This is a genomic window from Paenibacillus sophorae, assembly GCF_018966525.1.
Lineage (GTDB): Bacteria > Bacillota > Bacilli > Paenibacillales > Paenibacillaceae > Paenibacillus_AQ > Paenibacillus_AQ sophorae.
This window is the reverse complement of sequence record NZ_CP076607.1, coordinates 4,027,064-4,486,901: the sequence shown is the minus strand read 5'-3', so window position 1 is coordinate 4,486,901 and position 459,838 is coordinate 4,027,064. Positions and strand designations below refer to the sequence as shown.

General features: G+C 43.7%; 552 protein-coding genes, 1 tRNA gene and 2 pseudogenes (2 of these 555 cut by a window edge). 457 read left to right on the top strand and 98 right to left on the bottom strand.

What is annotated here, in order from left to right; all coding sequences use genetic code 11:
* The 4 genes from KP014_RS21730 to KP014_RS21715 all read left to right on the top strand — a co-directional run.
* On the top strand, positions 1–4,109 hold the 3' portion of the coding sequence (locus KP014_RS21730) for a diguanylate cyclase (RefSeq protein WP_036602216.1). The gene continues 1,309 nt to the left of window position 1, outside the view; the window shows 4,109 of its 5,418 coding nt (coding positions 1,310–5,418); the start codon falls outside the window, past its left edge; its stop codon occupies positions 4,107–4,109.
* 211 nt (positions 4,110–4,320) lie between these two features.
* Positions 4,321–4,950: a TetR/AcrR family transcriptional regulator gene (locus KP014_RS21725; RefSeq protein ID WP_036602218.1), complete on the top strand. Its 630-nt coding sequence runs from the start codon at positions 4,321–4,323 to the stop codon at positions 4,948–4,950.
* Between the two features lie 32 nt (positions 4,951–4,982).
* Positions 4,983–6,476: a DHA2 family efflux MFS transporter permease subunit gene (locus KP014_RS21720; protein WP_036602220.1), complete on the top strand. Its 1,494-nt coding sequence runs from the start codon at positions 4,983–4,985 to the stop codon at positions 6,474–6,476.
* A gap of 215 nt (positions 6,477–6,691) precedes the next feature.
* Positions 6,692–8,158: an amino acid permease gene (locus KP014_RS21715; protein ID WP_090834201.1), complete on the top strand. Its 1,467-nt coding sequence runs from the start codon at positions 6,692–6,694 to the stop codon at positions 8,156–8,158.
* Positions 8,159–8,242: 84 nt separating this feature from the next.
* Here the strand turns inward: KP014_RS21715 and KP014_RS21710 are convergent, their stop codons facing one another.
* Complete coding sequence (locus tag KP014_RS21710) at positions 8,243–9,106, bottom strand: nitroreductase family protein (protein WP_051500646.1); 864 nt, start codon at positions 9,104–9,106, stop codon at positions 8,243–8,245.
* Positions 9,107–9,333: 227 nt separating this feature from the next.
* Between KP014_RS21710 and KP014_RS21705 the strand changes: the two genes are divergently transcribed.
* From KP014_RS21705 to KP014_RS21680, 6 genes are all read left to right on the top strand, one after another.
* Entirely contained in the window at positions 9,334–10,422 is a 1,089-nt protein-coding gene (locus KP014_RS21705; protein ID WP_036604231.1) for a GIY-YIG nuclease family protein, read from the top strand.
* Positions 10,423–10,501: 79 nt separating this feature from the next.
* Positions 10,502–11,455, top strand: a complete 954-nt coding sequence (locus KP014_RS21700) for a sugar-binding transcriptional regulator (protein WP_036604232.1) — start codon at positions 10,502–10,504, stop codon at positions 11,453–11,455.
* 11 nt (positions 11,456–11,466) lie between these two features.
* A complete protein-coding gene (rpiA, locus tag KP014_RS21695; protein WP_036604233.1) occupies positions 11,467–12,150 on the top strand; it encodes a ribose 5-phosphate isomerase A in 684 nt (227 codons plus the stop codon).
* A 351-nt stretch (positions 12,151–12,501) separates the two neighbouring features.
* Positions 12,502–13,932 (top strand): PTS fructose transporter subunit IIC, encoded by a 1,431-nt coding sequence (locus tag KP014_RS21690; RefSeq protein ID WP_090834191.1) that lies wholly within the window; start codon positions 12,502–12,504, stop codon positions 13,930–13,932.
* Complete coding sequence (locus KP014_RS21685; RefSeq protein WP_036597060.1) at positions 13,929–14,897, top strand: Gfo/Idh/MocA family protein; 969 nt, start codon at positions 13,929–13,931, stop codon at positions 14,895–14,897. Before KP014_RS21690 ends, KP014_RS21685 begins: the two co-directional genes overlap by 4 nt.
* A gap of 141 nt (positions 14,898–15,038) precedes the next feature.
* Positions 15,039–15,674 (top strand): hypothetical protein, encoded by a 636-nt coding sequence (locus KP014_RS21680; protein WP_036597062.1) that lies wholly within the window; start codon positions 15,039–15,041, stop codon positions 15,672–15,674.
* A 76-nt stretch (positions 15,675–15,750) separates the two neighbouring features.
* Here KP014_RS21680 and KP014_RS21675 read toward each other — a convergent pair whose 3' ends face one another.
* Positions 15,751–15,972 carry a cysteine-rich CWC family protein gene (locus KP014_RS21675; RefSeq protein WP_036597064.1) on the bottom strand — a complete coding sequence of 74 codons (222 nt, stop codon included), beginning with the start codon at positions 15,970–15,972 and terminating at the stop codon, positions 15,751–15,753.
* Positions 15,973–16,099: 127 nt separating this feature from the next.
* On the opposite strand from KP014_RS21675, the gene KP014_RS21670 reads away from it, so the two are divergent.
* Positions 16,100–16,276 carry a hypothetical protein gene (locus KP014_RS21670; protein WP_175491858.1) on the top strand — a complete coding sequence of 59 codons (177 nt, stop codon included), beginning with the start codon at positions 16,100–16,102 and terminating at the stop codon, positions 16,274–16,276.
* Here KP014_RS21670 and KP014_RS21665 read toward each other — a convergent pair.
* A complete protein-coding gene (locus tag KP014_RS21665) occupies positions 16,273–17,166 on the bottom strand; it encodes a DMT family transporter (protein WP_036597065.1) in 894 nt (297 codons plus the stop codon). The two genes, KP014_RS21670 and KP014_RS21665, sit on opposite strands and share 4 nt — an antisense overlap.
* A gap of 242 nt (positions 17,167–17,408) precedes the next feature.
* Here KP014_RS21665 and KP014_RS21660 point away from each other — a divergent pair, with 242 nt between their 5' ends.
* From KP014_RS21660 to KP014_RS21630, 7 genes are all read left to right on the top strand, one after another.
* Positions 17,409–17,765, top strand: a complete 357-nt coding sequence (locus KP014_RS21660; protein ID WP_216700406.1) for a cupin domain-containing protein — start codon at positions 17,409–17,411, stop codon at positions 17,763–17,765.
* A gap of 69 nt (positions 17,766–17,834) precedes the next feature.
* Positions 17,835–18,173, top strand: coding sequence for a DUF1801 domain-containing protein (locus KP014_RS21655; RefSeq protein ID WP_036597082.1), 339 nt, complete (start codon positions 17,835–17,837; stop codon positions 18,171–18,173).
* 564 nt (positions 18,174–18,737) lie between these two features.
* The gene (locus KP014_RS21650) at positions 18,738–19,112 is read left to right on the top strand and encodes a hypothetical protein (protein WP_139210597.1); all 375 of its coding nucleotides are present in this window, start codon (positions 18,738–18,740) and stop codon (positions 19,110–19,112) included.
* Positions 19,113–19,282: 170 nt separating this feature from the next.
* Positions 19,283–19,696, top strand: a complete 414-nt coding sequence (locus KP014_RS21645; RefSeq protein WP_036597069.1) for a hypothetical protein — start codon at positions 19,283–19,285, stop codon at positions 19,694–19,696.
* Positions 19,697–19,906: 210 nt separating this feature from the next.
* Entirely contained in the window at positions 19,907–20,059 is a 153-nt protein-coding gene (locus KP014_RS21640; protein ID WP_175491846.1) for a hypothetical protein, read from the top strand.
* Between the two features lie 197 nt (positions 20,060–20,256).
* Positions 20,257–21,294, top strand: coding sequence for an ATP-binding cassette domain-containing protein (locus KP014_RS21635; protein WP_036597070.1), 1,038 nt, complete (start codon positions 20,257–20,259; stop codon positions 21,292–21,294).
* Entirely contained in the window at positions 21,278–22,090 is an 813-nt protein-coding gene (locus KP014_RS21630) for an ABC transporter permease (RefSeq protein ID WP_036597072.1), read from the top strand. The genes KP014_RS21635 and KP014_RS21630 overlap by 17 nt, the downstream gene beginning before the upstream one ends.
* Before the next feature lie 23 nt (positions 22,091–22,113).
* On the opposite strand, the gene KP014_RS21625 is transcribed toward KP014_RS21630, so the two are convergent.
* The gene (locus KP014_RS21625; RefSeq protein ID WP_425517228.1) at positions 22,114–22,971 is read right to left on the bottom strand and encodes a lipase family protein; all 858 of its coding nucleotides are present in this window, start codon (positions 22,969–22,971) and stop codon (positions 22,114–22,116) included.
* A gap of 279 nt (positions 22,972–23,250) precedes the next feature.
* A complete protein-coding gene (locus KP014_RS21620; protein ID WP_036597073.1) occupies positions 23,251–24,123 on the bottom strand; it encodes an AraC family transcriptional regulator in 873 nt (290 codons plus the stop codon).
* A gap of 189 nt (positions 24,124–24,312) precedes the next feature.
* On the opposite strand from KP014_RS21620, the gene KP014_RS21615 reads away from it, so the two are divergent.
* The 5 genes from KP014_RS21615 (at position 24,313) to KP014_RS21595 (ending at position 32,134) form a co-directional block, all read left to right on the top strand.
* Positions 24,313–25,176: a carbohydrate ABC transporter permease gene (locus KP014_RS21615; protein WP_036597086.1), complete on the top strand. Its 864-nt coding sequence runs from the start codon at positions 24,313–24,315 to the stop codon at positions 25,174–25,176.
* Entirely contained in the window at positions 25,173–26,000 is an 828-nt protein-coding gene (locus KP014_RS21610) for a carbohydrate ABC transporter permease (RefSeq protein ID WP_036597075.1), read from the top strand. The genes KP014_RS21615 and KP014_RS21610 overlap by 4 nt, the downstream gene beginning before the upstream one ends.
* Positions 26,001–26,027: 27 nt before the next feature.
* Positions 26,028–27,320 (top strand): ABC transporter substrate-binding protein, encoded by a 1,293-nt coding sequence (locus tag KP014_RS21605; protein ID WP_036597077.1) that lies wholly within the window; start codon positions 26,028–26,030, stop codon positions 27,318–27,320.
* A gap of 153 nt (positions 27,321–27,473) precedes the next feature.
* Positions 27,474–29,678, top strand: coding sequence for a glycoside hydrolase family 3 C-terminal domain-containing protein (locus KP014_RS21600; RefSeq protein WP_246590562.1), 2,205 nt, complete (start codon positions 27,474–27,476; stop codon positions 29,676–29,678).
* A gap of 347 nt (positions 29,679–30,025) precedes the next feature.
* The gene (locus KP014_RS21595) at positions 30,026–32,134 is read left to right on the top strand and encodes a thioredoxin domain-containing protein (protein ID WP_090834192.1); all 2,109 of its coding nucleotides are present in this window, start codon (positions 30,026–30,028) and stop codon (positions 32,132–32,134) included.
* A 77-nt stretch (positions 32,135–32,211) separates the two neighbouring features.
* Here KP014_RS21595 and KP014_RS21590 read toward each other — a convergent pair whose 3' ends face one another.
* Positions 32,212–32,943: a ferric reductase-like transmembrane domain-containing protein gene (locus KP014_RS21590; RefSeq protein WP_036592264.1), complete on the bottom strand. Its 732-nt coding sequence runs from the start codon at positions 32,941–32,943 to the stop codon at positions 32,212–32,214.
* Positions 32,944–33,127: 184 nt separating this feature from the next.
* On the opposite strand from KP014_RS21590, the gene KP014_RS21585 reads away from it, so the two are divergent.
* On the top strand, positions 33,128–33,466 hold the full coding sequence (locus KP014_RS21585) for a hypothetical protein (protein WP_036593038.1): 339 nt from the start codon (positions 33,128–33,130) through the stop codon (positions 33,464–33,466).
* A 127-nt stretch (positions 33,467–33,593) separates the two neighbouring features.
* On the opposite strand, the gene KP014_RS21580 is transcribed toward KP014_RS21585, so the two are convergent.
* Positions 33,594–33,881, bottom strand: coding sequence for a YxcD family protein (locus KP014_RS21580; RefSeq protein ID WP_036593040.1), 288 nt, complete (start codon positions 33,879–33,881; stop codon positions 33,594–33,596).
* The gene (locus KP014_RS21575) at positions 33,881–34,321 is read right to left on the bottom strand and encodes a membrane protein (protein ID WP_036593041.1); all 441 of its coding nucleotides are present in this window, start codon (positions 34,319–34,321) and stop codon (positions 33,881–33,883) included. The genes KP014_RS21580 and KP014_RS21575 overlap by 1 nt, the downstream gene beginning before the upstream one ends.
* A 281-nt stretch (positions 34,322–34,602) precedes the next feature.
* Here KP014_RS21575 and KP014_RS21570 point away from each other — a divergent pair, with 281 nt between their 5' ends.
* Positions 34,603–35,235: an NUDIX hydrolase gene (locus KP014_RS21570; protein WP_036593042.1), complete on the top strand. Its 633-nt coding sequence runs from the start codon at positions 34,603–34,605 to the stop codon at positions 35,233–35,235.
* A gap of 58 nt (positions 35,236–35,293) precedes the next feature.
* Here the strand turns inward: KP014_RS21570 and KP014_RS21565 are convergent, their stop codons facing one another.
* Together KP014_RS21565 and KP014_RS21560 are read right to left on the bottom strand one after the other, a co-directional pair.
* Positions 35,294–35,860 carry a beta-class carbonic anhydrase gene (locus KP014_RS21565; protein ID WP_036593044.1) on the bottom strand — a complete coding sequence of 189 codons (567 nt, stop codon included), beginning with the start codon at positions 35,858–35,860 and terminating at the stop codon, positions 35,294–35,296.
* A gap of 24 nt (positions 35,861–35,884) precedes the next feature.
* A complete protein-coding gene (locus KP014_RS21560) occupies positions 35,885–36,259 on the bottom strand; it encodes an iron-sulfur cluster biosynthesis family protein (RefSeq protein ID WP_036593045.1) in 375 nt (124 codons plus the stop codon).
* Positions 36,260–36,407: 148 nt separating this feature from the next.
* Here KP014_RS21560 and KP014_RS21555 point away from each other — a divergent pair, with 148 nt between their 5' ends.
* The 11 genes from KP014_RS21555 to KP014_RS21505 all read left to right on the top strand — a co-directional run bounded on the left by KP014_RS21555 (position 36,408) and on the right by KP014_RS21505 (position 47,030).
* Positions 36,408–37,937: a carboxypeptidase M32 gene (locus KP014_RS21555; protein ID WP_036593046.1), complete on the top strand. Its 1,530-nt coding sequence runs from the start codon at positions 36,408–36,410 to the stop codon at positions 37,935–37,937.
* Between the two features lie 72 nt (positions 37,938–38,009).
* Positions 38,010–38,657: a PAQR family membrane homeostasis protein TrhA gene (trhA, locus tag KP014_RS21550; protein ID WP_036593047.1), complete on the top strand. Its 648-nt coding sequence runs from the start codon at positions 38,010–38,012 to the stop codon at positions 38,655–38,657.
* Positions 38,658–38,802: 145 nt separating this feature from the next.
* Positions 38,803–39,159: a putative DNA-binding protein gene (locus KP014_RS21545; protein ID WP_036593048.1), complete on the top strand. Its 357-nt coding sequence runs from the start codon at positions 38,803–38,805 to the stop codon at positions 39,157–39,159.
* 19 nt (positions 39,160–39,178) lie between these two features.
* Entirely contained in the window at positions 39,179–40,570 is a 1,392-nt protein-coding gene (gene ffh, locus KP014_RS21540) for a signal recognition particle protein (RefSeq protein WP_036593049.1), read from the top strand.
* Between the two features lie 384 nt (positions 40,571–40,954).
* On the top strand, positions 40,955–41,227 hold the full coding sequence (rpsP, locus tag KP014_RS21535) for a 30S ribosomal protein S16 (protein WP_025335406.1): 273 nt from the start codon (positions 40,955–40,957) through the stop codon (positions 41,225–41,227).
* Between the two features lie 22 nt (positions 41,228–41,249).
* On the top strand, positions 41,250–41,480 hold the full coding sequence (locus tag KP014_RS21530) for a KH domain-containing protein (protein WP_025335405.1): 231 nt from the start codon (positions 41,250–41,252) through the stop codon (positions 41,478–41,480).
* A gap of 151 nt (positions 41,481–41,631) precedes the next feature.
* The gene (rimM, locus tag KP014_RS21525) at positions 41,632–42,159 is read left to right on the top strand and encodes a ribosome maturation factor RimM (protein WP_036593050.1); all 528 of its coding nucleotides are present in this window, start codon (positions 41,632–41,634) and stop codon (positions 42,157–42,159) included.
* Positions 42,159–42,992, top strand: coding sequence for a tRNA (guanosine(37)-N1)-methyltransferase TrmD (gene trmD / locus KP014_RS21520; protein ID WP_090834202.1), 834 nt, complete (start codon positions 42,159–42,161; stop codon positions 42,990–42,992). The genes rimM and trmD overlap by 1 nt, the downstream gene beginning before the upstream one ends.
* Positions 42,993–43,451: 459 nt before the next feature.
* On the top strand, positions 43,452–44,852 hold the full coding sequence (ltrA, locus tag KP014_RS21515; protein WP_036589107.1) for a group II intron reverse transcriptase/maturase: 1,401 nt from the start codon (positions 43,452–43,454) through the stop codon (positions 44,850–44,852).
* Positions 44,853–45,732: 880 nt separating this feature from the next.
* Entirely contained in the window at positions 45,733–46,767 is a 1,035-nt protein-coding gene (locus tag KP014_RS21510; RefSeq protein ID WP_036603577.1) for an acyltransferase family protein, read from the top strand.
* Positions 46,768–46,956: 189 nt separating this feature from the next.
* Positions 46,957–47,030, top strand: a tRNA-Pro gene (locus KP014_RS21505).
* 61 nt (positions 47,031–47,091) lie between these two features.
* On the opposite strand, the gene KP014_RS21500 is transcribed toward KP014_RS21505, so the two are convergent.
* A complete protein-coding gene (locus tag KP014_RS21500) occupies positions 47,092–48,051 on the bottom strand; it encodes a hypothetical protein (protein WP_036603574.1) in 960 nt (319 codons plus the stop codon).
* A gap of 300 nt (positions 48,052–48,351) precedes the next feature.
* Between KP014_RS21500 and KP014_RS21495 the strand changes: the two genes are divergently transcribed.
* The 10 genes from KP014_RS21495 (at position 48,352) to KP014_RS21450 (ending at position 56,446) form a co-directional block, all read left to right on the top strand.
* A complete protein-coding gene (locus tag KP014_RS21495; RefSeq protein WP_036603571.1) occupies positions 48,352–48,639 on the top strand; it encodes a hypothetical protein in 288 nt (95 codons plus the stop codon).
* A gap of 146 nt (positions 48,640–48,785) precedes the next feature.
* Entirely contained in the window at positions 48,786–49,130 is a 345-nt protein-coding gene (gene rplS / locus KP014_RS21490; RefSeq protein WP_025691343.1) for a 50S ribosomal protein L19, read from the top strand.
* Positions 49,131–49,351: 221 nt separating this feature from the next.
* Positions 49,352–49,972, top strand: coding sequence for a signal peptidase I (lepB, locus tag KP014_RS21485; RefSeq protein WP_036603568.1), 621 nt, complete (start codon positions 49,352–49,354; stop codon positions 49,970–49,972).
* 29 nt (positions 49,973–50,001) lie between these two features.
* A complete protein-coding gene (gene ylqF, locus KP014_RS21480; RefSeq protein WP_036603565.1) occupies positions 50,002–50,874 on the top strand; it encodes a ribosome biogenesis GTPase YlqF in 873 nt (290 codons plus the stop codon).
* A 355-nt stretch (positions 50,875–51,229) separates the two neighbouring features.
* A complete protein-coding gene (locus KP014_RS21475) occupies positions 51,230–51,853 on the top strand; it encodes a ribonuclease HII (protein WP_051500612.1) in 624 nt (207 codons plus the stop codon).
* Between the two features lie 164 nt (positions 51,854–52,017).
* The gene (locus KP014_RS21470; protein ID WP_090833769.1) at positions 52,018–54,336 is read left to right on the top strand and encodes a hypothetical protein; all 2,319 of its coding nucleotides are present in this window, start codon (positions 52,018–52,020) and stop codon (positions 54,334–54,336) included.
* On the top strand, positions 54,333–54,647 hold the full coding sequence (locus KP014_RS21465) for an EscU/YscU/HrcU family type III secretion system export apparatus switch protein (RefSeq protein ID WP_036589877.1): 315 nt from the start codon (positions 54,333–54,335) through the stop codon (positions 54,645–54,647). The genes KP014_RS21470 and KP014_RS21465 overlap by 4 nt, the downstream gene beginning before the upstream one ends.
* Complete coding sequence (locus KP014_RS21460) at positions 54,631–55,053, top strand: YraN family protein (protein WP_090833768.1); 423 nt, start codon at positions 54,631–54,633, stop codon at positions 55,051–55,053. Before KP014_RS21465 ends, KP014_RS21460 begins: the two co-directional genes overlap by 17 nt.
* A gap of 185 nt (positions 55,054–55,238) precedes the next feature.
* Positions 55,239–55,646: a hypothetical protein gene (locus tag KP014_RS21455; RefSeq protein ID WP_090833767.1), complete on the top strand. Its 408-nt coding sequence runs from the start codon at positions 55,239–55,241 to the stop codon at positions 55,644–55,646.
* 266 nt (positions 55,647–55,912) lie between these two features.
* The gene (locus KP014_RS21450) at positions 55,913–56,446 is read left to right on the top strand and encodes a metallophosphoesterase (RefSeq protein WP_036589876.1); all 534 of its coding nucleotides are present in this window, start codon (positions 55,913–55,915) and stop codon (positions 56,444–56,446) included.
* Between the two features lie 188 nt (positions 56,447–56,634).
* On the opposite strand, the gene KP014_RS21445 is transcribed toward KP014_RS21450, so the two are convergent.
* The 27 genes from KP014_RS21445 to KP014_RS21320 form a co-directional block, all read right to left on the bottom strand.
* The gene (locus tag KP014_RS21445) at positions 56,635–58,290 is read right to left on the bottom strand and encodes a YifB family Mg chelatase-like AAA ATPase (protein WP_090833790.1); all 1,656 of its coding nucleotides are present in this window, start codon (positions 58,288–58,290) and stop codon (positions 56,635–56,637) included.
* A 409-nt stretch (positions 58,291–58,699) separates the two neighbouring features.
* A complete protein-coding gene (locus KP014_RS21440) occupies positions 58,700–59,293 on the bottom strand; it encodes a hypothetical protein (RefSeq protein WP_036588557.1) in 594 nt (197 codons plus the stop codon).
* 31 nt (positions 59,294–59,324) lie between these two features.
* A complete protein-coding gene (locus KP014_RS21435; protein WP_036588554.1) occupies positions 59,325–59,543 on the bottom strand; it encodes a DUF5659 domain-containing protein in 219 nt (72 codons plus the stop codon).
* 293 nt (positions 59,544–59,836) lie between these two features.
* The gene (locus tag KP014_RS29155) at positions 59,837–59,968 is read right to left on the bottom strand and encodes a hypothetical protein (RefSeq protein ID WP_281426423.1); all 132 of its coding nucleotides are present in this window, start codon (positions 59,966–59,968) and stop codon (positions 59,837–59,839) included.
* Between the two features lie 12 nt (positions 59,969–59,980).
* Positions 59,981–60,415, bottom strand: coding sequence for a hypothetical protein (locus KP014_RS21430; protein WP_036588552.1), 435 nt, complete (start codon positions 60,413–60,415; stop codon positions 59,981–59,983).
* Between the two features lie 49 nt (positions 60,416–60,464).
* Positions 60,465–61,172, bottom strand: a complete 708-nt coding sequence (locus KP014_RS21425) for a M15 family metallopeptidase (protein ID WP_036588551.1) — start codon at positions 61,170–61,172, stop codon at positions 60,465–60,467.
* A 96-nt stretch (positions 61,173–61,268) separates the two neighbouring features.
* Entirely contained in the window at positions 61,269–61,826 is a 558-nt protein-coding gene (locus KP014_RS21420; protein WP_036588549.1) for a phage holin family protein, read from the bottom strand.
* 68 nt (positions 61,827–61,894) lie between these two features.
* The gene (locus tag KP014_RS21415) at positions 61,895–63,715 is read right to left on the bottom strand and encodes a DNRLRE domain-containing protein (protein ID WP_036588546.1); all 1,821 of its coding nucleotides are present in this window, start codon (positions 63,713–63,715) and stop codon (positions 61,895–61,897) included.
* 34 nt (positions 63,716–63,749) lie between these two features.
* Positions 63,750–65,777, bottom strand: coding sequence for a discoidin domain-containing protein (locus KP014_RS21410; RefSeq protein ID WP_051499350.1), 2,028 nt, complete (start codon positions 65,775–65,777; stop codon positions 63,750–63,752).
* A 42-nt stretch (positions 65,778–65,819) separates the two neighbouring features.
* Positions 65,820–67,031 (bottom strand): discoidin domain-containing protein, encoded by a 1,212-nt coding sequence (locus KP014_RS21405; protein WP_051499348.1) that lies wholly within the window; start codon positions 67,029–67,031, stop codon positions 65,820–65,822.
* Between the two features lie 86 nt (positions 67,032–67,117).
* On the bottom strand, positions 67,118–68,458 hold the full coding sequence (locus KP014_RS21400; protein WP_051499346.1) for a discoidin domain-containing protein: 1,341 nt from the start codon (positions 68,456–68,458) through the stop codon (positions 67,118–67,120).
* 109 nt (positions 68,459–68,567) lie between these two features.
* Positions 68,568–70,295: a hypothetical protein gene (locus KP014_RS21395; RefSeq protein ID WP_036588544.1), complete on the bottom strand. Its 1,728-nt coding sequence runs from the start codon at positions 70,293–70,295 to the stop codon at positions 68,568–68,570.
* Positions 70,296–71,405, bottom strand: a complete 1,110-nt coding sequence (locus tag KP014_RS21390) for a discoidin/SUN/FTP domain-containing protein (protein WP_051499344.1) — start codon at positions 71,403–71,405, stop codon at positions 70,296–70,298.
* Positions 71,406–71,426: 21 nt separating this feature from the next.
* Positions 71,427–72,002: a hypothetical protein gene (locus tag KP014_RS21385; RefSeq protein ID WP_036588543.1), complete on the bottom strand. Its 576-nt coding sequence runs from the start codon at positions 72,000–72,002 to the stop codon at positions 71,427–71,429.
* 14 nt (positions 72,003–72,016) lie between these two features.
* Positions 72,017–72,367 (bottom strand): hypothetical protein, encoded by a 351-nt coding sequence (locus KP014_RS21380; RefSeq protein ID WP_036588541.1) that lies wholly within the window; start codon positions 72,365–72,367, stop codon positions 72,017–72,019.
* A gap of 19 nt (positions 72,368–72,386) precedes the next feature.
* Positions 72,387–73,010 carry a hypothetical protein gene (locus KP014_RS21375; protein WP_036588539.1) on the bottom strand — a complete coding sequence of 208 codons (624 nt, stop codon included), beginning with the start codon at positions 73,008–73,010 and terminating at the stop codon, positions 72,387–72,389.
* 89 nt (positions 73,011–73,099) lie between these two features.
* The gene (locus tag KP014_RS21370; protein ID WP_036588537.1) at positions 73,100–73,639 is read right to left on the bottom strand and encodes a hypothetical protein; all 540 of its coding nucleotides are present in this window, start codon (positions 73,637–73,639) and stop codon (positions 73,100–73,102) included.
* A 20-nt stretch (positions 73,640–73,659) separates the two neighbouring features.
* Positions 73,660–74,811: a hypothetical protein gene (locus KP014_RS21365; RefSeq protein WP_036588535.1), complete on the bottom strand. Its 1,152-nt coding sequence runs from the start codon at positions 74,809–74,811 to the stop codon at positions 73,660–73,662.
* Between the two features lie 15 nt (positions 74,812–74,826).
* Positions 74,827–75,462: a phage tail family protein gene (locus KP014_RS21360; RefSeq protein WP_036588533.1), complete on the bottom strand. Its 636-nt coding sequence runs from the start codon at positions 75,460–75,462 to the stop codon at positions 74,827–74,829.
* A gap of 4 nt (positions 75,463–75,466) precedes the next feature.
* Positions 75,467–76,105: a hypothetical protein gene (locus KP014_RS21355; protein WP_036588531.1), complete on the bottom strand. Its 639-nt coding sequence runs from the start codon at positions 76,103–76,105 to the stop codon at positions 75,467–75,469.
* A gap of 32 nt (positions 76,106–76,137) precedes the next feature.
* A complete protein-coding gene (locus tag KP014_RS21350) occupies positions 76,138–76,758 on the bottom strand; it encodes a phage tail domain-containing protein (RefSeq protein WP_036588530.1) in 621 nt (206 codons plus the stop codon).
* Positions 76,759–76,772: 14 nt separating this feature from the next.
* Positions 76,773–77,228 (bottom strand): hypothetical protein, encoded by a 456-nt coding sequence (locus KP014_RS21345; protein ID WP_139210547.1) that lies wholly within the window; start codon positions 77,226–77,228, stop codon positions 76,773–76,775.
* Positions 77,229–77,371: 143 nt separating this feature from the next.
* Positions 77,372–77,788: a hypothetical protein gene (locus KP014_RS21340; RefSeq protein WP_139210546.1), complete on the bottom strand. Its 417-nt coding sequence runs from the start codon at positions 77,786–77,788 to the stop codon at positions 77,372–77,374.
* 6 nt (positions 77,789–77,794) lie between these two features.
* Positions 77,795–78,448: a Panacea domain-containing protein gene (locus KP014_RS21335; protein WP_036588526.1), complete on the bottom strand. Its 654-nt coding sequence runs from the start codon at positions 78,446–78,448 to the stop codon at positions 77,795–77,797.
* A 290-nt stretch (positions 78,449–78,738) separates the two neighbouring features.
* Entirely contained in the window at positions 78,739–79,317 is a 579-nt protein-coding gene (locus tag KP014_RS21330) for a hypothetical protein (protein WP_051499342.1), read from the bottom strand.
* 240 nt (positions 79,318–79,557) lie between these two features.
* On the bottom strand, positions 79,558–80,292 hold the full coding sequence (locus KP014_RS21325; RefSeq protein ID WP_051499336.1) for a BRO-N domain-containing protein: 735 nt from the start codon (positions 80,290–80,292) through the stop codon (positions 79,558–79,560).
* 147 nt (positions 80,293–80,439) lie between these two features.
* Positions 80,440–80,826 (bottom strand): hypothetical protein, encoded by a 387-nt coding sequence (locus KP014_RS21320; RefSeq protein ID WP_036588523.1) that lies wholly within the window; start codon positions 80,824–80,826, stop codon positions 80,440–80,442.
* Positions 80,827–80,958: 132 nt separating this feature from the next.
* Between KP014_RS21320 and KP014_RS21315 the strand changes: the two genes are divergently transcribed.
* Positions 80,959–81,228: a DUF6471 domain-containing protein gene (locus KP014_RS21315; RefSeq protein ID WP_063619426.1), complete on the top strand. Its 270-nt coding sequence runs from the start codon at positions 80,959–80,961 to the stop codon at positions 81,226–81,228.
* A 58-nt stretch (positions 81,229–81,286) separates the two neighbouring features.
* On the opposite strand, the gene KP014_RS21310 is transcribed toward KP014_RS21315, so the two are convergent.
* The 33 genes from KP014_RS21310 to KP014_RS21150 all read right to left on the bottom strand — a co-directional run bounded on the left by KP014_RS21310 (position 81,287) and on the right by KP014_RS21150 (position 118,426).
* Positions 81,287–82,000: an ankyrin repeat domain-containing protein gene (locus tag KP014_RS21310; protein WP_036588521.1), complete on the bottom strand. Its 714-nt coding sequence runs from the start codon at positions 81,998–82,000 to the stop codon at positions 81,287–81,289.
* Between the two features lie 77 nt (positions 82,001–82,077).
* Positions 82,078–86,058: a phage tail spike protein gene (locus KP014_RS21305; RefSeq protein ID WP_051499332.1), complete on the bottom strand. Its 3,981-nt coding sequence runs from the start codon at positions 86,056–86,058 to the stop codon at positions 82,078–82,080.
* Positions 86,059–86,145: 87 nt separating this feature from the next.
* A complete protein-coding gene (locus KP014_RS21300; RefSeq protein ID WP_051499330.1) occupies positions 86,146–93,135 on the bottom strand; it encodes a phage tail tape measure protein in 6,990 nt (2,329 codons plus the stop codon).
* A gap of 133 nt (positions 93,136–93,268) precedes the next feature.
* Complete coding sequence (locus tag KP014_RS21295) at positions 93,269–93,685, bottom strand: hypothetical protein (RefSeq protein WP_036588518.1); 417 nt, start codon at positions 93,683–93,685, stop codon at positions 93,269–93,271.
* A gap of 84 nt (positions 93,686–93,769) precedes the next feature.
* Positions 93,770–94,018 (bottom strand): hypothetical protein, encoded by a 249-nt coding sequence (locus KP014_RS21290; protein WP_036588515.1) that lies wholly within the window; start codon positions 94,016–94,018, stop codon positions 93,770–93,772.
* Positions 94,008–95,060, bottom strand: a complete 1,053-nt coding sequence (locus KP014_RS21285) for a tyrosine-type recombinase/integrase (RefSeq protein WP_036588512.1) — start codon at positions 95,058–95,060, stop codon at positions 94,008–94,010. Before KP014_RS21285 ends, KP014_RS21290 begins: the two co-directional genes overlap by 11 nt.
* A 54-nt stretch (positions 95,061–95,114) precedes the next feature.
* Positions 95,115–95,600: a hypothetical protein gene (locus tag KP014_RS21280; RefSeq protein WP_036588510.1), complete on the bottom strand. Its 486-nt coding sequence runs from the start codon at positions 95,598–95,600 to the stop codon at positions 95,115–95,117.
* The gene (locus KP014_RS21275) at positions 95,587–96,099 is read right to left on the bottom strand and encodes a hypothetical protein (RefSeq protein WP_036588508.1); all 513 of its coding nucleotides are present in this window, start codon (positions 96,097–96,099) and stop codon (positions 95,587–95,589) included. Before KP014_RS21275 ends, KP014_RS21280 begins: the two co-directional genes overlap by 14 nt.
* Before the next feature lie 30 nt (positions 96,100–96,129).
* Complete coding sequence (locus KP014_RS21270) at positions 96,130–97,101, bottom strand: CgeB family protein (RefSeq protein WP_036588505.1); 972 nt, start codon at positions 97,099–97,101, stop codon at positions 96,130–96,132.
* On the bottom strand, positions 97,098–98,099 hold the full coding sequence (locus KP014_RS21265; RefSeq protein ID WP_036588503.1) for a glycosyltransferase: 1,002 nt from the start codon (positions 98,097–98,099) through the stop codon (positions 97,098–97,100). The genes KP014_RS21270 and KP014_RS21265 overlap by 4 nt, the downstream gene beginning before the upstream one ends.
* A gap of 17 nt (positions 98,100–98,116) precedes the next feature.
* The gene (locus KP014_RS21260; protein ID WP_036588501.1) at positions 98,117–98,848 is read right to left on the bottom strand and encodes a glycosyltransferase family 2 protein; all 732 of its coding nucleotides are present in this window, start codon (positions 98,846–98,848) and stop codon (positions 98,117–98,119) included.
* A 73-nt stretch (positions 98,849–98,921) separates the two neighbouring features.
* Positions 98,922–99,716, bottom strand: a complete 795-nt coding sequence (locus KP014_RS21255; protein ID WP_036588498.1) for a hypothetical protein — start codon at positions 99,714–99,716, stop codon at positions 98,922–98,924.
* A 16-nt stretch (positions 99,717–99,732) separates the two neighbouring features.
* Positions 99,733–100,458: a hypothetical protein gene (locus KP014_RS21250; protein ID WP_036588496.1), complete on the bottom strand. Its 726-nt coding sequence runs from the start codon at positions 100,456–100,458 to the stop codon at positions 99,733–99,735.
* The gene (locus KP014_RS21245) at positions 100,458–100,931 is read right to left on the bottom strand and encodes a hypothetical protein (protein ID WP_036588494.1); all 474 of its coding nucleotides are present in this window, start codon (positions 100,929–100,931) and stop codon (positions 100,458–100,460) included. The genes KP014_RS21250 and KP014_RS21245 overlap by 1 nt, the downstream gene beginning before the upstream one ends.
* Positions 100,932–100,942: 11 nt before the next feature.
* Positions 100,943–101,455 carry a hypothetical protein gene (locus KP014_RS21240; protein ID WP_036588492.1) on the bottom strand — a complete coding sequence of 171 codons (513 nt, stop codon included), beginning with the start codon at positions 101,453–101,455 and terminating at the stop codon, positions 100,943–100,945.
* A 12-nt stretch (positions 101,456–101,467) separates the two neighbouring features.
* Entirely contained in the window at positions 101,468–102,661 is a 1,194-nt protein-coding gene (locus KP014_RS21235; RefSeq protein WP_051499328.1) for an Ig-like domain-containing protein, read from the bottom strand.
* Between the two features lie 12 nt (positions 102,662–102,673).
* Positions 102,674–103,069, bottom strand: a complete 396-nt coding sequence (locus tag KP014_RS21230) for a hypothetical protein (RefSeq protein WP_036588490.1) — start codon at positions 103,067–103,069, stop codon at positions 102,674–102,676.
* Between the two features lie 14 nt (positions 103,070–103,083).
* On the bottom strand, positions 103,084–103,551 hold the full coding sequence (locus KP014_RS21225; RefSeq protein WP_036588487.1) for a hypothetical protein: 468 nt from the start codon (positions 103,549–103,551) through the stop codon (positions 103,084–103,086).
* Between the two features lie 69 nt (positions 103,552–103,620).
* Entirely contained in the window at positions 103,621–104,637 is a 1,017-nt protein-coding gene (locus KP014_RS21220) for a hypothetical protein (RefSeq protein WP_036588485.1), read from the bottom strand.
* A gap of 32 nt (positions 104,638–104,669) precedes the next feature.
* Entirely contained in the window at positions 104,670–105,197 is a 528-nt protein-coding gene (locus KP014_RS21215; protein WP_036588482.1) for a hypothetical protein, read from the bottom strand.
* An 18-nt stretch (positions 105,198–105,215) separates the two neighbouring features.
* Complete coding sequence (locus KP014_RS21210) at positions 105,216–106,685, bottom strand: coiled-coil domain-containing protein (protein ID WP_036588480.1); 1,470 nt, start codon at positions 106,683–106,685, stop codon at positions 105,216–105,218.
* 14 nt (positions 106,686–106,699) lie between these two features.
* On the bottom strand, positions 106,700–108,238 hold the full coding sequence (locus KP014_RS21205) for a hypothetical protein (protein ID WP_036588478.1): 1,539 nt from the start codon (positions 108,236–108,238) through the stop codon (positions 106,700–106,702).
* Between the two features lie 53 nt (positions 108,239–108,291).
* The gene (locus tag KP014_RS21200) at positions 108,292–110,064 is read right to left on the bottom strand and encodes a terminase large subunit domain-containing protein (protein WP_036588475.1); all 1,773 of its coding nucleotides are present in this window, start codon (positions 110,062–110,064) and stop codon (positions 108,292–108,294) included.
* Positions 110,061–110,978, bottom strand: coding sequence for a hypothetical protein (locus KP014_RS21195; RefSeq protein WP_051499327.1), 918 nt, complete (start codon positions 110,976–110,978; stop codon positions 110,061–110,063). Before KP014_RS21195 ends, KP014_RS21200 begins: the two co-directional genes overlap by 4 nt.
* 189 nt (positions 110,979–111,167) lie before the next feature.
* Entirely contained in the window at positions 111,168–111,311 is a 144-nt protein-coding gene (locus KP014_RS21190; RefSeq protein WP_175491772.1) for a hypothetical protein, read from the bottom strand.
* Positions 111,312–111,570: 259 nt separating this feature from the next.
* Positions 111,571–112,791: a metallophosphoesterase gene (locus KP014_RS21185; protein ID WP_036588469.1), complete on the bottom strand. Its 1,221-nt coding sequence runs from the start codon at positions 112,789–112,791 to the stop codon at positions 111,571–111,573.
* A 4-nt stretch (positions 112,792–112,795) separates the two neighbouring features.
* Positions 112,796–112,978, bottom strand: coding sequence for a YonK family protein (locus KP014_RS21180; protein WP_036588467.1), 183 nt, complete (start codon positions 112,976–112,978; stop codon positions 112,796–112,798).
* A gap of 28 nt (positions 112,979–113,006) precedes the next feature.
* The gene (locus KP014_RS21175) at positions 113,007–113,654 is read right to left on the bottom strand and encodes a PhoH family protein (RefSeq protein ID WP_036588624.1); all 648 of its coding nucleotides are present in this window, start codon (positions 113,652–113,654) and stop codon (positions 113,007–113,009) included.
* A 132-nt stretch (positions 113,655–113,786) separates the two neighbouring features.
* Complete coding sequence (locus tag KP014_RS21170) at positions 113,787–114,107, bottom strand: HU family DNA-binding protein (RefSeq protein WP_036588465.1); 321 nt, start codon at positions 114,105–114,107, stop codon at positions 113,787–113,789.
* 148 nt (positions 114,108–114,255) lie between these two features.
* Positions 114,256–115,035 carry a hypothetical protein gene (locus KP014_RS21165; protein WP_216700405.1) on the bottom strand — a complete coding sequence of 260 codons (780 nt, stop codon included), beginning with the start codon at positions 115,033–115,035 and terminating at the stop codon, positions 114,256–114,258.
* Positions 115,028–117,805, bottom strand: a complete 2,778-nt coding sequence (locus KP014_RS21160) for a hypothetical protein (protein WP_051499326.1) — start codon at positions 117,803–117,805, stop codon at positions 115,028–115,030. Before KP014_RS21160 ends, KP014_RS21165 begins: the two co-directional genes overlap by 8 nt.
* A 15-nt stretch (positions 117,806–117,820) precedes the next feature.
* The gene (locus KP014_RS21155) at positions 117,821–118,129 is read right to left on the bottom strand and encodes a hypothetical protein (RefSeq protein WP_036588462.1); all 309 of its coding nucleotides are present in this window, start codon (positions 118,127–118,129) and stop codon (positions 117,821–117,823) included.
* Between the two features lie 27 nt (positions 118,130–118,156).
* On the bottom strand, positions 118,157–118,426 hold the full coding sequence (locus tag KP014_RS21150; RefSeq protein ID WP_036588460.1) for a hypothetical protein: 270 nt from the start codon (positions 118,424–118,426) through the stop codon (positions 118,157–118,159).
* Between the two features lie 195 nt (positions 118,427–118,621).
* On the opposite strand from KP014_RS21150, the gene KP014_RS21145 reads away from it, so the two are divergent.
* From KP014_RS21145 to KP014_RS20995, 31 genes are all read left to right on the top strand, one after another.
* The gene (locus KP014_RS21145) at positions 118,622–119,689 is read left to right on the top strand and encodes a tyrosine-type recombinase/integrase (protein WP_036588457.1); all 1,068 of its coding nucleotides are present in this window, start codon (positions 118,622–118,624) and stop codon (positions 119,687–119,689) included.
* Position 119,690: 1 nt separating this feature from the next.
* Positions 119,691–121,937, top strand: a complete 2,247-nt coding sequence (locus KP014_RS21140; RefSeq protein WP_175491771.1) for an AAA family ATPase — start codon at positions 119,691–119,693, stop codon at positions 121,935–121,937.
* 1 nt (position 121,938) lies between these two features.
* Positions 121,939–122,562 (top strand): hypothetical protein, encoded by a 624-nt coding sequence (locus tag KP014_RS21135; protein ID WP_036588453.1) that lies wholly within the window; start codon positions 121,939–121,941, stop codon positions 122,560–122,562.
* 563 nt (positions 122,563–123,125) lie between these two features.
* Entirely contained in the window at positions 123,126–123,389 is a 264-nt protein-coding gene (locus KP014_RS21130) for a hypothetical protein (protein ID WP_036588452.1), read from the top strand.
* A gap of 1,231 nt (positions 123,390–124,620) precedes the next feature.
* Positions 124,621–124,770: a hypothetical protein gene (locus KP014_RS21125; RefSeq protein ID WP_175491770.1), complete on the top strand. Its 150-nt coding sequence runs from the start codon at positions 124,621–124,623 to the stop codon at positions 124,768–124,770.
* Between the two features lie 309 nt (positions 124,771–125,079).
* Entirely contained in the window at positions 125,080–125,295 is a 216-nt protein-coding gene (locus tag KP014_RS21120) for a helix-turn-helix domain-containing protein (RefSeq protein WP_051499324.1), read from the top strand.
* 124 nt (positions 125,296–125,419) lie between these two features.
* Positions 125,420–125,764 carry a hypothetical protein gene (locus tag KP014_RS21115; protein WP_036588451.1) on the top strand — a complete coding sequence of 115 codons (345 nt, stop codon included), beginning with the start codon at positions 125,420–125,422 and terminating at the stop codon, positions 125,762–125,764.
* An 80-nt stretch (positions 125,765–125,844) separates the two neighbouring features.
* The gene (locus tag KP014_RS21110; RefSeq protein ID WP_036588448.1) at positions 125,845–126,027 is read left to right on the top strand and encodes a hypothetical protein; all 183 of its coding nucleotides are present in this window, start codon (positions 125,845–125,847) and stop codon (positions 126,025–126,027) included.
* 84 nt (positions 126,028–126,111) lie between these two features.
* Positions 126,112–126,438 carry a hypothetical protein gene (locus KP014_RS21105; protein ID WP_036588446.1) on the top strand — a complete coding sequence of 109 codons (327 nt, stop codon included), beginning with the start codon at positions 126,112–126,114 and terminating at the stop codon, positions 126,436–126,438.
* A 74-nt stretch (positions 126,439–126,512) separates the two neighbouring features.
* Positions 126,513–126,857 carry a hypothetical protein gene (locus KP014_RS21100; RefSeq protein WP_036588444.1) on the top strand — a complete coding sequence of 115 codons (345 nt, stop codon included), beginning with the start codon at positions 126,513–126,515 and terminating at the stop codon, positions 126,855–126,857.
* A gap of 253 nt (positions 126,858–127,110) precedes the next feature.
* Positions 127,111–128,166, top strand: a complete 1,056-nt coding sequence (locus KP014_RS21095; RefSeq protein ID WP_036588442.1) for a hypothetical protein — start codon at positions 127,111–127,113, stop codon at positions 128,164–128,166.
* 564 nt (positions 128,167–128,730) lie between these two features.
* Complete coding sequence (locus KP014_RS21090) at positions 128,731–129,465, top strand: hypothetical protein (protein ID WP_036588439.1); 735 nt, start codon at positions 128,731–128,733, stop codon at positions 129,463–129,465.
* A 70-nt stretch (positions 129,466–129,535) separates the two neighbouring features.
* Complete coding sequence (locus KP014_RS21085; protein WP_036588436.1) at positions 129,536–129,721, top strand: hypothetical protein; 186 nt, start codon at positions 129,536–129,538, stop codon at positions 129,719–129,721.
* Positions 129,722–129,734: 13 nt separating this feature from the next.
* Complete coding sequence (locus tag KP014_RS21080) at positions 129,735–129,890, top strand: hypothetical protein (protein WP_175491769.1); 156 nt, start codon at positions 129,735–129,737, stop codon at positions 129,888–129,890.
* A 276-nt stretch (positions 129,891–130,166) separates the two neighbouring features.
* Positions 130,167–130,454: a hypothetical protein gene (locus KP014_RS21075; protein ID WP_036588433.1), complete on the top strand. Its 288-nt coding sequence runs from the start codon at positions 130,167–130,169 to the stop codon at positions 130,452–130,454.
* A gap of 83 nt (positions 130,455–130,537) precedes the next feature.
* Positions 130,538–130,867 (top strand): hypothetical protein, encoded by a 330-nt coding sequence (locus KP014_RS21070; protein WP_036588430.1) that lies wholly within the window; start codon positions 130,538–130,540, stop codon positions 130,865–130,867.
* 38 nt (positions 130,868–130,905) lie between these two features.
* Entirely contained in the window at positions 130,906–131,187 is a 282-nt protein-coding gene (locus KP014_RS21065; protein WP_036588427.1) for a hypothetical protein, read from the top strand.
* 42 nt (positions 131,188–131,229) lie between these two features.
* Positions 131,230–131,496: a hypothetical protein gene (locus KP014_RS21060; protein WP_139210543.1), complete on the top strand. Its 267-nt coding sequence runs from the start codon at positions 131,230–131,232 to the stop codon at positions 131,494–131,496.
* Between the two features lie 46 nt (positions 131,497–131,542).
* Positions 131,543–131,899: a hypothetical protein gene (locus KP014_RS21055; RefSeq protein WP_036588422.1), complete on the top strand. Its 357-nt coding sequence runs from the start codon at positions 131,543–131,545 to the stop codon at positions 131,897–131,899.
* Between the two features lie 162 nt (positions 131,900–132,061).
* The gene (locus tag KP014_RS21050; RefSeq protein ID WP_036588419.1) at positions 132,062–134,263 is read left to right on the top strand and encodes a hypothetical protein; all 2,202 of its coding nucleotides are present in this window, start codon (positions 132,062–132,064) and stop codon (positions 134,261–134,263) included.
* 83 nt (positions 134,264–134,346) lie between these two features.
* Complete coding sequence (locus KP014_RS21045; protein WP_051499320.1) at positions 134,347–135,231, top strand: HNH endonuclease family protein; 885 nt, start codon at positions 134,347–134,349, stop codon at positions 135,229–135,231.
* Between the two features lie 5 nt (positions 135,232–135,236).
* On the top strand, positions 135,237–138,269 hold the full coding sequence (locus KP014_RS21040; RefSeq protein WP_051499318.1) for a helicase-related protein: 3,033 nt from the start codon (positions 135,237–135,239) through the stop codon (positions 138,267–138,269).
* Positions 138,270–138,279: 10 nt separating this feature from the next.
* Positions 138,280–139,602, top strand: coding sequence for a DUF2726 domain-containing protein (locus KP014_RS21035; protein ID WP_051499316.1), 1,323 nt, complete (start codon positions 138,280–138,282; stop codon positions 139,600–139,602).
* Positions 139,603–139,725: 123 nt separating this feature from the next.
* Positions 139,726–140,025, top strand: a complete 300-nt coding sequence (locus KP014_RS21030; RefSeq protein WP_036588416.1) for a hypothetical protein — start codon at positions 139,726–139,728, stop codon at positions 140,023–140,025.
* A gap of 11 nt (positions 140,026–140,036) precedes the next feature.
* Positions 140,037–140,375, top strand: a complete 339-nt coding sequence (locus tag KP014_RS21025; RefSeq protein WP_036588413.1) for a hypothetical protein — start codon at positions 140,037–140,039, stop codon at positions 140,373–140,375.
* Positions 140,376–140,452: 77 nt separating this feature from the next.
* Complete coding sequence (locus tag KP014_RS21020; protein WP_036588410.1) at positions 140,453–140,659, top strand: hypothetical protein; 207 nt, start codon at positions 140,453–140,455, stop codon at positions 140,657–140,659.
* An 80-nt stretch (positions 140,660–140,739) separates the two neighbouring features.
* Entirely contained in the window at positions 140,740–141,102 is a 363-nt protein-coding gene (locus KP014_RS21015) for a hypothetical protein (protein WP_036588407.1), read from the top strand.
* A 43-nt stretch (positions 141,103–141,145) separates the two neighbouring features.
* Complete coding sequence (locus KP014_RS21010) at positions 141,146–141,388, top strand: hypothetical protein (RefSeq protein WP_036588405.1); 243 nt, start codon at positions 141,146–141,148, stop codon at positions 141,386–141,388.
* Between the two features lie 86 nt (positions 141,389–141,474).
* Positions 141,475–141,843, top strand: a complete 369-nt coding sequence (locus tag KP014_RS21005) for a hypothetical protein (protein WP_036588401.1) — start codon at positions 141,475–141,477, stop codon at positions 141,841–141,843.
* A 480-nt stretch (positions 141,844–142,323) separates the two neighbouring features.
* On the top strand, positions 142,324–142,509 hold the full coding sequence (locus KP014_RS21000) for a hypothetical protein (protein WP_036588398.1): 186 nt from the start codon (positions 142,324–142,326) through the stop codon (positions 142,507–142,509).
* A gap of 94 nt (positions 142,510–142,603) precedes the next feature.
* Positions 142,604–142,888: a hypothetical protein gene (locus KP014_RS20995; RefSeq protein WP_036588394.1), complete on the top strand. Its 285-nt coding sequence runs from the start codon at positions 142,604–142,606 to the stop codon at positions 142,886–142,888.
* An 83-nt stretch (positions 142,889–142,971) separates the two neighbouring features.
* Here KP014_RS20995 and KP014_RS20990 read toward each other — a convergent pair whose 3' ends face one another.
* Complete coding sequence (locus KP014_RS20990; RefSeq protein ID WP_175491768.1) at positions 142,972–143,499, bottom strand: helix-turn-helix domain-containing protein; 528 nt, start codon at positions 143,497–143,499, stop codon at positions 142,972–142,974.
* Between the two features lie 237 nt (positions 143,500–143,736).
* Between KP014_RS20990 and KP014_RS20985 the strand changes: the two genes are divergently transcribed.
* The 33 genes from KP014_RS20985 to KP014_RS20825 all read left to right on the top strand — a co-directional run bounded on the left by KP014_RS20985 (position 143,737) and on the right by KP014_RS20825 (position 157,961).
* On the top strand, positions 143,737–144,183 hold the full coding sequence (locus tag KP014_RS20985) for a hypothetical protein (protein WP_036588393.1): 447 nt from the start codon (positions 143,737–143,739) through the stop codon (positions 144,181–144,183).
* A 406-nt stretch (positions 144,184–144,589) separates the two neighbouring features.
* A complete protein-coding gene (locus tag KP014_RS20980; protein ID WP_175491767.1) occupies positions 144,590–144,955 on the top strand; it encodes a hypothetical protein in 366 nt (121 codons plus the stop codon).
* A 417-nt stretch (positions 144,956–145,372) separates the two neighbouring features.
* Positions 145,373–146,386, top strand: coding sequence for a hypothetical protein (locus KP014_RS20975; RefSeq protein WP_051499311.1), 1,014 nt, complete (start codon positions 145,373–145,375; stop codon positions 146,384–146,386).
* A gap of 396 nt (positions 146,387–146,782) precedes the next feature.
* Complete coding sequence (locus KP014_RS20970) at positions 146,783–146,968, top strand: hypothetical protein (protein ID WP_036588383.1); 186 nt, start codon at positions 146,783–146,785, stop codon at positions 146,966–146,968.
* Positions 146,969–147,000: 32 nt separating this feature from the next.
* Positions 147,001–147,159, top strand: coding sequence for a hypothetical protein (locus KP014_RS20965; protein ID WP_175491766.1), 159 nt, complete (start codon positions 147,001–147,003; stop codon positions 147,157–147,159).
* 249 nt (positions 147,160–147,408) lie between these two features.
* Positions 147,409–147,579 carry a hypothetical protein gene (locus KP014_RS20960; RefSeq protein WP_175491765.1) on the top strand — a complete coding sequence of 57 codons (171 nt, stop codon included), beginning with the start codon at positions 147,409–147,411 and terminating at the stop codon, positions 147,577–147,579.
* Positions 147,580–147,622: 43 nt separating this feature from the next.
* On the top strand, positions 147,623–147,787 hold the full coding sequence (locus tag KP014_RS20955) for a hypothetical protein (RefSeq protein WP_175491764.1): 165 nt from the start codon (positions 147,623–147,625) through the stop codon (positions 147,785–147,787).
* Positions 147,788–147,841: 54 nt separating this feature from the next.
* Positions 147,842–148,021 carry a hypothetical protein gene (locus tag KP014_RS20950; RefSeq protein ID WP_036588381.1) on the top strand — a complete coding sequence of 60 codons (180 nt, stop codon included), beginning with the start codon at positions 147,842–147,844 and terminating at the stop codon, positions 148,019–148,021.
* A 28-nt stretch (positions 148,022–148,049) separates the two neighbouring features.
* Positions 148,050–148,259 carry a hypothetical protein gene (locus tag KP014_RS20945; RefSeq protein WP_036588378.1) on the top strand — a complete coding sequence of 70 codons (210 nt, stop codon included), beginning with the start codon at positions 148,050–148,052 and terminating at the stop codon, positions 148,257–148,259.
* 80 nt (positions 148,260–148,339) lie between these two features.
* Entirely contained in the window at positions 148,340–148,558 is a 219-nt protein-coding gene (locus KP014_RS20940) for a hypothetical protein (protein WP_036588375.1), read from the top strand.
* 127 nt (positions 148,559–148,685) lie between these two features.
* A complete protein-coding gene (locus KP014_RS20935; protein ID WP_036588373.1) occupies positions 148,686–148,934 on the top strand; it encodes a hypothetical protein in 249 nt (82 codons plus the stop codon).
* A 147-nt stretch (positions 148,935–149,081) separates the two neighbouring features.
* Positions 149,082–149,231, top strand: a complete 150-nt coding sequence (locus tag KP014_RS20930; RefSeq protein WP_175491763.1) for a hypothetical protein — start codon at positions 149,082–149,084, stop codon at positions 149,229–149,231.
* A gap of 53 nt (positions 149,232–149,284) precedes the next feature.
* The gene (locus tag KP014_RS20925) at positions 149,285–149,839 is read left to right on the top strand and encodes an HNH endonuclease (protein WP_036588370.1); all 555 of its coding nucleotides are present in this window, start codon (positions 149,285–149,287) and stop codon (positions 149,837–149,839) included.
* Between the two features lie 28 nt (positions 149,840–149,867).
* On the top strand, positions 149,868–150,278 hold the full coding sequence (locus KP014_RS20920) for a hypothetical protein (protein ID WP_036588367.1): 411 nt from the start codon (positions 149,868–149,870) through the stop codon (positions 150,276–150,278).
* A 14-nt stretch (positions 150,279–150,292) separates the two neighbouring features.
* A complete protein-coding gene (locus KP014_RS20915; RefSeq protein ID WP_036588364.1) occupies positions 150,293–150,550 on the top strand; it encodes a hypothetical protein in 258 nt (85 codons plus the stop codon).
* 26 nt (positions 150,551–150,576) lie between these two features.
* On the top strand, positions 150,577–150,759 hold the full coding sequence (locus tag KP014_RS20910; RefSeq protein ID WP_036588362.1) for a hypothetical protein: 183 nt from the start codon (positions 150,577–150,579) through the stop codon (positions 150,757–150,759).
* A gap of 39 nt (positions 150,760–150,798) precedes the next feature.
* Positions 150,799–151,200 (top strand): hypothetical protein, encoded by a 402-nt coding sequence (locus tag KP014_RS20905; RefSeq protein ID WP_036588359.1) that lies wholly within the window; start codon positions 150,799–150,801, stop codon positions 151,198–151,200.
* 29 nt (positions 151,201–151,229) lie between these two features.
* Positions 151,230–151,460, top strand: a complete 231-nt coding sequence (locus KP014_RS20900) for a hypothetical protein (protein ID WP_036588357.1) — start codon at positions 151,230–151,232, stop codon at positions 151,458–151,460.
* Between the two features lie 33 nt (positions 151,461–151,493).
* A complete protein-coding gene (locus tag KP014_RS20895; RefSeq protein WP_036588355.1) occupies positions 151,494–151,745 on the top strand; it encodes a hypothetical protein in 252 nt (83 codons plus the stop codon).
* A gap of 55 nt (positions 151,746–151,800) precedes the next feature.
* On the top strand, positions 151,801–152,058 hold the full coding sequence (locus KP014_RS20890) for a hypothetical protein (protein ID WP_216700404.1): 258 nt from the start codon (positions 151,801–151,803) through the stop codon (positions 152,056–152,058).
* Positions 152,059–152,438: 380 nt separating this feature from the next.
* Positions 152,439–152,642, top strand: a complete 204-nt coding sequence (locus KP014_RS20885; protein ID WP_036588348.1) for a hypothetical protein — start codon at positions 152,439–152,441, stop codon at positions 152,640–152,642.
* 34 nt (positions 152,643–152,676) lie between these two features.
* Positions 152,677–152,958, top strand: a complete 282-nt coding sequence (locus tag KP014_RS20880) for a hypothetical protein (RefSeq protein WP_036588346.1) — start codon at positions 152,677–152,679, stop codon at positions 152,956–152,958.
* Positions 152,959–152,995: 37 nt separating this feature from the next.
* Positions 152,996–153,541 carry a hypothetical protein gene (locus tag KP014_RS20875; protein ID WP_051499310.1) on the top strand — a complete coding sequence of 182 codons (546 nt, stop codon included), beginning with the start codon at positions 152,996–152,998 and terminating at the stop codon, positions 153,539–153,541.
* A gap of 30 nt (positions 153,542–153,571) precedes the next feature.
* Positions 153,572–153,724 (top strand): hypothetical protein, encoded by a 153-nt coding sequence (locus tag KP014_RS20870; RefSeq protein WP_175491762.1) that lies wholly within the window; start codon positions 153,572–153,574, stop codon positions 153,722–153,724.
* A 504-nt stretch (positions 153,725–154,228) separates the two neighbouring features.
* Complete coding sequence (locus KP014_RS20865) at positions 154,229–154,555, top strand: LytTR family transcriptional regulator DNA-binding domain-containing protein (RefSeq protein ID WP_175491761.1); 327 nt, start codon at positions 154,229–154,231, stop codon at positions 154,553–154,555.
* 26 nt (positions 154,556–154,581) lie between these two features.
* Positions 154,582–154,890, top strand: coding sequence for a hypothetical protein (locus KP014_RS20860; protein WP_036588341.1), 309 nt, complete (start codon positions 154,582–154,584; stop codon positions 154,888–154,890).
* Between the two features lie 37 nt (positions 154,891–154,927).
* Complete coding sequence (locus KP014_RS20855; protein WP_036588338.1) at positions 154,928–155,161, top strand: hypothetical protein; 234 nt, start codon at positions 154,928–154,930, stop codon at positions 155,159–155,161.
* Positions 155,162–155,211: 50 nt separating this feature from the next.
* Positions 155,212–156,030, top strand: a complete 819-nt coding sequence (locus KP014_RS20850; protein ID WP_036588336.1) for a DUF262 domain-containing protein — start codon at positions 155,212–155,214, stop codon at positions 156,028–156,030.
* A 369-nt stretch (positions 156,031–156,399) separates the two neighbouring features.
* Positions 156,400–156,627: a PHP domain-containing protein gene (locus tag KP014_RS20845; RefSeq protein ID WP_036588334.1), complete on the top strand. Its 228-nt coding sequence runs from the start codon at positions 156,400–156,402 to the stop codon at positions 156,625–156,627.
* A gap of 48 nt (positions 156,628–156,675) precedes the next feature.
* Positions 156,676–156,939, top strand: coding sequence for a hypothetical protein (locus KP014_RS20840; protein ID WP_036588332.1), 264 nt, complete (start codon positions 156,676–156,678; stop codon positions 156,937–156,939).
* Between the two features lie 33 nt (positions 156,940–156,972).
* Entirely contained in the window at positions 156,973–157,335 is a 363-nt protein-coding gene (locus KP014_RS20835) for a cyclic-phosphate processing receiver domain-containing protein (RefSeq protein ID WP_036588330.1), read from the top strand.
* Positions 157,336–157,375: 40 nt separating this feature from the next.
* A complete protein-coding gene (locus tag KP014_RS20830) occupies positions 157,376–157,585 on the top strand; it encodes a hypothetical protein (protein ID WP_036588328.1) in 210 nt (69 codons plus the stop codon).
* A 76-nt stretch (positions 157,586–157,661) separates the two neighbouring features.
* Positions 157,662–157,961, top strand: a complete 300-nt coding sequence (locus tag KP014_RS20825; protein WP_036588327.1) for a hypothetical protein — start codon at positions 157,662–157,664, stop codon at positions 157,959–157,961.
* Positions 157,962–158,008: 47 nt separating this feature from the next.
* Here the strand turns inward: KP014_RS20825 and KP014_RS20820 are convergent, their stop codons facing one another.
* Positions 158,009–158,497, bottom strand: a complete 489-nt coding sequence (locus tag KP014_RS20820) for a hypothetical protein (RefSeq protein WP_051499308.1) — start codon at positions 158,495–158,497, stop codon at positions 158,009–158,011.
* Between the two features lie 247 nt (positions 158,498–158,744).
* On the opposite strand from KP014_RS20820, the gene KP014_RS20815 reads away from it, so the two are divergent.
* Entirely contained in the window at positions 158,745–159,167 is a 423-nt protein-coding gene (locus KP014_RS20815; RefSeq protein WP_051499306.1) for a type II toxin-antitoxin system PemK/MazF family toxin, read from the top strand.
* Positions 159,168–159,211: 44 nt separating this feature from the next.
* On the opposite strand, the gene KP014_RS20810 is transcribed toward KP014_RS20815, so the two are convergent.
* Positions 159,212–159,445, bottom strand: coding sequence for a helix-turn-helix domain-containing protein (locus KP014_RS20810; RefSeq protein WP_036588325.1), 234 nt, complete (start codon positions 159,443–159,445; stop codon positions 159,212–159,214).
* A 549-nt stretch (positions 159,446–159,994) separates the two neighbouring features.
* Between KP014_RS20810 and KP014_RS20805 the strand changes: the two genes are divergently transcribed.
* From KP014_RS20805 to KP014_RS20685, 25 genes are all read left to right on the top strand, one after another.
* Entirely contained in the window at positions 159,995–161,023 is a 1,029-nt protein-coding gene (locus tag KP014_RS20805; protein ID WP_036588322.1) for a hypothetical protein, read from the top strand.
* 31 nt (positions 161,024–161,054) lie between these two features.
* The gene (locus tag KP014_RS20800) at positions 161,055–161,300 is read left to right on the top strand and encodes a hypothetical protein (RefSeq protein WP_036588319.1); all 246 of its coding nucleotides are present in this window, start codon (positions 161,055–161,057) and stop codon (positions 161,298–161,300) included.
* 29 nt (positions 161,301–161,329) lie between these two features.
* The gene (locus KP014_RS20795) at positions 161,330–161,575 is read left to right on the top strand and encodes a hypothetical protein (protein ID WP_036588318.1); all 246 of its coding nucleotides are present in this window, start codon (positions 161,330–161,332) and stop codon (positions 161,573–161,575) included.
* A gap of 343 nt (positions 161,576–161,918) precedes the next feature.
* Positions 161,919–162,446, top strand: a complete 528-nt coding sequence (locus KP014_RS20790) for a DUF3841 domain-containing protein (RefSeq protein ID WP_036588307.1) — start codon at positions 161,919–161,921, stop codon at positions 162,444–162,446.
* A 126-nt stretch (positions 162,447–162,572) separates the two neighbouring features.
* Positions 162,573–163,928: a hypothetical protein gene (locus KP014_RS20785; protein WP_036588304.1), complete on the top strand. Its 1,356-nt coding sequence runs from the start codon at positions 162,573–162,575 to the stop codon at positions 163,926–163,928.
* Between the two features lie 189 nt (positions 163,929–164,117).
* Entirely contained in the window at positions 164,118–164,582 is a 465-nt protein-coding gene (locus tag KP014_RS20780; RefSeq protein WP_246590785.1) for a hypothetical protein, read from the top strand.
* Positions 164,579–165,370, top strand: coding sequence for a hypothetical protein (locus tag KP014_RS20775; RefSeq protein ID WP_036588301.1), 792 nt, complete (start codon positions 164,579–164,581; stop codon positions 165,368–165,370). The genes KP014_RS20780 and KP014_RS20775 overlap by 4 nt, the downstream gene beginning before the upstream one ends.
* 54 nt (positions 165,371–165,424) lie before the next feature.
* Positions 165,425–166,750, top strand: a complete 1,326-nt coding sequence (locus KP014_RS20770; protein WP_036588299.1) for a ParB N-terminal domain-containing protein — start codon at positions 165,425–165,427, stop codon at positions 166,748–166,750.
* Positions 166,747–167,751, top strand: coding sequence for a tyrosine-type recombinase/integrase (locus KP014_RS20765; protein ID WP_036588296.1), 1,005 nt, complete (start codon positions 166,747–166,749; stop codon positions 167,749–167,751). Before KP014_RS20770 ends, KP014_RS20765 begins: the two co-directional genes overlap by 4 nt.
* A gap of 107 nt (positions 167,752–167,858) precedes the next feature.
* Positions 167,859–168,512, top strand: coding sequence for a hypothetical protein (locus KP014_RS20760; protein WP_036588285.1), 654 nt, complete (start codon positions 167,859–167,861; stop codon positions 168,510–168,512).
* Positions 168,499–169,050, top strand: a complete 552-nt coding sequence (locus KP014_RS20755; protein ID WP_090833766.1) for an accessory gene regulator B family protein — start codon at positions 168,499–168,501, stop codon at positions 169,048–169,050. Before KP014_RS20760 ends, KP014_RS20755 begins: the two co-directional genes overlap by 14 nt.
* The gene (locus tag KP014_RS20750; RefSeq protein ID WP_090833765.1) at positions 169,040–169,165 is read left to right on the top strand and encodes a cyclic lactone autoinducer peptide; all 126 of its coding nucleotides are present in this window, start codon (positions 169,040–169,042) and stop codon (positions 169,163–169,165) included. Before KP014_RS20755 ends, KP014_RS20750 begins: the two co-directional genes overlap by 11 nt.
* A 108-nt stretch (positions 169,166–169,273) precedes the next feature.
* A complete protein-coding gene (locus tag KP014_RS20745) occupies positions 169,274–169,618 on the top strand; it encodes a hypothetical protein (protein WP_139210542.1) in 345 nt (114 codons plus the stop codon).
* Between the two features lie 264 nt (positions 169,619–169,882).
* Entirely contained in the window at positions 169,883–170,263 is a 381-nt protein-coding gene (locus tag KP014_RS20740; RefSeq protein WP_036588280.1) for a hypothetical protein, read from the top strand.
* Between the two features lie 260 nt (positions 170,264–170,523).
* On the top strand, positions 170,524–170,727 hold the full coding sequence (locus tag KP014_RS20735; protein ID WP_036588279.1) for a hypothetical protein: 204 nt from the start codon (positions 170,524–170,526) through the stop codon (positions 170,725–170,727).
* 21 nt (positions 170,728–170,748) lie between these two features.
* On the top strand, positions 170,749–171,681 hold the full coding sequence (locus KP014_RS20730; protein WP_036588275.1) for a hypothetical protein: 933 nt from the start codon (positions 170,749–170,751) through the stop codon (positions 171,679–171,681).
* A 126-nt stretch (positions 171,682–171,807) separates the two neighbouring features.
* Positions 171,808–172,776, top strand: coding sequence for a single stranded DNA-binding domain-containing protein (locus KP014_RS20725; protein ID WP_036588273.1), 969 nt, complete (start codon positions 171,808–171,810; stop codon positions 172,774–172,776).
* Between the two features lie 102 nt (positions 172,777–172,878).
* Positions 172,879–173,871: an ATP-binding protein gene (locus KP014_RS20720; protein WP_036588269.1), complete on the top strand. Its 993-nt coding sequence runs from the start codon at positions 172,879–172,881 to the stop codon at positions 173,869–173,871.
* Positions 173,872–173,988: 117 nt separating this feature from the next.
* Entirely contained in the window at positions 173,989–174,378 is a 390-nt protein-coding gene (locus KP014_RS20715; protein WP_036588267.1) for a hypothetical protein, read from the top strand.
* A 16-nt stretch (positions 174,379–174,394) separates the two neighbouring features.
* Positions 174,395–174,559 carry a hypothetical protein gene (locus KP014_RS20710; protein ID WP_216700403.1) on the top strand — a complete coding sequence of 55 codons (165 nt, stop codon included), beginning with the start codon at positions 174,395–174,397 and terminating at the stop codon, positions 174,557–174,559.
* 64 nt (positions 174,560–174,623) lie between these two features.
* A complete protein-coding gene (locus KP014_RS20705; protein ID WP_090833764.1) occupies positions 174,624–175,202 on the top strand; it encodes a 3D domain-containing protein in 579 nt (192 codons plus the stop codon).
* Positions 175,202–175,732 carry an AAA family ATPase gene (locus KP014_RS20700; RefSeq protein ID WP_051499302.1) on the top strand — a complete coding sequence of 177 codons (531 nt, stop codon included), beginning with the start codon at positions 175,202–175,204 and terminating at the stop codon, positions 175,730–175,732. The genes KP014_RS20705 and KP014_RS20700 overlap by 1 nt, the downstream gene beginning before the upstream one ends.
* Positions 175,733–175,754: 22 nt before the next feature.
* Positions 175,755–175,904: a hypothetical protein gene (locus tag KP014_RS20695; protein WP_175491760.1), complete on the top strand. Its 150-nt coding sequence runs from the start codon at positions 175,755–175,757 to the stop codon at positions 175,902–175,904.
* Positions 175,905–176,163: 259 nt separating this feature from the next.
* Entirely contained in the window at positions 176,164–176,367 is a 204-nt protein-coding gene (locus tag KP014_RS20690) for a hypothetical protein (RefSeq protein WP_036588259.1), read from the top strand.
* Positions 176,354–176,530 (top strand): hypothetical protein, encoded by a 177-nt coding sequence (locus KP014_RS20685; protein WP_175491759.1) that lies wholly within the window; start codon positions 176,354–176,356, stop codon positions 176,528–176,530. The genes KP014_RS20690 and KP014_RS20685 overlap by 14 nt, the downstream gene beginning before the upstream one ends.
* A gap of 29 nt (positions 176,531–176,559) precedes the next feature.
* Here KP014_RS20685 and KP014_RS20680 read toward each other — a convergent pair whose 3' ends face one another.
* Positions 176,560–176,757, bottom strand: a complete 198-nt coding sequence (locus tag KP014_RS20680; RefSeq protein ID WP_036588256.1) for a hypothetical protein — start codon at positions 176,755–176,757, stop codon at positions 176,560–176,562.
* 119 nt (positions 176,758–176,876) lie between these two features.
* Here KP014_RS20680 and KP014_RS20675 point away from each other — a divergent pair, with 119 nt between their 5' ends.
* The 4 genes from KP014_RS20675 to KP014_RS20660 are packed head-to-tail and all read left to right on the top strand — an operon-like array spanning position 176,877 to position 177,891.
* Complete coding sequence (locus KP014_RS20675; RefSeq protein WP_036588254.1) at positions 176,877–177,119, top strand: hypothetical protein; 243 nt, start codon at positions 176,877–176,879, stop codon at positions 177,117–177,119.
* Positions 177,120–177,129: 10 nt separating this feature from the next.
* Positions 177,130–177,354, top strand: coding sequence for a hypothetical protein (locus tag KP014_RS20670; RefSeq protein ID WP_036588253.1), 225 nt, complete (start codon positions 177,130–177,132; stop codon positions 177,352–177,354).
* A gap of 22 nt (positions 177,355–177,376) precedes the next feature.
* Positions 177,377–177,643, top strand: coding sequence for a hypothetical protein (locus KP014_RS20665; RefSeq protein ID WP_036588252.1), 267 nt, complete (start codon positions 177,377–177,379; stop codon positions 177,641–177,643).
* Positions 177,644–177,654: 11 nt separating this feature from the next.
* Positions 177,655–177,891: a hypothetical protein gene (locus KP014_RS20660; RefSeq protein ID WP_036588245.1), complete on the top strand. Its 237-nt coding sequence runs from the start codon at positions 177,655–177,657 to the stop codon at positions 177,889–177,891.
* Between the two features lie 27 nt (positions 177,892–177,918).
* On the opposite strand, the gene KP014_RS20655 is transcribed toward KP014_RS20660, so the two are convergent.
* Positions 177,919–178,062, bottom strand: a complete 144-nt coding sequence (locus KP014_RS20655; protein WP_175491758.1) for a hypothetical protein — start codon at positions 178,060–178,062, stop codon at positions 177,919–177,921.
* A 174-nt stretch (positions 178,063–178,236) separates the two neighbouring features.
* Between KP014_RS20655 and KP014_RS20650 the strand changes: the two genes are divergently transcribed.
* From KP014_RS20650 to KP014_RS20165, 98 genes are all read left to right on the top strand, one after another.
* The gene (locus KP014_RS20650; protein WP_036588243.1) at positions 178,237–178,485 is read left to right on the top strand and encodes a hypothetical protein; all 249 of its coding nucleotides are present in this window, start codon (positions 178,237–178,239) and stop codon (positions 178,483–178,485) included.
* Positions 178,454–178,843 carry a hypothetical protein gene (locus KP014_RS20645; protein ID WP_175491757.1) on the top strand — a complete coding sequence of 130 codons (390 nt, stop codon included), beginning with the start codon at positions 178,454–178,456 and terminating at the stop codon, positions 178,841–178,843. The genes KP014_RS20650 and KP014_RS20645 overlap by 32 nt, the downstream gene beginning before the upstream one ends.
* Before the next feature lie 32 nt (positions 178,844–178,875).
* On the top strand, positions 178,876–179,100 hold the full coding sequence (locus KP014_RS20640) for a hypothetical protein (protein WP_036588239.1): 225 nt from the start codon (positions 178,876–178,878) through the stop codon (positions 179,098–179,100).
* A 36-nt stretch (positions 179,101–179,136) separates the two neighbouring features.
* Positions 179,137–179,397: a hypothetical protein gene (locus KP014_RS20635; protein WP_139210541.1), complete on the top strand. Its 261-nt coding sequence runs from the start codon at positions 179,137–179,139 to the stop codon at positions 179,395–179,397.
* A complete protein-coding gene (locus KP014_RS20630) occupies positions 179,384–179,545 on the top strand; it encodes a hypothetical protein (RefSeq protein WP_175491756.1) in 162 nt (53 codons plus the stop codon). Before KP014_RS20635 ends, KP014_RS20630 begins: the two co-directional genes overlap by 14 nt.
* A gap of 41 nt (positions 179,546–179,586) precedes the next feature.
* Positions 179,587–180,243 (top strand): hypothetical protein, encoded by a 657-nt coding sequence (locus KP014_RS20625; protein WP_036588234.1) that lies wholly within the window; start codon positions 179,587–179,589, stop codon positions 180,241–180,243.
* A gap of 42 nt (positions 180,244–180,285) precedes the next feature.
* The gene (locus KP014_RS20620; RefSeq protein ID WP_036588231.1) at positions 180,286–180,570 is read left to right on the top strand and encodes a hypothetical protein; all 285 of its coding nucleotides are present in this window, start codon (positions 180,286–180,288) and stop codon (positions 180,568–180,570) included.
* Entirely contained in the window at positions 180,571–180,978 is a 408-nt protein-coding gene (locus KP014_RS20615; protein WP_036588228.1) for a hypothetical protein, read from the top strand.
* 41 nt (positions 180,979–181,019) lie between these two features.
* The gene (locus KP014_RS20610; protein ID WP_051499300.1) at positions 181,020–181,625 is read left to right on the top strand and encodes a Gabija anti-defense Gad2 family protein; all 606 of its coding nucleotides are present in this window, start codon (positions 181,020–181,022) and stop codon (positions 181,623–181,625) included.
* A 139-nt stretch (positions 181,626–181,764) separates the two neighbouring features.
* Positions 181,765–182,694: an ORF6N domain-containing protein gene (locus tag KP014_RS20605; RefSeq protein ID WP_051499299.1), complete on the top strand. Its 930-nt coding sequence runs from the start codon at positions 181,765–181,767 to the stop codon at positions 182,692–182,694.
* 33 nt (positions 182,695–182,727) lie between these two features.
* Positions 182,728–183,216 carry a hypothetical protein gene (locus KP014_RS20600; RefSeq protein ID WP_036588225.1) on the top strand — a complete coding sequence of 163 codons (489 nt, stop codon included), beginning with the start codon at positions 182,728–182,730 and terminating at the stop codon, positions 183,214–183,216.
* Positions 183,194–184,168 carry a hypothetical protein gene (locus tag KP014_RS20595; RefSeq protein ID WP_036588222.1) on the top strand — a complete coding sequence of 325 codons (975 nt, stop codon included), beginning with the start codon at positions 183,194–183,196 and terminating at the stop codon, positions 184,166–184,168. Before KP014_RS20600 ends, KP014_RS20595 begins: the two co-directional genes overlap by 23 nt.
* Before the next feature lie 65 nt (positions 184,169–184,233).
* Positions 184,234–184,740 (top strand): siphovirus Gp157 family protein, encoded by a 507-nt coding sequence (locus tag KP014_RS20590; RefSeq protein ID WP_036588219.1) that lies wholly within the window; start codon positions 184,234–184,236, stop codon positions 184,738–184,740.
* A 95-nt stretch (positions 184,741–184,835) separates the two neighbouring features.
* Positions 184,836–185,042 carry a hypothetical protein gene (locus KP014_RS20585; RefSeq protein ID WP_036588215.1) on the top strand — a complete coding sequence of 69 codons (207 nt, stop codon included), beginning with the start codon at positions 184,836–184,838 and terminating at the stop codon, positions 185,040–185,042.
* A 45-nt stretch (positions 185,043–185,087) separates the two neighbouring features.
* Positions 185,088–185,408 (top strand): hypothetical protein, encoded by a 321-nt coding sequence (locus tag KP014_RS20580; protein ID WP_036588214.1) that lies wholly within the window; start codon positions 185,088–185,090, stop codon positions 185,406–185,408.
* Between the two features lie 29 nt (positions 185,409–185,437).
* Complete coding sequence (locus KP014_RS20575) at positions 185,438–185,632, top strand: hypothetical protein (protein WP_036588212.1); 195 nt, start codon at positions 185,438–185,440, stop codon at positions 185,630–185,632.
* Positions 185,633–185,700: 68 nt separating this feature from the next.
* Positions 185,701–185,850 (top strand): hypothetical protein, encoded by a 150-nt coding sequence (locus KP014_RS20570; RefSeq protein WP_175491755.1) that lies wholly within the window; start codon positions 185,701–185,703, stop codon positions 185,848–185,850.
* Positions 185,851–185,952: 102 nt separating this feature from the next.
* A complete protein-coding gene (locus tag KP014_RS20565; protein ID WP_036588210.1) occupies positions 185,953–187,497 on the top strand; it encodes a serine/threonine-protein kinase in 1,545 nt (514 codons plus the stop codon).
* 333 nt (positions 187,498–187,830) lie between these two features.
* Positions 187,831–188,061: a hypothetical protein gene (locus tag KP014_RS20560; protein WP_036588206.1), complete on the top strand. Its 231-nt coding sequence runs from the start codon at positions 187,831–187,833 to the stop codon at positions 188,059–188,061.
* 14 nt (positions 188,062–188,075) lie between these two features.
* Positions 188,076–188,249: a hypothetical protein gene (locus KP014_RS20555; RefSeq protein ID WP_216700402.1), complete on the top strand. Its 174-nt coding sequence runs from the start codon at positions 188,076–188,078 to the stop codon at positions 188,247–188,249.
* Positions 188,246–188,623: a hypothetical protein gene (locus tag KP014_RS20550; protein WP_036588200.1), complete on the top strand. Its 378-nt coding sequence runs from the start codon at positions 188,246–188,248 to the stop codon at positions 188,621–188,623. The genes KP014_RS20555 and KP014_RS20550 overlap by 4 nt, the downstream gene beginning before the upstream one ends.
* Before the next feature lie 227 nt (positions 188,624–188,850).
* Positions 188,851–189,297 carry a hypothetical protein gene (locus KP014_RS20545; RefSeq protein WP_036588196.1) on the top strand — a complete coding sequence of 149 codons (447 nt, stop codon included), beginning with the start codon at positions 188,851–188,853 and terminating at the stop codon, positions 189,295–189,297.
* Positions 189,297–189,710: a hypothetical protein gene (locus KP014_RS20540; protein WP_036588194.1), complete on the top strand. Its 414-nt coding sequence runs from the start codon at positions 189,297–189,299 to the stop codon at positions 189,708–189,710. Before KP014_RS20545 ends, KP014_RS20540 begins: the two co-directional genes overlap by 1 nt.
* Positions 189,710–190,060: a hypothetical protein gene (locus tag KP014_RS20535; protein ID WP_036588191.1), complete on the top strand. Its 351-nt coding sequence runs from the start codon at positions 189,710–189,712 to the stop codon at positions 190,058–190,060. Before KP014_RS20540 ends, KP014_RS20535 begins: the two co-directional genes overlap by 1 nt.
* A gap of 313 nt (positions 190,061–190,373) precedes the next feature.
* On the top strand, positions 190,374–190,856 hold the full coding sequence (locus KP014_RS20530; protein ID WP_036588188.1) for a hypothetical protein: 483 nt from the start codon (positions 190,374–190,376) through the stop codon (positions 190,854–190,856).
* A gap of 19 nt (positions 190,857–190,875) precedes the next feature.
* Positions 190,876–191,322, top strand: coding sequence for a hypothetical protein (locus tag KP014_RS20525; RefSeq protein WP_036588185.1), 447 nt, complete (start codon positions 190,876–190,878; stop codon positions 191,320–191,322).
* A 158-nt stretch (positions 191,323–191,480) separates the two neighbouring features.
* On the top strand, positions 191,481–192,110 hold the full coding sequence (locus KP014_RS20520; RefSeq protein WP_051499296.1) for a DNA-processing protein DprA: 630 nt from the start codon (positions 191,481–191,483) through the stop codon (positions 192,108–192,110).
* Positions 192,110–192,265 carry a hypothetical protein gene (locus tag KP014_RS20515; RefSeq protein ID WP_175491754.1) on the top strand — a complete coding sequence of 52 codons (156 nt, stop codon included), beginning with the start codon at positions 192,110–192,112 and terminating at the stop codon, positions 192,263–192,265. Before KP014_RS20520 ends, KP014_RS20515 begins: the two co-directional genes overlap by 1 nt.
* A 35-nt stretch (positions 192,266–192,300) precedes the next feature.
* Positions 192,301–192,600: a hypothetical protein gene (locus KP014_RS20510; protein ID WP_036588184.1), complete on the top strand. Its 300-nt coding sequence runs from the start codon at positions 192,301–192,303 to the stop codon at positions 192,598–192,600.
* Between the two features lie 198 nt (positions 192,601–192,798).
* Entirely contained in the window at positions 192,799–194,040 is a 1,242-nt protein-coding gene (locus KP014_RS20505) for a DNA polymerase IV (RefSeq protein WP_036588182.1), read from the top strand.
* Positions 194,037–194,393 carry a YolD-like family protein gene (locus tag KP014_RS20500; protein ID WP_036588179.1) on the top strand — a complete coding sequence of 119 codons (357 nt, stop codon included), beginning with the start codon at positions 194,037–194,039 and terminating at the stop codon, positions 194,391–194,393. Before KP014_RS20505 ends, KP014_RS20500 begins: the two co-directional genes overlap by 4 nt.
* Positions 194,390–194,776: a YhjD family protein gene (locus KP014_RS20495; RefSeq protein WP_036588176.1), complete on the top strand. Its 387-nt coding sequence runs from the start codon at positions 194,390–194,392 to the stop codon at positions 194,774–194,776. The genes KP014_RS20500 and KP014_RS20495 overlap by 4 nt, the downstream gene beginning before the upstream one ends.
* A gap of 123 nt (positions 194,777–194,899) precedes the next feature.
* The gene (locus tag KP014_RS20490; RefSeq protein WP_036588174.1) at positions 194,900–195,118 is read left to right on the top strand and encodes a hypothetical protein; all 219 of its coding nucleotides are present in this window, start codon (positions 194,900–194,902) and stop codon (positions 195,116–195,118) included.
* A 357-nt stretch (positions 195,119–195,475) separates the two neighbouring features.
* Positions 195,476–195,949: a hypothetical protein gene (locus tag KP014_RS20485; RefSeq protein ID WP_036588171.1), complete on the top strand. Its 474-nt coding sequence runs from the start codon at positions 195,476–195,478 to the stop codon at positions 195,947–195,949.
* A gap of 37 nt (positions 195,950–195,986) precedes the next feature.
* Complete coding sequence (locus KP014_RS20480; protein WP_036588169.1) at positions 195,987–196,202, top strand: hypothetical protein; 216 nt, start codon at positions 195,987–195,989, stop codon at positions 196,200–196,202.
* A gap of 25 nt (positions 196,203–196,227) precedes the next feature.
* Positions 196,228–196,497 carry a hypothetical protein gene (locus KP014_RS20475; RefSeq protein ID WP_036588166.1) on the top strand — a complete coding sequence of 90 codons (270 nt, stop codon included), beginning with the start codon at positions 196,228–196,230 and terminating at the stop codon, positions 196,495–196,497.
* Positions 196,494–196,661: a hypothetical protein gene (locus KP014_RS20470; RefSeq protein ID WP_175491753.1), complete on the top strand. Its 168-nt coding sequence runs from the start codon at positions 196,494–196,496 to the stop codon at positions 196,659–196,661. The genes KP014_RS20475 and KP014_RS20470 overlap by 4 nt, the downstream gene beginning before the upstream one ends.
* A gap of 41 nt (positions 196,662–196,702) precedes the next feature.
* Positions 196,703–197,215, top strand: a complete 513-nt coding sequence (locus KP014_RS20465) for a hypothetical protein (protein WP_036588582.1) — start codon at positions 196,703–196,705, stop codon at positions 197,213–197,215.
* Between the two features lie 45 nt (positions 197,216–197,260).
* Positions 197,261–197,476, top strand: coding sequence for a hypothetical protein (locus KP014_RS20460; RefSeq protein ID WP_036588163.1), 216 nt, complete (start codon positions 197,261–197,263; stop codon positions 197,474–197,476).
* Positions 197,477–197,686: 210 nt separating this feature from the next.
* Positions 197,687–197,977: a hypothetical protein gene (locus KP014_RS20455; protein WP_036588158.1), complete on the top strand. Its 291-nt coding sequence runs from the start codon at positions 197,687–197,689 to the stop codon at positions 197,975–197,977.
* 22 nt (positions 197,978–197,999) lie between these two features.
* Positions 198,000–198,284 (top strand): hypothetical protein, encoded by a 285-nt coding sequence (locus KP014_RS20450; protein ID WP_036588157.1) that lies wholly within the window; start codon positions 198,000–198,002, stop codon positions 198,282–198,284.
* Entirely contained in the window at positions 198,274–198,555 is a 282-nt protein-coding gene (locus KP014_RS20445; protein WP_051499294.1) for a hypothetical protein, read from the top strand. The genes KP014_RS20450 and KP014_RS20445 overlap by 11 nt, the downstream gene beginning before the upstream one ends.
* A gap of 2 nt (positions 198,556–198,557) precedes the next feature.
* A complete protein-coding gene (locus KP014_RS20440; RefSeq protein WP_036588153.1) occupies positions 198,558–198,863 on the top strand; it encodes a hypothetical protein in 306 nt (101 codons plus the stop codon).
* 93 nt (positions 198,864–198,956) lie between these two features.
* Positions 198,957–199,205 (top strand): hypothetical protein, encoded by a 249-nt coding sequence (locus tag KP014_RS20435; RefSeq protein ID WP_036588151.1) that lies wholly within the window; start codon positions 198,957–198,959, stop codon positions 199,203–199,205.
* A 16-nt stretch (positions 199,206–199,221) separates the two neighbouring features.
* On the top strand, positions 199,222–199,386 hold the full coding sequence (locus KP014_RS20430) for a hypothetical protein (protein ID WP_175491752.1): 165 nt from the start codon (positions 199,222–199,224) through the stop codon (positions 199,384–199,386).
* Positions 199,387–199,874: 488 nt separating this feature from the next.
* Positions 199,875–200,156 carry a hypothetical protein gene (locus tag KP014_RS20425; RefSeq protein WP_036588147.1) on the top strand — a complete coding sequence of 94 codons (282 nt, stop codon included), beginning with the start codon at positions 199,875–199,877 and terminating at the stop codon, positions 200,154–200,156.
* A gap of 24 nt (positions 200,157–200,180) precedes the next feature.
* Positions 200,181–200,351: a hypothetical protein gene (locus tag KP014_RS20420; RefSeq protein WP_175491751.1), complete on the top strand. Its 171-nt coding sequence runs from the start codon at positions 200,181–200,183 to the stop codon at positions 200,349–200,351.
* 61 nt (positions 200,352–200,412) lie between these two features.
* Positions 200,413–200,676 (top strand): hypothetical protein, encoded by a 264-nt coding sequence (locus KP014_RS20415; protein WP_246590561.1) that lies wholly within the window; start codon positions 200,413–200,415, stop codon positions 200,674–200,676.
* 15 nt (positions 200,677–200,691) lie between these two features.
* Entirely contained in the window at positions 200,692–201,057 is a 366-nt protein-coding gene (locus KP014_RS20410) for a hypothetical protein (RefSeq protein WP_036588141.1), read from the top strand.
* A 33-nt stretch (positions 201,058–201,090) separates the two neighbouring features.
* A complete protein-coding gene (locus KP014_RS20405; RefSeq protein WP_036588138.1) occupies positions 201,091–201,360 on the top strand; it encodes a hypothetical protein in 270 nt (89 codons plus the stop codon).
* Positions 201,361–201,656: 296 nt separating this feature from the next.
* Positions 201,657–201,887, top strand: a complete 231-nt coding sequence (locus KP014_RS20400) for a hypothetical protein (RefSeq protein WP_036588133.1) — start codon at positions 201,657–201,659, stop codon at positions 201,885–201,887.
* Positions 201,888–202,232: 345 nt separating this feature from the next.
* A complete protein-coding gene (locus KP014_RS20395) occupies positions 202,233–202,403 on the top strand; it encodes a hypothetical protein (RefSeq protein WP_175491750.1) in 171 nt (56 codons plus the stop codon).
* A 40-nt stretch (positions 202,404–202,443) separates the two neighbouring features.
* On the top strand, positions 202,444–203,100 hold the full coding sequence (locus KP014_RS20390) for a COG1361 family protein (protein WP_036588131.1): 657 nt from the start codon (positions 202,444–202,446) through the stop codon (positions 203,098–203,100).
* 269 nt (positions 203,101–203,369) lie between these two features.
* Positions 203,370–203,678, top strand: coding sequence for a hypothetical protein (locus tag KP014_RS20385; protein ID WP_036588130.1), 309 nt, complete (start codon positions 203,370–203,372; stop codon positions 203,676–203,678).
* Between the two features lie 127 nt (positions 203,679–203,805).
* Positions 203,806–204,096, top strand: coding sequence for a hypothetical protein (locus tag KP014_RS20380; RefSeq protein ID WP_139210539.1), 291 nt, complete (start codon positions 203,806–203,808; stop codon positions 204,094–204,096).
* 52 nt (positions 204,097–204,148) lie between these two features.
* Positions 204,149–205,357, top strand: a complete 1,209-nt coding sequence (locus KP014_RS20375) for a Gabija anti-defense Gad2 family protein (protein WP_036588127.1) — start codon at positions 204,149–204,151, stop codon at positions 205,355–205,357.
* 33 nt (positions 205,358–205,390) lie between these two features.
* The gene (locus tag KP014_RS20370; RefSeq protein ID WP_175491749.1) at positions 205,391–205,561 is read left to right on the top strand and encodes a hypothetical protein; all 171 of its coding nucleotides are present in this window, start codon (positions 205,391–205,393) and stop codon (positions 205,559–205,561) included.
* A gap of 11 nt (positions 205,562–205,572) precedes the next feature.
* Positions 205,573–206,466, top strand: coding sequence for a radical SAM protein (locus KP014_RS20365; protein ID WP_036588579.1), 894 nt, complete (start codon positions 205,573–205,575; stop codon positions 206,464–206,466).
* Between the two features lie 49 nt (positions 206,467–206,515).
* Entirely contained in the window at positions 206,516–206,887 is a 372-nt protein-coding gene (locus KP014_RS20360; RefSeq protein WP_036588126.1) for a hypothetical protein, read from the top strand.
* A gap of 253 nt (positions 206,888–207,140) precedes the next feature.
* Positions 207,141–208,331 (top strand): phosphoadenosine phosphosulfate reductase family protein, encoded by a 1,191-nt coding sequence (locus tag KP014_RS20355; protein ID WP_036588123.1) that lies wholly within the window; start codon positions 207,141–207,143, stop codon positions 208,329–208,331.
* Between the two features lie 129 nt (positions 208,332–208,460).
* Positions 208,461–208,640, top strand: coding sequence for a hypothetical protein (locus KP014_RS20350; RefSeq protein ID WP_036588121.1), 180 nt, complete (start codon positions 208,461–208,463; stop codon positions 208,638–208,640).
* 64 nt (positions 208,641–208,704) lie between these two features.
* Positions 208,705–209,532 (top strand): ATP-dependent DNA ligase, encoded by an 828-nt coding sequence (locus tag KP014_RS20345; protein ID WP_036588119.1) that lies wholly within the window; start codon positions 208,705–208,707, stop codon positions 209,530–209,532.
* A 13-nt stretch (positions 209,533–209,545) separates the two neighbouring features.
* Positions 209,546–210,121 carry a hypothetical protein gene (locus KP014_RS20340; protein WP_036588118.1) on the top strand — a complete coding sequence of 192 codons (576 nt, stop codon included), beginning with the start codon at positions 209,546–209,548 and terminating at the stop codon, positions 210,119–210,121.
* 60 nt (positions 210,122–210,181) lie between these two features.
* The gene (locus KP014_RS20335) at positions 210,182–211,633 is read left to right on the top strand and encodes a replication protein (RefSeq protein ID WP_246590560.1); all 1,452 of its coding nucleotides are present in this window, start codon (positions 210,182–210,184) and stop codon (positions 211,631–211,633) included.
* An 11-nt stretch (positions 211,634–211,644) separates the two neighbouring features.
* Entirely contained in the window at positions 211,645–212,475 is an 831-nt protein-coding gene (locus KP014_RS20330; RefSeq protein ID WP_036588115.1) for a hypothetical protein, read from the top strand.
* A gap of 2 nt (positions 212,476–212,477) precedes the next feature.
* On the top strand, positions 212,478–213,557 hold the full coding sequence (locus KP014_RS20325) for a DNA primase (protein WP_036588114.1): 1,080 nt from the start codon (positions 212,478–212,480) through the stop codon (positions 213,555–213,557).
* A gap of 15 nt (positions 213,558–213,572) precedes the next feature.
* The gene (locus KP014_RS20320; RefSeq protein ID WP_175491748.1) at positions 213,573–213,737 is read left to right on the top strand and encodes a hypothetical protein; all 165 of its coding nucleotides are present in this window, start codon (positions 213,573–213,575) and stop codon (positions 213,735–213,737) included.
* Between the two features lie 13 nt (positions 213,738–213,750).
* The gene (locus KP014_RS20315) at positions 213,751–214,542 is read left to right on the top strand and encodes a hypothetical protein (protein ID WP_090833761.1); all 792 of its coding nucleotides are present in this window, start codon (positions 213,751–213,753) and stop codon (positions 214,540–214,542) included.
* A gap of 156 nt (positions 214,543–214,698) precedes the next feature.
* A complete protein-coding gene (locus KP014_RS20310; protein WP_036588110.1) occupies positions 214,699–214,959 on the top strand; it encodes a hypothetical protein in 261 nt (86 codons plus the stop codon).
* 126 nt (positions 214,960–215,085) lie between these two features.
* Complete coding sequence (locus tag KP014_RS20305; protein WP_051499292.1) at positions 215,086–215,766, top strand: HNH endonuclease; 681 nt, start codon at positions 215,086–215,088, stop codon at positions 215,764–215,766.
* Positions 215,767–215,800: 34 nt separating this feature from the next.
* A complete protein-coding gene (locus KP014_RS20300; RefSeq protein WP_036588109.1) occupies positions 215,801–216,091 on the top strand; it encodes a hypothetical protein in 291 nt (96 codons plus the stop codon).
* 49 nt (positions 216,092–216,140) lie between these two features.
* Positions 216,141–216,686: a hypothetical protein gene (locus KP014_RS20295; protein WP_036588107.1), complete on the top strand. Its 546-nt coding sequence runs from the start codon at positions 216,141–216,143 to the stop codon at positions 216,684–216,686.
* A gap of 65 nt (positions 216,687–216,751) precedes the next feature.
* Complete coding sequence (locus KP014_RS20290; protein WP_036588104.1) at positions 216,752–217,138, top strand: beta-sandwich lipoprotein; 387 nt, start codon at positions 216,752–216,754, stop codon at positions 217,136–217,138.
* Positions 217,139–217,193: 55 nt separating this feature from the next.
* Positions 217,194–217,355: a hypothetical protein gene (locus tag KP014_RS20285; protein WP_175491747.1), complete on the top strand. Its 162-nt coding sequence runs from the start codon at positions 217,194–217,196 to the stop codon at positions 217,353–217,355.
* A 32-nt stretch (positions 217,356–217,387) separates the two neighbouring features.
* Positions 217,388–217,672 carry a hypothetical protein gene (locus KP014_RS20280; RefSeq protein ID WP_139210537.1) on the top strand — a complete coding sequence of 95 codons (285 nt, stop codon included), beginning with the start codon at positions 217,388–217,390 and terminating at the stop codon, positions 217,670–217,672.
* A gap of 35 nt (positions 217,673–217,707) precedes the next feature.
* The gene (locus KP014_RS20275) at positions 217,708–217,914 is read left to right on the top strand and encodes a hypothetical protein (protein ID WP_036588103.1); all 207 of its coding nucleotides are present in this window, start codon (positions 217,708–217,710) and stop codon (positions 217,912–217,914) included.
* A gap of 17 nt (positions 217,915–217,931) precedes the next feature.
* The gene (locus tag KP014_RS20270; RefSeq protein WP_175491746.1) at positions 217,932–218,072 is read left to right on the top strand and encodes a hypothetical protein; all 141 of its coding nucleotides are present in this window, start codon (positions 217,932–217,934) and stop codon (positions 218,070–218,072) included.
* A 45-nt stretch (positions 218,073–218,117) separates the two neighbouring features.
* A complete protein-coding gene (locus KP014_RS20265; protein WP_036588100.1) occupies positions 218,118–218,342 on the top strand; it encodes a hypothetical protein in 225 nt (74 codons plus the stop codon).
* Between the two features lie 2 nt (positions 218,343–218,344).
* Entirely contained in the window at positions 218,345–218,665 is a 321-nt protein-coding gene (locus KP014_RS20260; RefSeq protein ID WP_036588097.1) for a hypothetical protein, read from the top strand.
* A gap of 35 nt (positions 218,666–218,700) precedes the next feature.
* Positions 218,701–218,847: a hypothetical protein gene (locus KP014_RS20255; protein WP_175491745.1), complete on the top strand. Its 147-nt coding sequence runs from the start codon at positions 218,701–218,703 to the stop codon at positions 218,845–218,847.
* Positions 218,848–219,102: 255 nt separating this feature from the next.
* Positions 219,103–220,680, top strand: coding sequence for a DHH family phosphoesterase (locus tag KP014_RS20250; protein WP_036588096.1), 1,578 nt, complete (start codon positions 219,103–219,105; stop codon positions 220,678–220,680).
* Positions 220,681–220,717: 37 nt separating this feature from the next.
* Positions 220,718–220,933: a hypothetical protein gene (locus tag KP014_RS20245; protein WP_036588094.1), complete on the top strand. Its 216-nt coding sequence runs from the start codon at positions 220,718–220,720 to the stop codon at positions 220,931–220,933.
* A 5-nt stretch (positions 220,934–220,938) separates the two neighbouring features.
* Entirely contained in the window at positions 220,939–221,184 is a 246-nt protein-coding gene (locus KP014_RS20240; protein WP_036588092.1) for a hypothetical protein, read from the top strand.
* A 115-nt stretch (positions 221,185–221,299) separates the two neighbouring features.
* Complete coding sequence (locus KP014_RS20235; protein WP_216700520.1) at positions 221,300–221,620, top strand: hypothetical protein; 321 nt, start codon at positions 221,300–221,302, stop codon at positions 221,618–221,620.
* A 39-nt stretch (positions 221,621–221,659) separates the two neighbouring features.
* Positions 221,660–221,893 carry a hypothetical protein gene (locus KP014_RS20230; protein WP_036588085.1) on the top strand — a complete coding sequence of 78 codons (234 nt, stop codon included), beginning with the start codon at positions 221,660–221,662 and terminating at the stop codon, positions 221,891–221,893.
* 423 nt (positions 221,894–222,316) lie between these two features.
* The gene (locus KP014_RS20225; protein ID WP_036588080.1) at positions 222,317–222,691 is read left to right on the top strand and encodes a hypothetical protein; all 375 of its coding nucleotides are present in this window, start codon (positions 222,317–222,319) and stop codon (positions 222,689–222,691) included.
* Positions 222,692–222,717: 26 nt separating this feature from the next.
* A complete protein-coding gene (locus KP014_RS20220) occupies positions 222,718–223,017 on the top strand; it encodes a hypothetical protein (protein ID WP_051499288.1) in 300 nt (99 codons plus the stop codon).
* A 36-nt stretch (positions 223,018–223,053) separates the two neighbouring features.
* Entirely contained in the window at positions 223,054–223,260 is a 207-nt protein-coding gene (locus tag KP014_RS20215) for a hypothetical protein (RefSeq protein WP_036588077.1), read from the top strand.
* 18 nt (positions 223,261–223,278) lie between these two features.
* Complete coding sequence (locus KP014_RS20210) at positions 223,279–223,461, top strand: hypothetical protein (RefSeq protein ID WP_036588075.1); 183 nt, start codon at positions 223,279–223,281, stop codon at positions 223,459–223,461.
* An 18-nt stretch (positions 223,462–223,479) separates the two neighbouring features.
* On the top strand, positions 223,480–223,773 hold the full coding sequence (locus KP014_RS20205) for a hypothetical protein (protein WP_036588074.1): 294 nt from the start codon (positions 223,480–223,482) through the stop codon (positions 223,771–223,773).
* Positions 223,774–223,775: 2 nt separating this feature from the next.
* A complete protein-coding gene (locus tag KP014_RS20200; protein ID WP_036588071.1) occupies positions 223,776–224,039 on the top strand; it encodes a hypothetical protein in 264 nt (87 codons plus the stop codon).
* Positions 224,040–224,082: 43 nt separating this feature from the next.
* The gene (locus KP014_RS20195) at positions 224,083–224,253 is read left to right on the top strand and encodes a hypothetical protein (RefSeq protein ID WP_175491744.1); all 171 of its coding nucleotides are present in this window, start codon (positions 224,083–224,085) and stop codon (positions 224,251–224,253) included.
* A gap of 43 nt (positions 224,254–224,296) precedes the next feature.
* Positions 224,297–224,932 carry a hypothetical protein gene (locus KP014_RS20190; protein ID WP_051499286.1) on the top strand — a complete coding sequence of 212 codons (636 nt, stop codon included), beginning with the start codon at positions 224,297–224,299 and terminating at the stop codon, positions 224,930–224,932.
* Positions 224,933–224,966: 34 nt separating this feature from the next.
* A complete protein-coding gene (locus KP014_RS20185) occupies positions 224,967–225,347 on the top strand; it encodes a hypothetical protein (RefSeq protein ID WP_036588068.1) in 381 nt (126 codons plus the stop codon).
* The gene (locus tag KP014_RS20180; RefSeq protein WP_036588065.1) at positions 225,348–225,770 is read left to right on the top strand and encodes a hypothetical protein; all 423 of its coding nucleotides are present in this window, start codon (positions 225,348–225,350) and stop codon (positions 225,768–225,770) included. It begins immediately after the preceding gene.
* Entirely contained in the window at positions 225,770–226,132 is a 363-nt protein-coding gene (locus KP014_RS20175) for a hypothetical protein (RefSeq protein WP_036588063.1), read from the top strand. Before KP014_RS20180 ends, KP014_RS20175 begins: the two co-directional genes overlap by 1 nt.
* 38 nt (positions 226,133–226,170) lie before the next feature.
* Positions 226,171–226,383 carry a hypothetical protein gene (locus KP014_RS20170; RefSeq protein WP_036588061.1) on the top strand — a complete coding sequence of 71 codons (213 nt, stop codon included), beginning with the start codon at positions 226,171–226,173 and terminating at the stop codon, positions 226,381–226,383.
* A gap of 410 nt (positions 226,384–226,793) precedes the next feature.
* Positions 226,794–227,108 (top strand): hypothetical protein, encoded by a 315-nt coding sequence (locus KP014_RS20165; protein ID WP_216700401.1) that lies wholly within the window; start codon positions 226,794–226,796, stop codon positions 227,106–227,108.
* Positions 227,109–227,130: 22 nt separating this feature from the next.
* Here the strand turns inward: KP014_RS20165 and KP014_RS20160 are convergent, their stop codons facing one another.
* Positions 227,131–227,307 carry a helix-turn-helix domain-containing protein gene (locus tag KP014_RS20160; RefSeq protein WP_246590559.1) on the bottom strand — a complete coding sequence of 59 codons (177 nt, stop codon included), beginning with the start codon at positions 227,305–227,307 and terminating at the stop codon, positions 227,131–227,133.
* A 90-nt stretch (positions 227,308–227,397) separates the two neighbouring features.
* Here KP014_RS20160 and KP014_RS20155 point away from each other — a divergent pair, with 90 nt between their 5' ends.
* The 31 genes from KP014_RS20155 (at position 227,398) to KP014_RS20005 (ending at position 244,579) form a co-directional block, all read left to right on the top strand.
* Entirely contained in the window at positions 227,398–227,616 is a 219-nt protein-coding gene (locus KP014_RS20155) for a hypothetical protein (RefSeq protein WP_036588056.1), read from the top strand.
* Positions 227,617–227,702: 86 nt separating this feature from the next.
* Positions 227,703–227,918 (top strand): hypothetical protein, encoded by a 216-nt coding sequence (locus KP014_RS20150; RefSeq protein WP_036588054.1) that lies wholly within the window; start codon positions 227,703–227,705, stop codon positions 227,916–227,918.
* Positions 227,915–228,142 carry a hypothetical protein gene (locus KP014_RS20145; protein ID WP_036588052.1) on the top strand — a complete coding sequence of 76 codons (228 nt, stop codon included), beginning with the start codon at positions 227,915–227,917 and terminating at the stop codon, positions 228,140–228,142. Before KP014_RS20150 ends, KP014_RS20145 begins: the two co-directional genes overlap by 4 nt.
* Before the next feature lie 24 nt (positions 228,143–228,166).
* The gene (locus tag KP014_RS20140; RefSeq protein WP_036588049.1) at positions 228,167–228,622 is read left to right on the top strand and encodes a hypothetical protein; all 456 of its coding nucleotides are present in this window, start codon (positions 228,167–228,169) and stop codon (positions 228,620–228,622) included.
* Between the two features lie 62 nt (positions 228,623–228,684).
* On the top strand, positions 228,685–229,152 hold the full coding sequence (locus KP014_RS29415) for an Acb2/Tad1 domain-containing protein (RefSeq protein ID WP_246590558.1): 468 nt from the start codon (positions 228,685–228,687) through the stop codon (positions 229,150–229,152).
* A gap of 16 nt (positions 229,153–229,168) precedes the next feature.
* Positions 229,169–229,420 carry a hypothetical protein gene (locus tag KP014_RS20130; RefSeq protein ID WP_036588047.1) on the top strand — a complete coding sequence of 84 codons (252 nt, stop codon included), beginning with the start codon at positions 229,169–229,171 and terminating at the stop codon, positions 229,418–229,420.
* The gene (nrdD, locus tag KP014_RS20125) at positions 229,413–231,518 is read left to right on the top strand and encodes an anaerobic ribonucleoside-triphosphate reductase (protein ID WP_216700400.1); all 2,106 of its coding nucleotides are present in this window, start codon (positions 229,413–229,415) and stop codon (positions 231,516–231,518) included. The genes KP014_RS20130 and nrdD overlap by 8 nt, the downstream gene beginning before the upstream one ends.
* Before the next feature lie 309 nt (positions 231,519–231,827).
* Positions 231,828–232,454, top strand: coding sequence for a hypothetical protein (locus KP014_RS20120; protein ID WP_051499283.1), 627 nt, complete (start codon positions 231,828–231,830; stop codon positions 232,452–232,454).
* Positions 232,451–232,960 carry an anaerobic ribonucleoside-triphosphate reductase activating protein gene (nrdG, locus tag KP014_RS20115; protein ID WP_343223132.1) on the top strand — a complete coding sequence of 170 codons (510 nt, stop codon included), beginning with the start codon at positions 232,451–232,453 and terminating at the stop codon, positions 232,958–232,960. Before KP014_RS20120 ends, nrdG begins: the two co-directional genes overlap by 4 nt.
* 35 nt (positions 232,961–232,995) lie before the next feature.
* The gene (locus KP014_RS20110) at positions 232,996–233,460 is read left to right on the top strand and encodes a dUTP diphosphatase (RefSeq protein WP_246590556.1); all 465 of its coding nucleotides are present in this window, start codon (positions 232,996–232,998) and stop codon (positions 233,458–233,460) included.
* A gap of 60 nt (positions 233,461–233,520) precedes the next feature.
* A complete protein-coding gene (locus KP014_RS20105; RefSeq protein WP_036588042.1) occupies positions 233,521–234,366 on the top strand; it encodes a thymidylate synthase in 846 nt (281 codons plus the stop codon).
* Positions 234,363–234,866, top strand: a complete 504-nt coding sequence (locus KP014_RS20100; RefSeq protein WP_036588040.1) for a dihydrofolate reductase — start codon at positions 234,363–234,365, stop codon at positions 234,864–234,866. Before KP014_RS20105 ends, KP014_RS20100 begins: the two co-directional genes overlap by 4 nt.
* A gap of 262 nt (positions 234,867–235,128) precedes the next feature.
* Positions 235,129–235,500, top strand: coding sequence for a CPBP family intramembrane glutamic endopeptidase (locus tag KP014_RS29410; RefSeq protein ID WP_367888849.1), 372 nt, complete (start codon positions 235,129–235,131; stop codon positions 235,498–235,500).
* Positions 235,501–235,510: 10 nt separating this feature from the next.
* Complete coding sequence (locus KP014_RS20090; RefSeq protein ID WP_036588035.1) at positions 235,511–235,741, top strand: hypothetical protein; 231 nt, start codon at positions 235,511–235,513, stop codon at positions 235,739–235,741.
* On the top strand, positions 235,741–235,914 hold the full coding sequence (locus tag KP014_RS20085; RefSeq protein ID WP_175491743.1) for a hypothetical protein: 174 nt from the start codon (positions 235,741–235,743) through the stop codon (positions 235,912–235,914). The genes KP014_RS20090 and KP014_RS20085 overlap by 1 nt, the downstream gene beginning before the upstream one ends.
* Entirely contained in the window at positions 235,904–236,194 is a 291-nt protein-coding gene (locus tag KP014_RS20080) for a hypothetical protein (protein WP_036588032.1), read from the top strand. The genes KP014_RS20085 and KP014_RS20080 overlap by 11 nt, the downstream gene beginning before the upstream one ends.
* Before the next feature lie 218 nt (positions 236,195–236,412).
* Complete coding sequence (locus KP014_RS20075) at positions 236,413–236,715, top strand: hypothetical protein (protein ID WP_036588030.1); 303 nt, start codon at positions 236,413–236,415, stop codon at positions 236,713–236,715.
* A 2-nt stretch (positions 236,716–236,717) separates the two neighbouring features.
* Positions 236,718–236,939 (top strand): hypothetical protein, encoded by a 222-nt coding sequence (locus tag KP014_RS20070; protein WP_036588028.1) that lies wholly within the window; start codon positions 236,718–236,720, stop codon positions 236,937–236,939.
* A gap of 48 nt (positions 236,940–236,987) precedes the next feature.
* Positions 236,988–237,200 (top strand): DUF3939 domain-containing protein, encoded by a 213-nt coding sequence (locus KP014_RS20065; protein WP_036588026.1) that lies wholly within the window; start codon positions 236,988–236,990, stop codon positions 237,198–237,200.
* Between the two features lie 59 nt (positions 237,201–237,259).
* A complete protein-coding gene (locus KP014_RS20060) occupies positions 237,260–237,601 on the top strand; it encodes a hypothetical protein (protein ID WP_036588024.1) in 342 nt (113 codons plus the stop codon).
* A 43-nt stretch (positions 237,602–237,644) separates the two neighbouring features.
* The gene (locus KP014_RS20055; RefSeq protein ID WP_036588022.1) at positions 237,645–237,905 is read left to right on the top strand and encodes a hypothetical protein; all 261 of its coding nucleotides are present in this window, start codon (positions 237,645–237,647) and stop codon (positions 237,903–237,905) included.
* Positions 237,902–238,444, top strand: a complete 543-nt coding sequence (locus tag KP014_RS20050) for a hypothetical protein (RefSeq protein ID WP_036588020.1) — start codon at positions 237,902–237,904, stop codon at positions 238,442–238,444. Before KP014_RS20055 ends, KP014_RS20050 begins: the two co-directional genes overlap by 4 nt.
* A complete protein-coding gene (locus KP014_RS20045) occupies positions 238,445–240,280 on the top strand; it encodes a hypothetical protein (RefSeq protein ID WP_036588017.1) in 1,836 nt (611 codons plus the stop codon). It abuts the gene before it with no gap.
* Between the two features lie 36 nt (positions 240,281–240,316).
* On the top strand, positions 240,317–240,955 hold the full coding sequence (locus tag KP014_RS20040; RefSeq protein WP_036588016.1) for a sigma-70 family RNA polymerase sigma factor: 639 nt from the start codon (positions 240,317–240,319) through the stop codon (positions 240,953–240,955).
* Positions 240,956–241,195: 240 nt separating this feature from the next.
* The gene (locus KP014_RS20035) at positions 241,196–241,510 is read left to right on the top strand and encodes a hypothetical protein (protein ID WP_036588013.1); all 315 of its coding nucleotides are present in this window, start codon (positions 241,196–241,198) and stop codon (positions 241,508–241,510) included.
* Between the two features lie 48 nt (positions 241,511–241,558).
* On the top strand, positions 241,559–242,074 hold the full coding sequence (locus KP014_RS20030) for a hypothetical protein (protein WP_036588010.1): 516 nt from the start codon (positions 241,559–241,561) through the stop codon (positions 242,072–242,074).
* Positions 242,075–242,104: 30 nt separating this feature from the next.
* Complete coding sequence (locus KP014_RS20025; protein WP_036588007.1) at positions 242,105–242,344, top strand: hypothetical protein; 240 nt, start codon at positions 242,105–242,107, stop codon at positions 242,342–242,344.
* A gap of 340 nt (positions 242,345–242,684) precedes the next feature.
* Positions 242,685–243,074, top strand: coding sequence for a type II toxin-antitoxin system HicB family antitoxin (locus KP014_RS20020; RefSeq protein ID WP_036588004.1), 390 nt, complete (start codon positions 242,685–242,687; stop codon positions 243,072–243,074).
* Complete coding sequence (locus KP014_RS20015) at positions 243,075–243,644, top strand: metallophosphoesterase (RefSeq protein ID WP_051499282.1); 570 nt, start codon at positions 243,075–243,077, stop codon at positions 243,642–243,644.
* 141 nt (positions 243,645–243,785) lie between these two features.
* Positions 243,786–244,037 carry a hypothetical protein gene (locus KP014_RS20010; RefSeq protein ID WP_036588001.1) on the top strand — a complete coding sequence of 84 codons (252 nt, stop codon included), beginning with the start codon at positions 243,786–243,788 and terminating at the stop codon, positions 244,035–244,037.
* Positions 244,038–244,087: 50 nt separating this feature from the next.
* Entirely contained in the window at positions 244,088–244,579 is a 492-nt protein-coding gene (locus KP014_RS20005; protein WP_036587999.1) for an IDEAL domain-containing protein, read from the top strand.
* Positions 244,580–244,619: 40 nt separating this feature from the next.
* Here the strand turns inward: KP014_RS20005 and KP014_RS20000 are convergent, their stop codons facing one another.
* The gene (locus tag KP014_RS20000; RefSeq protein WP_036587996.1) at positions 244,620–244,871 is read right to left on the bottom strand and encodes a hypothetical protein; all 252 of its coding nucleotides are present in this window, start codon (positions 244,869–244,871) and stop codon (positions 244,620–244,622) included.
* A gap of 208 nt (positions 244,872–245,079) precedes the next feature.
* On the opposite strand from KP014_RS20000, the gene KP014_RS19995 reads away from it, so the two are divergent.
* The 11 genes and pseudogenes from KP014_RS19995 to KP014_RS19945 all read left to right on the top strand — a co-directional run bounded on the left by KP014_RS19995 (position 245,080) and on the right by KP014_RS19945 (position 253,986).
* Complete coding sequence (locus KP014_RS19995) at positions 245,080–245,274, top strand: hypothetical protein (RefSeq protein ID WP_139210535.1); 195 nt, start codon at positions 245,080–245,082, stop codon at positions 245,272–245,274.
* Entirely contained in the window at positions 245,271–245,633 is a 363-nt protein-coding gene (locus KP014_RS19990; RefSeq protein ID WP_036587994.1) for a YopX family protein, read from the top strand. The genes KP014_RS19995 and KP014_RS19990 overlap by 4 nt, the downstream gene beginning before the upstream one ends.
* A gap of 148 nt (positions 245,634–245,781) precedes the next feature.
* Positions 245,782–246,729: a ParM/StbA family protein gene (locus KP014_RS19985; protein WP_036587992.1), complete on the top strand. Its 948-nt coding sequence runs from the start codon at positions 245,782–245,784 to the stop codon at positions 246,727–246,729.
* A complete protein-coding gene (locus KP014_RS19980; RefSeq protein ID WP_036587990.1) occupies positions 246,720–246,980 on the top strand; it encodes a hypothetical protein in 261 nt (86 codons plus the stop codon). Before KP014_RS19985 ends, KP014_RS19980 begins: the two co-directional genes overlap by 10 nt.
* Positions 246,981–247,047: 67 nt before the next feature.
* Positions 247,048–247,407: pseudogene (locus tag KP014_RS19975) on the top strand (cytidine/deoxycytidylate deaminase family protein); the annotation flags it as partial.
* Positions 247,408–247,451: 44 nt separating this feature from the next.
* On the top strand, positions 247,452–247,889 hold the full coding sequence (locus tag KP014_RS19970; protein ID WP_036587987.1) for a hypothetical protein: 438 nt from the start codon (positions 247,452–247,454) through the stop codon (positions 247,887–247,889).
* Positions 247,890–247,910: 21 nt separating this feature from the next.
* Positions 247,911–251,102, top strand: a complete 3,192-nt coding sequence (gene dnaE, locus KP014_RS19965) for a DNA polymerase III subunit alpha (protein WP_175491742.1) — start codon at positions 247,911–247,913, stop codon at positions 251,100–251,102.
* Between the two features lie 45 nt (positions 251,103–251,147).
* Positions 251,148–251,390, top strand: a complete 243-nt coding sequence (locus KP014_RS19960; RefSeq protein ID WP_036587986.1) for a hypothetical protein — start codon at positions 251,148–251,150, stop codon at positions 251,388–251,390.
* 25 nt (positions 251,391–251,415) lie between these two features.
* Positions 251,416–251,571: a hypothetical protein gene (locus KP014_RS19955; RefSeq protein ID WP_216700399.1), complete on the top strand. Its 156-nt coding sequence runs from the start codon at positions 251,416–251,418 to the stop codon at positions 251,569–251,571.
* Entirely contained in the window at positions 251,562–252,122 is a 561-nt protein-coding gene (locus tag KP014_RS19950; protein WP_036587984.1) for a RuvC family protein, read from the top strand. The genes KP014_RS19955 and KP014_RS19950 overlap by 10 nt, the downstream gene beginning before the upstream one ends.
* Positions 252,123–252,357: 235 nt before the next feature.
* The gene (locus KP014_RS19945; RefSeq protein ID WP_036587982.1) at positions 252,358–253,986 is read left to right on the top strand and encodes a recombinase family protein; all 1,629 of its coding nucleotides are present in this window, start codon (positions 252,358–252,360) and stop codon (positions 253,984–253,986) included.
* On the opposite strand, the gene KP014_RS19940 is transcribed toward KP014_RS19945, so the two are convergent.
* Complete coding sequence (locus tag KP014_RS19940) at positions 253,967–254,188, bottom strand: hypothetical protein (protein WP_036587981.1); 222 nt, start codon at positions 254,186–254,188, stop codon at positions 253,967–253,969. The genes KP014_RS19945 and KP014_RS19940 overlap by 20 nt on opposite strands.
* Positions 254,189–254,491: 303 nt before the next feature.
* On the opposite strand from KP014_RS19940, the gene KP014_RS19935 reads away from it, so the two are divergent.
* From KP014_RS19935 to KP014_RS19425, 103 genes and pseudogenes are all read left to right on the top strand, one after another.
* A complete protein-coding gene (locus tag KP014_RS19935; RefSeq protein WP_036587980.1) occupies positions 254,492–254,953 on the top strand; it encodes a MarR family winged helix-turn-helix transcriptional regulator in 462 nt (153 codons plus the stop codon).
* A 329-nt stretch (positions 254,954–255,282) separates the two neighbouring features.
* Complete coding sequence (gene sucC / locus KP014_RS19930) at positions 255,283–256,443, top strand: ADP-forming succinate--CoA ligase subunit beta (protein ID WP_036587978.1); 1,161 nt, start codon at positions 255,283–255,285, stop codon at positions 256,441–256,443.
* Positions 256,444–256,500: 57 nt separating this feature from the next.
* Entirely contained in the window at positions 256,501–257,430 is a 930-nt protein-coding gene (sucD, locus tag KP014_RS19925; protein ID WP_036587976.1) for a succinate--CoA ligase subunit alpha, read from the top strand.
* Positions 257,431–257,639: 209 nt separating this feature from the next.
* On the top strand, positions 257,640–258,758 hold the full coding sequence (dprA, locus tag KP014_RS19920) for a DNA-processing protein DprA (protein ID WP_036587974.1): 1,119 nt from the start codon (positions 257,640–257,642) through the stop codon (positions 258,756–258,758).
* Positions 258,759–258,855: 97 nt separating this feature from the next.
* Positions 258,856–260,955 (top strand): type I DNA topoisomerase, encoded by a 2,100-nt coding sequence (topA, locus tag KP014_RS19915; RefSeq protein WP_036587972.1) that lies wholly within the window; start codon positions 258,856–258,858, stop codon positions 260,953–260,955.
* A gap of 54 nt (positions 260,956–261,009) precedes the next feature.
* Complete coding sequence (gene trmFO, locus KP014_RS19910; RefSeq protein ID WP_090833754.1) at positions 261,010–262,389, top strand: FADH(2)-oxidizing methylenetetrahydrofolate--tRNA-(uracil(54)-C(5))-methyltransferase TrmFO; 1,380 nt, start codon at positions 261,010–261,012, stop codon at positions 262,387–262,389.
* Positions 262,390–262,424: 35 nt separating this feature from the next.
* Complete coding sequence (gene hslV, locus KP014_RS19905; protein WP_036603092.1) at positions 262,425–262,973, top strand: ATP-dependent protease subunit HslV; 549 nt, start codon at positions 262,425–262,427, stop codon at positions 262,971–262,973.
* Positions 262,974–263,001: 28 nt separating this feature from the next.
* Positions 263,002–264,405, top strand: coding sequence for an ATP-dependent protease ATPase subunit HslU (hslU, locus tag KP014_RS19900; RefSeq protein WP_036603091.1), 1,404 nt, complete (start codon positions 263,002–263,004; stop codon positions 264,403–264,405).
* Positions 264,406–264,784: 379 nt separating this feature from the next.
* Positions 264,785–265,192: a flagellar basal body rod protein FlgB gene (gene flgB, locus KP014_RS19895; protein WP_036603089.1), complete on the top strand. Its 408-nt coding sequence runs from the start codon at positions 264,785–264,787 to the stop codon at positions 265,190–265,192.
* A gap of 6 nt (positions 265,193–265,198) precedes the next feature.
* The gene (flgC, locus tag KP014_RS19890; RefSeq protein WP_036603086.1) at positions 265,199–265,645 is read left to right on the top strand and encodes a flagellar basal body rod protein FlgC; all 447 of its coding nucleotides are present in this window, start codon (positions 265,199–265,201) and stop codon (positions 265,643–265,645) included.
* Between the two features lie 74 nt (positions 265,646–265,719).
* Positions 265,720–266,031 carry a flagellar hook-basal body complex protein FliE gene (gene fliE / locus KP014_RS19885; RefSeq protein ID WP_036603083.1) on the top strand — a complete coding sequence of 104 codons (312 nt, stop codon included), beginning with the start codon at positions 265,720–265,722 and terminating at the stop codon, positions 266,029–266,031.
* Positions 266,032–266,065: 34 nt separating this feature from the next.
* Positions 266,066–267,652, top strand: a complete 1,587-nt coding sequence (gene fliF, locus KP014_RS19880; RefSeq protein WP_036603081.1) for a flagellar basal-body MS-ring/collar protein FliF — start codon at positions 266,066–266,068, stop codon at positions 267,650–267,652.
* A gap of 4 nt (positions 267,653–267,656) precedes the next feature.
* Positions 267,657–268,673: a flagellar motor switch protein FliG gene (gene fliG, locus KP014_RS19875; protein ID WP_036603079.1), complete on the top strand. Its 1,017-nt coding sequence runs from the start codon at positions 267,657–267,659 to the stop codon at positions 268,671–268,673.
* On the top strand, positions 268,666–269,520 hold the full coding sequence (locus tag KP014_RS19870) for a FliH/SctL family protein (protein ID WP_036603076.1): 855 nt from the start codon (positions 268,666–268,668) through the stop codon (positions 269,518–269,520). Before fliG ends, KP014_RS19870 begins: the two co-directional genes overlap by 8 nt.
* A complete protein-coding gene (gene fliI / locus KP014_RS19865; protein ID WP_090833785.1) occupies positions 269,513–270,826 on the top strand; it encodes a flagellar protein export ATPase FliI in 1,314 nt (437 codons plus the stop codon). Before KP014_RS19870 ends, fliI begins: the two co-directional genes overlap by 8 nt.
* A gap of 8 nt (positions 270,827–270,834) precedes the next feature.
* On the top strand, positions 270,835–271,278 hold the full coding sequence (gene fliJ / locus KP014_RS19860) for a flagellar export protein FliJ (protein ID WP_036603072.1): 444 nt from the start codon (positions 270,835–270,837) through the stop codon (positions 271,276–271,278).
* A gap of 20 nt (positions 271,279–271,298) precedes the next feature.
* Positions 271,299–272,228 (top strand): MotE family protein, encoded by a 930-nt coding sequence (locus tag KP014_RS19855; RefSeq protein WP_051500577.1) that lies wholly within the window; start codon positions 271,299–271,301, stop codon positions 272,226–272,228.
* A gap of 26 nt (positions 272,229–272,254) precedes the next feature.
* Positions 272,255–273,736 (top strand): flagellar hook-length control protein FliK, encoded by a 1,482-nt coding sequence (locus tag KP014_RS19850; protein WP_090833753.1) that lies wholly within the window; start codon positions 272,255–272,257, stop codon positions 273,734–273,736.
* Positions 273,737–273,763: 27 nt separating this feature from the next.
* Positions 273,764–274,243, top strand: coding sequence for a flagellar hook capping FlgD N-terminal domain-containing protein (locus KP014_RS19845; protein ID WP_051500070.1), 480 nt, complete (start codon positions 273,764–273,766; stop codon positions 274,241–274,243).
* Positions 274,240–274,629, top strand: coding sequence for a TIGR02530 family flagellar biosynthesis protein (locus KP014_RS19840; RefSeq protein WP_036595442.1), 390 nt, complete (start codon positions 274,240–274,242; stop codon positions 274,627–274,629). The genes KP014_RS19845 and KP014_RS19840 overlap by 4 nt, the downstream gene beginning before the upstream one ends.
* A 117-nt stretch (positions 274,630–274,746) precedes the next feature.
* The gene (flgG, locus tag KP014_RS19835) at positions 274,747–275,565 is read left to right on the top strand and encodes a flagellar basal body rod protein FlgG (protein WP_036595440.1); all 819 of its coding nucleotides are present in this window, start codon (positions 274,747–274,749) and stop codon (positions 275,563–275,565) included.
* 149 nt (positions 275,566–275,714) lie between these two features.
* Complete coding sequence (locus tag KP014_RS19830) at positions 275,715–275,939, top strand: flagellar FlbD family protein (protein ID WP_036595438.1); 225 nt, start codon at positions 275,715–275,717, stop codon at positions 275,937–275,939.
* Positions 275,936–276,406, top strand: coding sequence for a flagellar basal body-associated FliL family protein (locus KP014_RS19825; protein ID WP_036595436.1), 471 nt, complete (start codon positions 275,936–275,938; stop codon positions 276,404–276,406). Before KP014_RS19830 ends, KP014_RS19825 begins: the two co-directional genes overlap by 4 nt.
* A 39-nt stretch (positions 276,407–276,445) precedes the next feature.
* Positions 276,446–277,444, top strand: a complete 999-nt coding sequence (gene fliM, locus KP014_RS19820; protein WP_036595433.1) for a flagellar motor switch protein FliM — start codon at positions 276,446–276,448, stop codon at positions 277,442–277,444.
* The gene (gene fliY, locus KP014_RS19815; protein ID WP_090833752.1) at positions 277,434–278,732 is read left to right on the top strand and encodes a flagellar motor switch phosphatase FliY; all 1,299 of its coding nucleotides are present in this window, start codon (positions 277,434–277,436) and stop codon (positions 278,730–278,732) included. Before fliM ends, fliY begins: the two co-directional genes overlap by 11 nt.
* A gap of 27 nt (positions 278,733–278,759) precedes the next feature.
* Positions 278,760–279,125 carry a response regulator gene (locus tag KP014_RS19810; RefSeq protein WP_025697973.1) on the top strand — a complete coding sequence of 122 codons (366 nt, stop codon included), beginning with the start codon at positions 278,760–278,762 and terminating at the stop codon, positions 279,123–279,125.
* Positions 279,126–279,134: 9 nt separating this feature from the next.
* On the top strand, positions 279,135–279,662 hold the full coding sequence (locus KP014_RS19805) for a flagellar biosynthetic protein FliO (RefSeq protein WP_036591777.1): 528 nt from the start codon (positions 279,135–279,137) through the stop codon (positions 279,660–279,662).
* Positions 279,659–280,423, top strand: coding sequence for a flagellar type III secretion system pore protein FliP (gene fliP, locus KP014_RS19800; RefSeq protein WP_036591774.1), 765 nt, complete (start codon positions 279,659–279,661; stop codon positions 280,421–280,423). Before KP014_RS19805 ends, fliP begins: the two co-directional genes overlap by 4 nt.
* 22 nt (positions 280,424–280,445) lie before the next feature.
* Positions 280,446–280,715, top strand: a complete 270-nt coding sequence (fliQ, locus tag KP014_RS19795) for a flagellar biosynthesis protein FliQ (RefSeq protein ID WP_036591771.1) — start codon at positions 280,446–280,448, stop codon at positions 280,713–280,715.
* Positions 280,716–280,720: 5 nt separating this feature from the next.
* The gene (fliR, locus tag KP014_RS19790) at positions 280,721–281,509 is read left to right on the top strand and encodes a flagellar biosynthetic protein FliR (protein WP_036591769.1); all 789 of its coding nucleotides are present in this window, start codon (positions 280,721–280,723) and stop codon (positions 281,507–281,509) included.
* Between the two features lie 23 nt (positions 281,510–281,532).
* A complete protein-coding gene (gene flhB, locus KP014_RS19785) occupies positions 281,533–282,621 on the top strand; it encodes a flagellar biosynthesis protein FlhB (RefSeq protein ID WP_036591768.1) in 1,089 nt (362 codons plus the stop codon).
* Between the two features lie 20 nt (positions 282,622–282,641).
* Positions 282,642–284,675: a flagellar biosynthesis protein FlhA gene (flhA, locus tag KP014_RS19780; protein WP_036591765.1), complete on the top strand. Its 2,034-nt coding sequence runs from the start codon at positions 282,642–282,644 to the stop codon at positions 284,673–284,675.
* Positions 284,672–286,045 (top strand): flagellar biosynthesis GTPase FlhF, encoded by a 1,374-nt coding sequence (gene flhF, locus KP014_RS19775; protein ID WP_036591763.1) that lies wholly within the window; start codon positions 284,672–284,674, stop codon positions 286,043–286,045. Before flhA ends, flhF begins: the two co-directional genes overlap by 4 nt.
* The gene (locus tag KP014_RS19770; RefSeq protein ID WP_036591761.1) at positions 286,042–286,923 is read left to right on the top strand and encodes a MinD/ParA family protein; all 882 of its coding nucleotides are present in this window, start codon (positions 286,042–286,044) and stop codon (positions 286,921–286,923) included. The genes flhF and KP014_RS19770 overlap by 4 nt, the downstream gene beginning before the upstream one ends.
* 37 nt (positions 286,924–286,960) lie before the next feature.
* Positions 286,961–288,364 carry a protein-glutamate methylesterase/protein-glutamine glutaminase gene (locus tag KP014_RS19765; RefSeq protein WP_036591759.1) on the top strand — a complete coding sequence of 468 codons (1,404 nt, stop codon included), beginning with the start codon at positions 286,961–286,963 and terminating at the stop codon, positions 288,362–288,364.
* A 33-nt stretch (positions 288,365–288,397) separates the two neighbouring features.
* A complete protein-coding gene (locus tag KP014_RS19760) occupies positions 288,398–290,467 on the top strand; it encodes a chemotaxis protein CheA (protein WP_090833751.1) in 2,070 nt (689 codons plus the stop codon).
* A 27-nt stretch (positions 290,468–290,494) separates the two neighbouring features.
* Complete coding sequence (locus tag KP014_RS19755; RefSeq protein ID WP_036592440.1) at positions 290,495–290,956, top strand: chemotaxis protein CheW; 462 nt, start codon at positions 290,495–290,497, stop codon at positions 290,954–290,956.
* 37 nt (positions 290,957–290,993) lie between these two features.
* Positions 290,994–291,581 (top strand): chemotaxis protein CheC, encoded by a 588-nt coding sequence (locus tag KP014_RS19750; RefSeq protein ID WP_175491778.1) that lies wholly within the window; start codon positions 290,994–290,996, stop codon positions 291,579–291,581.
* A complete protein-coding gene (locus tag KP014_RS19745; protein WP_036592434.1) occupies positions 291,578–292,075 on the top strand; it encodes a chemotaxis protein CheD in 498 nt (165 codons plus the stop codon). Before KP014_RS19750 ends, KP014_RS19745 begins: the two co-directional genes overlap by 4 nt.
* Before the next feature lies 1 nt (position 292,076).
* The gene (locus tag KP014_RS19740; protein WP_036592433.1) at positions 292,077–292,496 is read left to right on the top strand and encodes a hypothetical protein; all 420 of its coding nucleotides are present in this window, start codon (positions 292,077–292,079) and stop codon (positions 292,494–292,496) included.
* A gap of 86 nt (positions 292,497–292,582) precedes the next feature.
* On the top strand, positions 292,583–293,371 hold the full coding sequence (locus KP014_RS19735) for a FliA/WhiG family RNA polymerase sigma factor (protein WP_036592431.1): 789 nt from the start codon (positions 292,583–292,585) through the stop codon (positions 293,369–293,371).
* A gap of 27 nt (positions 293,372–293,398) precedes the next feature.
* Positions 293,399–294,805, top strand: a complete 1,407-nt coding sequence (locus KP014_RS19730; RefSeq protein ID WP_036592429.1) for a flagellar assembly protein A — start codon at positions 293,399–293,401, stop codon at positions 294,803–294,805.
* A gap of 72 nt (positions 294,806–294,877) precedes the next feature.
* Complete coding sequence (locus tag KP014_RS19725; protein ID WP_246590555.1) at positions 294,878–295,162, top strand: hypothetical protein; 285 nt, start codon at positions 294,878–294,880, stop codon at positions 295,160–295,162.
* A 77-nt stretch (positions 295,163–295,239) separates the two neighbouring features.
* The gene (locus KP014_RS19720) at positions 295,240–295,812 is read left to right on the top strand and encodes a hypothetical protein (RefSeq protein ID WP_051499713.1); all 573 of its coding nucleotides are present in this window, start codon (positions 295,240–295,242) and stop codon (positions 295,810–295,812) included.
* The gene (locus tag KP014_RS19715) at positions 295,809–296,432 is read left to right on the top strand and encodes an endolytic transglycosylase MltG (protein ID WP_090833750.1); all 624 of its coding nucleotides are present in this window, start codon (positions 295,809–295,811) and stop codon (positions 296,430–296,432) included. Before KP014_RS19720 ends, KP014_RS19715 begins: the two co-directional genes overlap by 4 nt.
* Positions 296,433–296,679: 247 nt before the next feature.
* Positions 296,680–297,381, top strand: coding sequence for a 30S ribosomal protein S2 (gene rpsB, locus KP014_RS19710; protein WP_036589128.1), 702 nt, complete (start codon positions 296,680–296,682; stop codon positions 297,379–297,381).
* Positions 297,382–297,592: 211 nt separating this feature from the next.
* Positions 297,593–298,243, top strand: a complete 651-nt coding sequence (tsf, locus tag KP014_RS19705) for a translation elongation factor Ts (protein WP_036589126.1) — start codon at positions 297,593–297,595, stop codon at positions 298,241–298,243.
* A 240-nt stretch (positions 298,244–298,483) separates the two neighbouring features.
* Positions 298,484–299,212 (top strand): UMP kinase, encoded by a 729-nt coding sequence (gene pyrH, locus KP014_RS19700; RefSeq protein WP_036589124.1) that lies wholly within the window; start codon positions 298,484–298,486, stop codon positions 299,210–299,212.
* Positions 299,212–299,766, top strand: coding sequence for a ribosome recycling factor (gene frr, locus KP014_RS19695; protein ID WP_036589120.1), 555 nt, complete (start codon positions 299,212–299,214; stop codon positions 299,764–299,766). The genes pyrH and frr overlap by 1 nt, the downstream gene beginning before the upstream one ends.
* Before the next feature lie 78 nt (positions 299,767–299,844).
* Positions 299,845–300,612: an undecaprenyl pyrophosphate synthase gene (gene uppS / locus KP014_RS19690; RefSeq protein ID WP_090833749.1), complete on the top strand. Its 768-nt coding sequence runs from the start codon at positions 299,845–299,847 to the stop codon at positions 300,610–300,612.
* A 20-nt stretch (positions 300,613–300,632) separates the two neighbouring features.
* Positions 300,633–301,436, top strand: a complete 804-nt coding sequence (locus KP014_RS19685) for a phosphatidate cytidylyltransferase (RefSeq protein ID WP_036604166.1) — start codon at positions 300,633–300,635, stop codon at positions 301,434–301,436.
* 22 nt (positions 301,437–301,458) lie between these two features.
* On the top strand, positions 301,459–302,598 hold the full coding sequence (locus tag KP014_RS19680) for a 1-deoxy-D-xylulose-5-phosphate reductoisomerase (protein ID WP_036604165.1): 1,140 nt from the start codon (positions 301,459–301,461) through the stop codon (positions 302,596–302,598).
* Between the two features lie 139 nt (positions 302,599–302,737).
* Positions 302,738–304,012 carry an RIP metalloprotease RseP gene (rseP, locus tag KP014_RS19675; protein WP_036604164.1) on the top strand — a complete coding sequence of 425 codons (1,275 nt, stop codon included), beginning with the start codon at positions 302,738–302,740 and terminating at the stop codon, positions 304,010–304,012.
* A gap of 66 nt (positions 304,013–304,078) precedes the next feature.
* Entirely contained in the window at positions 304,079–305,527 is a 1,449-nt protein-coding gene (proS, locus tag KP014_RS19670; RefSeq protein ID WP_036604163.1) for a proline--tRNA ligase, read from the top strand.
* 259 nt (positions 305,528–305,786) lie between these two features.
* Positions 305,787–310,112 (top strand): PolC-type DNA polymerase III, encoded by a 4,326-nt coding sequence (locus KP014_RS19665; protein WP_036604162.1) that lies wholly within the window; start codon positions 305,787–305,789, stop codon positions 310,110–310,112.
* Positions 310,113–310,166: 54 nt separating this feature from the next.
* Positions 310,167–312,008: a sensor histidine kinase gene (locus tag KP014_RS19660; RefSeq protein ID WP_036604161.1), complete on the top strand. Its 1,842-nt coding sequence runs from the start codon at positions 310,167–310,169 to the stop codon at positions 312,006–312,008.
* A gap of 154 nt (positions 312,009–312,162) precedes the next feature.
* Positions 312,163–313,455 (top strand): ABC transporter substrate-binding protein, encoded by a 1,293-nt coding sequence (locus KP014_RS19655; protein WP_036604160.1) that lies wholly within the window; start codon positions 312,163–312,165, stop codon positions 313,453–313,455.
* A gap of 84 nt (positions 313,456–313,539) precedes the next feature.
* Positions 313,540–314,460, top strand: coding sequence for a carbohydrate ABC transporter permease (locus KP014_RS19650; RefSeq protein ID WP_216700398.1), 921 nt, complete (start codon positions 313,540–313,542; stop codon positions 314,458–314,460).
* 18 nt (positions 314,461–314,478) lie between these two features.
* Positions 314,479–315,309: a carbohydrate ABC transporter permease gene (locus KP014_RS19645; RefSeq protein WP_036604159.1), complete on the top strand. Its 831-nt coding sequence runs from the start codon at positions 314,479–314,481 to the stop codon at positions 315,307–315,309.
* A gap of 26 nt (positions 315,310–315,335) precedes the next feature.
* Positions 315,336–316,799, top strand: a complete 1,464-nt coding sequence (locus tag KP014_RS19640; RefSeq protein WP_036604158.1) for a glycoside hydrolase family 32 protein — start codon at positions 315,336–315,338, stop codon at positions 316,797–316,799.
* Between the two features lie 15 nt (positions 316,800–316,814).
* Positions 316,815–318,422, top strand: coding sequence for a response regulator transcription factor (locus KP014_RS19635; protein WP_036604157.1), 1,608 nt, complete (start codon positions 316,815–316,817; stop codon positions 318,420–318,422).
* A 173-nt stretch (positions 318,423–318,595) separates the two neighbouring features.
* A complete protein-coding gene (rimP, locus tag KP014_RS19630) occupies positions 318,596–319,057 on the top strand; it encodes a ribosome maturation factor RimP (RefSeq protein WP_036604156.1) in 462 nt (153 codons plus the stop codon).
* Positions 319,058–319,083: 26 nt separating this feature from the next.
* Positions 319,084–320,181: a transcription termination factor NusA gene (gene nusA, locus KP014_RS19625; protein WP_036604155.1), complete on the top strand. Its 1,098-nt coding sequence runs from the start codon at positions 319,084–319,086 to the stop codon at positions 320,179–320,181.
* 23 nt (positions 320,182–320,204) lie between these two features.
* Positions 320,205–320,513, top strand: a complete 309-nt coding sequence (rnpM, locus tag KP014_RS19620; protein ID WP_025691720.1) for an RNase P modulator RnpM — start codon at positions 320,205–320,207, stop codon at positions 320,511–320,513.
* Positions 320,506–320,818, top strand: a pseudogene (locus tag KP014_RS19615) (YlxQ family RNA-binding protein); the annotation flags it as partial. The gene rnpM and the pseudogene KP014_RS19615, both read left to right, overlap by 8 nt.
* Before the next feature lie 3 nt (positions 320,819–320,821).
* Positions 320,822–323,449, top strand: a complete 2,628-nt coding sequence (infB, locus tag KP014_RS19610) for a translation initiation factor IF-2 (protein ID WP_090833748.1) — start codon at positions 320,822–320,824, stop codon at positions 323,447–323,449.
* A gap of 20 nt (positions 323,450–323,469) precedes the next feature.
* On the top strand, positions 323,470–323,829 hold the full coding sequence (rbfA, locus tag KP014_RS19605; protein ID WP_025335322.1) for a 30S ribosome-binding factor RbfA: 360 nt from the start codon (positions 323,470–323,472) through the stop codon (positions 323,827–323,829).
* 16 nt (positions 323,830–323,845) lie between these two features.
* Entirely contained in the window at positions 323,846–324,823 is a 978-nt protein-coding gene (locus KP014_RS19600; RefSeq protein ID WP_036590071.1) for a DHH family phosphoesterase, read from the top strand.
* Complete coding sequence (gene truB, locus KP014_RS19595) at positions 324,820–325,734, top strand: tRNA pseudouridine(55) synthase TruB (RefSeq protein WP_090833747.1); 915 nt, start codon at positions 324,820–324,822, stop codon at positions 325,732–325,734. Before KP014_RS19600 ends, truB begins: the two co-directional genes overlap by 4 nt.
* 76 nt (positions 325,735–325,810) lie before the next feature.
* Positions 325,811–326,755, top strand: coding sequence for a bifunctional riboflavin kinase/FAD synthetase (locus KP014_RS19590; RefSeq protein WP_090833783.1), 945 nt, complete (start codon positions 325,811–325,813; stop codon positions 326,753–326,755).
* A 179-nt stretch (positions 326,756–326,934) separates the two neighbouring features.
* The gene (gene rpsO / locus KP014_RS19585; RefSeq protein WP_025690244.1) at positions 326,935–327,204 is read left to right on the top strand and encodes a 30S ribosomal protein S15; all 270 of its coding nucleotides are present in this window, start codon (positions 326,935–326,937) and stop codon (positions 327,202–327,204) included.
* Between the two features lie 296 nt (positions 327,205–327,500).
* Positions 327,501–329,597, top strand: coding sequence for a polyribonucleotide nucleotidyltransferase (pnp, locus tag KP014_RS19580; RefSeq protein WP_036592110.1), 2,097 nt, complete (start codon positions 327,501–327,503; stop codon positions 329,595–329,597).
* Positions 329,598–329,921: 324 nt separating this feature from the next.
* Positions 329,922–330,905, top strand: coding sequence for a polysaccharide deacetylase family protein (locus KP014_RS19575; RefSeq protein ID WP_036592109.1), 984 nt, complete (start codon positions 329,922–329,924; stop codon positions 330,903–330,905).
* Positions 330,906–330,985: 80 nt separating this feature from the next.
* A complete protein-coding gene (locus tag KP014_RS19570; RefSeq protein WP_090833746.1) occupies positions 330,986–332,269 on the top strand; it encodes a M16 family metallopeptidase in 1,284 nt (427 codons plus the stop codon).
* Entirely contained in the window at positions 332,229–332,675 is a 447-nt protein-coding gene (gene dut / locus KP014_RS19565; RefSeq protein WP_175491740.1) for a dUTP diphosphatase, read from the top strand. Before KP014_RS19570 ends, dut begins: the two co-directional genes overlap by 41 nt.
* Before the next feature lie 300 nt (positions 332,676–332,975).
* Positions 332,976–333,869, top strand: a complete 894-nt coding sequence (gene dpsA, locus KP014_RS19560) for a dipicolinate synthase subunit DpsA (protein ID WP_036593738.1) — start codon at positions 332,976–332,978, stop codon at positions 333,867–333,869.
* Between the two features lie 2 nt (positions 333,870–333,871).
* Complete coding sequence (locus KP014_RS19555; protein WP_036593737.1) at positions 333,872–334,468, top strand: dipicolinate synthase subunit B; 597 nt, start codon at positions 333,872–333,874, stop codon at positions 334,466–334,468.
* Positions 334,469–334,669: 201 nt separating this feature from the next.
* A complete protein-coding gene (gene dapG / locus KP014_RS19550) occupies positions 334,670–335,890 on the top strand; it encodes an aspartate kinase (protein WP_036593736.1) in 1,221 nt (406 codons plus the stop codon).
* A gap of 17 nt (positions 335,891–335,907) precedes the next feature.
* Complete coding sequence (gene dapA, locus KP014_RS19545; protein WP_036593733.1) at positions 335,908–336,783, top strand: 4-hydroxy-tetrahydrodipicolinate synthase; 876 nt, start codon at positions 335,908–335,910, stop codon at positions 336,781–336,783.
* A gap of 526 nt (positions 336,784–337,309) precedes the next feature.
* Entirely contained in the window at positions 337,310–338,989 is a 1,680-nt protein-coding gene (locus tag KP014_RS19540) for a ribonuclease J (RefSeq protein ID WP_036593731.1), read from the top strand.
* A 210-nt stretch (positions 338,990–339,199) separates the two neighbouring features.
* Positions 339,200–339,979 carry a ClpP family protease gene (locus tag KP014_RS19535; protein ID WP_036593729.1) on the top strand — a complete coding sequence of 260 codons (780 nt, stop codon included), beginning with the start codon at positions 339,200–339,202 and terminating at the stop codon, positions 339,977–339,979.
* Positions 339,976–340,209, top strand: a complete 234-nt coding sequence (locus tag KP014_RS19530; protein ID WP_036593725.1) for a YlzJ-like family protein — start codon at positions 339,976–339,978, stop codon at positions 340,207–340,209. The genes KP014_RS19535 and KP014_RS19530 overlap by 4 nt, the downstream gene beginning before the upstream one ends.
* 85 nt (positions 340,210–340,294) lie before the next feature.
* The gene (locus KP014_RS19525; protein WP_036593723.1) at positions 340,295–342,913 is read left to right on the top strand and encodes an FtsK/SpoIIIE family DNA translocase; all 2,619 of its coding nucleotides are present in this window, start codon (positions 340,295–340,297) and stop codon (positions 342,911–342,913) included.
* 177 nt (positions 342,914–343,090) lie between these two features.
* A complete protein-coding gene (gene sleB / locus KP014_RS19520) occupies positions 343,091–343,933 on the top strand; it encodes a spore cortex-lytic enzyme (protein WP_036593721.1) in 843 nt (280 codons plus the stop codon).
* A 128-nt stretch (positions 343,934–344,061) separates the two neighbouring features.
* Complete coding sequence (gene yfmF / locus KP014_RS19515) at positions 344,062–345,345, top strand: EF-P 5-aminopentanol modification-associated protein YfmF (protein ID WP_036593719.1); 1,284 nt, start codon at positions 344,062–344,064, stop codon at positions 345,343–345,345.
* Between the two features lie 2 nt (positions 345,346–345,347).
* Positions 345,348–346,628 (top strand): EF-P 5-aminopentanol modification-associated protein YfmH, encoded by a 1,281-nt coding sequence (yfmH, locus tag KP014_RS19510; protein WP_036593716.1) that lies wholly within the window; start codon positions 345,348–345,350, stop codon positions 346,626–346,628.
* Between the two features lie 8 nt (positions 346,629–346,636).
* The gene (gene ymfI, locus KP014_RS19505; protein WP_090833782.1) at positions 346,637–347,395 is read left to right on the top strand and encodes an elongation factor P 5-aminopentanone reductase; all 759 of its coding nucleotides are present in this window, start codon (positions 346,637–346,639) and stop codon (positions 347,393–347,395) included.
* Positions 347,396–347,523: 128 nt separating this feature from the next.
* Positions 347,524–347,787, top strand: coding sequence for a DUF3243 domain-containing protein (locus tag KP014_RS19500; RefSeq protein ID WP_036593713.1), 264 nt, complete (start codon positions 347,524–347,526; stop codon positions 347,785–347,787).
* Positions 347,788–347,969: 182 nt separating this feature from the next.
* Positions 347,970–348,737 carry a DUF3388 domain-containing protein gene (locus KP014_RS19495; protein WP_036593742.1) on the top strand — a complete coding sequence of 256 codons (768 nt, stop codon included), beginning with the start codon at positions 347,970–347,972 and terminating at the stop codon, positions 348,735–348,737.
* Positions 348,738–348,767: 30 nt separating this feature from the next.
* Complete coding sequence (locus KP014_RS19490; protein WP_036593711.1) at positions 348,768–349,769, top strand: helix-turn-helix domain-containing protein; 1,002 nt, start codon at positions 348,768–348,770, stop codon at positions 349,767–349,769.
* Between the two features lie 85 nt (positions 349,770–349,854).
* The gene (locus KP014_RS19485) at positions 349,855–350,016 is read left to right on the top strand and encodes a hypothetical protein (protein WP_175491739.1); all 162 of its coding nucleotides are present in this window, start codon (positions 349,855–349,857) and stop codon (positions 350,014–350,016) included.
* Positions 350,017–350,174: 158 nt separating this feature from the next.
* Positions 350,175–350,666 (top strand): YajQ family cyclic di-GMP-binding protein, encoded by a 492-nt coding sequence (locus KP014_RS19480; protein WP_025690270.1) that lies wholly within the window; start codon positions 350,175–350,177, stop codon positions 350,664–350,666.
* A 136-nt stretch (positions 350,667–350,802) separates the two neighbouring features.
* Positions 350,803–352,134: a 30S ribosomal protein S12 methylthiotransferase RimO gene (gene rimO, locus KP014_RS19475; protein WP_036593708.1), complete on the top strand. Its 1,332-nt coding sequence runs from the start codon at positions 350,803–350,805 to the stop codon at positions 352,132–352,134.
* Positions 352,131–352,718 carry a CDP-diacylglycerol--glycerol-3-phosphate 3-phosphatidyltransferase gene (gene pgsA, locus KP014_RS19470; RefSeq protein WP_036593706.1) on the top strand — a complete coding sequence of 196 codons (588 nt, stop codon included), beginning with the start codon at positions 352,131–352,133 and terminating at the stop codon, positions 352,716–352,718. Before rimO ends, pgsA begins: the two co-directional genes overlap by 4 nt.
* Positions 352,719–352,825: 107 nt before the next feature.
* The gene (locus KP014_RS19465; RefSeq protein ID WP_036593704.1) at positions 352,826–354,097 is read left to right on the top strand and encodes a competence/damage-inducible protein A; all 1,272 of its coding nucleotides are present in this window, start codon (positions 352,826–352,828) and stop codon (positions 354,095–354,097) included.
* A 248-nt stretch (positions 354,098–354,345) separates the two neighbouring features.
* A complete protein-coding gene (gene recA / locus KP014_RS19460; protein WP_036593703.1) occupies positions 354,346–355,407 on the top strand; it encodes a recombinase RecA in 1,062 nt (353 codons plus the stop codon).
* A 129-nt stretch (positions 355,408–355,536) separates the two neighbouring features.
* The gene (locus KP014_RS19455) at positions 355,537–356,271 is read left to right on the top strand and encodes a regulatory protein RecX (RefSeq protein ID WP_036593701.1); all 735 of its coding nucleotides are present in this window, start codon (positions 355,537–355,539) and stop codon (positions 356,269–356,271) included.
* Between the two features lie 307 nt (positions 356,272–356,578).
* Positions 356,579–358,120, top strand: coding sequence for a ribonuclease Y (gene rny, locus KP014_RS19450; protein WP_036593700.1), 1,542 nt, complete (start codon positions 356,579–356,581; stop codon positions 358,118–358,120).
* A 177-nt stretch (positions 358,121–358,297) separates the two neighbouring features.
* Positions 358,298–359,092 carry a TIGR00282 family metallophosphoesterase gene (locus tag KP014_RS19445; RefSeq protein ID WP_090833745.1) on the top strand — a complete coding sequence of 265 codons (795 nt, stop codon included), beginning with the start codon at positions 358,298–358,300 and terminating at the stop codon, positions 359,090–359,092.
* A gap of 200 nt (positions 359,093–359,292) precedes the next feature.
* A complete protein-coding gene (locus KP014_RS19440; RefSeq protein ID WP_025335291.1) occupies positions 359,293–359,553 on the top strand; it encodes a stage V sporulation protein S in 261 nt (86 codons plus the stop codon).
* Between the two features lie 79 nt (positions 359,554–359,632).
* Positions 359,633–360,634 carry a dipeptidase gene (locus KP014_RS19435; protein ID WP_036593695.1) on the top strand — a complete coding sequence of 334 codons (1,002 nt, stop codon included), beginning with the start codon at positions 359,633–359,635 and terminating at the stop codon, positions 360,632–360,634.
* A gap of 153 nt (positions 360,635–360,787) precedes the next feature.
* Complete coding sequence (gene pduL, locus KP014_RS19430) at positions 360,788–361,360, top strand: phosphate propanoyltransferase (RefSeq protein WP_036593693.1); 573 nt, start codon at positions 360,788–360,790, stop codon at positions 361,358–361,360.
* A gap of 195 nt (positions 361,361–361,555) precedes the next feature.
* Positions 361,556–362,875: an MFS transporter gene (locus KP014_RS19425; RefSeq protein ID WP_051499831.1), complete on the top strand. Its 1,320-nt coding sequence runs from the start codon at positions 361,556–361,558 to the stop codon at positions 362,873–362,875.
* Positions 362,876–363,000: 125 nt separating this feature from the next.
* On the opposite strand, the gene KP014_RS19420 is transcribed toward KP014_RS19425, so the two are convergent.
* Positions 363,001–363,981, bottom strand: a complete 981-nt coding sequence (locus KP014_RS19420) for a zinc dependent phospholipase C family protein (RefSeq protein ID WP_036593690.1) — start codon at positions 363,979–363,981, stop codon at positions 363,001–363,003.
* Positions 363,982–364,178: 197 nt separating this feature from the next.
* Here KP014_RS19420 and ybaK point away from each other — a divergent pair, with 197 nt between their 5' ends.
* The 12 genes from ybaK (at position 364,179) to KP014_RS19360 (ending at position 378,854) form a co-directional block, all read left to right on the top strand.
* The gene (gene ybaK / locus KP014_RS19415) at positions 364,179–364,652 is read left to right on the top strand and encodes a Cys-tRNA(Pro) deacylase (RefSeq protein ID WP_036593688.1); all 474 of its coding nucleotides are present in this window, start codon (positions 364,179–364,181) and stop codon (positions 364,650–364,652) included.
* 127 nt (positions 364,653–364,779) lie between these two features.
* Complete coding sequence (gene miaB / locus KP014_RS19410; protein ID WP_036593685.1) at positions 364,780–366,363, top strand: tRNA (N6-isopentenyl adenosine(37)-C2)-methylthiotransferase MiaB; 1,584 nt, start codon at positions 364,780–364,782, stop codon at positions 366,361–366,363.
* 27 nt (positions 366,364–366,390) lie between these two features.
* On the top strand, positions 366,391–366,843 hold the full coding sequence (locus KP014_RS19405; protein ID WP_036593681.1) for a YlbF/YmcA family competence regulator: 453 nt from the start codon (positions 366,391–366,393) through the stop codon (positions 366,841–366,843).
* Positions 366,844–367,035: 192 nt separating this feature from the next.
* The gene (locus tag KP014_RS19400; RefSeq protein WP_036593679.1) at positions 367,036–367,809 is read left to right on the top strand and encodes an NUDIX domain-containing protein; all 774 of its coding nucleotides are present in this window, start codon (positions 367,036–367,038) and stop codon (positions 367,807–367,809) included.
* Between the two features lie 59 nt (positions 367,810–367,868).
* Positions 367,869–368,420 carry a cysteine hydrolase family protein gene (locus tag KP014_RS19395; protein WP_036593676.1) on the top strand — a complete coding sequence of 184 codons (552 nt, stop codon included), beginning with the start codon at positions 367,869–367,871 and terminating at the stop codon, positions 368,418–368,420.
* Positions 368,421–368,474: 54 nt separating this feature from the next.
* Positions 368,475–369,959, top strand: a complete 1,485-nt coding sequence (locus KP014_RS19390) for a nicotinate phosphoribosyltransferase (RefSeq protein WP_051499829.1) — start codon at positions 368,475–368,477, stop codon at positions 369,957–369,959.
* A 509-nt stretch (positions 369,960–370,468) separates the two neighbouring features.
* The gene (locus KP014_RS19385) at positions 370,469–371,479 is read left to right on the top strand and encodes a 2-oxoacid:acceptor oxidoreductase family protein (protein ID WP_090833781.1); all 1,011 of its coding nucleotides are present in this window, start codon (positions 370,469–370,471) and stop codon (positions 371,477–371,479) included.
* 25 nt (positions 371,480–371,504) lie between these two features.
* On the top strand, positions 371,505–373,808 hold the full coding sequence (locus KP014_RS19380; RefSeq protein WP_036593670.1) for a thiamine pyrophosphate-dependent enzyme: 2,304 nt from the start codon (positions 371,505–371,507) through the stop codon (positions 373,806–373,808).
* Between the two features lie 392 nt (positions 373,809–374,200).
* Positions 374,201–374,551, top strand: a complete 351-nt coding sequence (locus KP014_RS19375; RefSeq protein WP_036593668.1) for a NifB/NifX family molybdenum-iron cluster-binding protein — start codon at positions 374,201–374,203, stop codon at positions 374,549–374,551.
* Between the two features lie 37 nt (positions 374,552–374,588).
* Positions 374,589–375,908 carry an O-acetylhomoserine aminocarboxypropyltransferase/cysteine synthase family protein gene (locus tag KP014_RS19370; protein ID WP_036593666.1) on the top strand — a complete coding sequence of 440 codons (1,320 nt, stop codon included), beginning with the start codon at positions 374,589–374,591 and terminating at the stop codon, positions 375,906–375,908.
* Positions 375,909–376,063: 155 nt separating this feature from the next.
* The gene (locus KP014_RS19365) at positions 376,064–377,545 is read left to right on the top strand and encodes a nitrogenase component 1 (RefSeq protein ID WP_036593664.1); all 1,482 of its coding nucleotides are present in this window, start codon (positions 376,064–376,066) and stop codon (positions 377,543–377,545) included.
* Positions 377,529–378,854, top strand: coding sequence for a nitrogenase component 1 (locus tag KP014_RS19360; RefSeq protein ID WP_090833744.1), 1,326 nt, complete (start codon positions 377,529–377,531; stop codon positions 378,852–378,854). Before KP014_RS19365 ends, KP014_RS19360 begins: the two co-directional genes overlap by 17 nt.
* An 86-nt stretch (positions 378,855–378,940) precedes the next feature.
* Here the strand turns inward: KP014_RS19360 and KP014_RS19355 are convergent, their stop codons facing one another.
* From KP014_RS19355 to KP014_RS19335, 5 genes are all read right to left on the bottom strand, one after another.
* Positions 378,941–379,759: an ABC transporter permease gene (locus tag KP014_RS19355; protein ID WP_036602701.1), complete on the bottom strand. Its 819-nt coding sequence runs from the start codon at positions 379,757–379,759 to the stop codon at positions 378,941–378,943.
* The gene (locus KP014_RS19350) at positions 379,756–380,826 is read right to left on the bottom strand and encodes an ABC transporter ATP-binding protein (protein WP_246590554.1); all 1,071 of its coding nucleotides are present in this window, start codon (positions 380,824–380,826) and stop codon (positions 379,756–379,758) included. The genes KP014_RS19355 and KP014_RS19350 overlap by 4 nt, the downstream gene beginning before the upstream one ends.
* Positions 380,827–380,841: 15 nt before the next feature.
* Entirely contained in the window at positions 380,842–381,639 is a 798-nt protein-coding gene (locus tag KP014_RS19345; protein ID WP_036602698.1) for an ABC transporter permease, read from the bottom strand.
* Between the two features lie 34 nt (positions 381,640–381,673).
* A complete protein-coding gene (locus KP014_RS19340; protein ID WP_216700397.1) occupies positions 381,674–382,690 on the bottom strand; it encodes an ArsR/SmtB family transcription factor in 1,017 nt (338 codons plus the stop codon).
* Between the two features lie 161 nt (positions 382,691–382,851).
* Positions 382,852–383,367: a MogA/MoaB family molybdenum cofactor biosynthesis protein gene (locus tag KP014_RS19335; RefSeq protein ID WP_036602692.1), complete on the bottom strand. Its 516-nt coding sequence runs from the start codon at positions 383,365–383,367 to the stop codon at positions 382,852–382,854.
* A gap of 210 nt (positions 383,368–383,577) precedes the next feature.
* Between KP014_RS19335 and KP014_RS19330 the strand changes: the two genes are divergently transcribed.
* The 3 genes from KP014_RS19330 to KP014_RS19320 all read left to right on the top strand — a co-directional run bounded on the left by KP014_RS19330 (position 383,578) and on the right by KP014_RS19320 (position 385,856).
* The gene (locus KP014_RS19330) at positions 383,578–384,624 is read left to right on the top strand and encodes a CobW family GTP-binding protein (protein ID WP_036602689.1); all 1,047 of its coding nucleotides are present in this window, start codon (positions 383,578–383,580) and stop codon (positions 384,622–384,624) included.
* A gap of 136 nt (positions 384,625–384,760) precedes the next feature.
* Positions 384,761–385,108 carry a four-helix bundle copper-binding protein gene (locus tag KP014_RS19325; RefSeq protein ID WP_036602686.1) on the top strand — a complete coding sequence of 116 codons (348 nt, stop codon included), beginning with the start codon at positions 384,761–384,763 and terminating at the stop codon, positions 385,106–385,108.
* A gap of 229 nt (positions 385,109–385,337) precedes the next feature.
* A complete protein-coding gene (locus KP014_RS19320) occupies positions 385,338–385,856 on the top strand; it encodes a hypothetical protein (RefSeq protein WP_063619548.1) in 519 nt (172 codons plus the stop codon).
* Positions 385,857–385,912: 56 nt separating this feature from the next.
* On the opposite strand, the gene KP014_RS19315 is transcribed toward KP014_RS19320, so the two are convergent.
* The 3 genes from KP014_RS19315 to KP014_RS19305 all read right to left on the bottom strand — a co-directional run bounded on the left by KP014_RS19315 (position 385,913) and on the right by KP014_RS19305 (position 391,189).
* On the bottom strand, positions 385,913–387,151 hold the full coding sequence (locus KP014_RS19315) for a winged helix-turn-helix domain-containing protein (RefSeq protein WP_090833742.1): 1,239 nt from the start codon (positions 387,149–387,151) through the stop codon (positions 385,913–385,915).
* Between the two features lie 131 nt (positions 387,152–387,282).
* On the bottom strand, positions 387,283–389,385 hold the full coding sequence (locus KP014_RS19310) for an ABC transporter ATP-binding protein (RefSeq protein WP_090833741.1): 2,103 nt from the start codon (positions 389,383–389,385) through the stop codon (positions 387,283–387,285).
* 61 nt (positions 389,386–389,446) lie between these two features.
* Positions 389,447–391,189 carry an ABC transporter ATP-binding protein gene (locus tag KP014_RS19305; protein ID WP_036599266.1) on the bottom strand — a complete coding sequence of 581 codons (1,743 nt, stop codon included), beginning with the start codon at positions 391,187–391,189 and terminating at the stop codon, positions 389,447–389,449.
* Positions 391,190–391,258: 69 nt separating this feature from the next.
* On the opposite strand from KP014_RS19305, the gene KP014_RS29150 reads away from it, so the two are divergent.
* Positions 391,259–391,387, top strand: a complete 129-nt coding sequence (locus KP014_RS29150) for a hypothetical protein (protein WP_281426418.1) — start codon at positions 391,259–391,261, stop codon at positions 391,385–391,387.
* 303 nt (positions 391,388–391,690) lie between these two features.
* Positions 391,691–392,035, top strand: a complete 345-nt coding sequence (locus KP014_RS19300) for a HesB/YadR/YfhF family protein (protein WP_090833740.1) — start codon at positions 391,691–391,693, stop codon at positions 392,033–392,035.
* 74 nt (positions 392,036–392,109) lie between these two features.
* On the opposite strand, the gene KP014_RS19295 is transcribed toward KP014_RS19300, so the two are convergent.
* The 3 genes from KP014_RS19295 to KP014_RS19285 form a co-directional block, all read right to left on the bottom strand.
* The gene (locus KP014_RS19295; protein ID WP_036592012.1) at positions 392,110–392,625 is read right to left on the bottom strand and encodes a hypothetical protein; all 516 of its coding nucleotides are present in this window, start codon (positions 392,623–392,625) and stop codon (positions 392,110–392,112) included.
* 189 nt (positions 392,626–392,814) lie between these two features.
* Entirely contained in the window at positions 392,815–393,258 is a 444-nt protein-coding gene (locus KP014_RS19290) for a DUF441 domain-containing protein (protein ID WP_036592006.1), read from the bottom strand.
* Between the two features lie 2 nt (positions 393,259–393,260).
* A complete protein-coding gene (locus KP014_RS19285; RefSeq protein ID WP_036592004.1) occupies positions 393,261–394,265 on the bottom strand; it encodes a YpdA family putative bacillithiol disulfide reductase in 1,005 nt (334 codons plus the stop codon).
* Positions 394,266–394,458: 193 nt separating this feature from the next.
* Between KP014_RS19285 and KP014_RS19280 the strand changes: the two genes are divergently transcribed.
* Positions 394,459–395,055, top strand: a complete 597-nt coding sequence (locus tag KP014_RS19280; protein ID WP_036592001.1) for a DUF2087 domain-containing protein — start codon at positions 394,459–394,461, stop codon at positions 395,053–395,055.
* A 120-nt stretch (positions 395,056–395,175) separates the two neighbouring features.
* On the top strand, positions 395,176–395,631 hold the full coding sequence (locus tag KP014_RS19275; protein ID WP_036591998.1) for a DUF3939 domain-containing protein: 456 nt from the start codon (positions 395,176–395,178) through the stop codon (positions 395,629–395,631).
* 35 nt (positions 395,632–395,666) lie between these two features.
* On the opposite strand, the gene KP014_RS19270 is transcribed toward KP014_RS19275, so the two are convergent.
* The gene (locus KP014_RS19270) at positions 395,667–396,497 is read right to left on the bottom strand and encodes a helix-turn-helix transcriptional regulator (protein ID WP_036592016.1); all 831 of its coding nucleotides are present in this window, start codon (positions 396,495–396,497) and stop codon (positions 395,667–395,669) included.
* 122 nt (positions 396,498–396,619) lie between these two features.
* Here KP014_RS19270 and KP014_RS19265 point away from each other — a divergent pair, with 122 nt between their 5' ends.
* The 5 genes from KP014_RS19265 (at position 396,620) to KP014_RS29145 (ending at position 400,708) form a co-directional block, all read left to right on the top strand.
* A complete protein-coding gene (locus tag KP014_RS19265; protein WP_090833738.1) occupies positions 396,620–397,840 on the top strand; it encodes an MFS transporter in 1,221 nt (406 codons plus the stop codon).
* 125 nt (positions 397,841–397,965) lie between these two features.
* Positions 397,966–398,637 carry an HAD family hydrolase gene (locus KP014_RS19260; protein WP_036589788.1) on the top strand — a complete coding sequence of 224 codons (672 nt, stop codon included), beginning with the start codon at positions 397,966–397,968 and terminating at the stop codon, positions 398,635–398,637.
* Positions 398,638–398,711: 74 nt separating this feature from the next.
* Positions 398,712–398,996 carry a hypothetical protein gene (locus KP014_RS19255; protein WP_139210534.1) on the top strand — a complete coding sequence of 95 codons (285 nt, stop codon included), beginning with the start codon at positions 398,712–398,714 and terminating at the stop codon, positions 398,994–398,996.
* A gap of 151 nt (positions 398,997–399,147) precedes the next feature.
* The gene (rsgA, locus tag KP014_RS19250; RefSeq protein ID WP_090833737.1) at positions 399,148–400,242 is read left to right on the top strand and encodes a ribosome small subunit-dependent GTPase A; all 1,095 of its coding nucleotides are present in this window, start codon (positions 399,148–399,150) and stop codon (positions 400,240–400,242) included.
* Between the two features lie 331 nt (positions 400,243–400,573).
* Positions 400,574–400,708, top strand: a complete 135-nt coding sequence (locus KP014_RS29145) for a hypothetical protein (protein WP_281426417.1) — start codon at positions 400,574–400,576, stop codon at positions 400,706–400,708.
* 86 nt (positions 400,709–400,794) lie between these two features.
* Here the strand turns inward: KP014_RS29145 and KP014_RS19245 are convergent, their stop codons facing one another.
* Positions 400,795–401,034 (bottom strand): hypothetical protein, encoded by a 240-nt coding sequence (locus KP014_RS19245; RefSeq protein ID WP_036600280.1) that lies wholly within the window; start codon positions 401,032–401,034, stop codon positions 400,795–400,797.
* A gap of 113 nt (positions 401,035–401,147) precedes the next feature.
* Here KP014_RS19245 and KP014_RS19240 point away from each other — a divergent pair, with 113 nt between their 5' ends.
* The 22 genes from KP014_RS19240 to KP014_RS19135 all read left to right on the top strand — a co-directional run bounded on the left by KP014_RS19240 (position 401,148) and on the right by KP014_RS19135 (position 427,578).
* Positions 401,148–401,858, top strand: a complete 711-nt coding sequence (locus tag KP014_RS19240) for a hypothetical protein (protein ID WP_139210533.1) — start codon at positions 401,148–401,150, stop codon at positions 401,856–401,858.
* A gap of 345 nt (positions 401,859–402,203) precedes the next feature.
* A complete protein-coding gene (locus tag KP014_RS19235; RefSeq protein WP_090833735.1) occupies positions 402,204–403,220 on the top strand; it encodes an ABC transporter substrate-binding protein in 1,017 nt (338 codons plus the stop codon).
* Between the two features lie 48 nt (positions 403,221–403,268).
* Complete coding sequence (locus tag KP014_RS19230) at positions 403,269–404,069, top strand: ABC transporter ATP-binding protein (RefSeq protein ID WP_051499529.1); 801 nt, start codon at positions 403,269–403,271, stop codon at positions 404,067–404,069.
* A gap of 75 nt (positions 404,070–404,144) precedes the next feature.
* Positions 404,145–404,933: an ABC transporter permease gene (locus KP014_RS19225; protein ID WP_425517285.1), complete on the top strand. Its 789-nt coding sequence runs from the start codon at positions 404,145–404,147 to the stop codon at positions 404,931–404,933.
* Positions 404,934–405,194: 261 nt separating this feature from the next.
* The gene (locus KP014_RS19220) at positions 405,195–406,187 is read left to right on the top strand and encodes an aromatic acid exporter family protein (RefSeq protein ID WP_036599808.1); all 993 of its coding nucleotides are present in this window, start codon (positions 405,195–405,197) and stop codon (positions 406,185–406,187) included.
* A 235-nt stretch (positions 406,188–406,422) separates the two neighbouring features.
* Positions 406,423–406,980, top strand: a complete 558-nt coding sequence (locus KP014_RS19215; RefSeq protein ID WP_036599806.1) for an outer spore coat protein CotE — start codon at positions 406,423–406,425, stop codon at positions 406,978–406,980.
* A gap of 28 nt (positions 406,981–407,008) precedes the next feature.
* The gene (locus KP014_RS19210; RefSeq protein ID WP_139210532.1) at positions 407,009–408,595 is read left to right on the top strand and encodes a putative amidoligase domain-containing protein; all 1,587 of its coding nucleotides are present in this window, start codon (positions 407,009–407,011) and stop codon (positions 408,593–408,595) included.
* A gap of 322 nt (positions 408,596–408,917) precedes the next feature.
* The gene (gene mutS, locus KP014_RS19205) at positions 408,918–411,779 is read left to right on the top strand and encodes a DNA mismatch repair protein MutS (protein WP_090833733.1); all 2,862 of its coding nucleotides are present in this window, start codon (positions 408,918–408,920) and stop codon (positions 411,777–411,779) included.
* A gap of 28 nt (positions 411,780–411,807) precedes the next feature.
* Positions 411,808–413,898 carry a DNA mismatch repair endonuclease MutL gene (gene mutL / locus KP014_RS19200; RefSeq protein WP_036587550.1) on the top strand — a complete coding sequence of 697 codons (2,091 nt, stop codon included), beginning with the start codon at positions 411,808–411,810 and terminating at the stop codon, positions 413,896–413,898.
* A 53-nt stretch (positions 413,899–413,951) separates the two neighbouring features.
* Positions 413,952–414,737, top strand: coding sequence for a class I SAM-dependent methyltransferase (locus tag KP014_RS19195; RefSeq protein ID WP_090833732.1), 786 nt, complete (start codon positions 413,952–413,954; stop codon positions 414,735–414,737).
* Positions 414,721–415,701: a tRNA (adenosine(37)-N6)-dimethylallyltransferase MiaA gene (miaA, locus tag KP014_RS19190; protein ID WP_036604833.1), complete on the top strand. Its 981-nt coding sequence runs from the start codon at positions 414,721–414,723 to the stop codon at positions 415,699–415,701. The genes KP014_RS19195 and miaA overlap by 17 nt, the downstream gene beginning before the upstream one ends.
* A gap of 19 nt (positions 415,702–415,720) precedes the next feature.
* Positions 415,721–415,960: an RNA chaperone Hfq gene (hfq, locus tag KP014_RS19185; RefSeq protein ID WP_025335243.1), complete on the top strand. Its 240-nt coding sequence runs from the start codon at positions 415,721–415,723 to the stop codon at positions 415,958–415,960.
* A 168-nt stretch (positions 415,961–416,128) separates the two neighbouring features.
* On the top strand, positions 416,129–418,732 hold the full coding sequence (locus KP014_RS19180; RefSeq protein ID WP_090833731.1) for a transglycosylase domain-containing protein: 2,604 nt from the start codon (positions 416,129–416,131) through the stop codon (positions 418,730–418,732).
* 162 nt (positions 418,733–418,894) lie between these two features.
* Complete coding sequence (locus KP014_RS19175; RefSeq protein ID WP_036591788.1) at positions 418,895–419,452, top strand: ribonuclease FAU-1 family protein; 558 nt, start codon at positions 418,895–418,897, stop codon at positions 419,450–419,452.
* On the top strand, positions 419,453–420,112 hold the full coding sequence (locus KP014_RS19170; RefSeq protein ID WP_036591790.1) for a YdcF family protein: 660 nt from the start codon (positions 419,453–419,455) through the stop codon (positions 420,110–420,112).
* Between the two features lie 86 nt (positions 420,113–420,198).
* Positions 420,199–421,164 (top strand): AAA family ATPase, encoded by a 966-nt coding sequence (locus tag KP014_RS19165; protein WP_036591793.1) that lies wholly within the window; start codon positions 420,199–420,201, stop codon positions 421,162–421,164.
* A gap of 187 nt (positions 421,165–421,351) precedes the next feature.
* The gene (hflX, locus tag KP014_RS19160) at positions 421,352–422,650 is read left to right on the top strand and encodes a GTPase HflX (RefSeq protein WP_036591796.1); all 1,299 of its coding nucleotides are present in this window, start codon (positions 421,352–421,354) and stop codon (positions 422,648–422,650) included.
* A 157-nt stretch (positions 422,651–422,807) separates the two neighbouring features.
* Complete coding sequence (locus KP014_RS19155) at positions 422,808–424,061, top strand: methionine gamma-lyase family protein (RefSeq protein ID WP_036591799.1); 1,254 nt, start codon at positions 422,808–422,810, stop codon at positions 424,059–424,061.
* 105 nt (positions 424,062–424,166) lie between these two features.
* Positions 424,167–424,577, top strand: coding sequence for a MerR family transcriptional regulator (locus KP014_RS19150; protein ID WP_019910684.1), 411 nt, complete (start codon positions 424,167–424,169; stop codon positions 424,575–424,577).
* Between the two features lie 30 nt (positions 424,578–424,607).
* Positions 424,608–425,936, top strand: a complete 1,329-nt coding sequence (gene glnA / locus KP014_RS19145) for a type I glutamate--ammonia ligase (RefSeq protein WP_036591803.1) — start codon at positions 424,608–424,610, stop codon at positions 425,934–425,936.
* Positions 425,937–426,331: 395 nt separating this feature from the next.
* A complete protein-coding gene (locus KP014_RS19140) occupies positions 426,332–426,850 on the top strand; it encodes a DUF3231 family protein (RefSeq protein ID WP_036591805.1) in 519 nt (172 codons plus the stop codon).
* A 161-nt stretch (positions 426,851–427,011) separates the two neighbouring features.
* Complete coding sequence (locus tag KP014_RS19135; protein WP_036591807.1) at positions 427,012–427,578, top strand: spore coat protein; 567 nt, start codon at positions 427,012–427,014, stop codon at positions 427,576–427,578.
* Between the two features lie 63 nt (positions 427,579–427,641).
* On the opposite strand, the gene KP014_RS19130 is transcribed toward KP014_RS19135, so the two are convergent.
* Complete coding sequence (locus KP014_RS19130) at positions 427,642–427,980, bottom strand: L,D-transpeptidase (protein ID WP_036591810.1); 339 nt, start codon at positions 427,978–427,980, stop codon at positions 427,642–427,644.
* A gap of 156 nt (positions 427,981–428,136) precedes the next feature.
* Positions 428,137–428,763 (bottom strand): transcriptional repressor LexA, encoded by a 627-nt coding sequence (lexA, locus tag KP014_RS19125; protein ID WP_036591813.1) that lies wholly within the window; start codon positions 428,761–428,763, stop codon positions 428,137–428,139.
* 176 nt (positions 428,764–428,939) lie between these two features.
* Here lexA and yneA point away from each other — a divergent pair, with 176 nt between their 5' ends.
* From yneA to KP014_RS28925, 18 genes are all read left to right on the top strand, one after another.
* Positions 428,940–429,356: a cell division suppressor protein YneA gene (yneA, locus tag KP014_RS19120; RefSeq protein ID WP_051499649.1), complete on the top strand. Its 417-nt coding sequence runs from the start codon at positions 428,940–428,942 to the stop codon at positions 429,354–429,356.
* A gap of 234 nt (positions 429,357–429,590) precedes the next feature.
* Complete coding sequence (locus KP014_RS19115; RefSeq protein WP_036591814.1) at positions 429,591–429,800, top strand: DUF896 domain-containing protein; 210 nt, start codon at positions 429,591–429,593, stop codon at positions 429,798–429,800.
* Between the two features lie 54 nt (positions 429,801–429,854).
* Positions 429,855–430,379, top strand: a complete 525-nt coding sequence (locus KP014_RS19110) for a hypothetical protein (RefSeq protein ID WP_036591817.1) — start codon at positions 429,855–429,857, stop codon at positions 430,377–430,379.
* A gap of 44 nt (positions 430,380–430,423) precedes the next feature.
* Positions 430,424–431,209 (top strand): HAD family hydrolase, encoded by a 786-nt coding sequence (locus tag KP014_RS19105; protein WP_036591818.1) that lies wholly within the window; start codon positions 430,424–430,426, stop codon positions 431,207–431,209.
* Between the two features lie 232 nt (positions 431,210–431,441).
* The gene (locus tag KP014_RS19100) at positions 431,442–431,861 is read left to right on the top strand and encodes a FixH family protein (protein ID WP_036591820.1); all 420 of its coding nucleotides are present in this window, start codon (positions 431,442–431,444) and stop codon (positions 431,859–431,861) included.
* Positions 431,862–431,978: 117 nt separating this feature from the next.
* A complete protein-coding gene (gene metH, locus KP014_RS19095) occupies positions 431,979–435,416 on the top strand; it encodes a methionine synthase (protein WP_090833730.1) in 3,438 nt (1,145 codons plus the stop codon).
* A 130-nt stretch (positions 435,417–435,546) separates the two neighbouring features.
* The gene (gene rnz, locus KP014_RS19090) at positions 435,547–436,482 is read left to right on the top strand and encodes a ribonuclease Z (protein ID WP_036595833.1); all 936 of its coding nucleotides are present in this window, start codon (positions 435,547–435,549) and stop codon (positions 436,480–436,482) included.
* Positions 436,483–436,653: 171 nt separating this feature from the next.
* The gene (locus KP014_RS19085) at positions 436,654–437,445 is read left to right on the top strand and encodes a TIGR01457 family HAD-type hydrolase (RefSeq protein ID WP_175491738.1); all 792 of its coding nucleotides are present in this window, start codon (positions 436,654–436,656) and stop codon (positions 437,443–437,445) included.
* A 40-nt stretch (positions 437,446–437,485) separates the two neighbouring features.
* Positions 437,486–438,301 (top strand): Fpg/Nei family DNA glycosylase, encoded by an 816-nt coding sequence (locus KP014_RS19080; RefSeq protein ID WP_090833729.1) that lies wholly within the window; start codon positions 437,486–437,488, stop codon positions 438,299–438,301.
* On the top strand, positions 438,291–439,142 hold the full coding sequence (locus tag KP014_RS19075; RefSeq protein ID WP_051500384.1) for a deoxyribonuclease IV: 852 nt from the start codon (positions 438,291–438,293) through the stop codon (positions 439,140–439,142). The genes KP014_RS19080 and KP014_RS19075 overlap by 11 nt, the downstream gene beginning before the upstream one ends.
* A gap of 15 nt (positions 439,143–439,157) precedes the next feature.
* The gene (locus KP014_RS19070) at positions 439,158–439,511 is read left to right on the top strand and encodes a cyclic-phosphate processing receiver domain-containing protein (RefSeq protein WP_343223007.1); all 354 of its coding nucleotides are present in this window, start codon (positions 439,158–439,160) and stop codon (positions 439,509–439,511) included.
* Positions 439,512–439,516: 5 nt separating this feature from the next.
* A complete protein-coding gene (locus tag KP014_RS19065; protein ID WP_246590552.1) occupies positions 439,517–439,828 on the top strand; it encodes a thioredoxin domain-containing protein in 312 nt (103 codons plus the stop codon).
* Positions 439,829–439,830: 2 nt separating this feature from the next.
* The gene (locus KP014_RS19060) at positions 439,831–440,613 is read left to right on the top strand and encodes an ABC transporter ATP-binding protein (RefSeq protein ID WP_036599630.1); all 783 of its coding nucleotides are present in this window, start codon (positions 439,831–439,833) and stop codon (positions 440,611–440,613) included.
* On the top strand, positions 440,610–441,677 hold the full coding sequence (locus KP014_RS19055; protein ID WP_036599633.1) for a 23S rRNA (cytidine(2498)-2'-O)-methyltransferase RlmM: 1,068 nt from the start codon (positions 440,610–440,612) through the stop codon (positions 441,675–441,677). Before KP014_RS19060 ends, KP014_RS19055 begins: the two co-directional genes overlap by 4 nt.
* A 119-nt stretch (positions 441,678–441,796) precedes the next feature.
* Positions 441,797–443,293 (top strand): serine/threonine protein kinase, encoded by a 1,497-nt coding sequence (locus KP014_RS19050; protein ID WP_090833727.1) that lies wholly within the window; start codon positions 441,797–441,799, stop codon positions 443,291–443,293.
* Positions 443,294–443,410: 117 nt separating this feature from the next.
* Complete coding sequence (locus KP014_RS19045) at positions 443,411–444,964, top strand: ABC-F family ATP-binding cassette domain-containing protein (protein WP_090833726.1); 1,554 nt, start codon at positions 443,411–443,413, stop codon at positions 444,962–444,964.
* A gap of 102 nt (positions 444,965–445,066) precedes the next feature.
* Positions 445,067–446,137, top strand: coding sequence for a ThiF family adenylyltransferase (locus KP014_RS19040; RefSeq protein ID WP_090833725.1), 1,071 nt, complete (start codon positions 445,067–445,069; stop codon positions 446,135–446,137).
* A gap of 121 nt (positions 446,138–446,258) precedes the next feature.
* Positions 446,259–446,993 carry a winged helix-turn-helix domain-containing protein gene (locus KP014_RS28925; RefSeq protein ID WP_246590781.1) on the top strand — a complete coding sequence of 245 codons (735 nt, stop codon included), beginning with the start codon at positions 446,259–446,261 and terminating at the stop codon, positions 446,991–446,993.
* A gap of 32 nt (positions 446,994–447,025) precedes the next feature.
* Here KP014_RS28925 and KP014_RS19030 read toward each other — a convergent pair whose 3' ends face one another.
* Positions 447,026–447,529 carry a C40 family peptidase gene (locus KP014_RS19030; RefSeq protein WP_036602042.1) on the bottom strand — a complete coding sequence of 168 codons (504 nt, stop codon included), beginning with the start codon at positions 447,527–447,529 and terminating at the stop codon, positions 447,026–447,028.
* A 281-nt stretch (positions 447,530–447,810) separates the two neighbouring features.
* Complete coding sequence (locus KP014_RS19025) at positions 447,811–448,452, bottom strand: thiamine diphosphokinase (protein WP_036602045.1); 642 nt, start codon at positions 448,450–448,452, stop codon at positions 447,811–447,813.
* A 175-nt stretch (positions 448,453–448,627) separates the two neighbouring features.
* On the opposite strand from KP014_RS19025, the gene KP014_RS19020 reads away from it, so the two are divergent.
* Positions 448,628–449,098 (top strand): low molecular weight protein-tyrosine-phosphatase, encoded by a 471-nt coding sequence (locus KP014_RS19020; RefSeq protein WP_036602048.1) that lies wholly within the window; start codon positions 448,628–448,630, stop codon positions 449,096–449,098.
* A 110-nt stretch (positions 449,099–449,208) separates the two neighbouring features.
* Here KP014_RS19020 and KP014_RS19015 read toward each other — a convergent pair whose 3' ends face one another.
* The gene (locus KP014_RS19015) at positions 449,209–449,940 is read right to left on the bottom strand and encodes an alpha/beta hydrolase (protein ID WP_036602051.1); all 732 of its coding nucleotides are present in this window, start codon (positions 449,938–449,940) and stop codon (positions 449,209–449,211) included.
* Between the two features lie 268 nt (positions 449,941–450,208).
* On the opposite strand from KP014_RS19015, the gene pdhA reads away from it, so the two are divergent.
* The 8 genes from pdhA to KP014_RS18975 form a co-directional block, all read left to right on the top strand.
* Positions 450,209–451,276: a pyruvate dehydrogenase (acetyl-transferring) E1 component subunit alpha gene (gene pdhA / locus KP014_RS19010; RefSeq protein WP_036602056.1), complete on the top strand. Its 1,068-nt coding sequence runs from the start codon at positions 450,209–450,211 to the stop codon at positions 451,274–451,276.
* Between the two features lie 15 nt (positions 451,277–451,291).
* On the top strand, positions 451,292–452,269 hold the full coding sequence (locus KP014_RS19005) for an alpha-ketoacid dehydrogenase subunit beta (RefSeq protein WP_036602058.1): 978 nt from the start codon (positions 451,292–451,294) through the stop codon (positions 452,267–452,269).
* 31 nt (positions 452,270–452,300) lie between these two features.
* Positions 452,301–453,629: a dihydrolipoamide acetyltransferase family protein gene (locus KP014_RS19000; protein WP_090833724.1), complete on the top strand. Its 1,329-nt coding sequence runs from the start codon at positions 452,301–452,303 to the stop codon at positions 453,627–453,629.
* 3 nt (positions 453,630–453,632) lie between these two features.
* Positions 453,633–455,048 carry a dihydrolipoyl dehydrogenase gene (gene lpdA, locus KP014_RS18995; protein WP_036599816.1) on the top strand — a complete coding sequence of 472 codons (1,416 nt, stop codon included), beginning with the start codon at positions 453,633–453,635 and terminating at the stop codon, positions 455,046–455,048.
* Between the two features lie 277 nt (positions 455,049–455,325).
* Entirely contained in the window at positions 455,326–456,120 is a 795-nt protein-coding gene (thyA, locus tag KP014_RS18990) for a thymidylate synthase (RefSeq protein WP_036599818.1), read from the top strand.
* Positions 456,121–456,173: 53 nt separating this feature from the next.
* Positions 456,174–456,665 carry a dihydrofolate reductase gene (locus tag KP014_RS18985; RefSeq protein WP_036599821.1) on the top strand — a complete coding sequence of 164 codons (492 nt, stop codon included), beginning with the start codon at positions 456,174–456,176 and terminating at the stop codon, positions 456,663–456,665.
* 261 nt (positions 456,666–456,926) lie between these two features.
* Positions 456,927–458,414: a glutamate synthase subunit beta gene (locus KP014_RS18980; RefSeq protein ID WP_090833723.1), complete on the top strand. Its 1,488-nt coding sequence runs from the start codon at positions 456,927–456,929 to the stop codon at positions 458,412–458,414.
* A 426-nt stretch (positions 458,415–458,840) separates the two neighbouring features.
* On the top strand, positions 458,841–459,838 hold the 5' portion of the coding sequence (locus tag KP014_RS18975; RefSeq protein ID WP_036590363.1) for a proline--tRNA ligase. It continues 781 nt past the right edge of the window; the window shows 998 of its 1,779 coding nt (coding positions 1–998); the start codon lies at positions 458,841–458,843; its stop codon lies beyond the right edge, outside the window.

Here is a 459,838-nt window from a genome sequence, read left to right as displayed (position 1 = left end):
TCGTTAACTTTATCGAGGGAATTACCAATAATGAAAGACCTTTGGTCTTGTTTCTGGATGATGTTCAGTGGGCCGATTTGTCGAACTTGCAGCTTATGGAGAAGCTGGTGCTCAGTAATCATTTGCGGAAACTGTTCATCGTGTGCTCGTGCCGGCCGCATGCGGCGATGGAGAATCAACCCCTGTTAGACTCTATCGCCGAAATTGATAAGAGCAGGGAAGTGGGGAACATCGTCTTGAGCTCCTTGTCTATCAAGGATGTGGAGAACTTCATTGCCGATACGCTTAATACCGAACCTGGCAGGGTAAAAGAACTCGCGGAAATTATTTATGCGAGAACCAAAGGGAATTCCTTTTTTTTAAACGAAGTGTTAAATGAATTGTATAAGAACGGCTTTATTTTCTTCGATGATCTGGAAGGCAAATGGAAGTGGGTACTAGCGCAAATCTCCGATTTGAATATTAACGACAATGTCGTCGAGTTCTTGATGATGAAGCTGCAGGCCCTGCCGGAGGAAGATCAGAGAGTTCTGAAATTATGCGCATCCATAGGCAATCTGTTCGATTATAAAATGCTGTCCCTGATCGCCGAAGAGGAGCCGCGGGTTATTGCCAAGTCTCTGATAAAAGCCATGGGTGAGGATATTATCATTCCTGCCGATACAAATCATTCCATGCTGCCCAGTCTCCTTGAAGAGACGGAGGATATTCCCAGGGATATTAACGCCTATTTTAAATTCCAGCATGACCGGCTACAGCAGGTTTGTTACCAAATGATCGATCCTGTAACAAGCAAGAAGCTGCATTTGAAAATAGGTAGACTGCTGCTTATGCAGCTCACTTCCGGAGAAGTTGAAGAGAAACTCGTAGATATTGTTACGCATATCAATAAAGGGATTGAATTTATCGGCGAAGAGGATGAAGCCAATCAAGTTATTCAGCTTAATCTGAAAGCCGCCCAAAAAACGAAAGCGGCCTTTGGCTATGAAGCTGCATTTGCATTCCTAGAAGCTGCCGTTGACCTTCTGAAGAAGAGCCCGTGGAGGAGCGATGAGCGGCGTATCTCGGAAATCTATAGACTATATGCAGAATACGGGTATCTGACTCATCATACCGATGAGGCGGACAAGGCATGCGCAATTCTTCTAAATCAGACGGTCGACAGCTTTTCCATTGCCGAGATCTATGAAATGCAGGCGAATCATTATACTTATCTGGGGATGATGAAGGAGTCCATAGCGTCCGGGAAGCGCGGTCTCAGAGCACTGGGGGTCAAAATACCGGACAAGCCCGGATTGGCGTCGGTGGTGAAGGAATTTCTAAAGGTCAAAGCCAGACTTAGAGGGATGACGATCGAAGAGATTTTCGGCAAGCCCGAAATGAAGGACGAAAAGATAAAGCTCATCATGAGACTATTGATCAATATTTTCCCCCCGGCGTTTATCTCGGGAGAGGCCAATCTGTTCGCTCTAATCGTGCTGAAAAAAGCAGAGCTGACCTTGAAATATGGAAATTGTCCCGAATCGGCCATTGCGTTTATCGGTTATTCCATATTGCTGTCCGGATTTGGTGACCTCAAAGGGGCTTTCGATTTCGGGAGACTGGGCATAAGAATCAATGACAAGTTCAATGATCTGAAGTGGAGAGGGGCGTCGCATGTATTATACACGCTTTTTTGCCATGCATGGAATGAGCCCTGGGATACGCTGCATGACTGGTTCAGCAAATCGATTGAGTCCAGTCTGAGAACAGGGGACTTGCTCTATCTTGCTCACGCATGCTTCTATGTCAATCTATGGAACCCGACGATGGACATCGTGACCAATCTTCATGAGAGCAACAGATACATTGCAATGATCGAGAACACAAAATATAAAGAAGCGCTGGCGACAGCGAAGCTGGCACGGCAGCAACTTCTTAATCTTGCGGGGGAACTGAGTAATCCTCTTACGTTAGACAGCGAGACCTTCAGCGAAAAGGCTTATGTGCGGCAGCTTGAAGAAGCCAAGTATTATTCGGGAATCGCCATCTACTATATCTACAAGATAAAGCTGCTGTTCACCTACGAGAGCTACAGCGACTCACTCGCATACATCGACAAGGCGTACGGTATCATTGGGACCCTTGCCGGCTCGGCTTTTATGGAGGAGTTCGCTTTGTATACATTCCTGAATCTGGCCTATTGCTATAAAGACTTAAGCGCTTATGACAGGATGAAAGCAAGAGCAAGAATGCGCAAAGAATACGGCAGGGTAAAAAAGTGGGCTGCCCATACTCCGGAGAATTTTCTGCTGCACGAGAGGCTGATGAAGGCCGAATGGGCAAGAATTTCGGGCAATAACGAACTGGCCGGCAAATATTACGATCTCGCCATTGCAGCCTGCGAAAAAGGGAATGTTGTCCGATATAAAGCGCTTGTCTATGAGCTGGCCGCCAAATTCTATAACAGCAGACTTTTCACAGAGTTTGCCTCGTACCTGTTCAGACAATCCTTATATTACTATTCCGTGTGGGGAGCTAAAGGCAAGATCAAACATATTAATGAGCAGTATCAGGATATCGTGAAATATAAAAAGGAATACTTGGTGGGAAGAGCCGTCACGGATTCCACGGAGAGCATTGATTTGAATTCCATTCTTTTGGCATCCCAGGCCATTTCAAAGGAAATCGAGCTGAATAATCTGTTGGAAGCGCTGATGGAAATCGTTATCAAAAATGCGGGAGCCCAAAGAGGCTGTATCCTGATGAGATCCAGTTCGGATTTGCTCGTAGAAGGAGAGTACAGGCCCGAAGACGACAAAATTACCGTTGTGGTGCATCGCCATTCAGATGATTACAATCTGCCGTATTCCATTATCCATGCTGTGGAGGAAAGCAAGGAGACTCTGATTTATAAGGATGCTTTTTCCGAAGCCGGGCTGATTAACGATCCCTATATTATAAGGCACCAGCCCAAATCTCTCGTATGCATGCCGCTTATCAATCATAACAAGACGATTGCCGTTATCTATCTGGAGAACAATCTGGTAACGGACGTATTCACGAATGAAAGAATGAGAATTATCAATCTGCTGTCTAGAGAAATGGTATTCTCGCTTGAGAACGCAAGCCTGTATTCGGATCTGGAGCGATCGGAGGAGAAATACCGGGAACTTGTCAACAACATGCTGGACGGAATATTCATTATTCAGGACATGCAATGCAAATTTGTCAACACGGCTTTGGCGCGAATGATTGGCTATGAAATGGAAGAGATGATTGATCAGCCTTTTGATAAATTTATTGCTCTGGCGCAGAGGGAAGATGTATTGGCTTTGCACCGGAAAAGGATTAACGGGATAGACGCTCCGGGCGAGTATGAAAGCAGACTGGTGCATAAGGACGGTAAACAAGAGATTGATGTGATTCTTAAAGCCATTTTCATTAACTATCTGAATAAGCCGGCGGTTCAAGGAACGGTAAAGGACATTACGGAGAGAAAAAGAGCGGAAGAAGAGCTGAGAAAGCATAAGGAACATCTGGAAGAACTGGTAATCGAGAGAACCAAAGAGCTGAAGCAGAACAACGAGGAATTGAACAAGAATATCTTGTTGATCGAAAAGATATCCATTACCGATGAATTGACCGGCTTGTATAATCGACGGCACTTCAATACGATCTTTTTCAGAGAAGTGGGCAGAGCCGGGATTGAAAAAGGGTATCTGGCTTATATCATGCTTGATATTGACTATTACAAAAAGTATAACGACACGTACGGCCATTATGAAGGCGACAACGTATTGCGCAGGCTTGGGGCAACCATCAAAGAACAGGCCGCCAAGGCCAGCGATTACGTATTCCGGCTGGGAGGAGAGGAGTTCGGGATTATCGTCACCGGACTGACTCCTGAGCAGTCCTTCGAGTATGCTGATGGAATCAGGAGAAGCGTTGAAGAATTAAACATACCGCATGAAATGAGTCCGGTCTTCGGATACTTAACCGTGTCGGTGGGAGTTGCGGCGGTAAGGGTCGACGGTCTGACGGAGAAAGATATTTATAAGCTGGCGGATGACGCGCTTTACCAGTCCAAGGCTGACGGCCGAAACCGGGTTACAATGCTTGAGCAATAAGAGCGCGCGTTTCGGGCAGATTCTGATTAGCTATAAGTGCGTGAAGCCGGAGGGGATATTTATACCGCCATTTTCGGCTTCTTTGCTGTTCCCGAGCGGAACGGAAAGGTGCTATTGACAGCCGATTTCGGTGTGGAGTATATTAAACAATGTATTAAACGATGTTTAAATCACTGTGTAAAATAGGCGCAGGAAGGAGAAATGGCTCTACATGACCCTGGAACAAGATCCTGAGGTTTTCGGAGATAAAGATACGAAGCAGCAAATTCTTGACGCCACAGTAGATTTGATATGCGAGGGAGGAGTAGAATGTGTAACCTTGCGCCGAATAGCCGCGAAGGCCGAGGTGAATCTGGCGCTTGTAAATTACTATTACCGGTCCAAGGATAATCTGCTGATTGAGGCGATCCGTACGCTGATTTCCCGTTTTGATGCCGCGTTCAATGCGCTTGAGGATGACGCTCTGCCGCCCAAAGAACGGCTGAAGCTGTTCTTTGGGCAGTATGCCAGCCATCTTCTGCAATATCCGGGACTGGCCAAGCACATGATGAATAAAACCCCAAGCATCATGGGCTCACTTCATAAATATTCCCAATACAGCAAAACAATGAAGCAGCAAAAAATGCTGTCCGTTTTGCGGGAGACAACAGGTGAGCAGGATGAAGACCGGCTCAGGATGATGATGGTTCAGCTTTTCGGAGCAGTATTAATGCCGATTGTCGCGTACACATGCGCGGAACCGGAAGACCATGACGAGAACTTGCCCGGCGTGCATCTGCCCTCGGTTGAAATTCAGGTTGATCATCTGATCGACCATTATTTTCACAAGTATGAGATTTAACCGAAAAACTTATATAGAAAGAGTGGAGATTCATGGAACATACTAAACAGGCGGCTTCGACTGCCGAAACGGAGTCTTTTTCGCTAAAAGCGATAATTCCGCCTTTGCTGGCCATTATCGTCGGGATGATTATGGTCATCCTGGACAGCACGGTGGTTAATGTGGCCATTCCGAACCTTACCGAATATTTCAATGCGGATCTCAAGACCATTCAATGGACGATTACGGGATATACGCTTGCTTTATCTGCTGTGATCCCGCTGGCGGGATGGATGACCGACCGGTTCGGCTCCAAGCGGGTATTCGTTGGGACGGTCGTTATGTTCGTCATTGGATCGGTGCTGTGCTCCATTGCCCAGACACCCGTGCAGCTCATTATTTATCGCGTCATTCAGGGCTTAGGAGGCGGGATGGTCGCTCCAATCGGGATGGCTATGGTGTTCCGGCTGGCCCCGCCGGAGCGCAGAGGCTCCATTATGGGCATGCTCGGCATTCCGATGCTGCTTGCTCCGGCGCTGGGCCCGATTCTTTCCGGCTGGCTGATTGAGTATGTGAGCTGGCACTGGATATTCCTCATCAATCTGCCAATTGGCATCCTGGCCGTTATTCTCGGCGTGAAGTATTTGCCGAATACCGAGCGGCATGATACGCCGCATCTCGATCTGCTCGGCATCATTCTGGCGCCGATTGCTTTCTCCATGCTGGCTTACGGTGTTAATGAAGGTGGAGGCACTGGCTGGTCGACTACACCGGCGATTACGGGCCTCACCATTGGCGGTGTCGCTTTGCTCTTGTTCATTATTGTGGAGCTGCGGCAAAAGAATCCGCTGCTTGAGCTGCGCGTCTTTGGCTCATCCGACTTTACCCGCGGCATCTTCGTGTCATGGGTAACCCAAGCGGCCTTGTTCGGCTCCATGCTGTTTGTGCCGCTGTATTTGCAGAATGTGCGCCAGTTCACTCCGCTTGAGACCGGTCTGATTCTTCTGCCGCAAGCGCTGGCCTCCGGTATCGGCATGCCGCTTGGCGGACGGCTGTTCGACAAGATCGGCGCAAGACCGCTGGCGTTTGTCGGGCTGTCCATCATCTCAACTGCGCTGTTCCTGCTTTCGAATATTACAGCTGATACAAGTCTGCCGATCATCATGGTCTGTCTTGTACTGATGGGCCTTGGTATGGGCCTCACGATGATGCCAGTGAATACACATGTGCTTAACGCCGCGCCGCGCCATCTCGTTGGGCGCGTTACGCCGCTGACTACAGCTGCGCAGCAGGTTATCGTTTCTTTCTCCGTCGCCGGAATGACCGGATATCTGACTACACAGATCAACGAACATCTGGCAGCGGCCGGTAAAGGCGGCAATCCGCTGGCTGCGGCGGTCATGGGCTTTGACGATGTATTTCTCCTGTCAGCCTGTATTGCCGCTGCCGGCGTTGTGATCAGCCTGATTTTGCGCAAGCCCAAGGTCAATTCTTCCGGGGACGGCAAATTTCCCCAGGAGGATGGCGCGTTATTACCTGGCCATTGATAACAGACTATACCGCATAATCGGCAGAAGCCGGATGCAGTGAATAGGGGATGCCCTTCGAGCGAGATTATCGCTTGCGGGGCATCCCTTTTGTTTTGTTTATGGAAGCGGACGATCCGCCTGTACAGGATGGGATGACGGTTGCCGCATACTCATGGGTAATTCCTCCGATATTTGCAGATACTGATGTCAAACAGATCGTTGGAGGGCGTCTTATGAAGCGTGAAGAGAAGGGGTTATCGGTATGGCAGCTAACCATGCTTGCGCTTGGAACCATTGTGGGCGGCTCATTTTTCCTGGGTTCATCGGTGGCGGTTCGCGCGGCGGGGCCTTCTGTACTTGTGGCTTATGTGATTGGCGGGATTCTGGTCTATTTCATATTAACGGCGTTATCGGAAATGACGGTTGCGAATCCGGCGTCCGGCTCATTCCGCACCTATGCTGAACAAGCCTTTGGCCGGGGAGCCGGCTTTACGGTAGGCTGGGTATACTGGACCGGGCTTGTGCTGGCTATGTCAAGCGAAGCGACGGCGGCATCCATTTTACTTCGGAATTGGTTTCCTATGTTTTCACTCCCTATTCTCGGGGTGGTTATTATTATCACGGTAACGCTGCTTAACTTGCTGGGGGCAGACCGGTTAAGCAAGCTCGAAAGCGGGCTTTCGGCGATTAAGCTGCTCGCCATTGCGGCTTTTGTGGTGATAGCCGTATGCTTGGCCGCCGGAATCGGGACCGCTCTGTTCGGTACGGCAGCCGGGCAGGGCGGCGCAGCGGCGGCCGGCTACAGCGTCCTGACCGGCGAGCCCTGGATGCCGGGAGGGATCAGCGGCATTGCAGGGAGCATGCTGATGGTTATGTTTACCTATGCGGGATTTGAAGTGCTCGGACTTGCTGTACCCGAAACGCGCAATCCGGCAGTAACAATACCGAAGGCCATCCGGCTCACGATCGTACTGCTGGTGGGTCTATATTTAGCTGCCATAACGGCTCTGTTTTTGCTAATTCCCCGTTCCCTCGTGTCCGAACAGGTAAGCCCATTCGTATCGGCGCTTACCCTGCATGGTTTGGGCTGGACGGGAACTGTAATGAACATTGTGCTGGTTACGGCAATATTATCCACGATGCTTGCATCTGTCTTCGGCTTGGGCCGCATGCTCCGTTCTTTGGCCGAGGAAGGACACACACCCGTCTGGATGCGGGATCGCTCGGATATTCCGTATCGCGGTATTCTCGTATCGGGAGGCGCCATGCTGGGCGCTCTCGGTCTCGGATTGATGCTGCCGCAGGGCATTTATTTATTTCTGGTCAGCTCTGGCGGCTTCTCTCTGCTATTCGTCTATGCCGTCATAATGGCTAGCCATTACCGGCTCCGTAAGCGGCAAGGCGGTTCGTTTGTACGGCGGCGTGGAATGAGAGGCTTTCCTTATACGTCATGGCTCTCCATCGGGAGCCTGATCGCAATTATCGTAAGCATGCCCCTGATCCCGGGACAGGGGGGAGGCCTTGCGGCTGGAATAATGTTTGTTCTGTTGTTCGCTGGTTTGTATGCGGTCGGCCGCTTTCGCGGAAAATCTCCAGATTTATCGCGGAAACCGCTCCGTCCGCTGCCACCCGCTGTGTCTCCAGGTTACGCCAACGCGGAGATGTCTGAAGAGCTGACCGACCCTAAGACGAAGAAATGAGTGATTGAGACAGAAAAAATAAAGCAGCTCCGGGGAGGCTTTCCCGCGAAGCTGCTTACCCGATGCTTTTAGGTTTTGCTGAGTTTAGCGAACCTCTAGATTCTTACTAATCGATGGGGAGGGGACATTATTTTTCTGCTTTCCATTGCTAAAAAAAGCAACATCCAGCGGATTCCGGTCCACTAATCTTTTATATTGATACATTGGATAACCAACCATTACGGCTCCGGTGATGACCTTATCTTCGGGGATATGGAATAACTCCAGCATGGGTGAATCTTCCGCACACGCGCAAAATTCGAGCCCCCCTGCCCAACAGGAACCTAAGCCGAGAGATGGCGCAAATAATTCGAGATAAGTCAGCGAGAAGATCGAATTTTCCCGGCCGTTCTTGAAATCTTTAGCAGCGGTTGTAAGGATGAGACTTGGAGCATCGCGTAGAATCACATCCGTTCCTTGTTCACGGTATGCGTCAACGATAGCAGAATATCGCATTCCTAACACAGGGTCATTTTCCAGTGACTGGATCGTCATTTCCGAAGCCTTGCGCAAAGTCTCTTTATCATCAACAATGACATAGGAGATCCCTTGCGTGTTGCCTCCCGTCGGCGCGAAGCGGGCGATCTCCACAAGCTGCAGCAGTTTTTCCCGTGGAACCGCCGTCTTCTTGTAACTGCGAATGGAACGGCGGGATCGTAAGAAGCGCTCTGCTTCTTCTGCGCTAAACTTGCTGAATTCCGTGATTGGAAGCTGTCCGGCCAGCGGCGTTAATGAATGATCAATCGCTTCGTTTGGGCATACAGCGACACAATGTCCGCATTCAAAACAGGCTGTCGGCGACGTCGCTTCGGGACCTTGTTCTCCCATAGTTAATGCATAAGTTGGACATTCATTGACGCACATCTTGCATTGTATGCACTCATCTTGATCGATTGTAATAAGTCCCACAAGGTTCACTCCTTCGGATTTGTTTGATCGGCATGTAATAAACTGATCGGTCTAATATATCGTATCACACCCTCTTGATCTGTCAATATCTGGATTACAGCCGTATGAACTAATGCCTTCTCGATTTTCCTTAGGATGAATTTAGGAATGTTCTGTCATGCTATAATGGGTCTAAGTCTAGTAGAATGGCCGAAGAACCTAGCGGCAGAAGGAGGCTTTTTCCATAAATGAAAGACAAAATTAGCAGCCTTCCCTCATCGCCGGGAGTCTATCTGATGAAAGATTCGCTTGGCGGGATCATTTATGTCGGCAAGTCCAAGAACCTCAAAAAAAGAGTGCAATCCTACTTCTATAACTTGAGGTCCCATCCCAAAAAGGTAAAGCAGCTGGTGGGCCATATAAAGGACCTTGAGCACAGGGTGACAGACACCGAGTTTGAGGCTTTTATGCTGGAATGCAAGTTAATTCAGGAATTGAAGCCCATGTACAATAAAAAGATGAAAAATCCGCTCGCCTACACCTACATTGTTATAAAGATCAGCGAAGGGATGCGGCGTATAGAAATCACCAACAATCCTGGTGCAAACGATGGCCATGTGGTATTCGGACCCTACACAGCCAACAAGAATTCGGTGGAACGGGCGGTTCAAGGGATTCAGGAATGTTATAAAATCGCCTGCACTCATTCTCATTTCAGCAGCTCCGCATGTTTGAACCATTCCCTCGGGCTATGTCTTGGTATGTGTCTGGGCGGCGAGGCTGTTACCGAATACAACCGGATCTTAGGCCGCTTTATCGCTCTTCTTGACGGCAGCGACCGGGGGTTGTATGAAGAAATACAGCAAAGAATGCAGGAGGCGGCAGAGCAATACGACTTTGAGACGGCGGCGAAATACAGGGACTATATGGAGTCGGTAAACATCATTCTAAATAAGGAAAAAGTGATCGGCTTCACCGAAGAGAACCGGAATATCGTCATCATTGAATATTTAAGCGAGGATACGATCAAGCTCTTTCTCGTCAAGCGGAATGTAATTCTTCACAGGGAAAAACTAACTATCACGCCTTCCGGAATGGAATCGCTGCACGCCAAGATAAAGACTTTAATAATGAATAGCTTCGGGGCCGATTCCACTCTTCTTTCCAGTAAAGTCAGCCGTGAAGAAATCGATGAAGCCCAGATTATCTACAGCTATCTCCAGGGCAGCGCCTGCCGTTATCTCTTTATTCCGGATGAATGGCTCGCATCCGGGGACCCTACCGATACCGATGAGGCGCTTCATGCTTATCTGAATAACGCATTGACTCCCACTTGAAAAAAGCATATACTCAAATTGCACATTAGCACATTTTATATCTACATGAACAAATGTGCAAAAGCTACGAGGTGTCTACATGGATAATAATGAAGAGATCAGGTTAATGCTGAAGGTTGCTCAAATGTATTACGACAACGACATGACGCAGAGCGAAATTTCAAAGGAGCTTGGGATTTACCGGACGACCATAAGCCGTATGTTGAAGAAAATCCGCGAGAAAGGCATCGTGAAGATCACGATTAACTATAGCCTCAGCGAAACCTTCAGCATCGAACGGCAACTGGTGGAGCGCTTCGGTCTGAAGGAAGCAATCGTAGTCCCGGTTACAGGCGATGACAAGAAGGCCAAGCTGAAAGTCATGGGCCAGGCTTGCGCACAGCTAGTGAGCCGGATTGTCGGGGATGAAGATGTGGTCGGGTTAGCCTGGGGAAGCTCACTTGCCGAGGTCATTAATGAACTGGAAGAGCCCCGCGAATCCAGCGCAGTGTTTGTGCCCATGGTTGGCGGGCCGTCCGGCAAACTGGAGAGTCAATTCCATGTGAATACCCTTGTGTACGCAGCCGCGCAGAAGTTTAAAGGTACGTCCTACCTGATTGATGTTCCTGCCATATTGGAGCTTAAGGAAACGCGGGATCAAATCGTGGAGTCGCAATATTTTCAGAATATATCGGATCTTTGGGAAAAGGTTACGATTGCGATTTTTGGCATCGGTTCCATACAGATGAAGGGCAGCGCGACCTGGAATTCTTTTTACGGGAACGAGCTGTTTGAAGAACTGGAAAGAGGCCAAATTGTCGGGGATATTTGTTCCCAATTTTTTGATATCGACGGAAATCTTGTAACTACAAGCATCTCCGAGCGTAGGATTGCGATTGGGCTGGACCATTTGCACAAGACGAAGTATTCCATTGGAGTCGCGGAGTCGCCGGAGAAGGCAGACGCCATTATTGGCGCTTTGCGCGGAAAATATGTTAACGTTCTGGTGACTACTGAAGAAACGGCCAGGATCATATTGGAACGTACAGTCTAAGGAGGAGAACAATGTCTGACGATATCAAGAAAGTATGCGCTCGGGAAGCCCTCAAATTGATTAAGACCGGTACGATTATCGGCTTGGGTGGAGGAAGCACCATATCCTATCTGATCCAATATATCAAAGAGGATGCCAATCTAGAGGTCAAAGTAGTTACGCCATCCGTCAAAACGAGACTGCTATGCATCCAGAACGGGCTGGAGGTGCTGTACACGTCCGCGGTGGAGCAAATATCGGTAGCTTTTGACGGCTGCGATGAGGTGGATGAGAGCTTGAACGCGCTGAAGAGCGGCGGCGGCATCCATACGAAGGAAAAGCTAATCGCTTCCATGGCGGAGGACTACATACTGCTTGTCGACGATACGAAGTTTGTGAGTCGCCTGACCTTTAAGCATCCCGTCGTTCTGGAGATCCTCGAAGATTCCCTGGCCTATGTGCAACATAAGGTTGCCGAACTTGGGGGCAAGCCGTCCATTCGAACGAGTGCCGCCAAAGACGGGTTTACCGTGACGGAGAACGGAAATCTGCTGCTGGACGTGCATTTTGAACAGGTGGACGATATTGCCAAGCTTGAAAGCGAGCTGCAGCAGATTCGCGGGGTGGTCGATACATCCTTATTTGTCAATGTGGCTACGAAAGCGCTGATTGCTGGTGAATCCGGCGTCCGTCTGGTATCCGGAACAAAGAATTGAGCCATACTTTATAATCTAATCCGTTAAAAAAGTCCAATAAATCGGGTTGGCGTGACGCTGGAGGCTTCAGCATACGCCGGTGCGGTTTATTGGTTATTTGCATTTTTATGTAGTCGACTTCGCTATCCTGGCAGGCAAAATCCAGTAGAAATTATTACTAAATTTCTTGTTGACAATCCCAAAGCGGGTGTTATACTGAAACTGTGAAAGTGAGCACATATTATTATACAACGCACAAATGTGCAGAATAACTAGGTGGTGGTAGGTTAGCCGGGGATGGGGAGTAAGATGAAATTAATTTTAATTATCAAGTTGTAAGCGCTTAATTAAAGTACAAGGGGACGATTAATAATGAAGCTTGTAGCCATTACGTCATGTCCGACCGGTATAGCTCACACCTATATGGCGGCGGAAGCACTTCAAGTGGCGGCCAAAGCAATGGGGCATAACATCAAAGTAGAGACCCAAGGCTCCGTTGGCGCCGAGAACGTGATTACGGAACAGGATCTGCGGGAAGCGGACGGAATCATTATTGCCGCGGATACGAAGGTGGATAAGAGCCGTTTTGCCGGAAGATCAATCATTGAAGTTCCGGTTAAGGAAGCCATTAGAGACCCTAAAGAACTGATTAACCGGGCTTTAAGCGCCCAGCCGGCGGCTCCCGCAAACGTGGATCTGACCGAGCAGGTGAATCAAATCAAGGCGGAAGAAAAAGAATCAAGAAGCGGGATCTACAAGCATCTGATGACCGGCGTTTCGTTCATGATTCCCTTTGTGGTGGCAGGCGGCCTGCTGATAGCACTAGGCTTCGCCATCGGCGGTATTTATGTCTTCGACCATCCGGGTTCGATTGGCGAAACGTTGTTCACAACAGGTAAATCGGCATTTGCCTTGATGATTCCGATCTTGGGCGCATATATTGCTTATTCGATTGCCGACAGACCCGCTCTAGTACCCGGTATGATCGGCGGATATTTTGCCAGCACGAACGGGTCGGGCTTCCTTGGCGCTCTGCTTGCCGGCTTTGCCGCAGGCTATCTGGTGCTCGCGATCAAGAAGTATCTGAAGCTGCCCAAAACGATGCAGGGCCTGATGCCGATCCTTATCATTCCTCTGCTGTCTGCGGCTGTTATGGGACTGCTCATGGTCTATGTTGTCGGAGAGCCGGTAGCCTTCGTTAACAAGGCATTGGCTGATTGGTTGAATTCGCTTAATGGTACAAATGCGGCAATACTTGGAATTATTCTTGGACTGATGCAGGCCTTCGACATGGGAGGTCCGGTAAACAAAGCGGCCTATGCGTTCGCCACTTCCACTCTCGTACCGGGTCACGCTTCTCCGATTATGGCGGCTGTTATGGCAGCCGGTATGGTTCCGCCGCTTGGTATTGCGCTGTCGACTGTGCTTGCCAAGAGAAAGTACACGGCTGCGGAAAAAGAAGCGGGGAAAGCCTGCTGGGCTTTGGGCGCATCCTTCATTACCGAAGGCGCGATCCCGTTCGCAGCGACCGATCCTCTTCGGGTCATCCCGTCCATCATGGCCGGTTCCGCAGTGGCAGGCGGCCTTTCGATGGCGTTTGGAGCCGGACTTGCCGTACCGCACGGCGGCGTATGGGTGCTGTTGATTCCGAATGTCGTTACCCAACTGGTGCCGTATATCATTGCCATTTTGGCAGGCACAGCGGTTACGGCGGGCATCCTTTCTTTTGTTAAGAAAAACGTAAGTGTGTCTAGCGATGCAAAAATACAATATGAGAATGTTCAGGGGGAACTGAAACTATGAGTAAGTTGAATTGGGCCATCATCGGCCCGGGTTGGGCAGCATCGGATTTTGTCAAAGCGATCAAAACGGTAAATGGAAGTGTCTACGCCGTAGCAGGAATATCACAGGAAGAGGCGCAGGCCTTTGCCGATAAGAATCAAGTCGAAAATGCCTTCGGCGATTATACAGAGATGTTAAAGGACGAAGCGATCGACGTTGTCTACATCTCCACCCCTCATAATCTGCACCACAAGTTTATTATAGAGAGCCTGAAGCATGGCAAGCATGTGATCAGCGAAAAGGCAATTACGGTAAACAGCGAGCAATTAACCGAAATTATCGCATTGGCCGAAGAGAAGAACCTGGTTGTTGCCGAAGCGATGACGCTGTATTATATGCCTGTATACAAGAAACTCAAGGAGATTCTGGATTCGGGACAGCTCGGCAAGCTGAAAATGATTCAGGTATCGTTCGGAAGCTGCAAAGAGTACGATGTGAAGAACCGCTTTTTCAGCAAAGATCTGGCCGGGGGCGCGCTCCTCGATATCGGGACTTATGCGCTATCCTTCACCCGCTTCTTCCTGTCCCAGCAGCCGAATGAAGTTCTGACGACAGTGAAAACATTTGAAACCGGTGTGGACGAGCAATCCGGAATCGTTCTGAAGAACGAGGCGGACGAGATGGCGGTCATCTCGCTGACCATGCGGGCCAAAATGCCGAAGCGCGGTATAGTCGCGGGAGAGCTTGGATTCATCACCGTAGACAACTTCCCAAGAGCGGATAAAGCCACCATTACTTATACCGACGGCAGAGTAGAACAAATTGAGGCCGGAGAAACGGCCAAAGCATTGGAATACGAAGTGGAAGATATGCAGAATTTCATTATAAATAAGAAGAATACAGCTACGCTGCATCTGTCCAATGATGTTATGGCTCTTATGACCAATGTCCGTAACCAATGGGGTATAAAATATCCTTTTGAATAACCGTTTCAAAAAAACCGAGTCCCGGCACACCGCCGAGGCCCGGTTTTTTGGCGTATGACCAAAAGGATTGATTGACACCTAAACGGCATGGTACGGTTTAACCTGCAAGAATTTTATCCCCTATTATAAGGAGGAACGAATATGAAGCTCTATCAAATGTCATCACGGCCAAACGGCACTGATCGGCTGGCGAGCTTTCTGGAAGACAACTTCGTCTGTATCGGCTGGCCGGGAATCGGCGATCTGGAGCATATGGGCAGTGAGGAACTGCGGAAGAGGTTCGCTGCCGTGTACGGCAAAGTGTCAGCCGATCCGGACGAGGCGGCGGCTGGGGTCGAGCTTTTTGTGCATGGGATGCGGGACGGAGATTACGTGCTGGTAGCCGTCGAAGACGGAGGATATGTGTATCTGGGTGACCTTGGCGACTATTTCTATGACGAACGATATGATAACGAGCAGGATGGCATGTGTCACCGCAGGGGAGTTACCTGGCTGAGCCGCATTCCCCGGGACGAACTGAACCCCGCCTTACGGGAATGGCTGAATGCAGGCGCGGCTGTTTCAGTTTACCCCCTGCCGGCCGAAGAGGCCGGGCTGGGTCGTTGGCTTATCCCGACAACCGAACCGCAGATATCCCGGACGGAACGGGTTAGGGTAGATATCAAGACGATTGAAGAAGCGCTGGAGGTTCTGAAATTGGCGCTTCGCAGTGAGGACCCGGAGCGGCGGGAAAGAGCGGCAGCGGCGATTCTCGGGTATGCCAAGGGGCAGTATTGAGAGAAAGCGGACAAGCGGCGCAGGGACTTATCACAGGTGGAAGTGTAGCTACATGCATTAATCCGTGAGATGTACGCTATCCGCCGTTCCGCTTATACGCCTCCAGGCACTCCTTGCAAATGCAGGCTTTGCCGAGATGCTCTTTCGGAACCTGCTTCAATATCTCCTGGGGAAAAATCTCGTTCATGCACCAGCACTCTGCGTGAGAGCGGCCCGCCGCGCCCGCGCAGCCATTGGCTTTTCCGCACAGAGGACAGGTTCCCGCAGACTGCGCCGTAAGTTTGGATTGATCCGTCATCCGGAAATCCCTCCATTTTTCTAATGATATAAAACTTGCCCCAAAAGATATCCGGCGTCAGTATAATCGTATACAGTAGATATAGCAACTGTCGGACGAAGAATGCGGAAACGCAGGAGGTGTTACTATGACAGCTGAAAATTTTTTCATCCTATCCACAATACTCGGACTAATCATCCTGATTGCAGGATTTGGAGGAATCTATCATAAACTGAAAAAAAGACTGGAAAATGACGAGTGGATCATCGACCGTCTTGACATTCTAATTAACTCCAATGAGCAGCAGAACTCTAAGAAATATTAAACACTCTCTTTTATTAGATCAAGTTCTTTTTTTGTCCCAGCCATTTCATTTACGAACGCAGCTCCCAAAATCAATATGCCTCCAAATATTTGTAAAAGAGTCATATTTTCATGCAGGAAAATACTTGACATTAGGATGGCTGAAATAGGGTCGATATAGCTGAAAGCGGCAATGGTTTGACTGCTTAATTTCCTTAGGGCAGAAAAATAAATGAGGTATGCAATGCCCGTATGTACAACTCCCACGATAACAAGCAGTCCTATGGATGTGCCGGAAGCTGAGGATATTTGAAATTCATCATTGAGCAGAACATATGGAAACAAAGAAAAGGCTGAAATTAACAGCTGCATAAAGGAGCTCTCGATACCTGAGATGTTTTTTAAGAATTTATTGATCATTATAACAATGGCATATAAAGCCGCTGCCGTTAAACCGTATCCGATTCCTAAAATATTATTTGTTGCGGCCGCGCCGCCGCCTATTCCGACGATACATAACATCCCTGCCATTGCAGACAGGATACACAGGACATTGATCATCTTTAAGCGTTCTTTGAGGATCAGCGGGGATAAGAACATCACAAAGATTGGCGCAAAATAGTAGCATATCGTCGCATTTGCAATCGTCGTGTAATGGTAGGCTTGAAACAAGAAAATCCAGTTCATTCCGAGTGCGATTCCGGATGCAGCAAGCAGCCATAGATTGGGCCGTATTCTTTTCCATGAAAGCCTTTGAGTAAATACGAAGCTGGCAGCGAATAACAAGAGACTTCCGACTAAACCCCTTACCAGCGCAATCTGACTGGAGGTAAATGGGATATTCCGCACAAACAAACCTATACTCCCGAATATCAGCATGGAAATGATGAAACTGATTTTAGCTTTGCTCATAATAGTGATCCTCTCTTAAAAAATCAATATTTTCTGCGTAGAGCGAATCGTCCCTGTATTAGATTAGATGCAGAGGGCAATCCTTGCTTTATTAAGCATCCATGAAATTTAAGCCTGGGTCAATTGTCTGAGTTATCCGGTGTAAGTAAAATGATGCTTTCTCAAATGAAAAAGGCGAGTCAAGTCCCACCATCAATACCATTTGGAAAATTGCCAGCGGATTGAAAGTGCCATACACCAAATTGATCGATGAAGCCATCGACCAGGCCGTTGTGATCCGTAAATCCGACACGAAGATGCAATCCGAGAATAATGACTCTTTTCGTTCATATTGCTACTATACGAATAATCCGATTAGGGATTTTGAATTGTTTAAAGTAGAGATGGAACCGCATGCTTCAAAAGAGTCTGATGGTCATTCACCAAAAACACAAGAGTATATTCTAGTGGTAAGGGGAGAATTAACGCTGAGAGTAAATGCTCAAGAATATGTATTAAAAGAAGGCGATTCCATTTACTTTGACTGTACTTCCCCACACTCATTTACAAATAATCAAGAAACTCTCCTTGAGTTTACGGACATCATCTACTATTCTTGATGCAGACGGACAGTGATGCGGGAGGCTTCCGATATCACAGAACCGATTATGGAAGGAGCGAACAGTATGATGAATCCTGAGGTTACCGAGTTTATCGAGAACATTAAATCACCCTGGCAGATCGAGGTTTGCAATCAGCTCCGCCAAATGGTTCATCAGACCATTCCCGAGGTTCAAGAACGGATTCAATACAAGAAACCGCATTTTCTAAAAAACGGGAAATACGCTGCGGTCATTACGCCCTCTAAAGATGCGGTAGCCTTTATGCTGTTCAATGTCAGCGGGATTGATGTCCCCAAAGAGTTCGAAGGCCCTGCCGAACGCAAGTCGATCAAAATACGCGAAGAGGATTCGCCGGATTATGAGTTGCTGGCCGGGCTTCTCGCTCAGTCCTCTAAAGAGCTGTAATTAATAGAAGCTCCCGCAGGTTGCTGTGGGAGCTTTTTGTATATCTCGAATACTTTTAAACCTTCTTTATTTAATATTCTTTTCACCACTATTTCTGAAAATGAAGTGAATTTAATTCTAAATAGTGTTTCAGAAAGAATATTATGCAGCTCGTTAATGAGATAACTCCAAACAAAGAGAAAATAAAAATTATAGTCAACAATGTTATTGAAGTAATTCCTCTTTTTTGCGACATTATAGTTGATAGCAGAAGTGAGAGGCTAAAACAAAATAATTTAATTACTATGGAAATGATCAAATCTACAAATAGGAAATTTGAAAAGATAAAGGATAATAATCGGTTAGAGGGTAACCCGTGAAAGCTTAAGTTACGGGTCTGTCAAGATTTTTGTGTAAACTCTTTTAGAGTGAATTCCCCTTGAGGGGGATTGGTGTTCTTAACGTAAGTGATCACCGATGCGATCAGGAAAGAAAACGAAAAGCTTGAGCAGCATTTTGACTCAATTCTGGAAGCCGAAATGCCTATAATCCAAATTATAAATAAACTGATTGGGGGAAAGGCGATTGAAACCAATAATAAGAAAAGAAATAAGAGATTATATTAAATTTATAATTAAAAATCAAAATAATCAAATTCGAGAATTTGATAGGCATAAAGAACTTGTGATTTCAAATAATGAAATAATGAATACGATTTATTATATTTCTAAAATTAATAATGAAACGCACAAAGTTATCTATAAGCATTTCAGCGATGAATTAGCTTTATCATATACAGGAATTGCTTGCTTAAGCTATCTCAGTATTGCAGTTTATCAAGAAGATTGTAATAATCCAATAAATAAGCACTGGTTTGCAGAAAAAGGTGTTGATCCAAGTTTCGTTTTACAAACGCAACTTATCAATATAACTAACCATGCTTTATCTATTGTTAACTGATTGAAGCTGGTTTAGATAATTCTGCTAAAGCTTTAATTAGAATTCTTGCTGAGACAATTTTTATTACAACTGTCACTTTTTCTAAGAAAGAACTAAGTCAAATTTATACGAGTGCTAAAGATGTTGATGAAGCTGAAAGTATTTGGTTCAAGAGCTTTAGACCTAAAAAAATGAATTCATATTTAAGTATTATTGAAAAAGAGGTAGGATTACCTCTTGAGGCGATAGAGGAAATATCTAGTATAAGAGTAAAAATTATTAAGGAGTTTTCATCTGTAGTGCACTCTTCATTTATGGCAACTAGCTTAGGTGCATTTGCATTTGGGCCTAATGAGTCAGTAAATCCAGGAGTTTGCGGCAGGGCATCAATTGCTTCTCAAAATTCTCTTACTAGCTTGAATTGGCTATTATTCTATTTATTAATGATGAATAAATTGATCTTGAAACATTATCATAATTATAAAGCACCGAGTAATAATAAGGTTTGGAGAACAGCAATTCCGATAAGAGAATGTTATATTAAACTTTATTATAAGATTGTTTATAATGAAGATTTTGAGAACATTACAATGAACTTCACCTAAACTGAATAAATTTGAAACTAAAAATTATGAGTTAATGAGGGACAAAAAATCTAAAGTATTCTTCTGCTCCAGCACGCGCACAATCCGGTTGATGGGATGCCTTAGGGACGAGGAAGCGATTTTTTATTGTAATGGAGCTCTATTAATTCTGGAAGTAAGTGATTGAAGCAGCAGTCCCAAATCACAGTCCTGTAAAGGAGTTGATTTACTTTGGCTTCTGATGGAAACGATCAAGCTATCAAATGGTACACCGAAACGATGCAATTCGATACGATGAGAGAAGCACATGAATGGGCCTATCATGAAGCTTACAAAGAAATTGGAAACGTTTATGACGGGTATTTAACCAAAGATGAAAAATAGCCTACGCATTAGTGTTCGAACTTATAAGAAGCAATACGATTCATGGGCATCGTTTCAACGTTCATTGAGATTACGAGTTTGCAGAGAATATAATCATCTAAACAGGCGGTCCATGAGGATCGTCTTTTTGTTAATATTCGGTTTAAATAAGTCAGTTACCATCCTAATATATTAAGTTGTCTAGGAGGATAAGCAAAATGAATCAAAAATCGATAACAGCGCCACACAATGGGAGTTGGGCAATCGAAGCGCACGACCTTGTTAAGGCTTTTGGAGACAACCGTGCGGTGGATGGTGTAAATCTGAAAGTGGGAACCGGTACGATCTACGGCGTGCTTGGTCCGAATGGAGCGGGGAAGACGACAACAATCCGCATGCTGGCGACCTTACTGCGGCCGGATTCAGGTTCGGCGAGTATCTTCGGGCATGATGTGGTGAAGGAACCGCAGATCGTACGTCAATTGATCGGGGTGACCGGCCAGTACGCGTCAGTCGATGAGTCGCTTAGTGCGACCGAGAATCTGGTTGTTTTCTCCCGATTGCTCGGACTGGGGCGTGCCGAGGCACGTCAAAAGGCAGCGGAGCTGTTGGAGGAATTTGGGCTGACCGAAGCGGCAAAACGTCCGCTCAAAAATTTCTCCGGCGGTATGCGCCGGCGGCTGGATTTGGCTGCAAGTCTTATTGCACAGCCGCCGCTTATTTTTTTGGATGAGCCTACTACCGGGCTGGACCCGCGCACGCGCAACCAAATGTGGGATACGATCCGGCGGCTGGTCAAATCGGGCTCAACTGTCTTGTTAACCACGCAGTATCTTGAAGAGGCGGATCAACTGGCTGACCGGATAGCGGTTATCGATCATGGACGGGTTGTCGCCGAGGGTACAGTTGATGAACTGAAAGCATCCGTCGGCAATTCGTCGCTGCAATTAAGGGTGCAAAACCCGCAGGACATCGTGATTGCCCGCCGGACTGTCGAACAGGTCCTCAAGGTGCAGTCCAATATATCCGCGGAAGCCGCGAAAATTACTGCGCCCATGGGGAACGCCGATCGGGTCACGGACCTGCTCATCGCTCTTCGCGAGGCGGGCATCCCTTTGGCCGAAATGAGTGTGCAGAAGCCAACCCTTGACGAGGTATTTCTAACCATTACGGGCCATGGTGTACAAGAGGACGCAGCAATGGCGTTTAGTGAATCGAACGAAATGGAGGGACAAAAGCATGAGTACATTAATTAAGCCTGGTGCCGAGCGCGGTCTGGAGAACCATACTAGCTTCGGCCAATCGATACGCAATTCGTTGACGATGGCTTATCGGGGTCTGCTAAAAATCAAGCGCACACCCGAGCAGTTGGTTGACGTTACGCTTCAGCCAATCATTTTCACCCTGATGTTTACCTATATTTTTGGCGGGGCCATCTCTGGAGACGTGCAGAATTATTTGCCGGTCATCATCCCCGGTATCCTCGTGCAGACCGTCATCTCGACTTCAACCGTTACTGGCGTCCAACTGCGTGAGGATATGGAAAAAGGCGTGTTTGACCGGTTCAAATCACTGCCGATCTCGCGAATTGCTCCACTTGCGGGAGCTCTGCTTGCAGACACCGTCCGGTACACGATTGCAACTGTGCTTACCTTCGTCATGGGGTATCTCATGGGCTATCGGCCCGAGGGCGGGATCGGGCATGTCGCCATCGCCGCGGTTCTCGTAATCGCATGTTCCTGGGCTATTAGCTGGATCTTCGCCTTCTTTGGCGTAATTGCTCGTACGGCTTCCAGTGTGCAAGGGATATCTATGATTGCGCTGTTCCCGCTTACCTTTCTCTCAAATGCTTTCGTGCCGGTCAATACCATGCCGGACTGGCTTCAGTGGTTCGTTAACATCAACCCGATTTCGCATCTGGTCACAGCCGTCCGGGATCTCGTCAACGCGGGAACGATGGGCGGAGATCTTGCCTTCTCCCTCATCGGCGCCGCTGTCATTGTGGCGATCTTCGCACCAATCACGGTACGCGCTTATATGCGCCGCACATAACCATAAAAGTTATTTAGATACGATTAGGTAACCCTTAATGATGGCGGGTTACCTTTTTTGATCCCCTGCGACTTTGCCGGTTCATTTGGGGAAACTTCAGTAACTGGACAGAAACCAGGGTTCGTCATACATATCGATTGGGTGAATTGCGGCTGAAGCCGGGAGAGCTCTCTGAAATAGCTGCCGATTATGTGATTGAGGCCTATGCCTCCATTCTGGAAAGAAAGCGATGAGAGAGTCTGAACATGACTGTAATAGTACTTTTTTTCCCGCTTGGGCAGCTTGTAAATGGTTGGTGGAGTATAGGTTACCACGTCAAAAAGATTGGCAATACGGTAGCTGTTCCTGACATACTTTGAAAAAATTTTTGAAAATGCCGGATCGCCTACACGGGGAGACCCAAAGGTATACAGGTTAGGTGAGCGATGAGCAGTGTTGGCTGCAATATCCATCGAACATAATGTCGCGAGCGCCGCACCGAGACTGTGCCCGGTAATGTATAACGTCTTGCCCTGCGATAACCGGGTAAGAGCAGCGATAATCCCGTTGCGGGCTGAGGAATAGATGTCTGTGAAGCCGCGATGAGTAAGACATTCTTGCTTAATATATTTAAACCTCTTTTGTGAAGCGATGATGTCAGAGATCCAATTGGTCGCTGAGCTGGTTCCCCGAAAGGCAATAATAATCTCTTGTGGAGATTCTATAATAAACCCAAAGCGTTCCCATGCATTGCTAATGGATTTCACTTCAATCGTATGACTGACCGAATAATTCAAAGGAACGACGAATGAACCGTCCGTATTTGTAAATTGGGCATAAGTCTGTCCGCAGATGGCAGCCAGAAAGATCGCTCGCTCTTCAAAATCATTATTGTTACCCACCTGCATCCCGCCCTTCTTTTCTTCCTTGTTTATGATCAGGACAGAAGATGGGTGTATGAAAAATGGAGGAAATTATTACTGCAACGGCAGGAAACTGAAGGAACCCGGAGAGTATCTTCATCTTCCCCGGATTGGACGAATTCGGACAAGTGAAGAGGTGGTCCTGGCATTGAGATAAAAAATTGTCATGTGATTCAATAACTTGAAGCTCCTGCTTGTGGCGGGGGCTTCTATTTGTTTTTTAGAACGTGAGAGAACGGATTTGCAGTCACGGATAACTTAAGTCAAATCGTATTTTTTATGCCGGATGATGTGATGATTTGCCAGTGTTTTTCTGTATTTTTGCGGCGTGATCCCATATATTTCTTTGAAACTATTGATAAAGGAGCGGCTGTCGGTAAAACCTTCTTTCATGGCGATTTCCAGGAGGGAGTAATCGGTATAGATAAGTAACTGATAAGCGTAAAACAGACGGATACGGGTGAGATGTTTTTTAAAAGTTGTTCCCATATATTCTTTAAATGTCCTTGCCAGATGCTCTTTGGATATCCCAAAATCTCTGGACAATGAGGTTAAGGTAAGCTGCTCTTTATAATGTTCGTCTATATGTTCGATAATCATTTGGCATCTATTCCAGTACTTTTGGGATTTTACAGACAAGGACAGTTTTTTTTCAGTAATGAAGCTGGTCATGAGAAGATACAAAATATCATAAAACACACTGTTTAATTTTAGTTGGTAATGCGGATTGGAGGCTCGTTTTTTGAAAAGGTGGTAGGTTTCTCTAAACATAGAGACCAATTGTGTATAGCTGGGCGAATCATTGTCCAAGGTGAAGAAAAATTTTTCAACGCTTGGATTGGATTGTTTCAGCAGATCAAAAGGAAAAATAATCGTCAAAGCCTCATAGGGTTTGGACCAATCAATTTGACAACTGTGAATTTCTCCGCTGTTAATCAAAACCAATTCATTCTCGCGAACAAGGATTTCATTTCCGTTTATGTTATATAAGCTCTCACCTTCAAGCATCAAAGTTAACTCTAGGCTGCGATGCCAATGATCTTCCACCAAGGTGACTTGGTTTTCCGAATGCAAGTATATCCATGCCAAAAATCCTTCGGGAACCATAATACTTTCGTGGCTATAATTCATAAATTGATCATCCCCTTGATACAAATATCAACTTTTCGCTATAAATCAGTCAAAAAAAGCGAAGAAATTTATTTTTAATTTTATATAATTTAAAGTAACAAGTAAAGAGCATGTTATAAATGCCGACATTACAAATAAGGAATTTGAAAATTGGGGGACAAGAATTTGAAGAGAAAAAAGAAATATAACATGTTATGGGGTAATCTTCTGTTTCTGGGACCTTCCACGTTAGTTTTTCTTGCCGTCGTTGTTATTCCATTTGCTATAAGTATTATTTACTCGTTCTCCAATTGGAATGGAATTTCCAATGAAATTAAGTTTGTGGGACTCAACAATTTCAACAATATATTCTCGGGGAAAGCGAAGTTTTTGGATGCTTTCTGGTTCACTCTCCGTATTACTGCGGTCACTGTACTGCTCATCAATCTGCTCGGCATACTTTTGGCTGTAGCATTGACAGCCAGGCTGCCTCTTCGGAACCCATTCCGGGCCGCCTTTTATTTGCCGCAAACGATGGGAGGATTAATCCTTGGTTTTATTTGGCAGTTTATTTTTATTGCCGGTTTTCCGGCGATCGGTGACAAGCTGAATTTGGGCTTCTTTACCCAGCAATGGCTCGGAACAGAGAAGACGGCATTCGCCGCGTTAGTCATCGTCAATGTTTGGCAAAATGCGGGTTATGTGATGGTCATCATGATCGCCGCTTTGAGCGGAATTTCTTCGGAGCTGATTGAATCCGCGAAGGTTGACGGTTCCAGACCCCTAAATACGTTTCTCCGGATCAAACTGCCCTTGTGTGTTCCGTACATTACAGTCTCCCTGTTCTGGACGATTTCAAGCGCGCTCAAGATGTTTGAGACTAATGTTTCTCTGACAAAAGGAGGGCCCTACGGCTCAACTACATCTATGGCCTTAAATATCTATAACGATGCCTTTGCCAACAATAAGTACGGATTAGCCACTGCGGAGGCGCTTGTGTTCTTTGTCATTATTTTAGCGATCACCTCGGTTCAATTGTACATGAGCAAAAGGAAGGAGAGTCAAATCTTATGAAAAAGAATCCCGTTTCCATGTTGATCACGTTTATGGTTGTGCTCGCGGGGGTGCTAATCTTTGTGGCCCCTTTATGGATCATGGTCATGAACTCCTTTAAACCGCTTAACGAAATTATAGCCTTTCCGCTCCGGTTTCCAGACGAGTGGAGCTTCGATAATTATGTAAAGGCTTGGGAAGAAGTGAATATCCCTAACATTATGAAGAACACAGCCATAGTGTCCTTTTCCGCTGTATGTGGTGTCATTATTCTGGCAACGATGACGGCTTACTGGGCGGAGCGGCATCCGACGGTCTATTCCCGAATCTTTAGCAGTGCCATCCTGCTATCCATGTTGATTCCCTTCGCGACAATTATGATTCCTCTTGTCCAGGTCATGAAGTTCTTGCATTTAAACAATACAATTCCGGGAGCAGTGCTGGCCTATTGGGGGATTGGACTCGCTTTCGCTTTTTTTATGATCCGCAGTGGAGTCAAGACTCTTCCTTATGAATTGGAGGAGGCCGCCCGGATTGATGGTTGCGGTGTGATTCAGGTATTTGTAAGAATTGTGTTTCCTCTACTTTCACCGGTCGTATTCAGTGTATTTGTGATGGATATGTTCTGGGTTTGGAATGATTTTATGATTCCACTGGTTCTGCTGAACAATCAGAAACTCAGTACCGTTCAACTGGCGATTAACCGCTTGTTCGGCATGTATAACAGCCGTTGGGACATAGCTTTGCCTGCTCTAACCATGAGCATGCTTCCTATAATTGTTATCTTTATCCTTCTGCAAAAGAAAATTGTCGGAGGCGTAATGGCGGGCGCTGTAAAAGGTTGAGCTAATTAAATTTTAGGAGGAAAAAGAATGAAGAGAACAAAAGGGAGACTTACTATGCTGTGCGTGTCGTTGGCAGGGGTGCTGGCATTGACGGCATGCGGTGGACAAGCGAACGAAGGACAAAATTCGCAAACGGGTTCTTCGGAAAGCGCTAAAACCAAGACAATATATATTTATCAGAACAAAATTGAGATTGACAAGGCATTGAAAAAGACAGCAGAAGCGTACACTGCCCTTCACCCGGACATTCAATTTTCGATTGAGTCTGTCAGCGACAATTTCAGCACGGGTCTCAAGACCAAGTTGGCTTCCGGAGAACTGCCCGATGTCTTTACAGTACTTGGGAATCAGGATTTGAAACTCTGGCAGTCTCAACTGGAGGACTTGACGGATCAGCCCTGGACTAAAGATATGATTCCCCTGGCGAAGGAAGGCATTACCGGAGATGATGGAAAAGTATACGGACTGCCGGTATCTGTGGAAGGATATGGATATGTCTATAACAAAAAGCTCTTTCAGCAAGCGGGGATATCCAAGGTTCCCGTAACATTAACCGAATTGAAACAGGATGTCGAATCGCTGAAATCAGCCGGAATGCAACCCTTAGTAGGGGCATATATGGATTGGTATCAAGCTGGTAATTTCCTGGTTAATATGGGGATTGCCCGTCAGAAGGATCCGCTGGCTTTTATTAAAGGGTTATATGACGGAACCGCTACATTTGTTGGAAATGAAATTTTTAAGGAAGTGGCGGATTTTATTCAATATGATTTTGCCAACGGAAAGAATGGGCTGAGCACCAACTTTAATAATCAGACTACCCAATTGGTGAATGGCGAGATAGCTATGACGCTCGGAGGAAACTGGCTCCAGCCGACTATTGATAATGGAAATGCGAGCCTCGAAACAGGATTAATGCCTCTCCCGGTAAACGACAATCCGGAAGAGAATGACAAACTGTATGCGGGCGTTAGTGGTTATTGGGCCATCAATAAGAATTCTGATGTAAAAAAAGAAGTAAAGGACTTCTTCAACTGGCTTGTCACTACGCCGGAAGGACAAACCCATATGACCAAGGACATGCAGATTATACCGGGATTCTCTTCCTTTTCGGCAGATAATGAAACGATTGGTGATTTGGGAGCAGACCTTTCCCGCTACTTAAAGGAAGGAAAGGTATATGGATCGTACAATTCCTACTACCCGGATGGTGTTGCGCAGGCTTTTGGGGAAGCTGTACAGAGATTTGTAGCCGGTCAAGTGGATAAGGACGGTTTCCTGCAAGAATTACAAAACGAATGGGATCGTCTGGCTGAATAAAGACCGAAAATACTGGAAATGGGGTTAACTATGCATAAAGATTTGGACAGGCTTATAAGTGATATGACCTTACATGAAAAAGTGGCGTTATGTACCGGTGAAAATTCATGGAAAACCAAAGCCTTTAAACACCTGGGCATTCCTTCCATTCTTATGAGTGACGGTTCAAGCGGCGTCCGATTTCAGAAGGATTCCGAAATCACCCGATCGCAATCCTTTTATGAGTCCATTAGCAGCCGATTTGACAGTGAAGAGGCGATCAGTAATACCCATAAGGCTACCTGCTTTCCCTCGGCATCAACGGTTGCCTGCTCATGGAATAAAGAGCTGATCTATGAGATCGGCCAAGCGATTGCCAAGGAGTGCCGTCGCCTGGGAATCCATCTACTGTTGGGCCCCGGAATGAACATTCGCCGGCATCCTTTAACGGCACGCAACTTTGAATACTATTCGGAAGACCCCTATTTAACAGGGGACATGGCCGCAGCCATGGTTATGGGTGTGCAGAGTCAAGGGGTCGGCACTTCTCTCAAGCATTTTGCCTGCCATAATTCGGATACCAAACGAACACGGGTGGATGCCATTGTGGAGGAAAGAGCTCTGCGGGAGATCTATTTAGCAGCCTTTGAACGGGTCGTTAATCAGGCCAAGCCCACTACCGTCATGAGTGCGTACAACAAAATTAACGGGGTTCAAGCCAGCGAAGATCCCTTGCTGCTCAATCAGATTTTGCGTGAGGAATGGGGATTCGCCGGAGCGGTGATCAGTGACTGGGGGGCGGTCAAAAATGTGGTGGAAGCCACCTTGGCGGGGCTTGATTTGCAAATGCCGCTTTCTTTAAGCTCGTCAAGATTTTTGGAAGAGGCCGTTCAAAAAGGCGACATCGCCGAAGAGTGGCTTAACCGCCGGGTGAAGCATATTCTAGAGCTTGTATTCAGTCTGACGGAAAAAGCGGAACCAAAGGCCGAGTTCGATTTTGTTCAGCATCACCGGATCGCACAGCGGGCCGCAGAGGAATCCATTGTTTTATTGAAAAACGGGCGGAAATTACTGCCACTATCCTCTGAGAAAATCAAGAAAATTGCGGTTGTCGGCAAATTGGCGGTTGAACCGTTATATCAAGGAACAGGTTGCGCCGTCGTGAATGCGCAGCTGGTAGATATACCGCTGGATAGCATACGCAGCCTGTGCCAAGGTACTATCGAGGTTGCTTATGCTCCCGGATATAACAGCGACGGCTCTACAAATCAGGCTTTGTTGCAGGAGGCCGGGCTTCTGGCCCGCGATGCGGATGTTGTTTTGATTTTCGCCGGAGCCTTTATGCCCGAAGAAAGTGATGATTACAACCGGAAGGATATGAATATCGAATCGGGTCATGAACAACTGATTGAAACGGTCTGTGCCGTAAATCGAAACTCGATTCTGATTCTGGCTAACGGAGAGTCGGTTTCGATGCCCTGGACCGATATGGCTAGCGTTGTGCTGGAGACCTGGTTTGGCGGGGAAGGCATGGGAGCGGCTCTTGCCAATATCCTCTTCGGCTTGGTGAATCCTTCCGGCAAACTGTCTGCCACCATTCCGGAGAAATTAAACAATACCCCTGCGTATCTTAGCTTCCCCGGCAATGAAAAGGATCTGTACTACAGTGAAGGAATCTATGTAGGTTACCGCTATTACGACAAAAAAGAAATCGCTCCGCGGTTTCCGTTTGGGCACGGCCTTTCATATACGCAATTCACGTATAGCAATCTTACCGTATCGTCATCATCGGTTAAGCTGCCCGAAACTTTAAAAGTAACTGTAGATATTACAAATACTGGTGATGTCTACGGGAAAGAAATTATACAATTGTATCTTTCGCAGCCGAAATCAAAGCTCCCTCGTCCGATTCAAGAGTTAAAGGGCTTCGCGAAAGTGGCGCTCCATTCCGGAGAAACGAAAACAGTTGAATTTGTGTTAGAAGAACGTGACTTCTCTTACTATAACCCGGAGTTCGGCAAATGGGTTGCAGACACTGCGGAATTCATCGTCCGGATCGGCGCCTCAAGCCGAGACATCCGCCTTACGAAGGCGGTTCAGGTGGAAAATTCCCGGAAATATGTCTCAAAGATCAGGACGGACAGCGGATTTGCAGAACTGCTAGAGAATGCGACGGCCAAACAAATCTTTTATCAGTTTTTGATAGAAAACGGCTTGATTAATCAAGAGCAGGCAAATGAAAATCTGGATGAATTGCTAAAATGGTCGTTCTGGGGCATTCAGACTTTTATGGATATGAATTCGGGGGGAACGATTACTTATGAGAAAATGGAGGAAGTAGTTACCAGAATAAATGATGCTTTAGAGAAGGCACAGTAGAAATCCTAATTCGCTTGATGCATACCAGGACAGCAGGGCTCTTTCGTGAGTCCTGCTATTCGCGTTGTCCGCAGCAGCGGAGAATCACAGTGAAATCTCTATTGCTCATGTGGTAGACCAAGGCAGCTTGCTTTCAAAACCTCTCAAAAAGATAGTTTCCTGGAAAACGAACGGCGCCCCGGCGTCGAAAGTTCACTGCTGTACAAAAAAAGCGCTGCTGAATGAGCTTCGTCAATCCACGGCTATCTTTAAGGATCTATATTGAGCGGAAATCTCCACATTTCCTTCGGCGGTACGTTCGGCGGGTATATTATAATGATTACAAAAAACCAAAGGGGGCTGTTCCCATGAACGAAGAAACCGCATCGCCAAAATACACCAATCGGCTCATCAATGAGAAGAGTCCTTATCTGCTTCAGCACGCGCACAATCCGGTGGATTGGATGCCTTGGGGTGAGGAAGCTTTCGAGAAGGCCAAAGCGGAGAACAAGCCCGTGTTCGTATCCATCGGATATTCTACATGTCATTGGTGCCATGTGATGGAAGAAGAATCTTTTGACGATGAAGAGGTTGCAGAGCTTCTTAACGGTAATTATGTGGCGATCAAGGTGGACCGCGAGGAACGGCCGGACATTGATGCGCTGTATATGTCGGTCTGTCAGGCGATGACAGGCGGGGGAGGCTGGCCTCTGACGGTGCTGCTGACGCCCGAGAAAAAGCCGTTCTATGCCGGAACGTATTTTCCGAAGCGGCGGATGATGGGGCAGGTCGGACTAATGGAAGTTCTGGAGCAGGTCCGGGCCAAATGGGAAACGGACAGCACGAAGCTCCACCAGCTAGGCGACGAACTGCTCACAGAGCTTCAGGCCGCGGCTGCCAAGAACAGCGTTGAACAAGATGTTGAATTGTCGGAAGATATTCTGCACCATGCCTTCCGGTTGTACAGTACGATATTTGATGAAACGAACGGGGGCTTCGGACATGCTCCCAAGTTCCCGACGCCGCATAATCTGTCCTTTCTGCTCGCATACAGCCAGAAGTATGACAATGCGGAGGCGCTGCGAATGGTCGAGAAGACGCTGGAGTCCATGTACAAGGGCGGTATTTATGACCATATCGGCTTCGGATTTGCGCGTTATTCAACCGATGAGCAATGGTTGGTGCCGCATTTTGAGAAAATGCTCTTCGACAACGCGCTGCTTGCCTCCGCTTATGTGGAAGCTTACCAGATCACGGAGAAGCCGCTGTATGCAGAAGTTGCGGAGAGCATATTCGCCTACGTATTGCGCGAGTTGACTTCGCCCGAAGGCGCGTTCTATTCTGCGGAGGATGCCGATTCGGACGGCGAGGAGGGCGCATTCTATATCTTCAGCACGGAAGAGGTCGAGGAAGCACTGGGACCTGAAGATATGCAGTCCTACTGTAGCCTCTACGGGATAACGGAGGAAGGCATTTCGCGGGGATACAGCATTCCGAATCTGCTTGAAGGACTGCCGGATGAGATCGCAGAAAAGATGGGCATGACTCCTCTTGATCTGCGAACCCGGATAGAGGAATGGCGGGTGAAGATGTTCGCTTACAGAAGCAAGCGCGTGCGTCCTTCCAAGGACGACAAAGTGCTGACCTCGTGGAACAGCCTGATGATCACGGCGCTGGCGAAGGGAGCCAAAGCGCTCCAAAAGCCCAAATACGCCGAGGCTGCCGGAGCGGCGGCGGATTTCCTCTGGAACCATCTGCGCCGTGAGGATGGCCGGTTGCTGGCAAGGTACCGCGACGGAGAGGCCGCTTATCCGGGATATGTGGACGATTATGCTTTTCTGATGTGGGGACTGACTGAGCTGTATGAGGCGACGGGACAAGCCGACTATCTGAAGCGGGCCCTTGAGCTTAAAGATGGACTGCTGGATCTGTTCCAGGATGAAGAGGAAGGCGGATTCTACTTCACGGGGAAGGATGCGGAGCAGCTTCCGATTCGCTCGAAGGAACTGTATGACGGCGCCATGCCGTCCGGCAATTCCGTAGCGGTGAAGGTGCTGTGGAAGCTGTCCGTGATCACCCAGGACCTTAAGCTAAAGGGAGTTGCGGAGCGGACGGCGGCAGTGCTGGGCAAGGCCGCGATGAAATATCCCGCCAGCTATGCCATGTTCCTGCAGGGGCTGTTTGCCATGACAGGCGGCGGCAAGGAATGGGTATTGTCCGGTAAAAAAGAAGACCCTGCCCTACAAGAGATGATTTCTCTTGCGCAGCGTGCCTTTATGCCGGATGCTTCGCTGCTCATTCACTGGGAAGATCCGAAGGATGAGTTGGCGGCCCTGCTGCCGCATCTGAAGGACAAGCCGGCAATCGGCGGGGACGCCACGGCGTATGTCTGCCGTGATTTTGCCTGCCAAGAGCCGATTACGAGTCTGGAGGCAGTGCGTGAGCTTTTGGTCAAGAAAGAGCACGAGAAGAAGTAACCGAAATGTAAAAGTGCAAAGGGAGCTGCGGCTCCCTTTTTTCGTGGCATGATTTGATTTCTCGATATTGTATAAGATCATTCAGCAGTTCTTACTCCCTTGGATACTCTGGCCTGTGACATGACGCTCGCTGCTTTATATTTCATCAAACGCAAGATGGTGTAGGAGCCGAAGATTCCCGTGTATAGCACCAGTCTGAGCCAGTCCGTATCTTTATCCATGATAAGGATCAGCAGGACATGCAAGTAGGCCAGTAGATAGAACAGATACGCCCAGCGCTGGATTTTACGCCACTTTGCACCCCCGATCCGGCTTCGCACTTTTCTAAAGGACGTAATGAACAGAGGAATCATCACAACAAGAGCGATAATGCCGATTAAGGAATAGCTTAGGTAGAGAGTCTTTCTGAGCATGGAGGTTTCATCGGAACTGATGACGGAGGAAAATCTAACGAGGAACCTGACGAGGTACACCATCCCATGGGCCAGCATCAGAATGGAAGCAATGATCGCGAGCGGGGCGCGGATGGACATCAGTTTTCGGGTATAACTCCAGCGATTGTTGAGGGCACCGGCGAACATTACGGGAATGAAAAAAGCAATAGATATTACGCCATGCGAGACCGCTCTTTCCAATCCTCTGACGAATCCTTGCAGTTGAAAGCCGTTAATAAGCCTAATCATTTCGTAGGTGGTGACGACCGTCGTGATTATTGTGGCCAAGGTGTAGAGCGCGACACGATTTTTTTGAATGAACTTTGGAAACTGGCACAACAGGACCGCAATCAGCAAACAATACAGCAGAGACATGAAAAAACCCCCTCATTTATTGATAATGATTATCATTATTGATAGAATGATCAATTCTATCTAAACTGTCAGTGACATTTTTAACATATCGGTTAGCCAGTATGGCTAGCCACTATGGGAAGCACCGGAAAATAGGCGATCGCATACACTAAAGCAAAATCCAGCTAACGAAAGGTATGAGCTTATGTCAACCTATTCCGGACCGCAAACCCTGATTTATCAAGCTGATCCCACTGCGCTTCACCATGTGAAAAAAGTGCGCGAATCGATGCATGGCTCCTTAAAGCCCTACATTAACCGGAAAGTAAGGATTCAAACTATCGACGGGGTGACCCATGAGGGCATGATCTCGGGTATCGACGAGGGGCATCTGTATTTGACTATGCAGGCGTCAGGCCCCTCGATGAGAGGATATTATAATCCGTATTATCCGCCTTATCCTTATTACTACCCGGTCAATCCGATCGGCAACGTTATTTTGCCGCTGGTGCTGTACAATTTGCTGGCTATTTCGCTGCTCTAAAGTGAATAACGCCAAAAGAGCGCTCGTCAGCCGGAAGGGCTGTCGGACGCTCTTTTTCTACAAGGGTAACCAAAAAAAGACAGACACAGGAAACTCCCGGTCTGCCTTTCGAACTAACAGTTCTTACTTAACCATTGACGACGGCCGTTATCTCTTCGTCCAGTTCCAGTCTTACCTCCTCACGATAAGCGCGGATATTGTACTCAGAAAGAAGATAGCGCAGAATCGCTTCAATCATATTGCTTTCGACGAGATACTGGCTTCGGCCCTGCGTCCACACTTCGGCGGTATAGCCGGTCTCTTCCTCCCAACTGAGTTCCACCTGCACATCCGTTACCTTGACGCCCTTGCGCTCAGCCATGTGGAGGCAGATGGCGTTGATAATTTCATCCATGCTGAGGACGGTTATGGGCATTAGTAGCGTCCACCCCGATCGTCAAACTTGCGGCGCTGCTGTCTGCGGCGGAAGAAGGAAAGGACGAGCATAACAACCAGATAGATTGCCAGCATATTAACTGCAAAGCCGAGTATGTTGCCGAAAGCGCCCATGCTGCCGAACAGACCTCCGAACATCAGACCCGCCAGACCGCCGAGCATCATCCCTTTCATGAAGCTTCCGCCGGTGAAAAATCCGCGGTTAGCCGTGCCTGCCGTCGTTCCGGCTGTCGTTCCCTTGGTGCTATCGGTCCTATTTACATTGCCTTGTGTTGATTTATTCGGCGTCGTCGTATAACCCCGCTGTCCCGATTTGAAACCGCCGCCTCCGCGCCGCGCATCCGCATAATCCGGGGCCGCCGCCGCGAAGAAGAGGGTAAAGGCCATAACAATCATCATTGCGCTTTTTAAGAATTTCATTGGTAAATTATCCTCCTAAAAGTTTTGATAGCATAAGCTTCTCAGACAAACTTCGCAAAACTTGCTTCGAAAGCAAACGCTTAGTTTTGATAGCATATCTGTGTGCCTACCCGGTAATACGGGGACTTCTCTGAATGGTTCCATTTTTCTATTCTAATTTTTTAAATAAAATCTAAAGACACTTTCCGCTAAACAGTGGACAAAGGATAGCCTGTGCTGCGATACTTAAAAATATTCAAAAAAGGAAGTCCATGCTCTATCCTTCCAGGGAGGTAAAAGGAATGCCGTTACCTGAAATGTTTGATATTTTCGACGAAAAGATGATCCGGATCGGAAGCGACAGCCGGGAAAATGCGCATGCCAAAGGGCTGTGGCATCAAACGTTCCATTGCTGGATTGTTCATCCCGCGAAGGGTGAAGGCGGGAGCCTGCTTTTTCAGCTGCGCCACATGAACAAGGATACTTTTCCGGGACATCTGGATACTTCTTGCGCTGGACATCTTCAGGCCGGAGAAACGGTGGAGGATGGAGTTCGGGAACTCAGGGAGGAACTTGGGCTGAGCGTTCCGTTCGAAGAACTGGTCTATTGCGGGATGGTTGCTGAGGAGAACATTCCTTCGGACGGACTGATTGATAGGGAGTTTAGTCATGTGTTTCTTCATACTTGTGAACAGGAATTGGAGCGATATTCCTTTCAGCTGGACGAAATTTCCGGGCTGTTCTTCGTAGACATTCTGAAATTCCGCCAGTTGGTTGAAGGAGAAACGGATGCTCTCCGGATCGAAGGGATTGTCTGGGATGAGAAGACGCAGCTTGTGAGACCGGAGCAAAGGGTGGTGAGTTTCGGGGATTTTACGCCGAACTCCAATGAATATAACCGTATGCTGTTCGAGCATTTAGGATCGGATGAGTAGAATTCAGCATAAAAAAGGCGCGGGTACAGTACCCGCGCAAAAGCAGTTTTGAGAGATGTCAATTACTGGTGTACCCATCCGAGACAAGCTCCAGTGCACCGGTAGCCGGATCCATAATCATGCCGTGAACGGGAACACCCGGGGGGAGCAGTGGATGACGCTTAATCAGCTCCACAGTTTGAATTACCCCTTCCTCAATGCTGTCAAACCCTCGAAGCCACTTGGTAAGCTTAATTCCCGAATTTTCCAAAGTGGATAGGACCTCATCCGAAATACCGCGTTCCTTGATCGATTGAATCATATGATCGGCGTTCAGCGACGCCATACCGCAGCCGTAATGGCCGACAACGATGACCTCATCTGCGCTGAGCTCGTAAAGGGCAACCATCACGCTGCGCATGACGCTTCCGAAGGGCTGGGAAATGACGGCGCCGGCATTTTTAATGATTTTGATGTCACCATTCTTGAAATTCATCGCTTTCGGCAGCAGCTCCACAAGCCGCGTGTCCATGCAGGTGATGATGAGCAGCTTTTTATTCGGAAACCGGCTTGTCAGATAAGCTTCGTATTCTTTATTTTCCACAAATTTCTCGTTGAATTTCAAAATATCGGAGACTTGACTCATTATGGCGGAACCTCCTAAGGTTATTTATGAACGGGAACGGACTTCGCAGATGGAAGCCGGTTCAGGCCGGGTCCCCTCTAGGCCCCGCATATCGCGTACCAAAATATTTTGTCCATAAAGCTGTGAATCGCTGCTCAGTTTAAAGGAAGAGGTGTTCTCATCGGCGTCAAGCTTTAATTGTTCCTCATAAAAAATCTCGTGCTGGTTTCCAACGACTACAGGCAGACCGCCGGCTTCGACATGCAGGTCCCCGGTGTCCGGCTTGTCCAAGATCAGCAGCACATTGATGCCGTCGCATCCGCAGTCAACCGTATCGTAAAAGAGCTTGAATGTTCCCGGCTGGCTGCCCAGCCGTTCCTTCAGTCTTTTTTCCGCAAGCGGGGTCACCTGAATTTTCATAGCGATTCACGCTCCTTTTTCCTGTGTCAGAACGTAAGCGGAGGCAAGATTCTTCAAATCTCAGATAATCCGCTCCGAAGTTGATTATACGCACTTAAAAAAGTATCATCAAGAGTAGCTTAGAAATTACGGAAAGCCGGTGACATTAATGGAACAACAACTAAAGGCGGAATGGAATGCTTTCAGTATTCTTTTAGCCAAAATCAGCGGATACCGCGAGGCAATCGGTCTGCTGCATTGGGACCTGCGGACGGGCGCGCCTCGCAAGGGAGTGGAAGTCCGGTCGAAGACAATCGGTATGCTGAGCGGAGAGCTGTTCAAGCTGGAAACTTCTCCGGAGATGGGGCGGTTCACGGAATACTTCAGCAGACCGGAGGTTGTGAGCCAGTTAACTGACGTGCAGAAGAAGATCGTCAAGGATTGCCGGAAGGAGTACGAGCGCAGCAAGAGCATTCCGCCGGAAAAATACGAGGAATACGCCATTCTGGCCGCCCAGTCGGAGACGATGTGGGAGACGGCCAAGGAAAATAATGATTTTGCTTCCTTTGAGCCTTTGCTCAGCCGGATCGTCGCCTTCAAACAGGAATTCATCGATTATTGGGGCGTGAAAGGTACGCGTTACGATACGCTGCTGGACATGTACGAACCTGACCTGACGGTAGAGAAGCTCGACGGAATCTTTAATCGCTTGCGCAGCCGCCTTGTGCCATTGGCCGAGCAAATCGCCGCTTCGCCAAACAAGCCGGATGCGGACCTTCTAAACGGAACTTTCGGTAAAGAAGAGCAGGAGAAGTTCGGACTCTTTATTTTGGAGCAGATGGGTTATGATTTTGCAGCTGGCCGATTGGACGAGAGCGTGCATCCTTTCGCCACAGGACTGAACCCGGGGGATGTCCGCATTACGACGAATTACCCGCAGGATAACGTGACCAGCTCTATTTTCAGCTCTCTGCACGAAGGCGGACATGCGCTGTATGAGCAGAACATCGACAAGGCCCTTGTCGGCACACCGCTTGCGCAGGGCGCATCAATGGGCATTCATGAATCCCAATCCAGACTATGGGAAAATATGATCGGCCGCAGCCGTGCGTTCTGGGAACGGTATTTCGGAGATTTGCAGCAGCATTTTCCGGAGACCTTCAAGGATGTGAAGGCGGAGGATTTCTACCGGGCGATTAACCGGGTGGATAATTCCCTGATCCGCATTGAGGCGGACGAGCTGACCTATAATCTGCACATTATCATCCGCTATGAGATCGAGAAGCTTATTTTTAATGAAGGCCTAACCGTTAAGGAACTGCCGAAGGTCTGGAATACGAAGTATCAGGAATATCTTGGCATCACGCCGCCGAGTGACAGCCTGGGTGTACTGCAGGACGTGCACTGGTCGGGCGGGGATTTCGGCTATTTCGCCTCTTATTCGCTGGGCAATATGTATGCGGCGCAAATACTGCATACGCTGCGTAAGGAGCTGCCAGAGTTAGACTCTCTGGTGTCTTCGGGAAATCTGCTGCCGATCAAAGAATGGCTTACGGACAAAATATACCGCTACGGCATGAGCCAGACTCCGTCGCAAATTATCGAACGGGTAACCGGTGAACCGCTGAATCCCGACTATCTGGCGGATTATCTGGAAGCAAAATACCGTGAAATCTATCGTTTGGAGCAGATTAAATAGCGCGGGCGGCAGTGGATTACCTTAAGCTGAGAGCATATAATAGAAGAAAACGCAAACGGAAGGAGACGGGATATGGCGAACACTTACACTTACAGTCGAAGGGAAGAAGTCGCGAACGCGATAACCCATGGTATTGGAGCCGTACTCAGCGTGGCCGCGCTTGTCCTGCTCATTGTTTTTTCGAGTATGTGGGGAACGGCCTGGCATGTCGTCAGCTTCTCCATCTATGGAACCACAATGCTGCTGCTGTATTTGAACTCGACGATCGTACATAGCCTGAAGGAAGGCAAGCTAAAGGATCTGTTCGAGTTCTTCGACCACTCCTCCATTTATTTGTTCATCGCAGGGACGTATACGCCTTTCTTGCTTGTAGCTATTCGCGGTACGCTGGGCTGGAGCTTGTTCGGTGTTATTTGGGGCATCGCCTTCTTCGGAGTTCTGTTCAAAGCCTTCTTTACGAAAAAGTTTTTGTTCATGTCGACGGTTTTTTATATCGCCATGGGCTGGCTGATCGTGATTGCCTGGGCACCGCTTACGGCTGCTGTGGCGGAGGGCGGAATGGCTCTGCTGATGGCGGGAGGCATTCTCTACACGCTCGGCACCATTTTCTATGTCTGGCGGGCCTTTCCTTACCACCATGCCGTCTGGCATGTGTTCGTGCTGCTGGGCAGCGTGACGCATTTCTTCGCGGTGCTGCTGTATCTGCTGCCGATTCGCTGACGCCCGGTTTTAGGTACATTTGTTCGGGTAAAAGCAAAGAAAAAGATGACAAGCAAAAATGCTTGACATCTTTCTTTGTTTTCGGTATTATAAGGAGCGTTGAAATGGTGTAAAGTGTTTTTCCTTGACGAAGGGAGTGCCCTTGATGAGTCAGGGTAACCGGCTAGAGAAAACCAACCGAATTAACTTATTGTTCGCATTTTACGAGTCTCTGCTTACCGACAAGCAGCAGACGTTTCTGAAATATTATTTCCATGACGATTTCTCCCTAGGAGAAATCGCTGCGGAATTCGAGATCAGCCGGCAGGCCGTTTATGAGCATATCAAACGCGCCGAGCAGGTGCTGGAGAACTACGAGAATAAGCTGGGGTTATTGGCGAAGCATGAGAGCCGTACCCGGTATTTTGAAGAATTGCGCAGACTGCCGCAGGATGGAGCGCTTCTTGAGCCGTACAAACGGCGGTTTGCGGATATTGTGGATTCTTTGGAGAAGCTGGAGTAGCTGAAGGGAGAAGCAGCCTATGGCATTTGAAGGATTAACCGGAAGACTGCAGAGCGTGTTCAGCAAGCTGCGCGGCAAAGGCAAGGTGTCCGAGGATGATGTGAACGAGGCTATGCGCGAAGTGCGTCTTGCGCTGTTGGAAGCGGACGTTAACTTTAAGGTCGTTAAGGACTTTGTAGCGAAGGTGAAGGAGAAGGCCATCGGCAAGGAAGTGATGGAGAGCTTCACACCGGGCATGGTGATCATCGACATCGTGAACAAGGAATTGACGGAGCTGATGGGCGGAAGCCAAGCGAAGCTGGCCAAGGCGAATAAGCCTCCGACTGTCATTATGATGGCGGGTCTTCAGGGCGCCGGTAAGACGACGACCTCCGGCAAGCTGGCCAAGCTGCTGCAAAAGGGAAATCACCGCCCGCTGCTCGTGGCCGGGGACATTTACCGTCCCGCTGCGATCAAGCAGCTTCAGGTGCTCGGAGAGCAGATCAAGGCGCCGGTGTTCTCGCTGGGCGACAAGACGAGCCCGGTGGAGATCGCCAAGCAAGGTCTGCAGCATGCCAAGGATAACAATCTCGATTATGTCATTATCGATACCGCCGGACGCTTGCATATTGATGAAGACCTCATGGAAGAGCTGAAGCAGATTCACGCGGCCGTGAATCCGGATGAAGTGCTGCTTGTTGTCGACGCCATGACCGGTCAGGACGCCGTGAACGTGGCCGACAGCTTCAACAAGCAGCTTGAGCTGACCGGCGTCGTGTTAACGAAGCTTGACGGTGATACCCGCGGCGGCGCCGCCCTCTCCGTCAAGGCCGTAACCGGCTGCCCGATCAAGTTCGCCGCTCTTGGCGAGAAGATCGATGCGCTGGAGCCTTTCCATCCGGAGCGGATGGCTTCGCGGATTCTCGGCATGGGCGACATGCTGTCGCTAATCGAGAAGGCGCAGGCCAACATCGACGCCGACAAGGCGAAGGAAATGGAACGTAAGATGCGCAATGCGGAGTTTACGTTCGACGATTTCCTGGAGCAAATGGATCAGGTCAAGAAGCTTGGCCCGATCGATCAAATCCTCGACATGCTCCCGGGCATGAACAAAGCCAAGGGCATGAAGGATTTGAAGGTCGACGACAAGCAGATGGGCCGCGTCGAGGCAATTGTGCACTCGATGACGAAGCAGGAGAAGAGCCAGCCCGAGATCATCAACCACAACCGCCGCAAGCGCATCGCTACTGGCAGCGGCACCTCGCTCGCCGAGGTGAACCGGCTCATCAAGCAGTTCGATGAGATGCGGCGGATGATGAAGCAGTTCTCCGGCATGATGGGCGGAATGGGCGGAGGCAAGGCATCCAAGAAGAACGCCATGAAGCAGCTTAAAGCGCTCGGCGGCAAAGGTATGAAATTCCCTTTTCGTTAATGTTTTATCGAGATTAACCATTGTACAACATAGGCTAATCCGGTTTTGACCTTTGCAGTGCGATTAACCATTGTACAACATAGGTTATTCCGCTCTTAATCTTTTACTGCGATTAACCATTGTACAACATAGGTTAATCCGCCCTTAATCTTTTATCTTTTGAGGTTGTAGTTTTTAGGGTCTAACCCGTAACTAGATAGATTCGCGGTTAAGCGTGTCCCGTCAGGGACGAAAAGCGATCATTAACCCAACCATCCAAGGTCCCGCAAGTCCACACGCCAACGCCAATTGCCATTAGCGGGTGTCCAGAGGGCGGCAGCCCTTGGGGCCCTCCCCATTGGGGAGGGTTTGGGAGGGGATATTCTTATAAGGAGGTGAATTTCATTGGCAGTACGTATTCGTCTGAAACGTATGGGTGCTCATAAAGCGCCTTTCTATCGTGTAGTGGTTTCCGATTCCCGGTCTCCTCGTGACGGTCGTTTTATCGAGGAAATCGGTTACTATAACCCGGTTGCACAACCGGCAGTAGTGAACATCGATGAGGAAAAAGCGCTCAAGTGGCTTCAAACCGGTGCGCAAGCATCCGACACGGTTCGCAACTTGCTGAGCAAAGCGGGTGTGTTGAAGAAGTTCCATGAGTCTAAGCTACAGAAATAATGACTGATTGCGAGGGTCCTCTATGGAAGAATTAGTTGCAGTTATTGCTAAGGCTTTAGTGGATCATCCGGAAGATGTAACGGTGCGGACCGTGGAGAAGGATCATCTGATTGTCTATGAATTGTCCGTTCATCCCAATGATGTGGGCAAGGTCATCGGCAAGCAGGGGCGGATCGCCAAAGCGCTCCGGACAGTCGTTACATCGGCAGCAGTCAAGAGCGATAAGCGCGTCACCGTGGATATTTTGTCCTGATCGGTGATCATTTAAAGAGGGGCTGGGGATCACTAGATTCCAGCTCCTTTTGTCTAATTAAAGAAGATAAGACACACCCCTGCGGAGCATAGGCTTTTTACACCGGGGAACGTTATGAATATAAAGATGAAGTGTTAAGGGAGTGGATGGCATGACGGAATCATTGTTAACGGTAGGCAAGCTGGTCAATACCCACGGCATTCGCGGTGAAATCAAAATATTGTCCCGAACCGATTTTCCCGAGGTAAGATTTGCGCCGGGCAGCAAGCTGCTCGTTATTCCAGAAGACGGAAAAGGGATGATCGAGGTCACGGTGGAGGCGGCCCGAGAGCATAAGGGAATGTATATCATTAAGCTAAAGGGATACAACGACATCAACCAGGTCGAAAAATATAAAGGCAGCCTGATCAAGGTCACTGCGGACAACCGGGTAGAACTGCCGGAGAACGAATACTATTTTCATGATATCATCGGCTGCGAGGTCTTTACGGATCAAGAAGAGGGCGCGCCGCTCGGTGTCATTTCCGAGATTTTGACGCCTGGAGCGAATGATGTCTGGGTGGTCAAACCGCCTAAAGGCCAGGATATTCTGATTCCCGTGATTGAAGATGTGGTCCTTGATGTCGATGTCCAAAACAAGCGGGTGAAGATTCAACTGATGGAAGGACTGCTGTCATGATCAGAATCGATGTGCTGACGCTTTTTCCGGAAATGTGTGAAGGCGTATTTGGGACAAGCATTCTGGGCAAGGCGCGGGAAAAAGGCATCGCCCGGCTGAATGCGGTGAACTTCCGCGATTATGCGAACAACAAGCATAGCAGTGTCGACGACACTCCTTATGGCGGCGGCGGCGGCATGGTGCTCAAGCCCGAGCCGATTTTTGCCGCGGTGGAGCACCTTTTGGACAATCTGGAGGGTCAGTCAGAGTCAGTGGACGAGTTGCCCGGCATGACTCAAGGGGAGAGCACCAATCCTCGCATTATTCTCATGTGCCCGCAAGGCCGGACTTTCGATCAGCGAATCGCAGAGGAGTTGGCCAAGGAGAAGCATCTTATTTTTATTTGCGGACATTACGAGGGCTATGACGAGCGTATCCGCGAGCATCTGGTTACGGATGAGCTGTCCATCGGCGACTATGTGCTGACAGGCGGAGAACTGCCCGCGCTTACAGTCATCGATGCAGTAGTCCGACTGCAGCCGGGAGCGCTTGGGAATGAGTCCTCCGCGGTGACCGATTCGTTCAGTACGGGGCTGCTGGAGTATCCGCATTACACGCGTCCGGCTGAGTTTCGGGGCTGGAAGGTGCCGGATATGCTGCTGAGTGGCCATCATGCCAATATCGAAGCGTGGCGGAGGGAGCAGTCGCTGAAGCGGACGCTGGAACGCAGACCCGAGCTGCTGGAGCAGGCGGGGCTTACACCGAAAGACCATAAGCTGCTGGAGCGGTTGAAAGCGGAATTAAATGAGGCTCGTGCCGGCAGCCGCAGCGAAGAAGAGAAGGCGTCTTTTTAACGGATAAGTTAAAAAGACGTCTTTTTTGTGTGCGCCCGGCATGGGCGATAACTCGGCGGTGAAAGTCCGCTACAGGCTTGGCAGTAGGAACTGTTAGCCAAAGGCAAGGGTGTCCGCCGCGAGGCGGAATCTGAAGGAAGCCGGAGGCAAACCCTCGGTCTGACGAACAGAAATCACATAGAAGGCATCATGGGACGGACGAGCTTGCACTACAAAGCAAAGTCCAATACTGCCCGAATCCCAGGGTGTAAATGTGGCAGATGGATGAGGGGAAGGTTATCGCTCTTACCCGGGGAGATCTCACAGACGCCCGGTAGGAAAAAAAAAAAAAATCCGAAAGACGGAGTAAAGCTTGCTGTGAGAAGTCAGCAGAGGCCATAGTACCGGGAAGTTTTTTTTTCTCGGGAAGGGCCGAACAATCGTAAGTCTCGAGTACATACAGGAAGGAGAGTCGGCGCGATGAAAGCAGAATACCGAAAGGGCTGCCCGCAAAGGGAACGTGTGGAACATGAAGAGTATGCGGGAGCGCGGAGTGCCGGCATTCGGGAAAGTAGAGAAAGAGACGGTGCAACAGACTTGCTGGAACAGATTCTGGACAGAGACAATCTGAACAGAGCCTACAAGCAGGTCAAACGCAACCATGGAGCGCCTGGAATCGACGGAATGACCGTAGAAGATGCGCTGCCATGGCTGCAGGAACATAGAGACGAGCTGTTGCAAAATATCCGGGAAGGCCGATACAAGCCAAGCCCGGTACGGCGCAAGGAAATTCCCAAACCCGATGGAAGTGGAGTACGGAAGCTTGGCATACCCACAGTCGTGGACCGAGTGATCCAGCAGGCGATCGCCCAGCAGTTGCAGCCGCTGTTTGAGCCGCTCTTCTCAGACGGAAGTTACGGCTACCGCCCTGGGCGGAGCGCGCAGCAGGCCATCCGTAAGGTGAAAGATTACGCGCAGCAAGGCTATGGTCACGCGGTAGAAATCGACCTTTCGAAATACTTCGACACACTGAACCATGAACTGCTGATGAATCTTTTGCGCAAACAAATTCAGAACAAGCGTGTAACCGAACTGATTAAGAAATATTTGAAAAGTGGGGTTATGGAGAATGGGGTGCACTGCAAAACGGAGGAAGGCTCTCCGCAGGGAGGCCCTTTATCTCCGCTGCTCGCGAACATCTATCTGAACGAATTCGACCAGGAGATGAACAGACGGGGAGTGAACGTTATCCGGTATGCGGATGACATCGTGGTGCTAGCCAAAAGCAAACGGGCAGCGACGCGGCTTCTGGAGTCTTGCCGGAAGTACCTGGAGAACAAATTGAGACTCCAGATGAATATGCGGAAAAGCAAGGTAGTCAGCGTAGTGGCCCGGAAGTATTTCAAATTCCTTGGTTTTGCCCTGGGAAAGAACAGAAATGGGGTGTATATTCGCGCCCATGGGCAATCCCTCGCAAAAGCAAAGAAGAAGCTGAAAGAACTAACGAGCCGCAGTCAGGGCAGGAATGTTCGCCAAGTCATGGAGAAAGTGAAAGTCTACATTCGCGGATGGATCGGCTACTACTATGTAGCCGACATGAAACGGATATTGAAAAGCTGGAGCGAATGGCTGCGAAGACGCCTGCGGATGTACATCTGGAAACAGTGGAAGAAGCCGAGAACCAAGGTACAGAACCTGCGCAAGCTGGGGATACCGGAATGGCAGGCTTACCAGTGGGGGAACTCCCGTCTGGGGTACTGGCGCATCGCCGGAAGCCCGGTGCTGTCTCGTTCCATAACAAACGAAAAGCTCGCACAGGCAGGATATTATGACTTTCCTGCGCAGTACGAGCGTTTACGTCAATTGCACTTAAACGGTTGAACCGCCGTATACCGAACGGTACGTACGGTGGTGTGAGAGGTCGGCTACTCAGTTAATGGGTAGCCTCCTACTCGATTATTATAGAATGTATAATAGCCGTCATAAAAAGTTCAAAAGGGCCATATATTATAAAGGTGTCATTACCTGCATTTTTGGGTAATAAAGTAAGACGCCGTAAATTATAGAAAAGGCTTAACCAGCGAAAGGATGAACTTTGAAATGACAACGAAGTCACATGAAGATTTCAAGCCGGATACGAACCCTATCCGCAAAGAGGCGGAGCCGCTCCGCACGGTCAGCGATATTATCGACTTCTACACGAACCGAAAATCTTGAAGGTTCTCGTCCCCTAAAAAGCGAGAGCGAAACCTATCCATCAACCCTGCTAGGAGTCTATCGCCATCCATGCAGAGAGATAATTTCCAAGAGCCCCCCCAATCCGTGAGTTCCGGCTCGCGGATTGGGGGGGGCTTTGCAGTTATTGGACGAGTAAGATAAATGAGCAGAAATACAGGGCATTTTGCAAAATGCGAAGCAAATGAAAAAAGACCGTCCGAAGACGGTCTCTCTACCCGAGGCGCTTAACTTTCATGATCCGTATCCCGCGCCACCAAAAGCCGATTCATTAGCCAATGGTCCGGGTAAGGGATACGTTCAACATGTCATTATTAATGTGAACGCACCTCCTTTCCTTGTATGGACAGTATAGCATAGTAATACTGAATTATCTATAAAATTCTAAATATTTTTTGGAGTTTTTTTACGGAAAGGCAATAGCTATATACATAATTTTGGCGAAATCGAAAATTAGTGAAATTTTTGTACAAACAAAGGAGAATTTATAATATTATTGGTACATCAGTTATGAAGGAGGTATTCTATGAAATATTTTAATTATAAGCTTATTAGCATATACCGTACTCAGCTGATGGGGATAGCCATATTATGGATTGTATTTTTTCACTCTACTATTAACACCTCCTCTGTTCCGATCATTAATACCTTTAAAACAATTGGATATGGAGGAGTAGATATTTTTTTGATGTTATCTGGTTTGGGGTTATACTTCTCCTGTCAGAAAGACAATAACGTTATGAGATTTTATAAGAGAAGATTGCTGCGTATTATTCCAACTTATATGATAGTCGTATTCATTATTTGTCTCCTTAATTGGTATGTTGGTGAAATGTCGCTCACAGATGTAATTTTGAATTTGACCACCTTAAGCTTTTGGGTAAACTCTAATAAAATATTTGATTGGTATGTGCCTGCAATTTTCGTTCTATATTTACTTACACCCGTATTTATGTACTATTTCAAGTCAAAAAACAAGTATATTTCAGTCGCTGCGGCTATTCTTATTGGATTACTAATAACTGTCGCTATTACACCAACCCCATTATCTTATCTAAATATTTTTACGATAAGAATCCCAATATTTTTCACTGGATTTCTTGTGGGTTATTGGATTGAGACCGGCAAGAAAGCAAACTTCTTACATTTAATAGTATATATAGTGATGGCAATTTTGGGTTTGACCTTTTTAATTGTAAGTATGAAGTATTTATCATATGAGTTTTTGTGGAACAATGGATTTTTTTGGTATCCATTTATCTTGATTACATTACCTTTATGTGTTTTTGTTGCGACTTCTTTACAAGCTTTTTCGGCGTTTGGTATGAAAAAATTTATTTTCTTAACTTTCTGCGGTACACATAGTCTTGAAATATATTTGATCCATGAAAGGGTTTTAAATATTACTGCTAAAATAAGTAGAAATCTAAGTATAGACAATTTTATATATAATGTAATTTGTATTTTAATTACTTTTTTAATGGCATTTTTACTAAAAAAATCAGTAGCTAGCTTTACCTCAAAATTTACGAGAAATATTCGGTCAAGAAAAGCAGCTTAAAATTCATTATTTCGTTATACTCTTGATGGCTTAAGCTGAAATTTATTGTAAATTCTGCGTTAGATTTTTGCTTGCAAGGGTGGGTAAATAAGTCGTATAATAATATTCGTCGCTGATATTTCGCATGTATATGCGTAAGGAACGCCCGTAATATTAGCTGTGTAAATATGCTGGCGACGTACATAATATCGGGGTATAGCGCAGCCTGGTAGCGCGCACCCTTGGGGTGGGTGAGGCCGTGGGTTCGAATCCCGCTACTCCGATTTTCTTGAACTTAAAAACCGCAACCTGACCAATTTGAGATTGGGAGGTTGCGGTTTTTTGTTATTTCGTTATGCTGATCGCACCTACGGAAGAGGAGAGGGAGAGGAGCGGTCCGCCTCCATTAATATCGCTTTTGCCGGAAGGTACTCCTGAAACGCGGCCGAGATCGGTGTCTGCATCAAGCGAGCAGCTCACCGATTGCTCCAAGGCTGCGTTTATGCTGCCTACATCAGTGCTGGCAGTGAGGGAGGAACTGCTATCCATTGCGGCAATACCAAGTGAAATGCTGCCGGTGTCGGTGTTTATGCTGGATTTCCCCGTAATATGTGCGTCTTCAATACTCACACTTCCGACATCGCTGGAGATATGGTAGATGCCCGTTAATCCGTGAAGTTTGATTTTTCCAACATCGCCCTTAATGTCATACTGGCTAATGCTTGCAGGAATTTCAATAACGTATGAGATGCTGAAGTCGGAGGTGCCGTACGTTCTGCTTGCCCATGACCATAAATCGGTGTCTGGCTTATCTTTCGGATGAGTGTTCACTTTCAGATCGCCGCCGCTCTCCCGAATGGATACTTCGGCCCTGTCTAAAATGCGCTGGCTGTCATCCTTTCTGCCAAGCGCGTTGTAAGAAATGATTGTTGCGGTTACTTTTAAATCGGCTCCACTGCCCGGCTTCAATTCAATATCGCCTACCGAATTATCAAGGACAAGCGTCGAAGCCGAACCGACCGGACTCTGGGTGGAGAGTTCTTTGGTGAATCTTCCAGACTTGAGCTGGTCTGATACGTGATCCGCTGTGTCTTCAATCGTTTGCGCGGCGCTACCCACTGCCTCCCCGACGTTTTGCTGGACAGTCTCACCGAATGACTCTGCTGCTTCCCCGATGTCCTGCATGGAGGTCTCCATATCGTTATTCGCGCTGTCCGCCGACTTCCCGGGAAGCGGTGTACAGCCTGCCAGAAGCAGCGCCGCCAGCGAGGCAGCCACAGCCATTTTCTTCATACTTTTTCTCATGTCCGATTTCCCCCTTTAATAAATAAACAAAACATATTGGCCGCAGTAATCCAATCTTGCTAATCCCATGATTTGTTGCCTGATAGTATGTATTGAACATATTATATCTTGTGGAAATTTATTGAAACAGAGGCTGGAGACTGGCGCTAAACTAGACCAAAGTTGGGGAAGATAGAGATAAGTGGTTGTTTCGCCAGCAAACATCCGCAAGAAATCCGGCATCGGCTTAAATAGTTGTTTCAGAAAAAAGACTTCCCGTATAATAATAAATAAAGCCCCCAAAAGAAAGGATACTTGCTGATGCGATATATTGTATTCCTCATGATTTTGTTGGCGGTAGTTGTCATTTATGCTGTAACCCGGGTTCTGAACACAAGGAAGCTGAAAAAAGGAAATACACCAAAGAATAATGTGATTCCACTGGATGCGCACCGCAAATCGCGGAAAAGTACGGATGAACAGCCCTGCTCCAGCTGCAAAAAGAAAAACGGCAAGCTTATTTTTTATGCACAGGATGACGGCTCGGTTGTCGGCTTATGCAAGGAATGCCAAGCAAAGGCGAAAAAGCGGGATATGCTTCCTCTATAATCTCATAATTAGGTTGTATTCATTCGCCTAGTATGGTATTATGATATCTGTTGTGTGGAATACGGTGGTCCGCTGCGGATGATGAAGGAGAATGAAGATTTCTCCGGAGGAGGCATGAACACCTGTACGGAAGGAGGAAGTCCTTAATGAATATTTTGCAAGAAATTACACAAGAACAGCTCCGCAAGGATATCCCGAGCTTTCGCCCTGGCGACACTTTGAAAGTGCACGTTAAGGTTATCGAGGGAAGCCGCGAACGTATTCAGCTGTTCGAAGGCGTTGTAATCAAGCGCCGCGGTGGCGGAATTAGCGAGACTTTTACGGTTCGTAAAATTTCTTACGGCGTTGGTGTGGAAAGAACATTCCCAATCAACTCGCCTAAGATTGACAAAATCGAAGTAACTCGCCATGGTAAAGTTCGTCGCGCTAAGCTGTACTACCTGCGTGAACTGCGTGGTAAAGCCGCAAGAATTAAAGAGATTCGTCGCTAATCCAAGCGGCAAAGGAAGGGGGCTTGATTTCAAGCCCTTTTCGTTTATTAAGATTTTTCGCATATTTTATAGATAGATATAGCTGGGGACGGGCTTCTTTCGAAAAAGCCTTCTGAGGAAATTTTGGCAGAGGTTTTTTGGGTTGAAGTTTTTTTGATTTGTATGGAAAAGGTTCATAAAAAATCCTTGGACTGTCAAGGTTAAGGAGAGGACGGTGAACTATGCAGCAGGATTTGCAGCAGGGACAAGGCGAGAGCGACAATCAGGCTTCGCAGGTTCCGCCCAAGCAAAAGAATGAAGCGTTGGAATGGGTAAAAGCGATCGCGATCGCTTTAATACTGGTTTTTCTGATTCGTTGGCTGTTGTTCAAACCGTTTATTGTGGACGGACCATCCATGCAGCCGAACTTCCATACCGGCGAGCGGGTAATCGTCAATGAAATTTTATATGATCTCCGTTCCCCACAGCGGGGCGAAGTTATTGTATTTCATGTCCCTTCCGAGGGCAGGGATTTCATCAAGCGGGTCATTGCCGTAGCCGGGGATACAGTGAAGGTTGAAGGCGACGTAGTGACTGTAAACGGTAAAAAGGTAGACGAAACCTATATTCAGGGAGCGATCGACCAGGCGCATAAGAACAACCAGCTATACAACAACAAGAACTTCCCAAACGAGGACTTTAAGGACGGAGTCGTTCCTAAAGGCCATGTATTCGCAATGGGGGACAACCGTTCCGACAGCACGGACAGCCGAATGATCGGCTATATTCCTCTCGGCGATATCGTCGGCCGGGCCGATGTGATTTTCTGGCCGGTGTCGGATATGGAATGGATCAAGCATTAGATTAACTTACTCAATGGAGGCGATGGGCAGTGACCATACAATGGTTTCCGGGTCATATGACGAAGGCCAGACGGCAAATCGAGGATAAGCTGAAGCTCATTGACGTTGCTATAGAACTGCTCGATGCCCGTCTTCCGCTGTCCAGCCGCAATCCGATGATTGACGACATTTTGCGGGATAAGCCTCGGCTTATTATTTTGAACAAAAGCGATCTGGCCGATCCCGAAATGAACCGGCAGTGGCTTGCTTTTTTCAAGGGAGAGGGGCATGCCGCGCATCTCGTAGACGCTTCGACCGGTAACGGAGTTAAGGAAATTCCGGATCAGGTCAAGCTTCTGCTCAAAGAAAAAATCGACAAGCAGATCGCCAAAGGGATGAATCCGCGCGCGATGCGGGCGCTCATCGTCGGCATTCCCAATGTGGGCAAATCGACGCTGATCAACCGGATGGCCGGCCGCAACATCGCGGCAACGGGCGACCGCCCTGGCGTAACGAAAGGACAGCAGTGGATCAAGACGGGAGGCAACCTTGAGCTTCTTGATACCCCGGGGATATTGTGGCCGAAGTTCGAGGATCAGCAGGTAGGTTACCGGCTGGCAATTACCGGAGCGATTCGTGAAGAGATTCTCAATGTGGAAGACATCGCGTTCTATGCGGTCAAATATTTGCTGCGGGACTACGGTGACAGATTTCGGGAGCGGTACGGGATTGACAAACTTCCGGAGGATTTGGAGAACCCGGACGAAATTGTGACGGTTATGGAAGAGGTGGGCCGCAAGCGCGGCTGCCTGGTCAGCGGAGGAAGAGTGGATCTCGAGAAGGCTTCCCGTACTCTGCTGCATGAGCTGCGTGCCGGCAAGCTGGGCCGTTTCACGCTGGAAGCTCCGAATACCAGAGGCTAACAGCGCGGTTTGCACTTGATGATGGCAAGCCCAAACGCAGGAAATCTTCCACGTGCAATACAGTTTTATGCGTAACCAGCAATTGAATATCAGTGCGCTGCAGACAAAGAGTTCGCCATTTTCGGCGGCTCTTTTTTTGCATTGAATAGGAAGAGGTTAACGAAAGCGGAGAAACTTTTTGCATAAAATTGCGTTTCAATAACTAGAAGTATAAGCATTGCAGTGTTTACTGATCCGCTAGGGGAAAAGAACCCCCGTAAACTAGTGGAATGACCTTGCCCGCCGGCCTGTGGTAAGCTTAAATATAAAGCAGACGATAAGCAGCGGAAATTACAGTTTGGCAGGTGGGTAACGAATGGATATCGATATGCTGTTCTATGAAAAAGAGGGTTGGGGGCAGTCCTACTTTCGCATTGCCGGAGTGGACGAAGTGGGCAGAGGCTGTCTGTTCGGCGACGTGGTTGCAGCGGCGGTCATTTTGCCGGAGGGTCTGATTATCGAGGGTGTGGATGACTCCAAAAAGCTGACTGCCAAAAAACGGGAAGCCCTGTACGAGTTAATTATGGAGCAGGCGTTGGCTGTTGGTGTGGGTCATGTGGACTCATCCATGATCGATGAAATCAACATCAAGCAGGCTTCAAGGCTGGCCATGAAAAAAGCCGTGAAAGGGCTCGGTATCCTGCCGGATTATATGCTGATTGACGCGGAAAAAATCGATCTCCCTCTGCCCCAGCAGGCGATCATTAAGGGGGATGCCAACAGTCAATCGATCGCAGCGGCGTCCATCATAGCCAAAGTGACTCGCGACAGGCTGTGCGAAGGATTATGGGAGGACTTGTATCCGGATTACGGGATTGCCATACATAAGGGGTATGCGACAAAGCTTCACCGCGAGCGGATTGTAACGCTGGGGCCGACGCCGATGCATCGGCGCAGCTTTTTGGGGAGGATCCTGGTGGAGCAGCCTACATTATTTTAGTAGATTCTTGAAATTAAAAATATAGATGTAGGGCAGTCCGGCCAGGTTGTTAAGCCGGGCTGTTTTTTTCACAAGATAAAATGGAGAACAAACCGCTTCACTTGCAAAAATGTCGGCGGATGCCGATATAAAAGCAAGAAGAAAAGAAGACAGGGGGAAGCGGCGTGAACATTGGGTCTTTGATTCGCGGACTGCTGGGAGACAGCAAGCCTGGAGAAGCGAAAACACTTGAATTGAAAGAAGGACAGTTGGTCCGCGGCGTTGTTCTCAATGTATCGGAATCGGGAAAAGAAGCGTTGGTGCAAATTCACGGCACGCCTGTGCGCGCAGAGCTGGAGACGCCGCTGCAGCCGGGGCAATCACTAACTCTGCAGGTGGGACCTCCGGGTGAGCGGGGGCTGCCGGTATTGAAGCCGGCTCCGGCGGGCAGCAGCGCTTCCCCGCAGACGATGGGGGAGGCGCTGAATGCGCTAGGGCTGACCGATTCAAAGGCAGGGCGCGAGATCATACAGGCCATGCAGGCCGGAGGACTGCCTTTGACCAAGGAAACGGCCGCCAAGCTGAATCTGGTTATGGACGCCAAGCCAGCGAATGTGCCTGTACAGGAGTGGCTGGAAGCGGCTGTCATTGCGGAAAAAAGAGGCCTCCCGGTAACTCCTGAAAGTGTCAGAGGACTTCAGCAGGCGGTGTTCGGGCCGCAGCTTCACCAGCTGTTGTCCGCACTGGAGGATCAGTTGAACCTGTGGATGGAGCAGCAGAAGGGCGGCGGCGAAAGATTGGCGGCGCAGCATGGCGTTAGTACTGGCGCTTCTCCTGAAGCGGCTGGGGGTCTCACCGGAAATGCTGCCAATCCGCCAGCGGGAACTGCCGGAGCGGAGAAAACCTTAAACAATGGAGCACAGGCGGGAAATTCGGGGCCTTCGGGCGTAAACTTGTCGTCCGCCGGAACGGATTCGATTACAACCAACAGTGGCAGTGCTGCGGCGGGGAGCGTAGCGGTGAAGACGGAAGCCGCTGGGGAACCGGCGGACAGAAGCGGGGCAGCTCTGTCGGAGGCTGGTACACCAGGAGATCCGGATGCGGTTGAAGGAATAAACGGAAAGTCGCAGCCCGGACGGGGGATGGAAGCTGCTGGAAGCGCAGCGGAAGCCCCTGGTGAAGGTGGAACCGTCGGCAAAGGCCTGACAGGTGGCAGCGAAGCATCAGTTAATGGCGCGAGCATGCCGGAAGGAGGACAGGCTGCAGGTGAAGCCGGGGCTGAAAGTGAACAGGCAGGCCGGGTTTTGGCGGCAGATGAAGCGCAGGCGCAGACTGGAGAAGCGGAAACGGGCGGAATAGCGGCTAATGAGACCCGGACCAGCAAAGCGCAGAACGGTGGTATGGCCGCAGGCGAAGCGAAGGCTGGAAGCGTGCAGACCGATGGATCGGCACCTGGCGATGCGGGAGCCGGAGGAGTGCGGGCCGATGGGTCTGCGGCTGAAGAGGTGGGAGCCGGAGGAGTGCGGGCCAATGGGTCGGCGGCTGAAGAGGCCGGAGCCGGAGGAGTATGGGCCAATGGGTCGGCGGCTGATGAAGCGCGGGCCGTAAAAGGGCTGGCAGCAGCAGAGGCGCAGCCGCGGGCTGGCGCCCTGCTCGCGAAGCTGCAGGGCGTGCTCGGCGAGCTGCGGGACGCGCTGCCGCAGCTCGCCGCTCTCCCGCCGTCGGACGCGGCGGGAGAGCCTTCCCGCGCGGATGCCGCGCGCGGGAAGGGTCCGGCTGCGGCTCTGCCGCAGCCGGACGCCACCCAGAGCGGAGCATGGGTGGCGCGGGTGCTCAAGCTGCTCGGTGCGGAGCACGAGCAGCAGGCGCTCCGCAGCGGCGGGGGGCTATCCGCCGCCAACGCGGAGCCGGGCCCGGCGCATCCGCAGGGCGCGCCGGGAGCGGTCGCCGGGGAGCGGGCCGGCGACACGGTCAAGGGCGTGCTGCTGCAGGCAATGAGCAGCAGCGACGTTCCCGCGGCGCTGAAAGAAGCCGCGGGGCAGCTGGTACAGCATCTGACCGGCCAGCAGCTGCTGCTGAACACGGACCGGACGGCGCCATTTGCGCAGGTTACGCTGTTCCTGCCGCTTAAGGGACCGGACGGGGAGGAGACCGCTTCCGTCCATATACAGTCCCGGCGGGGGCCCAAGGGGGAGCTTGATGCGTCAAACTGCCGGCTGTGGTTTGATCTGGATATGAAGGCTCTGGGTCAGACGCTCGTCGACGTGCAGGTCGTTGACCGGATTGTCAGCCTGAAGCTGCACAATAATGAGCCATGGGCGCAGGCACTGCTTGAATCGTCGAAGGATGAGATTAAGTCCGCAATAGTGACGATTGGCTATCAGCTTTCCTCCTTTAAGGCTGAGCCGTTCCCTGTTCAAAATACCGAAAAGCCGGGCAAGGGACCGGGCATCCCGGACGATTATGTTCCCGATTCTTACAAAGGAGTGGATTACCGCATATGAAAGATTCTTCCGGGGAACTCTTAAACAAGATGAAAAAAGCGGTAGCGCTCAAATACGTGCCGGGGAAGACCGAAGCTCCGGTCGTTGTCGCCAAGGGACAGGGAAACATTGCTGAAGCGATTTTACAGAAGGCAAAGGAAAACGGCGTTGCCGTCCAGGAGGATGCCGCATTAGTCGAGGTGCTTTCCAAACTTGATCTCGACCAGCAAATTCCACCCGAATTATATCACTTGGTAGCTGAAATATTAAGCTATGTCTACCGCAGTGATGCCGCCGCCGGAACCAGGGAATGGCATGAACGAATTGAATGAGCTGAACGGAAAGGCGGAGAATTACGCCAAGAGCGAAGAAGCCTATTATAACCGTAAGCAAAAAGGCAGAGCAGCCGAAGAAGCAGCCGTGCTTTACCTTTCCGCCAAAGGCTATGGCATTATGGAGCGCAACTGGCGCTGCCGGACGGGAGAGATCGACATTATAGCCGAGCAGGGCGGCCGCCTGGTTTTTGTCGAAGTGCGCAGCCGAAGCGGAACTCTGGTGCAGGGAACGCCGGAGGAATCGGTAGATGCCCGCAAGATAGACCAGGTGCGGCGGACAGCGGGAGTTTATATGCATGCCAATCGTCAAGGCGAACGTCTCGTGTCTTTTGATGTCATTACCGTAATGTTAAACAGGGATTTAAGTATCGCTTCGCTCAATCATATTTGCGAGGCATTCTAAAGTTAGGGTGGTTTATACGAAAAGTACAAATGCCTGTCGGAGGCAACAATATTGACTTTTGAGCAATCCAGGCTCGTTAACTATGGGATTAGAGTTTCAAAAAGGCGGTGCTATGGGTCAGTCCCGAATGAAAATGGGTATACATTAGTGTAACCGTTTATTACATGCAAGAGGAGGCTGTCCGAGTGAAACAACAACCGTATGATATACAAGTGAAATTTGTATGCCAACATTGCGGGCAGGAAATTGGAGTTGTATTTAATTCAGAGCCGGTTACGACCATCAACTGCGGCTCGTGCCGTCAGACTTTTACTGTCATGAGGCCGGCGATCGCGGAAGAAATATTAATTGATTGGGAAAATGAAGCGCTGTTCCAAAAAATACGCGCGGATAAGTCGCAGAGCAATAATTCTAGCTTGATGATGCTGATTATTAATGTAATTGAACTACTGACCTGGCGGGATAACGGAGGCGGGCAGGTTGAGGCGATTAAAGCGATGCGGCAATGGCTGATTGAGAATGAGGGTACGCCGATTCTTGCCGAACTGATGCAATCATCAGACAATCCGCGGTTTCATAAGCGTAATTTGTGAATCGGTGGAAAGCGGAAGCTTCGATCTGATACAGCAGATATTAAGGGTGAGCAGGAATCGCAATAAGGCTTCGGGCGTAACTGGCAAGAGTCACGTGCGGAGCCTGTTTGCTATGCATGAAGAAAGCATCAAGTAAGCGTTTTTTTATATAAGTAAATAAAACTGGGCGCTTATCTTTTGCCTTATACTTCTACGAGAAACGCATCCTGTTTTTATAAGGCTGTCTATATACATATGAAATCGTAAACAGAGGAGGAGAGGGATGGATGACAAAAGTCTTTTTCACGTCGGATCATCATTTTGGGCATAAAGCCATTATTGATTATGAATCCAGGCCGTTTGAGAATGCGGAGCAGATGAATGAATCGATGATTGCGAGCTGGAACGAAACGGTAGGCAAAGCGGATCAGGTATTTCATCTGGGGGATTTTTCATTTTTGGGCAAAGAGGGGACAAGCCAAATACTGTGCAGACTGAACGGTTACAAGACGATGGTTCTGGGCAACCATGACCGTGACCGTTCCCGCAGCTGGTGGCTGGATGCCGGATTTCAGGAAGTGAGCGGGAACGGCATTATTTATAAGGATTTTTTTCTGCTTACCCATGAGCCTTTGTACATGAATCGGCACATGCCTTACGTAAATATACACGGTCATATCCATGGGCAAAAGTACGAAGGGATCAATCATTTCAATGTTTGTGTGGAGCACTGGAATTATAAGCCGGTGTCATTTGAAGCCATTATGGATGCCTTGGCCTCGCAACAGGAAGCGATCGGGAACCCGCCGGCCGAAAGCTGATTCATTTAGTCTTTCTTGCGTTTGCAGTCCGGTAGAATATCGAGTCTGCAACAGATGCTAATAGAACGAACCAGATTATTAGGCGTATTTAGGATGGCTCTCCGCTTAAACACACTTTTTCGCGGCTGACTCGCACATTTCGTCTAATTTTTTCTTCTATAATATGAAGTGAAAAGAACGCTTGGATTCTATTCCTCCTCCAGGGGCTGCTTGTCCAGGTTGCGGTACTGCAGCGCCTCCGCAATGTGTGCGGATGAAATCCGGTCCGCTCCGTCCATGTCGGCGATGGTGCGGGACAGCTTTAGAATGCGGTCGTAAGAACGCATACTTAGTCCCAGGTTCTCCAGCAGTGAGTGCAGCATTCGGGCGCCCTCGGGACCGGGATCGGCGTAACGGCGAAGAGATGTGCCGTAAAGCTCGCTGTTCCAGGAGATGGGCAGGCGTCGGTAGCGCTCAGCCTGAATGGCTTGAGCCGCTTCCACACTGGAGCGCATTTCCGCCGTCGACAGGCTGGCGCTTCGTCCGTTAATATCCCATTCTCTGGGCCTTGGCACATCCACCTGGAGGTCGATGCGGTCCAGCAGCGGCCCCGAGATCCGCCCACGGTACTGAGCGATGCGCGCAGCGCTGCATGTGCATCGCTGCTGGGGATGCCCGCTACCCAGAAAGCCGCAGTGGCACGGATTCATTGAAGCGGCAAGCATAAATCTAGCTGGAAAGGTAAACGCGGCCCTTGCCCGGCTGATCGTTACGACATGGTCCTCCAGCGGCTGGCGCAGCACTTCCAGCACGCTGCGTGTGAATTCAGGCATCTCGTCAAGGAACAGAATGCCCCGATGCGCCAGACTGACCTCGCCCGGCTTTGGAACGCTGCCGCCGCCAATCAACCCCGCTGCGGAGATGGTGTGATGGGGCGAGCGGAAGGGTCTCTCTCGAATCAGTCCCCGGTGAGCGTCCTTCAGCTTGCCTGCGGCGCTGAATATTTGGGTGACCTCCAGCGCTTCGCTGTCGGTCAGGGCCGGCAGAATACCGGGCAGCCGCTTGATCATCATCGTCTTGCCCGTGCCGGGCGGGCCAATAAGAAGGATGTTATGCATTCCGGCGGCGGCAATGGTGAGCGCCCGTTTGACATGATGCTGGCCCAGCACATCGCTGTAGTCCTCTTGCATTGCTTCTGCAGATTCGGTGTTGGAGGGAAAGCTGACGGGAGCAATATAACGAAGATGCTCCAGTGAAAGCGCCATTACAGGCTGAGACAGGCTTGGCCCGCTGCTTGTCGTTACCGGAAACGGCAGGCTGTTCGTTCCGTCGTCCAGTTCAACCGCCGTATCGGAATTGGCTGAACCTGCAGTTTCGGTGGCTTCAGAAGTGCCTTTCCGTTCTTCCATCTCAATGATACTTTCAGTATGCGAAGGTTGCGGCTCCGGTCCTCGCAGATCCCGCAAATGATCAACAGCGTAGACCAGCATTCCGCCGATTAGGGCTGCTTCCGCCGCGTTGCCGCGCGGCAGCAGCACAGCCCCGAAACCGGCCTTTCGGGCGGCCTCGATCATCGGCAGCACGCCGGTTACCGGACGGAGGCTGCCGTCAAGCGCAAGCTCACCGATCATTAGCGTTGTTCTCGCGGCTGGCATCACAAGCTGACCGCTTGTCGTCAGAATGCCGACAGCGATCGCGAGATCAAAAGCAGAGCCTTCCTTGCGCAGATCGGCCGGGGCCAGATTAATGGTAACCCGCTGCTGCGGATAGCGGAACCCGCAATTCCTCACGGCTGAGCGGACGCGAAGAGCCGCCTCGCGTATGGCAGAGTCGGGAAGCCCGATAATGTTTATAATAGGATACATTGTCACGATAAAAATACCCCACAGAGGATTAATATCCAAAGTGGGGTTAAGTGTTTAATACGTGCTTGGTGGTGTGCGTGGAGTTTAAGCAGACAAGTCACACAGAGTCTATTTTCTTTGTTTTGGTTAGATAGTTAAGTTCAGTTCTGCTTATCTTTATGTATGTTCATTGTTATCTTCAAACTGATAATTTTTAACTTTTTTTAAGATACGGTCTTCAATCTCTTCTATGCACTCAGTTGTAAAAATGCTATTCATTTATATATTTCTCCTCAACAAATAAAATAACGCTGTTCGCCACACGAACAACGCACCATCAACTTACGAACAATCAAAAACTCTTAAACCCTTTATATTTACTGCTTTTTATCCACTTTTTGCCGTTTGCTCTTCTTAGTTATTACTACGATTAATCAGATATAATTTTATTGGGATTATATATAGATTTTTCAAATAATTTATATGTATCGACTGCCAATAAGCCAGTACAAACTAAAAATGGGTTTATATATATGTATGTTTTACCATTTATTTTTACTCTTTTGATTACATCGTAATATTCTAACTCTTTTAAAATACTGTTTAATTTTGTTCTTCCTATTCTTAAAAATTCACACATTTCATCTTGGTTTGGATGCTTCCCATTCAACATAATAGTGTTAGAGGGGAAATGTAGTTTGCCAATAAATCGTCCCAAGAACCCTGCCGCCTCAATGCTCAAATCAGAGTTTTCAAACATATAATTCACATCCACCCTAAATATCTTGTTGAATTCATGATTTTCTTTGACTGAAAAAACCTCATATGGTTCACCTAACTTGTCTTTGATTATTCTTACTTCAGCGTTAATCCCCAGTTCAGAGAGTGTACGAACGCTTTGATTAGCGTGTGTCAATAAGTCTTCTTCGACGGTTCTTTTAATGTCGTCAGTATCTATTATTTCACCTGTATGTGTATCGACAATTTGATTACCAATTTTGTCGTAACGACCTAAAACTTTCATGTTGCAACTCCTAAACGTATAATATAATTTATTAAAATCTGATTGTTTCTTTGACTTTTTTAAAAGCAGAAATAAATTGTTTCAGTTCGATTTCTGTGTTGTACTTTCTTACACAGTCATGCAGGGCATCGGTTTTATCGAAATACATAGTCACTTTTCCGTTTTCCTTGTAAACAGTTACGATTTGAAAACCATTCATCACTAAGTAAGCAGCCAAATTAGTACTTTGCGTGTAATACAATTTGTTCATTTAAACTCTCCTAATCAATTTAATTTCTGTATTCGAGCGTGAGGGGTGAATTGCCGTAGGCAAGAGGGGTGGTGCGCAGGTCGGACATTTTGACAGCAGCGCGCTAGCGATGATGGAAACTTGACCGAGTTGGTTTAGCACCCCTAATTCCCACAAAAACAAAAAGAGACGCATATTTCAGCGCCTCTTACTTAAAATCTCATTTTTGCAATTTTCCAAGTCTAAAAACCCTTGTAAGCACTAGCTTTTTTCACTCAAAAAACCTCATAAAAGTACAATTTCATTGGGTTCTACTAATCTTTATTTTTAAATTTCTTATGTACTTCTAATGCTCTTAAATACTGTTCGTGTTCTTCAGCAAGCATTTTCTTATAGTATTCCTCTTTATTGTCCTCAATAAATTTCATTACGTTTACAATACTCATACTGATCACCCTTTACATTGTTGGAGTAGCGGCAACCGTCTTTTTCTTTTCTTCTAAGAAATCTACGCCTTGACGGATAACAATATCGATCAGGTTTTTCTGTGATTCAGTAGGGGAGAGGCCAATTTCTTTAAATACCTTATCAACCACATCGAGAGACAAATTAACTTTATCTTCTTTATTATCCGTATCAATCAAATCCACAACATAGTCTGTTGCAATATCAGCAATGTCTAGCACAGAGTTTACAGCTTTGACATTTACACTTTCGACTTCAATTGCTTTGACAACTGCATTAACAATATCGATACCAGTATCAACCTTTTCAGCAATATCAATTGCAATATTTTTGTTAATCCATCCTTTAGACTTAGCGAAGGGAAGAGCAATAAAACCAACTACAAACACGAGAAGGGCAAGCCCGATAGCGATATAGAAATTTTCCATTTTTATAAATCCTCCTATGTATTATTAAATATATTTACTTTTGAGTGGGTTAGCTAATATAATATTTCTTGTTTGCATTATCCCAAGATACTTTAATTCCATTTTCGATTAAAAGGTCAACAGGAAAATAACCCTTGCCATCTTTTAAGAATCCTTCAAGTACAGTGTTATCTTTGGTACGAATAATTTTTACAGTTTGCACTTCATCATTATCCTTTTTCTCATCTTTCTTTACCTCGCCAATATCCAAACTCTTTATGTATTCAATTTGTGCTTGAATTTGCTTATCGGATGGTCTCTTACCATTAAAATAATCTTTCTCATCTAATCCAAATGGCATTTCAAAATGAGGACGATCTTTAAAGTTTCTCCAATCACCACCCCAAAGAAATCCTAACTTCTTAGCCTCTTCTACGACTTCCATCCAGTCAGCCATCTTATCATTATCAAAATCGGCTTCACAATTCCACGAAACATCTTTACCATCATTAATCAGAATTGCAAAATCAATAGCAATTCCGTAGTTGTGGTAACTCATACCACCCTTAACTTTGGTTACAATTGTTCCCTGTTTAGTTCTTCCTTGTGCGTACAAATCATCTTGTTCTTGTTTTGTTCTATAACCTTGGACAATTTTAATAAGCACTCCTCGGTTAAAGGACTTTTCGATAAGTTTACGGGCAGCAAATTCAATTGCTGGATTCAGATTTTTGAACATGGATTCATTTTTTGAAATAACTTGTTCAAGTGTTAACATGTGGTTGCTCCTTTCAAATCTTGTGATATAATTTTAGTAGAGACGATATTATTTATTAATGCTCTAGGTGGTAGGGCTGATAAATTTTATCGTCTTTTAAATTGTTTTAGTTTGGTCATTATTTCTATCCATTGATGCAATTTCTTCATCTGTAACATCGGAAACTTTATTTATTTCTTTCCTGAATTTCAACAAGAGTATATTGAGTAACATCCTAGTGTTTTTATCTGGTTTCGCATCAAGCAAATTTTCAAATAGTGATTGTATCTCAACCACTAAAAGCACAGATAGGATCATTGACGACAATCCTTCGCTTAATAGTGAAATTGGAATAACATATGTAATCATTCTTGCGATACTTAACACCACAAAATAAGTAAAAAGTTTTGAGACCATGCCTTGCACAGCCAGTCTAGAACGAATTTTCCCCGTTTTTGTGGCATTAATATATCCTCCATATTTACGCGCATTAGCAAACACCCTAGTAACAATATCTAAAATAAATAGGGTAAATATTGCATAAAACGCTAAGTTCGGTTCTCCAATCATAAATAAAAAGAGACCAACAATTGATCCCCAAATAGTTGATCCCACATCCGTAAAGTAATATCTTAAATGTTGATATGTATCTACTGCTACTTGTCTCCAATACAATTTATTTCCCCCAAGTCAAAATAAAAAAGAGGAGTCAATAAAACCCCTCTTTCATGATAAGTTTGATATTAAAATATAATTACAAAATTTCTGTTTCCTTGTCCTCTAACGCTAATGTAACTGTTTAAGTCACCAACATTACGTTTCTTAATTAGAATCTCTGCTGTTAATTCATTATCTCCTGAAACTCTTGGAGATAAATGCCCAAATAATTCAGGGTTATTAACGGTCAATTCGCCATCAATCTGATTAACGGCTTTAACCATCAAGATACCAGACATCTCACTAATGTTCTTAACATCGATTATAGAATCTAAATATTCTTTGTCTTTTACATAAATATAACCTTCGGCTTCCGTAGTATATTTAACAGTTAAGGTTGCATCAATTTGAGGTCTTGAATAGCCAATCTTAGAATCAATATTATCATAGTAAGGAACTTCGATTTGACTATCTACACCGCTATCACCAATTGCCCTGATTACCAAGTATGCATTCATGTCTGGTTGAGACGTGGTGATAAACGAATCAATAGTTTCCTCTACTTCAGAAGTTCTTACGGTTAGTTTTCCATCAATGTTGCTTTGAACTTTAGTATAGTCTGAAACAGAGAGAATGACGCCAAAATCTGGGCAATTAACCGTTATATTACCTTCCAAAAATTCACTGGTTGGCTTGGCAACTGTAATAATACTTGGCATAGACATATTTGGATCAACGGTTAACCATGAGTCCATATATGGATTACTGATACCAATTGCTGAATTAACTTCTGTTATACTTCGAACGCCCACTGTGATACTTGAATCTAAATCACTAAATTCTCTTCTTTGGATGGTCATTGTCGAAAACAAGTCTGGTTTAGAAATTTGAATATTGGCAATCATATCGCCATACATAAAGTCTTGTTGTTTATGCACATATAAATAAGACTCTAAGTTATTTATTCCCACATCACTATCTACGGTTAATTTTGCAGATATATCACTGCTACCTTTACCATATACAAATATGCTGGATTCTAACTCGCTTCGACCAATGCTATATATTTGAGAGGTTATGTATTCTACAATTAGCTGAGGATGGTAATCTGATTCGCGTGTAAAGAATGTATATCGAGTATCATCAGGTGTTAAAATAATAAAACCATAGTTATTTAGAGTACCATCTTGCCATCTCTTGGCTATGTCTTTAACATCAAACTCAACATATCTTTGGATAGTGTTAATTGTAAAAGTGTCGCTAAGAAGCTCTGTTGAAAATGGCTTGTTTGCATCAGTTACACCCATTTCACGCCAAATCGTATTTGGTTGGTGTAGCTCAATGTTAGCCCCACTTGTAACATTAGTATAGTACAACCTTAGCTTTGCACTCTCAATAAACTTTAGATCAGGAATCGATTCTGTGAAGTCTGCAAATTGTACAAACGCTCCAAATTCCTCATCAATGCTTTGACCAGTCAACATACTACGTGTATCGCCATAGTTTATTGTATGTAAATCTTCTCTGCTTCTAGTTGTTGCATCTGCAATGGGAGAGAGGACTTTTGTAACCTTTGGTGCGCTCATCAACTCAAACTTGCCAAACATTTGATTATGCGGTCTAACTTCTATGTATGATTCCAAGTACTGTACGGCAACAGCTTCAATTTCACCGTCAATATCACTGTTTTTGGTGTACACAACATCGATAACTGAGTTTATATCATTATCTTTACTTACTTTAACAGTAATGGTGGATCGTAAATCATCACCATTACTTTGCTTTATTACAATACTACTATCTAAATCGTTATCCTCTTGACGATAAAGAGTAAAGCTACCTTGCATTTGATTAGATAGCCTGTTTTTTACCGTAATAATACTACTTATTTCATCTAACTCATCCACTTACACACTTCCTATCTCATTGTATTGAGATCGATTATACTGGATCTGCTTTTGCTCTAATCTCAAACTGCCCATTTGGTGTTGCTGTTGCTGTTAATTGTGTGACTATCCTTACAAAAAACTCAAACTCATCGTTTTCGTTAAAAAACATATTAAATAGTAGGGGGTCTTCAGGAGAAAAAGGAAAGTTTGACCGGGACAGTTCAATCGTTACGCCTTCTGGTAAATTTTCTTTTTGAACTTCAAGAATTAGATTTTGTAATTGTACGCCTAATTGATTCTTTGCGATAACTTTTTGTTCAAGCGTTGTCTGACCAGCAATTAAATCTCCAAAATCCAAGTGTTTTAAGATTTCACCTAAAGAGTTAGAATAATAATTTCCACTTTCATCTTTAAACATGATGCCCGAATAAGTTCCAATGAAAGTTGTTTCCCAGAAATCGGTTTGACCCCAATAATCTTGAAACTCTACTCTTAATGTATTTTCCTGTCCAAATACAATGTTGCTTTCGGAAAGATTGAGTTGTATGTTGAGAGGGGAGGGGAGGAGAGGAGAAAAATCTCCAGAAGACGGATAATAGGGAGTATTATTTAAAATAACTCTATATTGAACCTTGCCAGCATCAACATCGTCCAATGTTCCAACAATTTTATTGCCCCGTAGCGACACCTGTATAGTAGCCGTTGTATTTAGCAGATAAAATGCCAAATTATCAAATTTAACATCATTAGTGGGAGCACTAGATACTACTTTTAAATAATCTAATTGTACATTTTCGGCACTATTATGAATGCTATTATCTAAATAATATCCAACTTTATTAACTCCTACTAAGTAACTTTCTGGTATGGTATTAAGCACTTCAATACTAATTCCTTGTTTTTTAATAATGCTTTTATCTGCAATCGAGATTGTGCGCCACTTATCAAATTTATATGTCTTCCACGTTAGTCCAGAATCAAATGATACGATAAATCTCAATGTTCCTTCAACAGTCTGAGGTATCTTACTTGCAATCAATGATTTAATTGTCCCATATGAGTTAATATCAGTTGGATGGACTATCAACTGCTCGAATGGTAATGCCTCATACGTGAGACTTGGTTCGTTACCAACAACAATACTTTCATTATCTGTCCATGCAACAACTTCAAAATCTCCATCTATTTCATCTAACGGTGTATAGTTTGCAGTAATATCAACGCTTGCCGATGATTTAGTCGCATCATCTGTATAATATAAAACATCAACGCTAGAACCAAATTCATCGTAAAGAGTGAATACTTCCGTCTCTGTCGTAACTGCTGATTCAGTTTGAGAAGCATTGTCCGTATATTCAATTATTTGAATTATTTGATCTTCCCATTCTTCGGCAAGAGTGAAGGGAGTAGTTTCAATGCTGAATTGTGCTTCTGTTTTTGTTGAGTCGTCTGTGTAGTAGCATAATTCGACTGCTCCAGTTAATTGTTGCCATGCTGATTGAGGTATAGTTGATATATCGTCCATTCCACCAAGATAGTCTGCTTCTGTCGGAGAAGAAGAAACATTTTCCCATACGTTTGAAGCGTATTTTTTGTACATACCACTATGGAAGACCAACGTTTTATTGTTTATTAACTCCATCATTTCCATTTCAGCAACAGAAACCCATGCTCCTGCACCATCGTTTGCAGTTATATCAAGCCTATAGTGTGTATAGGCGGTTGAATTGCTGAATGTATATTCTCTTTTTGTACTTGTAGCCCAACCTGTCTCATTTGTTCTTGTGTCAAGAGTGACCCAAGAAGAACCGTCATTACTTCCTTTAAAACTGAAAGTCTTTGGTGATCTGGTTAATGCGCCTGTTTGTGGCATCAATGTATATTTGCTAATCTTTTTCGCTGTTGGAAATTGATATTGAAGCCAAGCTGTTCCTGTAAAGGTATCAAGAACCCAACCATCAGTGAGTACATCATCAAAAGCTTTCCACGCAGGATAAGAAGCATGGGAAGCACTCACGCTTGCAACACCGCTAGGTGCTGTATTGCTTGTCATGGTAGGAATAACATTTGTGTAAGGCATACTATCTCACTCTCCTTCCTTATAAAACAATCATTTTATGTTCTATGTAATTGTCACATTCTTAATTGGTATTTTAGTTGAGTCGATAGACTGTTTAAATACTTTACCAGAACCAATGGCCGTATCCCCTCTATTTACAAATGACTTTCTACTAAAAGCAGTATCCAAATTTACAATAGTATTTTTATCCATTCCGTTCTTAATGAAACTGCCTTCTACTGCCACGGGTTCGATGATTAACCCTGTTCCATCATATCCTTCTTTACATGCAATTAGATTAAACTCATTTGCCGACTTCCTGTTTGCCCCATCAGACACAGAGGAGATTATTTCCAGCCTATACTTGTTATATGAGTTTGTCGTTTTAAGAGTGAATTCCTTGGTTTCTCCCAATATCCAATTTTTAATTCCTGTTTGTGAATCTAATTCTTCCCAACCATCACCGTTGCTCCCATAAACTTTCCACGTTTGAGGTGATAGAGGAATTGTATCAGCACTTCCTGTTAGAGTGTAAGAGAAAGGAATCTGTTTGTTGCTACCCAAATCAATCTCAACCTTCGCTGAAGAAGAAATGTTGTTCGACAACCATAAGCTCGAAGTTACCCCATCGAATAACTTCCAAGCCTGAAAGGATGAACCATCAGTATCGCCAGTAACAGTTACTCCATTTGAAGTGTATGTGGTCATAACTGGTATTATTTTTTCTGCTCCCTTTGTCTTTGGACGAGCAGCATAATACTCGTTACCTGATGAAATCAAGAATTTATTTAAAATTGAAACTTCCATCAATTCCATTTCGGATATTGCAAGATAATTGATACTTCCTTGATTTGCGGTTACATTGATTCTATAATATCGGTAAGCAGTATTATTGCTAAATGTGTATTCTCTCCTTGCGTTGGCAGTCCATGAAGGTTCATTACTTCTTGTATCTAAAACAGTCCAGTTTGAAGTGTCATTACTTCCTTCAAAAGTCCAGTTTTTAGGCATACATATATCCAATCCACTTTCGTTGCTCAATTGAAGGGAGTATTTCCCAACAATTCTAGCAACGCCTAAATCAATTCTCAACCATCCTGTCAACGTACCAGCAGGAGTTAACCATGATTGAAAATTACCTGTAACACTCCTATTAAATGCTTTCCATGCTGGATAGCTGGTTGCATCTATTTGTGATGATGCAGATATCACGTATGGTGTTGGTGCGTTACTAGCTGTCATTTGCGGAACTATATTTGCACTATATGTTGGCATTTTCTCGCCTTCCCATCTAATTCATTACTAAATAAAACATTTCATTTAAACAAAACAAAAAGAAGTAGAGCATTTAACCCCACTTCTTACTGAAATAATATCTTATTTATTTTCCTCTTCGATAAATCAATTGTGTGCGAAAATGTTTTTCCTGTACCTAAATTAACTGATGCATCATTGATATCGGTAATTCCTTCGATTTCATCTGGAACCAAAAGAGAGTTGTCTAAACCATAACTTAGAAAGTTGTGTTCGCTAGATGATTTTAAGTCTATTATCTTTGGGAAAACAAAATCAACATTATTGGCAACGCCACTTATCGTTGTTCCAGTAACCAAATTGTCTACTGTACCATTTTTGCTATCTTGAAATTTAAAATAAGCATTCATGTTCGCTGTAGATAGCGATAAGCTTCCTGCCTTAAAATCCGATAATTCTTGTGTAGTAGCAACTCTGGTGATCGAAGCAAAATCTTTTATATTAAAACTGCCAAAAGTCCCATTACCAACGGTTAAATATCCCGTAGTTTCAGTAGTTTGAATATTCGAAACAGTTTGAGTCGTATAGGGCGTAGTCATATTATCGACATACAATTTAGCTGCACCGCTATTCGTTGTACCGTCCCAAGTATACGCTATGTCGTGCCATTTACCATCACAAATATTTAGTAAAGGAGAGTTGGTTTGTAGATTAATTGAAGCTAATGAAGATGTGTATGCGGAATATATAACTACTGTTCCAATGGTACTTATAGATGCTTTAAATTTACTAACATTGCCTGAGTTTATATGGCTGATTATATCCATTGTTCCTGATGGTAAATTATCTACTTTCACCTTAAACATAACTGTCTGTGCAAGATTTCTTGCAGTTACTACTTTATTGTTAAATGCCACGCTAGACCCAGTATTCACGACCATATTTTTTTCAGTATTTATTGACTTTACATTATTTTCGGACGAAAGTAAGATTTTATTTAGATACTGTTTGTGCATTGTTAACTCTTTAATTCCTAAAAAAGTTGTGCTACCATTGTTCGCGGTTACGTTGATTCTATATCTTTTATAAGCAACTGTATTTGTAAAAGTAAACTCCTGTGGTGTAGCATAAGAAGTAACGTTCGTCCTTGTATCTAACACAACCCAAGTAGTACCATCTTGACTACCTTCAAAAGTCCAGTTTTTAGGCGATCTATTATCAGTATATCCGTAGTTAACATAAGCATCTATCACTGTTGCTGTTGAAAATTCATATGCTAACCATCCTATGAGTGTTCCGCTTGCGGTGTTCCATCCTATATCTGCTGTATCTCTATTAAAGGCATTCCAAGCTGTATTAGTATTTGATTGCGTACTTGCAGTAACCACACCGCCTGGGGCAGTCATTGAAGTCATTTGTGGTATTAAATTTACACCAAAACTACCCATTCTCTCACTCTCCTATCTCTTTAAAACCTTGTTACAACTAGGTTTTAAACTGTCTATTTCAAAGTAAAATCGTTATTTTAGCAAAATAAAAGAAGTAGAGCGTTTCGCCCTACTTCATATTTAATTTCTGAATTTCAAAATATTTATTTAAATCAATTGTTGTCTTAAAAGTCTTGCCGTTACCTAACGTTCCATTATTAGACATTACTTGATGGATTATTGTCGCTTTTCGATTTAAAATTGCTAAGTCTGTTATGCCATCACTAATAAAAGTATCTTTTGAAGGTAAAGTTGTTGATATCGTGTTCCATGATGTTTCAAAAGTTTTATATTCGTTTTGATCTTTAATTAAAAATCTGGTTTGTGGGTTAGATTCAATGATAAGAACTGGACGGAATCCAGCAGTAGAACTTGTTGCTAGATTCGAATAGCTATTAGCCAAACCGCTACCTCTTATTACTCTATAACCACCAGCAGCGGTTGTTGTAGATGCCCAACTGTATATTCCACTCCAGCTCCATACGTTGTTATCTCCTGCCGTGATTGTACCGCCCAACGTTGAGTTGACAATATATTTATCCCATTCATTATCTTTATCAGTAGATGTTATGCCACCTGTAAGAAGACGAGTTGTATTGGAGTAGTTTGTATTCTCAAACATTCCCATTTGTCCAATAACAGGCTCATAAGTTCCGCTAATAGTTGCTGATATGTTGATTCTATATTTTGAATACGGGGTTGTATTATTAAAATTATAAACCCTCGTCGTTGTTACAGCCGCAGTTCCCCATGATGGTTCATTTGTTACCTGATGGAGAACAATCCATTGACTTCCATTCCAACCTTCGAATGTCCAGTTTTTAGGCATACATCCGTTGTTTACTGAAGGTGACGCTTGACTTGGCAATAAACTATACGAATTAATTATTTTAGGAACTATGAAATCATAAGCGAGCCACCCACTATTTATTACTGCCCCGCACCATCCATAATGATTAGCAACAGCCCCATTACCGTCAAAAGCTTTCCACCGTGCCCATGATGTATTAGCATATAAACTATCAGAAGTAACTATACCGAGAGAACTAGTATCAGATGTTATATTTGGTATGGCATTTAAAATATTTTGTATTCCACTACCCGAAGCAATTCCCGCTGAGTTCAATACATCCCATGATATATTGCTTTGGACATTTCTATCTGCAACTAAAATCTTATTTTTATTAAAATCTTCACACATAATATAGTAGAAATCGCCATTAGGTGTCGCAGAACTTGCAACAGGAATAAAATCCGATGTTTCTTGTCCTAACCCGCTAAATGCACCCACTACATTAGAAGAAGCCGAATAATGGCAGCGGATTCGTTTGCCAACCACCAAATCTTTTGGATCAGTTACTTCGTCTGGATGATAAAGGCGACCTGTTGAGTCTATATCAATAGCATCCCACTCAAATATCTTAGTAGCAGATGCATCATTAGCGGAAACAACAACTGTATGTGTCCCATTTGTCAAGTCAGTCTTATCAAATAATAGTATCATACTACCTGCGACTCCTTGAGCAGAGTATGTGTACGATACACCATCAATAACGAGGTTAATAGCGGGGTTGCGGTCTGTGCCTCTATAGGATACGATTCTCAACTTAGGCCCTGTAAATTTAAATGATACAGAATGCAAGCTTGCCGTTGTTGTATACTTACTCGCTCCTCCTGAGTAATTTGCAGACGTACTAGTCACCCAAGACGACCCAAAATACTTGAATGAAGCACTTGTTTCCTCATATCGTTTCCAACCAGCTTCGGGTGTAGTTAAAGCTTGTCCAATTGTAGCCATCTAGTACACCTCCTTATATTCCAAAAATGGTCGAAAGCCATAGCTAGTACTTGCCACTGAAGATGCAGTGCTGGCTATAGCTTTTTCTGTTGCTGTTCCACCACCGCGAAGAATGCGTAAAGTATTTGCGCCCCACGCCAGAATTGGAGTTTCTTGTGACCATGTATATATATTCTTCCAATGAAAAACGTCATCTAATGTTTTTCCTGACTGAATTTTTGCAGAAGGGAAGTTCGCGACAAAGCGATCCCATTCGTTATTGATGGGCCACCCACCCAATCCTTTGTCACCAGAAGTCGATGCTCCCTGGTTTGTATCTAGTGGTGCTACCCCACCCGAAAAAGAACGGATGTTTCCTCCTGTTTCTGACATTTCAAGATAACTTATACCTGTGTAAGAAGTATTTCCGTCATTTGCAGTTATATTAATGCGATATTTGTTAAAGAATTCCGAGTTGTTTGCATAGAACGTTTTCTTTTCCCCAGCCGACCACGAAGTCCCTAACGAATAACTCTGGATCACTATCCATTGCGATCCATCCCATCCTTCAAACGTAAATGTTTTGGGGCTTGCGTTTGTATTGGTGGGCGCAGTAATCCTGAACATTCCAATTTTTTTAGGCGAACCAAAATCATATGCTATATCTTGCGGAGAACCAACTGTAGGCATCGCACCTGAATACCATGCATAATCAGCGCTAGTAAGTGGCTCAAAAGCTTTCCATGCATCATACCTCGGATCATTGGTCCAAAAACTACTTGCGCTCACTATACCGCTGGGGGTAGTATTGCTTGTCATGGTTGGGATTAAATTGTCAGCAGCCCAGGGCAAACCTTGAATGACTTTGGCTGCATTAAGCGTATCCCATGAAATTGTATGTTGAATTACACGATCACTACAAAGCAAACCTTTATCAATTTTCACAAAATAAAAAGCCCCGTTCGGCGCGGCTGCGGCAGAAGTCGAAATCTCAGCAGCTACACTAGTTCCTAATTCGCTGAAGGTTCCTACTACACCGCTTGAAGCGACATATTTGCAAATAATATAATCGCCAATCTCCATATTACTTATTTTTGTTCGAAGTTGACCTGTGCTTGCCGGAATCGCCATCTATATCACCTCTATTTTCTCCTACTGGGTAGAAATTTCTATTTTATCTATCTTTTTATAATTCGTTTTTTGTATTACAGAGCTTTTCATTAAAACTCCATCATCTGCCCATGACCCATCAATGACTAGGGGAGAGGTGTATGATTTTTTCAGTTCCAAAACTCCGTAAGATGAGTTGATATATGGATTTATATATTTATCCACTACGGCAAAATCATCAATAGTAAAAGTCACGTTAGTGTTTCCCGCATATATAAATATTTTTATTTTTGCATAATATCCAACAGGCGTAAGTATGCTTCCGTTAGTATAATTAATCTCTTGCCACTCAGACCAAGTAAATCCGTTGGGTGATGATTGGGTATAAATTTTATAACTTCCTGATCCAGTGATGCTTTTTGCAATATACTTAAAAGATGTAACCTTGTCGGCAACTCTAATAGATTCTGATATCCAATAACCTTCAGGTGGATAAATTGGAACATCATTATCATCTTTAGCGAGTTCAATTAACTGCAATTTTCCATTAAGAAATACCGTATTATTGAATATCCCTTTGCTTAAATCAATCGGTATCCCTATTTCTTGTGTAGCCATTTATTCACCAACCTTTATATGGAGTTGAAGAAGTTATCAAAGAATGTTCCGCTAATACTGGTAATTTCCGTACCGTCAGAGAGTCTAAAAACAATAGAATTGTATTTTACATCATTGTGGAGTCCACCCAAAAAGACATCAATAGGGTAGGAGTTTGACTGTATAGTTGTGTGTATCGCGTCTACAAGTTCTGAACTACTTGTAACATACATGGATTTATATATTCCCGTTGGAACGCTAAAAGTATATGTATCTTCAGCAGATGAAATAGTAATTTCATTGTTAGATGAAGTGATTACAACCGTTTCATCAACTGTCTTGTTTCCCCAAACTCGCCCATATGCATCCGTATAAAATCCTTCCATTATATATCATTCCTTTGAGTTAAATTAGTTCCCAATTATAAACTCCTGCACGATTTTTTAGTAAAGGTGCATGTAGTTTGTTTGCAATTAAGCCATTGACTCTAAAAATCAATTCACCATCTAATTCCTTATCTACGGATATTTTTATTTCTAAAAAAGGAGGCGTATTTTTATTTTGAGGGATATGCAGTAAGTTTTTAAAATTAATATTAACATTAGCTAAGTCCATTGCTTTTTTGTAGCCAATAACATGTTCAATGATATTGTTTCTGATTCTACCACTAGCGGTTTTTGATAAGAGTTTGCCATCACCCCAAGCTCTCTTATATTGGGTAATGTCATTATATAAAAATGCCCTACCTGTTAATGGATATTCAACACCATTAGCAACGTAGGATACCTGTATTCGGTTTTTATTTACATTGAATATTCCATTTGCAACATCGAAATAGATTTGTGATCCCATACCTATTAATCCAAACCTAATTAGCTTATGTTTATCTATTTGATAGTAGTCGTTCTTTATTCTGTCGTCCAAGTTATATTCAGACAAATATGTGCCATCCATATAGTCCGCAACCCAAACAAAATTTTGTGCTTCTTTCACAGGAGAATACCTGTACTGTGAATTTCCTAAAATCATAAACTTCCTCCCATTGTATTGTGAGATTTTAAAAACTAAAGAGACACAAATAAATGTGTCTCTAATGTAAATTATGTATTTTTTATTTCTTAAACGTAACGGTAAGAAACCCGAATTTTAAACGCTTGCTGTCCACTCTTAGCTTCAAGAGGCACATCGGCTTGCAGACTTACTGTTACAAAGTTACCAGCGGCGTCAATTGGAACTCCATTATTTTTCACTCCTAAAATCTCTCTTGCGGCAGGAGTAATTGGAGTTGGGTAACTTGCTCCTGAGTTATCCTTGGTTGTAGAACCTGTAGTACCAATCGGTTTTGAATAATCTTTACCAATACGGCTAGATTCTTGTGTAAGATCGGTTTCACCAAGGGAGTCAACTTGGCAGTGAAACCAGTTATTCTTAACTACTTCGATTTCACTTCCAACTGTATTTCCCAAACCACCACTCATGTCACGAGTGGTAATTGTGCAGTCTTCCATCTTAGAGACATCGGTTGCTCCACCTTTATTATTCCAAATATTAAAAGTAAAAACGGTGGATAGGTCATCTGCATCGATAACCCCAAAATTAAAAGGTGTTGTTACAGGTGCAGCGTTTGTCGCGTTATACCAGCTCACAATTGGATTCATATATGTATTTTCTCCTTTATTTATATTCGTATTTTCAAATTAATAGTTATGTTATAAATTCCTAATCCTTGAGTGTTCATATTAATCCGAAAAATATCTCCAGATTCAATGGTGTTGTTATTAAAAGTGACTAACTTATCATCAAAATGTTGATTCGGTTGGAATCTCAATCTTCGGCTAGTAATTTCTGTCCAATTCAACAAGTTTCTCGATCTCTCTAAAGATATTTCTGTTACCATCTCTCCAGCAATTTCACAATATCCAGTCATTTCAATCAGTTGTCCATTAAATGGAAAGGGTATAAAGTTCTCAATTACACCCTGAACTGCATCGGGGAGAGAAAATGATATGATTCTATCTTTCATAGAATCTGGGTATGACTTTAGTTTTAAATAATCTGCAATAGTCATCAATCCATCTTTAAACTCATTAACCGCCTGTAGATTAGAGCCAAATACATCAATTTCAATCCAGTCATTACCGTCAAACCGATACCTTTTACCATTCGTATATGTTTGTACCGTCCAACCAACAGACGGAAAGGGGTATGTAGTATGTAAGTCTTGCTCTCTTGCGACAGGATTTTTAAACACTAGACGAGTAGTATTATAGGCATCTAATGCTAAATCAGCAGCGTTATTTGCAGCTTGCGCAGCAGTATTAGCATTATCGGTTGACAATCTTGATTCATCAATCACCAATCTGGTTTCTAATAATAAGCTTTCAACTCTGTTAATTAAGTCAGTATTTTCAGCAAGCTTTATTTCAATTTCAGTAATATAATCCTGTAGGGTAGTAACAACATCTGGATTACGGCTAATCATCGCGTAGATTCTGGAAGCAGGATACATAATTAAGCCGCGACCCTTATACCGACATAACTTAGTTGTTCCTTCAAGCGATGAATGAAATTGTACTACGCCAGTTGAGTAATGGACGAGAAATTCATTCTCAGCGATTACTTTTCTTTGTTCAAAAATTTCCTGATCAATTTCAATCATCCCAGCAATGGTTACACGTTCAGTTATTGATGGAATTTCCCACAAAGTAATAATCCCATTAATAATAGGCAAAGAATCCGTTCTTTCTTTAAACGGATCTCCAGTTGTTCCTTTTCGAGCAACAATAACTAGCGGATCGTTATATTGTAGTTGAGTAATTAAATCTGGCAAATAATCACCTCCTTACTATGCAAATTTAAATTGATAACGAAACTTAATATCTGCTTTTCCATTAATTTTCAAAACATTCTTACCTATTGGAAAGGATAGATAATTATCATTAAAATCTTTATATCGATATGTAACTGCTAGACTTGTCTGAATATCTTGTGTTTCGTTGTTAACATAAACCGTTTCATTATTGACTAGCGATGCAAATTTAAACTCATCATTGTTATGCGATAAATTAACGATACTAAAATCGCCATTTTCAACTTTTGTAATCCATATTTCAGGGTTACAAATTTTATCACCATCATTGTTAAACACTATGACAGGCTCAAAATCAAAAGCAATATTCTTGAACTTTGGGGATGTGTCATATGAACTTGAATTAAATAAAACTCTGAAGACAAGTTGTAAGTTATACAAACTCATATCTTCATTAACTTCGGGGATTTGTCCATTGTTTGTGCAGTTTCGCCATTCAGACCAATTGTAACCGTCTGTTGTATATCGTGTTTGAACAACAATAGAACTTCCTTCTGGTGTATCAGCATCCCATGAAACTTTACTTATAACTCCATCTGCTTCAATAGGAATTGAAAATGGGGGAGAGGTATATATTCCGCTTAAATTTATTAATTGTATCCATCTGCTCATATAATCACTCTATCTTTCCAAATGGTCTAAAAAGTGCAGCAGTTCCAGACTCTTTCCATCTGGCAATTTTATAACTATGCCAAACAGCATTATTGTCATAAGTTGTTGATCCGTCTATTGTTGACCAGCTTGGTTCAACATCACCAGACTCACCAGGTTGGATACAAACATAGAATCTTCCATTATTGATAGTGGGAAGTGCAATATCGTTAACGCTATACAGATGATTTGTTAGCCAGGTATTGCCTCCTCGTGTATCTTGAACCTCTCCGCCATTTGAAACAGGGAAGATTGGTTCTGTAATTCCAGAATAGCCAGTTTGAATGCATGTGTAATAATGACCATTATCGTTCGTTGGAACTGCATGATCTCCGTTAGAATGCGATTGTATACCGCCCCATTTTGGGGCAGCTACTCCAGTGCGAAGATTAATCCATCCAACATATCCGCCAATAGATAATAGATTTGCATGAATTACATGTTTTGAATTCCATGTGCCAGAAGTGGGCGGCGAATCGGCATAATCAGTTGATACATCATCAATTTTCTGAAAATTAGAGGCAAGAGCATTCAGTGTTGATTCTAATTCGTCTGTTGCATAATCTGGCTTAATAAGTCCTAATTTTGTAGTGGTTGTTGACATTTTTTACTCCTTTCTTAAAATATGGTCACCTCTTATGTATAAAGTTGATCTAATTCATACCACTTCATTGTAGGCGAAAAGTCACTCCATTTAGTGCGATGAGGATTCAAAACTAAATTTCCTTCAACATCTTCAATAACTGACTTTTTTTCACCAGAAGAAAAATCAGTAATATTATTTGAATATGTACTTTCTCTCCATTTATACAGTGGTGAAGTTGTGATAGGCGAATAAGCATATGCTCCGTCACAGCGAAAGGTGAGATTTACGTATCCTTGTCGAAGACAATTATGGACTATAGTTGAATCATCAACCGCCAACGCATAGTAAACCTTTTCTGGGTTCACTCCAAGTTCATTAGTGAAATATAGTTCTTGATAATAATCGTGCTCTGTCAGCCATCTTGTTACTTCTCTAAGTTTTTGTGTGTCCCAAGCATCTTCAAAAGCAAATGAAACTGAAAATTGAAGTGGCTGCTTTTCAACACTTTGGAAATAGGGGCGATCACGACCTTTTATTTTTTCTTCTTGGATTTCTCGTGAAGCCGCAAATGGTTCCTCTTGCATTCCGCCATTTATATTTACATTATAAATTCCATAATCGACAGATTTTTTTCCAGCATAAGAAAAGTAGAGGGAGTCGCGTATTGTCATTTATTCACCTCGCTTTACATATTAAATAATGAACTTCCGTCCTCAATAGTCGTGGTATTACCCAAACACGTTGTTACTTCTGAACCAACTATAGCGATAAGACTTCCATTTAGTTTTACATTCTTACTGTTTCCACCAGTAATCGAACCTTGACCACTACCAGATGTCGGAGATGTTGCAACGTATTTATTATATCCATCATCAGATGGGATAGGAGGATCTGCTATCCATGTTTCATTTGTAACATCGCCAACAACTGCCACACTTACTCCATTAACTTTCATTGTAGATGTAGCAGTAACTGTTCCTGTAATTTTTGCCCCAGTTGATCCCGGCCCCGAATAACTCCAATGTCCACTTGTAAATTCATCGCCGTCTTGCCAATAGTAAATATTGTAGGTAACATGCCCAGATTTAATAGACTCCGTTATTTTTGATCCATTTATTGCAACATTTGCGATAGTTATCACTTCCTTAAAAAAGACATAATAAAAAACCCTTGATTTATAAGGGCTTTGAGAGAACTATTTTCTTATAAAACATGACTTTCATGAGATTGTTTTTACATAACAAAAAACCACTCCTTTTGAGGGGAGTGGGAGTGACTACTCTCTTATCTTAATTTATTATTTCTAGAAATAAGGTCTTGATAAGAAAAAGATACCTTTAGTACAGTATTGGTTGCTTTATATGATCTAAATTCCTCCGTTATTTTATTTAACTCATCCTCAAGAAGTAAATTTTGGTTCTTTATTGAATTAATTAATTTCGGAAAATAGTCTAACCCATAAACTTCATCAAGCTTAACAAAAGACGCATCTGGAAATGGTGGATTATGTCTCATAATTTGCAAGTTTGAGTCCATTAATAATTTTCTTTCTTTACCCAAAACTGATGAAACATTCAATAATTGAATGGTTCCAGTGGTCTCATTACAGGAAATAACTAAAAATGGCCTTGGATAACCACATTCATTGCCATTAGCGAAGAAACATTTTAGCCACAGTCCATTGCCACATTGAATATCCATAATTAATTAATAAAATACCAGACCGTCCTCGTCCATATGAACAATATAGGCGGATTCCTCTCCTTGGAATGATGCGAGTTGTTCTAGGAGGTCATCATCAAAACTAATCTCTTCTGGATCATAATAAAACTTAACGCCGTTTATTAATTCAAAAGTTTTTCCTGAATCTATAGTTGATTCATGAGCATCCAAAACCTTTTTAATGCTTTCGATATCATGTTCCATGATTGTATCATATGAGATAATACTTAGAGGCTTATAATATTTCCCCTTACTTATCTCGGATTTTTCTAAGGCTTCTTTCCATCCAACATGAAGATGATTTAAATTAGAAAGTTCCCTTGCATCAACATCACCAAACACATCTTTTACGACAGATAACGTATATTGTATGGTTTCATCTAAATCATCTTCAAATGACTTTGATTCTTGCACAAATTGTCTATGATCATCACGATATTTTAATCTAACTTTTTCAACAACTGAACCATTTACAAATGCATTAATTGGTTCATCAAATAATTTGTCTCCATACTTAGCTAGATGCACTAACTGAGAAAAGTATAGCAATTTTTGTAATTTCATATTGCCATCAATTGTGTTTCTTGGCTCATCGTAATCGTTCTTTATAAACCATTTCGCAACATCAATTACGTCCATCAATATCCCTCCTTTAACACAAGATATGCAAATTGTCAAATCAAACACATATCTTTTACGAACGGGTGTTCTGTCACCCTGTATTTATTATTATGCCACAAAACATGGTGAAAAGATACGTCTTGACAGCAAATTTTTGTTGATTGAACTAAATAAATATGATACCATGTAAGGCTTGGTGCATAAAATGTTCACACTCGATATATATTATTACCCGAATTGGGGATAGTACTAATCGTTATGATATCAAAAAAGCGCCTTATGGGAGGCGCTTAGAGAAGTTATATAAATTAGTATACTGTGTTTCCAAAATCAAAACTAAAATCTATTGTTTGATTTTTTTCGACTGTCATTGTATCAATTACACTCTTGGATGCTTGAATACTGCCTTTTAAAAAGTCATTCCAATTTTTAATGTATGGTTTCAGTAGCTTGTTAGCAGTTTCGTCGTTATAAGGCGTTAACACATCTCTTAAAGTCTTCATTGAAACGACATAAATAACATAATCGCCGACTGGAATATTGTTGATTTCAAAATTTCCATATCCATTTGCAACAGTATAATAAATACCTACTGATTTCGCAGTTATTTTTTTATCGGCAACCTTTACAAAATCAGAAATAGCAAGCGAGTTCTTCTTTAATTTAACTGGAATCAAATATATTTCTGCACCTACGTCTGGCTTTGTACCAACATAATCATTGTACTGCCAAGTTATCGTTCCTTTGAGTTTTCCAGATGCAACGATAGTAGGTTTTGGTTTAGTTGTTGATTTTGGAGAAGAAGACTTTGTTGCAGCAGAAGACAATGATGGAACAGATAATATTAAGATCAAAACCGACAAAACAATGAATGATAATTTTTTCAAAATTATTTCCTCCTATAGACATTTTGTAGTAATATTTTACCACTCACATGTCTATAGGTCTATAATCTATTGAATGCTTACAGTAGTCTTGTGTGATATTAGTCCTAATTTAGACAACTCTTTGTCCAATATTTCCTCGATACGATCATAATCCCAATATGGGATACGGATGAGAGGGATGTTGTTGGCGAGACAAACTAAAAGTGTCTCAAGTAAGCAGAGACACTTTCTTTATTAGAATTATTTGCAAGCAGCAGTCCGATATCTCATGTTTTCAACTTTCCAGTGAACCATGCCCTTAATCCGTACATATTCTTGTGCCAATCCAGCTTGATTGGAATCATTAAATTGATGTATTTTTGCCTCAAGAAAACTCATCAATTGATCTCGAATTTCTTCCATACTGTCGATATGATCTTTGAATTTCTTATTTCCGTGATGCTTGGCACTTTTGCGTTTAAAAGGAAGTCTCGTTTTCTTCTCTCTGTGGAAAGAAAGAAATGCCTCAATCAAATCATAAAGCTTTGTAATATTATAATCATCAAGATTAGACATGAATACATCTGGATTGAATTTTACTTGTTCGTGTGTAGCGTCTTCGGAAACATACATTCCGTCTCTACGAATAGCAGGGAGGACATCACTTGTAACCCATTTACGGAATGATCGAGCATTTTTTGCCTGAGACTCAAAAATCAAATCGTAAATGTTCTCTTCGATAATATACAAATTCTCAAAATCACTTTCTTTGGTAATCATGGCTTTTTCATCTGTGTACGTGCCGTACACACCAGTAATATCAAAGGATTCGCAAATTTTTGCCAATCTATCTTTAAATAGATATACAGTGCCAATACCATTCTTTTTTGTATAACCCAATGCCAAGCCAGTATCATACAAATTGAAATACACTTCATCGTCTTTCACAGTCGTTCTAATCTGTCCAAATAGTTCGTGCTCAAAAGTCTTAATCATTAAAAATCATCCCTTATCATAGTTTTATGTATGAGTCAACTAATCGTCTTCAACCTGTTTGGGCGATTCATAGTTCTCATATCAACTCAACTAAGCTCGTCTATGTAAATGAGTAACTTTTTTCCACCGGGGAAACAATTCAGATGATTATCCCGCACAATGATCAAAGTTCATGTTTGATTTTTGAATTTCTAAAAGTAATTCACAAGGATGAAGGGATGATCGTTTCATGAATTTAAAGCACTCCCAATTGTCCCAACCCACAACCTCCTCATACTCATATGTATCTTGCAATCCCATTTGCTCCAGTATATCTAGAATCAGATTTTTGAAATCATATTGGGGAAGACTTTCACCAAATTTCTCGGTAGTGTATAATTTATACGTCAGAGCATCCTCACCAAACTTGATGTTATTTTTTGCTTCTGATGGGGATGAGGCCACAGTGTGCCATGTGCGACCAAATTGATCTAAGACGTAGTAGATGTTGATGCCTTCATGTAAATTGGTAATGAATTGGACTTTGGTTTGCATTTGAACCATCTCCTTATACTTTATAGTGTAATATTACATTATGAAGTATAATAATGCAACAAATATTTTGGAAATTTTTACTATTGAAATTATTTATTTTTACTTTATAATTAGGGTGGAGGTGATCAAATAATGTCTTCTTACATAAAAAAAGAAATTCAAATGTTATTAATACAAAATGACATAACTATGTCTCAGCTAGTATCAAGTCTTAATAAAAAATATGGTAGAGAAGATACTATACAAAATCTAAACAACAAATTGACACGTGGAACCATAAAATTTTCTGAAATTAAAGAGATAGCAGAAGTATTAAACTATAAACTTGCATGGATTCCGAACGATGTGTATATAGAAGCAGGGAAGAATGGGGTGTATTATTCTCCAAACGTAAATAAATAGACATAATAAAAAAGACCGACTTATCACAGTTGGTCTTTTTTATTATGATGATATTTTATTACAACATATATACTTCAAGACTGATATAGGTAGACGAGTTTTTGACGGCATAATCTATCGGACGTTTTTCTGCATTGTCTTTAATTTTTGCATCTGCTTTATAATCCTTAAGTTCCGCCAAGTAAAAAATTCTTTCATTTATTACAGCCAAATGTAATGGTGTTTGACCATCTTTATTCTGAATATTAACATTCAAAGCATTTACTTTAATCACTGAATACACAGCGAAATTATCTTCTAAAACAACGTAGTGCAAAATGCTATTTCCGGTTTCTTTATCCTGCGCATTAACCGTAATTTCCCCCGCTGCAATTGCAGCCTTAATTTTATCAGCATCTAATTTTCCATCAGTGGAATACTTGTCGTGTAGCCCCTCCACATATTCCCCTCCCTCTTTAGTTGATGTTGCGCTTCCTGTGCTTGTTCCAGAAGTTTGGGTACTTCCCGAACTGGTAGTCACTCCTTCTTTGAATGCAACTGTAGAAGTTGTTACCCCGCTAACTGAGTATCCGAATGAATTTCCTGCGTCACGAACTGAAACATACAGTTTATTGTTTACGTTCATAGCTTCTACTGCCTTTTGATTGCTACCCACTACAATTTTGACTGTTTTTGGTGTTGCCTTGAGAAATGTCGCTGCTGTTGCGGCTGTTCCAGCAGTAAGAGTCACTCCAACAACAGCACCCAGGATGAATGTAGATATTTTTTTCATAAGTACCTCCGATAATTATATGGTATATGCCGAATTACAGTATATACCATATATATCGGCACTTAGTATTAGATTGTTTAGTTATCAAAATTATAAGATGGAGCTTTAAAATTCATAGGGCCAGAAGAAGTTAAATTAATTGGACCAACGATGTTCCCACTTAGTCCATTAGTTGGTGATATTTCAAAAGTTGAGCCATTAGATAAAGAAATTTTATATATGCCAGAATCAACAATGAAGTTAAAATCCTTGCTTTTAGCATTAAAATTACTTCCGTCACTTAAGATAGTTATACCGTCATCTCGTAAATCAATACTTCTATCTTTGCCATAGTTACTACTACCATAACTAACTTTCCAGCCACCATTGTACTTATAAATTCTTGCTTTGGCTCCGTTTGGTGATCCGTCACCAATACCCATATCGATAAAAGGATTTGCATCGTTGCCATCGCCGTCAAATCCAGCTCTCATTTTGACCAATTTATTATTGTCATCAGAACTGTACTTATAAACGGGCCACGGTGTGACATCAGTAGTCATTAATCCTGTTTGAGAAGAACTGACCCAGTACATAGGTTTTCCGTTTACGGTAATTTGTTCTCCCTGAACAACATGTCCTGTAACCCAATCGATAGTTTTTCCTTGAATCTCAATAAAGTTAGACCAACCTGCAATTGCTGCCCTAGTCATTGTAGATAGTGACTTAGCAACAATATCCGAAATATATCCCAGTTCCGCACTAACCATGTTTGCACTAATCAATTGAGCATCAAGAGCCGCGATTCCTGTCGCACTCCAGTTATTGAAATTAATTAGATTGTTTTCACTATCTATCATTAATTCATTATTACCATTGGTAACAATTAACTTCTTGAAAATTGCTGTACCATCCATTTTAATCCATGTAGGAGCATCTTCTGGATTTTCGGCATTTATGCCAGCCCAAAACCCCTTGTTTAATCCTGGGAATAGTTTCATCACTCCACCATCTGGAGAGCGTAATGTAATAGAAGATCCATTAATATTAGCCGCTGTAATATCGCCTTCGGTAAAGAATGAATTATTAATTCTTAATCCTTCTGCTGTAATCCATCCGTTCGTATCGGCCCAGAACAAATCTTGCCATATTGGATCTTCGGCGGTATTTGTATTTCTTTGTATGGCGAATCCTTTAATTGCATTCATCACTGTACGGTACATAGTATCACTACGAGTAACTAAAATACCGTCTTCGCTTGTCATGACCACATTGTTATAATATGTTCCAAGTTGCACAGATGAGTACCGAATCGAATCATTGATAGCATTGATGATATTTGTAACTTCATCGTAGTAATCTTTAAACCTCTGGATAAACTCGCTTCGATCAACAGATGTTGTAGCATTCATATCGTCGAGTAGGGGGGAGAGGTAATCAATTAATGTATTATAAGTATTTGTTAAATTAGAAGGGTCAATTCTAATAGTTGAATCTCTTGTGGTAGTCTTATAATCATTGGCTTGAGCAAGCAACTTAACATACTCACTCATTATTCTTGTACGTTCACCAAGAACCTGTAATTTTTCTAGTGAAGTTAATTTCCCATCCGTTAGAATATTATCAAATTTCCCGATGTCCATAAATTTTGTATAGCTGTCCAACATCAATTCATCTGTATCGGATACAATTTTGAGACGTTTTGTTGTCATATCTTCAGAGAAGAGATAGCCCTGATAATCAGCGTATAGCTTGTCTTCAAACGCTGCTCCTGTCCATCGCTGGATTTTGAATCCGTCCTCGGAATTAATGATTATTCTGTTTATAAGTGCGGAATCTGGAAGATATCCATCGTATCGATTGACTACTATTCCATACAAGTCTGGGTTTTCTTCATACAGGCCAAATTTCATTGCGATACGACCATACCTGTCAGTAATTGTTGTCTGTGGCCCTTCAGTCATCCAAATACCGTCATTTGTGCCTATGACGACGCGCTGACCCAAAATTATTTTGCCCAGTACTTGCTCTGCTATGATGCCACTTGCGGAAATTGCAGTTCGATACAGTAGTCCGCCGTTATCGGTCAATGCCAAAACTCCATGTGTTGCCCTCAGGAATCTCAATGGGTCATTTGGATCAACGATTGTCAATCCTGTACGATCAAGAGTTACATATTCATTTGAAGCCATATTAATTTCATTGGTAATTTTGTTCCAGAAATTTTCGAATAATTGGCTCATTTCCGATGTATCTATAACTGCTTTTCCCCAAGGGTTCTTATTTATATCGACTGTGATATTGGTATTTTGTGTATTCTTAAGAAATTTCTCTAAACGTTTTTCTTCATCATTTGCATTTTTTGCATTAGACAGAACCAATTTAATTTTAAACTCTTCGTAGTCATAATCAATCTGTGTGATTCTAGCTGTTATATTGGTATTGGTCGGTTCGTATTTTACATTTACAAAATCACCAAGATTAAGTTTATTCCAATTTGCTTGTTCTTCAATAACTTCTAGAAAGTTAACAATGTCTATAGATATATCTAATTGAGGCTGTTGTAACTCATTGAACTTTTCTTTAGTGGCATCATATAAATCTTGTGCATCAATAATATTTTCATCATTATATTTACGTTCATACATGAATAAGTTCAATTCGCGCAATTGTTCAGTAGTGAAGTTATTTTCAGCAGACAGAAGCGATTGAAGAGAGGTAATTTGAGTTTTAACAGTATTGATATCATTTGTCTTAATGTTAATTTCATTTTGCTTTGTTGTAATTTGATCTTGTTTGTGATCTAAACAATATCTATTAATGATTGCTTCTTCGTTTCCTGAAGTTTCATTTTCAGAAATACTAATATTTGCAACTTCAATAAATACTTCTGAGTTTCCTCCAGAAATTGAAACGCTGGTAAGAGAGATATTGTTCACCTTACCTAGTACAACCCACTGACCTATAACGGTTGGTTTAATTTGCCCATCAAGATAAACACTTAACCCATTGTTATTTGCAATCTTGATCATAACGGCATACGCATAAGAAGCATTTAAAGAAAAAGTTCTTTGAGTATTGTCAATATGTTCATATTTCTCTTTAAACATTTTACCATCAAATTGTTGAGCTAGTTCCACTTGTTGAACCGCTGCTTCTTCATTCTGTAACACGTTCATTTCAACATTTAATGTACTTAAGTCTGTTTCATATGTTTCAAGATAATCTAGATATCCCGAGAACAATCCCGCATTATTTTCGACCAATATTTCATAGTCGAGTAGGGCAGAACATAAACTGTCACTCATAAAATAACTTGATTGAACAATGTTTCCCTGCGCATCTCTTTCAAACGGGTATATCCAATATCCATAATTCTCAATATAGTTTTGTCCAGTGGGATTAACTCTTTGAATTCCTAATCCATCTTGACCAGATGCGGACATTCTTGTGACGATTTCATCTGTTTTTATGGTATGATCCATAGACTTCATATACTTACCATATGAGAAAGTAAGTCCTCTATTAACACCTGTTAATTCTGGTTTAGTCATACTGATTGTTCTTGAATCAGTATTAAAACTAACAATTGCATTATACGTTTCAGCAACAGAGAACACACAATCTAGAATATTGTTTTCTGGAAAATCAAAAGCACGGTAGGTTAATTTAAAGTCAGCATCCAAATAATCTATAGTCCATAAACTAGGAGCTAAGACATCTGTTAAAACTTGTTCGGCATTATAAGATTCCACTGAATATTCTTCAATATTTCTATTGGTTAATTCATGATATCCAGCAAAACACTTTACGGTTTTTGACTCTGAGTCATTACCAACAGTATTATTAATTTCATTAATAATAAACCACTCTATTTTACTTCCCAAAACGACTTTAACCCAATATTTTTCACGAAGTAAGTCAACATTTTTATTACGCTCCAAACGATGGTTGATGTCGATATAGAACGGGAGAGAAAAAGTTAATGTATATACATCATTTATCTTAGTTTCGATAGAAACATTGTAGGCTTCGCTTAGTTTACTAATTATCTCGCGATTCGGTCTTGTCAAAAACATTTGGGGCTTAATAGGTTTTAGATTGTAGTCGATATCTCCTAGTATGTGGATCACCTCTTAACATAAAAAAGAGGGGAGTGGCCCCTCTCAGAATTTTTTAAACTTTTGCAATTTTTTAACAACCTTATCAGAGATGGATTCCGCATCGTCTTTGTTATTTGCATAGATGTAAATATCTCCAATTGTGCTAGTATTGTTCGTTGCTCCTGCCACAGAAGGTGTAAAAGATATATTATTTAATCCATTTCTTGTTTGTGTAATTATGTTTCTTGCTACATCAACAATTTTCAAAAGGTTTGAGGTATCAAATTTATTAAGAATTAACTCTTTTTCATGAGCTAAAAGCAATTTGCCTCCAGAACCCCAACCTGGAGTCATGCCGCCAGTTTCAGCAGAAAATATATCCTTATTTTTTAACTCATCATAACTACCTTCAGGAAACCAAGTATATTGACTACGGATTACATCATTTTTACCCTTAAGAGCATTAAAATCATTCTCTAACTTAGTATATTTAGCCTTATCTTTCTTACTCTTTTCCATATCTTTGCGAATAAGTTCTGCTTGTTGCTTATTGGATAGATATGCTTGCCACGCTGAACGTGCTGCTGAAGTATCTTTTGAATTAGGCGTTGGTGAATTAGATGAATTACCACCAGGAGTCGTCGGAGGGGGACTGACAGAAGAAATACCCGAATAATCACTTGTTGGGAACCCAGATAAATTATTTTGCATTTTTATTAATGCATCATTGAGGTTATTGAATGCTTGAGTCGTCTCAAATGCATGATTTTGCAAAGTAGTAAAGTAAATTCCATATGCAGTTTGTATTTCAGCAATCGCCGCTTTTGATATTGCAGAATCATCACTTAGCAATCTCTGTTTTAGATCATAGAAATACTTCTCATTATTCAATCTGTCGTCATATTCCTGCTCAATTGCTTCTTTTTGTTTATCAAGATTCTTTTTAACGGTATCAGTTAAATCATCTTCAATCTCTTTGATTTTATCTGTGTATTCTGAACGATCATCCAATTGGTCTTGAAGACTTTCGTCGCGAACAGTTCGTTCACGATCTAATTTAAACTTCCCTATTTCTTCATCAATTGATGCAAGCTGTTCGTTTAGATCTGTGCGTTTTGCTTTTGCACTCATAGAATTATCAGTCGATAAAACACCTAGCCGCGAAATAATCTTCTGTCTTTCTTCTAACTTTTTCTGTAAGTCACCTTCATAATCATCGGAAGCATCTTGTCTGCTTAAAGATTTTTGTTGAGCATTGATATAATCTTCGAACTGCTTTTGTTCATCTTCAATATTTTTAACACGAGCATTGTGACGTTCATCTTCTGCCTTAATTTGATCATCAATTGCTTCAAGTTTCAAATCTCTTTCTTGTTCGATTACTTTTTTTAATTCATCAATAATCTTATCAGCATAATCTTCACGTAAAGATTTAATTGCGTCAGAGTAATCGTAGAGACTTAAAGTTAATTCTTGAACTCTTTTCTTATGCTCTTCTCGTGCTTCAGCAGTTAATTCTTCATTTTTAGATTGCGTTTCCTCATATGCAATCAATTCTTTAGTAACCGCAATTTTTTCATTTTGAATCGAAATCTGATTTTTGATCTCCTGATTGTACTCTTTAGAACCTTCAATATAGCCCTTCATTTTTGCTTGTGACAATTCTAACTGATAATTCAAATCGGAAAGTTTGTTCTCAAGAGGAATCGATTTAGAGGCAATCAATTGAGCGTTCAGGTCTTTAATGTCTGCCGTATAATCTTTAAGATTCAATTCATCTAGAATTGCCTTTAGATTCTTTTTTGTAGCAGCATCAAGATTTTCACTCTTAATCAAACTATCAAGAGAAGAGATGAGATCGTCATTTTCTTTTTTTTGTTTCTTCTTCAGTTCAATTTGATAATTTAACTCTTTATTATATTCAGGAGTACCTTGAGCATATTGAGCCATTTTATTTTGAGATTGAGTGATTAAGTTATCTAAATTAGATATGCCTTCTTTGGTTGCATCAATACCAATATTAATATTCTCAACAAGCTTTTTATACTTATCTGACTGAATGTCAACACGTTCTGTTTGTAACTGTTTAATTAACTTGTCATATTCATCAGATTCAATGCCGTACTCTTTTAGCTTTTTTTGTAAATTTAAGGATTCTTGATTTCTTATATTTTGAATTTTAGACTGAATATTAACTTGTACATCATTTTCTTTTTTAAACTCAGCACCTGTAGGATCTAGTTTCTCCTGTCTCTTTTGAGAGGCAGCAATTAGACGTTCTTGTTCTTCAACGTCATTATCGGCTATATATTTAATTTCTTCTAAAATATCAATTTGCGCACTATTTACATCGTTTTGAGCCTTAAGAATATCCTGTGCATTTTTTTCAGCAGCGTCTTTAATTTCTTTTGCGGTTGGGCCATCGGTTTTAACAGTGGTGGATGTATCACCAGTCTTAACAGTAGTTTTAGCGACTCCATTATTATCAGAGGTCGAAGATGACGTTCCAGAATAAGAGTTATAATAACTGAGAACCTTGGAAGCATACTCTTTTGTTTCTTTAGGTAGGGAGATGGACTTTCCAGACTTTAACCATTTATCAATTCTTCCGGGACCACCGTTGTAAGCCATTAATGCAAGTTCTGCATCACCATTATATTTTTTCAGTAGGCCAGCAAAATATTTGGTTCCTCCAGCAACATTCTGTTCTGGGTCATAACTATTGGTTACACCCAAACCTCTAGCCGTACCATCCATAAGCTGCATAAGCCCTTTGGCACCAGAATGTGAAGTGGAATTAGGATTAAAACTACTTTCTTGAGCTATGATAGCTTTAATCAGATTGGCATCGACTTTGTTCGCGGAAGCATTCTTATTAATGATGTCAGAATAATCGCCAGTGCTTGAATTGTTTCCAGAATAAGAAGAGGAAGAGTTATCGCTGCCAGTTGTTTTTGTAGTAGTTGTTATTTTAGTTGAAACAAGTTGAGAAGGGTCTTTTGCGCCTTTTTCAAGTAGAGCAAGTTCTTGCTTTCTAAGATCGAGAGTCTTTTTTAGTGACTCTTGATATTCCTTAGAACTTCTTCTCATTCTGTTGCGCTTATTTTCTTCTTCGTCTTGCAATTTCTGAATGGATATTAAAGCTTTTTGAAGATCAGTAAGAACCTCAACAGTGTCAGAGTAGGAGTCGGTAAGTTTATTATTAGAGTCGTTGGCATCATCTGTTGATTCTCCAACATGATTGAGAATTGTAGTTCCTGTTCCTCTTAGTTCGTTGATTGTATTTTGTGCATCACCAATGGCCTTCAGCGATTCCTCTGTTGCTGCCATATTTGCTTGCTGCTCCTGTAGGCTGTTTTTATATGCTTGACCAGATTCGTCATTGCCTTCAGGATCATGCAAGATGGCAGACATGTCTTGGGAAACTTCGGTCTTTTTTTGAGCCAATGCTTGCAATGCTTCTGCTACACTTTTAATTCCTTCAATTTGTATACCATATTGTTCGAGTTCTGAATTAGTCTGATCTCTTAAAGATTTAATCTGTGCCTCTTTAGACTTGATCATATCTTCAAAACTTTGAACTGATTTATCTCTAAGGGCAGTCACGGCTTTAAGATTGACTTTTAGAACTCCATTCTCTGTTGTAACAGCAGAAGAGAATCCATCAACTTTTTCAATTAGGTTAGCTATTTCATCAGCAGTCAAACTTTTCCCTTGTCGTAGTTTCTGAATAGCTGAATTCAATGGACTTACTGTATCAGAAGTATCCTTAAATGATTTTGAAAGGTCGTTCAGAGCAGATTTTACTTCATCAGTATGAGATGTTATGGTAGTGAGAGCATTATTAGATTCTTTAAGGCTGTCGATGAATTTTTGTATATCGAAATCTGTCATACCCAGCGATTTACCAATTAGTGATATCTCGGCAATAAGTGCTTGATAATTTGTTGTGTCAGCCGAAACTCCCTTAAGCGCATTTAAATCGCTGACAAATTTACTTATATCATGAGCCTTATTCTTTAAATCTTCTCCTGTCAATCCATTCAAACTTAATGACTTAGTGATTTGTTCAATCTGTTTTGATACATTGTCGTCAATTTTAGTTCCATTTATGGTCAAGATGTTCTTTGTAATACTTCCTAAGTCATCTCGCATGACACTACTGCTGGATGCCACTTTACTTTGTAAAGTTAATAATTGAATCTTAAATTTATTTAGTTCTGAATCTGTAAACGGCAAGAATGTTGCCCCACCCATACCATCCGTTATATACGAACCACCCAAAGCCATCTTAGCTTGCAAGTTTTTGATTTGCTTATTGTAATCTTCGATTTCGTCGATCTGTTTGTCGAAATTTTTACCTGCATCGATTACAGTTTGTTCTTGCTGTGCTTTGGTTAACTTTTCGGTATAGTCAAGTTCTTGCTTGATTGCATCAGCATTCTTTAGATGTTTTTCGCCCTTGTCATCAATACTTGCGACGAGGTTGGGCATAAGGCCACTAATTTGGTCGATAAGATCTCTATATTTTTGCTCTTGTTCGGTGTCTGAAAATACTGTACCGCCCTTAGTTACTTCGTTAAGATTCTGATATTCGGCAATTAAGCCAATGATACTACCTTTCTGTTCAGACCAATTAGTTGCAATTGTTTTTTGTTGAGCAGCAAGTGCTTCTTGCTCTTCTTTTGCTTTCTGGTTAGCAGAAACAAGTTTTGATATTAGTGTAGTGACTCCCATAATTGCAACAGTAAGACCAAGACTCATGGCAGCTTGAAGGCCAATAACGGCTGCTCTTGCTGCTATCGTAGATCCTGTAAAGATTTTCATTGACAGGGCTACAGCTTTTAAATTAATTCCCATTACTCCTAATGCAACATTTGGAATATTACGGTTAAACAACAAAAATGCAATTGTTGCTGTACCCATAATTGTTTGCAATCCACCAAATGTTTTTGTTACCCTATCTAAAACAGTAAAAAGCCCAGTCAACATATCTACGACACTTCTGATACCATCAGACTTAAACATACTAGACCATAAACCTTCAAGAGCAGTCTTCATTTTATCGATATGGGCTTCGGTACCTTGTTGATATAAACCAAATTTTTCTGTTGATGTACCAGCACTATCTAAAGCGCCCCTATACAAGTCCATAGATTGCTGGTAGTCACTCATAAGTGAAAGGAACCGCGCACTCTGATAGCTTCCTGCTGTTGCGGTTGAAATATACGCCTGCTGTCTATTTGATAGAGTGGACCATTTTGCCCCAATCTCATCCATAACAGTACCAAAATCTCTGAAATTACCTTGGGTATCTATTAATTTTACTCCGATTGTCGCTAAGGCTTTTGCCACATCGTTGACTTTAGTTCCATCTTCTTCGTCGAAGCCCTTTTCTCTGAGAGACTCCATTCTCGCAAGGATAGATTTTACGCTATTACCAATAGTAGAAGCCGACTCTCTTGTATTTGAAGAAATGGTCGCAATCCATGAAGCAACTTTTTCAAATTCAACACCAATTGCACCCGCAGTACCTCCTACACGTTGAAATGCCTCTCCAACTTCTGAAGCATCTGTCGCTGTAGCATCGCCCAAATAAGAAAATACATCGCTTGCCCTTTCAATACTAATCCCCATACTGTTGACAGTAGCAGTTAGGATTTTTGCACTTGTAGTAAAATCTAAATTACTGATCTTGGCATACTTAACTGCTGTTTCCATTCTAGAGAATGTCTCTTCTTGGGATAAACCCTGTCTCGCAAATTCAACAGCCCCCTTAGCAAGCTCTGAACTTGTGATGCTCATCTGCATGCCTAATTCATGAAATTTCTCTGCGTATTTTTCTACTTCATCTTGTCCTTGCATGTAAACAATAGATAATTCGGTCAGAGACTTATTTAATTCATTAACGTAAGAGATGCCTTCTTTGAAAAATTGTTGAACTCCCATTAATACAGAACCGAGTCCGCCATATAGCGCAATATTACTGAATGCATGTTTAAGTGAATCACCAAATGATCGCGAATGATGAGATCCTTCATCTAAGTGGCTTATTGTTCTCTTTAAATCATTATTAAGGGAGGAGAGGGGAGACTTAAAATCACCGATATTACTGATTGATTTTAATTTACTCTCAAGTTCATTAAGACTGGAAACTACATGATTATTATTGCCATATTTATTTCTAGCGTCATTAATTTTTTGCTGAGTGTCTGCAACAGATTTAGCATATTGTTCTTCGCGTTTTTGATTTTGTTGAAGAGCGAGATAATGGATTTTCTCCATTTCTTCTTGATTTTTTAATATTGCTTGTTCTTGGCTATATCTCTCTTTAAGTGCAGCAATAAATTCTTTATTTCTTTGTTCTTCTTCTCTTAAATTTTTATCAGCCAAAGCCTTCCTAGTGTTGTATTCTTCTTTGGCTATTTGCTCCCGCTGCCTATTTATTTCTTGTTCGGCCTTCAGAGCATCTTGTTCAGCTTTTAAATAATTCGATACCTTAGAATAATTGTTAACATTTCCTTCAGAATCGGTATTGACCGTTACTGTTTTGCCAGTATCAGCATTTTTATATGTATTGGTAATGCTATTTATTTGTCCAGCTTTATTACGATTTACTTTTTCAGAAGCTTTAATGTATCCATTCATTTCTGCTTCTAACTGTGATAGTGTTTTTCTCTGTTCGTCGTAAGCCTTAGATTCTTCATTTATTGCTTTCTTGTTGGCATCATGTTTAGTCCTTGATTTCTCAATAAGTTCGCCATTTGCAAGAATCTGTTGAGTAGTCTTAGTTATGGAACCATCAAGATTTTTAAACTCAGTAATAGTTTCTTTAACAACTCTATTTTGTGCTTCGAGATTACTGTTGAGCTTTTTTGTTGCATCAATAAATGAACTAATTGATTTTACAAATGATTGGTCAACATTTATTTTTACATTTAACTTTTGTAGAGAAGGATGAGAGCTTAATGCTTTGATACTCTCGTTGACGGATTTGACACTTGCACCTTGATTAAGGCTTGCTGTCAATAATATTCCCAGTTCATTTGCCATTTAAAATTCACTCCTTTTTATAATAAAAAAGAAGCGAACCCAATTAGTCGCTTCTTACTTTTGCATATGTATTAATATTCATAATCAAAAGAATCAACACCTAAAATAGATGTTGACTATTTAACTACAAATATTAATTTTCATAATTAATTTGCTCTACAATTTCTGCCAAGCAATCATAAATATCTGCATCTTTTTCTTCGAATTTTTCTGGTCCGCGATAAAGAACGGACTCTTTAACTGATAGGAGCATCTTTTTATTCTCTTCATTTTGTTCAATAATGATAACTTCTATGCTCAAGTCATGGATTTCTTTTAGTCGTTCATCGTTATTTTCAAAAGTTAGTTTATTATCTTGAACAACAACTTCGCCTTGTTCATTTTTAATAGCGTAGTTTTGATTGATTTCTTCCAACTCTTCTGTAAATTGTTGATACTTATCAAGCAGAATTTTTTTGAAACGAGTTCTCAAACGGCTATCTGCACGATCAAGTTTGAGAGAGTGAAGGTAAGTGATAAACGGTTCAAGTTCATATTTTTTAATTTTCATTTATTTTGACTCCCTTAAACCCTTGATAATAAAGGGGTTTTAATATGTATTTTTATGATGAAAGGATAGTTTTATCAAATTGATTTAGTTCCATGTTTGGATACTTAAATCTTTCTTACTATGTTGAGTATTTGCGCTAGAACTATATCCTCCACACCAAATTGGATTTGTATAGAGTGGGGTTGGAATAATGGGAGAGACAGGGTAAGTATATGGACTTACATAATCCCACTCAGGAAATTTGTCGACAGTCAATTCAGCAAGCAATTCTTTTAACTTTGCAATTTCCTCTGGCGTACCTTCAACTTCAATGCCGCTGATTTTAACTTTCATTATTTGACTCCTTTTTCTCAGCTATTTCCTTTTCTCTTTTCATTTTTTCTTTCATTTTATTAATTTTATCTCGAACTTCGGCTTTAGATTGAGGTTTAATGTACGATTGCCTAGTAGTTTCAATGCTTTTGTGGTTAGCAAGTTCCGCTGCCAATGACAAATCCCCGGTTTTCTCGTAAACAGAGTTTAGTTGTGTCTTACGAATACAGTGGGCGTGAAAGTCATCAAGGCCAATTATTGCTCCGATTTTCTTAATTCGTTCTTGAATTGTTCCCTTATCCATTGGTTTATACTCGTTTCTGTATTTTGTGATAAATAGGGAATCTACAGCTAAATTATCCATTTCTTTTCGCATCTCAAGCCATTGCTTGATTAGATCTCGCCCTTCTTCACCAAACACAACTTCAACTTTATATCCACGTTTTTCGCGGATATCAGTGAAAATCATATTTTCAATATCAAGTGAGGAGAGAGTCAGTTTGGAGATAGCTCCGATTCGGTTGGCAGATTCAAGCATTACTTCCCATATAATTTTATCTTGAATGTCAAATCTGCTGCCTTCTTCATTAAGTCCATATTTAATAATTTCTACTTCCTCATCATTAAGGAAATAAGAGTTTATGATCTTTTCTTCACTCGCACCTTTCATTCGTTCCAACTGTTTATCGAATGGATGCCTATCAACTAATTTTCTCTTCATGCTCCAGAGATAGAAAGTACTAACAGATGAAATTTTCGTATTGATTACTTTCTTATTATTCTTTAAAGTCTCCTGACAAAAAGAAATAAAAGATTCCATAATCTCTACCGCATCTTCAAAGAATTCTTCGCTATATAATCCAATATTGTCGTACTTTTCAGCAAGAAAGACTAGGAATTGAGTAAAGTAATTTTCATATGTTTTATATGTAGTTTCCTTAACATCTCTGTTTTTAATAATGCTGCTGTTAAGGTATTTCTCATATAATTTTTTGTTTGCAGGAGAGATAAGTGCCTTCTTTTCAGGTGTGAAATATTTAACTTTTGTAATTTTGGAAGCCATCAAACCACACTTTCTATTTATTGATTTTCTTATAAAATAACTCTTTTACAATATTTACTTAGCAACATTATTCTTACTGATTCTGAATCCCCACTTGTTTTCAGAAGAGAAGCGCTGCAACGCCTTTTCTACGAAATGAAACCCTTCATAATGAGAAAGGTGATAGATATTAACTGAAGTGTTTGACCAACTCCAACCATCATTGATCAACTTTGCTACGTATCCGTCCTCACCGCCAAAAATAGATGGATGAGTAGCACTTTCACGATCAAAATAAACATTAATATGCAATTCATTTCCAACTTGAGTAATGGGGGATATGCGGAGTGAATTTAATAATCCATATGTACGTTCATAACCGCCATCAACTGGAGTATAAGAAGCATAATAAGCTTCAAGTTCTTCATGCATTATTTTCTCAAGTAATTTAGCAGCTTCATTTAGTGCTTTACGAACATCTCTTTGACCAAATACAGTTTGTTGTCCTTTACCAGTGTTAAGATACTTCTCTAGTTCACTTAAGTTATTAAACTGTGGCATCAGTCTCAACTTCTTCTTTATTATCGCTAAGTTTATTTTCATCAATCGCCATTTTAACGGCATACTCACCCATAAATTGTCCAATATTCTTACTTGCCAATTCGATCTTCTCTTTTACTCGCTCGATTTCTTTTGGATCAAATTGAGGTAGAATATTTTCCATGATTTTTGTGTTAAGCAAAGCGTTAGTAATGTTAATTATTTTTCTGATATCACTAATGTCTTTTGGAATAAGTGGGACATCTGAAAACTCACGGAGAAGAAGAGCACCTAAAACTCCATCCATTGCTTTTAATAGTTCATCTTCAGTCACATCGGTTTCTTTTTTCTGAACTTTTTCAAAAATAGTTAAATAGTCAACAATGATACTATTAATTGAAGAATCTTTAAAGGTGATGTCAATATTGACTTCATGATCATCAAGGATATAAATTTTCTTTTTCTTATCCAATTCTTTAATCATTTTATTCATTGTTGCCGCAGTAAGTTTTTTTGCCATTAAACGATTCACTCCCATTAAATCATTTTTTTATTTCAAACCATAATAAGCATCAATTACTTGTTTAGCCCTAATATCATAGTTGTGATATTTGTAAACATATTTTTGTGCTTTTTTTGCCTTCAACTGTCTTTGCTTGTCTGTCATGCTCAATATCTCATCAACCATGTCAATCATTTCTTGTCCAGTTTTAGGAAGATAAATATGATCGTTGAATAGAAATTCCTGACTTTTTGTATATGGAGAAACAAGCAAAGCTCCCCCAATTCCCATAACTTCCGCCATGCGCATAGAGGATTGTGTAACTGAATTTCCATCTAAGTTTTGTCCTAATGCAATTTTTGATGATGAGTAGAGGAGGGGAAGATTTTCATAAGCCATATACCCCTTGTAAGCATTAGAATTACATAGATTGACTTCCTTTGATGAATCAGTCCACCATTCATTTCCATAAATCTCGATGTTATAATTTTGCTCCACCAAAGGAATAATATAATCCTTTGTTTGCTGAAATCTACGTTCATAGTTATTGGCGACCAAAACAATATCTTTAGTAATATCTGTTTTTACTGACTTGTGAAAAGAAGGGTTGCAGCCAAATAACATCAACTCTGCTTGCCTACCTTTGTTCCAATAGTTGGGGAGACATTCAGCAGTGGTGGTGAAAATATGATCTGCATAATCAGACCAATAATCACCTATCCAGTGATCGTAAGGAGTATCTTCTATTGAAAAAAACACATGAAATATACCTTTTTCTTTAGTGTGTTCAAATATACCTTCTGCAAAATTAGCGAAGCATTCTGAAAACACAATTGACGGGTGAAATTCTTCGACAGCCCGTTTAAATATTTCAACTTGTCGTTCTTTGCTTTTGTCCCATAATTGATAGTTTTTATCCATAATAAAAATATCATATCCCAAATTCTTAAAACCCTGAGCAATACCATGCTTAATTAAAGGAGCATTATTTGTAAAAAGTATTTTTAGTTTCTCACTCAAACAAAAACACCTTCCTTGGAATAATAATTCTCAATGATTTCTGCAATATCATTAAATCTACTTTCCCAAGTGTTCTGCTTTGCATATTCCAATGACTTATTTTTATGATAATCCGAACTGCTTAATTGAATAGCTCGATCTACTTGCTCCAAAAATTCTTCATCTGTTTTTCCTGTAAATACAGAGTCAGGATAGATATTCGTTTCATTCCAATCAGTAGCAACAGTAATTTTTCCAGCAGCCATATGTTCGAATAGTTTAATGGCACATGCTGCTTGCGTAACTTCTTGAGTTGTATCGAATGGTAGGAGGCATACATCGGCATGAGCATAATAATTGTACAGTTCTTCGTGATCCCTTGTCCCTAGATTAATGACGTTGGAAGGACAACTCTTCCCGAATTCTTTCCCAACTAGTACAACAGCATACTTATCAGCAACTTTTTTTAGCAGATGTGTAGATACCCATGATCCTATTGCGCCAGAAAACAAAACAATAGGTTTATCTATGTGTTTATATTCTTCTGGAATAATTGATTTTTTGTTGATGTATGATTCTGGACACGCATTTCTAACAAGATGTACGTTGTTATGATTCTTGCTTCTAAGTTCATATAGAAATTGACTGGATGTTAGCACAATATTGGCACTACTAACCGCGTTATCTTCATATTCATACCAACTAGGGAAGCTGTCTACGCTGTCATAGATATTCAACTTCGCTTTGACATCATCAATAAACTGTGCTGATTTTGCCCAAGTATAATAATAAATATCAATTTTTAGTTGTTTGTACTTGATCTTATTAATTACATCTTGCCAATTATGATACACAAAAAGATTCGGTTCAACTTCTTCTGGCGGTTCATTTGTCTGAGTATTATTGCAGAAGATTACCCTATACCCGTTACGCGCAAACTGTCTCATTATTTGTTGAGGACGCTGGAAGAGAAATGAATAATCCAAAGTACATGGATATAATATGGTTTTTTGTTTCATAGTTAACTCCCTAATTTTTATTTTTCCATTACATGAGTGCAAAATGTGCCAACGTCACACCAAATTTCAAAACCATTTCTCTGTGCCATTGCACAAAAATAGGCATCTTCCCCTTGAGGATGATACCCAAATTTAATTTTCTTATATACTTGTTTATCAAGCATGAATACTGCACCTGTTAAGTCAACTTTTATTAATTGTTGTTCTTTAAGTTGTGGAGCATTTCGTATATAACTATTTGAAATATGTTCATAGCAATTATGCTCATTTAATCTCATCACGTTTGGATACTTATAAGGTTGTTCTGGGTCAACTAAATAGCCATTATATATTAGTCCCGAAACTATATTTTTTTTAGATTTAAGTAGATTATTAATTACACTATCAGGGACTAAAATATCAGAATCAATAAACATAAGTTTTTCGGTCTTTACTTTAAACATAATGTAATTTTTTAATATACTCAAATGTTGATAGATGTACTCATTTCTTATACTTGTTTTTCGAGTATCTTGTGGAACGTCTCGATTGTAGGTGTCAATAGTAATACATTTATATTCATCATTATGTTTTTTCTTGAATATTCTTAATATTTCTTCACTATGATCAGACGAATTGTTGAGGACAAAGAGTAATTCTAACCTATTTTTGGGGTAATCAATCTTATAGATATGATCGAGGTACTGATTTAAAACAAAATCTCTGTTTTGAATGGGTGCTGCGAGTGTGATTGTTGGTAATTCATTCATTGTATTCTCCCTTTTAAAATAAAAATGCGGTTAGGCATATTAGTGCCCAACCGCATATATGCCATGTCGTTGATTAAACAAAGTCGTCTTCATCAAAAATGTACATTGTATATAGATCTTTAGAACCAGGTACTGCGAGAGCTTCCATTGCAATATCTTGAACAGCAGGATCGCCATCAGGGGCCATAGCCATACTCCAGTTATCTTCAATCTTAGCTGATGGAATAGTGATTTGTGCCGCATAATCCTTCTTAGTAAGCACATCACGAACAAGAACATCAAGAACAAGTTCAAAACTACCAGCAAATTTATCGGTTTGTGCCTTGATTTGCTTAGTATCAGAACCAGCCATTGTTTTGTAATAAACAATAACTTTCTCGCCATCTACAACATCACCAGTAGCAAAAGTTACTGTTTTGTTAGCAACACCATATTCACCAGTAGATGGAGCGGAAGAATTATAATCAAAACCTTCTCCAATAGTGCCATCAGGAAGATATTTGCTTACACTAACAAGTGCGCCAGTTGATGAAGGAGTGTGTTCGAGATTTACACTTCCTGCACTTACTGTCAAAATATCATTTGTAGTGACAGGAGTAGCTGCCGTAATAACTTCTGTACCAAGCAGCATAGCGATAAGCTCATTTGTAAACAAAGCATCTTGAAGAGTGAATCTCGCTGCTTTATTTCCAGAAAATCCCACTAATTTAGGGTTGCCGCTTCCTCCGTTACTGTATACTACGTCAGCGCTATTTTCTAAGCCAGATTGCTTTAGACTGTCAAGCCGTGCTCTCAGTTTTTTTGTAACTTGATCAAAAAATGATGCCGTTGCGACATCACGAATTGCCCACCGATTTGTTACTGCCATTTATTAACTTCCTCCATTATCTAATTATTTTAGTCCAAGTATTTTCTTGGATTTTTATTTTTGTTGAATCAATATTGCCAGAATATATTCCCATCATTATGTTGTTGTAGTGATCGATATTTTCTAATCTGAAATATCCATCATAAAATTGATATATTGTTAATTTTTCCATATCTAAAATGGATATATTATGTGATTTCCAAGCTAAACCAGATATAAGACTATGTAAATTATTGATAGGTTTCTTCTGAGGTTTCTTTGCTCTATCACCCATAATCTTTTTAATAAACTCTTCAGCCTTGGAGTTTGCGGGGTTAAATTCTTCCTCGCTCTTATCAGGAACTTTATTTGCAAACTTCACTATTTTCTGAATTGATTCGATTGTCTCATCTGAAATTTGATGTTCCCCTATACGAAGAGATGGGTAATCATCAATGATATCTACAAAAACATCCTCTTTAAACATCAGTTTTGAACCAAGTTTAAATGATTCCCTGAATCTAATATCTTTTTCAAAAAAATAGATTATGAAGTCTAAATTAGATTGCTCTAAATTTTTCAACTCAGGGAATTTATTTTTATCAAACAGAAGAGAGGAGAGGGCTTGATTGTAGGCTGTGTATCCATTTTCTATCACATCTTTTAACAAAGGAGAAAAGATATAGATATTATTAATGAAAACAGGCTGACCGAGCAAGAGTTTTAGTTCAATGTCTTCAATGCCTTCAACTGCTTCAACCATCAATTAAAATCCACTAGTCTGTAGGTAAGAACATATCCTTGAAACTTTTCATTAACTATGTATTCATTCAGACCACCGAATCCTAATTCGCCAACTCCAATTCCTCTTTCACCATTTATCAATTCTTCAACTTTAGTCATCACATAATCCATACGAGTATATCCATAGTCTGTCTTAAATAAGTCGCGATGTGTGAACATATAAATATTCAACATGCCGTTTTTAAAACTGTTTCCAGATGGCCTATAATCTGTACAGGAGACAGTAATGTATGTTTTAGCTGTGGAAGTTACCTCGGGGATAAAACGATGAGGGTAGACATTGTTATAAATTAAATCATCAGTATGAATTACATCCTCACGATCAAGAAAATCCTCGTCGTTATAGAATATTGCCTTGCACAAGCCATTATCATTGATTAGCCTTTTAATGACAGTTTTTTTGTATTCAGTTATCTCTTTGAGAAATGACAATCATAATCACCTCAACTAACAACGAAGTCTGGTACTACCTCACACTTCAAATAGCCACCTGTATCAACTTGTCTGGTATCATTAAATGTTGAAATGACAGTTGTACATTGAGTCAACGACATAGGTGTTGTACGATGAATTTCTTCTCCTAGAGAATTTCTAAAGATGGCAATATATAGCCCACCATTAGGAGTAAGATGTCCCAATTCATATGAAACACTAATACATTTCAGCGCTTCAAGTGCGCTGCCCTTATCAGGGTGTTTCACTTTATCGAATACAATCTTCAATTTATTATCTGTTGCAATGGAATACGCATAAGCATATTGCGGATCAATAGCAACATCCAAATCTGCATCAATAATCTCTACCGTTGGAGTAGCACTAATAACAATGTCTCCATCTAGTCCGCTTGAATGTTGCTTAGAGTAGGGGAGAGGACTATAAACTAGCCAATTATTTACGACTCCTTGTACAAATGAATCAACTTTAAGCTCACCGAAGCGAACAATTGCTGAACTCATGTTTCACGCTCCTTAATATAACGGTTTAATTTTAATTCTTATTTTTGACTCAGAGAGTCCATTTTGGTTTTTTACATGCAACCAGAAATAACCAATATTATCTCCTGCAAGAATCGAGCATATATGAGCAGAATTATCTTGAGTTGAAATTGTAGCGAAATTTGTATCAGACACACCATCATCAGCACTTAATGAAAATCTACTTTCATCAGGATATTCAACCCCATTACGATAAAACTTTGCAGTATAGGTTTGAGTTCTTCCAATTTTAATTTCGCTGCTTCCGATAATTTCACAAGTATAACTATAAGCAGTTGATTCAGTTACGCTAATCTCAATCTCAGAAGACACATCTTTAAAACTTGCTCTAATGGTGACTGTGCCATTTGTCTTGGGAACAATAACCCCTTGGGGATTCACTTCCGCAATAGACTCATCGCTTGAAGTATAAAATAGGGTAGGGGAGAGGATAGGAATGTTATTATTAGTCACGGCAACATTTAGTTGCAAAGACTGATCTTCACTTATTGTTGAAAAATAACCATTAAGAATTTCAATCTTATAATTAGCAACATTGCCATAATAATCTGCAATTTCTAATTCTAGATTATCCTTTGCGGGATTTAAGTCTCCAGACGATTGTAAGCTTAGATTAACGAGACCTTTAACACTCATATGATCAATATCTACAACCTTGAAAGCTTCTCCGCCAATGATAAATCGTCTTCCTCTGTCTAGCTTTTTGGTATGCTCATTCAACTGAACAATGACATGTCTACGTCCAATAGGAAGTGTCATAATATTATCTTCTTCAATACCATTACTCGATCTAGTGCTTGTTAGTACAGATAGATAAGATTGAATTATGCCATTTTCATCTATCCATTTTAAATTGAAGTTGCACAAAGTAGCTATCCATTTTTTATAGAATTGATTTTCAGTTTCATAACTGCATATTATCCAATTTTCACCATTCTGTAGTTCAACAACATCACCATAATAAAGTGAATCAATAGTTTCACCTATCATATATTTTAGTTGTTGAGAAGCAGAATACTTATCATTTATTATTAGTCGCTTATTTTCACCATTAACGAGTACGTCTTGGGAATCTAAGCTGTCCATTATAGATGATTGAATGAGTCTTTGAGCATTATCTCTTAACTTGTCTATTTTTTTTCCATGATAATTAGAATAATTTTTCATCTTAACACCTGCTCACATAAAGTCATCGATAGTGTTAATGATTACTTGTTCTATTTCATTTTTTTCGTTATTTACCAAACCTTCAAGAGCTTTGATTTGCGATTGATAATTTTTCAAACCTAAATCTTTACTAAATGGTTGCCATACACTAGCAAAGTATGTAAGTTGGTTTTTAAGTAAGTTCCATCTCATATATTTTGTGATTAATAAAAGTTCATCATCATTCAATGCTCTGTCAATAGACTCAGTATCATCGTTACAGACGATGTTGTCTCTCAATCTGTTGTTGTAGTCACTAATTGAACTTTTGATAAATGTATATATCTTTGAATTATCGGATGGAAGGTCAATATCATCAACTTTGCATTTTGACAAAAAGGATTCATATAACTCATCATATGTTGTCACTTAATCACCTACAATTAACCGAACAAAACGTCTTGCGGGATATCCATCCATTCAGCTAAAAATTTTAGTTTACCGCCAGATAGGTCATCTCCAATTTCTTTGGCAATATCAATAACAAATTTCTTCTCAGAGGCTACCGTAATTTCAAAAAGTTCTTTTTGCATCTTCATATAATTACCTTGAAGAATCTTTAAGATTTCTTCTTTTGTGTGGATATTACTTTTATATTCATCTAAATCTCCACCCAAATTTTCGATAATTTCCTTGGATTCTTCACTATCTTCGATAATAACAAGCTCGCCTTTTCTAAAACATTCGCTATTCATCATAAGCCAATCAACTGCTTCCTCGGGCAATTGTTTTGTATCAAATTTATTCCCCTTACTACCCGACCACTCATATCTTTTGGTTCCGCCATTGCCAATAAAATTAAAGACATATGGAGTATTTCTATATCTCGCCACTTTAATAATTTTTTCCATACTGACTCCCCTTATTAGTTTGATAGGTAGGAGATAGTTATTTTATCTCCTACCTAAGTTAATTTTAAACTATAGATTTACTGCCGCATCTTCTTTGATGTAACCAATAGCTTCGCCATAGAGCAATTCGATGGCTGCCTCTTGAGTGATTTTTAGTTTAATTCTTTCGTCACTAGGATCTTGCTCGGTGTATTGTCTCATACCACCATATTCAACAATAATGAATGGCTTCTGATTAACTGCTCCAGCCATCATATACCCTTCATTAACAGGAATTTCAACTTTGCTGTTTGTTTCGTCCGTGAAAGGATTAACAAGATTAACAGCAGTGGTTCGACCGATGGATGTCGGATTGAGAGCGGTGCGCAGTTCTGTACGAAGATCGTCAGTGAGAAGATCTTTATATCCTGCACCCGTAGCTTGTTGAGCAAAATAATCGATAAGAAGAGTATCGGCCACAAATACCGGACGACCACCATATCTTTGTAGAGTAGAAGCTACTTTGTTGTAATCTGCAAGCCCAAGGTTTGAACCAGTCTTCACATTGGCGGCAGGAATATCTCCAGCAGAAATAGCTGCTTGCATGAGTTTGCTAACTTGCTGCATGTATAGACGAATCTTTGCTTCTCCAACATCGTCAACCAACTTACGGAAGTTTTCAATGGAGTCATTTACCAAGTCAAGTGGCTCATAAGAAAAACCAGTTTGGAAGCTTGCTGGTGTAGCCACTTTGGACTTCTTACCGTCAACGCGAATAAGGTCTACTCCAGTTCCAAGTGCGGCCCAAACAACTTTTGCTTTATGTTCTTTCGAAATATTGTACTGATAAATATCTCCACGATTGCGAGGGACAAACGCAGCCAACAGATCGAGCACTTTTGTTGCTTTTGGTTTAACAATTTTATCGGCTTCTTCAACAATCAGATTGTTAAATTGATGTAGCATAGAAGGGTCGGGTGTTTTAGAACCATCACCAAAAACTTTAGAACAGTAGGCTTTGATATCTTCTGCGTCATCGTTAGATGTATTTTTTGTATCAAGTACTCGGCTAAAAAGCCCTTTAATTTTTTGATCGTCGTATAGCATTTATTATTTTCCTCCTAATGATATGTACTTAATTATTGTACTTCCAGTCTAATAGTTTCTTTTCCCAGGTTGAGGGCCGTATCCTCATCGTCAGCCGCAACAATAAATTTTGTAGATGCATTTGCATAATCAGCGTGAGGGGCACCAACAGTAGACAAGATATATGTTTTACTAGCTGGATCAAAGTGAGCAACAAGCCCTTTGACCACATCAGTCACTCCAGTATTCAGCGTAAAGGCAGAAGTTTCAAATCTAAGCCCTTGCTCAAGAACAACAATTCGCGCAGGTTCTCCTACGGCATTATAGAACTCAGAAAGAGACTCACCTAGATAACGGCGCTCTACAGCAGCAATGAGATACTGCTTTTTAGTTACGGCAGAAAGTTGTTTACATGTCCGATTACCGTCAACATCAAAATCTAGCTCTACGATAGTATAGTTGTCTACTGGGGTTGAAGTAACAATCGCACCATTAGCGATATCTTTGACTTTCCAACTGGAAAGAGTTCCTACATGATGAGTTCCTTGTTGGGTTAATGCATTAAAACGTTGAGTTGCCATTTATAAAATACCTCCAAATTATTTATATTTACTATCAAAATCATTCGACGCAGGAATCAGATTTTCCATACGACTTGAAAACTCTCTGATTGGTACAGGAGTCGCAACAGATGGTTTTGGTGTTTCAGTTTCTACTTGCATTAATTCTACAAGCATATTATTGAGCTTGAATTTTGCTTCTGTGCCAACTTCGCTATCATAAACAGAATTCTTAATAAGATTCTGAACTTCTTCAGACTCAAATTTTTCAATAGCAGACACAGCACTGAATTTTGCAGAGTAAAAACTAGACATTTCATTAATTGATTTATTTAGTTCTTCTGCTTCATAATTTTCTTTATATGGTTTTAAAGTTTCAACCTCAGCACGGAGAGTGGTAATCTCATTACTAAAAGAAGTATTAGCTTCATTCAAAGATGTTTTCTCGGTTGTAAGAGCCTTAATTGAACCATTAGCTTCCGAAAGTTTAATTTCTAAATCTTTAATAGTATTTTTAGACTCATTCAGTTGAGTTTGTAGGGCAACAGTTGTATCCAGTTTTACCCATTCGCGTTTTTCCACTACTTCCGCTTTAGAATCAAAATCAATTACAACTTGATCATCTTCGGTTTTAGAATAGGCAAAATCATAGTATTTGTATCCATCTGCATCATCTAGTTCTACAACAAAATGATTGTCATAGGTGTCAATGATATATGAATAAGTGCCATCTGGAAGAGTGGGGTCAAGAACTTGATAAATCTTACTTCTAATATCGCTATGCGACAATTCGAATACTTTTTTAAATAACACCTTTTCACCTTCTAGTTCATCAATATTATTTTTAGATTGCAAAAGTGATTCTGCAATCAGTTTATTAAACATATTAAACTCATTAAAACTCAACAATTTAGAAGAATCGTAAGCAGGGAGTACAACACCTTGTTCACCACGTTCTTCGGCAGCAAGATGACAATGCCCCTCAAAATAAACGGGAGAATTAATATATTCAACACCATCTTGAACGGAGAAATTAGAATATAAGAATTCACAACTTGTATTTATATTTATCCCTCTGTTATACCACTCTAAAAGCAAATCACATGCATCGCTGAAACGAGAGCGCCACAGTACAGCATCAGCAGCCAACACTTCTTTATCTTCACCATTTTCTTCAACGGTAAGAAGATATCCTTTTGTAGTAAAAACTCCAATCGGAACAGTATCAGTGATGACTGTTTTATCACCATACTTGTTTGTGCTTATTTTTGCCTCGTGTCCAGTAAAGTTGTCCGTGTTAGTGTTTGGTTCTTCAACGGGAATGTATCTAGCAACAAGAGGTTTGTTGATAATTGTTTCCCCTAATTCTAGTGCAACTTCTTTACTAACAACGGAGTTATTCCATGATTTATCAAAATCTAGAATAATATAAGTTGCTTTTAGTAATGTGGGGTCATCTGTCTTTACAAATGAATTGAGTTTAAGATTTAATTCTTGTTTTTTGTTCATTTTTCACCTCCTTTCTAGGACTCTGGGGTATTATTCGCGTCAGTCGTTCTAGATTTTATGGTGTTTTCATTTTCTAGACTAGAGTCATCAATTGCATCTCTTCCATTTGTATTACTATTAGTTGTATAACTTGTTTGATATGGCTTAATCTTTTCTATTAATTTCATGACTTCAGATTCGTATAAACTTTGGTTGATGAAATCATCGAATTGAATACCATCCAAAGAATCAACAATATGCTTAACAGCGAAACCTTCTGAATGCAATTTAAAGAGAGCATCAAGTCTTTTATCTCCAGATATAGGCATTTGCTTATCATATTCCATGACGTAATTATCTGAATCGGCACTTGACAAGATTAAATTAAATAGTTTTCCATAAACCTCTTGTTCAATATCTTCAAGTAATACTGCGATTCGTTTATACATAGTTTCTAGATTTAATTTTGCAGAAGCAAAGTTTCCTCCGGCACCATTCAAAACAGCAGACGATAGACCATAAGAAGACTGAATGTCATTATTTACAGATTCAAACTTTTTAGGATCTAGTGCCTCCGATTTCATATCTGGAAAATCAATACTGGCATAGTCAGGAACAGATACAACCGTTACTCCACTGGATTGATTTTTTTCAAGAGCCGCCTTAACTCCGTTATGTATCTTTTTCTTAATTGTTGGCTTGAGCTTTAAGTTTGAATTTTCACCATTATTATCTGAACTCCCTATTGTAAGAACAGCAATAGCATTGATAATTTTATTAGCAACCGACTTTTCCATATTTTTAAGTTTTGATTTATGAATCAAATCAAATAGTCCAGTTGTAGACCAGTTAATACCAAGACGCTGATTTCTTTTAGTTGTATGAGTTCTTAAAATAAATGTTCTTTCTTGAGGCAATTCAATATACTTTAGATCAGTATTACTTTTGTCTGTTAAGAAATTTTCATACATTGCCTCAGTTACATATGGCTTTAAATTTTCAAATTGGATTTTTCTTTCATCTTCCTTCATAGATGTGAACCATTCCAAATCTATTACTGCTATCCAATCACCGTTTTTACGATAGGCGGGGAAGATGTATTTTAAATCATCAAAAATATATGGGTGGAACCTTTTCTTTTCACCCAACCACATACCAACTAGAGTTCCCGCAGTAATCTCTTGCATTAAAATATCTCTAGTCAAAGTTTTATGTTTGATTTTATATAAAAATTTATTACAAATTGAAAGATTCTTTTCATAATTTTTATTTTTATCAAAAACATTAATCTTGTGGTTGAGTGTAGGAAGTATTTTTACTAATTCAAACAATTGAAACACTTCAGCACTAGCAATATAAAAGTATTGAGCTATTTTTTCTAACTCATTTTGATACTTATCTGGATTTGCAAAGTATGATTGAAGTTTCTTGATGTCAATTTCGTCTATGATTCCACTTGAGAAAATTTGAGACATAAAACCTTCAACAAAAGTAGATAGGTATTCTTCATATGTATTAAATTCTCGTTCAAGAGTTGGGTCGTTTGTATTAGTATTAATTTGGTTATTTGCCAAAAATAAAATCACCTCCAGACTTATTGTTATTATTTATAACAAAAATATTTATATTAATAGTATACAAGTTCATCTTCGTCATCGTAGTCATCAACTGACTGTAGTTTGCGCTCAATAAGTGAAGCAATATAGTTTCCATATGACACAGAACTATATCTATCCTTACGTTTACCTGAAGGCTCCTTCAATTTTACTGTACCATTATCATTCCTATCGCCTTCAAGGTTAATCATCTCATTGACTAAGAGAGTTGTTTGAATAAACGTGTTTTCAAATCTCGCTTGCGTTTCTATCGGTAAAGAACTGTAGCCCTTAAGGCTTTTTAAATGATCTCGCGCTTCTTTGTCGTTAATTAATAAACGAACCTTTCCTCGTTTTAAATTATCTCTTAGTCCAATTGCCGCTTCGCTATTTAACTGCTGACCAGCCTTAACACTGTATATTATCTTTGGAGCAGATGAATAAGTACATCTTTCTGCCATTCTATCGTCGTTAATACAGGTCCAAGGCTCGTATTCAATACCTCTTTCTCTATCAGATAGAGGTATCACTAAATTATCAAAAATACCCATACCAGCACTTTGAGTATCCAGAACCAAATAGTCGCAATCTAGATCATCGAATAACTGTCTTATTCTAACAGCCTGAGTAACAGTATGTCCTCCAGTCATACTTTCCATATATGAGATATAGCGATCTAAACCTTTTGAATTTGGTATTAATCTGATCATTGTATATGCAGACGCATCGTTTTCCTTACCTTCCATTGTTGCAATATCACAACATAGAAGTCGAATTTCTCCTTCTTTTTTTGGAGTATATTTAAATGAAGCGTCTTTAATTAATCCATAGTATGGCTTGGGGTATACAGCTTGAACTAATCTTCTGTTTTTTTCAAGATCTTCGAATTTATAGAATGCTTTTTCTGATTCACCAAAGAATAAACATCCCATCTCCATATAAAATCCCACTTCATCGAAGTCATCCTCTGACATCTCATCTAGCACCTGATCCTTCATTAGCAGACTTTCCTTAATTGCTAATTGATAGGGTAGGCCACATATGAAATAGTTTTTTCCAATTGTCATTGCTTTTACGAAAGCTTTAAGTTTTGTCCAAGACCAATGAAATTGATACCACGCAGAGGAGAGATATATTTCTTTATTTCTTTCTTGTAGATGAGCATATTCGGGGATATTTAAATATTTTGGTTGGCGTGGAGCGGTTAGAAACTTTCGGAGTACCTTATTAATAATGTTTAGATCAACCATTCGAAACTCATCAACGATAATACAGTTGGCTCTTTTACTTCTCGCCCCGTCGTTAGAGGCAACAACCTTAATCCAACTACCATTATGAAATTCAACCTTGGGGTCATTAGAAGATGTTGACAAATCACTTATTTCTCTTGATAGGTTAGGTGAATTTTTCTTTAAATCATCAATCTTCTCTATAACTTCTCTAGCTTGCTTCATATTTCCTGATGCAACAACTATTTTAGTTTCGGGCCATAAAATGCAACGAATTACACAATAAATGGAAGTTAAAAACGTTTTTCCTTGGCCGCGGCTGGCGAGATACATAAAATAGTTGGAGTAATTCATCATAAAAATCAGAATTACTTGAAATAACTTAAGACTAATACCTAAATACTCTTTTGCAAAGCGATGGGGGTTTGAACGATAAAAACTTGTCCATATTCCAATCCCAGTCATTAATTTTTGACTTTTATCTGGGCCTTTATTAAAATTTCTGCTTTTATTAAAGATATTGTTACCTTTGTGAGCTTTATTTCGAGACACTTGAAAGTTTTTATACCCACTCATAATGAACCATCTTCATTTTCTGAGGTGAAATCTGGTGTATCAACAGTGTATTTCTTTAACTCATCTTCATACATTTGAGAGTAGTCATTGTTAATCCCAAGCATTTTACATAAATGACCAAAAAACCATACCTGTATGTATTTTTTAATTCCATCTACATCTTTCCATACTGGATCAGGTTCAGGAATTGGACGTTCATTTTCATACTTTTTTATTAATGTCCCAAATGTAGCTTGTTCTGTTGCATTTGCACCTGTCTCCTGAACAGGCTTGATATTTGATGATCCCAATAAGTCTTGAAGTGTTTTCATTTCTTTGTCTGTAGACTTTCCAGATTCTCTAAGTTTTTTAATTTCTAAACGTTTGTGAGAAATTTCCTGAAATAGCATTTCCATAGCATATGAATCACATTCATAAGAATTAATCCATGTATGATATTCATTTTCTAAAAATATGTAGTCCTCAACATCAAATCCTTTTTTTCCCCACTTCAACTGTAACTGAGAAATTTCTTCTTGAGTGAGTTCAAATTCTTCGTTGATCTGGTCAAGGTATTCATAACTAATGGAATTCGATTGTCTTATAATGCTATCTGAGAATTTTTTGCCTTTGTGTTGAGATAGTGATGATATTTGGATAATATATTTAGACCAATCCTCATTGCTTGATTCCCATATATTTTGAAGAAAAGGTTTATCCATAGTTGCCAACACTTGCATTACTCGATCTAAATAACCATCTGAATCCTTTGCGCCTATAGAATTCTTTAGGCAGTCTTTACATACTTCAAATTTATCTGAAGAAAATAAATGGTTGGTATTCATATAAAATGATATTACTGCTTTATACTTTCCACAATTTAGGCACTTTATTTTGTTGTCTTCTGTTTTATTTACCTGTTTTTTTACAGCCAATATTTCACCTTCTTATAGAAGAACATTTCCTGAATTCTTGATAAAACTCCTATTTGATAATAAATACATGGGGTAGGAGGGAGTCGTAACCTGTTTAAAGACCCTTGCAGCAGAGTCTCCCCATGAAAATAAAAACAAGAAAAAAGGCGATTAGAATAAATAGTCACCTTAGAAGTTCTTTTTATTTTCTTAATCTTCTTCACCGTCAACAAATTCAATTTCAAAGTCTATATCTCCTAAATCATATCGCAACATTTCGACTTCACTTTGAAGTCTATCAATACGCTCCATTATTGAACCATGTGTATAAGCATGTTCCCAAAGTTTTTTCAATATATCTTTGAGTTCATTTTTTGTTTTAATTTTTTCTATGATTGAAATATAGTTGTCGAGTTGTAACTCTAAATCAATTTTTAGGTTAGGAATGATAACAACATTTGTCTCTGATGCAATATCTTCATCAGAAAGAAAAGAGGAGGGAATGTCTCGTTCCTCTTCTGGCTCGCCTTCTAAATATTCTTCAAATGTCAGTTGTAACGCCTCCTTAAATGAGGCAGTGGCCCACTCTGTAGTGTGCTTACCGAAACATTATTTATAGTTTAATGTTATATGTAATTGTTCTACCTTTTCCTTCTTCCATGACCATAACTTTAGATCCTGGATTGGCAGTTTTCTTAATCTTTAGAGAATAATCATCGATACCAATAATAGAGGGTAGTTGTACATGTTCTATGTCTTTTCCTTGAGACATTCCAATAGTTTTTTCATGTGCATGATGATAATGTCCCGAAATAAGCAGATCGACTCTCTTACCATAAATCATTGAGTAATCCTTAATACTTTGCTCAAGATTACGTTCGTTTTCGCCATGAACCCCAAGAACTTTCGTCCCTAGAATGTCTAGATACATAAACTCATTACAGTTATTCACTGTCACATTCTTGTTATTACGAAGGTTGGCTTCGATTAACTTAGTGATCCAACGTTGAGCATTCTCATTTGGGAATTCATCGCGTTTACCAGTGAGTAGACGAAGTTGGTCGTGGTTACCGAAAATTGAGTAATAATCAACTACGCAATATTTAGACAATTCATTAAGCCATTGACTCATAAATTCAGCAAAGTGGATAGAAGAATCAACAACACCAAGTTTCAATCCCATGAGTTGGCTCATACGGAGGATTCCATCAACACTATCGCCTAGATTTGGTAAAGTAACGTGGTTGATTTTAAGTTCGTCATTGATAGAAACAAACGCCTCAAACAACTTCCACATGCGTTTTTCCATAATTTCGGGAGAGTATTCATTAAGAATCTCATTTTCCCAACCACGTAAACAGAACTGAACGCCATCGTGGATATCTGTGATGGGGAGGAGGAAATTTCGTTTTGAGTTATTCTTCTTAATATGTATTTGTGGAACAGTAATTGTTGGACGTTTCTCAACGGCTTCAACAATTTTTTCTTCAAGCAAATCTGCTCTAGCATGTTCACGTAGAAGTTTGTTGTATTCAACTTTTTCAGCCTGGAGTTTATAACGCTCTTTTCGTTGTTCCAATGTTGAGTCTTGAATTTCCTGAACAACTTCGTTATTCGCGTATTTGGCTAGAATGATTGGTTTGAACTCCACATAAGTTTTGTAACGTTTGCGCCAACGTGATTCAGAATACTCCTCATCGGATTCTTTATTTAGAATGTCGGCAGCTTCAGTCCAAGTTAAATCATAAACATCGAGATTATCTCCCAGGCGAATTAAAAAATCATCCAATGATTCGGATGATTTACGTTGTAATTCTATATTGGAATGATTCATTCAATCACTCCTTCGGAAGGACTGGCAGATCCTCTTTAATAGAGATTGTTACATTTTTTCCATCATAGAACTTCAACTCTTCAAGAAGATCATATGTTGCCGAACCGTTTTTATCCTCTTCAAGAATCTCCATTGCTTCGGTATTAAGTAGTCCCTTAAATTGAATGGAATTATTCCGTTTTGCCATATGTATTTTTGCTCCTTTTAATAATATGTTAAATCAATTCATCTGCATCATTTGCCAATTTGCCTCTAAAATTATGAGTTAACTCACAAACCTCTGCATAATCTTTATCTCTAAAATGTTCTATGTATGGTGCAAACCCACTGTCATTGTGGTTTTTAAGATCGATTTGTCCAGTATGTCCAATCATAATTACAGTACAATTGTCATGAATGCGTGTTAATATTTTGCGAATCTCGGATTTTGTAAAATTCTGACACTCGTCTATGATCACTGTACAATCCTCAATATTTGTTCCCCTTGCAAAGATATGAGAGCGCGGAAACACCCACGCTTCTTTGTTTCGGTTATCCTGATTAAGCTCACTAAAGATTGCTCTATTCGGGTCCATATTAATCTTTAGCAAAGCATCTTTAAGTGGTGTTATATATTCTATTTCCTTTTCTTCCTGTGTTCCCGGTCGAAATCCCATAGAACCTTCCATCACTGGAGAAAAGATATAAATTAATGGCTTCTTCAAGAGATATGAACAAGCAACGGCCAGTGTTGTCTTGCCTGTACCACTTTTCGCATTAACTATTGTAAGGAGATTGTCAAAGATAGAATCAACATATTTCTTTTGTTCGTCAGTCAATTTTGATGCAAAACCAAATAATAAATTATCTTTCGGTAATGGCATAGGCATATGTACCTTTCAAGGTAGAGTTGGGGAGGGGAGTGTAATCCCCTCGGTAATGCAGGCATCAGATTAGCTAAAGCTAATAGAGTTTCGGTATATGTATATTTACGATAAAATTATTGTTTGATTAGATTATTTAATTGCATTCTTCAGCGCTTTTGCTGGCTTGAAAGCAGGAGCCTTAGATGCATCGATTTGAATAGTTGCTTGTTCTTTTGCAGTTTCAGCATCTACACCTTGCTCTTTTAGTTGTGCTAGAAGTTTTGGGTTGATACCTGGTCGAGCAGCACGTTCACGAGTTTCGAAGGTTCCAAATCCAAAAATTGCAACTTTATCGCCTTCAGCAAGAGCGCCAGCAATAGTTTCAAATACTGCATTTACTGCTGCTTCAGCATCCTTCTTTTGTAGTCCTGTTTTTGTTACAACTTCATTTGTAAGATCTGTTTTATTCATGTTTAAATTGCTCCCTTAGATTAGTTTTTTATTGATAAATAGGGGAAAATAATTATTTTATTCTTCCCTATTAGCGTTTTTAAAAAATCGTTAAAAAAGTCAATGTTTATAAGGGTTTTTTGACCATAATAAAGTGGTAAAGTTATATTTAATGCTTATTTTTATTATAATATCTCAATGCTTTTTCTCTATTTTTTCCCTTTCGGTGCTCTTTCCAACATATATTACACATTCGTTTGTTGCCACTTGTTAGTTTAATCAGACCTCCACATCCACATTTCCCGATTTTTTCACCAATCCATTTTTCATAAATCAATACAAAGTCTCTAAAATCATCAACAACAATTCCTTCATTATCTCCGTATTCTATATCAGCAATAAGAATTTCAACAAATGAAGACTGATTATTGCTTGATGGTTGTGCATATCCTAATTGTTTTAGATGGTTTATTAGATTTCTATTTGCGTTAGAGAAGGAGAGGCCGCAATCTTTAAAAAATTCTCTATTGCAATATGTTCCGATTTTATTATCTTTGCTCAATTGCTGATTAATTCTCCCACATACCAGCAAAACAAATGCAATTTTCTCTGCGCTTATATTTTCAATTAATTTGATTTTTTCTAACTCAGAAAATGAGACCTTAATACAATCAATCTCATTTAATTGAAATTCTTTCTCTTCTTTTTCATAACTTTTCTTTTGTTTAAAAACGGAACCAACTGTCTTTGTGATATAAGACTCCCATTTTTTAGATTTGTATTTTTGCTTTAGTCTACTGGAAAGGTATTCTTCAACCAAACAAACAATTTCATTTTTACTTTTTCCTTCAATTACATAATTCTTGATTAAGCATCTAATTGTTGTAGTTAAAATATCATCCGTAATCGTTCCATTACTAATTTCTTCTATGTATTTTTTCTCATTCAAAACCAAATTCAATAAAATCATCCTCTTCGCAGATTTTTTCACTTTCTTTAAACTTCAATCCTCCATAATTAATATCTCCATATTCATCTTGAACTGGATATATCAATTTGCCACCATTATTTTTCAAAAGATTTCGAATTATCTGTTCTCCACATACATCCCATGCAAACTGTTTTGTTCTTTTGCTATTATCTTTATAACAAATATCTAAGATAATATTTGTAAGTTCTTCGATGTCATTACAAATAGATAGTGCTTTTTTCTTGAACTCGCTTATAAATCTTTGTCTTTTTTCCGCCTTTGTCTCTTCGTCTTCTCTGTCACTTTTAATTTTTCTCATATGTATTTGTATTTTTTCATTATGTTCGAGATACAGATTTGAAACTTTCCTCTTTGAATCCTTATCATAAAACTTGTTAGACTTCATAATCTTGTAATCGAATGGTTCTTTTTTTATTTTTCGAGAATTTAATTTAAATTCGTCCTCTATTCTCCAGCAAATCTTATTCATTGTTGAATTTGCCATTGACACAGGCATATTATCTAAATAATTCTGGATGAAACAATCCTCTTCTTGAGATTTATTGTTTTTATTAATCAATTGTTTGAGAGAAATACCAAATCTGTAGTTACAATTTGTGTTGTTATTTGCAATATATCTCTTATAGTTCTTCATGATATGAGGGTAAATATATATGAAGAAATATGGTTTCTTATCTGCCAATATAGAATTATTAAATCCTTTTATGGACTCGGCCACTTCTAATTTTGTGTTAAATTTACCGTCATACCACTCTTTTGGCATTGGCTTGCTTTCAATTCCCTTTGTCTTATCAATAGCATTTTGTTGAAAATGTTGCACACAGGTTATACGATACATTATCTCGTCGTATTCTTTACTATTCTTATCAAACTTTGCTAAAACATCATACATTGCCGTTCCTCTGTTTGTAACTGAACCAATTTCATCGCCGAATGATAGTTTATTTGCTTTAATTAAATCCGCTTCGGTTGGAACTTTTTTATCGGCGACATTTTGAGTACAGATAATTGGCTTTAATCTCTTAACAGAATCTTTAATTATCTGATTGTTAACAGTTAATACCATGTCCGCATCGAAATCCATACCGTTTAGAGCACTGGCTGTAGAGTCAAATGAATTAATTATCGTTACTGTATTCATATATTTATACCATTCATTTACTGATTCTTCATTAACTAAATCCAATACACGTATATTATTATGTAATGTCATTGGTGCTCTAAATGCCACTACTTGCTTAACTCCTTTTTTATTCCAATAACTATTATAGTATTCTCCTTTATTCAACAACCCTGTTTTTTTAAGTCCAAACATGCTTTGACAGAGGGTGTAGGGGTCTCCAGATACAATACTGAAATTACCGTCTACGATCAAATCTCCTTTTTTAGCATCGTCAATTCTTTTTTCTAGCATGTCATGAATTCGATTTTTCACAAATGGATCATCTATCATTCTTTTATCAGCCATGAGAGCCATAGAAAAATCATACTTCCCGCTCATGATGTTATTGTCTGCTAGATGATTTCCTTTAAGAAACAAAAGGGACTTCATATGATCGTTTCCTAGAGAGTCTTTTAGCATATCTACAGTCGGTTTAATCAATTCATCAATCTGCTGATCATCAAGATCAAACGATTGAATGAATTGATAGTTTAAATTTCTCTGATTTTCCAATTGTTCAGGAGAAACCTTCGTTACACTAAATGTATACTTATTTTCGTCACAGCAACTCAAATAATGTTCAAGACTTTCATAGGAATTCCATAGTTTGAGCATAGAAGATGTTAGTATCAATTCTGCATCATTAATATTTCTTGGGGTTCCCCAAATATCAACTACCGTATCTTTTTCAGCTATTTGTGCTGCGAATTTTTTAAAATCGAATGTAAAAACCATTCCCTTTAAGAAACTTCCTCTTATACATAAGCCACTTGGTATATATTTATTGCCAAGTTCTTTGTTCCAACGCGACGTTAGTGATGGCATAGCCAAACCGAATCCATCGCTTGCGTTATTCTCTAGTTTATAATTTTTTACTTCCTCTACTTTTGGATAGATGATATCTTTTTCGTCATATATCCTAATAACATCTTCGTAAAATTCCGTTAAACAATCATCGATCACTATAATTCCATTTGGATTAGACACTGGAACGCTAGCGCTACAAGCAAGAGCCTTATATGCTTCGAGTTTTGCAGGAACTATTGGTTTTTCTTTGTTTCTGCCATTATCAATTCTTTTGGTTATCTCGTCATATATGTCTTCTTGTATATATACGACTGTACTATTCTTTGCACCTCCAGTTGTTGCCAATAGTCGTTTGAATTTAAATCCATTGATGTAAAACCCCTTTTTTCTATTCATCCGGTCAAAATCAGAAATTTTATCAATGACTACACATATGTATTTTGGAAAATATTTTAGATTATTTAATTTTGAATATAGAGACTTTATTTGTTTTCTATTTTCAGGTGTATTATTGCTTTTCTTTAATTTTTTAATATAATTTTTTAGTTCATCAATTTGATCTTCAATATTGTTTTTTTCTTCAGATTCTTTGTACTCAATCTCCTTTATGAAACGAAGCACTGAACTATCGGCAAGGGAGACAATTTCATCATTTTCAAGAGCATCTTCTAAACTTATTTTATAATCCCATTTGGCTTTACGTAGGGTCGATGAATTAATTTTAAGTATGTATTTTAAACTTGTTGAATGCTTAGTCAATAAACTATATCCTCCTTATTTAATTAATTCTTCTTCCTTAAAAAAGACCAATAGTTCTTCTAGATTAATTCTATCTGTGATGTAGTCCCACATTGTCATTGTAAAGATGTCTGCTTTAAAAATACTTTCATCTGTAATTTGTTCTAGACCATAAAAGAATTCATAGACTTTACTTATGAAGTTTTCCTGAATATAAAAAGCATATTCTTCACCGTCTGTTTCATTATCATATCCACCAGCCAAACTTACTTGTTTATCATATTCTTTTGCATATTCCAATACGACTAGTGCATCTTCTAACGACGAAACTTTAAAATTTTTCAATTAATATCATTCCTTTGATATGTATTTTTACTTATTAGGGATTTTCTCAAATGCATTGCTTTCTAATTTATATGGTTCCCGATAAAACTTCCCCTTATTGGCTCCATTCTTAAGCCGAATTATTTCATCATCATATGTATATTTACTATCTAAATACTCAACACAATCCTCATCTCCTTGCAGTAATTCCAGTGAAACATATCTTTCATCAATATACTCAGCCTCTCCATCATAATATAGTTCCTGTAGATTTCTACGATGCTTCTGTCTTTCCTTTTGTAGTTTGTTATTGATCATTATGTATGTACCATTTCGTCCTCTCAGATTTTTTTATTCAGAGATGCTTTATCTCTGTATCTAAAATATACCACACAACTATTCAATAAGTCAAGAAACTATTTATATTTACTTTATTAATCCAACGATGTATAATGAAGATACCGAAAGGGATAATGATTAATAAGAACTATCAATTAAAAGGAGGGATTTGTAATGGAAGCAGCAATTAATAAGTATAATGTGACTGGATTACATAAAGGATCTGTGTACGAAGACATCCAAGCTTTCTTATTGAAATGTAAGAAAAAAAATGAATCTACGGCAGATGTTTACGAACGCGGACTAAAAATGTTTTTTAGATGGTATAAAGACAAAGACATTAATAAATTAACTGAAGATGACATCCAGGTAAAAAACTCTATAATTATTAGATATCAAGATTTCTTGGAAACGGGATATAATTACGCACCTAGAACAATCAATAAGTATTTGTCAGCAATTTTCAGCCTGTATGAATTTCTTGAAGTTAACGGTTATCCAATTAATGCCCAACATGTTAAGGTTGATTTTCTCAAAGCGAAATCAAATAAACATGGTGAGATGAATGATCAGGAAGCTAAGGAGATTCGTGACTTTGTTAAAAACACACGGAGTAAGGGACTTGAGAAAGCTGCTTTTATTAGAATGGGGTATACAACTTCATTCCGTAAAAGTGCCATATTAAACATTGGGTGGGATGATATTAAGAAACATCCCTATCATGATTATTACGAAGTAACCGTAATTGATAAAGGTGACAAAGAAAGAGTTCAACCAATCTCCGAAGAGTTTTATAATGAATTACTTCAGATTAAAGAACAGAAATATTATCGGCGCTACAATGATAACAAAGTATTTCATTTAAGTAAGACTACGATTCAGAACATGTTTGACGATATAAACGAGCATTTTGAATTCAATGGTGGTAAAAAAGTTGTTCCCCACAGTTTGAGAAATGTTATGGCTGGCTGGATTGAAGAGAGTGGTGGAAAGATTGAAGAAATTAAGGATCAACTAGGACATTCCAGTTTTGATACTTACTTTGAGCATTATCAACACAGTCATAAAGATTTGTCTAACAGCCCAAGTTTGCGCTTTGAGAATGAAATATCTAATGATATTTTTAACGAATTGAATAGAGAAGAGTTCCTGGAATTGATAATGAGTCAAAAGGGTGGGGTGCTTATGCAGTTAAAGTTAAGCGCCAAAAAAATGATTGAGAATAAGGAGGATGAAGAGTAATTTGAGTAATATTATTGAATTAAAGTTGACACCTGAAAAAATGATGTTTCCTAAGAGGGAGGCAGATAATAAGAATGACTTTCGCATTTATTCATGCAACACTAAAAATGATGAAATTATGCTGAATACTTTTGACAGACTATCAATCAAGGGTATAATGCAACGGCTAGAATTAGGAGTCGAATACGAAGCTCAAATTGAATTAGATAAGGTTGACCCTAGATTTGGAGCAAGTTATAACGTTCTCTCTATATATCAAGATGTGCCACAAACAATGGAGGGGCAACAAGCGTTTCTTTCGACGCTTATGACTGAATTACAGTTAAAAGAGGTTTATAAAACCTATCCAGATGAAGATATTGTTCAACTTATCATAGACGACAAATTCGATTATGATAAAGTAAGAAACTTTGGGCCAGTTGTCTATAAACGTATTAGAAATCGTATTATGGATAATCTGGCCTATAAAGAAATACTTGGACGATTAGGTAAGTATGGTATCACCTATGATGTAATTTTAAAACTTGAAGAAAAGTTCGGCAGCAAACAATTAGCGATACAAAAGATTGAAGACTGCCCATACGAATTGGTCGCTATCAGTGGTTGGGGATTCAAACGAGCAGATAAGGTTGCCAAGCAGATGGGCATTGCTCATGACAATCCGCAAAGAATAATGTATGGTATCCGGTACACTATAGACGAGAATCAGCAACATGGACATACTTTTATGTACAGAGAAGATTTATTAAGAAGTGCTTCAGAGAAGTTGGAATTGGAGATTGAGTTGATTGATAAAATGCTCGATGAGACTGACGAGTTAAAGTTTATAGACAATAAGATTTCATTAATCAGAACATACAATGCAGAATATTACATATCTAAGAAACTCAAAGAGAAGCTTGACGATGGAACCGAACTTAATTTTGATTCAGAAGAATTTATTAAGTACATAGAAGAAGAATATAAAGAAGATATTCCAAATGGACTAACCCATCAACAGAAAGACTTCTTTAGAAATATTCAAAAGCATCCCGTTAATCTTCTTGTTGGCTTTGCTGGTACGGGGAAATCTGCGATGCAAAAATTCTTAGTTATTTTACTTGATAAACTTGGTCTCACATATACTTTTATGTCACCATCAGCTAAAGCTGCTAAAGTAACAAAGAAGTATACAGGAGTAGATGCACAAACTATACATAGAAAAATTGGTTACGGTATGGATAAAGATGAAGAAAATATGTACGAGATTGCGGAAGACTTTGTGATCATAGATGAAGCAGGGATGACTGATGTGTTTATCCTTGCAAGTTTATTAGCAAAAATAAAAAATCCAAAAACTAGATTACTCTTCTGTGGCGATTCATTCCAGTTATTGAGTATTCAGGCTGGAAATTTCCTTCACGATGTAATTGAAAGTGGAACCATACCGATGACTAAACTTGACATTGTTTTTAGACAGAGTGATGGCGGGATATTAGATATTGCAACAAAGATTAGAAAAGGACAGCAATTTGTTAAGAATGATTTTGAAGGTAAGAAGTTATTTGGCGATAACTTTCTTTTGCATTGCGTAGATCAAATACATATGGAAAAAGGGTATAAGACATATTATAAAACTTTCCTTGAGACATTTACTCCTGAAGACATCATGGTGCTAACACCAACCAAGAAGGGTAAGCTTGGAACGATTGAAATAAATAAATATATACAGGAAGTTGTTAATCCACAAGACGGTAATAAGAAGGAACATAAATATGGTTTCGATAATATCTTAAGAGTTGGAGACTACGTTTTGAACACCGTAAATATGTACCGAATTGCCGACATGGATGAGCAAGGAATAGATGTAGTTAATGGAGACTCAGGGAATGTAATTGATTTAAAGTTTGAGGATGACAAGAAAGGCAATAAAGACGAAGAGATGACTGAAAGAGATAAGAAGGGGATCATTGTTCAATTTGATGATAATCTAGTCAGATTAGACTTTGGATTAGCAACTCAGTTATTACACAGTTGGTCATATACCATTCACAAATCACAAGGAAGTTCGTCTGAAGCTGCTTTGTGTATAGTAGATAAATCCAATAAATTCCAAATTTCTGCTAATCTAATCTATACGGCAATCACTCGCAGTAAGCAGAAGTGCATATTCTTAACTCAAGCCGAGACACTGAATTATGCCATACGAAAAGTGGATAATATGAGACGGAATACACATTTATGCGATTTGCTGAAGAAGGCTAGATAAAATGGGTAAGCAATATGTACAGATGCCAAACAGTATAATAAGGAATCCTGAGTTGTCATCATTAGACTTTGCAATTTTGATTAAACTCAAAACACTGCAATACATAAATGGATCAAATGAGTTTGTTATTAGTAGCAAAGAGCACATTAAGGATCAGTTGCATATAAATGATAACCGGACAATTAAAAAATCTTTTGACAACCTAAACAGAAATCAATACATACTTGAACCAGTAAAAATTGATAGTCATTCAAAGGGGAAAATATTTTTAAATGAACAGTTAGTAAAAAGTAAAAATAAGTTTACACATGTGTATGTAGATATCCTTAAACACATACCGAGGATTGGATTTAATGGTGTTCGATTATTGTTTTATTATGAGAGTTATATAAACAGAAAGATAACACTGAATCAATTCTGTTATACAGGGATAGCAACAATATCTAGAGAGACTGGTCTAAACAGCAAAACAATTATCAAATACAACGGAATCTTGAAAAAGGAAAAATTGCTTAGTATTGAGAAACATGAGTTAGGTACAGATTATAGATATGATGAAAATGACAAGATCATCTTTAGCAAATACAATAACCATTACAGTGTAAGGTTGGAGAATATTCTCTAGCCTCTTTTTTTTATTGTTGTTACTAGGTTTAAACCTAAGTGTAAGACATGCAAGGCATAAGTGGAATTTATGCAAGACAGGTGTGTAAAATATGCAAGTCAAAAGTGTAAAACATGTCTGCATAAAATACACTGTATAAATATAAACATAAAACCCTATATACATATATACTTTCATATACTTATACTCAGTATTTATAAAGGGGTCGAGCCAGCTCTCCTCCATTATTTAGAACCGAGACGCTGACGCTGAGAATTGGAGTTTGAAATTGAAAAGTTGAAATATAAGTTGAAGTAAAATGGAATTGAAGCATCGACATCAATTCTGAGTGTCGATTTTATTATTAATTAATAATGAATTTAAACGTTACTGATTAAGGTAGGATGATTGCAAGAGTAAAGGGGATAGGTTATTTCTTTATTGTAATTTAATAAGAGATTAGAGTTGAAAATTGAAGAATGAAATATACCGTCTTCTCAAATTCATAATTGGTTTAAATTACAGGTTACTTTTATAATATAAACTTGATAACATTAAACTAAAATGATAGAAGTGGTGATTAAATGAAGAAAAGACTTAATTCTGCTGAGGCTATAGCCTATATACTAGGTTGGGATATAGATGACGTAAAGGATAATAGATACCACTATGGACACACAAGTATTCCAGTGTTTACGGCTGGTGATTACTATTATTGTGCAACTACTGAAGGTAAAGAACCAGCAAAAATGAAGGGTGAGAATTGGTGGAAGTGGGAACGTTGTGAAAGTGTATTTCCACTTGAAGAGTATGGCTGGGTAGTATGGAGATCCAACATGAATGAGTAGTAAGAATAGATGAGATAATTTAATGAAACAGAAGAAAAAGGTTTATTGTCAATTACAGGGTAGTATCCAATACAAATATGGATGCTGCCTTTTTTATGTTAAACTATCCCCCGGTACAGGTGAGTGATGATTGAGTGATCATTGATGATGCGTGAAAGATGGATCGAGAATGTAATTTTGTTATCGGTGATGAAAATTTGGTACGATAACATTTTCGATTGAAATGATGAAAAGTGGAATGAATTGAGTATAAAAAGTATAAAAAACATAGATAAAATAAGGAAAAATTGACTGAATTGTATGGTGAAAATTGAGGTGAAATTGAAGAATGGATATATAAATTTATGTTATCGTCCAGGTGACATCGTAAAAGTGTAGACGGGACAAGGGTTTTATAGTGATTTCAGGGGTGGAAAAGGTAAAAATATGTGATGACGTAAAAAAGTGATGAGTGAAAAGTATAGATAGGATAAGGGTTTGTGTCGTGTTGGACGATAACATTTACGATAACAATTAGGTGAAAATAGATGAAAAGTGACGAAAATAAGTTGTGAGGAAACTGTGGATAAAGTTGGGGATAAATTGTGAAATGAAAATTTTAAGTTGAGTGTGGAAGTGGAAGTGCTATAGGTCATATCTGACAATAAAAGGTAATTTCTGATGTAAAATAGCCCCCGGTATATGCTCCTATATGGTACGGAACATATATTCCATGCCAAATAGTACTAACATTCATACTTGACAACTCTCATGATCCATGCAGCCTATCAAGTCAAATTTAATTTAAAATTTTTCACACTTTGCTGCTTTTCAATTTAAAATTTACATGCACATATGCCCATACCAATCACATTTGTGCAGGATCGGGACATTAACGAAAAATGGCACATTGCTGTCTTATTGTTTCATCTAGTGAAACTACATTTCATATTATATAACCATCATATTACTATCGCTTTATATCTATCCATATCCACTTATAGCCTATAACTATAACTAACCACAATATCATATTCATTTCCTATATCTAATCATTACATCCTATTAACAAACCTTTAACTCATACGTATATCATATATCATCACACACACAATATATTCCATCTCACCTTCACATCTCACTCTCACCTCTATAAAATAAAAATAAATAAATACATATTATTATGATAAATATCACTCATACCCGTTATCGGATATGCTATAATAATCTTGTAAGGGAAAGGAGGTATACAATGGATTGGCAAAAGACGGCAGTCATCATAAGCGCTCTTACATTCATACGCTTAATCATCAAAGACATACTCGACACTAAAGCCAAGATGAAAGAACGCAAAGAAAAAGCGTCTAAGACTTCTCGCAAAAGTCCTAAACGCAAACACTAAACCATTCCACTTACTTGATAACTATGCAGGAACGGAAACAACACCGTTCCACCCTTTTCCCTTACATTGTAACCAAACCGTTGCTTATAGTCAACACTAACTAAAGGGGGTTTGTTCCTAATGACTAAGCACAATCAATCTAAACGTGAAGGACAATTTCGTTTAATCCTGTTCATTGTCATGGTTCCTTTGCTATTCGTTGTACAATCCAATCCTTACTATTTTGCTTTCATCTCTATCGTGACTCTGTATCTCCTCATCACAGCTATATACAGGCTTACTCGTAAGGAATAGAGAGGAGATAACACAATGACCAACAATAACACAATCAATATCCAACAACTCAATAACACCATCGATTCCCTCATGTCACAGCTTATGACCACTGAAGAAGCTTCAACCCTCTGGAGCCTATCACAAGACCATATCAAGCGTCTATGCTCATCTGGCAAGGTTGTAGCACGTAAACGTGGTAAGACTTGGCTTATACTCAAAGGCCAATCAAATCCAGCACACAGGGAATAATTGTTTGTGGTTATTCCATTTTCTTTTTCTTCAATTTATAAAGTAAAAATAAATAAATACTATACATTACGTATTATTCGTGATATAATTAGTGTAACGAAACAAACAAAAGGAGCGGATAACAATGATGAACGAAACTACTGGACGCGATGAAGTTAAAGCAATGGAGACACAATATAAAGCAGTACTCGCATGGGAAGCAGAGTTTGCACAACAAATCGAAGAACTTTCTAAAATTGAAGAGTCCGACAAAGAAGCCTATAAAGTAGCAAATCAAATTATCCAGGCTTGGGAAGATCGTAAAAACATCAAAGGTAAAAAGATTAATCTTGCACTAAATGCAAACAGCAGACGCATCACTAAGTTAGAGAATAAATTAGAATCACTTGGATATAAATTCACTAAACAAATTATTGATAAACATAATGGTCTTTGGTTTTCTGCTATTACTATTACGAAAATAAAGTAAGTGTACTTAAGATGTTATATATGTTATTCTACAAATATAACGATCCAATATTACAGCAATCAAAGGAGAACAATGCACACATGAAATACTATGAAGCTGTTATAAATAGCCGAAAAGATTTTTTAAATAACTGTTCTGAACAAACATTATATGATATTGCTTATAGTTATACCGATAATATGGAGCACGGTGTAGGATATTATAGCAAAGCAAAACTAATAAATTTAATTCTTAACTATGAATATAAAACACCAATTCAATAATTTAAAAGGTAAAAATAAATAAATACTATACAATATAATACCATCTGTGATATAATGTTATTAACGATATGGGAGGTGAGAACATTGTTTAAGCCAGAACAACCTGTTAAGCCTATCAACATGAAGCTTTCTAATGAAGAAGTTATCTTACTCATCAATGAACTCTATCCTAAATTCTTCATTCATTATTCGTATCACGTTAAAATGAGATTGGCTCAACCTGATAGAAACTTTACAGAACAAAAGTTATTATCCATTCTTAAACGTCCCAAGCATGTAGAACCTAAGTGGAACGATGAATATTACAACTATACATATTTACTTGAAGGATACAACAAAAGACATCTGGCAATAGCTTTCAGAGTAGATAATAACAATAAATTATATATTGAGTGTGTCACGGTTTTCTAGCCGTGACTGCATTTTTCTTTCCATGTGGTATATACTATATAATGAAAGTGGAGATGATAAAGGAGATGGTACACTTGTCTAATCTGAATATCAATGAACACAACAATGACTATAATCATGCATTAAGCAGCAACAACAATATAACGGTTGAAGAAATTGCGGCAGAACATAAAGAAGGATTAAATAAAGACAACGCCTATAAAGTATCTGTTATAGCTTCTGCAATCTCGAATACGGCACGATATGCAGAAATCAATGCTTCATCACTTGAAGACTTTACCGGAATAGCTGAAGCATATAAAGCTGGTGCAATTGAGTCAGAGGAAGAAATGCAAAATCAATTTAAAATATTCATGGAAGAGTATGCTGTAAATTTAATTAATTTATTGAACCAGGAGAGCGGAAAGACAGATATTTAAATTTGGCTCGACAGTTGAGCCTTTTCTTTTTTGATCAATTAAATAAGTAAATATAATTTAATTATTTAAAATATAATTATTTTGCAACAATGTGTATAAAATCCAAGAGGGATATCCCTTATTAATTAAGAAAGGAAGTTGTTAAATTATAGACTCTTCAAAACTAAAAAAAGGTTATACGTTTAAGAATTATAAGGAGTTATGCAAGTTTTTAGGCGAAGAAACTAAAACCGGAAATGCTAAAATAGTTCAATTGGATGAATGGGGAAGGTATTTTGAATATATTAAAATAGGTCATAAAATTAGCATTGAAAAGGTGTATAGAAATCCCAGAGGTAAACTAACCAGATATGGTTTAATCAATGATCTTGAAGAATTAATAGTAAATATACTAATTAAAGATACAACAGGAGAATTGCTTTTACCTAAGAGTAAACTTTTCAAACTCTTAAACATGGTCAATGACAATTATAATTTTTGTCGCTATCACATACCAAAATTAAGTATTTTAACTGATGTATCAGAAAATGAAATACACAAATTTTATGGATTGTCAAAGGATTCATTAACTAACGGTCTAGAGACTGCTTTTAAAAATCTTAGAAAGAAATCATTAGCAATAAAAGAGGATATTATAACAGTGTGCCTCATTGATCCTGATGTACGAAATAATGAATCAGAATCAGGAATTAAACTTGATAGATATATTACTGGTACTGATGAATATGGAGAGAATCAATACAAATATAATCTTACTCATAATCTAAAGAAAATACACAGGGAAGCAACGAAAGAAGAAAAGAATGGAATCACAGACGCAGAGTTACAAGCTGTATATGATCTTACTGGAGGACAAGATAAAAAATATATCGTGGTTAATGGTATGTGGAAACAATGCACGGATAGAGTAAAAGAAATATTATTCAATAAATACAATATACTTTACTATTACAATTCTTATAAATTGACATTCAATCACAACAACATAGAAAAAGCTTACGCCGATATTAATACATATGAATTGAATTATAAAGAATTTGAATTAAAGAATGAAAATGTAAATGAAAACGTTAAAAAATTACTATATGACAATGCCAATAAAAGACACTCATCAGCAAAGAAAATAGTTAATAATGAAGGTGAAATAGTTAATAAGAAATATACAGTCAGGGAACAAGTAAATTATTTAAAAAATAATGAGAAACTAATCAACACACTTGTTGAAAGAGAAGCAAAGAATATTAAAGATGATATAAAAAGTATCAAATTACCCACAGAAACAAAGGGAAATCCAGACTTAGAGTACTAAAATTTTGTCAAAAAGAGAGATATAATAAAGATATATTATAAAGCCAAATTTGACAAAATTTAATATGAAATTATTTGTAAAACCTTTATATAATAAGGGTTATTACTTGTTAAACTGGCTATTTCTAATGTTCAAAGATAAACTAAAGATCAAAAGAATTCACACGCTAAACACGCAAGCGTGTCGCGTGTGAGCATTAGGAACGTTCCGTTCCAATGCAAAATTTAACATCTCTTTACATAGGTTCATTCACTAAGAATGGGCCTCTTATTTATATAATAAAAATAAATAAATCATTGCAAACATAACTCAATCTGTGCTATACTTATATCAAGGTTAAGGAATACATATTCACTATTTCATTATAACCTATTCCAAAGGAGTCGATAATTAATGTCTCAATCACAACTGGCAGTACTCAAAAGTAAATGGGATCGTAAGCAATCACTCAAAAATAAATTAATCGTAGGTTGTCTGATTCTTCGCTAATAAAGTAAAAATAATTTAAGTAATAAATTAAGTATCCATTATGGGTACTAATACATATTAAAGGAGTCGGTTATAATGACAAATCAAGTAGCTGCTAAAATCTCGGTAGAAGAGGCAAACGAATATCCATCTCTTTCTAACTTTGATCTGCTGTACATTACTAATAAATTTGACGTTCTCTCTGATACTCTTGCAAATGCTTGTTTTGAAGTTAGACCGGAAGGTGTTAATTATTCAAAGTATTCGGACACAGAAAAACAACGTGTTAAAGTGCTGTTCTTTGACGCTTTGAACACTCATAATATCACTCTTACGCTTGATATCATCGAGTTCACAGAACATCGAGGATGCACAAATATGGCTACTCTGCTTCGTCAATATGGCTACAATGTTCCGTTTGAATCTGTGTTTACTGAAGCTGTTGAAGCCCTTCAGCCTCAAACAAAAGTAACAATAGTTAAATTCACTGACTTTGGTTTCCCTGTTGCTATTCAAACGGTTATTGACCATGTTGAGGTTAAACCATACGCACAATACAAAGAATCGCTTAAAATTGTTCATAAACCAAAGCGGAAAAGATCTCTTTACTCTAACACTATCTTGCCCTATGAAAACTTTATTGTATATGATGGCTGGATTAATGTTGATATTGACTCAATCACTAAAACGGTTATTAAAGAAACTCCATCTATGACAGTTACTCAAGGTAATTATGCTTGCTTTAATGATAACTATCTGACCGATATCCTATCAGCAGTCCCAGAAACACCCATCACAACGTTTAATATTAAATCCGCTGTTACTGCCTAAAAAGTAAATATAAACGCCTCTGATGCAATCATGCAATGTGTCAGAGGCCCAAAAAAGGAGAATGATTAAAATGTCTGAATGCTCATGGGTCGCTTTAGTGGAAGACAAAGAAACAGGTTTCAAATCCGTGAAGAGTTTCCGTTATGGCTCTTTTTCATCCGAAAGCAGTGCAAAGTGTGCATTGCAAGAGTCAATTGGGAGTATTTATAAAGTTTTAGAGGTTTCGACCAATCCTTATAAATATAAAAATAAATAGGAGAATATACATAGTGAATAATAAGACAATCAAACTTGTTAAACGTGACGGATCTTTAATCATTAAAACTTCTGGCGACAATCTTAAGGTGTTAGAGCTTTGCACATGTTGTATGCACGATGTTGTAAGTTATCAAGGTAACACCGTTGAAATTGTTGTTAGCGCCTAATATAAGCCACCCAGAAGCCGCTATAACAAAGATAAAAATAATCATGCAAATATAAGGAGGAATGTAAGATGGACATCAGAATCATTAACAGAGACTCTAGAGAGGAAAACAAATGGAGTATCAAACATAAAGTAATCATGGCTGTGTCTGTTATTATTTGGTTCTGGATATTGATCCAATGGGTAGGTTAATTTAAAAGATAAAAATAAATAAGTATTGTATATAGCAACAATGTGTGGTATACTTGATTTATCAAATGAAGCGGAGGTAATACATATGACATGGGATTACGAACGTTCGGAAAGAATTAAAGCAGCAGCACAAGAAAGAAAAGAACGCGAGAAATGTGCAAAGTATACCGAAGTAAAACTTGATGGTACGAATGCAATTCAAACTGGATTTACTAAATCGGGAAAGAAAGTAGTTTTTGAATCTTGTATGGGCTTTTCAAGCCAATCGATGTATGGAGCGGGAACTTTAACAGTTTATGATGGGGACGAGAAGAAAGTGATATTTACTAAAGGCTATCCATCAAAAGCGCTTGAATGGATGATGAAAAACTAAAAGAGGAGTCTTGAGACTCCTCTGGACAATCCAATCAAATGATAATTTTATCAAAACTAATACAATCACAGGAGTTGATACATATGAGTTATATTGATTGCAAATCTAATATTGAACTGGTTAAAAATAAAAAGAGGTGGGAAAACGATCAAGTTGAGTTTTGGAAAGAAGAAGAATACGGATGGTGTTCTAAAGAAAAAGGTCAAACCTGGGAATATGGTTACGATACTTTGAAAGATGCTGTTGTCAGCTATGCAATGTCAATTGCGAAAGTTGAGGATTCTATTAAAACAACTGGAAGCATGCTGATTAACAAAAACTATATACAGGAAAATGCATGGAATAAAAACGACACGAACAAGAAAGTTTCAGTAATTAACTGCGAAGTGGTTGTTAGACGCTTTACGGCTTAATCTTTCTTAGGAGCTTGATAAAAACCGGATTTTATAAGATGAAAATATTAATCGGAGTTGATAATATGGCACGATTTACAGGAGTAGAACTATCAGCAGAGTCAATTCAAAAAGCAAGAGAATGGTTTGCGGATAATGCACAGGGATGTATTAATGAGGTTGTAAGTGGAGAAGTAAAAGTAAATGATATAGAGTCATACATACAATGGCGTAAAGAGAGTATCGCTGAAGCCCTAGATGGCTGTTATGATTACACATTAGCATTTTTGCAAAAAGCTCATACAATTCAAACTGGAGAATGTGTAGCTTTGCTGCCTTAATTGTTCTTTATTAATAAAAATACACAAAAAGGATTGATTAACATGATTAAAAATATGTCCCAATTTAAAAAATGGTTAGAGAAAGGCAAGCAAATTCAGTTCATTGAAAACACAATGAAACCAGAAATGGCAGGAGGCCAAGTAAGAGAAATTAACAAGGTTCAAACCAATGCAATAACAACACTAGTTAACGGAAATGATTCATGGCTTGATATTCCTAAAGCCAAAGATACCAAATTCAATGAAGATGGAACCATAGACATTTACTTGAACGGTAAGTTTTGGCTGAAGATTAAACCAATCATTTAATATGATAAAAACCATATTTCATCTTAATTAAGGAGGCTTTATTTCTATGGGTGCAAATAAAGAGAAGCAGAATTTAAGATATAAGAAGGTTTCATCAAGAGTTGATAAGAAAGTGAGATACGATGGATTTAATAAAGAAGAAGTAAAAATAATTAAAATACATAAAAAATACGAACAATTTGAAAAGGAATTAAATAATTTTTGGGCTTATGCTCCACGTAATGAAAACAATAGTGTTGCATGGGATAAATTGAGTGAAGCGGAAATTAGTATGTTTGAACACATAAACAAACAAAAAGAAAAAACGCTAAAACAGATTGTCAAATATGAAGAAAATGGTTTTGATGTAGATAAGATAATGCATATTTTTAAGCAATTAAATATTAGAAGTGTTTGCTATTAGATCTCATAAAAACAAGATTTCATGCGAAAACACAAAGCCGAAAGGCTTTATTTTTTTGTTTATAAAGTAAAAATAAATAGACATACAATATAAACCATGCTATAATAAATTATAAGCAAATGAGGGACACGGTTACTAAATACATATTATGGAGGTTTTAAAATGTACTACGGTGATAAAAGAGAAGCAAAGGTTAGAATCATGCATAAATTGGTTGAAAGTGGCTGGAAAGCATTTGGTTATTCTCCTGATCAATCAGACTCTATGACTGATTATTATCACCCTGCTGATTGGTCTGGCATAGCAACTAAAAATGGTTATGTATTGTTAATTGACATTTGTAATTATAATCTTTCTCTTTCTGGTAAAGAAGAAAGAGAATATATTTATAATAGCAAGAGAACCGTATCAAATGAACGTATCACTAAACTAACCGCAATGATGAACGATGCAGCAAGCACTGAAAATGAAAAAGCTTCTTGTGCTGTACTTATTGAAAAAGAAAAAGAGAAAGCAGGAGTTGAACCAGAGTATACGGTTAAAGAGGTTTACCCAACTTTTTCACATGCTAATCCAAAAGGTACTAGCTGGCATATTGAAAAGGATGGTCAGATTATTGCGAAAGGTAAAGGAGTATTTTCTACTAATACATATGATTGGGAAAATAAAGAGAAAACAGCAGCAGAACAGAAAGAGGAAAAAATCACAGCATTTGTTAGCCGCGTAGAAAAGGTTTTGAGCGATTCGGACGCATTACAGGCCGAAGTTATCAAGGTTCCCGTTAAAACCATTCAAACCGTAGAAAAAGCCGTCACAGCCGTAACAGATGCAGACATTAAAGAAGGTTTCACTATTGTAATGAAAGTTGGATATACACACGGAAAAAGCAAAGGAAATAAATATACATATATCAATAACGGTGTGTTCTCTAAGCTTGGCAAAAACAATAAGCCATCTAAAAGTTTCGATAAGATGTGGAGTTTATCTGTTACCCGTATTAATGAATTGTTGAGTAAAGGCCACATTGCTGTAATCGAGTTTATAGAGGTTACGCAATATGTAGAAAAGACTGTATTCAAGAAAACAGCACGTAAACAAACTGTTTCAAATGCTCCACAGATTGAGACACCCGAAGCAACAGCAAGCCAAGAAACAGAAAGCGCACATAGGGGTAGCGACAACAGCAATGAGGTTACACTTACAATCAACGAAGAGAAAAACGGCATTGAATTAAAGTTTAACGGAAAACCTTCTAGCGATATTATTACATCATTAAAAGAAAATGGTTTCCGTTGGTCTTCTTATGGAGGAAAATGGTGGGCGAAACAAACAGAAGAACGTTTGGCATTCGCTCAGAGTCTTATTAATGGCAATAACAGTGTAGACAGCATAGAGGAGGTAGAACCAGAACAAACCGCAACAGGAGGCAATACAGAGGCGCAAGACAACGTAATACATTATAACTTTAGTCAAACTGAAACAACAGAAACAGAAGGGAAAGAGGTTGAGGGAATGGTTAATACATATGATGATATTTTCAGTAAGTTTGACAACATCACTATAACAGCAGAGCAAAAAATTTCTAACGAGGATCTGGAATTCTGCAATGAACAAGAGGAAATTTATAAAAAGACTATTGCGGCATATAAAACATTTAATGCACAACTTCAGATAATTGCGATTTTAGATAAAGAGCATGGGCAAAAATTCGGTAAAAAAACAGAGAATTACTTTCACGCTCAAAATACGGCGTTTTATTACAGCATGAGCAAGCATGATTATGAAAAAGCTATTAGTGATATAAAAAATGCATTTATTATGTATGTTTGCTCTTATTTTGAAAGAAAATACAACATTACTATTGATGAGGATAAAGTTAAAAATAAATATGGGGAGGATATCACCTATAATAACATTATTGATGAGATTTTTATTCAACTTGACGGGTTCAACTTTACGGAAAAAGCAGAACAGGAGATAAAAAGCAAAGCAAAAGACATTTTTTATAGTAATGACAAAATAACTATACGTAACAATAAATTGATCTTAGACGGACATTTTGCCTATCATGATTCAATCTGGAAAGAGTATAGGTTAACCGGAAAGCATGAGTCCATTTTAATGGCACTATCACATTTTGAAGACGGCAACACAAATGTTAAAGAAGAGTTGTCAAATAAATATTTCGGATATAACAACGAAAGAAGTAAAGATAATTATGATAAATACGAAGTGCAGACGTTAAGCAAGGTAAAAACAATTAAATTTTTAAAGAACGGTAAAATGGAAATTGAATTTTTATCCAATCAAGTTGCATCCAAGTTTGCAAATGAATATTGCGGATATAATCAACAATCTGCATAGACTAAAAGACCGTATAACAGCCAGCACTTTTTGCTGGCTGAAATAATATAATTGATAGAACAGCAAAAAAAAGGAGGGAATTTGTGGAGAAAAAAATAGATGATTTAATTGGTGAAAAGTTTGGAAAATGGTTTGTATTAGAACAAGGACCCAAAAAAGAAAAAACAAATTTAAAACAATGGTTGTGCGTCTGCACTGAATGCCATAGAACTAAAAAACTTGTACCTGAAACTTATCTCGTCAGAGGTTTATCAAAGAGTTGTGGATGCAATCGAAACATGAAGAAGTTGAAGGATTTAACGGGGAAACGATTTGGGAATTTGGTTGTTGTTCAAAGAGTGGGATTGAGTGGGCATACTTCGACATGGTTATGTCAATGTGATTGCGGAGGAGATAAAATTGTTCCTAGAAATGACTTAAAAAGAAAAGATGGTAGACAAATAACCCATTGTGGATGTAAAAATAAAGAATCAATAAATAAGTTCTTTGAATGTGATACTTACTTTGTTGGAATGACTTCTAAGGGATGGGAATTTTATTTTAATGTAGAAGATTTTGAGTTGATAAGTAAATATAGTTGGTGTATGGATGATAACGGGTATGTGAGAAGTAGAGAAACTGACGAATTAGGAAATGTTAGGACAATATCTTTACACCGTTTACTTTTAAATGCAAAAAATAATGATATTGTTGATCATAAAAATAATACTCCTTGTGATAATAGAAGGGCCAATATTAGAATCTGCACTGTGGCAGATAATACAAGAAATAGAACGCCGAAAAATGAAAGTTTAAATATTTCAGGCATCAAACAATATGAAAATGGTAAATACATCGCTGGAATACATATAAATAAAAAATACATACATTTAGGAACATTCAATAATTTTGAAGATGCTTTTTCAACAAGAAAAGAGGCAGAAATTAAATATTTTGGTGAGTTTAGATATCAAGGAAATGAGGAGTGACAATTATGTATGAATTAAATAACGTTATTATTCCTCAAAATAAAAGAAAGGAAATAAATGAAAAAGTGCTTTATTTGATCGATAACAATCTGACAGAAAAGCATGGAATCTCTAAAAATCATGTGTTTTTATGTTATTCTGGAGATGGTGGTTTACATGGGCTATCTTTTAGTGATTATGCCAACTTCCATGAATTTTCTTCCGCAAAACGTGAAATAGAAAATGGACAATTTTATACACCTTATGAATTAACCCGTTTCCTATCTTTGATGCTCAAACCGTCCATTCACGACATAATTGGAGACTTTACAGCGGGTCATGGTGCTTTTTTAAACTGGTTGCCGTGTCATGAGAATGTTTATACAAATGAGATTGACATTAAATCTTTCAAAGTTCAAAAATTTTTATATCCTAAAGTTAACGCAACGTTAGGCGATATTCGGGAATATACACCATTAACCCGTTTCGATTTAATTTGTGGAAATCCTCCGTATAATATAGAGGGCTTCAAATGGGATAATAAGAAAGTAACAAGTCAGATGTACTACTGTTTAAAATCTGCCGAACTCTTAAAACCCTCCTCTCTATTTTGCATCATTGTTCCAGACACTTTTCTTGCCGATGAATTTTCAAACAAGATAGATATAGAAATGATTAATGATAAATTTAACTTTTTATTACAATTAAATTTACCTAGCGATGTATTTAAAAACGTTGGAGTAAATAATTTTAAAACTAAAATATTATTCTTTCAGCGCAAAAGTGGGCATTTAACAGATATTCCGTACAGTAATAAAGGAATATTAATTAGTGAGTTTTCTGCTGAGATAGCCGATAAATATCATACTCAATACATAGCACCAGTTATGCAACAAAAGGAAACATTAAAAGCGAAACTATTTTATGAGATTGCAGCAGCAAATAGTAATACCAAAGAAGAGCAGGATTTTCAGTTCAAAGTTAATAAACTTTTGTTCGACATTAAAAGAAATCAAAAAACGTGCATTCATTATGCAAAATGTAGTGAAATGTTACATAGATATAAAATTCAGGTAAAACCGGAGGGAATGTCTGCGGAAGAATGGTCTAATGCTAAGTTAACGCCGAATATGATTATTTCAAAGTTGAAGAAAATACTAAAAAATCAACACAGAGTAGAGCATGATTGTATTAAATTGGTCAAGAAATCTAACAGTCTAAAACTAAAAGGATACTCACACAAAAATAAAATATACTTATCGAAGTTTACTGGAGTTAAAGAGGTTAGTTTTAATGACATGATTTTAAAAGGTGAATACCCGTTTGAAGATCAAACATATAGAAAACTACTCAATAAAAAAATTAAAGCACATACTCAGCAAAGCAAGCCATTTAAGGAGATAGGACAGAATGAATATATATCAGACTGGCTTGAAGCCTTCACGCTATATAATAAAAATTCAAAACAATTTATAAAACTTAAAAATTTTCAGAAAGAAGATATACAAAAGATATTACAAAAGGATCGGGCTTTGCTTGCTTGGAATGTTGGACTGGGAAAGACAGAAGCAGGAATAACGTGGATGAAGTATTTCATTGAAAATAATAGCATAAGAAATACGTTTATTGTATCTTCCAGTATTTCAATTAAAATGACATGGACGGATAGATTAGAATCCTATGACCTTCCATATAAAAAAATAGAAACATTATCAGACATTCACAATATTCAGCCTGACGATATAGTTTTAATATCTTTTAATATGTTAGTTAAATATCAAAAAAATATCAAAAAATATATAAAGATGCAGGGCAGAAAAATTGCTTTCATTTTAGATGAGAGTCACCGCTGCATATACCCAAACACAAAAACAACAAAGGCGACCATCAATGTATTTCAAAAAGTACCATATAAATTATTAATGTCGGGAACGCCAACTAAAAATACAGCTAACGAATTGTATTCACAATTCATGATCCTTTACGGTAGCAGCATAAATTGTATTTGTGAATGTGAAACTGTTTTATCCGAGGATAAAAAAACAGGAGAGTGGAAAGAGGAACATAATAAATATTATAAACATCCTTTTCCTGCATACAAACAAAGCGTTTTTTCTTCTTGTTTCTCTCCTAAAAAAACTTCTGTGTTTGGAATTCAAAAAGGAAATCAAGACATTATGAATTCGAGCAAACTTGTTAAACTTATTGAAAAAACTATTATTGTCCGTAGCATGTTTGATGTCATGACTAAAGATGTGGTCGAGTTTAAGACGCATAGAATAAGCCAGAATGACAATGAACAAGAAGTATATAGATTAATTATGGAAGAGTTCCACTCCATTGTTAGGGGCTATTATGGAACGTCTGGCAACTATAGACGCGATGCAATGTTGAGAATTATTCAACAGATACAATTGCTACAAAAAGCTGTTTCTATTCCGCATAAATTGAAGGAATATGATGGTAAGGTGGAGCCGAATAAATATAAAAAAATAGTAAAAATTATTAACAGTGCAAATAGCGATAAAGTAGCAATCGGAACAACATTTATTGATTCGGCAACTTATTATTACAATAAATTAAGAACTGAGTTTAAAGAGCGACCTATATTTTTGATATTAGGCGAAACTCCATTTAAAAAGCGTCAAGAGATTATAAAAGAATTTGAAGCAACAGAAAACGGATTGCTCATTTCTACACAGATGAGTCTCTCTGAGAGCGTCAATATCCCTTCTTGTGACGTTGTAATATGCGAGGGTCTACAATATAACATTGCGAATATGATGCAGTATATAGGCCGTTTTACGAGACTTAACAGCAAGAATAAAACAATGATCCACTTTGTAACTTATTTAAATACCTTGGAGCAGAATATTCTGGCTTTGTTGATGTCCAAACAACGGATCAATGAATTTGTTAAACAGTGTGAATATAAGGAGGATGCTGAGATATTCGGAGAATTTGGGATAAGTTTAGATATATTTAGTAGTATTATTACAAAAGAATATGATGAAAATGGATCTGTACGCTTAACATGGGGAGAGCAAAATATTTCTTGAAGGAGAAACTATGACAAAAAAATTGACTTACGAAGAGGTAAGTAAATACATTAACGAACAATCCTGTGTATTGATAAATACTGAATATAGTAATAATCGTGAAAAACTGACTATTAAGTGTAAGTGCGGCAATATATTTATAACAACCTTTAATCATTTCAGAGACCAAAATAAACAACGATGTAATAATTGTACAAAATTTAAGTTGCAAGAAAAAACAAGGAAGGAACATGCTCAATTTGTTAAAGAAATTTATGATTTGGTGGGAAATGAATATGTTTTAGAAAGTGATTATGAGTTATCGAATAAACACATTTTAATGAAACATGTTAATTGCGGAAATATTTATAAAGTAAAGCCAAACAATTTTTTAAATGGACATAGGTGTTCATATTGTTTTAGTACCCCCAAGAAAACCCATAATTCCTATCTAAAAGAAGTCGAAAATTTAAACAAGGGAACTGAATATGAAATCTTAGAAACATATATTAATCGCAAAACACCAATTTTAACCAAACATAAAATATGTGGTTATGAATGGAAAGCATCTCCGTCAACTATTCTTAACGGGCCTCACTGTCCCAAATGCTCAAAGGCAACGGCTAGTGATAATCTCAGGAGAAGTCAAGAAGAAGCAGAGTTAATAATAAACAAAGCAGGATACATCTTAATGTCTACGTATGAAACAAGTGCAAAAAAAGTAATTGTCCAATGCCCAAAAGGGCATATAGTTGAGATGAAGTTTATACATTTTCTCAATGGACATAGATGTAAAATATGTATGGGTACAGTTCCGTTAGAATATAAATACGTAAAAGAATATATAGAAGGGAAATCAAATACAGGTTATCGACTACTATCAGAGAGCTATAAAAACAATTCACAGAAATTGAAAATTCAATGCGACAAAAATCATGTATACTATACTTCTTTTGGTAATTTTAAAAACGGTAAGAGATGCCCGAAATGCATACAATCCAAAGGAGAATTGCAAATATCAAAATTATTAACAGATTTGAAGATTAATTTCAAAACACAATTTAGAATTAAAGAATGTAAAAATATAAGGAGATTACCTTTTGATTTTGTAGTATTTTCGAGAAGTCAAGATATTAACATGTTGATTGAATATGATGGAGAACAGCACTATAGACCAATTTTTGGTGAAAAGGCATTTATGAACACTCGAAACAATGACGAAATAAAAAATGAATTCTGTAATAATAATAATATACCACTTTTACGAATTCCATATTGGAAGTTTGAAGATATAGAAGAAATATTGAAACATGAATTAGTTAAATTTAATCTTGTAACGGTTACACACGTTTAAACTGGGGAAAGCAAAACTTTATTTGATAAAAATAAATATATAAAATATAATTAAAAATATAAAAATATATGGAGGTTTTACCCATGAAAAAAATCATTCTTACTATTATCACTGTCCTTTCCCTTGTCGTCATCTCTACGCCGTCCACAACGTCCGCAGCGCCAGTTAAACACGAAATCGCACGCCACAATTACAAAACTATATTATCAAGCAGAGAGCGGCTACTACATTGCCGAGACGAACAGAGACAAACAAGGTGGATTCTGGACACTTGATGTTGTAAGAGTAGCCACAAAGAAAGAAAATAAGACACTAACAAAACAACTTAAACAACAATATATTAATAAGAAAGTACATATTATTTATGTTGGCGATGAGCAGACGGATGAAGAAATTGAGATTATTGACTCATATATTGAGTAGGCATAATAGACATGATTATCAAAGCAAAATTTACAAGTGTTTGTCCGTTTTGTAATGATCCTATCAATATTGGCGAAGAAGTCGAATGGTCTGCTGGTAAACAGGCAGTACATGCGATGTGTGACTTTGAACAAAAACGACAATTAAGACAGCGGGTTATTGAAAGTCTAGATAAACCGTTTATTTATAAAGGTAAGAAAGTTATTATGTTGCTTGTATATGACAATGGATTTACTGTCGATTATGGATATTATAGTGTTAATCGTGGAGTGTGTGAGGGAGACTATAAGAAGATCAGCGGAAGAGAAGCGATAAACTTTTTGGAGGTAAAAGGTTATTTTAATAAGTGAAAATAAATAATATATTGACTATTACCGTCTTCTGATGTATACTTAGTTCATAAGGTAATACATAGGAGGCGGTTGAAATGAAAAATATGAACAAAAGAATCCAAGAGTCGTTGAATGAAATTGAATCGGGATTGTCTTTTGAAGAATTCAAATATGAATTCAACAATTCGTTCTCATGTGCAAATATGTATGAATTTGAAAAGCTTGATTATGTAAAGATGTACGGTGAATATCTTAAAAATAAATTCGAAGCAGGAAAAGGATCTTTGATGGTGGTTAGATAACAAAAAGAAATACTCATTTTATAAGCTCTTATAGCTTCATGTTATACTAAGATTCAAATAACATGTTTGGAGGAATAACGATGCACATCTATGGATTTATTAAAGAATATGAAAGTGGCGCTGTGGCTCTCGTGTTGGATGCAGAAAAGACTAGTGACAAGAAACTTTTCTCATTAATTGATTCTGGATGGGAACAGGTAATTGATAATACATTTGAGAGCATAGAGTCTGCTTATGAAGTAATGGAACAAGGTGTAACTAACGCCAAACTTGAAGAGGTTTATGCCTATAAAGAACATTGTCGTTGCTGTGGAAGATATGTATCGGTTTCAAAAGTAATCGGAAGAAGATTTGACTTCATTAAGGAAAGAAATGTTCTTTTTAATGGTAGAGCATGCGAGGAATGTCTTAATGATTTTGAATCATACCGCTATGTACATTAATCGGTTAGTTGTTAAATGAGGGTTCTATAAGGAGACGAGAACTATGCCATTCAGCTCAAAAAGAGGTGCGCATTTAGAAGATCCCATTTTTACAATTGTAGTCGATGAAAAGTGGCTTGTTGACATTCTGTTTTTAGATAGATGGAATATAAAAACAACAGAATTGGGAAAACGTGTAGGGTATAAAGTGAGGGAGAATATGTTGGTACTCGAATACAAAGATGTTATTCCGAAATCTGTTGTAAATAAAGTTGTGAGGCTTCTGAAACTAGATGGAGCGATGTAAGCATTTCTAAGTAAAAGAGTGATTTTACAGACTTGTCTAGTAGAATGTAGTAAAATTAAACCATACATATACCGGGAGGAATTTAAATGAACATTCAAAATATTCAAGAAAAAATGGACCTTATACAAACTGAAGGTAAGAAACTTTTATCCAAACAAATAGGATATATTGATTCTTATTACGATCTTACAAGCGAAGAATTAGAGCATCTCGTTTATCATTGGTCACAAAATGAACTTGTGCTCTATGCTCCTGTTGATGTTTTGGAAAGTTTAAGTGGAACAGCGGGGTATGATTTTAGCACTGATGAAGCGAAAATTTATGTGAAAATAGAAAACAACGCATTAATCGTAGTTGTTAATAAAGATGATATTCAATTCTTTAAAGAAATCTTTATTGATAGTATCAATTCAGAAGATTTTGACGATGAGGGAAATTTTATTGAAGAAGAATAGAGGTTTATGATTATGGCTAAGAACTCAATCAATTATGAATTACTTAACTTAAAATTAAAAAGTAAAGCCGATTTTTATGCTCACAAAATATGGGGGATCGGCTTTACTGGTGATATATAATTCACTAAGGGAATGAGAAGAGACGCCGAAATATGTTTTTGGGGAAAGACCTCTGTTATAAGGTTTAAAAGGGAGTTGGCAGATTTCAAATTAGAATTCTGCTTAGACGATTTATTAGTTAAGTATCTTACAAGATGGTACTGCCATACAAAAGGTTTGAATAAAGAAGAAGACTACCTTAAAGAACTGTCCATCACGAAGTCTGCTCGAAAGATAAATTCTTTATGCATAACAAAAACGCATACACCGGAAGCGTACATAAGAGATTATGGGAGCCGACCATTAAATTGATTGAATTAAATATTGAATTCGATGAAAATAATTTTTGATAAATTTCTTGATTCATGAGGAGGAAGCGAAATGACAGGCCAAACAACAAATGAGTTGTTTTTACATAAAGATTACCCAGATTCAAGAGTTGTTGTTGATACTGGAACGAAATTTGAAGTATTGGATAAGGGTATAAAAGCAAGCAGAATAAAATTCATAGAAGGAGAATTCAAAAATTACATTCGGATTATCAATAATGATCTGCTAATATTTTAATAAAATGCTTAATTTATACTATCTTCCTTATTGTACATTATTAAAAAAGTAATTATAATTAGATGTCAGTATTCATGAGAAGGAGAGTTATATAATGAGCGATTATAGGCTTACTTCAATAAATTTGGGTGGGAAAGCAATCATTAACTATAAAGGTATACAAGATATTATTATTGAGTCTATTGCTAAAGTTGAGATAGTTACTCAAAGGCATAAATCAGGTGTGCTAGAAAACTATCGAATATCCTCATATATAAGATTCAATAAAATTGATGGAAGTACTGTTCAATACCCAGATAGTAAAATAGATTTGAATGAGGCAGAAACTATTATCAAAGAGAATAAAATATCGGTAGAATATGTAGATGAATTTATCTAATTTTTTGTAAAGCTAGTCATTTGCTAAAAGAGACGATTTTAAGCGACAAATCCGCTTTTACGTCTCTTTTTTGCATTAACGACCTAGAACTGTGTATTACTTGGATTTAAAATATCATTTTCTAAATTGTTAACAATTTCAATTGCCTTCTCTTTGGTAACACCGGGAATTAATGATAATTGAATAATTGTCTCATCATACATTGCAGTCAATCGTTTTTCATACGTATTAAGATATTCTGTTCCCCTTTCTATTTGGCGCAACTTAAAGTGAAGCAAGCTATCATTATTTGAACCACTTGATAGTTTTAAACGTTCATATTCTAAATTTGCCAATTTTCTTTGTGAAAAATCAATTGTTTTTATTGTGTCTGATAATTCTCTTATTATCTCCTCTGCTTCTTTGTGTAGATCGGTTACACCAATTAAGAAATCAACACTTTCACCCAAAATAGATGGTAATTTAGCCAATGTCTCCAAATTAGGTTCGCGCTGTCCATTCTCAATCTTTCCATATCCTTGTGGCGACATGCCAATTTTTTCAGCTATATCCTTCTGAGATAAATCTAAATTCTCTCTAGCCCATTTTAATCTTGCAGAAAAAATATCCAAAATGATTCCTCCAAGCATTTACATTTATCCAATTAGGATATATAATCAATTTGTAATATCCGATAAGGATAAACTATTTGAAAATAATATCCTAATTGGATAATATGAGTTTATCATATTAAAGTGGTATTAACAATAATCATCCCAAAATCTTCCCTATTTCATCCCGAAATAAGGTTTATACGAACACTTGTTTGTGTTATTATAAAAATACTAAATAAAAAAGGGGATATGACAATGAACCAACTACCAGAACTAACTTTGTACTATGCTGCTGTAGCAACAGATAGGCTGTCAGACAGAGGGAACACAATTTATGATGAATACATATATGAATCTGAGTTGGAGGCTGTAGCATCAAGTAATAACTACGAAATCGCAACGTGGGCTATTATTAATATGGCTGCTGATTGTGGACATTACTATCCTAATAAAGTGCTTTGCACTCCACAAGGTAAGTTTATTTTGACTGAGATTTATGAGGAAGATATGTCAGGGGAATATATCGTAAATGATAGTTTGTATCGTGCTCTGGGTGCACCTGTGGCGTTTAGCGAGGCAGTAGAGTATCATTTGTTCTGGACGAAAGGATCTGAATTAATGGGGATTGTAGAGGAAGCAGGAGTTTATAAAGCGGTCATTAAAAATGCAAACGGTGAGAAAGTGATTATAAGGGGAGGATGAGCGAGGGAGAAGGTATAAGGTAAAAATAAATATTAAATACATTGTGTTTGTTGTGGCGGGATGGTATAATATAGTCAAGATTAGAGAATACATACATAGTTTGGAGACAGCAAAGCGTGAAGCATGTTCAAGTAGGAAATCTTAATCATTTTCCATTAGTAATTTTAACAAATTATATTAAAGAATTGAAGTCAGAAAATACTACGTCCAGTTTCGAAGAATTTATGATTGATTTGAGGGAGACATTTAGGGATAAAATCGAGCATCTGGATGATGAATCAATCAAAGTTCTGTATGATTCCTACTATAAATAATATTTTGATCAAATTTTAATTTAATTGAGAACGTATTGGGACATCTTCAGAAGTTGGTTATAATAATTAAATAAAGTAGTTGAGGAGCGATAATGATGTATGAAAAGTATGTTGGTGTAAATGAAATTATTGGTTTTCTCAAGTTAAACGAGGGAACCAGCATTATTGTTCATGCGCTTGGCGAAGATGGAAACCATGAAAGAGAAATTGAAAGCATAAATATGAATTTCGATAACAAATTTATTTATATTAATGATTTCCCTGTTTCTGTTCATCATATTGCTAATTTTTATCTAACTACTGATTGGGGTAGTTGTGCAAGAATTGTATTATACACAGACAAAGATAATGTATTTAATGAAATTAATTTAACTTGTAATGAACCTGAAATAAATGGAAGGAATATCCCGTTTAAATTAACACCATATTTACAAAGACAGTTAAAAATATATGATTAAGAATCGGTAGAATAAGCAGAATTTTTCTTTCTATTCACTCATGATATTGGTTCTACATTACTTTTCTTACAGCTTTCCAAATATCATATATTCATTGCATGAAATGTTACTTTCGTAATAATTGAATAAAAGTAAAAATAGCTATATTTAGACGTAAATAAACGAATATTTTTTTAAATAGCTATTGAAATTTATTTGAATGGAGAAGGATGTATGACACTAAGAGAGAGAACCTTAATATTAATACAAGATAAAGGTATTAAAAAAACATTCATTGCAAACAAATTAAATATATCAAATTCATTGTTTTCGATGTTCATTCACAACAAACAGCCTTTACAAAAGCCACAGATTGCAAAACTTGAAGCATTAATCGAATCTTATAACAATTAAATACATAAAAGGAGATAAACAATAATGGGAGCAGTATTGAGTTTAGTAGAGCAAAATTTTGTTGAAGATAAAAGTATTAGGGATCAATACATAGAGAAAATAGGGGTTTTATCAAAAGTCAAGATGTTAAGTTTGTTACCCGATGAAGAACATATGACAGTCAAAATGGCAGCAGAGTTTTATGAGGTTGATTATAAAACTATTGCAACTATTCTAAACCGCCATAAAAATGAATTTGAAAGTGATGGTGTAAATACGATTACCAGTAAGGATGAAGCTTTCTTCAAGTTGAAGAAAGCCCTACCGAATTCGCAATTTGTAGTGAAATTATTGCCCAAACGTGCAATTTTACGTATCGGTATGCTTTTACGAGATAGTGAAGTTTCAGTCAAGGTTAGAAACTATTTATTAAATATTGAAGAGCAATCTTCTCAAGAGTCAAAGGAGGTTGTTACTGGTGCTTGGGCAGATTCCGATTTAGTCTTATTAAATAAAATATTGAATATCCAGGAAAACACTGGAATTAATAAAATGGCTGCGATAAAAAATGCAGCAAAAGAGTTGAATAGAAATCCAAATAATGTATATCAAAAAGTTCATTATATTACCAAGAGACATGGCTCACTGAACCAATTCATTGTTGAGAATGGTTTAATGCTTCAGCAGGAAAATAATGAATGCTTCCACGGTAATTTCAAAAATTATGAATCAAATAAAGATGAGCTTATTAGCATTAATGATAAATTAAGCAATATTTCTAAACAACTTAATATTGTTAGTGAATTAAACGGAAAAGTTAACCGTCTTGAGGTGGAAGTCAATAATAATAGAATCACCATTATTGAACAAGAAGGATTAATTAAAAGAAAAAATAAATTGTTGGAAAAATATAAAAAAGATAATCAAGTACTTATAAATGATTTAAATTCCTTACGAAGAATTCTTCTCACAGATGAATCAACCGGAACTAAAAATAAGGAATTGGAAGAGGGAATAAGGTTTATCACTGATAAGCATGGCTGTGTAAGTATCAAATAATATTATGGTGAAGTGGATTAAAACAGTATAGCTGTTTTACCATTATAATGAGGATGATAAATGCCCTATAATAAGCCCATCTGTTATCATTGTGGAAGCCCCACAACACAAGCAGCAGCACATTACTGTGAATGTCGAGGGCTTCCCACAACTTGTTATAAGTGCCAATATGATCAGGGAATCAATGTATTTACTATACAATATAGGAAACGACAGAAGATAAAAGATGGTACAGAGAGATCAAGCCAAGAATTTATAAAGTGAAAATAAATGGACTAATTAATGATTTGGTGATTTAATATTATTAAGAAAAAATAACGAAAAACATATTAAAATTCTTAAGGAAACAACGATTTCATGCTGAAACGAAATTGAAATAGTGGAGGATTATTTAAAATGAAATCAATGGTAGGAATGACAGTAGAAATTGAAACGTCAAGACAGCATTATAAAGGATGTGTTGTTGGACACCTATTTAAATCAGCAAAAGTGGATGTGAAAATAACTGAAATGATTAAGGGAGATAAATCGGTAGGTAAAACAGCTAGGTTTTCGATTGGTCAATTAAAATCAGTTTCTTAATCAAAACAGTATTTTAAGAGGAGGCGTATAAAATGGCAAAAGTTAAATGTGCTTACTGTGGGAAAGAGATTGATACAAAGAAAGAATCACACTATAAATTCGGCAAAGATATAGTCTGCTATAACGAGGAAGAAGCGACCTGTATTACACCGTATGCATGGGAACATTTAGTTGATCTTGATAATAACTAATAATTCCAAGAAAGCAGGATTTTACAAAGAAAAGGAGAGTTATTATGAATAACTACAAAGTATTGATCCACGATGAAGAAGAATTTACTGTAAAGTCGAATATTCAAATTTATGAAAGTGACTGCATTGTATTTAAAAATAAAAGCTATTTCGTTTATAAAAGAGAGGGCAGCAATTTGTTCGTTAGATGTATAAGCAAAACTGTAAATACATTTGAATGAAACAGTTATTTTAAAAGGAGAGACTTATATGGATGAAGAATTGAAAATGAAGTTAACAGATCTTTTGCACGATACGGCGTTTTATATTATGGGAATCGAGACTGTAACAGGCAGGGACTCAGGAATTATAAATAGATTAAGCGATATGATTAATAAGATGTATACTAACAATGATGAAGCCAGGCCTCATGAAAGTTGAATTTTAAACAAATAGAAATGCATATTATAATGGAGTGATTAGAATGGAGAAGGATATTCAACAAATTATTAAAGCCGCAGCAGAGCGATACGGTTTAGGTTACGATCCAAATCAGAAACAAGCAATAATTCTGCAATCTGATGGAAGTATAGGGATCATTAATGATGAGGATATTGCAGCGGTTTTTAGGGATATGGCAAGGCATTAGTCTAGATGAAACGAATTCCGTTAAAATTAAAATACAAAAACAGGAGGAATTTTTATGAAAGTTATGAAAATTGGAAAGAGCGCGATTCTTAAAGTAAGTCAGGAAAATTATATTGGATACTTTCCTGCTGGAGACAAATACGAGATTATTGAGCAAAGAATGCAATATCTTATTACGGGTGATGATGGGAATAGAATATGGGTAAGTCAAGATGAGCTTAACATAAAAGAATGATTTTAGTCAGATAAAAAGGAGAAATAGCATGAACAAGTTTATCTATGCATGTGATTCGCTTGATCTATTTCAACTAGTGACAGCTAAGAACATTCCAGCTACAGGAGACTTTGTATTATTGACTTTTAAAATGAGCATCGTAAAATTCAAAGTTGTTTCTAGATTCATAAATCATAGTGGCAAAAATGAAAGTGGTATGGAACCAGATATGTATGTTCTTCAAATTGAATTAGCATGAAAGTCTGAGTTTATTAAGATGTTTCATTTAACACTGTATTCATGATATATTAAAATATAATTGTATTAAGGAGTGATCATATGTTGATGATAAACGATTCTCAAATACACAATAACAAGGTACAGATTTCAATAATGGAATTGGATGGACGTGAGTACATAGTATTTCTAAAAACCGTTGGAATGTTTAAGTGTTATCTTGAAGATTTTGAGACTAAAAAGAGATCTGTATCTGACTCTTTTATGACTCAAGCCGAAGCTGTTGAAGACGCTTGGAACAAGATGATAAAAGAGGAGTAGCCGAAGGGCTACTCTTTTCGGTGAAAGATTAATTTCCTTTAGTCATAATTAAAAATATTTCCAAAATCTATATATAGTGTTATGATTGATTCGAGCAATACAATATATAGATGAAAGGAGGGTGAATATGAAACGTGATCAGAAGATTGCACTGGGAGCATTGGCTTTGGTTTATCCATTAATTTGCTTGATCATCTACGGATTAAAAGTAACAACTCCTGAAAAGCAAGAGTTTTTGGGTGGACAAGTAGACATGTCGCTTCAACAAGGTTTCGCAAATTGGTTATTCAATCATCTTGTTAGCTTCCCATTAGTTGCTATTTGCATTATTGTTTCAGTAGGCATATTCTATTTCTCATCTAAAAGTAAATATTAATAGACTGAAAAGTGTTGAGATTTTATCTACGACACTTTTCTTATTTGAGATTTATAAAGTAAAAATAAATAGACATGAATAATTATATGTGTTATAATTAATACAAGACAAAGGAACAATATACATAGCAAGAGGGTGGCACATAAAATGTTTGAAGTATCAATTATTGAAAAAATCTGCGGTAAATTAAGTGTAAATCGATACAAATTTGAAAAAGAAGGAGATATGAAGCTATTTATTGAAATGTGTAAGAGTGATAAAGGGATTATCATGATTCATACGAAAGAAGTTGCTTAAGATGAAATTATGTTTTTATCACATTATCTAAAAGGAGAAATGTAAATAAGGGTATGGCTAAAAAGAAATTTAATAAATATGTTATTGATGGTGATAGGGTAATCATTTATTTAAAGAACAGACTAAAAGAGACAATGGAGTGTTACATTGATTTAAAAAATCTTCAAAAATTTTTAGATTTGGGGCATTCTTGGCATACATATTGGAATAAAGTAAACAACACTTACTATGCGCGATGCTCCGTTTATAAAGGAGTTGTTGATGGAAAGCCAAGATATGAAATGATTTATATGCATCATTTTATCAAACCGATTAAGGAGGGAGAAGTTGTAGACCACGAGGATAATAACGAGTTAAATAACTGTGAAGATAACTTGAGAGTCACTTCACAAGATAAAAACTTAATGAATAGAACAACAAAGAATAAAAATAATAAATCTGGTTATAGAAATGTGTCATGGAATAAAGAGCTTAAAAAGTGGTCTGTTCAACTACAAATCAACAAGAGAAATACTATCCTTGGAACTTTTGAGGATGTCCATGAGGCTGGGGAATTTGCCGCCGAAATGAGAAAAAAGTATTATGGAGAATATCAAGGTAATGCGTGAAATGATCCTTTGATAAGGAGCTAATAATATGTGGGAAGATTTGCTGAACGAGATTGTCAATAGCAATGACTTTGATTGCTTGATTGTGAAAGATGAGGAATTATACAAACCTATGGTTTATAGACCTAAATCCAATTCTATACACTTTAATATTGGTCAAGTACTGGGGATCAGTGGAAGATTTGGCTATCTTCTAAAAGATACTTTTATGTGCATTGCTTATCACGAATTTGGACACTATCTAGACTTTAAGAACAACTCTGAATTAATTGAAAAGTTTAATTCTAAGTCATATATAGAAAACAAATTTGAATTTGAAGCGAGAGCATTTCAACTTGGGAGGAATCTAATTTCTGATAATCGTCTTTTGAAAATTTACGATAATCTGAACAAGGAACGTTTAACAAGAATCGATACTGAACGTTTTCAATCTTTATAGCTTGGAGGGGAATTATGAAGCCTGAAAACTTAATCGGTAAACTTGTTAAAATAACAAGCAAAGACTCTCTTTATCTTGGACGCTGGGGGTTTATTCGAGACTATGACGGTAGATGGTTTCATGTTGGAGGAGGATCGATTTCAGGTGAACACGGTGAAATTACTCCAGTGTTTGACAGAGATGAGTTTAAGGTTCCACGAAATATTGATGTATACATAAGAATGGGAGCTGTAACAAAGGAAGGGAAAGAGATAAGGAAAGAGATTAATTAATTTGTACAATGCGGAGGTTGAGATTAATGAAAATATTGTCTGAATACACAAATGCTACATTTCAATATGACTCCAAAGAAGAAAGAGACAGTCATGTGAAGAAGATGGAGTCAGAAGGCTGGGAGTGTAGCGGCCAAATTAAAGAGACGCTTTCTCTTCATAATGGTGATTGGTACTGGTGTGGAAAATTCATTAAAAGAACCGTTTAGATGACTACGAAATGAATATTTCATGAGGAGATGAGTGTTGTGTCAGTTATTATGGATGTATCCAGAGAGTCATTAATCGATAAGTTAATGTGGAATGGAGACTTAAATCAGTTCTGGTGGATTTGGCAAGAATCAAACACAGATAAAACAAAGTCACTATACAACATCTATGACTGCAAATCTGTGGTAGTTATCAACGGCATTGTAGATGATTTCACTGATGAGGAACTTTTGAAACTTTATCACTTCTCTCACACAATGACTAAAGATAATGATGAAAGATACAATGATCGAATAAAAACGAGAAAAAAGATTATTACCAAAACACCCATTGCTGATTTGAAATTTATGAAACCGTGGATGGCTAAGTTTGAAGGATCAGAGTACATAACACCTTTGGATACTTTAGATGAAGTTTTAGAATATTTTAATGGACGATGAAAAGATTATTTTAAAAGGAGACAAACGAAATGAAAACTATTGGGCAGATGATGACCGAATTGACTGATGAACAAATTGAAGCGGCCTTCCATGAAAACGAAGAATGGAGAAAAACTGGGGTATTACAAGAGGGTATTCTTCGAAGCACCTATGATCGGTTTTGTGAAATTAATGGCGGGGTTACTTATATGATTCACTTAATCACTGAGCCATTACTTTATGAAATGGTCAAGCGATATAGAGCAAGACTGTTAAAATAAGATAAAAGGATTCTTTCACGAGGAGATGAGAAGATGAAAGTACACTTGGGAATTGAGAATAAAGAATCTGATCTTAATGTAGGCGATGTGTTCATAACAAAGAAAGGCAACCCCCACATGGTTATCTACAACAATTTTAATACAAAGCGATTTCAAGTTATTAAACTCAGTGGTAACAGACAGTCGTTTGTAATCAAATGCTTTTCAACGTTAAAGGATATAGTTGAAAACTATGATATAGCAGAAGTAATTAAATCAAGTCAGGTGGTCTTAAATAGACGATAGATATTTTAACAAGGAGAGGAAAAATATGGATTATAGATGCCGAATAGTATGTACTATGGCTGTTACAGACGAGATAGACAATGAAAAATATAACATTGACCAGGGTATGGAGTTATCGGTTCAATCTCAATCAATAGATAAAAAGAAGTGGTTTGTTCTTGTTCCTTCTCTAGACAAATTTGATTTTATCGAAAAATACTATTTTGATTTTCTGATTGATGGTTACATTACATATCCGAAATATTGTGGTGAGTTTCAATTGCCTGTGATTAGTGAGAACATCCATACTTATACCTGTATCCTTCCTAGTTGATATGTAACTTGGGTATCGAAGGGTGACATAGGCGAAGCGCATTCATATAAAGAAACACAACGAATCAATAGCGATGAGATACGCTTTAGATAGAAGACGAGAACTTTATTATAAGGAGATTGAAGGATATGAAGGTTAAGTGCCTAAAGCATGTGTATAGTTTTGCGGGTGAACTCATGTATAAAGAGGGTGATAATTACGATGTTTCGATTTACAAAGATATGCTTTCCGCGCAAACAAGACAAATGTTGCCATATCCAGGGGTATCAAATGATTGCGTGTGATATTAATCATGAATGGAACAATGATGAATGGTTTAGCCAAAGGTTTGAATTAGTAAGGGGTTTTTGAAAGGATTATTTTAAGGGGTTGGACATTCTATGACTGAGACTGAAACAGAAGCAATTTTGAGAAGAAAAGCTAGGAGAATCAAAAGAGCAAGTGAAATGGTCGAATGGCTTCGTTATGATATTGAACATACAGGAGTAAGTGAAGTTGAAAAGCAAGGATTATTAAAAACAATTACTTTATTGAGTGGGATTTTAAGGAATGATGATAAAGAAGATAACATATGGAATAGGTAATGAAAGAAGTATTTCGTGGGAAGGAGAAAAAAAGATGATCGAATGGAAAGATAAATCCTCATATAGTCGAAATGATAAAGAGAAAGTTCCCAATTGCTGGTTGGCACTTTTAAATGGAATCGATGTAAAAATTCATCGTCATATTTATTACCCTAAAGATACTTGGTTGATGTCTTCAGATTTCATGCAAATTAAACAGCAAGTTCTTGAAAATACGGATGATGAACTCGCAAGACAAGAAGCAATTGAGAAAATTAAAACTAAAATCGAAGAGAATATAGCACAACTGAAGGCTGCTCTTGAGTTGATGAAATAAGTCTTTGATAAAGATACATAAATGAGATGAATAAATAATGCTAATCGACATTGAATTTAAACAATATTTGATTGATGAATGTAATGAAAGATTAAAAGAGCATTATAGTGATGAAGAATATCGAAAGTATTCAGTAAAAGGAACTGATGAGCTTTGTCATCGAATCGCCAAGGGGATATATTATACAGGACTAAATTTCAATCACTATATTGAATTGTTCTCTGAAGATAAAATCATTGAAAGATGGGACAGTTTTTCGATAATTAGAAAGACAGAAGATGGTAATATCGACTGGGATTATTTTAATAAATGTTCGGATGAAGGTGTTGAAAGCAAAGGGAATTATGGTGTTTGCGACGACTATCAACAAGTCTTAGACCAATATCCAGAACTTGAAATAGATGATCGTAAGTTTGTCTTGGGGCTTTCTAAAACAACAAAAAGGAATCAGTCAAGTAGCGGTGGTTGGAGATGGGAAAAGTGGGGTGAATATATCGGGAAGCAAAATTCTCAAGCGGATTATCTATATGACGAACCTGAAATTGAGGAAATCTATTGTTACCATATTTACGAAATAGCATGAAAGAGCAATTTGATTAAGTGAGGAGAATTTATGGGCGAATCAAAAAGAAGAAAGTTAGTAGGAAACATTGTTCCAGATCCAAATTGGCGAAGAAAATTAACAAGTGATGAAATTCGAGAAGCAATTATGTCGGGATTAAACAAAGGCATGTCTGATATGAAGTATTCAGGACTTATAAAATAAAAATACAAAGGAGATAATATAATGAATACGTACGATGTTATAGTAAACAGTGAGGTTGTTGAGTCTATTGAACAAGGAGGACGTTCAACAATGGCCATGTGCTACATCTTAATGGATCGTGTATATGAGTGGACTCACAAAGCAAAGTCTTATGTAGAAGTCTATAATAGACGTACAGGAGGCTTATATCGATATGTTTAAGAGTGGGCGTAATAAAGATGGTCAATTGGTTGTTAGGACTAATTCAGGCGAAGAAATTAACCTTCTGGAAGCCGCTAAGAGATATGGTGACTTAATCAAAGCGAGTGCCTAGTGCATTCGCTTTTTTGTATTGCGTCACCATATATTATGGATAGAGTAATGCTTATTATTTATAAAGTAAAAATAAATAATTGATAAATAGAATTCTTTATTGTATAATTAAGATGTGGGTAAGATATGACGAAAGGTTTATTTCATGGTGTTGTCGAAATACATAATATAAAATATCGGAGGATGATGACTATGTTCGGATTAATCAAACGCAATGAGTTAAATGAAATTGAAGTAATGTGGGTAAAAGACAGTGAAATTTTAGCTGTTCGAAATAGTAAGAATCAATCACTAACATACATCACTGCATATGGAGAACTGAATATGCCTCAGACACTTGAAGAGGCGCAGGCGGTACTTAATTCTGTAAGTAGTGATTTTATTAGAGCGGACAGAGATGTAATAATTAATTCAAGTAAAGTCGTTGAGCATAACATTGTAAACCACACTATTAAACTCGATGGATCGAATCTGGATATTTATGTAGTTTCCAATAAGTGGAATGAGATCGTAAAATAACTATTTCATAAGGCGGGGTTAAACTTATGGTAAAGATTATTAAACTTTTTGAGGATGGAACTATTGACTATTACGAAGCCGAAAACGAGGATTCATTTAATCGAATCAATGAAGTTAGAGTTAACGACATTGATGTATCTAAAGCGATAGAATGGCAAATCAAACATGCTCTAAAAAATTCAAAAGTGGAGAATGTAGATTTTAAAAGACAAGAGTTCTCATTTGATAGACAGCTCGTCAAATTTGGCAATACAGGCAATTTACTTCTAAAGTATGTATATCAGGAAAATGAAAAAATAGATGAAATAATTCAGGAATTTGAATCAAAAAAATAATTTATTAATATAGCTGTTTCGTGAGGAGACGATAATTGTGTTGATATTTAAAGAAGTGGCTTGGTTAAATGGAGAAGTAGCATTTCATGAAGCAGAAACGAATAAGGGAATACAAGTACAAATTCATCTGCCCTCTGAATCGGAAGATTCTTACTGGTTTGAGGTAACAGATAAAAATGGAATTATTTATGACTCAAGAAGCGATAAAAAGATATTTTCTAGTTTTGTCGATGTTGAGGTTGCAGCTAATGAATGGTTTGATAATTATTGATACAGATCAAATGACTGTTTCATGTCCATATATTGAGGAGGAATACATAGATGGCAAAAAAGAAAACAGAAGCCAACCAGGAAAGACTAAAACAAGATAATCACATGAGAGAATTAAAGAATTTGGAGGACAGATTGTTTCTTATCCCCGATCCAACCTACTCTTTTGAAATTGGAGAAAGCGTTGGACTTGGTGCATTAGAAGATGTTGTAGTATTAAACATTCTTCATAATGGGAAAATCATTGAAATAGGATACACTTCAATAAACAATAATTACGGAAATCCAATTAGAAATGAAAACCAAAAGAGCTATTGTAATTGGATGGATGTCAAAAAACTGAACGATAATAGAGCATCATTTGTGAAAAATGATGATATTAGGCTTAATTATTCGCAAACAGGATTAGAATCTTTGTTTCACAAAGCTTATTATTTCGGAGTGGATTTTGATCCAGAGTATCAACGTGAATATGTTTGGGAAGAAACCGATAAGATTAAATTAATTGATGCAATTTATAATAATGTGGATATTGGTAAGTTTGCTTTTATTCACCTCTCCGATGATGAGTGGGAGAAAAATGGTTTTAAATATGCTTACGAGATACTTGATGGAAAGCAGAGATATAAATCGATCTTGGATTTCTATGAAAGTAGATTCAAGTACAAAGGATTTTACTTTAAGGATTTGTCTCCAAAAGATCAACTCCATTTTAAAAGATACACTGTTAATGTTGCTGAGACTCACAATTTAGACAGAGAACAAAAATTAAGATATTTCCTGATGCTTAATACTGGAGGCAGAATTATGAGTGAAGAACACTTAGACAAAGTTAGACAGATGCTTATTGATATCCAGGAAGCTGGATAAAATGGCTATTTGATTATGTGGGAGGAATGCTTTCTTCTTGTCGTTGATAGACTATCTAATAGTGAAGGCACTTCAGATGATATAGAGCAAATTATTCAAGGTGCTATTAGGCAAAATTATACCGAATCAGGAAGAGAGGGATGAGGTAGAAATGGTCAAACACACGTTAGAATACCGTACAATTAACGGAGAAGTTGGAACTATAGAGGAAGAGGCCACAACTCGATGGAGAGCCATGAGCGCAGCCTTGGAGCAATTTTGGGAACTAACTTATAATACAGAAGTATTGATATTATAGAATGCTTGAATGAATTGATGGGTACTTAGATCACTTTGAAGTGGTTCTTTCATAAAAAAGGAGAGATTATAATGAAAAATAACTCAAATGGTTTTACGTTTGTTGTGGTCAATAATACAACTAAAGAGTTTAATGTACATTCTAATGTTTTTGATGATACCGCATTGACAAATGCAGTTGCGGAAGCTCAGGAGAGAGGATTAGATGTAAGGTGTTTCACTGATAATGGCACAACTCAACATGTCATTGAACAGTACCGAGTTTACGGATACATTTATACTATGAAAAATTTAATCTGATTAATAAGTAAATGACATGTTTTATCAAATCAAAAGGAGTGATGAGTTATGAATGAATATCAAGCACCAATTGCTGTTCCTCCATGTGAAACCTTTAAAGAAGTGCTTGAAGACAGAGAGTGGACTAAAGAGAAGTTTATTAAGGAAACTGGAGTCAGTGAAGAATATTATGATGCGCTAAACACTAGCAAGATAAGATATGATGACGAAAAAGTATCTTCACTACTGCAGCAAGTTTTTCAAATTCCTAAGAGCTTCTGGACTAACTTGGAGCACAATTATCAAGAAACTCTTTTAAGATTGAATTCTTAATCAAATGCAAGTTTTACTGAGAGGAGTGAGCACATGCCACAGCAAATTAACCTGTATGTAGACGATCTTCGTGATTGTCCTGAAGGGTTTATACTTGCTCGTACATATGAAGAGGCAATAGCCATTATTGAATCTCAAGATGTTAATATTTTGACTCTGGATCATGATCTAGGCGAAGATGAACATGGACATGAGTTACCAAATGGCTATGATTTAGTTAAATATTTTTGTGAGTATGGATTAAAAGTTGATAAGATATATTTACATACAGACAATCCCGTAGGAAGAGCAAACATGTATGAAACTCTTTTGGCTGCTCAAAGAAGAGGCTTCATTCACGAAGATATTGAGATTTATTATTATCCAATCACAAAGAATGTGTATTCTGGTAACTAGATGAAATGTAGATTTCATGTCATACAAAAGGAGAGTATGTATGTTAGAAGAAATGATTTCAAAATTATCCGACGATGATTTGAAAACGTGTTTTGATGAGATTGTCGAATGGAGAAAACAAGGATATTTACCTATGGAAGCAAGAGTTCGGACTTTGTGGGAGAGTTACAAGGAGTTACAATCAACATATCCTATCCATATGATGACAGAGCCTATCTTATTTGAGATTGCAAAAAGAAGTTATCAATAATTACTCTGCTGTAATCAATACATTAATATTATGTGGTATCCTATTGGAGTACATATGTAAATATGGGAGGCATTTTATGAAGCCAACACTAGATCAATTAAAGGGAACCTTAAGTGCCGTAGACGATTCACAGGACTATGTCCTTATTCTAAAAACAAATGCTCACTTTGAACTTATCCAAGGTGCTGGTGCTGGTGCAGTTTCGCATCTTGAATATGTAACTAGATGGAGCACCTTTGACAAAGGAAACGGCGGTGTTGGCGAAAGTGCTGCCAGTGATTCAATTTTCACCAGTGATATAATGGACTGGGCTTCTGAAGCTTGGGAGAAATATGAAGATGATGGAAGAACAAAGATTCTCAATCCGTTTGGTTAATTTCAATAAAAGACGAATTTCACGAAGAAAAGAGATGCTTCCGGGAATTAACCCGTTGGCATCTCTTTGTCGTTTTCTTGCATTTGTACCACTTTCTGAAGCATCCTAGCGAAGTCTCTGACCTCATCCATTGGTATCTCAAGATGATTATTTTGTAATTGACTGTTCAAATCGTCAATTTTACTTCGTAAAGATAAGTTTTCTTGTTTCACATCATTTATAATTTGTTTAATTGATACTAAGAAATCGATAACATTGTCAATGTTAATTTCCGACTTGTCTATCCTCTTTGTTTGCCGATTGTTTGGCTTAGAATTTAGTCTCTGCTCTTTGGCCTGTTGAATCTCTACTGTGTAATTTTTCCGCAAAGCGCTATTCCAGCGAAAGCCACAAGCAGCTTGAGTGCGATTTAATTGACTTGCTACCTGATCAAAGGCTTCCAACTGGGTTCTACCATTACTTATGTGGCTAATCACTGTCTCGGCCAATGTATCGTCGTCTGATTGACTCCATGCGTCCTGCCTCACAGTTGTCATATCAATCCCCCCTAAATTTGTCTTAATAACATATATATCCAAAAAGTCAATAGACTATTCTCACATTCTGGAAGAAAATTCGTAGCCTGTGAAATGGGGTTGACATATCAAAATTTAAATATTATTTAGAACAAATGTTCCCTTGAGATAATTTAAAAGATAAGTATAATTAAATACATAAGAGGGAAGAATGAAACATAAAGTAGTAGCTACAGTACATATAAGACATGTTTTAGGAGGCAATAATATGAGTACACTAACTTATGAAAATAAAAATAAATTAAAAGATGTTAAACAATATGATGTGTGGTTTGCAGATTTAGGAGAATCAAATGGACATGTTCAAGGTGGAAAAAGACCAGTCCTTGTCATTAGCAATGATGTTGGAAATCAAAGATCTCCTGTGGTTATTGTAGCTCCTATTACAAGTAGCAAAACTAAAAACAAATTACCGACACAGGTACATATCTCAGCAGAAGATGTTGGCTTTCAACGTGATAGTATTATTCAATTCGAACAAATATTCACCCTAAGTAAAGATACAGAACTAATTGGTAATAGGAAGTTGACACATATACCTGAAGAGTATCATGATGAATTAGAAAAAGCGTGGATGATTAGCATGTTAGGGAATAAAAAATATTATAGCAACAGAACAAATTTTAGATAACAGAAGAAACGTACATAAAATCCAAAAAATAAACTCCAGAATATTTAATCTGGAGTTTTAACGTTTGAATCTATTTTTTTCAAACGTAATAGTTCGTGGATTTCAATCTCAAGTTCATCACATATTAAGGCTATATTTTCTAATGGAAGTCTTTTTATTGTATTATTGCACATTTCATTGATTGTACTTTGTCTAATCTTTGTTCTACGAGATAATTCTCGTCTTGAGATGTCTTTTCGATCAAGTATGTCGTTTAGTAATATTTCGACTGATGACATTATTTCTCCTCCAAAACGAGTATTGACATGGATTATACATAGATGTATATTATAGGTGAAACGCTAAACGTTTCATTTTTTGGGCATACGAAACACTCCCCATGACAATCAAAGGGAGTATTTGCTGTACAATTATGCATATAGAACTATAATAACAGATTTTATAAAATTAAAAAGGATAATTATTGCAGTAGGTGACAATATGAAAAGATTTGTACTAGAACATTTGATTGAATATAACGAAGAAACGAATGTTGAACGATGGGAACGAACATGTCTGTCTGTAGATGATCCATTTCAACTTTCTAGTTTTTTAGTGAACAACTATCGTATTTATGACACTCATTTAAACTGGGTCTATAAAATTAAATACGATGAAAACGGACTGCCAATAAAATAAGGCAGTTTTTCATTTATAGAGTAAAAATAAATAGATAATAATATTGATTTTTGATATAATAATCCTGTAAAAACAATCTGTGTTTATACATAAATTAGGATATAATTGTGTGGTAAACATTTGAATCTATTAAAAAAAGGAGCAAGTATATGACAAAGTACAGTTGCAGATTATACACTCCACATCCTAGACGAACAGAAGGTCACTTACATCAAATTATTACAGGTTACAAAATGCTTGCTGATCAGAGGTTAATAAATCTCGATGTTGAGATATCTGACTCTTGTATTTTGTCTATTATAGAAGTTGTAGTTAATGGGAGCATAAGAATTGCTTATGATATGGCAGACGGTTATCATTTTGATTTAGATAGAGTTCAAAAAGTTATTGAGCGTTCCAATTTTGTTTTTAAAAGAAGTTTTAATGAAAATGAACACTCACATTATGACTTTGCTAAGAAAGTTCGTCCACTTGGATTAAATTATTTTGTAACAACCAAGAACAATATTATGGATAAAACATATAAAAATTTTAGCGAACGTATGAATTGGTGCATAAAAGAGGCAATGGGCAAGAATTATCATCAACAGTTTTATGTAGATAGATTCGAACATGATCCAAAGGAGCCAATTAATAAGCCAAGGATTCTATTTATGGCTAGAACGTGGGGAATCGATGAAGCTCCAGGCTTAGAACAAGACGAATTCAGACATATTAATGATACAAGAGCCACATGTATTCGGATGCTACGCAAGGAGTTTGGTGAAGACTTTACTGGTGGATTTTCAACACGAAAAGAAGCCTTAGAACTATATTCAGATTGTGTATTAGATGATTCAGCTACAAAAAAAGAAAATTATATAAGACTAGTTAGAGATTCCGATATATGCATATCAACTATCGGACTTCATAAATCTAACGGCTGGAAGCTTGCTGAATATGTTGCTGCCAGCAAAGCAATTGTTGCAGAGAAGTTATATTATTATGTTCCAAGTTTTTATAATAATCAGCATTATCTAGAGTTTAACAACCCTTTAGAGTGTGTAGAACAAGTGAGGAAACTTTACAAAGATAAAGAACTATTAATGGAAATCAAGAAAAGTAATCATGAATACTATAAGAATTATCTGAGACCTGATAAACTCGTTTTGAACACACTGCTTCAATTGAATTTGTAAAAGGACTATTTTATAAGGAGTTGATATTAAGATGAGTGATTTCAATGATATTATTGCGAAGCGAGATTTAATCACCAATGAAGAAATTAATTATCATGTAATCAAGAACTTTCCCTATAATGGATGGGCTTCCACCTTTGTTGGTGACGGAACAATTATATTTTCAAAGAGTGGCGAGAAGGATATTAAGGCATATAGAGGTCGAGAGGTAGAGGATTGGCTGCTTGAAACATGGCTGGAGTGTAAGGCTAAGATCGATAAAATATCTTTGAAATAACGGTTTTAAAAGAAAGGAAGATTGGAGCCATGAACGACAAACCAGAAATCAATAGAGACGTAATAATCCATACAGCCAAAGGAGAAACTTTTTATCCACTTAAGGATTATGACATGGAGGAAATTGCGAAGAATCAAAATTATGTGGACTTAGGACGCTATAGAGTCAATCCTGAAAAAGTTGATAATTTTGTTCTAATGACAGGAAAATTGACTTTTATTGATGGTCATACAATTGTTATAGAAAAAAGTATCGGAACAGAGCATTGGCTATGATGTTAAAAAAGAACAAAGAAAAATCATAAAGCGATGATTTGATAGAGAGGAATGATAATAATGTATGACAAAGAAATTGTTCGTATAAATTTAGAAAAGTATATAGAGATTTATCAAGACAATAATACAGAAAAAATTAATCTTTTCCTATAAGCAGGGTGGGTACTTTTAAATATTCACACAACTGACTACGGGCATCCCGTTGAGAGACATCAAAGTACGGTGTTTACGCTTGGATGGGATACTTCTAGAGGTGTACCAATTAAACCTAAAACTGAGGCGGAAGAAAGATTTGAAAAACTGGGATTATAATAAAAACAACATTTCGAAGGAATATGCATAGATGACAAAATATTGGACACTTAAAACCGAAGAAGTTTGGAATGAATTCAAAAAATTGGGGTATATTGAAGGTTCAGAAGAGTATGCTCTATATCCAGAAGAATATAAATGGATGATGCAGCAGATGGCTTTGAGACTTCCTGAATACAATGGAGAGTACCCAGTGTGGTTGTGGCTCAAAAAGCCAGATATGAGGTCTACAAGTCATTTTGAGAGTGGGACCAAATGTGTAAGGTTAACTGTTGAATTAGACGAAAAAGATGTTCTTATTTCGGATTTTGAGAACTGGCATATGGTATTAAACGATTCGTTTAACGCAGATAGTGAAGATGAATACGAAGCGTTTTACAGAGGAGAACTAAGCATAACCAAAGAAGAAAGTTGGGAAAGAATATTTGATTTGAATAGAAATATTAATTCAAACTGGAGTGGAACAGGCGAGTGGTTACAGGGAGTTACAGGTAGAATAACTCTAGATAAAATTAATAAAGTAGAACATTTTGTAGCAAGAAAACGAGTAGAATTTTGATTGAAATATCGTTTTTATGAGTATTTCGAATCACAAAAAATGGGTAATTGGTTTGTACTATTGAGTTAGTTATGGTAAAATATTCTTACAAACATATATTCTTATTTTGTTTAGGAGGACTTTTTTTTGAGTGAATTAAAGATCAGTAAGAAACAACGAAATTTGTTGCTCAATAGTGCTGTTACTCAAGAATTTCCTTGGCTTTTCCAACTACTGAAAAAGAATACGAAACTTATTGCAAGTGACGTTGGGGATGAATATCACAGCGATTTTATTAATGTAGCACCTTTTATTATCAAACAAGCTGGTGAAGAATGGAAAGGGAACGAGGATCTACTTTATCCTGTTGAAGATTTAGGAGATAAACGTATCCGTTGTGCATTGTGTGGTACTCCCAACAGACTTATTCATTATATTAAAAATAAGGTGAATGGAATTACTTTGAATGTTGGTAGTGATTGCATTAATGAGTTTGTTGATTTTGAGGGTCTTCAATATGGCAAGACACGTTCTCAACTAGTTTCAGAAGCCAGGAAAGTTAAACGTATGGGAGATGTTAATAAACATTTTAATGGAATAGATAATATTATTGAAACATGGGAAAGGAAATTAGACAGTTATGATATTTTAATACCAAATTCAATTCGGATACCATATTTACAATTAAGAGATCAAATAAAAGAAAAATATGAAGGGTTTCTAAATCTTAAATATAACGATTCGACATTCGAAGTGATTGGGAAAATGTTCAAAAGATATCATGGGTTTGTTGAGGAAATGAATCAGTTTGAGACTACTCATAAAAATAGCAAATTTGTAGCAACTAAAAATATAATTAGATGGCTTGATAGAAATAAAAAGGATACTGTGATAAAGCAATTAAAAGAAACAGGGTACATAGATTTTAGCACAATAGAATTCATTCATGAGAAAAGTTTTATAAAACGGATTGAACCAGAGATTGTTTCAATGCTACAAACACTAGAACTAGACGTTGAAGACATTAATTACGATGCCGAAGAATTCATTATGAGTTTAAATGTGTATGCAGGTGGCATATGGATTAGCTGCCCATTCAAAAAAATTGTTGATTATTTTGGTCATTTGCTATTAGATAGCAAGCCCAAAGCAGTGCTTAATATGAAGAATTTGTTAAAAATAAGTAATATCTACAGTAACAACTCAAAGGAAATAGTTTTAGAATTAGTAAATGATAGATTCCAATACTTTGAACGTAAATTAAGTTTTAGAATTCATGATGAATCACACATAAGGGATGAAGTTGATATAGTAGATATTGAAAAAAATCGAGTATTGGTTTATAAATTAAGCATTTTTATTGATGAAGTGAAGAAATACGCCATCGAGGATTATGAAGAAGCTAAGGTAATAAAGGATGAAGAATATTATCTTGGTATTGAGGGAAAGCGATACACTATACAGGAATTAAATGAAATTCGTGGACTCGGTAATGCAATTTAAAAATATATAAAATTGGCATTTCACAACAACTGCATAGCAATAAATTATTAGATTAAAGATCCTATACATATTGAAAATAATATGTGGGGTCTTTTTGTCTTTTAACAACTAGAATCTGGAGCACGAAAAAGTCTTGCAATTTATTGTAATTATAGTAATGTGAGAATTGGAGGTGATAAATTGATTGAAGTGGATACATTATATACAATGACTTACACACTTAATAGTGGTATTAAAGGTACGGTAAACCTATCTCTTGTACAGATAAAAGAGTGGATTGATTGTTTTAAAATTGGAACTAGGTTTGTGACCTATGTTGGGGATGAGCATTTTGGACTAAATCCAAACTGCGTAGCTGACTATAAAGTACATAATGTATATTCAGAACAACGTAGACAACTAGAAGTTATCCAACCAAAAGAGATACTAGAGAGTAAAGAATTATTAGAAGCATATGAAGTAAAACAGATTGTTGCAAGAGTCGAATGTAAAAAATGTAGTACACAATATACAACCGATTTGATCTATAAGATGCCTGAAACTATCTGTACTAAGTGTAAATCGAAAGTTTATCTTCAGGAACAATTGGGAATGATTAATACTAATAAAGGTAAGGCTTATTACTATTCTAATAATGAAGAGGAGCAGTCATGAAGTTAGACAAAGTAGTAATAAAGAAAATACAATATGCTGCAAATCAAGCTGGTGGATATTTAACAACAATGCTTTATGATAAGCATAGAGGAGATTTGCCAAGTTGGGAAATACTAAAAAAGAACTTAAATATTGAGTTCTCCGAGTTGTTAAATTTGTGCGAGATAGACAACAAAGATGAGTTTTTAAAAAAGGAGAATAGGATTAAAGCAATAAGTAACTTTAAGATCATAAACCTTGAACGCGGAGAAGTATCAAAGACATTATATGATAATTATAAGCCAAGTTTAACTCCCAGCAGTGACTATATTAGCAAGCATTATGGTTGGGATGAAATAGCCAAAGTAGCAAATGTTAAATTAGCGAATAGTAAGTACTTGTCAGTGGATGATGCTGTTAGAGAGTTGAAAAATACAATTAAACAACTTGGGTACATACCAACTAGCGATGAATACAAGCAGAACAAATTAAAGCCATCTAGAGACGCTTTAAGTACATTAGGGGTGTCTTGGACAGAAGCAATGAAGAAAGCTGGATACAGGCCATATGGGACATCTGTGAGTGTTAAAGATAAAGTGTGTGCTGAACACAATTGTTTTAGGCAATTCACACCAAATGATGAAAGTGAAATATATTGCGATCAATGCTTTAAAATATATAGACAAAAAATAGTTGATAATATTAGAAATATGGACAGACATACCTTGATAGATATTAGTCAAAAAATAATTTACACAAGTTTAAATCAAAAAAATTTGTTAACTATATTTAAGGGAAAAATCATTTAAATTATAACATAGTTTATTTTTGTGTTATAATTTAAATAAAGAAGGAGTGAAAATATGTTAAAAGATCGGGAAGAACTTGAATTGCATATTCAAGAAAGAATAAGGGAAGTAAAAAAATCGAGAAAGAAAATATTCAATATAAGTAGTTATCTTTTGGAGTATGGAATTCCACTGGGAACATTTGAAGATATCGTTAAAGGTATACAACAAGTATCTTTAATTGAGTCTCCTGTTCTTTGTTTATTAACAGATGGAATTTACCAAATTACAGGTTATAAGGATGTAGATCCTAAGGAGTGGTTTACTGAGAATGAGATTGAAACATCTAAAAAACACGCTAGATCACTTTACACAAAAGAAAACCGAATATATTTGCCAATTGCATTTAATGATGTAATAAGAGTGACACAGAATAGTTACTTGACCAAGGTTGAGATGTCTTATTTAGTGCAAATGTTTCATTCACAATTAATTATTTATAAATTCGAAACTCAACGAAGCGCAAAATATATAGCAGGAAGAGATGGGATTGTACAGGTACCAGATATTAATCCATCAAGTGTTGAAGACATTTCCAGAGAGATGTTAAAAGAAAATTATTTGGACGATACCATAACATTAAATATATATTCAGATAGTGATAATCCAGTAGAATATAATGAGGAAGCGAAAACACTTATAATAAATGAAAATGTGATAATTTCGATTCTTGATGGATTTCATCGACTTCAAGGTGGGATTAGAGCTATATCAATTAATTCAGAACTTCCTCAAATGATGGGTTTGTCGATTAGGGTTTATAATGATGAAACAGCAAAAAGATTTTTTGGTCAAATAAATACGATAAATGTTGTGCCGGAACAAAGAAGAAAAGAATTGATTTCAGAAGGAAAAGAAGACATTGTTGTACAGGAACTTCAACAAAAGTCAGACCTAAAAGGAAAAATTGCATCATCGCCAAAAATTTCAGAAATTGCAGGGCAACTTACAACATTTGATATAATGTCTTATGCTATTGAAAATGTATTTAAGCCAAAAAGTAATCTTGAAGCAAGAGAAGTGGCGACATATCTGATTAAATTTTATGATTATCTGACGGGAAGTTTTGTTGACCAGTTTTTATTAAGCCCTCAAAAATACAAAGACACAAATATTAATCATCCTTTGATGTTTATTGGATATACTGTAATTGCCAAGTATTTTCAAGACAACAATATTGAATTAAAAGAATTAAAGAACTATGTTGAAAACTTAAATTTAAAAGATGAAGAGCTAAATGGATTGCTTAGTGATACTAAAAGAGGTATTAATTCATCAGCCTTAAGAAAAAAGGTATTAAAATATTTCAACGCTCTTGTTGAAAGCGGGGAGAAAAAATGAATAAAATATATGAAGATAAATTTTTTAATAAACCCCAGAAAGATCGATATCTAAAGGGATTAGAGGAATCTACATACAATACTTATTCTAGGGTATTGAAAAGAGCCTCTTATTTAGAAGAGCAATTAAACAAAGATTTATTTAATTTTAATTTGTATGAAATTGGGCAGTTAATGAAATTACTTTCACCAACAACTTTTTTGTCAAGTAAATCACAGATACTAACAATTAGAAGATATATAAGATGGGCAATTAAAGAAGACCTTAGGGCTGACAATATAAATCCTTTAGATGCAGCTCTAACTGATGAATTAATACAAAGTTATGTGGATACAAGTAATAAATATTTGTTTTCGGATGAAGAAATTAATTCGTTTATTGGGCGCATTGTCAATCCCCAAGACTCTGCATTGATACAGTGTTTATTCGAGGGGATAATGGGAAGAGCATACTCAGAAATATTAAATATCTTAGAGAAAGATGTAGACCGGGGAAATGGTTATATTACGCTTCGCAATAAACCAGCAGAAGGGCCACTGGAAACAAGGGAAATAGAAATAAGTCAAAAATTAATGAACTTACTATATAGTGCTGCACATCAAACCGTGTATTATAAGTCAAACGGAAACGAAAGTGTTTTTATTAAAGCTAGAGATGCAGAGTTAATTGAGTCTCCTTATGTATTTAGACCAGTTGCATTAAATGTAAAATATATAGATAATGCTCCACCGAACTTGGTCTCAAGACGAATAAAAAAAATAGCCAAATGGTTCGATTACCCATACTTAACACCAATTAATATCAGAAAATCGGGTATGTTGAAGTACGCAAATGAGCTTTATCGTGAGAGTGGCAAGTTTGAACGCACAGAGCTAATGAAAGTATGTAGAAAGTTTGACATTGATTATAAAGGAGTAAATCGCTTAACAACAGACTTCCTAAACATTGAAACTATTGAATCTTTATACCCACTAATTGGTGACGAAGAAACGGGAGAATAGCCCGTTTCTTTTTTTTTGAATTTTAGTGTTGACATGCTAGAATATTGTGGTATTATTAATTCATAAGTTAATTATATTTACTTTATAAATCGAACGGGGGAAGGGTAATGGGAAGTGCTTTGGTATACATACTGTTTTCAATGATTGATGGTGTTTCAATTCTGACATTTGCTTTTGGATCATTCAAAGTTGATTTAAAAAGTTATTGGAAAGAAATATTCCTTACGGCGTTTATTATATCAACTGGCAATTATTTTTTGAGCCAACACGATAACTTTCAAAATTATACATCTGTGTTCAGTTTAATATTATTATTTTTATCGTTATTATTTTATTTTAGAATTTCAGTATTTTCATCTATTAGATTAACAATAATAGGATTTGTTTCACAGGCGATAATTCAATTGGTATTGGTGCTTATTACAACTATGGTTATACATACAAATATTTCAGAAATTCAAGAGAACGATTTTTTAAGATGTTTACTTCAAATTATTAGTGGATCAATTATGATATTATCAAGTGTTTTGATGAGAAGAAAAAGATTATACTTTACTACTCTCCCTTATGATTATTCATATAAAATTAAATTCACAAAAGTAAACACAATTTTGATACTTTCTTCTATAGTGGTTGTAATAATGTTTCTCAATATTTCAAGGTTTAATAATATAATAGTAGAAATTCTGTTTTGGATATTATGTATTTTTAATATTTATGTTCTTGAAACCAAAAAACAAATGAGGGATGATATTGATTAATTATTTTTCTGAATTTATTGCTCGATGGCTAACTAATAATTACAAAGATGAAATGCCATCATATCAAAAAACTAGATATTCGATCAAGTTAATTATTACTAATCTGCTTCCATTGTTATTAATATTTGGATATGGTCTATATTCTGATACTCTCATAAAATGTTTAATATGTTTATTGTCATTTTCAATCTTGCGTCAATTTTCAGGTGGATTCCACTTGAAAAATGCTGATATTTGTATTGTTGCGTCAACACTTTTAATCTTGTCAATAACGGAGATTTCGGTATATGTAAATGATTCACTTTCCATTGTTTTTAATATTATTAGTTTTTTATTATGTTTAATATTTTCTCCTTCTAAAATAAACAATAGTACAAGAATCAGAAAAGAAAATTTCCATATTTTTAAGATAATTTCTTTAATATTGATTATTTTTTCATTAATACTAAAGAATCCAACTGTAACATTGGCAATGTTTATGCAGGCTTTGACTTTGATCCATATTCCAGCAAAGGAGGTGATAGTTAATGAAGAGTAAGTATAAAATTATGAGTATTCTTGGAACAGTTTTGACTGTTTTTGCAGTAGTTCAAACCGCAACAGCAAGCTGGACCATCCTCCACGGAGAAGATGTACCGGAAGATATGAAATAAAAACGGTATGTGCATATACATATTTTATTGGTATATGCACATATTTTTTAAAGGAGAGTGGGAGTCAACATGAAGTCATTCATAGTTTGTAAGTGGGATGGAGAGAAAATGAGTGATGAAGCTGAATGGATAAGTTTAGACGAAATAGACTACATAAATACAGAATCAACAAAAAAAGAAAAATCTTTTAAGGTATATTACACTAGTAGGGGAAGATTTAGAAACTGCACATCCGTTGATAAAGAGTATGCTTTGCTAGAAAAAGAAGAAGGAATGGTGAAGATTGACAGAGGGATTTTAGCAAATTTAAATAAAAAACCTGATTATGATCATAAATATGATTTATTAATATATGAGTCGAAGAACCAAACCAAGCGGACAATTACTGTTGCCGAAAAGAGAGTGCAAGCCGTAAAGGATTATCTTGAGCGACTATTCAAGAAAAAAGTTTGACAAGAATAAGGACAAATAAAAAGATGATTTATTATATATTGGTGATATATATTACATAAATAGAACAATAGTCCTTCATTCGACTTTATTTATGACACTAATCGACATTTATTTACTTTAAAGACGAGTTATGGGTAATTGTCAACAAATATTCGTCCCAAACTTAACTTTATTGCATAAAAATGGGTGAAATTATAAACTAGTAAATAAGAAATAGGTGATAAGTACTACAAAAATATGAAAACAGAAAATGGAGAGAAGCAAATGAAATCAGATTATTGCGAAGCACTAAAAATCAACAAAAACGCCACTGGATTTTGGGAGATGTTTGAATTTGTAACAGAAGGGGACGAAGAGAAACAAGCCAGATTTATTGATAAATGTAAAAGTAAAAATAGAAGAGAGATTGAATTACATACCTTCTCTTTAAGAAAAAAACGATTAAAAGAAAATAGGTTTAATTCCAGCGATGAATTTGTTTCATTTTTCAAGAAGGATAAAAAGAATGCTTTGCAGCAATTATTCCAGGAACCTTTGAATCATAAAAAGATATCTCTTTTACAGCACGATCCTGCACACTTGTACAACATACATAGTAAGTCTAATTTTGACATCTGGTACATGGAATGCTTACTGTATGTATAATGGCCGGACTAAAGAGTTCGGCTTAAACTTATAAAGTAAAAATAAGTATTGATAATTAATATATTGTATGTTATTCTGAGATTAAAGATAATATGTATCGCTTTCTAGAGGCGTTAATATATAGAATTACTTTATAAGATAAAAATAAATAATAATTAATTGAAAGAATACTTTTATAAAGATATTGAAGCGAGGAAGTACTAAAATAACGTGTGAAGTTGCACGATTACATAAACGATTAATATTTAGGAGGTAGTACATTGAAGGGATTATTTTATGAAGTAGGAGACAGAGTAGAATTGTTCTCACATAGTTATGATAGTGAGGGTGAAATCGAGTATGGTGATTGTGGGGTTGTAATCGACGAGAAATCAGATTTGTTTAATGGCTGCTACGAGCAGGACTTGAGAGTTGAATTCGATAATGGGTATGAAGCTTGGGTTCCTGCGGAAGACTTTAGATAAATTTATTAAGGTAGTGAGTTGATGGAACTTCAGCCGACATACGGTTACTTCGAAGCAATAGGAATTGTAACTGGATTGTCCAGTACGAAATCCGTAACAGAAGGAGAGAAGGAAGATTGCCAATGGAAAAGACTACAATTCGGAATAAAGGTAAGCCATAACGCCTTTGTATATGTGGAATTGATGGGTATGAAAACATCAAGGGTTAAAGTATATGAAGCATATGGTAATAGAGAAGATAATAAATACATAATGGTTGATTGGAACGAATTAAATAAATTCATTACTAAGAAATATAAGATTCCGAATATGATAAAGATAAATATCAATGATGAACCATCTGATTTAGTGCAGATGAGTTATGACGCAATCACCTATCTAAACAGTAATTTAAATGATGGAGACACCATACTGATCAGAGGTACAACGAAGATTGAAGATTATAATGGAGAAATACAAGAAAAGTTTACTATCAAAAGTATTTATTCTTACGATCCAATCAACTTTGACGATAAAAAATATTTTATATCGGCTTATTTTAGCCAGGAAGTTATTTTTGTGGGTTTTGAGCAAATAGATAAAAATAAATATAGTTTATTTGGAAAAATAGTTATTAAAGAGTCGAGTGGCTTTAGAGCAATTCCTTACAACTTTATCGTTTATAAATCAGGCGATAACACTGAATTAATTGATTATTTGAGCAATAAAATTCACTTTGGTTCGTTAATCAAGGTGTATGGAAACATACGGCATTATGTGCCAATAACAACAAATGATGAAGGACAGCGAGTTGTTGTTGGCACATCAATAAAAGAATTAGTTGTTACAGGTGGGAGTGTCTTAGAGTCTGAAAAATACTCAAAAGAAGATTTGGAGCCACGAACGATAACTGGTTCACCATTCGAGGAAGATAATGAAGTTATAAAAGAAGGATTCAATAAATTTGGATTTTGAAAGGATGTGAGGGCATAGATACTTGTTCAATGCGAAGTCCACCTAAACAATAAACGCGCTGATAAAACTAAAATATAATCTTTTAAAAACTAAAATAATACATATTATAGGAGAGATAAATTAATAATGACTAATGAAAAAACTTTGCAAGAGGCGCAAAATGTTGTACATATTGAAGGTATCGTAAAAGAAGTTCGTATTGAAGAAGATAAACTGCCTATGCCAGATGGACGGGAACTGATTAAGGGTGAGGTTGATATTCAAGTTGATGAAAACTCTATCCATACAATCAATGTGTTTTCCTTTAAACTAAAAAAAGGCACTACAGATATTAATTCCATTTACAAAGGAATCAAAACAATTCAAGAAGAGCTAAAAGAGGGAGACAGAGTTCGTGTTACTCAAGGCAAGGTTGATCTCAATGAATACATTGGACAAGACGACAAACTGAAATCTTATCCAAAAATCAACTCCAATTTTATTAATCGAGTAAAAGATAATGAAGAATTTAATCCTCAAGCTACTTTTTCGCTAGATATGATGGTGGCAAATGTTAAAGAGGAAACAAAAGATGGAGAAGAAACAGGTCGGGCAATCATCAAAGGCTACATTCCTATGTACAATGGATCGGTAATTCCTTTTGAAGTGGTTGTGGCTAATCCTCACGCAGTTAATTACGTTACAAATAATTATGAGAAAGGGTTGACGGTATCGGTTCATGGCAAAATTGTCAATCAAACTATTGTAACAAAACGTCTAGTTGAAGTGGGTTTTGGAGAACCACAAGAAAAGATTGACCGCAAAACAGTTCGTGAATACCTCGTAGAAGGTGGATCTGTTCCCCTTGATGAAGACGATAAAAATGCTTTTGATGTAGAACTGGTTAAAAAAGCCCTAAAGTATCGTGAAGAAGTTTACATTCAAGGCATGAGAGACAAGAAGAAGGCAAAAGAGCAGCGGAATGGTGGCAGTGGAAACAATAATAATGACCCCTTCTCTAGTGCAAACACAAAGAAAGATCCGTTTGCGCCTGATGAAAATACGTTCGGAGCAGGAAAGCCAATTGATATCTCGGACGACGATTTGCCTTTTTAATAAGTAAAAAATAATGTAATAACTAAAATTCTAATATTGGGTAGTCATTTGGTATATGACTACCCACACAAAAATCACTGAACAAGGAGAGATTTTATAAATATGTCACTAGATATTTTTAATCCGGTTGTTTCCAAGGTAGCAAAAGGTCTTGAGGGAAAAATCATTACGATTTACGGAAGCAATAACTTAGGTAAGACAAAGCAAGCAACACGTTTTAAGAAACCGTACTATCTTGGCTTTGAAAAAGGTTTAAATGCTATTGCTGGTGTACCATTCGCTGCTATCAATAACTGGTCTGATTTTAAAAAAGTTAATAAGCAGCTTACACATAAATCAACAGTAGAGAAAGCAAAAGAGTTTTATCAGACAATTATTTTTGATGAGGTTGAAGCATCTGCACGTTATTGCTCTAAATTCATTTGCGACAAATATGATTCTGATACGATTGCTTCTGGTCGAGATGGATTTGGTCTATGGAAGGAATATGAAACTGCATACTGGGAAGAAATCGACAAGTTGATCGGTGCAGGATTTACGGTTGTGTTCATTGCCCACCAGACAGAAGATAAGGAAGGTAAAGTATGGCCTAAAGGAGATAAGAGAGCACTGGCACCAATCATCGATAATAGTGATATTGTTGTTCATGTTCGTTCTAATGGTACAGACGAAAAGAATCAAGTCATTAAGTCGTCTGCTTTCCTTGCCGAGACCGATAAATTCTTTGCTCGTAGTCGTTTTGATTACATCCAAACTGGACTACAAGAATTTACAGCAGAAGCTCTTGAGGAAGCAATTATTAAAGCCATTGAGCGTCAAGAAGAAGTAGAGGGGATTAAAGCAGTATCTTACAATGAGCAAAAAGAAACACTAAAATCAGAAGTTTTGGATTTCGAAAAACTCAAAGCCGAAATTATTGCTGCTGGTAAACTTCTTCATTCAAATAATAAGGGCGATGTTGTTACTGAAATTATTGAAAATGGACTTGGTAAAGGTAAAAAGGTCACTGACTTTACGAAAAATCATGTAGAAATGATGGTTGGCGTTCTTGATGAATTGAATGATGAAGTAAAAGCACTTGAAGAAGTAAAGTAATAATACATAGGTTTGAATAAAAGACAGATTTTAACGTGATTTGACATCTATATATAGTATGTTACTCAAATTATACAAACTATATATAGCAAAAATATATTAAGAATAGGAGAAAATATGTATAATCATAATGATGGATTTGCAATCTTAAACCCTACGATTAGTTCAGGTAGTTGGATTACTAGTGATAAGATTAGCAACATCCTTAGTGGAACCACAACGACAACTCAATCAGGAGATGTTGTACTGAAAACATCATTTAATAATTATAATCTAAGGGAGAATGAAAAAATGGAAACTCTATATCAGGTTATTGTAGTAACAAAACAGAAGGAAATTATTATTGACGCTAAACTTGTTGCGCCAGATCAAGAAAATGCAAAATTTAACGCTGGAGTGTACACAACATTGACCGAAAAGAAACTCACTCTGTCTGATGCTACGGTAATTGTAACTCCACTTGGACAAGTAAAAGTTGAAGAAGTAAAGGGATGCTGTAAGCATTAAAGAGAGTTATGATATTTTGTATAAAGTAAAAATTAATGTAGGTAGAAAAATGAGTAGTTATGCTGTTGACAGTAACAATAATCATCTAGTATTTGAAAATCATACTTCTGCTTTTAATCATGCAATGAAAATTAGAAATGATAGTAGTATGGGGATATGGTTTGAAGTAGAAAGGCAATGATAAGTAAATAAAAATACAATAGCCTCACTGTAACAAGTGGGGCTATATTTAAAATCAGGAGGTTATGATGCTAGAGAGATTATTACTCTCTCTTTTATTCGTACTACCTAGCTCACACTTTAACACAGTGCAAAGCGTAGACGTAATAAAAGAAATGAAAAACACAGTGACGATTAATCAAGTTGCTCAAGCCGTTAAGGACGACGAAAGAGAAGAAAAACAAATACATATTAAGCAAGTTGGAATGGTAAATAAACTTAAGACTGAATCAGAAACGAAGAAAACTGCTGAAAAAATAATTAATAAAAAGAAGAATAATGATAATTGGACGACGTACAGAATAACTGCCTATGATTCTGGTGTACAATCCACAGGTAAAAGTCCAGGAGATAAAGGTTATAGGATTACCAAATCTGGAGAAAAGGTCAAAGAAGGGCGCACAGTTAGCGCAGATTTAAACATCTTGCCAATAGGAACGGTTATTGAAATTGAGTCCGTTGGGATTAGAACAATTACCGATTCTGGCTCCGCAATTCGTGGCAGACGTTTGGATTTATACATAGAAAGTCATAAAGAAGCATTAAACTTTGGCGTTAGGAATTTAAAGGTTAGAATTATCAAAATGGGGAAAGGGAAGATTTGATGAAGAAGAAATTGTATATTTTAATGGCTTACTCTGGAGCGGGAAAAACAGAGATTGCTAAACACCTAGAAACGAAAGGATATAATGTCCTTCAATCATATACAACTCGTCAACCACGCTATGAAAATGAGTATGGACATATGTTCTGCACTGCTGAAGAATATGAAGAATTTAAGAGTAAAGGCGAAATTGCGGCTTACTCGTTAATTGAAGGGAATCATTACTTTAGTACAAAAAATCAGCTTTATAACACGGATATATATGTTTGTGATCCTGATGGAATTGTTGACCTCAAGCAAAAAACTAAAGACATTGAGTTCATCACAATCTATATTAAAGTTGACAAGAGTACGAGAATTAAAAGAATGCAAAAACGTGGTGATAGTGTGGATAAAATTCTAAGTCGCATTACTCAAGATGGTATCAAGTTCAGAGATAAAAAGTTTGATTATAAAGTTGTTAATTATGATTTTGATAAAGCCGTAAAAATCATTGAATTCATAATCAAAACTGAGAACGAAGAAGTCTAAAATTGATCAAGGAGCGATAATTATGTCTGTTAATTTAGATATTTTCAAAGAACTTCTTATGGATTATGAAGACGATGTTTTGACGTACAGTGACATGATTGAGTTTAGAGATAAATTGAAAGATATTAAAGACGATGTTGAAAGAAAAATGGATCAATATGAAGCTGATTAATCACCTAACTAAAGAGGAAATTAAGGGAATTCCGTCAAGAAAGTTAATCAGTTCACCACTATTTTCTGAAATAAACAGACACGTCATTGTTCCAGATGGAAATGTTCCTAGATATTATTTAATTACCGGATATGTAATAGACACACCAAATTACTATGTATTGTATGAATTAACAAAGAAACAATACGATAAGAGACTTATGATACATGAAGTGTTAATTTGATCAAACTGTTATTTTATGAGAAAAGGAGAAGAAGTAATGGATAAGATATTTTTTCAGGATTGGGATTATACAAAGGGAGACCCTTTTAGTGGAGAATATGGCACAAGAATTTTTGTTAATGATAAATTGGTAAGTGAATATAGTGAAGTGAACAAAGGATTACTGATGAATGTACTAAAAGCACTAAATATAGAATTTGAGATTGTGAATTTGGAATATGATTGTCATGAACAGACTTAACACTATAAAATACATAGCAGAAACGCCAATTGAAAAAATCCTGAACGATATTAAACAGAATAAATGGGATGTAAACAACATCATTGCTGCATCACTGGATAGTCGAAAGGAATATGGCCTGAAGGTGCAGCAATTGGTGGATGAATTAAGAAAGACAAAATAAAAACTCCCCATGAAGGGGAGAAATTGAGTTTATGTGTTAGCCCAGAAGAATTCCCTGTGACCTTTGGCTTTCTTACGCTCTTCAATTTGCTTCCGAATTGCACATTCGGTTCGATTCAGTGATTGAGCAATCAATGGAGCAATTTTACCCATCTCTACAGGATCGGAAACCTTATCGCTTGCCCAATCCAATAATGCACGTTCGTGTGTTTTATAAAGAGTAGCCACGCACAACACCCTTTCTTCCCCAAGATTGGAAGAAGATTATACCATGTAAATTAATTTTTTTCAATAATTATATAATTCGTATTTGATTAAGAAAATAAAAATAAAAGGAGAATAATAATATGGCATTTTGTCTTAGAAATCTGTTTAAGAAGAAAGAAAAGTCTTTGGTTCAGCAAAACGATATTGTCGAAGTAACTAATAGCATTGAAGTTAAACCAATTGAAGTAGACGGCAAACGCTTTGTAGAGGTAATTGAAAAAAGTTCAGAAATTCAGCGCCTACAAAAGATTCAGCAACGCACTAAGAAGCGTAGAGCAAAGCAGAAACTTCAAAAACGAATTGATAAAATCCAATATCAATAGGAGATAGCCAATGATAGAATTTACCCAGGAATACATGGACAACTCAATTGATAAGTCCGATTTAATTTATGAACAAGTCGTAAACAAAGCCATTCAAAACGGCACAATCACATACGGATGGATCAATAGAGTATTCGGTCTTAATTGGTATGCCAGTATGCACATCATGCAGCGCATGGAAGATGAAGGATTGTGTAGTCCGTATGATGGCAATTTAAGAGTGGTGTATAAATGAAACAGAAGGAGACAGGCGAATAGTGGATATTTTTGAGTGTGTTCAAACACAAGTAGACAAAATCGTTAATGAAAAATATAAAGACAATGAAGAACCTCCAATCTTTACGGTTAGTCTTCTTTATGAAAAAGAGGAAACAGGCGGTAAAGACGTTGATCATAAAATTATTCTTACAATTCAGCATTGTGGATTAGCCTTTAGTAAGGTTATCTTTCCACAAACAAAACATAGATTTGGATATGAATCATTAGAAGAAGAAATGAAATATATGTACAACAAAACAATGTAGAGGTGGTTAAAATGGAAAACAAATTCATTGTCGTTGGTTTAAATGATTGGGAAGGCTTGTATCACAAGGGAAATCTAATTGAAGAAGGTCATGAGATTCGAAGAGAAGTTTTGGTTAGATTAATGAAACAACATGCAATCTTGGATGTTGACTTTGAGTATCTGAATCAAGAAGGAGAAGAAATTGTTCAAGATTCAGGATGCATGTTTGATACATATGAAGAAGTAAGCAAATATATCGAACCATAAAATAAGGATTTCACGCAGAAAAGGAGGTTACACCTCCTCATCCAATAGTTTTCCAAAGCGCGTTGATTCGATTTCAAAACCAAGTTTGGTCCATTTCTGAATGTATTTTTTGGTACATTCAGTACGAGCGTTTGTTTTCTTATTGATCATTTGATAAATGGTTTGTACCATATTTAACACCTCCTCATTAAGTTATTTTAATCATACATATTTGATTTGATTTCTACAAACTGCAACCAATGGTGAAACAAGGAGTTAATTGTATGATCAACATAGGAAGGTTATAGTAATTTTCGGTGCGTAAGGCAAATTAAGGCCAATTTTAAGGAATGGAGAAATTTGAAAATGAAAAATTATTTTAAGAACAACTGGTTTTTGTTTTTCTTAGCAATTCCATTTATAGTCTTCAGCATTCTATATCCCAATGTAACAGTTGAGATGAGTGGTGGTTTTGCTTGGGCATACTTCTGGATTTTAACCTGTGTAGGTGGTTCGTTGGTCTGGTGCGGTTTGTTTGGTGGTGAAATTTCTTATTCGTCTAAGGGGCTGGTTGGATGGATTAATGGCTGGAAAGGAAAAGATAAAAATGAATAATCAGAATAAGATTGATCCCAAAGTAATTAAAACAGAGAGCATAGAAATTATCGGAGACATGCAGTTTTACATTGATTACGGATATAAACTTTACTATCCAGAATCAATTGAGATTAGTTGTTTTCACAAAGACAAAAAATACGTAGTTGTCACCACAAATGTACTATTGGGGAAAGATGATTACAAATATATAGTCGAATTCTCTGCTGAAGGGAAATTCGAAAGAGGTTATTCATATTTCTCCTATAAAGGAATTTCAGATGTGAGTGACCAAAATGAATTTAAAAGAATTTTGAAGAAGGAGATACAAAAAGTCAACAATCTGCATGGAGTAGCGGCAAAGTTATTAAGCAGATAAAATTGATATTTCATTTAGAAAGGAGATAGGCAATGTCTAAAAATAGAAGCGAAATTGAAAAGGAAGTTTTGGGAAGTCTAACTTATCAAGAGTATATTGAATTAAATGGAGGTCGAAATAACTTTATCCAAGCCGTAAAAGATAAATTGCTGGAGGAACAGATTTTAGCTACTACTGAAATCGTTAAGAAAACAGTCGATGGTTCTTTGCGTCTGAGTGAGTCTTTGCATCATATTGCCAAAATTTTGTCCCAGTAAAATGGATCATTTATCAGGAAAGAAGGTGTGTAGTTGGTGGATGAAATCGTGCTTGCGAATGGTAGTAAAATTCAGATTCAGCAATCTAACATGAATATAAGAGGAAAAGGCTATTATATTGGTGTCGATTTGAGTTCCAATCAGGCAATGAATCTCTGTAATGGAACTGGTCAAATTGGATATGCGGTTGATGTAGATGATTATTGTCCATGTCCTGGTTGTGAAGCATGTGAAAATGATGATTGGAAATTAGGAGAAGATGAACCGGAAGGATGGTGTTGGTATGGACGCAAATAATTCAATCTATTTTTATAATCAACTTACAAAGTTCTTTGGCAAGAAGGCACAGATGACTGGCACACATTTGATTGAAAATACTGCCGTAGCAACCATAACCGACAAAGATGGGCGTAAATGGGAAATTAAAATGCTTGTCGAAGAGTAAATAAAATCAGCATTTCACTTAAAAATAAATGGAGGAAACGCATGAAGAAATATATTTCTAAGATCGATGGTACGGAATTTTTGAGTGAAGACGAGTTGATAGAATATTTAAAAAATACATATGTTAAACAAGTTGATTCAGTAGAAGATGAAAATGGCTTAAGTATAGAAAACATTTATAAAAAATTTCGAAGCTCACTTCCTGAATATGTTGATATTAAAGTTAAAACAGATCTAGATGATGGTGGCTACCTAGTTTCACTAGATTCAGATATTTGCGATTTCTCTTTTCAGATTGGCGAAGGAGAGTGGAATTATTATTATCACCGTTTTAGTGATATTGAACAGGCAGTTAGGCACTACGGTGACTTCTTCCAATTTAGCGAGAGAATTATTAAAGAGGTCAACGAGAGATTTGGTATTGAGCTAAATGTTCATCAAATGTGGGAAGCTTCAGGTGAAGGGGAACATCTTATTAACTTCAGATTTAATCTTAATGAATACGAAGAACATGAAGAATATAAGTTTGGCGATATTGAAGGATTTGTTAAAAACTTTGAGCAATATGTCAATACCTCTATCATCGGTAAAATGGAGATCGTTCGAGAAGAATATAGTACAAAAATAACTATTGATGGTGTTGATATATCTGGATTTGCCAACAGAAGCAAAAAAGTAAAGTTAGAAATAGTCGAATAAAATGAAACTTTCATCATTAAACAGAAGGGATGATTAATACATATGGCAACAGCAGAAGAACGAGAAACAATAATTCGCTCCGACGATGACTGCAAAACGTGGTCTGTGTACACACTACAGCAAACAATCATTACAAAATTGCGTAAAGTAGGTGCAGAAGCCTATAAAGTTGATTCGGATGGAGGTCATTATTATAAAGATCTAAAGTTTAATCAAGTGTCCTTTAGAACAGGCAAAGAAAGAAATATGAGCGATGAGCAAAAACAGGCAGCAAGTGAGAGATTCAAGGAAATGCATAAGAATAAAAACAAGAAAGAGAGCGAATGAATGAAAATTAATAATACATATGAATGCGAAAAATGCAACGAGACATTCTCTAATGAATACCAATGCACCGAACATGAAAAAGAATGTGGGGTTTTACATACTCATATTTGTGACAAATGCGGCAAAGAAACAAAGTATTCACTAGACGATAATCATTCTGAATGGTATCTACAAAACGAAGTATGGGAGCTTTCTCCAAACCATTATCGTGCTGGCTATGGTAGTAAGATGGACGGAAGTGAGTTCGTAATCAATGTGTGTGATGATTGTCTGTTTGACTTCATTAAGTCATGCGTCCATGAGAAAAGATTGCTAGACAGTGGAAGCAATACGGGATATTATTCGTTGGATGAATATTATAACGAAACTGAGGATGACATTGAAGATGAAGATGAACAAAAAACTTGATAAATGGAGAATTTGATCAAGAATTTTGAGGGGAGAATAGAATGAAACGAATTAAACAATTGTTATTGAAGATGGGAATCTTTAAGAATGCATATAAAACACCAGAACAAATACATAATGAGAAGATTAATAAGATCAATAATGAGCTTCTATATGTCAAAGATGACCTAATTAAGTTGCTACCAGAAGGATTGCGAAAAGAATTCTTTGATAAGTCATACATCTCTGGTGGCTGCATTTACAGTCTTTATCATGGTAAGGAACCGAAGGATTATGATTTTTTTGTAGAGTCGGATTATTTGGGTGAACGACTTAGGGAGTATTTCTTGAACCAAACAACCTACAAAGGCGATTTACGAAGCGGTGGATTGTACAAAGACATCAATATGACTATTACTCAAAATGCAATCTCACTTGGGAGATACCAGATCATTACTCAATGGATTGGAAAGCCGGAAGAGGTGATCAATCAATTTGACTTCAAGCACAATATGACGTATTGGAAGAATGGAAAAGTTGTTTGCTTGAGCGATTGGAAATTCGTAAGAGGGAATAAGATCTATTACAACGAGGGCAGGGCCAGGGACATCGTAGGAACCATTGTAAGGCTCCCACGATTTGTTGAAAGAAGGAATGACAGTAAGTAATAAAGAGGTCAGTAAGATGCTCCTGAGACTCAATGACGTTGGGTTTAGTGAGCGTGAGATTGAAATACTGGAGAATAACCAGTTGGAGCATTTTGGGTCATAAAATCGTGATTTAATCAAAATATGAGGAGATAGATATTTGGAGAATTTAGCTATTAATAATAATGTGATTGTTCGTGGAAAAACAATTCCACATATATCGGGTGGTTTCGGGATAGACAAAAGAGCAATGCTTGCGAAGCATATCGCTGAAATGCACAAGAAAGAACTGAAGCACGTAAATGAAGCAATCAATAGTAACAGAAAAAGATTTATTGACGGTGTAGATGTTATTGATGTGAAAGGATTAGATTTCGCAGTCGATTTGGTCGACCGCGAGATTTTTACAATTAATTCGATTAATGCAGCAAAAAATATCTACCTATTATCTGAAAGAGGATATGCAAAGTTAATAAAGATATTTGATGACGAACATTCATGGTCTGTATATGATCAAATATTAGATGAGTATTTTGACATGAGGGAATCTGGTAATATTGTGCCAATAAAAATCCCTACAGAATTGGAAATTTTACAAGCAACTGTAAACTTCATGGTTGAACAGGATAAGAAGAATTTAGAGCAAGATAAAAAAATAGTTAAAATAGGCAATAAAGTTGAGCGTTTAGAAGAAGAATTTAACAAAGAACAGGTTAATGAAGGATTTGTATCCAATGATAATATCGCACGAAGATACAAGCTGTTCTCTACTAGCAATAAGCCCCACTTTATGTTTGTCGATGCGATTGCCAGAGAATTAAGAATTTACAATAACACTATTGGCTATAAGGATGAGTTCATCAACGTTAGACGAGAAAAGATATATACGGGGGAAGTAGGAGTTGCGGTTTATTATTCAGTTGTAGCCGTAGGCTTGATTGAGAGTTACTTGAACGAGAATTTTAGGTTAGTGGGAGATTTTTATAAACAAAAAGATCGAAAAGGGATTTATAAAAAATCAACATTTGTAATTGGAAATGTGAATTATAATTTTAATGAGACTACTTTCAATAAATACAAATCACATTAATGATGAAATATAACTTTCATAAGGAGATGAATAATGAAATTTATAAACAGAATTAAATGGTATTTTGAGGATAAGTTTTGGAATATACAACATTATTTTGAGGTAAAAAAGTGTAAGAAACTATATCCAGATTACGAAGATAATGAATTTAATGTTGGTTCTCTGAAGCATGTATGGGGTCTTCAATCATGGGACGATTTAACGGGTAAGAGTGCAAGTATCTACACAATGAATGATATTGACATTACATATGATAGAAAAAGTAAGCTCTACATGCTTGGAATTGAAACTCACTATATGTTTAAAAATCAAAATGGAGAATCTGCCTATCTCATGGATCTTTTGAATGCATTTACAACTTTCATGGATGAGAATGGATATTCAAAAGAATTTCAGTTCCCTATGTTTTGTGGAACGCCGTCAATTATGAATTCGGCAAATTCAATTGAAGAATTGTACACTAATTTTAAGATTTTTGTGCTTGGATATTGCGCGGTTTATGAGAGAGCAAACAAAATCTAAATTTCATCACCAAAAAGGAGGAGTTAGTATTTCTAAAAAGTTTGAAATTGAACTTACAATCAACGAATTACTTCAGCTAGATGGCAAAGTATCAGAGTCTGCCCAAAAAATCATTGATGAAGCAAAAAAAGAATCATCCTATGGGTTTGATGATCTACCCATTATCAATGAGATTATTAAGCAATCCGAAAAGAATGGTAAACTAACATGGACATATAAGAGCATCCGTTCATGTGGTTACTGTGACAAGAAACCCGATTATAAGCGTTATCCACGATCAGGACGGTATCATAGCAAAGGCGACAAGAATTTCGATAAACCAATTTACTACAGCGGAATCAAGTTCAACGAGGGTTTTATTACCATTTCCGGTCATGGTGATATGTGTCTTGAATGTTGCAGAGAAAAGAAGGTAAAAGAGAGAATAATTGATTATATTATTGATAATGATTTGAAAATTGAAATCATGAAGAATGATTACAAACTAGGAAAATATCTTAAAGATGACATTAGGATTTGTTATAGTTGCAATACTGAAATACAAGAATCTGAGATGACCAAGGAACCTACTATGATGGGTGATGGCTATTATCCTTCAGGATGCCCCAAATGCGGAGCAAAATCGAGTATGTTTGGAAATAACCATAAAGTCACTAATAAATTTGGATTTATCAACAATCCTCAATTTGAGGAAGAAGTAAGACTGATTAAAGAATACATAGACAATTATAATAAAGACAAAGAAAGAGATGAGCGAATTTATCTCTCACAGGGGAAGAATACAATCACTTCTTTTAGTGTCCTAGAGGAAAAATGGTCGAATGGGAACCATAAAATTATTCAGTTTGGAATAACAAGCAAAAATTACACTCTTGGATATGGAAAAGATGAGCGAACACAAGATATAAAAAATATACTTGATGACTTTAATTACAAAGAGAAAGAAAAATAATCCGATAAAACATAAGTTTCATCATAAAATTAATTAATAAATATACATAAAGGAGTAATAAAATAATGAAATTATACGAATTAATGGATAAATATACTTTACTCAATCAGTACATTGAGGATGCTTTAGATGGTGATCTCGATGATGACAATCTTCAGACATTGCTCGACAGTTTGGAGTCAATTGAGGATATGATTGAGGTAAAGGTAGAGAACACAACAAAGTTATTGAAAAATATTGAATCAGAAATTAAAATCTACAAAGACGAAGAAGAGCGGCTTGCAAAGAAACGCAAGACATTGCAATGCAGATATGACGGAATTAAAGCTTATGTGCAATCATTGCTTGAGGCAAACGGCATTGAAAAAGTTAATGCAGGCATCTTTAAGGTGAGATTACAAAAGAATCCTCCGTCAATTAATGTGCTGGATGAGAAAAAGATCCCAGAAGTTTATAAAATTCCGCAACCAGCAAAAGTAGATACTAAAACACTGCTTGCTGATGCTAAGGCCGGAAAAATTGTTGATGGCGTTGAACTTATAACGGACAAAAAACATCTTAGATTCAGTTAATAAAGTAAAAATAAGTATATACAATAGAATTACAAGGTGGTATAATGACTTTAGTGAAGTTATTTACCACCTATTTTATTTGGAGGATGATACATATGAAAGAGGTTAATTTTAAAGTTGAAGAAGACGTATATTGGGATAATAACGGAGAGCGTTTTAAGGCTTTTGATACGGGCGATATTGTAACCGGAATAGTCTTTTATCGAGAAAACGCAGTTGTAGATTATTTATGGGCAGAGAGCACCAACATTAAAGGTATTGAGGATGTAGTTCCATTGAGTTCGATTGATATTATTAAGTAAAAATAAATGAAGTAATTTAAAAAAAATAAGAAAAGGAATTGAGAGATGAAAGATAAAAAACTTGGACAAGATTTTAAAAATTTTATGAGAGAAGTAAGAGAAATACCGGGAGTTGCCGAATATCTAGATAAGCCATATCAGTTATCAGAATTCGCATACACAGAAGAACAAAAAGAGGCATTGATTGATTCTATGTTTTCAATAATCAAAGGTCACTTAATGAAATGTGATGTAAAAGATATAACAATTGACAAAACTGGTGTGGTGTCAGGATTTTGGAGGAAAGATGGAACACCATTAGCTACAAGCCCGACAGGAGAATATACATATAAGATTAACTTTAAGTACAGAAAAGAGTTTAGATGAATTTTTAGTCAAAAGAAAGGAAAATACAAATGTTTGATAAAACTCTGGAAGAAGTTCTAAGTATCGCGGATAAGTGTGGAATTGAATGTGAATTAAACTCAGATAAGCCAGGGTTCTATGCTGTTGAAGAAGATGGTAGTGAGAGAATGGTGTTATTACATGAATTGCTGTTTTTACCTAAGGAGGAGGATCAAGTGAAAAACACAAAGATTAAACAATATTAACTAATAGTCAACAATAATATTGTAGATTAGTAAAAGAGTTCATTCATTAAGAAAAGGAGAAGAGATAAATGAATGAAGATGTGAATAAAGGATTTGCAATTATTTGTGATAATTGTGGGAGTGAAGATATTTATTTCTCTTGTAATCCCGGAGAATATGAAAATGAAGTTTATATTGAATGTCGTAAATGTGGCAACACTCAAAAAGAATGGTGCTGAGAAAAAAGACGTTGAAAGGTCTATTTCATTCAAAATCCTTTGATGATGCATTGCTTTCAAATATTGTATAATTAGAACATAATCGACAAAGGAGGATTTCTAATGATAACACCTGGAACAATTGCATTTGACCATGCCCAGACAGCCTACGAGGTTTTAGAAATGATAGGAAGAGGAGGATTTGGGTTTGTGTACCGTTTAAGAAATACGGTCGATGATTCCATATCCGCACTAAAAACACTTCCTACAGGATTCCCTTCGGCCCACTCATATGATGCCTTTTTTAATGAATGTCAGGCAGCACTTAGAGTTAATCACACTAATGTTTTAAAATATTTTTATGTACACGATGGAGAGACCTACAAAGGACTTCCACCATATTTAATCATGGAGTTTGCCAATCAAGGTACATTATTAGATGCAGTTACAAGGCAAAAACAAAAAGGCGAGTTTTTTGATGTGGCAGAGTTAAAGGGTCTTTATTCACAATTAATAAACGGTATGAAAGCAATAAATGAGGATGAGCATTTAGTACATAGAGATATAAAACTAGAGAATATACTTATTAAAGATGGAATTTTAAAAATAGCTGATTTTGGCATTTCTAAAAACGCTAATGAAGGTACGCGACAACTTACATTTAAAGCAGATGGTTCAATAAAATATACTGCACCAGAAAGGTGGAGACAAGAGACAAATACCATACAGAATGATATTTACTCTATGGGAATTGTGTTCTATGAATTGGCTACATTGCAACATCCATATGATGTTGCAATCGATGATATGCATAGCTGGCAACAAGCGCATTTCTATCAAAATATCAAGCCAATAAAACAAATCAATGACTCCATCCCAAATGGAATGATTCAGATGATTACTACTATGTTGGAAAAAAATGTGGCCCGAAGATATAAGAACTGGAATGAAGTAGAGGCAACCATGCAAATTGATGATATACCTCCCACCTCTAACTCTAGTTTAATAGATAATTTGGTGAACATTAGAGTGAGTAAGGATGACTCGTTTAAAACACTCGAACTCGAAGCAGAAAGAAAGCGAAAAGAACATTTAGAATACATTAAAGAAATTAACTACCAATTCCAACAAGAAATATATTCTCCGCTTAGAGAATTTATTGATGAGTTTAATACGAAATACACAAAAGGACAAATTAATCTTGGAGATATAAGAAGCCTTGAACAAGACAGAATCAATATTGATATTAGATTTCCTTCTGGAGAAAGAGGAACACTAAAATTTGAAATTTTGTATGACAAGAATTTTGAAAAGATAGAGGAAGATCGTTTTTTTGAGACAAAGAGAAAAGTGGTACGGCGACCAAAACTAAAAGATCGACTTATCGTTGCTTGGGGCTATATAGAAGTTGTGAATGGTAGAGGATTTAATTTAATATTAGTAAGAGGTGAGGGTGAGCTTTATGGATCATGGTATATGATGAAGAACAAGTTGTCATCGTGGTATCAAAAGCCAGCTAATTTATTAGAGCCTTTCGCTGTTGAACTAAAAGATTTGGATAAGGTTTTAATTGAAATTAATGTTATGGGGGCTCGAATTGAAGGAGAAATAATTGAGAGCGAAAGTTTTTTGAGCCTTGTAAGTGAAACCATCATGCAACATATTTAAAGAGAATTTGTGCGTGTGTGGATTAGTTCTATACACGCACAAATTGAATTAATGAGTAAATATAAATATAAAACAAAAAGCACTCTTGTTAATGAAAGGCACGTTTTATCAAGAAGGGAGAAAGAAATGAAGAAGATCAATAAAGGTGATATGGTTTTCTGTTTAATATTTCTTGTGCTATCATCACTTTTTTCGTTTCTCTTTAGCATCGGCTTTGTAGATGGAATGATTAGTGTCACAGTAGCATTTTTTGCGAGCATCATACTATTTTCGTTCATGGCAATGTTTATGCAGCATAAATAAAGTAAAAATAAAACAAATGTGGGTGAATAGATGACATTCGTATTGATCGATGAACTACCAAAAGAAATTCAAGCAGAGTTAAGAAACAACAAAGATTTAAAATATGTAGACATTTGGTGGTTAAATTACACAAATGAAGAAGGAGAAGAGTATTCTGAAATTTATTTGAGTGATGAAAATACAGGAGAAACATTGCTTCAAGGGGGAACGTGGGGTTGGACAGATAATCTTGAAGATGCATTGGAGGAACTAAAAGGATGATCGCATACCGAGAAATGATTGAAGATGAACGCCGTTACATGTTCAAAAAGTATGGTCACTATTGTAATCATGCAAGATCACAAGGATATGAACCAGTTACATTTACTAAATTTAAAGAATCAAGAAAATATTTTGACGAAGGAATAAAAAAGTTAACTAATGTTCTACGTGGAGGAGGGCTGAAGTGAACCTAATTGAAATCCAAAAGTTTATGAAAATTGTACAGAACCATTCGCCAAATGTCTTCATTAATTCAAATTTTGAATTGATCGTTGAACCTAAAAATAATATCTACTTCCTTCTAGAAGACGTTGAGACAGACATCGATATTAAACGGAAAGTGTTGGCTTGGTTATCAAGACCCGCATGTAAGGGTGTAAGTGAGTATTGGCAAAAACGAATTAGAGCAATTATAAATGAATATTTGGGAACAGACTTTACTTTAGAAGATATGCACGAGATATATACATATTTGGGGAACGATTGTAACAGAAAGAAGACATTAAAATTTATTGAATCTGGATATGACTTAGCATTGTTGAAGAATAGGAAGGAGGATTGAATATGAACAGATATCTTCGGTACATATTGATATTTGTATTAGTGTTATCCTTAATAATGAATATAGTTTTATATAATAAATATAATAATAAAAAAGAAAGTTATACGCACCTAAAGATAATGTATAATGAATTATTCGATTCTATTATTTCTAAATGAAATGCGTGTTTCATGTGGTTAATCAAGTGAGTAAAATGAAGTAAATAAAAGAACGAGGGAGATTTTGAAATGGATGAGCAAATGATTAATAAAATAATATTAAGTGGAATCATTGATAAAGAAGAAGGCCACGGCATCATCATCAACGGAATAAATTTAGGGGAATACATAGCAAACAAATTAACAGATATTGAATTTCCAGATTATGATGGCGATTATCACCGAAAAGCTATTGGCGGCGATGGGATATTTAAACACTTTTCATCTCCTCTGGCTTTTGTTCAAATTTACTTGAACGAAAAAGAATTTACACCCGATGAGGCAATTAACTATCACATTTTAAGTTCAATGGGAGAAATAGATGTTCAGGTAGATTGGATTGGATATTCGGAATTGACGATTTCTTACTTTAGTACCGAAAACTTAATCATTGGCGGACATAATATTGAGAACATGTTGGCTCAGTACATTGGAAAGTATGTGCTTATTTCTGTAGAGATTAAGGAGATGATTTAATGTTCAGCAATGAGATTATCGTAAAAGGAAACTTTGTATCAGGAACAATCAAAAAGAATGATGGTAATAAGGATTCATCGAATCATCCATACATATTGCATAGTGGATTGAATTTTGGTGGTCGTGGAGGAACAACTTGGACTGCTGATAAGTTGAGGAAGATTTCTAAAGAGATATTGGATGTGGCAACTGAAATTGAAAAGCAGAATAGTCCTAATGAAATACAAGCCACAGTATATTTAGATGACATAGGAACTTGGAGGTTCAATTACAACAATGAAGCAAAGCCTCTTATTCGAAGCACCAGTAAGAGTCTAGAGGAAGTAATTCCATTGTTGATCAAAGAAGGTTGGAAATACAGATGGACTCACACAAATGGCGAAGAACATTATTTTTATAAGGAGACCAAATAATGAATCAAGATGAATTCGATAAGAAATGCAAAGAACCAGTTGATTTATCAATGGCCAGATCAGCACTAACCAGACTTATAAATAGAACAGCAGTAATTCGAATTCCCATGAATCCAAATGATGATGATGTATTAATTTATAGATTAATGAATGAAGTTAAGAAGCATAGAGAGAATGTAAAATCTACGAAGGGAGAAGTGTATGTGGTCCAGGGGAGAAGTGGAATTGTGTTTTCTGCAACTTCAAATTACGAGGAAGCTTTGAAGGTTATGAATAGTTTGAATGAGATCGAAAGCGACAGGGCTAGAATGGGACATTGGGAAAATAACAAACTTGTCTTGCAGGAATAATAAATAATTCTATAAGAAATACATATTTTACGAAGAAATGAGGAGTGTTTATGGATACAAAAATAATCAACAGTGAGATTAATAAGATAATCGGAAGCAATGATTTCAAAGAAATGATAGCAAGTGTTTCTCATAAGTTGTTTAGTCCAATTGATGGAAACCTATTTTCAGAGGATGACGACTTGAGACTCATTATGACAAGAATCCGAGATTCATTCGTCGCAGGACTTAACTATGAATCATGTAAGTGGATGCTAAAGATAAAAGCTGATTAAATGAACATTTTAAGAAAATATGAGAGGGGAAATTATTAATGCCTAGAGAAGTCTATAAATGTGAAAATTGCGATAAAGAATTTGATACACCATTTGATTGTGCTGATCACGAAGTAGAATGCCTGGATAAAGACGCAATTGTGAAAATTGAATTTGAAAAGACACTAACGAAATTAAAAGAAAAATATGGGCTTGTAATAATTACTAGAAAGGCGGAAGTTTGGGTCGATGATGATATTAGTGGTATCGTAGAGTTTGTAGATGTTAATCTTAGTGGTTTACTTCCCAATGGTATTACAGTGCGCTTTGAAGAAGAGTATTGGAAATTTGATGATTTTATATATTCGTCTTATCAACGTTTAGAAGAGGAAGCAATTTTACCATATTTAAATACTAAATATGAAGGTAAAGTTTGGGGAAATAATGGCTATGAGTGTGATTATATGATTGATGATTTAGAAATATCAGAAATTTGTCGCAGACTTCACGGCAAGAAGGTAAGAATTGAAGTAATAGAATAACCAGGGAGAGATAATATAAATGAAAATAATCAAATTGATTAAAGGTAAATATTATAATTTAACAGAAGGACTCTCTAATCTTATTAAATGGCTTCCAGTAATATGGAATGACCGCGACTTTGACCAAGCATATCTTTATCGGATTTTACATAAAAAGCTTTCATTCATGGAAAAATTTTTCCGAAGTGAACGTACATATTCGGCTAATGCACCTGAAGTAGCAGAAGAGATAATGGAGGCAAAAGAACTTCTGTATAACATAATAGATGGTTCTCGTGTTAAAAAAGTCGATTTTAAATTTGATGAGTTTATCAGTTTTAATAATGATAAACTGAATTTTAATACAGACAATGAAAACTATAAAATCTGGAGCGAAGGAATGGATAGAGCAGAACAGCAAGAAGCAGAAGATATGAAACGAGCTTTTGAAATTATTTCTGAAAAATCTCAAGGATGGTGGGACTGATTTTTAACCATATTGATACCTTTAATTTTGAAGATTTAGATGGAAAGACTCTAAAGATCGTTGTCAACAAACTTGAAGATGTAACTTTAGTATATGGATACGACGAACAAAATAAAGAGATATATGTAATTAGCGAATCAATTACCAGATAGAAAGAAGTGAACTACATAAAAGTCTCAGGAATTAATGTTGATTTAAAGAATAGAGAAAAATGGGTTGCTATAATTGGCTCACGTAATGCTTCAACCGAAGAATATAAAACAGCCTTTAATTTCTCATACAATTTGGCCTCTCAGGGATACAAGATTGTATCAGGACTAGCAAAAAATATCGATACAGCAGCACACAAAGGAGCAATTGAAGCAAGGGGGCAGACAATAGCTATTGTTAATACACCTATTGAGCAAGACATCTATCCTTGGCAAAACAAAGCCCTAGCAGAACAAATCAGACAATTTGGATGCATTATACATCCATTCGCCAGTAAGGCCATAGAAAGCAACGAGAAGGGATTAAGTCAGTTCTCTAGGCGCTTAATTGAACGAGATAGATTATTGGCAAGGCTATGTCCCAAAATTGTTACAGTAAAGAACGAAGGAGTCATTGACGGTGGAACAAGATATGGCATGACTTATGGAAAATTATACGGTCAAGATGTTTATCGATATGACAATCAATTAACACTACATAAAGATCCAGAAGTAAAAGAGGGCAAGATATGGTGGGATATGGAGTTAGATATTGAAGGATTGGTCGAAGAGTATTTTAATATTGAGGAGGATAATTAATGAACGTGTATTATCGATATGAGGTAGACAAAAGATTGTTAAAAGATGAATATTCGATTTTCGATACCACAGAAAGCAGATACTTGGCCGAAGGACTAAAAAAAGATGATGCAGAATTAATTGCTGAAGCATTAAACAGGCAATCAGAGAGTTGATAAAATTGGGCTTTTATAAAGGAGGAGATTTAGCAATGTCAGAAGACTATGAATCTAAAAATTACATTTTACTTTATGTCACTATCTATAATCTTTACGAAGAAGATAAGCATGAGTTTGAAGCTGCGTTCCTCACTATGGAGGAAATGTTAAAGTACCAGGACGAACATATTGAGAAAATTTCTAAGTCACCAGCTTATGACTCCGATTATCGTTGGCGCGAAAATGTCAGTGAAAAGGAAATTCAACAAATTTTAACCGTAGAACAATATTGTATGTTGCATCAGGGCTTAAACGATGCAATCAACGAATATGTTCGTAAAATTCATTATTAATGATATGAAAAACTCATAAAAACATTAAATTGTAAACAGAAAACCAGATAAAAGTATCGTTTTAAGAAAAATATAAGATATTGCTAATCAAACAATTACATATTCGATCCAAGTTAAAAAATTCCTCTTGCATAAAGAACGTGTGTTCGGTGTATAATACTGATACAAACACATGTTCTTAACAAGGGGTTTTTGTACATGTCGAAAAAACAAAGAACAGTAATGCTGATTGATATGCAAAGTTTTTATGCCAGTGTAGAGAAAGCAAAGCATCCAGAATACAAAAACAAACCTCTAGTAGTAGCAGGTGATCCAGCAAGGCGTTCAGGTATTATTCTGGCTGCATGTCCTTTGGCTAAACAGAAAGGTGTAAAAACGGCTGAAGCATTATGGGAAGCGTTGCAGAAGTGTCCTGATTTGATTGTAATAAGACCTCATATGCAGGAATACATCGATGTATCGATGCAAATTGTTGAAATCATTGAATCGTTCACTGATTTAGTTGAACCGTACAGTATAGATGAAATGTTCTGTGAGTTTACAGGATCAATGCACCTTTTTGCAAATAATCCAATACATCTAGCTAAACATATCCAGACCAAGATACTCAGTGAAACAGGAATATATGCTCGGGCAGGAATTGGAGAGAACAAAATAATCAGTAAGCTTTGCTGCGACATGATTGCAAAGAAAATTTCTGGTGGAATATTCGACTTGAAAAAAGAGGAGTTAGATAAACACATATGGCATAATCCTGTAAGGGAGATGTGGGGTATTGGTTCCAGAATGGAGAAACATCTTTGGAAGATGGGTATTTTAACAATTGGAGATCTTGCAAAAACTCCACTCAGCACACTTCGCAACAAATGGGGAGTTAATGGAGAAGTTATTTGGCGTACAGCTAATGGAATAGATAATTCACCTGTGTCCGTGGACACTCACAGAATGCAAAAGGATATAGGCAACGGAATGACCCTTCCCAGAGATTATAGAACAGGCAGCGAAATTGAAGTAGTCCTTTTAGACTTATGCTCTGAAGTATGCAGAAGAGCAAGAAAGAAAGGGTTAATGGGAAGCGTAATTACTGTAAGCATATCTGGTGCAGACTTTGATTACAAAACAGGCTTTAGCAGACAAATAAAAGTTGTTGATCCAACAAATATAACCTTGGATGTATATGAAACAGCAAAAAGACTGTTTTACGATTATTGGGACAGACAGCCTGTAAGAAGGGTTGGCGTTTCGTTATCGGATTTAGTTAAGGACGATATTTATCAATTAACTCTATTCGACAATAAAGAACGTCAACGTGCAATAGACAAGGTGATGGATAATATTAAAGATCGATTTGGTGAGGTATCCATTCTTAGAGCAAGTTCATTAACGGACGCCGGTCAGGCCGTTGACAGAGCGGAAAAAATTGGAGGGCATTATAAATGACTAAGAAACTTCAAGGAAATGGTATATGGGAATCAAGCAGAATGATGCTGCCTCAACATAAGGAAAGGGTCAATGAACATCGATTAGATTTGGGTGAGAAAACAAAACCGATTTTACATAATGATGAAAAAGAAATTATTGCCCAAAATATCCTAACATCTTTACATGAAGGAGAAAAAATTTCAATTGAGATATTTGGGATTTATGAAAATAGACGGATAAGTGGAACGGTCGTAGCTGTTAGTGAATTATCAAGTAAACTTCGGATCGAAATTGAAAATGGATATGAGTGGATTGACTTTGATGAAATTGTATCATCTCATTTGATTGGTTCAGGGAGCGACTATATGTGAAGAGTCGAATACAAATACCGAACGAAGAAGAATTAACGCTTATTAAGAAGTATCTTATATATCCGTATTTATTAGATGCATTCCAAGATAATATTCAGAAGACAAATAACTCACACTTAAGATTTGGTGAGCTATTTGTCTTACAATTGGAATCGTTGACGGATAAGATTAGTCAGGAACTATTCGAGATACGCAAAGAGCTGAGATACAGGGGTATAAAAGTGTTTGAACCAGTAAGGAATAAAAAAGAAATAACGGCCGATTATTTATGTCGGGGATATAAAGGTAGAATAACGATGCTTATGACTAGAGTGAAGGCTGAATTAGAAATTAAAATTGCTGAATTTATGAGCGTTGATATAGAGAAAATTAAAAGAGAATAGGACAGAATGAGTTTATAAAGTAAAAATAAATAACTTGAATATACTATTAATTTGGTGTATTATTAAGTTATAGCAAGGAAAGTGCTACGGTATTGAAGAATACATATTAATAAGGAGCGATGTATGATGGAGCCATATGAATTAGCAGAAGGTGAGCGTTACACGGACAATAAAAGTGTGCGAATGATTCAGTCAATTGACGTATCAAAAGATGTCATTAAATACATTGAAAACCCTAGAGGAGGACATGTCTTAGGTATATGCGGTATTGAGGATTTCTGTAATTGGGCAAAGAGCTGCTATACACTCGAAAACGAGTTATGGGAAATCAGTACGAAATAATACTTTCATAAGGAGTGGATGAAATGGCGAGCCATCTTTATGAGTTTAAAGATGCTTATGCATTATTTGTAGGGAATTATGGAGAAGGTTATTACTTATTCGATAAATCATCAAACACGTTTATCGACTACATAGAAAGAGACCCTTCATCAAATTGCTTTATTCAGAAGTCGGTCAATGCTGAAATTATCAAATGCTTCAATAAAATAAGATCGTTCTTCATTTATGACTCAGAACGAGACAAACTCAATATATATAAGCAGTTTTCCGAAAAGGGATACACCGAAGTTTTCAAAATATAAAAAATCGTTGGTATATTAATGAAACAATTCTTTTACTGAGAGAAGGAATGCTGAAGTGAAAAAGAAGATCTTCATTTGCATAATTGCATTGGTAACGGTATTGATCTTTTTTCAAGTGCCAAACAATCTCAGATATAAAATTGAAAAGAAATTTGGGGAACCAAATACATTTTTTTATAGCGTTGGATTGGGCATTATCAAGCAAGGAGAAGGAGGGGCATATGACGAGGAATTTGAATTGGATGACCAGAACAATATATCTATAGATACTAGCATGTACTCAGATAAAACAAGGGAATTTTACATATATGGCAAGTACGTGAATAGTTCCGATCCGTTGGTTATTGTAGTTAATGATAAAGTGATTTACAATAAAAAACCTCAAAACGATATGGCCAACTTTTACTCACATATATACATCAAAAGGCATTTTGTTGTTAACCTTACTAAGTCCATCTCACAAGGCAATAATAAAGTGATTTTATCTACGGGGAAAGTCACGAAGAATTATATTATCAATAGTAAATGAAATTAGCCTTTTATGAGAAAAACGAAAGGAGAAATAAATGGATAAAGTGATTATTGGGCCAGCAAGCTATAACCCATTTGGTGAAGTAGTTACATACTATTTATTTGAATGTCCTGATTATATAGAAGAAGAAGTATGGGGTAATGTTTTAAGTGAAAAAGAAAAGGAAGTAGTTAACCAGTTTCACTTTACTTGGGCTTGTAAATTACAAGAAGTTTGTCAAAATCATAGTGTGGAAATATTATCTGTATAGTCACATGCTAAAGGAGGAAAAGTGTATGTCACTTAAGCAATACATAAATGAAGTTTATGACAGAGAAGATATTTCAAGAAAAGAAAAAGATAACTTGGCACTTGATAGAGTATATCAGGAAAAACCTGATGTTTTTATCATATATGGCGATGACGCTGCTGTGTTTCAATGGTCAGTACAAGTTGAAGGAACAGAGTTTTGGGTAAATTCATTTTCGACGAGAGAGGAAGCAATTGAGTTCTGTGAAGAGGAAAGATTCAATGTAACTGGAATTCACGGAGATGGTAAACAATGAACAAAGAACATAATTATGATGAAGTTGAAATGGTATGTACTTTGAAAATGGATAGACAACTTACAGAAGATGAAAAAGAAATTCTGAGAATAGCTTATGGAGTGGGATTTGGATCTGGTATAGATGCAGCAATTCATAAATTTGAAGAGAATGGATGGGGCTAATCTATACCACAACCAATTTTTTCAAAGATCGGAGATTGCCTATGAGTCCAGAAACAACAACAGATCTTCTAAATAAACTATTGACAATAGCTTTCCCTGTATCTCTTGTGACTGCATTATTTGCCAATTTAATCAATAAGGTATCAAATGATAAAAATCAATCTCTAAAGTATATAACAGAAGAGAGAGCGAAGTGGAGAGAATTCGTTAAAATCAGCGCCTCAAAAATATATTCTGGTGAGTACAATGAAAAAGAAACTGAAAAATACACTATTACGCATTTGATCTTGAGTTTAAATCCTCTCCAATATACATCGGATAACAATCTCGATAATAGAATTAGAGAGTTGCTAGGGATGATAGAAAGAGGAAATAGAAAGCAAGAGGTTTTGGAAGAGTTTCGTTATTGTGTCGGAACTCTGCTAAAATATGACTGGGAAAGATCTAAAAATGAGGCTAAGCCTTGGATAAAACGCGAGTTAGATGATACATTGAAAAGGAGATTTTTACATAAATATTATCTGGAGAATGATGAGAGAAAAATAAAGAAATAAAATCCAGATAAAAACAATCTTTTATGAGGAGATGAGAATAATCAAATGAACACGATTGAAATGATTGGTTCGATGAATAATAGAATAATTGCGAAATCAAAAGATGGAAGGTTGGTCACAAAAGATAGCGCTGGAAACTTCATTTATTGTGATACAGAAGGTAGAATTAATATCTCTTTGGGATATGAAGGTTGGGTTTGCCTCACTGATACCTTCATGAATCAACAATGGGAACTTGTAAAAGTAGGCGAGGTTAAATGAATGTTGATGAATGGTTGTCATTTAGTTTTGAATCGTTTATTAACCTGGGATATTTAATTATTTCTAATGGTAGCGATGAACTGAGTTCTAGATTCGAAAAGCATCTCGAAGAGCTACACATTGGTTTCTATGTAGAACACGACTTTGATTATATTACCTTTCATAAAGAAATGTGAAATTCATTAAGAAATGAAAAAAGGAGTTTAGACTATGACTCATACCTATATTACAACAGTAAATGGATACCGAATTAATCACTGGAGTTTGGGAGAAAAATATTATATTGAACATAACGGCGAATGGTTGGTTGAAAATGCTTCGCTCGATAGTATTATCGAATTTGCAGAAAGCCAACCATCAGCAAAATTTGATGAGGCTGCATACGAACATTATTTAACGTTGTGTTCAATCAATAATATTGTACCACTAACATTCAAAGACGCAAAAGGTTTGGTTGATGGATTTATTCCAGGCGAATTTTCAAAGTTGAATAAAATATGATTTCATGAAATGGGGTACAAGGATGGACAGAGAACAATTATATGAGGAAATATTAAATTACATAGAACCACTCAAATGTTCTTATGACGAATATAGTTTCAAACAGTTTGTAGTAGACAAACAGGGAAACCAGTATCGTCTTGGAGGAGAATTTGGCAGTGGATTTAAATTGCATCGAAACAATTACGATGATCTACTGTGGTTTGCCCAATATCCTGAAGACACAACCTCTAAAAGCTTGAAGTGGATTAAAGAACATAATGACTTATTAAAAATGATTAATGAGGAGAGAAGCCGTGTCAAATAAAAAACTACGAATTGTACACTATCCGCAAATCGGAGCAAAACCATTTGAAGTAGAAGCAGGCAATTTACAAGAGGCTAGACTGCTCTATAACACGCTTGCAGATTATGACCTGTTCCACTATGAGAATCGAATCAAACCTGACTATGCCAATACTACAGTCGTTGAGGAATGGTCTGAGGAAGATAAGGAGTGGGTTGGCTGGTCAGATGATAAAACGGGAATTGATGATATCAATGAATACTTTGAATTTATAAAAGAAGAGGAGAGATAATTATGATGGTATTGCCTACATTAGATGATAAAGAAATTGATGCAATTAAATTGGGATTGCCAAGCTACAACATTTTAAAATTTGTGACTACTGGTGTTATCAGACATCCCAAAACAAGCGATCTAATTATTTTAAAATGGAGAATGCCTTGGCCTGAAACGGAGAAATTAACAGAGAATTATTTTGTTGAATTAAATGATCGAAGAACTTGGGATGCAGACTGGTCAGACCTGATCGGCAAGAATATTATCATTAGTCCAACGATTTTACATACAGATGCACGTAAGGTCTATAACAGAATGAAATAGAAAATAATAATCAAAATAACCGCATAGAATAAGGGTTTCTTGATACATAAATCATGATAAAAGTGGCATTTCATATAGAGATGAGTGAGCAGTATGAAACGAAAAGCACACGAATTAACCGAACATCCAAAGTATATTGTTGTCCATACCGAGGATCGGTATTTGACCAAGCAAGCTGCAAGAGTCATTTCTAAAAAATTGTTGAGAAAAATTGCTGCTGAAAAGTGCTTTGCCCACAAGGAGGGTCAGTGCAATGGTTGCTTTACTGATGCACAAGAGTTGGAGTATACATGTCTATTTGCCTGGAAGATGACGGTTGGAAGAGGACAAAAACTTTATTGAAGAAGGAGAATGATTTATGAGTTTAGCCGACGGTACTGCTTGGGAAAAAGAACATGGATGGAATACCAATGTTCCTAAAAAAGACTATGAAACAGTAGAGGAATTCATTGAATGGATAAATAAGTCTGATATCAATGTTGTTACAAAACTGCTAGAAAGATATGGATTTGACTTCGAATAAAACAAATACTTTATCATCAAATCATGGGGTAGAAGATGAAAAAGACATGGAAACTGATTAATCCTAAAGACGGAGAGTCGGCTTCAATAATATACAATCCTAATACTCAACTGTATTCTACACAGTTTTATCCTGGTAAGAATTACTTATCTGCAACAGGAATGAGCATCGCTTATCACGACAACTTTAGATCGTTAAGAGGAGCAAAAATTTCTATGACTAAGTACTTGGGTTTTAAAACTAAGTGGAAGGAGGAAAGTTGATAAATCATACATTTCATGAAGAAAGGATGAGATAGTGTGCTATATAAACACAAATATAATGAGGCAATTTATTTTTATTGTTATAAAACAAATGACGGGAAACATGCGCTTGGAGCAAATCGAGACTTTGCAGATTATATTATTACAGATGAAGAGTTATCGGAGTTATTCGTTAAGATCAAATAAAATTTTCTTTCATTAAAAATATTTAGGGAGTTGCATATAATGGTAAATTACAAAATATACTACGGTCTTGGCGGCGGTTTTGGTGGAGCAAAGTATGGTTCGACAGAAGACTTTGATTCACAAGACGAAGCAATGGATTATGCCTATGAACGTGCCGTAGAAGAGTATGAAAAATGCGCTGGCTTATATGGCTTGAGAACGTACAAAGAAGTAATAGAAGAACTTAAAAACCTAGACGAGGAATTGGATGAAGACGATGTTGAACAAGCATACAACCAAGAGATGGAAAGATGGCTATCGTATAAAGTAGAAAAAATTTAGTATTATTAAGGGAGGAAATTAAAAGTGAAGAAAATTATTATTACAAAAAGTGAATCTTGGAATTGGTACAATGTTAATGAAGAGTACTATATTAAAGACGCTCATAAATACAGAGATATTGGTGTCCAAGTAATTGTTGAGAAAAATGGTGAGTGTCCAGATGTGGTTTCTCATGGTCATTACGAATATATTTAATATTTATGAATCATAACCATGTTTGAATTAAAAACTTATGAAATTTTCCTTTCATTAAGAAATGGAAGTGAAGACAATGAGAAAAAAGGCGCACGAATTAGCAACTGACCCAAAATATATTATTGTTCATACAGAAGATAGATACTTAAGAGGGCCAACCGCAAGAGTATTGTCTAAGAAACAACTTAGAAAGATTGTATCTAAAGGTTGTGAATACTATAAGTCTGGAGAGTGTAAGGCTTGCTTTACAGATGCACAGGAACTAGAGGTTGGATGTCTCCATGCGTGGAAGTTAACAACTGGAAAGGGGCAGAAACTATATTAGAATGGAGATGATTGGTTGAAATCGTCAGAGTTTGAGGCTAGAAAAAGCAACTTGAGGAATTATTTTTTCTCTGATAAATTTCAAGAGAATGAATATGGTGAAAGAGTTTATTATAAAGGAAAAAGAAACTTAAAAGAACTTGGCTATATTCTCGATTTAGCGTTTGGTGATGTATATGAACCAATTAAAAGTGATTACATAAAGAATTATGAAGATAAGATAATTGGCGGCTATATTATAGCAAGAATGTTTGTTGATGCTGATTTCAATGGGTTTAATCAGGGTACTGCTGGAGCCGATGTGTTTGTAAAATACAATCTTACTGAAAATTCTTTTTACATGGATCAATCACAAACACTTGAATGGCTTGAGAGGTCGTGAAATTTTCTTCTGCGATGAAGACATGGAGTGAATATGAAGAAAACTATTGCAGAGCATATGTATGACATTTTAATTGAAAATGGTCGAAATTCAGTTTGGTATGGAGATTTGGATGAAATTCACGAATGTGCTAATCGTGCAGGAATGTATGATAAGCATGGAGATCATCATCCGTTAAAAATCAATAATCGTGTATTATCAGCGCTTGATAAAAGTGATTTGTTTACTAAGGGCTATATCAAACACATTGGAAGACCAGCACGGCATTATACTATAAAACATTTTGAAGCCATGAAGAAATGAGGAATTGGTCATTGGGATAGAAAGAGTAGTCCAGCAAAGAAAAGGAAAATTCGTTAGAGTAAATTATGAATGTATCTTAAAGCAGAATGGGAAAATCATTAATGATGGATACCGTGACTATATGAGTCTGAAGAAAGCGGCGGAAGGAATAAGTAAAACTACCAGATTAAATGTCTCTCAAAAAGATATAGTGCTGAACAGAGTTTTTATAAATGAATTTGAGTCTGTAATCATTAAAGAAGAAATCATATATATTGGATAAAATCTTTCTTTTACGTAGAAATGGAGGAACAAGAATGAATAAAACCTATGTGAAAATATTTGAGGAAATAGAGTATTATCAGATTTTATATGCTGGAGACGATCAACAAATTGCTAAAGGTATCACGATACATGATGTAAATCCAGAAGAGTATATAGGCAGTGAAGACTCATCTCATATACTGCAAATATGGGAAGGCGGAAAACTAAAAGAAGTAATACATACTGATAGTGATGGTAATGATATAGATGACGAAACAGACTGAGCGAAATCTTTCTCCAACAGGATTATTTTACCTCATGCTGTATTAAACAAGATAAGGTATTATGATGTTAAGAGGTAAAATAAACCAACATCGGGACTGGAGAGATTTCAATCATGAGCAATAAGACAACTAAGATTCAACTAACTACATATAATCAATTTGGTGAGTTTCATTTTTACGTCAGTAGGGAAGAAGTACAAACGTATCTAGACGATAGAATGATTAACATTGACATAGATGATTTTTTGGATGAATGTACATCCAATGATACTAGAAAATTATTCGATTGGATCAAGGAAAGCTCGAAACTTAAATCGCTGGAATAGTTGAATTGGAGGCAAGTAGATGTTTGAAGAGGATGAACGATTAGTAGGTGAACAGATAACAATCATAACTTATGATGGATCAGACCCAATCGAACGTGTTAAGGATTGGATTAAGGAGAATATGCCAATTTATGACCCAGAATCCAATGAACGATTAGAGATAACTATAAGAATTAAAGTGAGAAAATAAGATGAAAGTTTACTTTCACAGAGTATAGGAGAATCACAATATGAATTTTAACCAATGGGCAACAGAGAATGTTAATTTAATTGGTGTTTTCAATATTACCCTTACTATTCTGTTGACCGCACTTAACGTGTGGTTTGCTCGAAATTCACAAAAGTATAGCGCTGAATCGCTGAAGCATAATGAAAAAATTCGTCAAGAAAATAACACGCCCAATGTTATTGGTTACTTTGATTCTAACGATCTTCAATTTGTTTCATTTAAATTAACTAACAGAGGTGAGAATGCTGCGAAAAACATCAAAATCAATTTAACAACAAAGAATGGAGGCTGGCTTCCTAAAGATTTAAAAAATGCACATATGCTAAACGAAGGTGTCGCATTTTTAGCTCCAGGTCAAACCATAAACGCTTTGGCGGGTAGTTTTATAGAAGTTATGGATGAAGAAAGAAACTTTCCTTCTTTCGATATTCAAATCGATTATCAGGATATAGATTCAATTAGTTATTCTAGATCATATGTGCTGGATCTGAATATGTATAAAGGGAATTTTTCAATTAAAGAGAAAGGTTTGCACGATCTAAATAAGGACATAGATAAAATAGAACAGCATATTCGGAAAGCGGTTCGCATCTATGAAACACAAGACAGAAGAGAGAGGGAGCAAATAAAAAATAGAACAAGAAAAATCAGAAGTTAAAGTGATTTAAAGATCTTCATCAAAGCTTGATTTGATCAGAAAGTTGGTGATTGGTTGGATTGCGCACATAAACATATTGCCGCTTATTTTCCGGCAGGGAACGAATTAGAGAGTGGAGGAATTGAAAAAGATCTTGTGATTAAATGCCTGGATTGTCCCGAAGAGTTATTTAGAAGATCTGTTTATCGTAAGCAAGTATTTAATTTATTGCCAGACCGATTTGAGGTATGAAGTATGGCATACGCATATAGCGAAGGAGTGATTAAACTATGAAAGAAGAAATCAAACTCAATGATTGCCCCGAAAGTCTCCAGCAGTCTGTTAATTCGTATTTGAACAGCACCCCTAATGCGGAGCTTCTGGCTGCGCAGAAGTATGTGCAAACGCCGTACAAGGATAAGACTATCATTGACACAACTTACAAGGTGTTTACTCTTAACGGAAATTATTTTAAGGTATTTTGTCTCTCCACTTGCTCGAAAGAAGAATGGAATGACAGCTATGTATCAGTCAATGGAATGTTAGCTGGCGAAATTGATGAAATTGTTTCTTTAAGCCCTGTCTGGTTCCAAAATTAGTTGCACAGTACGAAGAAGTGGTGCAATACATGTTTCGTAGCTTGTTAATGCAAGAAAACCTTATAAACACTGGACTTTTTGATTACTAAAAGCGCATGAAAGCCCGATTTTATGAAGAAAGTAGAGGTTGAGTATGGGAGTTTGGGGCGAGATGTTATATCGAGTCAGCACAAAAACATTAAAGATGAGAGCACTTGAGTTAAAAGATGAGATTAAAGTGAAGCCAAAAAGGAAAGACAAAAGAGAATTAAGAGAAATTCTTGATGAGATTGAATATCAAGAAGGAAGATTGCAATATGCTAACAGACCATATAGTTTTCCATCGGCAAGGTTGCTACTACCAAACAAGAAGAAAGTGGATCATGATTTAAATTGTAGTTGTGGCTGCTGGATTCAAGTTTATAATTCAATAAAGTAAAAATAAATATATACATAAATAATAATTAATGATATTATAAAGGAGAAGATAAATGAACTTCCAATTTGAAAAGAATAAACTGTACAATTACTTGGGGCAACATTTAGTCAATGTATTTAAGGAATATAGGGTATTTATAGCTGGGGGATTAATTACTAGTCTATTCAATAATAAAGAAATTAAAGATGTTGATGTTTATTTTCGTAGCGAAAAACTGCTCAATGAATTTATTGAAGAAGTATATGAGGATGGGAATGACTGGATCAATGCTCTGACCACAAAAGCGCTCCTTGTAAGAATCGATGATAAAGAAGTACAAATGATTCATTTCAGATATTTTGAGAATGCGGAAGAGATATTTGACAGTTTTGATTATACGGTATGCATGGGTGCATTCGACTTTTTCTCAGAGGAGTTCGTTTTACACGAAGACTTCCTAAAACATAATTCACAACGGATTCTCAAGTTCAACAAAAACACTGCATACCCAGTCGTTTCTTTGCTTAGAGTACATAAATATAAAGAAAAAGGATACACAATTTCCAAGCCGGAATTTTTGCGGATTGCACTAAAGTGCATGGGCATGAAGATCGAGACAATTGAGCATTTAAAAGAGCATTTGGGTGGAATGTATGGAATCAACTACGATAAATTAATCAAACTGAAAGAAGGTGAAGAATTCTCTCTTGATTTAATCATTGATAAGATAGCTGATCTTTCAATAAATGATGATTATTTCAAGGAACCAGAAAAAGTTAAATTTAATGATGTTGAAGAGATTATCGAATACATAAGCAAGGAACCAACTAAAGTAGTAACAATTAATGACTATACATATAGAATAAAAAAAGATGGGACTCTAAAGCAAATTGATAACACGCCAAAGAATAAAGTTGGATACAACGGAGAGGAGTTTATCGCGAATCGGAAATTCTACAAGTTCGTTGAAAAAAGGGGAGATAAATATTTTAGTTTCTGGGACAAGGAATTTGAATACAAGATAGATCAGAAGGCCACTCCCAAGAGAGATGACTACCTGTATTTCAATGAGAAGTTAGAAATTTCAAGTTCCAGTTATTCAAATAGCAGAAATGCTGTGTTAATTGAAGCAACAATTCCATACACAGATTTTTACATTAAGAATTCAGATAAAGTTCTGGCAAAAAGTTGCATTGTGACAAGAGAAGTGCCTAAAGCGGAATATGAAAAGTGGGAGAATGAAGAATTAGAAGACTACAAATGTCCATTTGAGTTGGAATAAAAGTTCAGTTTCATGTTGAAGGGAGGATAAAGAGTGGAACATAACTGTGATGAAAATATTTGGTTTGATTATCAAAATAAGAAATGGTATTTAAGAGTAGAGGGAAATTCGTGGGATTATAGTAATGATAGTTTTGAATATACCGATATCGAACTGAATTACTGTCATGTTTGTGGTATTGATTTAAATAATAAAAATACATAGGAGATGATTAATTGTTTAATGAAGTTAAAAGATTTGATAGTTCAGAACAAAATGTATGGAAGTATGTTTTCACAACAGAAGAAGTTGTAACCGAAGCTGTTCTATACAAATATGAATCGTTCAAAAATCGAACCGTTATCTGTTGCTCGGTACAATCTGGATGTCCTGTAGGATGTAAATTTTGTGGCACAGGCAAGAAGTTTATTAGAAATTTAAAACCAGATGAAATCATTTATCAGGTTACACACATGATCGAAGACATGAAGATTGCTAACGATGTGTTGTCGTCTGATAAGTTTCAAATCATGTTCATGTCTATGGGTGAACCAATGCTTAATTGGGATAATGTAGAATCAGCAATTAAACTTCTAAATGTTCTTTATCCGAACGCACAACTTTTGATATCTACAGTTGGAATTAATAACGACAAAACATTTAGCAAGATGATTGAATTGTCCAAGCAAATTGATAAAGTAGGTTTGCAGTTTTCTATACATAAAGCATTCGAAGAAGAAAGAAATACGTTGATTCCATTTAAGAATAAGATGCCATTGCGAAAGATCCGTGACGCTGGAATCACTTGGAGCAAAGAAACTGGAAGAAAGGTTTACCTCAACTATTGTGTAGATGGAACCAATGTAACAGATGATCATTTAAACAGGCTTAAAGATTTGTTTAGCCCCATGTTCTTCAACTTAACTTTTAGTGTTGTCTGTAGTGCTGACGAAACCATGAAAGATGCCGGATACCGAAATCACAACGTAATTAAAGAGTTCATGAATAAGTTTTTGGAAGATGGATACAACGTTAGAATGTTTGATCCAGCAGGACAGGACGATATCGGAGGCGGCTGCGGAATGCTTTGGTATGTCCAAGAGTGGTTGAAGAATAAGAAAAATGTTTAAGTAAAACCCTCATTTTATCAAGAAATACTAACAAGAACGGAGACATCTAATGCAAATTTACCTTTCAGGTGGAATGTATGGAACATGGCAAGATAAGTTACCAAAAATTGAGGGGGTGACATATTTTGATCCAAGATCCGTAGAACAAACAGCCTCTTATCGTTTTGTACTTGAAGATATCGAACAAGTTAAAAAGTCGGATTTAGTGTTTTGTTACATGGAAAAAGATAATCCAAGTGGATTTGGCGCTACATGGGAATGTGCAACTGCATTTGAAAACAATATCCCAATTATTACAGTATGGGAAAAGAGCTATATCGATCCATTCTTTGCTTGCTGCTCATTATTTCTTTTTAATGATTTTGAAAAGGGATTAAGCAAATTGAAAAAGTTCGCACCAGTATTATTAAAAAACACTTAAAGAGAGGCGCGAATATGAATATCCATGTCATTGAAACCAGTCGAACAATGTGTGAAGGACAAATTCTCAATTTTTTCGATATACTTTCATTTCTTAAAAATGATTGTACGTTCAAGACTGAGAAAATAAAGGCCGAAACAGAGAATCTGATTCTGTTTGAGGGGATAGATAGTCTATTCGGCAAGAGTTTGATTTATGTAAATAGAACAACTAAGAAATTCTACATTAGTAAAAATAATAAGGTGGTGAGTATTTGAATATATCTGAACAGTATGGGTTACAGATTAACCCAACAAAAGAAGAGTACCTAGATGATAAAGGGAAATCTAAGCAAAGGTATAACCAAACAAGGGCAGATAAAGAAACAAGATATGCAAATTTCAACATACATAAGTCAATATCCTTAGATGAAAAAGAGAGATTATCAATTGATTTGATAAAAATGGCACTACAGAGAGCAAAGAAACCAGTTATTTCTTGCTCATTTGGTATAGATAGTGTTATTGATATTTATCTAACCAGAAAATCACTAATAGAACTGGGGAGAGATCCTTCGGACATCGATATTGTTTGGAATGATACCGCAAACGAATTTAGAGAGGTTCGCCAGTATCAAAAAATGCTAACAAATCTATGGAACCTCAGACTGACAATTACTAAACCCAAACGAACATTGAAACATATCATTGACCGCAACGGTGGCATTACAGATGATTATTTTACGGCTAGAAAAGGAGACCGAAGAAACGGAAGGCCACTGAGTGAGAGATGTTGTGGAACGCTTAAACACGAACCCATGAAAAGAGCAGTAAAGGAAAATAGTTGGGACTTGCTCATCGTTGGACTTAGAGCAGACGAGTCTAGTCAGCGACTTCAGGCCGGACTTAGAGATGGTGAATACTTCTATAGTGTGGCTGAATGGAAGTCATATGTATGTCGTCCAATCCTGTGGTGGAGAGAGAAGGACATTTGGGACTATGTAGAACAAGAGAATATACCATTTAACGATCTCTATAAAATGAACTTGATCCAGGAGTATCCTGAAAACACAGAAGAAACTGTTTTTGCTAATAAGTCATTAATAGAAGAATATGAACTTGATTATTACGATTTAGGCGACAGACAAACTCAAACAGTAAATAGAAAACAAGCAATGATGCTAGAAAAGTTAGGATTCAAAATATTTACTCCGCGAACAGGCTGTATGATGTGTCCAATACCTGTGAAATATGGGTATATGCAATGGATGAGAATAAACCATGAAAAAGTATATAATGCAATGGTTTACAATCTTGGTTACGGTAATGCTCTGATCAACATGATTCCAAAAGATGTGAGAGAAGAGATTGAATACATAATGGGAATAGAATTAACTGCTGAAAACGCACATACATATCTTAAAGAAATCTTGGAAGCAAAGCCATGTACATTTGATAAGTTTTAAATTTAAAATTAATCTTATGATGTTTAATACAACATGTAGTATATATTTATTAATGATTATCTATATGTAGTATATAAAACCTCATGAAAGAGGTATTTCATCAACCCATGAAACGAAGGAGGAATCATATTGAGTAAGGATAAAATTGTTGACTTTATTGAAGCTTTAGAGAATCTGTCCTATGAACATGGAATTTACATTGATTTAAAATACGAGTCTCAGATAAATCTAAAGGACGATAATGGAAAGATTGTTGCTACACAATTACATTTAATCGATAACCTTGGATATGATTGCTTCGAGGTTTAACATACATAACTTACCGCTAAACCAGTATATACACTTTTGATATACTATTAGTGGGTGATGAAAAATGTTTGTATCTCCAATGCTCCTAGAATACGCAGCGGACAATAAACCATTTAATGATGATAAATATATAACCGAACTAAAATGGGATGGAATCAGATTAGTTCCTAGGAATATTAATCGTCCAAGACTATATACGAGACATGAAAACGAGATAACTGCCAATTTTCCCGAACTTATTGAGAGTATGCCTATTCCTAGTGGAACAATTCTTGATTCTGAACTTGTTGTACCGAACGCTGAAGGAAAGGCTGATTTTGCTGCTACGATGGAAAGATTCCAATCAAGTAAAAGTAAGCATAAAGTTACAATTGTTGCTTTCGATATTATCAAGTATAAAAACAGAGATATGACATACTTGCCTTTAACTGAACGTAAAAAGTATCTTGAGGATTCATTTGTTGACAATGATTACTTTGTTAAATCAAGATATTTAACTGGTAAGGGGATAGAGTATTTCAATGCAGTTAAGCAACAAGGTTTAGAGGGAATCGTATTAAAACGTGCAGATTCAAAATATATAATCGGTAAGAAGAGTAAGTATTGGCAGAAGGTCATTGCTTATGAAATGGGCGAGTTTTATCTTGCTGGATTTAGAAAAGATAAATTTGGATGGTTGTTGTCTGACGGGAATGGAATAGTAGGAACTATGGAGTATGGGCCAAATTCAGAGGAAAGAAAAGCTGGATATTTAATGATGAAAAAATATAAGACCGAAGAAACAAAGGATTACGTGTACACTCAACCTTTGATGAGATGTCTCGTTAAGCATCGAGGATTTACTAAGAATGGTATGTTGAGATTACCTGTATTTGAACGCTTTTTAATTTAAAGGGGGTGATAAGTTGGCTGAACGTTTATTGAAGTGTCCTGTGTGTGAGCAGTATGGCAAGAAGGAGGATATGATTCGAGAGGAGGATAAGCGGTATTATCACAAGGAGTATTGTCATGATCGCTGGTTGAAGGATAGGGAAGCAACACGAATTGAGAATGAACAATGGGATGCATTGTATCAGTATATCATTAAATTGCATGATATTATTGTTCTTCCAAAAGGGAATATCACGCGACTTAAGGATCTAAGGGCTGGATATCTAATGAAGAATGGTCAGAAAGTTAGGCAATGGAGAACTGGCCCGGATTATGGGCTAATGCTGGAGGCATATCTCTTGGCAGACGACAGTATTAAATGGTGTATTGTAAACAAATTGGACGGCAGCAAAGACACTAAGGCTATTAATTATGGGATTAGTATTATGATTGATAAGTTGAATGAGGCATTTGCGAGAAGGAAAAGAAAAAAGGAACATGAGAAGCAGATTAGAAAAACAACGACTCAAGATAAAACAATAAAACAAGAGTTAAAAAGTAAAAATACATATATTAATAATGATGATATGGATATATCGAGTTTCCTATAGGGAGGATCAGACATAGAATACATAGAAGAGTTTGTAAAACCGTCCAAAATTCACGAGTCTTTGTTTGTTGGCTATCTATGGAGTGCGCCTTCTTTATACGAAAAATACCGTAATCATGAGATTACCAAGGACACTTTCACTGATGGCATCTGGTGGTTTTTCTATTACATAGGTAAAGAAATGTACGAGAATGGTATTAGAACATTTGATGATACTACAACATATTCTTTCTTAACATCGCGCCCAATTGAAACAGGGAGAAAATCATACTTTGATTATTATAATCAATACGGTGGATACAATTCAATTGAAGAAATTAAAGAAGAGTGCCAGAAGGATAAAGGAAATGACGAGTACCATTTTTCCGAAATCCAAAAATACGAAAGCTTACGTAAATTCCAAGTAGAAAGTTTGGTTGACGTAAATAATAGGGAATTAGTAACAAAGTTAACTAAGATGACTCTTAAGCAGATGCAGTCATTCTTCCAGTTTAAGACCAGCCAGATTTTTTCTCATATTAATTGCGGTGAGGTTGTTGAATATAACCTGATTGACGATCTTGATACTGCAATTGATAAGATGAATCAAGGCGAAGCAATGGGATTACCGCTACATGATTCTCCAAGGCTTAGTAAAAAGATAAAAGGCTGGCGAAGAGGAGAATTAATATATCTGATTCTTAGTTCTGGGATCGGCAAAAGTTCTATTTTTATGGAAAAGTTCATCCTGGCCTTGCTTGAGAATAATGAAAAAGGCATGGTGTATGCTAATGAAGAGAATGTGTGGAAGACAAGAAATCTTACCTTGGCAACGATTGCTTCTAAGATATTAAATAAGCCAATTAATAGGGAAAAGTTAATTGAGGGCAATTTTGACGAGAAGACGTTAGAAAGACTGAACGCAGCCAAAGAATGGTTGGAACAGAAGCCTCAAGATATCATCAAATTCTATGATCTCAAAAAGTATAGGGCAGAAGATGTCATTAGTCGAATTCAGATGATGCGCCCACTTGGATACGGATATGCCGGATTAGACACATTTAAAGCCAGTTCGTCATCAGAGATGGCTCGATGGGAAGCTTTCAGCAATGATGCTCAGGCCATATTTGATTGTATTAAACCAGAAGCAAACAATGTAGGAATGCTTGCTACGGTACAGTTGAAGATCGGTAAGGAATACAGATATTTAGATATGAGTGCTATCGGTAAATCATTAGAAATTGTTGAAGTGGCCTCTACTGTATTGATGGGAAGGTTGTTATTTGCAGATGAATACCCCGGAAAGAAAGAAGAATTGTTCTGTTACAACTGGGAAAAAAGTGATTTTGATGGCAAGTGGCATAAGAAAGAATATAAACTAGATCCAGAAAAGACATATCTAATAATCTTCATTTGCAAGAACCGCTCAGGTGATACATCAGAGCAGATTATCTATGAAGTCAACTATGGCATAAATTCCTTCAGAGAGGTTGCATATGCACAGATGGGCAAAAAATCTAATTCAATGTTTTAAGGAGGGCTTATTTGAGAGGAGTACTTATTGATAAAGATGAATTATATAAGCATTATGTTATAAATCAATTATCATCTTATCAGATTGCAGAGAAGTATGGATGTGCAGCTACAACCATAAGAAATAAATTATTAAGATATAATATAACACCAGAAACACAAGAGAAATTTAATCAATTATCAGATTTACAGAAGGATTTAGTTGTTGGAAGCATGTTGGGTGATGGACATTTACAAAAGAAAAATAATTTGACCCTATTAACCGTATCTCACTGTGAGGATCAAAAAGAATACGCGAACGCTAAATTACAAATTATAAGAAATCTGTGCAATCACGAAGACCTATATTTTCTTGATAGAAGTAGAGAAACCGACAGCAAGAACAGACAAGATCAATATTCGTTTACAACGAAATCAATGTCATGCTTAAATACATACTTTGATTTGAATATTATTGAGACACTAAATTTACTAAATGATAACTCCTTGACCATTTGGTTTTTAGATGACGGATATCATAATTATCCAAAGGGGAAGAATAGAAACTCATTTTACGAGTTATCGATCTCTCGTTTTTCTCTAGAAGAAGCTGAATATGCTCAGGAACAATTTTTAGAAAAATTTAAAGTTAGACCTAGATTAAAGCACGATCCAAAATGGAGAAAAGCAGACAAGACTTTGGTATTTAGTGTATATGACAGTTATCGCCTTTCTTATTTGATGAAAGAAAGTCAATTTGGAAAGTTAGCAAAAGAAACTATGGATTATAAGTTAATTCACACAGTTATTTTGAATAGAGTAGTAACTCCAGAGAAATTCACCGTACCTATTAAGGTGGGATAGGTTTGCAGAATGGAAATGATTTAAAAGAAATAAAAATAAGACTATTGGAAGACGAACGTATTGGTGAATTGCTTGAACTAATGGATTGTGAACATGTTCAAAAGAAAAATAATCGTTATGAAGCTCAACTTCCATTAAAATTCAATTCTCCAAACAAACGGTCTGTTCAGGTTTATTTGAATGAAAGTCTTTCTAGTCGGATTCGCTCATTTGGTGAATCAGATTTAGACATATACGGATTAGTATCATACATAGTGTTTGACCTGTATTCTGAAGATGAACGCAGTAAAAACCTTTATAAATCAAAGAAGTGGATATGTGAGAAGCTGGAGTATAAAGAATATCTTAATGGTTCATATACTCCATCACCTACAGCAAACCATTTAAAATGGCTTAAAGATGTAAAGAGACAACGTATAAAGAAACGGAATTTAACGGAAATAGAAAACGAAGTGTATGACGAAGAGATACTTGAGCAATATGTAATGCTACCACATCAAAAATACATAGACGAAGGCATTGAATATGCTATTCAGGTCGAATTCCAGATCGGCTACGATATAAAAAGTCAAAGAATTATCTTCCCTATACATAATCAGTATGGGGAGATAATCTCCATAAAAGGACGAACCATCTTTGAAGATTATGAGGAGAGAGATATTTATAAATTTCTTTATCTCTATAATTTTAATAAGATGGTTGAATTGTATAACTGGCATAGAGCTTTGTATTACATTTTAGAGCGGAAAGAGGTTATTATCTATGAAGGTGAAAAAACAACATGGCTGAGTTCTCAGTATGGTTTTCGAAACTGTGTAGCCATAAGTGGAGATGATTTGAGCGAATGGCAAGTTAATTTGATTCGGGGATTGGGGAATGAAATCGACATTGTTATTGCTTTAGACAAGGACAAGAGGATTGAAGATATAAAGAAACAGGCCGCTAAGTTTGGTAAGACGAGAAATGTCTATGCTTTATGGGATAAAAGCGGATTGTTCGAGGATAAGGATAGCCCATGTGATAAGGGGAAGGAAGTCTTCGAGAAATTATATAGTGAAAATAAATTTAAGATTCCATTGTAAATGAGGTGGTGAAGAATGTTTATATTTAAAAGAAAACCACTCAAGAAGTTAGATCAAATAATTTATGAGTACGATAAGGAAAAACGACCTTATTATCAGGTCATTTATACCCAAAGAAAAATTGCTTTATTAGACTTAAAATATTGGCTTAAAACTGGGAAAGATATTGATCAAATATAGGTTTTATCAAAATATGAAAAGGAATGATAATTTGAGTTTTGATAATTTTAAATCAAGCATAGACGAAGCCATTGAAGAGTTAACATCTCAAAGACGGTTTATTGAAGCTGCGACCAAAACACCCGTACTGTTGTTCACAACCGCAGATAAAGAATTAAAAGGTAGTAAATCATTAATATTTACTTCGGTTAAGAGAGAACTGCATAAGTTTCAAGAGTATCTCGCCGAATTAATGAACACTTATTTTCAGAAGCAATGTACCTATGATCTAACAGTAAAAGTTCGACAGCCAATGTCATTCCCATCGATTTTTGCTATTTATTGTGGTGATATTGAAATTGCCCAGTTTAATATCTACAAACAATGGTATGGAATTAGGGATAAGCCAAAATTAGAAGATGAAATTAATGCTGAAAATAAAAGACAAAGAGAAGATAAAGAAAAAGAACTAAAATTAGTCGAAGAGAAAATTGATAAATGGGAAGCGGTATTGAAACACCCATATAAATATGTGTATGATTTTTATTTCGTAAATCGGAAATTAAAGTGGAAGTCACTCTTTTTCTTTGTTCAAGATTTGTCTCGATTATCATTTAGCAAGGGTTTATTTGAAAAAATCGATAATAGAATATCAAAAGAAAGAGATAAATTAGTTGAAATTGAAAAAAGGTATGCAAGACATTCTTTTGATCCAAAAGAGTTTATACGCTTAAATAAAGAAAGAGAAACTTTAATCAAATATTGTGTTGATTTCTTCGAGTTGCACAAATACAAACTGCAAGAAGAACGACATAAATTATATTAATAATGAGGCATAAATCCTCCATTTGTTTATTCGTATAAATAAAGATTTCACACTGACTTTCCGGCTAAAATACCACCAATAAATAGTAAAAATAAATGTTGACAATCATTTATAAAGTAAATATAATTAGAATTGTAAACGAGAGGGGTTGTTCCTTTGACATCATTAATAGATAAGTCACAATTACAAGTCACAGAAGATGAGTCAGAAGCTCAGTACGTTGAAATTGTAGAAAAGCTGTTCCCTGTTGGAGATTTTACTGAAGGAAAAATATATGAGATAAGGAGGATGCACTATAAAACTTCCACAACAATGAATAACTTTATGAATGGAGAGCAGTATATCATAGACGATCTAGGGCAAGAGTGTTACGGATTTGATATGATGTGTAAGACACAAATGTATAAAGTGAAATAAATAAATAAAGTAAAAATAAATAGCAGTAAATCAGCTAATGGAAATGCAAATACATATGAAGTTATATAGCTGATTAGGAAATGATGGCTTTGTTGGTGAATTATTGACAAAGCCAAATACATAATTATGAGGAAGGTTGGACGTAAAATAAAAATTTGCAAAACATGTAAAGAGTTAAAAGATTATAATATGTTCTATTCACAAACCAAAAAATCTAAAAAGCGTGGAAAATATATTTATTATTATCCTGAATGTAAGGAGTGCAGTATCAGAAGGTCGTTAAAATGGCAGTCGGACAATCATGAGTACTACTTACAACAGAAACATATCTATAATACAAATCAAACTAAAGTCAGTGAATCATGGAGGAAGAGGGAAAGAGAACATTCTAAAGAACAGAGAATTAACGGGTATCAAAGTGAGTGGAGAAAAGTAAATCCTGAAAAACTGAAAGAATATAATCGACAGCGATACTCAAATAAGAAGCACGAAATAACATTCAGTGAATGGGATTCATGTAAAAAATATTTCAATTACATGTGTGCATACTGCGGAATTACTGAAGAAGAACATAGACTAACATTAAATCAACAATTACATAGAGAACATGTGGATTGTAATGGATCAAACGATCTGAGTAATTGTGTCCCTGCATGTCAAAGTTGTAATAGTAGTAAACATAAATTTGAACTAATTGAATGGTACGACGAAGATAATACAAATTTTAGAGAAGACCGTTTGTTGAAATTAATAAAATGGGTTACAGAAGATTATAAGAACTTTTTAGAAAAAGCTAACCAAATTTGAATTTTATAAACATAATTTGGGAGGATAAAATGAAATGAAATTTAAAAAGAAGCCAGTAGTAATTGAAGCTTTTCGAATGGGTATTGAATCAAGTCCCGAATGGTTCCAAGATAAGGTTAATGAGAATGAGATTGTTGTCTATTACGCACAGGGTGGCTCCAGTTACGATTCATTTAAACTCACAAAAGCACACTGCGAAATCAAAACGTTGGAAGGCGTTATGCGAGGCGATTACGGAGATTACATTATTAAAGGAGTCGCAGGAGAAGTTTATCCATGCAAACCAGATATTTTTGAATTTACATATGAGCGAGTGGAAGAGTGATCAAATAAGAGTTTAATTAAGAAAATGAAAATAAAAAGGAGGATAATTTATGGATAAAAAATATTTAGAGATTGATTTTTTGGTAGGTAGCACCATCGAAGGGGCGGTTCGTGAACTTTGGGATTTTAGAAATAATGGGGCTTTAGCTTGCGGCAAATTTAATGGTATCACGCTGTACTCAGACACAGTAACAATGGATGGCGCATATAAGGCGATTACCGGAAAAACCAAAACTGAATTCGATGAAGCACACCAAAAAGTGAGGGAGGATACCGAAAAGAGAGAAGCGGAATTTAAAGAAAGCATTCCTTCTCTTACAGAAGAATGGGAAGCAAAAGGCAGACAAGTGCTGGATCAAGATAAATGGGATTATTGGGACAAAATTGTTCCCATTAGACTTGGTGATTTATATCATGGTATGGAATTGGGATGCTGCTTAGATATTGTAAAAATTCTAAACGAAAACGGCAGTCTTGATGAAGCAAAGAGAGAAATTGATAGTCAAGGTCACTCAGGCATGTCGTTTGGTCTAGTGTGTGCTATGGTTAAAGAATTTTGCAATAGAGGAGTCGAATTTGTTGGTTATGTAAGATGATCGAATAAGTTATTGAGATAGTATAAACAATACATAAAAAATATAAAAAAGGAGTGTATGTCAAAATGAAAAAATCAATAAAAGTATTGTTGCTTGCTTTGCTAATGACTGTAATTATGACCGGATGTACACAGGCAGATAGGGTTAGCAATAATTTATCACAGGAAGCAGACAGCTTTAATATTACTCGCAAGCTAACGGCATTCAATCAAAGAACGGGAGAAGTTGTTTTTGTTGCAGTAGGCAACTTTTCATTGCAAAAAGAAGGCGATGGAGATTTGGCAATTGTAGGTGAAGATGACGGCGGATACTATAAACATTTTGTTTACCTGTCCTCCGAAATAGGTTACACGTGTGAACAGCTACGAGTGAAGCAAGTATCAAAATACAAGTTCACAATTAACTACAACCCAAAATATTTGTTCCCTGTTGATTTTGATTATATTGATTAGAACGTTGCACAACTGATAAAAGAATAGTTTTATGAGAAAAGGAATAGTGATGTAGATGAAAGCAAGAGTAAAGATGTTAAAGGATTATTATTATCCTCACGGAAAACATGAGGTCTGGTGGTCTGGTAACGAAAGAGTGATTGATGAAATTAAAGACCAAGTATGCATCGATTACTTGGAGATAGATGAATACATAGAAGTCATTGAATACCTGTAATGAAAATAATAAATATAGGGAGATGAATATAATTGAAGGAAAAAGAGATTTTTTCGAGCTGTTGTGCAATAGGCGGTGGAACCGAAGAGGTTCATGTTTTGAAATCAGAATGTCCAATCCAAAGAGAATATGGAAGCAGAGAAGTAGAAACTATGTTTGGCAAAAATAAAGGCGAAAAAAGAGAAGAATGCACCTGTATTTATAAAAGTGCGTTTGGTGGAGGAATTTTTCCTTGTAATCATTACAAAGGACTTAAAAAAGTTCAGAGAAATAAAAAAACTGAATGGAAAGTATTCTGTGATGCAATTTCTGAATAGTAGAAAAAATACATAAACAAAAGGAGACCTATTAAATGACCGTCATAGAAAAAGCCTCATTGGTTTTTATTAAAATTGATGATGGCATCTATTATATTCATAAAGATAGAAAAGGAAAATATTCTGGACGTTGCTATGCTGGAACACAAGATGTTCTTGCTGAACTAGAGATTGAAGATGTGGTAATCGTAAAAGGGGAATTACATGGCAGGATGATTCATTGCAATTTTAAATGGTCATAAAACAAAGGAGATAAGTAATGAACATGGATAAACCATATTCAGATGAAGATTACGAACACGCAAAGCAGCAAGGATTAGACTTAGACAACTGGGATCATTACAAGCGCTATTGCAAGATGGAAGAGTATGCGGATGAAGAACAAGAGTATTGGACTTAATAAAAACATACTTTCATGAAAAAAACAATATAGAGGAGATAAAAGATGAGAACAAATATTCTTAGCGCGAAATACCACGGATGGAAAATCGATGTTAAAAGGAGTTTTAAAAAGAACGACGAGGTATTGTTGAAGGTATTAATCAAAAATCCCGAAGGAGAATTAATTAATGAGCACACAGTAGAGAATATTTTGAAAAGCAATAGAGAGGTTATGGACGAAGTGAAGAAATGGACATATGAAAATCATATAAAAAACAGTCTGAGATAGATGTGCACGCTGAACAAAATAAGATTAAATGGAAAGGAGACAATATAATTCAATACATAGGAAAATATCCTGACAAGGTTTTAGATCCCCCAAAAAGAGATGCTTATGACTTTTTATTGGAAAATATAAAAAGAAGAGAGTCTGGAATTACTGTGAGTTATAATTTAGACGATCTTGCTGCTAATCCTGAAATTCCAGAAGTAGTTGAATTATTTAGGAATATGGAAGATCATAATAGGAATTTATATAATCTAGAGCATAAAAGTAAATACTATGCTTTTATTAAAGCAAAAGAGAAAGAATTTTTAATCATTTGCTTATAAAACTTATCTTTCATCAAATCAAGGAGGTGAGAATTATGACATTTACTGATATTCTCAAGGAATTTGGAGTCGAGACAGACGGAAAAGATTTGGATGCAATCTACAATAAAATTTCTTTGTTGTGGGCCAAGTTAAATAAATCTGAACGCATCGAGATTATTACCAATTTGCTTGAAAACTAAATCCTATTTTGGAGAGTGATTCTTATGAAACGTAAAGCGAATATTCGAATCATTAACAAGAACACAGGAAGAGAGAACAAGTTACTTACATATAAGTTCATGAAGGCAATGGATAGCTATGATAATATTGCATTGCCTGAAAACTTCAAAATAAGCATTGGTTAATATGTATAGAAAGGGTGAGCCTACACTATCGCGTGGAAAAAGAAAATACCCAAAATTCCGTATGATGAACACGATAACCTGTATTCTAAGTTGGCTAAAATTAATGGAATTGAAGATATTGATGCGTTTCTGAATCCATTGAGTAATGTTGTACATAGTCCATATTTGCTGAAAAATATCGACTTACTAGCACAAAGAATTATTAAAGCAATCAGAAATGGTGAAAAGATTTTTATCTTTGGAGATTGTGATTGGGATGGATTAGCAGCAGGAACGATGATGTATAAATGCATCTCGAAATATAACGACAAGGTTACATTAGAGTTTGTGGAGAGAAGCGCTGGACACGGTACTGAATACATTATTGACCAAGTACCCGAAGATATCGATTTGTATATTGCCGTTGATAGTAGTAGTAATGATGTTGAAGAGATGAAACTTCTGAGCGAAAAGGGAATTGATTGTTTAATTATTGACCACCATGAAATCACTCATGCAAATCCATATGCAACCATTGTTAACCCACAACAATCAGATTGCAAATATCCAAACAAGAATGCTTCAGGTGGTCTGCTTGTTTGGAAGGTATGTTCTGTATTAGATGACATTATGAATACATATTACTCGATTAAATACGTAGACATGGCTGGATTTTCAGTAGCTGCTGATATGATGTCGATGACTGAACCTGAAAATAGATTCTTCTTTAAAAATTCATTAAAGAATGTGCAACACGAGGGATTCAAGCAACTGTTTACTGCATTGGGCAAAGACATTAACAACCTTTACGCGAATGACTTTGTTTATGGACTATCACCAGCAGTAACAGCGGCAACAAGGGACGATAAAATTATTCTCGCTAAAGACTTTATGATGTGCGATGAGAACGGTCCAAATCTAAAAGGTATTGTAAAACAACTTGTTGAAGTCAATGAAAAGCGAAAAAATGTTCAAAGAGAAGCCTTACAACGATTAAAACCAACGGTTGATACTCGCAATAAATGTGTTATTTGTTATGATCCTACCATTGGTAAGGGGTACAATGGATTAGTTGCGCAAGATTTATCGAAGCACTTTAACAGACCAGCGATTGTATTGGGAAATGGTAAGAGTGACGATATCTATGCGGGTAGTTTTAGAGGTTATGATGAGTTCCCCATGATGTCGCTGTTGAGCACATGTAAGAATGCTTTGTATGCAGCAGGACACGAAGGGGCAGGAGGCACAGCTACAAATAAAAATAACTTAGGCAATCTTCAAGAGGAATTGAATCAAATACTTGCCAATACATCATTTGATGACACACAGTATTATGATCTTGAGTTTAATATAAACGAACTCAATGAAAAATTAATTCTCCACATTTGTAACTTCTATAGAGTGAGTGGTAGAAACTTTAAGGATGGAAAATTTCTTATAAAAGGAATCTTTGTTGATGACAGAATTTTAAGAGGAAAAAACAAAGACACTCTAGAAGTAAAAATTAATGAAAATCTTAAACTAATGAAGTTCAAGATTGATGAAGAATATTATAACAACTTTCCAGTATTTTCTGAAATTGAAGTGCTGGGTAACCTCAACATGAATTATTGGAAATTCTATAAACCACGCTTCCGAATTGAAAAGACAATGCAGGTACTGATCGACGATTACAGAATTATCAATTAAATAAAAATACATATATTTAAAAGGAGAAATAATACATATGACAACATTTTACGGGATTGCAACAACTGAAACAGGAAAGAATATTGTAATTGATAATCTTCCAACTGATCGACTTGGAGCAGAAAGTGAATCAAAGCGCATTGCAGCAAAACAAGGACTTGCATTCCAATATGTTCTTCCAGCAAAAACACACGAAAAGAAGGGTTCTACGCTCACTAAATACGCACGAGCAAGAAAGCAGAATAAACGGTAATAACTATGAAGATAAAATTCACTCAACATGCAAGAGAAAGAATCAAGAAGAGCGGAGTTAGAATGGGATACCTTATCAAAGAGGTATCCTGTATCAAAAACATTGAAGGTAAAATTAGATGGATGACAGAAAAAGGTGTACTTGTTCTTCTTAAAGTGTCTGAAAACTTGATTATCGTTAAGACATTTATTTCTAAACAGAGATATAGAGGGAAAGGACATAAATATTATCAAGGCTGCGAGGTTTATTAAGTAAAACATCATATTTTGCAAAGGCTATGTCTAAAAACCGCATGAATAAAGGGTTTTTTGACGGTAAATTCCTCATGAAAGAACTGTTTTATAAAGATAAAATAATAGGAGGTTTATAATGAAATTCCGAAAAAAGCCAGTAGTGATCGAAGCTATGCAGTTCAAGGTGATTAAAGAAATTCCATGTAAATACGGCATTCACAAAGAGTACAACGACTTTGAGATTATTGATTTTGTATCTGCACATAATCAATTTGTTCGAGTTGGTACTGAGCCAAATGGCGAACCAGAAGGATTAACATTTATTGAGATTCCTACTCTCGAAGGAACTATGAGAGCAGATGTAGGCGATTGGATTATAAAAGGCGTAGGCAACGAATTCTATCCATGTAAACCAGACATATTCGAGCAGACATATGAACCAGTAGAAGAATAGATAAAATACAAGTTTGATTAAAAAGGAGAAGATAAAAAAATGAACCTAGTTATTTATGTCAACGAAGAATTCGAGGACGAAAAGGCTTTGTTTGATTTAGATGAAGGGAAAGTGTTATTGCAAGGAGACCAATATCATAATGGTATCGGAAGCCGCATTGCAGGATATTTGGAAGCATTAGATGATTTCGGAATCTATTCAGACGGTGCCGATAGAGAGTGGATTGACAAAGATCATGAACATTTTAAACTTGTTGGATTTTACTCGGAATAAAAGGAGGGGATTGATATTTACGATACAGTAGAATGTCCGTATTGCGAATATGAAAATGATATGACAGATGCCCTATGTGACGGTTTATCAAGTGATAATAAATTGGACTGGACATGTCAAGAGTGCGAAAAAGAATTCGAAATAACTGTAGAATTTGAACCCACATATAGCGCAGAGAAAATTATTTATCATCAGTGTGATGAATGTAAGACAAAAACAAGAGATATTTACAAAGAGGGTAGAGTATTCCCTTTTCCAAAAGCACTTACAAGTAAATCACTATGTCGAAAGTGTTGGTCTGGAGCATATTTCAAAGAATTAGAGAATGAGTCAATCAAAAAACGTTGATTTTAAAGGCTTTTTTAGACCATATTTCTTCATGAAATAGTGGTTTTATCATAACAGAATGAAGGAGGTAAAACGGTGAGTAGTAATTACTTTAATTATAATAATCCTGAACCGTGTCCGTATTGTGCAGCGCCTTGTCATGCAGACTTCGTAGATGTCGGTGTTGGCATGGTTCAATGTGGCCCATACCATTGCACAAAGTGTGGGGCAAGTGAAATTGGCCCTGAACTTCAATACGAAGATAAAAAAGATGAAAACGGATTTTATGCCGGGCCAGGAGAAATCAAGAATAGAGAAATGTTTAGCGACATAGAAATTGAGACTAATTGGTATGAACCAAAAAGTGGGAAGATTTCACCTTATGCCAATACAATCAATGGGGTTCTTGTTGACCATAAAACTGCAAAGGCTGCTTACGATGTTGGATTGTTAGATGAAAAGAATATTTAAATAATACAAAAGTGGGAGAGTGAGATATGCCAAATTATCTAAATAATTCTAATGAAAAAAGCGTTTTTCTCTATGTAAGAGGCGATGATTATTCAGCACTGTCGTTTGATAAAAGGTTTAATGCTCAAGAAGTATATGAAGACATGATTAGTAAAGGCGAAACATCAAGAACGATTGATGATGATTATGATTATATGGACATTGATATCGTAGAGTTTGACAAGGTGGATCATAAATTCTTGGATTGGATTAAGAGCAATCTTTGCGACTATGATCAACTTAAAGACAGAGACATTTTTGAAGTTAAACCAGTAAAAAGCTCATAAACTAATGCTTTTATCCCAATAGAAAGGAGAATGTTTATGATCATAGTTTGCATTGTCGTTGGATATCTATTATCAGTTGCAATTGGTTGTGTCGGCATTCGAAAGTCAATCATGGATGACGTTCTTGAAGCTGGTGGAGAATTAATCTTTGCAATGATAATTCCACCCATAAATCTTATACTTGGAATTATGGGAATACTAAACTATATCGATTTTGATAGATTTTTTAGAATTAATGAATAAATACAGGAGGAATAAAAAATGTTTAACAGAAGTTTAACAGATATCAATAATCGTCTCGATGAGCTACGCAAACAAAGACATAAGATTAACGATGAGATTATTAGACTAGAAGCAGAGAAAAATCTGAAGTTGAGTGATGAGTATAAGAATAAATACATATTGGACAAAGATAAAAATTGGAATTTAAGAGTTACATATTAAAATAAAAAGGAGATTTAAATGAACAAAAATAACAATATTGATTGGTTTTCAAAAGCAATTGGAAACATTGTTAAGATGGGTATCTTACTCTTTCTAGCACCAGTTATGACATATTCATTTGGCTGGTTAGGAGGAAGATTTCTTGAGTGGGTCTATGGTGGATACATAGCTAATGGTTTTAATTTATTGTTTAATGTGGACTATTTTAAATCATCGCAATTACCGATTATCTGTGGAACACTTGCTGTTATTGGCGGATATCTGAAATATTCTCCAAACACAAACTCTGAAATTAAAGGAGAGAATAAATAATAATGAAGAGCATAGCTGCATTTTTTATTTGTATTGTTGGTGCAATTCTTGGAGTCTACATTGGACTTTGGGAAATGTTCATTGGTGGAATTGTTGGATTGATTGAAGTATTAAAATCATCAGATATTGACGCTTATGATTTGGCTATTAATATTTGCAAAATCATTTTTGCTGGCCCTGTTGGTTGGATCGTATTCTATGTAGGAGTTATCTTTGCAACACTTATTAGTGGAAGTGGTAAATATAAAAGGTTTATACGAAAATAACTTAACGAAAGATATATTTGATTAAGAAAAAGGAGAGTAAAGAATGACTGAATACGAAAATTTAATTACTCAACTTGGCGATTTTATTTATCAAAGACAAGAACTACAAGATCGTCAACGTGTCATTGGTGCAGATATTTGTTACATAGAAGATAAAATTGCAGATATTAATAAAGAACTAGATAAGCTAGAGGAAAATGGTGTTTATGAGTAAGTTTATGTAAATGTGAGATTTCATAGAGAAAAGGAGAAATTGAATGAAAATTATTGGAATGAAAATCGAAAAATATATAGGGCAGACAGTAAGTGGACATAACTGCGATTTTGAATATACGGATGTTGAATTAGAGCGTCACATTATTTTTGGAATACTTAGTGACAACAGAAAAGTGAAAATTAAGCTTTGGGAGGAAGAGGGAGAATGTGGATCTGGATGGTGCGCGGCTTCTTGGGGACGCATTGAAATAGAAGAGGTAGAAAGGTTTGATGGATACACATTCAAACTAAAAGCACCAATCACTGTTCCAGACTTGTTACCTGAAAAAGATTACGACGATGTAGAAAATGATGTATTCAGTGTCTACTATGATGGCGGAGACGGATATTATCCGAACGGAGGCTATAGCGTGGATATGGACTTATTCATTCAAACAATAAGACATAAAGATAAGAGACCTGTTTGGGTGTTTAAGGGTTCCTCAAACAGAGGGAAAAGTTATATTGCGGCTCACATAAATGGGCTAGAAGTATATGAAACCGATAGTCAAGAAACACTACCAGATAGCATTACTTCAGATGTAATTGTACTTGGAAATAAAAATACATATACGATTGATGAATTAGAACCTAAAATCTTTGGAAATTACGAGTTACACATAGTAGACTTTGGATAAAAGGCGTATTTTACAGAGAAAGGAGAGAAGTTGTTTGAAAGAAGAAGAAGATAGATACATATATAAGTACGACAACTTATTAGATATAGGGTACAAACAAATTTATCTTACAAAGAATCAACATAACTCAATTATTAAAAGAAGAAAGAAAAATTGGAAGAATCGATACGAATACTACCTAAATGATGACAGAGTTATCATGCAAGAATTTAGTAGCAAAAGACTAATTACTCTAAACATTTTACTGTATCCTGTTTTAGTGTTAATGGCTGGTCTGAGTAACTTTAAAGAGTTAAATCGAGACTTGAAAAGGTTATTCAATGAAAAGAAATGCGGTTCATTTTCAGAGGATTGGATTTCTAAAAATACTGAGCAATATAAAGAAATTATTGTCTTAATTGGGGAGGGCAATTAATTGTTGCATAAAGATTACAAGGATAAAGTAGTAATTGATGAAGAAGTATGGATATGTGATTATCGTTTTAATGACATTGATAACAAGCCGATTCGCCATGTCAAGCCCAAAAAGGTTGTAGTCTGGAGCAATAAGGATCTCCCTAAAAATAAAAAAGTCTTTTATTCTGAGTTCCACTTCAGAGAAATTAAAGAAAATGGTAAACCATCTAGCACAGTTATCGGGCCATATGATAACACAGGATATCGTGCTTATACCGGAGTGTCACTCAACATCTTCTATTCGGAGGAAGAGTGTCGTAAGCATTATAAGAAGCAATGCAAAGAGAATTTGAAAAAGTTTGAAAAAGCAAAAATAAGTAGAATCGAATATTACAATAAGAAGCTCGAAGAGATTAATAATGAAATTAAGGAGAATTGCTAATGCTCTGGATTATTGGTATAGAAAAACACCCAGATAAGACAGTCATTCAACGGATTAACTTAACTACAGGTGAATATCTAATGCCAAAAACTATTAAAGGCTGGTTAGATGAAGCACTTAATGTAATTCCGATTGAAGTTGAACGTCACAGACCACAACAAATCATATTTGATATCTATGGCGATGGAAAAATTCTCAAGGCTGCTCTACTCAAAGTTTTGGAGAGAGAAAAAATTATTATCGATGAATTTGGAGTACTTAACTGGGGTGATACTTCTGAAGAAAGGCGTTTTGCGAAAGTAGAAGTAAATCAAGAATTAAGAGATAAAATGATTAAGAAATACTGGAAACTAAGATTTTAAATGGAGCCGCATTTTATGAGAAGGGATGATTATTAAATATGAACATATTCACCAAAAATGAACTAAAATTAATAGTTAAGCATTGCTGTGACATTGAAGAAGAATATGGTATATCAAAAGACAATAAGGAAAGATTAGCAAACTATCTCATTGCAGTAAAAGCTAATTTATTACTTGGTGATGATGCTCAATATTTAGGAGTATTGGAGTCAAATTTAGAGGATAGCGGACTAATTGAAATTGGTGAATGAAAGTCAAAGTTTATCAATAGTTTGGCGAATGAATTAATTTGAAAAGAGATTATCGGAATAGCGTCTCTAGACAATGATCACAGGTATGTGCTGCGTACTTCATTGTATGATGAACCGAAACCATAGGGTCACAAATCGTTATTATAGGCATGCTAAAGTATGCAGAAAAAAGACCCCTCCACTCCGGATGGAAAGGTCTTTAAGGATGATGATTATGCATTATTTATATATGCACATACAGGACAAAAAATGCACATTATTTATTTCGATTCATCATTTTTTTCTAAAACTTTATTTGGGAGGAGTGTCTAAGTCATTAGAAAACATTTGACGAATAATTCATTTAAAATGCACATTTGATAAGAAGAAAAGGGGTTAGAATATTGGAGATAACTAAGATGCTAGAGTTCATGGATGTAAAAGCATTTAATAATGCGGTTAGAGAAAAACTTGGTGGAGAACCCCACTTGATTCATTTTACATACGGTTGTGGACCAGAGATTTGTGACCATGAAGATTCACAATACATTAAAGCATCTTCTGATTTTCTAATAAACAAACAAGAAAGTTCTGAGCACCTGGCTTTAAAAGTATTCAACGCTAATAATATATATCCCGTATTTCAGGTTTTTTCTGAAGGTCATGTTATTAAGTTAAGAATGACAACACTTTCGGGTAGACTCACCATTGAAATTAAAGGCTACCTAATTGATAGACAAAATTAATGAAATGTACCTTTTACAATAATTAATCATCACTTAGAACTAACAATTTTCCGGGAGTAACACCCAAACCAATACATAAAGCTGTTAATGTGTCATAGTCAATACGTTTTGTAGCGTTGGCGGATAGAGATGTAACGGTGTTTCTACTTACTCCAGTCAACTCAACTACATCTTTATTTGTTAGATTTTTTTGTTTCATAATTTTACCAAGAACACATTTTATATACATAAATTCACACCCAGTCAGCACAATATGTTGACTACTATTATATCATAAAGGAGATGAGTAATGCTAAACATTCTAGAAGGTCAAGCAATCAAATTCAGCTATACAAATTGGAAAGGTGAATCTGGTACACGTAGAGCCGTATATATGTCAATTTATCATGGGAGTACAGAATATCATCCTGAAACACAATGGTTGATGGAAGCTCATGATCTTGATAAACATGCTACTCGTATTTTTGCTATGAGGGACATGAGTAATGTAAAATACATTAAAGAGTAAAAGATAAAAATAAATAATCATCTATATATTGACTTAATCCATAAAAGTTAATAATATTATAATTATAAATTAGGGGAGGTGATGTTTTGACAAAAACTATTTTGAAGAATAAAAAAGATGGTACATATGGAACACTTGAATATTCAATGTTCGGTGGCTCTGTACATTGGTTCGATGGTGAAATTTTAGGGAAAAGTTTGGGAGAAAGTATCCAAAATATTCTTGGTAGGTGGGATATTGTTCCCTTGCCAGAGGGATATGAAGTTGGAGAATATGGGGGTGTTAAGAAAATCGAAAAATGAGAACATACATAAGTTTAAGTGATGCATTGTACGAATGCTTTAAAAATGTGGTTGGACTAGAAGAAGAATATCTGTTACATGAAGATTCATTTGTTAAGAAGAAATTGAAGGAATTTATTGGGGCAAAAGAATTTAAGAAGTTTGATGCTCTCGATGAAAAAAGTTGGTATGAAGCTTGGAGAGAGTTTGACGTTAGAGTATTCCATAACAATTTAAATAAGTAAAAATACATATATAGGAGAATATAAATGAACTTAGCTTGTAGAGATGGTCTTGAATTGTTTATTTTTGATGAAAACGGTAAGTTTGCTGCACATGTAGACTATAGCAAGTATTCTAAAATTGAAGATAATAAACTTGTTGTTGGAAGCCAATTAGTCGGTGAAGATTTCCTTGCTTTTGCACACAAAACCGAAATGAACAAGAAGAGCGACTACGATTCTTTCTTTGATGAAGATCAGTCAACTTTCGTTGTAAATAAAAACAACACAAAGAAATGCAAAATCATTGCTAAATCAACGATGGTTGATGATCAAAAATGTGAGACACACGATGTATTTTATGAAATTCCCGACGCAAAACTAGAGAGCGGTCAGACATTTGAACACAGTTATGTTGGAGAGTCAGCAAGATACGTGTATCGTTTCTATATCAATACATATAATGAACAAGGTGATTTGTACAAGCTACGAATCATGAAGTAATAGGGGGAGGAAGTTATGTTTGGCTGGAATGGCAAATGGTATGAAGAAGTATTGTTCTCCCTATGGGTTTTAGCAATTGGTATTGCGTGGACAATATCTTATCCTTTTCATCGGGGAAAATGGAATCTATAAAACAAGTCTTTCATCAACACTTTAATAAAGGAGTGGATTTATTGATTAAGTGTATTGACTACAAAACATTTGAGTCTATTGGCGAAACGGATTTTGTACCTGATTATGGTGGATTTGAGATTTTACACAATGATTATACATATTCGTTGGTTTATACTGTTGACAATATTGCTTTTTTTGAAAAGAAAAAGTTTAATATTGCCATCGAAAATAATTTCTCCTATCATCCTCCAAAAGTGGGACAATCGGAAAAATATCAGCAAATCAGAGAAAAGGCAAAAGAATTCGCATATTTAATTGACGAATTGGCCCCAAGCAGCAGAGAGAAATCATTGGCGATGACCAATCTTGAACAAAGTGTGTTTTGGGCGAATGCAGCAATAGCAAGAAACGAGTAAGTAAAGGAGATGGAATATGAAAACTGTTGACCCTAAATACTTCATTAATCCTGAACAACACATTCCAAAAGGTATGTATTGCTATAGTGAAAAGAAATGTCCTTTTTGGGATATTGATGAATCCAAACCATACCAAGAGAATGGATATTGTCACCTTATGAAGAGAGGAGACGACGAAGACGGAGGGCTACTTTGGGATCAAGTTAAAGAATGCGATATAAATGACGAAATTGATTTATCTAAAGGAGACGACACATACGTTGATTAAGATCACCAAAAAAGACGGAACACTGGAAGATTATAATGAACAAAAAATTATTAATGCTGTAAATAAATCTTCTCGGCGTGTGATGATAAATTTATCAGATAACGATTATGCAGAAATATGTAGCATGGTTTGGGAGAAAATCGTAGAGCATGATACATCCGAGATCGACATTTGTGAAATGCATAATATCGTAGAATCATCATTAGATGAGTTTCATCCAGCAATTGCAAAATCATATCGTGATTACAGAAATTATAAAAAAGATTTTGTACACATGTTAGACAAAGTATATCAAAAAAGCCAGTCGATTCGATATATAGGCGATACTAGTAATGCCAATACAGATAGCGCATTAGTTAGTACACAAAGAAGCTTAATTTACAATGAATTGAATAGTGAACTTTATAAAAAGTTTTTCTTAAATGTAGAAGAACGACAGGCTGCAAAAGATGGATACATATATATACATGATAGAAGTGCAAGACTAGACAGTATCAACTGTTGTCTATTTGATATTTCCAATGTATTAAACGGTGGATTTGAAATGGGAAATGTTTGGTATAATGAACCAAAAACGTTGGATGTTGCGTTTGACGTAATTAGTGATGTAGCGATGAGTGCAGCCAGTCAACAATATGGAGGATTTACGCTTCCAAGAATTGATACAGTATTGACTAAGTATGCTAAATTGTCATATGAAAAATATTATGAGGAATATCTTGATATTGTTTCGTTTGTTGATATTAAAGACAAAGAATTAAAGGCTGACGATTACGCAACTAAAAAGGTATATCGTGATATGGAACAGGGTTTTCAATCTTGGGAGTATCGTTTCAACACAGTTGGAAGTTCACGAGGAGATTATCCGTTCATAGCAACAAGTTTTGGTGTAGGTACAAGTAAATTTGAGCAAATGGTAACTGAAGCTATTCTTAAAGTTAGAATGGGTGGACAGGGTAAAACGGGCCTCAAAAAACCTGTATTGTTTCCCAAACTGACATTCTTATATGATGAAAATCTACATGGGGAAGGAAAGCAACTTGAATATCTGTTTGATATTGCAATTGATTGTTCAAGTAAGTCCATGTATCCAGATTTTCTCTCACTTTCGGGAGATGGGTATATCCCGAGTATTTATAAAAAGTATGGCAAAGTGATTTCGCTAATGGGGTGCAGGGCCAGTTTATCTCCTTGGTTTGAGCGTGGGGGGATGCATCCATTAGATGAAAATGACGTACCTGTATTTGAAGGCCGTCATAATCTCGGAGCAATTTCGCTTCATCTCCCAATGATTTTGGCTAAAGCAAGACATGAAAACAAAGATTTTTATGAATTGTTGGACTATTACCTTGAATTGATTCGTCAACTACACATTAAGACGCGCGATTTTCTTGGTGAAAAGAAAGCATCAACCAATCCACTTGGATTTTGTCAAGGCGGATTCTTAAATGGGAATCTTAAACCAGATGACAAAATTAAGTCGCTGCTAAAACCAATGACTATGAGTTTTGGTATTACAGCTCTAAATGAATTGCAATATCTTTACAACAAAAAAACGCTTGTAGAAGATAATGGTTTCGCTTTAGAGGTAATGCAATACATAAACAAAAAGATAGAACAGTTCAAAGAAGAAGACAAGATATTGTATGCAATCTACGCCACACCGGGAGAATCACTCGCTGGTCTACAAGTAGAACAGTTCAGAAAAAAATATGGAATCATTGAAGGAGTATCTGACCGAGCATATGTAAGCAATTCATTTCATTGTGGTGTATGGGAAGATATTACTCCAATCCAAAAACAGGATTATGAAAAGCAATTCTGGGATCTGTTCAACGGCGGCAAAATTCAGTATTGTAAATACCCTATTGCTTATAATAAATTAGCTCAAAAAACACTGGTTAGAAGAGCTATGAAGATGGGTTTTTATGAAGGTTTAAATCTGAGTTTATCGTACTGCGAAGAATGTGGACATGAACAACTTGATATGGACGTGTGTCCCAAATGCGGAAGTGAACTTGTAACAAAGATTGATCGGATGAATGGGTTAACCAAAACAGCCCATGTAAAATTGGTTAAACTGCGGGAAACCCCTTAGAGCCTAAGAAGCTACAACAGAACTGGAAACGGTAAATGTGAATGCGGTACGCGAAAGCACAAACCATAAAAATTCTTAGGATTGGGCAACCGAGGATGGAAGTTCCTCAGACGCATCGAAACTCCTTAACGGGTAACGCTGATGGAGGACGTTCAACGACTATAATCCAACTTGATTGTATAGTCTAATCCCTTTTTAAATACATCGAAAGATGGGGTATAAATGATTTGGGTTACACAAAGATTCACGGAAAGACTAGATACAATGACGCAAAAGTAATTGAAATATCAGAGCGGAAGTCTATGTAGAATGAAAATAAACAACAGAGTTGGCGAAAAACATTTTACAAATGAAGGCTATGAAATACAGATAGTTGATTACATTAACAGACACACCGTGCTGATCAAATTTGTTGATGTTCCTGATTATCTAGTGTGGGTAACTGCACAAAACGTAAGCAATGGTGAAATTAAAAATCCTTTTCACAAAAGTGTTTATGGGGTTGGATACTATGGTTGTGGCAGTTATTCGGCAAGAGTAAATAACATAAAAACACCACAATACATCAAATGGTTTAGCATGTTTAACAGGTGTTATGACGTAAATTATCAAAAGGATAACCCGCGTTATATTGGATGTACGGTGTCTGATGAATTTCACAATTATCAGAACTTTGCCAAATGGTATGACAAGAAAATTTATCCATGTAGTTATAAGTTAGAGCTAGATAAAGATTTGCTGGTAGAAGGAAACAAAACGTATTCTCCAAGCACATGCTGTTTTCTTCCCAAAGAATTAAACGCGGCGTTAAACAGCAAACGAAACGATAGAGAGTTCATGACTGTACTATATAACAAATATAAGAGCGAAGTTCCTTTTTATATTAAAGAAAAACTGTTCAAATTAATTAATACACCAAAAAGGAGTGAACAATAACGAATTATCACGATATTAAAACGGATGATATGAATAATGGATCGGGATTGAGAGTTGTTGTCTTCTTATCGGGGTGCGAACATATGTGTCACCTATGCCACAATAAGCAGACATGGAATCCTTGTAGTGGTATTTTATTTGACGAGACAGCAAAAAACAAAATTTTTGAGTGCCTTAACAAAGAGTATATTGATGGAATCACTTGGTCAGGAGGTGATCCACTTCATCAAAACAATATTGAAGAAGTGGTGAACCTATCAAAAGAAATTAAAGCAAAATATCCAAACAAAACAATATGGCTCTATAGTGGGTACAAGTATGAGTGGATACAAAAAAATTATCCTGATATTTTACAATTTATCGATGTTCTTGTAGACGGAAAATTTATTCAAAAACTTTCTGATGTAAACTATCATTGGGCTGGTTCAACAAATCAAGAGGTTATAGATATTCAAGAAAGTTTGAAACAGTACAAAAAGATATTGCTTAATCAACTTTATAAATAAATAAAAATACATAAAAGGGAGTAATTATAATTCATATGACAGACCAAATGAAACAACCATTTTACAAAAAGCCACTCCAAATTAAGGTTAAATATTTTTCTAATATTGAACCACTAACTAAAATTTCTAAGGGTGATTGGATTGATCTTCGCTCTGCAATTGATGTTGATTTGAGAAAGGGAGAGTATTTTCTTATTCCTCTTGGGGTGGGAATGAAACTACCTGAAGGTTATGAAGCAAATCCAGTTCCACGCAGTAGCACATATAAAAATTTTGGAATCATTCAGACCAATCATTTTGGAGTAATTGATAATTCTTTCAGTGGAAATCTAGATCAGTGGCATTTCCCTGCGTTAGCAATGCGAGACACAACCATTAAGAAGAATGATCGTATTTGTCAGTTCCGTATCCAAGAGGTAATGCCAGATGTTGAATTGATTACAGTGGATGAACTTGATGAAGTTTCAAGAGGTGGAATCGGAAGCACAGGAAAAAACTAATTTTTATACGCAGGCGGTGGTCAATCCATCGCCTTTAAACTTAACTAAAGGGAGAGAATAATGAATAACGCTGATAAAAAATATTTAGAACTATGCCAATACATTCTTGATAATGGTACAAAGAAAGAAGATAGAACTGGTACAGGCACATTATCTGTATTTGGTTATGACATGAGATTTAATCTACAGGAAGGGTTTCCACTACTCACCACAAAGAAAATCCATCTTAAATCAGTCATCCATGAATTACTTTGGTTTCTTTCAGGTAGTACTAATATCCAATATCTTAAGGAAAATGATGTTCGAATCTGGGACTCTTGGGCGAATGAACATGGAGAACTTGGCCCCGTTTATGGCTCTCAATGGCGTAACTGGCAAGTTGCAGATACTTATTATGAAGATGGTCTAGATTGTTTCATGCTTACCGACGAAACCATTGATCAAATTTCAGAAGTCATTAAGTCAATAAGAACAAATCCAGACTCAAGAAGGCACCTTGTATCAGCCTGGAACGTTGGAGAAATTAAAGATATGAAGCTTCCTCCATGTCATTATGCGTTTCAATTTTATGTAGAAAATAATAAACTATCCTGCAAATTTAACATGCGCAGCACAGATGTTTTTCTTGGCCTTCCATTTAACATTGCAAGTTATGCTCTATTGACAATGATGGTTGCTCAAGTATGTGATTTGGATCTTGGTGATCTAATTTACTCGGGCGGAGATGTGCATCTATACTTGAATCATCTTGAACAAGTAAGACTTCAATTGACCAGAGAACCAAGAGACTTACCAAAGATGTACCTGAATCCAAACAAAAAAGATATTTTTGATTTTAAATATGAAGACTTTATTCTAGATAATTACGATCCACACCCAACAATTAAAGGTGTTGTAGCTGTATGACATATCCCATCTCTCTTATTGCTGCTATGGACATCAATAATCTAATCGGCTCATCCAATTCACTCCCTTGGAACATTTCGGCAGATTTAAAATTCTTCAAGTCTCAAACTGAATACGGCAATGTAGTCATGGGAAGGTCAACATATGAATCTATTGGTCGTCCATTACCAAAACGAAACAATATCATTCTAACATCTAACAAAAACTATAAAGTGCCGGAATGCACCGTTTATGATTCAGTGGATGATATATTAGTACACTCTATTATCGATGAATTAAGATCGACTTATATTATTGGTGGAGCTTCAATCTATAAGCAATTTCTGCCCCATATTGGAGAAATGTACATAACTCATATCGATGCTGAATTCGAAGGTGATACATATTTTCCTGAAATTGATTGGTCTGAATGGGAAGCAGTTCACTCTCTAGATATTCCCGTTGGAGACGATACTGATTATCCGATAAAAATAGTTAAGTATTCCCGATTAATAAAGTAAAAATAAATAGACAAACAATATAATATATGCTATTCTAAGTACAGGTTAAGTCATACCTGTACTTTTTTTAATAGGAGGTTGATATTTATCAAATGAAAATCAAAAAGAAGGTGTATACTTGTTTATTGCTTTAAACATTGTTCCAACGGTAATCTTAGCAGCAATCATTTATCTGAACAGTTATTGGTTAGGCGATGATTTGAGTAAATTGAAAAACAAAGACACATTAGAGAATATTTTTCACTCGTTTTGCTTATCATTTATGGGATTTAACATCATCACATCAACAACAACTTTGCTCTTTCACAATCAAACGGTACAACAAGCGGACATAAGAACGCCTATTATGTACATATATGCCGTCCTGTTCAGTCCAGTTTTCGAAGAACTATTATGTAGAAAGATTTTATTAATAAAAATAAATAAATATTTTAATTGGTGGATATCTGCATTTATTAGTTCGGGAATATTTTCAATATTACATCTTAACTTATCACTGTTTACAAGTTATTTATTTATCGGGTTAGTTTGGTCATATTACTATCGAAAATCAAATTATAACATCTTTGTGCCAATTCTAAGCCATTTCTTATTCAACTATATTATGATTTTAATTCAATCTATAAAGGGGTGAAGAAATACATATGAAATTAAGTGAAGCAGCAAAAACAATCTTATCAATCTGTTGGGTAAACGAAAAACCACGATCAACTAATTTTACTATCGGTGAAAAATACATATGGCAAGGCAAAGAATTTAAAGCAACGGAAGATACATATGAAGAACTCGTTGAATACCAGGAAGTAACAAGTAAACCATTCAAAATGAACAGAACTGGTAAATCGGTAGTTATAACAGGAGGACGATTAAAATAGTGAAACGACTGATTGATAAGCTAATTGTTTGGTTGTTCTGGTCGAAGGCATTCAATGATGTACGACTTGCTCATATGCATATAGCTTATAAACAAGGAAAATATGATAAAGAAATGGAAGACAAATATGAAATCGAACAATTCAATCATATGGAGGGAACTTATGAAAATTAATAAGGCAGTTATTGATAAATATATGCAAATTTGTTCATATAGTACACATAAGTGCAACTCATTTTCAGAGATTGAGTATAAAATAAATCGAGCAGTATTCTTGGGCAAGGTGTTGAGGACTTATCCATACAGAGAAATCCAATATGGCAATCTAAAATTCACAGTTGATACAAATACATATACGATTATTGATTTGGAAAGAAATGAAGTTGATACATATGAAGTTCCTCAATATCGGAAGTTAGCCTATGAACGAAGATACTATAATATTGTGGTTTAAGAAGGGAGTTAAGAAGTCGATGAAAATGTTTGACCCAATCCATAAGTGGTATGACAAAAAGCTTACTTGCACATATTGTGGTGAGAAACGTTCAGTAAAATATATGGTTGAAGATAAGCCATACTGCAATGTTTGTGTGCTTCCGATTTGTTCTGGTTTATGGAAGAAGTAATAAATCACATAAAAATTCAATTTCATTAAGAACAGGAGAGAAAATATTGAGTAAGAAAAATAAAGACACTGTTTCTGATTGGAGTAAAGCAATTAACGACTCTTTTACACAGCAGCGAAAAGTAGATGAAATGCTTCAACCTTCTAAGCTTCAAATAAGATATCTAACTGGATTTGCTAAAAACATTTATGATTATGCACAACTCATGAATAATGCATCTGAAATGGCACATCAAAAATTGATCACATTCGAACTCGCTCAACAAATCATGGACACACAAGGTAAGAATATTTTGAAGGATATTGAATACTTGCAGGGATATTTGAAAGATGATGGGAAGGAGGATTAAAGATGAAATATGTAGTTACTTTTGAATTATTCGATGAAACCGAAATCGGTTTATTGTTTGAAATCGAAGAAACTATCAATCGTCCAAATGATCCCGATAATGAAACTTTAATCTTTGATTATCTATATAAGAACTATGGAAACGTATTAAATCCTCACACTATTAAATGGCATGTTTTAAATGACATTGTTTACATTGGTGAAGACTATTGTGTTGAAATCTAAATGAAAGACAAGCTTTATCAAAAAATTGAAGAATAGGAGTGGGAACAAATGATTAGTCAAGATGAATTTAACAAAATTGAATCCAGTTATGGTTGTGGATACTATCATGTATGTTGGGAAAGGGCTTGTCCATGTGCTATTACAACCCAAAATAGGGGCTTGAGCAAGGAAATATACGAGGGGTTCGTTGAAGAAAACCGTAAATTGACCGAAGAGATGGACAAGGATGAATATGATTATTGTGGTAAGTATGATTATTAATTATTGGATAACGCAAAAAGACCTAATTTACTAATAAAAATCAGAGAGGAAAATTTAAAGTGAACATTGTGGAATTGGTAAAAACCATGACTGACGGGCAGACAGCATATTCTTACAACCTTAAAGAAAGAATTATTAAGAAGTATTGGGGACTTTATATTTATCAAGGCGAAAATGAATCAAATGATACAATTCTAGATTGCAACATGAATTATTTACTAGAAGACAATTGGGAGATTGACTTACCTTATGTTGATTTCTGGACTGCATACAAAGTAGCCAAGGAGGAGGGATGGGCCATCTTATCAGAGTTCAACGAGTTCCCTATGGATATACAACACAGTGATCGAGATTTTTCACAAAAAGAAATTGATGGTCGTTGGCAAATTTTAAATCAATAAAATATCTGTTTTATTAAAATACATATAGGGAGAATAAAACGAAATGAATTCAGCACTGTACACCAAAGATGGAAAATTAAGAAGTAGATCACCATACAAATACATAGATCGTATTACAAAAGAACCGATTCCAAACAGCAAACTACAAAAAGTTAAATTTCCTGGTATTACTTTTCTTGTTGGTCCAGATGGAGGAAGTATTGATGAGAATCCAGATTATACTGAATGGATGCGACTTAAAGAAGAAGAAAACGTCAGAATTATTGAGAGTCGTTTGAAATCCAAACAGGGAGGAAATGTATGACAGGAATATTCAAAGAAAATGCATTATATCGGTATCATAATGGTATTGGACATTGTAAACACGGCATTGTCTATACCATGAAGGATATTTTGGGAAACGTATGGGCAATTGATACTTATTGGGACAGTAAATTTTCGAAAAGGTTTTTGCAGAACGCAACGGTTTATTATGCTGATAGGATTCTTAATGATCTTGAGTTTATTATGATGATTGATGAAGCTGTGGAAGTATCTGCAAATGAGTATTATCTTTATGATTCCAAAGATGCTTTATATATTCCAGTCGGCGGACGACATGAAAGATACTTAGTAAACAAGAACGCAAAAAAGAATACTGATTCAGTAATTGATTATATTGAAGATAAGATTAGTAAGAATGAGACCATGATTAAAAATCTAGCATCCGACAATAGAATGCTAAATGAATGGTTGTGTGTGGTAAATAATGATCCAGATGTCGCTCAATTATATAAGAATGAGAAATACGAATATACTGTTGAAAATGCTATTCTGTTTGCACTTAAGAGAGGTGTTAAATAAATGACTAATCCAGTAGAAGTTAAAGTAAATGTAATCAATCAATTAAAACTTTTGCGCCAAAGTACATTCAAAGACAAACTATCATTTCTAGATGAAGATATCCAAAATGCACAACGAGCCAAAGCTACCGAAGTAAAAGTGAATATAGATTACTGCAATAAGAAGGTGACAATTGAGAATAACGGTAAGACGCTCCAAAATCCACAAGCATTATTCTCCATTGCTGAATCAGAATGGGATGAAGATATTCAGAAATCAGAATCGCCGTTTGGTATGGGGTTCTTCAGCAATATTACAGTTAGTGATTATATTGAAGTTTATACAGGAAATAAACACATCATCTTTAACGTTTCAGATATGATTCAAAACAATAAGACTCAGATCGAAGTAAACGAGATTGCAAATTCATACGATGGATTTAAACTCATTTTGAATAATTTTGATTTTAATCAAGTAACATCAACTAGCATCCGTGAGCGTGTTGAAATGCTTGGAAAATACATACATGAACTTGATATTTATTGTGATAATGTTATGCAAGAAAAGAAAGACTTAACTGAGGGTGATGGTAGTGTGTTTCTTAGTAAAATCAACGATGAATTTATTAAGGGATGGATTGCTCTAAGTGGTGGGTTTTGTCAAGATTTAAACGTTTTTTATAAAGGGAGATTTGTCACTAAACTGGACAACCTGTATTACATCAAAGGAGATTTGCACATAACAGACAAAACACTTAATTTAACTTCTCCAGATCGAAAAGACATTATTAGAGACAGTAAGTATCTTGATTTTCTAAGCAAGGTTAAAACACACATTCAAGAACTAGCCAATAGCAGCTTTCTAAATGGAGAGCAAAAATACATAGATAATCATATTGACTCAATTTCATACTATGCAGACAAAAATAAATTAAAAAACGAAATGACATTCCTTATTTTCAATACTGAAGATGAAAAAGATTCTAAATATTTAAGCGGAATCGCGTTGGCTAAACGTGATAATTCAGAGATGAAAACGATTAATCAGTATGAAGTATTCTTAAAATCCGAAGCCGCCAAACAATCAGAGTCACATTATGACGAAGTTCAAATAGAACACGATGTTATGAATAAGGCTCCGAAAGCAGAAGGGATTCAATCATGGAGGGGTGACGAGGGAAGTTCTGGAGGATACAGTGAACCCGAAATAAATGAAGAGAAGTTAGAAGAAAGAAAAGGTAAACATCTTGATTTTGAATCTGAACCAGTATTTTGGTTAGGTTTTGATCAAGTAATTGAACAAGAGGCAAAGTTCAAGATCGCTGAACACTATAAATTAAAGATAATTGTCTCTCGCAATAAATTTGAAAGCAGTGTTCTTGAATTGTTGGGCAAGGAGCAAAACATTGTTCATATTTCTCAACTAACCGAAAAGACAAAAATTAAAGCTTCTTTATCTAATACAGAATTGCAGAACGTAGAGCGCAGAGCAATGATGTTGCTTGATATGGTTAGTCGTATGGTCGGGTTTAATAGAAATGTATTCGCTATTGGAGATCTAATGGTTCTTAAAGAGACTTCTGTGGAGGTTTTGGGACACACCATTGAATCAATCGAAGATAAATTTATTGCCATTCATGATCGTAAAAATAATAAAATATATATTGACAGAACATCCATAGATAAAACAAAACTAAGAAATGACTTGAATGATAATTTGGATTTGGAGGATTACAAATTTATCCTATTTAACCTCAAGGAAATTGTTCGTGAATTAAATTTGATGAATTATGATGAGATTAATAATAAGCCAGATGACCTATATGAACGAATTATTAATACATTGGCGGTTGCATAGTATGATAAATTCTATCTTTTATAAGGAGAAAATAATATGAGTCTAAGAAATGTTGAAGTCGAAAAGAACTTCAACAACGAAGAAAATATTAAAGTATATCAAATAATCAAAGACAAAAAACTAAGAGACACGATTATCAATAACAATATTCCGTTTGCTCTAAGTATGGTTGCCAAATGGTTGAAAAAAGGCTCGATAGAAGAATCTGACGATTTAGTTGGAATGGCTATGATCGGATTAACAAATGCTTTCGATACATATGATATTAATAGAGGCGTTAAATTTACGAGTTATGCTGGTGATGTAATCTGGCACGAATTTTGTATCAATGCTATTTACCACAGCAGAAAGTGTCGGAGCAAATACTCATCTGTAAGCATTGAAGAAAGATATTATAAAAAAGGAAAATCACAAAAAGAAGTGCAAATTAAAGATGTTTTGCGTGATGAAAATTGTGAACATACATATAAAGCAATTGAAGATAATATGTTCAATGATTATTTGAACAGAACAATTAATTCGTCACTAGACGGAAACGAGAAAACTGTAGCGGTCAAGCACCTACTTGAAGGAAAAGGATTTGCTGAGATCGGCAAAGAAATGGGAATTTCAAGACAAGGAGCACATCAAATACATAAGCGTTATATTCCGAAATTGGCGATTGCAGTGTGTTAAATTTGATAGAACTAACATATCATGATGAAAGGATACTACATACATAGATGAAAGTAATTTTCTCAATGGCAATCTTCTTATGGTGTTTAATTTTCTTTGTTATATCGGTATTTAATCAATCACCACGAACAATAGCATGGGCTTGCTTTGCTTCGGCTGGTTGTTTGGCAACGATTCGCAGTGTTGAAGAATTAAGAAAAAATAAATATTATCAATGAGTAATTTGAAAGGTGGATTAAAATGGAAATACTTTTTACAGATACTGTTGTAAAGAATGGCCCTATAGCATTTATTGGATCAGTAGCAATTATCGGTTTTATTGTGTGTTTAGTGTTTCTTATTGGTTCGTTAGTTAATAAGAAGGGCTCAGTTTCAATTCTGTGTTTTTTATTGTTAGTGATTTGCTCAACCGCAATTCGTTTCACAGTATATGAAGATAATAGTTACACAAAAGAATATAAAATTATTCTCAAAGATCCCAACTATGTAATAGATGCAACAAAATACACCGTAATTAGACAAGAAGGAAGAATTATAACAATAAGAGAGAAATAAAGGTGATAAACGATGCATTTTATAAACAAATGAAAAGGTGTGAATAACATGGAATATTGGAATATGGTTAAGATTGCAGAGATAGCTTCAGTAAGAGGAGTAGGAGGAAGGTTTGGCGATCAAGGTGATCACACCTATTTTACCATCGCAATGAAAGATGGTCAGTTACACACTTTTCACTACGCCAATAGAGATGCTTATAAATTTAGAAAAGAACTTAAGGGCTTATATAATGAAGTCAATAAAATTGGTGAGTATTACTTACTTGAGAATAATACATATATAGAGGTTAATGGAGAGTCAATTTTATACGGCTGTAGGGTTGAAAACAATTTGAATGATTACGAATACAAAACTTTGCTCGAAATAGAGGCACTAAGAAGAAAGGGAAAGATAGTAGATGAAGGATGGAGACATATGTGCTATATCTGTCCTATAAAAATAGAATTCGGAAAAGTTGTAAGAGGGGTTATTGACGATGCAGCAATAGAGCAGATTAAGTCTCTTGGATTCGATTTTAAAATCGAAAAGGGTAAATATGTTAATGGAGAATTGAAGATTTAATTTCAATATAAAAGGCTGCTTTTATGGGGAATGAAGAAAGGAGTAGATGTTGTGAAAATTAGTGGGGCAAAAAAAGTCCATCTTATAGAACTAACTGATTTAGAAATTGATATTCTGTTGACACTCTTTGCCAAGTCTCCATTTTTCGTCTACGAGGATAAGTATAATTTTTGCTTGGAAGGAAGATATAATCTTCAGAAAGCATCAGAGGAAGAATACAAAAATCTGCTTAGTGAATTAAAGGGAATAATCAAATCTCGTGAAATGTGACTTTCATCATGGATATTAAAAATTACTCTGGAGGGAATTCATTGAACTTAAATCATTTTTCTGCGGTAATATGCTTATCATTTTTATTTAGTGGAATAATAAATTTAATTATTTTCATTTTTAATCCAAACGAACCAAAGTTCTTGTGGTCTGCTATCGTCTCGATTTTGCTTAATGTACTTCTAATAAATTATACCTGTCGCCGAGAAGTGAAAGATATAATAATCACACTAAAAAATAAATTTAAATAAAAACTGAATTTCATTGAGTTTATTCTCACTTGAATACGTACTAAATACGTGTTATAATTACCTCGATAACATTAAGGGAGGTAATTATCATGAATATTGAAAAAAATTATACATATGTAGCAGTACTCGACTTTAATAACGATCACATACAGATATCCTTTCCCGATTTAGAGGAAGCACTAACTCAGGCTGACACGTTAGAGGAAGCATTTAGACGAGCAAATGAAGTGCTTAAATTAACCGTCCAGAGTCGTTTAGAGGATGGAGAACTTATTCCTGGACCAACACCAATAGAGCAAATAAAATTAGCAATGAAACAATTTACTACAATTGCGTCATGTACGATATCTACAAAAATTAAATATGTTAAGAAAACTTTGACTATTCCAGAGGACTTAAATGAAGTGGCCGAGAGAAGAGGAATTAATTTTTCTCAGGTGCTTCAAAATGCAATTCGTGAAAAATTAGAGGAGGACTAAATGCCGCAAGTTTGGTTAACAAGTGATTCTCATTTCCATCATAAAAACATCTTACACTTAGCACAACGTCCGTTTGAATCAATTGAAGATATGAATGAGCAATTCATTTTCAACTGGAATGATAAAGTACAAAGAAACGATATTGTGTATCACCTTGGAGATTTTGTTTTCGGTGGGACTACTAAGTGGGAAGACATTATTTCCAGATTAAATGGGTGCATCCATCTGGTTCTAGGCAATCATGATGACCAAAAGGTTGTTAAAAGGCTATCTCATTATTTTGAATCGGTTGAGAATATGATTGTGAAGAAAATTGATAAGCAGCATCTTTTTCTATTTCATTATCCGATTGAGATTGGACTTACACCAAATGCCTACTCAATTCATGGACATATTCACGAACGACCATCTAGATTGGTGAATCAAATCAATGTTGGAGTAGATAGTGATTTTATAAGAGAAAAAGTTGGATTCGGCAGTTTGATTCCAGAAGAAATGATTTTAGATGAGTTGAAGATCAGAAAGGAAATGGTATTGGAATTACGAGCCAGTGGGAGAGAAGAGGTGTGAAATTTTAATTATCAACTTAAATGGGATATAGATGATGAAATCAAGAATGTTGCCAAAGCAAAGGTTAGGATTTTTGGTGTTCCATATATAAAGAAAGTCCTTCCTCAGCATCTAGAGAAAGATATTGTTGATACGCTGTTGATGATGGAACTCGAAGAACATCCCAAAATTAAAACTAAGTTAGACTTTTATTGTCCCATTCATAAGAAAAATAAAATACATACTCAAATTGGATTTATAGATAAAAATAAAAGAATTCTAACGGATCAAGCCGATAAAAAGTTTTTTTGTAATGAGTGTGGAGAAACCATAAAAGCAACGTTGGACTCAATTAGTATGGGCTTTTGTATTACAGATGAGTATTATACTCACGTTCAAACAAAAAGAAGATAAAACTTTGATTTCATATTAAACAACGATAATAAATTAATGAGGTGAATATAATGATTATGCTTAACAAAGAACAAGTGTTTAATCTCATCAAAGATGGCATTACTCAGGTAGATAAACAAACACCAACCGATATTAAACTGAGTATCGATCCAATTATGTTTAAATACGATAAATCTACTGATGAGTGGTACTATCACACAAAAGATTTTACAAAAAATATTATCAGATACACAATGCTTGGTGCATATTATACAGAATCACATAGATATGCAAGTCTTCAAGGGTTGACTTATTTTCTTAAAAAAGAATTTCCTGAGCACTCGGATATTAAGATTGATATCAGAGCTAAAGATAGCGATTTTAGAAAGTATTCGGGCAAAGAGAAGGAAAATCTTATGGATGCTGTTAACATCTCAGTTCAGATATACCATGATGATAAAGTAAATCTAAAGGATGATGAATTGAGAAATTTGATTGATTATTCTTTGATAATTAAGGATAAAGAATGGTTTAATGAATTGGTTGAACAATATAATAAGTAAAAATACATAATAAAAAAAGAAAAGCGATTCACAAATTTTATTATTTTAGTTTTATTCTCATGTTGATGGGCCAAAACAGAATATTTATCAAATTGCTAATCATTTTATTGCTATGGATAAGTTTTAAAAACCCATTATTCGTTTTGACAACTTGAAAAGCTTGTTCAAACTTTTCGGTTTGATGAGTTTCTTTATATTTTAAATTATTTTTCTCCATTTTTTTGAATTGAGCTGCTACGTTTATTCCGATGAATAAATATAGAGCAATAATTAAGGATACAACAATAATCATACCAACCAGCTCCCTTTGACAGTGATGATTTAATGTATTCGAATATTTTAAAAAATATAACTCGATATTGAGACAAAAAGGGGTCTACCTAATGAACGAGAGTAAAACAAATAAATATGATGCTATTGTTGCATGGAGTAAGACAGTATTTTGGTTGGGATTTTGGATAATTTGGGTTGCTGGGTGTTGCTATACATGGGATAAATAAGTGTATAAAATCCAGATTTTATCAAAAGGAGGAGAACTTATTATGTGTCATTGTAAGTGTTGCGATGAATCTGAAGAAGAAAATAGTTTCTGGGGAGACGTTTGCTTTTATATGGAAGAGAATAAATGTGATAAAGAAACAGCAATGAAAGCTGTAGAACCATTTTATATTAAACATGGGGATGTGCATAAATGATTTTAGAATGCAGGGCTTGGGATAAAGAAAAACAAGTAATGATCGAATGGAGTGATATCTTCTTTAGTGACATGTCACCCGTAACTGGTTGGGGCGAGGGTGTGGATTACGAAAGAGTTGACCTAATGTTCCATACGACGAAGAAAGATATTAATGGTAAGAAGGCTTATACTGGAGACATTATTGCTTCAAATACATATGACGGTCAACCGATGGAAATTAAATGGGATGATAAGCAAACAGGATTCTACTGTCATGACTCCAACAATAACGAAGACGATCATTTGAACGCAATGGAAATCGAAGTGAGCGAGATTATCGGCAATATCTATGAGAACCCAGAATTGTTGACTCGTTAAATGAATCATTTTATAAGGATTAATAAAGTAAAAATAAATATATACATAAATAAACCGATATGCTATAATCACTTATATAAGAAATTGTGTCCCAAGTAGACCACAAGAAGTACCAATCTGGAACAATTTTAGTAAGGGGGATTATAGCATGTCTAATATTTGCGCTTTGGATTTGGGATTTGGATGGACAAAAGGCTCATATAATAATCGCGTTTACCTTCAACCATCTATCATTGGGGAGTCCAAGGAACTTTTTGATGACAGCATTAAGCCTGACGACTTTATTTATGGAGAGGATCAATACTTCGTTGGAAAACTTGCTCTAAGACAGAGCGATATTAAATACTTTACAATGAAGGATAATAAGGCTGAAGCAAGTACATCGAGTGCTATTACTGAAACTGCATTAGGCTATCTGATCGGAAATTCGGCAGCTAATGTTATTAGTGGGTTGCCTATCAAGTTTTATTTTAAACAGAAAGAGCACTTTGAAGAGTCGTTAATGAAAATAAACGATAAAGATAAGTATACTATTAAGAAGGGGAACAGAGGTTCCTACTATGTTAATCCTAAAATTATAAACCTTAAATTAACACCGCAGGGTAAGGGTATAGCAATGGATTACTTGTTAAAAGATGATGGTACACTCGATAAAATATCAGAAGCAAAGAAAAATATATTAGTGATTGATTTAGGATTCTTTACTTTGAATTTATTGGGGCTTTCCAAGATGGAAACCATGAAGGAATCAACAACTTTATTGCTTGGCGTAGATAATGCTTATAAACTACTACAATCTTACATACAAAAAGCTATCGGAAAATCCCCAGCACGATATGAATTAGACCCTTTTGTTGTGAGTGGTGTATACGAGGGATATAATATTAAACCATTCATTGAAAAAGCATTTAAATCATTGGCAAATCAAATTCAAAACGAAATCGATGGGCTTAACATTAACTTCGATTTATACCTTGTTGCTGGAGGTGCTGCACATCAAATAATCCATCATCTTAATTTACCGAACAAGATTCTTTTAGACCAACTTTCACAAGTCAGAGGATACAGAAAGATGGGTGAAAGGCTATGGAAGTAGTAAAAGCAAGATTAAGAAAAGGAAAAGACGAAGATATTAAAGAAGGAATGATGAATCTTCCGCCACATTATGATCACAGTGATGTAGTTAGAGATGCTTTGAGACTCCTTCTTTTTGGCACAACACCAAAAACTTATACGTTCGTTGAAGTTAGAGAAAATCAGAATAATGAAACTTTTATGCTTACAAAAACTGATGTATCAGATGAGGAAATCGAATCGAATCTTGATGAATTAATTATGGGCTTTTAAGGTAGGCTTTTGCCTACTTAATACATATGAGGAGTAATCGAATAATGGGGTTAAAAGTAAAAATAAACGCTGGATAAAATATTGCATCAAAAAGGCAAATCAACATCAAATTGACAACTACCGACATGCTGCTTGTGTTGTTAAGGGAGGAAGATTGGTCAATGTTGGAGTTAACACTAACAAGAAGGGTAGATTAATTGATCCACTATATGAAGAAAAGGGTTGTCACGCTGAATTAATGGCGCTTTGTTCATTAAGCGAAGAACAAGTTAGAGGCTCTGTTCTATATGTGGCTGGTTGGAGTAAGGGGAATAACATAGTGAACTCTAAACCATGTCCGATATGTCAACAGTACATAAAGAAGTTTGATTTGAAAGCTGTTTATTACTCATTGCCAAATGGAGAGTATGAAGAGCTGATAATTTAGAAGGTAAAAATAAAATATAACTTATAAGGAAATGGGGAAAGAAAGTGAGAGTTAATGAAATTCTAAAATTACTATCCGAATCAGATGAAACGTATTGGGTGAAAGCTGTGTCATCAGGAGGTGAAAGATACATTTATGCAAATAATATTGAATTAAGTGTCTTTTTCCCATACGACGAAGAATTGTCATTTTATAATGATTTTGCATTTCTAGATAATTCAGTGTTCTATAAAGATGATTTTATTATGCATTATGGCTATGTTCAATTAAATGGTGTAAGCATGTTTAATCTAAGTTTCATATATATTAAAAATGAGGGAGTTTATTTACCAACTCCAATTTTTAAATATAAGCATGAATATCAAAAATATGTGGTTGCTGAATGGGAACTTTTGCTCAGTGAAGTTATGAGTGAGAAAAATATTGCTCCTTATGTTGGAATGTTTGGTATACAAGCAGAGAAAAGTATTGTTGTAAGATAAATTCAATATTTTACTTAGTTTTTGAGGAAGGAGATAATACAAATAGATAATTACGTTATTTATCATTTACATTCTGATCTGAGTAATCCAAGTACATCGATGAGCGTTGATTCGGTAACTAAGTTTGAACAATACATAGAAGCGGCAGAGCAAGCGCAAATGAGTACTATATGTTTTTCTGAGCATGGCAATATATTTAACTGGGTAAAAAAGAAACAGACTCTTGAGAAAAAGAATATGAAATATATTCACGCCAACGAAGTTTATCTTACAGAATACATAGATAAAGAAAAAGGTTTGATTCGCGACAATTACCACTACATGTTGATCGGTAGGAATTGGGATGGTGTGCAGGAACTTAACAGACTTACGTCACTCTCTAATAACAAAGACGATGGTCATAGGTATTATAATCCTCGCCTGTCATTTGACGATCTATTCAATACATCTGACAACATTATCATGACTTCGGCTTGTCTTGCTTCGCCTTTATGGAGATCAATAAAAAACGATAACAAACAAATGCTAAACAAATTGATGGATTTCTTTGTAAAGAATAAACACAGGATGTTTTTCGAGATCCAATATCACACCCATCCAGAGCAAAAAATTTTTAATCAGCATTTATACGATTTATCTAAAACAACTGGTATTCCATTAATAGCAGCTACCGATACTCATGCGCTCAATCAGGCTCATTCACAAGCAAGAACAATTCTTATGAAAGCTAAAGGGGCAACATATGGAGACGAAGATGCTTTTGATTTAACTTTTAAGACTCATCCCGAACTAGTCAAAATGTTTGAAGAACAAAATGCCATACCAAGAAGTGCCTATCTTGAAGCAATACATAATACAAATGTTATGGCTGATATGATTGAACCATTTGAGTTAGACAAAACAGCCAAGTATCCTAAACTGCATGACGATTCAGAAAAAGTATTTAAAGAAAAGATAAATATTGGCGTAATTGAAAGAGGATTGCATAAGTTTGATAATGATAAAAAGCAGCAATATTTCCAGCGAATTAGGGACGAGTTTGATACATATAAGAAAGTTGGAGCAATTGACTATATGTTGCTTCAAAAAAACGTTGTCGATTGGGCACATAGTAACGATATTTACCAAGGATACGGAAGAGGATCGGTTAATGGTAGTCTTATAGCCTACCTTTTAAAAATAACTGAAATGGACAGCATAAAACATAAATTAAACTTCTTTCGCTTTCTTAATCCAGAACGGATTTCGCTCGCTGACATAGACCAAGATTGGCCCCCATCTAAGCGGCAAGAAGTTATTGATTATGTTGCAACTATCTCGGGTATCTATTTTTGCGAAATTATTACTTTTAACACTGTAGCTCTTAAGGGAGCAATAAGAGAAGTTGGTCGAGCGTTAAACATGGATTTATCAACTGTAGACCAAATTGCAAAATCAGTGTATAAAAACGAGAAAAAAGAAGATGTAATTGACTCAAAATACATAGAAATGTATCCAGAACTATTTAAATACGTTGAATTAGTCAAAGGAGTAATAGTAAGTATTGGTTCGCACCCATCTGGATATGTTGTTTCGCCAGTCAACCTTGAAGATAATGTAGGGCTATGCTTCACAAAAGAAAGTAAATACCCAGTAAGCCAGATTAACATGAAAGAACTTGACGGATTAAACTATGTTAAATTAGATATCCTTGGACTAGATAATATTGAAATCATTAACGAAACTTGCAAACTTGCTGGAATCGAAAGATTAGTTCCAGATAATATGGACGTAAATGATGAAAAAGTGTGGAATTCGATTAGAGACTCTGGTTTAGGAATATTTCAATGGGAAAGTGTTTCTGCTCAAGCATACCTGAAAGACTTGCTTAGTCCTGAGACGATTAATAGAATTAAGCAGCAGTATCCTAGTTTTAGTTATATTGAACTGTTTTCAATCGGCAATGGAGCGATTCGTCCATCTGGAGACTCTTATAGACAAGCTTTGGCAAATGGTATTTTTAAAGATCACGGACACAAGGCGCTCAGTGAATTCTTAAAGAATACGTTAGGCTATCTAGTCTACCAAGAACAAATCATGAATTTTCTCGTAGAGTTCTGCGATTTCTCTATGGCTGAGAGCGATTCGGTTCGTCGTGGATTATCGAAAAAGGAAGGTACTGAAAAGTTTCTACCCGAGATTAGAAAACGGTTTGTAAATAAAATGATTAATGAATATAACGAAACCGAAGAATCTGCATTATCAGTGCTTGAGCCATTCCTTCAGGTAATTGATGATGCCCAACGATACGGATTTTCCGATAACCACTCCAACCCATACTCACATATCGGGTACGGTAATGGATATCTAAGATATTACTACCCACTAGCCTTCTTAACTGTTATGCTCAACATCAACAAAGATGATATCGATAAAACCGGAGCAATTATTAATTATACAAAAACGAGAGGCATTGAAATCTCATCTATCCGATTTGGCAAGTCTACGGCATCATATTCTTACAACGAACAAGACAACACGATTTATAAGGGACTTGAGTCAATCAAGTATCTGAATACCAAAATTGCCGAAGAACTACTTGAATTAAGCAAAAATACATATGAGAGTTTTGTTGATTTGTTGGTCAATATAACTCAAGACACATCGGTTAATACAAGGCAACTCGACATCTTAATACGTCTCGATTTCTTTTCGAAGTTTGGTAATAACGGAACGCTCTTAAAAGTTTACGAAGAATTTTCTAATGGGAAAAGTCAATACAAAAAGACTTATGTTGAGAAGACAAAAATTAAACGAATTGAAGAATTAAAAAATATCGAACAAGAAATTCGATCAAATCCAATTGAACCTTTGCTACCTAACGAAGAAGTTATGCTGCGTAAAGAATTGATGGGCTATGCCGACATCACATATCCAAACATTGATTCTGGTTGGTGTGTTGTAACAGATCTAGACATCAAGTACAGTCCAAAACTAAAGCTATATAATCTCAAAAGTGGTAAAGAACAAATGTTCAAAATGGACAAGAAAACATTTAACACTAAGGATAAATCTCTGAAGATTGATAAAGGCGACATGATTGAAATTACAGAGTTTATGAAGAAGCCTAGGCAAGTCCCTGACGGCACTGGAGGTTTTAAGCCAACAGATCAAACTGATTATTGGATTACTCGCTATACCAAATACAAAACCAAAGAACCTTCAAAGGAATGATGAAATGGAAGTTTTATTAAATAAAAATAAACGGGTATCAGTATTATGACAAGCCTTGAACGATTCACTTCTGATTACCACAACTACCGCTTTCCAGACGCACAAGAAAAGGAGGTGAGGATTTATTCAACTTGTGCTGGATGTGGTGAAGCTGTATCTATTGATGAGGTCATGGCGAAGGAGATTTTAGATATTTTAAACGGTGTATGCGTACACGATGATTGCTCATGTATTAAAAAAGCAGTTGATGCAAGAACAATGACAATTGATGAAATTATTGAGGAGTGAGAGTTTGAATTTAGTTGGACATAATATGGCACTGGTAGAAGAATTGAAAATACATATGCTTAAACGAATCGAATTGTACGAGAAGAGAGGCTTCATTAAAAAAGGTAAATATAAAGAATTGGTTGAGTTTGAAACAAAAGCAATGGACGAACGATTGGAAACGATGAAGCAATGGTTGTAAACAAAGAGTTCAAACATTACCTTTATGCTTTCGATCTGTCTATGGAATCCACCGGGTTAACAATTTTTGATTTAGATTTGCGAACACCTGTGTTAGTTACAAGTATTTCAACTTCACACCTCAAAAAATCAGCGACACATGGGCAGAAACTTAAATACATGGCAGACGAAATAATAAAAATAGGTAAACTATATCCACCTTGTGAAGTTGCAATTGAACGCGGTTATAGCCGTTTTAATACTGCAACACAAGTAATCTTTAGGGTGCATGGTTTAATTAATTATCTATTCTATAACTACCCACAAACATACTATCCTCCAAAAAGTGTGAAGGAAAGTATTTGTCGTGGTGACGCAACAAAAAAATATGTTCAAGAAACAATACATAAAGTTTATCCAGAAGTTGAGTTTGCCAATGAAGATGAATCAGATTCATTTGCTATTGCTCTTACATATTTGATTAAGAACAATTTGATTGAATGGAATAAGACGGAGATTAAGAAGAAGGCAATTAGGAAGAGGTCTAATAAGAAGAAAGATGAGGGCAACTAATACATATGAAAAAAAATAAAATGAATTTCATTAATGAGAAAACAATATTTGACGCAGAACCGAATAAATTAAATAACTCTATCAAGCAAAATAAAAAAGACATATTTTCTTTTTCAGTAGTAGGAACAGTGGATACATATTACTATAAAACTACGAACCAGTCTAATTAGACTGGTTTTATTTATATTTATCATATATAATTAAAAGTGAAAATAAATAAAAGGAGGAGCTTGGGTTGATAACTGAAAAAATACCAGTTTGTGCATATTGTAGGGTTAGCACAGAACATGAAAGCCAACTAAACTCACTAGATAATCAAACTTACTATTTTGAAGAAAAAACAGAGAAAAGTGGTAAGTATGAACTTTACCGTATCTATGCTGATCAAGGGCTTTCAGCAACCAGTTGGAAAAAAAGAGAGTATTTTAAAGAGATGCTTGCAGATGCTGGTTTAGACATTGAGATTCATAGAAAAGAAATCAAGGCATACGTTAGCAACAGAGAGCCTAGATTTAGACGGATATTAATAAAAGATGTATCGAGATTTTCAAGAAATGCTTCAGAAGGGCTTGAACTCGTTACTAAACTAAGGGAAAAAAATGTACATATAGATTTTGTTTCTCTTGGATTATCTACAGAACAAATGACAAACGATATGATAATCGGATTTTTTTTACTTGCTGCTGAAAATGAATCTAAGGATAGGTCGCAGAAGGTTCTGTGGGGAAAAAAGATGGGGGCTGAAAAGGGAGTAATTCATACTACGGATAACTTTTACGGCTATAAGTATATTAAAGACACAAACACCTTAGAAATTATTGAAGAAGAAGCTACCAACATTAGATTAATTTTTGATTTATATGTAAATCATAATTACGGTTTTAGAAAAATCATAAAGCATCTTAACGATAATAATATATTCACAAGACGCGGAAAGTCTTTTGTTCCACAATCTATTAAACGCATACTTGAAAATGTTGCCTACACTGGTGATTTAGTTAGAAACAAAATGGATTCACCAAAGGTATTCACATCTAAGAGTTATGCAACATATAAACCAAAATCTGAGTGGCTTATTACCAAAGATAGAATTCCTCAAATAATAGAACCGGAATTACTTGCAAAATCAATTGAAATTAGAAGAAGTAAACTTCACTATAAACAACGTGTTGGTATTTATAATGGACTAAGTGAATATTCCGGTTTGATAGTATGTGGTAGTTGTGGCTGCAATTATACTAAAAATAGAGAAGCAAGAACCGGTTACGATTTTTATAATTGCAGAACCAAAAAATATAAGGGTCGGAAGTATTGTCAAAACATTAATGTATCACTTAAACAAATCGAAGAAACTATTAGAGTGCTGGCAGACGGGAAATTTTATGATGCAATATTAAAAGATAAAAATAAAAATATAGAAAAGATCGAAGATGAAATAACCGAAATCAAAAAAAGGATGAATCAGCAAAGTGTAAAAGAGGTAGAAAATTTAAGGGAAGAATTAAAGCTATTAAATGAAGAAAACAATAGATTGGCAGTTCTATTTGTTAAAGGGAATATTGATGAGGATTATTTAAATACACTGCAAAGAGAAATCGATGAGAAAGTTAGTAAATTAATTATTGAAATTAAAGAGAAATCAATGGATAATAATCAACTAGAAGAAGAAATACTTCGCTTAAAGAATACAGTAACTGACTTAAGTAATCTTGAAATAAAAGATAAATATACTGTTCATGAAATAAAAGATCAGATAAGCAACATACGGGTTCATCGAGATAAAGATAATAACAAAAAAGCTCATTTAGAAATCAGATTTAAGGTATTTGAAAATATTGCTGGTATTATGCATGATTTTCAATAACAATAAATACTTTTGAAATTATAATAAAACCATCCAAAAACTGATAGAAATATTGGTCTTTGGATGGTTTTATTATATCTATTTTCCGGACAATGTATCCCCAGACGTTAGTCTGCGGCAAGCCGTTTGCGAGGTCCACTTCAACGCCGATCATTACGCCCTCAATTCCGTACAGGCACGCACTGTGCATTTTTCCATACATAACAAAACACCTCTCTCCAAAAGTTGGCACATCATGTGCGCAAGACTTCAGTAAAGAGGTGCTTCCCCATTTTCCGAAAATATTGATATGCATCCATTATATAAATCAATCCAGGTGCAAATCAATAGCCATTGCCAATCGAAACTTTTCCTGAGCAGCCAACCAACTGCATGTCCGATGAATTAACATTTTATGCAAAATAATTTAACACTAATAAAATTAAAGTCAAATGATTTTTTACAATTAACATTCAAACTGCAAATTATGATAAAATTGAGGAAAGAAAGCAGGTGAATAGAACCTATGACACAAAAATCAACGACCATTCAAGAGCTGCTGCTCGATAATCAGCTTTGTTTCACAATCTATGCCTGCTCGCGCGAGATTACGAAGCTGTATCAGCCTTTTCTCGATAAGCTCGGCCTTACGTATTCCCAATATATTGTCATGCTTGTTCTTTGGGAGAAAGGGCAATGTGCCGTCAAGGAGATTGGCGCCGCCTTGTACCTTGATTCCGGTACGCTGACCCCGCTGCTGAAGCGTCTGCAAGCAGCCGGTCTGATTATACGCGAGCGTTCGCAGGAGGATGAGCGCAAAGTGCTGATTTCTCCAACCGACGAAGGCTGGGCGCTTCAGGATAGAGCTAAGGAAATACCGGGCGTAATGGTGGAAGGGATGAAGATGTCCAAAGAGGAATTCGGAGATCTTCTTCTGCAGTTCCGCAGTTTATTGAACAGGGTACATCAAGCAAATTCCCGCTGTTGAACGGATGAACAAGCATTTTGTCAATGAAATCGTTCGCATTTCGGTATGAAACCATGCGAAAATGTATGTATAAACCATGAAAGATTTATGAGGTAAGCGTTTTAAAAACATGATACAATATTCTGGGTTTCCAAATTTGGCATTGCAACCTTATTGTCAACTTGCAGGAAGAAGGCAGCCTGCCGGTTTTCCAGGTTGGACCTTTTTGCCCGCTTACGGGAATTCAGGATGCTGAACCGGACCATACCCGATCAAGCGGTAATCAATACGGAAAGCGGAAAGGCTGCAGGCTGCCTGCGGGTTCCGCTACACTTTAGGAGGCTTCCGGAATGAATATCCACGAGTATCAGGGAAAAGAAGTACTTAAAAGTTACGGCGTAACCGTACCGAATGGGAAAGTGGCTTTTTCCGTGGAGGAAGCGGTGGTGGCGGCTCAGGAGCTGAACAGCCCCGTTGCCGTTGTAAAAGCGCAGATTCATGCGGGCGGCAGAGGAAAGGCCGGAGGCGTTAAGATCGCAAAGAATTTGGATGAAGTCCGCTCATATGCCGGAGAAATTCTCGGCAAGACACTGGTGACGCACCAGACGGGTCCGGAAGGCAAAGTAGTAAAACGGCTGCTCATCGAAGAGGGCTGCCAGATCGCCAAGGAGTATTACATCGGCCTTGTCGTCGACCGGGGAACGGGGCGTGTCGTGCTGATGGGTTCCGAAGAAGGCGGAACTGAAATAGAAGAAGTAGCGGCCCTGCGCCCGGAGAAGATTTTTAAAGAAACCATTGATCCGGCGGTGGGGCTGCAGGTATTTCAGGCACGCAGGCTGGCATACAATATTTCCATCCCAAATGATCTCATTAGCAAGGCGGTCAAGTTTATGCAAGCGCTCTATTCCGCTTTTGTGGATAAAGACTGCTCAATTGCCGAGATTAATCCGCTGGTTATTACGAAGGACGGTAACGTTCTGGCGCTGGACGCCAAGCTGAATTTTGACTCCAATGCGTTGTTTCGCCATAAGGATATTCAGGATTTGCGAGATCTTGACGAGGAAGACGAGAAGGAAATCGAAGCCTCCAAGTATGATCTCAGCTACATCGCGCTTGACGGCAATATTGGCTGTATGGTCAACGGCGCAGGGCTGGCGATGGCAACGATGGACATTATCAAATATTACGGAGGCGAACCGGCCAACTTTCTTGATGTGGGCGGCGGCGCGACAGTGGAGAAAGTAACCGAGGCGTTCAAGATTATTTTGTCCGACTCTAAGGTGAGAGGGATTTTTATCAATATATTCGGCGGGATTATGCGCTGCGATGTGATTGCCAGCGGAGTGGTGGAGGCGGCCCGGCAGCTGGGGCTGACCAAACCGCTCGTTGTCCGTCTTGAAGGCACTAACGTGGAGCTGGGCAAGCAGATTTTGTCCGGTTCGGGACTGAATATCGTTTCGGCGGATTCCATGGCTGACGGAGCACAGAAAATTGTCTCACTGGTGCAGTAACGACAGATTTGCCGCGATTTCCTGTACTTTACAAAAAGGAATAGGATGTGAATATGGATGAGCATTCTTGTCGATAAAAATACGAAAGTCATCACGCAGGGGGTTACCGGCTCGACGGGCTTGTTCCATACGAAAGGTGCGCTAGAGTACGGCACGAAGATGGTGGGCGGCGTTACCCCGGGAAAAGGAGGCACGTTATTTGAAATAACACTGAATGACGGCAAAACGGTAAGTCTGCCTATATTCAATACGGTAATCGAGGCCAAGAAGGCGACAGGCGCAACCGTCAGCGTTATTTATGTGCCTCCGGCTTATGCGGCCGACTCGATTATGGAGGCGGTGGATGCCGAACTCGATCTTGTAATCTGCATTACCGAGGGAATTCCCGTGCTTGATATGGTCAAGGTGAAGCGTTACCTGGAAGGCCGCTCAACCGTGCTGATCGGTCCGAACTGTCCGGGAATTATTACGCCTGGGGAATGCAAAATCGGCATTATGCCGGGCTATATCCACATGCCGGGATATGTCGGCGTCGTTTCCCGCAGCGGAACGCTGACCTATGAAGCGGTTCATCAGTTGACAACCCGAGGCATTGGGCAGTCGTCGGCGGTTGGCATCGGAGGTGATCCGGTCAAGGGGTCTGAATTTATCGATATTCTAAGAAGGTTTAATGATGACCCCAGCACGAAGGCCGTCATCATGATCGGAGAAATCGGCGGAACGGCCGAGGAGGAAGCCGCTGTATGGATTCGTGATCATATGACCAAGCCGGTAGTCGGCTTCATCGGGGGGAAGACAGCCCCACCGGGCAAGCGTATGGGTCATGCTGGCGCGATTATTTCGGGCGGTAAGGGTACAGCGAGCGAGAAAATCGCGGTTCTTGAAGCCTGCGGCATCAGAGTTGCTCCGACACCAGCCGAAATGGGTTCTACTCTGGTTAGCGTGCTCGAAGACAGGGGAATTCTAAACGCTTGCACGACGCATTAAGTTCTTTGTGAATCGGCGGAATGTTTTCGGGTCACTGTTCCCTGTCAAAACGGTACTTCCGCTAACCGTCCAATTGTGTATAATAATAACAAAGGTAAGCAACCTTTTATTCTCTTCAAGGGAATAGAAGGTTGCTTTTTTGCGTTTACGCAGTGAGTGACACAAAATAGGGAGGGCGTGTGCCTTCTATAATGAGGGAGAGTTTGTTTATGAACAATCGGGATATATTATTCGGTTTGCATGAAGTGGAAGGCATCGGCTGGAGGAGCATCGACAAAATTCGCAAAGCGGGATTTTTGTCGGAACAGGCGTTTGACTGTACGGTGGAGGATTGGGAGAGAATCGGCATAACGCCGGGAATGTCGGCAAAGCTGTCGAAAATTCTGACCCCGGATTGGGTAAAACAGCGCCGTTTGCTCATGGAATCGGCCCATGTATCGATGGTTACCATATTCGATGATCAATATCCTCAGCTGCTAAAGGAAATATCCCAACCTCCTTGGGTATTATACTATCGGGGACGGGCTGAACTGCTGCATGGACCCGGCATTGCGCTGGTCGGGACGCGCGTTCCAACGGCTTACGGCCGCAAGGTTGGAGCCGTTCTCGCCGAGGAGTTGGCTGCAAGCGGCCTTGCCGTTGTCAGCGGGTTGGCTCGCGGTATCGACAGTATCTGTCATGAAGCAGCGCTGGGGCAGCGAGGAGGAACCGTGGCTGTCATGGCTACCGGGATGGAAAAAATATACCCTTCGGAGAATCGCGAACTGCTGGAGCGGATATCTCGCGAAGGCCTGGTGGTCACCGAATATCCGATCGGCACCAAAAGCCATCCCGGCTTGTTTCCCCAGCGCAACCGGATTATCGCCGGGCTTACTCTAGGAACCGTCGTCGTTGAAGCCGACAGCCGCAGCGGTTCTCTGATCACAGCGGATGCCGCACTTGAAGCGGGAAGGGATGTATTTGCCGTTCCCGGACCCATTACTTCCCCCAAAAGCAGGGGAGCGCTCGAACTGATCAAGCAGGGAGCGGCACTTGTGTCAGGTGCAGCCGACATCATAACGGAATACGCCTTTCTGCTGCCTGAGCCCGCGGATCTTTCACCGGATCGGGTGGCCGGGAACGACGGAATTGGGATGCTATGCAGTGAAAAGAATTTGACAAGTGACGAGTCCCGCCTATACGATATACTGCATCAGGGACCTTGTTCTCTGGATGAGCTGTTGGAGAAAAGCGGTCTGGATTTTGGACATTTGCATTCCGTTCTGTTATCTTTAATCATAAAAAAAGCGGTAACATCCTTACCAGGCGCAGTATATAAGGTTATATAATAGAGAAGTTTGAGGGTTTAGCGTATTCTTCCGAATCGAGTTTTGCGAAGAAATTCAATGAAGTCTATGCAGACCAAACTTTTAGGAGGACGATTGTGTGGCTGATTCTTTGGTCATTGTCGAGTCGCCTGCAAAGGCGAAGACCATCGGCAAATATTTGGGCAGCAAATATATCGTAAAGGCATCAATGGGACATGTTCGCGACTTGCCCAAAAGCCAGATTGGAGTAGAAGTCGAGAATGACTTTAATCCCAAATATATTACGATTCGCGGCAAAGGCTCGGTGCTCAAAGAGCTGAAAGACGCAAGCAAAAAAGTAAAGAAAGTCTATCTGGCAGCTGACCCGGATCGCGAAGGAGAGGCGATTGCCTGGCATCTGGCGCATGCGCTTGAACTGGACAATACGCAGGACTGTCGCGTCGTGTTCAACGAAATTACGAAGCAGGCTGTGAAGGATGCTTTCAAGACCCCGCGTAAAATTAATATGGATCTGGTCAACGCCCAGCAGGCGCGGCGCATTCTTGACCGGCTCGTTGGTTATAAAATCAGCCCTTTATTATGGAAGAAAGTCAAAAAGGGGCTGTCCGCCGGACGTGTGCAGTCGGTAGCCGTTAAAATCATTATGGACCGGGAGAATGAGATCTCGGCATTCGTGCCGGAGGAATACTGGACGATTACCGCCAAACTTGGTATCCGTGATTCCGTATTCGACGCCAGATTCTACAAAATAAATGGCGAGAAAAAGGAACTGGGGCGCGAGAGCGACGTACAGGAAGTAATGAAGGCGATTGAAGGCGCTGATTTCATCGTCAGCGAAGTGAAGGAAAAGGAAAGACAGCGTCATCCGTCAGCTCCATTCACAACCAGTTCCCTCCAGCAGGAGGCGGCTCGCAAGCTCGGATTCCGGGCTGCGAAGACGATGTCGGTCGCCCAGCAGCTGTATGAAGGTGTAGAGCTCGGAAAAGAAGGAACCGTTGGTCTTATCACGTACATGCGTACAGACTCCACGCGGATTTCAGCGACTGCGCAGGAAGAAGCAAAAGAGCTGATCTCCGGCAAATACGGGGAGGATTTTCTGCCGGAAACGCCGCGTCAATACTCTAAAAAGGCTGCCGGAGCACAGGACGCGCATGAAGCGATCCGCCCAACCTCGGCGCTGCGTGAACCGGACGCTGTGAAAGAATTTACCAGCCGCGACCAGTTCCGGCTTTACAAGCTGATATGGGAACGCTTTGTATCCAGTCAAATGGCTTCGGCCCGGCTTGATACGCTGTCTGTCGATATTACGGCCGGCGAAGTTGTGTTCCGTGCCGTCGGTTCGAAGGTGTCTTTTCCAGGCTTTATGAAGGTGTATGTAGAAGGTAACGATGACGGCACAACGGAAGAGGAAAAGTACCTGCCTCAGCTGGAGGCCGGAGATAAGCTGATTTCGCAGGTAATCGAGCCGAAACAGCATTTTACTCAGCCGCCCCCCCGTTATACGGAAGCGCGTCTCGTTAAGACGCTGGAGGAACTGGGAATCGGACGCCCAAGCACCTATGCTCCGACGCTGGAGACGATTCAGAAGCGCGGCTATGTCGCCATTGAAGAGAAAAAATTCATGCCCACCGAGCTAGGGGAACTGGTTATCGAACAAATGGAGCAGTTCTTCCCGGAAATCCTTGATGTAGAATTTACGGCGCATATGGAAGGCGATCTTGACCATGTGGAAGAAGGCGCGGAAGACTGGGTAAAGGTGCTTGCCGAATTTTACAATTCCTTCGAGAAGCGTCTTGAAGTGGCCGAAGAGGAAATGAAAGAGATCGAGATCGTGGATGAGGTTTCCGACGAAATTTGTGAGAAATGCGGCAAGCCGCTCGTTTACAAGTTGGGTCGTTTTGGCAAATTTTTAGCCTGTTCGGGCTTCCCCGACTGCAGGAATACAAAACCTATTATCAAGGATATCGGGGTAGGCTGCCCGAAATGCCACGAAGGAAAAGTTGTTGAACGCCGTAGCAAGAAGGGACGCGTCTTCTACGGCTGCGACCGGTATCCCGAGTGCGACTTTGTCTCCTGGGATAAACCGTCTTCCAAACCGTGCCCGGAGTGCGGCTCGTGGATGGTCGAGAAACGGAATAAACAAGGAGCCCGTCTACAGTGTACGTCATGCGACCATACCGAGGCTATAGAGGACAGCGACGAGGAAACGGCGGAATAAATAGCTCTACATTTATTAATTCAGCAAGAAAGACTTATGGAGGTTGTGTAAAAGTTGACGGATACAGCTAAGCAAACAGCAGGCAGCCCCGCTCCGGTTACGGTTATCGGCGCGGGCCTTGCCGGAAGTGAAGCGGCCTGGCAGATCGCATCGCGGGGAGTGCCTGTTAAATTATATGAAATGCGGCCCGTCGTAAAGACGCCGGCCCACCATACGGATAAATTCGCCGAGCTCGTATGCAGCAACTCGCTGCGAGCCAGTGGACTTGGCAACGCGGTTGGCGTACTGAAAGAGGAGATGCGGCGGCTTGGCTCCCTGGTGCTGGGCTCCGCCGACAAGCATGCCGTACCGGCGGGAGGCGCACTAGCCGTTGACCGCGACGGATTTTCTGGCGAAATTACAGCGGCGCTGCACGAGCATCCGCTTGTCGAGGTTATAAATGAGGAATTGACGCATATACCGGAGGAAGGGATTGTTGTGATCGCGTCCGGACCGTTGACATCCCCGGCATTATCTTCCGAGATCAAGGCGCTGCTGGGTGAGGAGTATTTTTACTTTTACGATGCGGCGGCTCCGATCGTCGAGAAGGATTCGATCGATATGAGCAAGGTATATTTGGCTTCCCGTTACGATAAAGGTGAAGCTGCCTATCTCAACTGTCCGATGACGGAAGAGGAATTCGACGTATTTTACGACGCGCTTATTTCTGCGGAAACGGCGGCACTCAAGGATTTTGAGAAGGAAATTTACTTCGAGGGCTGCATGCCGATCGAGATTATGATGAAACGCGGCAAGCAGACGGCGCTGTTCGGGCCAATGAAGCCGGTGGGACTCGTCAATCCCCATACAGGCAAGCTGTCTTTTGCCGTCGTTCAGCTGCGACAGGACAATGCTGCCGGAACGCTCTATAACCTCGTAGGATTTCAAACCCATCTGAAATGGGGCGAGCAGAAGCGGGTCTTTTCGTTGATCCCGGGTCTTGAAAATGCGGAATATGTCCGTTATGGTGTTATGCACCGCAATACTTTCATCAATTCGCCGAAGCTGCTGCATCCGACCTATCAGATGAAAGGAAGGGAACGGCTGTTTTTTGCTGGCCAGATGACAGGTGTGGAAGGCTATGTTGAATCTGCGGCCTCGGGTATGATAGCCGGAATTAATGCCGCTAGATTTGCTCTTGGTGAGGAGCCGCTTGTATTCCCGGAGGATACCGTTCTTGGGAGTATGCCGACATATATTACAACTGCCGATTCAAAGCATTTTCAGCCGATGAACGCCAATTTTGGCCTTCTGCCGAAGCCTGAACGGAGAATCCGAAACAAAAAGGAGAAGAATGAACTTCTTGCGCATCGCGCATTGGAAAGTCTGGCAGGGTTCGCGGACCGTACGGGTTTGCCACATCATATCGGTTCCGAGCCCCTGCAAAGAACCTGAAGCATTTTCGGAGCATAATTGAAGGAGGCAAGAGCATGATTCCCAGCTTTCACGCAACGACCATTTGCGCCGTACGGCATAATGGCGAAGCGGCAATCGCAGGCGACGGACAGGTTACCTTTGGAGAAAGTGTCATTATGAAGACAACCGCCAAAAAAGTGCGGAGATTATACAGAGGGCAGGTTATCGCCGGATTCGCCGGCTCGGTTGCCGACGCAATCACCCTCTTTGAGAAATTTGAAGGCAAATTGGAAGAGCATCACGGTAATTTGCAGCGCGCCGCGGTTGAGCTGGCTAAGGATTGGCGTCAGGACCGTGTCCTGCGCAAACTGGAGGCACTGCTGATCGTAATGGACAAGAATGGAATGCTGCTGATTTCCGGCGGAGGCGAAATTATCGAGCCGGATGATGATGTGCTTGCCATTGGCTCCGGCGGCAACTTTGCACTGGCTTCCGCCAGAGCTTTGAAGCGGCATGCCAAGGATCTCAGCGCAGCGGATATCGCCAAGGAAGCGCTTAAAATCGCGTCCGAAATTTGCGTATATACGAATTCCAATATTATCGTCGAACAATTGCAGGCTTAATGCCCGCCAGAGAGGTGGAGAAATCAAGATGTCGAATCAATCGCTTACGCCCCGGCAAATCGTAGCCGAGCTGGATAAGTATATTGTCGGCCAGAAGCAGGCCAAGAAATCAATGGCGGTCGCTTTGCGCAACCGCTACCGGCGCGGCCAGCTGTCTGAAGAACTGCGTGACGAAATCGTACCGAAGAATATCTTGATGATCGGGCCTACGGGTGTAGGCAAGACCGAGATCGCCAGACGTCTTGCCAAGCTGGTGAATGCTCCATTCGTCAAAGTGGAAGCCACAAAATTTACTGAAGTCGGCTATGTAGGACGTGATGTGGAGTCCATGGTTCGCGATCTCGTGGAGACCGCGATCCGAATGGTCAAGCTTGAGCGTACCGAAAAGGTGAAAGACCGTGCGGAAGAACTGGCCAATGAACGCATCGTACGTATTCTCGCCCCTTCTGCCTCTAAGAATAAAGCCCAGCGCAATCCGTTTGAGATGCTGTTTGGCGGGAATGGCGGCCAGGAGGAAGCGAAGGCCGATGATTCGGAAGGCGATGCTTTCTTGAATGAAAGCCGCCGGGGAATCCGGTTTAAACTCCTTGCCGGACAGCTTGAAGACGATATCATTGAAATCGATGTCGAAGATACCACACCGACCATGCTGGATATGTTCGCCGGACAGGGCAACGACCAGATGGGTATGAATATGCAGGAGATGTTCGGAAATCTGCTGCCCAAACGGACCAAGAAGCGCAAGCTGTCAGTTCGCGAGGCGCGTAAAGTGCTCATTCAGGATGAAGCGAACAAGCTGATTGATATGGATGATGTTATCCAGGAATCCGTAGCGCGTGCGGAGCAATCGGGCATTATTTTCATCGATGAGATTGACAAAGTGGCGAGCCAGGGCAAAGGGGGAGGTCCCGATGTTTCACGCGAGGGCGTACAAAGGGATATTTTACCGATCGTCGAGGGGTCGACCGTGATGACGAAATACGGCCCCGTGAAGACCGATTATGTACTGTTCGTGGCAGCGGGAGCTTTTCACGTCGCCAAACCGTCCGATCTGATTCCTGAACTCCAGGGGCGCTTCCCCATTCGCGTTGAACTCAGCAGCCTGACCCTTGAAGATTTCGTATCCATACTCACCGAGCCGAAAAATGCGCTGACAAAGCAATACTCCAATTTACTCGCTACGGAAAATATCGAAGTGGAGTTTCAGAGCGACGCTATTTACGAAATTGCGAAAATTGCGGCGACGGTTAATCAAAATATGGAGAATATCGGAGCTCGCCGTCTGCACACCATTTTGGAAAAGCTTCTGGAAGACCTCTCCTTCGAGGCTCCCGAGCTTACACTCGAAAAAATGGTGATCACGCCCGAATACGTCCGTGAGAAGCTCGCAAGCATCGCTCAGGATCGGGACTTAAGTCAGTATATTTTGTAACTGCCCTTTAATGGAAGATTTCTAGGAAAGAAGTATCAGATAAAAAATAATTAAAACCCAAATTAAGTAATTTTGAAGGAATATATGGAGCTTTTAAGGATTTTTTGAACATTAAATGGGAAAATATAGATAAAAAATGATTATAGCCCTATCTAATTTTAAAAGATAGGGCTATTTTCTTATTGTAATATTATACAAATTCTATGAGAATCAATATATGCTAAAAAAAACCTCAATTATGTCTCATAATGTCGAGCATTTTTCTTGGTTTTTTGTTTAGGATTGAACATTTTTTAATCAAAAATTGTCGAATGGGAAGGATTTTTAGAAAGAGTTGTGGAATTCTTTTCACTATGATAGCTTTGGAAGGGGGATAATTATGGGTTTGCTGAATACTCTTAGTTTCCGACGGTTGCAAAAGGGCATTGACGCCGCCAACATGCGACAAAACGCGCTTGCTAATAACGTGGCAAATGTCGATACACCCAATTTCAAGCGCTCCGATGTCTCTTTCGAGAGCTTTCTACGCGAGCAAGAGAGAGGACTTCAGTCTAAGCTCGGAGCCAAAGTGACGGACCCCCGTCATATTCAATTCGGACTGACAGGCAATGTGCCCTCACCGGTTATCCGGACTGATAAGAGTACGTCTATGAACAATAACGGCAATAATGTTGATATCGACCGCGAAATGGCGCTTAGTGCCGAGAACCAACTCCGGTACAGTTCTTACGTTCAACTTTTGAACAGTCAAATTTCAATGATGCGAACGGCAACTGAAGGGAGATAATGAGGTATGAATTTCGGCAGCAGTTTTGGAATCAGTGCCTCTGCCTTAACCGCACAGCGGCTGAGGATGGACGTAATCTCGTCCAATATAGCCAATGCGGAAACGACAAGAGCGTCGGTGGTCGACGGCAAAGCGGTGCCTTATCGGCGCAAGCTAGTGGTGCTGGAGTCGAAACAGAACGACAGTTTTTCCAATATTCTGAGTTCCAAGATGAATGGCGGTTCGGAGGGCGTGAGTGTCAGGTCCATTATAGAAGATTCCTCACCTCTCAAACCGATATATAATCCAACACATCCCGACGCTGATGAGAATGGGTATGTATATATGCCCAATGTGGATGTAACGAAAGAAATGGTGGATATGATTTCCGCATCCCGTTCTTATGAAGCGAATGTTACCATGCTCAATGCTAGCAAAGCGATGGTTTCCAAAGCACTTGAAATCGGAAAGTAAGTATTAGTACAAATCTTCTATAGTGACTGCAAGGCTCAGTACATTTTAGCGTTTGATTTCTAGGAGGAGAAACCTTGATACAGAATTTGACAATTGGTGCGCAAAGCATCCGGCCGCTTGCAATGAAGACGACAGAGACGCAAACTGCGCCTGGTCTTTCGGACACTACTAAAGGCTTCGGATCTTATCTTGAGGATGCCCTGAATCAAGTAGCTGCTCAGGAGCAAACCGCGAAAGACATGAACAACAAGTTTGTCCTGGGAGAAGTGAATGTGGATGAAGCGATGATTTCTTCACAGCAGGCTCTGCTGAGCTTGCAGCTGACGACCCAAGTCCGGAACAAGGTTATTGAAGCTTATCAGGAAATTATGAGAACTCAGATCTAAATAATCCTAGCTTAGTTTCGGATGGGGTGACACTGTGAATGAAAGATTCGCCCAGTACAGGGATAAACTTGCCCAGTATTGGAATAGATTCAGCGTCAGGCAGAAAATACTTTTCTTCTCTACGCTGTTTATCATTATAATCATCATCGTCGCAGCGACGATGCAGCTTACCAAGACCGAGTATGAGGTTGCTTTTCAGGATTTGGACAGTACGGACGCCGCCGGAGTAATAAATTATCTGGAATCAGCTGGCATCAGTTACAGGTTAAGTCCAGACGGTCAAAGTATTTCCGTTCCGAGTGCGGACGCAGCCCGCGCCAAAGTAGATATCGGATCGCAAGGGATTGTTCAGGACGGTTCAATCGGTTATAAGATTTTTGACCAAAGCTCATCTATGATAGGAGCAACAGACAACGAATTTAATGTAAAGTACAATAACGCTCTTAATGGGGAAGTGGAGCAGCTTCTTCGCAGGATGCAGGGAGTTAAGGACGCTAAGGTTCTCGTCAATCTGCCAAAGGAAACGGTCTTTGCCACCCAAGATGACCAGGAGAAGGCTTCGGCATCCGTGGTATTGAGCTTTAAACCCGGCTTCAGACCATCCCAGGATAATATCGATGGCTATTTCAATCTGGTTAAGACGGCTGTGCCCAATTTGCCTATTAATAATATTACAATAACGAATAATGAAACCGAGCTTATGCCGACGGCAAAAGGCGGACAAGCCGGCTTTTCCAGCCAAGTTGAAGAAAACTTCGCCCTTCAGAAGAAATTCGAGGATGAAGTGAAAAAGAATGTAAAAGCGTTTCTCAGCACGCTAACTGGGCCCGATAAGGTCGATGTGCTCGTCTTTTCCAAGCTGAACTTCGACAAAGAGACCCGGAAGGAAGACCGGGTTGAGCCTGTAGACGCCGAAAATATGCAAGGGATCGTAATCAGCTCCCAAATTATTAGTAATACGTACTCAGGACAGGGCAGTACGGACGGTGGAGTTGCGGGAACCGGGGCAGGTGATGTACAAGGATATCCGACCAGCGCGAATTCCGGAAACACTTCATCTGAGGAGTCGTCCGAGACAAAAAATTTTGAAGTGAACCGAATTACGAGAGACATCATTGCTAGTCCATATACTGTAAAAGATTTAACCATTAATGTTGCGGTTGAACCACCAAATGGTCAAACAACTTTGGATCAGACCACTTCAGCTGCCATTCAGAATATTCTGGTCAATATAGTCAGAGCTTCCCTGGCCGATTCAGGGGTTGTATATACTGACGCTGACTTGAATAAGAAAGTTTCGGTCTACTCTCAACCTTTTGGCACCCAAGCTGCAGCTGACGCATCTCAAGGACTTGCAACCTGGATGATTTGGGCGATCGCCGCGGCGGCACTGCTGGTTGGAGCGGGCGTGGGATATATCATCTATCGACGCCGCCGCAATAATGCGGAAGAAGAAGAGGAAGAGGTTCCGCTCCAGGTGCCAACCGAATTCCCGTCCATTAACCTGGAGAGCGTAACGAACGAGAGTCAAGTGCGTAAGCAGCTGGAGAGCCTGGCTAAGAAAAAGCCGGAAGAGTTCGTAAATCTGCTGCGCACCTGGCTAGCAGACGAACAGAGGTGAACGAATGGCAAAGGCTGCACAGCAGGGGCTTAGCGGCCGTCAAAAGGCTGCAATCCTGCTCATTACATTAGGGCCGGAAGTTTCGGCGCAAATTTTCAAGCATTTAAGAGACGAGGAGATTGAGCAGCTTACGCTGGAGATCGCTAACGTCCGCAAGGTTGACAGCGGTGAGAAGGAATTGATCTTGTCTGAGTTTCATCAAATCTGTCTGGCCCAGGAATATATTTCGCAAGGCGGCATCAACTATGCCAAGGAAATCTTAGAGAAGGCGCTCGGGCAACAGAAGGCGCTGGAAGTTATCAACCGTCTTACGGCGACGCTTCAGGTCAGACCATTCGATTTTGCGCGCAAGGCGGACCCTAATCAGATTTTGAACTTTATTCAGAATGAAAATGTGCAGACCATCGCCCTTGTGCTTTCGTACCTTCAGTTTGAACAGGCGGCTGCAATTCTTTCTTCTCTGCCGCAGGAGAAGCAGGCTGAGGTAGCTAGAAGAATTGCTGTTATGGACAGCACCTCTCCGGAGGTCATTTCCCAGATTGAGAAAGTACTGGAGCAAAAGCTGTCCGCGACCGTTACTCAGGACTATACGAATGCTGGCGGCATCGAGTCGATCGTACAGATTCTGAATGGCGTCGACCGGGGGACAGAGCGCACTATTCTGGATTCGCTTGAAATTCAGGATCCTGAACTGGCGGAAGAAATCAAGAAGCGGATGTTCGTATTCGAGGATATCGTCAATGTGGACAACCGTTCCATCCAGCGCATTATCCGCGATATCGAGAATGCGGATTTGCAGCTTGCGCTTAAGGTTGCGAGTGAAGAAGTCCGCGATGTCATTTTCCGAAATATGTCCAAACGCATGGCGGAAACATTCCGGGAAGAAATGGAATACATGGGCCCGGTGCGGCTTCGTGATGTAGAGGAAGCCCAAACCCGTATTGTGAGTACCATTCGAAGGCTGGAAGAGTCAGGTGAAATCATCATAGCCCGCGGTGGAGGAGATGACATTATTGTCTAGGTTGATCAAACACTCCCAATATGTTCCTGTTGAAGCACTCAAGAGATTGGAGCTGGCCCGGCAGCATGCCGGTCTAGCCGAAGAAGAAATCCAATCAGGGGAAAACGGCGAAACGCAATCGCAATATAGCGATCCCGCTCGCGAGGCAGCCGAGCAGACATGCAAACAAATGCTGCGCGACGCAAAGGAGTTTGCCGAAGAACAGGTGCGGGGTGCCTCTCTTGAGGCTGAACACATCATCGAGAGAGCGCACAGCGAAGCCGAAGAATGGTGGCGGAGTCGCAGGGAGCAGGATGAACACCTAACCGAAGCGGTTAAAGCAGAGGCTTTTAGTAAGGGATACAATGAGGGTTTGCTTCAGGCTGAGGAAGAAATGAAGGCCAAGCTGGCGAAGGTAATGGGAGAGGCTCAAGCCGTTCTATTAGAAGCCTATAAAGCGCGTGATATGATCATTCAGGAAGCCGAGCCTTTTCTCGTTGAACTGAGCTGCGACATTGCCGAGAAAATTGTGGAGAAGCAGTTGACGGTTGAGCCGGCATTTACCATTGATCTCATCAAGAGGAACCTGGCGCGCAAGAGGGAGCAGGGAGTCATCTCTCTATGTGTAAATCCTAAGCAGTTCGCTTTTGTTAACGCGGCACGTGAGGAACTTACTCTGGCCATTGATTCGCAGGCGGAACTTCAGATTTTACCCGACTCGACGGTGAAGGACCATGGATGCGTGATTCGTTCTTCACTTGGAAGCGTGGACGCAAGGATCGACACCCAACTTGAGGAGATCAAGAAGGAACTGGTCAGGGTGGCGTTGGATAATGAAGGGCAGAGAAATGGGGAAGGTAATGCTTGACACCCAGAGATACAAAGTACAGCTTCGCAGTATCGATCCCGTCAGAATTAACGGCAAGGTAACTCAGGTTATCGGGCTGATGGTCGAATCGGAAGGGCCGGATGCCAGCATAGGAGACGTGTGCTATATCTATCCTGCCAAAGGCAGCAGACCGCTCAAGGCGGAGGTCGTCGGCTTTCGCGATAACAAGGTGCTGCTTATGCCGCTGGGCGAACTGCAGGCGATCGGACCCGGCTGCGATGTGGTCGGCACTGGCAAACCGCTAAACGTGCAGGTGGGCTCTGAACTGCTCGGCAAGGTACTCGACGGTCTTGGACAGCCGCTTGACGGTTCGCTCATACCGGCTCGCATGCCGTACAGTTCAACTTTCAATATCCCAACTAATCCGCTTAGCAGGCCCAGAGTACAGGAACCGATCAGCATTGGAGTCCGGGCGATCGACGGACTACTAACGATTGGCAAGGGGCAGCGGGTCGGTATTTTTGCAGGCTCGGGCGTAGGTAAAAGTACACTAATGGGTATGATCGCCCGGGGTACTTCCGCGGATGTAAACGTGATTGCACTAATCGGTGAGCGCGGGAGAGAAGTTCTGGATTTCATCGAACGAGACCTCGGTCCGGAGGGTCTGCAGCGATCGGTTGTAATCGTAGCGACCTCGGACCAGCCAGCACTGATTAGGATCAAAGGGGCGTTGATTGCTACGACTATCGCCGAGTATTTTCGTGATCGCGGACTCAACGTCATGCTGATGATGGATTCGGTCACTCGGTATGCGATGGCACAACGCGAAGTAGGCCTTGCAGTCGGTGAACCGCCGGCGATGCGGGGGTATACACCATCAGTTTTTGCCAGTCTGCCGAAACTGCTGGAACGTGCAGGAACGGGGCCAACCGGGTCGATTACGGCTTTTTATACCGTACTGGTCGATGGAGACGATATGAACGAACCGATTGCCGATGCAGTACGCGGAATATTGGATGGACATATTGTGCTTAACCGTAGCATTGCGAATAAAGGACATTTTCCGGCGATCGATGTGCTTGCAAGCATTAGCCGGGTGATGAAGGATATCGCGCCTGCGGATCAAATCGAGGCGGCGGAGAACGTAAAGAGGTTGATGTCGGTTTACAAGGAATCCGAAGATTTAATTAATATTGGCGCTTACCAGAGAGGTTCCAATGCCCAGATTGATGAGTCGATGCATTATATTGATAGCATTTGGGATTTTACAAAACAAAAGGTTGACGAGAAGACAACGCTGGCCGAAGTTCAACAAATCTTAATTTCCCAGTTCTCGAGGAGTTGATTTGATTAATGAGATTTCACTATAGTTTCCAGAAAGTCGTCGATTTGAAGGGCAATGAAAAAACGCAGGCGGAATGGTTGCTCTCAAACGCGCTTGGGGAACTCCAGGCACAGGAGAAAAGTCTGGTTGAACTTATGGAACAGCGAAATGAAATTTTACTCGCGCTTCAGGCAGCGGCAGAGCGGAGAACACCGATGGCGATGATCCGGGAAATGCAGGATTACGTGGACTATTTGGACAACTGCATTACCCGCAAACAAGGTGAGATCAGCCAAGCGAATCAAGAAGTCTCAAGAAAACAGGATAATCTTAACACAAAGGCTTTGGATGAGAAGATTTGGTTGAAAGCAAGGGAAAAAGCGCTGGGTATTTTTAAACAAAATATGAATTTGCGGGAACAAAACGAACTGGATGAGATGGCTACCGTCCGCTTCGCGATGAAGCCCCTCTGACGTTTGGAGGTTAATCACCAGTGGCAATGAACGATATGGAGCTTGAAAACGATGGGGCGGCAAGCAAGTTTGAGCGGTTTCTGTTTCTGATGATTCCGATTATTTTCACTCTTGTCCTCATTGGGGTGCTGCTGACGCTATTAAATACGGATTTCAGAAACGACATGCTGCAGATAGCGAACAAAATTCCGCTTGTAAATCAATGGGTGCCTGATCCGAAAGAGGATACCGCCAATAGCCAGCAGCAGGAGAAGCAAGAGGCAAGCTCGGAAGCAACCATTAAGGAGCTAAAGGCCAAGCTGTCCGAACAGGAAGAGACGGTAAAACAGCTGAATGAGCAAAAAACCGCACAGGACAAGCAGGTACAGGCGCTGCAAACACAGATTGTCGACATGCAGCAGACAGCCAGCAGCCAGGAACAGGCAGAAGCAGAGGACGCACACGCGAAAGAGATAGCCGCAATGACCAAGCTTTATGCGGGAATGAAAGCATCCAAAGCGGCGGCGGTCATGCAAAATATGACGACCGAAGAAGTGGTTCAGCTGCTTAGCGGAATGAATAATGACAGCAAGACAGCCATTTTGGAAAAGATGGATCCGAAAGTTGCCGCAGATGTGTCCATTAAGCTAAAAGAATCAGCTAATTCTTCCGATATGGCTATTGCAGCCCTGCAATCCAGACTAAATCAACAATCGGCGGCAACGAGCGTCTCGAACGGCAGCAGTTCCAATCTTGACAAGGAAAAGCTAAGCCAGACCTTCTCCTCTATGCCCGCCGCCGAAGCGGCAAAGCTGCTTAGTGATATGTACGGAATCAGTCCGGATAAGGTGATTACGATTCTAATTACCGTGAATGACAGTGTGCGGTCTTCCATATTATCCGAGATGACCAAGAGTGATACGAATGGAGTAACTGCCAAAATTGTGAACCGCCTGATGGGCGGCAAATAAGAATTGCACTTGAAAGGAGGTGAAAAATGATGAGTCTTGTATTTCAAATGATTTCTTCAGGCAAAGGTCTTAATGTCAAAGCGGCCGCTTCTACCGGATCTTCCGGTATAGAAGGAGTTATCGGCACTACAGTAAACGGGATGTTCTCCCAGACTCTGATGCAATCTATGGCAGGCGCGTCTTCTGGTATGGCTGCAGCTTCAAAAGGCGATACGGCAGCAGCAACTTTACAGAACCTTTTGAAGGCGACGGTTTCCGGCGAAGCAGACAAGGATGGCGAAATATCAGGCGTGAACGGGCAAAAGCTGTTGGACCAACTTCTTCCCGAGCTTTCAAAGCTGGATGAACAGATTGAAATGGATCCCGCGCTGCTGGCGGCGCTTCAGGGCTGGCTGATTCAGGTTTCCGCTCTTTTGTCGGGTGCTGATACAAAGGAAGGTCAGGCTGAGAACGCGCTTACGCTACTTGCACAGAACCCCGCAACTGCAAGGTTTGCTGTCCAGGATGAACTGAATAACCTCGCGGCCATGATTAAGCAAGCTGCAGAAAGCGGCGATAAAGATGCAGCAGGCAAAGGGCTGACGCTGCTAAACAGCTTTGCGGCAATCCTTGAACCGTATACTGGAACCGGATCGACTTTCAATGAAACATCTGTACAGTCTGCGGCCTCCCAAACGGCCGTCGCTGGAAAGCTTCGAGAAGGCCAAAAGGAGAACGCCAGCAATAATTCCGAAGGGACCAGTTCTTCCAAGACTGGAGATTTTATTGCGAACAAGTCGGACGCTTCCGGAAAAGCTGCCGCGAACTCTGGCGATGTTAAGGCGGCTTCAGGCAATATGGTGGACCTTAAAGTGACGTCGACATCCGTAGAAGGTAAGGAGCATTCCAAAGCAAATGCAGATGCACTACCCGAAATGGCTGCAGAGCAGGATTTTTCCTCAGGAGACAGCAAAGTCATTACCGCAGGCCAGCTCTTGCTGAGAGATGGAATTACGGTTCCTCTGAAGACAGAGACTGTGCAAGTTCCGGTTCATACATTTGCGCAGGAAATGACTGGTTTTATTACAGGCAAGCTGGAAATTGTCAATAAGGGCGGGATTGCCGAGGCGACTATATCTTTGTTTCCGGAAAATCTGGGACAAGTAGATGTCAAGATTACGATGCAGAACGGTCACTTGGTCGCGCATTTCGTGACTGAGCATGCAGGAGCCAAGGATTTGCTGGAGAACCAGATGTCCCAACTGCGTGCTGCGCTTCAATCCCAAGGACTGCAGGTAGAAAAACTGGAAGTTTCACAGAACAATGCTTCACAGCAGTCGCAGCTCTTCCAAGAGGGGCGCCATTCGGGAGCAGGCGGCCAAGGTTCCGATAGACGCTCCAAGGAGCGCAAAGAAGCTTCAGATGATGCTATTCTTACCGCCGAACTCGACGGAGAATGGAAAGAATGGTTGGCTAATGAAAGACAAAATGCCCGAAGCCTGACAGGCCAGTTCTCAGCCGAGGCATAAGGGATTTGGAAAGAGAGGTGAAAGGTAATGGCAACCTCGGATAGTATGATATCCACAAGTAATGTATGGCCGAACTATTCGGCAGCCAACGCCTCAGGCAGCAGCAAGGGCAGCCAAACGCTCGGAAAAGATCAATTTCTTAAAATCTTGGTTACACAGCTGCAGAATCAGGACCCGATGCAGCCAATGCAAGACAAGGAATTTATTGCCCAAATGGCTCAATTCACGTCAGTTGAGCAGCTTATGAACATCTCGGGCCAGTTATCGGCGCTCAATCAATCACTTGGTTCGGTTTCAGGTCTAATTGGGAAAAATGTCAGCTGGCTTGACAGTTCCACTTCGCAGCAGAAATCGGGAACGGTGGATTCCATTGTGATTAGCGACGGTGTGCAGTACGCTCTTGTGGGCACTGAGAAAATTGCGCTCAAGGACATCACGCGAATTCAAACTGGCGACACCACCTCTTCGGTAGACGTAGGCGGCAGCGGAGGCGGGGCAGCGTTATGAACGATAAAATGACTGTCGGACAGATGTTTACCGGTGTCCGGCACCCGGGCATGCTGCAGCGTTCAAACACCGTTAATAACAACGGATCTTCATCCGCTAACACCTCCTTTGAAACCGTGCTTCAGCGGAATATGCTGAAATTCAGCAATCATGCCGCGAAGCGACTGGAACAGCGAGGGATTCAGCTTGAAAGCAAGCAGCTTGACCAGATCTCTTCGGCCGTAGAACAAGCGGCTGCCAAGGGCAGCAAGGATTCGCTCATTTTGATGAAAGATTTGGCGCTAATTGTCAGTGTTGCGAACCGTACCGTGGTAACGGCAATGGATGGAAACTCTATGAAAGACAATGTGTTCACCCAAATAGATAGTGCAGTAATCATCTCTTGACCCGGCCGGTCCTAACGGAAAGCCGGAGCGACCGCCGACCGACTGACGCGGTCCTACCAATAATCATTATCCAAATATTAAAGAGCCCACAAGCTCTAATTCTGGGAGGGTATAATAATGTTAAGATCTATGTACTCCGGTGTTTCAGGCATGCGCGGTTTCCAAACCAAGCTGGATGTTATCGGCAACAACATTGCCAATGTAAATACGATCGGTTTTAAATCGGGACGTGTCATGTTCAAAGATATTATGAGCCAGACTATTTCGGGCGTTACCGCACCAAACGATGGCGGACAAGGCGGTATCAACTCCAAGCAAATCGGACTTGGCGTCAGCATCGGTTCGATTGACACGATGCATCTGGCAGGAAGCGCCCAGACAACCAATAATCCGACCGATCTTCGTATCGACGGAGATGGCTTTTTCCTCGTTAATTTGTCTGGCGACCAAGCGACTCCTTTTCTGACCCGGGCCGGCGATTTCCATGTCGATGCCAGCCGTAATTTGGTTACTTCCGATGGCCTTCATGTGCTTGATTCAGCCGGCGAGCCGATAGTCATTGGAGAGGACGTCACGGCCTTCTCGATTTCCAATGACGGAACGATTGTACAGACAATGGCCGACGGTACAACCCAACCTGGAGTTCAAATCGGCGTCGCCAAAGTCAGCAACCCACAGGGTCTTGAGAAAATTGGGGGCAATCTGTATCGAATGACTTTGAATGCCAACGCTGAAGGCGCTCTGGAGCCTACAACAGCCAACAATGGGGAAGCAGGCACCGGAGCAATTGTTGCGGGACAACTGGAAATGTCCAATGTCGATCTGACGAATGAATTTACGGAAATGATTGTCGCTCAGCGCGGGTTCCAGGCGAATTCCCGGATTATTACTACATCGGATGAAGTGCTTCAGGAAGTTGTTAATCTGAAACGTTGATTTCAGATCATCCTAGCGATTTACTTATTTAGAGTTTCCGAGCTGCTGACCTTGCAGAATAATAGTTACATTTTGTTTATAAAGTTTACGGTATTGGTTTCAGGCTGGGGGAGGTGCTCCTCTCCCAATTTATTGTTAGGAGGCCTCTTATGATCTCGGTAACACGTTTAAACGGATCGCCAATGTGGCTGAATGCCCTACTGGTGGAAATGGTGGAAGAAAGCCCGGACACTTACATCACGCTTGTAACGGGCAAGAGGCTGATCGTTCTTGAAAAAGCCGAAGAAGTTATTGCGAAAATCCGTGATTACAATAAGGAAATCGGCGCGTATTCAGCCACCATTAAAGTCCAAACACTGGAGGAGCTTTCATGAAAAAGATGCTGCCTTGGCTCATCACGATATTATTGGCGATTACTTTGATCGTGCTGGCCGCTTTTTTATTAATGAACAAATGGTTTTCCGACAGCAGCGGCAATGCTGTTAACGACACTGTAAACAGCGTTGAGACCAAGCAGCTGACCGCAGATGAAATCGTGGCCATGACTTCGGAAATGACCGAAATAAAAACCAATCTTGCTGATCCCGATTACATCGTTTCTATAAACTTCGCTTTTCAATTGAATTCTGAAGCAACTAAGGAAGATTTTGAAAAAATCAAAGAAATAAAGATTAAGCCGCTCATTATTAAAACACTGGCCGATGTGAAACCCCAGGAATTGAGCGGAGCAAGCGGCAAGGACCAGCTGTGCAGCAAGCTCGTAAATCTGATCAACGATACGTTGCCCGAAGGAAAGCTGACCCAGGTGGAAATTACTTCTTATATTCTGGCGCCCATATAAGACTGCCAAATTTCATGTTAACTTACGGGGGGTGATTGAATGGTTGATGTACTTTCGCAAAACGAGATTGATGCCCTGCTTGCCGCTCTATCATCCGGTGAGATGGATGCCGACGAACTAAAAAAAGAAGAAACCCAGCGCAAAATACGTTCATATGATTTTAAACGGGCTGTTCGTTTCTCAAAGGATCATATCCGAAGCCTAACCCGGATTCACGATAACTTCGCCCGATATCTGACGACTTATTTTTCAGCTCAATTACGAACTTTTGTACAGATCAATGTTGTTCAGGTGGAGCAGCTGCCTTATGATGAATTCATCCGTTCCATACCCAAGATGACGATTCTGAATATTTTTGAAGCTGAGCCCTTGCAAGGCAGGATGGTAATGGAAGTGCATCCGAATATTGCCTTCGCTATGCTTGACCGGCTGCTTGGAGGGATCGGAACGGCTCCTTCCAAAATAGCCGCTCTGACTGAGATTGAAACAACCATAATGGAGCGTATTTTCAGCAGATGCTTTGAGAGCCTGCAGGAGGCCTGGAAGACGGTGCTGGATATTGAGCCGATTATGGAAGCGTTGGAGACGAATCCGCAGTTTATGCAGATCGTATCCCCTAATGAAACAATTGCGCTTATATCGCTCAGCACCAAGATCGGGGATACGACGGGCATGATCAATCTATGTATCCCGCACGTTGTGCTGGAGCCGATAATGTCCAGGCTGTCCGTGCATCAATGGTTTGTATCTGAGAAAAAGGCTCGGGATGAGCAGGAAGTGGAGGCTATTAGAGCCAGCGTCAACAGGGCTCAGCTTCCAATCATCGCCGAACTGGGGGAATCCAGGATTTCGATAGCCGAGTTCCTCGGCCTTAATGTAGGAGATGTTATCTCACTTAACAGGACCGTTGATGCCGGATTATCGATCAAAGTGGGCGACAAGCTGAAGTTTATCGGAAGTCCGGGAGTGCTCAAAGACCGGGTGGCCGTGCAAATTGATGAGATTGTCAGCGAAGGAGTTGAAGGACTTGACGAGTAAAGATTATTTATCCCAGGAAGAAATCGACGCACTTTTAAGACAATCGGCGGAAAGCGCTGCAAGCGTATCTTCAGAGAAGACGGTGGATGATTTTCTGACTCCGTTTGAACAAGATGCCTTGGGAGAGATCGGTAATATTACGTTCGGCAGCGCCGCAACGGCGCTCTCGACACTGCTTGGCAAAAAAGTGGACATTACTACCCCGCAAGTCTCCATCATTACGCGCAGTGAGTTTGAGGCAGTCTTCCCTAAGCCTCATGTTGCTGTTCACGTTGAGTATGTTGACGGCTTTCAGGGCATGAACTCACTCGTAATCAAAGTCCGTGACGCCCAGGTTATTGCCGATCTGATGCTTGGTGGTAATGGAGAGCCCGGTGACGAAGAATTGAACGAGATACATGTCAGCGCCGTTCAGGAAGCCATGAATCAAATGATGGGCTCTTCCGCCACATCGATGTCGACTATCTTCAACCGGTTCGTCAACATATCGCCGCCAGGTATCGATATTCTCAACATGTCGAGCGGCGAGGGAGTGGGAAGTCTGCCAGATGACGAGACATTGATTCGTATCTCGTTCCGTCTCAAAATCGGTGAATTGATCGACTCGACTATCATGCAGCTTCTGCCCGTTTCGTTCGCTAAGGATATGGTCATGATGCTGATTGGAGACGCCTCGGAGTCGACCGATGCGCCAGCGGCCGCTGTTGAAGCGCCGGCCCCTGCCAAACCCGAGACATCTCAGTCCCAGCCTGCACCGGCTGCTCAGCAGCCTCAGTCGGCTCCTGAGCAGCCACCAGCACAGCAGATACCACCAGGAACACAGCCATATCCGGGAATGCCGGAAGGAGGATATTATTATCCACCATACGGAATGCCTCCTTATGGCATGCCCCCTCAGGGGTTGCCTGGACAACAGGGAATGCCTTACCCGCAGTCCCCGCCCCCAGCTTCCCAGCCGAACCGGAATGTCAACGTACAGCCGGTCCAGTTTGCCAATCTCAGCGGTAACGCATTTGGGAATGTTGACGAAAATAATTTGAACTTATTGATGGACATACCCCTAAGAGTGACCGTAGAATTAGGAAGGACCCAGAAGCAAATCAAAGACATTCTTGAGATGTCGCAGGGATCGATCATTGAGCTGGACAAGCTTGCCGGCGAGCCCGTCGATATACTAGTGAACAACAAGCTGATTGCCAAGGGAGAGGTAGTGGTAATCGATGAAAACTTTGGGGTTCGTGTAACGGATATCGTAAGCCAATGGGACCGGGTTCAAAAATTACAATAAGCATAACTTAGGGAGGATTTTTTTAAGATGGCTAACCGAATTTTGATCGTGGACGATGCTGCATTTATGAGAATGATGATTCGCGATATTTTATCGAAAAACGGTTTTGAAGTGGTGGGTGAAGCCCAGGACGGTTCCCAGGCAATTGAGAAATTCAAGGAGCTGCGTCCCGACCTGATTACCATGGATATTACCATGCCTGAAATGGATGGAATCGCAGCACTGAAAGAAATTAAAAAAGTGGATGCCAACGCCAAGGTCATTATGTGTTCCGCCATGGGTCAGCAGGCTATGGTTATCGACGCAATCCAAGCTGGAGCAAAAGACTTTATCGTTAAGCCATTCCAGGCGGACCGCGTTATCGAAGCCATCAGCAAGACGCTTGGCGTGTAGGATCTATTCATGCCACTCAACGCCGAGCCGCTCAGCTCAGACAATAACCTGCTGAATTTGCTCAATGTTATCTTTGTGCTGGCGGTCATTATCGTTATTATTATTCTGCTAATTCGGTTTCTGGGACGACGTAACCAAGCTTGGATGAGAGGCCGTTCCATGCGCACTTTAGGTGCGGTGGGACTAGGCCCCAACAAGTCGATGCAGGTCATCGAAATTGGAGGCAGTCTCTATTTGATCGGGGTTGGCGAGAACGTAACGATTTTGGATAAAATCACCGATCCCGAAGAAGTAGCATTGATCGTATCGGCATTCGAGGAGCAGTCTGCGCCGGGTGGGAGGTTCTTTATTCCGCTGATTACCAAGGTGAGGGAAAGGCTGCGCGGAGAAGTTCCGTCTCAGGAAATCGATCTGAACGAGACTTCTTCTTTCTATGAAATGCTGCAGACCAAGCTGCGCTCCGCTTCGGACCGAGAGAAGAAGATGGAGGAACTGCTTGGCGGCGAAGATCAAAAGGGCAGGCAGGGGGATATATGAAGAAAAAAATATTGTTTGCCTTCCTGCTGATTGGTATTATCAGTTTTCTGGCTCTGCGTCCGATCTATGCCGCCGATCCAATTCCAAACATAGACATTCAGGTGGGAGGAGACGGCGGTCAAACCGGCACCAGTTCCATTTCCATTCTGCTACTGGTTACGGTTCTGAGCGTGGCTCCGGCTTTTTTAGTTCTGATGACCAGCTTTACCCGGATCGTTATCGTGCTCGGATTTATCCGCACTTCACTCGGCACGCAGCAAATGCCGCCGAACCAGGTGCTGGTGGGACTTGCTCTTTTTCTAACGCTGTTCATTATGTCACCAACTTTGTCGACGGTTAATCAAACGGCGCTGCAGCCTTATATCAAAGGCCAAATCACTCAGACGGAAGCTATGAACAAAGCTGCCGTTCCGATGAAACAATTCATGTTCAAGTATACGCATGAGAAGGATTTACTGCTGTTTATGAAATATAACGGCTACACAGGCAATAACAAGCCAGCGACATACTCGGATATTCCGCTAACAGTGCTCGTGCCTTCCTTTGCTATGAGTGAATTGAAAACGGCCTTTCAAATGGGCTTTATGATCTTTATTCCTTTTCTAATTATCGATATTGTGGTTGCCAGCACGCTCATGGCGATGGGGATGATGATGCTGCCGCCCGTAATGATCTCGCTGCCTTTTAAAATCATGCTGTTTGTGCTGGTGGACGGTTGGTATCTAGTAGTCAAATCGCTGCTGCTCAGCTACGGCACGTGACGGGAAAGAGGAGGCGAAGGGTATCAATACAGAGTTTATTATCGGTCTTGCGGGTCAAGCTGTATATCTCGTGCTGGAGGTTAGCGCACCTATGCTGATTCTGGGTCTGGTCGTCGGGCTGATTATTAGTATTTTTCAAGCGACGACTCAGATTCAAGAGCAAACGCTGGCCTTTGTCCCTAAAATCGTCGCTGTGCTGCTGGCATTGCTTCTGTTCGGCCCGTGGATCATAACAAAGCTTGTCGACTTTACCACCCGAATTTTGGGTAATCTCCACATGTATATCGGATGAATACGATGATAGATTCCATTTTACGTAGTTTTCCTGTCTTTTTGCTTATTTTTTGTCGAATTACGGCCTTTTTTGTTATCGTGCCTGTCTTTTCTTCCCGAAGCGTACCGATGACTTTCAAAATCGGAATTTCTTTCTTTCTATCACTTGTCGTATTTAGCGCCAAAGGAAACGGCGTTACGGTTCCGGAAGATCTCGGTATAATTCTACTGATCATCAGAGAATCTCTCATCGGGCTGCTGCTCGGGTTCATAGGTTATCTGATGTTTATGACCATTCAAACTGCGGGTTCGTTTATCGACATCCAGATTGGTTTCGGAATTGCGAATGTCATCGACCCGATGACCGGGGCGTCGTCGCCGATACTCGGCAACTTCAAATATATGATTGCCCTGCTGTTGTTTTTAGGGATGAATGGCCATCATTATTTGCTTGATGCCATTGTAAACAGTTATAACTGGGTTCCCCTGAATAATGAGATCCTTCTTAAAATGATGGACGGAAGTCTGGCCGAGTTTCTTCTCCGTTCGTTCGCTCAGTCGTTTATGCTTGCTTTTCAAATGTCTGCGCCGCTGGTGACCGCGCTGTTTATGACGGATATCGGGCTAGCTTTTTTGGCAAGAACTGCGCCATCGTACAATGTTTTCGTTATCGGCGTGCCGCTGAAAATCATTGTCGGCCTGGTGCTGCTGTTCATTCTGATGCCTGCTTTAGCCGTGCTTTTTCAAAGCCTTTTCAATATCATGTTCGAATCCATGCGCAATTTGCTGAGCACAATGGGGAACAGTCCGTAAGATGAAAGTAGGAGGGCCCTGACATGGCATATCGATATCAACTCGACCTCCAGCTCTTCGGCGGAGAAAAAACGGAAAGGGCGACTCCGAGGAAGCGTCAGGACGCCCGCAGAAAAGGCCAAGTTGCCAAAAGCGCCGAGCTTTCGGGTGCATTGGTACTGTTGTCCGGGGTGCTGAGTCTGATGATATTTGGCGGATTTATGAAGGAACGGTTTACAGCGTTGTATACTGACGTCTTTATGAACCGTCTCATGATGGAGGTCACTAAAGCTAATGTGCTGCAGCTGATGAACGAATACGGAGTACAGATTCTGATTCTGCTGGGACCGATGCTGGGCATAACCTTCATCTTGGCATTGATCTCCAGTGTGGCACAGGTTGGCTTTATGGTTACCGGAGAGGGTGTCACCCCGAAGTTCAGTAAGATCAATCCGATTAAAGGCTTCAGAAACATTTTTTCCATGCGATCGCTTGTTGAAATGCTGAAATCAATCTTTAAGCTGCTGGTAATCGCATATCTGGTATTCAACACATTATGGGGGCAAAAAGACAACTTTTCGTCCCTGTCGCATGTTAGTGCGGAAGATGTTTTTCGCTTTACTGCGAAGATGACTCTGAATCTCGGAATCAAAATCGGGGCAGCTCTGCTTATTATGGCTGTGCTCGATTATATGTACCAGCGGTACGAGCATGAAAAGAGTCTAAGAATGTCCAAACAGGAAATTAAGGATGAATTCAAAAAAATGGAAGGCGATCCGCTGATTAAAGGGAAAATCAGGGAGCGGCAGCGCCGGATGGCGATGCAGCGGATGATGCAAGAGGTTCCGGGCGCCGATGTCATCATTACGAACCCGACCCATTTTGCGGTTGCTCTGAAATATGACGGATCTAAGATGGAGGCGCCACAAATCGTGGCTAAAGGTCAGGATTATGTCGCTCTTCGGATTAGGTCGATTGCCAAGGAGCATGGCGTCATGACGATGGAAAACAAACCGCTTGCACGGGCGCTCTTCCAAAGGGCGGAAATTGGGGATTCGGTCCCTGCCGATCTGTTCCAGGCGGTAGCCGAAGTGCTCGCTTATGTATATAAGTTGAAGGGCAGAGCCAGATAATTTCAGGGAGGTAAGAAACATTGAAAGCTAGGGATTTAACGGTACTAATCGGTATAATCGGAATCGTGCTTATGATGATTCTGCCTATTCCCTCTGGACTGCTTGACATTCTGCTGGTCATTAATATTTCGATCGCGTTGACGATTATCCTAGTGGCGATGAATACAAAAGAGCCTCTTCAGTTCTCCATCTTTCCATCGCTGCTGCTGATTACGACCTTGTTCCGCCTGGCGCTGAACATCTCCACAACCAAGCTGATCTTATCCGAAGGCGATGCCGGTTCGGTTGTGGCGACGTTCGGCGGCTGGATTGCGCGCGGTCAGGTTGCGATCGGTTTCATCGTATTCCTGATTCTGGTTGTTGTGCAGTTCATCGTTATCACCAAAGGCTCTGAACGCGTAGCCGAGGTAGGGGCAAGATTTACACTCGACGCCATGCCCGGTAAGCAGATGAGTATCGATGCCGATTTGAATGCTGGCATGATCAACGAGCAGCAAGCGCGTGAGCGCCGGCGTAATGTCGAGCGCGAAGCGGATTTCTATGGAGCTATGGACGGGGCGAGCAAATTTGTTAAGGGAGATGCGATAGCCAGCATTATTATCCTGCTGATCAATTTGATCGGCGGCTTCATCATCGGGATCGCCGTTCATGGGATGCCTTTCCAAGACGCGCTCTCGACCTACTCCGTTCTGACGATCGGTGATGGACTGGTTAGCCAAATACCTGCTCTGCTCATTTCGACCGCAGCCGGCCTGATCGTTACCCGGGCTTCTTCGGATGGCAATCTAGCGGAAGATTTGACAGGGCAGTTGCTGTCTTATCCGAAGCTTCTGTACATCGTTGCTGTTACGGTCGCCTTTTTAGGATTATTTACACCTATTCATGCGATAACAACCCTTCCTTTAGCAGGACTTATGGCCTATGCTGCTTACCGGATGACGCAGAACTTGAGCCGCAAGGCCATCGCCGAAGAGCAGCTCGTCGAAGAAAAACAGATCGAGGAGGTGCGCAGTCCGGAGAGCGTGATCAGCCTGCTGAATGTCGATCCGATCGAATTCGAGTTCGGCTATGGCTTGATTCCGCTAGCGGATACCCAGCAGGGGGGCGATTTGCTCGATCGGATCATCATGATTCGGAGGCAGTGCGCGCTTGAAATGGGACTTGTTGTCCCCGTTATCCGAATTCGCGACAATATTCAACTAAAACCGAATGAATATGTCATCAAAATTAAAGGAAATCAGGTCGGCGGCGGTGAATTACTACTTAATCACTATCTGGCAATGAGTCCTGGGTATGATGACGAATCGATTACCGGGATCGAGACGATCGAACCATCGTTCGGATTGCCTGCGTTGTGGATCGATGAATCGGTCAAGGAACGGGCCGAGCTGGCCGGCTATACGGTGGTCGATCCGCCGTCCGTGGTTGCTACCCATCTTACCGAACTGATCAAACGGCATGGACATGAGCTGATTGGGCGGCAGGAAACGAAAATGCTGATCGACAATATTCGCGAAAATTATCCTGTGCTGGTTGATGAATTGATACCGTCTGTACTCACCGTTGGGGATCTGCAGAAAGTGTTGGCTAAGCTGCTGCGCGAGAAGATATCGATCCGGGACTTGGTTACTATTTTTGAAACGCTGGCAGACTACGGCACCTATACTAAAGATCCAGATGTACTGACGGAATATGTGAGGCAATCGCTGTCGCGGCAGATTACTCAGCAATTCTCCCAGTCCGGAGAAACTCTGAAGGTAATCACGGTAGGACCAACGCTTGAGAAAAAAATTGCCGAAAGCGTCCAGCAATCGGAGCATGGCAGCTACCTTGCGCTCGATCCCGTGTCAACCCAAACGGTATATCAGCGTCTTATGGAGCAAATTAACCGTCTATTGCAATCGGGACAGCAGCCCATTGTATTGACTTCGCCAAACATCCGCATGTATCTGCGGCAGGTCATAGAGCGGACGATGCAGGATATCCCGGTGCTGTCCTATAGCGAGTTAGAGCCTAGTATTGAAATTCAAAGCGTTGGAGTGGTGAATCTATGAGAGTGAAGCGTTACGTTGTCGATACGATGCCGGACGCCATGCATTCCATTCGCAGCGAGCTTGGAAGTGACGCCGTCATCCTGAGCACGAAGGAAATCAGAACCGGTGGTTTCATGGGGATGTTCAGAAAAAAGAAAATCGAAGTGGTCGCCGCGGTTGAGAATGAACAGAAGCAAGCAGCTTCCGAAAAGAGGGAGCTGCCGCTACAATCCGTCCCCCGGGCAGGTGTTCCCAAGGCCTACCGGGAGGCCTATGCCTCGGCTTCGGGCAATGCCGCCGCAAGCGGGTCGGAGCCTTCGCGGAGTTTCGCCGAGATTGCTGCGGCGCTCGAAGGTGCCGCTAAGAAGCAAGGGGCCGTCGCCGTGCTGGAAGAGAAGGCGGTGCCGGAAATTCCCAAGGAAGCTTTCGCGAGTTCCCGTCTAGAGCTGACCGTTCCCGTAATGCAGCCTCCTGCGGCTCCGCCGCTGCCTTCAGATCAAAAGGATCGTCCGGCTGATGACAGCGTTCTTAATGAGATTAGAGAGATGAAGCAGTGGATCGAGCGAATCGCCCGGCAGTCCTCGGACTCGAGAGAACTTCCGGAAGGGCTGGAACGGCTGCGGGTGCGGTTGATCGAGCAGGAAATGGACAGCGCACTGGTAGAAGAGTGGATCGCTGATGTGCTGGATGCTTGGAATATGGACGGGAGACTATGGCCGGAAGAGAAGTTTGAGGAAGCTCTAAGAGTGCAGGTGGCGGGATTTCTTGCTGATAGAATAGGAGGAGGAATTGCTCCTGATACGCGGCTATTGTATGTCGCAGGTCCTACTGGGGTAGGGAAGACGACGACCTTGGCCAAGCTTGCGGCCGACCAGCTCTTCCGGCATGGCCGCAAGGTCGGGATGATCACATCCGATACGTACCGGATATCTGCGGTGGAACAACTTCGGACCTATGCTTCTATTCTGAATGTGCCCCTTGAGGTTGTTCAGTCGCCGGGCGATTTGCAGCGGGCCTTATCCAGACTGGAGGGCTGTGATCTCGTATTAATGGACACGGCTGGAAGAAACTACCGCAATGAAATGCTCGTTGCCGAACTGCAGAGTCTGCTGTCACCGGCAATGAAGAGCGAGACATACTTGGTGCTCAGCCTGACGTCGAAGAGCAGGGATATGAAGCTGATTACCGAGCATTTCAGTAAATACAAGCTGGATAAAGTCATTTTGACGAAACTGGACGAAACCGGAAGCTACGGTCCTATGTTCAATCTGCTTAACGATTACCCGCTCATGCTGTCATATATGACCAATGGTCAGATTGTGCCTGATGATCTTCTTATACCATCCGGAGAAATGGTGTGCAATCTGCTGCTCGGAACGGGAGAACAATGATGGATCAGGCTCAATCGTTGAGACAGCTTGTCGCCGGACAAAATAGAAAGCTTAGCGACAGAGGAACAGACACCGCACGAATAATCACTGTATGCAGCGGAAAAGGCGGAGTCGGCAAGTCGAATTTCACTCTTAACTTTGCGCTTGCACTCAAGAGTATGGGGAAAAGAGTACTTCTGTTCGACGCCGATATCGGCATGGCCAACCTGGATGTTCTGATGGGTGTCTCGGCGAAATACAATCTTTACCATTTGCTTAGCAGAGAAGCCGGCATTGAGCAGATTATTCAAACGGGCCCTAACCGCCTGCCTTTTATTGCCGGTGGATCGGGCATGGAAGAGCTCTTCTCGCTTTCGGAAAGCGATTTGAACTACTTTACATCCCAAATTGCCACAATTGCCGATGAGATGGACTATATTCTATTTGATACGGGTGCGGGGCTTTCCAAGGAAACGATGAAATTCATCGCTTCAGCCGACGATTGCCTCGTTGTTACCACTCCGGAGCCAACTGCAATTACTGATGCCTACGCATTGATGAAGGTGGTTCACACAAGTCATCCGAGCATCACGTTCAATCTGATTGTTAATCAGGCATCCGATATTAAGGAAGCGAATGCAACAAGTGACAAAATTCGAATGACCGCCCAGCGTTTTCTGCAGCTGGATATTCCGTTCCTCGGCTTTATTAGCAGCGACAGCCATGTGGTTCAAGCCGTCAAGCGTCAGATTCCTTTCACATTGGCTTATCCCAACAGTGCCGCTGCGAAGGATATTCACAGACTGACGCTCCGATATTTGTCATTCGACCGTTCTCTAGCTTCGGCTGAATTGCATGGAATTAAGGGGTTTATCAGCAAGTGGCTTCGCCGTATATAAGAAATGTTCTGAATTTAAGGACAGAGGTGGAAATGATATGAAGCCATATAAAGTTTTGGTTGTGGATGATTCGGCATTTATGCGCAAAATCATTTCCGATTTAATTGAAAAGGACGCCGACTTCCAAGTAACGGCAACGGCGGTCAACGGACGGCAAGCGGTTGACAAGGTGAAGGAACTTCAGCCCGATCTTGTCACCATGGACGTGGAGATGCCTGAAATGAACGGCCTGGAAGCGTTGAAGCTGATAATGCTTGACCATCCGCTTCCTGTCATAATGTTGTCCGGCATTAATGAAGAAGGAATGAAAGAGACAATCCTTGCGCTGGAAGGCGGGGCCTTCGACTTCATTCGCAAGCCCTCGGTCTCCAGCTCCCATGATATCAACAGTGTCGGGGAATCGCTGAGGGAGCAGATGAAAGAAGCCATGCTTGCTCGCGAACGCCGGGAAGCACGGTCTGCGTCGGCGCTTCTAAGCACCGAAGGTCCACCCGCATTGCAGCCGCCCGAACCTGCTTCTTCCGCGCCGCCCTTCAAGCTGGCGGATAAGCCGGACGAAGGCGCAGCGGAACAAATGCCTAGCCGGGAAATGAAGGATATCAAAGCGCCGATCATACGGCCGCCCTCACCGGATACCGGGAAACCCGCCCAAAGCAAGCGTGCAGACAAGCCTCCGCTTCCTCGCTCTGAGAGAACAAAAAGCGTCCCTCCTAGAGCGAAGCCGGAAGTCGGACGAATCAAGACTTTGTCCCAGCAGAATTCGGATGTCCCTTCTGATCTTGCATCGCCGAAGCCGCCGATAGCCGGAGCGGCACCCGGTATTCCCACAGTGGCCGGAAGGGATCGCAAAATCGGCGCGAAAGGGCTGGAGAAGCTCGTGGCCGTCGGTTGTTCAACAGGAGGACCGCGAGCGCTGAAGGCTTTGCTTGAGAATATTCCGGCTGATTTTCCCGCACCGATTGTCATTGTGCAGCATATGCCTCCTAATTTCACCAAGTCGCTCGCCCAGCGGCTGAATACCTTCAGCCCTCTGGATGTCATGGAAGCCGAGCAGGGAATGATTCTGCGGAAGGGAGCGGCTTATATAGCTCCGGGGGGATACCACATGAAAGTGATGGAAACCGCAGGAGGGCAGTATGCAGTGAATCTCTCAAAGGAGGAAGCCCGGAACGGCCATCGTCCTTCAGTGGATACGCTGTTCGAGTCTCTGCTGCCACTGAAAGCTTTGGAGCGCCATGCGGTTATTATGACTGGAATGGGGAGCGATGGCGCCAGGATGATGAAATCACTATATGAGGCGGGAATCACATCAACCTTTGCCGAGAGCGAAGAGACCTGCGTCGTTTATGGGATGCCGCGTTCCGCGGTTGAGCTCCAGTGTGTCAGTTATATTTTACCGTTGCAAGACATTGCTCCAAGACTGGTCCAAGTCGTTAAATAACGCAAAGCGAACGTGAAGGGTAGGTGTCTGGACATGGACATGAATCAGTATTTATCCATGTTTATTGATGAGTCGAATGATCATCTGCAGTCTTTGAACGAAAATATGATGGGCCTGGAGGCCAATCCGGACGATCTCAGCATTGTGCAGGTGATCTTCCGCTCCGCACATACCTTAAAAGGCATGGCGGCGACAATGGGATTTGAAGATCTGGCTTCACTGACTCACCAGATGGAGAATGTGCTTGACCTGGTGCGGAACGGCAAGCTGGTTATGCAGGATTTTATTTTTGACACTTTATTTAAGAGTCTTGATGCGCTTGAAGCCATGGTTCAGGACATTACTGCCGGTGGAGAGGGTAAAGCCGACGTATCTTCCATTGTGGCCTCTCTTCAGGCAATTGTACGCGGCGAAGTGCCGATCGCTCAGGGAGAAGGAGCCGCGCCGGCAGCCGCTGCACCCAAGGAAGCGGAAACGCCGGCTCTTCTCGATGAATTCCAACTATCGGTTCTTGAACAATCGATTCAGGAAGGACATCAGGTGCTGTTCATTGAAGTATCGATTCGTAAGGACTGTCAGCTCCGCGCGGTGAGGGCTTATATGGTCTTTGAACTGCTGGAGCGCTTCGGTGAAGTCGTGAAATCCTTTCCTTCGGTTCAGGATATCGAGCAGGAAAAGTTTGATTACAACTTTTCGCTCTATTATATTTCTCAGAAGACCGCCGAGGAAATGCAGACTTTGATCATGGGAGTATCCGAGATCGATAATGTGACGTCGGTGGCACTTGATGTGGAAACGCTGAGTCAGCTCGTAAAGCCTGAAGTCGCAGCCACTGCTGAAGAGGCCCCCCCAGCTCCCGCGCGGGAGAACATTCCTCCGGCTACCCAAACGCCGGCTGCCGCCCCCCAAAAAGAAGAAGCCAAGAAGGCTCCTGCTAAGAGCTCCGGCGCTCCTTCACGCACCATCCGGGTTGATATCGACCGTCTGGATGTTCTTATGAACCTGCTCAGCGAGCTTCTGATCGACCGGGTGCGGCTGGAGCAGCATGCTTCGGATATCCAGAGCGGGGAATTGACCGAGACGGTTGAGCACATGAGCCGAGTGAGTGCCGACCTGCAGAACATAGTCATGAAGCTGCGGATGGTACCAGTGGATACGGTGTTCAATCGTTTTCCCCGTATGGTTCGCGATCTTGCCAAGTCGCTCGACAAAAAGGTGGACCTTATCATTTCAGGTGCCGAAACCGAGCTCGACCGGACCGTCGTTGACGAAATCGGCGATCCGCTCGTTCACCTTTTGCGCAACGCGCTCGACCATGGAGTCGAATCGGTAACTGACCGGATCGCCGCCGGCAAACCGGAGACCGGCTCCATTCATTTGCGGGCATTCCATAGCGGCAACCACGTCTTTATAGAAATTCAGGATGACGGCGCCGGCATCTCCCGGGATAAGGTGCTGAAATCCGCAATTAATAAAGGAATCGTCACTGCGGAGCAAGCGGCGGCGATGAGCGACAATGAGGCCCATCAGCTGTTGTTCGCCGCCGGCTTCAGTACAGCCGAGGTTATTTCCGATATTTCGGGCCGCGGGGTCGGATTGGATGTCGTGAAAGCCAAGATCTCTTCGCTTGGAGGCAACGTCACCATCTATTCCACTCCGGGCAAAGGTACCACTTTCTCTGTTCAGCTACCGCTTACGTTGTCCATTATCGCCGCCATGCTGGTCCGGATAGGCTCGGAAAAATACGCGATTCCGCTCTCTTCCATTGTGGAGACAGGCATCGTGAAGCGTTCACAGATCCGCAGCGTCCATGGTGCCAAGATGGTGGAATTCCGGGGTTCCCATATCCCAATCGTATCGCTAAGCGCCATCTTTAATGTGCCCGACTATGACGAGAGCGGCGAAGAAGAGACGGAAATAGTTGTCATCCGCAAAAGTGACAAGCTTGTTGCGCTCACGGTGCAGGATTTCATTGGTCAGAACGAAATTGTCATTAAGAATTTAGGCAAGTACTTGCCGAGTATCCAGGGAATATCGGGAGGCACAATTCTTGGCGACGGACAAGTTGCGCTTATTATTGATGCCAACGCTTTTATCAAATAAAAGAAACCATTTAGGGAGGTACTTTCCATGGCAGAAGATATTAAAGTCATTGTCTTTAAATTAGCTACCGAGGAATATGGCATCGAAGTGGATAAAGTTCAAACAATCGAGCGTTTGATGCCGATTACGCGCGTGCCGAAGACGTACACCTTTATCAAAGGAGTCATCAATCTGCGTGGCGTCGTTATCCCCGTTATCGATCTTCGAGGAAGATTCGGTCTGGAAGAAGCAGAGCATACCGATCAGACTCGTATCATTATCGTTGTTGTCAACGAGATGGAGGTCGGCTTTATTGTGGATTCGGCCAATGATGTGATCGATTTGAACAGGGAATCCATCGATACACCTCCGGAAGTGGTAGGGGGCATCAAAGCCAAGTACTTGGATGGTGTGGCCAAAATAGGAGAGGACCGTCTGCTCATTATGCTTAATTTGTCAGAAGTCCTCAACAAGAGTGAAATCGTGCAACTGGAAAGTTTCGAGGGCTGATGCCGTGGAACTGTTCAAATATCAGAAAGATCTAAAAATGGATGTGCTCAAGGAAGTCGGGAATATCGGAGCTGGGAACGCCGCCACCGCTTTGTCCCAATTGCTGAACAAACCAATTGATATGGCGGTTCCCAAAGTACAATTGCTTGGATTTGAGGAGATCGCTGAAAAAGTGGGCGGTGCCGAAGAGCTTGTCTTTGCGGTGTTTCTGCGCGTCGAAGGCGAGGCGCCGGGGAATTTGTTCTTTATACTTACGCCGGATGCGGCACGCAGTTTGCTGAGCCGTGTTGCGGGCATCACTGAGGTCTCGGGCGAAGAGCTGAGTGATATGGAACTCTCTGCGCTCAATGAAATCGGTAATATATTGGCGGGGTCCTACCTCTCGTCCCTGGCCGACTTTACTTCCCTTTCCATGTACCCGACGGTACCGGCTTTGGCAATGGATATGGCGGGAGCGATTTTGAGCTATGGTCTACTGCAATTCGGACAGATGGGAGACGACGCACTCCTGATCGATACAACATTTTTGGAAGGACAGAATGAGATTGAAGGCCAGTTCTTTCTTATTCCCGATCCTGAATCGTTTCCTAAAATTTTTAAATCTCTGGGAGTGCCGTTTGAATGATTGAGGAGCAAAGCGTTATAAAGGTGGGAATGGCTGATCTGAACGTAGGCAGTCACGATAATGTAATCCGCACCACAGGTCTAGGCTCATGCGTCGGACTTACGCTTTACGATCCCGAGAAAAAATTGGGGGGAATGGCTCATGTCATGCTGCCATCATCGGAGATCGCCCGTGAAGGGAAGCTTAACATTGCCAAATTCGCAGATACGGCAATTCCCGAGCTTTTATCCCGTTTGTTGAATCTCGGTGCGATCCGCAACCGGATTGTCGCCAAGATGGCCGGCGGCTCCCAAATGTTCGCTTTTGCCGGCGGAAACGACACAATGAGAATCGGCCCGCGCAATGTGGAATCCTGCAAGCGAATTTTGGAGAATTTGAATATTCCTTTATTGGCGGAAGATACGGGTGGCAGTTACGGGCGAACGATCGAGATCGCCTGCAGTACCGGATTATTGTACATCCGCAGTGTGCAAAAAGGCATTAAGGAATTATAATATGATGACTAGAACTATTTTGATTAACTTGATCTGCGGGCTGGCCGGGTTTATTTTTACTTTTCTGTTTTCGCTGCGGAACAATCTGCCAATGACCAGTTTGTTTCGGGGATTGGCAGGATTTATTCTCTGGTTTTTGCTTGCCTTTTTCCTGAGATGGATATTGGGCTTTATTGTTAAGCAAACCGCAAATTCGGACAATCCGTCCTCCTCTTCAGGAGATGTTCAAGAGACTTTGGGAGCCCAAGTGGATATTTTGACTCCGGACCAGAACGAGGAATTAAAGGATTTGCTCAAACCTAAGCCTGAACGAGAGAAACAAGAAAACGGTGAATTTAAGCCGCTTCAGCCTCCCAAACTGGTCTCGATGAAGGATCCTGAAGAATTGGCCAAGGCCGTTCGTCACTTGAAAAATGAATGAGCGAGCGTAGTGGGAGACATATTGTGGATTTCAATGAACCCGGGCCCGCGGACTCGCCGACTACACTGTGGGAAGGGTGAAAGCCGTTGAACGAGCATAAAGCTTCTCATTTGGAACACCAGGCCCTCTGGGAACAGTGGAAAGAAGAAGGGAACCCGGAAGCCAAAAAAAATCTTATCGAGAAATATTTGCCCATAGTGGATTATGTTGCCGGACGTCTAGCAGTAGGTTTGCCAAAGAACGTATCGAAGGACGATCTGGCGAGCAATGGCGTAATGGGATTGATTGATGCGATTGAAAAGTTTGATTACAAAAGGGGATTGCAATTTCAAACTTATGCCTCCTGGCGTGTCCGAGGCGCAATTCTGGATTCTCTACGTCAAGGCGACTGGGTTCCACGCTCGGTCCGGGAAAAGGCGAAAAAGATTGAAGATGCATACCAGCAATTGGAACAAAAATATTTAAGATCTGTCAGCGATGAAGAAATGAGCCGCTATTTAAATGTAACCGAACAGGAGTTTCAAGGAATGCTCCAGGATGTGGCGGTGATGACGCTCTGTTCTTTAGAGGATCCAATTCGGGAAGAAGAATCAGAGACCCGTTTGTCGGTATTGGTGGACGATAAAGCCAAGAACCCTGATCATAAAGTAAATGAGTTCTATCTTCGTGAAACACTTACCAAAGGCATCGAGAAACTAACTGTGAAAGAACGGACCGTCGTGTCCCTATTATATTATGAAGATCTTTCTTTGAGCGAAATTGCTGAGGTCATGTCCTTGTCTCCTTCCCGGATATCGCAGCTGCATTCCAAGGCTATACTGCGGCTGCGGGGAACGCTTGAGAAGAATCGGGATCTCTTAATGCAAAATGATTAGCCAGGTATGGCGGCAAGGAGGCGGAAAATGGTTGTCCATTCTGCGTTGAGTGAATATTTGAGTATAAGCTTTTCGGAGGACAAGGAAATTGCGTATCTTGAATTTTATCAACGGGATGAAGGATTCGCCTGCTCGGTTGAAGAACTGGGCGTTTTTTTGCAGCGAAATAAGGTTCTCTATGGCGTACAGTGGGATATCGTTCAGCGTTTTGCAGAACATCCGGAAGAGTACATTTCCGGTAAGGTACCGATTGCTCTGGGCAAGGCACCCATAAACGGCACAGATGGACAAGTATTGCTTGGTGTTTCAATGGATGACAATGATCGCCGACCGATGGAAAAGGAAGACGGCAAGGTCGACTTTAAGGAACTGATCCGGCTGAGCAATGTCCGGAAGGGACAACTGATCGCCACGCTTGTTCTTCCTGAACCGGGGCAGCCCGGAGTGGCTGTTACCGGTGATCCGATCCCCTGCAAGGCTGGGAAGTCTGCCCACTTCAAGGTTGGTAAGAACGTCCTGCTTAATGATGATGCAACCTTAATGTATGCGGCAATTGACGGGCTGATATCCTATACCGATAAAGGGAAAATCAATGTTTTTCCCGTATACGAAGTGCAAGGCGACGTAGATTACAACACCGGGAATATCGATTTTGTCGGTACCGTCGTTATCCGAGGCAATGTACTGTCCGGGTTTACGGTGAAATCGGAAGGGGACATTCGGGTAAGCGGCGGCGTGGAAGGGGCTGAATTATTCGCAAAAGGCTCCATCGAAATCAGCGGGGGCATTATAGGTTATAACAAGGGACTAGTCAGCGCCGGAGCCAATGTGAAAGTGTCCTTTATTCAGGACGGAAATGTGACGGCGGCGGAGGATATTATTGTCTCCCAGAGCATCATGCATTCAAATATCCGCGCCGGCAGGAACGTGCTGTGCAATGGGGCTAAGGGACTTATCGTAGGTGGAACGGTGCAGGCCGGGGAAAAGGTTGTGGCGCGCACGATTGGAAATACGATGTCGACGGCAACGGCAATTGAAGTTGGAGTACTGCCCGAGCTGAGAAATGAAATCAACGACCTTCGTCAGCAGCTTCGCCTGCTCCTGGAAAACGCCGATAAAACGAAGAAGGCGCTCTATCTGCTGAGTCAGTTGGCGGCAAACGGTTCTCTGCCTCCGGACAAGGTTGCCTTGCGGATCAAGCTTAATGCTACGCAGCAGTCTCAGCAAAGAGAGGAAGCCAGCATTAAAGAACGGATTCTGGAGATTGAAAGAATGCTTGAGGATACGGACTTGGCCAGGGTTGAAGTCGTCAAGACCATTTACGGCGGCTCCAAAATCGTAATCGGCAGATATACCAGGTTTATTAAGGATACCGCAGAGCGAGTTGCGTTCTACTACTCCGCGGGCGACATTAATATGGCGCCTAACGTCTAAATCCTCTGATGAAGTTGTATAGATTCTTACGGGGAAGGGTAGGGGATTTCCGTGAACTTAAGGCCAGTTGAATTGCAAATTGCAGTACCCCGTACAACTGAGGCGAGCAAACTCCAGCAAGAACTTCAGCATCGGCCCGAGCTTGATCAGCAGGGGTTGGCGGGGCAGAACATAAAGGAATCGCGTGAACTGGCCCTCCGCAGCACGGAGGTCAGCGAGTCTTCGGAATCCGCCGTAAGGGATGACGGACACCGAGGGGGCTCCGCCGGAAACGGTCCTTCCCAGGAACAAAAGAAAGAGAAAGAGCGAAACCCGGAGCATCCTTATAAAGGGCACCGTTTCGATATCAAGCTCTAGATTTAGAAGCTCTGTAATTATAAGCTCTGTAATAAAGAAGCGGAATATTTATTCTATTTACTAAAGGAGAGCGACACGTGCAACCATGGGCGTACATTGTTATGCTTGGCGGATTTGCTCTGGCTTATGCGCTGTTTCTGCCTTCGCGCGCCCGTAACAAGGACAGCGGTGTAGACAAGCAGAACCTGAAAGAAGTCGAAGCGGCGCTGGAATTATATATGGCGGATGTCGAAAGAGAAAACCGTGAACTTCTGGAACTGCTTGATTCGATCAAGACCCAGTCCCAGACCAACCAGGCCGCACTTCAAGAGCAGCTTAGCGAACTGAATGGGCGGCTGGACGAGATGCAGCATAGAACATCGCAGTTGGAAACGCGTATGGCCGCAAATGAGAATGGGCTCCTTCAGTTGGCGTTATCCGGCGGAAGAGGGACAAATGCGCAGCAACAGGAAGTTCAGGGAAAAGCGATTGACGAGCCGCCAGCTGATATTAAGGCCAAACCGGTCAGCACGATTAAGCTTCGTTACCCGCAGCTATTCGAACTTCACAGTGAGGGGAAATCCATCGATGCCATCGCCAAGAAAACAGGAATGCAATCAGGAGAAATTCAATTGATCCTGCAGCTCGCGAAACAGGAGGAATCGGCGTGATCAGGAATCGTTCCTTTATGATCGGACTCGGCTGCGGGCTTGCGGCTGGCGCGCTTCTTCTTCAGCTTATGATTTCGGCGGGTATGGCTACACCAACGAAGACGCAGATTGCCAAGGAAGCTTCAAAGCTGAACATGAAGGTTGCCGATGCGGGATCGAATCTGCTGACAGCTGAGGAGTGGCGTTCGTTGGCACAGCAAGAGGAAGCTTCAAAAGGGCAAGACGCAGCGGGCAAAGTCAATAGCGGCAGCACATCGCAGCCTCCGGCATCCCCGTCTCCTGTTGCACAGAGCCAGCCCGCATCACCGCCCAACAAGGCGGCTGCTCCCACGGCACCGGCTTCGCCCACTAAGCCGTCCGCTGTGGCATCGCCGTCACCCGATACATATGCCGAGAAACCGGTTGTTTCCAGCATTGTCCTGCGTATTCCGAGAGGAGCCAATCTAACCGAAGTCTCGGATTTGCTGGCGGGTGCGGGAGTAATCCATGACAAGGACGCATTTTTGGATGCCGCCCGCAGCCGCAAGGCAAATACACGGATCCAATACGGGATGTACAGTTTTGAGGCAGGGCAGAGCGTTGAATCGATCATCGACGAGCTGGTTATGGCGAAAAAGTGAGCGCCGCTATTGAAAATGGGCGTTTTTTAAGTGAATATGGACCCGTATTATCAAGCATCGCGTTTTATGACAAAAATCGTGCGCCAGACGTTGCATCCCATGTAGTCTTGTGATATATTAAATGACGGTGTTAAAACACACGTCGGTTGATTACAGCAAGCGGTGCTTTCTTCAGAAGAAAGTCTTGCTGCAAGATGATACCTGGCGGAGGGACACACAATAAACCAAACTTAGGAGGTGTGTGAAGATGGCAGTAATCTCCATGAAGCAGCTTCTCGAAGCTGGGGTACACTTCGGTCACCAGACTCGTCGTTGGAACCCGAAAATGGATCGTTATATCTTCACTGAAAGAAACGGAATCTACATTATCGACCTGCAAAAAACGGTCAAGAAAGTAGAAGAAGCTTACAACTTTGTAAAAAGCGTAGCGGGCGACAATGGTACGGTCCTGTTCGTGGGAACAAAGAAACAAGCTCAAGACTCTGTAAAAGAAGAAGCCGAACGTTCGGGCATGTACTACATCAATCAACGCTGGCTCGGTGGCACGCTGACGAACTTCCAAACGATTCAAAAGCGTATCGACCGTCTGAAAAAGCTTGAAGCTTGGGAAGAGGACGGTACATTCTCCGTTCTGCCTAAGAAAGAAGTCATCCTTCTCCGCAAAGAGAAAGATCGTCTTGAGAAATTCCTGGGCGGTATCAAGAATATGAAAGGTCTGCCAAGCGCGCTGTTCATTATTGATCCGCGTAAAGAGCGCATCGCCGTTGCCGAAGCACGCAAATTGGGTATTCCTATTGTTGCTATCGTCGATACGAACTGCGATCCGGACGAGATCGACTATGTTATTCCGGGCAATGACGACGCGATCCGCGCCGTTAAGCTGCTGACGGGTAAAATGGCCGACGCTGTAGTGGAAGCTCATCAAGGCGAAGACACAACTTCAGCATAAATCCTGCTGGTTGCATATCGAATATGAAATTAAATGAAAAGGGTGGTCGGCAGGTGGATAACCTCTCACTGCCCTTTTTTTACCGAGTGAATAGCTTTTAAGCTTCCGGGGTCCCCGCAAAGTACCAACTAAGGTTCCATAGCCAAGGCTGTTCTTTGTGGGGGCGTTTTAAATTTTTGAAGGCAAACAAATTATCTGGAGGGATTAGACAATGGCAGTAGACGCAAAATCCGTAAAAGAGCTCCGCGAAAGAACCGGCGCCGGTATGCTGGATTGTAAAAAAGCGCTGGAAGAAGCAGGCGGCGATCTGAACAAAGCGGTTGAAATTCTTCGCGAAAAAGGCCTTTCCGCAGCAGCAAACAAAGCTGGGCGTGCAGCAACTGAGGGCGTTGTTGAATCTTACATTCATGCAGGCGGCCGTATCGGCGTTCTGGTAGAAATCAACTGCGAAACCGACTTTGTCGGCAAAACCGACCAATTCAAGGATTTCGCGCGCGATATCGCCATGCAAATCGCCGCGGCTGCTCCGCGTTTCGTGCGCCGTGAGGAAGTTCCTGCGGAAGAAATCGAGAAGGAAAAGGAAATTCTGAGAGCACAAGCGCTGAACGAAGGCAAACCTGAGAAAATCGTTGACAAAATGGTCGAAGGACGCATCAATAAGTACTATGAAGAGCATGTACTGCTTGAGCAAGCTTTTATCAAAGATCCCGACAAGACAATCTCCAACCTGCTGAACGAAAAGATCAGCACCATCGGCGAGAACATCTCCATTCGCCGTTTTGTCCGTTACGAACTGGGCGAAGGTCTCGAGAAGAAAGTCGACAACTTCGTAGAAGAAGTAATGGCGCAAGTGAAACAATAATAAGCATTCGCGGCTCGCGCCGCAAAGTTGAACATATAGCAGGCACTTTCAGGAGCGGAACACGGGTACATGGTGTTCCGTCTTTTGCAAGCGGAAGTATACGGATCTGCTCTCCTTAAGGGGATGCCGGACCGAAAATGAGACAGCTTGGCCGCCGATTTACCCTCGCCGCGCATGCGGCAGGGACGCACGATTAACCTGGGGCCTGTAAGGCACCATTGCAAAGTGAGGGTATACAATTTGGAACAGCCGGTATTTAAAAGGGTAGTCCTGAAGGTCAGCGGTGAATCGCTGGCAGGGAATAACGGTTACGGTATCGATGCGGATACGATTAGCTCTATTGCCGAGCAGGTGAAGGAAGTAGTGGAGCTTGGCGTCCAAGTCGCCATCGTTTGTGGTGGGGGCAACATTTGGCGCGGCATCGCTGGCAGCGCAAGCGGCATAGACCGTGCGACGGCTGATTATATGGGCATGCTGGCTACAGTAATGAATTCGCTGGCTTTGCAAGACTCTTTGGAACAGATCGGTGTGCCGACCAGAGTACAGACCTCGATCTCGATGCAGCAGATCGCAGAGCCTTATATCCGGCGCCGGGCTATTCGCCATCTGGAGAAAGGGCGAGTTGTTATTTTTGCGGCTGGTACGGGCAATCCGTTCTTCTCAACCGATACGACTGCGGCGCTGCGTGCGGCCGAAATCGAAGCCGAAGTCATTTTAATGGCCAAGAATAAAGTCGACGGCGTCTATTCCGCTGATCCGTTCAAAGACAGCACCGCCATAAAGTATGAACAGCTTACTTACTTGGACGTGCTCAACAAGAACTTGGGTGTAATGGACTCCACCGCATCCTCTCTCTGTATGGATAACGATATACCGCTTATTGTGTTTGCCATTACGGAACAGGGCAACATCAAGCGCGTCGTTCTGGGAGAACGCATCGGAACAATTGTTAAAGGGAGTGTAGAATAATGCCACAATCGGTTAAAAAAAATGCCGAAGAGCGCATGGAGAAAGCGATTTTGTCGCTTAAACGCGATTTGTCGACACTTCGTGCTGGACGCGCAGCCCCTTCGCTGCTCGACCGTATTCAAGTGGAATATTACGGTTCGCCGACTCCGGTCAATCAGCTTGCCAACATTAACACCCCGGATTCCCGCACGCTGCTTATCCAGCCGTGGGATAAGTCCTCGCTTGCCGATATTGAACGGGCGATTATGAAATCCGATCTCGGTCTTACGCCTGCTAACGACGGCAGCACAATCCGTCTGTCCATTCCAGCGCTTACGGAAGAACGCCGCGGGGAGCTTGTTAAGCTGACGAAAAAGTTCGGCGAAGAAGCAAAAGTGGCGATCCGCAACATCCGTCGCGATGCAAATGATGATATCAAGAAAATGGAGAAGAACGGCATTTCGGAAGACGAGTCCCGCGGACATCAGGAGAATATCCAGAAGACGACGGATAAGTTCATTGCCGAGGTTGACAAAGTGCTCCTGGCTAAAGAAAAAGAGATCATGGAAGTATAAAGATAGCGCAGAGATTAAGGCCCCTCCTCAATTGGTGGGGTTTGTCTCTTTCTCGCATGAAACATGGAGGAAACGTTAATGATCAAACGGGTACAATCTTGGCTGGGCCGGGAAGAGCGGCAGCAGCCGGTCGATATTTCACCGGATAATATTCCCCGGCATGTGGCCATCATTATGGACGGCAACGGACGCTGGGCCAAACGCCTTGGATTGCCTCGCATTGTCGGCCATCAGAACGGCATGAAGGCGGTCAAGCGCGCCACGATTGCCGCCGACGAGCTGGGTATTGAATACTTGACGATGTACGCGTTCTCAACGGAAAATTGGAAACGGCCCAAAGAGGAAGTCGATTTTCTGATGCGTCTGCCCGAAGAGTTTATAGCTATCGAACTGGACGAACTGATAGAGAAGAACGTCCGGGTACGAGTCATGGGCGACAGTGAGGCGCTGCCCTCGTATACTCGTAAAGCGATGGACGAAGCGGTGCTTCGCACGAAGCACAACACCGGACTCATTCTGAATTTTGCACTAAATTACGGAGGGCGTAAGGAAATTGAGGACTGCATGCGCAGTTTGGGGGAGGATATTGCCGCGGGACATTTATCGCCGGAGCAGATTACGGCTGAATTGATTGACAGCCGGCTGCTCTCCGGAGGGCTTCCCGATCCCGACCTTCTTATCCGGACTAGCGGTGAAATGCGTCTCAGCAACTTTATGCTCTGGCAATTGGCTTACAGCGAATTGTGGTTTACCGATATTTATTGGCCGGAATTCGGCAAGGAGCATTTGCTTCAGGCCGTGGCCGAGTACCAGCGGCGCACCCGCCGTTATGGCGGTCTGAAGTAGCCGATAGGAGTTGAGAACGTTTGAAGCAGCGATTGATAACCGGGGTGGCGGCCGGGGCTTTATTTTTGGGTCTATGCCTGCTTGGCGGTTGGTGGTTTCATCTTCTGCTGATCGCCATGGCTTTGATCGGATACTATGAATTCGTCAAAATGATCGGCTGTTCACCTGCAGGCGGCAGTGCGATGGCAGGCTATGCTGCAGTGCTTTGCTTTATGATGCCTTGGGATTTGATTGGCTTTTCCGCCCCTTTATCTTGGATGCAGGGAGTATGGCTCTTGATGCTTTTATTCCTTGGTATAACAGTGTTTACCAAGAATAAAATGGATATTCGCATAACCGCGCTGCTGTTCATCGGCGCTTTATACATAGGAACGGGATTTTCCTATATGGCGGTTTCCCGTTCTGCATCGGACGGGAATGGACTGTTTTGGACCTTTCTGCTTCTCTGCTGTATTTGGGGCAGCGATGCCGGAGCTTATTTTGTCGGCAGAGCGCTGGGAAGAATAAAGCTCTGGCCTGCGATTAGCCCTAACAAGACCGTTGAAGGAGCAGCTGGCGGAGTGGTCATCGCGATGGCGATTGCTTTAATCTTTGCCTTGCTGTCCCCCGATTTGCTGTCCTTAGGGCGGGCGCTAGTTATCGGTCTCGCCAGCGCCGTGGTCGGACAGCTTGGGGATCTTGTTCAATCGGCTTATAAAAGGGCATACGGCATAAAGGACTCGGGATCCCTGCTGCCCGGGCATGGAGGCATTCTCGACCGCTGCGACAGCTGGATTATCGTGTTTCCGTTCGTACATATCGTGATGCTGATGCCTTATCACTAACTAGAAAGAGGGTACGTAACGCTTGAAAAAGATCAGCATTCTCGGCTCAACCGGTTCAATCGGAACGCAAACGCTCGATGTTGTGGCCATGCATCCAGATAGCTTTGAAGTGGACGGACTGGCTGCCGGAAGTAATACGGCGCTTCTTCTTGAGCAGGTCCGCCGCTTTAAGCCCAGAAGGGTATCCGTCGCCAGTAAGGAGCTGGCAGACGACATTCGGACACAGCTTCCGGCTGGAGTCGAACTGTACAGCGGCGATGAGGGACTGGTGCAAATTGCAGCCGGCGGAGATGCCGATTATGTAGTGACCGCAGTCATGGGCAGCGTCGGCCTGCGTTCAACACTTGCCGCCATCGAGGCCGGCAGGGACATCGGACTGGCGAACAAGGAAACACTGGTGACAGCGGGCCATCTTGTCACTGAGCAGGTCAGGCGCAAAGGGGTAAAGCTGCTGCCCATCGACAGCGAGCACTCGGCAATTTTTCAATGCTTGAATGGAGAAAGCAGGGAAGATATTGCTTCCATTACGCTGACCGCTTCAGGGGGCTCCTTCCGGGATCTGACTAGGGAGCAACTCCGAAATGTAACGGTCGAAGATGCGCTTCGCCATCCCAATTGGGCAATGGGTGCCAAGATTACGATTGATTCTGCTACTATGGTCAATAAAGGGCTGGAAGTCATCGAAGCCCACTGGCTGTTTGACCTCCCTTACGAACAAATTGAGGTGCTGCTTCACCCGGAGAGCATCATTCACTCTTTTGTGGAGTTCCGTGACAGCAGCATTATCGCTCAGCTCGGCAATCCCGATATGCGTGTGCCGATTCAGTACGCGCTGACGTATCCTGAGAGATGGCATTCTCCGGCCCAGCGGTTGTCGCTCGCGCAGGCGGGACGGCTGACATTCCGCGAGATGGACTTCGCACGTTATCCGGCGCTAAAGCTTGCCATCGAGTGCGGAAAGACCGGCGGAACTGCGACAACTGCTTTCAACGCCGCAAACGAAGTTGCCGTCGCCCGATTTTTGCGGCGCGAGATTTCTTTTTTGCGTATCGAAGAGATATTGGAGGAGGTTCTAGGACGCCATCCAGTACAGAGTCATCCGAGTCTGGAGCAAATCGAGGAATGTGACCGCACGGTGCGCGCGTTGGCAAAAAGTTTGTAATCCGCGCGAAACCAATGGAAGTTGGCACCAAAAACCGGAAAAATTGGTTTGTACGGTTGATTCTCTTGTGCCGGATCGGAGAATAATGATAAATTAAGAGGACATACTTCGGTCTTTCACCTAAAGGGGGCTGCCTAACTTGGAAATGGTTCAAGTCGTTTTTTTGACGGTGCTCATGTTCTTCGTCCTGGTGACGGTTCATGAATGGGGACATTATTATTTTGCCAAACGCGCCGGCATTCTAGTGAGAGAGTTCGCTATCGGTTTCGGTCCGAAACTGTTTTCTTATAAACGCAATGAAACTCAGTTCACGCTCCGTCTGCTGCCGTTTGGCGGTTATGCGCGGATGGCGGGTGAAGATCCCGAGGTGATCGAGATCTCACCCGGGCAGACGATAGCGGTGCGGCTTGGCGAGGGCAATGTCGTAAAGGCCGTTTATCTCGATCAACTGGATACGCGCAGAAATGTTATCCGCGGGGAAGCGGAGTATGCCGACTTGGAGAAGGATCTGAGCATCCGGCTGAATGTTGACGGGGAGGTTACGACCTATTCATTGCATCCGAAGGCTATGTTGGTTAAAGGTAACCAGCAAATCCAGATCGCTCCCAAGGATCGGCAATTCGGGAGTAAAACCGTCGGACAGCGGGCGCTTGCCATTGCAGCGGGTCCGGTAATGAATTTTCTGCTCGCTTTTATTCTCTTTGGCGTTTACATTCAAATGGCTGGCGTTGCGGTAGAGAATCCAACCTATGTATTGATCGGCGACGTCTCCGAGGGTATGCCAGCCCAGCAGGCGGGACTTCAAAAGGGCGATATTGTCTATTCGATTAACGGAGAGGCTATTGGGCCGGATTATAAGAAGATGATCAGCCTGACTTCGGCATCCGAAGGAAAAGCAATGAATTGGACGATTAAACGCGGTGATCAAATGATCACGGTAACGATGACGCCCCGCCATATGGAAGGGCAGGAAGGCGGCAAAGTCGGTATAACACCGGAGCTTCCGACCCGGAATGCGACAATTGGCGAAACGTTCAGCGGAGCGAGCCATGCAATGGCCGATACGACCAAAGCGATTTTTCTCGGTTTTAAGCAGTTGATAAATCAGTTTAATATGGATGATATCGGCGGACCAGTGCGTACTTTCGAGCTGACTGGCCAGATCGCCCAGCAGGGGATTGTGTATCTGACCCACTGGACGGCTATCCTCAGTCTGTACCTGGGCATTTTCAATTTGCTGCCGATTCCGGCGCTTGACGGAAGCCGGCTCGTATTCCTCGGTGTGGAGGCGCTGCGCGGCAAACCGGTTGACCCAAGCCGGGAAGGCATGGTCCATTTCGTCGGCTTCGCGATGCTGTTTCTGCTGATGATCGCTGTTACTTATAATGATATTTTACGCCTAATCAGCGGTTAATTTTGTTTCGGCCCTAAGCTGCAGCCATCTGCTGCCCGGGCTTATTAACGGGGGGAATTCCATTCTATGTCAAAAGAAAAACAGTTTGTTACGGAAATAACGCCGCAGGGCGAAGACTTCTCGCGTTGGTATATCGATGTAATCAAAAAAGCTAACCTGATGGATTATTCTCCGGTGCGAGGCTGTATCGTGTTCAAGCCGGACGGCTATGAAATCTGGGAACATATCCAGGAAGAGATGAACCGGCGTTTTAAGGAAACGGGACACCGCAATGCTTATTTTCCGCTGTTTATTCCGGAAAGCTTTTTTCAAAAGGAGAAAGAGCATGTTGAAGGCTTCAATCCGGAGCTGCCATGGGTAACGGAAGCCGGCGGCGAGAAGCTGGAAGAGCGTTTGGCGATCCGGCCGACCTCCGAAACGATGATCGGACATATGTATTCCAAATGGATTCAGTCGTATCGGGACTTGCCGGTGCTGATCAATCAGTGGGCGAACGTCGTCCGCTGGGAGAAGCGGACACTTCCTTTCCTGCGCACAAGCGAGTTTCTGTGGCAGGAAGGCCATACGGCGCATGAAAATGAGGCCGAAGCGCGCGGGGAAACGATGCAGATGCTGGAAGTATACCGCGATTTCGTCGAAGGCTATCTGGCGATTCCGGTCATTACCGGCCAGAAGACGCCTTCCGAGCGTTTTGCCGGAGCGGTGGATACGTACTCGATCGAGGCGATGATGAAGGACGGACGCGCCGTTCAGGCGGGAACTTCTCACTACCTGGGCACCAAGTTCGCGGTTGCGTTCGACATTCAGTACCTCAGCCGCGATAACAATTTGGAATATGTGCATACGACTTCCTGGGGGACAAGCACACGCATGATCGGTTCGATGATTATGGTGCACGGTGACGATCGTGGTCTGGCCCTGCCGCCTAAAGTGGCGCCAACCCAGGTTATCATGATTCCGATCGGCCCACCGAAGACGCGGGAAGCGGTCATTGCCCGGACGGACGAGCTGTTCAAGGAACTGAAAACGGCAGGCATCCGCGTGCGCGTCGACGACCGTTCTGATGTAACGCCCGGCTGGAAATTCAACGAATACGAAATGCGTGGTGTGCCGGTCAGACTTGAGCTTGGGCCCCGGGATATGGAGAACGGCGTCTGCGTGCTGGTCTCGCGGATCAGCGGCGAGAAGAAGATCGTTCAGCAGGATCGTCTTGTGGAAGAAGTGGAGACCATGCTGCAGCAGGTTCATAACGAAATGTTCGAGCGGGCGCTTAAGTTCCGTGAGGACCATTTCTATTCCGTCGAGACGCTGGATGAGATGAAAGCGGCAATGGAAGAGAAACGCGGCTTTGCGCTGGCCGGCTGGTGCGGTGACGATGCCTGCGAAGCACAGGTGAAGGAAGAAACCGGAGCAACGAGCCGCAATATTCCTTTTGAACCGGGCGAAACGAAGAAGACATGCATCTGCTGCGGCAAACCGGCAGAGCATACGGTAGTATTCGCCAAAGCTTACTAAAAGTCTGCAGAGCCCTTTTTCGGGCATGATTGCAAGCTTTTGGTGAAAAGAGGACCGGCGGGCGGACAGCCCGGGCGCTTTTGAAACATATAGGCAGGGATAAGCCAACGCTTGCCCTGCCTATATGTCTACGAGAGACGGATGCCGTTTCTTCTTCACCTGAAGCTTTTTTAAATTGTAAGAATTTAGTTGCGTAAGATATATGTAAGAGTGACAGCAAAGACCTCGCTTTATCGGGGAATGTAAAGGTGGGGGAAGCATGGAATACAGCGAGGAGAGAAGAAAGCGGTTCGAGCTGCTGATGAAACAGGGAGATATCCCTCCGGCACTCATAGATCCTTATTTTCTGGACGGTTTTATCGATAGGGTGGAGATCAGCCGAGGCAACCGGGATTGGCGCGTCGTTGTAGTGAAACAGACTCTAGTTCCGGCACAGGCGTACCGGACGTTTTGCCTGAGAGTGCGGGAGCGGATGCAGCATATCGCGAAAATCGGGTTCATGTTCAAATACGAGGAGCAGGTAAGCCGGGCTGACATTTTTCACGAGTATTGGGGACTGTTTCTCGAATGGGTTCACCGTGAGATTCCCTCCGTCAATGGCTGGCTATCTCGTTCGGGACAGGAGCTTCAGGGAGACACGCTGCTGCTGAACATGAGCGATCAGATGTCATTGGAGCTGGCGCGGAAAAAAGGCATCGACGGAGCGATTGTCCGTTTTTACGATATGTACTTTGGACTTTCCCTGCGTGTAAAAGTGCAGCTTGCGGAAAAAGGAAACGGCGCGGAGGAATTCGAGGAATTCCAGCAAAAGCTCCAGCAGGAGCAGCGGGAAATTATTGAGCAGATGATGACGGCCATCGAGACCGAAGTATCCTCAGAAAATGAAGACGGCGAGGAAGCTGTTCCGCTTCAGGTCGGCTACGATATCAAGGACCAGCCCGTTCCAATTATGGAAATTCAGGACGAAGAAAAGAAAATCGCGATTCAGGGAACGATTTTTGGCCTTGACCGCAAGGAGCTGCGCAACGGCAGCACGTTGTTCACTTTCAATTTGACCGACTTTTCCGATTCCTTGCAAATGAAGATGTTCGCCAAAACAAAAGATGACCTGAAAGTGATGAGCCAGCTGGCAAACGGCAAATGGGTTAAAGCGCGCGGGCGGGTCGAATATGACCGTTTCATGCAAACTCCGGAGCTGGTGATGATTCCATCGGATTTGTCGGAGGTGTCCGCTCCGCCGGCCCGCAAGGATAATGCGCCGCAGAAGCGGGTGGAGTTTCATCTTCACAGCGCCATGAGCACAATGGATGCGGTAGCGCCAATCGATGCATATATCAAAACTGCGGCCAAATGGGGGCATCCGGCAATTGCCGTTACCGACCATGGCGGGGTACAGTGCTATCCCGAAGCCGGCAAGGCGTCGAAGAAGAACGGCATCAAAATGCTGTACGGCGTAGAAGCGAATGTGGTCAACGATGCGGTAAATGTGGTTGAGAATCCGCAGCCGCTGGAGCTTAAAACCGCCACTTATGTCGTCTTCGATATCGAGACCACCGGCCTGTCCATTACGCGCAACAATATCACCGAGCTTGCCGCCGTCAAAATGCAGGGCGGGCAGGAAATCGACCGCTATACAACCTTTGTCAATCCCCACGAGAAAATCCCTTATCATATCCAGCAGCTCACGAACATCACGGACGATATGGTTAAGGATGCGCCGGATTTGGAACCGGTGCTGCATGATTTCGTTAAGTTTGCCCGGGACAGTGTTCTTGTGGCGCATAACGCCCGGTTCGATATGGGGTTTATCCAGGCATCGCTTGCCAAGTTTGGGCTGCCGCCTCTGCCCAATCCTTCACTCGATACGCTGGAACTGGCGCGACTGCTGCATCCGAATATGAAAAATCACCGGCTCAACACGTTGGCCGACAAATATAAAGTATTGCTGGAAAGCCATCACCGCGCGGTAGACGATACGGTGGCGCTAGGTGGAGTCCTGAACGGACTTTTGGCAGACGCCGAGAAGCTGAAAGGGCTAACGATGCTGGACCGTCTGAACGACGAGGTCGGCAAGGATCTGTCCAACACACGTCCGTTCCACTGCTGCATCTACGCCTTAAATATGACGGGTAAGAAGAACCTGTACAAGCTGGTATCCTTATCTCACACCGATTATTTCAAGCGGGTGCCCTGCATTCCTAAGTCGAAGCTGGAAGAAATGCGGGAAGGCTTATTGGTCATCTCCGGCTGCGAGCGGGGCGAGTTCTTCGAAGCCGTCTTGAACAAAACGGTCGAGGAAGCGATGGAAGTCGCAGGGTTCTATGACATACTGGAAATTCAGCCGCTGACCATGTATATGCATTTGGTGGATAAAGGCTTTGTGGCAAGCCCCGAAGAGCTTCGCGGCGTCGTCCGGCGGATTTGCGAAATTGGGGAAAAAATGAACAAGCCGGTTATTGCCACCGGAAACGTGCATTATTTGGAGCCGCGCGACAAGCTGTTCCGCGACATTACGATTCACGGCATTACCGGATTCAGTCCGTTAAAAGATCAGCGCAAGCCGGACGCGCACTTCCGGACAACAGAAGAAATGCTTCAGGAATTTGATTTTCTGGGCGAGGATAAGGCGCTTGAGGTCGTCGTGACCAACACGGTGGAACTGGCGGAGCGGTTCGAATCAATCGAGCTGTTCCCCGATAAGTTGTTTACTCCAATTATTGATGGTGCGGATGAGGAAATCCGCGAAACCTGCTACCGGACCGCAAGATCCATTTATGGAGAGGAACTGCCTGAGGTGGTCGTCGCCCGCCTGGAAAAAGAGCTGGAGCCGATTATCAAGTACGGCTTCTCTGCCAACTATCTTATTTCTGAGCGGCTGGTTAAAAAATCGAACCAGGACGGGTACCTCGTCGGCTCCCGGGGTTCGGTTGGCTCTTCAGTGGTTGCAACGTTCCTTGGCATCTCAGAGGTTAATCCGCTGCCGGCGCATTACATCTGCCTCAACCCGGAATGCCGCCATAGCGAGTGGTTTCTCGACGGCAGCGTGCCGAGCGGCTTCGACCTTCCGGATAAGGCATGTCCGAACTGCGGTGGGAAGCTGAAAGGCGAAGGGCAGGACATTCCGTTCGAAACATTCCTCGGTTTCAAGGGAGATAAGGTGCCCGATATCGATCTTAACTTTTCCGGTGAGTACCAGCCGCATGCGCATAATTATACGAAGGTGCTGTTCGGCGAGAAAAGCGTCTTCCGGGCGGGAACCATCGGAACCGTGGCGGAGAAGACGGCCTTTGGATTCGCCAAGAAGTACGAAGAGGATCATCATAAGCGCTGGCGCGGCGCCGAGCTCAGCCGTCTGGCGGCGGGCTGTACGGGCGTCAAACGGAATACGGGCCAGCATCCCGGTGGCATTGTCGTCGTGCCGGATTACATCGAGGTTGAAGATATTACTCCGGTTCAATATCCGGCCGACGACGTGAACTCGGAATGGAAGACGACGCATTTCGACTATCACGCCTTTGACGCCAACCTGCTGAAGCTCGATATTCTGGGCCATGACGATCCGACGATGATGCGGATGCTGCAGGATTTGACGGACGTCGATCCGACGACGATTCCGATGAACGACCCGAAGGTCATGAGCATGTTCAACTCGACGGAAGCGCTTGGCGTGACGCCAGAGAAGATCCGAACGCCCGTCGCTACCTACGGAGTGCCGGAGATGGGCACGAAGTTTGTGCGCCAGATGCTCGTTGAATCGAAGCCGTCGAGCTTTGCCGATCTTTTGCAGATTTCAGGTTTGTCTCACGGAACAGGGGTTTGGCTTGGCAACGCGCAGGAGCTCATCAAGAACAACACCTGCAACATCAAGACGGTTATCGGCTGCCGTGACGACATCATGCTTTATCTGATTTACAAAGCGGGCATGGACGCTGGGCTTGCGTTCAAGATCACGGAGAGCGTGCGGAAAGGCAAAGGATTGACGCCCGAATGGATCGAGGAGATGAAGAAGTGCAAGGTGCCGATGTGGTACATCGATTCCTGCCTCAAAATCCAGTATATGTTCCCGAAGGCCCACGCCGCGGCTTATGTTATCTCCGCAGTGCGGACCGCCTTTTTTAAACTGTATTACCCGATACACTATTATGCGACATATTTCTCGGTTCGTGCGGAGGATTTCGACATTGAGCTGTGCTGCCAGGGCTACGACGCCATTCTACGGCAGATTGTCGAGATTGAGGCGAAGGGCTTCCAGGCTCTGCCGAAAGAAAAAGCGATGCTGCCGATCCTCGAAATGGCTCTGGAAATGACGGCTCGCGGCTTTACGTTCAAGAGCATCGATCTGTACCGCTCAGACGCTACCAAGTTCACGGTTGATGGAGAAAGCCTTATCCCTCCATTCTCCGCGCTGGCCGGTATCGGCGATAATGCGGCGAAGAATATTGCAGCGGCTAAAGATGCCGGAGAGTTTCTATCTATTGAGGATTTTCAGCAAAAATCCAAGGCCAGTAAGACGATCATCGAGCTTCTCACCGGTATGGGCTGCTTCCGGGGATTGCCGGAGAGCAATCAGCTATCCTTGTTCTAAGGTCTTGAGCAGTCCCGCTGCCTCTAAGCGACTACGATTTCGGAGGTCGGTCATGTGCGGAGAGTCAAAGCGTTTCTATTCCATATGAGCCTGCGGACAAGGCTGACGCTCTCCTTTATCGCCATGACTGTCTTGTCTCTGGCGGTAATGGCTGTGGGGTATAACGTCAAAAGCTCCGATGTGATTTTGAAGAATGCCAGTGAAACATCGCTGGGACTTGTGCGGATGGGTAATCAATCGCTGGACAGCAGCCTGGCCAGGGTGGAGCAAAGCGCCATTAATATGCATCTGGATCAGGATCTGTTTCAATTCTTCAATACGGACAACTTGCGGTCCAGAGACTTCACCATTGACTCGGACCGCAAAATTACGCGGATATTGCAAAAATACTTTCCAACCTCGGAGGATATGTTTTCGGTTAACTTGGTCACCAGGGATTATACCTTCGGAGAAACACCGTCTTTTTGGATTCCGAAGAAGGATTACTTCCTTTCCAAAATTTATAAGATCGGGACCGAATCGCTCAGCAGCATAACCTGGATTCCCACCTATAATCTGCTGGAGCAATTTTACTCGACCGCTCCTTCGGAGAAAGACCAATACGTCTTTACGGCAACGCGGCTGATGAATTTCGCGATTGTCCGGAACAACATCCTGATCCAAATGAAGAAGAGTATTGAGCGGCCGATTTTGGTCGTGAACTTTCAGGAATTCATGTTTCAGCGTGCTCTTGAGGAAAGCTTGAACGTGGAAGGCTCTTATTACCATATGTACACCCGGGAAGGGGCTGTCCTATCCAGTTCGGAGCTGGCCGGCGATCCGGCCGAGGTAAGCCGGGAGTGGATTGCGCGCGCCATAAGCAAGAAGAGCGGCACAGAGTATATCACGCTCGGCGGGCAGAAGCTGGTCGTCTGCTTTGATACCATAAAGACGACAGGCTGGCTGACGGCGGTTTTTATTCCGTATAAAAATCTGAAGCGGACACTGCCCGACATGTTCGAGTATACTCTGTACTCCGTATTGATTATCACCCTGATATCGGTGGTGGTCGCCGCGATATTATCCGGCCGGATTACCATGCCGCTAATCAAGCTGCTGCGAGGCATCAACCGGAGCGGCGACGGACACTTCAATACGTGGATCGAATCCGCAGGCACCAGGGAGCTTAACATTATCATTCACAAGTTCAACCAGATGAATGAAAGTATTTATACACTGATAGAAGAAAACTACAAAGCAAAGATGAAAGAGCTGGAAGCTGAGCTCAAAGCGCTTAATTTCCAGTTCAATCCGCATTTTTTGTATAATACACTGAATATCATCAATTATTTAGCCATTGAAAATAAACAGTCCCTGATCAGCAAAATGCTTGTTGAGCTGTCGGAAATGCTGGAATATACGGCCAAAAGCCCGGGGAAGGTTGTTTTTTTCGAGGATCTGAACTATCTAAAGAATTATGTGTTTATTATGAGCCGCCGTTTTGAAGACAAATTCGCGGTGACTTATGAGATTGAACCGGAACTGGAACGCCACTCAGTGCCCAAGTTTTTTTTGCAGCCGTTTATTGAGAATGCCCTGGTTCACGCTCTTGAAGATAAGGAGCAGGGCGGACTTATTCATGTGACAGGAAAGATCGATCAGACCGGCAGAATATTCACTGTTACCGACAACGGTAAAGGGATGTCCCTAGAGACGATAGCCCGTGTGCTGAAAATTCATGAGGATACGGACGCCGCCGCGGTTTCCATCGGAATTCAGAATGTCAACCAACGGATCAAGCTGCTGTATGGTCCGGGTTATGGAGTGGACATCCGCTCGAAATTGAATGAGGGGACAACTGTCATTTTGCGGCTTCCTCTCGATATAGCAGAGTCCGGCCGGGGGCACACCGAGTAGTGTCCTCAGCCGGATTTTGTTTGTTTTCATAAAAACCCCAAAATGCTTTCAGTAGAAAAGTCCACCATTCCCCATTTTTTAGAGTAGGAGAAGAACACATTTCCTTTTATGATGAAAGCGTAATCAAAAACTTCATTTGATAGGACGGTGTCATATGAAAAAGGGGATTCTACTATCACTCTTGGCCTTGTCGCTGCTCGCGGGATGCTCCGGCGAGACAAAAAACGCCAATTCAAACAGCGGCGGGCAGGGAGACGGATCGGTGGTTGAACTCACCTTCTGGCGTCCGCAGGCCAGCGAGGTCGAGGACAATGTGTACGTAAAGCGGATTGAGGAATTCAACCAGGCGAATAAAGGGAAGATCCATGTCAAGATGGAGGTCATTACCCGGGGCAACTCTTTTGCCTATGAAGATAAAATCAATGCCGCCGTCGCTTCCCATACTCTTCCGGATGTTCTGGCAATGGACGGACCTAACATCGCTAACTATGCGGCCTCGGAGATTATAATCCCGCTGGATGAGTATTTCTCCAAGGAAGATCTGGACGATTTCGTCCCCTCGATCCTTCAGCAAGGCTCGTACCAAGGCAAATTTTACGCACCGGGGCTGAACGAATCCTCTGTCGTGCTTTTTTACAACAAAAAAATTATGGCTGAACACGGAATAACGCCTCCGGACAAAATCGAAAATGCCTGGACCTGGGATGAATGGTACGACGTGATGAAGAAGACGTCCAAGGACGGCGTGTTCGGCACGAACATGATTAATGACAAAGGGGAGTGGATGACCTACGCCTTCGAGCAGCTATGGATTTCCGGCGGCACCGATATTGTCAATAAAGAAGGGACAACCGCAGAGGGGTTCGTCAACAGCCCGCAGGGCGTAGAGGCGGCAGAGTTCCTGCAAAAGCTGGCGAATGAGAAGCTGTTCAATATTGATCCAAAGCCGACAGAATTCGAGGAAGGAAAAGCGGCCACCAAGCTCGGGGGTCCATGGAACATTCCCGGCTTCAAAAATTATCCGGATCTGGAGTGGGGCATCACTTATTTCCCCAAAAAGGCAGGAGGCACTCAAACCGCGCCTTCCGGAAGCTGGGCGGTAGGGGTATCGGTCGACACCAAGCATCCGAAGGAAGCGGCGGAGGTAATCAAATGGATTACGAATAAAGACAGCTCGACCCAATTGGCCCAGGCTATCAGCATGCCGGCCAGCCGCAAATCGGCGTTTGAGAGCTTGACGGAATACAATGAGCTTCCGCTTCGGATTATCAAAGAGCAGGTTACGGGCGTGTCCCATGCCAGACCGGTTACTCCTGCGTATCCGGTGCTGACGCAGAAATTTGCCGAGGCGTTAACGGATATTATGGTCGGCGCGGATGTCAAAAAGTCTCTGGACAACGTGGCTTCCACTTATGATGAAGAGTACAAGCGCAATTTTGCCGAATAGCAGACGGTGAAATCCTCCAGCGGCAAAGACGCTGCGCAGCGCCTTTGCCGAAGCTTATTATCAGCTGCGCGAAAGGAAGAATGGATGATGCAAACGGCAATGAATGCGCATAAGCGCGAGCATATATCGACTTTCAGCCGGCAGAAAAGACGGGAAACCCTGGTCGGCTATTCATTTGTCACACCGGCGGTTCTCCTGCTGATCTTTTTTCTGGTACTGCCTTTTCTGCTGGCCGTGGCTTTCGGGTTCACGAAATTCAATCTGCTGCGACCGGATAAAATTCATTTTACCGGTCTAGACAATTACAAGCTTCTCTTTACCGACGGCCTGTTCTATAAATCGCTCTGGAACACTCTCTATTTCACGGTGATAGTCGTGCCGGTTCAATCGGGCGTCGCTTTAATGCTGGCCTTGCTCGTCAACAACAGCCTCAAGCTGCGGAACGTATTCCGGATCGCTTACTTCAGCCCCGTCGTCACCTCCATGACCGTTATCGCCATTCTATGGATTTCCCTGTACAATCCGAATGAAGGTTTGATTAACTCGGCGCTTCATTTCTTCGGCATTTCGAATCAGCCTTTTCTGCGCAGCTCCTCCCAGGCGATGAATTCGATTATCTTCATGTCGGTTTGGCAGGCCGCCGGCTACCAAATGATGATTTTTCTGGCCGGTCTTCAAGGAATCTCCAAGGATATATACGAGGCCTCTTCGATAGACGGTGCGAACAAGCTTCAGCAGCTCCGCTACATTACCATACCGAGCCTCTACAATGTAACAGTCTTTGTGTTGACGATTACGACGATTCAGGCCGTGAAGCTGTTCGTTCAACCTTACATTATGACGAACGGCGGTCCGGAGAACTCGACCCGAACGCTGGCCCTGCTGATTTACCAACAAGGCTTCCAGTTCAGGAATGCGGGGTACGCTTCCGCTATTTCCGTCATTTTCTTCCTGATTGTCGTGCTCATCTCATTCTCGATGAAAAAATTTCTTAGAGATAAATAACGGAGGGAAGATCAGGACATGAGAGATACCCGAACGAAGCTGCTGTTGTACATTCTTAACCTTATTATGTCGCTGCTGTTCATTATCCCGCTGTTATGGATGGTCGTGTCCTCGCTCAAGCCGGAGAACCAAATTTTTTCCGATCTGAGCTCGCTGAAATCATTGCTGCCTCTCAATCTCACCTTGGACAATTACAGATCGGCGTTTGAACGGATTCCGATGATAAAGTATCTGTTCAACAGCATTTTTTACGTGTCCGTCATTTGCATCAGCGGGCTTGGGGTCAATTCGATCTGTGGTTACGCGCTGGCCAAGCTGCGCTTCAGAGGCAATGAATTTATTCTTGTGTGCATTATCGCCTTGATGATCGTTCCGTTTGAGAGCATTCTGATGCCGCTGTACCTGGTAGTTAACGCTTTGCATTGGGTTAATACCTGGTTTGCCTTGATCGTTCCTTTTATTGCAAACTGTTTTAGCATTTTTATGTTCCGCCAGTTTTTTATGGACATTCCGAATGAAATATTGGAGTCCGCCTCCATTGACGGATCGGGTCCGCTGAAGACCTTTGCATCCATCGTTGTTCCGCTCTCGGGACCGGTTTTTGCAACCGCGTTCATCCTTGATTTCATTAGTCATTGGGGAGATTTCATGTGGCCGATTCTGGTGACAACGGGGGAATCACTGCGCAATATTCAGCTAGGCATCCAGACTTTCTTCACGCTGCCCCCGATCTATTACGGGCAAATTATGGCGACGCTGACCTTCACGACCGTTCCGATCATTGTACTGTTCCTGCTGCTGCAAAAATATTATGTACAAGGAATTACCAGCGCCGGAATCAAAGGTTGACCGTACTGAGGAGGACTGGCTGACTGATGAATAAAGACAAATATCGTCCGCTTTATCATTTTACTCCCCGCTCGCACTGGATGAATGATCCGAACGGCATGGTGTACTTTAATGGAGAATATCATCTTTTCTATCAATATCATCCCTTCGGTATGACCTGGGGGCCTATGCACTGGGGGCATGCTGTAAGCCACGATATGGTGCACTGGCAGCATCTTCTGATCGCGCTGGCGCCTGATGAGCACGGGCAGATTTTCTCCGGCAGCGCTGTTGTGGATTGGAACGACACGTCAGGTTTTTTTGGCGGGAAGCCCGGTCTTGTAGCCATCTTCACACATCATGATGAATACCCGGGAACCGAGCGGCAACGGGAGCGGCAAAGTCTGGCTTACAGCAGTGATAACGGACGTACCTGGATAAAATATAGCGGGAATCCCGTACTGGAGGACCCACGCTACTCCGATTACCGAGACCCCAAGGTGTTCTGGCATGAAGCTTCGGGGCGATGGATCATGATTCTTGCCACCGGTCAGACCGTCTGCATCTACACTTCTCCGAATCTGATGGAGTGGACCTTTGCCAGCGAGTTTGGAGAGGGGCACGGCTCCCATGACGGTGTCTGGGAATGTCCGGATCTGTTTGAATTGGTTGCCCCCGGGAATCCTCAGAGAACAAAATGGGTTTTGCTTGTCAGCATAGGAGATGCCGTGGGCATTCCCGAGGGTTCCCGGACTCAGTATTTTGTCGGCCATTTCGACGGGAAGTTATTCGTGAATGAGCGTGATCCCGAAGCCGTATACTGGCTCGACCATGGGCGGGACAATTATGCGGGGGTCAGCTTCTCGGATATACCGGCCGGGGACGGGCGAAGAATTTATTTGGGGTGGATGAGCAACTGGAAATATGCTAAGGTTACGCCTACCGAAGGCTGGAGAGGTGCAATGACGATCCCGAGAGAGCTTTCCCTAAGAGCCGTTGATGGTGAAATAAGGCTGATTCAGCGTCCTATAGCCGAGCTTTCGAAGCTTGCGGAAGAGACGCTGCTGCTTAAGGGCCTGACTATCGAAGGAAATATGCGCCTCATGCAAATCAAGGGGGATTCCTATTTGGTTGACGCCGAATTCGTGCTTGGCTCCGCTACTTCGTTCGGGTTCAGAGTAAGGGTAGCAGAGGAAGGGAACCGTGCTACAATAGTAGGGTATGATTCCCGCAGCGGAGAGCTGTACGTGGACCGGGCATCTTCCGGAGAAGTGCTGTTCCATGAACTTTTTCCCGGCAAACACGGTGTGGCGCTCGTACCCCGCGATAACCGCTTGCGTTTGCAGCTTTGGGTAGACAGATCATCGGTTGAAGTATTTTCGGGCGGCGGAGAGTGCGTGATTACCGATTTGATATTTCCCGACCCGCAGGATGATGGACTGGAGATTTTTGCGCATGAAGGCAACGTAGAACTTCTGTCTCTTAAGGTGACCAGACTAAATTCAATATAGTAGGTGAGCGCTGCTATGAACAGAATTATGGTTGTCGATGATGAAGCGATTCAGAGAAGAGTGCTCGGTAAAATGATCCGGGAATTCCTGCCTGATTGCGAGGTTGTCGAGGCCGGAAACGGAAAGACCGCGCTCGATATTGTTCAATCCGCTTCCTTTGATGTCGTGATTACGGATATAAAAATGCCAATCATGGATGGCTTCGATTTTATTGAGCATATGAATAAACTTTCCCCCGCTACCAAAGTCATTATCTTAAGCAGCTACCGTTATTTTGAATATGCCCAGCGGGCCATTCGGTTAGGCGCTTTCGACTACGTGCTCAAGCCGGTGAAGGAAGAGAGCATCGGCGTACTGCTTGACAAGGTTAGGGAAAGTATTGAAAAAGAAAAAAGAAAATCGCCGGGAGAAGAGATCAGCAGAGAACAGTTCCATATCAGCATGAGTGCGTATTACGGACATTTGCTGGGGGAATGGATACAGAACGGGGTTTCCGCAGCGAAATTCCAGGAGCTTGAGCAGCAGTATTCACTGGAGCCCTGCGGGGCGGTCATTGTAACGCGCATTGAGGACAATACTCCCGGTGAGCTGTACCCTGAAGGTCTGGATGATATCCGTGGGGCAATGCCCGGCATGCTGGCCAGTCTGCTGCGCTCTTCGGACCGGGTCGTATCCTTTTTTTCTTCGTACCATAAACTGGCTATGATCTCGGTTATCACCGCAAAGCATCCTGCCGAGGTAATAACCCCGTCTGTGCTCACGGCTCTGGAAGAATACGGTCAGCGGCTTTCCGCCATATATCAGTTGTCATTTGCCATAGGCGTAGGCAATGTGCGCACCGATCTTTTCCGTGAGGCTGTGGATTCCTATAAAGAAGCTGTGGAAGCTGCCGATTTCCGTTACTTTTTGGGCGGTGACCGGGTCGTCATGTATACCGATATTTCCGGCAGGATTGCTCCCTTGCATTACGACTTCCATAAAGATGAGGAGTTGTTCAAAGAATACATCAGAACGGACAAGGCCGATTTATTGCTCAAGCATACAGATGACTTGTTCCACCAGTTCTTGGAGAACGGACTCCCTCACCGGGAGCAATGGCTTAAATCCATTGTTCAGCTTGTGTTGCATATCGCTCCGGCAGTGAAGGGATTCTTCAGTGAAGAGGCTTACCGATGCGCTTTGCAGAAAGCCGAGAGCAGCCTGACGGCCTGCATGAGCTTTAAGGATTGCCAAGAGCAGTTTCTGGAAATCCTAAGAGAATTCATGATGATTATGCAAACCAACCGTGGAAAAAAACATGCCGAGGTAATTGAAAAGTGCGTCAATTATATTGAAGAGCATTTTACCGAAGACATCTCACTTGAGCATGCGGCCAACCTGCTGTTCTTCAGCCCCAATTACTTAAGTATGATTTTCAAAAGCTATCTTGGAGTCTCCTTTACGAAATATTTGTCGGATTTCCGGTTGGAAAAGGCGGTTCAACTGCTGGGAGCCGGCGACATGAAGGTATATGAAATTGCTGGAAAAGTTGGATTTAAGGATGAAAAATATTTTTACCGGGTGTTTAAAGCAAAATACGGTCTTACGCCTGATGAATACCGTAAAAGGAACGCTTTTCCATAGTCCCCTTCCTGAGAGGTTCATGGCAGTCAAGGGCCGGCACTTGTCAGTATTGCCATGCTATGGTATAATTTTTTTTGGTAATAATGAGATAAGTCCGTTGTGTAAAGAGTGGGGAAACCCACTCTTTATCTTTGGTATACAGCAAAAGACAAGTTCGTGGAGGTTAGTTTCATTTGAGCACACCCAAAATTAAAGGTACGGTTGAAGAAATGCTGAAACCTTACCTTGACGACAATGGATTCGAACTGGTGGACGTAGAATATGTAAAAGAAGGCTCCAATTTCTTTCTGCGCGTATTCGTGGACAAGGAAGGCGGAATCGACATCGATGATTGCGGAAGCATCAGTGAATTCTTAAGCGCCAAGCTGGACGAGAACGATCCTATTTCCGGCGCCTATTTCCTGGAGGTGTCTTCTCCAGGGGCGGAACGGCCGCTTAAAAAAGCCGATGATGTGGCAAAGGCGGTCGGCAAGGACGTATTTGTGACGACCTACGAGCCCATCGACGGACTGAAGGAATTCGAAGGCCGGCTGCTCTCGTTCGAGAGCGGGGAAATGCTCATCTCTGCGGGCAAAAAACAGCATGTTGTTCCGTATGCCAAGGTTGCCAGCGCGAGACTGGCCATTATTTTTTAGCTTTTGAAAGGGGGACCGGATTTTTCATGAGTATGGATTTTATTGAAGCTATGAATGAACTGGAGAGAGAGAAAGGCATCAGCAAGGATGTGCTGTTCGAAGCCATCGAGGCTGCGCTGATCTCCAGCTATAAACGAAATTTTAACGCCGCGCAGAATGTTCGGGTCGATATGAACCGTAACACGGGCGTAATTAAAGTATATGCCCGGAAGCTGATCGTGGAAGAAGTGCTTGATCCGCGCACCGAAATTTCGCTGCCTGCGGCCCGGGAACTCAATCCGCATTTTCAGCTTGAGGATGTCGCCGAGCAGGAGGTTACGCCTCGGGATTTCGGCCGTATCGCCGCCCAGACGGCTAAGCAGGTCGTTACTCAGCGCATCCGCGAAGCGGAGCGGGGACTGATTTACAACGCTTTTATCGACAAGGAAGAGGATATCGTCACCGGAATCGTGCAGCGCCAAGATCTGCGCAACGTATACATCGACCTTGGCAAAATCGAAGCGGTGCTGCCGCTGAACGAATTGATGCCCGGCGAGAAATTCAAGCATGGCGAACGTATCAAGGCTTATATTACCAAAGTCGAGAATACGACCAAGGGACCGCAAATTTTGCTCTCCCGGAGTCATCCCGGCCTGTTAAAGCGCCTGTTCGAGCTTGAAGTTCCCGAAATCTTCGACGGCGTCGTGGAGATTCGCTCCGTAGCCCGTGAAGCGGGCTTCCGTTCCAAAATCGCGGTATATTCGCGCAATCCGGAAGTCGATCCCGTTGGCTCCTGCGTAGGCCCGAGAGGAATGCGTGTGCAGACGATCGTCACCGAGCTGCGCGGCGAGAAAATCGATATCGTGCGCTATTCCGAATCCGTGGAAGAATATGTAGCCAATGCGCTAAGTCCTTCCAAGGTGATTGAGGTTCAAGTGTTTGAGGCGGAAAAAATGGCGCGCGTTATCGTACCGGACTATCAACTGTCTTTGGCCATCGGTATCAAAGGGCAGAATGCCCGTTTGGCGGCCAAGCTGACGGGATGGAAAATCGATATCAAGAGCGAAAGCCAGGCGGAGCAGGAATTCGGCAGACCTAAAACGTCCAGTGACGAAATGCATCAGGATTCCGTCTCCATAGATTAATAACGAGGGGCGGGTGGCTAGAGATGAAACAGAAAAAAGTGCCGCTGCGCAAATGCGTCGCTAGTCAGGAAATGATGCCAAAGAAAGAACTCATCCGTATCGTGAGAACGCCGAGTGGCGAAGTCATGATCGATCTAACCGGGAAGAAGTCGGGCCGGGGAGCGTATATTTGCGGCAAGCTGGAATGCTTCAAGCTGGCTCAGAAGACCAAGGCGCTGGACCGCGCGCTAAAGGTACCGGTCAGCCCGGAAATATACGAACAGCTCGCCAGGGATTTCGTATCCGTGGAGGAGCAGTTCCTTGCGGCAAAGGAAGCCGCGGAAGATGAGTAAGGCGCTCTCTAATTTAGGGCTCGCCATGCGCGCGGGAAAAATTGTCACCGGCGAAGAGATTGTGCTGAAAGCGGTCCGTTCAGCGCAAGCGAAGCTGGTTCTCTTGGCGGGGGACGCTTCGGACAATACGCAGAAGAAATTCCGCGACAAATGCGGAACTTACAATATTCCGCTGGTGATCGGATGGAGCCGTGACAGCCTGGGCGCTTCTATTGGTAAGGATAGTCGCGTCGTGCTGGCTGTCACGGACAAAGGATTCGCGGAAATGATCTCCAAGCAGCTCGGAGATAATGTCGGAGGTGGAATCATTGACTAAACAAGACAGCAAAGACAAACTGCGGGTTTACGAATACGCCAAATCACTTAATATGAGCAGTAAAGAGATTATCACGATTTTGAAACGTCTGAATGTTCCGGTGAATAACCATATGAGCGTTATGGAAAATGACGCGGTGTCGAAGGTGGAACAGTTCTTTAAGGATATTAAGTCGAATGCCGCGGCCAAACGGGAGAACGCAATTGCAAGCCGCCCCGCTCCTACAGCAACGGCTACAGTTGAAGCGAAAAGTGTAAACAAAAATCAAATAGAAAAGCAGGTAGGTATGAACAAGCCAAACAATAACTCATCGACAATGTCGTCAAGACCCCAAAGCGGGCAGGATTCCCGCAGAAATCAGACCGGCTCCGGACAGCGTCCGCAAGGCCAAGGCGGCGCATCTCGTCAAGGAGGACGTCCGCAGGGCCAAGGTGGAGCGTCTCGTCCAGGCGAGTCCCGTCCGCAAGGTCAAGGCGGCGCTCCCCGTCCGCAAGGCCAAGGCGGCGCTCCCCGTCCGCAAGGCCAAGGCGGCGCTCCCCGTCCGCAGGGTCAAGGTGGGGCATCTCGTCCAGGCGATGCCCGCCCGCAAGGCCAAGGCGGCGGAGGCCAGCGTCAAGGCGGATTCGGCGGCGCTCCCCGTCCGCAGGGCCAAGGCGGAGCATCTCGTCCAGGCGAAAGCCGTCCGCAAGGCCAAGGCGGCGATTTCTCCCGCGGCGGAGACCGGAATTCCAAAAACCGGCCAGGAAGCAACCAGAAGCGGTTTGATGACGGTAGAGGCGGCAATTACCGGAATAACGGACGCGGCGGCAAAAATCAGCGCGGCGGTAGAAACCAGCAGCCGATGGAGCGCCGGGAGAAAATCGACAATACGCCGAAGAAAATTATCGTACGCGGCAATATGACAGTCGGAGAAACGGCTAAGCTGCTGCATAAGGACGCTTCGGAAGTCATCAAGAAGCTGATTCTGATGGGCGTCATGGCTACGATCAACCAGGAACTGGATATCGAGACAATTCAACTGCTTGCCGGTGAATTCGGCGTTGAAGTCGAAGTGAAGATACCGGTAGAGGAAGACCGTTTCGAAACCGTGGAAGAGAATGACGCTCCCGAAGATCTGCAGGCACGTCCTCCGGTCGTGACGATCATGGGTCACGTCGACCACGGCAAAACTACTCTGCTCGACGCCATTCGTTCCACGAATGTGACCGGCGGCGAAGCCGGCGGAATTACGCAGCATATCGGCGCTTACCAGGTCGAAATCAACCATAAGAAAATTACGTTCCTTGATACCCCGGGTCACGAAGCGTTCACTGCGATGCGTGCCCGCGGAGCACAGGTTACCGATATTACGATTATCGTTGTAGCGGCTGACGACGGTGTTATGCCGCAGACCGTGGAAGCAATCAACCATGCCAAAGCGGCGGGACTGCCGATCATCGTGGCTGTCAACAAAATTGACAAGCCGGGCGCGGATCCGGACAGAGTAAAGCAGGAGCTTACCAACTACGAGCTTGTTCCCGAAGAGTGGGGCGGCGACACCATTTTCGTTAATGTGTCGGCCAAACAGCGCATCGGTCTTGAGGATCTGCTTGAGATGATTCTGCTTGTTGCCGAAGTGAATGAATACAAGGCGAACCCGGATAAACGGGCCCGCGGTACCGTAATCGAAGCCGAATTGGATAAGAGCCGCGGTCCGGTAGCTCGCATTCTCGTTCAGAACGGAACGCTGAAAGTGGGCGACGCCTTCGTAGCGGGCAACTGCTTCGGACGTGTACGGGTCATGGTGAGCGACAAGGGACGCCGTCTGAAGGAAGCTGGACCTTCCACACCGATCGAAATTACCGGTCTGACGGAAGTTCCGCAGGCGGGCGATCCGTTCATGGTGTTCGAAGACGAACGGAAAGCGCGCCACATTGCCGATATACGGGCGACTACACAGCGTCAATCGGAGCTGAATACGAACAGCCGTGTTACGCTGGACGACCTGTTCAAGCATATCAAGGACGGCGAGATCAAAGACCTCAACGTCATTATCAAAGCGGACGTTCAAGGTTCGGTCGAAGCTCTTAAAGGTTCCCTGGCCAAGATCGAAGTGGAAGGCGTGCGCGTTAAGATTATCCACAGCGGAGCGGGTGCAATTACGGAATCCGATATTACGCTGGCTGCTGCTTCCAACGCTATTGTCATCGGCTTTAACGTTCGTCCGGATGCCCAGACGAAGGCTGCCGCCGAGCAGGAGAAGGTCGATGTGCGTCTGCACAATATTATCTACAATGTAATTGAAGAAATCGAGCAGGCGATGAAGGGTATGCTGGATCCGGTATTCAAGGAGAGTGTTATCGGTCATGCCGAAGTGCGCAGCGTCTTCAAAATCAGCAAAGTGGGCGCCGTTGCCGGCTGTATGGTTACCGACGGTAAAATCACTCGCAATGCGGAGACACGCCTGATCCGTGGCGGCATCGTCGTATTTGAAGGCAAGATCGACTCTCTGAAACGCTTTAAGGATGATGCCAAAGAAGTAGCGCAGGGTTATGAATGCGGCATTACTTTGGAACGCTACAACGATCTCCAAGAAGGCGACATCATCGAAGCGTTTATCATGGAATCCGTGGAGCGCTAACTTAAAGAGGTGAATGAATCATGTCCAAAATCAGAGCCGGACGCGTCGGCGAACAAATCAAGAAAGAACTCAGCCGTCTGATTCAAGGCGAGCTTAAAGACCCCCGGGTCGGATTTGTCACCGTTACTGGTGTCGATGTTACCAATGACCTTTCCCAGGCCAAGGTGTACCTCAGCGTATTCGGAGACGATGAGCAAAAGAACGCCTCGCTCAAGGCGATTGAGAAGGCGAACGGCTTTCTGCGTTCCGAGCTTGGCAAGGCGATCCGCCTTCGGCATACTCCGGAACTGATCTTCAAGTTCGACGAATCCGTCGCCTATGGCAGCCGGATCGAGAAGCTGCTTGGCGAAATCGGCAAGCAGGACGAGAGCCAGGAATAACCAAAGGAGACGGCGAATGCAGAGCTATGAACAAAGTCTCCGGCAGACACGTCAGTTTCTGCTGGACCACGACGATTATCTTGTAGTGTCGCATGTTCAGCCGGACGGAGATGCAGTCAGCTCTACCCTAGCGGTGGGCTGGCTTCTCTCATGTCTGGGCAAGAAATACACTATGCTTAACGAAGGGCCGATCCCGACCCGGATGAAATACCTGTGGAGGGCAGAGCAAATTGCCGATATGTCGGTAAATCCTCCGGAACGCATGTTCAGCAATGTCATTTGCGTCGACTGCGCCGACTTTCAGCGTGTCGGGCAGACACAGCGCTATTTTGAACCGAATGCTTCTATTGTGAACATCGATCATCATCCGACCAATAACGGGTACGGTACGATTCAACTCATTAAGCCGGACGCTGCGGCTACGGCCGAGATTTTATTTGATCTGCTGAAAGAATTTAACATAACATGGGATGCCGATATTGCGACAGCCATTTACACCGGCCTTTTAACTGATACGGGCGGTTTCCGTTACTCCAATACTTCTCCCAAAGTAATGGAAGCTTCCTCTGAGCTGCTATCATTTGGAGTAAATGGACCGGAACTTGCGGAAACGCTGCTGGAGGAAATGACACTCCCTCAAGTGAAAGTTCTTAGCAAGGCGCTGAATACGCTGCAATTATCACCTAAGGGCGACATTGCTTGGGTATATGTTACGCCACAGGATATGATTGACTGCGGCGCGGCCAACGAGGATTTGGAGGGGATCGTCAATTATCCCCGCAATATCCAGGGTGTTGAGGTCGGCATGCTGTTCAAGGTCATTAATGACCAATCGGTTAAGGTCAGCCTCCGTTCAGCCGGCAAAGTGGATGTAGCTGCGCTGGCTCAAGTTTTTGGCGGCGGAGGGCATACCCGTGCTGCCGGCGCCCGGCTTGACATGCCGCTGGAACAAGCGATTTCGCTTGTGCTTAAGGAGGTCAACCGGCTGTTATGATTGAGCTTGAAGGCGTTCTGGCTGTGTACAAGCCGGCCGGCTTTACCTCGCATGACGTTGTGGCCAAGACGCGGCGCATGCTCGGGATGAAAAGAATTGGGCATGCCGGCACACTGGACCCTCAGGTTACCGGCGTTCTGCCGCTTTGCCTCGGACGGGCCACGCGCATCGTGGAGTACATTCAAGAGCTTCCCAAAGAATATATCGCCACACTGCGGCTTGGCATGTCCAGCGATACGGAAGACATGACCGGCAACGTGACGGAAACGGCGGAAGAGATTAGGGTAACCGAAGAAGAGGTAAGGCGGACGCTGGATTCTTTCCGGGGAATTATTTCTCAGACGCCTCCCATGTATTCTGCAGTTAAGGTGGGCGGCAAACGTCTTTATGAACTGGCCCGTGAAGGCAAGACAGTGGAGCGCAAAAGCCGTGAGGTTGAAATTTACGAGATCGAGATGTTGGAGATGGTCTGGAACGGGAAGTTCCCGGATATCACTTTCCGCGTCTTATGCTCCAAAGGCACTTATATCCGTACGCTTTGCGTCGATATCGGACGGGCGCTGTCTCTGCCCGGTGTGATGGTCAAGCTGGAGCGCACGATGTCGGCGGGAATCCGGGCGGACCGGTGTCTCTCACTCGAGGAAATCGGTGAGCGCATGGGCAGCGGAAGTCTTCAGGAATATCTTATTCCTGCCGATGAGGCGATTCGTCATCTGCCAGCCCATAAGGTGGCGGACGAGAAGAAGGCGGCTGCCCTTCAGGGGCAGCGGCTGGCCGCCCGGTTTGTGGCGCCTGAAGTTCAAGCGGATGGTCCTATTCGTCTTTACGACCTTCAAGGCGGCTTTCTTGGCATCTACGAGCGCGAGGAGACAGGTTCAATCGCTCCCGTGAAAGTATTTGCTCAAGGCTGACGGCCGGACATTGCATTGCCGGCGGCAATTATTGCAGCATGTTATTTTATTAAGTGAAGTGCAGGTGAGAAACAGCGTGAGAACCGTAACGTTAACCTATCCGATGCTGCCCCAGGCGGCAGCGGAGTGGGCACAGCCTCAGATTGCCGCCCTGGGACAATTCGATGGCCTGCACCGCGGGCATGCGAGTGTAATCTCCTCCGCCGTAGCCTTGGCTCGCACAGAAGGAGTGCCTGCGGCTGTCATAACATTCTACCCTCATCCAAAAGACGTTATGGGGAAAGGCGATTACGAAGGATATTTGACGCCGCCCCGGGACAAGCAAGAACTGCTCGCCGAAATGGGCGTTGATATTCTCTACGTCATCGAATTCAATGAACAACTCTCCCAGGTGAGTCCAGAGGACTTTGTGTCCGTCATGCTGCTGCCTCTGCGAATCACTACGGCGATTGTCGGTTTCGACTTCCGCTTCGGCTACAAGGGCGAGGGCGATGCTGAAATGCTGCGGCGGCTTGGCGACGGCTCCATGAAGGTGGAAACCGTGCCGCCTTTTTTGCTGGATGGTGTAAAGGTAAGCAGTTCCGGTATCCGCAAAGGCCTTCAGAACGGCGATATGGAGCTGGCTAACTCCTGGTTCGGCCGCTGCTACCATCTGCGGGGAACGGTCTCGCATGGCGAAAAACGCGGGCGCACCATTGGATTTCCGACCGCGAATCTGGAGCTTGAAGACCGGTATGTCATTCCCGCGAAAGGCGTATACGCCGTTCGGGCGATTCATAATGGAAAGACCCTGCCGGGAGTTATGAATGTTGGCGTGAAGCCGACCTTTCACGAAGGAGTTACCGTACCGAGTTTTGAGGTCCATTTGCTGGATTTTGCCGGGGATCTGTATGGCCAGGAGATGAGGGTAGACCTTGTCGCCTTCATCCGGCCGGAGCGCAGATTCGATTCGGTTGAATCGCTAATTTCGCAAATTCGCGAAGATGCGAAGACAGCGGAGAGGATACTGCTGGAATCGTGATTTTATTGTCCTAATCTTTCTGCCAGTGACTTTCCGTCAGTAACGTTTACTTTTGCCTTGTATAGTGCTATACTGATTAACGTTGCTAGCTTGCTGGCACCCATAACCTTGGCTTGGTCATTCGAGTGTCACCGACGGTGACGAGGCCATTGGCGATTATATTGAAGGAGGTGAACAGGATGGCATTGACTCAAGAACGTAAGCATCAACTGATCGACGAGCACAAAACTCATGAATCCGATACTGGATCTCCAGAGGTGCAAATTGCTATCCTCACGGAGAATATCGTTAATCTGACCGACCACTTGCGTACGCACAAGAAGGATCATCATTCCCGCCGCGGATTGCTGAAGATGGTAGGTCAACGCCGTAAACTGCTCGCGTATTTGAAGAACAAAGACGTGCAGCGTTACAGCGCATTGATCGAGAAACTGGGATTGCGTCGTTAATAACCCATATGTTTACCCTTAAAGCAGCCTGGTTGTTTACCGTATGTGCTTCCGAGAAGCGTCAGCGGAACAGCTGGGTTGCTTTTTGAAAATTAGGGAAAATTTTAGCAACTGCCCGGATAATATGAACGTCAAAAACGGCTCCTTTTTTAAAAAAGGCCAAGCCGTTTTTGCTTGTATTGCATAGAGAACGTGCGTAAGCCTTATTATAGGGATACGGCGTTTTAATTTTGACAAAATTCAGATGAACCTGCCCATAGATTGAGCGGGTCTGCTGTCATCCAAGGAGGGACTTTATGGAAAAACGTGTTGAAATGCAGCTCGGGGGCAGAACCCTGGTGCTGGAAACGGGACGGCTTGCCAAGCAGGCAAACGCCGCTGTTATGGTCCGTTACGGTGATACGTCGGTGCTGTGTACGGTAACGGCTTCAAGCGAACCGAAGGACTTGGATTTTTTTCCGCTGACGGTAAACTATGAAGAGCGTTTGTACGCGGTCGGCAAAATTCCGGGGGGCTTCATCAAGCGGGAAGGCAGACCGAGCGAAAAAGCGATTCTGTCCAGCCGCTTGACGGACCGTCCGATTCGTCCGCTGTTCCCGGAAGGCTTCCGTAATGACGTACAGGTGCTGAATCTGGTAATGAGCGTTGATCAGGACTGCTCGCCGGAAATTGCGGCCATGATCGGAACGTCGGCGTCGCTGAGCATTTCCGATGTGCCGTTCAGCGGCCCAATCGGCGGTGTCGTGGTTGGACGCATCGATGGCCAGTTTATCGTCAACCCGACAATCGCCCAGCAGGAAGTGAGCGACATTTATCTGGTCGTGGCCGGTACAAAAGACGCCATCATGATGGTGGAAGCGGAAGCGAATGAAGTGCCGGAAGAAATCATGCTCGAAGCGATCATGTTCGGACATGAAGAAATCCGCGGCATCGTAGCGAAGATCGAAGAGCTGGTGCAGGTCGCCGGCAAGGAAAAAATGACGGTGAAACTGCACGCCGTAAACGCCGAAGTGAACGCTGAGGTACGCGCATACGCCCAGGAGCGGCTGGTTGAGGCGGTTAAGATTGCCGAGAAGCATGCCCGTCAAGATGCGATCGATGCGGTCAACAACGACACGGTGGAATATTTCACGGAGAAATATATCGAAACGCCTGAGCTGATTGGCGATGTGAAGGAAGTGCTGCACGATATCGTCAAGGAAGAAGTCAGACGTCTGATCACTCATGACAAAGTTCGTCCGGACGGCCGGAAGCTGAACGAGATTCGTCCGATCGAATGCGATACGTCGCTGCTGCCGCGCACACATGGTTCGGGGCTGTTCACCCGCGGCCAGACGCAAGCGCTCAGCGTGTGTACGCTTGGTGCTCTCGGCGATGTGCAAATTCTCGACGGTATCGATTTAACCGAAACAAAGCGGTTCATGCATCACTATAACTTCCCGCCGTTCAGCGTAGGGGAAGCCCGTCCGCTGAGAGCACCGGGTCGCCGCGAAATCGGCCATGGAGCACTGGGTGAACGGGCCTTGTCCAAGGTTATTCCGAACGAGACCGAATTCCCGTACACGATCCGCCTCGTATCCGAGGTGCTGGAATCCAACGGATCGACTTCCCAGGCGAGTATCTGCGCAAGCACACTGGCGATGATGGATGCGGGCGTACCGATCAAAGCGCCGGTTGCGGGCGTAGCCATGGGTCTGATCAAAGACGGCGAGCATGTATCCATCTTGACCGACATCCAAGGCATGGAAGACCATCTCGGCGATATGGACTTCAAAGTAGCGGGTACGGCCGAAGGCGTAACCGCGATTCAGATGGACATCAAGATCGACGGGATCGACCGTAAAATTCTTCAAGAAGCTCTTGAACAGGCCAAAGAAGGCCGGATGTTTATTCTGAGCAAAATGATGGAAGCTATCTCCAAACCAAGAGAGAGCCTTTCCCAATACGCGCCTAAAATTATCATCCTGCAGATTAATCCGGACAAAATCCGCGACGTTATCGGCGCAGGCGGCAAAATCATCAACAAAATCATCGAAGAAACCGGCGTAAAAATCGACATCGAGCAGGACGGCCGCGTGTTCATCGCTTCCTCGAATGAAGAGATGAACCAAAAAGCGCGTTCCATCATCGAAGGCATTGTGCGCGAGGTCGAAATCGGCGAAATTTATGTCGGCACCGTCAAGCGGATCGAGAAATTCGGCGCTTTTGTAGAAATTCTGCCGGGTAAAGACGGTCTGGTGCATATTTCGCAGCTGTCTACGGAGCGTGTAGGCAAGGTGGAAGACGTGGTTGCCATCGGAGATACCATCACCGTAAAAGTGACGGAAATCGACCAGCAGGGCCGCGTGAATCTGTCGCGCAAGGCAGTGCTGACCGCAGAAGCCAAGGCTTAATAGCCTGGTTTTAGACCGAAGAAACGCTGCGACTCTCATTTACATGTATTAATGGTTGGACGAAAAGAGGCAGAAGTCTACATTCTGGCTCTTTTTTTGAGTTGCAGCTTCACTTAGTAAAGTTCTTGTGCTTACAGAGTCTCCTACATGATCCTACCGCGTTCTGCCGCGGCGCTCAGTCCGTCTTCAGCCGCTTGGAGGTATATTGCGCCTTCTTGTCTCATAGGCTGGGACAGAGCGCCGTACAGCGTCTGCCGATCCTTTGGCGATGGTGAACGCTAGGCGAAATTGGTATGACAGCGAATCACGTGGGAGGAAGTTGTAATGAGACTGGAAAAAGCGGCCGTAGTGCTGGCTTGTATGGCTATAGTGATCGGAATCGGCAGCAGCGTAGGACCGGTAAAAAGTATGCTGGGACAGCTTCGCGCCTCCGGCGGATTGGCTGTTCTGAAGCCGCTTGGCGATGCGGAGAATGATCTGCGAAGCCAGATTGAAGCCAAGGCCGCGCAGGTTGACAGCCCGCCGGTGGACGCAAGAGTAGATCGGGTATGGAAAGCCATTCCCGGCTATAACGGGCTGAGTGTCGACGTGGAAGGGACATACAAAGAAGCTCTGCTGCTTCCTGCGGGTGAAGCGATCAAATACGTGTACAAGCAGACTGCGCCGGCTGTCTCGCTGGATGAACTTGGGGCACAGCCGATCTACCGGGGGAATCCCGCCAAGCCGATGGTATCGCTGATGATTAACGTTGCTTGGGGGAACGAATATATTGTGCCTATGCTGAACATATTGGACGAGGAGCATGTAAAGGCGACGTTTTTTCTGGACGGAAGCTGGCTGAGCAAGAACCGCGAGCTTGCCATGGAGATTCAAAAGCGCGGGCATGAGCTTGAGAATCACGCCTATTCGCATCCCAATATGAGCACACTCAGCCGGGCGCGCGCGGTAATGGAGATTGACAAGACCAAGAAGCTGCTGAAATCGAGCCTTGGGGTTGACAACCGCTGGTTCGCTCCCCCTTCAGGCGACTTCGACCAGGAGACCGTAGAGATAGCCCGCGAGTTGGGGCTGAAGACGGTACTGTGGACGGTCGATACAGTAGACTGGCGCAACCCTTCTCCGGAATCGGTCGTCGCCAAGATTACAGCGAATGCGGAACCGGGCACACTCGTGCTTATGCATCCCACTTCTTCATCATCGAAGGCGCTGCGCGGGATGATTCGCGGCATCAAGGCCAAGGGGCTGGTGCTCGGAACGGTCAGCCAGACGCTGTCGCCGGAGCGCGTGCTGCCAAGCGATGTTGAGTGAATCTGCCGTTTCTGATAGGATATAAGGCGCCCGGTTAAATGGAAAGGCGAACGAAGGGCTATGGCAGGAGGACTTTTTACGTGGAAAAAATGGTATTATCAAATGGATTAAGAGTAGTCATGGAGAAAATCCCGACAGGCCGCTCCGTTTCTTTCGGAATCTGGGTAAAGACGGGTTCCAGGAACGAAACACCGGAAAACAACGGGATTTCCCATTTTATCGAACATATGCTGTTCAAAGGTACGGACCGGTTCGACGCAAAGGCAATCGCGGAGCGGTTCGATTCCATCGGCGGGAATGTCAATGCCTTTACCTCTAAGGAATACACCTGCTATTACGCCAAAGTGCTGGATGAGCATCTTCCGATCGCTGTTGATGTGCTGGCCGACATGTTCTTCCGTTCGCAGTTCAATGCGGAGGAATTGGCAAAAGAAAAGAACGTCATCCTTGAGGAAATCTCCATGTGCGAAGATACGCCGGACGATCTTGTACATGATCTGATGTCAATGGCAGCCTACGGCAGCCACCCGCTCGCTTACTCTATTCTTGGGCTCAAGGAACGGCTGGAGGCCATGACGCCGGATGATCTAAGGGCCTATATGCAGAAGCAGTATACGATAGAGAATACGGTGATCAGCCTTGCGGGCAATTTTGATGACAGTGTGGGCGATCTGCTGGAGCGGTATTTTGGTACGTTCGCCAATCATGGAACGCAAGAACGACTAGCCCCGCCGGATTTCCATGGGGATTTATTGTTCCACCGCAAAAAGACGGAGCAGAACCACATTTGCCTGTCACTGCCCGGCTGCGCCAACGACGATCCGCTGCAGTATGCGATGGTGCTGATTAATAACGCCGTCGGCGGCGGCATGAGCTCCCGGCTGTTCCAGGAAATCCGCGAGAAGCGCGGACTGGCTTACTCCGTATATTCTTATCATAGTTCACAAGCCGACAGCGGCCTTTTTACTGTCTATGCCGGAACCGCTCCTAAGCAGACCAAGGACGTCATGGAATTAACCAAAGAAATGCTGTATGAGCTTGCCGTCAAGGGTATGGACGAAGATGAGATCCGCAAGGGCAAGGAACAGCTCAAAGGCAGTCTGATCCTTAGCTTGGAAAGCACAAGCAGCCGGATGAACCGGCTTGGGAAGAACGAATTAATGCTTGGCCGGCATATCACGCTGGACGAAATGATTGCCAAGATTCAGAAAGTCACGATGGATGATGTAAATAAGGTGCTTGACCGGATGTTCGCCGAGCCGCTTGCGGCGGCGATGGTCGGGTCTTCCGATAAAGCGATTGCCAATGTTAGGAGAGATGATCTTGTCTTACTACGTACAAATTCTAAAGCTTCCGGGCAATGAGGATGTGAATCCTCCCCGAAAAATGTCGGAGCAGGCTTCGGGCTACGACCTTTTCGCTGCAGTCAGCGGCGAAATGACGCTTGAGCCCGGGGCGCGGGCGCTTGTTCCCACGGGAATCGCACTCGCCATGCCGGACGGACTGGAAGCGCAGATTCGTCCGCGCAGCGGACTGGCGCTGAAGCACGGCATCACCTGCCTCAACACGCCAGGCACGATCGACGCCGACTACCGGGGCGAGATCAAGGTGCTGCTCATCAATTTGGGCCAGGAGCCTTTTACGATCGCCCGGAATGAGCGGATCGCCCAAATGGTCTTTCAGGCGGTACCATCCGTAACGATGGTGGAAGTGGAAGAACTGAAGGATACCGACCGGGGTGCGGGAGGCTTCGGCCATACCGGCAAATAGGGAGCAGAACAAAGAGCTTGCGCAGCATGCCTAACGGCATAACAGCGCAAGCTTTTTTACATTGCCGGGAGCATCCGGTGTCGGCCGTTTGGGCTCGATCCCTCATAAAGAAACCGCGATACCTGCAGCTTCTGCATTTTATTTGTCTCCGCTTCACTGTTTTATTCTTTTGAATTTCCAAATCGTCTGTGATAATTTTCCTTAATACTGTGATCGACCCCACGGCAATCACCTAATGCCCGCCTACGGCATAAGATGCTCTATAGTCGACAGTGTAAAGTTGAAAGGAGCGTCATCCCTATGCTGACTGGCGTCAGGATCGTGTTCTTGGGCGGGGACGCAAGACAAATTGAAGTGATTCGAAAATGTGTAGAGATGGATGCGGCGGTAAGCGTTGCCGGCTTTGATAAATGGACCCCCCTTTTTGACGGGGTTAACCTGGAGACAATGTCCGCCGAACTGCTCAGCGGCGCGGACGTTCTGGTGCTGCCGACCGTCGGCTGTGACGACGAAGGCCGTATCAGCGCAATGTACTCAGCGAAGCCGATGCAGCTGCTGGAGGAGCATATCGAGGCATTGCCTAAGCACTGTACCATTTACACGGGCATGGCGAAAGAATATTTAAGACGGCTGTGCGCTCTCGGGGGGCTGGAGCTGGTGGAGCTGCTGGAACGTGACGACGTCGCGATCTACAATTCGATTCCAACTGCTGAAGGCGCGCTCGTTATGGCGATCCAGAATACGGATATTACCATTCACGGCTCTGAAGCGATGGTGCTTGGAATGGGAAGAACCGGATTTACGATGGCAAAAAGCCTCCAGGGACTTGGCGCGAAAGTCACAGTAGGCGTCAGAAAACAGGAGCATTTTGCCAAGGCGGAGGTCATGGGCTGGAAACCGTTTATGACAGATCGGCTGGAAGAGCATGTAACGGACATCGATTATATTTTCAATACGATACCCAGCCTCATTCTTAACGCCAAAGTGCTGTCGAGGGTGCCCCGGCATACCTGCATTATCGATCTCGCTTCCGCGCCTGGGGGAGTTGACTTCCGTTATGCGGAAAAACGGGGCATTAAGGCTATACTGGCGCCGGGTCTGCCGGGAATCGTGGCGCCCAAAAGCGCGGGACTGATTATGGCAGGCGCGCTTGCCCAGTCCATTTCGGAGCGGATGTTGACAAAGGGGGATTAACAATGAACTGGCACGGTAAGACGGTAGGCTATGCAATTACCGGTTCCCACTGTACTTTTGCGGAGGTGATACCCCAAATTAAGCGTTTTGTCGACGAAGGCGCGAACGTCGTGCCTATTGTATCGGCATCGGTGCTCGGAACGGACACAAGGTTCGGCACATCGGAAAATTGGCTAAAACAGTTGAAAGATATAACGGGGAATGATATCATTTCTACAATTGTTGAAGCGGAACCGCTGGGTCCATCCAAAAGGCTGGATGTACTCACGATTGCACCCTGCACAGGAAATACCACGAGCAAATTGGCCAATGCCATGACGGACGGCCCGGTGCTGATGGCGGCCAAATCCCAGATGCGCAATGGTCGGCCAATCGTTCTGGCCATATCGACCAATGACGGACTCGGTCTGAACGCGGCGAATATTGCGAAACTTTTGGTAACCAAAAATATTTATTTTGTTCCTTTCGGACAGGATAATCCCGAGCAGAAGCCGAATTCATTGGTGGCCCGCATGGAATTAATACCAGAGGCCTGCTATGCGGCTCTTCATGGCTCCCAGCTGCAGCCGATGATCATCGAACGGTTTCATTCAGCATAAGTAATAGACATTAGCAGATTGGCGACAACTTGCTGAGTTGTACGAGGCTTCAAACATTAAATAGACTAATCGCTGCCGTCCTCCGCATGAGGGCGGTACAATCGTGTTTATTCCTTTAGATTTAGAAGCGAAGTCCCGGGACTCTGGGATTCATCTTGAGAAATAAGTGCAGCCTGTCGTTAACTAATGGAGGAATTATTAATGGGCATTTTGGTACAGAAGTTTGGCGGGACCTCGCTTTCTACCTTGCAGGCTAGGGATCATGTGATCCGCCACGTCAAACGGGAGCTTGGGCATGGATACAGCCTTGTCATCGTAGTCTCCGCAATGGGCCGCAAGGGCGAGCCTTATGCGACGGATACGCTGCTGGACTGGGTCTCCCAGAATGGCGATGCTCTCCCTCAGCGGGAACGGGATTTACTGCTGTGCTGCGGTGAAATCATTTCCGCGACCACATTATGCAGCCTGCTGGAAAAAGAAGGGATTCCCTCGACAGTGCTTACCGGAGCCCAAGCCGGTTTCCTGACGGATAACGGCTACGGGAACGCGCGGATTCTCGATGTCCGTCCGGAACGGATTTTGCGAGAGCTGCGCGCCCAGAAGGTCGTCATCGTAACCGGCTTTCAGGGCCAGACGGAAGATGGGGACTTTACCACACTCGGGCGTGGGGGAAGCGATACATCGGCAACGGCGCTCGGCGCCGCGCTGCGTGCGGAAATGGTCGATATTTACACGGATGTCAATGGTATTCTGACCGCCGATCCCCGTATCGTCGAAGATGCGAAGCCGCTGACCTATGTAAGCTATACCGAAATTTGCAATATGGCCTATCAGGGCGCCAAGGTTATACATCCGCGGGCCGTGGAAATTGCTATGCAGGCGCAGATTCCGGTCCGCGTCCGCTCCACTTTTTCGGAGAATGAAGGCACTCTCGTTACACATCCGGAAGGCTTTCAGGAGTCCCAGCCCGGAATTGTCGACCGCTTCGTTACCGGCATCGCCTATGTCAGCAACATCACGCAGATCTCTTTGGACTGCCCGGAAGGGAATGGGACCGGAGTTCAGCTGCAAATATTCAAGAGCATGGCGGATAGCGGCATAAGCGTTGACTTTATTAATGTTACGCCGACCAGCGCCGTATACACCGTATTTGACAATCATTCGGAAAAAGCGATCGCGGCTCTTCAGGAAATTGGACTTCGTCCAAAGAGCCTGTCGGGCTGCGTCAAGGTATCCGTTATCGGTGGCGGTATTAACGGCGTTCCAGGGATCATGGCGCGCATCGTGGAGGCGCTCAGCGATCATAACATTCAAATTCTGCAATCCGCTGATTCCAATACGACGATCTGGGTGCTGGTCAAGAAGGAAGATATGGTGCAATCGCTGCGCGCGCTGCATTCAAAGTTTGAATTACACCGTTAACAGGAGGAGAATTCTTAGTGGATTTCGGAAGACTAATAACAGCTATGGTAACTCCTTTTGACAAGGAGGGGGAGATCGACTGGGACGCGGTATCGAGTCTGGTTGATTACCTGATTGAAGAACAGAAATCGGAGGGGCTCGTCGTCTGCGGGACAACGGGCGAGTCGCCTACGCTGAGCGATGAAGAAAAGCTGCAAATGTTTTCCTTTGTTCTGGAGAAAGCAGCAGGGCGCTGCAAGGTCATAGCGGGCACTGGCTCAAATAACACCAAGCATACGATCGAACTGACTCAAAAAGCGGAGAAAATCGGCGTTGACGGCGCGCTCCTGGTCGTTCCTTATTACAACAAGCCGAACCAGGAGGGGCTTTATCGCCATTTTGCGGCAATCGCGGCCGAGACGAAGCTCCCGCTCATTCCGTATAACGTCCCTGGACGGACTGGAATCTGCATGAGCGCGAATACAACGATTAAGCTGGCGCAAATTCCGAATATTGTCGCGACGAAAGAATGTGCGTCCCTCGATCACGTCGCTCTGATTGTATCCGGCTCACCGCAGGATTTTCATGTGTACTCCGGAGACGACGCTTCCGCATTGCCGGCACTGGCCGTCGGAGGGCACGGAATTATCAGCGTGGCAAGCCATCTCGAGGGCGCAAGAATGACCGAAATGATCTCCGCGTATCTCTCGGGCAGCATACAGCTCGCAGGACAGCTTCACCGGGAATTGTTTCCTATTTTTAAAGGACTGTTCGAATGTCCGCAGCCGCTTCCGAATCCTTCCGCCGTCAAATACGCGCTGGAGCTTCGGGGAGTCAAGGTGGGTTCGGTCCGTCTTCCTTTGACCCCGCCTAGCGAGTCGGAGGCGGAATTTATCAGAAAGCTGGTACAATAGATATTGGGCTATATTATTCATATTTTATGAACCGGTTCTTGTTAAGAGGGCCGGTTTTTTGTGTTGTTATTTTGTACGCAGTGAAATAATGCTCCGCTTTTACGGGAAGAATACAGATATCTAAATCCCGCGACTTGTTTTTTGGCAAAAATATCATGTATAATGTGGTTAAGTGACTGGGTGCGGTTAAAATTAAATATGCGGTAATTCTTATGTCCTGTGTGGCACTGCAGGTCTATTTGGATCAAAAGGTACATTTTTCCAGACCTGGATCTGTTTTGTCCGGCAAAGGTGTTTTGCGCAAGGGGCGCGGCCGAATGTTTACGGCATAGGTTCGCAAACGCAAATGTATGCTCCCAACGATAGGGAAGCTTTAATTAAGGTTTATTTTTTTGCGCCTTGATACCCTTTGTCTTCACATCGGCAAGATTTCTGCGTTATTGAATGTGTTCAGTTCCGCTAAACAATTGAAGTTCTTGATTAAAATAACATATGACGTCCAACATATTAGGAGGGTTAGATTCATTTGTCCAAAAAAAACAACAATGATAAACTGATGATCTTCGCACTCGGCGGAGTGGGAGAAATCGGGAAGAATATGTATGTGGTGCAATACGGCAGCGACATTGTGGTCGTTGACTCGGGACTGAAGTTCCCTGAAGAGGATATGCTCGGTATTGACATCGTTATTCCTGATATTTCTTATTTGACGGAGAATCGTGACAAGGTAAAAGGCATTGTGCTTACGCACGGCCACGAGGACCATATCGGAGGCCTGCCGTATGTCCTCAAACATTTGAATGTTCCGGTTTACGGAACGAAGCTGACATTAGGACTTGTTGAGAACAAGCTGAAGGAAGCGAATCTGCTAGGCGAAACGAAACGTATTCTGATCAATGAGGATTCGGAGATCAAGCTGGGCAGTTCGCTGGTCGTTACTTTCTTCAGAACCAACCACAGTATTCCCGACTCTGTCGGCGTGTGCATCGAGACACCGGAAGGCAACGTGGTCCATACGGGCGACTTCAAGTTTGACCATACACCAGTCAATGGTCAATTCGCGAACTTGCACCGCATGGCCGAAATCGGACAACGGGGCGTACTCGCGCTTCTTTCCGACAGTACCAACGCCGAGAAACCGGGATTCACCCCCTCGGAGAAAAATGTCGGGATCGTGCTTGAAGATATTTTCCGGAAAGCCGAACAGCGTGTTGTGGTAGCGACATTCGCATCCAACGTTCACCGCATTCAGCAGGTCGTTAACGCCGCAGAGCAAACGGGACGTAAAATCACCGTAATCGGCCGAAGCATGGTTAATGTCGTATCCATCGCTTCTGAGCTCGGATATTTGAATATGCCTGATGGCATGCTGATTGAACCGGAAGAAATGAACCGGATGGCGGCCAATCGGGTTGTCGTTCTCTGCACGGGCAGCCAAGGCGAACCGATGTCGGCATTGACGCGCATGGCGCGTTCCAGTCACCGTAAAGTGGATATTCTGCCTGGCGACACCGTTATTATTGCAGCAACACCAGTACCCGGCAATGAGAAGTACATCGGTCGTACGATCGACGAGCTGTTCCGTCTGGGCGCAGATGTGATCTACAGCGGCTCGAATTCCGGCGTGCACGTGTCAGGTCACGGCAGCCAGGAAGAACTGAAGCTGATGCTTAACCTGATGAAGCCGAAGTTCTTCATTCCGATTCACGGCGAGTACCGCATGCAGCGCAGACACGCGATTCTTGCGCAGTCCGTGGGCGTCGATCCTGACAACATCTTCATCACTGAGCTTGGTGAAGTGGTAGAGATCCAAGGCGGCTCAGCCCGCAAAGCCGGTAAGGTTACATCCGGCAATGTTCTGATTGACGGCCTTGGCGTTGGCGATGTAGGCAATATTGTCCTGCGCGACCGCAAGCTGCTGTCGCAGGACGGCATTCTGGTTGTCGTCGTTACGCTGAGCAAACAGAATGGGGCAATCGTTTCGGGTCCTGACATTATTTCGCGCGGCTTCGTGTATGTACGGGAATCGGAAGGCCTGCTTGACGAAGCGAACCGGATTGTTTCCAGTACGCTGCAGCGTCTGATGAGCGAGAAGGTCAATGAGTGGGCTTCGCTCAAGACAAGCGTCAAGGATGCGCTCGGGCGCTTCCTGTATGAACAGACCCGCCGCAGACCGATGATTCTTCCGATCATCATGGAAGTGTAATTATTGTATAATCAGGCGCAACATAAATGATTGAATCATAATGCCTCTCTCCCGCTGGAAATATTGGACGGTTTCCGGTGGAGAGGGGCTTTATGCTGTTCATTTACTCATCTGCATAATGTCAGGGTACGATTAGTCATACTAACGGGAGATTCACTACCATACGCTTGCTGAAAAGCTTTAGTGCAAGCGAACAAGGGAGCGCTGAGCATGGATGGCAATAAACCTATCGAAACAGCTTACCAAAATGAGGAACCGGCAACGCCTCCGGGGATAGAAGAGCCGGGAGGTGAAGGAACTCAGGAAGCCGGCGGCGTGGTAGGTACGGTGAAAGAATTCGGTCAAGTGGCGGTCCCGTCCACCGAGCCGGAGATTTATTGCATAACGATCATTGGTCAGATCGAAGGACATATTGTCATGCCCCCGCATAACAAGACGACCAAATATGAACATATCATCCCCCAACTGGTCGCAGCCGAGCAGAGCAAGACAGTCAAGGGGGTGCTTATCATTTTGAATACGGTGGGCGGCGATGTGGAGGCCGGTCTTGCCATTGCTGAAATGATTGCTTCATTATCCAAGCCGACGGTTACGGTTGTTGTAGGGGGAGGCCACAGTATCGGGGTTCCCATCGCGGTATCCTCGAGCTATTCGATTATAGCGGAAAGCGCCACGATGACCATTCATCCCATCCGCATGAACGGCCTCGTCATCGGCGTTCCTCAGACTTTTGAGTACATGGAGAAAATGCAGGAGCGCGTCGTCCGATTCGTAACGTCCCATTCCCGGATTTCCGTAGAATGCTTCAAGGATTTAATGTTTAAGACGGGAGAACTTAACAGAGACATCGGCACGGCCGTCGGAGGCAGTGATGCCGTTACATTTGGACTTATGGATGAAGTAGGCGGGATCGGCACTGCGATGGCTAAACTGAATCAACTGATTGCACTTGGAGGCGCCCCTGCCGAGACGGGAGGGTTGACCCAATGATTCTCTATTCCGTTATATCCGCCGATCAGGTGTGGGAAGGAGCCATTCAGGCTTCGCCCCCATTCCGTGAAGTGACTGTACAAGGGATTGTCATGCAGGTTGAACCGCTGGACGAAGGCAGGGCCAGAATAGTAAGGCTTCTGCAATGCCCGCTGCATCGCTACCTGGAACCCGGTCTGGCGCCGGGACAGATCATTTCATATGCGTCCGGTGGTTCCGGCGGCTCCTGATAGAAAGAACACCATTTTCCGACAAAACAGAACATAGGTACGCCACGCCATTATATGGTATAATACTGATTCGGGGGTGGCTGGCGTGGCTAGACGGAGAAAACGGAAAAAAAAGAAAGCGCTGCTGGGCAGTGTTTTAAAATATGAAATTTATGGCATCCTTCTGATTACCTTCTCGGTTATAGCTTTATCCGGCGAAGCGGCGGTGGGACGCTCATTATCAAGCTTGGCCGCTTACCTTTTTGGCCGGTTTTATTTTGTTTTGCCGCTCATCGGCATGTATTACGGATTAATGGTCATGATTTACCGGAAATGGCCTTCGAATTGGAGCAGCCGGCACAGCGGTGTCCTGCTGCTTGTGTTCTCGTTATGCCTAATGAGCAGCATTTCGGCTATGGAGCAGAAGCTTGGGCCGGTGTCCATGCTCCATCCGGGCAATGTAATGTCACAGACCCAGAAGGATCTGGCCGGGGCGTTGTCTCCAGCCGCGAATGACGGCGGTGTATATATGCTGGGCAAAGATATAAGCGGAGGCTATGTCGGCGGATTGGAATTTGCCGTGCTGCTGTGGCTGTTCGGGACACTCGGCGCCAAACTGCTCATGATCGTTATGCTAGCGATCAGCTTTATGCTGGTTACGAATCTTTCCTATATCGAGCTGTTCGGATTACTGAGAACCCGGGCGGTCAAGCTTGCGGAAGGCATTCGGCATAGAGCGGCAAACCGCCCGCAGGCTGTACCGGTATCAGGCCGGGGACGACCAAAGAAGGGGCAGGAGGAGCCGGACGAAGAGGAAGAAGACGAGGAGATGGAAGCAGCTCTTCCGAACCGCAAAGCGCCGCAGTTCTTTGAAAGACTTATGCAGCGCAAGACTCCGCGCTCCGAAGCCGATGCTTTGCCGGAGTCTGATGAGGAATATGGGGACGTGGAACATAAGAATGTTCCGATCATATCCGGTATTCCTTCCCATTCGGATTGGTCTGGTCCGGATGAAGATCATGATTTTGATAGCGGGGAACTGGAACCTGTAACTCCTATCATACGGGATTTCTTTGAGCATATCCGTGCGGAAGGCTTGAGTGATGAAGACCGTGAGGACTGGAGCGAGTTCTCGCCGACTGCGCGGAGCAGCGTGAAGCCTGACGATGCCCAGAGCCTTACTGAAGCGGCGGAAGGCATTGTTTCCGAGGAGGACGGTATTATTGCGGAGGCAAGCACCGGCACCGAAGGAGAGGCAGGAGGAGACATACCCCCGGCACCCAAGCCTGCGCCTCCGCCTAAACCTTACAAGCTTCCGCCTTTCCGGCTGCTGTCGAAGCCGAATAACGGCGGCAAAGCCGGCGACCAGAACGATTATATGCAGACTGCCCGCAAGCTTGAGGCGACGCTGGAAAGCTTTGGCGTCCGGGCCAAGGTGCTGGAGGTTGTCCGGGGGCCGGCGGTTACCCGGTATGAGATTCAGCCCGATATCGGCGTGAAGGTCAGCCGGATCGTAAATCTGACCGATGATATCGCTTTGGCGCTCGCCGCCAAAGATATCCGGATGGAGGCGCCGATTCCCGGCAAATCGGCAATCGGAATCGAGGTACCGAATCCGGAGGTGTCGCTGGTCACCATGAGAGAAGTCATGGAAACCCAGATTTTTCAGGAAGCCGAAGCCAGGCTGACGATTGCTTTCGGCAGGGATATTTCCGGTCAGACTATCATCGGTAACCTTGCCAAAATGCCCCATCTGCTCGTCGCCGGGGCAACGGGCTCCGGCAAATCGGTCTGCATTAATGGAATTATCACCAGCATTCTGTACAAGGCCAAGCCGGATGAAGTTAAGTTTCTCATGGTCGACCCGAAGATGGTCGAACTAAATGTTTACAACGGAATTCCCCATTTAATGGCTCCCGTTGTCACCGACCCGAAACGCGCAAGCCTGGCGCTCAAGAAAATCGTGGTCGAGATGGAGAAAAGATATGAGCTGTTCTCCAAATCCGGAACGCGGAATGTGGAAGGCTACAATCTGCTGATGAAGGATAACCCTGAGGCGGTCCTGCCGTATATTGTTGTAATTGTGGACGAGCTTGCGGACTTGATGATGGTTGCCGCGAACGATGTGGAAGACGCCATTTGCCGTCTGGCACAGATGGCACGGGCCGCCGGAATTCATCTGATTATTGCGACCCAGCGTCCTTCGGTGGATGTCATCACCGGTGTCATCAAGGCCAATATCCCTTCGCGGATCGCCTTTGGCGTCTCCTCGCAGGTTGATTCGCGGACCATTCTGGACATGGCGGGAGCGGAGAAGCTGCTGGGCCGCGGTGATATGCTGTTCATGCCGATGGGCTCTTCCAAGCCGGTACGGGTTCAGGGGGCCTTTATGAGTGATGCCGAGGTGGAAGCGATCGTCCATTATGTCAGCAGCCAAGGCGAAGCGGAGTATGACGAGTCTATTGTTCCGGAAGTGGATGATGCGGCGGCGGAAACCGAGCAACCGCAGGATGAATTGTACGAGCAGGCGGTGCAGATCGTGCTTGAAGCCAAGCAGGCATCGGTATCGCTGCTTCAGCGCAGGATGCGCGTTGGTTACACCCGGGCCGCCAGATTGATCGATTCGATGGAGGCTAGAGGTGTTATTGGACCATACGAGGGCAGCAAACCTCGGGAGGTGCTGATCTCGCTGGAGCAGTATCAACAGAGCCGGATCAGTTCCTGATCCACCTGGCAGCAACTTAATAAGCCAAGCGTTCTTTTTCTACGGAAAAGGAACGCTTTTTGTTTATTTCATCCCCCTTTCTTTTCGTTCCTGAGGTGCATAGGATTCTTGCGCTGTCGTCATAATAACGTTAGCCATCCATGCAGAACTTACAAGAGAAAGGTAGAGCGAAGCCAAATGAAGAATCAGAAGCTATGGATTATTGCCGTACTAGCCCTTACGCTTGCATCAGCCCCGCTGGTTGAACGATTCTCCGGAGGGAAGTCATCGTCGAAAGTTCCGCAGACCGCTGCGAGTTCTTCGTCCGAGGCTGGAACCTATGATGAAGCGATGCCCGCTTTCAGTACTGTCCCCATTAAATATGGCGCCTCCGGGCAAGATGTATACGAGCTTCAGGGACGCTTGAAGCACCTGGGATACTTTTCGGGCAAAATAGACAGCCATTTCGGCAGCAAAACATTGAACTCGGTCAAATGGTTTCAATGGAAATTTGGCATGAAGGCCGACGGTGTCGTTGGAGCAAAGACGAAGCTGAAGCTGTACAATGCGACCAAGAACTGGCGTCCGACGGAACCGAAGACCGCCAAGAATACAACAAACAAGAACAATGCAAATAATAAGGCAAACACTACAGCAGGATTGGCATCGGGAAATACAATGGGATTGTCCGAGAATGATTTGAAGATCATGGCGAATGCCGTTTACGGGGAATCGCGGGGAGAGCCGTTTGAAGGACAGGTGGCCGTCGCCGCGGTCATTCTGAACCGGACAAAATCTCCGAGTTTTCCGAACACGCCTTCGGGCGTTATTTTCCAACCCGGAGCATTTACCGCCGTCGCCGACGGACAGATTTATCTGACACCCAATGAGCAGTCACGCAAAGCGGTTCAGCAGGCGCTCAACGGCTGGGACCCGACGGGAGGCTGTCTGTATTACTTCAATCCGAAGACTGCAACCTCCAAATGGATCTGGACACGACCGCAGGTGAAGACAATCGGTGAGCATATTTTCTGTATGTAATCCAAACCCCAGAAGCAATCGGAAGCTTGTCTTTCGGTTGCTTCCTTACTTTGGAATGGTTTAGAATAAATATTACTTCATAAACATGGTATATAAGCATCTATCCAGGCCGTAAAGGAGTTTTCGACTTGACAAATCACGTATTCCAGCATGGCAACGTAGGAGGCATCCGAATTCATGTGCTGCCGACGAAGACGTTCAAGACTTATGCGATATCGCTGTATGCCGGCGTTCCCTTGGCCGAAGAGACGGTGACCCCCACCGCGCTGATTCCGTTCGTTCTTCGCCGGGGCACGGCTTCATATCCGGAGACAACCCAGTTCCGCGAACGGCTGGAAGAGCTGTATGGTGCCGGATTTGGATTCGACGTGTATAAGCGCGGCGATTACCAGATCATCCAGTTCCGGATGGACACGATCAATGATTCATTTGTGCAGAGTAAGGAAAGCCTGCTTGGCGAGTCCTTCGCTTTTCTGGGAGAAGTGCTTACTCAGCCTGTGCTGGAAGGGGGCAGTTTCAGGGCTTCTTATGTAGGAACGGAACGCGAGACTGTCCGAAAGAAGCTGGAGGCTATCGTCAACGACAAAATCCGTTACGCGGCCGAGCGCTGTATCGAGGAAATGTGCCGGGAAGAACCGTATCGGCTTCATCCGCTCGGACAAAGGGCCGATCTTGACGCTATTACCCCAGACTCGCTGCATCAGTCCTATCTTTCATGGCTGGAAGGAGCGATTCTTGATCTGTATGTCGTTGGCGACACGACGTCCGAAGAAGTTGAAAAGCTGGTAAAGCGGCATTTTGGCTTTGGCAGCAGAACAGCTTCCTCCCAGTATCAATCCCGATTCTCCCCCAAGACCATTACAGACGTCCGCACGGTGGAAGAACGGATGGATGTCGGTCAAGGTAAGCTGAACATGGGTTTGCGCACTTCCATTACCTACAAGGACGACGCCTATGCGCACGCTCTGATGTACAACGGCATTTTGGGCGGCTACCCGCATTCCAAGCTGTTCGTGAACGTCCGGGAGAAGGAAAGTCTGGCTTACTATGCGTCTTCACGCTACGACGGGCATAAAGGAATTGCCACGATTCAGTCGGGCATTGAAATCCAGAACTACGGCAAAGCCGTGGACATCATACACAAACAACTAGATGAAATGAAAAAAGGAAATATCAGCGATCTGGAGCTAAACCAGACCAAGGCGATGATACGCAATTTGCTTTCGGAAATCCAGGACTCTGCCTTTGAAATGATTGCATTCGACTTCAACCGACAGCTGTCCGGCAAAGACCGTTCCGCAGAAGAACTGATGAGCCAGGTGGAAGCTTCCGGCGCGGAAGATGTAAAACGGGCTGCCGACACCGTCCAGCTGGATACGATCTATTTCCTGACAGGACAGAAGGAGGAGTAGCTGTGGAACAGATCCATTATGACAGGCTTCAGGAAACGCTGTATTACGAAGTTTTGGATAACGGGCTGAAGGTATATGTTCTTCCGAAGCCGGGTTTCAGAAAAACATACGCCACGTTTGCGACCAAATATGGTTCGGTGGACAATCACTTCCGCGTAGCCGGAGGCGAGGAAGCATCGGTGCCCGATGGCATCGCCCACTTTTTGGAGCATAAAATGTTCGAGGAGCCGGAAGGCGACATTTTCGCCACTTTTGCATCAAACGGAGCGTCGGCCAACGCTTTTACAAGCTTTGAGCAGACGGTTTACCTGTTCTCGGCCACAGAAAAAATAGAGACGAATATCGAAACGTTGATCGATTTTGTGCAGCATCCCTATTTTACGGACCAGAATGTGGAGAAAGAAAAGGGCATCATCGGCCAGGAAATCAACATGTATGCCGATAACCCGGACTGGCGCGTTTATTTTGGGCTGATCGAAGCGATGTATCAGAAAAATCCGGTACGGATCGATATCGCCGGCACAGTGGAATCCATCTCGTCCATTACCAAAGAAACACTTTATACCTGCTACAATGCTTTTTACCATCCGAGCAACATGCTTCTCTTTATCGTCGGCGGAGTAGATCCGGAAGCCGTTTTTAAGCTGGTGCGCAACAATCAGAGCCTGAAAGCTTACGAACCGCAGGGCGAGATCGAACGGATTTTTGAACAGGAGCCGGAAAAAGTTGGCCAGAAGCGGCTGGAGAACAAGCTGGCGGTGTCTATGCCTAAATGTCTGTTCGGATTCAAGGAAAAAGAGGCCGGGCTGACAGGGAAAGCCGCGGTCCGGCGCGATTTGACTACCAAGCTGATGCTTGATCTTTTGCTAGGAAGCAGTACCGCGTTGTACCAAAAGCTGTACGATGAAGAGCTCATCTCCGACAGCTTCGGACATGAATTCAACAGCTCGCCGCAGTACGCTTTCTCCGCGATCGGCGGCGATACGAAGGACCCCGATTTGCTGCTCAAACGGATCAGGGAAGAGATTGACTCTATTCTTGCGACGGGCTTCTCGGAACGCGATTTTATCCGGGCCCGCAACAAGAAAATCGGCGGACATTTGCGCATGCTGAACTCTCCGGAGAGCATTGCCCATGAGTTTACCCGTTATCAATTCCGCGGCGGCGACTTCTTCGGCGTCCTCCCGGAATACGAATCGATTACACTGGATGAAGTGAACGAACGGCTGCGCGATCACATTGATTGGGATCAGCTTGCCGTATCCGTGGTGGTGAATCCGTAGTGGATATTGTGGGAGCGAGCGGCAAGCCGCTCGGAGAAACGACGGTGCTTATTACCGGAGGCAGCGGAGGGATTGGCGGCGCCATTGCCGAGCGCTTTGCCTCAGCACGGATGAATATTGTCATTCACTATGTGAATTCCCATGAGGCGGCCAACGAGGTGGCGCGGCGCTGTATGAACGCCGGTTCACAGGTTATGACCGTGGCCGCCGATTTAAGAGACCGCAGCCAGCTCCAGCGTATGGCTGAACGGCTTGCGGCCAGCGGTATGCAGCCGGACATATTGGTCAACAATGCCGGCCGATCCCATTACGGCATGCTTGCCGATCTTACCGAAGAGGAATGGGACGATGTCATGGCCGTTAATCTGAAAGGGACGTTTATGTGCAGTCAGCTTTTTATGCCTTATATGGTTTCGCAGCGGTATGGGCGGATTATCAACGTCTCTTCTGTATGGGGGATTTCGGGCGCGTCTTGCGAAGTCGCCTATTCTGCGAGCAAGGGTGGCGTCAACGCCTTTACGAAGGCGCTGGCCAAGGAGTTGGCCCCTTCGGGCGTTACGGTGAACGCGGTGGCTCCAGGCGCGGTGCGCACGGCGATGCTGGGAAATTTAGCGGAGGACGAGGTTCGCATGCTGGAGGAAGAAATTCCCGCAGGCAGGCTTGCCTCGCCTGAAGAAGTCGCTTCGCTCGTGTATTTCTTGGCGCTGCCGGAATCGGGATATATCAACGGACAAATTATTAGCCCAAACGGGGGCTGGATAACCTAACTGGTAAAAGACCTAAGAATAACGGATTTTCTTCAAGGGCATATTATGACTGTTGCTTTTAAATCTTAAGCGCAAATGACCTAAGGCCTTAGGGCAAGCAAGGTCATAAACACGAAGGAGGATTTAATATGTCAACAGAATCGACTGTAATCAAGAACTTTGATACCTGGAAGAAATTTCTGGGTGAGCGGGTTGTACAGGCCGAGAAAGTCGGCATGAGCGAGAGTACCATTGCAGAACTCGCTTATGAAATCGGGGAATTCCTCGATAAGAAGGTTGACCCGCAAAACGTCTCGAACCGGACGATCAAAGAACTCTGGGACGTTGGCGATGAAAGCCAGCGGCATACGATTGCCTCCCTCATGGTCAAGCTGGCGAAGCAAAACGCATAGCCCGGCGGAACAAGCTCCCCCTCGCGGGAGCTTTTCTGCAATAGTCCGGCCTTTCGACCTTGCCTTTCAATTTTATTTTATATATCATTAACATGACCCGTAAACCTGTGGTGTGTCGCATCTTGGCGTTTTTTGGCGGATCAAGGCTCGGGAAAGGGAATTTACATTACGAGGTGTACAAGTTGGAATACAAAGAATGGTACATGGAATACAAGATACATAAGAATAGACCCGGTTTGCTCGGCGATATCGCTTCAATGCTCGGTATGCTGGAGGTCAATATACTGACCATCAATGGAGTGGAAGATAAGACGCGGGGCATGCTGCTTGAAACGAACGATGATGAGAAGATCCGGCTGATGGGCGAAATGCTCAAAAAGGTTGAAAATATAACGGTAACCGCCCTGCGTTCACCGCGCTTGGTTGACAAACTAGCCGTCCGGCACGGAAGATATATCGACCGGGATTCGGATGACCGGAAGACGTTCCGGTTTACCCGGGATGAGCTCGGCCTGCTGGTCGATTTTCTCGGAGAGCTGTTCAAACGTGATGGCAACCAGGTCATTGGCCTTCGGGGAATGCCGCGAGTGGGCAAAACGGAATCGATTATCGCCGGCAGTGTGTGCGCAATGAAGCGCTGGACTTTCGTTTCTTCGACGATGCTCCGGCAGACCGTTCGCAGTCAGCTCGCCGAGGATGAGATGAATCCGAATAATATTTTTATTATCGATGGCATTGTCAGCACGATTAGGTCCAATGAGAAGCATTACAATCTGCTTAAAGATATAATGTCAATGCCGAGTACGAAGGTTATTGAGCACCCGGACATTTTTGTCCGCGAATCAGAATACACATATGACGATTTTGACATTCTGATCGAGCTGCGCAATAGTCCGAGCGAAGAGATACTTTACGATACATTCACAACCAGCTACAGCGACGATTTATAAATAGAGCGAACACGAGGAGGCGGCAAAGGAATGTCGGAACTGGGCCGGCAATTGAAGGAGGCTCGTCTGCAAAAAGGAATGAGTCTTGACGATGTGCAGGAAGTAACGAAAATTCGCAAGAAATATTTGGAAGCTATTGAGACGGGGGACTATAAGGTGCTCCCCGGCAGTTTTTATGTGCGGGCTTTTATCAAGACTTACGCGGAGGCGGTTGGGGTCAATCCCGATGAGCTTATACAAGAGCCCGGGAGCGTTCCTGTGCCCAAGGAGGAGCCTTCCACCATGGAGTCTGTGCTTCAAAAACGCAGCCGCAGACCCGAGACCGAGCGGAATGCCAAATGGCTTCCGACACTCTTAATGTGGATTTTTCCGGTATTGATTATAGCGGTTATTTATATGTATGCTTCGAACTGGGGCAAATCGGATAACCCGCAGACTGATGCTAATCCGATTACTACGAGCACACAGAATCCTCCACCCGCGCAGTCCGCTGGACCGTCTTCCGCGGAAGGTGGGGCAGCGACGCCGGCCGCTTCTGCCGGAGCTGATGTCGGAGCAGGGAGCGAAGCCACCGCTTCGCCGTCCCCATCTCCTTCGCCGTCTCCTTCACCTTCACCGGCCACGGAAGGCGGAACGGTCGTTCAGGACCGGAAATCGGGCAGGACTACCGTCTTTAAGGTGACGGGTACAAATCCGCAGGTCGTCATTACAGCAACAGGCGAAAGTTGGCTGGAGGTATATAAGGGCGAAAATTCCAGAGGAGATAAGCTCTCTTTTGGAAAAACGACTGCGGGAGATACTATGACCTTCACTCTGGATAGCGAAGGAATGTATATTAAATCCGGCTACTCCCCCGCTACGCAGATCACCGTGAACGGGCAGGTCGTAACGGACGGAAAGTCTACCTCACGTATTTTGTTAGAGCTCGACAACGGCGCGGGATCAACGAACGCAACCGAAACGTCGGCGGACAGTACGGATGGGCAAACGACTGACAGCGGTGTAACCGCTGAAGGCGGCACCGCCCAATAAGCTAACCCATACGCATAGACTCTGCTATTATGGAGAACCTAACGACTGGTTAAAGTTCAATCCATCAAAGCGAGGTGTGCTATCGATGACGGTCAGCTGGATTGTAATTGCCCTGGGCATTATTGTCAGCCTGCTTGGCTACTACTTGACACCCGGGGCCTGGGGTTACGGAATCTTGGGCTTCGGTCTTGCGCATATCGTGCTGGGGATCTTGGATATGTTCCGTAATCCGATTCGAAGCAGATAGCAGGCATGCAGCAGGGCGCCTCCAGCAAGTGGGGAAGTATCCCCTTGAAGGAGGCGTATTTTTGTGTGTTCAGGCTGAATAAGTATCGGCAGTTAGACTTGGCCTTGTCTTTTTCATATAATAGTAGCTGAGATAACGCACATAAAGGACGTGGAAATATGGCTTCGGAAAGTTCATTCGATATTGTGTCCAAAATGGACATTCAGGAATTAACCAATGCGATTCACCAGACGGAGAAAGAGATTCAAAACCGCTTCGATTTCAAGGGAAGCAAGAGCAGCCTTAAGCTGGAAAAGGACGCGCTGATCATTGTATCCGACGACGAGTATAAGCTGAACGCTGTCATTGATATTTTGCAGTCGAAGATGGTTAAGAGGGGCATCACGCTCAAGAATCTTGATTTTGGCAAAATCGAGCCTGCCTCCCTGGGGACAGTTCGCCAGCGGCTCGGACTTAAACAAGGAATCGATCAGGATAACGCCAAGAAGATCAATGTGCTGATCCGCGATTCCAAGCTAAAGGTTAAGAGCCAGATTCAGGGTGATCAGATTCGTGTCACAGGCAAGAGCAGAGACGATCTGCAGCAGATTATTCAGCTTCTTAACAAGGCTGATTTGCCGCTTGATTTACAGTACACTAACCTGAAATAATGATTCCGTGCCCCGCAGCGCTGCCACGAAGCGAAGACCTGCGGGGTGCTTTGTGTTTTTGACAGCCGAATTCCGGCTATATTATACTTGCTTAAGAAAATGTGGATATGTGCTTTCGATTATTGGGGGATGACTGATGACAGAAAAGATTAACATTGTTACACTCGGCTGCGAAAAAAATTTGGTAGATTCGGAGATTATGTCCGGCCTGGTTCATGAACGCGGATATACGCTTGTGGACCATAAAGAAGAAGCTACCGTCATTATTGTAAATACCTGCGGATTTATCGATGAAGCCAAGGAGCAATCCGTGAACACGATTCTTGAGCTTGCGGAGTTGAAGGAGAGCGGCAATCTCAAGGCGCTGATCGTATCAGGCTGCTTAACCCAGCGCTACAAGGCCGAACTGATGGAGGAAATGCCTGAGATCGACGGAATTGTCGGAACGGGAGATTTTCACAACATCGTTCAGATTGTAGATGAAGCCGTGAGAGGAAGCAGGCCGGTATGGGTTGGCAATCCGGTCTTTAATTACGAGGAGGCGCTGCCACGCAAGGTATCGACGCCACGTTACACTACCTATGTCAAAATTGCGGAAGGCTGCGACAACAATTGCACGTTCTGCAGCATCCCGATAATGCGCGGAGCATTCCGCAGCCGTTCCATTGAGTCGATTCTGGCCGAGGTCAAGACACTCGCGGCGCAAGGGGTGAAGGAGATCAGCCTAATCGCCCAGGACTCCACCAATTACGGAACCGATCTGTACGAGGAATTCAAGCTGCCCGAGCTGCTGAACCGTGTGAGCGAAGTGGAAGGCATCGAATGGGTCAGATTGCATTATGCCTATCCCGGCTTTTTCACTGAAGAGCTGATTCAGACTATGGCGAATAATCCGAAGATCTGCAAATATGTGGATATGCCGCTCCAGCACAGTGAAGACTCGATTCTCAAACGCATGCGCAGACCCGGCCGCCAGCGGGATATCCGCGAACTGGTTGCACGGATTCGGGAGATTATTCCCGGCGTGTCGCTGCGGACTTCGCTCATTGTCGGTTTTCCCGGCGAAACTGAAGAAGATTTTCAGCGCTTGTGTGATTTTGTGAGTGAAGTCGGCTTTGATCGGCTGGGGGTATTTACTTACTCCAACGAAGAGGGAACTCCGGCTTCGCGCCTGCCGGATCAGGTGCCGGATGAAGTGAAGGAATGGCGCGCCAACACGCTGATGGAGCTTCAGCGCAAGGTCATCCAAGATCGGGGCAGCCGTTTTGTGGGCCAAGTTCTCGACGTGCTCGTGGAACGCTACGACGGTCGCAGCGATGTCTATATCGGCCGCTCGCAGTACGACGCGCCGGAGATTGACGGAGAAGTATTTGTTAAAGGCAGCAACATCGACATCGGGGAGATTACGAAGGTCCGGATAACTCATGCTTTCGAATATGATTTGTCAGGGGAGGAAGAGCTTCAGTGAATTTGCCTAACCGCATAACCATTGCCCGAATATGTCTGATCCCGATCATGATGTTTTTCCTGCTGGTCAATTTCAGCTTCTATCCGGAGCCGCTGCATTGGGGCTCCTTTCAGCTCTCGTTCAACCATCTTATTGCCGCAGTTATCTTCTTGCTGGCGGCAAGCACGGATGGCATCGATGGCTACATTGCCCGCAAGTATAATATGGTGACCAATCTTGGCAAGCTTCTCGACCCATTGGCCGATAAGCTGCTCGTTTCAGCGGTGCTGATTTCGCTAGTCGAGCTGGGAAGATGCGATTCCTGGATTGCCATCGTCATTATCAGCCGTGAATTTGCCGTTACCGGTCTTCGCCAAGTGGCGCTGCTGGATGGCAAAGTTGTAGCAGCCAGCAAATGGGGCAAAATCAAAACGGTTGTGCAGATTATAGCGATTTCCCTGCTGCTGCTTAACAATTTTCCGTTTCAGTTCGTCGGCATCCCTTTTGACAGTATTGCTATTTGGGCGGCCGCTTTGATTACGATATACTCGGGAATCGATTATTTCGTGAAAAACAAGGAACTGCTCCAGCTGCATAACGCTTAATATCAAACCGGCTTGCCGTGATCCGCAGCGGGGCAGTAGGACATGAGCCTATTGCCCCGCTTCTTCGGGTGACGGACGATGATTAAATCAATGGGAGGAATAAGGGTATGAAAGCAGAGATTATTGCAGTCGGCACGGAACTGCTGCTCGGTCAAATCGTGAACAGCAACGCTCAGTTTCTATCCGTCGAGCTTGCCGCTCTCGGCATCGACGTATATTTTCAGACTGTGGTAGGCGATAACAGCGTCCGGCTGCAGGAGGCTATCGAAATCGCGAAGGGACGCGCCGATCTCATATTGTTCACAGGAGGGATCGGACCGACGGAGGACGATCTGACGAAGGACGCTTTGGCAGCTTCGCTGGGCCGGGGGCTGCACATCGATCAGCTGGCGATGAACCATGTGGACCAGTTCTTCAGCAATCGGGGCGTGCCAATGACCGAGAACAACCGAAAGCAGGCGCTTGTGATCGACGATTCGACGCCTCTTCCGAATGAGACGGGACTGGCTGTGGGACTTGCAATCAGTCATGAGGACAACTATTATGTCGTTCTCCCCGGACCGCCAAGGGAAATGAAACCGATGTTCACGCAGCAAGCCAAGCCATGGCTTCTGCAGCATGCGCTGACGGATGAGACCCCCCTTTATTCCAAAATGCTTAAATTCGCCGGCATCGGGGAATCTCTGCTTGAAGACAAGCTGATCAATCTCATTCACGGGCAAAACGATCCGACGATCGCTCCTTATGCCAAAGAAGGTGAGGTAACGGTGCGTATTTCCACCAAGGCGCCTTCCGACAGCGAAGCTATGAAGAAGCTGGATGCGCTGGAGGAGCAAATCCGCACCATTCTTCCCGAGAATTTGTACGCCTCTACCGATGTTCCGATGGAAAAGGTAATCGTGGACTGGATGGCGAGCACGGGACTTACCTTGAGCTGCGCCGAGAGCTGTACGGGCGGGTTACTGATGGAGAGCATTACGAGCATCCCCGGCAGCTCATCCATGTTTATGGGAGGCATTGTTTGCTACTCCAATGAAATGAAGCAGAAGCTGTTGAACGTTCCGAAGAATTACTTGGAAGGAGAGGGCGCTTTCGGCGCAGTCAGCCGCGAGGTGGCGGAGGTTCTGGCGGAGCAGGTCAGAATCACCGCCGGTACGGATTATGGTCTGTCGATTACCGGAGTGGCGGGTCCGGGCTCCTCGGAGCGCAAGCCTGTTGGACTGGTTTATATCGGCATCGCCGAGAAAGACGGAAAGACGGAAGTATTCGAGCTTAAGCTATCAGGCAACCGCGAGAATATCCGTATTCGCTCCGTCAAGGCCATTCTGTATCGGCTGTGGCGCAGACTGGCGGAACACAAGGCGGACACGCCGCTTTAAGGTTCAGACTTGAAATGATCAGCTTTTCTCTTATATAATGAAAGCATACGGAAGAACCGTGGCATTGTATTTCTTTGCCACGGTTTTTGTTTTTTCTATTTACAATAAAAGGAAGGGGTGGACTGGATGGCGAAAAAAAACGAATGTATGTTCGAAAAAATGCTTGGCAAACACTTCAAAACAAGATACAATAACTAATATAAGATTTAGCTCTCTGATATTATAACAGTGAAAAGGATGTGATCTGATTGTCAGATCGTCGTGCAGCGCTTGAAATGGCGCTTCGTCAAATAGAGAAGCAATTCGGTAAAGGTTCCATCATGAAGCTGGGCGAATCAACTCATATGCAGGTTGAGGTCGTGCCTAGCGGATCGTTGGCTTTGGATATTGCTCTGGGAATCGGCGGACTTCCGAAAGGCCGCATAATAGAAGTATACGGACCGGAATCTTCCGGTAAGACAACGGTTGCCCTGCATGCGATTGCGGAGGTTCAGAAGGCCGGAGGACAAGCCGCCTTTATTGATGCGGAGCATGCACTCGACCCGAGCTATGCAAGCAAACTGGGCGTTAACATTGACGAACTGCTGCTGTCCCAGCCGGACACCGGCGAACAGGCTCTGGAGATTGCAGAAGCGCTTGTCCGCAGCGGCGCGGTAGATATCATTGTGGTAGACTCCGTGGCGGCGCTGGTTCCCAAGGCTGAAATCGAAGGCGAGATGGGCGATTCCCATGTCGGCTTGCAGGCACGGCTGATGTCCCAGGCTCTGCGTAAGCTGTCTGGCTCCATTAACAAATCCAAGACGATTGCTATCTTTATCAACCAGCTTCGCGAGAAGATCGGCGTTATGTTCGGTAATCCCGAGACGACTCCGGGCGGCCGCGCATTGAAATTCTACTCTACGGTTCGCCTTGATGTGCGCCGCGTAGAGAGTATTAAGATGGGCAATGATATAGTAGGTAACCGTACGCGGATCAAGGTTGTAAAGAACAAGGTGGCGCCTCCTTTCAAACAGGCGGATATCGATATTATGTACGGTGAGGGTATTTCCAGAGAAGGCAGTCTTGTCGATATTGGCACGGAGATGGATATCGTCAACAAGAGCGGCGCATGGTACTCCTATGAAGGTGAGCGGCTGGGTCAAGGCCGTGAGAATGCGAAGCAGTTCCTGAAGGAACATCAGAATTTGGCGCTTGTCATCGAGAACAAGATTCGTGAAGCGAGCAATCTCTCTACAATCGTCGCTGCTCCAACTGAAGCGGAGATCGAAGCAGAGAAGCAGGAAGAACAGGAACTGCTCGAAATCGAATAAATCCTTTGGAAGCAAGGCGCCCTCTATAAATTAGGGCGTCTTTTTATATGGGGAAAATAAGAATACGGGAATGATGCTCCCTTCGCTGCATCAAGGCGGATATACGAATAGGAGGGAGGATGCACACTCATGACAATACAGCTTGATTATGAGGATGAGCAGCCGGAAGAAGATGTGCTCTCACAGTTTCCTGATCATGAACTGCTGACGATAACCAGGGTGGAACGTCAACAAAAATCCGATCACCGCTATATTATTCATTTCGGGACATTCAGTCTGAACGTCCATGAAGATATTATGATCAAGTACCGGATGATTTCGGAAAATGCGTTCACGAAGGAAGACCTTCAGCAGATCGTATTGGCCGATGAGCGGCAACGGGCATATGTCGAAGGTTTGCGTTATTTGGAACGGAAGCCGCGGACGGGGATGGAAATGGCAAGACGTTTGCGGCAGAAGGAAATCGGGGAAGCTATAATTACCGAAGTGCTGGAGCGGCTGCGGCGTGAACGTTTGATTGACGATACCCAGTATGCGAAGCAGTGGGCGGAGCAGCGGATAACCGGGCATCGCAAGGGTCGATTATGGGTTCGTCACGAGCTGCGCGGCAAAGGCATCGACAAATCGGTTATTGCCGATGCGCTGGATGGAATCAGCACTGAGCAGGAGCGGCAGAGCGCACTTGAGCTTGGACGCAAGAAGTGGAATACGATCAAGGGAGAGACTTCAGACAAGAGAAGGAAGACAGGCGCTTTTTTGATGAGACGCGGATTTTCGGGCGAGATTGTCCGAAGTGTGCTTAATTCACTATGGCAGGACGCGGACATGGACGGAGCGGAGGACGACTTCTGCGAGTTCGACTGACTCCTTGACTTTGCGCCCAGGATTGGCTCTCTTGACAATGTCTTTTTATAAATAATAAAATATAACATGAATCGGCATAAAATAAGAATCCTTTTTCCTTCCCAAAAAGGCCATCTTTTTCTAAACGATTCGCGTATCAACTCATATGAAATGTAATCGCCGGATGCGGCGGGCAGTGTGCATGTGAATCATGTGCAGTTCGGCAATCGGTGAATTTACCGTTTTTTTGTATGGTGATGAACGGATAGTTTGACAACTGCACAATCCCAAGGAATGCCTTGGAGGAACCAACGAGGAGGTGAAACAGATGGACACCTGGATCTGGGTCATCATCGTTCTCGTTGTAGCGACATTATTCTTTGGGTTCGGTTATTTTATTCGGAAATCCCTTGCAGAAGCTAAGATTTCCAGCGCGGAACAGGCAGCTACCGTAATCGTGGAGAACGCGAAGAAGGAAGCGGAGGCGCTGAAGAAGGAAACGGTATTGGAAGCCAAGGACGAAGTCCACAGAATCCGTACCGAGGCTGAGAAAGAAACTCGTGAGCGTCGGAATGAAATCCAACGTCAGGAAAGACGGTTGCTGCAAAAGGAAGAATCGCTGGATAAAAAAATGGAATCGCTTGAACGAAAAGAAGAACAAGTGGCTAACAAAGAGAAACGAATTGACGAAACCCAGCAGCAAATCGATGTTATTTACAAAAATCAGGTTGCTGAATTGGAGCGTATCTCCAATTTGAGCATGGAAGACGCCAGAAGCATTATTCTTTCCAATGTGGAACAGGAAGTTCGGCATGAAACCGCGCAGATGATCAAGGATATTGAGCAGCAGGCCAAGGAAGAAGCGGACAAGAAATCCCGCGAGATCATTACCCTCGCCATTCAACGCTGCGCAGCCGATCATGTGGCGGAAACAACGGTATCCGTCGTTACACTTCCGAATGAGGAAATGAAAGGTCGGATTATCGGGCGCGAAGGCCGGAATATTCGTGCTCTGGAAACCCTCACCGGTATTGACCTTATTATCGACGATACGCCGGAGGCTGTTATTTTGTCGGGATTTGACCCGATTCGCCGGGAAGTGGCCCGTACGGCACTGGAGAAACTGGTGGCAGACGGACGTATTCATCCGGCACGCATCGAAGAAATGGTCGAGAAATCGCGTAAGGAAGTGGATGAACGAATTCGGGAATATGGCGAGCAAGCCACCTTTGAGGTTGGCGTTCATGGTCTGCACCCGGATTTGATCAAAATTCTCGGTCGACTGAAATTCCGTACAAGCTATGGTCAGAACGTATTGAAGCACTCCATGGAGGTTGCTTATTTGACAGGGCTGATGGCCGGTGAGCTTGGGGAAGACATCGTGCTAGCCAAACGAGCGGGACTGCTTCATGATATCGGCAAAGCGCTGGATCATGAGGTGGAGGGCTCACACGTCGAGATCGGCGTGGAGCTTGCCAAGAAATATAAAGAACATCCTGTAGTCATTAATAGCATTGCTTCCCATCACGGGGATGCCGAAGCGACCTCGGTTATCGCCATGCTGGTTGGTGCGGCTGACGCATTGTCGGCAGCAAGACCGGGAGCGCGCCGGGAAACGCTGGAAACGTATATCAAGCGTCTGGAGAAGCTGGAGGAGATTTCCGAATCTTTCGAAGGCGTCGAGAAGTCATATGCGATTCAAGCCGGCCGCGAGGTCCGCGTAATGGTGCAGCCTGACAAAATCGACGATGCCGAAGCTTTCCGTCTGGCGCGCGATATTACGAAGACGATTGAAAATGAACTGGACTACCCGGGTCATATCAAGGTCACCGTTATTCGCGAGACACGGGCGGTTGAGTACGCTAAATAGGCATAATCAGAGAAGTGGCGCCTTTAAGGCGCCACTTTTCTTTAAGATATCAGAAAGCGCAATCTTAGGCGTCCCGGCTTCCTGATACCGCAAGAAAAGCAACCGCAAGAGAAGGATTCGAGGACAGCTTCAAAAGGAACACCAACTGGGTGTTTTTTACAGTAGGAGGAGATTAACATTAAGGTTTTATTTATCGGCGACATTGTAGGCAACACCGGTCGCAAAGCGCTGCGCGAAACGCTTCCTTCCTTGAAGAGCAAATACCAGCCGCATATTATTATCGTCAATGGTGAAAATGCCGCAGCCGGAAGAGGCATTACATCTGCAATTGCAAATGAATTTTTCAATTGGGGCGTTCATGGGATCACGATGGGTAATCATACATGGGATAACAAGAACATCTTTGAATTTATCGATGATGAGCCGCGTATGGTACGTCCGGCCAATTTTCCTCCGGGTACACCCGGCCAAGGTTACACGGTGGTCAAAGGAAACGGTAAGCAGCTGGCAATCGTCAATTTGCAGGGGCGCACCTTTTTGCCGGCTATCGACTGTCCTTTCCGGATTGGTGAAGAGATTGTGGAAGAACTGCGGAGCCAGCACAAATGCATTCTAGTCGATTTTCACGCGGAAGCCACATCCGAGAAAATAGCAATGGGCTGGTTCATGGATGGACGTGCATCGATTGTCGTAGGCACACATACCCATGTTCAGAGCAATGATGACATAATCTTGCCCGGAGGGACGGCTTATTTGACAGATGCGGGCATGGTTGGTTCAAGAGAAGGAATTTTGGGTATGGAAAAAGATGCGGTACTCTACAAATTTACTACCCAGCTTCCGTCCCGTTTTGTGGTGGATGAAGGAAAATGGATGCTTCACGGGTTGTTTGTGGAGCTGGATGAGGACACCGGCAAAGCGAAGCGTCTGGAAAAGATTCGAATGCGCGAAGACGAGTGGGTAATGGATTAGGACGAAAGGTTGGAATTTAGGTATTTCGGGCAGGTTTTTTCGGCTAGGGAAAAAGTGTGATCTTTTTTATATCGCTAAACAGCATCTTTTGTACCAATTTCTGCAAGGGGTTCGCAAAAAGAAGGAATTTTTCTTTTGCACGCGAATAACATCAAAGTAGTGGAAGAACACCATTATTTATCCCAGGGGAGGTACTTACTATGGATGTATTAAAAGTATCAGCTAAATCCAATCCGAATTCCGTTGCCGGCGCATTAGCAGGTGTTCTTCGCGAACGTGGGGCGGCCGAACTTCAGGCCATTGGAGCAGGGGCTCTGAATCAAGCGATCAAAGCTGTTGCTATTGCCCGGGGATTTGTCGCTCCCAGCGGCGTCGACCTGATTTGCATCCCAGCCTTTACCGACATTGTCATTGATGGGGAAGATCGCACAGCCATTAAATTAATTGTTGAGCCCAGATAATAAATAGAAGAATAAAATGTAAGCCTGTTTACGCCTGTAGACAGGCTTTTTGCTTTGGATGAAAAAGGAGGACAGACCGATGAATCCAAGAAAACCGCAGGAACAGGAGCAAGTACATTTCCCGGTAGTGGATTTTCATTGTGATGCGCTGAGCAAAATGCTGGAGAATCCCTCAATTGATTTTGCGGCTGATGCGCGGCTGGATGTGACCGGAGAGAGACTCCGGGCGGGCGGTTTGCGTATGCAGTGCTTTGCCATATATTTGTCGCAGAAGTGGGGGAACCCCCGGTTTGAGCATGTGTTGGGACAAATCGAACTTTACCGGAGCAAAGTAGCGAACACGGGTGGGCTTCGGCCGCTGCGCTGGAAGGAGGAAGCTGCTGGTTTAGCTGATGCTCTGGGAGCTGGCGGTCCCTGTTGGGGAATGCTGTCGCTTGAAGGAGCCGACGGCTTGGAGGGAAATCTGTTCTATGCGGAGCTGATCTTTGAGCTTGGCGTACGCTTTCTGGGACTGGCTTGGAATTACGCCAACTGGGCGGCGGATGGTGTGCTTGAGAAGCGAAATGGAGGTTTTACGGAAAAAGGCCGGGAGCTTGTCGAGTGGTGCAACGAAAGTGGCATGCTGCTGGATGTCTCACATCTGTCAGAGGCGGGATTCTGGGAGCTGGCGGAATTGTCGAAGCGTCCCTTTATCGCTTCCCATTCAAACGCAAGAGCGATCTGTGCTCATCCGCGCAATTTAACAGATGAGCAGATCAGGGCGGTTATCAGCATAGAGGGACGTATGGGACTTACTTTTGTCCCGTGGTTCGTGAACGATGGCAAAGAGGCCGAGCCAGATGATCTCTTAAGGCATATCGAGCATATCTGTACTCTTGGAGGAGAGAAGCATCTGATGTTTGGCTCCGATTTTGACGGCATCGACTCCTGGGTTAAAGGCTTGGAGCATCCGGGTCACTATCCGGCCTTGGCGGAGCTGCTGCTGCGTCATTACTCCGAAGAATCGGTAAAGGGGTGGTTGTATGGGAATGCCGTAAGTTATTTGGCCAGCAACCTGCCTTCCAGGCCAAAGACTGAATGAAGGATGCGCGTCTCAATGAATTGACGAAAATACGAACTATTCCCAAAAAGGAGTCTGAAGATGAGCAGGTTCCTTTTTATTTTTGGTTAAATAGTTGTATAATGTTCCTTGGCTTGTACAGATAATAGAGAAAATACAAGGAGTGACTGAAGTATGAGTAAGACAGTACCTGTAGGTGTGTCGGCTAGACATATTCACCTAACGCAAGAACATGTGGAGGCGCTGTTCGGACCCGGCTACCAGCTGACTGAATTCAAACCGCTCTCCCAACCTGGACAATTCGCTGCCAACGAAACCGTTGCGGTAATCGGCAGCAAAGGCAAATTCGACAAAGTCAGAATTTTGGGACCGGTGCGTCCTGCCTCGCAGGTTGAAATTTCCCGTACGGACGCATTCGCAATCGGCGTAAAGGCGCCTGTACGCGAATCCGGCAGCATTGAAGGAACGCCTGGCCTTACGCTGAAAGGACCTGCAGGCGAAGTTGAACTGGAGAAGGGTGTTATTGTGGCGGCACGTCACATTCATTTCCATACCTCCGATGCCGAGAAATGGGGCATTGCCGACAAGCAGCTGTTGAAAGTGCGCCTTGGCGGAGAGCGTGGCCTCGTTCTGGAGAACGTAATTGCCCGCGTATCTGAAAATTTTGCGCTCGATATGCATATCGATACGGACGAAGCGAATGCTGCAGGAGCAAGCAATGGCGATACGGCTGAAATCATCGACTAAGCTTAGCCTGAGCAGGCCATTATCCATATAATGTATGATAAAAGCGGGGGAGCGATCCTCCGCTTTTATTATTTTATACTCCGTGAACATTTATTGAACATTCCATCTCCATATATTCGGTATAATAGAAACAAAGATGCCGGGCTCCTAGCAGTTTGATCGGGCAGCGGGGCTTTGGAGAGGAAAGGTGAAGATGTGAATAAATCTGCTGTTCGGGCGTGGATTATGTATGACTGGGCCAATTCCGCTTATGCCACAACGGTTTTGGCAGCTGTTCTGCCTGTATTTTACAGTTCGGTTGCGGCTGACGGATTAGACAAGACAACCGCGGCATCCTATTTGGCGTATACCCATGCCATCGGTATGGCGCTTGTCGCCATATTGTCACCGCTGCTTGGCGCAATTTCGGATCTTTCAGGCAGGAAGACAACCTTTTTAACATGCTTTACGCTGCTTGGTATCGTGTCTACACTCTGCTTCGCTTTGGTGGAAAGAGGGGACTGGCTGATGGCATCGGCTTTTCTTGTATTGTCAACGCTTGGATTTTCAGGGGGCAATGCTTTCTATGACTCTATGCTGCCCGATCTCGTTCCCCCCGGTCGAAGGGACGAAATCTCGTCCAAAGGGTATGCGGCCGGTTATGTGGGTGGCGGCATTCTGCTAGCGCTGAATTTGCTGATGATTCAGAAGCCTTCACTGTTCGGAATAAGCGACGGGCTGACGGGTACGCGCTGGTCTTTTGTTACGGTAGGGGTGTGGTGGCTCCTGTTTGCGCTGCCGGTAATGCGCCGGGTACCGAATTTGGAGCGTCAAGCTTCGGGACTAACCGAGGCGGGATATGTCCGATCCGGCCTTAAGCGCATTGCGGGGGCTTACCGGGATATTCGGCGCTATCCTCAGCTCTTTAAGCTGATTGCGGCCTTCTGGTTCTACAATGACGGGATCAATACCATAATATTGATGGCGACCATTTATGGAACGACGATCGGCATCGGGACGAGCGATCTCATACTGGCCCTTCTCATTACGCAGTTTGTCGGCTTCCCCAGCACCCTTCTGCTCGGAAAAGCGGCGGTACGGTTCGGCGCGAAACGTACGCTGTTGGCTTCGCTGTTCATGTATGTGCTCATCGTGGCACTCGGCTACTGGATGACCCAAACCTCGCATTTTTACGTACTTGCGGTCATGGTCGGTCTTGTCCAAGGAGGAAGCCAATCCATTTCACGATCAATGCTGAGCGATTTGATGCCCATGGGACGTACGGGCGAGCTGTTCGGCTTTGTCAACATTACAAGCAAATTTTCTTCTATTTTCGGACCCTTCGCCTTCGGTCTGGTCGGCCAGCTTACCGGCAGTTCCCGGATGGGGATACTCTCTCTGCTGCTGTTCTTCGGACTAGGTATCGTGATTTTGCTGAAGGTGGATGTGGAGCGCGGGAAGAGCGACAGTTGGCGGGGCAGATCTACAGATAACGGAGAGCCGGTATCCGATGGAACGGAAGGGCTTGTTACCTAACCTAGCCTAACGATGTGTGCAAAGAGTCTCCTGCTAATAAAAACCGCGAAGCTCTGTCCTCACCGGACCGCCGCTTCGCGGTTTATTGTATCTGAACATATATTCACCGCCGCCATCTTCTCCCATCAGCTTCCGGTAGCCGTCTCCCAGATTGGCTCAGCATACTGGTTGACCAGATTGGAACCGCAATCTTTGCCCGTGTCGTAGGAGCGGTCGCCGAGAATCAGCCGGAACTGCTCGCGCATGACTTCCGCTTCTTTGCGGGAATCCGCCAGCATCCAAGCCGACAGGGCCTTCATAACCATTTGTCCCTCCACAAGCGTCTGCTCCCACAGCTGCGGCACACTGTCCGCTCTGAGCTCCGAACACAGCGCCGAATGCCTCCATGGGGCATTTCGCTCATTCAGGTAATCCAGCTTTTCCTCGGCCACTGAAAGCTTGCGGTAGAACAGAGCGGAGTTCGGTCCGTAGATCATTTTTTTCTTCCAGCCGTGCGGGTCGAAGAGGAATCTCTGCGCTTTAACCATATCACGGTAGGCCTCCTGCCAGCCTAGTTTCGGGAAATTCGCCATTTCGGGATAAAATGCACACGCCGTTTCATGCAAAATACCTACAATGCTTGCGGGGAGAGACGGTCCGGCATCGATCTCTTTCCACCCGGGGATGTTCCATGTGTTCCGGCCGTTCAGATATTTGATGAATACCGTATCCAAAGCCACCTCGAACCTTTGATGATCCCTGTGCTTGTAACCTGATTTCCAATTAATGTAGGGGTGGAGGTTGCGGTCCAGCAAATGATGGGTCAGGAAACCGGCAAAATAAGCCGCCGCCTGTTCCCGTTCCTGAAGCGGAAGCAGAAGGACCTTATCCCAAAACGCCATCAATACTCCGCCGCAGCTTTGGCTGTGCATCAGGTCACCTAATCGGGCCGCGCCAATATCACGGCTCCAGGGAAGAAAGCTGTGGTAATACAGTAAATCAGGACCCTGGCAGCCCAGTTGGTAGAGGAGAGCATGCTCGGATGAACCGCCCCCGAAGGGGAAGAATGATTGCAAATCATTTTTGAGCTGCCGTCCGTATTCGATATGCATCCATAAGTTGGGCAAGGGTCTCGCTCCTTTCAACTGCTATCTGGCTTTAGTATACATCCGGATCGTTAGACACGTGTTAATAAACTGCCTTATAAATCGGTGCGAATGTCAATTTTGCCGAAGTTCAATCCTTCCCAGGGTCTGGGAATTCCCTATACTAAAAAGTATAATGAAAATATGAGATTATGGCGAACGGAGGTCAATAAGCAGTTATGCAGGTTGGCAAAACGAATGCACTCAGAATATTGGATGCCCACAAAATACCCTATGAAATTCTTGCCTATGACAATGAGGATGGTCAAATCCACGGAACGGCCGTTGCGGAGAAGGTCGGAAGACCGACGGAGAGCGTTTTTAAGACACTGGTCTCGCACAGCGGCAACAATCTGTATGTCTTTGTCATCCCGGTTGCGGAAGAGCTGGATCTGAAAAAAGCGGCCAAGGCCGCTGGAGAGAAGAAGATTGAAATGCTGCCCGTGAAGGATCTGCAAAAATGGACCGGATATATCCGGGGCGGCTGTTCACCGGTCGGCATGAAAAAACATTACCCCACATTCATCGACCGGAGCGCGGAAACTCTGGAAAAAATAGCGGTGAGCGCCGGAAAAATAGGCATGCAGATGGAACTCCCTCCCGGCAGACTGGCCGAGGCGGTTTCTGCAACATTTACGGAATTGGTCAAATAATCAGGAACTTCCCGGCCCCTTAATGTCTAAAATTTGAGCATATGGATATATTCCGCGGCACTATGTTATAATTTTAAATTGCAAGCGAAACCAAAATTCATCGTTTTCGAATAGAGGATGTGACAGCATGAACAAGGAGAACAACTCACCGGACTTAAAATCCGGCAAGGGTGCCAAGGATTACTCCAAATACTTCGATTTTAGCGGGGCCAAAGTGATCAGCGAGAAAGAAGGCAAGACCACATACCGCATCAAGGGAAGAACAATTCAAGTGAACAGCCAGCCTGACTATAAGGAAGGCAAGCGGCGCGGCAAGGAAGAAATAGAGGTCCATTACGATTTTGCCATTCCCGAGGATATGAGAGCTTTTGGCGAAGGCAAATTGTATTCCATCACGACCTACGGCTGCCAAATGAACGAGCATGACACCGAGACGATGAAAGGCCTGCTGGAGCAAATGGGCTACCGGAGCACCGAGGACCGGAATCAGGCGGATATCATACTTCTTAATACTTGCGCCATCCGGGAGAACGCCGAGGATAAGGTATTCGGGGAGCTTGGCCACCTCAAGCATCTGAAGACGGAAAAACCGGGCCTCCTGCTCGGCGTCTGCGGCTGCATGTCCCAGGAAGAGGGAGTCGTAAGCCGGATCATGGCGAAGCACGGCTTTGTCGATATGATATTCGGCACGCATAATATCCACCGTCTGCCTGCATTGATTAAGGAAGCGATGTTCAGCAAGGAACTGGTCGTGGAGGTCTGGTCCAAGGAAGGCGACATTATCGAGAACCTGCCGAAAAAAAGGGAGGGTATGCGCGCCTGGGTCAACATCATGTACGGCTGCGACAAATTCTGTACCTACTGTATCGTCCCGTACACCCGTGGCAAGGAACGAAGCCGCCGTCCCGAGGATGTGATTGCGGAGCTTCGCGATCTGGCCCGCCAGGGCTTCAAGGAAGTGACGCTGCTCGGACAGAACGTGAACGCTTACGGCAAGGATTTTAATGATATCGATTATACGTTTGGCGATTTGATGGACGACCTGCGCAAGATTGATATTCCGCGTATCCGGTTCATGACGTCCCACCCGCGTGATTTTGACGATAAGCTTGTGGAAGTGCTTGGCAAGGGCGGTAATCTGATGGAGAGTATCCATTTGCCCGTTCAGTCCGGCAGCAATGCCATTCTGAAGAAAATGAGCCGCAAGTACAGCCGGGAGACTTTCCTGAAACTCGTCGGCAAGCTTAAAGCATCGGTCAAGGATCTTGTGCTGACAACGGATATTATCGTCGGCTTCCCAGGAGAGACGGAGGAACAGTTCGAGGAAACGCTGTCGCTCGTACGCGAGGTTGGCTTCGACATGGCCTACACGTTCATTTACTCTCCTCGTGAAGGAACTCCGGCGGCCGCTATGGAGGATAATGTGCCTGCAGAGGTTAAGAGCGACCGGCTGCGGCGGTTGAACGAGCTGATCAGCGAGCAGAGCCGGATCGGCAATGATCGGATGCTTGGACAGACGGTCGAGGTGCTGGTCGAAGGAGAGAGCAAAAATAACGCCTCCGTGCTGTCCGGAAGAACCCGCAGCAACAAGCTTGTTCATTTTGAAGGACCGAAGGAGCTTATCGGCAGCTTTATCAAGGTGCGGATCACCGATACGAAGACCTGGTACATCAAAGGCGATTGCGTGGCCGAAGCCGCTGCCGTCAACTAACTCCATTATGAAAGTGAGCGACCCTATATGACTGAGGAGAAAGGCCGGGTGAATAAATACGGGATGATGTCTTACGATACCCGCGATCTCATCGTACGCGACGACATCATGGTCAAGGCTAAGGAGCTCGCGTCGCTGATTTCGACCAGTGAAGAGGTTAAGCAGTTTCAGCAGGCGGAGGAGAAAATCCGGAACCATGAACGCGTTCAGGGATTGATTGCCCAGATGAAGAAGAAGCAGAAGGAGATCGTCGCCTTCGAAAGCTTTGGCAATAAAGAGATGGTGACCAAGATCGAGAACGAAATTAATGATCTGCAGGATGAGATCGACAGCATCCCGCTGGTTACCGAATTCCAGCAGAGCCAGACCGACATCAATTACCTGCTGCAGTTGGTCGTATCCGTCATCCGGGATACCGTTTCGGATAAAATCAATGTCGAGGCCGGCACCGAAGTTCCGCCTTCCAAATGCGGCGAATAGCATAACCGGCTGCGTCCGCCTTGGGCGCTGGACCGGTTTTCAGCAAATGACCCTGCGCTAAGGTTAGCGGCAGGGTCATTGTCATAACAACCATTTGTAACTTTATGTTACAAGGTTGTTGATTTTCGAAGTTTAGGTTTGGTAACATCTAAGGATACGATTAACTAAATTAGCTGCGGCAAAGGATGGATTATGGTGAGCCAGAACGGGGAACAACGCTACAACGCCAAAAAATACCGCACTCCGGATGGTGTTCCGGCCGATATCGTCATGTTTACCTTAACGAAACGCGAGCGAAAGACCGTCACCAAGACGCTTCCGATCCGTGAACTGAGAGTCATGCTGATCAAGCGGAAGAAGTGGCCCTGCGAGGGAATGTGGGCGCTTCCGGGCGGTTTCTGCCAGGAGGACGAGTCGATATATGATGCGGCTACGCGTGAATTAAAGGAAGAGACGGGGGTCGATGGCGGCCACCTGGAATACTTGGGGGTATACAGTACGCCTGGACGGGACCCGCGCGGATGGATAATCAGCCATGCTTTCTTTGCGCTGGTTGAGGAATGGATGCTTGAACAGAGACGGGCTTCCGACGATGCAGGTGAGGTGGGCCTGTTTACCCTGCAAGAAGCGCTGGAAGAGCTGGAGCTGGCTTTTGACCATCACGCTATTATTTCGGAAGCCTACCTGCGTATTCAGCAGCAGATGCTGCAGACAACGATTGCGAAGCAGTTCCTGCCGCGTCATTTTACGCTGAGCGAGCTTTATCAGGTCATTCAGACGGTAGTGCCTGAATTCAAGGAGCCGAACTTTATCCGCAAAATCACTTCCACACGCAGCCGCCAGGGCATTTTGCAGGAAGTGCGGGACGAAGATGGAAATCCGCTAAGCTCTAATCAATATTCCCAGCGTCCAGCGCAGCTGTATATGTTTACCGATCATCAGCCGCTGCTGTCCATCTATACGTAATCTTGAGCTTGGACTTGGCAGAGGGGATATGTTGAGATGATACAGAGGAGGCCGATTGCATGAGAGCGCTGATCATAATCGATTACACGAAGGATTTTGTCGACGGCAGCCTGCCGGTGGGACAGCCAGGGATCGATATCGAGGAAAGGATCTGCCGATTGACCGGGGAATTCGCAGATAACGGCGATTATGTAGTGATGGCTGTGGATTTGCATGAGCAGGATGATGCCTTTCATCCGGAGAGCAGGCTGTTTCCACCCCATAATCTCCGGGGGAGTGAAGGACGGGAGCTGTACGGAAGGCTGAAGGATGTATATGAGGCCCGCCGGGAAGACATCTATTGGATGGACAAGACCCGCTACAGCGCTTTTTGCGGCACCGACCTGGAACAGAAGCTTCGGGAGCGAGGGATCACAGAGCTGCACCTGATCGGCGTATGTACGGATATATGCGTATTACATACAGCGGTAGATGCTTACAATAAAGGCTTTTCGATTGTTGTGCATGAGGACGCCGTAGCCAGCTTCAATCCGGAAGGACATTCCTGGGCGTTGGGGCATTTTGCCGGAAGTCTGGGTGCCATATTGGTTAAAGACGCGCAGTTATTATAAAAATATATCTTGATGAGATGAAGAGCGGCGAACAGCCGCTTTTCGCGCCTATACATGAAAAGTCCAGCAACGACAGGAGATGATGAGTTGAACAGAGAGCTTGCTTTGCATACAGATAAATATCAGATCAATATGATGTACGCCCATTGGGTGAACGGCACCCATAAGCGCCGCGCAGTGTTTGAAGCATATTTCCGCAAGCTGCCTTTCGGTAACGGCTTTGCCGTATTTGCCGGCCTTGAAAGGATCGTAGGCTATATCAGAAACCTCCGGTTTTCGGAGGAGGATATCCGCTATCTGTCCGAGCAGGAAGAGAATTACGCGCCAGCCTTTCTGGAAGATCTGCTGCAGTTCCATTTCCAAGGCACGATTTATTCCATGAAGGAAGGCGCTTTGGTGTTTCCGGAAGAGCCCCTGATCCGGGTGGAAGGCACGATTATGGAAGCCCAGCTTGTGGAGACAGCCATTCTTAATTTCATGAATTTCCAGACGCTGATCGCAACTAAGGCTTCACGGATCAAGCAGGTGGCGGGAGACGATATTTTGCTAGAGTTCGGAACAAGGAGAGCCCAGGAGGCCGACGCGGCAATCTGGGGCACCCGGGCGGCGTATATAAGCGGCTTTGACGCGACTTCCAATATGCTGGCGGGCCGGATGTTTGGCATTCCTGCCAAGGGAACTCATGCGCACTCCTGGGTGCAGAGCTTCGGAAGCGAGCAGGAAGCCTTCGATACGTACGCTAAGGTACTGCCTGATGGGGTCACCCTGCTTGTTGATACGTTCGATACGCTGCGCACCGGCATGCCGAATGCGATTGCGACAGCCAAGAAGCTGGAGGCCGCAGGTAAACGCATGAATGCGATCCGGCTGGACAGCGGAGATTTGGCCTATTTGTCTATTCAGGCGCGAAAGATGCTGGATGAAGCGGGGCTTCATTACGTCAAAATCGTAGCAAGCAACGATCTGGATGAGAACACGATCTCCAACCTGAAGCTGCAGGGAGCGGCCATTGACACTTGGGGTGTCGGCACACAGCTGATTACCGCATCCGACCAGCCTTCTCTGGGCGGTGTGTACAAGCTGGTAGAGATCGAATCCAAGGATGGAGAGATGGTGCCGACCATTAAGATATCTTCCAATCCAGAGAAGGTGTCCACGCCCGGTAAAAAGGATGTATACCGCATTATCGGAACGAGCGGAAGGGCCCTGGCCGATTATATCTGCTTTCCTGATGAGGACACCCTGCAAAGCGGCCGTCCGCTGAAGCTGTTCAATCCGCTGCATCCCTATTTGCAGAAGAAAGTTGACCGTTATGAGGCGCTGCCGATGCTGGAGCCGATTTTTGTGAAGGGCTTTCAAGTATACACCCTCCCGGGGCTGGACGAGATTCGCTGCTACCATAAAGAACAGCTGAGCTTGTTCTGGCCGGAATACTTGCGCAAATTGAATCCTGAGGTATACCGGGTCAACCTGAGCGAGAGGGTCTGGACCCGCAAGCAGGAGCTGATTAAGGAACACATGCCGGAAGACCGGGAATAAGGCATCAAAATTCGGCTTTGAATATTTGATATTTTTGTGAAAATCATTTTGTATTACATTCATTTTCTATGGCTAAAGAAATACGGAGAAAAAAGAGCTTTCTTCGATGGCTTATACGGCCTCGGGGAGAGTTTTTTATTGCGAGATTGAGGAATTTTTCATGCCATAATTTTTTTCTTTCATATAATGTGATTTTGATCATTAAGGATGTGATAAATTTAACATAAAATTTTAGATTATTTTGCTAGATTAAAGGCAACAAATGTCACAGGCAACCGAAAGACACTTTTTGTACACATTTATCGGTTTCTATGGAAGCTTTCTTCCTCTTTCTGTTACGCAGCCCTGTCGCATATAAGAGAATTAATCGCGATTTATAAATTTTTATGATTCTCTTAAGTCATTTTGTGCAAGATTTATCACTTCGCTTGATGTAGAATCAAGGTACAATTTTGAAAAAGTCAAACAGGATGTTATTCTAGCTGACACAGAGGAAAGGGGTTATGTCGGTGGTACAATTACCGAAAGTGAACGAACTCGGGTTTTTCGAGATCCGTCTCGAATCCATAGGAGGTCTCGGTGCGAACCTTGCCGGTAAAATGCTGGCTGAAGCAGGGGTAGTAGGCGCGAATATGAATGGCGTCAGCTTCTCGTCTTATGGTTCGGAGAAGAAAGGTTCGCCGGTTAAAGCTCATATCCGTTTCTGCGATTTGAATACGCCGATCCGCGATACTTCGCCGGTTGAACGGCCGCATGTCGTTGCCGTGTTCCACGAAGCCATGGGCAAGATTGTTAATGTAACAAGCGGCATTACCGCAGACAGCACGGTTCTGATCAACTCGGCGAAATCTCCGGAAGAGCTGAAGGAACTGCTTGGTGTAACCGCGGGCACAATTGCCGTTGTCGATGCCACCATTATCGCGCTGGAAGAGAAGAACCGCGTTAACATGGCGATGCTGGGCGGTCTGTTCCGCCTCTGCCCGTTCCTTGATCCCAATACAATGAAGAGCGTTATCGAGAAGTCGCTCGGCAAGAAATATCCTCAAGCGGTTCAATCGGCCATTACGACTTTCGACCGCGGCTATAATGAAGTGAAGTTCCAAACGTTTGAACTGCCGGAAGGCGAGAGCATGCCGGAGTTCGTACGGTCCGACATTTCGCCGCTCGGATATGAAACCCAGCCGATTGGCGGCACCATCACCAATCCGGGAACAAGCTTCCTGAAAGATCTTAGCATTTCCCGTTCCGGGCTTGTGCCTGTATATGACAACGAGTCCTGCATCAACTGCGCAGAGTGCGACACGGTTTGTCCGGACTTGTGCTTCGTTTGGGAAGAGAAGGTCAACAAAAAAGGCAAATCGATGATGTTCCTGAAAGGGATCGATTATCAATACTGTAAAGGCTGTCTCAAATGCGTGGAAGCATGCCCGACCTCCGCACTTTCCCGTGCGCGTGAGAAGGAAGGCTTTGCGGAAGCCAATACGGTCCGTCACACTTTTGATCTTGTAAACCAGATCTAAATCCCGAGAGAAAGGTGGAACACTAATGGCTATCGATTACGAAAAAGAAGTCGGCTCCGCCAAGGTGGAGCAGAAGTTTTTATATGAATCCGGCAACGAAATGGCGGCCTACGCCGCGCATCAAATCAACTATCATGTGATGGGCTATTTCCCGATCTCCCCGTCTACGGAGGTTGCGCAGTTCCTCGATTCCATGAAAGCCAGCGGACAGCATGACATCATGCTGGTGCCTTCCGACGGCGAACACAGCTCCGCGGGCATCTGTTACGGCGCTTCCACCGCGGGCGGCCGCGTATTTAACGCGACAAGCGCCCAAGGCTACCTGTACATGCTGGAGCAGCTTCCGGTTCAATCCGGTACGCGGATGCCGATGGTCATGAACCTCATCTGCCGGTCCATTTCCGGACCGCTGAACATCCACGGCGATCACTCCGACCTGTATTTTGCGCTGAACACCGGCTGGCCGATCCTGATGTGTCCGGATCCACAGTCTGTATATGATATGAACATCATGGCAATCAAGCTTGCCGAGCATGCCAAGGTTCGCCTGCCAGTACTGGTGGCCATGGACGGATATTTCACTTCTCACCAGAAGCGCCGCGTCCAAGCGATTGCGAACCGTGAAGATGTCCAAAGCTTTATCGGACCTCTACCGAAAGGTTATGACGATACGCTGGACCGCGAGAACCCGATTTCCGTCGGCCCTTACATGAACGAGCCCGACTATATCAACAACAAATACCAACAATCCGTGGCTATGTACAATGCCGGGGAAGTATTTGAAGAAATCGCCAAAGAATATGGCGAGCTGACAGGCCGCCATTACCCAATCCTGTCGCAATACCGGATGGAAGATGCGGAAGTTGCTGTATTCCTGTTGAACTCTGCTTCCGAGATCATCAAGGATGTTGTCGACCAGCTTCGCGAGAAAGGCGTGAAAGCCGGCGCCATTTCGCCGAACATGATCCGTCCGTTCCCGCAAAAGCAAATCGCCGAAGCGCTGAAGAACGTCAAAGCCATCACCGTCGGCGACCGCGCGGATTCTTTCGGAGCGCATGGCGGCAACATGGTTAATGAAATCAAGGCAGCTCTGTTCACCTACGGCAACACGACAACAAAAGTAATCAGCCGGATTTACGGTGTCGGCGGCAAGGACTTCTTTGCCGAAGACGGCCACAGCCTGTTCGAGCTGGCTATTGAAGCAGCGGAATCCGGTGAAGTGAAAGTACCTTTCGATTATTACGGCCACAATCCGGGCGTTGCCGAAAGCGCGCCGAAGCGTGTGATCAAGCCGCTTAAATTCGAGTCTCTGAAGACAGGCTTGATTACTGTGGACAAGGATGAGGAAACAGGCAAACTCAAGGTTAAGATTCCGCCAATGCGCAGCTTGACCGTTAAACCGAAGCGCCTGTCCCCGGGTCACGGCACTTGCCCAGGCTGCGGTATTTTCTCCGGTCTGGAACTGTTCTTCAAAGGCATCGAAGGAGATATCGTCGCTCTGTACCATACAGGCTGCGCCTTTGTTACAACGACCGGCTATCCTTATTCGTCGCATAAATCGACTTTCATTCACAACCTGTTCCAAAGCGGAGCATCGACAATGTCCGGTATTGTTGAGATGTTCTGGGAACGCAAACGCCGCGGCGAACTTGATCATCTGAACCTGAAAGACGACTTCACCTTTGTCATGGTTACCGGCGACGGCGGCATGGACATCGGTATGGGGCCAGCAATTGGCGCCGCGCTTCGCGGACACAAAATGATCGTACTGGAATATGATAACGAAGGCTACATGAATACGGGTGCACAGCAATCGTACTCGACGCCGATTGGTCACCGTACATCGACATCCAGCATCGGTAAGACGCAAAAAGGTAAAGTGACGCAGCATAAAGATACTCCGCAAATTATGGCTGCCACCAATATTCCTTATGTGTTCACAGGCAGCGAAGCGTTCCCGCAGGATTTGGTGAAGAAAGCCGCCAAAGCCCAATGGTACGCTCAAAACGAAGGGCTTGTATACGGCAAAATCTTGTCTGCTTGCCCGCTGAACTGGATGACGGAAGACAATGTGGGCACCAAGCTGGTATCCCTGGCTGTCGATTCCTGCTTCTTCCCGCTGTATGAAGTGGAACAAGGCGTTACCACGATTACGTACAATCCGGAAGAGAAGGAGAAACGCGTCGACGTTACCGAATGGCTCAAAGGCATGGGTAAAACCAAGCATCTGCTCAAGGAAGAGAACGAAGCTGCGCTGAATGGCTTTAAGGAAGAAGTAGAGCGCCGCTGGAGCCGCCTGAAAGCGAAGCATGAGCATCCGGAACTGTAAGACCTTTTTACCGCTTGAATTTAGCAGCAAGTCTCCATTACTTGGAGGCTTGCTGTTTTGCTTTTTTCTGTAAATTATCACACTATATTCACGTTTCAGGGATTGAATTTTTCGACTCTAATCGGTATATTAAAACATAGTAAAACAATTGGTATTTAAGTGATTTAGCTGAGCGGTTAACCGCAGGCCGGATACTTCCTGATAAACAGGATAGGTCCGGCCTTTTCTATTAGCTATCATTGTGAAATCGGTCACACCCCGCCTCAAAACATTGGCACCGTACCTTGTGTAGAGCAATCCTCCTTGACTTTTTTAAGGACGACGACGTGAACGGTGGATATCAGGCGGAGCAGCGTTCTTATGGCAGTTTTTTCGGAAGGAGAAGGGATGAAATGAAAGTGGCTGTCGGTAGTTCGGATGGTTTTACCGTAAACGAGCATTTTGGCCGTTGCAACCGATTTTTAATTTACGAAGTGGATGATGAAGGATTGTATTTACAGAGCGGAAGCAGGGAAATCGGCAATCCTGCTAGCAGTCAAGGACATGAGCAAAGCCGTCTGGAGGCAGTGGCCGAAGCGCTAGCGGATTGTTCGTATGTACTTGTCAGCCAGATTGGTCATGGTGCCACGGCAGTGCTTAACAATGTGGGAATTACTGCTCTGGCAGTCGAGGCCCCTATCGATAAGGCGTTGAATCGGCTGATTTCCTTTCTTCATTCAGGCCGTGGAGCTATTTTGCAGTAAGGCATGATCAAATAATCATTTGAAAAGAGGGATCTGTATGAGCGAGAAACAACTTGGCTTTGACACATTGAAGGTAAGAGCTGGCTACGAATCCAGCGAGCATAATTATTCGGTAGCCGTGCCGATTTATCAGACGGCTTCGTACGATTTAGGCGGCGTGGAACGGGCGGAAAAATTGTTCGGTCTGGAGGAAGCAGGCTTTCTGTACACACGGATCGGAAATCCGACCGTAGCCGTTCTTGAGGAGCGGTTGACCGCTCTGGATAAAGGAACCGGCGCTGTTGCCGTCGCCTCGGGAATGGCCGCTGTTGCTTACACACTGCTGAACCTGGCCGAGGGCGGTGGAAGAATATTAACAACGCCTAGACTATACGGGGGGACTTTTGACGCTATCAAGCATCTGTTCCCTAAATTCAATGTTCATGTCGATTTTGTGGAGAACTCGGATGATCCGGAAACCTTCCGAGGGGCCATAGGGCCGGATACCAAGGCGATACTGATCGAGAGTATCAGCAATCCGAACGCGACGATCCTTGATGTAGAAGCCATTGCCAAGATTGCGCATGACAACGGGATTCCGTTAGTTATCGACAATACATTTGGAACCCCATATCTGTTCGATTCTTTCTCCCATGGAGCGGACATCATCATTTACTCGGCAACTAAGGCGATCGGCGGACATGGAACAACGCTGGGCGGAGTCATTGTGGAAAACGGTAAGTTTGACTGGAGCAATGGTAAATTTCCGCATTTTGAAGAGCCGCAGTATCTGCTGCGGGATCAGGCGACGGGACGCGAGCGCAGCATTCTTGAGGTCTTCCCGAATGCGCCGTTTACGACAAGAGTACGGCTTAGCTACCTCGCTTATTTTGGGGCGTCTCTCAGCCCGTTCGATGCCTTCCTGCTGATTCAGGGAATTGTGACATTATCTGAGCGGATTGACAAGCAGGTATCCAACGCGCTGAAAATCGTGCAATATCTGCAAAGCAACGACAGAGTAAGCTGGGTCAGTCATCCTGCTGCGGAGGGCAATGCATACAAAGCCTTGGCTGACAAATATTTTCCAAAAGGCGCCGGTTCCATTTTCTCCTTTGGCTTCAAGGGAAATGAGGAGCAGCTTAAGACTTTTCTGGATGCGGTGGAGCTGTTCAGCTATCACGCCAATGTGGGTGACGCCCGCTCGCTCATTATCAATTCGCCGAAAACGACGCATGGCGAACTAAACCCCGAAGAACAGGCTTTTGCCGGCATCAAACCAGAAACGGTCCGCCTTTCTATTGGCTTGGAAAATGCCGAGGATTTAATCGCAGATCTGGAGCAGGCGTTCGAGAAGGCTTTTGTGGAAACACTGGTGTAACGTTGATCAAGGAGGTTATCGACGTGGATGTAGAGCGTCCCAATATAAACAGTTCGGATTTCATCGAAACCCGTTCCACAATAATGGAGACGCTCCATTTCGAGGGGTTAAGCAATAATCTGGAATATTATTGATAACGTAAAGGGGAAAAGGACATGCCAAAAGTGAATTTGAATCTGACCGAGGTCCCGATCCGCGAGAAACGTTTGGGTTCGATTACTGGTTTTGCCGGAACTGCGGGAGACCTGGTCAACTGCTCCAACAGCGGCTGCCTGAAGGACGGTACCCGTTCTTTCAGCCAATGCATGGGCTGCAGCTCGGGAAATGCTTTTTGCCAATTATCCATGATTCGGGATGCGGCGATGGTTAACCATGCGCCCGTCGGCTGCGCCGGGGATTTCTTCGGCTTTAATTTCGTATACCGCGTCGGGCAGATGGAACGGGATTTACCCCCGGCTATCGGCAGATATTTTAATACAAATATCGAGGAGATGGATACGGTCTTCGGCGCTTTATCCAAACTGGAGAAGACGATCCGCCTCGCGTACGATAGAGTAAAGCCGAATGCGATCTTCGTAACCACATCCTGCGCCTCGGGGATCATAGGTGAAGATGTGGAAAGTGTCACAGACCGGATGACGAATGAACTTGGGATACCCGTCGTAAACTGCGTCTGCGAGGGCTTCAGATCCAAAATTTGGACCTCCGGCTTCGATGCCGCCTATCACTCTATTGTGCGTAAAATTGTGAAGCCTCCGCAGAAGCGGACGAACAAGGTGAATATTATCAATTTCTGGGGCAGCGATGTCTTCTCGAAGCTGCTGAACCGCCTGGGCTACGAAGCGAACTATGTCGTTCCCTTTTCCACAGTAAGCCAGCTGGAAACCATTTCCGAGGCTGCGGCAACGATTCAGATTTGCCCGACGCTTGGAACCTATATGGGAGCCGCGCTGGAGCAAGTATACGGCGTGCCGGAGATTAAGGCTCCAATGGCTTACGGTTTGGCGGGAACGGATGCTTGGATGCGCGAGCTGGGACGCGTTCTGGACTGCGAAGACGAGATTGAGGAAATTATACTTGAAGAGAGAGCCGCTGTTTTGCCGAAGCTGGAAGAGTACCGGGCTAAGCTTAAAGGTACTACCTGCTATTTGACTGCTGGCTCAGCCCATGGCCACGCCCTGATCGCCCTGTTGAGTGAACTGGGAATCGAAGTGCAGGGCGCAGCTATTTTTCATCATGATCCTATTTATGACAATGAAAGTACTGCGGCGGATATGCTGGATCACACGGTCAAGACCTATGGAGACATTAAGGGATATAACGTCTGCAACAAGCAAGCCTACGAGCTGGTCAATATTCTGAACCGCGTCCGTCCGGACCTGATGATCGCCCGTCACGGGGGAATGACGCTCTGGGGGGCCAAGCTTGGCATCCCTACCCTGCTGATCGGGGACGAACATTTCAGTTGGGGATACCAGGGGCTGCTTAATTATGCGGAACGCATTCTGGAGACGCTCGATAACCGGGAGTTTGTAACCAACCTGGCGAAACACAGTTCCATGCCTTACACCAAATGGTGGCTGGAGCAAGATCCATACACTTTTTTGGGAGGCAATACTCATGTCGAAGCTTATTGAACAGCCAAGGTATTCCTGCGCACTGGGCGTTCAGCAGACCGTCATCGCAATCCAGCGGGCTGTGCCTATCGTCCATGCAGGACCGGGCTGCAGCACCAAGATTCACGGCCTGCTTGGTCAAGGGGAGGGCTATGCGGGAGGAAGCACGATCCCCTGCACCAATTCGAGCGAATCAGAAGTCGTATTTGGCGGCGAGAAAAAGCTGCGGGGTGTCATTGACGGTGCGTTCAAGGTCATCGACGCCGATCTGTTCGTCGTGCTCACCGGCTGCACCTCCGATATTGTCGGAGACGATGTAGGTCAGGTGACCCGTGAATTTCAAAATCTCGGCAAGCCGATTGTGTTCGCGGAGACCGGCGGCTTCAAGAGCAATAACTATGTCAGCCATGACCTTATCATCAAGGCGATTGTCGAGCAGTATGTCGACCGGTATGCGCCCGCCAAAGGTGAAGTCATCCCTGGACTGGTTAATGTCTTTGCCTCCATTCCATATCAGGACCCTTACTGGATCGGCAACTTGCAGGAAATTAAGCGGCTGCTGACAGGCATCGGTCTCACGCCGAATATCCTGTTCGGTCCCGAATCGGGCGGCGTAGAAGAATGGCTGACCGTTCCTCAGGCTGAATTCAATATTGTCGTATCCGCCTGGCCGGGGCTGAAAAGCGCCAAGCTGCTCAAGCGGAAATACGGAACACCGTTTTACCATTTTCCCTATTTACCGGTGGGAGGGGTGGAAACGGGCCGCTTTTTGCGGGAGGTTGCGGCATTCGGCGCCAGCCTAGACCGTGAAAAGGCCGAGAAATTCATCGCGGACGAAGAACGCAAATTCTATACGCATATCGAGCGTACAGCCGATTTCATGCTGGAGTTCCGTTACGGCATCCCGCGTGTATTCTACACGATCCTTGACGCTACTTACGCCGTAGGCTTCTCCAAATATTTATTGAATGAGCTGGGCATTATTCCGGCGGACGTTCAGTACATTGTCGACGATACTCCCGAACAGTACCGTGAAGGAATCCGTGAACAGTTCCGCCGTATCTCGGGCAGAAGGTCAGCGAGTGTGGAATTCTCGGTGGACGGCGGAGAGATTCAGGAGAATATCAGGAAGACAAGTCCGAAGCAGCGAGCGCTGATTCTCGGAAGCGGCTGGGAACGCGACCTGGCTGTCGATATCGGGGCCGATCTGCTTCCAGTCAGCGTGCCGATCACTTACCGGCTGGTATTGAACTGCGGCTACGCGGGGTATAACGGCGGTCTGCGGCTGATCGAGGATATCTATGACCGCGTATTGGGCACGTACCGTTAAGCGCATAAAAGACAACTGAAGAAGGGGCTTTCCCAGTACCGCAACAGATGACGAGCGGTTGGGAGCCCCTTTTTCCACGCTTTAATTCAGAACAAACTCCAATTCCCCTTAAGTCTGGCATGTTTCTCGGCTAAGGAGAGCAGATGCCGGGTGAACCAGACAAGTGCTGCATCAGCAGCGATCAGCACGACGAGCGCCCACATCCATTGTCCGCCGGTATTCCCGTACAGCGCCCCCCGTACGAGTATCAGGCTGTAGGTAACGGGAAAGAGCAGAGACAGTCCTTTTGCCCACACCGGGAATACGGAGGGAGGGATGCGCACACCCCCGAAGAGCTCCATCGGAGCCTGAAAAATGTAATACAGCAGGCCTGAGTCCCGAGAGAACAGGGAGACGGCGCTGAGCATCGCTCCCCAGATAACCGCAGAGCATATGATAAGTGCCAGCACCGGCAGCAGAATGGCCCATTTCACCTGCCCGGGATCAGCAACAAACCAAAAAGTCAGGAAGAAGAATGCCGTGAACATCCAGATTCCATTGAACAGGGAGTACAGTGATCTGCCGTATAAAAAGGCCATTTTGGAGGAAGGCGTCAAAAAGATGATTTCCAGTGTGCTTTGTTTGCGTTCCAGCTCGAACAGCCATGCCGAATGCACCGTGGTCCAGAACAGCTGAAATACCAGATAACCGCTAAGCAGGAACAGCGGTATTCCGCCGGAAGGGATTACTCTGGACAAGGCCGAGCCTTCGCCGGTCCGATAAGGCTGCATGGCATAGTAGGAGGTCAGAAAGGCAAGCGCAGGCCAGAGCAGCATGGAGAAAAATACGGCTTTTCCCCTGGTACGGCTTCTATGCTGCTTCATAATTTCCGCCAGGAGCGAGATCATCCATCCGCGCTTCTTCATGATACTTTGCCTTCCGACAGCAGGATGATGGCGTCTTCCAGATTGGGCTTCTCAGCGGAAAAGGAGACGACCTTCAGTCCATTCTCGGCCGTCCAGGGTAAAAGCTTGGTGATGAGCTTGTCGGCCGAACGGCTTTTTACGGTCAACCGGACTGGTTCATCGGAGGATGAGCCGGATTCGGCAGAGGGCTTATGAAGTTCCGTCCATTCTTTCCGGTTCAGTCCGATTTCGGCATGCAGGTATTCCAGCAGCAGAGGATTCAGCTCATCCCTCCAGCCTGCCAGCTCAAAATGCACCGTCTGCATGCCCGCCACCCTTGACACAATGCGATCCGGAGTGTCGCACATCAGCAGCTCCCCGCGGTTGAGTACATTTACGTTGTCGCACAGCTCCTCCACTTCCTGCAGATAGTGGCTGGTGAGCAGAATGCCTTTTCCCCGTTCTTTCGCAAGACTGCGGACCATGCCGCGCAGTTGCCTGGCTATGGGCGCGTCCAGCCCGAGCGTCGGCTCATCCAGAAACAGATATTTCGGGTCGTTGATGAGGCCTCTTGCGATTTGCAGCCGCTGCTTCATGCCTTTGGAATACTGCTCCACCGGACGGTCCGCCGCTTCCCCAAGGCCCACCTCATTTAGCAGCCGTTCGCTTTCCAGCCGGAGACGGGCGGAGTCCAAACCGTACAAAGACCCGAAATATTGAAGGTTCTCTCGTCCCGTAAGCCGCCAATACAGCATCCGTTCGCCGCCTGCGATCATATTCACTTTTTGCTGAATGGCGCTGCGGCTGCGGTTCATATCGAGTCCGTCCACCTCAATGCTGCCTGCTGTCGGATTAAGCAGGGTAGAGAGCATGCGGATAGTCGTCGTTTTGCCGGCTCCGTTAAGTCCCAGCAGCCCTGTGATTTGTCCGGGCTCAAGAGTGAGCGACAGCGATTTTACCGCTTCAGTCTTCACGCGTTCGGCACGGAACCAGCCAAGCCTGTTCTTAGTTTCGTATATTTTGGTAACCTCGTTCATGGCAATCATGCCGTCACAGCCTTTCTTTTTATGTAATTCATACCGTTCCACGCAAAAAATATCCCTTCAATACCGCTCGAACATTCGCAGCTCGATCCTTCTGCCGCTCCACAGAGCAAGCGCGATATAGACGGCGCAGAGCAGCAGGACGGGGACAATATCGCCAATTCGGATAACCCCGCCCGTCAGCAGGCTTCCCCGCAGTAGCGCCAGCGCATCGGTCAAGGGAAACAAATTTCCCGTAAGCCGCAGAGCTTCGGGCAGATATTCCCGGGGGAACTGAAATCCGCACAGCAGGGCGGTAAACGCAAACAGCGTATTTTGCACAAAAAAAGTATCCCGCGTATGCAGCATAACGCAGCCCAGCAGAAGTCCCATGGAGAAACAGGACAATAAATAGGCGCAAATTCCAATCAGTAATGAAACAAAGTCGAAATGAGGCAGTCTTAAACCCGCTGCAATTCCGAAAATCAGCACGACGGCAAGCTCGAACAGACTGCGCAGAAGCTGCTGAACGGCAGTCCCCGCAAAATAACCAAAACGGCTGGAAGGGGAGAGCAGCAGCGCTTCCAGTGTACCCTCCCGCCACTCCGTAATCAGCGCTCTTGAAACATTCATAATCATGCTTACCGAGAACAGATTCAGCGCTCCGCCGATAATGACATACGTTAAATAATCGGAAGTGCCCGCATAGGCGGCAAACTGGCTTTGGACATCGCCCTGAATCAGATATACATAGGAAAAATAGGTGACAAGAACGAGATACGTTCCATCAATGATGTGGCCGAACGTAAATGTCCAGGGATAAGCTCTGAGATTGGACCTTTGGTTCCTGACCAATGTCGCAAAGGCGGTATGCCACATGTTCATGTGCTCCTTTTTATGGATCGTGTATTGACTATTGCTCAAGAAACTGTCTTTGCAGCACAAGCGTCATCTCGAATTCTTCCTTGTCCGCGGAGTAAAATTGGTAGTTTCCCCGGCGTTTGGCTCTGATCAGACCGGCTTCGGTCAGAAGCTTTAAATGCTTGGACACGGCCGCTTCGGATATCCCGAGTACAGGCGCAAGCTGCTTCGTGCAGTGCGGTCCTTTCCAGAGCAGCTTCACGATTTTGAGCCGGGTCTCGTCGCCAAGCGCCTTGAAGCGCAGCAGCAGGTCGGCCGGCGGAGACTCGCTGTACGGAAGCTCCGGAATATCGACGGCAAGCGGCAGATAGAGATCATTTCCGAACCAGCCGATTAAGAGATGAGGAAAAATGAAGGCGCTGGGAAACACATAAATATGCTCCAGACTGTCATAGGCAAAATGGTAGGTATTCGCTTTTTGGGCGGTAATCGTTCCTTTCTCTGCAAACAACCGCGGATGAAGGGAAGCTATGGCTTTTTCTGCGGACTTTTCGGCCTCCTGCTGAAAGGCGGCGGCTGCCGTCTGCAGCCAAGGTTCGACAACCTGCCATTCCCGGCGAAAAAAAGATTCCTCATACTCGGCAAGCGTGCTTGTAAGCAGTTTGCGGAATTCCTCCAGCGAGTCGAGCAGCGTTATCCCAGCCTCCTCTAATTCCTCATCTTCCAGCCCTCTTGCGCCGTTCATCCATTGGATGATGCTTCCAATCGGCACTCTATTGTTCAATGCCAAATGGATCAGCTCCGCATCCGGAAGGGTGTTCAGCGCATCTATGCCTTTACGGCAGGTCATAGGCTGTCCCGTATGGTCTGCCAGGTCGACTAATGCGGTCCAGCAGTCGGTCAATCCGCCAATTTGTCGGATGGCATCCCGAAGATGGGGAGGCATTTCTTTCAATAAATCCTGCGACCATTGAAGCCGCCTTGGATGATGCTCCGGCTGGAAAAGCACATGCAGGCTGCACAGCATTTCATGGAAGGGACTGACAACGGTTTTGATTTTATGGTGCAATAATGGTAATGAGCTCATTAAGTTCCTTTCCGATTAACCGGATGATTAATCAAAAACCACTTTCGCGAAAAGTGTTCAACATTATATAGGGGAGAATGGGCAGTGTCAATGAAAAAAACCAGACCTCATTAAAGGTCCGGCAAAGATAGTAGAAAGAGATTTCAGGAGGATTTATAAATCTCCCGCATCACATGCCGCAGTTCGGGTATGATTAGCCGGGTCATTGCAAGCCGGACCGCTCCAACTGATCCGGGCATGGAGAACACGGCGGTGCTGCCGATTGTACCGGCAACCGCACGGCTCAGGATCGCCGCGGTTCCGATATCCTCGGCAAAGCTTAAGTAACGGAATATTTCCCCGAATCCGGGCATCTCTTTGTCGAGCAGCGACTTGACTGCCTCAAAGGTGGTATCGCGGGGAGCAATGCCGGTGCCGCCTGTGAGCAGCACGGCTTCGATGCCGCTATCCCCTGCGCATTCGTGAATGAGCTCGCGGATATCGTCATAATCATCCTTTATTATGGTCCGCCCGGCAATCTTGTAGCCGGATTCTTCAAGCAGGGTCTCAATAAGGCGGCCGCCTTTATCCGTATCCATCGTCCGGGTGTCGGAGACCGTAATAATATAACAATTGACGGAATCGGGGGCTTCCATGCGGTGCTGTTCGACTGAATTCATAGGTCTTCTTCACTCCTTGCCGCAAATTTTCGTGAATTCTCATACGCCACTATCATAGGGGATAGAAGTGCCAGCCGCAAGGAGTGTGAAAATGGAGAGATGTGAGCGTTTACTTAGAAAACGTATACATTATTTTTGATAAGGTTGCTTCGCCGGTAAGGAATGTAGTACACTCGCTTACAGAACAGATACCGGGGGAGAGAATGAGATATGGATAGAACCATTCCTGTATATATACTGTCGGGCTTTCTTGGCAGCGGCAAAACGACTCTGCTCTATCGATTGCTGCAGTATTGGAAAGATCAAGATATGCGTCCGGCCGTCGTCATGAACGAACTCGGAGAGGTCAACTTTGACGGCATGATGGTCGATAAATCGGTGCCGATGGCGGAACTGCTCGGTGGCTGCATCTGCTGCTCCGCAAGCGCGGATCTCAGCATGGAGCTTAATACCCTGGTGAAAAAAGAGTCGCCGGATGTCATCGTGATTGAAGCGACGGGGGCAGCCAATCCTCTGGATATCATTGATAATGTTACGGAAACATCGCTCTACAGCAACGTCGAGTTGAAGGGCCTGATTACCGTAGTCGACGCCGCCCATCTGCTTCAGCTGTACAGAGAGCAGAAAGGAGCCTCATACCGGCTGATGCAGGAGCAAATCCGCAGCGCTTCCGTGCTGATTCTGAACAAAACGGACCGCGTGTCCCCGGAAGAAGCGGAGGAAGTGAACGGGGTTCTGCGCAAATGGAATGCGTTCGCGGAGATTATTCCGGCGGTACGATGCGAGGTAGACCCGGATAGACTAATTGACAGCACGGATAACGCATCCTTGGCGGAAATCTCGGAAGATGCGCCGGAAACGGATTCTTCGGCCCGGGTGTTAGATGAAGGCTTGTTAGAGGCAGGGGAAACCATTACAGGAGATATGAAACGGGCCGCGCATGATCATGTAATGGCGTATACTCACTTTTTTAAGAATCCAATTAACAGTGTGGAATTTGAAGCTTTTATCAAAGAACTGCCAGGCGACGTATACAGAGCGAAGGGTGTGCTTACCTTTAACGATACATCCGGGCGCTTTCTGTTCCAGTACGCGTACCGGGAGTCGGATTTTCTAAAGATTAACCCGCAGGGAGAGGTCACGGACGTGGCTGTATTTATCGGGGAGCACTTCTCCTCAGGGGACCTGCGGAAGAAACTGCTGAAGCTGGAAGGACGGGGATTGACCCTGCCCGGAACCGTAAAAAGAAGCTTATAGCTTCAGGGCATTGTGGATCTTAGGGCTAACCGGGAAGTAATGCAGAGGGCGCGGAGGGCGGCATCAACTGATTCGTCCCTGCGGCCGAAGTTTAATACAAAGGCATAGAACATCAGACTGCAGGAGGTTGAAGGTTATGACCCGAATTCAGTACCAGGACTGCATCGACTCTTGTCTGAAATGTATGAACGCCTGTAATGTCAGCTATGTCTCAAGCCTGAAAGAATATGACCTTGAGCAGCTGCGGGAGTGTATCCGGATGGACCGGGAATGCGCCGATATTTGCGCCTACGCCATTCAGGCGATGACCCGCCAAAGTCCTTTCGTTGCCGATATTTGCCGCCTTTGCGCGGAGATTTGCGAAGCCACTGCCAGAGAGAGCGGTAGATATAAGCTTACACATTGTCAGGAATGTATAAATGCTTGCTTGAAGTGTGCGGATGCCTGCCGCCAAATAAGCGAAGCTGTTGCCATATTGGCTTGAGAATGTACGTAGCAATAACTTCTACAATAGAGTAACGGGCCAGCTTTTGCGGAAAGCTGGCTTTTATTTTTCATCAGTCGTAAGATATCATAGAAGGAATCGTAGAAGGTAGAGGGAATTAACAGGAGTCCGGCGAATTATTTAAATATTGAAAGCAGAGGTCTTTCATCCCATACATAAGCGCCAGATAGTTATATTAACAACAACGATACATTATGACGGAGGGCAGATGAAGGAGGACACACAATTACCGCAAAGTGAACATTCCAAAGAGCTGTTCGCCTATTTTGGACTGGCCGTCTACTATTGCCAGGCGTTGGAGCAGCAGCTTACCAACCTGCTTCTGCTGACGAAGCTTTCCCAGGGGACCTTACCGTCCGAGGCGGAGCTTACGGATTTATATCAACGTAAACTCGGCAATTCACTTGGTCAGCTCATTAAAGAGATCCAGCATCATTTTCCTTTCTCGGAGGAAGAGACGACGCAGCTGCATCATGTCTGGAAGCAGAGAAATTATATTGTTCACGATTATTTCAAGGAACGAATTCAGGACACGTTTACTCCTTCCGGCAGAGCCCGCATGATCAGAGAACTGAAGCGGTTCAAGAATAAAGCCAGCGCTCTGGAGCTGAAGCTGCAAGGCTACTGTTCGGAGCTGTACCGAAAGCTGGGGTTGGAAGGCAAACTGGACGATGAAGATTTATTTGGCGGCGATTCTTCCGCCGAATTGAAGCGCCGCAATCGCTAAAGCCCGTGATGTTACCGAAGTAAAGCCTCTGCTTGGCAGAAATGCCGGCAGAGGCTTTACTCATTCAATTCTTCAATGCCGCTTTGGGCAGCCGCCGGGAGTGCTGTTGTTATTCGGACCGCGCCCAAGGAGAGGGCAAGCGAGGAAACTGCGGTTTTCGCCGCCTCCAGCAAGCCGGAAATATGAGGCCCCTCTCCTGGTTCCCACCACCAGTTCCGGATGATAAGTTCACCGGACGCTCTGTCCAGAACTGGTTCGAATCTGGCGACAAAACGGTCGTTATAGAGCAGTGGCAGCACATAATAGCCATAGGAGCGCTCCCCGGCGGGCTTGTATACCTCCCACCGATACTTAAAGCCGAACAGCTGACGAGTAAGCTCTCTGTCCCAGATCAAATTGTCGAGGGGGGCCAATGCGGCGGCATAATGTCCGCTCTCGAACGGGTTATCCTCGGGCCTATCCCTCAGGAGCGTTTCCAGATCAGCGGCGTCGGAGGTTCGAACATAAAGCGGGGGCTTGATTCCTTCCACGCTTACTTCCCTGATGGAATCCGCAAGCAGCAGCCGCTGGATTGCGGCGGCGCGCTCCCCGCTCTTGAGATCGCTTATACCCAGCCAGCCATCACCGGACCTGTTCCACAGCAGGCCGATTGCTCCAATTCTCCGGAGCACATACCAGTCATGGTACGATTCTACCGACGGATTGGGCTCAGGCTCGTTAAGGTGATCTTCCGGCAGAAGATTTTCCGTGAAATCATAATAGCGGCGGGTATGAATCCGATGATGGATGGACAATTCTCCCCAATAATACATGCTCTCCAGCGCGGCGCGGGACAGTCTGGCGGGAGCCCATGCCCAGTCCACTTTGTCTTTCCAGTCCAAATCGAGCGAGGAGAGCGGGCCGCGCGACGCAATCTCCGAGCGGACTTTGTGGACAAGCGCCATCACAGCTTCATTGGAACCGTACCGGGCGGCTGCGCTGTCCCTTAGTCTGCGGAAATATGGCCAATCTTCCGTGCAGTATATCGACATGTTTTTGTCCCAGCTGTCGAGGAGCAGCCTGTCCTTATATAGCAGCTCTTGAACCAACCCTGGCTTAAAGTCGGGGACCCGCGCTTGGAGCACAAGCTCATGATTGTGGCCGGTGATATTCAGGGGGTCGTACTGGATACAGTTGACATGCCGGATGTAGCGGTAAACGCTCGCTTTGCCGCCTGGCAGACGGTATGGGCCGAGCCGTTGATGCTTCAGAAGAAAGTGCGCAGCCTGGCGCTTGGATACGTCATAGCTTATCAAGACGAATTCACTCCGCTTTCGTTGGGTGATTATCCCATTATAACGAACAAATGTTCCGTTTGCAATGAAAGAAAAAAAGCTCCGCCTACCTGATCGGTAGTGCGGAGCTTCCGCCGGCAAAGTATAAAGTCCTAGCTTTGCCCGGGAACCGATTGAACAGCAGCCGGTACTTTTACAACCGGATCTGCCTTGGATGCTTGGGCAGTAGCAGCATCCGCGCTCTGTGCGGCGGAGCCAACCTGAAGCTGATACATGCGGTAGTAGCGGCCGCCAAGCGCCATCAGCTCATCGTGGCTGCCCCGTTCGACGATTTCGCCGCGGTGCAGGACGAGAATCTGGTCTGCGCTGCGGATGGTCGACAGGCGATGGGCGATGATAAATGTTGTCCGGCCCTTTTTAAGTACCTCCAGGGCCTGCTGGATAAGGCTTTCCGTCTCGGTATCGATATTGGAGGTGGCCTCATCGAGAATCAGGATCGCCGGATCGAAGGCTAGCGCGCGGGCGAACGAGATCAGCTGACGCTGTCCGGCGGACAGCGTGCTGCCTTTTTCCACTACCGGTTCGTCGAAACCGTGCGGCAGATGGGCCAGCAGCCGGTCCGCACCGACTTCTCTAAGCGCCCATTCGACTTTTTCCCGCGTAATGCTCTCGTCTTCCAGGCTGACATTGGAAGCGATCGTCCCGGTGAACAGATAAGGGTCCTGAAGGACGATACCCATATGCTTCCGCAGCCACTGTTTCGGAATATCCGTCGTTTTTTGACCGTCAATGGAGATGGTGCCGCGCTGCGGATCGTAGAAACGGAACAGCAGATTGATGATCGAGCTTTTGCCTGAGCCGGTATGACCAACAAGGGCGACCGTCTCGCCGGAGCGTGCTGTGAGCGAAATGTCGCGCAGGACGAAGTCTTTTTTGTAGGCAAAGGAGACGTCCTTGAACTCCACATTCCCTTTGTAGCGGGGCATTTCACCATCAGTCACGTTTTCGCCGGGTTCATCCATCAGCTTGAAGACGCGGCCTGCCGATACCATCGAGGTATCCAGATTGGCAAGCTGATTGACCATCCCGATAATGGGCTGGAACATCCGTCCCAGCACGTCAACGAAGGCGTAGAGCACGCCAAGAGAGATGACCGTCCCGCCGCCAAGGCTGCCGGAGCCGAAATACCAGAGCACGAGCGCGAAGGAAAGACTGCGCAGTGCACCGACCAGATTATGTGAGGTCAGCGAGTTGAGATTCAGCATTTTGTTCTGATACTTCAAATAGTCTTCGTTGAGCGCTTCGAATTCGTCCAGCCGCTGCTTCTGGCGGCGGAAGATGCGGATAATGGGCATGCCCTGAATCGATTCGTTGATAATGGCGTTAATCTCGCTGAGGCGCGAGCGGATGATTGTGTTGTATTTGGTTGCGATTTTTCGGTACAGGATGACCCAAATCACGATGACCGGGACGATGAACAGGCTGACCAGCCCGAGCCTGACATCCAGCAGGAACATGGCGGTATATACGCCGATTATATTGATGATCCCGGTGGCGAAGTTCGACAAGACGGCAATGAACAGCTCCTTGATCGCTTCCGTATCGTTGGTTACCCGGGATACAACCTTGCCCGCAGGCAGGTTATCGAAGAAGTAGACCGGCAGCCGCTGGATATGCGCGTATACATCTGTTCTCAGCTTGCGGACGACCTGGTTGGCTGAAGACTGCAGCCAGTAGGTCTTGCCGAATTCGGCGAAGATCGAGATCACTAGGAACAGCCCGAACAGTGCGACCAGCTTGTAAATGCCGGGAAGCTCCGGTTTGTAAAAAGCGAATACGTCATCAATTGCAAGCTGTACGGCCGGATAGCTAACTGCCCTGCCGCCGCGGTCAATCGTGACTTGGCCGTCTTCATAGCTGCGCTTCCCGTCTATCGCTTCAACAGGCTGGCCGATGAAATAGAAGCTTCGTCCGATCTGGAGCAGGCGGACCTCACGGCCCTTGGACTCTCCCGGTTCAAACCGGTCGCCGCGCTTGAAATATTCATTATTGTACTGAACGGCGTTGCCTTGCGAACTGGTTTCAAAATAAGGTCTCTCAATGGCAAGCATATGGTTATCAATCATGCTTCTGGCTATAAAAGGGCCCGCCAGCTCCGCTGCGACTCCGATGGAGAGCAGGAGAAGCGCTGCGATGAAGGTTGTCTTCGCATGCAGCGCATACTGCAGCAGGCGTCTGCCCGTACTTTGTTTCAAAATGGATGGCACCTCCCTGGTGAATAGTGAACACTTGCTTATCACGCCTGATTTCGTTTGTTTAGTTGAGATTATTCTCCACCTGCTGGCGTTCGTATTGTTCCTGGTACCAGCCGCCCAGTTCCAGCAATTCCTTGTGCGTTCCGCGCTCGATAATCACTCCGCCATCCAGAACAACGATCTGGTCGGCATGTTCGACGGCGGACAGGCGGTGGGTGGATATCAAGGTCGTCTTTCCGGCTCTGCGGGACCGGATGTTATCGACAATCTGGGCCTCGGTCCGGGCGTCCACAGCCGACAGCGCGTCGTCGAGGATCAGGATTTCCGGCTCGGCGATAAAAGCGCGGGACAGCGACACCCGCTGTTTCTGACCTCCGGAAAGTGAGACGCCGCGCTCTCCGACAAGCGTATCCAATCCGCTTTCCAGCGTTTCCAGATCGCTGAGGAAGGCTGCGGTGGAGACCGCCTCCAGAATCTTGTCGTCGCTTGCGCGCTCGAGTCCGAATTGTATGTTCTCGCGCACGGTTTTGGAGAACAGAATCTGTTCCTGCGGCACATAGCCCATCCAACTATGCAGATGGTCTAGCGTAATGTCCTGGATCGGAACACCCGAAATGCGGATGCTGCCGGTTCCGGTTGGGTATTCATGAAGCAGCTGTTTGAGCAGCGTCGATTTGCCGCTGCCGGTGCGGCCGACAACGCCTAGCGTCTCACCTTTGGCCAGCGACAGGCTGATACCGCTCAAATTATCAACGGGGGACGTAGGGTAGCGAAACGTCACATTGTTAAATTCAATTCCATCAGGCCCGGATATCGCTACCGGATGAGCTGCATCCTGTACATCCGGGACGGAATTCAGCGTTTCATCGATCCGTTCGAGCGAAGCGCCGCCGCGCTGCATAATATTGATCAGCTCGCCGATTGCGAACATCGGCCAGACCATCATGCCAAGGTACATGTTGAATGATACGAGGTCGCCCAGCGTGATCTGATTTCGGAAGACGAGATAGATTCCATACGTCAGACCGATAATGTAACTCAGCCCCACGCAGAACCGGATGGTCGGTTCGAAAAAGGCATCGACCCGGGCTACAGCCATATTTTTGCGGTATACATCATCCGTGATTTCCCCGAATCGCTTCTCATCCAGACGCTCCTGCACATAGGCGCGGATCACGCGCACGCCGGATACGGATTCCAGCACCTGGTCGTTCATAGCGCCGAAGGCGTCCTGCGCCAGACTATAGCGGTCATGAATGGCTTTGCCGTAGATCACCATCGCCACCGCAATCAGCGGGAGAGGCAGCACGGCAGCCAGCGTCAGCTTCCAGCTCACCAGAAAGCCCATGGCAAGGAGTACGACGGAGAAGAATACGGTGGAGTCGACGAGCGTCAGCATCCCAAAGCCCGCGGTTACGGATACCGCCCGGATGTCGTTGGTGGCCCGGGCCATCAGGTCTCCGGTACGGTTTCGCTCGAAGAAAGAGGGGGTCATCGTAAGCAAGTGGGTCATAAACCGGGAACGCAGCAGGCGTTCAACCAGATTCGATCCTCCGAACAGGCTGCGCATCCATATGTAAGTAATCCAGTAGATGATCAGAAGCAGAGCGATAATCATAACAATGTACTTGATTAGCGAACCTGCCGTAATGGATCCGTGTACGATTTCGTCAATGGCGTTACCAAGGAGACGCGGAGGCAGCAGTTCAATGACGCCGGCAATAATCAGCACGAACAAGCCGATCGTATAGCGTCTTTTCTCCCGGTGGAAGAACCAGCCGAGATCTTTTAATACGGAAAACATGAAATCCCTTCCTTTCGATTAGGAGTAGCATCGGCAATTAGGCCCTAGGTCAATCGGGATTAACGTTCGGTGAAGAGCAAAAAAGGCATACCATCCGTTAACGGACGATATGCCTGGTTTCTCAAACGTATCATGCGCACGGTGCAAGACAGCACCGGCCAGAAAAATGTTCAGCTTCCCGAAAGCAAAAGCGGCTAGAACGCGCGCATTCGGGGAAGGTTCACCTGCAGGGCTGCTTCGGTATTCAGTTGGATAAGGCTGCCGACATTAATGTGATGTATATCCATGAATTTAAACACCGAGATCACCCTTTCGTTAATAATTTGGTAATGATTAGAAGACGTTTCGCTCATGTCGAGTTTATCACCGGTCTTGCAAAATTGTCAAACATGTTTTTGAACAAAATTAATTTAGCTTGAGTCGCAACATGTCACATTTGGTTGGAATAGAGCCTGGGATTAGGGTATGATAAAATTAACAGACAAAGGAGTTGAGAGCTTTATGAGCATTACTGTCAGTCCTGAAGCCGCCTCCTGGTTCAAGAGGGAGCTCGGTTTAACGGACGGCGACTGCGTCCGCCTGTTTCCAAGGTACAGCTCAGGCGGCGGGCTCCATCCCGGATTTTCACTCGGCATTGCCGTGGAGCCGCCGGGGCGCCCGGGACTAGAAACCTCCAGGGAGGGCATCGTTTTTTACATGGAGGAGCAGGATTTGTGGTATATGGAGGGGTACGGACTGTCGATCATCTACTCGCCGGAAGAAGATGATATCGAGTACCGGTACGAGACTGAGGCTGGCGGGGAGAAAGTGCCGGAAGCCGCCGCTGGCGCTGGCGCAAATAAGTGATACAACAACTGGAGCCCTTGCCGGAGGCAAGGGCTGTTTTTTGCGGTTGGCGTCCGCTGTATGGGAAGCGGCGATCAATGGGACCGGCGGAATGTTTCTTCTTCCATGGCGAATTCAAAATCGTCGATATCGTATACCATTACAGGGACGCCGCCGTCGATGATCCGGTGAATCAGCTCGACCTGATCCGTTAAGATCGGAACCTTCGCCCGCTGCGAGGTCAGCAGAAGCTCGGTCTCGATTGGGTCGTAGGTTTCGCCGTAACTGGCATTGTCCACACTGTTGATGACGGTTATTTGTGCCCGCTCGCCGAGCAGAATGGCCGGACTCTTGGCCCATGGAACGTTCAGACAGCGGCGGATCTTTTTTTGGTTGAGCGGCTGCTCGAAGTAGGCGATCAATTCACCGATCTTGGCCTTGACGTGCTGATCGTCGTCGGGAATGTTCATCAGCGGCTCGTCGCTATCCCGGAGCTCGTACAGTTCCAGTATTGTTGTATAGGGAACGATATATTCCACTGGTCTATTCGGTACCAGCAGTTGGCCGTAAATGGCCATCATAACGGCTTCCGTCACAAATTGTCTTGACATCATTATCCTCCTGAAATTCGGGTGCTGCTGTAATCCTTGGATAGGATTTAAAAATATCAAAACACTGTACGGATTAAAAGTCAATAAGCGCCTGTACCGAAGACGCGCTTACAGACTGCCAAGAAAAGACAACAGAGGATAGAATCCGCTTGACCTAACTCGATTTCTATCCTCTGTTTGCATGTATGCTCACATTCTTCCGATGATGAGCGACAGGATGCCCGCAGCGATGAGCGGTCCGACTGGAACGCCTTTGAAGACGGCGACTCCGATGACGGTTCCGATCAAGAGTCCGGCGACAATTGTCGGCTGGCTGCCAATCAGGGCTGCTCCCCGGCCTCCAAGATAAGCGACAAGAATGCCTATACCGATGGCAGTCAGCGATTTCCAATGGAGAAATGCCTGCCCCACGGTTTGAAGCGAGATGCGCCCGCTTGCCAGCGGTGTCATAACGCCGACCAGGAGGATAATGATGCCAACCGTCAGTCCATATTTTTCGAGCCACGGGTAGACCTGATGGAGACCGAGCAGACGCACCAGCAGCAGCGCCACCATGGCGATGGTCACGGTCGAATTGCTGCTGATAATGCCAAGTCCGGCCAGTCCCAGTAGAAGCAGGGAAGTGTAGTCCATCTTCAATTCCGCTCCTTGTCTTCAGTCAGGCGCTTGGCCGCCGCATGCGCTGCGATCAGCGCTCCGTGCCGGCGTCCCGTCTCGATGAAAATCTCGTTGGCGTTACGGCCGGAGGCGATAACTCCAGCCACGTATACGCCCGGAATGTTCGTCTCCATCGTCGCCGGATCAAATACGGGCTTATCCATATCGTCGTCCATCAAGACGCCGATGGAGGACATTAGCCTGCGGTCCGGTCTGAAGCCGGTCATCGCCAGAACGAAATCATTGTCCAACGCGTAAGATTCACCCTGGGAGCCGGAAGATACGACAACGGTGTCCGGCGTAATTTCGGTAACTCTGGACGAAAGATGAAGCCGGAGCTTTTCCTTTTGCACCATGCTTTCAAAGATTGGGCGGACCCAAGGCTTGATATTGCCGGAGATGCTGTCACCGCGGTAGATCATGTCTACCATAGCGCCGACCCGAATCAGCTCAAGAGCCGCGTCCACGGCCGAATTACTGCCTCCGATAATTGCAACCTCCATACCGGTATAAGGGTGCGCTTCCCTGAAGTAGTGGGTCACCTTGGGCAAATCCTCGCCGGGAATGCCGATCCAGTTCGGCTGGTCGAAGTAGCCGGTGGAGATGACGACGGAGCTTGCTTCCCGGGTCTGGCGCTCGCCCCGCCGGTTCACTGTTTTTACGCTGAATGTCCCGTCTTCGAGCCGATTGATGGCTGTAGCTTCTTCATAAGCGGCGATTTCCAGACCGTGCAGCTCGGCAGCCTTACGGTAGTAGACGAGCGCCTCGTGGCGGTATGGCTTTTCGTTCGGCGTCGTAAAGGGAACATCGCCGATTTCCAGCAGCTCCGGAGTGCTGAAAAATTGCATATGGGTCGGATACAGGTAAATGGAGTGGACAATAAAGTTCTTCTCCACAATAATCGCGGATAGGCCCTGCCTGCGGCATTCAATGGCGGCGGAAAGGCCGCAGGGACCTGCGCCAATGATAATGACATCATGCATAAAGCGGATTCCCTCCTGTTAAGTTCTCGTATTATCTTCGTCCGTTTAAGAACGTGCAAACTAAATCCTACCGCAAATTGCACTGTTTTTCCAGGGCAGGACACTGACGCATTTCCATTTGCATAAACAGTATCATTCATTGTATAATTAGATATATATCTAATGAGTTTTCGTTAAGAGGAGTGTGTCTTTGATGCAGCTTGATAAAATCGTAGGATACCATAAAGCACTCGCCGATCCCACGCGCCTTCGCATGCTCCTGCTTCTGTCGAAAGGGGAAATGCACGGCCAGGCGCTGGCGCAGAAGCTGAACCTGTCGCAGCCGACGGTGACGCATCATGCGTCCAAGCTGCGCTCGGCAGCGCTCATCAATGAACGCCGTGAGAAGAATACCGTCTATTTCAAGCTGAATCCGGAATTTATACGGAAGGGCGGAGAGGCGTCGCTGCAGTTTATTTTTGACAAGGGAGCGAATGAAATGGAAGAGGAGAGCAAGGAAGAGAAACTAAAGGAGTCGGTGCTCCGCAATTTCTTCGCCAAGGACGGCCGTTTGCGGCAAATTCCGGCGCAGTACAAGAAGAAGCTGATTGCCCTGCAGCATATTGTCGAACAGTTGAAGCCGGGCGTTGTATACAGCGAGAAGGAAATCAACATCTTCATCAAGCAGTATCATGACGATTGCGCAACAATCCGCCGCGAGTTCATCATGCATCAGTTCATGTACAGGGAAAATGACAAATATGAACTGAATCCCCGGGAAATATGGACAAACTGGGAATCTGTCAAATAAATTTCTTATTAATCTTACAATTCTGTGACGGTTCAATTTTGAATTGATTAAAATTTGCAGAATCGAATAAAATGGAATTGTAAGCGTTATCTATGGCAAGCTAGAAAGGAGTCTTTCGAAATGCTTTTTAAAAAGTTTAAGAAAGAAGCCGCCCCCCGCCAAGTTACCGTAACCTTGCCTGAGGTCAAACAGGCTGTGCGTCAATTCGAAAAGGATATGCCCGGCCAAATCAACCGGACCGTCCTGATGAAGGATGATAAAAGCATCGATCTGTCCCGGCTGGCCCGTTATTTGGGCGGAAGATCCGAGCAAAAGTTCTATATGTCGAGAGAAACGTTCGAGATCTTCGAAGAAGTAGATAAAGAGATTCCCTATTTTCTTGATATGGTGCAGTCGGCGGTCGACAACTATATCAGCGATACGGGCAAGCTGCCTCTGCTTGAAGAATCGGAGCTTCCCGAAGTTCACTATCATTTGCTGGCAAGTGAGAGGTATTTGAAGGAATTGCCGCCTTTTCCGCTGTATATTACCGAAGAGGAATTGATGCTGACCCACCGTCCGGAGCATTTCGGGTGAGCGATGCCGTAATCGCTTGCAGCCGGGCTTGACGGTCATGATTTCCTTTGTTCCTGCAGCCGCTCCAACCTCAGTTTTGATTCCGTATCGCTTGCCAGGTGAATGGTAATTGTCGCATTCGGCAATTCCTCGGATTGAAAGGAAAGATAATTGAGGCGAATATCGCCGACGTCGGGATGGTGGATCAGCTTTTTGCCCTCTGGCGTTCCCGCAATCGTTTGTTCATTCCACCAATCCGCAAATTTTTCGCTGTGCCTGCGCAGTTGATTAATTAATTCCGTCCGTTCCGGATTCTCAGGCAGCTGGCTATGGGCCATTCTCAATTGACTCACGCGCAGTTTGGAATGTCCTTCCCAGTTGTCCAGCAGTTTTTGCATATACGGGTCCATGAACGCACGCCAGATCGAATTTCGCTGCAGATTGGACATACCGGAGTAATCTCCGAATACTGACTGAGCTGCCCGATTCCAGGCAATAATATTCCACTCGTGGTCGGAAATATAAGCGGGATAAGGGTTCTGCAAATCCAAAAACTGCTGTAATCCGGGGCTGACCTTAAATGAGTCGGGCGTTTCTTCAGGCAGCCGCTGTGCCGCCAGTGTATATAAATACTCCCGTTCCTTTCGATTGAGCTGAAGCGCATTGCTTAATGCAAGCACCACCTCGGCGGAAGGGCGCACGGGCCTGCCTTGCTCCAAACGAACATACCAATCGCTGCTTAAACCGGCCAATTCCGCAACTTCCTCACGGCGCAATCCCTCTACCCGCCGCCTGCTTCCTGAAGGCAGACCAACCTCCTCCGGTGTGAGCGAGGCGCGTTTTTTTCTTAAAAAAAGTCCCAGTTCCAGATGCTTGTCTTGAGTCACGACGGCAAAGCCAGCCCCTTTCTCTTTACATAGGATTGCTAATCCTAGGATCATGCGTCTCTTCATGCCATACAGAGCCAATTATACACTGTATCGTATCTAAGAAGAGAGGATGATTCTTCATGGAATCCGCTACTAAGCTTAAGGTTTTCCCCGTTACTCTGCAATGGCTGCTTACCGCCATATGTGCGCTGGCCGTTGCCAATCTGTATTATGATCAAGTTCTGCTGTCGGATATCGCCAACAGCTATCATGTTCCTCAAAATGCATCCGGCTTGCTGTTTACGATGATGCAAGTGGGCTACACGCTTGGCTTATTATTTATCGTTCCGCTTGGAGACCGGTTTGACAGACGCAAGCTGATTGTTGCGAGCTTGCTTTTGTCGGCTTTTTGGCTTGCCGTTATGACAATCGCGCCTTCGTATAGCCTTCTGCTCGTTGCCGCTTTGGGTCTTGGGCTCAGCACAGTTGCGGCTCAGCTGATTATTCCGTACGTTTCTTCCAATATGGATTCGGAGAAAAAGGGGGCCGTCACAGGCAGGCTGCTGACGGGTGTCTTTCTTGGCGTGCTCGTCGGACGTGTTGCCGGCGGGTGGATCGGACAGATGTTCGATTGGCGGACCGTTCACTGGCTTGCGGCAGGTATTTTATTGCTGTCTGCTGTTTATGTGTTTGTGAAACTGCCGGAGGATTCGGCCAAGAAGCAAGACTCTTACACCAAAATCATGCTGTCCATGATTCCCCTGCTGAGGGAGGAGCCGGTGTTAAGAGAAACGATTTTTTTCGGCGCGGCCGCTTTTGCCGCCTTTAATGTCTTTTGGGTTCCCCTTTCCTTCATCCTCAGTGGTGCTCCTTATCATTTCGGGAACGGGGTCGCCGGATCATTCGGGATCATCGGGATCGCCGGCGCCTTGGCGGCGGGCTTCGCTGGACGGCTGTCGGACGGCATTCATGCTCGCGGATGGAATGTGGCTGCGCTGCTGACGATGCTGTTCTCCTTTGTATTATTAGGCATGGGTTGGTATCATTTGTCTGTTCTCATCGCCGTTACTTTTGTGCTTGATGTAGGCTCCCGTATGAACATGACTTTGAACCAAGGACGCATAAGCCGCCTGAATCCTGGGCATCACAGCCGTTTGAATTCGCTCTATATGGTCGGATATTATCTTGGAGGCTCCTTCGGCTCATGGGTGGGGACCGCGGCCTATCATTACGGGCAAGTGAGCGGAATGATTGTTGTCGGATGCTTGCTTCTGACCTTGCCGGTTGTTTTTTTCCTCGCTAGTCTAAGAAATCATCGGCGTCTCCCGGTAAATGCCAATGATGTTTTCCGGAAAATATAAGGCCGGTCCCAATTTCCTCTTTTTGCGAAACGGCCTTTTCATAGGGTAAAGCGCCATAGTACAATGATTCCTGACAGCCCGCTTACGGGCAATGACTCATATAGAAAGACAAGGGGAATCAGGGTATGGAAACGGTACAGGCTTTGCTGTTTGATCTTGACAATACGCTCATGGACAGAGACTACACCTTTCGAAGCTTCAGCACGCAGTTTGTCTCCCATTTTCTGGGCCATTTGGACCCGGACCGGCAACTGGAAATTGTGGAAGATATCATTATCAGGGACGCTGACGGGTATCGGGATAAGGATGGTTTCTTTAGAGAGCTGAGCGAGGTTCTGCCTTGGCGGGAATCCGTATCTGCTGAAGATATCCGCGCTTTCTACGACTTGAATTATTCCAGTCACGGCGCGCTGATGAAGCATGCGGTGGAATCGCTCGGCTATCTTCGGGAGCGGGGTTATGCGATGGGTCTGTTAACGAACGGAAAAAGCGATATCCAGAACGCAAAAATCGATTTGCTCGGGCTGCGTGGCCATTTCAAGAGCATTGTCATTTCCGGCGAAGCCGGGATAAGCAAGCCGGACCCCGCCATCTACCGCCTGGCTCTGGACAAGCTGGGATACGGCTCGGAAGAGACCGTGTTCATCGGGGATCATCCCGTGAACGATATTTGGGGAGCGGGACGCGCCGGTATGAGGGGCATTTGGCTGCGCCGCAACCATTCGTGGGACGACAAGCTGGATGTGCAGCCCTGGAAGACGATCGATGAGCTTCACGAACTGCCGAGCATTTTATAATTGGGCGGATTTAAGGGTTGACAGCGGGCTGTCCTCCCGTTTATGATGGCACCATATATTACCGGAAGGAGAGGATGTATTATGACAGTTTATACGGCTTGGGTCTTGTCGGTTGTTACTGCTCAGGATACGTGTCTTCCGGGAACAGGCTGCGATCGTGGTATAGACGACGCAGCATAAGCGCGCATGTTTCGTATGCCTTTAGCGCCGCCGGGGACCGTATCGGTTCCGGCGGCTTTTTGCTTATGCGGGTAGACTCCAAACGTCTGCCCGCATATGCGCGTGCGCAGCGGCCAGGCGTCCAGAGGACACCGCCGCAGCACGCCAGGTTAGGCAGGCTAAGCAGTCTCTTTAGTTAAGAGACCTTGCCTGTCCCCGCCCGCCGGAACGTAATGGTTCCGGCGGGCTTTTTTGCGTCCAGAACGCATTAAGTCCAAGGCATGCAGTGCGGTTCCCGCAGAGAAAATGAAGGATTTTGCAAAAAGAAAAATAATTTAATGGAGGTATCGCATGACGATACGGCAATACGGATGGAATGAATATTGGATCAATCAATGGAACGGCATGGCAGGGCAAGCAGCGGACAGAGAGTCTCTTACTCCCGGGCGGGTTGTCGGGGACTTCGGAAGCAAGTACCGGATATTGACGGAAGATGGAGAACAGTGGGGAGAACTGTCGGGCAGGCTGCGGCACTCGCTCGAAGCTTCCAGCGGCGAATATCCAGCTATCGGGGACTGGACCGTGGTCAAAAAAGCGGAGGGAGGACATGTTATGATCCATGGCGTGCTTCCCCGCCGCAGCGTGATATCCAGAAAGGCGGCCGGAACGCAGCCGAAAGAGCAAATCGTAGCCGCCAATGTGGATACCCTGTTTCTGGTCAGCGCGCTGAATGATGATTATAATCTCCGGCGAATGGAAAGGTATCTCATTATGGCCTGGAACAGCGGCGCATCACCAGTTATTCTGCTGACCAAGGCGGATTTGTGCGATGATCCGGGGGCCAAAATTGCGGAGATGGAAATGGCGGCCCCGGGAGTTCCCGTACATGCGGTCAGCGCACATACCGACTGCGGACGCGAAGCTTTACTGCCCTATATCGGTGAAGGACGGACGGTCGCCCTGACCGGGTCCTCGGGCTGCGGCAAATCGACAATGGTCAACTGGCTCTGCGGGGCCGATCTTCAGCTTACCCAGGAAGTGAGGGAGGATGACAGCAGAGGCCGGCATACGACGACACGCCGCGAATTGTTTCTGCTGCCAGCCGGTGGGGTAATCGTCGACACCCCCGGGATGCGGGAGCTTCAGTTGTGGGAAGACGAAGGCGGGCTGGATCTCGCATTCGCCGATATTGCGCAGCTCGCGGCGCGCTGCCGGTATGCGGACTGCCGGCATGAGCGGGAGGAGGGCTGCGCCGTCCTGGAGGCTGTGGACAGCGGCGAGCTTGAGGAGAAACGGCTGCAAAGCTACCATAAGACTCAGCGGGAGCTTGTGTATCAAACCGCCAAGGAGGCCAAATCCAAACGGAAAGGCGGAGCGGGCTCCGGACAGAAGGCGGCGTCCTCACGCTCCCGGAAATATGGCTGGCGGCGGGATCTGGAGGATTAAGGTAAAGCTATTTGGGGCTGCACGGAGATAAACGGCCGGATAAAAAAATATGTCGTATGATGTTCAAATTTTTTTGCGAAACCTATTTTAATGTCCGAGGTTTGTCTCCCTCTACATATTTGAATGAGGGCATTGTTTTGCCGGACGTTCATCAATATTTAGAGTACATGCGATTTGATAAGATATTTCGTGCTTAAAAGGGAGCTTCAACAGTGATTCGGGACGCCAAACGGCCCGTTTGAAAAGTAAATAGCCGGGTTATATAGGGGATACAAGGCGAGTAGGAGATGTTTTCCCGTACTCTCTGCAGACTATAAAAGGAGAGATTGACATGTCCATTGACCGTTTTATCATCAAAAAATTGGACAACTGTCACGAGCAGACGAGAATCAATTTGGTGAAACTGTTTCAGCTTCGGATTCAAAAGGCGGAAAAGGCGGAGAATAACGGCAAGAAGACCGGATGATTTCAGCTAAAAAAGCCCAAAATAAAAAGCATCTTCCTCGCGGGAGATGCTCTTTTGCTAGTTCGGAGGATTGTCCGCCGCCAGCATTAATAGAGGGACAGTGCCAGAGTATCGTTCTCGCTGTAACTGTGCAAAATGGCCTCAGAGCCTTTAATTTCAATACTAATCAAAGAGTTTAAACATTTCTTGAGGGCATTTTTGCCTTTATTGATTTTGAGTTCCAGCGTGCTTGTCAGGATTCTGAGCACTTTTTGAGTCGGCTGCTTATTTTCCGTAGTAAAATATACGGGTACGGGCTTGTTTTGGAATGTAATCATCATTTTCATTAGAAATCACCTCGTTACAGTTATTTCATAATATGAATATTACCCTTCGTTTCTTAATTTTACCTTAAAATTAGCTTATGATAACATAAAGATTGCTAGATATTCACCCGGAAATGAGAGGTTTAACCCCCAAATCCGGCAACCGGAAGGAAACGATTACAGTGAACGTTGATGAGTCGAAGCAAATATCCCGCTTCCTGATGCCGGAAGACTTGGAGCAGCATCTGGAGCAAGAGCTGATTGAGCTGCCGGAAGATACGGATCGGATCTGCCGCCTGCACTATACAAGCGGGGACATTGAGAATGATCTGTTCATATATGTACATATGGATAAAATAATCGCTGTATGCCAGGAGACATCGAAGTCCTTCTGCTATGATTTGAAGGATTGCGAATGCCAGAAGGGGATGTGCGCCTTTCTGCTAGGCGGCATTTCACTCCCCGAACAAATAAGCGGAGAGAGTCCGGCGCTTCTGATGTCGAGATATGAATATGATGAAATCAGGAGAACATCGGACTCCTGCTCCCTGCAAGAATTGCGCCGGTATGTTGAACTTGCTACGGGTGACTACCGGCAGTCCGCCAGATTCGCCAAAAGCGTAAAATGCCGGCAAACATCAGGAGAGCTGAGGATCTGCTCTAGAAGCGGCCGAGGCTGGTCCTTTCAGTACGCATCCTTTTTCGCCGACCATTCCTGCGGATGGCTGCTTCGCATGAGCTGCGGAGATGAGGATTGGCTGTCGGCGACGCCTGTCGGCAAGAAGCAATTCTGCGATGCCTTTCTGGAGTGGCTGCTGCACTTGAATCCGTTTACTTCCTCGTAGAGTGACCAACCTCTGCATCATCACCGGCAGTTTTGGTCTCCGTCTCCGTCCTAACCACGCTCTCCTCGGAACGAGCTTCTTTTCAGTTCGTCAAACCCCACTTTTCCTCATAAAAAAAGGTTCGCCATGGTATCCCGGCAGGGAATGCCATGGATTTCCACTTCCTGCTGATCTATGCCCACAATCGCGTTATTACCCGAATCTTATCCTTTTGCGGCGACATCTTTAACCAAACCATAGGCATCCGCATATATTTAAATAATCCCGCTGGGCGGGGCATTTGCTTCGAAGCGGTTCAGGTAAAGAAGGGTAGACCCTTTGGGAGAAAGGAGAGATTCATAAGTTATGGGCAGAACAACAAGACTGGCGGCGCTGCTGCTGGTGATCGGCCTTTCCGTCTCGCTGCTTGCCGGCTGCGGCGGCAAATCGGAGACTGTTAAGGTAAGGGTGGGCGAAGTTACCCGCTCCGTCTTTTACGCTCCGGAATATGTGGCGCTGTCGCAGGGATTTTTCAAAAAGGAGGGGCTGGATGTTGAGCTTCAGACCATTCCGGGCGGAGACAAGACGATGACGGCGCTGCTATCTGGAGCGATCGACGTTGCGCTGGTCGGGTCGGAAACGTCGATCTACGTATATCAGCAGGGATCGGATGATCCAGTGATCAATTTCGCCCAGCTGACACAAAGAGACGGCACCTTCCTGTTCGCTCGTAAAGACCATCCGAATTTCAATTGGAGCGAACTCAAAGGATCGACATTTCTCGGCCAAAGGAAGGGCGGCATGCCGCAGATGGCCGGAGCGTTCACGCTTAAGAAGAAGGGGATTGATACGGCTGCCGATCTTAAGCTGATCCAAAATATCGACTTTGCAAATATCGCCAGCGCGTTTGCTTCGGGAACCGGGGACTACGTGCAGCTGTTCGAGCCGCAGGCTTCGATCTTTGAACGCGAAGGACGGGGTAAGGTTATCGCTTCATTCGGGGTTGAGAGCGGTTATCTGCCGTACACGGTATTTATGTCCAAGAACAGCTATATCGGGAAAAACAGCGACACGGTGCAAAAATTCACCAATGCGCTGCAAAAAGCCCAGCTGTGGGTGAAAAAGCACAGTCCCGGGGAAATCGCTGACGTGGTATCGCCTTACTTCGAGAATACGGACCGCGACATCGTTGTTTCGGCCATTAAACGATATAAGGATCAGGATACTTACGCACAGAATCCGGTTATCGATGACAAGGAATGGAATAATCTGCTTGATGTGATGGAAAATGCGGGAGAACTGAAAGAGCGGGTGCCGGCAGGGAAGATTGTGAATAACACATTCGCCGAGAAAGCACAGTCTACTGCGGAGAACGGCGATTAAACCCGCGCACTAACATCCGGGATGCCAAGCGTAAAGGAGGGATTATGCATGCCGCCGGTTGTGGAATTAAAGTCGGTCACGCACGCCTACCTGGGCGACAGGGAAGCTTCCCTTGCGGTTGAGGATCTGAATCTTGAGATTGAACAAGGCGAGTTCGTCAGCCTGGTCGGACCGAGCGGCTGCGGGAAAACGACGCTGCTGTCGATAATAGCCGGACTGCTGCAACCCTCGCGTGGCGAAGTGTTTGTGAACGGACGCGCCGTGAGCGGTCCTGCTCCGGAAGTCGGCTATATGCTTCAGCAGGACTATCTGTTCCCATGGCGCAGCATCCTGGACAATGCGCTTCTCGGCCTGGAGCTGACCGGACGTCTGGACGAAGCGGGACGGCGGAAGACGGCCGATCTCCTCGCGGATATGGGACTGAAAGGGACGGAGCAGTCCTATCCGAACCAGCTCTCAGGCGGAATGCGCCAGCGGGTCGCGCTCGTGCGGACGTTGGCGACCGATCCGGGCCTGCTCTTGCTTGATGAGCCGTTCTCGGCTCTGGATTATCAGATCAAACTCCAATTGGAAGATTTGGTGTCGGAGACGCTGCGGCAGCGCAAAAAGACGGCGGTCCTCGTTACCCATGACTTGTCGGAGGCGATTGCGGTCAGCACCCGGGTCATTCTCTTGGAGCGGAATCCGGGCAGAATCCGCCGGGTGTTCGATATTCCGGTGCAAATCGCGGATACACCGCCCTTATATGCAAGGGATCAGCCTGGATTTGCCGAGCTGTTCCATGCGCTGTGGAAGGAAATGGAGCTTGCGGGCACAGCTGCTGACGTGGCAGGGAAGACAGAAGGCTAGAAATAAAGGGAGGGAAAGCTTGTGAAGGCGACGGGAGCGGAACATACAGGAATCGCGGCTTCCCGTTCGGAATGGCTGCGCAGCCGCCATGATGAGTTCAAGCGGGCGAAACGGCTTCGGAAGAGAGCGGTGCTCGGTGTCCAGGGTATACTTCTCGCGCTGTTTTTCGCGCTGTGGGAGGCAGCAGCCAGATTGGGCTGGATCGACCGACTGCTGTTCAGCTATCCGTCTAAAGTGTTTCAGCAGATCTATGCTAATATGGTTGACGGCAGTTTGTGGCATCACTTGGGGGTTACTGTAGGGGAGACCGCCGCCGGATTCGTGCTTGGCACGCTTCTTGGCACGCTGCTGGCCGTTGCGATCTGGTGGTCCCCGTTTTTGTCCGCGGTGCTTGATCCTTATATGGTTGTGTTCAACAGCATGCCGAAGGTGGCGCTCGGCCCGATCTTTATTGTCATGTTCGGCGCCGGGTTCACCGCTATCGTGGTGACTACGCTGTCCATTACGATTATTGTCACGACGCTGGTCGTTTACAACAGCTTTTGCGGGGTAGACCCCAATCTGGTCAAGGTGGCAAGATCGCTGGGCGCGAACCGGACGCAAGTTTTTTTCAAGGTCATCCTACCGTCTTCGTTTCCGGCCATCGTCTCCACGCTGAAGGTGAATGTCGGCATGTCGTGGGTGGGCGTCATCGTCGGCGAGTTTCTTGTCGCGAAATCGGGGCTCGGTTATCTCATTATATACGGGTTTCAGGTCTTCAATTTCACGCTCGTAATGTCCAGCCTGATTATTATCGCCTTTGTCGCCACCGCCATGTATCAACTGGTCGTATACATTGAGAAGGTGCTTCTGTCCCGGCGGTGAGGCGCCCTGATAGTATTGTGTGTTTTCAGAAAATCAAGTACCATGAAATTTATCAGCAAACTTTAAGCGTTCGAATCAGGTGCGGCGAAAGCGGTGGGGTCATACCTGAGAATCGAAGCAAGTTTTGCTTCAAATATAAGACAGTATAAGCTTCAGAACTTATCCTGGGCCTTATATTTTGACGAGAAACGGATGCCATCCTCTTCCAGAGGACGGCGTAGCCGTTTCTTCTTAGCATAACTATTAAAGCGGGGTAATTTCATGGGGTTTCGCGTTGTTAAGACGGCGGCGGCGACGCTGCTGTCTGTTTTATTGGCCGCGGCGGCGGGTATTCCGAATGCGCAGGGCGCCGGACTGCTGGCCATTCTGGGTGTGGAGGTTACCCGGAAAAGAAGCGTAAAGACGATCACGGCACGCTTTTTCGCCTCACTGGTCGGTCTCTTGGTAGGTTGGGTACTGTTCATGATTTTCGACTTCCATTACTGGGTGCTTGGGCTCTTCGTTCTGTTCAGCTTCCCGCTGATCGTCCGCGCAGGCTTTAGAGAAGGAATCGTTACTAGTTCGGTTATCGTCTTCCGCGTGTTCGGACAAGCCGAGCTAAACCTGGATGTACTGATCCAGCAGGTGGAATTGCTTGCGATCGGGCTCGGGTCCGCCGGATTGGTCAATCTGATTTACATGCCAAAAAGCAGTGAAATGATGTACGGGATACGCCGGGAGGTGGACGGGCTCTTCTCCATTATTTTCAAGCAAATTTCAAGTACGCTTCATGATCCGCTGTATGTATGGGACGGCAAGGAGCTGATCCAGGCGGGCAGCGCGGTTCAGCGCGGCCTGACGGCTGCGGCAAGGGAAATGGAGAACAGCGTCATTCATCCGGACGAAGCGTGGAACGTTTATTTTTACATGCGCAAGGAGCAGCTGGAATCGATTCAGAATATGATTCAGCTTCTGTCCCATGTCTATCATCATTTGCCCCATGGTGAAATGGTAGCCGAACTGTTCGAGCAATTGAGCAGCGATGTGCTGAATGAAGAGTACACGGGAAGAACGGAGAAGCTCCTGAACTCGCTGGAGCAGCAGTTCCGGGAAATGAAGCTGCCTTCGACGCGCGTGGAATTTGAGGTCCGCTCAGCCATTCTCCAGCTCTGCCGGGAGCTTACGCTGTATCTTAAGATTGCCAAGCAGTACAAAGCGCCAATCGTCGCCGGACAGCAGATGCCTCATCGGGATTCGGTAGCGGGAAGACGGTAGGGGACGCTTTCACTATCCTTTATTTTCTATTTTCTGAAAAAACGAAAGAGACGGCTTTGCTTTCCCATATGGGAGGCAGTCGTCTCTTTTTTGGTCTAAAACATGAGAAAAACGCCGAAAACGGGAGTATGCGCTCATTTATCAAAATCGTCAACTTATCCAAAAATAGTTGTCACCCTGGGCCTTTGCCCTGCATACACTTGATAGTGAATGATTGTATGGAGGAGGTTCAAAGATGTCATTAGGCCATAAACGCCAAACAAGGGAGATCATTACGAAAGCAATTTGCGGCAAGGGTCGTAAGTTCTCCACCGTAACCCATACCGTGACTCCGCCACATCATCCGACTAGTATTTTGGGGGCTTGGATCATCAACCACCAATACGAAGCGGTTGCCGCCGGAAACGGAATTGAGGTAATCGGTACTTACGATATCAACATCTGGTACTCGTACGACAAGAACAAGCAAACCGAGGTGGCGAAAGAAACGGTTTCCTATGTGGAGCCGATTTCGCTCTCGTACCTCGACCCGAAGCACCGGGCTTCCACCATAGAGGTTTCTGCGGAGGCAACGCAGGAGCCGAACTGTGTGGAAGCGGGGGTAACTTCGGGCGGGGGCAGCGTAACAATCCGGGTCGAACGCGAGTTCGAGGCGGAGCTGGTGGCTGAAACCAAGCTCCGCGTATATGTCAGCGACCAGGATAGCGACCCCGAAGACAAGGATTACGACTTTGAAGCTGAGGGCTTCGATTACGAGGACCTCGATCCCGACGCGCTGGATGATGAACTGTAAGGACGGTGCGCCGCCGCCAGGGTAGAGGGTGGCTTCACCGGACCGTGAGACCGGTGGGCCGAAACCAAAATCGGATATAGTCCATTATATGTACCGGGGGCGGCGGCGTAGAGGGCGGATGCCCTCCTTTTTTTGCTTTTTTTTAGGCAGGTGGGGGAGGCGCCTTCCGTATGGACTGCCGCAGCCCGGCCGTAAAATGGATGGATATGAACCTTGCGCTTCGGGAGGGTTGAATATGAACGATGGGTCCGATGTATATCATGCTTTGACGCCCGAAGGCAGAGAGCGGCGGCTTCGGCGCAGCGGAATTGCGGCTTCCCTTGTCTTCGGAGGGGGAACCCTGTCCACGGCTGCCGGCAACCGGCCCACAGAGACAGGAATACTGGGCCGAGGCGTGTCCGGGACGGCGGCTTCGGCGAAGGAGCATTACCGCCAGCGCTACCTGGTCAAGGTCTACAATCTGACTCCGCTGGAAATCACGCCCTTGGGCGCGGGGCGGGGAATGAAGTCCGCGGCGGCGGCGCTCACGGCCCGGCCACGCCCGCGCTCCTCTTCGGACCGCGTGAGTGCAGAAGGCCCTGCTGAATACGCCCGGCTTCCCTTTCTTGAGCGGGGAAGTCTGCCGAAGCGGCTGGGCAGACTTGCGGCCAAAGCGCTGTACTGTCTGGGGCTTGACAGCGGAGAGGTGCTGCTTGCTGCCCAGGGAGAGCGGCGGTATACGGTGGAGGGAATCATGCCGCTGGAATCTACATCCAGCGGTGTGATTCCGGAGCCTTACCGCTCGGCGGAGGCTGCGCTGCAGCGAGCACTAAAGAGGGAACGGCCCGGGCGGCCGGACCTCGTCATGGGCATGGACCCGGAGTTCCTCCTGCTCCGGGATTCCACCGGCCGCGTCGTGCCTGCGTCGCGGTACCTGCCCGCGGACGGCGTCGCCGGCTGCGACGCCGGACCACCGGGAACGCGCGGCGCGTTCCCGGTGGCGGAGCTGCGCCCCCGGCCGCGCGGGGAACCGCGCGCGCTGCTGGCGCAGCTGAGGTCCGCCGCCATGGAGGCGGACCGGCTCATTGCCGACCGCAGCATAAGCTGGCGGGCGGGCGGCATGCCGCTGAGGGGCTGGGCCCTCGGCGGGCATTTGCACTTCAGCGGCGTCACGCTGACGGCGCCGCTGCTGCGCGCGCTCGACAACTACCTCGCGCTGCCCATCGCGCTGCTGGAGGACGCCCGGGCCGGAGGCCGGCGCCCCCGTTACGGCGTGCTCGGCGATTTCCGGCTCCAGCCGCATGGCGGCTTCGAGTACCGGACCCTGCCGAGCTTCCTCGTGTCCCCGGTCGTCGCCCGGGGCGCGGTCACGCTGGCTCACCTTATCGTGAGCCATTACGAGGATCTGCCGCTGCGCCCGCTTGACCGCGAGGACCTTCACGCCGCGTATTACAGCGGCGACAAGCCGCCGCTGCGCGCCGCGTTCGCGCCGCTGAAGGCGCAGCTCCGGGCGCTGGCCGGCTACGCTGCGGCGGCGGATGCCATCGAGCCGCTGCTGCGCCATATCGACGCGGGCCGGAGCTGGGACGAAACCCGTAATGTCCGCCGGTTATGGTGCGGAGAACAAGCGCCCTGAACCGGCGCTTTTTTCTATGCCGTCCAGCGGCTGTGAATCCGGATGAGCGGTGTGCATCAGGCTCTATGCGAACTCTTTCGATTATGTTAAGATACTTTGCGCGCCGAATTTCACTGTGGTGGCAGGGTTTCGTCCATATGATGCAGCGCGGCGTGAATGGTCAAGGGATCAATATTTTCTCGTCTGAGTCTATTTCTTTCCTTAGTAAAGCAGCAAGAACCTAGTACCGTTACGCCCCGTTCAAACTGTCTATCCGCTTAAGCTTAGCGGGACGGTTTCTGGTATAATAGAGGATAAGCATGATAAGGCCTGGAGGTTTACGATGGCAAAATATACACCGATGATCGAGCAATATTTGAAAGTGAAGGAAGGGGCGAAGGATGCCTTCCTTTTTTTCCGGCTTGGCGATTTTTATGAAATGTTTTTTGATGATGCCCTGCTGGCTTCCAAGGAACTGGAAATTACACTGACCGGCCGGGAAGGCGGGGGCAATGAGCGCATTCCGATGTGCGGGGTCCCTTACCATTCCGCCGAGGGCTACATACAGCGTCTTATCGAAAAAGGATATAAAGTCGCGATTTGCGAGCAGCTTGATGATCCCGCAACAACCAAGGGAATGGTCCGCCGGGATATTGTGCGGGTAGTGACCCCGGGTACGGTTATGGAAGGCAAAGTGCTCGCCGACAAAAGTAATAACTATTTGGTCTGCGTCACCGAACTTGCCGGAATGACGGCGCTGGCCGCCTGCGATCTGACGACAGGAGAGCTGTATGTAACCTCTTCGCCTACGGGGGCGGACACGCTGCGCGGTGAAATCGGCCTATATGAGCCGGCGGAAATTATCGGGGACGGGACGCTGCTTGAAAGTGTCCGGGCGGGAACGCTTCCGGGAGACAAGCCGGTCGTCTATACACCCTGGGAGAAGAAGAACGAAGTGCTGGCGCGTAGCCAGTTCGGTGAGGCGGCCTGGGCGCGGCTGGAGCGTGAGCGGGCCGAGTGCCTAGCGCTGCTGATCTCTTACCTCAGCGAAACGCAGCGGCGATCCCTGGGACAGCTTAGTCAGATCTCCTCCTATGAGCCAGGGAATTATATGATTCTGGATCCCTTCACGCGGCGTAATCTGGAGCTGACCGAGACCGTGCGTGAACGCTCCAAGAAAGGCTCTCTGCTCTGGCTGCTCGACCGCACGGAGACATCCATGGGCGCCCGGCTGCTGCGGCGGCGGATCGACAAGCCGCTGCTGCACCGCTCCAAGGTCGAGCGGCGTCTGGAGGCGGTAGACTATTTGTATAACCAGTACATCGTCCGCGAGGATTTGCGCCTGGCCCTGAAAGGAATTTATGATCTGGAACGTCTCACTGGACGCGTTGCGTACGGCAGCGCAAACGGCCGTGATCTGAACGCCTTGAAGCTGTCGCTGGCGCAGATCCCGGCGCTTAAGGAGCAGTGTCTGGCTTCGGGCTCGTCCACGCTGCGAGAAATCGGCGAGAGGATTGACGAATGTGCCGATCTTCACGAGGACATTGAACGGGCTATTGTCGACGATCCGCCGGTATCCGTGCGCGACGGCGGGCTGATTCGGCCCGGCTACCACGCCCGGCTGGACGAGCTTAGAGAGGCAAGCAGCAGCGGCAAACGCTGGATTGCCGAGCTTGAGGCAAAGGAGCGCTTGGCTACGGGAATCAAGTCACTGAAGATCGGATACAACAAGGTCTTTGGCTACTATATCGAAATTACCCGTTCCAATCTGGCATCCCTGCCGGAGGGGCGGTATGAGCGCAAGCAGACGCTCGCCAATGCGGAGCGTTATGTGACTCCCGAATTGAAAGAGAAGGAAGCCCTGATTCTGGAAGCGCAGGACAAAATGACCGATCTCGAATACAGCCTGTTCAGCGAGCTGCGCGAGCGGTTAAGCTCACAGATTCCAAGACTGCAAAGTTTGGCGGAGAAAGTGGCCGAAATCGACGTGTACCAGAGTCTCGCGGCGGTCAGCGCGGAGCAGCGTTTCGTGAAGCCGACGCTGACCGAAGGCTATGACTTGAAGGTTGAAGGCGGCCGCCATCCAGTCGTTGAAGCGGTGCTGAAGGATGCTTCCTTTATCGCCAACGGCAGCAGTCTCACACAGGACGACGGCAGAATTTTATTGATAACGGGTCCGAATATGGCGGGAAAAAGCACCTATATGCGCCAGGTGGCCCTGATCTGCATAATGGCGCAGGTGGGATGCTTCGTTCCGGCAGATAAGGCGGAAATCCCGGTCATCGACCGGATTTTTACACGAATTGGAGCGGCGGACGACCTGATCGGCGGCCAAAGCACCTTTATGGTCGAGATGGCCGACATCCAGCTCATGACCGACAAAGCGACGCCGCGCAGCCTGATTATTATTGATGAACTGGGCCGGGGGACCTCGACAAGCGAGGGAATGGCCATAGCCCAGGCGGTTATCGAATATGTGCATCACCATATCGGCTGCAAGGCGCTTGTATCGACGCATTTTCATGAGCTGGCTCATCTGGAGGACAGCCTGAACGGCCTCCGAAATTATTCTATGGCGGTGCAGGAGAGCGGTGATAAGGTGAACTTCCTGCGCAAGCTGATCCCCGGCGCAGCGGACAGCAGCTATGGCATCTACTGTGCGCGTCTTGCAGGGCTTCCCGGCAGCATCATCGACCGCGCTTACGGACTGCTGCAGCATATCGAGCATTCTTCTTCAGCTAATGCTCCTGCAGAACCTGTTTCCCGGCCCGAGGCTCGCGGCGGCGGCGAACCGGCATCCGCAGGTTCCAAGGCCGTAGACATTAGAGAAACCGCCGGTGTAGCTGAAGCTGCCCGTGAGACCGTTCTTGGGACGGCTGCCGAATCAGAGGTTTACTCGGCAGCCCGTCCCGGTATGAACGTCTCCTCCCATCCGGAAGGCAACCTCAGCGTTTCCGAGGCCGCCCGCCGGGAGACAGCAGTGCATTTAGCCGACCGCGTGGAAGAAGAAAGCGGCGTAGTACAGCTCTCCATCTTCGGTGATGAAGAGCCGAGGCGCGGCCGCAAGGCGGCAGCAAGTCATCAAGGCCATTCAATGGCCGACGATATTATGGCTGCGGTCAGCGGAGCGGATCTGATGAACATGACGCCGCTGCAGGCGATGCAATTGCTGAATGACTTGAAGATGAAGATCAAAATGAAATAGAGCTTAACCGAATCGGAGGTGAACGTAAATGGCCAAAATCCATGTGCTGGATGAGCATATCGCTAACCAGATTGCCGCAGGGGAGGTCGTAGAGCGGCCGGCTTCGGTGGTGAAAGAGCTAGTTGAGAACGCTATTGACGCGGGCAGTACCCGGATCGAAGTGGCTGTAGAGGAAGGCGGGCTGCAGAGCATCCGGGTCAAGGATAACGGATCGGGCATTGAAGCGGAGGATTGCGAGACCGCCTTTTACCGCCATGCGACGAGCAAAATTGCGAACGGGCGAGATTTGTTTCAGATTACCAGTCTTGGCTTCCGGGGGGAGGCACTGCCCAGTATCGCCGCCGTGGCTAAAGTTTCCTTGCTGACCGCGAGCTCTGACGACGGCAAAGGAAGGCTGCTTGAAATTGAGGGCGGCAAATTAACGGTGAATGAAGATGCTGCCCACAGCCGGGGAACGGAGATGAACGTTAGGGAGTTATTTTACAATACCCCGGCGAGATTGAAATACATGAAGAGCATCCAGACCGAACTGGGCCATATCTCCGATGCCATGTACAGGACGGCACTCGCCCATCCAGGTATTTCATTTACACTGCATCATAACGGCAACCAACTGCTGCATACGCTGGGCAACGGCGATCTTCTTCAGGTCATTGCCGCCGTCTACGGCACTTTGGCCGCGAAAGCCATGCTGCCTGTGCTGGCGGAAGATCCGGACTACCGGATTTCAGGGCTTGTCAGCCGCCCGGAATGGACGCGGTCCAACCGGAACGCGGTCACGACGATTGTGGGCGGGCGTTATATTCGCAGCAATGGGCTGAACGCTGCCATTATGCGCGCTTATCACACGCTGCTGCCGATTAACCGCTATCCGCTGCTGGTGTTGAAGCTGGATATGCACCCTTCGCTAGTGGATGTCAACGTGCACCCGGCGAAATTGGAGGTCCGCTTCAGCAAGGAGACTGAGCTGTATCAGTTCGTGGAGCAGGAAATTCGCAAGGTCCTGCTCGGCGAGAACTTAATTCCGCGCCCCGGCAGAGAAACAATCGGGCCGAAGGGCAGCACATCTTTCATTCAGGAGCAATTTGCCTTTCCGAAGGCTTCGCCGAATTCCGCAGCGGCGGACGGAATGCCGAAGATAAGCCCGGACAATCTTGGTTTAACTGCAAAAGTGGGAGCGGGCGAATCTGTGGGTAACCGCGAAGGGCGGATGGTTCCTGGAAGCAGTCCGGGACAAGCGGGCGCCCGGCGCAACGAGAGTCCATATTTCAGCCCTGGAAGCGCGGCCAGTGCCCCTGATCCTGCCGCCTCACGGGCATCGGTTTCCTATGAAGCGGACGGTTCATCCTTGACACGCGGGAAAGGCCGGGATGCAGTTTATCCAGACCGCCCGGCTCCACAGTCTCAGCTGCGCGACGGAGCGGCATACGGAGGAGGATATCGCTCCGATTCCAGGGCGGCTTCCCGTCCGGCCCAGACCTTGCCGGGAACCGAAGAGCTGTGGGCTCCAGCCGGAAGCGAGACTGCAGGTCTGCCGCCATTTCCCGAGCTGACTTATATCGGCCAACATCACGGCACTTACATTATTGCCCAGAACGATGAAGGGCTGTATTTGATCGACCAGCACGCTGCTCACGAGCGTATCAATTACGAATACTATTACGAGAAATTCGGCCGCCCGGCGGAAGCCTCGCAGGAACTGCTGCTGCCGATTACGCTGGAGTTTACTCCAGCGGAGAGCAAGCTGCTTGGCGAGCGCCTGCAGTGGTTCGAGCAGGCCGGCGTCTACTTGGAGCCTTTCGGCGGCCAGACGTTTCTGGTGCGTTCGCATCCCTACTGGTTCCCGAAAGGGGATGAGAAAGAGATTATTGAAGATATGGCGGAATGGGTGCTGGGCGAAAAGAGCATCGACCTCGCCAAGCTGCGGGAAGCATCATCCATTCTATGCTCCTGCAAAGCATCGATCAAGGCGAACCAGAAGCTGACCGAACAGGAAGTGGAGAGCCTGCTGTCCCGGCTGTCGGCCTGCCGGCAGCCTTATACTTGCCCGCACGGAAGACCGATTGTCATCTCTTTTTCAGCATACGATCTGGAGAAGCTCTTCAAAAGGGTAATGTGATAAATAATGAATGTGATTAATTTTATTACGCAGATTAAGTAAACGGAGGCACCATGATCATAACTACGGGTGATCGCCCGCTAACCGAGGTTGCCGCGCGTGCCGAGAGGCTGGCGGAACGCCTCGATGTTCCCTACGTACCGCGCGGCAACCTATCCATGAAAAAAATTTTCTCGCGTTATGGAGGCGACGAGGTTCTCGTTGTGCTGCTGGAGGGAGTAAGACTGCTGCGTCCGGATCGTCCGCAGCTTCAATTTCATCCCAGCATGGGATTTGTACGCGCCAAGAGGGTATTGAAGGGTGAAGGAGACCCAATGCTGGATTCGGCGGGAATGGCTTCCGGCGACAGTGTGCTGGACTGCACGGCAGGACTGGGCTCCGACTCTCTATTGTTTGCGGTGCGCGGAGGAGAAGGGTCCTGCGTTACCGCGCTGGAGAGTTCCCTGCCGCTCTACGCCCTACTGGCGGAAGGGATGGCTAGTTACACTTCCGGAATAGAGGAAGTGGACACAGCGCTGCGCCGGATCAACGTTGTTAACAGCGACCATCAGAGCTACCTGGCGAACCTGCCGGACAGCAGCGTGGACATCGTGTATTTCGATCCGATGTTCCGCGAGCCTCTGGAGGATTCGGCGGCGATTTCTCCGCTTCGCGCATACGCCAACAGAGCTTCGCTGTCCCTGGAAAGCGTGCTCGCAGCGGTTCGGGTCGCACGCAAAGCAGTGGTGCTGAAAGAGAAAAGAGGCAGCGGCGAGTTCAGCCGGCTCGGGTTCGAGGAACAGCTTCGCCCGGGGGCCAAAACATCGTACGGGGTGATCCGAATTGACCAAAGAAGCTAAACCGAAGGTGCTGGTGCTGCTCGGCCCCACCGCGGTCGGCAAGACACGACTCAGCCTTTCGATCGCCGAGGCATACAATGCGGAAATTATATCCGGCGATTCGATGCAGGTATACCGCGGTATGGATATCGGAACGGCCAAGATCAAGCCATCCGAGATGGAAGGGATCCCACATCATCTGATCGATATCCACGATCCGCAGGAGCCTTACTCGGTCGCTGAATTTCAGAGTGAAGGCAGCAGGCTGATCCGCGAGATCTCCGCCAAAGGCAAGCTGCCGTTCATTGTAGGGGGCACGGGCCTTTATATTGAATCTCTCTGCTACGGCTTCCACTTCTCCGAGGCAGTAGCCGACGAGGCATTCCGCACGGAAATGGACCGGTTTGCGGAGGAGCATGGCGCGCTGGCGCTGCATGGGAGGCTTGCCGAGGTGGACCCGGTAAGCGCAGCCCGGCTGCATCCGAATGACCGGCGGAGAATTATCCGCGCGCTCGAGATTTTCCGGCAGACCGATACACCGCTGTCTGAGTCCCCGGCGGCCAAGAAACCGGAGTCTCCCTATGACCTTTGCCTCATCGGTTTGACAATGGACAGGCAAATACTATATAAACGTATTGAAGAGCGAATCGACGAAATGCTGGCGGAAGGGCTGGTGGAAGAGGTTAGGAGTCTGATGGACCGGGGCTGCGGCAGAAACCTCATTTCCATGCAAGGGCTCGGTTACAAGGAGATCGCTGCCTATCTTGAGGGAGAGATGACACTGGAAGAATCGGTGGTGCTTCTTAAGCGGGATACGCGCCGTTTCGCCAAAAGACAGCTGTCATGGTTTCGCCATATGAAGGATATTCAGTGGATCGACACCTCTGACGGCGGAAACTTTTCCGGGAATTTTGCGAAAATACGTGCTATAATAGCAGGAAAGTTTCTTTCAGGTCTTGAATATACTTCTGAACAATCTAATTGAACCATTGGGGGTACGGCATATGAACAAGTCCATTAACATCCAAGATACGTTCTTGAACCAACTTCGCAAAGAAAATATCCCTGCTACAGTATATTTGACCAACGGCTTTCAAATCCGGGGAATCATTAAAGCGTTCGATAATTTCACGATCGTGATCGACAGCGACGGACGCCAGCAAATGGTGTACAAGCATGCGATCTCAACATTTACTCCGCAGCGCAGCGTATCCTTGATGCAGGACAACGCTTCCGAAGAATAATTTCCGCCGCCGAGGGCTTATGCCAATACGCCAGAATGTGTTCGAAGCGAAACCTTTTTGCTTATGATTCGTTTGAATAGAGGGTGAGAGAGCAACCTGAATAAGGTTGTTCTTTTCATTCAGAGACAAATAAAACTTATGACCTTTTTTAGGGGAGTAGGAGGCAACATGTCGAACGACGAGATACTTCGGTCGAACCGTCACAGAAAAGGGGGAGCCGGACAACCGCCCAAGCCCAAAAAGAAGAAAAGGCTGACCCGCAAGCGCGTCTTGTGGACTCTGTTTTTTACAACGGCTTTAGCCATCTTTTGCGCGCTTGGCGGCTACCTGTTCATCACGATCAACGGGGAGAAGCTGCTTAATGAGAACGAGGGCAAGCTGACGGTCAACCCAACAACCAAGATTTATGACCGCAACGCGAATCTGATGGGGGAGCTGTCTTTGGAAAAGAGCGAGCCCGTCGACAGCAAGCAGATTCCAGACATTATCAAGAATGCTTTTATCGCGACGGAGGACAAACGGTTTTATGAGCATAGCGGGGTCGATCTATGGTCGATCGGACGGGCGGCCGTCAAGGACGTGGTCGCACGCAGTATGGTGGAAGGCGGCAGTACGATTACGCAGCAGCTGGCCAAGAACATCTTTTTGACACGCGACAAAACGTTCTTCCGGAAAGCAACGGAAATGTCCATCGCCATGGCGCTTGAGCGTCAGAGAACAAAAGATGAGATCATTACGCTTTATCTTAACCGGATCAACTTTGGCGGCACCGTGTACGGCATCAAGGCCGCGTCGGAGCATTATTTCGGAGTGAATGACCTGAGCCGGCTGAAGCTGTGGCAGATTGCAACGCTGGCGGCGATGCCCAAGGGTCCTTCCCGCTACAACCCTCTCCGTAACCCCGAGCTTTCCAAGGAGCGCAGAGCGGTAGTGCTTCAGTTGATGTACGAACAGGGGTATATTACCCAGGAGGAAATGAACCAGGCGAAGGATATCAACTACAACTATAAGCCGCCTACGAAGAAGCAGCGCTATCAGGCTTTTATCGATTATGCGATCGACGAGGCCGAAGACAAATTCGGTCTTACCGAAGACGATCTCAACATTGGCGGCTACAAAATCTATACGACCATGGACAAAGATGCGCAGCAGACGGTCGAGAGCGCTTTTGCCGACAGCGACAATTTCGAAAAAAGCGTCGACGACGAGCCGGTCCAGGCTTCAATGGTCATTATCAACCAGGAGAACGGCAGTATTGTCGCTCTTCTCGGGGGACGTAATTACGAGAAAAAGGGGTACAGTCGCATTACGAACAGCCGACGGTCTCCGGGTTCGTCGATTAAGCCGATCGTATCTTATGCCCCGGCAATCGAATCGGGCCAATTCTCGATGAGCTCGCAGATTAGCAATGAAAAGCAGTGCTTCGGCGATTACTGTCCGACCAATCTGCACGGTTATTCGTCTACCATCAGTATGAGCGAGGCGCTGACGAAATCGGAAAATATCCCGGCCGTATGGCTGCTTAACGAGATCGGGGTGGGTACAGGCTTCAATTTTGCCAAAAAAATGGGTATCGGGCTGCAGGATGACGACAGGAACTTGTCGCTCGCACTAGGCGGCATGGCCAAAGGGACGAATACGCTTGAGATGGCCCAGGCCTATACCGCGTTCGCCAACGGCGGTGAATTGAGGCAGGCCTATGCGATCAAATCGATCACGGACAGCACGGGAGAAACGGTCTATAAGGCGAATACGAACGCCGAGCGCGTCATGAAGGAAAGCACCGCTTATCAGATGACTGAGATGATGCAGGAGGTCGTGCAGAGCGGGACCGGTAGAAAAGCGAGAATCGACCGTCCGGTCGCGGGTAAAACCGGAACGACCCAGAGCGGTTACAGAGGCGTCGATTCCAACCGCGACGTCTGGTTCGTCGGCTACACGCCGGAGCTTACGGCAGCGGTCTGGATGGGATATGACAATCCCGACCGTCAGCATCTGCTCAAGAACAGCAGTCCGCTGGCCGCCGCATTCTGGGGTAAGGTAATGGAGGAAGTTGTAAAGAATTATCCGGAGAAATCGTTCCCGAAACCGGATAATATCGATATTCCGAAACCTTCTGAAGAGCCGGTGGATCAAAATGGGCCGGCCAGCGGGCTGACCGCCCAGTATGATTCCTCGACGGGAACCGTCAATCTTGCATGGACGCCTGTCCGGACTCCGGGCGCGGAATACCGTGTCTACCGTAAAGAGACATCGGAAGCGGATTTCAGTCCGCTGATCAATACGCTGACACCTAATGCTGCTGACCTAAGCGCCATGGCCGGTCTTACCTACGAGTATTATGTTAGGGTATATTATCCGGATCAGGGAGTAGAAAGCGATCCTTCCAATACCGTATCGGTGCTAATAGAGGGCGCTGAACCTTCGGTTGAACCGTCGCCTTCGGTCATTCCTGAGCTGCCTACGGCTACGCCTGAAGGCGGTGGCGACAACGGTGCCGGCGGCACTCCGGCCGAACCGAGCCCGGATAACGGAAATGGCGGCGGCAATAGCAACGGTAATGGCAATGGCAATGGCAACGGAAATGGCAATGGTGGTGGTAACGGCAATGACGGCGGTAACTCGGGCGCTCCGGCAGAGCCGAGCCCTTCGCCGGCACCATCTCTTGAGCCGCCCGCAAGTCCTGCGGGGGCAGCCGTTCCGGGAGATGGCAGTGATCCGGCTGCTGCCGCAGGAGACGGATCGGTGAACGAAGGAGTTCCGGCGCAATAGCAGGGGACTTTGTCTTAGTAACGCCGCTCAGGCAGTCTGGACCTTCAGTTAGTGATGGTTGGTCCGGGCTGCCTGAGCTTTTCTTTTTATACAGCCCCAAGGTTTTGAGTGCGACTCCTAAATGTGGTAAGCTGAAGACACCATAATGGAGAGGGTTATTATATGAAACGTAAATTCGGAGACCGGGCCAACTGGCGCCGGATTACGCGCCGTGGGTTTGCCTGCCGCTATGTGGAAAGCCGGGAATTCAGCGGATACATCACCCTTTACACGATTTACGGATTGAAGGAGCCGCTCTGGAAAAGCTACGGCCGGCATACATACCGCATTGCGGACAAGGGCTATTCGTGGCTGCAGTATTTTCCAAAAGACAGTCATTATATTGTTACGGCAATGTTCGATGAAAGGCAAAATATCATCCAGTGGTATATCGACACCTGCAAGGTTCAGGGAGTAACGGATCAGGGGGTGCCCTGGTTTGACGATCTCTACCTGGATGTAGTGGTGCTGTGGAACGGAGAGGTGTTCTTGCTGGATGAAGATGAGCTCGAAGAGGCGCTTGAACGGGGAGATATTTCAGACAGCGATTACAATTTGGCCTGGAATACCGCCAGAAGGATACTGCAAAGCATTGACGCGCACGCCTTTCCTTTTTTCACACTGTCTCTAAAGCATCGCTCCGAGCTGTTTCATCACGGGGAATTCAGGAGGAAATTTTAGATGCAAAGGTATGTTGGAGACTCGTCGCCGATTCGCAGCAGTGCGGCGGGCCGCCGGAAATGGCTATTCAAGCGGATTATGGTGTTTACAACTGCCGTTCTGCTAATTGCCGGTATCATCTGGAGTACTTATGTGCTGATCATCATTAATCGTGCGGAGACAACGACTCCAATGAAGAAGGCGGATGCCGGCATTATTCTCGGTATGGCGATGTGGGGCGATGAGCCCAGTCCCGGGCTTAAGGAACGCCTTGACTGCGGTTTGAAGCTGTATAAACAGGGCGTTTTTACTCATTTTATCGTAAGTGGCGGGCTTGATAAACCGGGATATCGATATACGGAGGGCCTGGGAATGCGCAATTATCTGATTGCCGGGGGCGTTCCGGACAGTGCGATTGCCGTGGAGAACAAAGCGACGTCAACCTATGAGAATCTCCTGTTCAGCCGGGAAATCATGCAGCGGGAGGGCTGGTCCACGGCTGTGGTTATCACCCATACTTTTCATGGCCGCAGAGCGCTTGAGGTTGCAGAAGCACTCGGGTATTCCAATCCTGAGCTTGGATTAACCGATTCTGAGACGATGTCGATGGCAAAATATAAGACAAGGGAAATATTGGCCTACACGAAATGGAAGATTCAGCAGACGATTGGGGCCCATTAAGGGAAAATGCCGAATCTGCTAATAACGCCTGGACCTTGGGAATAGACTTGAGTAGAACACTCAGCCCTAAGTAATGAGGTGAACCCATGAACATACGCAGCGCAGCTTCAAGCGGGCGGGATGAAGGCAGACCATCGCGGCAAATCAACATTGTATTGCGTAATCACGAAACACCGGCTGTGAGCGGAACATCGGCGATCAGCGAATCGGCATCTCCCAAGAACAATGCCCAAATCGGTCTTTTCCAGGAGATCGGGGGAGAATTGGACGCGCTGGTAGGTCTGGACAATATTAAGGAACTTGTATTCGAGATATACGCACTGCTTCAGGTTGCCCAAATGCGCAGTGAAGCGGGTCTGGCAAGCGGCGGCCAGGCTTACCACATGGTGTTTAAAGGAAATCCGGGCACCGGCAAGACGACAGTGGCGCGTATTGTTGCCAAACTGTTTCAGCGGATGGGCGTGTTGACCAAAGGACATCTTATCGAGGTGGAGCGGGCCGATCTTGTAGGCGAATATATCGGGCATACCGCGCAGAAGACCCGGGATCTCGTCAAAAAAGCGCTTGGCGGCATTCTGTTCATCGATGAGGCGTACAGCCTGGCTCGCGGCGGCGACAAGGATTTCGGCAAGGAAGCGATCGATACGCTTGTCAAATCGATGGAAGACCACCGCAGTCAGTTCGTGCTTATTCTGGCTGGATATTCCAGCGAGATCGATTATTTTCTGATGAGCAATCCGGGTCTTCCATCCCGCTTTCCGATCCAGGTCGAGTTCCCGGATTATACCATCGACCAGCTTCTGCAAATCGCCGAACTGATGGCGAAGGAGCGTGATTACATTTTGATGCCGCAGGCGATACTCAAATTAAAGCAGCATTTGATGCTGGAGAAAGATGAGAGCCCGCATGCCTTCAGCAATGCGCGCTATGTGCGCAACGCGATCGAAAAAGCGGTACGCAGTCAGGCCGTAAGGCTGCTTAATCAGTATGAACATAACAGTCCAGGCAAGCAGGAGCTTATGATCCTGCGAACCGAGGATTTCAAACTTTAAGTCGGTTCCCAGGGAACAAATCAGCTAAGAAGAAACGGCTGCGCCGTCTTTTAAGGACAACGGGCGCTTTCTAGCCTGCGATACTAGTATCGTTATAAGGGCAGCCGTTTCTCGTAAAAAATATAAGGACAATGATAGAAGTGCGCACAGCACATAAGTTCTTATATTCCGCAAAAGGAGAATGCATATGGCGACTACGACGCATGAGACAAATACAGAAATACAGGACCGGGCGATTCTGGTAAGCCTTGTGACCGATGAGGTCAAACGGACCGGGATTGATCCCGAATATTCACTTCAGGAGCTGGTGCAGCTGGCGGAAACCGCCGGCGTTGAAGTGCTTGAAGTGCTGCGCCAGAATAAGGAAACGCCGGATTCCAAATGGTTCATCGGCAAAGGCAAGGTCGAGGAGCTTCGAATGGCTGCGGATGGACTGGGCGCCAATACGGCGATTTTCGATCAGGAGCTGTCGGGCGCCCAGGTGCGAAACCTGGAGGAAGCCCTCGACCTGAAGATCATTGACCGCACACAGCTCATTCTGGATATCTTTGCCGGCCGGGCGAAGACCCGTGAGGGCATTATCCAGGTGGAACTGGCCCAGTTGTCTTACCTGCTGCCGCGCCTGTCGGGACATGGTAAGAACCTGTCCCGTCTGGGTGGCGGCATAGGTACAAGAGGACCTGGCGAGAGCAAGCTGGAGACGGACCGCCGGCATATCCGGGACCGGATCGGTGAGCTGAAGCGCCAGCTTGATGAAGTGGTGAAGACGCGGAGTCTTCACCGCGAGCGGCGGCGCAAGAGCGGAGTGGTGCAGGTGGCTCTCGTCGGCTATACGAATGCCGGCAAATCCACACTGCTCAAGCAGCTGACCGATGCGGACGTGTACATCGAGAACCAGCTGTTCGCTACACTGGACCCGACATCCCGGCTGCTCGAGCTGCCGGGCGGAAAAAGCATTGTGCTGACAGACACAGTTGGCTTTATCCAGAATCTTCCGCATGATCTGGTTGCCTCATTCCGGGCGACGCTTGAAGAGGTTAACGAGGCCAATTTGGTGCTGCACGTAGTCGATGCCTCTTCCCCGATGCGGGAAGATCAGATGGAGGTTGTGGAATCCATATTGGAAGACCTTGGCGCGGCAGAGAAGCCGCAGGTTGTTCTGTTCAACAAGAGCGATCTTTGCCGGCCGGAGCAGCTTGAGATGCTGCCCGGGGGTCCGGGCTTTATGAAGGTCAGTGCCTTTAATCCGGAGGATCTGGCCCGTATTGCGGATACCATCCAGAACGAGCTGGCCGGTGATACGTTAAGCTTCCGGATTCCGTCCAGCCGGGGCGATTTGACTTCCCTCCTGTATCGAGTTGGCGATGTGCTGGATCAGTCCTTCGAGGAGAACGATATCCTCTACAGCGTACGGGTGAACAAGGACGATTATGAAAAATGGGGCTATATGCTGGCCGAGTTCGTGGATCAGGCAGGCCGGGACTAATAGCTCGAAATTAGCAGGGAAGCTATAATTAGCCAATCCCCAGGGATATTATCACTTAATTAACAATAGCATCCTATTTTGCAGTTTTATAAGCGACAGCCTTCTGCCGCTTACTGTTATGATCATGGGAAGTGTATGTAAGGAGAGACGGACGTAAATGGCAGTGTTTTCAGAAGATATTTTACAAGCGGCGGAAGCGGCGGAGGCCGAGATTCAGGAGGCGGTCAGAACTCTTGACCGGATAGTGGATCTAAATCAGTGGAAAGTCATCGAAGCTTTTCAAAGGCACCAAGTCAGCGACTTCCACTTTGCCGGTTCAACGGGCTACGCCTATAATGACAGGGGACGGGAGGTGCTGGATCTAGTATATGCGGATGTATTCGGTGCGGAAGCCGCACTTGTGCGGCCTCATTTCGCTTCGGGAACGCATACGATTTCCACTGCGCTTTTTGGCGTGCTCCGGCCGAGGGACGAGCTGCTGTACATCACCGGGCGGCCTTACGATACTTTGCATAAGGTGATCGGCAAGCCGGGAGACGGGACAGGCTCTCTTGCGGACTTCGGCATAACCTACCGGGAAACGGCGCTTACCGAAGAAGGAGAAGTTGACTGGGCGGAGGTTGCGAGGGCTTTGACGCCAGCGACGAAGGTGATCGGGATCCAGCGGTCCCGCGGCTATGACTGGCGCTCTTCTTTTACGGTGAAACAGATCGGGGAGATGACGGCCAAAGTCAAGGAAATAGCGCCGGAAGCTGTCGTTTTTGTCGATAACTGCTACGGGGAGTTTACCGAGGAAATAGAGCCAACCCAGGTCGGCGTCGATCTGATGGCCGGCTCCCTGATCAAAAACCCAGGAGGCGGGATCGCCGAGACGGGAGGATATATATGCGGCAGAAAGGATCTGGTAGAACTTGCGGCTTACCGGCTCACGGCGCCGGGCATCGGCGGCGAAGTCGGGGCAATGCTGGGGACGACCCGTGGGCTTTATCAGGGACTGTTCATGGCTCCTCACACGGTCGGACAAGCCCTAAAAGGAAGCATCTTCGCTGCCGCCGTTTTTGAACGCTGCGGGTTTCGCACCAAGCCTGCATGGCAGGAGCAGCGGACCGATCTTATACAGGCTATTTCTTTTGACGGACCCGAGCATTTGATCGCATTCGTCCAGGGAATACAACGGGCCGCTGCCGTAGACAGCCATGCCGTGCCTGAGCCTTGGGACATGCCTGGCTATGAGCATCCGGTCATTATGGCGGCGGGAACTTTCATTCAGGGAGGCAGCCTGGAGCTGTCTGCAGACGCTCCGATTCGAGCTCCATACATCGGATATATGCAGGGAGGATTGACCTATTCGCATGTCAAATACGGTGTGCTGATGGCGCTGCAGAGTATGCGGGATCGCAAATTACTGTAGGTAGAAATTATTAATGTTGTGAGTATATCTTACATACCATTGACACGTCATAGCCGGAAATGTACAATGAGATGAGAAAAAGATCATTGGAAGGTTGGATGAGTCATGGGTGATGAAATCCGCAGAAATATGGCGTTATTTCCTATTGGAATTGTAATGAAACTTACCGATTTGTCGGCACGGCAAATCCGCTATTATGAACAGCATAGTCTGATTGTTCCGGCGCGTACCTCGGGCAACCAGCGATTATTCTCTTTTAACGATGTGGAGCGCTTGCTGGAAATCAAGGCTTTGATTGAAAAAGGGGTTAATATTGCCGGTATCAAGCAGGTTATGAACCCGGTCTCCAAGGAATCCGAAGAAGCTACCGTCATTACCCCCGATACGGAGGTCCGGCGGCGCGAGCTGTCCGATTCCCAGCTCCACAGGCTGCTCAAGCAGGAGTTGGTTTCCGGAAAAAGGCCGGGACAAGTATCTCTCATTCAAGGGGAGTTATCCCGGTTTTTCAATAAATAATATACAGAAGCGCGAAAGGGAGAGGGTATAGTGAGCTTTTCTAAAGAAGATATTTTGCGCATTGCCAAGGAAGAGAATGTCCGGTTCATTCGTCTCCAGTTTACCGATCTGCTCGGTACGGTTAAGAATGTGGAAATTCCCGTCAGCCAACTGGAGAAGGCTCTGGAGAACAAAATGATGTTTGATGGCTCTTCCATCGAAGGCTATGTCCGCATCGAAGAATCCGATATGTATTTATATCCCGATCTCGACACTTGGGTAATCTTTCCATGGGTGGCCGAAGACCGCGTTGCGCGTCTTATTTGTGATGTCTATATGCCAGACGGAACTCCGTTTGCCGGTGATCCGCGCGGTATTTTGAAACGCTGTCTTAAAGAAGCGAAAGAAATGGGCTTTACTTCCATGAACGTTGGACCGGAACCTGAATTTTTCCTGTTCCAGACCGATGAGAAGGGTAATCCGACAATGGAACTTAACGATCAAGGCGGCTATTTCGACCTTGCTCCGATGGACCTCGGAGAGAACTGCCGTCGCGAAATCGTATTAACACTGGAAGAGATGGGCTTCGAAATCGAAGCTTCACACCATGAGGTCGCGTATGGCCAGCATGAAATCGACTTTAAGTATGCTGATGCGATCAAGGCAGCCGACCAGATCCAGACGTTCAAGCTGGTAGTGAAGACGGTAGCCCGCCAGCATGGGCTGCATGCCACATTTATGCCTAAGCCTATGTTCGGTATGAACGGCTCGGGTATGCACTGCCACCAATCGCTGTTTAAAGGCAGCGAGAACACCTTCTACGAAGAAAAAGATGAGCTTGGTCTCAGCGATACTGCGCGCAGCTATATGGCAGGCCTGCTGAAGCATGCGCGTGCGCTTGCCGCAATCACGAACCCTACGGTGAACTCGTACAAGCGCCTGGTTCCAGGATATGAAGCCCCTTGCTATGTTGCCTGGTCGGCTAGCAACCGCAGCCCGATGATCCGTATTCCGGCTTCCAGAGGACTCAGCACGCGCATTGAAGTCCGGAACCCGGACCCGGCAGCCAATCCTTACCTCGCGTTGGCGGTTATGCTGAAAGCAGGTCTGGATGGCATCAAGCGGCAGCTTGACCTTCCTGCTCCTATTGACCGCAACATCTACATTATGTCTGAAGAAGAGCGGATCGAGGAAGGCATCCCGAGTCTGCCAGCGGATCTTAAGGAAGCGTTAGGTGAACTGATCCGCAATCCCGTAATCACTGACGCTCTTGGGGAGCATGCTCTGGCCCATTTCTATGAACTGAAGGAAATCGAGTGGGATATCTATCGCACACAGGTTCATGACTGGGAAAGAAACCAATACATCACGCTGTACTAACACACGAAGCCCTTAGCGCTGTAAGCGCCGGGGGCTTTTTCGATTTTATGGAAATGTTGATTTCCTGTTCGTTGCAGAAAATGTTGATCCCTATGATTCCATTAGTTCTCAAATAACCTCAACTTCTCAAATAACCTCAACAGTTCGTAGTAACAGATGGCCTCAAGAGCATTTCCTTCCGCACACCAGAAAATCTCCCTTGCCTGTTTCTTTATGGCTTTGCCCCCTCTACATAGCAAATGCTGCCTTCTTTATCACCCCTGGCTTTCAGATGAAACAATTACTATTTCCGTTTAAATTAGAAGAATTAAGATCCAAAAGCTGCATTACATTTATTTTTGAATTACCGAGCATAATAACGAAGGTATGATATTAAAGAAAAGGGAGGATTCTTAATGGGAATTTTAAGTGGTAACTCAAAGGATGAACCCATGCATTATGGTGAGATTTATAGTGTATGGCAGAGTTCTATGGTAGCGAAGGGTACAGTATCTTTTTATCGGGCATATTTAAATCACGCCGGAGATAAAGACTTAAAGAAAATACTGGGCGATCTTATCGATCAGGCAGAGCTGGAAATTAGCGAATGTGATAAATTGCTTTTGGATAACGGAATTGCTACCGGCCCGGTTATGCCTGAAAGATCTCACACTAAACTCGAGGATATTCCTGTCGGTGCAAGATTTACAGATCCTGAAATTGCCGCAAAAATTGCTGCAGATAATGCAGCCGGATTAGTCGCTTGCAGTCAAATAATGGGACAAAGCATCAGAGAAGATATTGGCGCTTTATTCGCCAAATACCATCTCACCAAAGCGGCCCTGGGTGCTCGAATTTTAAAAATGAACAAGGAAAAGGGTTGGCTTATTCCTCCCCCTCTGCAAGTGAAGCGGCCTGAGCTGGTTAAAGCTTAAAAATGAATATTCCCGTTCCAGAATCCCATCTTTTTATTGAAGTACACTAGTTTCATTGCCTGTTGATTTGATGACGACTGCCTCTAACGTTACGGGTAGAAAGCCCTCGATCTGTCCATTCAAAAGTAAATTTATCTACCCTGAAAAAGGAGATGTTTTTTATGCCATTAGGCTCACATGAAGCCCACGAATTAAATGAACTTCTGCTTAGCTGTACGAACTCAATTCAGAATATGGCGTTGTTTCTGAGTCAGGCGAAAGACCCTGAACTCAAAGATATGATCGCCCGTCATTACGCGGTCCATGTGCAGGATTACAATATGAAGGTGGAATTTGCGAACCAGTCATTCTCGCAGGATACACTGAATGTTCCTGCCCTTCAGATGAGCACCGGAATCTCCATGTCTACAAGCCAGTACCCGCCGCTCGAGCCCAAAGTTCAGCTTCAACAGTTGGATGACCGCGCAATTGCAACTTCATATTTGCTAACCTTAAAGCGCGCCGGACGCGAGTATGCCTATTCCGCATTTGAATGCTCCACGCCTCAGCTGCGCACTTTTCTGGAGGATGCCTTCCGGATGTGTTCTCATCAGGCATTTGAAGTATGGCAGTACATGGCCCGTAAGGGAGAGTATCCCGTAATTATGGCTTCCAACGAAGCGATAAATGCCATGCAGCAGATTTATCAATCCGTTCCGGAGCAACAGCCGGGCAAATTGTATAATTAATACCAAGAGGATGTCCATTTTTCATCCATAATAGAACCGCCGTATCAGCAGTTCTATTAAAAATTATTGCCGGATGGTAACCCTCGTATGAAGCGGGACGATCCGGGCCAGCTCGAGAACGGCGGCATTATGCATCCGGATGCATCCGTGCGAAACCTGATGACCGATAGACGCGGGATTATTGGTTCCATGAATGCCGTAATGGGGCTTGGAAAGTCCCATCCAGAATGCACCGAATGGTCCGCCTGGATTTGCCTGCTTATTAACGATAGTATATTCGCCCTCGGGTGTCTGGGTCAGCATTTTTCCGATCCCTACGGGGAAGCCCCGAACGACTTTATCGTTATCCAGAAGATACAGCATGCGCTGGGATAAATCGACAATGATCCGATAATTAGGCATATGATCAGCACTCCTTTACGGTATAAAATATGCAGGGAGTGCATATGCCGTTCGAATTTCGCTGAATATCGAAGTGATGCGCAATAAGCTATGCAGTAATATACGTAAAAAGGGCGGACCCGGTAAGCGGGGCCGCCTTTCAAATGTGCACAGCTATTAATGGATGTCTCGGAACAATCCAATTACCTTACCCAAAATACTCACTCGGTTAAGCCGGAGCGGCTCATAGGCCGGATTTTCAGGCTGCAGGCGAATATGATCGCGCTCCTTATAGAAGGTCTTGACGGTGGCTTCATCGTCTTCCGTCATAGCGACCACGATATCACCGTTATCGGCGGTCTGCTGCTGGCGGACTATGACGTAATCTCCGTTCATGATGCCGGCTTCGATCATGCTGTCGCCCATAACGGAAAGCATGAAGACCTTGTTATCTCCAACGTAATGGGTGGGAAGGGGGAAATAATCTTCAATATTCTCTGTAGCTGTGATAGGTACACCCGCAGTCACCTTGCCAACAACCGGCACTCGGGCAACGGTCTGTACGAACTGATGGACATTTTCGGAGTCTTCCTGACCCAGCAGTTCAATAGCACGCGGTTTCGTGGGATCACGGCGGATAAGCCCTTTCTTCTCCAGTCGGTCAAGATGCCCGTGTACGGTAGAACTGGATGCCAGGCCGACCGCTTCTCCAATTTCCCGGACGGAAGGCGGATACCCCTTGCTGCGAACTTCGTTACGTATAAATTCCAGGATCGCCAGCTGGCGACTCGAAATCTTTGACATTGGAATACACCCCATCTAGTAATGTTTGGGAAAATTATAACATAGAACTGCCGTTCGCACAAACATAAGTTCTAAAATAAAAGGGAACAATCGTTCGAAAAACCTCTTGATCGAAACACATGTTCGTGCTATATTAATTTTACAAGTAAGAACAAGTGTTTGGAGGTTGATGATAGATGTTGAAATATAGTACATACCACAGCATTTATAATGAGACACCGGGGGCAGCCTCGGCGTGCCGGAGTTCTGTTTCTGACCATATGAACCCATCTGTAATTAACACTAAAGCGCTCATCAAGAAAGCCCGTATCGTATTGAAACAGCAAGCAGTTTTTAAGCTGATGATTGTGCTCCTTCTAATTATTTCAGGATTTACCGTGGTAAGCCAGGTGTTTGCCAGTTCGGCATCTTCGCTGCAGCAGGAGAAGCGGATTGTAGTGGAGCCCGGCGATACACTTTGGAGTATAGCTCTTAAGAATAAATCTTCCGATATGAAAACTATCGTATATGTTGATGCTATTAAACGACATAATAATTTGAACGGTTCCGATATTCAGGCTGGAGATATATTGTCAATTCCCATATACAAATGAGCATTTGAATAAATCCTTTAGTGCTTTGAAGCAAATATAGCAAAGTGCTGAAATAACAGTATAGAAGGATGTCAGGTCTATTGCAGTACAAATGAGCTTTCAGGGGAGTCGCCTTGACAAGCTCTTTTTCTCATGGCAAAGTTAGAATGAATTTAGAGCTGTTCTACCGGTTCCGTTAACTTACAGCTAACGCCGATATGAACAATAATCATGCACTAATTAGGAGGAAAGATCATGAACATAGATGAACTGGTTAATCGCATTAATGAGCTGGCGCGCAAGCAAAAGAGCGTCGGACTTAATGAAGAGGAATTGGCTGAACGCGCCAAGCTTCGGGAGATATACCTTGGCAATGTACGCCGCAATTTCCGCGCTCAATTGGAGTCGATTGAAATTGTGGATGACAAAGGAAATGAACGAGACGGCAACAGAAACCTTCATTAATCAAGCCGAAGCCGTCTTTTCATAGATATTTCAGGAAGACTAGGGGGAAATGAAATGGCCCGTTCTTGGGAAAGAATGGTTCAACGCAACACGCAGCAGATCAACAAGAGAAGAAAAAAAGAGGGTAAGGATTCCATCAATTCTTCATCCAAGGCCGGCCAAACCGACGTCTACAAGGGACGCAATATTGTTTTCCCTGTACTGCTTGCGGCACTGGGGGCTCTTTATTGGATCATCGGCCAGTTCGATACATCTTCTGCGAATCAAAACAGCCTGGTAATGAATTGGGTTGGCGTCGTGCTTTATTTTGCACTGGCGGCAATGATCTTTTTCCGTCGTCCTTATTTGAAAGTTGAACGCGCACGGGTATCCACTTTCAAATTTAACCGCCAAAGGTTCCTGGAAGCAACGGACATTGAGAAAATTATCATATCCCGCCGCTCCATTAGCATTAAGCCCAAAGCTAAACGGGGGCATTGGATTTTCTCCCGGTTGATTAACCGCTACGACACGGCTGTTATGGGCGAGCGGATGGAACGTTTTGGTCAGATAAACCATATTCCGGTGGAGCGCGAATAGATTGAACAGCAATTGCAAGTTTATTATAGAGAGGGAGTAAAGGAATGCCGATAGCCGCCGTACTGTTTGATTTGGATGATACTCTTCTATGGGATGAGCGAAGCATTGAGGAAGCTTTTGAATACGCCTGCAAAGCGGCGGGCGAAGCCGTGGACCCGAAGGAATTGGAAGCTGCGGTCAGACGGGAGGCGAGAATTCTCTATGAGTCTTACGAGACCTTTCCTTTTACGCAGATGATCGGAATTAACCCGTTTGAAGCGCTGTGGGCGAATTTTACAGCCGGAGAGCAAGAGCAGTTCCGGAAGCTGGAGGAGCTTGCTCCAAATTACCGGAAGGAATCCTGGCGCCGCGGACTTGCGGCTGTGGGAATAGACGATGAGAGCCTGGCGGAGACACTTGCTGCGCGCTTTGCCTCGGAACGCCGCAGCCGTCCTTACATGTATGAAGAGACGCTGGAAGTTCTGGCTGCGCTTCGCGGGCAGGTAAAGCTGCTGCTGCTGACCAACGGCTGTCCGGCCCTACAGCAGGAGAAGCTGGATGGCGTACCTGAGCTGATTCCTTTCTTTGATCATATTGTCATTTCCGGGACATTTGGGAAGGGCAAGCCGGACGTGGCGATTTTTGAGCATGCGCTGAAGCGCCTGGATATTGCACCAGAGCAGGGAATTATGGTCGGAGACAAGCTTACGACTGACATTCGCGGCGGTTTGGCTGCAGGACTTACTACGGTATGGATCAATCGCACCGGCAAACCATCCGACCCGGAAATTACCCCTCATTATGAAATCAAGCATTTGTCGGAGCTGCTTCCTTTGGTTCAAAGTCTCTAACCTTATATCATTCTTTTCGTGACCGGTATCCTGCATGACAGGGTATCGGTCTTTTATATGGAATATTAAACCGAATGTGTGACAAATATCTCATTTCTATAGAAAACGGCGTATCATTGGCTACCAAAGACGGTCATTCCATGTATAATAAGAGAGGCAGACTTAACGTAAGAATAACGTAAGATGTAATCAACAAACCGTACGACTCAGAGGCTATCCGGGAGGGCTGCATATGCTGAGACCATTCGCAAAATGGGTTCTATTGTTCCTGTTAATTGCCGGAGCACTCACAGGCTGTTCTTCTGGGAAAAACAATCATTCCGGTATGAATATGTCAAAGATGTCAATGGAGCCGATCAAGGTCGAGCTCTCGTGGAGTCCGCCAGCGGCGACGGTTAATCAAGAAATCACCTTTGAAGCCAGAGTGACTCAGGGTGGCGAGCCAGTGGACGATGCCAAGGAAGTACGGTTTGAAATTGTAAATACTGCTGATGCGGCAAAAAAACTTGAGCTAACAGGGAAGCCGGTCGGCGAAGGGAATTATACGGCTGAAGGGATGCTGGCAGAGGCGGGAAGCTATAGTGTGACCTCGCATGTAACTGCGCGAACGCAGCACTCGATGCCGACAAAATCATTGACCGTAGAGCCGTAGTCAATGCCGGGTAACCGGCTGGAAATAAGACAAGATTGCAGGAGTGAGACGGGAGACTTTCCGAATTCCCCTTATTCTGCTAAACTTACTCTAAAGTTTTACTGGAGGGATTGGAAAGTGGCTAAACCTACACTTGCAGAGGCGCTGGAGCAGCGCATTCTGATTTTTGACGGTGCCATGGGCACTATGATACAGCAGGTTCCTCTGACCGGGGAGGATTTTGGCGGGGATGAGCTTGAGGGCTGCAACGAGATGCTCGTGCTGACCAGACCCGAAGTTATTCGAAATATTCATGAAGCTTACCTGGAAGCCGGAGCCGATCTGATTGAAACGAACACGTTCGGGGCGACCTCGGTCGTGCTTGCGGATTATGATATTCCTCAAAGAGCGCGCGAAATCAACCTCGTCGCAGCGGCGATCGCCAGGGAAGCTGTCGATAAGTACGATTCCCCGGACCGTCCGCGTTATGTGGTGGGCGCAATGGGGCCGACCACCAAGACGCTGTCCGTTACGGGCGGATTAACGTTCAGCCAACTGACGGAAAGCTATGAGGAGCAGGCGATTGCCCTGATCGAAGGCGGCGTGGATGCCCTGCTGCTCGAAACATCACAGGATACCCTGAATGTAAAAGCTGGCAGCATCGGCATCCGAAACGCTTTTGAGAAGACCGGAGTCACCCTCCCGATTATGATATCAGGCACGATTGAGCCGATGGGCACGACGCTGGCCGGTCAGAATATTGAGGCCTTCTATATCTCTTTGGAGCATTTGAAGCCAATCTCAGTCGGTCTTAACTGTGCGACCGGACCGGAATTCATGCGCGACCATATCCGTTCTTTGTCCGCGATAGCCAGCACGGCGGTCAGTTGCTATCCGAATGCGGGTCTGCCGGATGAGAACGGCAGCTACCATGAGTCGCCGGAGTCGCTGGCCCGCAAGGTCGCAGCTTTCGCTGAGAAGGGCTGGCTCAACATTGCTGGCGGCTGCTGCGGCACGACGCCGGCGCATATCCGGGCGATGGCAGATATGCTGGCGGAATATCCGCCACGTCCTCTGCACGGAAGCCATTCCCCGGCATTGTCCGGTATTGAGCCCGTGTACATTGAACAAGATAACCGGCCGTATATGATTGGCGAGCGGACCAACGTACTCGGCTCGCGCAAATTCAAGCGGCTCATTGTCGAAGGCAAGTACGAAGAGGCCTCGGAAATTGCGCGCGCCCAGGTGAAGAGCGGAGCGCAGGTCGTGGATGTATGCGTTCAGGACCCCGATCGTGATGAAGCGGAGGATATGCAACAATTCCTGGAGTTGGTCGTGAAGAAGGTCAAGGTGCCGCTTATGATCGATACGACCGATCCGAAGGTGATTGACCTGGCTTTGCAGTACAGCCAGGGAAAAGCGATCATTAACTCCATTAATCTTGAAGATGGTGAAGAAAAATTCGAGCACGTCACTCCGCTCATTCACAAATACGGCGCGGCGGTTGTCGTCGGAACCATCGACGAGAGCGGCCAGGCAATCAAGTCGGAGGACAAGCTCGCGGTTGCCAAGCGTTCCTATGATCTTTTGGTGAACAAGTATGGCTTGGCGCCCGAGGACTTGATATTCGATACGCTGGTATTTCCTGTTGGAACCGGGGATGAACAGTATATCGGCTCGGCCAAGGAGACGATCGACGGTATCCGCCTTATAAAGGAAGCTCTGCCAGGCGTTCATACCGTGCTTGGAATCAGCAACGTGTCGTTCGGGCTGCCGGAGGCGGGCCGGGAGGTGCTGAATTCGGTCTTCCTCTACGAGTGCACGAAGGCGGGGCTGGATTACGCGATCGTCAATACGGAGAAGGTGGAGCGGTACGCTTCGATTCCTGAGGAAGAGCGCCGCTTGGCCGAAGAACTCATTTACAACACCAATGATAAGACGCTTGCCGATTTTGTCGCCGCTTTCCGTGGCAAGAAGGTCGAGAAGAAAGAGAAAATTTCCAATCTGACGCTGGAAGAGCGCCTGGCTTCCTATGTGGTCGAGGGTAGCAAAGAGGGGCTGATTCCCGATCTTGACGAGGCGCTGAACAAATATGGCGCGCTTGAGATTATTAACGGACCGCTCATGAGCGGGATGTCCGAGGTCGGACGGCTGTTCAACAATAATGAACTCATCGTGGCGGAGGTGCTGCAAAGCGCTGAAGTGATGAAGGCGTCTGTGGCCCATCTGGAGCAGTTCATGGAGAAGAACGAGACCTCGGTCAAGGGCAAGATTCTGCTCGCCACCGTCAAGGGAGATGTGCATGATATTGGCAAAAACCTGGTCGAGATCATCCTTTCCAACAATGGTTATCAAATCATCAACTTGGGTATAAAAGTACCTCCAGAGACGATCATCGAAGCGTTTCGCCGGGAAAAAGCCGATGCCATCGGCCTGTCCGGGCTACTCGTTAAATCGGCACAGCAGATGGTCCTGACAGCGCAGGATTTGCGCACGGCGGGCATTGACGTGCCGATTATGGTCGGCGGCGCAGCTCTGACCCGGAAGTTCACCAAGACGCGTATACGTCCGGAATACGACGGACTTGTGCTGTACGCCAAAGATGCCATGGATGGTCTTGATCTTGCCAACAAGCTGATGAATCCGCAGGAACGGGCCAAGATGGCCGAGGAAATGCGGGAGGAGAACGAGGCCGCTGCGGCTGCTCCGCCGAAGCAGGAGCTTCCCCAGCTTACGAGAGCGGTACGCTCGAATATTTCGCAGGATGCGCCGGTCTATATCCCGCCGGACCTGGAGCGGCATGTGCTCCGCAATTATCCGCTCGGCCATGTCATTCCTTATGTGAACATGCAAATGCTGCTTGGGCATCATTTGGGGCTTAGAGGATCGGTCGAAGCGCAGCTGGCCGCTGGCGAGCCTCGGGCAGTCGAATTGAAAGAGACGGTGGACGGGCTGCTGCTTGAAGCGACGGTGAACGGAACAATCAGACCGCATGCGATGTACCGCTTCTTCCCGGCTCAATCAAGAGGCAACGATATCCTGATCTACGATCCGCAGGACACAGGGAAGGTACTGCACACCTTTACTTTTCCACGCCAGCAGGTTGAGCCTTATCTCTGCCTGTCCGACTTTTTGAAGCCGGTGGACAGCGGAATTATGGATTATGTTGGTTTCCTCGTGGTGACGGCGGGACAAGGAATCCGGGAACAGTCCGAGGAACTGAAGAATAAGGGCGACTATCTTCGCTCCCATGCGCTGCAGGCGCTTGCTCTTGAGATCGCGGAAGGGCTGGCCGAACGTGTCCATCATATGATGCGGGATACCTGGGGCTTCCCAGACCCTGCGGATATGACGATGAAGCAGAGACATGGCGCCCGTTATCAGGGCATCCGCGTCTCCTTCGGCTATCCGGCCTGCCCGGATCTGGAGGATCAAGGGCCGCTGTTTAAGCTGATGTCGCCAGAGGACATTGGAGTCCAATTGACGGAAGGATTTATGATGGAGCCTGAGGCATCCGTGTCCGCGATGGTCTTCGCCCATCCTGAAGCGCAGTATTTTAATGTTGAGAAAGCCTGAGCTTTTGGACAGAATAGCAATTAAGGGAACTTCCCGTTATGCCAGCCTCCCGGTTACGGGAGGCTTTTTGCTGGAAGATCGCTAGGGTTCATTTGGAAGAACAAGATCATACAAAGGAAGGAGGATAGAGATGGAGATTTATTTTTTGGGCACCAACGCGGGGATCCCCACTGTGCAGCGAAATGTAACCTCAGTCGTCCTGCGGCTGCTTGAGGAGCGCCGAAGCTTCTGGATGTTCGACTGCGGAGAGGGAACACAGCATCAGATTCTCCGTTCGCCGCTGCGGCTTGGCAAGCTGGAGAAGCTGTTCATAACCCACCTTCACGGCGATCATCTCTTTGGACTCCCCGGGCTGATCAGCAGCAGGGGATATCAGGGAGGGACCGCCCCTCTAAGCGTATACGGTCCGCCGGGACTCAAGGCTTTTCTGGATATTTCACTGTCCGTCAGCCAATCGCGGATTCCCTACAAGCTTGAAGTGGTCGAGCATAATGGCGGGCTTCTTTTTGAGGATGAGCATTTCAAGGTGGAATCGGCACTTCTGGAGCACCGGATTGACAGCTATGGCTACCGTGTCACGGAGAAGGACCGTCCCGGCAGTCTTAACATCGAGCTTCTCAAGGGTTACGGTCTTAGGCCGGGGCCTCTATACGGTGTGCTGAAGAGCGGCATGGATGTGACCACGGAACAGGGAATAACGATTGCCGCCGCCGACGTTCTCAGCGAACCAAAACGCGGCAGGATCGTAACCGTTCTTGGAGACACCAGACCCTGCGATAATTCCATTCCGCTCGCGAGAGAAGCCGATTTGCTGATCCATGAAGCAACCTTTGCCCATGAGCTGGCCAAAATGGCCCGGGAATACCATCACAGTACGACGGTTCAAGCGGCTGAAATCGCGAAGGAGGCAAAGGCCCGTCAACTGATTCTTACGCATTTCAGCTCAAGATACAGCTCATTGGAAGAGCTTGGTCCGCTGCTGGAAGAGGCGCGCGCCATATTCCCGGACACGCAGCTGGCCGAGGAATTTCGGCTGTTTCCGGTGGAGCGAAAGAAGGGAAATTAAATTATTTTCCGGGAAAGCGCAGGAAGCGACACAGAACCGTCATCAATTGCTGAAGCTGCCGCCAGTTCGATGCCGTTCGACTTTTAGTTGTACTTCACGCGCAAAAGCATGGAGAATAATGTCTCAAATTTGATGTTTTATTAATGATATAGTGAGGAGGAATGAGGAGAAATGATCGATAATATCCAAGGCCTGCTTCTGGATCTGGACGGTACACTTTATCACGGCGGCATCATGATTCCGGGAGCGGATAAATTGATTGCCGGACTTAGAGGAAAAGGAATCCCGTTTCTGTTCGTAACCAATAACTCGTCACGAACGCCGGCAAATGTCGCCGCTCATCTCAGCGCGATGGGGATTGAAGCGCAGGAGCAAGAAGTCTGCACTTCTTCGCTGGCGGCGGCAAGATATATCGCCGAAGAATCACCCGGGGCGGCAGTGGCGATACTTGGGGAAGAAGGGCTGCACCGCGCATGCGAAGAAGCGGGTCTCCATATCGTAACCGATTCGCCGCAGTACGTTGTCCAAGGCATTGACCGTTCTTTTACATATGATTCTCTAACCCGTGCGGCGCGCTGGATCACCGGAGGAGCGGCCTTTGTGCTAACCAATCCGGACTTGATGCTGCCCTCCGACGACGGTATGATGCCCGGAGCGGGCACACTGGGGGCGGCGATCGAAGCCGCAAGCGGTGTAAAGCCGGTTATCATCGGCAAGCCGCACCGCCATCTAATGAGTTACGCAACATTGCGGCTGGGCATTGATCCCAAAGACACCATCGTTGTCGGCGACAACATGAGAACGGATATTGCCGCGGGAGCGAATGCCGGCTGCCGGACAGTGCTTACGCTGACCGGTGTGACGACGAAAGACAATCTGGAGCAGTACAAGGAGTGGACCGGGGTATCTCCGGACTTTATTTGCAGTAATCTGGCTGATCTGCGCGCCCTGCTTGGTGTATAATGGCAGAGCTGCATTTCACAATAGGAGAGGACGATGAATTATGCCGGAATTTCCGGAAATGGAGAACTACCGCAGGCTGCTCTCGAAGCATATCGTCAATTTGCCGATCACCGGAGTGACGGTTAATAGGGAGAAATCGATAAATGTGGAGCCGGAAGTGTTCGTCGAGAGACTTGTCGGCGCACGCATAGTTTTTGTGGAACGTAGAGGTAAGCATCTGGTGTTCCATCTGCATGACGGCCGCCGGCTGCTGCTGCATCTAATGCTTGGAGGGCTGCTGTTCTACGGAACGGAGGAAGAACGTCCGGACCGCAGCACGCAGGTGGAGATCGCCTTCGGCGACCGGATATTGTATTTTATAGGCTTGCGCCTTGGCTACCTGCATCTATTATCCGTCAAGGAGACAGAGGCGGCCCTCGCCAAGCTGGGTCCCGAGCTGCTGGACCGGCGGATGAACGAAGATCGGTTTGCCGAACTGCTGAAGGGCAGGCGCGGGGCGCTCAAAAGCCTGCTGGTGAACCAGCAGGTGTTTGCCGGAATCGGCAACTGCTATGCCGACGAAATCGCCTACGAAGCGGCTCTGCTGCCATCAGCTCCCGTTCAGGGGCTGCCGCCGGAATCGATAACCCGTTTGTACGGTGCGGTTCGCAAGGTGCTGAGCGAGGCGGCAGACTTCGGGGGCTACATGGAGATGCCTTTTATGACCGGAGATACGGTCACGGGCGGCTATAATGACCGATGCAAGGTATACGACCGGGGTGGCGAGACCTGTGAACGCTGCGGGGGAACGATCGTCAAGACGGAATTGTCCAGCCGCAAGGTCTTCTACTGTCCGGATTGTCAGCATGAACGCTAAGCCCTACATCGGGGCGCATGTCAGCATACGGGGCGGTTACGCTCAGGCTGCAAGAGCGGCATGGAAGAGCGGCGCGGGCTGTTTTCAATATTTTCCGAAAAATCCCCGGAGCTTGCAGCTTAAGGTCGTGGATACAAGGGATGCGGGAGAGTGCGTGTCTTTTTGCCGGGAAAAAGAAATGCTGTCTATCGCCCATACGCCCTACCCCACAAATCTCGCCGCCGGAGATACGGATGAACCAAGCAGGGAAGTGATGGTTCGGTCGCTGCTTAACGATTTAGAGATCGCAGAAGCCTGCGGATCGCTGGGGATCGTCGTGCATTTTGGGCATTTTCAGAAGCTGCCGCCGTTACAAGGCTATCAAAATATTATACAATGTATAAATGAAACGCTTCAGTCTTGGACAGGGACGGCCAAGCTGCTGATTGAGAACCAGGCGGGAAACGGCGGTTTCGAGGGAACGACGCTGGAGGAGCTGGTCAAGATCCGCGAGCTGAGCTGGTTCCCTGAAAAAATCGGGTTTTGCTTCGATACATGCCACGCCTTTGCGGCAGGCATATGGAATCCTGAGCGCAGCGGCGATTTGCTGGAGTCGGGCTTCAAGCTGGATTACTGGCCGCATTTGGCTGCCGTTCATCTCAACGATTCCCGGTATCCTTTTTCCTCCAAGAGGGACAGGCATGCCGGGGTGGGCAGAGGCCAAATCGGCGAAAAAGGACTGAAGGAGCTGCTGATATCGGAGCCGCTGCTTGGCAAACCGGCGATATTGGAGACCGAAAAGGGAACGGACGGCACGCACAAAGATGAAATTGCAGCGGTTCTGTCATGGTTTGAAGCGTAAGCGAAAAAAGAGGCGATGAACGAAATGATCCATGTGTTTATGGACGATTACAGGCGGGTTCCCCAGGGATTTACGCTTGCCCGGACGACGGAGGAATGTCTGCTGCTGCTTCGCGAATGCGAGGTCGGCGTCCTCTCTCTCGACTATGATATGGGTCCGGAAGACGAAACCGGGGGATACGTAGCCAAAACCATTGTTCTTGAAGCGCTGTTCCCCAGGGAGATTTATCTGCATACCTCGAGTGCGCCGGGAAGAAAAGAAATGTTCGAGCTCCTATACCCGGCAAGACCCGAAGAAACGGCGGTCCATTACGGGCCGATGCCGGAGGAGAAGCTTCGCGAGATGGCTTCGGGAGCTTTTGGATCATGAAGGAAATGAATGAACACGAACTGCTGGAGGCGATCGGCCGCAGCGGGACACACCTTGCCGTCTTCCTGGAGACGCCGCTCTGCGGTACATGCAAAGTCGCCCGCCGCATGATGGATGTCGCTGAACATCTGCTTCCCCGGGATTATGCGCTTGTTTCCGGCAATGTTAATCTTCTCCCAAGCATCGTGTGGCAGTACCGTATTGCCAGCGTTCCGGCGCTGCTTGTATTTGACGCAGACCGAGGCCGTCCGCCGCGCATTCATTATGCGTTATATTCGGTGGAGCGTGTGCTGGAATACATAAGGAGCGTGAATTGATAATGATTTCTTTACAGCATATTACCCTGCGCAGGGAGCAGAGCCTAATTCTGGACGAAGTATCTCTGGATATTAAAGAGGGCGAGAATTGGGTGATCCTCGGACGCAACGGTTCGGGCAAGACGACCTTATTGGAGATGATGACCGGCTATCTGTTCCCAAGCAGCGGCACGGTCAAGGTGCTCGGCCACACCTACGGCCAGGTTGATTTGCGCGAAGTGCGCAAGGAAATCGGCTACATTGGGCCTTCGCTAATGGAGAAGCTGACGCTCCGTGATCCCGTCTGGGAGGTGGTGGCCACCGGGGCATACGCCTACCTGCGCTTTTATCAGCAGATTCCCGGTGAGATTAAGGCCAAGGCGATTGCGCTTTTGGAAGACATGAATATGGGCCGTCTGGCTAATCATACCTTCGGCACGCTGTCGCAGGGAGAACGCAAGAAGGCGATGCTGGCGCGCTGCCTGATGGCGGACCCGAAGCTGCTCATTATGGATGAGCCCTGCGCGGGACTGGATCTTTATGAACGGGAAAAAATGCTGGCTGAGGTGGACAAGCTGAACCGCCGGGAGGTAACCGTCGTGTATGTCACGCATCATGTCGAGGAGATTGTGCCGCTGTTTACACACGTAGCGCTGATCCGTGAAGGCAGGCTGGCCGGGGCGGGACCGAAGAAAGAAGTGCTGACCGGAGAGATGATGCTTGCCGCCTATGAGCTTCCCGTGGAGATCGAATGGGAGGAAGAGCGTCCCTGGATAAAAATAAAACGTGGAGGTTCATCCATTTGAACGAGCTTAACCCCAACTTAGAACAAAGTCCGTCTCCTTCGGTAAGCGAGACGGTTTCAAGATACATTTGCACCGCCAATCACGGCTTTGCCCCCTATGCCCAGGAGGAACTGCGGCGCCAGTTCGGCTCGGTCAAGAGTACGCTGCTGCTGCCAGGAGAAATCTTCTTGGCTACGCTTCAGGCGGAGCCGGAAGAAGTCGCGAGGCGTCTTGAGGAGAACCCGCCAATATTTCTGCGCCATATTCAGCCGGTCCAGCTGCAGGACGAAGGCGGAAGCGAAGCGCTGGAGCGGCTGGCGGTTTATTTGAGCCGCCGAAGTGAGCTCCAAGGGGAGCGGATTGCCATACAGGTGCGCAAGACCGATGATTCGTTCTGGCGCGAAAGTCCGGGCGAGCTGCGTGAATGGCTGCAGGCCAAGCTTGAAGGCGTCGCAGCCGAATTTACCGTGCAGAGTCCGGCATGGATCGTCTCGGTCTATGCGGCCTCGAACGCGCTGTACGCTGGGGCTTCCCGTCCCGAGGACAATTTAAGCGATTGGAACGGCGGAGCGATCCGTTTCCGCCGCGAGGACGGCCAAATTTCACGGGCGAAGTTCAAGCTGATGGAAGCGGAGAAGGAATTCGGCATTCCATTCGGCAGCTTCCGGCGAGCGCTCGATATCGGGGCGGCGCCCGGCGGCTGGACGTCGTTCCTGCTGGAACGGGGCCTGGCGGTGACAGCCGTCGATCCGGCGCGCATGCATGAATCGCTAAAGGATAATCCCGCCCTAAAAGTGCTGCGCAAAAATGCCGGAGAGGTCAAATTCAAAGAGAATGAATTTGATCTGCTCGTCTGCGACATGAGCTGGAGTCCGAAGCTGATGGCCAAGCTGGTGACTGGACTGCTGTACAGCCTGGCACCCGGAGGAACCGCGGTCGTCACCTTGAAGCTGATGTATAAGAAGCCGCTGGCTCTGATCAAAGAGATTACAGCTATGTTTGAAGCCGAGCGAATGCAAATTCAGCGGGCCAAGCAGCTGTTTCATAATCGGGACGAAATAACACTTTATATGATTAAATATTAATGGCATGTCCTATATGATAGTTCTGGGAAAGCATCCCGCCGAAGTGAACCGCTAAAGATGCGGCTTACGGCAGCGGGGTGCTTTTCTTTATTTAAATTTGGTGCTGGAGGAGAAAGAAAATGCGCTATAAATCAAAGCTGAGACCCGGGCAGATCTTGGATGGCCGATACGCCATTGCCGGCATTATCGGATCGGGGGGAAGCAGTCATGTGCATCTGGGGGAGGATTTGCGTCTGCCCGGCAAGCGCTGGGCCGTTAAAGAATGTGTGACGGAAAATCAAGATTATGGAAACGTTCAGGCCGAAGCGGAGCTGCTGATCAGTCTGGATCATAGAAGGCTTCCCCGAGTCGTCGATTTTTTTCCGCCGGATGAAGACGGCTACTCCTATCTCGTAATGGACTATATCGAAGGCTTGACACTGAGCCGTTATATGGATTCTGTAGGCGGGAAAATTCCGGGAGAGACTTTGCTCCTGTTCGCCAAGCAGCTGCTGGAGGTGCTGCAGTATCTTCACGGGCATCGCCCGCCTATCGTCTATCGTGATCTGAAGCCCTCGAACATTATGCTGGCTCCGGAAAAAGGGCTGATGCTGATCGATTTCGGGATCGCCCGCAGGCATAGGGGCGGCGCGGAAGAAGATACGGTCAAGCTGGGTACGGTCGGCTTCGCCGCTCCGGAGCAGTACGGGAGCGGCGAGAGCGATCACCGCTCCGATCTGTACGGATTGGGGGCGCTGCTGCTGTATTTGGCAACCGGAGGCAAATATAGCGTATGGGCAGCGGGAATGGAACGCAGGCTGGAGGGACGACTACCCGATATGCTGGTTCCTGTGCTGCGGCGGCTGCTCCGGCCAAGGCCGGATGACCGATACGGCAGCGCGGAAGAAGTGCTACGAATACTAGAGGGTGTCAAAGAGGGCTCATCCGCCGGAATACGGCAGCAAGAGTTTGCGCGGACAGCACTGCCTGCCCAGGGCAAAGCGCAAACCGTGACGCTAATGGGGACGGCCTCTGGCATCGGCACCACGCACACGTCTCTGGCGGCTGCACGTCTACTTGGCCGCTTTGGTCCAGTGGCTTGGGTCGATTATGCTCCCGAATCGCCTGTATACGGACGGATAAGATCATTAGCCGAAGCTTCCGGCAGGCCTATTCCATCCGAGGAAACGGAAGGTCCTTTAGATGTAAACGGCATTCATTGCTGGAAACGCCCTGAGGATGGCACTCTGGAGGAACTTGCTGCCCGCTACCGATACATTGTCCTTGATATCGGCAGCGGGGAGTATGAGGGAGCGGGAGCTGAATTCGCCCGAGGCGACATTCCCCTGCTGCTTGCGTCGGGGGCGGATTGGCGAATGGAGGAGACGCTCCAATGGCTCCGCCGCAGCGGCTGGGGGCCGGGCAGCGGCTGGAAGATCGGTCTTCCGCTGGCGGGAGTCCATGCCGCCGATCTGCTAAGGCGGACGCTGGGAGTCCGGGAAGTGTACGCCTTGCCTTTTCAGCCAGATCCCCTCGCAGTCGGCGGAAACCTGGAATCGGAACTTCGCAGCATGCTCGCCGGTATATTGGAAAAAGGAAGCAGAAGGAAAAAAGGGCGCTTTTTTCAGCGTAAATGAAAAAGAAATGTAAACATTTATATTTCGGAAAACGGGATTTTTATGCTAAAATTAATCGTTGTATGCCTTGCGGAATATCCATGATTTTAAATATAGATAGGAGCTTGCGGAGAATTTATGAGTTTACTTACTGTAGAAGACGTTGCCCACAATTTTGGGGACCGTCAGCTGTTCAAGAATGTATCGTTCCGGCTGCTCGCGGGCGAGCATGTCGGTCTGGTGGGAGCGAACGGTGTTGGCAAGTCGACACTGATGAATATTTTGACGGGAAAGCTGCTGAAAGACAGCGGCAAGGTGGAATGGACCCCGAAGGTCCGCTATGGCTACCTTGACCAGCACACGGTTCTGACCCCGGGTAAGACGATACGCGATGTGCTGAAGGACGCGTTCTTGCCGCTGCTTGAGCTGGAGCAGGAAATGATGGGCATTACCGAGAAAATGGCCGACGCCTCGCCGGAAGAGCTGGAGCTCTTGCTTGAGCAGATGGGCGAAATCCAGGAGCAGCTTGATATTGGCGACTTCTATTTAATCGACGTTAAAGTGGAGGAGATGGGCAACGGTCTCGGACTGTCCGCGATCGGACTGGACCGGGACGTGGCGAGCCTTAGCGGCGGACAACGGACGAAAGTGCTGCTGGCCAAGCTGCTGCTGGAGAAGCCGAACGTGCTGCTGCTTGACGAGCCGACCAACTATCTCGATGTGGAGCATATCGATTGGCTGACCAATTATTTGAAGCAATATCCGTATGCATTCATCCTGATTTCTCATGACACGGAGTTCATGAACAAGGTCGTCGATGTCGTCTATCATCTGGAATTTGCGAAGCTGACGCGCTATACAGCCAATTATGAGAAGTTCCTGGATATGGCGTACATCAATAAGACGCAGCATATTGACGCTTATGAGAAGCAGCAGGAATTCATCAAAAAGCAGGAGGATTTCATCCAGCGGAACAAGGCGCGGTACTCGACGTCGGGACGGGCCAAGAGCCGGGAGAAGCAGCTTGAACGTCTGGAGCGGATCGACAAGCCGGAAGAAGCCGTCAAGCCTACGTTCCAGTTCAAAGAGAGCCGGGCAAGCGGCAAGACGGTATTTGAAGGCATTGACTTCGAGATCGGCTATGACCGTCCGCTGCTGCCCAAGCTGAACATGACGATCGAACGCGGGGAAAAGATCGCTATCGTCGGCTGCAACGGGGTCGGCAAATCGACGCTGCTGAAGACGATTCTGGGCGTTATTCCGCCGCTGAACGGGAAGACCTACCGGGGCGACTTCCTGCATCCCGCCTATTTCCAGCAAGAGGTCAAGGCTGGCAACATCACGCCAATCGACGATGTCTGGAATGAGTTCTCGAGTCTGAATCAGCATGAAGTACGGGCCCATCTGGCGCGCTGCGGCCTGAAGAACGAGCATATTACCCGTCCGCTCAACATGCTGAGCGGGGGCGAGCAGGCGAAGGTCCGGCTGTGCAAGCTGTTGATGCGTGAGAGCAACTGGGTTCTGTTCGACGAACCGACGAATCACCTGGACGTTGTGGCGAAGGATGAGCTGAAACGGGCGCTCAAGGAGTATAAGGGCACCGTTCTGCTCGTTTCCCACGAACCCGATTTCTATGAAGATTGGGTAACCAAAACGTGGAACGTGGAGCAGTGGTCCACACAATCCGTCTAGCACGCGCTACAGCTTTGCCCAGAATTTAAACGAGAAGTCCGGGAGACGGCGAATAGGCGCCGTATTTCCCGGACTTTTGAATATAGGAAGGGGACAAACGGGATGGAGAAAGATCAAGATAGAGAAAATACGGCTTCCTCGGCCGCCGGAAGAGAAGGGCGTTACTCCCGCCAGGTTCGGTTTGCACCCTTTGGCGCGGAGGGCCAGCGGAAGCTGGCAGGATCGAGCGTGCTTGTCGTTGGAGCGGGAGCGCTTGGAACGGGCATTGCCGAGACGCTGGTCCGCTGCGGAGTCGGACGAGTCGTCATTGCCGACCGGGACTATGTGGAATGGAGCAATCTGCAGCGTCAGCAATTATACACGGAAGAAGATGCCGAACGCCGCATACCCAAAGCGGCGGCAGCCAAAGCAAGGCTGTCGGCGATTAACTCCGAAGTGACGGTCGAGAGTCATATCATGGACGTTCGCGCGGAAGAACTGGAGGCTCTCGTACCGGGAATCGATCTCATTATGGACGGTACGGATAATTTCGATACCCGGCTCATCCTCAACGACATTGCCCAGAAGCATGGCATTCCATGGATATATGGCGCCTGTGTGGCAAGCTACGGAGTTACTTATACCTTCATTCCCGGCGAGACGCCATGCCTCAACTGCCTGCTCGGCACCGTTCCGCTTGGCGGGGACACCTGCGACACGGCGGGCATTCTGCCGCAAGCCGTGCAGATGGTCACATCGAACGCAACCGCCGAAGCGATTAAGCTGCTGGGCGGGCGCAAGGAGCAGCTCCGCCGGAAGCTGCTTACATTTGACATCTGGCGAAATGAGTACCAGGAAATCGGCGTCGGCGCCGCCCGCAAGGAGCACTGCCCTTCATGCGGCAAAGATCCGGTGTATCCGTATCTGTCCGCGGCGAACACGGAGCGCAGCGACGTGCTCTGCGGGCGGAATACGGTGCAGATTCGTCCTGCGGTCCGAAGCTCGATTTCGCTTCCCGACACCGCGCATAGGTTGTCCAGGCTGGGACTTGGCAAGGTGGACATCAATCCGTATCTCGTCTCCTTCAATGACGGGGATTACCGGGTCGTCGTATTTGGGGACGGGAGAGCGCTTGTTCACGGAACGAATGACATATCGGCGGCGAGGAGCGTCTACCACCGCTATTTTGGATAAAAGAACAAACACGGCCATCCGCTTAGGAATGGCCGTTTTATTTTAGGGAAATCTAGACCTATGCAGCGCCGGATTTCAATACAGGCATAGCCGGCGGATATGGGGGATTTCCGTGGATGAGATGATCATTTGGTTCTTCCCTGAAGGGAAGGAGGGACGCGATTTTCAAGGTGCGACGCAGGGACCGGTTAACGATCGGAGCGCAATCGAACGTGCGCTCCATGATACGGGACTGACCGTAGTGAGAATTACGGATGTAGAGAGCCTTCGGGACCGCCTTGGGCAGCGGGACGCCGCATTGCTCTTAGCGGAGATCCCGGAAGGCGGGAAGTGGGAAGGCTGGAATCCGGTGATAAGCGTTCGGGAGAACGGCAAATATCTCCCGGTACTGGTTATTTCCGGCCTGCAAGGCGGAGACTCGGCCGAAGCCGCATTCAAGGCGGGAGCCAACGACTATATGGCTCACCCGCTGCATCCCGGCGAGCTTCGGTGCCGGATCGAGAATTTGCTGGCGCTTACGAGCAGACGGCGAGCGAGCGGTACGCTTAAGCTAGGTGGTCTGACGCTTGAGCCGTCCCGGCGGCGGGCCGTCCGCGACGGCCGGGATTTGAGGCTTACCGCCAAAGAATTTGCGCTCCTCTATTATCTGGTTGCCAACAGCGGCGAGATTTGCTCCCGGGAGAATATTTTACGTCATGTTTGGGGATATGATTTTCACGCCGACACCAATGTGACGGATGTGTACATCCGCCATCTCAGGTTAAAGGTGGATAAGGGTCACCGCCAGAAGCTGATCCACACGGTCCGCGGCGCCGGTTATGTAGTAAAGGCGCCGGAAATGGCGCCATATACGTAAGTTTATACGGCCAGACAGCCAGTACTGGGCAATTACAGAACGCGGCGTGCTTTCAGATACGTTCTTTTCCAGTTGCCGGAGTTCAGGTCGGAAATCGTAACACCCGGAGAGCCGTAAGTGTGCAGAATTTTTCCGCCCCCAGCATAAACCGCCACGTGGGTAACGTTACTGCCGTTAGCGCGGCTGCCGCTGGAGAAGAATACGAGATCGCCAACGCGGAGATTGGCTTTAGAGACGGCTCTGCCCACTTTGGATTGCTTTACCGAAGTGCGGGGCAGGGTGACGCCGTATTTGCCGTAAATATATTTGGTAAAGGAAGAACAGTCAAAATATCGGGTCGTCTTTGTGGTAACGCCAAATTTATAAGGTGTTCCCATATATTGTTTGCCTAAGCTGACAATTTTCGTGCCTGTTGTCGACACCGATGCGGCTTGTGCGGTCGGTGTTGCTTCACCGCTCGCCATGACTCCGCCAAATCCGATGGCTGTACATACTCCAACAACAAGTACTTTTTGAATCAGAGTTGCTTTATTCATGTAATAGTACCTCCAAAGATGTTTGTCCAAGTAGTTGTCTTGGCTGTTCGTAGTATATCAGGTTTGAAACGGCCTAAAATTTGGATGGATTGGCCCAAAGTCATAGCAGACCGGTAGTGTAAGCGTTATATTAAAATTGCATTAAAAGTTACAAAAAATTAATCTTTACAAATCCCTATATACAAAAAAAGACGGATAAACCCTTGTAGTTAAAGGGAATCCGCCTTTTCCGGAATGGCTATTAAAGTTACAAAGATGTTTTTAATTTTACGAAATTCAGCTTAGTCTTTACTCTGAATAATAAGCAGAAGTCCGCTCAGGATCGTAACGGTCCCTGTGGGTGAGACCAGCCGGTTGCTGATTCCGAGAGATTGGCCCAGTTTAAGCGTTGCGTTGGTTAATGGATATTGAAAACCCTCGAGTGTAATCCCAGTGACTTCCGGAGTCACGGGCAGCAGGGAAACATAAGTATAGCCCCGTTCCTGTACAATGGCTTGGGAGCCAGTAATCGTGACATAATTATTGAGATCCATGATCGAGCAGCGGATCTGGCGCTGAAGCACCCGGGTCATCATCTGGATGCTGGCCAGGGTATGATCAAGCCGTGTTCCGGTAACACCGAAGAGCAGAATGTCCTCAGGCTGCTGTTCAAGAGCAAGATCCAATGCAAGCTCGCTGTCGGTTAAATCTTTATCAACGGGGTCGCAGGCAATCACTCTTGGGACTTGTTCTTCAATCAGATTGAACTCTTCCGGAGAGATGGAGTCGAAATCGCCTACGGCAATATCAGGAATAACGCCGTGAGTAACGAGAAACAGCGCTCCGCGGTCGGCGCCGATAATGAAATCTTCTTTGTCTAGCTCCCGCAAAAACTGCTCGGATAGCTCTCCGCCGGCAAAAATAACGGTTCTGCGCGCTGGCATCACAAACCTCCTCCCGCTTTGATTCAAAGTTTTTGTAATCCTGACCTAGTATAAAGCACAATGAAAGGTTGTACAATTGGGGGTGGCGAAGATAAAATGGGTAAGGTGCCTCTCAGACGCATCCTGGACAAGGTACGGAGAGAGGAAAATGCTGAATAATCAGGGGGTAGAAACTATGCTGCATGTGCTGTTCGTCTGCCTGGGGAATATTTGCCGTTCTCCTATGGCGGAAGCGGTCTTAAGAGACAAGATCGTGAAGGAAGGCTTGGAACAAAAGATATCCGTGGATTCCGCCGGTACCGGCGACTGGCATATCGGGAAACCGCCGCACGAGGGGACAAGACGAATGCTGGACCTGTACGGTATCAGCTATGAAGGAATGGCTGCGAGGAGAGTAAGCAGCGAAGACTTCGGTAAATTCAACTATATTATTTGTATGGACAACTCAAACGCAGTCAATGTGCGCAAACTGCCCGGAGGACAGGATGCGAAGCTCATGTACTTTATGGATTTGCTGCCGGACGATGAGCATAAGGAAGTGCCGGACCCTTATTTTACAGGCGACTTTGAAGAAGTGTATGAACTGGTTGATGCGGGCTGCGGGGTTTTGCTGGATAAGCTGAAACAAGATCTGTCACTAAAGTAGAAGAAGAGGGCTAGGGTTCTCTTCCTTTGCCCTTTTTTGAAAGCGTAATCATTAGACCCGAAGAATAAATTGTTAGAAGTTGTTCACTATTTTGGGCATTCAAGTCCTGTTCAGGTGTTTAAAAAATACAGTAGCGATTCCGGCAGCTCCTTTTGCCAAAAGCCCCATAAATGGCGTCCGTCTTTCTCCCGGTAATCCACCTTGGCGCCGCGTTCCTCTAGCAGCTTCTTCGCATCCCGGTTGAGCTGCACAAAATCATAAACACCCGTGTCGGTCTTATAATCTCTTTCCTGGAGGCCAACGACCATGTTGATTTCAAGCCACGAAAGATCGGTTTCGTCCTCAATCCATTCCAATGTGAGAGGATAGAACGCGCCTGAAAGGCTGAGCACGCGGGTGAAAAGCTCCGGGTAACGGAGGGCAAGATGGAGCGAGACGCTTCCCCCAAGCGAATCTCCGGCGACAATCCGTTCGTGCGGCGAGCGGCGGACAGGATAATTTTGCTCGACATAGGGGATAATTTCTTCGGCAAAGCAGGCAAGGTACTGGTCGAACCGGGTGCCAAAAGGTGCATATTCCTGAGTTCTGACGGGAACATTCACTTCAACCCCAACAATAATGAAGGGTTCTACGTCTTCTTCGAGAATCAGCTTGCCTGCTATAGTAGCGATTCGGCCGAAGTTAAAAAACTCCTCCCCGTCCTGGCAGTAGACTACGGGATAGCTGAGCAGCTCGTTGTAGCCCGGAGGAAGATATATGCGCAGCTTGCGGTCCTCTTGCAGGCTTTCACTCCAAAGGGTATGTTTTACAATTGTACGTTTCAGAAAAACAGAATCATCCATGTTTCATCAGGCACCTTTCCTGTCGGATTTTGCAATGCTTTCGGCAATGAGTTAAAATGAACTTTGTGGCAAAAATCATTTACATGTTGAAAAACTGCATTTCTGTTATACAAAATATACAGTCCTGTTATACATACAAAGTTTACGTGGGTATAAATTTTATGCGTAATTCTTTGACGAAAATGACGAAACAGGTGTATAATAATTCTATAACAGAGGCAGGCAATATTCAAATTGTTATTCAAATTTTTTTGCTGAGGTGAAGATAATGAGTAAAGTTCCTTACGAGGTTTATACAGAGGACGTTGAGGCTCTTACGGTCCTTTCTCCGGCTGGAGAAGTGATCAATAAAGATAAAATGCCCGCTCTTACCGATGATCAATTAAAAGAAATTGCTTACCGCATGATTTTCACCCGCACTTGGGATGATCGTGCTGTTAACCTGGGCCGTCAAGGCCGTCTTGGTTTCTACGCCCCGACTTCCGGACAGGAAGCGACAATGGTCGGCAGTGAATTCGCTCTTGAGAAGGAAGACTTTGTATGCCCAGGCTACCGCGATATTCCGCAGCTCGTCTGGCATGGTCTGCCTCTTCATCAGGCGTTTCTGTACTCCCGCGGCCATCAGCACGGCGGTGAAATCCCCGAGGATGTCAGCGTGCTGCCTCCGCAGATCATCATTGGCGCTCAAATTCTGCATGCCACCGGCATTGCCATGGGCTTTAAATTGAAGAACCAGAAGAATGTCGCCATTACCTATACCGGTGACGGAGGCTCCTCCGAAGGCGATTTCTACGAAGGTCTTAACTTTGCTGGACGATTCAAGCTGCCGGTCATTTTCTTTGTGCAAAATAACGGCTACGCCATCACAACTCCGTTCGCTAAGCAAACCGCTTCCAAGTCGATCGCCCATAAAGCGGTTGCTGCCGGCATTACCGGCGTAAAAGTAGACGGAATGGATATTTTTGCGGTCATTCAAGCGGTCAAAGAAGCCGCTGAGCGTGCCCGGAACGGAGAAGGGCCTACACTGATCGAAGCCGTTACGTACCGTTTCCGTCCGCACTCCTTGTCCGATGACGCCAGTAAATACCGCACCAAAGAGGAAGAGGGTCAATGGAACGAGAAGGATCCGATTGCCCGTGTGGTTAAATATTTGGAGTCCAAAGGCCTGTGGAGCGATGAAGATACGCAGCGTGTGAAGGACGAAGCGAAGGCGAAAGTGAACGAAGAAATCAAGCTTGCGGAAAAAACCGAGAAAATGACGATCTCCGGCCTGATCGACAGCATGTTCGAAACGACGCCGAAAGATCTTGAAGAGCAAAAAGCCGATTTTGAATAAGGAGGAGTACTGGCTATGGCACAAATGAATATGAAAGAAGCGATTCGCGACGCGATGCGCGTCGAATTAAAACGTGATCCGAATGTCCTGATCTTCGGCGAAGACGTCGGCCATGTAGGTGGCGTGTTCCGGGCAACGGAAGGATTGCAGAGTGAGTTCGGCGAGGAGCGCGTATTCGATACGCCGCTTGCGGAATCCGCTATTGGCGGTCTTGCTGTGGGCCTTGGCGTACAAGGTTTCCGGCCGATTGCCGAGATCCAGTTCGTCGGCTTTATTTTTGAAGCGCTGGACCAAATGGTTGTTCAGGCTGCCCGTCTGCGCTACCGGACCGGCGGCAAATACAACGCTCCTATCGTCTTCCGTACTCCGTTTGGCGGCGGCGTCAAGGCGGCCGAGCTGCACACCGACTCCCTGGAAGGTCTGCTTGCCCAGAGCCCCGGCATCAAGGTTGTCGTTCCTTCCAATCCTTATGATGCGAAGGGACTGCTGATCGCGGCTATCCGCGACAATGACCCGGTATTTTTCATGGAGCATTTGAACCTGTATCATGCTTTCCGCACTGAGGTTCCGGAAGGTGACTATACAGTTGAAATCGGCAAGGCCAACGTCGTTCGCGAAGGCTCCGATGTTACGATTATCGCTTACGGCTTGATGGTACATACGGCCACCAAGGCTGCCGATGAACTTGAGAAGAGCGGCATCAAAGCCGAGATCATTGACCTGCGCACCGTCAGCCCGATCGACATCGACACGATTGTGGAATCCGTGAAGAAGACGAACCGTGCCATTGTGGTGCAAGAAGCCCAAAAGAGCGCCGGCGTCGCTGCCGAAGTTATTGCGCAAATCAACGAAAAGGCGATTCTGCATCTCGAAGCCCCTGTTCTGCGGATTGCAGGACCGGACACGGTATATCCGTTCGCCCAAATCGAAGACACCTGGCTGCCGAATCCCGCCCGCATCATTGCCGGCGTGAAGAAAGTTCTGGAATTTTAATCGTTATTTCTCATAGAGGAGGTTTTCGATCGTGACAAAATTCAATTACCCGTTCCCCGAGCTGGGCGAAGGCCTGCACGAAGGCGAAATCATCAAGATGCACATCAAGGCCGGGGATAAAGTGACCGACGAAGACATTATTATGGAAGTGCAGAACGACAAGGCGGTCGTCGAAGTTCCTTGTCCTGTTAACGGAACCGTTCTGGAAGTGCTCGCCAAGGACGGCGACGTGTTCCGCGTAGGCCAGACTGTTGCGGTTATCGACGCCGAAGGCGACATTCCGGAACAGGAAGGCGGCCATGCCGAGGAGCAGAGCGCGCAGGAAGCCGATTCGGCCAAAGGCAGCGCGGACACGGCTTCGTCTCCGGCGGCATCCAGCCCGGCTGACGCGAAAGCGGGCGAAGCCGGCGGTGCGGAAGCCGTTCCGGTGCCGAATCGCGATGTTCTGGCTACGCCGAGCGTGCGCAAATTTGCCCGTGACAACAGCGTGGACATCTCCAAGGTGAACGGCAGCGGCAAAGGCGGCAAAGTCACCCGTGAGGACGTCGAAGCGTTCCTGAATGGCGGCCAGGCGGCAGCAGTGGAAGCGGCCTCCGAAGCGGCTCCAGCAGAGAAAGCGGCGGCTCCCGCAGCTGCGGCAGCTTCCGGGAATGTGAGCCTCGAGGAAGAGCGCGTACCGTTCAAGGGCATACGCAAAGCGATTGCGAACGCCATGGTCAAATCGGCTTATACCGCTCCGCACGTGACGATTATGGACGAAGTGGATGTAACCGAGCTGGTCGCTTTCCGCACACGCATGAAGCCTGTAGCCGAGAAGAAGGGCGTGAAGGTAACCTATCTTCCGTTTATCGTCAAAGCGCTTGTTGCGGCTTCCCGTCAGTTCCCGGCGCTTAATGCGACCATTGACGAAGAAGCGAATGAAATTGTGTACAAGAAATACTACAACATCGGTATTGCTACCGATACAGAGAACGGCCTGATCGTTCCGGTGATCAAGGATGCCGACCGCAAGAGCATCTGGATGATCGCGTCGGCGATCAGCGATCTGGCAGCCCGCGGCCGCGAAGGCAAGCTGAGCCCGAACGAAATGAAGGGCAGCACGATTTCCATCACGAACATCGGCTCCGCCGGCGGCATGTTCTTTACGCCGATCATTAACTTCCCTGAAGTGGCTATCCTGGGAACGGGTCGCATCAGCGAGAAGCCGGTTGTGAAGAACGGCGAGATCGTAGCCGCTCCGGTTATGGCTCTTTCCTTAAGCTTCGACCATCGCATTATCGACGGCGCAACCGCGCAGAACTTTATGAACTACATTAAATCGCTGCTCGCAAATCCGGAGCTGCTGGTTATGGAGGTGTAATATATGGTAGTGGGAGACGCTTCACTCGATATTGATACATTGGTAATTGGTGCAGGTCCGGGCGGATATGTGGCGGCCATCCGGGCTGCCCAGCTCGGACAAAAGGTACTCATCGTGGATAAATCCGAAGTCGGCGGCGTGTGTCTGAACCGCGGATGTATCCCGTCCAAAGCGCTGATCTCGGCGGCTCACCAGTATGAATCCGCGAAGCACGGTGAAGCGTTCGGCGTAAGCGCCGAGAACGTGAAGGTGGACTTCACCAAGACGCAGGAGTTTAAGACCAGCGTCGTCAAGAAGCTGACCGGCGGTGTCGCCAGTCTGCTGAAAGGCAACAAGGTTGAAGTGTTCAACGGTGAATGCATGTTCATCAGCACAACGGAAGCGCGCGTATTTAACGACCATGAATCGCCGCGTTACCGTTTCAAGAACTGCATTATCGCGACCGGCTCCCGTCCGATCGAACTTAAGCCGTTCCCGTTCGGCGGACGTATTCTGTCCTCCACCGAGGCGCTTGAGCTGCCGGAAATTCCGAAGAGCCTGATCGTCATCGGCGGCGGCTACATCGGTGCCGAGCTCGGCCAAATGTACTCCAAGTTCGGCACCAAAGTGACGATTATCGAAGGCATGGATACCGTACTGCCGGGCTTCGACAAAGACATGACCCGTCTTGTAGCCAAGAACATGGCTAAGACCGGCATTGACATCGTGACGAATGCCAAAGCGGAAAGCGCGGCGCAGACTGACAAGGATGTAACTGTGAAATACTCCGTTGGCGGCGAGTCCAAAGAAGTAACGGCTGAATACCTGCTCGTAACCGTAGGCCGCCGTCCGAACACGGATGGAGAACTGGGACTTGATCTCATCGGCGTTGAGCTTGATGAGCGCGGACTGATCAAGGTCGACCATCAGGGCCGCACCAACATTCCGAACATCTTTGCTATCGGCGACGTAGTGCCAGGACTTGCGCTGGCCCACAAAGCTTCCTACGAAGGCAAAATTGCCGCCGAAGCGATTGCGGGACATAAGTCCGCTGTCGACTACAAAGTTATTCCGGCCGTCGTGTTTACCGATCCGGAATGCTCCAGCGTCGGCCTGACGGAGAAAGAAGCGAAGGACAAAGGCTTCAAAGTGAAATCCGGCAAATTCCCGTTTGCGGGCAACGGCCGCGCCCTATCCCTGAATAATGCGGACGGCTTCATCAAGATTGTCGCCAGCGAAGAGAACAATATCGTGCTGGGCGCGCAAATCGTCGGCATCGAAGCTTCCAACCTGATCGCCGAGCTTGGTCTGGCTATCGAAATGGGTGCTACGCTTGAAGATATCTCGCTGACCATTCACGGCCATCCGACACTGGGCGAAGTCGTAATGGAAGCGGCAGAACTGGTCGAAGGCCATCCGATTCATGTGCTGACCCGCTAATTATACGAACCAGAAGCTTGCATAGGCAAAGCTGACAGAAAAGGGCGAAGACGCATAAGCGTTTTCGCCCTTTTTCAAAATATGAGAATGTATTAGCTTTGCACTAATGGCATGGCCTTATCGTTCTGCCAGAAACGGTTGCCGGTTTGGAAAGATGGAGAAGCTGTTATTGCTTAAGCACTGCGGATGCTCTCCTTTTCTATAGTTTGGTATGTTACATGGGGACGTAAGTCATGGTAGAATTAGAAGAGAATATGAATGGAGGAGCGTTGAGGGCTTGCGTAAATATTTAGATCTGCTGCAGGATATATTGGATCATGGCGCACACAAAAGCGACCGTACGGGAACGGGTACTTTATCCGTATTCGGCCGCCAGTTGCGCTTCGATCTAGCGGAAGGGTTTCCGCTGATGACAACCAAACGGATTCATCTGAAATCGGTGGTTCACGAGCTTCTCTGGTTTCTGAAAGGCGAAACGAATATCGCTTATTTGAAAGAGAATGGCGTCACCATATGGGACGAATGGGCGGATGAGAACGGAGAACTGGGACCGGTATACGGCTCGCAGTGGCGCGCATGGGAAAGCGCGGATGGACGCCATATCGACCAGATTTCGAACGTGATTGATTCGATTAAGAATAACCCGGATTCACGCAGGCATATTGTAAGCGCCTGGAATGTGGGCGAGATTGACCAAATGAAGCTGCCGCCCTGCCACTTCGTCTTTCAGTTCTATGTAGCGGACGGCAAACTGTCCTGCATGCTGACGATGCGGTCGGTGGATACATTTCTCGGGCTGCCGTTCAATATTGCCAGCTACGCCCTGTTGACGCATATGGTTGCCCAGCAGACAGGGCTTGAGCCGGGAGAGTTTATATGGTCCGGCGGTGATGTGCACATTTATACAAATCATCTGGAGCAGGTGGCAACTCAGCTCTCGAGAGAGCCTTACGAGCTGCCGAAGCTTGTCATCCGCCGAAAACCGGATAGCATCTTCGACTATACCTTCGATGATTTTGAGTTTGAAGGGTACCGCTACCATCCGGGAATCAAAGCGCCTGTCGCCGTATAGCAGACATTCCGTGGGTAGATTTCAAAACTGCATGCGAGGAGGGAAGCATAACGATGAGCATTAGCTTAATTTGGGCGATGGGCGAGGACGGAGTCATAGGCAAAGACGGCGGCATGCCATGGCGGCTGCCCCGGGATTTCGCGTTCTTCAAGGCGCAGACGATGGGCAAGACGATGCTGATGGGACGGAAAACCTGGGATTCCTTAGGAGGAAAAGCGCTACCGGGAAGAACAAGCGTTATCCTGACCCGGGACGAAAGCTTCGCTCCCGAAGGGGCGGAAACCGTTCACAGCTTAGAGGAGGCTCTTGAGCTTGGCCGCGGGCAGGATGAACTGATGGTGATCGGTGGAGCGGAAGTGTACCGGATGACGCTGCCTTTTGCCGACAAGCTGATTGTTACCCGGATTAAAGAGTCTTTTGAAGGCGATACATTTTTTCCTGAAACGGACTGGAGCAAGTGGACGGAAGTATCCAGCACGCAGGGAATCCGCGATGAGAAGAATCCGTATGATTACCGGTTCGTCGTGTACGAACGTACGGAATAATCTGCGGCCCTAATCTCTTAAATCAGAGGCTTATCAGCCTACTTATCTGACATAACATGTGAAAAAAGTACAAACAATCAGCAAATTAGTCCATTAACGTGCGAAAGTTAGGGATGCTAATATAATTAAAATTAGAAGTTTTAGGCCCATTAATTAATGTACGAGAACCTCTGTGCGCTAAAGTGAATCCCACCTGAATGCCGCAATAAGTTCGAATGTACTGCAACCAACATGAAGAGAACGGATGGGGGAATCGAAATTATGTCTACACCAACAGGATTTATGGAATATAAAAGACAGCTTCCAGGCGACCGCGATCCCGAGCAGCGGGTTAAGGACTGGGAGGAGTTCCACGACCATCTGTCTGAAGATGAACTGCGGACACAGGGGGCGCGCTGCATGGACTGCGGAACGCCGTACTGCCATACCGGAATCGACATGGCCGGCGGCACTTCGGGCTGTCCGGTGCATAATCTGATTCCCGAATGGAACAATCTTGTATACCGGGGATTGTGGAAGGAAGCGCTGGAGCGTCTGCACAAGACCAATAACTTCCCTGAGTTTACCGGCAGCATCTGTCCGGCTCCATGCGAGGGCTCTTGTACGGTCGGCCTGATCGGACAGCCGGTCACGATCAAGACGATCGAACTGGCCATTATCGATAAAGGCTTCGAGGAAGGTTGGGTCGTTCCCGAGCCTCCGGAGAAACGCACGGGCAAAAAAGTAGCGATAGTCGGCTCCGGACCTGCCGGACTCGCGGCGGCGGCGCAGCTTAACAAAGCTGGCCACTTGGTTACCGTCTACGAGCGCAGCGACCGGGTCGGCGGACTCTTGACCTACGGCATTCCGACAATGAAGCTCGACAAGCGCGTCGTGCAGCGCCGGGTCGACCTGCTGGCGGCTGAAGGCGTCACCTTTGTCGTAAACACGGAGATCGGCAAGGATATTCCGGCACAGCAGCTGGTCGACGAGTACGACGCCGTCGTACTATGCGGCGGTGCGACCAAGGCGCGTAAGTTCACTGCTGAAGGCAATGATTTGAACGGCGTGATGTACGCCATGGATTATCTGAACGGCACGATCAAGAGCTACCTGAACTCGGGGCTTACGGACGGCAACTTCGTGTCTGCGGAAGGCAAAGACGTTATCGTGCTTGGCGGCGGCGACACCGGCTCCGACTGTGTAGCTACGGCCCTGCGTCACGGCTGCAAGAGCATTACCCAGTTCGGTACGCATGACAAAGCGCCACTCGAGCGCGACCCGATTGCGAACCCTTGGCCGCAATTCCCGAATGTGTATACGCTGGACTACGCCCAGCAGGAAGCGAAGGCGGTATTCGGCGATGACCCGCGTGAATTCTCGATTATGACGACGAAATTCGTCGGCGACGAGAACGGCAACCTTAAGGAGCTGCACACGGTGAACATTCACCGGATCGTCGATGAGACCGGCCGCAAAATTTATCAGCCGATCCCCGGCACCGAAGCGGTCTATCCGGCGCAGCTGGCGCTGATTGCCATCGGTTTTGACGGACCGGAGCAGGAACTGGTTCAGGAATTGAAGCTAGAGACCGACCGCCGCACGAACATAAAGGCCAGCTACGGCAAATTTAGCACCAATGTTGAAAAAGTATTCGCCGCCGGAGACATGCGCCGCGGACAAAGCCTGGTTGTCTGGGCGATCAACGAAGGACGCGCCGCCGCCCGCGAGGTGGATAAATATTTGATGGGCTCGACAATTCTGCCGTAAGCTTGCCTCTTGACTAAGCCGCTGATTTTATGTAAATTAATTGAAATTGCAATTATGATCAGCAGCAATGACCGAGGAAGGCAGCTGCATTAACTCGTTGGTACAGAAAGGGAACTCACCGGCTGAGAGGTTCCCCGAAACGTCGGCCTGCCCCCCGCCCCGGTAGCTGCAGCGAAGAATCGCTGGAGGTCCTATGGCTTCATGCCCTGAGGGGCATGAAACTTGGGTTAAAAAGTTCTCTTGCGGGTAGACGGCAGTGCCTGCCGAATTCCTATGGAGCATTTCTGGCGTGAAACGCTGCCGGCCTGCGGCCGTTATCCGCTTTGAGGATCGTTCGCCTATCGGCCTACGATTGAATTAGGGTGGTAACACGACACATTCGTCCCTGACGGATGTGTCTTTATTTTTTTCAAGGGGGAAATAAGGATGCGACAAAGCCAGATATTGCTGAACACTTTACGGGAGCGGCCTTCGGAGGCGGACACGGAAGGGCACGGACTGCTGCTGCGCGGGGGCTACATCCGGCAGCTTGCCGCCGGCATTTACAGCTATCTTCCCCTGGGCCGCCGGGTTCTGCGCAAAATAGAAGGGATTGTCCGGGAGGAGATGGAACGCGCCGGCGTCCAGGAAGTGATGATGCCCTCTATGCAGCCTGCGGAGCTGTGGATGGAATCGGGGCGCTACGGATCGTACGGCAAAAATCTGATGACGGTAAATGACCGTCACGGACGTGAATTTATTCTTGGACCGACGCATGAAGAGGCCGTCACTTCCCTGATGAAGAACGAAGTGAGTTCCTACCGGAAGCTGCCGGTGAAGGTCTACCAGATCGGAACCAAATTCCGTGATGAGAAGCGGCCGCGCTTTGGGCTCCTTCGGGGACGTGAATTTATCATGAAGGACGCCTACTCCTTTGATATCTCCGAGGAGGGGCTGGACTTGTCCTACCAGACCATGTTCGGGGCGTACAACCGGATCTTTGCCCGCTGCGGGCTTCGCTTCAAGGCGGTGGAGGCGGATGCGGGAACGATCGGCGGAGACGGCGGCAGTCACGAGTTTATCGCACTCTCTGCAATTGGCGAGGATACGGTCGCCGTCTGCGGGCATTGCGACTACGCGGCGAATCTGGAACAGGCCGAGACGGCTGCCTGGAAAGGGGAGAGTAACGGTTCCGGTGGTGATGAGGGGAACGGCTTGAACACCCCGCAGGTGGACCGAGACCAACCTGTCGCTGTAGACACGCCATTTCCAGAAAAATTCCATACACCGGACATCCGAACCATTGACCAGCTTACAGCGGCGTACAGCCTGAAGCCGGAGCAAATCATCAAGACACTGATTTATAGGGTGGGCGGCGACAGCGTCGCGGTTCTTGTGCGGGGAGATCACGAGGTTAACGAGCTGAAGGTGGGCAAATATTTGGG

Bases quoted from the DNA above. Each gene is read 5' to 3' on its own strand.
- KP014_RS21725 (WP_036602218.1), top strand. From the start codon at position 4,321: ATGACCCTGGAACAAGATCCTGAGGTTTTCGGAGATAAAGATACGAAG.
- KP014_RS21720 (WP_036602220.1), top strand. From the start codon at position 4,983: ATGGAACATACTAAACAGGCGGCTTCGACTGCCGAAACGGAGTCTTTT.
- KP014_RS21715 (WP_090834201.1), top strand. From the start codon at position 6,692: ATGAAGCGTGAAGAGAAGGGGTTATCGGTATGGCAGCTAACCATGCTT.
- KP014_RS21705 (WP_036604231.1), top strand. From the start codon at position 9,334: ATGAAAGACAAAATTAGCAGCCTTCCCTCATCGCCGGGAGTCTATCTG.
- KP014_RS21700 (WP_036604232.1), top strand. From the start codon at position 10,502: ATGGATAATAATGAAGAGATCAGGTTAATGCTGAAGGTTGCTCAAATG.
- rpiA (WP_036604233.1), top strand. From the start codon at position 11,467: ATGTCTGACGATATCAAGAAAGTATGCGCTCGGGAAGCCCTCAAATTG.
- KP014_RS21690 (WP_090834191.1), top strand. From the start codon at position 12,502: ATGAAGCTTGTAGCCATTACGTCATGTCCGACCGGTATAGCTCACACC.
- KP014_RS21685 (WP_036597060.1), top strand. From the start codon at position 13,929: ATGAGTAAGTTGAATTGGGCCATCATCGGCCCGGGTTGGGCAGCATCG.
- KP014_RS21680 (WP_036597062.1), top strand. From the start codon at position 15,039: ATGAAGCTCTATCAAATGTCATCACGGCCAAACGGCACTGATCGGCTG.
- KP014_RS21675 (WP_036597064.1), bottom strand. From the start codon at position 15,972: ATGACGGATCAATCCAAACTTACGGCGCAGTCTGCGGGAACCTGTCCT.
- KP014_RS21670 (WP_175491858.1), top strand. From the start codon at position 16,100: ATGACAGCTGAAAATTTTTTCATCCTATCCACAATACTCGGACTAATC.
- KP014_RS21665 (WP_036597065.1), bottom strand. From the start codon at position 17,166: ATGAGCAAAGCTAAAATCAGTTTCATCATTTCCATGCTGATATTCGGG.
- KP014_RS21655 (WP_036597082.1), top strand. From the start codon at position 17,835: ATGAATCCTGAGGTTACCGAGTTTATCGAGAACATTAAATCACCCTGG.
- KP014_RS21645 (WP_036597069.1), top strand. From the start codon at position 19,283: ATGAATTCATATTTAAGTATTATTGAAAAAGAGGTAGGATTACCTCTT.
- KP014_RS21635 (WP_036597070.1), top strand. From the start codon at position 20,257: ATGAATCAAAAATCGATAACAGCGCCACACAATGGGAGTTGGGCAATC.
- KP014_RS21630 (WP_036597072.1), top strand. From the start codon at position 21,278: ATGAGTACATTAATTAAGCCTGGTGCCGAGCGCGGTCTGGAGAACCAT.
- KP014_RS21620 (WP_036597073.1), bottom strand. From the start codon at position 24,123: ATGAATTATAGCCACGAAAGTATTATGGTTCCCGAAGGATTTTTGGCA.
- KP014_RS21615 (WP_036597086.1), top strand. From the start codon at position 24,313: ATGTTATGGGGTAATCTTCTGTTTCTGGGACCTTCCACGTTAGTTTTT.
- KP014_RS21610 (WP_036597075.1), top strand. From the start codon at position 25,173: ATGAAAAAGAATCCCGTTTCCATGTTGATCACGTTTATGGTTGTGCTC.
- KP014_RS21605 (WP_036597077.1), top strand. From the start codon at position 26,028: ATGAAGAGAACAAAAGGGAGACTTACTATGCTGTGCGTGTCGTTGGCA.
- KP014_RS21600 (WP_246590562.1), top strand. From the start codon at position 27,474: ATGAGTGACGGTTCAAGCGGCGTCCGATTTCAGAAGGATTCCGAAATC.
- KP014_RS21595 (WP_090834192.1), top strand. From the start codon at position 30,026: ATGAACGAAGAAACCGCATCGCCAAAATACACCAATCGGCTCATCAAT.
- KP014_RS21590 (WP_036592264.1), bottom strand. From the start codon at position 32,943: ATGTCTCTGCTGTATTGTTTGCTGATTGCGGTCCTGTTGTGCCAGTTT.
- KP014_RS21585 (WP_036593038.1), top strand. From the start codon at position 33,128: ATGTCAACCTATTCCGGACCGCAAACCCTGATTTATCAAGCTGATCCC.
- KP014_RS21580 (WP_036593040.1), bottom strand. From the start codon at position 33,881: ATGCCCATAACCGTCCTCAGCATGGATGAAATTATCAACGCCATCTGC.
- KP014_RS21575 (WP_036593041.1), bottom strand. From the start codon at position 34,321: ATGAAATTCTTAAAAAGCGCAATGATGATTGTTATGGCCTTTACCCTC.
- KP014_RS21570 (WP_036593042.1), top strand. From the start codon at position 34,603: ATGCCGTTACCTGAAATGTTTGATATTTTCGACGAAAAGATGATCCGG.
- KP014_RS21565 (WP_036593044.1), bottom strand. From the start codon at position 35,860: ATGAGTCAAGTCTCCGATATTTTGAAATTCAACGAGAAATTTGTGGAA.
- KP014_RS21560 (WP_036593045.1), bottom strand. From the start codon at position 36,259: ATGAAAATTCAGGTGACCCCGCTTGCGGAAAAAAGACTGAAGGAACGG.
- KP014_RS21555 (WP_036593046.1), top strand. From the start codon at position 36,408: ATGGAACAACAACTAAAGGCGGAATGGAATGCTTTCAGTATTCTTTTA.
- trhA (WP_036593047.1), top strand. From the start codon at position 38,010: ATGGCGAACACTTACACTTACAGTCGAAGGGAAGAAGTCGCGAACGCG.
- KP014_RS21545 (WP_036593048.1), top strand. From the start codon at position 38,803: ATGAGTCAGGGTAACCGGCTAGAGAAAACCAACCGAATTAACTTATTG.
- ffh (WP_036593049.1), top strand. From the start codon at position 39,179: ATGGCATTTGAAGGATTAACCGGAAGACTGCAGAGCGTGTTCAGCAAG.
- KP014_RS21530 (WP_025335405.1), top strand. From the start codon at position 41,250: ATGGAAGAATTAGTTGCAGTTATTGCTAAGGCTTTAGTGGATCATCCG.
- rimM (WP_036593050.1), top strand. From the start codon at position 41,632: ATGACGGAATCATTGTTAACGGTAGGCAAGCTGGTCAATACCCACGGC.
- ltrA (WP_036589107.1), top strand. From the start codon at position 43,452: ATGAAAGCAGAATACCGAAAGGGCTGCCCGCAAAGGGAACGTGTGGAA.
- KP014_RS21510 (WP_036603577.1), top strand. From the start codon at position 45,733: ATGAAATATTTTAATTATAAGCTTATTAGCATATACCGTACTCAGCTG.
- KP014_RS21500 (WP_036603574.1), bottom strand. From the start codon at position 48,051: ATGAGAAAAAGTATGAAGAAAATGGCTGTGGCTGCCTCGCTGGCGGCG.
- KP014_RS21495 (WP_036603571.1), top strand. From the start codon at position 48,352: ATGCGATATATTGTATTCCTCATGATTTTGTTGGCGGTAGTTGTCATT.
- rplS (WP_025691343.1), top strand. From the start codon at position 48,786: ATGAATATTTTGCAAGAAATTACACAAGAACAGCTCCGCAAGGATATC.
- lepB (WP_036603568.1), top strand. From the start codon at position 49,352: ATGCAGCAGGATTTGCAGCAGGGACAAGGCGAGAGCGACAATCAGGCT.
- KP014_RS21475 (WP_051500612.1), top strand. From the start codon at position 51,230: ATGGATATCGATATGCTGTTCTATGAAAAAGAGGGTTGGGGGCAGTCC.
- KP014_RS21465 (WP_036589877.1), top strand. From the start codon at position 54,333: ATGAAAGATTCTTCCGGGGAACTCTTAAACAAGATGAAAAAAGCGGTA.
- KP014_RS21460 (WP_090833768.1), top strand. From the start codon at position 54,631: ATGAACGAATTGAATGAGCTGAACGGAAAGGCGGAGAATTACGCCAAG.
- KP014_RS21450 (WP_036589876.1), top strand. From the start codon at position 55,913: ATGACAAAAGTCTTTTTCACGTCGGATCATCATTTTGGGCATAAAGCC.
- KP014_RS21445 (WP_090833790.1), bottom strand. From the start codon at position 58,290: ATGTATCCTATTATAAACATTATCGGGCTTCCCGACTCTGCCATACGC.
- KP014_RS21440 (WP_036588557.1), bottom strand. From the start codon at position 59,293: ATGAAAGTTTTAGGTCGTTACGACAAAATTGGTAATCAAATTGTCGAT.
- KP014_RS21435 (WP_036588554.1), bottom strand. From the start codon at position 59,543: ATGAACAAATTGTATTACACGCAAAGTACTAATTTGGCTGCTTACTTA.
- KP014_RS29155 (WP_281426423.1), bottom strand. From the start codon at position 59,968: ATGAGTATTGTAAACGTAATGAAATTTATTGAGGACAATAAAGAGGAA.
- KP014_RS21430 (WP_036588552.1), bottom strand. From the start codon at position 60,415: ATGGAAAATTTCTATATCGCTATCGGGCTTGCCCTTCTCGTGTTTGTA.
- KP014_RS21425 (WP_036588551.1), bottom strand. From the start codon at position 61,172: ATGTTAACACTTGAACAAGTTATTTCAAAAAATGAATCCATGTTCAAA.
- KP014_RS21410 (WP_051499350.1), bottom strand. From the start codon at position 65,777: ATGCCTTACACAAATGTTATTCCTACCATGACAAGCAATACAGCACCT.
- KP014_RS21405 (WP_051499348.1), bottom strand. From the start codon at position 67,031: ATGCCAACATATAGTGCAAATATAGTTCCGCAAATGACAGCTAGTAAC.
- KP014_RS21400 (WP_051499346.1), bottom strand. From the start codon at position 68,458: ATGGGTAGTTTTGGTGTAAATTTAATACCACAAATGACTTCAATGACT.
- KP014_RS21395 (WP_036588544.1), bottom strand. From the start codon at position 70,295: ATGGCTACAATTGGACAAGCTTTAACTACACCCGAAGCTGGTTGGAAA.
- KP014_RS21390 (WP_051499344.1), bottom strand. From the start codon at position 71,405: ATGGCGATTCCGGCAAGCACAGGTCAACTTCGAACAAAAATAAGTAAT.
- KP014_RS21385 (WP_036588543.1), bottom strand. From the start codon at position 72,002: ATGGCTACACAAGAAATAGGGATACCGATTGATTTAAGCAAAGGGATA.
- KP014_RS21380 (WP_036588541.1), bottom strand. From the start codon at position 72,367: ATGGAAGGATTTTATACGGATGCATATGGGCGAGTTTGGGGAAACAAG.
- KP014_RS21375 (WP_036588539.1), bottom strand. From the start codon at position 73,010: ATGATTTTAGGAAATTCACAGTACAGGTATTCTCCTGTGAAAGAAGCA.
- KP014_RS21370 (WP_036588537.1), bottom strand. From the start codon at position 73,639: ATGAATCCAATTGTGAGCTGGTATAACGCGACAAACGCTGCACCTGTA.
- KP014_RS21360 (WP_036588533.1), bottom strand. From the start codon at position 75,462: ATGAGCAGATGGATACAATTAATAAATTTAAGCGGAATATATACCTCT.
- KP014_RS21355 (WP_036588531.1), bottom strand. From the start codon at position 76,105: ATGTCAACAACCACTACAAAATTAGGACTTATTAAGCCAGATTATGCA.
- KP014_RS21350 (WP_036588530.1), bottom strand. From the start codon at position 76,758: ATGACAATACGCGACTCCCTCTACTTTTCTTATGCTGGAAAAAAATCT.
- KP014_RS21340 (WP_139210546.1), bottom strand. From the start codon at position 77,788: ATGGATATTCAATGTGGCAATGGACTGTGGCTAAAATGTTTCTTCGCT.
- KP014_RS21335 (WP_036588526.1), bottom strand. From the start codon at position 78,448: ATGGACGTAATTGATGTTGCGAAATGGTTTATAAAGAACGATTACGAT.
- KP014_RS21325 (WP_051499336.1), bottom strand. From the start codon at position 80,292: ATGATTAAGACTTTTGAGCACGAACTATTTGGACAGATTAGAACGACT.
- KP014_RS21320 (WP_036588523.1), bottom strand. From the start codon at position 80,826: ATGCAAACCAAAGTCCAATTCATTACCAATTTACATGAAGGCATCAAC.
- KP014_RS21315 (WP_063619426.1), top strand. From the start codon at position 80,959: ATGTCTTCTTACATAAAAAAAGAAATTCAAATGTTATTAATACAAAAT.
- KP014_RS21310 (WP_036588521.1), bottom strand. From the start codon at position 82,000: ATGAAAAAAATATCTACATTCATCCTGGGTGCTGTTGTTGGAGTGACT.
- KP014_RS21305 (WP_051499332.1), bottom strand. From the start codon at position 86,058: ATGTTTTTGACAAGACCGAATCGCGAGATAATTAGTAAACTAAGCGAA.
- KP014_RS21300 (WP_051499330.1), bottom strand. From the start codon at position 93,135: ATGGCAAATGAACTGGGAATATTATTGACAGCAAGCCTTAATCAAGGT.
- KP014_RS21295 (WP_036588518.1), bottom strand. From the start codon at position 93,685: ATGAAAATTAAAAAATATGAACTTGAACCGTTTATCACTTACCTTCAC.
- KP014_RS21290 (WP_036588515.1), bottom strand. From the start codon at position 94,018: ATGAAAGTTAAAATCAGCGGCATTGAAGTTGAAGGTACGCCAGAGGAA.
- KP014_RS21285 (WP_036588512.1), bottom strand. From the start codon at position 95,060: ATGGCTTCCAAAATTACAAAAGTTAAATATTTCACACCTGAAAAGAAG.
- KP014_RS21280 (WP_036588510.1), bottom strand. From the start codon at position 95,600: ATGCCACAGTTTAATAACTTAAGTGAACTAGAGAAGTATCTTAACACT.
- KP014_RS21275 (WP_036588508.1), bottom strand. From the start codon at position 96,099: ATGGCAAAAAAACTTACTGCGGCAACAATGAATAAAATGATTAAAGAA.
- KP014_RS21265 (WP_036588503.1), bottom strand. From the start codon at position 98,099: ATGAAACAAAAAACCATATTATATCCATGTACTTTGGATTATTCATTT.
- KP014_RS21260 (WP_036588501.1), bottom strand. From the start codon at position 98,848: ATGAATGAATTACCAACAATCACACTCGCAGCACCCATTCAAAACAGA.
- KP014_RS21255 (WP_036588498.1), bottom strand. From the start codon at position 99,716: ATGGCAGTAACAAATCGGTGGGCAATTCGTGATGTCGCAACGGCATCA.
- KP014_RS21250 (WP_036588496.1), bottom strand. From the start codon at position 100,458: ATGGTTGAAGCAGTTGAAGGCATTGAAGACATTGAACTAAAACTCTTG.
- KP014_RS21240 (WP_036588492.1), bottom strand. From the start codon at position 101,455: ATGAGTTCAGCAATTGTTCGCTTCGGTGAGCTTAAAGTTGATTCATTT.
- KP014_RS21235 (WP_051499328.1), bottom strand. From the start codon at position 102,661: ATGAAAAATTATTCTAATTATCATGGAAAAAAAATAGACAAGTTAAGA.
- KP014_RS21225 (WP_036588487.1), bottom strand. From the start codon at position 103,551: ATGGAAAAAATTATTAAAGTGGCGAGATATAGAAATACTCCATATGTC.
- KP014_RS21220 (WP_036588485.1), bottom strand. From the start codon at position 104,637: ATGCTATACGACGATCAAAAAATTAAAGGGCTTTTTAGCCGAGTACTT.
- KP014_RS21215 (WP_036588482.1), bottom strand. From the start codon at position 105,197: ATGGCAACTCAACGTTTTAATGCATTAACCCAACAAGGAACTCATCAT.
- KP014_RS21210 (WP_036588480.1), bottom strand. From the start codon at position 106,685: ATGAACAAAAAACAAGAATTAAATCTTAAACTCAATTCATTTGTAAAG.
- KP014_RS21200 (WP_036588475.1), bottom strand. From the start codon at position 110,064: ATGAGTGGGTATAAAAACTTTCAAGTGTCTCGAAATAAAGCTCACAAA.
- KP014_RS21185 (WP_036588469.1), bottom strand. From the start codon at position 112,791: ATGAATCATTCCAATATAGAATTACAACGTAAATCATCCGAATCATTG.
- KP014_RS21180 (WP_036588467.1), bottom strand. From the start codon at position 112,978: ATGGCAAAACGGAATAATTCCATTCAATTTAAGGGACTACTTAATACC.
- KP014_RS21175 (WP_036588624.1), bottom strand. From the start codon at position 113,654: ATGCCATTACCGAAAGATAATTTATTATTTGGTTTTGCATCAAAATTG.
- KP014_RS21170 (WP_036588465.1), bottom strand. From the start codon at position 114,107: ATGAATAAAACAGATCTTACAAATGAAGTTGTAACAAAAACAGGACTA.
- KP014_RS21150 (WP_036588460.1), bottom strand. From the start codon at position 118,426: ATGATCAATAACAAACTACAAAAGGAAAGACAGAAGCATCGTAGAAAT.
- KP014_RS21145 (WP_036588457.1), top strand. From the start codon at position 118,622: ATGGAAGCAGCAATTAATAAGTATAATGTGACTGGATTACATAAAGGA.
- KP014_RS21135 (WP_036588453.1), top strand. From the start codon at position 121,939: ATGGGTAAGCAATATGTACAGATGCCAAACAGTATAATAAGGAATCCT.
- KP014_RS21130 (WP_036588452.1), top strand. From the start codon at position 123,126: ATGAAGAAAAGACTTAATTCTGCTGAGGCTATAGCCTATATACTAGGT.
- KP014_RS21125 (WP_175491770.1), top strand. From the start codon at position 124,621: ATGGATTGGCAAAAGACGGCAGTCATCATAAGCGCTCTTACATTCATA.
- KP014_RS21120 (WP_051499324.1), top strand. From the start codon at position 125,080: ATGACCAACAATAACACAATCAATATCCAACAACTCAATAACACCATC.
- KP014_RS21115 (WP_036588451.1), top strand. From the start codon at position 125,420: ATGATGAACGAAACTACTGGACGCGATGAAGTTAAAGCAATGGAGACA.
- KP014_RS21110 (WP_036588448.1), top strand. From the start codon at position 125,845: ATGAAATACTATGAAGCTGTTATAAATAGCCGAAAAGATTTTTTAAAT.
- KP014_RS21090 (WP_036588439.1), top strand. From the start codon at position 128,731: ATGACAAATCAAGTAGCTGCTAAAATCTCGGTAGAAGAGGCAAACGAA.
- KP014_RS21085 (WP_036588436.1), top strand. From the start codon at position 129,536: ATGTCTGAATGCTCATGGGTCGCTTTAGTGGAAGACAAAGAAACAGGT.
- KP014_RS21075 (WP_036588433.1), top strand. From the start codon at position 130,167: ATGACATGGGATTACGAACGTTCGGAAAGAATTAAAGCAGCAGCACAA.
- KP014_RS21070 (WP_036588430.1), top strand. From the start codon at position 130,538: ATGAGTTATATTGATTGCAAATCTAATATTGAACTGGTTAAAAATAAA.
- KP014_RS21065 (WP_036588427.1), top strand. From the start codon at position 130,906: ATGAAAATATTAATCGGAGTTGATAATATGGCACGATTTACAGGAGTA.
- KP014_RS21060 (WP_139210543.1), top strand. From the start codon at position 131,230: ATGATTAAAAATATGTCCCAATTTAAAAAATGGTTAGAGAAAGGCAAG.
- KP014_RS21055 (WP_036588422.1), top strand. From the start codon at position 131,543: ATGGGTGCAAATAAAGAGAAGCAGAATTTAAGATATAAGAAGGTTTCA.
- KP014_RS21050 (WP_036588419.1), top strand. From the start codon at position 132,062: ATGTACTACGGTGATAAAAGAGAAGCAAAGGTTAGAATCATGCATAAA.
- KP014_RS21040 (WP_051499318.1), top strand. From the start codon at position 135,237: ATGTATGAATTAAATAACGTTATTATTCCTCAAAATAAAAGAAAGGAA.
- KP014_RS21035 (WP_051499316.1), top strand. From the start codon at position 138,280: ATGACAAAAAAATTGACTTACGAAGAGGTAAGTAAATACATTAACGAA.
- KP014_RS21025 (WP_036588413.1), top strand. From the start codon at position 140,037: ATGATTATCAAAGCAAAATTTACAAGTGTTTGTCCGTTTTGTAATGAT.
- KP014_RS21020 (WP_036588410.1), top strand. From the start codon at position 140,453: ATGAAAAATATGAACAAAAGAATCCAAGAGTCGTTGAATGAAATTGAA.
- KP014_RS21015 (WP_036588407.1), top strand. From the start codon at position 140,740: ATGCACATCTATGGATTTATTAAAGAATATGAAAGTGGCGCTGTGGCT.
- KP014_RS21010 (WP_036588405.1), top strand. From the start codon at position 141,146: ATGCCATTCAGCTCAAAAAGAGGTGCGCATTTAGAAGATCCCATTTTT.
- KP014_RS21005 (WP_036588401.1), top strand. From the start codon at position 141,475: ATGAACATTCAAAATATTCAAGAAAAAATGGACCTTATACAAACTGAA.
- KP014_RS21000 (WP_036588398.1), top strand. From the start codon at position 142,324: ATGACAGGCCAAACAACAAATGAGTTGTTTTTACATAAAGATTACCCA.
- KP014_RS20995 (WP_036588394.1), top strand. From the start codon at position 142,604: ATGAGCGATTATAGGCTTACTTCAATAAATTTGGGTGGGAAAGCAATC.
- KP014_RS20985 (WP_036588393.1), top strand. From the start codon at position 143,737: ATGAACCAACTACCAGAACTAACTTTGTACTATGCTGCTGTAGCAACA.
- KP014_RS20980 (WP_175491767.1), top strand. From the start codon at position 144,590: ATGATGTATGAAAAGTATGTTGGTGTAAATGAAATTATTGGTTTTCTC.
- KP014_RS20975 (WP_051499311.1), top strand. From the start codon at position 145,373: ATGGGAGCAGTATTGAGTTTAGTAGAGCAAAATTTTGTTGAAGATAAA.
- KP014_RS20970 (WP_036588383.1), top strand. From the start codon at position 146,783: ATGAAATCAATGGTAGGAATGACAGTAGAAATTGAAACGTCAAGACAG.
- KP014_RS20965 (WP_175491766.1), top strand. From the start codon at position 147,001: ATGGCAAAAGTTAAATGTGCTTACTGTGGGAAAGAGATTGATACAAAG.
- KP014_RS20960 (WP_175491765.1), top strand. From the start codon at position 147,409: ATGGATGAAGAATTGAAAATGAAGTTAACAGATCTTTTGCACGATACG.
- KP014_RS20955 (WP_175491764.1), top strand. From the start codon at position 147,623: ATGGAGAAGGATATTCAACAAATTATTAAAGCCGCAGCAGAGCGATAC.
- KP014_RS20950 (WP_036588381.1), top strand. From the start codon at position 147,842: ATGAAAGTTATGAAAATTGGAAAGAGCGCGATTCTTAAAGTAAGTCAG.
- KP014_RS20945 (WP_036588378.1), top strand. From the start codon at position 148,050: ATGAACAAGTTTATCTATGCATGTGATTCGCTTGATCTATTTCAACTA.
- KP014_RS20940 (WP_036588375.1), top strand. From the start codon at position 148,340: ATGTTGATGATAAACGATTCTCAAATACACAATAACAAGGTACAGATT.
- KP014_RS20935 (WP_036588373.1), top strand. From the start codon at position 148,686: ATGAAACGTGATCAGAAGATTGCACTGGGAGCATTGGCTTTGGTTTAT.
- KP014_RS20930 (WP_175491763.1), top strand. From the start codon at position 149,082: ATGTTTGAAGTATCAATTATTGAAAAAATCTGCGGTAAATTAAGTGTA.
- KP014_RS20925 (WP_036588370.1), top strand. From the start codon at position 149,285: ATGGCTAAAAAGAAATTTAATAAATATGTTATTGATGGTGATAGGGTA.
- KP014_RS20920 (WP_036588367.1), top strand. From the start codon at position 149,868: ATGTGGGAAGATTTGCTGAACGAGATTGTCAATAGCAATGACTTTGAT.
- KP014_RS20915 (WP_036588364.1), top strand. From the start codon at position 150,293: ATGAAGCCTGAAAACTTAATCGGTAAACTTGTTAAAATAACAAGCAAA.
- KP014_RS20910 (WP_036588362.1), top strand. From the start codon at position 150,577: ATGAAAATATTGTCTGAATACACAAATGCTACATTTCAATATGACTCC.
- KP014_RS20900 (WP_036588357.1), top strand. From the start codon at position 151,230: ATGAAAACTATTGGGCAGATGATGACCGAATTGACTGATGAACAAATT.
- KP014_RS20895 (WP_036588355.1), top strand. From the start codon at position 151,494: ATGAAAGTACACTTGGGAATTGAGAATAAAGAATCTGATCTTAATGTA.
- KP014_RS20890 (WP_216700404.1), top strand. From the start codon at position 151,801: ATGGCTGTTACAGACGAGATAGACAATGAAAAATATAACATTGACCAG.
- KP014_RS20885 (WP_036588348.1), top strand. From the start codon at position 152,439: ATGACTGAGACTGAAACAGAAGCAATTTTGAGAAGAAAAGCTAGGAGA.
- KP014_RS20880 (WP_036588346.1), top strand. From the start codon at position 152,677: ATGATCGAATGGAAAGATAAATCCTCATATAGTCGAAATGATAAAGAG.
- KP014_RS20875 (WP_051499310.1), top strand. From the start codon at position 152,996: ATGCTAATCGACATTGAATTTAAACAATATTTGATTGATGAATGTAAT.
- KP014_RS20870 (WP_175491762.1), top strand. From the start codon at position 153,572: ATGGGCGAATCAAAAAGAAGAAAGTTAGTAGGAAACATTGTTCCAGAT.
- KP014_RS20865 (WP_175491761.1), top strand. From the start codon at position 154,229: ATGTTCGGATTAATCAAACGCAATGAGTTAAATGAAATTGAAGTAATG.
- KP014_RS20860 (WP_036588341.1), top strand. From the start codon at position 154,582: ATGGTAAAGATTATTAAACTTTTTGAGGATGGAACTATTGACTATTAC.
- KP014_RS20850 (WP_036588336.1), top strand. From the start codon at position 155,212: ATGGCAAAAAAGAAAACAGAAGCCAACCAGGAAAGACTAAAACAAGAT.
- KP014_RS20845 (WP_036588334.1), top strand. From the start codon at position 156,400: ATGAAAAATAACTCAAATGGTTTTACGTTTGTTGTGGTCAATAATACA.
- KP014_RS20840 (WP_036588332.1), top strand. From the start codon at position 156,676: ATGAATGAATATCAAGCACCAATTGCTGTTCCTCCATGTGAAACCTTT.
- KP014_RS20835 (WP_036588330.1), top strand. From the start codon at position 156,973: ATGCCACAGCAAATTAACCTGTATGTAGACGATCTTCGTGATTGTCCT.
- KP014_RS20830 (WP_036588328.1), top strand. From the start codon at position 157,376: ATGTTAGAAGAAATGATTTCAAAATTATCCGACGATGATTTGAAAACG.
- KP014_RS20825 (WP_036588327.1), top strand. From the start codon at position 157,662: ATGAAGCCAACACTAGATCAATTAAAGGGAACCTTAAGTGCCGTAGAC.
- KP014_RS20820 (WP_051499308.1), bottom strand. From the start codon at position 158,497: ATGACAACTGTGAGGCAGGACGCATGGAGTCAATCAGACGACGATACA.
- KP014_RS20815 (WP_051499306.1), top strand. From the start codon at position 158,745: ATGAGTACACTAACTTATGAAAATAAAAATAAATTAAAAGATGTTAAA.
- KP014_RS20810 (WP_036588325.1), bottom strand. From the start codon at position 159,445: ATGTCATCAGTCGAAATATTACTAAACGACATACTTGATCGAAAAGAC.
- KP014_RS20805 (WP_036588322.1), top strand. From the start codon at position 159,995: ATGACAAAGTACAGTTGCAGATTATACACTCCACATCCTAGACGAACA.
- KP014_RS20800 (WP_036588319.1), top strand. From the start codon at position 161,055: ATGAGTGATTTCAATGATATTATTGCGAAGCGAGATTTAATCACCAAT.
- KP014_RS20795 (WP_036588318.1), top strand. From the start codon at position 161,330: ATGAACGACAAACCAGAAATCAATAGAGACGTAATAATCCATACAGCC.
- KP014_RS20790 (WP_036588307.1), top strand. From the start codon at position 161,919: ATGACAAAATATTGGACACTTAAAACCGAAGAAGTTTGGAATGAATTC.
- KP014_RS20775 (WP_036588301.1), top strand. From the start codon at position 164,579: ATGAAGTTAGACAAAGTAGTAATAAAGAAAATACAATATGCTGCAAAT.
- KP014_RS20770 (WP_036588299.1), top strand. From the start codon at position 165,425: ATGTTAAAAGATCGGGAAGAACTTGAATTGCATATTCAAGAAAGAATA.
- KP014_RS20765 (WP_036588296.1), top strand. From the start codon at position 166,747: ATGAATAAAATATATGAAGATAAATTTTTTAATAAACCCCAGAAAGAT.
- KP014_RS20760 (WP_036588285.1), top strand. From the start codon at position 167,859: ATGGGAAGTGCTTTGGTATACATACTGTTTTCAATGATTGATGGTGTT.
- KP014_RS20755 (WP_090833766.1), top strand. From the start codon at position 168,499: ATGATATTGATTAATTATTTTTCTGAATTTATTGCTCGATGGCTAACT.
- KP014_RS20750 (WP_090833765.1), top strand. From the start codon at position 169,040: ATGAAGAGTAAGTATAAAATTATGAGTATTCTTGGAACAGTTTTGACT.
- KP014_RS20745 (WP_139210542.1), top strand. From the start codon at position 169,274: ATGAGTGATGAAGCTGAATGGATAAGTTTAGACGAAATAGACTACATA.
- KP014_RS20740 (WP_036588280.1), top strand. From the start codon at position 169,883: ATGAAATCAGATTATTGCGAAGCACTAAAAATCAACAAAAACGCCACT.
- KP014_RS20730 (WP_036588275.1), top strand. From the start codon at position 170,749: ATGGAACTTCAGCCGACATACGGTTACTTCGAAGCAATAGGAATTGTA.
- KP014_RS20725 (WP_036588273.1), top strand. From the start codon at position 171,808: ATGACTAATGAAAAAACTTTGCAAGAGGCGCAAAATGTTGTACATATT.
- KP014_RS20720 (WP_036588269.1), top strand. From the start codon at position 172,879: ATGTCACTAGATATTTTTAATCCGGTTGTTTCCAAGGTAGCAAAAGGT.
- KP014_RS20715 (WP_036588267.1), top strand. From the start codon at position 173,989: ATGTATAATCATAATGATGGATTTGCAATCTTAAACCCTACGATTAGT.
- KP014_RS20705 (WP_090833764.1), top strand. From the start codon at position 174,624: ATGATGCTAGAGAGATTATTACTCTCTCTTTTATTCGTACTACCTAGC.
- KP014_RS20700 (WP_051499302.1), top strand. From the start codon at position 175,202: ATGAAGAAGAAATTGTATATTTTAATGGCTTACTCTGGAGCGGGAAAA.
- KP014_RS20695 (WP_175491760.1), top strand. From the start codon at position 175,755: ATGTCTGTTAATTTAGATATTTTCAAAGAACTTCTTATGGATTATGAA.
- KP014_RS20690 (WP_036588259.1), top strand. From the start codon at position 176,164: ATGGATAAGATATTTTTTCAGGATTGGGATTATACAAAGGGAGACCCT.
- KP014_RS20685 (WP_175491759.1), top strand. From the start codon at position 176,354: ATGAACAGACTTAACACTATAAAATACATAGCAGAAACGCCAATTGAA.
- KP014_RS20675 (WP_036588254.1), top strand. From the start codon at position 176,877: ATGGCATTTTGTCTTAGAAATCTGTTTAAGAAGAAAGAAAAGTCTTTG.
- KP014_RS20670 (WP_036588253.1), top strand. From the start codon at position 177,130: ATGATAGAATTTACCCAGGAATACATGGACAACTCAATTGATAAGTCC.
- KP014_RS20660 (WP_036588245.1), top strand. From the start codon at position 177,655: ATGGAAAACAAATTCATTGTCGTTGGTTTAAATGATTGGGAAGGCTTG.
- KP014_RS20655 (WP_175491758.1), bottom strand. From the start codon at position 178,062: ATGGTACAAACCATTTATCAAATGATCAATAAGAAAACAAACGCTCGT.
- KP014_RS20650 (WP_036588243.1), top strand. From the start codon at position 178,237: ATGAAAAATTATTTTAAGAACAACTGGTTTTTGTTTTTCTTAGCAATT.
- KP014_RS20645 (WP_175491757.1), top strand. From the start codon at position 178,454: ATGGCTGGAAAGGAAAAGATAAAAATGAATAATCAGAATAAGATTGAT.
- KP014_RS20640 (WP_036588239.1), top strand. From the start codon at position 178,876: ATGTCTAAAAATAGAAGCGAAATTGAAAAGGAAGTTTTGGGAAGTCTA.
- KP014_RS20630 (WP_175491756.1), top strand. From the start codon at position 179,384: ATGGACGCAAATAATTCAATCTATTTTTATAATCAACTTACAAAGTTC.
- KP014_RS20625 (WP_036588234.1), top strand. From the start codon at position 179,587: ATGAAGAAATATATTTCTAAGATCGATGGTACGGAATTTTTGAGTGAA.
- KP014_RS20620 (WP_036588231.1), top strand. From the start codon at position 180,286: ATGGCAACAGCAGAAGAACGAGAAACAATAATTCGCTCCGACGATGAC.
- KP014_RS20615 (WP_036588228.1), top strand. From the start codon at position 180,571: ATGAAAATTAATAATACATATGAATGCGAAAAATGCAACGAGACATTC.
- KP014_RS20610 (WP_051499300.1), top strand. From the start codon at position 181,020: ATGAAACGAATTAAACAATTGTTATTGAAGATGGGAATCTTTAAGAAT.
- KP014_RS20600 (WP_036588225.1), top strand. From the start codon at position 182,728: ATGAAATTTATAAACAGAATTAAATGGTATTTTGAGGATAAGTTTTGG.
- KP014_RS20595 (WP_036588222.1), top strand. From the start codon at position 183,194: ATGAGAGAGCAAACAAAATCTAAATTTCATCACCAAAAAGGAGGAGTT.
- KP014_RS20590 (WP_036588219.1), top strand. From the start codon at position 184,234: ATGAAATTATACGAATTAATGGATAAATATACTTTACTCAATCAGTAC.
- KP014_RS20585 (WP_036588215.1), top strand. From the start codon at position 184,836: ATGAAAGAGGTTAATTTTAAAGTTGAAGAAGACGTATATTGGGATAAT.
- KP014_RS20580 (WP_036588214.1), top strand. From the start codon at position 185,088: ATGAAAGATAAAAAACTTGGACAAGATTTTAAAAATTTTATGAGAGAA.
- KP014_RS20575 (WP_036588212.1), top strand. From the start codon at position 185,438: ATGTTTGATAAAACTCTGGAAGAAGTTCTAAGTATCGCGGATAAGTGT.
- KP014_RS20570 (WP_175491755.1), top strand. From the start codon at position 185,701: ATGAATGAAGATGTGAATAAAGGATTTGCAATTATTTGTGATAATTGT.
- KP014_RS20565 (WP_036588210.1), top strand. From the start codon at position 185,953: ATGATAACACCTGGAACAATTGCATTTGACCATGCCCAGACAGCCTAC.
- KP014_RS20560 (WP_036588206.1), top strand. From the start codon at position 187,831: ATGACATTCGTATTGATCGATGAACTACCAAAAGAAATTCAAGCAGAG.
- KP014_RS20555 (WP_216700402.1), top strand. From the start codon at position 188,076: ATGATTGAAGATGAACGCCGTTACATGTTCAAAAAGTATGGTCACTAT.
- KP014_RS20545 (WP_036588196.1), top strand. From the start codon at position 188,851: ATGGATGAGCAAATGATTAATAAAATAATATTAAGTGGAATCATTGAT.
- KP014_RS20540 (WP_036588194.1), top strand. From the start codon at position 189,297: ATGTTCAGCAATGAGATTATCGTAAAAGGAAACTTTGTATCAGGAACA.
- KP014_RS20535 (WP_036588191.1), top strand. From the start codon at position 189,710: ATGAATCAAGATGAATTCGATAAGAAATGCAAAGAACCAGTTGATTTA.
- KP014_RS20530 (WP_036588188.1), top strand. From the start codon at position 190,374: ATGCCTAGAGAAGTCTATAAATGTGAAAATTGCGATAAAGAATTTGAT.
- KP014_RS20525 (WP_036588185.1), top strand. From the start codon at position 190,876: ATGAAAATAATCAAATTGATTAAAGGTAAATATTATAATTTAACAGAA.
- KP014_RS20515 (WP_175491754.1), top strand. From the start codon at position 192,110: ATGAACGTGTATTATCGATATGAGGTAGACAAAAGATTGTTAAAAGAT.
- KP014_RS20510 (WP_036588184.1), top strand. From the start codon at position 192,301: ATGTCAGAAGACTATGAATCTAAAAATTACATTTTACTTTATGTCACT.
- KP014_RS20505 (WP_036588182.1), top strand. From the start codon at position 192,799: ATGTCGAAAAAACAAAGAACAGTAATGCTGATTGATATGCAAAGTTTT.
- KP014_RS20500 (WP_036588179.1), top strand. From the start codon at position 194,037: ATGACTAAGAAACTTCAAGGAAATGGTATATGGGAATCAAGCAGAATG.
- KP014_RS20490 (WP_036588174.1), top strand. From the start codon at position 194,900: ATGATGGAGCCATATGAATTAGCAGAAGGTGAGCGTTACACGGACAAT.
- KP014_RS20480 (WP_036588169.1), top strand. From the start codon at position 195,987: ATGGATAAAGTGATTATTGGGCCAGCAAGCTATAACCCATTTGGTGAA.
- KP014_RS20475 (WP_036588166.1), top strand. From the start codon at position 196,228: ATGTCACTTAAGCAATACATAAATGAAGTTTATGACAGAGAAGATATT.
- KP014_RS20470 (WP_175491753.1), top strand. From the start codon at position 196,494: ATGAACAAAGAACATAATTATGATGAAGTTGAAATGGTATGTACTTTG.
- KP014_RS20465 (WP_036588582.1), top strand. From the start codon at position 196,703: ATGAGTCCAGAAACAACAACAGATCTTCTAAATAAACTATTGACAATA.
- KP014_RS20460 (WP_036588163.1), top strand. From the start codon at position 197,261: ATGAACACGATTGAAATGATTGGTTCGATGAATAATAGAATAATTGCG.
- KP014_RS20455 (WP_036588158.1), top strand. From the start codon at position 197,687: ATGACTCATACCTATATTACAACAGTAAATGGATACCGAATTAATCAC.
- KP014_RS20450 (WP_036588157.1), top strand. From the start codon at position 198,000: ATGGACAGAGAACAATTATATGAGGAAATATTAAATTACATAGAACCA.
- KP014_RS20440 (WP_036588153.1), top strand. From the start codon at position 198,558: ATGATGGTATTGCCTACATTAGATGATAAAGAAATTGATGCAATTAAA.
- KP014_RS20435 (WP_036588151.1), top strand. From the start codon at position 198,957: ATGAAACGAAAAGCACACGAATTAACCGAACATCCAAAGTATATTGTT.
- KP014_RS20430 (WP_175491752.1), top strand. From the start codon at position 199,222: ATGAGTTTAGCCGACGGTACTGCTTGGGAAAAAGAACATGGATGGAAT.
- KP014_RS20425 (WP_036588147.1), top strand. From the start codon at position 199,875: ATGGTAAATTACAAAATATACTACGGTCTTGGCGGCGGTTTTGGTGGA.
- KP014_RS20415 (WP_246590561.1), top strand. From the start codon at position 200,413: ATGGAAGTGAAGACAATGAGAAAAAAGGCGCACGAATTAGCAACTGAC.
- KP014_RS20405 (WP_036588138.1), top strand. From the start codon at position 201,091: ATGAAGAAAACTATTGCAGAGCATATGTATGACATTTTAATTGAAAAT.
- KP014_RS20400 (WP_036588133.1), top strand. From the start codon at position 201,657: ATGAATAAAACCTATGTGAAAATATTTGAGGAAATAGAGTATTATCAG.
- KP014_RS20395 (WP_175491750.1), top strand. From the start codon at position 202,233: ATGTTTGAAGAGGATGAACGATTAGTAGGTGAACAGATAACAATCATA.
- KP014_RS20390 (WP_036588131.1), top strand. From the start codon at position 202,444: ATGAATTTTAACCAATGGGCAACAGAGAATGTTAATTTAATTGGTGTT.
- KP014_RS20385 (WP_036588130.1), top strand. From the start codon at position 203,370: ATGAAAGAAGAAATCAAACTCAATGATTGCCCCGAAAGTCTCCAGCAG.
- KP014_RS20375 (WP_036588127.1), top strand. From the start codon at position 204,149: ATGAACTTCCAATTTGAAAAGAATAAACTGTACAATTACTTGGGGCAA.
- KP014_RS20360 (WP_036588126.1), top strand. From the start codon at position 206,516: ATGCAAATTTACCTTTCAGGTGGAATGTATGGAACATGGCAAGATAAG.
- KP014_RS20345 (WP_036588119.1), top strand. From the start codon at position 208,705: ATGTTTGTATCTCCAATGCTCCTAGAATACGCAGCGGACAATAAACCA.
- KP014_RS20320 (WP_175491748.1), top strand. From the start codon at position 213,573: ATGTTTATATTTAAAAGAAAACCACTCAAGAAGTTAGATCAAATAATT.
- KP014_RS20315 (WP_090833761.1), top strand. From the start codon at position 213,751: ATGAAAAGGAATGATAATTTGAGTTTTGATAATTTTAAATCAAGCATA.
- KP014_RS20305 (WP_051499292.1), top strand. From the start codon at position 215,086: ATGAGGAAGGTTGGACGTAAAATAAAAATTTGCAAAACATGTAAAGAG.
- KP014_RS20300 (WP_036588109.1), top strand. From the start codon at position 215,801: ATGAAATTTAAAAAGAAGCCAGTAGTAATTGAAGCTTTTCGAATGGGT.
- KP014_RS20295 (WP_036588107.1), top strand. From the start codon at position 216,141: ATGGATAAAAAATATTTAGAGATTGATTTTTTGGTAGGTAGCACCATC.
- KP014_RS20290 (WP_036588104.1), top strand. From the start codon at position 216,752: ATGAAAAAATCAATAAAAGTATTGTTGCTTGCTTTGCTAATGACTGTA.
- KP014_RS20285 (WP_175491747.1), top strand. From the start codon at position 217,194: ATGAAAGCAAGAGTAAAGATGTTAAAGGATTATTATTATCCTCACGGA.
- KP014_RS20275 (WP_036588103.1), top strand. From the start codon at position 217,708: ATGACCGTCATAGAAAAAGCCTCATTGGTTTTTATTAAAATTGATGAT.
- KP014_RS20270 (WP_175491746.1), top strand. From the start codon at position 217,932: ATGAACATGGATAAACCATATTCAGATGAAGATTACGAACACGCAAAG.
- KP014_RS20265 (WP_036588100.1), top strand. From the start codon at position 218,118: ATGAGAACAAATATTCTTAGCGCGAAATACCACGGATGGAAAATCGAT.
- KP014_RS20255 (WP_175491745.1), top strand. From the start codon at position 218,701: ATGACATTTACTGATATTCTCAAGGAATTTGGAGTCGAGACAGACGGA.
- KP014_RS20245 (WP_036588094.1), top strand. From the start codon at position 220,718: ATGACAACATTTTACGGGATTGCAACAACTGAAACAGGAAAGAATATT.
- KP014_RS20240 (WP_036588092.1), top strand. From the start codon at position 220,939: ATGAAGATAAAATTCACTCAACATGCAAGAGAAAGAATCAAGAAGAGC.
- KP014_RS20230 (WP_036588085.1), top strand. From the start codon at position 221,660: ATGAACCTAGTTATTTATGTCAACGAAGAATTCGAGGACGAAAAGGCT.
- KP014_RS20220 (WP_051499288.1), top strand. From the start codon at position 222,718: ATGCCAAATTATCTAAATAATTCTAATGAAAAAAGCGTTTTTCTCTAT.
- KP014_RS20215 (WP_036588077.1), top strand. From the start codon at position 223,054: ATGATCATAGTTTGCATTGTCGTTGGATATCTATTATCAGTTGCAATT.
- KP014_RS20210 (WP_036588075.1), top strand. From the start codon at position 223,279: ATGTTTAACAGAAGTTTAACAGATATCAATAATCGTCTCGATGAGCTA.
- KP014_RS20205 (WP_036588074.1), top strand. From the start codon at position 223,480: ATGAACAAAAATAACAATATTGATTGGTTTTCAAAAGCAATTGGAAAC.
- KP014_RS20200 (WP_036588071.1), top strand. From the start codon at position 223,776: ATGAAGAGCATAGCTGCATTTTTTATTTGTATTGTTGGTGCAATTCTT.
- KP014_RS20195 (WP_175491744.1), top strand. From the start codon at position 224,083: ATGACTGAATACGAAAATTTAATTACTCAACTTGGCGATTTTATTTAT.
- KP014_RS20190 (WP_051499286.1), top strand. From the start codon at position 224,297: ATGAAAATTATTGGAATGAAAATCGAAAAATATATAGGGCAGACAGTA.
- KP014_RS20175 (WP_036588063.1), top strand. From the start codon at position 225,770: ATGCTCTGGATTATTGGTATAGAAAAACACCCAGATAAGACAGTCATT.
- KP014_RS20170 (WP_036588061.1), top strand. From the start codon at position 226,171: ATGAACATATTCACCAAAAATGAACTAAAATTAATAGTTAAGCATTGC.
- KP014_RS20165 (WP_216700401.1), top strand. From the start codon at position 226,794: ATGGATGTAAAAGCATTTAATAATGCGGTTAGAGAAAAACTTGGTGGA.
- KP014_RS20160 (WP_246590559.1), bottom strand. From the start codon at position 227,307: ATGAAACAAAAAAATCTAACAAATAAAGATGTAGTTGAGTTGACTGGA.
- KP014_RS20155 (WP_036588056.1), top strand. From the start codon at position 227,398: ATGCTAAACATTCTAGAAGGTCAAGCAATCAAATTCAGCTATACAAAT.
- KP014_RS20145 (WP_036588052.1), top strand. From the start codon at position 227,915: ATGAGAACATACATAAGTTTAAGTGATGCATTGTACGAATGCTTTAAA.
- KP014_RS20140 (WP_036588049.1), top strand. From the start codon at position 228,167: ATGAACTTAGCTTGTAGAGATGGTCTTGAATTGTTTATTTTTGATGAA.
- KP014_RS29415 (WP_246590558.1), top strand. From the start codon at position 228,685: ATGGGTTTTAGCAATTGGTATTGCGTGGACAATATCTTATCCTTTTCA.
- KP014_RS20130 (WP_036588047.1), top strand. From the start codon at position 229,169: ATGAAAACTGTTGACCCTAAATACTTCATTAATCCTGAACAACACATT.
- KP014_RS20120 (WP_051499283.1), top strand. From the start codon at position 231,828: ATGAAAATAAACAACAGAGTTGGCGAAAAACATTTTACAAATGAAGGC.
- KP014_RS20110 (WP_246590556.1), top strand. From the start codon at position 232,996: ATGACAGACCAAATGAAACAACCATTTTACAAAAAGCCACTCCAAATT.
- KP014_RS20105 (WP_036588042.1), top strand. From the start codon at position 233,521: ATGAATAACGCTGATAAAAAATATTTAGAACTATGCCAATACATTCTT.
- KP014_RS20100 (WP_036588040.1), top strand. From the start codon at position 234,363: ATGACATATCCCATCTCTCTTATTGCTGCTATGGACATCAATAATCTA.
- KP014_RS29410 (WP_367888849.1), top strand. From the start codon at position 235,129: ATGGGATTTAACATCATCACATCAACAACAACTTTGCTCTTTCACAAT.
- KP014_RS20090 (WP_036588035.1), top strand. From the start codon at position 235,511: ATGAAATTAAGTGAAGCAGCAAAAACAATCTTATCAATCTGTTGGGTA.
- KP014_RS20080 (WP_036588032.1), top strand. From the start codon at position 235,904: ATGAAAATTAATAAGGCAGTTATTGATAAATATATGCAAATTTGTTCA.
- KP014_RS20070 (WP_036588028.1), top strand. From the start codon at position 236,718: ATGAAATATGTAGTTACTTTTGAATTATTCGATGAAACCGAAATCGGT.
- KP014_RS20065 (WP_036588026.1), top strand. From the start codon at position 236,988: ATGATTAGTCAAGATGAATTTAACAAAATTGAATCCAGTTATGGTTGT.
- KP014_RS20055 (WP_036588022.1), top strand. From the start codon at position 237,645: ATGAATTCAGCACTGTACACCAAAGATGGAAAATTAAGAAGTAGATCA.
- KP014_RS20050 (WP_036588020.1), top strand. From the start codon at position 237,902: ATGACAGGAATATTCAAAGAAAATGCATTATATCGGTATCATAATGGT.
- KP014_RS20045 (WP_036588017.1), top strand. From the start codon at position 238,445: ATGACTAATCCAGTAGAAGTTAAAGTAAATGTAATCAATCAATTAAAA.
- KP014_RS20040 (WP_036588016.1), top strand. From the start codon at position 240,317: ATGAGTCTAAGAAATGTTGAAGTCGAAAAGAACTTCAACAACGAAGAA.
- KP014_RS20035 (WP_036588013.1), top strand. From the start codon at position 241,196: ATGGAAATACTTTTTACAGATACTGTTGTAAAGAATGGCCCTATAGCA.
- KP014_RS20030 (WP_036588010.1), top strand. From the start codon at position 241,559: ATGGAATATTGGAATATGGTTAAGATTGCAGAGATAGCTTCAGTAAGA.
- KP014_RS20025 (WP_036588007.1), top strand. From the start codon at position 242,105: ATGAAGAAAGGAGTAGATGTTGTGAAAATTAGTGGGGCAAAAAAAGTC.
- KP014_RS20020 (WP_036588004.1), top strand. From the start codon at position 242,685: ATGAATATTGAAAAAAATTATACATATGTAGCAGTACTCGACTTTAAT.
- KP014_RS20015 (WP_051499282.1), top strand. From the start codon at position 243,075: ATGCCGCAAGTTTGGTTAACAAGTGATTCTCATTTCCATCATAAAAAC.
- KP014_RS20010 (WP_036588001.1), top strand. From the start codon at position 243,786: ATGATGGAACTCGAAGAACATCCCAAAATTAAAACTAAGTTAGACTTT.
- KP014_RS20005 (WP_036587999.1), top strand. From the start codon at position 244,088: ATGATTATGCTTAACAAAGAACAAGTGTTTAATCTCATCAAAGATGGC.
- KP014_RS20000 (WP_036587996.1), bottom strand. From the start codon at position 244,871: ATGATTATTGTTGTATCCTTAATTATTGCTCTATATTTATTCATCGGA.
- KP014_RS19990 (WP_036587994.1), top strand. From the start codon at position 245,271: ATGATTTTAGAATGCAGGGCTTGGGATAAAGAAAAACAAGTAATGATC.
- KP014_RS19985 (WP_036587992.1), top strand. From the start codon at position 245,782: ATGTCTAATATTTGCGCTTTGGATTTGGGATTTGGATGGACAAAAGGC.
- KP014_RS19980 (WP_036587990.1), top strand. From the start codon at position 246,720: ATGGAAGTAGTAAAAGCAAGATTAAGAAAAGGAAAAGACGAAGATATT.
- KP014_RS19960 (WP_036587986.1), top strand. From the start codon at position 251,148: ATGACAAGCCTTGAACGATTCACTTCTGATTACCACAACTACCGCTTT.
- KP014_RS19955 (WP_216700399.1), top strand. From the start codon at position 251,416: ATGGCACTGGTAGAAGAATTGAAAATACATATGCTTAAACGAATCGAA.
- KP014_RS19950 (WP_036587984.1), top strand. From the start codon at position 251,562: ATGGTTGTAAACAAAGAGTTCAAACATTACCTTTATGCTTTCGATCTG.
- KP014_RS19940 (WP_036587981.1), bottom strand. From the start codon at position 254,188: ATGTATGGAAAAATGCACAGTGCGTGCCTGTACGGAATTGAGGGCGTA.
- KP014_RS19935 (WP_036587980.1), top strand. From the start codon at position 254,492: ATGACACAAAAATCAACGACCATTCAAGAGCTGCTGCTCGATAATCAG.
- sucC (WP_036587978.1), top strand. From the start codon at position 255,283: ATGAATATCCACGAGTATCAGGGAAAAGAAGTACTTAAAAGTTACGGC.
- sucD (WP_036587976.1), top strand. From the start codon at position 256,501: ATGAGCATTCTTGTCGATAAAAATACGAAAGTCATCACGCAGGGGGTT.
- dprA (WP_036587974.1), top strand. From the start codon at position 257,640: ATGAACAATCGGGATATATTATTCGGTTTGCATGAAGTGGAAGGCATC.
- hslV (WP_036603092.1), top strand. From the start codon at position 262,425: ATGATTCCCAGCTTTCACGCAACGACCATTTGCGCCGTACGGCATAAT.
- hslU (WP_036603091.1), top strand. From the start codon at position 263,002: ATGTCGAATCAATCGCTTACGCCCCGGCAAATCGTAGCCGAGCTGGAT.
- flgB (WP_036603089.1), top strand. From the start codon at position 264,785: ATGGGTTTGCTGAATACTCTTAGTTTCCGACGGTTGCAAAAGGGCATT.
- flgC (WP_036603086.1), top strand. From the start codon at position 265,199: ATGAATTTCGGCAGCAGTTTTGGAATCAGTGCCTCTGCCTTAACCGCA.
- fliG (WP_036603079.1), top strand. From the start codon at position 267,657: ATGGCAAAGGCTGCACAGCAGGGGCTTAGCGGCCGTCAAAAGGCTGCA.
- fliI (WP_090833785.1), top strand. From the start codon at position 269,513: ATGCTTGACACCCAGAGATACAAAGTACAGCTTCGCAGTATCGATCCC.
- fliJ (WP_036603072.1), top strand. From the start codon at position 270,835: ATGAGATTTCACTATAGTTTCCAGAAAGTCGTCGATTTGAAGGGCAAT.
- KP014_RS19850 (WP_090833753.1), top strand. From the start codon at position 272,255: ATGATGAGTCTTGTATTTCAAATGATTTCTTCAGGCAAAGGTCTTAAT.
- KP014_RS19845 (WP_051500070.1), top strand. From the start codon at position 273,764: ATGGCAACCTCGGATAGTATGATATCCACAAGTAATGTATGGCCGAAC.
- KP014_RS19840 (WP_036595442.1), top strand. From the start codon at position 274,240: ATGAACGATAAAATGACTGTCGGACAGATGTTTACCGGTGTCCGGCAC.
- flgG (WP_036595440.1), top strand. From the start codon at position 274,747: ATGTTAAGATCTATGTACTCCGGTGTTTCAGGCATGCGCGGTTTCCAA.
- KP014_RS19830 (WP_036595438.1), top strand. From the start codon at position 275,715: ATGATCTCGGTAACACGTTTAAACGGATCGCCAATGTGGCTGAATGCC.
- KP014_RS19825 (WP_036595436.1), top strand. From the start codon at position 275,936: ATGAAAAAGATGCTGCCTTGGCTCATCACGATATTATTGGCGATTACT.
- fliM (WP_036595433.1), top strand. From the start codon at position 276,446: ATGGTTGATGTACTTTCGCAAAACGAGATTGATGCCCTGCTTGCCGCT.
- KP014_RS19810 (WP_025697973.1), top strand. From the start codon at position 278,760: ATGGCTAACCGAATTTTGATCGTGGACGATGCTGCATTTATGAGAATG.
- KP014_RS19805 (WP_036591777.1), top strand. From the start codon at position 279,135: ATGCCACTCAACGCCGAGCCGCTCAGCTCAGACAATAACCTGCTGAAT.
- fliP (WP_036591774.1), top strand. From the start codon at position 279,659: ATGAAGAAAAAAATATTGTTTGCCTTCCTGCTGATTGGTATTATCAGT.
- fliR (WP_036591769.1), top strand. From the start codon at position 280,721: ATGATAGATTCCATTTTACGTAGTTTTCCTGTCTTTTTGCTTATTTTT.
- flhB (WP_036591768.1), top strand. From the start codon at position 281,533: ATGGCATATCGATATCAACTCGACCTCCAGCTCTTCGGCGGAGAAAAA.
- flhF (WP_036591763.1), top strand. From the start codon at position 284,672: ATGAGAGTGAAGCGTTACGTTGTCGATACGATGCCGGACGCCATGCAT.
- KP014_RS19770 (WP_036591761.1), top strand. From the start codon at position 286,042: ATGATGGATCAGGCTCAATCGTTGAGACAGCTTGTCGCCGGACAAAAT.
- KP014_RS19765 (WP_036591759.1), top strand. From the start codon at position 286,961: ATGAAGCCATATAAAGTTTTGGTTGTGGATGATTCGGCATTTATGCGC.
- KP014_RS19760 (WP_090833751.1), top strand. From the start codon at position 288,398: ATGGACATGAATCAGTATTTATCCATGTTTATTGATGAGTCGAATGAT.
- KP014_RS19755 (WP_036592440.1), top strand. From the start codon at position 290,495: ATGGCAGAAGATATTAAAGTCATTGTCTTTAAATTAGCTACCGAGGAA.
- KP014_RS19750 (WP_175491778.1), top strand. From the start codon at position 290,994: ATGGATGTGCTCAAGGAAGTCGGGAATATCGGAGCTGGGAACGCCGCC.
- KP014_RS19745 (WP_036592434.1), top strand. From the start codon at position 291,578: ATGATTGAGGAGCAAAGCGTTATAAAGGTGGGAATGGCTGATCTGAAC.
- KP014_RS19740 (WP_036592433.1), top strand. From the start codon at position 292,077: ATGATGACTAGAACTATTTTGATTAACTTGATCTGCGGGCTGGCCGGG.
- KP014_RS19730 (WP_036592429.1), top strand. From the start codon at position 293,399: ATGGTTGTCCATTCTGCGTTGAGTGAATATTTGAGTATAAGCTTTTCG.
- rpsB (WP_036589128.1), top strand. From the start codon at position 296,680: ATGGCAGTAATCTCCATGAAGCAGCTTCTCGAAGCTGGGGTACACTTC.
- tsf (WP_036589126.1), top strand. From the start codon at position 297,593: ATGGCAGTAGACGCAAAATCCGTAAAAGAGCTCCGCGAAAGAACCGGC.
- frr (WP_036589120.1), top strand. From the start codon at position 299,212: ATGCCACAATCGGTTAAAAAAAATGCCGAAGAGCGCATGGAGAAAGCG.
- uppS (WP_090833749.1), top strand. From the start codon at position 299,845: ATGATCAAACGGGTACAATCTTGGCTGGGCCGGGAAGAGCGGCAGCAG.
- proS (WP_036604163.1), top strand. From the start codon at position 304,079: ATGTCAAAAGAAAAACAGTTTGTTACGGAAATAACGCCGCAGGGCGAA.
- KP014_RS19665 (WP_036604162.1), top strand. From the start codon at position 305,787: ATGGAATACAGCGAGGAGAGAAGAAAGCGGTTCGAGCTGCTGATGAAA.
- KP014_RS19655 (WP_036604160.1), top strand. From the start codon at position 312,163: ATGAAAAAGGGGATTCTACTATCACTCTTGGCCTTGTCGCTGCTCGCG.
- KP014_RS19650 (WP_216700398.1), top strand. From the start codon at position 313,540: ATGATGCAAACGGCAATGAATGCGCATAAGCGCGAGCATATATCGACT.
- KP014_RS19645 (WP_036604159.1), top strand. From the start codon at position 314,479: ATGAGAGATACCCGAACGAAGCTGCTGTTGTACATTCTTAACCTTATT.
- KP014_RS19640 (WP_036604158.1), top strand. From the start codon at position 315,336: ATGAATAAAGACAAATATCGTCCGCTTTATCATTTTACTCCCCGCTCG.
- KP014_RS19635 (WP_036604157.1), top strand. From the start codon at position 316,815: ATGAACAGAATTATGGTTGTCGATGATGAAGCGATTCAGAGAAGAGTG.
- nusA (WP_036604155.1), top strand. From the start codon at position 319,084: ATGAGTATGGATTTTATTGAAGCTATGAATGAACTGGAGAGAGAGAAA.
- rnpM (WP_025691720.1), top strand. From the start codon at position 320,205: ATGAAACAGAAAAAAGTGCCGCTGCGCAAATGCGTCGCTAGTCAGGAA.
- rbfA (WP_025335322.1), top strand. From the start codon at position 323,470: ATGTCCAAAATCAGAGCCGGACGCGTCGGCGAACAAATCAAGAAAGAA.
- KP014_RS19600 (WP_036590071.1), top strand. From the start codon at position 323,846: ATGCAGAGCTATGAACAAAGTCTCCGGCAGACACGTCAGTTTCTGCTG.
- truB (WP_090833747.1), top strand. From the start codon at position 324,820: ATGATTGAGCTTGAAGGCGTTCTGGCTGTGTACAAGCCGGCCGGCTTT.
- rpsO (WP_025690244.1), top strand. From the start codon at position 326,935: ATGGCATTGACTCAAGAACGTAAGCATCAACTGATCGACGAGCACAAA.
- pnp (WP_036592110.1), top strand. From the start codon at position 327,501: ATGGAAAAACGTGTTGAAATGCAGCTCGGGGGCAGAACCCTGGTGCTG.
- KP014_RS19575 (WP_036592109.1), top strand. From the start codon at position 329,922: ATGAGACTGGAAAAAGCGGCCGTAGTGCTGGCTTGTATGGCTATAGTG.
- dpsA (WP_036593738.1), top strand. From the start codon at position 332,976: ATGCTGACTGGCGTCAGGATCGTGTTCTTGGGCGGGGACGCAAGACAA.
- KP014_RS19555 (WP_036593737.1), top strand. From the start codon at position 333,872: ATGAACTGGCACGGTAAGACGGTAGGCTATGCAATTACCGGTTCCCAC.
- dapG (WP_036593736.1), top strand. From the start codon at position 334,670: ATGGGCATTTTGGTACAGAAGTTTGGCGGGACCTCGCTTTCTACCTTG.
- KP014_RS19535 (WP_036593729.1), top strand. From the start codon at position 339,200: ATGGATGGCAATAAACCTATCGAAACAGCTTACCAAAATGAGGAACCG.
- KP014_RS19530 (WP_036593725.1), top strand. From the start codon at position 339,976: ATGATTCTCTATTCCGTTATATCCGCCGATCAGGTGTGGGAAGGAGCC.
- sleB (WP_036593721.1), top strand. From the start codon at position 343,091: ATGAAGAATCAGAAGCTATGGATTATTGCCGTACTAGCCCTTACGCTT.
- KP014_RS19500 (WP_036593713.1), top strand. From the start codon at position 347,524: ATGTCAACAGAATCGACTGTAATCAAGAACTTTGATACCTGGAAGAAA.
- KP014_RS19490 (WP_036593711.1), top strand. From the start codon at position 348,768: ATGTCGGAACTGGGCCGGCAATTGAAGGAGGCTCGTCTGCAAAAAGGA.
- KP014_RS19485 (WP_175491739.1), top strand. From the start codon at position 349,855: ATGACGGTCAGCTGGATTGTAATTGCCCTGGGCATTATTGTCAGCCTG.
- KP014_RS19480 (WP_025690270.1), top strand. From the start codon at position 350,175: ATGGCTTCGGAAAGTTCATTCGATATTGTGTCCAAAATGGACATTCAG.
- rimO (WP_036593708.1), top strand. From the start codon at position 350,803: ATGACAGAAAAGATTAACATTGTTACACTCGGCTGCGAAAAAAATTTG.
- KP014_RS19465 (WP_036593704.1), top strand. From the start codon at position 352,826: ATGAAAGCAGAGATTATTGCAGTCGGCACGGAACTGCTGCTCGGTCAA.
- KP014_RS19455 (WP_036593701.1), top strand. From the start codon at position 355,537: ATGACAATACAGCTTGATTATGAGGATGAGCAGCCGGAAGAAGATGTG.
- rny (WP_036593700.1), top strand. From the start codon at position 356,579: ATGGACACCTGGATCTGGGTCATCATCGTTCTCGTTGTAGCGACATTA.
- KP014_RS19440 (WP_025335291.1), top strand. From the start codon at position 359,293: ATGGATGTATTAAAAGTATCAGCTAAATCCAATCCGAATTCCGTTGCC.
- KP014_RS19435 (WP_036593695.1), top strand. From the start codon at position 359,633: ATGAATCCAAGAAAACCGCAGGAACAGGAGCAAGTACATTTCCCGGTA.
- pduL (WP_036593693.1), top strand. From the start codon at position 360,788: ATGAGTAAGACAGTACCTGTAGGTGTGTCGGCTAGACATATTCACCTA.
- ybaK (WP_036593688.1), top strand. From the start codon at position 364,179: ATGCAGGTTGGCAAAACGAATGCACTCAGAATATTGGATGCCCACAAA.
- miaB (WP_036593685.1), top strand. From the start codon at position 364,780: ATGAACAAGGAGAACAACTCACCGGACTTAAAATCCGGCAAGGGTGCC.
- KP014_RS19405 (WP_036593681.1), top strand. From the start codon at position 366,391: ATGACTGAGGAGAAAGGCCGGGTGAATAAATACGGGATGATGTCTTAC.
- KP014_RS19400 (WP_036593679.1), top strand. From the start codon at position 367,036: ATGGTGAGCCAGAACGGGGAACAACGCTACAACGCCAAAAAATACCGC.
- KP014_RS19395 (WP_036593676.1), top strand. From the start codon at position 367,869: ATGAGAGCGCTGATCATAATCGATTACACGAAGGATTTTGTCGACGGC.
- KP014_RS19390 (WP_051499829.1), top strand. From the start codon at position 368,475: ATGAAAAGTCCAGCAACGACAGGAGATGATGAGTTGAACAGAGAGCTT.
- KP014_RS19380 (WP_036593670.1), top strand. From the start codon at position 371,505: ATGGCTATCGATTACGAAAAAGAAGTCGGCTCCGCCAAGGTGGAGCAG.
- KP014_RS19375 (WP_036593668.1), top strand. From the start codon at position 374,201: ATGAAAGTGGCTGTCGGTAGTTCGGATGGTTTTACCGTAAACGAGCAT.
- KP014_RS19370 (WP_036593666.1), top strand. From the start codon at position 374,589: ATGAGCGAGAAACAACTTGGCTTTGACACATTGAAGGTAAGAGCTGGC.
- KP014_RS19365 (WP_036593664.1), top strand. From the start codon at position 376,064: ATGCCAAAAGTGAATTTGAATCTGACCGAGGTCCCGATCCGCGAGAAA.
- KP014_RS19360 (WP_090833744.1), top strand. From the start codon at position 377,529: ATGTCGAAGCTTATTGAACAGCCAAGGTATTCCTGCGCACTGGGCGTT.
- KP014_RS19355 (WP_036602701.1), bottom strand. From the start codon at position 379,759: ATGAAGAAGCGCGGATGGATGATCTCGCTCCTGGCGGAAATTATGAAG.
- KP014_RS19345 (WP_036602698.1), bottom strand. From the start codon at position 381,639: ATGTGGCATACCGCCTTTGCGACATTGGTCAGGAACCAAAGGTCCAAT.
- KP014_RS19335 (WP_036602692.1), bottom strand. From the start codon at position 383,367: ATGAATTCAGTCGAACAGCACCGCATGGAAGCCCCCGATTCCGTCAAT.
- KP014_RS19330 (WP_036602689.1), top strand. From the start codon at position 383,578: ATGGATAGAACCATTCCTGTATATATACTGTCGGGCTTTCTTGGCAGC.
- KP014_RS19325 (WP_036602686.1), top strand. From the start codon at position 384,761: ATGACCCGAATTCAGTACCAGGACTGCATCGACTCTTGTCTGAAATGT.
- KP014_RS19320 (WP_063619548.1), top strand. From the start codon at position 385,338: ATGAAGGAGGACACACAATTACCGCAAAGTGAACATTCCAAAGAGCTG.
- KP014_RS19305 (WP_036599266.1), bottom strand. From the start codon at position 391,189: ATGTTTTCCGTATTAAAAGATCTCGGCTGGTTCTTCCACCGGGAGAAA.
- KP014_RS19300 (WP_090833740.1), top strand. From the start codon at position 391,691: ATGAGCATTACTGTCAGTCCTGAAGCCGCCTCCTGGTTCAAGAGGGAG.
- KP014_RS19295 (WP_036592012.1), bottom strand. From the start codon at position 392,625: ATGTCAAGACAATTTGTGACGGAAGCCGTTATGATGGCCATTTACGGC.
- KP014_RS19290 (WP_036592006.1), bottom strand. From the start codon at position 393,258: ATGGACTACACTTCCCTGCTTCTACTGGGACTGGCCGGACTTGGCATT.
- KP014_RS19285 (WP_036592004.1), bottom strand. From the start codon at position 394,265: ATGCATGATGTCATTATCATTGGCGCAGGTCCCTGCGGCCTTTCCGCC.
- KP014_RS19280 (WP_036592001.1), top strand. From the start codon at position 394,459: ATGCAGCTTGATAAAATCGTAGGATACCATAAAGCACTCGCCGATCCC.
- KP014_RS19275 (WP_036591998.1), top strand. From the start codon at position 395,176: ATGCTTTTTAAAAAGTTTAAGAAAGAAGCCGCCCCCCGCCAAGTTACC.
- KP014_RS19265 (WP_090833738.1), top strand. From the start codon at position 396,620: ATGGAATCCGCTACTAAGCTTAAGGTTTTCCCCGTTACTCTGCAATGG.
- KP014_RS19260 (WP_036589788.1), top strand. From the start codon at position 397,966: ATGGAAACGGTACAGGCTTTGCTGTTTGATCTTGACAATACGCTCATG.
- KP014_RS19255 (WP_139210534.1), top strand. From the start codon at position 398,712: ATGTATTATGACAGTTTATACGGCTTGGGTCTTGTCGGTTGTTACTGC.
- rsgA (WP_090833737.1), top strand. From the start codon at position 399,148: ATGACGATACGGCAATACGGATGGAATGAATATTGGATCAATCAATGG.
- KP014_RS29145 (WP_281426417.1), top strand. From the start codon at position 400,574: ATGTCCATTGACCGTTTTATCATCAAAAAATTGGACAACTGTCACGAG.
- KP014_RS19245 (WP_036600280.1), bottom strand. From the start codon at position 401,034: ATGAAAATGATGATTACATTCCAAAACAAGCCCGTACCCGTATATTTT.
- KP014_RS19240 (WP_139210533.1), top strand. From the start codon at position 401,148: ATGAGAGGTTTAACCCCCAAATCCGGCAACCGGAAGGAAACGATTACA.
- KP014_RS19235 (WP_090833735.1), top strand. From the start codon at position 402,204: ATGGGCAGAACAACAAGACTGGCGGCGCTGCTGCTGGTGATCGGCCTT.
- KP014_RS19230 (WP_051499529.1), top strand. From the start codon at position 403,269: ATGCCGCCGGTTGTGGAATTAAAGTCGGTCACGCACGCCTACCTGGGC.
- KP014_RS19220 (WP_036599808.1), top strand. From the start codon at position 405,195: ATGGGGTTTCGCGTTGTTAAGACGGCGGCGGCGACGCTGCTGTCTGTT.
- KP014_RS19215 (WP_036599806.1), top strand. From the start codon at position 406,423: ATGTCATTAGGCCATAAACGCCAAACAAGGGAGATCATTACGAAAGCA.
- mutS (WP_090833733.1), top strand. From the start codon at position 408,918: ATGGCAAAATATACACCGATGATCGAGCAATATTTGAAAGTGAAGGAA.
- mutL (WP_036587550.1), top strand. From the start codon at position 411,808: ATGGCCAAAATCCATGTGCTGGATGAGCATATCGCTAACCAGATTGCC.
- KP014_RS19195 (WP_090833732.1), top strand. From the start codon at position 413,952: ATGATCATAACTACGGGTGATCGCCCGCTAACCGAGGTTGCCGCGCGT.
- hfq (WP_025335243.1), top strand. From the start codon at position 415,721: ATGAACAAGTCCATTAACATCCAAGATACGTTCTTGAACCAACTTCGC.
- KP014_RS19180 (WP_090833731.1), top strand. From the start codon at position 416,129: ATGTCGAACGACGAGATACTTCGGTCGAACCGTCACAGAAAAGGGGGA.
- KP014_RS19175 (WP_036591788.1), top strand. From the start codon at position 418,895: ATGAAACGTAAATTCGGAGACCGGGCCAACTGGCGCCGGATTACGCGC.
- KP014_RS19170 (WP_036591790.1), top strand. From the start codon at position 419,453: ATGCAAAGGTATGTTGGAGACTCGTCGCCGATTCGCAGCAGTGCGGCG.
- KP014_RS19165 (WP_036591793.1), top strand. From the start codon at position 420,199: ATGAACATACGCAGCGCAGCTTCAAGCGGGCGGGATGAAGGCAGACCA.
- hflX (WP_036591796.1), top strand. From the start codon at position 421,352: ATGGCGACTACGACGCATGAGACAAATACAGAAATACAGGACCGGGCG.
- KP014_RS19155 (WP_036591799.1), top strand. From the start codon at position 422,808: ATGGCAGTGTTTTCAGAAGATATTTTACAAGCGGCGGAAGCGGCGGAG.
- KP014_RS19150 (WP_019910684.1), top strand. From the start codon at position 424,167: ATGGGTGATGAAATCCGCAGAAATATGGCGTTATTTCCTATTGGAATT.
- KP014_RS19140 (WP_036591805.1), top strand. From the start codon at position 426,332: ATGGGAATTTTAAGTGGTAACTCAAAGGATGAACCCATGCATTATGGT.
- KP014_RS19135 (WP_036591807.1), top strand. From the start codon at position 427,012: ATGCCATTAGGCTCACATGAAGCCCACGAATTAAATGAACTTCTGCTT.
- KP014_RS19130 (WP_036591810.1), bottom strand. From the start codon at position 427,980: ATGCCTAATTATCGGATCATTGTCGATTTATCCCAGCGCATGCTGTAT.
- lexA (WP_036591813.1), bottom strand. From the start codon at position 428,763: ATGTCAAAGATTTCGAGTCGCCAGCTGGCGATCCTGGAATTTATACGT.
- yneA (WP_051499649.1), top strand. From the start codon at position 428,940: ATGTTGAAATATAGTACATACCACAGCATTTATAATGAGACACCGGGG.
- KP014_RS19115 (WP_036591814.1), top strand. From the start codon at position 429,591: ATGAACATAGATGAACTGGTTAATCGCATTAATGAGCTGGCGCGCAAG.
- KP014_RS19110 (WP_036591817.1), top strand. From the start codon at position 429,855: ATGGCCCGTTCTTGGGAAAGAATGGTTCAACGCAACACGCAGCAGATC.
- KP014_RS19105 (WP_036591818.1), top strand. From the start codon at position 430,424: ATGCCGATAGCCGCCGTACTGTTTGATTTGGATGATACTCTTCTATGG.
- KP014_RS19100 (WP_036591820.1), top strand. From the start codon at position 431,442: ATGCTGAGACCATTCGCAAAATGGGTTCTATTGTTCCTGTTAATTGCC.
- rnz (WP_036595833.1), top strand. From the start codon at position 435,547: ATGGAGATTTATTTTTTGGGCACCAACGCGGGGATCCCCACTGTGCAG.
- KP014_RS19085 (WP_175491738.1), top strand. From the start codon at position 436,654: ATGATCGATAATATCCAAGGCCTGCTTCTGGATCTGGACGGTACACTT.
- KP014_RS19080 (WP_090833729.1), top strand. From the start codon at position 437,486: ATGCCGGAATTTCCGGAAATGGAGAACTACCGCAGGCTGCTCTCGAAG.
- KP014_RS19075 (WP_051500384.1), top strand. From the start codon at position 438,291: ATGAACGCTAAGCCCTACATCGGGGCGCATGTCAGCATACGGGGCGGT.
- KP014_RS19070 (WP_343223007.1), top strand. From the start codon at position 439,158: ATGAACGAAATGATCCATGTGTTTATGGACGATTACAGGCGGGTTCCC.
- KP014_RS19065 (WP_246590552.1), top strand. From the start codon at position 439,517: ATGAATGAACACGAACTGCTGGAGGCGATCGGCCGCAGCGGGACACAC.
- KP014_RS19060 (WP_036599630.1), top strand. From the start codon at position 439,831: ATGATTTCTTTACAGCATATTACCCTGCGCAGGGAGCAGAGCCTAATT.
- KP014_RS19050 (WP_090833727.1), top strand. From the start codon at position 441,797: ATGCGCTATAAATCAAAGCTGAGACCCGGGCAGATCTTGGATGGCCGA.
- KP014_RS19045 (WP_090833726.1), top strand. From the start codon at position 443,411: ATGAGTTTACTTACTGTAGAAGACGTTGCCCACAATTTTGGGGACCGT.
- KP014_RS19040 (WP_090833725.1), top strand. From the start codon at position 445,067: ATGGAGAAAGATCAAGATAGAGAAAATACGGCTTCCTCGGCCGCCGGA.
- KP014_RS28925 (WP_246590781.1), top strand. From the start codon at position 446,259: ATGATCATTTGGTTCTTCCCTGAAGGGAAGGAGGGACGCGATTTTCAA.
- KP014_RS19030 (WP_036602042.1), bottom strand. From the start codon at position 447,529: ATGAATAAAGCAACTCTGATTCAAAAAGTACTTGTTGTTGGAGTATGT.
- KP014_RS19025 (WP_036602045.1), bottom strand. From the start codon at position 448,452: ATGCCAGCGCGCAGAACCGTTATTTTTGCCGGCGGAGAGCTATCCGAG.
- KP014_RS19020 (WP_036602048.1), top strand. From the start codon at position 448,628: ATGCTGCATGTGCTGTTCGTCTGCCTGGGGAATATTTGCCGTTCTCCT.
- KP014_RS19015 (WP_036602051.1), bottom strand. From the start codon at position 449,940: ATGGATGATTCTGTTTTTCTGAAACGTACAATTGTAAAACATACCCTT.
- pdhA (WP_036602056.1), top strand. From the start codon at position 450,209: ATGAGTAAAGTTCCTTACGAGGTTTATACAGAGGACGTTGAGGCTCTT.
- KP014_RS19005 (WP_036602058.1), top strand. From the start codon at position 451,292: ATGGCACAAATGAATATGAAAGAAGCGATTCGCGACGCGATGCGCGTC.
- lpdA (WP_036599816.1), top strand. From the start codon at position 453,633: ATGGTAGTGGGAGACGCTTCACTCGATATTGATACATTGGTAATTGGT.
- KP014_RS18985 (WP_036599821.1), top strand. From the start codon at position 456,174: ATGAGCATTAGCTTAATTTGGGCGATGGGCGAGGACGGAGTCATAGGC.
- KP014_RS18980 (WP_090833723.1), top strand. From the start codon at position 456,927: ATGTCTACACCAACAGGATTTATGGAATATAAAAGACAGCTTCCAGGC.